This window comes from Streptomyces sp. NPDC111656, from assembly GCF_055656965.1.
Genome location: NZ_JBVKCA010000001.1, coordinates 361,236 through 814,336, shown reverse-complemented (window position 1 = coordinate 814,336; position 453,101 = coordinate 361,236). Strand labels below are relative to the sequence as shown.

404 protein-coding genes and 8 pseudogenes (1 of these 412 only partly in view) are annotated in these 453,101 nt (G+C 71.0%); 189 read left to right on the top strand and 223 right to left on the bottom strand.

From position 1 onward, the window contains the following. A protein-coding gene (sfnG, locus tag ACZ7M3_RS03780; RefSeq protein ID WP_472060434.1) for a dimethylsulfone monooxygenase SfnG crosses the window boundary here: on the bottom strand, positions 1–570 show its beginning. It extends 591 nt beyond the left edge of the window; the window shows 570 of its 1,161 coding nt (coding positions 1–570); the start codon lies at positions 568–570; its stop codon lies beyond the left edge, outside the window. Between the two features lie 155 nt (positions 571–725). Continuing rightward, positions 726–803, bottom strand: coding sequence for a putative leader peptide (locus tag ACZ7M3_RS03775; RefSeq protein WP_351520955.1), 78 nt, complete (start codon positions 801–803; stop codon positions 726–728). A 143-nt stretch (positions 804–946) separates the two neighbouring features. On the opposite strand from ACZ7M3_RS03775, the gene ACZ7M3_RS03770 reads away from it, so the two are divergent. After that, positions 947–1,873, top strand: a complete 927-nt coding sequence (locus ACZ7M3_RS03770) for a LysR family transcriptional regulator (protein WP_472060432.1) — start codon at positions 947–949, stop codon at positions 1,871–1,873. A 10-nt stretch (positions 1,874–1,883) separates the two neighbouring features. Here the strand turns inward: ACZ7M3_RS03770 and ACZ7M3_RS03765 are convergent, their stop codons facing one another. Further along, a complete protein-coding gene (locus tag ACZ7M3_RS03765; RefSeq protein WP_472060430.1) occupies positions 1,884–2,063 on the bottom strand; it encodes a hypothetical protein in 180 nt (59 codons plus the stop codon). Between the two features lie 174 nt (positions 2,064–2,237). Here ACZ7M3_RS03765 and ACZ7M3_RS03760 point away from each other — a divergent pair, with 174 nt between their 5' ends. The 3 genes from ACZ7M3_RS03760 (at position 2,238) to ACZ7M3_RS03750 (ending at position 6,215) form a co-directional block, all read left to right on the top strand. Next, positions 2,238–3,773, top strand: a complete 1,536-nt coding sequence (locus tag ACZ7M3_RS03760) for an SDR family oxidoreductase (protein WP_472060428.1) — start codon at positions 2,238–2,240, stop codon at positions 3,771–3,773. Positions 3,774–3,890: 117 nt separating this feature from the next. Next, entirely contained in the window at positions 3,891–5,264 is a 1,374-nt protein-coding gene (locus tag ACZ7M3_RS03755) for a cryptochrome/photolyase family protein (protein ID WP_472060426.1), read from the top strand. A gap of 228 nt (positions 5,265–5,492) precedes the next feature. Continuing rightward, the gene (locus ACZ7M3_RS03750; RefSeq protein ID WP_355309543.1) at positions 5,493–6,215 is read left to right on the top strand and encodes a DUF4142 domain-containing protein; all 723 of its coding nucleotides are present in this window, start codon (positions 5,493–5,495) and stop codon (positions 6,213–6,215) included. 30 nt (positions 6,216–6,245) lie between these two features. Here the strand turns inward: ACZ7M3_RS03750 and ACZ7M3_RS03745 are convergent, their stop codons facing one another. Next, a complete protein-coding gene (locus ACZ7M3_RS03745) occupies positions 6,246–7,277 on the bottom strand; it encodes a MerR family transcriptional regulator (protein WP_261688138.1) in 1,032 nt (343 codons plus the stop codon). A 132-nt stretch (positions 7,278–7,409) separates the two neighbouring features. Between ACZ7M3_RS03745 and ACZ7M3_RS03740 the strand changes: the two genes are divergently transcribed. Then, positions 7,410–8,012: a sigma-70 family RNA polymerase sigma factor gene (locus tag ACZ7M3_RS03740; protein WP_472060424.1), complete on the top strand. Its 603-nt coding sequence runs from the start codon at positions 7,410–7,412 to the stop codon at positions 8,010–8,012. Positions 8,013–8,071: 59 nt separating this feature from the next. Here the strand turns inward: ACZ7M3_RS03740 and ACZ7M3_RS03735 are convergent, their stop codons facing one another. Further along, a complete protein-coding gene (locus ACZ7M3_RS03735) occupies positions 8,072–8,914 on the bottom strand; it encodes an MBL fold metallo-hydrolase (protein ID WP_472060422.1) in 843 nt (280 codons plus the stop codon). 79 nt (positions 8,915–8,993) lie between these two features. Here ACZ7M3_RS03735 and ACZ7M3_RS03730 point away from each other — a divergent pair, with 79 nt between their 5' ends. Together ACZ7M3_RS03730 and ACZ7M3_RS03725 are read left to right on the top strand one after the other, a co-directional pair. Next, entirely contained in the window at positions 8,994–9,596 is a 603-nt protein-coding gene (locus ACZ7M3_RS03730; protein ID WP_472060420.1) for a TetR/AcrR family transcriptional regulator, read from the top strand. A gap of 137 nt (positions 9,597–9,733) precedes the next feature. Next, positions 9,734–10,174: an SPW repeat protein gene (locus ACZ7M3_RS03725; RefSeq protein WP_351305673.1), complete on the top strand. Its 441-nt coding sequence runs from the start codon at positions 9,734–9,736 to the stop codon at positions 10,172–10,174. Positions 10,175–10,446: 272 nt separating this feature from the next. Here the strand turns inward: ACZ7M3_RS03725 and ACZ7M3_RS03720 are convergent, their stop codons facing one another. Then, positions 10,447–11,028, bottom strand: coding sequence for a hypothetical protein (locus ACZ7M3_RS03720; protein WP_472060418.1), 582 nt, complete (start codon positions 11,026–11,028; stop codon positions 10,447–10,449). Then, positions 11,006–11,557 carry an ATP-binding protein gene (locus tag ACZ7M3_RS03715; protein WP_472060416.1) on the bottom strand — a complete coding sequence of 184 codons (552 nt, stop codon included), beginning with the start codon at positions 11,555–11,557 and terminating at the stop codon, positions 11,006–11,008. Before ACZ7M3_RS03715 ends, ACZ7M3_RS03720 begins: the two co-directional genes overlap by 23 nt. A 306-nt stretch (positions 11,558–11,863) precedes the next feature. Between ACZ7M3_RS03715 and ACZ7M3_RS03710 the strand changes: the two genes are divergently transcribed. From ACZ7M3_RS03710 to ACZ7M3_RS03700, 3 genes are all read left to right on the top strand, one after another. Then, the gene (locus ACZ7M3_RS03710; protein ID WP_472060415.1) at positions 11,864–12,739 is read left to right on the top strand and encodes a helix-turn-helix domain-containing protein; all 876 of its coding nucleotides are present in this window, start codon (positions 11,864–11,866) and stop codon (positions 12,737–12,739) included. Between the two features lie 24 nt (positions 12,740–12,763). Next, the gene (locus tag ACZ7M3_RS03705; protein WP_095858310.1) at positions 12,764–12,976 is read left to right on the top strand and encodes a DUF397 domain-containing protein; all 213 of its coding nucleotides are present in this window, start codon (positions 12,764–12,766) and stop codon (positions 12,974–12,976) included. Positions 12,977–13,094: 118 nt separating this feature from the next. Beyond that, entirely contained in the window at positions 13,095–13,907 is an 813-nt protein-coding gene (locus ACZ7M3_RS03700; RefSeq protein ID WP_472060413.1) for an SAM-dependent methyltransferase, read from the top strand. 186 nt (positions 13,908–14,093) lie between these two features. Here the strand turns inward: ACZ7M3_RS03700 and ACZ7M3_RS03695 are convergent, their stop codons facing one another. Continuing rightward, complete coding sequence (locus ACZ7M3_RS03695; RefSeq protein ID WP_472060411.1) at positions 14,094–15,878, bottom strand: helix-turn-helix domain-containing protein; 1,785 nt, start codon at positions 15,876–15,878, stop codon at positions 14,094–14,096. A 149-nt stretch (positions 15,879–16,027) separates the two neighbouring features. Between ACZ7M3_RS03695 and ACZ7M3_RS03690 the strand changes: the two genes are divergently transcribed. The 3 genes from ACZ7M3_RS03690 to ACZ7M3_RS03680 all read left to right on the top strand — a co-directional run bounded on the left by ACZ7M3_RS03690 (position 16,028) and on the right by ACZ7M3_RS03680 (position 20,178). Next, positions 16,028–17,821 (top strand): Hsp70 family protein, encoded by a 1,794-nt coding sequence (locus ACZ7M3_RS03690; RefSeq protein ID WP_472060409.1) that lies wholly within the window; start codon positions 16,028–16,030, stop codon positions 17,819–17,821. 29 nt (positions 17,822–17,850) lie between these two features. Next, entirely contained in the window at positions 17,851–18,657 is an 807-nt protein-coding gene (locus ACZ7M3_RS03685) for a hypothetical protein (protein WP_472060407.1), read from the top strand. A 306-nt stretch (positions 18,658–18,963) separates the two neighbouring features. Continuing rightward, a complete protein-coding gene (locus tag ACZ7M3_RS03680) occupies positions 18,964–20,178 on the top strand; it encodes an aminoglycoside phosphotransferase family protein (protein ID WP_472060405.1) in 1,215 nt (404 codons plus the stop codon). 176 nt (positions 20,179–20,354) lie between these two features. On the opposite strand, the gene ACZ7M3_RS03675 is transcribed toward ACZ7M3_RS03680, so the two are convergent. Continuing rightward, positions 20,355–21,809, bottom strand: coding sequence for an APC family permease (locus ACZ7M3_RS03675; RefSeq protein WP_472060403.1), 1,455 nt, complete (start codon positions 21,807–21,809; stop codon positions 20,355–20,357). Positions 21,810–21,925: 116 nt separating this feature from the next. Here ACZ7M3_RS03675 and ACZ7M3_RS03670 point away from each other — a divergent pair, with 116 nt between their 5' ends. The 3 genes from ACZ7M3_RS03670 to ACZ7M3_RS03660 all read left to right on the top strand — a co-directional run bounded on the left by ACZ7M3_RS03670 (position 21,926) and on the right by ACZ7M3_RS03660 (position 27,001). After that, positions 21,926–23,125 carry an ROK family transcriptional regulator gene (locus ACZ7M3_RS03670; protein WP_388399482.1) on the top strand — a complete coding sequence of 400 codons (1,200 nt, stop codon included), beginning with the start codon at positions 21,926–21,928 and terminating at the stop codon, positions 23,123–23,125. A gap of 178 nt (positions 23,126–23,303) precedes the next feature. Continuing rightward, positions 23,304–26,060 carry a glycoside hydrolase family 2 protein gene (locus tag ACZ7M3_RS03665; RefSeq protein ID WP_472060401.1) on the top strand — a complete coding sequence of 919 codons (2,757 nt, stop codon included), beginning with the start codon at positions 23,304–23,306 and terminating at the stop codon, positions 26,058–26,060. Positions 26,061–26,218: 158 nt separating this feature from the next. After that, complete coding sequence (locus tag ACZ7M3_RS03660) at positions 26,219–27,001, top strand: hypothetical protein (protein ID WP_472060399.1); 783 nt, start codon at positions 26,219–26,221, stop codon at positions 26,999–27,001. Positions 27,002–27,076: 75 nt separating this feature from the next. On the opposite strand, the gene ACZ7M3_RS03655 is transcribed toward ACZ7M3_RS03660, so the two are convergent. After that, the gene (locus ACZ7M3_RS03655) at positions 27,077–28,525 is read right to left on the bottom strand and encodes a hydrolase (protein WP_472060397.1); all 1,449 of its coding nucleotides are present in this window, start codon (positions 28,523–28,525) and stop codon (positions 27,077–27,079) included. Positions 28,526–28,758: 233 nt separating this feature from the next. Here ACZ7M3_RS03655 and ACZ7M3_RS03650 point away from each other — a divergent pair, with 233 nt between their 5' ends. Further along, positions 28,759–29,022 carry a GlsB/YeaQ/YmgE family stress response membrane protein gene (locus ACZ7M3_RS03650; protein ID WP_472060395.1) on the top strand — a complete coding sequence of 88 codons (264 nt, stop codon included), beginning with the start codon at positions 28,759–28,761 and terminating at the stop codon, positions 29,020–29,022. A gap of 51 nt (positions 29,023–29,073) precedes the next feature. Here ACZ7M3_RS03650 and ACZ7M3_RS03645 read toward each other — a convergent pair whose 3' ends face one another. Both ACZ7M3_RS03645 and ACZ7M3_RS03640 read right to left on the bottom strand, forming a co-directional pair. Beyond that, positions 29,074–29,847, bottom strand: coding sequence for a GNAT family N-acetyltransferase (locus tag ACZ7M3_RS03645; protein ID WP_472060393.1), 774 nt, complete (start codon positions 29,845–29,847; stop codon positions 29,074–29,076). Positions 29,848–29,951: 104 nt separating this feature from the next. Further along, on the bottom strand, positions 29,952–31,958 hold the full coding sequence (locus ACZ7M3_RS03640) for an RICIN domain-containing protein (RefSeq protein ID WP_472060391.1): 2,007 nt from the start codon (positions 31,956–31,958) through the stop codon (positions 29,952–29,954). 245 nt (positions 31,959–32,203) lie between these two features. On the opposite strand from ACZ7M3_RS03640, the gene ACZ7M3_RS03635 reads away from it, so the two are divergent. Beyond that, positions 32,204–32,953, top strand: coding sequence for an MBL fold metallo-hydrolase (locus tag ACZ7M3_RS03635; protein ID WP_472060389.1), 750 nt, complete (start codon positions 32,204–32,206; stop codon positions 32,951–32,953). Between the two features lie 22 nt (positions 32,954–32,975). Here the strand turns inward: ACZ7M3_RS03635 and ACZ7M3_RS03630 are convergent, their stop codons facing one another. After that, on the bottom strand, positions 32,976–33,353 hold the full coding sequence (locus ACZ7M3_RS03630; RefSeq protein ID WP_472060387.1) for a MerR family transcriptional regulator: 378 nt from the start codon (positions 33,351–33,353) through the stop codon (positions 32,976–32,978). Between the two features lie 64 nt (positions 33,354–33,417). On the opposite strand from ACZ7M3_RS03630, the gene ACZ7M3_RS03625 reads away from it, so the two are divergent. Continuing rightward, positions 33,418–34,614, top strand: coding sequence for an MFS transporter (locus ACZ7M3_RS03625; RefSeq protein WP_472060385.1), 1,197 nt, complete (start codon positions 33,418–33,420; stop codon positions 34,612–34,614). A gap of 44 nt (positions 34,615–34,658) precedes the next feature. Here the strand turns inward: ACZ7M3_RS03625 and ACZ7M3_RS03620 are convergent, their stop codons facing one another. Further along, positions 34,659–35,285: a TetR/AcrR family transcriptional regulator gene (locus ACZ7M3_RS03620; RefSeq protein ID WP_472060383.1), complete on the bottom strand. Its 627-nt coding sequence runs from the start codon at positions 35,283–35,285 to the stop codon at positions 34,659–34,661. Between the two features lie 113 nt (positions 35,286–35,398). Here ACZ7M3_RS03620 and ACZ7M3_RS03615 point away from each other — a divergent pair, with 113 nt between their 5' ends. After that, positions 35,399–36,427: an aldo/keto reductase gene (locus ACZ7M3_RS03615; RefSeq protein WP_472060381.1), complete on the top strand. Its 1,029-nt coding sequence runs from the start codon at positions 35,399–35,401 to the stop codon at positions 36,425–36,427. Positions 36,428–36,461: 34 nt separating this feature from the next. Here the strand turns inward: ACZ7M3_RS03615 and ACZ7M3_RS03610 are convergent, their stop codons facing one another. Next, on the bottom strand, positions 36,462–37,316 hold the full coding sequence (locus ACZ7M3_RS03610) for a GNAT family N-acetyltransferase (protein WP_472060379.1): 855 nt from the start codon (positions 37,314–37,316) through the stop codon (positions 36,462–36,464). Between the two features lie 111 nt (positions 37,317–37,427). Here ACZ7M3_RS03610 and ACZ7M3_RS03605 point away from each other — a divergent pair, with 111 nt between their 5' ends. Then, positions 37,428–37,955 carry a GNAT family N-acetyltransferase gene (locus ACZ7M3_RS03605; protein ID WP_472060377.1) on the top strand — a complete coding sequence of 176 codons (528 nt, stop codon included), beginning with the start codon at positions 37,428–37,430 and terminating at the stop codon, positions 37,953–37,955. Positions 37,956–38,030: 75 nt separating this feature from the next. Here ACZ7M3_RS03605 and ACZ7M3_RS03600 read toward each other — a convergent pair whose 3' ends face one another. Further along, positions 38,031–38,729 carry a chaplin gene (locus ACZ7M3_RS03600; protein ID WP_472060375.1) on the bottom strand — a complete coding sequence of 233 codons (699 nt, stop codon included), beginning with the start codon at positions 38,727–38,729 and terminating at the stop codon, positions 38,031–38,033. Between the two features lie 217 nt (positions 38,730–38,946). Here ACZ7M3_RS03600 and ACZ7M3_RS03595 point away from each other — a divergent pair, with 217 nt between their 5' ends. Beyond that, positions 38,947–40,509, top strand: a complete 1,563-nt coding sequence (locus ACZ7M3_RS03595) for an alpha/beta hydrolase (protein ID WP_472060373.1) — start codon at positions 38,947–38,949, stop codon at positions 40,507–40,509. 112 nt (positions 40,510–40,621) lie between these two features. After that, positions 40,622–41,122, top strand: a complete 501-nt coding sequence (locus ACZ7M3_RS03590; RefSeq protein WP_472060371.1) for a DUF4232 domain-containing protein — start codon at positions 40,622–40,624, stop codon at positions 41,120–41,122. Here the strand turns inward: ACZ7M3_RS03590 and asnB are convergent. Continuing rightward, a complete protein-coding gene (gene asnB, locus ACZ7M3_RS03585) occupies positions 41,115–42,956 on the bottom strand; it encodes an asparagine synthase (glutamine-hydrolyzing) (RefSeq protein WP_452973733.1) in 1,842 nt (613 codons plus the stop codon). The genes ACZ7M3_RS03590 and asnB overlap by 8 nt on opposite strands. Before the next feature lie 378 nt (positions 42,957–43,334). On the opposite strand from asnB, the gene ACZ7M3_RS03580 reads away from it, so the two are divergent. Beyond that, positions 43,335–44,849, top strand: a complete 1,515-nt coding sequence (locus ACZ7M3_RS03580; protein WP_472060369.1) for an FMN-binding glutamate synthase family protein — start codon at positions 43,335–43,337, stop codon at positions 44,847–44,849. Positions 44,850–44,853: 4 nt separating this feature from the next. Here ACZ7M3_RS03580 and ACZ7M3_RS03575 read toward each other — a convergent pair whose 3' ends face one another. After that, positions 44,854–46,116, bottom strand: coding sequence for an arginine deiminase (locus tag ACZ7M3_RS03575; protein ID WP_472060367.1), 1,263 nt, complete (start codon positions 46,114–46,116; stop codon positions 44,854–44,856). Positions 46,117–46,447: 331 nt separating this feature from the next. On the opposite strand from ACZ7M3_RS03575, the gene ACZ7M3_RS03570 reads away from it, so the two are divergent. Both ACZ7M3_RS03570 and ACZ7M3_RS03565 read left to right on the top strand, forming a co-directional pair. Continuing rightward, a complete protein-coding gene (locus tag ACZ7M3_RS03570) occupies positions 46,448–47,545 on the top strand; it encodes a baeRF3 domain-containing protein (RefSeq protein ID WP_472060365.1) in 1,098 nt (365 codons plus the stop codon). A gap of 51 nt (positions 47,546–47,596) precedes the next feature. Further along, complete coding sequence (locus ACZ7M3_RS03565; protein WP_472060363.1) at positions 47,597–48,610, top strand: Gfo/Idh/MocA family protein; 1,014 nt, start codon at positions 47,597–47,599, stop codon at positions 48,608–48,610. Here the strand turns inward: ACZ7M3_RS03565 and ACZ7M3_RS03560 are convergent, their stop codons facing one another. Then, entirely contained in the window at positions 48,611–50,632 is a 2,022-nt protein-coding gene (locus ACZ7M3_RS03560; RefSeq protein WP_472060361.1) for a phosphocholine-specific phospholipase C, read from the bottom strand. Between the two features lie 446 nt (positions 50,633–51,078). Here ACZ7M3_RS03560 and ACZ7M3_RS03555 point away from each other — a divergent pair, with 446 nt between their 5' ends. Continuing rightward, a complete protein-coding gene (locus ACZ7M3_RS03555; RefSeq protein ID WP_472060359.1) occupies positions 51,079–52,509 on the top strand; it encodes a PP2C family protein-serine/threonine phosphatase in 1,431 nt (476 codons plus the stop codon). Positions 52,510–52,587: 78 nt separating this feature from the next. Here ACZ7M3_RS03555 and ACZ7M3_RS03550 read toward each other — a convergent pair whose 3' ends face one another. Then, complete coding sequence (locus ACZ7M3_RS03550) at positions 52,588–54,090, bottom strand: DNA-binding protein NsdB (RefSeq protein ID WP_472060357.1); 1,503 nt, start codon at positions 54,088–54,090, stop codon at positions 52,588–52,590. Between the two features lie 232 nt (positions 54,091–54,322). Here ACZ7M3_RS03550 and ACZ7M3_RS03545 point away from each other — a divergent pair, with 232 nt between their 5' ends. Continuing rightward, a complete protein-coding gene (locus ACZ7M3_RS03545; RefSeq protein ID WP_060898028.1) occupies positions 54,323–55,468 on the top strand; it encodes an aminoglycoside phosphotransferase family protein in 1,146 nt (381 codons plus the stop codon). A 328-nt stretch (positions 55,469–55,796) separates the two neighbouring features. After that, positions 55,797–57,782 carry an N-acetylmuramoyl-L-alanine amidase gene (locus tag ACZ7M3_RS03540; protein ID WP_472060355.1) on the top strand — a complete coding sequence of 662 codons (1,986 nt, stop codon included), beginning with the start codon at positions 55,797–55,799 and terminating at the stop codon, positions 57,780–57,782. A gap of 61 nt (positions 57,783–57,843) precedes the next feature. Here ACZ7M3_RS03540 and ACZ7M3_RS03535 read toward each other — a convergent pair whose 3' ends face one another. The 3 genes from ACZ7M3_RS03535 to ACZ7M3_RS03525 form a co-directional block, all read right to left on the bottom strand. Continuing rightward, positions 57,844–58,209 (bottom strand): hypothetical protein, encoded by a 366-nt coding sequence (locus ACZ7M3_RS03535; RefSeq protein ID WP_067377714.1) that lies wholly within the window; start codon positions 58,207–58,209, stop codon positions 57,844–57,846. 58 nt (positions 58,210–58,267) lie between these two features. Next, positions 58,268–59,272 (bottom strand): helix-turn-helix domain-containing protein, encoded by a 1,005-nt coding sequence (locus ACZ7M3_RS03530; RefSeq protein WP_388248124.1) that lies wholly within the window; start codon positions 59,270–59,272, stop codon positions 58,268–58,270. A 126-nt stretch (positions 59,273–59,398) separates the two neighbouring features. Next, positions 59,399–63,229, bottom strand: a complete 3,831-nt coding sequence (locus ACZ7M3_RS03525) for a S8 family serine peptidase (protein WP_472060353.1) — start codon at positions 63,227–63,229, stop codon at positions 59,399–59,401. A gap of 275 nt (positions 63,230–63,504) precedes the next feature. Between ACZ7M3_RS03525 and ACZ7M3_RS03520 the strand changes: the two genes are divergently transcribed. Next, the gene (locus ACZ7M3_RS03520; protein ID WP_472060351.1) at positions 63,505–64,524 is read left to right on the top strand and encodes an LLM class flavin-dependent oxidoreductase; all 1,020 of its coding nucleotides are present in this window, start codon (positions 63,505–63,507) and stop codon (positions 64,522–64,524) included. A gap of 16 nt (positions 64,525–64,540) precedes the next feature. Here the strand turns inward: ACZ7M3_RS03520 and ACZ7M3_RS03515 are convergent, their stop codons facing one another. The 8 genes from ACZ7M3_RS03515 to ACZ7M3_RS03480 all read right to left on the bottom strand — a co-directional run bounded on the left by ACZ7M3_RS03515 (position 64,541) and on the right by ACZ7M3_RS03480 (position 73,625). Beyond that, positions 64,541–65,038: a hypothetical protein gene (locus ACZ7M3_RS03515; RefSeq protein ID WP_095856414.1), complete on the bottom strand. Its 498-nt coding sequence runs from the start codon at positions 65,036–65,038 to the stop codon at positions 64,541–64,543. A 173-nt stretch (positions 65,039–65,211) separates the two neighbouring features. Further along, entirely contained in the window at positions 65,212–68,103 is a 2,892-nt protein-coding gene (locus ACZ7M3_RS03510) for an ATP-binding protein (RefSeq protein WP_472061023.1), read from the bottom strand. A gap of 151 nt (positions 68,104–68,254) precedes the next feature. Further along, on the bottom strand, positions 68,255–68,869 hold the full coding sequence (locus ACZ7M3_RS03505; RefSeq protein ID WP_472060349.1) for a CGNR zinc finger domain-containing protein: 615 nt from the start codon (positions 68,867–68,869) through the stop codon (positions 68,255–68,257). A 256-nt stretch (positions 68,870–69,125) separates the two neighbouring features. Continuing rightward, positions 69,126–69,368, bottom strand: a complete 243-nt coding sequence (locus tag ACZ7M3_RS03500; protein WP_472060347.1) for a DUF397 domain-containing protein — start codon at positions 69,366–69,368, stop codon at positions 69,126–69,128. Between the two features lie 83 nt (positions 69,369–69,451). Beyond that, positions 69,452–70,618 (bottom strand): thiolase domain-containing protein, encoded by a 1,167-nt coding sequence (locus ACZ7M3_RS03495; RefSeq protein WP_121417265.1) that lies wholly within the window; start codon positions 70,616–70,618, stop codon positions 69,452–69,454. Then, positions 70,615–71,670 (bottom strand): thiolase domain-containing protein, encoded by a 1,056-nt coding sequence (locus ACZ7M3_RS03490; protein WP_472060345.1) that lies wholly within the window; start codon positions 71,668–71,670, stop codon positions 70,615–70,617. Before ACZ7M3_RS03490 ends, ACZ7M3_RS03495 begins: the two co-directional genes overlap by 4 nt. Next, entirely contained in the window at positions 71,671–72,612 is a 942-nt protein-coding gene (locus tag ACZ7M3_RS03485) for a Zn-ribbon domain-containing OB-fold protein (RefSeq protein WP_355309500.1), read from the bottom strand. It abuts the gene before it with no gap. Between the two features lie 212 nt (positions 72,613–72,824). Continuing rightward, a complete protein-coding gene (locus ACZ7M3_RS03480) occupies positions 72,825–73,625 on the bottom strand; it encodes a crotonase/enoyl-CoA hydratase family protein (RefSeq protein WP_472060343.1) in 801 nt (266 codons plus the stop codon). Positions 73,626–73,812: 187 nt separating this feature from the next. On the opposite strand from ACZ7M3_RS03480, the gene ACZ7M3_RS03475 reads away from it, so the two are divergent. Continuing rightward, a complete protein-coding gene (locus tag ACZ7M3_RS03475) occupies positions 73,813–75,432 on the top strand; it encodes an acyl-CoA synthetase (RefSeq protein WP_472060341.1) in 1,620 nt (539 codons plus the stop codon). A 148-nt stretch (positions 75,433–75,580) separates the two neighbouring features. Here ACZ7M3_RS03475 and ACZ7M3_RS03470 read toward each other — a convergent pair whose 3' ends face one another. Continuing rightward, positions 75,581–77,125 (bottom strand): acyl-CoA synthetase, encoded by a 1,545-nt coding sequence (locus ACZ7M3_RS03470; protein WP_472060339.1) that lies wholly within the window; start codon positions 77,123–77,125, stop codon positions 75,581–75,583. 122 nt (positions 77,126–77,247) lie between these two features. Here ACZ7M3_RS03470 and ACZ7M3_RS03465 point away from each other — a divergent pair. Then, positions 77,248–77,905: pseudogene (locus ACZ7M3_RS03465) on the top strand (penicillin acylase family protein); the annotation flags it as partial. Positions 77,906–77,969: 64 nt separating this feature from the next. On the opposite strand, the gene ACZ7M3_RS03460 reads toward ACZ7M3_RS03465, so the two are convergent. The 8 genes from ACZ7M3_RS03460 to ACZ7M3_RS03425 all read right to left on the bottom strand — a co-directional run bounded on the left by ACZ7M3_RS03460 (position 77,970) and on the right by ACZ7M3_RS03425 (position 88,011). After that, positions 77,970–79,520 carry an acyl-CoA synthetase gene (locus ACZ7M3_RS03460; RefSeq protein WP_472060337.1) on the bottom strand — a complete coding sequence of 517 codons (1,551 nt, stop codon included), beginning with the start codon at positions 79,518–79,520 and terminating at the stop codon, positions 77,970–77,972. After that, positions 79,517–80,629 carry an NAD(P)H-dependent flavin oxidoreductase gene (locus ACZ7M3_RS03455; RefSeq protein ID WP_121417224.1) on the bottom strand — a complete coding sequence of 371 codons (1,113 nt, stop codon included), beginning with the start codon at positions 80,627–80,629 and terminating at the stop codon, positions 79,517–79,519. The genes ACZ7M3_RS03460 and ACZ7M3_RS03455 overlap by 4 nt, the downstream gene beginning before the upstream one ends. 129 nt (positions 80,630–80,758) lie before the next feature. Further along, entirely contained in the window at positions 80,759–82,315 is a 1,557-nt protein-coding gene (locus ACZ7M3_RS03450) for a phytoene desaturase family protein (RefSeq protein ID WP_472060335.1), read from the bottom strand. A gap of 185 nt (positions 82,316–82,500) precedes the next feature. Further along, positions 82,501–84,777: a serine/threonine-protein kinase gene (locus tag ACZ7M3_RS03445; RefSeq protein WP_472060333.1), complete on the bottom strand. Its 2,277-nt coding sequence runs from the start codon at positions 84,775–84,777 to the stop codon at positions 82,501–82,503. A 62-nt stretch (positions 84,778–84,839) separates the two neighbouring features. Beyond that, positions 84,840–85,697, bottom strand: coding sequence for an oxygenase MpaB family protein (locus ACZ7M3_RS03440; protein WP_472060332.1), 858 nt, complete (start codon positions 85,695–85,697; stop codon positions 84,840–84,842). 9 nt (positions 85,698–85,706) lie between these two features. Then, a complete protein-coding gene (locus ACZ7M3_RS03435) occupies positions 85,707–86,885 on the bottom strand; it encodes an acyl-CoA dehydrogenase family protein (RefSeq protein ID WP_472060330.1) in 1,179 nt (392 codons plus the stop codon). Positions 86,886–87,071: 186 nt separating this feature from the next. Beyond that, entirely contained in the window at positions 87,072–87,452 is a 381-nt protein-coding gene (locus ACZ7M3_RS03430) for a four-helix bundle copper-binding protein (protein WP_472060328.1), read from the bottom strand. A gap of 157 nt (positions 87,453–87,609) precedes the next feature. Then, complete coding sequence (locus tag ACZ7M3_RS03425; RefSeq protein WP_352051263.1) at positions 87,610–88,011, bottom strand: nuclear transport factor 2 family protein; 402 nt, start codon at positions 88,009–88,011, stop codon at positions 87,610–87,612. Positions 88,012–88,249: 238 nt separating this feature from the next. Between ACZ7M3_RS03425 and ACZ7M3_RS03420 the strand changes: the two genes are divergently transcribed. Continuing rightward, positions 88,250–88,945, top strand: a complete 696-nt coding sequence (locus tag ACZ7M3_RS03420; protein ID WP_472061021.1) for a type 1 glutamine amidotransferase domain-containing protein — start codon at positions 88,250–88,252, stop codon at positions 88,943–88,945. Between the two features lie 30 nt (positions 88,946–88,975). On the opposite strand, the gene ACZ7M3_RS03415 is transcribed toward ACZ7M3_RS03420, so the two are convergent. Both ACZ7M3_RS03415 and ACZ7M3_RS03410 read right to left on the bottom strand, forming a co-directional pair. Beyond that, the gene (locus ACZ7M3_RS03415; protein ID WP_472060326.1) at positions 88,976–89,401 is read right to left on the bottom strand and encodes an ATP-binding cassette domain-containing protein; all 426 of its coding nucleotides are present in this window, start codon (positions 89,399–89,401) and stop codon (positions 88,976–88,978) included. Between the two features lie 323 nt (positions 89,402–89,724). Continuing rightward, positions 89,725–90,726 (bottom strand): LacI family DNA-binding transcriptional regulator, encoded by a 1,002-nt coding sequence (locus tag ACZ7M3_RS03410; RefSeq protein WP_472060324.1) that lies wholly within the window; start codon positions 90,724–90,726, stop codon positions 89,725–89,727. 127 nt (positions 90,727–90,853) lie between these two features. Between ACZ7M3_RS03410 and ACZ7M3_RS03405 the strand changes: the two genes are divergently transcribed. Continuing rightward, positions 90,854–92,008: a Gfo/Idh/MocA family protein gene (locus ACZ7M3_RS03405; RefSeq protein WP_472060322.1), complete on the top strand. Its 1,155-nt coding sequence runs from the start codon at positions 90,854–90,856 to the stop codon at positions 92,006–92,008. 165 nt (positions 92,009–92,173) lie between these two features. Continuing rightward, positions 92,174–93,643 (top strand): alginate lyase family protein, encoded by a 1,470-nt coding sequence (locus ACZ7M3_RS03400; protein WP_472061019.1) that lies wholly within the window; start codon positions 92,174–92,176, stop codon positions 93,641–93,643. A 33-nt stretch (positions 93,644–93,676) separates the two neighbouring features. Here ACZ7M3_RS03400 and ACZ7M3_RS03395 read toward each other — a convergent pair whose 3' ends face one another. The 6 genes from ACZ7M3_RS03395 to iolC all read right to left on the bottom strand — a co-directional run bounded on the left by ACZ7M3_RS03395 (position 93,677) and on the right by iolC (position 100,801). Continuing rightward, positions 93,677–94,420, bottom strand: coding sequence for a GntR family transcriptional regulator (locus ACZ7M3_RS03395; protein ID WP_472061017.1), 744 nt, complete (start codon positions 94,418–94,420; stop codon positions 93,677–93,679). A 136-nt stretch (positions 94,421–94,556) separates the two neighbouring features. After that, complete coding sequence (locus ACZ7M3_RS03390; RefSeq protein WP_472060320.1) at positions 94,557–96,050, bottom strand: CoA-acylating methylmalonate-semialdehyde dehydrogenase; 1,494 nt, start codon at positions 96,048–96,050, stop codon at positions 94,557–94,559. Positions 96,051–96,094: 44 nt separating this feature from the next. Next, on the bottom strand, positions 96,095–97,966 hold the full coding sequence (gene iolD, locus ACZ7M3_RS03385) for a 3D-(3,5/4)-trihydroxycyclohexane-1,2-dione acylhydrolase (decyclizing) (protein WP_472060318.1): 1,872 nt from the start codon (positions 97,964–97,966) through the stop codon (positions 96,095–96,097). After that, entirely contained in the window at positions 97,966–98,850 is an 885-nt protein-coding gene (iolB, locus tag ACZ7M3_RS03380; RefSeq protein ID WP_472060316.1) for a 5-deoxy-glucuronate isomerase, read from the bottom strand. Before iolB ends, iolD begins: the two co-directional genes overlap by 1 nt. A gap of 71 nt (positions 98,851–98,921) precedes the next feature. Next, entirely contained in the window at positions 98,922–99,800 is an 879-nt protein-coding gene (locus tag ACZ7M3_RS03375; RefSeq protein ID WP_472060314.1) for a Cgl0159 family (beta/alpha)8-fold protein, read from the bottom strand. Between the two features lie 29 nt (positions 99,801–99,829). Beyond that, the gene (iolC, locus tag ACZ7M3_RS03370) at positions 99,830–100,801 is read right to left on the bottom strand and encodes a 5-dehydro-2-deoxygluconokinase (protein WP_472060313.1); all 972 of its coding nucleotides are present in this window, start codon (positions 100,799–100,801) and stop codon (positions 99,830–99,832) included. Positions 100,802–101,093: 292 nt separating this feature from the next. Between iolC and ACZ7M3_RS03365 the strand changes: the two genes are divergently transcribed. From ACZ7M3_RS03365 to ACZ7M3_RS03350, 4 genes are read left to right on the top strand one after another with little or no spacing between them, the layout of a single operon-like run. Then, a complete protein-coding gene (locus ACZ7M3_RS03365; protein ID WP_472060311.1) occupies positions 101,094–102,113 on the top strand; it encodes a sugar ABC transporter substrate-binding protein in 1,020 nt (339 codons plus the stop codon). Next, positions 102,113–103,189, top strand: a complete 1,077-nt coding sequence (locus tag ACZ7M3_RS03360; protein WP_054232959.1) for an ABC transporter permease — start codon at positions 102,113–102,115, stop codon at positions 103,187–103,189. Before ACZ7M3_RS03365 ends, ACZ7M3_RS03360 begins: the two co-directional genes overlap by 1 nt. Positions 103,190–103,197: 8 nt before the next feature. Then, a complete protein-coding gene (locus ACZ7M3_RS03355) occupies positions 103,198–104,112 on the top strand; it encodes an ATP-binding cassette domain-containing protein (protein ID WP_095858301.1) in 915 nt (304 codons plus the stop codon). Between the two features lies 1 nt (position 104,113). Further along, positions 104,114–105,016: a sugar phosphate isomerase/epimerase family protein gene (locus tag ACZ7M3_RS03350; protein ID WP_472060309.1), complete on the top strand. Its 903-nt coding sequence runs from the start codon at positions 104,114–104,116 to the stop codon at positions 105,014–105,016. A 63-nt stretch (positions 105,017–105,079) separates the two neighbouring features. Here ACZ7M3_RS03350 and ACZ7M3_RS03345 read toward each other — a convergent pair whose 3' ends face one another. From ACZ7M3_RS03345 to ACZ7M3_RS03290, 12 genes are all read right to left on the bottom strand, one after another. Then, a complete protein-coding gene (locus tag ACZ7M3_RS03345; RefSeq protein WP_472060307.1) occupies positions 105,080–106,519 on the bottom strand; it encodes an aldehyde dehydrogenase family protein in 1,440 nt (479 codons plus the stop codon). A 2-nt stretch (positions 106,520–106,521) separates the two neighbouring features. Further along, positions 106,522–108,225: a thiamine pyrophosphate-binding protein gene (locus tag ACZ7M3_RS03340; RefSeq protein ID WP_472060305.1), complete on the bottom strand. Its 1,704-nt coding sequence runs from the start codon at positions 108,223–108,225 to the stop codon at positions 106,522–106,524. Then, on the bottom strand, positions 108,222–109,148 hold the full coding sequence (locus ACZ7M3_RS03335) for an SDR family NAD(P)-dependent oxidoreductase (protein ID WP_472060303.1): 927 nt from the start codon (positions 109,146–109,148) through the stop codon (positions 108,222–108,224). The genes ACZ7M3_RS03340 and ACZ7M3_RS03335 overlap by 4 nt, the downstream gene beginning before the upstream one ends. Positions 109,149–109,192: 44 nt before the next feature. Beyond that, positions 109,193–111,019: a flavin-containing monooxygenase gene (locus tag ACZ7M3_RS03330; RefSeq protein ID WP_472060301.1), complete on the bottom strand. Its 1,827-nt coding sequence runs from the start codon at positions 111,017–111,019 to the stop codon at positions 109,193–109,195. Between the two features lie 47 nt (positions 111,020–111,066). Next, positions 111,067–111,549, bottom strand: a complete 483-nt coding sequence (locus ACZ7M3_RS03325) for an SRPBCC family protein (RefSeq protein ID WP_472060299.1) — start codon at positions 111,547–111,549, stop codon at positions 111,067–111,069. Between the two features lie 94 nt (positions 111,550–111,643). Next, complete coding sequence (locus ACZ7M3_RS03320; protein ID WP_472060297.1) at positions 111,644–112,429, bottom strand: aromatic ring-hydroxylating oxygenase subunit alpha; 786 nt, start codon at positions 112,427–112,429, stop codon at positions 111,644–111,646. Between the two features lie 18 nt (positions 112,430–112,447). Next, positions 112,448–113,293, bottom strand: a complete 846-nt coding sequence (locus tag ACZ7M3_RS03315) for an SDR family NAD(P)-dependent oxidoreductase (RefSeq protein ID WP_472060295.1) — start codon at positions 113,291–113,293, stop codon at positions 112,448–112,450. Next, positions 113,290–114,900, bottom strand: a complete 1,611-nt coding sequence (locus tag ACZ7M3_RS03310) for an SMP-30/gluconolactonase/LRE family protein (RefSeq protein ID WP_472060293.1) — start codon at positions 114,898–114,900, stop codon at positions 113,290–113,292. Before ACZ7M3_RS03310 ends, ACZ7M3_RS03315 begins: the two co-directional genes overlap by 4 nt. A gap of 109 nt (positions 114,901–115,009) precedes the next feature. After that, positions 115,010–116,113: an acyl-CoA dehydrogenase family protein gene (locus ACZ7M3_RS03305; RefSeq protein ID WP_472060291.1), complete on the bottom strand. Its 1,104-nt coding sequence runs from the start codon at positions 116,111–116,113 to the stop codon at positions 115,010–115,012. After that, the gene (locus tag ACZ7M3_RS03300) at positions 116,113–117,324 is read right to left on the bottom strand and encodes an acyl-CoA dehydrogenase family protein (protein WP_472060289.1); all 1,212 of its coding nucleotides are present in this window, start codon (positions 117,322–117,324) and stop codon (positions 116,113–116,115) included. Before ACZ7M3_RS03300 ends, ACZ7M3_RS03305 begins: the two co-directional genes overlap by 1 nt. 46 nt (positions 117,325–117,370) lie before the next feature. Further along, positions 117,371–118,333 carry an acyl-CoA dehydrogenase family protein gene (locus ACZ7M3_RS03295; protein ID WP_472060288.1) on the bottom strand — a complete coding sequence of 321 codons (963 nt, stop codon included), beginning with the start codon at positions 118,331–118,333 and terminating at the stop codon, positions 117,371–117,373. Then, on the bottom strand, positions 118,330–119,478 hold the full coding sequence (locus ACZ7M3_RS03290; RefSeq protein ID WP_472060286.1) for an acyl-CoA dehydrogenase family protein: 1,149 nt from the start codon (positions 119,476–119,478) through the stop codon (positions 118,330–118,332). Before ACZ7M3_RS03290 ends, ACZ7M3_RS03295 begins: the two co-directional genes overlap by 4 nt. Positions 119,479–119,670: 192 nt before the next feature. Between ACZ7M3_RS03290 and acuI the strand changes: the two genes are divergently transcribed. The 3 genes from acuI (at position 119,671) to ACZ7M3_RS03275 (ending at position 123,689) form a co-directional block, all read left to right on the top strand. Further along, positions 119,671–120,654: an acrylyl-CoA reductase (NADPH) gene (gene acuI / locus ACZ7M3_RS03285; RefSeq protein ID WP_472060284.1), complete on the top strand. Its 984-nt coding sequence runs from the start codon at positions 119,671–119,673 to the stop codon at positions 120,652–120,654. 78 nt (positions 120,655–120,732) lie between these two features. Next, the gene (locus ACZ7M3_RS03280; protein WP_472060282.1) at positions 120,733–121,929 is read left to right on the top strand and encodes an FAS1-like dehydratase domain-containing protein; all 1,197 of its coding nucleotides are present in this window, start codon (positions 120,733–120,735) and stop codon (positions 121,927–121,929) included. Between the two features lie 89 nt (positions 121,930–122,018). Next, positions 122,019–123,689, top strand: a complete 1,671-nt coding sequence (locus ACZ7M3_RS03275) for a class I adenylate-forming enzyme family protein (RefSeq protein WP_472060280.1) — start codon at positions 122,019–122,021, stop codon at positions 123,687–123,689. 39 nt (positions 123,690–123,728) lie between these two features. Here the strand turns inward: ACZ7M3_RS03275 and ACZ7M3_RS03270 are convergent, their stop codons facing one another. From ACZ7M3_RS03270 to ACZ7M3_RS03260, 3 genes are read right to left on the bottom strand one after another with little or no spacing between them, the layout of a single operon-like run. After that, positions 123,729–125,000: an acetyl-CoA hydrolase/transferase family protein gene (locus tag ACZ7M3_RS03270; protein ID WP_472060278.1), complete on the bottom strand. Its 1,272-nt coding sequence runs from the start codon at positions 124,998–125,000 to the stop codon at positions 123,729–123,731. Then, entirely contained in the window at positions 124,997–125,890 is an 894-nt protein-coding gene (locus ACZ7M3_RS03265) for an HpcH/HpaI aldolase/citrate lyase family protein (protein ID WP_472060276.1), read from the bottom strand. Before ACZ7M3_RS03265 ends, ACZ7M3_RS03270 begins: the two co-directional genes overlap by 4 nt. Positions 125,891–125,910: 20 nt before the next feature. Further along, positions 125,911–127,032 carry a CaiB/BaiF CoA transferase family protein gene (locus tag ACZ7M3_RS03260; protein ID WP_472061015.1) on the bottom strand — a complete coding sequence of 374 codons (1,122 nt, stop codon included), beginning with the start codon at positions 127,030–127,032 and terminating at the stop codon, positions 125,911–125,913. Between the two features lie 149 nt (positions 127,033–127,181). Between ACZ7M3_RS03260 and ACZ7M3_RS03255 the strand changes: the two genes are divergently transcribed. The 4 genes from ACZ7M3_RS03255 to ACZ7M3_RS03240 all read left to right on the top strand — a co-directional run bounded on the left by ACZ7M3_RS03255 (position 127,182) and on the right by ACZ7M3_RS03240 (position 131,130). Beyond that, complete coding sequence (locus tag ACZ7M3_RS03255) at positions 127,182–128,756, top strand: class I adenylate-forming enzyme family protein (RefSeq protein ID WP_472060274.1); 1,575 nt, start codon at positions 127,182–127,184, stop codon at positions 128,754–128,756. Positions 128,757–128,790: 34 nt separating this feature from the next. After that, complete coding sequence (locus ACZ7M3_RS03250; protein WP_472060272.1) at positions 128,791–129,594, top strand: FadR/GntR family transcriptional regulator; 804 nt, start codon at positions 128,791–128,793, stop codon at positions 129,592–129,594. 143 nt (positions 129,595–129,737) lie between these two features. Continuing rightward, the gene (locus ACZ7M3_RS03245) at positions 129,738–130,514 is read left to right on the top strand and encodes an SDR family NAD(P)-dependent oxidoreductase (RefSeq protein ID WP_472060270.1); all 777 of its coding nucleotides are present in this window, start codon (positions 129,738–129,740) and stop codon (positions 130,512–130,514) included. A 43-nt stretch (positions 130,515–130,557) separates the two neighbouring features. Beyond that, the gene (locus ACZ7M3_RS03240; protein ID WP_054232974.1) at positions 130,558–131,130 is read left to right on the top strand and encodes a TetR/AcrR family transcriptional regulator; all 573 of its coding nucleotides are present in this window, start codon (positions 130,558–130,560) and stop codon (positions 131,128–131,130) included. On the opposite strand, the gene ACZ7M3_RS03235 is transcribed toward ACZ7M3_RS03240, so the two are convergent. Beyond that, positions 131,105–132,271 carry a CaiB/BaiF CoA transferase family protein gene (locus ACZ7M3_RS03235; RefSeq protein ID WP_472060268.1) on the bottom strand — a complete coding sequence of 389 codons (1,167 nt, stop codon included), beginning with the start codon at positions 132,269–132,271 and terminating at the stop codon, positions 131,105–131,107. The two genes, ACZ7M3_RS03240 and ACZ7M3_RS03235, sit on opposite strands and share 26 nt — an antisense overlap. Before the next feature lie 54 nt (positions 132,272–132,325). Between ACZ7M3_RS03235 and ACZ7M3_RS03230 the strand changes: the two genes are divergently transcribed. Continuing rightward, on the top strand, positions 132,326–133,519 hold the full coding sequence (locus ACZ7M3_RS03230) for an acyl-CoA dehydrogenase family protein (RefSeq protein WP_472061013.1): 1,194 nt from the start codon (positions 132,326–132,328) through the stop codon (positions 133,517–133,519). Between the two features lie 12 nt (positions 133,520–133,531). On the opposite strand, the gene ACZ7M3_RS03225 is transcribed toward ACZ7M3_RS03230, so the two are convergent. Continuing rightward, positions 133,532–133,996 (bottom strand): HIT family protein, encoded by a 465-nt coding sequence (locus ACZ7M3_RS03225; RefSeq protein WP_472060266.1) that lies wholly within the window; start codon positions 133,994–133,996, stop codon positions 133,532–133,534. A 158-nt stretch (positions 133,997–134,154) separates the two neighbouring features. On the opposite strand from ACZ7M3_RS03225, the gene ACZ7M3_RS03220 reads away from it, so the two are divergent. Both ACZ7M3_RS03220 and ACZ7M3_RS03215 read left to right on the top strand, forming a co-directional pair. Then, positions 134,155–136,371, top strand: a complete 2,217-nt coding sequence (locus ACZ7M3_RS03220; RefSeq protein WP_472060264.1) for an MMPL family transporter — start codon at positions 134,155–134,157, stop codon at positions 136,369–136,371. A 60-nt stretch (positions 136,372–136,431) separates the two neighbouring features. Next, positions 136,432–137,058 carry an NAD(P)-dependent oxidoreductase gene (locus ACZ7M3_RS03215; protein WP_472060262.1) on the top strand — a complete coding sequence of 209 codons (627 nt, stop codon included), beginning with the start codon at positions 136,432–136,434 and terminating at the stop codon, positions 137,056–137,058. A gap of 95 nt (positions 137,059–137,153) precedes the next feature. On the opposite strand, the gene ACZ7M3_RS03210 is transcribed toward ACZ7M3_RS03215, so the two are convergent. After that, positions 137,154–137,813, bottom strand: coding sequence for a TetR/AcrR family transcriptional regulator (locus tag ACZ7M3_RS03210; protein WP_472060260.1), 660 nt, complete (start codon positions 137,811–137,813; stop codon positions 137,154–137,156). A 193-nt stretch (positions 137,814–138,006) separates the two neighbouring features. On the opposite strand from ACZ7M3_RS03210, the gene ACZ7M3_RS03205 reads away from it, so the two are divergent. From ACZ7M3_RS03205 to ACZ7M3_RS03175, 7 genes are all read left to right on the top strand, one after another. Then, positions 138,007–138,993 (top strand): zinc-binding dehydrogenase, encoded by a 987-nt coding sequence (locus tag ACZ7M3_RS03205; RefSeq protein WP_472060258.1) that lies wholly within the window; start codon positions 138,007–138,009, stop codon positions 138,991–138,993. 46 nt (positions 138,994–139,039) lie between these two features. After that, complete coding sequence (locus ACZ7M3_RS03200) at positions 139,040–139,699, top strand: TetR/AcrR family transcriptional regulator (RefSeq protein WP_472060256.1); 660 nt, start codon at positions 139,040–139,042, stop codon at positions 139,697–139,699. Between the two features lie 18 nt (positions 139,700–139,717). Next, a complete protein-coding gene (locus ACZ7M3_RS03195; RefSeq protein WP_388222271.1) occupies positions 139,718–140,236 on the top strand; it encodes a VOC family protein in 519 nt (172 codons plus the stop codon). 146 nt (positions 140,237–140,382) lie between these two features. Further along, positions 140,383–141,486 (top strand): MBL fold metallo-hydrolase, encoded by a 1,104-nt coding sequence (locus ACZ7M3_RS03190; RefSeq protein ID WP_472060254.1) that lies wholly within the window; start codon positions 140,383–140,385, stop codon positions 141,484–141,486. A 23-nt stretch (positions 141,487–141,509) separates the two neighbouring features. Beyond that, positions 141,510–142,055: an ester cyclase gene (locus ACZ7M3_RS03185; RefSeq protein ID WP_472060252.1), complete on the top strand. Its 546-nt coding sequence runs from the start codon at positions 141,510–141,512 to the stop codon at positions 142,053–142,055. Between the two features lie 21 nt (positions 142,056–142,076). After that, entirely contained in the window at positions 142,077–142,862 is a 786-nt protein-coding gene (locus ACZ7M3_RS03180; protein ID WP_472060250.1) for an MBL fold metallo-hydrolase, read from the top strand. Positions 142,863–142,926: 64 nt separating this feature from the next. Next, a complete protein-coding gene (locus tag ACZ7M3_RS03175; protein WP_472060248.1) occupies positions 142,927–143,943 on the top strand; it encodes a zinc-binding dehydrogenase in 1,017 nt (338 codons plus the stop codon). A 51-nt stretch (positions 143,944–143,994) separates the two neighbouring features. Here the strand turns inward: ACZ7M3_RS03175 and ACZ7M3_RS03170 are convergent, their stop codons facing one another. The 4 genes from ACZ7M3_RS03170 to ACZ7M3_RS03155 all read right to left on the bottom strand — a co-directional run bounded on the left by ACZ7M3_RS03170 (position 143,995) and on the right by ACZ7M3_RS03155 (position 147,261). Then, positions 143,995–144,579 (bottom strand): TetR/AcrR family transcriptional regulator, encoded by a 585-nt coding sequence (locus ACZ7M3_RS03170; protein WP_472060246.1) that lies wholly within the window; start codon positions 144,577–144,579, stop codon positions 143,995–143,997. 55 nt (positions 144,580–144,634) lie between these two features. Continuing rightward, the gene (gene lpdA / locus ACZ7M3_RS03165) at positions 144,635–146,038 is read right to left on the bottom strand and encodes a dihydrolipoyl dehydrogenase (RefSeq protein WP_472060244.1); all 1,404 of its coding nucleotides are present in this window, start codon (positions 146,036–146,038) and stop codon (positions 144,635–144,637) included. 71 nt (positions 146,039–146,109) lie between these two features. Further along, positions 146,110–146,733: a cysteine hydrolase family protein gene (locus ACZ7M3_RS03160; protein ID WP_472060242.1), complete on the bottom strand. Its 624-nt coding sequence runs from the start codon at positions 146,731–146,733 to the stop codon at positions 146,110–146,112. Between the two features lie 42 nt (positions 146,734–146,775). Beyond that, a complete protein-coding gene (locus ACZ7M3_RS03155; RefSeq protein WP_067377836.1) occupies positions 146,776–147,261 on the bottom strand; it encodes a PaaI family thioesterase in 486 nt (161 codons plus the stop codon). A 90-nt stretch (positions 147,262–147,351) separates the two neighbouring features. Between ACZ7M3_RS03155 and ACZ7M3_RS03150 the strand changes: the two genes are divergently transcribed. Then, the gene (locus ACZ7M3_RS03150; RefSeq protein ID WP_472060240.1) at positions 147,352–147,831 is read left to right on the top strand and encodes a winged helix-turn-helix transcriptional regulator; all 480 of its coding nucleotides are present in this window, start codon (positions 147,352–147,354) and stop codon (positions 147,829–147,831) included. Between the two features lie 231 nt (positions 147,832–148,062). On the opposite strand, the gene ACZ7M3_RS03145 is transcribed toward ACZ7M3_RS03150, so the two are convergent. Continuing rightward, positions 148,063–149,556 (bottom strand): flavin-containing monooxygenase, encoded by a 1,494-nt coding sequence (locus ACZ7M3_RS03145; RefSeq protein WP_472060238.1) that lies wholly within the window; start codon positions 149,554–149,556, stop codon positions 148,063–148,065. Positions 149,557–149,697: 141 nt separating this feature from the next. Between ACZ7M3_RS03145 and ACZ7M3_RS03140 the strand changes: the two genes are divergently transcribed. Beyond that, entirely contained in the window at positions 149,698–150,921 is a 1,224-nt protein-coding gene (locus ACZ7M3_RS03140; protein WP_472060236.1) for a PucR family transcriptional regulator, read from the top strand. A 249-nt stretch (positions 150,922–151,170) separates the two neighbouring features. Beyond that, positions 151,171–152,112: an SGNH/GDSL hydrolase family protein gene (locus tag ACZ7M3_RS03135; protein WP_472060234.1), complete on the top strand. Its 942-nt coding sequence runs from the start codon at positions 151,171–151,173 to the stop codon at positions 152,110–152,112. A gap of 311 nt (positions 152,113–152,423) precedes the next feature. Here ACZ7M3_RS03135 and ACZ7M3_RS03130 read toward each other — a convergent pair whose 3' ends face one another. Together ACZ7M3_RS03130 and ACZ7M3_RS03125 are read right to left on the bottom strand one after the other, a co-directional pair. Further along, on the bottom strand, positions 152,424–153,161 hold the full coding sequence (locus ACZ7M3_RS03130; RefSeq protein WP_472060232.1) for a DUF4118 domain-containing protein: 738 nt from the start codon (positions 153,159–153,161) through the stop codon (positions 152,424–152,426). Positions 153,162–153,232: 71 nt separating this feature from the next. Continuing rightward, positions 153,233–153,361: pseudogene (locus ACZ7M3_RS03125) on the bottom strand (sensor histidine kinase KdpD); the annotation flags it as partial. Between the two features lie 406 nt (positions 153,362–153,767). Here ACZ7M3_RS03125 and ACZ7M3_RS03120 point away from each other — a divergent pair. Further along, complete coding sequence (locus ACZ7M3_RS03120; protein ID WP_472060230.1) at positions 153,768–154,220, top strand: DUF6153 family protein; 453 nt, start codon at positions 153,768–153,770, stop codon at positions 154,218–154,220. Positions 154,221–154,313: 93 nt separating this feature from the next. Next, positions 154,314–154,985 (top strand): DUF305 domain-containing protein, encoded by a 672-nt coding sequence (locus ACZ7M3_RS03115; protein ID WP_472060228.1) that lies wholly within the window; start codon positions 154,314–154,316, stop codon positions 154,983–154,985. A gap of 59 nt (positions 154,986–155,044) precedes the next feature. On the opposite strand, the gene ACZ7M3_RS03110 is transcribed toward ACZ7M3_RS03115, so the two are convergent. Then, positions 155,045–155,677: a hypothetical protein gene (locus ACZ7M3_RS03110; RefSeq protein ID WP_472060226.1), complete on the bottom strand. Its 633-nt coding sequence runs from the start codon at positions 155,675–155,677 to the stop codon at positions 155,045–155,047. 353 nt (positions 155,678–156,030) lie between these two features. Between ACZ7M3_RS03110 and ACZ7M3_RS03105 the strand changes: the two genes are divergently transcribed. Together ACZ7M3_RS03105 and ACZ7M3_RS03100 are read left to right on the top strand one after the other, a co-directional pair. Further along, positions 156,031–156,684, top strand: coding sequence for a TetR/AcrR family transcriptional regulator (locus tag ACZ7M3_RS03105; protein WP_472060224.1), 654 nt, complete (start codon positions 156,031–156,033; stop codon positions 156,682–156,684). Positions 156,685–156,706: 22 nt separating this feature from the next. Continuing rightward, the gene (locus ACZ7M3_RS03100) at positions 156,707–157,132 is read left to right on the top strand and encodes a GNAT family N-acetyltransferase (protein ID WP_452968656.1); all 426 of its coding nucleotides are present in this window, start codon (positions 156,707–156,709) and stop codon (positions 157,130–157,132) included. A 186-nt stretch (positions 157,133–157,318) separates the two neighbouring features. Here the strand turns inward: ACZ7M3_RS03100 and ACZ7M3_RS03095 are convergent, their stop codons facing one another. After that, positions 157,319–158,377 (bottom strand): ABC transporter permease, encoded by a 1,059-nt coding sequence (locus ACZ7M3_RS03095; RefSeq protein ID WP_472060222.1) that lies wholly within the window; start codon positions 158,375–158,377, stop codon positions 157,319–157,321. 94 nt (positions 158,378–158,471) lie between these two features. Here ACZ7M3_RS03095 and ACZ7M3_RS03090 point away from each other — a divergent pair, with 94 nt between their 5' ends. Beyond that, positions 158,472–158,924 carry a MarR family winged helix-turn-helix transcriptional regulator gene (locus ACZ7M3_RS03090; RefSeq protein WP_472060220.1) on the top strand — a complete coding sequence of 151 codons (453 nt, stop codon included), beginning with the start codon at positions 158,472–158,474 and terminating at the stop codon, positions 158,922–158,924. A gap of 438 nt (positions 158,925–159,362) precedes the next feature. Here the strand turns inward: ACZ7M3_RS03090 and ACZ7M3_RS03085 are convergent, their stop codons facing one another. After that, positions 159,363–159,848: a hypothetical protein gene (locus ACZ7M3_RS03085; RefSeq protein WP_472060218.1), complete on the bottom strand. Its 486-nt coding sequence runs from the start codon at positions 159,846–159,848 to the stop codon at positions 159,363–159,365. Between the two features lie 521 nt (positions 159,849–160,369). Between ACZ7M3_RS03085 and ACZ7M3_RS03080 the strand changes: the two genes are divergently transcribed. The 6 genes and pseudogenes from ACZ7M3_RS03080 to ACZ7M3_RS03055 all read left to right on the top strand — a co-directional run bounded on the left by ACZ7M3_RS03080 (position 160,370) and on the right by ACZ7M3_RS03055 (position 166,509). Further along, positions 160,370–161,203 (top strand): PIG-L family deacetylase, encoded by an 834-nt coding sequence (locus tag ACZ7M3_RS03080; RefSeq protein ID WP_472060216.1) that lies wholly within the window; start codon positions 160,370–160,372, stop codon positions 161,201–161,203. A 444-nt stretch (positions 161,204–161,647) separates the two neighbouring features. Next, complete coding sequence (locus tag ACZ7M3_RS03075) at positions 161,648–161,965, top strand: DUF4241 domain-containing protein (protein ID WP_472061011.1); 318 nt, start codon at positions 161,648–161,650, stop codon at positions 161,963–161,965. After that, complete coding sequence (locus ACZ7M3_RS03070) at positions 161,952–162,143, top strand: hypothetical protein (protein WP_472060214.1); 192 nt, start codon at positions 161,952–161,954, stop codon at positions 162,141–162,143. The genes ACZ7M3_RS03075 and ACZ7M3_RS03070 overlap by 14 nt, the downstream gene beginning before the upstream one ends. Before the next feature lie 801 nt (positions 162,144–162,944). Continuing rightward, a complete protein-coding gene (locus ACZ7M3_RS03065; RefSeq protein WP_472060212.1) occupies positions 162,945–163,616 on the top strand; it encodes an enoyl-CoA hydratase-related protein in 672 nt (223 codons plus the stop codon). 472 nt (positions 163,617–164,088) lie between these two features. After that, positions 164,089–164,312: pseudogene (locus ACZ7M3_RS03060) on the top strand (IS1380 family transposase); the annotation flags it as partial. Positions 164,313–164,550: 238 nt separating this feature from the next. Beyond that, complete coding sequence (locus tag ACZ7M3_RS03055) at positions 164,551–166,509, top strand: glycoside hydrolase family 15 protein (RefSeq protein ID WP_472060210.1); 1,959 nt, start codon at positions 164,551–164,553, stop codon at positions 166,507–166,509. 403 nt (positions 166,510–166,912) lie between these two features. Here ACZ7M3_RS03055 and ACZ7M3_RS03050 read toward each other — a convergent pair whose 3' ends face one another. From ACZ7M3_RS03050 to ACZ7M3_RS03035, 4 genes are all read right to left on the bottom strand, one after another. Beyond that, the gene (locus ACZ7M3_RS03050) at positions 166,913–169,030 is read right to left on the bottom strand and encodes an FUSC family protein (protein WP_472060208.1); all 2,118 of its coding nucleotides are present in this window, start codon (positions 169,028–169,030) and stop codon (positions 166,913–166,915) included. A gap of 269 nt (positions 169,031–169,299) precedes the next feature. Further along, positions 169,300–169,527, bottom strand: a complete 228-nt coding sequence (locus tag ACZ7M3_RS03045) for a hypothetical protein (RefSeq protein WP_472060206.1) — start codon at positions 169,525–169,527, stop codon at positions 169,300–169,302. 380 nt (positions 169,528–169,907) lie between these two features. Further along, positions 169,908–170,039: a hypothetical protein gene (locus ACZ7M3_RS03040; RefSeq protein ID WP_472060204.1), complete on the bottom strand. Its 132-nt coding sequence runs from the start codon at positions 170,037–170,039 to the stop codon at positions 169,908–169,910. 99 nt (positions 170,040–170,138) lie between these two features. After that, positions 170,139–170,462: a hypothetical protein gene (locus tag ACZ7M3_RS03035; protein ID WP_472060202.1), complete on the bottom strand. Its 324-nt coding sequence runs from the start codon at positions 170,460–170,462 to the stop codon at positions 170,139–170,141. A gap of 197 nt (positions 170,463–170,659) precedes the next feature. Between ACZ7M3_RS03035 and ACZ7M3_RS03030 the strand changes: the two genes are divergently transcribed. The 4 genes and pseudogenes from ACZ7M3_RS03030 to ACZ7M3_RS03015 form a co-directional block, all read left to right on the top strand. Further along, entirely contained in the window at positions 170,660–171,169 is a 510-nt protein-coding gene (locus tag ACZ7M3_RS03030) for a DinB family protein (protein ID WP_472060200.1), read from the top strand. After that, a pseudogene (locus tag ACZ7M3_RS03025) lies at positions 171,166–172,022 on the top strand (transposase). The gene ACZ7M3_RS03030 and the pseudogene ACZ7M3_RS03025 overlap by 4 nt, the downstream one beginning before the upstream one ends. A gap of 141 nt (positions 172,023–172,163) precedes the next feature. Beyond that, complete coding sequence (locus ACZ7M3_RS03020; protein ID WP_472060198.1) at positions 172,164–172,535, top strand: hypothetical protein; 372 nt, start codon at positions 172,164–172,166, stop codon at positions 172,533–172,535. Positions 172,536–172,904: 369 nt separating this feature from the next. Next, a pseudogene (locus ACZ7M3_RS03015) lies at positions 172,905–173,114 on the top strand (site-specific integrase); the annotation flags it as partial. A gap of 319 nt (positions 173,115–173,433) precedes the next feature. On the opposite strand, the gene ACZ7M3_RS03010 reads toward ACZ7M3_RS03015, so the two are convergent. The 13 genes from ACZ7M3_RS03010 to ACZ7M3_RS02950 all read right to left on the bottom strand — a co-directional run bounded on the left by ACZ7M3_RS03010 (position 173,434) and on the right by ACZ7M3_RS02950 (position 184,478). Further along, a complete protein-coding gene (locus tag ACZ7M3_RS03010) occupies positions 173,434–174,108 on the bottom strand; it encodes a response regulator (RefSeq protein ID WP_095851500.1) in 675 nt (224 codons plus the stop codon). An 89-nt stretch (positions 174,109–174,197) separates the two neighbouring features. After that, a complete protein-coding gene (gene mslH / locus ACZ7M3_RS03005) occupies positions 174,198–175,520 on the bottom strand; it encodes a lasso peptide C-terminal Trp epimerase (protein ID WP_472060196.1) in 1,323 nt (440 codons plus the stop codon). Next, entirely contained in the window at positions 175,517–176,248 is a 732-nt protein-coding gene (locus ACZ7M3_RS03000) for a DsbA family protein (protein WP_472060194.1), read from the bottom strand. Before ACZ7M3_RS03000 ends, mslH begins: the two co-directional genes overlap by 4 nt. A gap of 5 nt (positions 176,249–176,253) precedes the next feature. Beyond that, a complete protein-coding gene (locus tag ACZ7M3_RS02995; protein ID WP_355614680.1) occupies positions 176,254–176,775 on the bottom strand; it encodes a MauE/DoxX family redox-associated membrane protein in 522 nt (173 codons plus the stop codon). Between the two features lie 20 nt (positions 176,776–176,795). Beyond that, positions 176,796–177,665 (bottom strand): ABC transporter permease, encoded by an 870-nt coding sequence (locus tag ACZ7M3_RS02990; protein WP_351300324.1) that lies wholly within the window; start codon positions 177,663–177,665, stop codon positions 176,796–176,798. Continuing rightward, positions 177,662–178,627, bottom strand: a complete 966-nt coding sequence (locus ACZ7M3_RS02985) for an ATP-binding cassette domain-containing protein (protein WP_355311789.1) — start codon at positions 178,625–178,627, stop codon at positions 177,662–177,664. Before ACZ7M3_RS02985 ends, ACZ7M3_RS02990 begins: the two co-directional genes overlap by 4 nt. Beyond that, on the bottom strand, positions 178,624–179,115 hold the full coding sequence (locus ACZ7M3_RS02980) for a lasso peptide biosynthesis B2 protein (protein ID WP_355311788.1): 492 nt from the start codon (positions 179,113–179,115) through the stop codon (positions 178,624–178,626). Before ACZ7M3_RS02980 ends, ACZ7M3_RS02985 begins: the two co-directional genes overlap by 4 nt. Next, on the bottom strand, positions 179,112–179,375 hold the full coding sequence (locus ACZ7M3_RS02975) for a lasso peptide biosynthesis PqqD family chaperone (RefSeq protein WP_355311787.1): 264 nt from the start codon (positions 179,373–179,375) through the stop codon (positions 179,112–179,114). The genes ACZ7M3_RS02980 and ACZ7M3_RS02975 overlap by 4 nt, the downstream gene beginning before the upstream one ends. After that, the gene (locus ACZ7M3_RS02970; protein WP_472060191.1) at positions 179,372–181,213 is read right to left on the bottom strand and encodes a lasso peptide isopeptide bond-forming cyclase; all 1,842 of its coding nucleotides are present in this window, start codon (positions 181,211–181,213) and stop codon (positions 179,372–179,374) included. Before ACZ7M3_RS02970 ends, ACZ7M3_RS02975 begins: the two co-directional genes overlap by 4 nt. A 73-nt stretch (positions 181,214–181,286) precedes the next feature. After that, positions 181,287–181,415, bottom strand: a complete 129-nt coding sequence (locus ACZ7M3_RS02965; protein ID WP_103079660.1) for an aborycin family tricyclic lasso peptide — start codon at positions 181,413–181,415, stop codon at positions 181,287–181,289. Between the two features lie 114 nt (positions 181,416–181,529). After that, complete coding sequence (locus tag ACZ7M3_RS02960) at positions 181,530–182,282, bottom strand: ABC transporter permease (RefSeq protein WP_472060189.1); 753 nt, start codon at positions 182,280–182,282, stop codon at positions 181,530–181,532. After that, positions 182,275–183,198, bottom strand: coding sequence for an ABC transporter ATP-binding protein (locus ACZ7M3_RS02955; RefSeq protein ID WP_452968711.1), 924 nt, complete (start codon positions 183,196–183,198; stop codon positions 182,275–182,277). Before ACZ7M3_RS02955 ends, ACZ7M3_RS02960 begins: the two co-directional genes overlap by 8 nt. Before the next feature lie 146 nt (positions 183,199–183,344). Continuing rightward, entirely contained in the window at positions 183,345–184,478 is a 1,134-nt protein-coding gene (locus tag ACZ7M3_RS02950) for a sensor histidine kinase (RefSeq protein WP_351300303.1), read from the bottom strand. A 150-nt stretch (positions 184,479–184,628) separates the two neighbouring features. Between ACZ7M3_RS02950 and ACZ7M3_RS02945 the strand changes: the two genes are divergently transcribed. Continuing rightward, complete coding sequence (locus ACZ7M3_RS02945; protein ID WP_472060187.1) at positions 184,629–185,321, top strand: LuxR C-terminal-related transcriptional regulator; 693 nt, start codon at positions 184,629–184,631, stop codon at positions 185,319–185,321. A gap of 79 nt (positions 185,322–185,400) precedes the next feature. Then, positions 185,401–185,724, top strand: coding sequence for a hypothetical protein (locus ACZ7M3_RS02940; RefSeq protein WP_472060185.1), 324 nt, complete (start codon positions 185,401–185,403; stop codon positions 185,722–185,724). 181 nt (positions 185,725–185,905) lie between these two features. Here the strand turns inward: ACZ7M3_RS02940 and ACZ7M3_RS02935 are convergent, their stop codons facing one another. The 3 genes from ACZ7M3_RS02935 to ACZ7M3_RS02925 are packed head-to-tail and all read right to left on the bottom strand — an operon-like array spanning position 185,906 to position 187,250. Further along, the gene (locus ACZ7M3_RS02935; RefSeq protein ID WP_472060184.1) at positions 185,906–186,103 is read right to left on the bottom strand and encodes a hypothetical protein; all 198 of its coding nucleotides are present in this window, start codon (positions 186,101–186,103) and stop codon (positions 185,906–185,908) included. A gap of 22 nt (positions 186,104–186,125) precedes the next feature. After that, entirely contained in the window at positions 186,126–186,725 is a 600-nt protein-coding gene (locus ACZ7M3_RS02930) for an IS30 family transposase (RefSeq protein WP_472060182.1), read from the bottom strand. Positions 186,726–186,752: 27 nt separating this feature from the next. After that, the gene (locus tag ACZ7M3_RS02925; RefSeq protein WP_472060180.1) at positions 186,753–187,250 is read right to left on the bottom strand and encodes a transposase; all 498 of its coding nucleotides are present in this window, start codon (positions 187,248–187,250) and stop codon (positions 186,753–186,755) included. A gap of 98 nt (positions 187,251–187,348) precedes the next feature. Here ACZ7M3_RS02925 and ACZ7M3_RS02920 point away from each other — a divergent pair, with 98 nt between their 5' ends. From ACZ7M3_RS02920 to ACZ7M3_RS02910, 3 genes are all read left to right on the top strand, one after another. Then, positions 187,349–188,065, top strand: a complete 717-nt coding sequence (locus ACZ7M3_RS02920; protein ID WP_472060178.1) for an IS3 family transposase — start codon at positions 187,349–187,351, stop codon at positions 188,063–188,065. Then, positions 188,038–188,220, top strand: a complete 183-nt coding sequence (locus tag ACZ7M3_RS02915; RefSeq protein ID WP_472061009.1) for an integrase core domain-containing protein — start codon at positions 188,038–188,040, stop codon at positions 188,218–188,220. Before ACZ7M3_RS02920 ends, ACZ7M3_RS02915 begins: the two co-directional genes overlap by 28 nt. A gap of 428 nt (positions 188,221–188,648) precedes the next feature. After that, on the top strand, positions 188,649–189,623 hold the full coding sequence (locus ACZ7M3_RS02910) for an NAD(P)-dependent alcohol dehydrogenase (RefSeq protein ID WP_472060176.1): 975 nt from the start codon (positions 188,649–188,651) through the stop codon (positions 189,621–189,623). Positions 189,624–189,998: 375 nt separating this feature from the next. Here ACZ7M3_RS02910 and ACZ7M3_RS02905 read toward each other — a convergent pair whose 3' ends face one another. Both ACZ7M3_RS02905 and ACZ7M3_RS02900 read right to left on the bottom strand, forming a co-directional pair. Next, positions 189,999–190,217: a hypothetical protein gene (locus ACZ7M3_RS02905; protein WP_472060174.1), complete on the bottom strand. Its 219-nt coding sequence runs from the start codon at positions 190,215–190,217 to the stop codon at positions 189,999–190,001. Positions 190,218–190,710: 493 nt separating this feature from the next. Beyond that, positions 190,711–191,178, bottom strand: coding sequence for a GtrA domain-containing protein (locus tag ACZ7M3_RS02900; protein WP_472060172.1), 468 nt, complete (start codon positions 191,176–191,178; stop codon positions 190,711–190,713). A gap of 112 nt (positions 191,179–191,290) precedes the next feature. Between ACZ7M3_RS02900 and ACZ7M3_RS02895 the strand changes: the two genes are divergently transcribed. The 3 genes from ACZ7M3_RS02895 (at position 191,291) to ACZ7M3_RS02885 (ending at position 194,366) form a co-directional block, all read left to right on the top strand. Then, on the top strand, positions 191,291–191,812 hold the full coding sequence (locus ACZ7M3_RS02895) for a Rossmann-fold NAD(P)-binding domain-containing protein (RefSeq protein WP_472060170.1): 522 nt from the start codon (positions 191,291–191,293) through the stop codon (positions 191,810–191,812). A 107-nt stretch (positions 191,813–191,919) separates the two neighbouring features. Next, positions 191,920–192,798, top strand: a complete 879-nt coding sequence (locus ACZ7M3_RS02890; protein ID WP_472060168.1) for an SAM-dependent methyltransferase — start codon at positions 191,920–191,922, stop codon at positions 192,796–192,798. 665 nt (positions 192,799–193,463) lie between these two features. Continuing rightward, on the top strand, positions 193,464–194,366 hold the full coding sequence (locus tag ACZ7M3_RS02885; RefSeq protein ID WP_472060166.1) for an SAM-dependent methyltransferase: 903 nt from the start codon (positions 193,464–193,466) through the stop codon (positions 194,364–194,366). 33 nt (positions 194,367–194,399) lie between these two features. On the opposite strand, the gene ACZ7M3_RS02880 is transcribed toward ACZ7M3_RS02885, so the two are convergent. From ACZ7M3_RS02880 to ACZ7M3_RS02860, 5 genes are all read right to left on the bottom strand, one after another. After that, a complete protein-coding gene (locus ACZ7M3_RS02880; protein ID WP_472060164.1) occupies positions 194,400–194,561 on the bottom strand; it encodes a hypothetical protein in 162 nt (53 codons plus the stop codon). 76 nt (positions 194,562–194,637) lie between these two features. Continuing rightward, complete coding sequence (locus tag ACZ7M3_RS02875; RefSeq protein WP_393023081.1) at positions 194,638–195,003, bottom strand: hypothetical protein; 366 nt, start codon at positions 195,001–195,003, stop codon at positions 194,638–194,640. Positions 195,004–195,368: 365 nt separating this feature from the next. Further along, positions 195,369–195,770 (bottom strand): hypothetical protein, encoded by a 402-nt coding sequence (locus tag ACZ7M3_RS02870; protein WP_472060162.1) that lies wholly within the window; start codon positions 195,768–195,770, stop codon positions 195,369–195,371. Positions 195,771–195,811: 41 nt separating this feature from the next. Then, positions 195,812–196,861, bottom strand: coding sequence for a nuclear transport factor 2 family protein (locus ACZ7M3_RS02865; RefSeq protein WP_472060160.1), 1,050 nt, complete (start codon positions 196,859–196,861; stop codon positions 195,812–195,814). Between the two features lie 153 nt (positions 196,862–197,014). Then, the gene (locus tag ACZ7M3_RS02860) at positions 197,015–197,815 is read right to left on the bottom strand and encodes an alpha/beta fold hydrolase (protein WP_472060158.1); all 801 of its coding nucleotides are present in this window, start codon (positions 197,813–197,815) and stop codon (positions 197,015–197,017) included. Positions 197,816–198,102: 287 nt separating this feature from the next. On the opposite strand from ACZ7M3_RS02860, the gene ACZ7M3_RS02855 reads away from it, so the two are divergent. Further along, positions 198,103–199,050 carry a GlxA family transcriptional regulator gene (locus ACZ7M3_RS02855; RefSeq protein ID WP_472060156.1) on the top strand — a complete coding sequence of 316 codons (948 nt, stop codon included), beginning with the start codon at positions 198,103–198,105 and terminating at the stop codon, positions 199,048–199,050. A gap of 881 nt (positions 199,051–199,931) precedes the next feature. On the opposite strand, the gene zwf is transcribed toward ACZ7M3_RS02855, so the two are convergent. The 4 genes from zwf to ACZ7M3_RS02835 are packed head-to-tail and all read right to left on the bottom strand — an operon-like array spanning position 199,932 to position 203,240. Further along, positions 199,932–201,341, bottom strand: coding sequence for a glucose-6-phosphate dehydrogenase (gene zwf / locus ACZ7M3_RS02850; protein WP_472060154.1), 1,410 nt, complete (start codon positions 201,339–201,341; stop codon positions 199,932–199,934). A gap of 48 nt (positions 201,342–201,389) precedes the next feature. Then, positions 201,390–202,082, bottom strand: coding sequence for a 6-phosphogluconolactonase (pgl, locus tag ACZ7M3_RS02845; RefSeq protein ID WP_472060152.1), 693 nt, complete (start codon positions 202,080–202,082; stop codon positions 201,390–201,392). A 5-nt stretch (positions 202,083–202,087) separates the two neighbouring features. Further along, on the bottom strand, positions 202,088–203,119 hold the full coding sequence (gnd, locus tag ACZ7M3_RS02840) for a phosphogluconate dehydrogenase (NAD(+)-dependent, decarboxylating) (protein WP_472060150.1): 1,032 nt from the start codon (positions 203,117–203,119) through the stop codon (positions 202,088–202,090). 10 nt (positions 203,120–203,129) lie between these two features. Continuing rightward, the gene (locus ACZ7M3_RS02835; protein ID WP_351300172.1) at positions 203,130–203,240 is read right to left on the bottom strand and encodes a hypothetical protein; all 111 of its coding nucleotides are present in this window, start codon (positions 203,238–203,240) and stop codon (positions 203,130–203,132) included. Positions 203,241–203,497: 257 nt separating this feature from the next. On the opposite strand from ACZ7M3_RS02835, the gene ACZ7M3_RS02830 reads away from it, so the two are divergent. Further along, positions 203,498–203,830, top strand: a complete 333-nt coding sequence (locus ACZ7M3_RS02830; RefSeq protein ID WP_472060148.1) for a hypothetical protein — start codon at positions 203,498–203,500, stop codon at positions 203,828–203,830. Between the two features lie 36 nt (positions 203,831–203,866). On the opposite strand, the gene ppgK is transcribed toward ACZ7M3_RS02830, so the two are convergent. Continuing rightward, positions 203,867–204,640: a polyphosphate--glucose phosphotransferase gene (gene ppgK / locus ACZ7M3_RS02825; RefSeq protein ID WP_472060146.1), complete on the bottom strand. Its 774-nt coding sequence runs from the start codon at positions 204,638–204,640 to the stop codon at positions 203,867–203,869. A 361-nt stretch (positions 204,641–205,001) separates the two neighbouring features. On the opposite strand from ppgK, the gene ACZ7M3_RS02820 reads away from it, so the two are divergent. The 5 genes from ACZ7M3_RS02820 to ACZ7M3_RS02800 all read left to right on the top strand — a co-directional run bounded on the left by ACZ7M3_RS02820 (position 205,002) and on the right by ACZ7M3_RS02800 (position 209,537). After that, complete coding sequence (locus ACZ7M3_RS02820) at positions 205,002–205,805, top strand: Cof-type HAD-IIB family hydrolase (RefSeq protein ID WP_472060144.1); 804 nt, start codon at positions 205,002–205,004, stop codon at positions 205,803–205,805. A 66-nt stretch (positions 205,806–205,871) separates the two neighbouring features. Then, entirely contained in the window at positions 205,872–206,525 is a 654-nt protein-coding gene (gene rpiA, locus ACZ7M3_RS02815) for a ribose 5-phosphate isomerase A (RefSeq protein ID WP_472060142.1), read from the top strand. A gap of 933 nt (positions 206,526–207,458) precedes the next feature. Continuing rightward, a complete protein-coding gene (gene dhaK, locus ACZ7M3_RS02810; protein ID WP_351300033.1) occupies positions 207,459–208,451 on the top strand; it encodes a dihydroxyacetone kinase subunit DhaK in 993 nt (330 codons plus the stop codon). A gap of 68 nt (positions 208,452–208,519) precedes the next feature. Next, positions 208,520–209,119, top strand: a complete 600-nt coding sequence (gene dhaL, locus ACZ7M3_RS02805; protein ID WP_472060140.1) for a dihydroxyacetone kinase subunit DhaL — start codon at positions 208,520–208,522, stop codon at positions 209,117–209,119. Beyond that, positions 209,112–209,537, top strand: coding sequence for a PTS-dependent dihydroxyacetone kinase phosphotransferase subunit DhaM (locus ACZ7M3_RS02800; protein ID WP_472060138.1), 426 nt, complete (start codon positions 209,112–209,114; stop codon positions 209,535–209,537). Before dhaL ends, ACZ7M3_RS02800 begins: the two co-directional genes overlap by 8 nt. 196 nt (positions 209,538–209,733) lie before the next feature. On the opposite strand, the gene ACZ7M3_RS02795 is transcribed toward ACZ7M3_RS02800, so the two are convergent. Then, positions 209,734–210,405 carry a TetR/AcrR family transcriptional regulator gene (locus ACZ7M3_RS02795; RefSeq protein ID WP_472060136.1) on the bottom strand — a complete coding sequence of 224 codons (672 nt, stop codon included), beginning with the start codon at positions 210,403–210,405 and terminating at the stop codon, positions 209,734–209,736. 163 nt (positions 210,406–210,568) lie between these two features. On the opposite strand from ACZ7M3_RS02795, the gene ACZ7M3_RS02790 reads away from it, so the two are divergent. Next, complete coding sequence (locus tag ACZ7M3_RS02790) at positions 210,569–211,333, top strand: SDR family NAD(P)-dependent oxidoreductase (RefSeq protein WP_472060134.1); 765 nt, start codon at positions 210,569–210,571, stop codon at positions 211,331–211,333. A 57-nt stretch (positions 211,334–211,390) separates the two neighbouring features. On the opposite strand, the gene ACZ7M3_RS02785 is transcribed toward ACZ7M3_RS02790, so the two are convergent. After that, positions 211,391–212,077 carry a glycoside hydrolase family 75 protein gene (locus ACZ7M3_RS02785; protein ID WP_472060132.1) on the bottom strand — a complete coding sequence of 229 codons (687 nt, stop codon included), beginning with the start codon at positions 212,075–212,077 and terminating at the stop codon, positions 211,391–211,393. A gap of 405 nt (positions 212,078–212,482) precedes the next feature. Between ACZ7M3_RS02785 and ACZ7M3_RS02780 the strand changes: the two genes are divergently transcribed. From ACZ7M3_RS02780 to ACZ7M3_RS02770, 3 genes are all read left to right on the top strand, one after another. Then, positions 212,483–213,487 (top strand): fibronectin type III domain-containing protein, encoded by a 1,005-nt coding sequence (locus tag ACZ7M3_RS02780; protein ID WP_472060131.1) that lies wholly within the window; start codon positions 212,483–212,485, stop codon positions 213,485–213,487. A 21-nt stretch (positions 213,488–213,508) separates the two neighbouring features. After that, positions 213,509–214,441 (top strand): LysR family transcriptional regulator, encoded by a 933-nt coding sequence (locus tag ACZ7M3_RS02775; RefSeq protein WP_472060129.1) that lies wholly within the window; start codon positions 213,509–213,511, stop codon positions 214,439–214,441. A gap of 299 nt (positions 214,442–214,740) precedes the next feature. Next, positions 214,741–215,316 (top strand): hypothetical protein, encoded by a 576-nt coding sequence (locus ACZ7M3_RS02770; RefSeq protein WP_472060127.1) that lies wholly within the window; start codon positions 214,741–214,743, stop codon positions 215,314–215,316. 82 nt (positions 215,317–215,398) lie between these two features. Here ACZ7M3_RS02770 and ACZ7M3_RS02765 read toward each other — a convergent pair whose 3' ends face one another. From ACZ7M3_RS02765 to ACZ7M3_RS02755, 3 genes are all read right to left on the bottom strand, one after another. Then, complete coding sequence (locus tag ACZ7M3_RS02765) at positions 215,399–215,941, bottom strand: PadR family transcriptional regulator (RefSeq protein WP_452975704.1); 543 nt, start codon at positions 215,939–215,941, stop codon at positions 215,399–215,401. Between the two features lie 65 nt (positions 215,942–216,006). Beyond that, positions 216,007–218,022: an NADPH-dependent 2,4-dienoyl-CoA reductase gene (locus tag ACZ7M3_RS02760; protein ID WP_472060125.1), complete on the bottom strand. Its 2,016-nt coding sequence runs from the start codon at positions 218,020–218,022 to the stop codon at positions 216,007–216,009. A gap of 176 nt (positions 218,023–218,198) precedes the next feature. Next, positions 218,199–218,984: a putative protein N(5)-glutamine methyltransferase gene (locus tag ACZ7M3_RS02755; protein ID WP_472060123.1), complete on the bottom strand. Its 786-nt coding sequence runs from the start codon at positions 218,982–218,984 to the stop codon at positions 218,199–218,201. Positions 218,985–219,290: 306 nt separating this feature from the next. On the opposite strand from ACZ7M3_RS02755, the gene ACZ7M3_RS02750 reads away from it, so the two are divergent. Beyond that, a complete protein-coding gene (locus ACZ7M3_RS02750) occupies positions 219,291–219,707 on the top strand; it encodes a MarR family winged helix-turn-helix transcriptional regulator (protein WP_472061007.1) in 417 nt (138 codons plus the stop codon). A gap of 30 nt (positions 219,708–219,737) precedes the next feature. Here the strand turns inward: ACZ7M3_RS02750 and ACZ7M3_RS02745 are convergent, their stop codons facing one another. Together ACZ7M3_RS02745 and ACZ7M3_RS02740 are read right to left on the bottom strand one after the other, a co-directional pair. After that, positions 219,738–220,490, bottom strand: a complete 753-nt coding sequence (locus tag ACZ7M3_RS02745) for a GNAT family N-acetyltransferase (RefSeq protein ID WP_472060121.1) — start codon at positions 220,488–220,490, stop codon at positions 219,738–219,740. Beyond that, positions 220,487–221,407 (bottom strand): NADP-dependent oxidoreductase, encoded by a 921-nt coding sequence (locus tag ACZ7M3_RS02740; RefSeq protein WP_472061006.1) that lies wholly within the window; start codon positions 221,405–221,407, stop codon positions 220,487–220,489. The genes ACZ7M3_RS02745 and ACZ7M3_RS02740 overlap by 4 nt, the downstream gene beginning before the upstream one ends. Positions 221,408–221,651: 244 nt before the next feature. Here ACZ7M3_RS02740 and ACZ7M3_RS02735 point away from each other — a divergent pair, with 244 nt between their 5' ends. Both ACZ7M3_RS02735 and ACZ7M3_RS02730 read left to right on the top strand, forming a co-directional pair. Then, a complete protein-coding gene (locus tag ACZ7M3_RS02735; protein ID WP_472060119.1) occupies positions 221,652–222,257 on the top strand; it encodes a sulfite oxidase-like oxidoreductase in 606 nt (201 codons plus the stop codon). Positions 222,258–222,261: 4 nt separating this feature from the next. Next, positions 222,262–223,017 (top strand): ferredoxin reductase, encoded by a 756-nt coding sequence (locus ACZ7M3_RS02730; RefSeq protein WP_472060117.1) that lies wholly within the window; start codon positions 222,262–222,264, stop codon positions 223,015–223,017. A gap of 120 nt (positions 223,018–223,137) precedes the next feature. Here ACZ7M3_RS02730 and ACZ7M3_RS02725 read toward each other — a convergent pair whose 3' ends face one another. After that, on the bottom strand, positions 223,138–223,971 hold the full coding sequence (locus ACZ7M3_RS02725) for a universal stress protein (protein WP_472060115.1): 834 nt from the start codon (positions 223,969–223,971) through the stop codon (positions 223,138–223,140). A gap of 245 nt (positions 223,972–224,216) precedes the next feature. On the opposite strand from ACZ7M3_RS02725, the gene ACZ7M3_RS02720 reads away from it, so the two are divergent. The 3 genes from ACZ7M3_RS02720 (at position 224,217) to ACZ7M3_RS02710 (ending at position 228,210) form a co-directional block, all read left to right on the top strand. Next, entirely contained in the window at positions 224,217–224,801 is a 585-nt protein-coding gene (locus tag ACZ7M3_RS02720; RefSeq protein ID WP_472060113.1) for an Rv1733c family protein, read from the top strand. 166 nt (positions 224,802–224,967) lie between these two features. Beyond that, on the top strand, positions 224,968–226,863 hold the full coding sequence (locus ACZ7M3_RS02715; protein ID WP_472060111.1) for a helix-turn-helix domain-containing protein: 1,896 nt from the start codon (positions 224,968–224,970) through the stop codon (positions 226,861–226,863). A gap of 381 nt (positions 226,864–227,244) precedes the next feature. Then, on the top strand, positions 227,245–228,210 hold the full coding sequence (locus ACZ7M3_RS02710; protein ID WP_355303574.1) for an acetylxylan esterase: 966 nt from the start codon (positions 227,245–227,247) through the stop codon (positions 228,208–228,210). Positions 228,211–228,239: 29 nt separating this feature from the next. Here ACZ7M3_RS02710 and ACZ7M3_RS02705 read toward each other — a convergent pair whose 3' ends face one another. After that, a complete protein-coding gene (locus ACZ7M3_RS02705; RefSeq protein WP_067373350.1) occupies positions 228,240–229,289 on the bottom strand; it encodes a phosphatidylinositol-specific phospholipase C domain-containing protein in 1,050 nt (349 codons plus the stop codon). 196 nt (positions 229,290–229,485) lie between these two features. Here ACZ7M3_RS02705 and ACZ7M3_RS02700 point away from each other — a divergent pair, with 196 nt between their 5' ends. From ACZ7M3_RS02700 to ACZ7M3_RS02690, 3 genes are all read left to right on the top strand, one after another. Then, complete coding sequence (locus tag ACZ7M3_RS02700) at positions 229,486–230,652, top strand: serine hydrolase domain-containing protein (protein ID WP_472060109.1); 1,167 nt, start codon at positions 229,486–229,488, stop codon at positions 230,650–230,652. 171 nt (positions 230,653–230,823) lie between these two features. Continuing rightward, positions 230,824–231,564 carry a GntR family transcriptional regulator gene (locus ACZ7M3_RS02695; RefSeq protein ID WP_472060107.1) on the top strand — a complete coding sequence of 247 codons (741 nt, stop codon included), beginning with the start codon at positions 230,824–230,826 and terminating at the stop codon, positions 231,562–231,564. A 65-nt stretch (positions 231,565–231,629) separates the two neighbouring features. Then, the gene (locus tag ACZ7M3_RS02690; RefSeq protein WP_097226678.1) at positions 231,630–232,463 is read left to right on the top strand and encodes an alpha/beta hydrolase; all 834 of its coding nucleotides are present in this window, start codon (positions 231,630–231,632) and stop codon (positions 232,461–232,463) included. Between the two features lie 43 nt (positions 232,464–232,506). On the opposite strand, the gene ACZ7M3_RS02685 is transcribed toward ACZ7M3_RS02690, so the two are convergent. Next, positions 232,507–233,397 (bottom strand): class I SAM-dependent methyltransferase, encoded by an 891-nt coding sequence (locus ACZ7M3_RS02685; RefSeq protein ID WP_472060105.1) that lies wholly within the window; start codon positions 233,395–233,397, stop codon positions 232,507–232,509. A gap of 54 nt (positions 233,398–233,451) precedes the next feature. Here ACZ7M3_RS02685 and ACZ7M3_RS02680 point away from each other — a divergent pair, with 54 nt between their 5' ends. The 4 genes from ACZ7M3_RS02680 to ACZ7M3_RS02665 all read left to right on the top strand — a co-directional run bounded on the left by ACZ7M3_RS02680 (position 233,452) and on the right by ACZ7M3_RS02665 (position 240,551). Then, on the top strand, positions 233,452–235,047 hold the full coding sequence (locus tag ACZ7M3_RS02680) for an alpha-amylase family glycosyl hydrolase (RefSeq protein WP_472060103.1): 1,596 nt from the start codon (positions 233,452–233,454) through the stop codon (positions 235,045–235,047). 388 nt (positions 235,048–235,435) lie between these two features. Further along, on the top strand, positions 235,436–236,287 hold the full coding sequence (locus tag ACZ7M3_RS02675) for an alpha/beta hydrolase (protein ID WP_472060101.1): 852 nt from the start codon (positions 235,436–235,438) through the stop codon (positions 236,285–236,287). Between the two features lie 234 nt (positions 236,288–236,521). Beyond that, positions 236,522–239,263, top strand: a complete 2,742-nt coding sequence (locus ACZ7M3_RS02670; RefSeq protein ID WP_472060099.1) for a helix-turn-helix transcriptional regulator — start codon at positions 236,522–236,524, stop codon at positions 239,261–239,263. Positions 239,264–239,591: 328 nt separating this feature from the next. Next, positions 239,592–240,551 carry an SMP-30/gluconolactonase/LRE family protein gene (locus ACZ7M3_RS02665; protein ID WP_472060097.1) on the top strand — a complete coding sequence of 320 codons (960 nt, stop codon included), beginning with the start codon at positions 239,592–239,594 and terminating at the stop codon, positions 240,549–240,551. A gap of 595 nt (positions 240,552–241,146) precedes the next feature. Here ACZ7M3_RS02665 and ACZ7M3_RS02660 read toward each other — a convergent pair. Beyond that, positions 241,147–241,584, bottom strand: a complete 438-nt coding sequence (locus ACZ7M3_RS02660; protein ID WP_472060095.1) for an ester cyclase — start codon at positions 241,582–241,584, stop codon at positions 241,147–241,149. A 126-nt stretch (positions 241,585–241,710) separates the two neighbouring features. Between ACZ7M3_RS02660 and ACZ7M3_RS02655 the strand changes: the two are divergent. The 3 genes and pseudogenes from ACZ7M3_RS02655 to ACZ7M3_RS02645 form a co-directional block, all read left to right on the top strand. Further along, positions 241,711–242,214 (top strand): annotated as a pseudogene (locus ACZ7M3_RS02655) (alpha/beta fold hydrolase); the annotation flags it as partial. A 29-nt stretch (positions 242,215–242,243) separates the two neighbouring features. After that, positions 242,244–242,744 (top strand): alpha/beta fold hydrolase, encoded by a 501-nt coding sequence (locus ACZ7M3_RS02650; protein ID WP_472061053.1) that lies wholly within the window; start codon positions 242,244–242,246, stop codon positions 242,742–242,744. Between the two features lie 61 nt (positions 242,745–242,805). After that, positions 242,806–243,696, top strand: coding sequence for an MBL fold metallo-hydrolase (locus tag ACZ7M3_RS02645; RefSeq protein WP_472060093.1), 891 nt, complete (start codon positions 242,806–242,808; stop codon positions 243,694–243,696). A 25-nt stretch (positions 243,697–243,721) separates the two neighbouring features. Here ACZ7M3_RS02645 and ACZ7M3_RS02640 read toward each other — a convergent pair whose 3' ends face one another. The 7 genes from ACZ7M3_RS02640 to ACZ7M3_RS02610 form a co-directional block, all read right to left on the bottom strand. Next, the gene (locus tag ACZ7M3_RS02640) at positions 243,722–244,060 is read right to left on the bottom strand and encodes a hypothetical protein (RefSeq protein WP_472060091.1); all 339 of its coding nucleotides are present in this window, start codon (positions 244,058–244,060) and stop codon (positions 243,722–243,724) included. Between the two features lie 61 nt (positions 244,061–244,121). Then, positions 244,122–244,820 (bottom strand): alpha/beta fold hydrolase, encoded by a 699-nt coding sequence (locus tag ACZ7M3_RS02635; protein WP_472060089.1) that lies wholly within the window; start codon positions 244,818–244,820, stop codon positions 244,122–244,124. Positions 244,821–244,882: 62 nt separating this feature from the next. Next, positions 244,883–246,796, bottom strand: coding sequence for a hypothetical protein (locus ACZ7M3_RS02630; protein ID WP_472060087.1), 1,914 nt, complete (start codon positions 246,794–246,796; stop codon positions 244,883–244,885). 296 nt (positions 246,797–247,092) lie between these two features. Further along, positions 247,093–247,863 carry an SDR family NAD(P)-dependent oxidoreductase gene (locus ACZ7M3_RS02625; RefSeq protein ID WP_472060085.1) on the bottom strand — a complete coding sequence of 257 codons (771 nt, stop codon included), beginning with the start codon at positions 247,861–247,863 and terminating at the stop codon, positions 247,093–247,095. Then, positions 247,860–249,161: a histidinol dehydrogenase gene (gene hisD / locus ACZ7M3_RS02620; protein WP_472060083.1), complete on the bottom strand. Its 1,302-nt coding sequence runs from the start codon at positions 249,159–249,161 to the stop codon at positions 247,860–247,862. The genes ACZ7M3_RS02625 and hisD overlap by 4 nt, the downstream gene beginning before the upstream one ends. Before the next feature lie 40 nt (positions 249,162–249,201). Beyond that, positions 249,202–250,143, bottom strand: coding sequence for a VOC family protein (locus ACZ7M3_RS02615; protein WP_472060081.1), 942 nt, complete (start codon positions 250,141–250,143; stop codon positions 249,202–249,204). After that, the gene (locus ACZ7M3_RS02610; RefSeq protein ID WP_472060079.1) at positions 250,140–251,114 is read right to left on the bottom strand and encodes a fumarylacetoacetate hydrolase family protein; all 975 of its coding nucleotides are present in this window, start codon (positions 251,112–251,114) and stop codon (positions 250,140–250,142) included. The genes ACZ7M3_RS02615 and ACZ7M3_RS02610 overlap by 4 nt, the downstream gene beginning before the upstream one ends. Before the next feature lie 228 nt (positions 251,115–251,342). Here ACZ7M3_RS02610 and ACZ7M3_RS02605 point away from each other — a divergent pair, with 228 nt between their 5' ends. The 8 genes from ACZ7M3_RS02605 (at position 251,343) to ACZ7M3_RS02570 (ending at position 259,068) form a co-directional block, all read left to right on the top strand. After that, on the top strand, positions 251,343–251,648 hold the full coding sequence (locus tag ACZ7M3_RS02605; protein WP_472060077.1) for an antibiotic biosynthesis monooxygenase family protein: 306 nt from the start codon (positions 251,343–251,345) through the stop codon (positions 251,646–251,648). A 49-nt stretch (positions 251,649–251,697) separates the two neighbouring features. Continuing rightward, a complete protein-coding gene (locus ACZ7M3_RS02600; protein WP_472060075.1) occupies positions 251,698–252,822 on the top strand; it encodes an FAD-dependent monooxygenase in 1,125 nt (374 codons plus the stop codon). Continuing rightward, positions 252,819–253,823, top strand: coding sequence for an amidohydrolase family protein (locus ACZ7M3_RS02595; RefSeq protein WP_472060073.1), 1,005 nt, complete (start codon positions 252,819–252,821; stop codon positions 253,821–253,823). The genes ACZ7M3_RS02600 and ACZ7M3_RS02595 overlap by 4 nt, the downstream gene beginning before the upstream one ends. Continuing rightward, the gene (locus ACZ7M3_RS02590) at positions 253,820–254,788 is read left to right on the top strand and encodes a cyclase family protein (RefSeq protein WP_472060071.1); all 969 of its coding nucleotides are present in this window, start codon (positions 253,820–253,822) and stop codon (positions 254,786–254,788) included. The genes ACZ7M3_RS02595 and ACZ7M3_RS02590 overlap by 4 nt, the downstream gene beginning before the upstream one ends. After that, a complete protein-coding gene (locus ACZ7M3_RS02585; RefSeq protein WP_472060069.1) occupies positions 254,785–256,167 on the top strand; it encodes an FAD-binding oxidoreductase in 1,383 nt (460 codons plus the stop codon). The genes ACZ7M3_RS02590 and ACZ7M3_RS02585 overlap by 4 nt, the downstream gene beginning before the upstream one ends. Before the next feature lie 3 nt (positions 256,168–256,170). After that, a complete protein-coding gene (locus ACZ7M3_RS02580) occupies positions 256,171–257,127 on the top strand; it encodes a fumarylacetoacetate hydrolase family protein (protein ID WP_472060067.1) in 957 nt (318 codons plus the stop codon). A gap of 153 nt (positions 257,128–257,280) precedes the next feature. Next, positions 257,281–258,261, top strand: coding sequence for a LysR family transcriptional regulator (locus ACZ7M3_RS02575; RefSeq protein ID WP_472060066.1), 981 nt, complete (start codon positions 257,281–257,283; stop codon positions 258,259–258,261). A 36-nt stretch (positions 258,262–258,297) separates the two neighbouring features. After that, positions 258,298–259,068, top strand: a complete 771-nt coding sequence (locus tag ACZ7M3_RS02570; RefSeq protein ID WP_472060065.1) for an SDR family NAD(P)-dependent oxidoreductase — start codon at positions 258,298–258,300, stop codon at positions 259,066–259,068. Between the two features lie 36 nt (positions 259,069–259,104). Here the strand turns inward: ACZ7M3_RS02570 and ACZ7M3_RS02565 are convergent, their stop codons facing one another. The 7 genes from ACZ7M3_RS02565 to ACZ7M3_RS02535 all read right to left on the bottom strand — a co-directional run bounded on the left by ACZ7M3_RS02565 (position 259,105) and on the right by ACZ7M3_RS02535 (position 265,688). Continuing rightward, on the bottom strand, positions 259,105–260,355 hold the full coding sequence (locus ACZ7M3_RS02565) for an RNA polymerase sigma factor (protein ID WP_472061004.1): 1,251 nt from the start codon (positions 260,353–260,355) through the stop codon (positions 259,105–259,107). Positions 260,356–260,360: 5 nt separating this feature from the next. Beyond that, positions 260,361–260,702, bottom strand: a complete 342-nt coding sequence (locus tag ACZ7M3_RS02560) for a YciI family protein (RefSeq protein WP_097226666.1) — start codon at positions 260,700–260,702, stop codon at positions 260,361–260,363. Then, the gene (locus tag ACZ7M3_RS02555) at positions 260,699–261,436 is read right to left on the bottom strand and encodes a nuclear transport factor 2 family protein (protein ID WP_472060064.1); all 738 of its coding nucleotides are present in this window, start codon (positions 261,434–261,436) and stop codon (positions 260,699–260,701) included. Before ACZ7M3_RS02555 ends, ACZ7M3_RS02560 begins: the two co-directional genes overlap by 4 nt. Before the next feature lie 123 nt (positions 261,437–261,559). Continuing rightward, positions 261,560–263,104, bottom strand: a complete 1,545-nt coding sequence (locus tag ACZ7M3_RS02550) for an MFS transporter (RefSeq protein WP_472060063.1) — start codon at positions 263,102–263,104, stop codon at positions 261,560–261,562. Between the two features lie 11 nt (positions 263,105–263,115). After that, on the bottom strand, positions 263,116–263,529 hold the full coding sequence (locus ACZ7M3_RS02545) for a VOC family protein (protein WP_095856274.1): 414 nt from the start codon (positions 263,527–263,529) through the stop codon (positions 263,116–263,118). Between the two features lie 6 nt (positions 263,530–263,535). Then, entirely contained in the window at positions 263,536–264,315 is a 780-nt protein-coding gene (locus tag ACZ7M3_RS02540) for an SDR family NAD(P)-dependent oxidoreductase (protein WP_472060062.1), read from the bottom strand. A gap of 143 nt (positions 264,316–264,458) precedes the next feature. After that, positions 264,459–265,688 carry a cytochrome P450 family protein gene (locus ACZ7M3_RS02535; protein WP_472061002.1) on the bottom strand — a complete coding sequence of 410 codons (1,230 nt, stop codon included), beginning with the start codon at positions 265,686–265,688 and terminating at the stop codon, positions 264,459–264,461. Positions 265,689–265,877: 189 nt separating this feature from the next. Between ACZ7M3_RS02535 and ACZ7M3_RS02530 the strand changes: the two genes are divergently transcribed. From ACZ7M3_RS02530 to ACZ7M3_RS02520, 3 genes and pseudogenes are all read left to right on the top strand, one after another. Continuing rightward, the gene (locus ACZ7M3_RS02530) at positions 265,878–266,708 is read left to right on the top strand and encodes a class I SAM-dependent methyltransferase (RefSeq protein WP_472060061.1); all 831 of its coding nucleotides are present in this window, start codon (positions 265,878–265,880) and stop codon (positions 266,706–266,708) included. Positions 266,709–266,994: 286 nt separating this feature from the next. Beyond that, positions 266,995–268,137, top strand: coding sequence for a transcription termination factor Rho (gene rho, locus ACZ7M3_RS02525; RefSeq protein ID WP_472060060.1), 1,143 nt, complete (start codon positions 266,995–266,997; stop codon positions 268,135–268,137). 124 nt (positions 268,138–268,261) lie between these two features. Next, positions 268,262–269,143, top strand: a pseudogene (locus ACZ7M3_RS02520) (D-alanyl-D-alanine carboxypeptidase family protein); the annotation flags it as partial. Positions 269,144–269,154: 11 nt separating this feature from the next. Here the strand turns inward: ACZ7M3_RS02520 and ACZ7M3_RS02515 are convergent. From ACZ7M3_RS02515 to ACZ7M3_RS02450, 14 genes are all read right to left on the bottom strand, one after another. Then, positions 269,155–270,540, bottom strand: a complete 1,386-nt coding sequence (locus ACZ7M3_RS02515) for a glycosyltransferase 87 family protein (RefSeq protein WP_472060059.1) — start codon at positions 270,538–270,540, stop codon at positions 269,155–269,157. After that, positions 270,537–271,949: a polyprenol phosphomannose-dependent alpha 1,6 mannosyltransferase MptB gene (gene mptB, locus ACZ7M3_RS02510; RefSeq protein WP_472060058.1), complete on the bottom strand. Its 1,413-nt coding sequence runs from the start codon at positions 271,947–271,949 to the stop codon at positions 270,537–270,539. Before mptB ends, ACZ7M3_RS02515 begins: the two co-directional genes overlap by 4 nt. Positions 271,950–272,158: 209 nt before the next feature. Continuing rightward, positions 272,159–273,109 (bottom strand): glutaminase, encoded by a 951-nt coding sequence (locus tag ACZ7M3_RS02505; RefSeq protein WP_472060057.1) that lies wholly within the window; start codon positions 273,107–273,109, stop codon positions 272,159–272,161. A 33-nt stretch (positions 273,110–273,142) separates the two neighbouring features. Continuing rightward, entirely contained in the window at positions 273,143–274,561 is a 1,419-nt protein-coding gene (gene aspA / locus ACZ7M3_RS02500) for an aspartate ammonia-lyase (RefSeq protein WP_388518768.1), read from the bottom strand. A 181-nt stretch (positions 274,562–274,742) separates the two neighbouring features. Next, on the bottom strand, positions 274,743–275,750 hold the full coding sequence (locus ACZ7M3_RS02495) for an asparaginase (RefSeq protein WP_472061000.1): 1,008 nt from the start codon (positions 275,748–275,750) through the stop codon (positions 274,743–274,745). 8 nt (positions 275,751–275,758) lie between these two features. Continuing rightward, a complete protein-coding gene (locus ACZ7M3_RS02490) occupies positions 275,759–277,207 on the bottom strand; it encodes an amino acid permease (RefSeq protein WP_472060056.1) in 1,449 nt (482 codons plus the stop codon). Beyond that, positions 277,204–277,881, bottom strand: a complete 678-nt coding sequence (locus ACZ7M3_RS02485) for a FadR/GntR family transcriptional regulator (RefSeq protein ID WP_095856265.1) — start codon at positions 277,879–277,881, stop codon at positions 277,204–277,206. The genes ACZ7M3_RS02490 and ACZ7M3_RS02485 overlap by 4 nt, the downstream gene beginning before the upstream one ends. Before the next feature lie 170 nt (positions 277,882–278,051). Beyond that, positions 278,052–278,888, bottom strand: a complete 837-nt coding sequence (locus ACZ7M3_RS02480) for an undecaprenyl-diphosphate phosphatase (protein ID WP_067373235.1) — start codon at positions 278,886–278,888, stop codon at positions 278,052–278,054. A gap of 93 nt (positions 278,889–278,981) precedes the next feature. Beyond that, on the bottom strand, positions 278,982–279,356 hold the full coding sequence (gene crcB / locus ACZ7M3_RS02475; RefSeq protein WP_472060055.1) for a fluoride efflux transporter CrcB: 375 nt from the start codon (positions 279,354–279,356) through the stop codon (positions 278,982–278,984). A gap of 2 nt (positions 279,357–279,358) precedes the next feature. Further along, positions 279,359–279,733 (bottom strand): DUF190 domain-containing protein, encoded by a 375-nt coding sequence (locus ACZ7M3_RS02470; RefSeq protein ID WP_472060054.1) that lies wholly within the window; start codon positions 279,731–279,733, stop codon positions 279,359–279,361. Then, a complete protein-coding gene (gene crcB / locus ACZ7M3_RS02465; RefSeq protein ID WP_472060053.1) occupies positions 279,730–280,206 on the bottom strand; it encodes a fluoride efflux transporter CrcB in 477 nt (158 codons plus the stop codon). The genes ACZ7M3_RS02470 and crcB (ACZ7M3_RS02465) overlap by 4 nt, the downstream gene beginning before the upstream one ends. A 247-nt stretch (positions 280,207–280,453) precedes the next feature. Continuing rightward, positions 280,454–280,738: an ArsR family transcriptional regulator gene (locus ACZ7M3_RS02460; protein WP_472060052.1), complete on the bottom strand. Its 285-nt coding sequence runs from the start codon at positions 280,736–280,738 to the stop codon at positions 280,454–280,456. Between the two features lie 167 nt (positions 280,739–280,905). After that, a complete protein-coding gene (locus ACZ7M3_RS02455; RefSeq protein WP_472060051.1) occupies positions 280,906–282,468 on the bottom strand; it encodes a glycosyl hydrolase 53 family protein in 1,563 nt (520 codons plus the stop codon). Between the two features lie 224 nt (positions 282,469–282,692). Further along, complete coding sequence (locus tag ACZ7M3_RS02450) at positions 282,693–284,714, bottom strand: beta-galactosidase (protein WP_472060050.1); 2,022 nt, start codon at positions 284,712–284,714, stop codon at positions 282,693–282,695. Positions 284,715–284,900: 186 nt separating this feature from the next. Here ACZ7M3_RS02450 and ACZ7M3_RS02445 point away from each other — a divergent pair, with 186 nt between their 5' ends. The 6 genes from ACZ7M3_RS02445 to ACZ7M3_RS02420 all read left to right on the top strand — a co-directional run bounded on the left by ACZ7M3_RS02445 (position 284,901) and on the right by ACZ7M3_RS02420 (position 290,196). Beyond that, a complete protein-coding gene (locus ACZ7M3_RS02445) occupies positions 284,901–286,220 on the top strand; it encodes an ABC transporter substrate-binding protein (RefSeq protein ID WP_472060049.1) in 1,320 nt (439 codons plus the stop codon). Then, positions 286,217–287,140: a carbohydrate ABC transporter permease gene (locus ACZ7M3_RS02440; RefSeq protein WP_472060048.1), complete on the top strand. Its 924-nt coding sequence runs from the start codon at positions 286,217–286,219 to the stop codon at positions 287,138–287,140. The genes ACZ7M3_RS02445 and ACZ7M3_RS02440 overlap by 4 nt, the downstream gene beginning before the upstream one ends. Then, complete coding sequence (locus tag ACZ7M3_RS02435; protein WP_472060047.1) at positions 287,137–288,042, top strand: carbohydrate ABC transporter permease; 906 nt, start codon at positions 287,137–287,139, stop codon at positions 288,040–288,042. The genes ACZ7M3_RS02440 and ACZ7M3_RS02435 overlap by 4 nt, the downstream gene beginning before the upstream one ends. After that, a complete protein-coding gene (locus ACZ7M3_RS02430) occupies positions 288,039–289,070 on the top strand; it encodes a LacI family DNA-binding transcriptional regulator (protein ID WP_095856255.1) in 1,032 nt (343 codons plus the stop codon). The genes ACZ7M3_RS02435 and ACZ7M3_RS02430 overlap by 4 nt, the downstream gene beginning before the upstream one ends. Positions 289,071–289,320: 250 nt before the next feature. Then, positions 289,321–289,674: a VOC family protein gene (locus tag ACZ7M3_RS02425; RefSeq protein WP_067373204.1), complete on the top strand. Its 354-nt coding sequence runs from the start codon at positions 289,321–289,323 to the stop codon at positions 289,672–289,674. A gap of 84 nt (positions 289,675–289,758) precedes the next feature. Further along, a complete protein-coding gene (locus ACZ7M3_RS02420) occupies positions 289,759–290,196 on the top strand; it encodes a MarR family winged helix-turn-helix transcriptional regulator (protein ID WP_472060046.1) in 438 nt (145 codons plus the stop codon). A gap of 52 nt (positions 290,197–290,248) precedes the next feature. Here the strand turns inward: ACZ7M3_RS02420 and pqqB are convergent, their stop codons facing one another. The 4 genes from pqqB to ACZ7M3_RS02400 form a co-directional block, all read right to left on the bottom strand. Further along, positions 290,249–291,136 (bottom strand): pyrroloquinoline quinone biosynthesis protein PqqB, encoded by an 888-nt coding sequence (gene pqqB, locus ACZ7M3_RS02415; RefSeq protein WP_472060045.1) that lies wholly within the window; start codon positions 291,134–291,136, stop codon positions 290,249–290,251. A 64-nt stretch (positions 291,137–291,200) separates the two neighbouring features. Then, a complete protein-coding gene (locus ACZ7M3_RS02410) occupies positions 291,201–292,313 on the bottom strand; it encodes a hypothetical protein (protein WP_472060044.1) in 1,113 nt (370 codons plus the stop codon). 88 nt (positions 292,314–292,401) lie between these two features. Further along, positions 292,402–292,824 carry an SseB family protein gene (locus ACZ7M3_RS02405; protein WP_351299849.1) on the bottom strand — a complete coding sequence of 141 codons (423 nt, stop codon included), beginning with the start codon at positions 292,822–292,824 and terminating at the stop codon, positions 292,402–292,404. 149 nt (positions 292,825–292,973) lie between these two features. Then, positions 292,974–294,215 carry an acyl-CoA dehydrogenase family protein gene (locus tag ACZ7M3_RS02400; protein ID WP_472060043.1) on the bottom strand — a complete coding sequence of 414 codons (1,242 nt, stop codon included), beginning with the start codon at positions 294,213–294,215 and terminating at the stop codon, positions 292,974–292,976. A 266-nt stretch (positions 294,216–294,481) separates the two neighbouring features. Here ACZ7M3_RS02400 and ACZ7M3_RS02395 point away from each other — a divergent pair, with 266 nt between their 5' ends. Then, positions 294,482–295,744 (top strand): alpha-L-fucosidase, encoded by a 1,263-nt coding sequence (locus tag ACZ7M3_RS02395; protein ID WP_472060042.1) that lies wholly within the window; start codon positions 294,482–294,484, stop codon positions 295,742–295,744. A gap of 237 nt (positions 295,745–295,981) precedes the next feature. Here the strand turns inward: ACZ7M3_RS02395 and ACZ7M3_RS02390 are convergent, their stop codons facing one another. Then, the gene (locus ACZ7M3_RS02390) at positions 295,982–296,233 is read right to left on the bottom strand and encodes a DUF2180 family protein (protein WP_388518808.1); all 252 of its coding nucleotides are present in this window, start codon (positions 296,231–296,233) and stop codon (positions 295,982–295,984) included. 119 nt (positions 296,234–296,352) lie between these two features. On the opposite strand from ACZ7M3_RS02390, the gene ACZ7M3_RS02385 reads away from it, so the two are divergent. Continuing rightward, a complete protein-coding gene (locus ACZ7M3_RS02385; RefSeq protein ID WP_472060041.1) occupies positions 296,353–297,645 on the top strand; it encodes a PP2C family protein-serine/threonine phosphatase in 1,293 nt (430 codons plus the stop codon). A gap of 27 nt (positions 297,646–297,672) precedes the next feature. Here the strand turns inward: ACZ7M3_RS02385 and ACZ7M3_RS02380 are convergent, their stop codons facing one another. Both ACZ7M3_RS02380 and lnt read right to left on the bottom strand, forming a co-directional pair. Then, entirely contained in the window at positions 297,673–298,146 is a 474-nt protein-coding gene (locus ACZ7M3_RS02380) for an NUDIX hydrolase (RefSeq protein ID WP_121416994.1), read from the bottom strand. A gap of 41 nt (positions 298,147–298,187) precedes the next feature. Next, the gene (gene lnt / locus ACZ7M3_RS02375; protein WP_472060040.1) at positions 298,188–299,816 is read right to left on the bottom strand and encodes an apolipoprotein N-acyltransferase; all 1,629 of its coding nucleotides are present in this window, start codon (positions 299,814–299,816) and stop codon (positions 298,188–298,190) included. A gap of 310 nt (positions 299,817–300,126) precedes the next feature. On the opposite strand from lnt, the gene ACZ7M3_RS02370 reads away from it, so the two are divergent. Beyond that, complete coding sequence (locus tag ACZ7M3_RS02370; protein WP_472060039.1) at positions 300,127–301,143, top strand: O-antigen ligase family protein; 1,017 nt, start codon at positions 300,127–300,129, stop codon at positions 301,141–301,143. Between the two features lie 12 nt (positions 301,144–301,155). On the opposite strand, the gene ACZ7M3_RS02365 is transcribed toward ACZ7M3_RS02370, so the two are convergent. Further along, complete coding sequence (locus ACZ7M3_RS02365) at positions 301,156–301,701, bottom strand: hypothetical protein (protein WP_452963348.1); 546 nt, start codon at positions 301,699–301,701, stop codon at positions 301,156–301,158. Positions 301,702–301,871: 170 nt separating this feature from the next. Beyond that, positions 301,872–302,657 (bottom strand): glutamate racemase, encoded by a 786-nt coding sequence (locus ACZ7M3_RS02360; RefSeq protein ID WP_472060038.1) that lies wholly within the window; start codon positions 302,655–302,657, stop codon positions 301,872–301,874. A 58-nt stretch (positions 302,658–302,715) separates the two neighbouring features. Here ACZ7M3_RS02360 and ACZ7M3_RS02355 point away from each other — a divergent pair, with 58 nt between their 5' ends. Beyond that, positions 302,716–303,891, top strand: a complete 1,176-nt coding sequence (locus ACZ7M3_RS02355; RefSeq protein WP_393015008.1) for a glycosyltransferase — start codon at positions 302,716–302,718, stop codon at positions 303,889–303,891. 46 nt (positions 303,892–303,937) lie between these two features. On the opposite strand, the gene ACZ7M3_RS02350 is transcribed toward ACZ7M3_RS02355, so the two are convergent. After that, positions 303,938–305,371, bottom strand: coding sequence for a TerD family protein (locus tag ACZ7M3_RS02350; RefSeq protein ID WP_472060037.1), 1,434 nt, complete (start codon positions 305,369–305,371; stop codon positions 303,938–303,940). 302 nt (positions 305,372–305,673) lie between these two features. On the opposite strand from ACZ7M3_RS02350, the gene ACZ7M3_RS02345 reads away from it, so the two are divergent. The 4 genes from ACZ7M3_RS02345 to ACZ7M3_RS02330 all read left to right on the top strand — a co-directional run bounded on the left by ACZ7M3_RS02345 (position 305,674) and on the right by ACZ7M3_RS02330 (position 310,370). After that, the gene (locus ACZ7M3_RS02345; protein WP_075025618.1) at positions 305,674–306,117 is read left to right on the top strand and encodes a DUF6643 family protein; all 444 of its coding nucleotides are present in this window, start codon (positions 305,674–305,676) and stop codon (positions 306,115–306,117) included. 68 nt (positions 306,118–306,185) lie between these two features. Further along, entirely contained in the window at positions 306,186–307,010 is an 825-nt protein-coding gene (locus tag ACZ7M3_RS02340; RefSeq protein ID WP_472060036.1) for an MOSC domain-containing protein, read from the top strand. 160 nt (positions 307,011–307,170) lie between these two features. Next, positions 307,171–307,776 carry an Rv1733c family protein gene (locus tag ACZ7M3_RS02335; RefSeq protein WP_355303482.1) on the top strand — a complete coding sequence of 202 codons (606 nt, stop codon included), beginning with the start codon at positions 307,171–307,173 and terminating at the stop codon, positions 307,774–307,776. A 158-nt stretch (positions 307,777–307,934) separates the two neighbouring features. Beyond that, positions 307,935–310,370, top strand: a complete 2,436-nt coding sequence (locus ACZ7M3_RS02330; protein ID WP_472060035.1) for a right-handed parallel beta-helix repeat-containing protein — start codon at positions 307,935–307,937, stop codon at positions 310,368–310,370. A gap of 28 nt (positions 310,371–310,398) precedes the next feature. On the opposite strand, the gene ACZ7M3_RS02325 is transcribed toward ACZ7M3_RS02330, so the two are convergent. Beyond that, positions 310,399–312,741 carry a hypothetical protein gene (locus ACZ7M3_RS02325; RefSeq protein ID WP_472060034.1) on the bottom strand — a complete coding sequence of 781 codons (2,343 nt, stop codon included), beginning with the start codon at positions 312,739–312,741 and terminating at the stop codon, positions 310,399–310,401. Positions 312,742–313,021: 280 nt separating this feature from the next. On the opposite strand from ACZ7M3_RS02325, the gene ACZ7M3_RS02320 reads away from it, so the two are divergent. After that, positions 313,022–313,852 (top strand): DeoR/GlpR family DNA-binding transcription regulator, encoded by an 831-nt coding sequence (locus ACZ7M3_RS02320; RefSeq protein ID WP_054228731.1) that lies wholly within the window; start codon positions 313,022–313,024, stop codon positions 313,850–313,852. 80 nt (positions 313,853–313,932) lie between these two features. Beyond that, a complete protein-coding gene (locus ACZ7M3_RS02315) occupies positions 313,933–314,412 on the top strand; it encodes an SRPBCC family protein (RefSeq protein WP_355303476.1) in 480 nt (159 codons plus the stop codon). A 59-nt stretch (positions 314,413–314,471) separates the two neighbouring features. Here ACZ7M3_RS02315 and ACZ7M3_RS02310 read toward each other — a convergent pair whose 3' ends face one another. Further along, a complete protein-coding gene (locus ACZ7M3_RS02310; RefSeq protein ID WP_472060033.1) occupies positions 314,472–315,596 on the bottom strand; it encodes a PLP-dependent cysteine synthase family protein in 1,125 nt (374 codons plus the stop codon). Between the two features lie 392 nt (positions 315,597–315,988). Here ACZ7M3_RS02310 and ACZ7M3_RS02305 point away from each other — a divergent pair, with 392 nt between their 5' ends. Beyond that, complete coding sequence (locus ACZ7M3_RS02305; RefSeq protein ID WP_054228734.1) at positions 315,989–316,312, top strand: hypothetical protein; 324 nt, start codon at positions 315,989–315,991, stop codon at positions 316,310–316,312. 1,386 nt (positions 316,313–317,698) lie between these two features. Next, positions 317,699–318,232 carry an ATP-binding protein gene (locus ACZ7M3_RS02300; protein WP_351299800.1) on the top strand — a complete coding sequence of 178 codons (534 nt, stop codon included), beginning with the start codon at positions 317,699–317,701 and terminating at the stop codon, positions 318,230–318,232. A gap of 26 nt (positions 318,233–318,258) precedes the next feature. Here the strand turns inward: ACZ7M3_RS02300 and ACZ7M3_RS02295 are convergent, their stop codons facing one another. From ACZ7M3_RS02295 to ACZ7M3_RS02285, 3 genes are read right to left on the bottom strand one after another with little or no spacing between them, the layout of a single operon-like run. Further along, positions 318,259–320,820, bottom strand: a complete 2,562-nt coding sequence (locus tag ACZ7M3_RS02295) for an ABC transporter permease (RefSeq protein ID WP_472060032.1) — start codon at positions 320,818–320,820, stop codon at positions 318,259–318,261. After that, entirely contained in the window at positions 320,817–321,575 is a 759-nt protein-coding gene (locus ACZ7M3_RS02290; protein WP_075025608.1) for an ABC transporter ATP-binding protein, read from the bottom strand. The genes ACZ7M3_RS02295 and ACZ7M3_RS02290 overlap by 4 nt, the downstream gene beginning before the upstream one ends. Further along, positions 321,572–321,880 (bottom strand): SHOCT domain-containing protein, encoded by a 309-nt coding sequence (locus ACZ7M3_RS02285; RefSeq protein ID WP_472060031.1) that lies wholly within the window; start codon positions 321,878–321,880, stop codon positions 321,572–321,574. The genes ACZ7M3_RS02290 and ACZ7M3_RS02285 overlap by 4 nt, the downstream gene beginning before the upstream one ends. A gap of 201 nt (positions 321,881–322,081) precedes the next feature. Here ACZ7M3_RS02285 and ACZ7M3_RS02280 point away from each other — a divergent pair, with 201 nt between their 5' ends. Genes ACZ7M3_RS02280 through ACZ7M3_RS02270 form a run of 3 tightly spaced genes read left to right on the top strand, consistent with a single transcriptional unit; the run spans position 322,082 to position 324,257 of the window. After that, positions 322,082–322,654 (top strand): TetR/AcrR family transcriptional regulator, encoded by a 573-nt coding sequence (locus ACZ7M3_RS02280; RefSeq protein ID WP_472060030.1) that lies wholly within the window; start codon positions 322,082–322,084, stop codon positions 322,652–322,654. A gap of 38 nt (positions 322,655–322,692) precedes the next feature. Then, complete coding sequence (locus ACZ7M3_RS02275) at positions 322,693–323,277, top strand: DUF4865 family protein (protein WP_472060029.1); 585 nt, start codon at positions 322,693–322,695, stop codon at positions 323,275–323,277. Then, a complete protein-coding gene (locus ACZ7M3_RS02270) occupies positions 323,274–324,257 on the top strand; it encodes a phosphotriesterase family protein (RefSeq protein WP_472060028.1) in 984 nt (327 codons plus the stop codon). Before ACZ7M3_RS02275 ends, ACZ7M3_RS02270 begins: the two co-directional genes overlap by 4 nt. A 20-nt stretch (positions 324,258–324,277) precedes the next feature. Here the strand turns inward: ACZ7M3_RS02270 and ACZ7M3_RS02265 are convergent, their stop codons facing one another. Further along, positions 324,278–325,522 (bottom strand): ROK family protein, encoded by a 1,245-nt coding sequence (locus tag ACZ7M3_RS02265; RefSeq protein WP_452963335.1) that lies wholly within the window; start codon positions 325,520–325,522, stop codon positions 324,278–324,280. After that, entirely contained in the window at positions 325,519–326,220 is a 702-nt protein-coding gene (locus tag ACZ7M3_RS02260; protein WP_472060998.1) for an alpha-ketoglutarate-dependent dioxygenase AlkB family protein, read from the bottom strand. The genes ACZ7M3_RS02265 and ACZ7M3_RS02260 overlap by 4 nt, the downstream gene beginning before the upstream one ends. 104 nt (positions 326,221–326,324) lie before the next feature. On the opposite strand from ACZ7M3_RS02260, the gene ACZ7M3_RS02255 reads away from it, so the two are divergent. Next, positions 326,325–327,470, top strand: a complete 1,146-nt coding sequence (locus ACZ7M3_RS02255; protein WP_472060027.1) for a methyltransferase — start codon at positions 326,325–326,327, stop codon at positions 327,468–327,470. Here ACZ7M3_RS02255 and ACZ7M3_RS02250 read toward each other — a convergent pair. The 3 genes from ACZ7M3_RS02250 to ACZ7M3_RS02240 all read right to left on the bottom strand — a co-directional run bounded on the left by ACZ7M3_RS02250 (position 327,460) and on the right by ACZ7M3_RS02240 (position 330,097). Beyond that, entirely contained in the window at positions 327,460–328,233 is a 774-nt protein-coding gene (locus ACZ7M3_RS02250; protein WP_472060026.1) for a helix-turn-helix domain-containing protein, read from the bottom strand. The two genes, ACZ7M3_RS02255 and ACZ7M3_RS02250, sit on opposite strands and share 11 nt — an antisense overlap. 89 nt (positions 328,234–328,322) lie before the next feature. After that, positions 328,323–329,174: a class II fructose-bisphosphate aldolase gene (locus ACZ7M3_RS02245; protein ID WP_472060025.1), complete on the bottom strand. Its 852-nt coding sequence runs from the start codon at positions 329,172–329,174 to the stop codon at positions 328,323–328,325. Positions 329,175–329,206: 32 nt separating this feature from the next. Continuing rightward, on the bottom strand, positions 329,207–330,097 hold the full coding sequence (locus ACZ7M3_RS02240; protein ID WP_472060024.1) for an SIS domain-containing protein: 891 nt from the start codon (positions 330,095–330,097) through the stop codon (positions 329,207–329,209). A 155-nt stretch (positions 330,098–330,252) separates the two neighbouring features. On the opposite strand from ACZ7M3_RS02240, the gene ACZ7M3_RS02235 reads away from it, so the two are divergent. Then, positions 330,253–331,032 carry a DeoR/GlpR family DNA-binding transcription regulator gene (locus ACZ7M3_RS02235; protein ID WP_472060023.1) on the top strand — a complete coding sequence of 260 codons (780 nt, stop codon included), beginning with the start codon at positions 330,253–330,255 and terminating at the stop codon, positions 331,030–331,032. Positions 331,033–331,066: 34 nt separating this feature from the next. On the opposite strand, the gene ACZ7M3_RS02230 is transcribed toward ACZ7M3_RS02235, so the two are convergent. Continuing rightward, positions 331,067–333,157: a GH92 family glycosyl hydrolase gene (locus tag ACZ7M3_RS02230; RefSeq protein WP_472060022.1), complete on the bottom strand. Its 2,091-nt coding sequence runs from the start codon at positions 333,155–333,157 to the stop codon at positions 331,067–331,069. 285 nt (positions 333,158–333,442) lie between these two features. On the opposite strand from ACZ7M3_RS02230, the gene ACZ7M3_RS02225 reads away from it, so the two are divergent. The 3 genes from ACZ7M3_RS02225 to ACZ7M3_RS02215 are packed head-to-tail and all read left to right on the top strand — an operon-like array spanning position 333,443 to position 335,954. Beyond that, on the top strand, positions 333,443–334,579 hold the full coding sequence (locus tag ACZ7M3_RS02225; protein WP_472060021.1) for an ABC transporter ATP-binding protein: 1,137 nt from the start codon (positions 333,443–333,445) through the stop codon (positions 334,577–334,579). Then, positions 334,576–335,283, top strand: coding sequence for an ABC transporter permease (locus tag ACZ7M3_RS02220; protein WP_472060020.1), 708 nt, complete (start codon positions 334,576–334,578; stop codon positions 335,281–335,283). The genes ACZ7M3_RS02225 and ACZ7M3_RS02220 overlap by 4 nt, the downstream gene beginning before the upstream one ends. After that, positions 335,280–335,954, top strand: coding sequence for an ABC transporter permease (locus tag ACZ7M3_RS02215; RefSeq protein ID WP_075025595.1), 675 nt, complete (start codon positions 335,280–335,282; stop codon positions 335,952–335,954). Before ACZ7M3_RS02220 ends, ACZ7M3_RS02215 begins: the two co-directional genes overlap by 4 nt. 65 nt (positions 335,955–336,019) lie before the next feature. Here the strand turns inward: ACZ7M3_RS02215 and ACZ7M3_RS02210 are convergent, their stop codons facing one another. From ACZ7M3_RS02210 to ACZ7M3_RS02195, 4 genes are read right to left on the bottom strand one after another with little or no spacing between them, the layout of a single operon-like run. Beyond that, positions 336,020–336,631 (bottom strand): GTP-binding protein, encoded by a 612-nt coding sequence (locus ACZ7M3_RS02210; RefSeq protein ID WP_054228753.1) that lies wholly within the window; start codon positions 336,629–336,631, stop codon positions 336,020–336,022. After that, positions 336,582–337,010, bottom strand: a complete 429-nt coding sequence (locus ACZ7M3_RS02205) for a DUF742 domain-containing protein (protein ID WP_351300430.1) — start codon at positions 337,008–337,010, stop codon at positions 336,582–336,584. The genes ACZ7M3_RS02210 and ACZ7M3_RS02205 overlap by 50 nt, the downstream gene beginning before the upstream one ends. Positions 337,011–337,069: 59 nt before the next feature. Further along, entirely contained in the window at positions 337,070–337,543 is a 474-nt protein-coding gene (locus ACZ7M3_RS02200) for a roadblock/LC7 domain-containing protein (RefSeq protein WP_095856220.1), read from the bottom strand. Between the two features lie 2 nt (positions 337,544–337,545). Then, entirely contained in the window at positions 337,546–340,416 is a 2,871-nt protein-coding gene (locus ACZ7M3_RS02195) for a sensor histidine kinase (protein WP_472060019.1), read from the bottom strand. Between the two features lie 331 nt (positions 340,417–340,747). Between ACZ7M3_RS02195 and ACZ7M3_RS02190 the strand changes: the two genes are divergently transcribed. After that, positions 340,748–341,704 (top strand): ABC transporter substrate-binding protein, encoded by a 957-nt coding sequence (locus ACZ7M3_RS02190; RefSeq protein ID WP_472060018.1) that lies wholly within the window; start codon positions 340,748–340,750, stop codon positions 341,702–341,704. 156 nt (positions 341,705–341,860) lie between these two features. Beyond that, positions 341,861–342,529, top strand: coding sequence for a TetR/AcrR family transcriptional regulator (locus tag ACZ7M3_RS02185; RefSeq protein WP_472060017.1), 669 nt, complete (start codon positions 341,861–341,863; stop codon positions 342,527–342,529). Positions 342,530–342,541: 12 nt separating this feature from the next. On the opposite strand, the gene ACZ7M3_RS02180 is transcribed toward ACZ7M3_RS02185, so the two are convergent. From ACZ7M3_RS02180 to ACZ7M3_RS02145, 8 genes are all read right to left on the bottom strand, one after another. After that, positions 342,542–343,321: an alpha/beta fold hydrolase gene (locus ACZ7M3_RS02180; RefSeq protein ID WP_472060016.1), complete on the bottom strand. Its 780-nt coding sequence runs from the start codon at positions 343,319–343,321 to the stop codon at positions 342,542–342,544. 64 nt (positions 343,322–343,385) lie between these two features. Next, positions 343,386–344,522 (bottom strand): alpha/beta hydrolase, encoded by a 1,137-nt coding sequence (locus ACZ7M3_RS02175; RefSeq protein WP_472060015.1) that lies wholly within the window; start codon positions 344,520–344,522, stop codon positions 343,386–343,388. Continuing rightward, positions 344,519–347,002, bottom strand: coding sequence for a thioester reductase domain-containing protein (locus ACZ7M3_RS02170; RefSeq protein ID WP_472060014.1), 2,484 nt, complete (start codon positions 347,000–347,002; stop codon positions 344,519–344,521). Before ACZ7M3_RS02170 ends, ACZ7M3_RS02175 begins: the two co-directional genes overlap by 4 nt. A gap of 87 nt (positions 347,003–347,089) precedes the next feature. Next, positions 347,090–361,030 (bottom strand): SDR family NAD(P)-dependent oxidoreductase, encoded by a 13,941-nt coding sequence (locus tag ACZ7M3_RS02165; protein ID WP_472060013.1) that lies wholly within the window; start codon positions 361,028–361,030, stop codon positions 347,090–347,092. A 204-nt stretch (positions 361,031–361,234) separates the two neighbouring features. Further along, positions 361,235–362,950, bottom strand: coding sequence for a fatty acyl-AMP ligase (locus ACZ7M3_RS02160; RefSeq protein WP_472060012.1), 1,716 nt, complete (start codon positions 362,948–362,950; stop codon positions 361,235–361,237). A 286-nt stretch (positions 362,951–363,236) separates the two neighbouring features. Continuing rightward, complete coding sequence (locus tag ACZ7M3_RS02155; RefSeq protein ID WP_472060011.1) at positions 363,237–364,067, bottom strand: alpha/beta fold hydrolase; 831 nt, start codon at positions 364,065–364,067, stop codon at positions 363,237–363,239. A gap of 327 nt (positions 364,068–364,394) precedes the next feature. Next, complete coding sequence (locus tag ACZ7M3_RS02150; protein ID WP_472060010.1) at positions 364,395–365,186, bottom strand: DUF427 domain-containing protein; 792 nt, start codon at positions 365,184–365,186, stop codon at positions 364,395–364,397. 9 nt (positions 365,187–365,195) lie between these two features. Beyond that, on the bottom strand, positions 365,196–365,480 hold the full coding sequence (locus ACZ7M3_RS02145; protein ID WP_472060009.1) for an SHOCT domain-containing protein: 285 nt from the start codon (positions 365,478–365,480) through the stop codon (positions 365,196–365,198). Positions 365,481–365,741: 261 nt separating this feature from the next. Here ACZ7M3_RS02145 and ACZ7M3_RS02140 point away from each other — a divergent pair, with 261 nt between their 5' ends. From ACZ7M3_RS02140 to ACZ7M3_RS02120, 5 genes are all read left to right on the top strand, one after another. After that, complete coding sequence (locus ACZ7M3_RS02140; protein WP_355303424.1) at positions 365,742–366,188, top strand: DUF7144 family membrane protein; 447 nt, start codon at positions 365,742–365,744, stop codon at positions 366,186–366,188. A gap of 191 nt (positions 366,189–366,379) precedes the next feature. Beyond that, on the top strand, positions 366,380–367,219 hold the full coding sequence (locus ACZ7M3_RS02135) for an SDR family oxidoreductase (protein WP_452963311.1): 840 nt from the start codon (positions 366,380–366,382) through the stop codon (positions 367,217–367,219). Positions 367,220–367,329: 110 nt separating this feature from the next. Further along, on the top strand, positions 367,330–368,718 hold the full coding sequence (locus ACZ7M3_RS02130) for a cytochrome ubiquinol oxidase subunit I (RefSeq protein ID WP_472060996.1): 1,389 nt from the start codon (positions 367,330–367,332) through the stop codon (positions 368,716–368,718). Beyond that, a complete protein-coding gene (locus ACZ7M3_RS02125) occupies positions 368,715–369,764 on the top strand; it encodes a cytochrome d ubiquinol oxidase subunit II (RefSeq protein WP_472060008.1) in 1,050 nt (349 codons plus the stop codon). The genes ACZ7M3_RS02130 and ACZ7M3_RS02125 overlap by 4 nt, the downstream gene beginning before the upstream one ends. Next, positions 369,761–370,333, top strand: coding sequence for a gluconokinase (locus tag ACZ7M3_RS02120; protein ID WP_472060007.1), 573 nt, complete (start codon positions 369,761–369,763; stop codon positions 370,331–370,333). The genes ACZ7M3_RS02125 and ACZ7M3_RS02120 overlap by 4 nt, the downstream gene beginning before the upstream one ends. Before the next feature lie 62 nt (positions 370,334–370,395). Here ACZ7M3_RS02120 and ACZ7M3_RS02115 read toward each other — a convergent pair whose 3' ends face one another. Continuing rightward, positions 370,396–370,809 (bottom strand): DUF6325 family protein, encoded by a 414-nt coding sequence (locus ACZ7M3_RS02115; protein ID WP_067373001.1) that lies wholly within the window; start codon positions 370,807–370,809, stop codon positions 370,396–370,398. A 208-nt stretch (positions 370,810–371,017) separates the two neighbouring features. On the opposite strand from ACZ7M3_RS02115, the gene ACZ7M3_RS02110 reads away from it, so the two are divergent. Continuing rightward, entirely contained in the window at positions 371,018–372,421 is a 1,404-nt protein-coding gene (locus tag ACZ7M3_RS02110) for a hypothetical protein (protein ID WP_472060006.1), read from the top strand. Here ACZ7M3_RS02110 and ACZ7M3_RS02105 read toward each other — a convergent pair. Then, positions 372,405–373,367 (bottom strand): DUF389 domain-containing protein, encoded by a 963-nt coding sequence (locus ACZ7M3_RS02105; RefSeq protein ID WP_472060005.1) that lies wholly within the window; start codon positions 373,365–373,367, stop codon positions 372,405–372,407. The genes ACZ7M3_RS02110 and ACZ7M3_RS02105 overlap by 17 nt on opposite strands. A gap of 129 nt (positions 373,368–373,496) precedes the next feature. On the opposite strand from ACZ7M3_RS02105, the gene ACZ7M3_RS02100 reads away from it, so the two are divergent. Continuing rightward, entirely contained in the window at positions 373,497–374,429 is a 933-nt protein-coding gene (locus ACZ7M3_RS02100; RefSeq protein ID WP_472060004.1) for a cyclase family protein, read from the top strand. Between the two features lie 165 nt (positions 374,430–374,594). Here ACZ7M3_RS02100 and ACZ7M3_RS02095 read toward each other — a convergent pair whose 3' ends face one another. Further along, the gene (locus ACZ7M3_RS02095; RefSeq protein ID WP_472060003.1) at positions 374,595–375,239 is read right to left on the bottom strand and encodes a GAP family protein; all 645 of its coding nucleotides are present in this window, start codon (positions 375,237–375,239) and stop codon (positions 374,595–374,597) included. A gap of 239 nt (positions 375,240–375,478) precedes the next feature. Between ACZ7M3_RS02095 and ACZ7M3_RS02090 the strand changes: the two genes are divergently transcribed. The 4 genes from ACZ7M3_RS02090 to ACZ7M3_RS02075 all read left to right on the top strand — a co-directional run bounded on the left by ACZ7M3_RS02090 (position 375,479) and on the right by ACZ7M3_RS02075 (position 381,318). Next, positions 375,479–376,372, top strand: a complete 894-nt coding sequence (locus ACZ7M3_RS02090; RefSeq protein WP_472060002.1) for a YhjD/YihY/BrkB family envelope integrity protein — start codon at positions 375,479–375,481, stop codon at positions 376,370–376,372. Between the two features lie 83 nt (positions 376,373–376,455). Further along, complete coding sequence (locus ACZ7M3_RS02085) at positions 376,456–378,048, top strand: GMC oxidoreductase (RefSeq protein ID WP_472060001.1); 1,593 nt, start codon at positions 376,456–376,458, stop codon at positions 378,046–378,048. Then, positions 378,045–379,463, top strand: a complete 1,419-nt coding sequence (locus ACZ7M3_RS02080; protein WP_472060000.1) for a DUF2252 domain-containing protein — start codon at positions 378,045–378,047, stop codon at positions 379,461–379,463. Before ACZ7M3_RS02085 ends, ACZ7M3_RS02080 begins: the two co-directional genes overlap by 4 nt. Positions 379,464–379,485: 22 nt before the next feature. Next, positions 379,486–381,318, top strand: coding sequence for a glycoside hydrolase family 15 protein (locus ACZ7M3_RS02075; RefSeq protein ID WP_472059999.1), 1,833 nt, complete (start codon positions 379,486–379,488; stop codon positions 381,316–381,318). Here the strand turns inward: ACZ7M3_RS02075 and ACZ7M3_RS02070 are convergent. From ACZ7M3_RS02070 to ACZ7M3_RS02060, 3 genes are all read right to left on the bottom strand, one after another. Next, entirely contained in the window at positions 381,269–382,573 is a 1,305-nt protein-coding gene (locus ACZ7M3_RS02070; protein WP_472059998.1) for a chloride channel protein, read from the bottom strand. The genes ACZ7M3_RS02075 and ACZ7M3_RS02070 overlap by 50 nt on opposite strands. A gap of 250 nt (positions 382,574–382,823) precedes the next feature. After that, positions 382,824–383,939, bottom strand: a complete 1,116-nt coding sequence (locus tag ACZ7M3_RS02065) for a GNAT family N-acetyltransferase (RefSeq protein ID WP_472059997.1) — start codon at positions 383,937–383,939, stop codon at positions 382,824–382,826. Positions 383,940–384,199: 260 nt separating this feature from the next. After that, entirely contained in the window at positions 384,200–384,496 is a 297-nt protein-coding gene (locus tag ACZ7M3_RS02060; RefSeq protein WP_472059996.1) for an acyl-CoA reductase, read from the bottom strand. Positions 384,497–384,623: 127 nt separating this feature from the next. Between ACZ7M3_RS02060 and ACZ7M3_RS02055 the strand changes: the two genes are divergently transcribed. After that, positions 384,624–385,829, top strand: coding sequence for an MFS transporter (locus ACZ7M3_RS02055; RefSeq protein ID WP_472059995.1), 1,206 nt, complete (start codon positions 384,624–384,626; stop codon positions 385,827–385,829). Between the two features lie 403 nt (positions 385,830–386,232). Then, positions 386,233–386,976, top strand: a complete 744-nt coding sequence (locus ACZ7M3_RS02050) for a maleylpyruvate isomerase family mycothiol-dependent enzyme (protein WP_472059994.1) — start codon at positions 386,233–386,235, stop codon at positions 386,974–386,976. Positions 386,977–387,092: 116 nt separating this feature from the next. On the opposite strand, the gene ACZ7M3_RS02045 is transcribed toward ACZ7M3_RS02050, so the two are convergent. Beyond that, positions 387,093–387,503, bottom strand: coding sequence for a MarR family winged helix-turn-helix transcriptional regulator (locus tag ACZ7M3_RS02045; RefSeq protein ID WP_472059993.1), 411 nt, complete (start codon positions 387,501–387,503; stop codon positions 387,093–387,095). A gap of 85 nt (positions 387,504–387,588) precedes the next feature. On the opposite strand from ACZ7M3_RS02045, the gene ACZ7M3_RS02040 reads away from it, so the two are divergent. Next, positions 387,589–389,112, top strand: coding sequence for an MFS transporter (locus ACZ7M3_RS02040; RefSeq protein ID WP_472059992.1), 1,524 nt, complete (start codon positions 387,589–387,591; stop codon positions 389,110–389,112). A gap of 123 nt (positions 389,113–389,235) precedes the next feature. Next, the gene (locus ACZ7M3_RS02035; RefSeq protein ID WP_452963296.1) at positions 389,236–389,514 is read left to right on the top strand and encodes a DUF6332 family protein; all 279 of its coding nucleotides are present in this window, start codon (positions 389,236–389,238) and stop codon (positions 389,512–389,514) included. Here the strand turns inward: ACZ7M3_RS02035 and ACZ7M3_RS02030 are convergent. The 3 genes from ACZ7M3_RS02030 to ACZ7M3_RS02020 all read right to left on the bottom strand — a co-directional run bounded on the left by ACZ7M3_RS02030 (position 389,475) and on the right by ACZ7M3_RS02020 (position 392,379). Continuing rightward, a complete protein-coding gene (locus tag ACZ7M3_RS02030) occupies positions 389,475–390,140 on the bottom strand; it encodes a response regulator transcription factor (protein WP_472060994.1) in 666 nt (221 codons plus the stop codon). The two genes, ACZ7M3_RS02035 and ACZ7M3_RS02030, sit on opposite strands and share 40 nt — an antisense overlap. Before the next feature lie 122 nt (positions 390,141–390,262). Next, positions 390,263–391,528: a sensor histidine kinase gene (locus tag ACZ7M3_RS02025; RefSeq protein ID WP_472059991.1), complete on the bottom strand. Its 1,266-nt coding sequence runs from the start codon at positions 391,526–391,528 to the stop codon at positions 390,263–390,265. 113 nt (positions 391,529–391,641) lie between these two features. Then, the gene (locus ACZ7M3_RS02020; RefSeq protein ID WP_472059990.1) at positions 391,642–392,379 is read right to left on the bottom strand and encodes a TetR/AcrR family transcriptional regulator; all 738 of its coding nucleotides are present in this window, start codon (positions 392,377–392,379) and stop codon (positions 391,642–391,644) included. A gap of 205 nt (positions 392,380–392,584) precedes the next feature. On the opposite strand from ACZ7M3_RS02020, the gene ACZ7M3_RS02015 reads away from it, so the two are divergent. Next, positions 392,585–393,034, top strand: a complete 450-nt coding sequence (locus ACZ7M3_RS02015; RefSeq protein ID WP_472059989.1) for a nitroreductase family deazaflavin-dependent oxidoreductase — start codon at positions 392,585–392,587, stop codon at positions 393,032–393,034. A gap of 112 nt (positions 393,035–393,146) precedes the next feature. Here ACZ7M3_RS02015 and ACZ7M3_RS02010 read toward each other — a convergent pair whose 3' ends face one another. Continuing rightward, a complete protein-coding gene (locus ACZ7M3_RS02010; protein ID WP_472059988.1) occupies positions 393,147–394,403 on the bottom strand; it encodes a geranylgeranyl reductase family protein in 1,257 nt (418 codons plus the stop codon). A 185-nt stretch (positions 394,404–394,588) separates the two neighbouring features. On the opposite strand from ACZ7M3_RS02010, the gene ACZ7M3_RS02005 reads away from it, so the two are divergent. After that, positions 394,589–395,944, top strand: coding sequence for a M20/M25/M40 family metallo-hydrolase (locus ACZ7M3_RS02005; protein ID WP_472059987.1), 1,356 nt, complete (start codon positions 394,589–394,591; stop codon positions 395,942–395,944). A 154-nt stretch (positions 395,945–396,098) separates the two neighbouring features. Here ACZ7M3_RS02005 and ACZ7M3_RS02000 read toward each other — a convergent pair whose 3' ends face one another. Together ACZ7M3_RS02000 and ACZ7M3_RS01995 are read right to left on the bottom strand one after the other, a co-directional pair. Next, positions 396,099–397,139: an NUDIX hydrolase gene (locus ACZ7M3_RS02000; protein ID WP_472059986.1), complete on the bottom strand. Its 1,041-nt coding sequence runs from the start codon at positions 397,137–397,139 to the stop codon at positions 396,099–396,101. Positions 397,140–397,283: 144 nt separating this feature from the next. Further along, positions 397,284–397,478, bottom strand: coding sequence for a hypothetical protein (locus tag ACZ7M3_RS01995; protein WP_095856190.1), 195 nt, complete (start codon positions 397,476–397,478; stop codon positions 397,284–397,286). A 122-nt stretch (positions 397,479–397,600) separates the two neighbouring features. On the opposite strand from ACZ7M3_RS01995, the gene ACZ7M3_RS01990 reads away from it, so the two are divergent. Then, positions 397,601–398,062: an excalibur calcium-binding domain-containing protein gene (locus ACZ7M3_RS01990; RefSeq protein WP_472059985.1), complete on the top strand. Its 462-nt coding sequence runs from the start codon at positions 397,601–397,603 to the stop codon at positions 398,060–398,062. Between the two features lie 8 nt (positions 398,063–398,070). Here the strand turns inward: ACZ7M3_RS01990 and ACZ7M3_RS01985 are convergent. The 3 genes and pseudogenes from ACZ7M3_RS01985 to ACZ7M3_RS01975 form a co-directional block, all read right to left on the bottom strand. Then, positions 398,071–398,178: pseudogene (locus ACZ7M3_RS01985) on the bottom strand (carbohydrate ABC transporter permease); the annotation flags it as partial. 322 nt (positions 398,179–398,500) lie between these two features. Beyond that, on the bottom strand, positions 398,501–399,622 hold the full coding sequence (locus ACZ7M3_RS01980) for an FAD-dependent oxidoreductase (protein ID WP_472059984.1): 1,122 nt from the start codon (positions 399,620–399,622) through the stop codon (positions 398,501–398,503). A gap of 343 nt (positions 399,623–399,965) precedes the next feature. Beyond that, the gene (locus tag ACZ7M3_RS01975; RefSeq protein ID WP_472059983.1) at positions 399,966–400,940 is read right to left on the bottom strand and encodes a Clp protease N-terminal domain-containing protein; all 975 of its coding nucleotides are present in this window, start codon (positions 400,938–400,940) and stop codon (positions 399,966–399,968) included. Between the two features lie 68 nt (positions 400,941–401,008). Here ACZ7M3_RS01975 and ACZ7M3_RS01970 point away from each other — a divergent pair, with 68 nt between their 5' ends. After that, positions 401,009–401,368: an excisionase gene (locus tag ACZ7M3_RS01970; RefSeq protein ID WP_472059982.1), complete on the top strand. Its 360-nt coding sequence runs from the start codon at positions 401,009–401,011 to the stop codon at positions 401,366–401,368. Positions 401,369–401,578: 210 nt separating this feature from the next. Then, entirely contained in the window at positions 401,579–401,800 is a 222-nt protein-coding gene (locus tag ACZ7M3_RS01965; protein ID WP_054228798.1) for a hypothetical protein, read from the top strand. A gap of 67 nt (positions 401,801–401,867) precedes the next feature. Here ACZ7M3_RS01965 and ACZ7M3_RS01960 read toward each other — a convergent pair whose 3' ends face one another. From ACZ7M3_RS01960 to ACZ7M3_RS01945, 4 genes are all read right to left on the bottom strand, one after another. Continuing rightward, positions 401,868–402,410, bottom strand: a complete 543-nt coding sequence (locus ACZ7M3_RS01960) for a hypothetical protein (protein WP_472059981.1) — start codon at positions 402,408–402,410, stop codon at positions 401,868–401,870. A gap of 176 nt (positions 402,411–402,586) precedes the next feature. Beyond that, positions 402,587–403,516, bottom strand: coding sequence for a carbohydrate ABC transporter permease (locus ACZ7M3_RS01955; protein WP_095856183.1), 930 nt, complete (start codon positions 403,514–403,516; stop codon positions 402,587–402,589). Next, positions 403,513–404,427, bottom strand: a complete 915-nt coding sequence (locus ACZ7M3_RS01950) for a carbohydrate ABC transporter permease (protein WP_472059980.1) — start codon at positions 404,425–404,427, stop codon at positions 403,513–403,515. Before ACZ7M3_RS01950 ends, ACZ7M3_RS01955 begins: the two co-directional genes overlap by 4 nt. Positions 404,428–404,447: 20 nt before the next feature. Next, complete coding sequence (locus ACZ7M3_RS01945; protein ID WP_351299630.1) at positions 404,448–405,716, bottom strand: ABC transporter substrate-binding protein; 1,269 nt, start codon at positions 405,714–405,716, stop codon at positions 404,448–404,450. Positions 405,717–405,983: 267 nt separating this feature from the next. On the opposite strand from ACZ7M3_RS01945, the gene ACZ7M3_RS01940 reads away from it, so the two are divergent. Next, positions 405,984–408,014, top strand: a complete 2,031-nt coding sequence (locus tag ACZ7M3_RS01940; RefSeq protein ID WP_472059979.1) for an NPCBM/NEW2 domain-containing protein — start codon at positions 405,984–405,986, stop codon at positions 408,012–408,014. Positions 408,015–408,367: 353 nt separating this feature from the next. Here ACZ7M3_RS01940 and ACZ7M3_RS01935 read toward each other — a convergent pair whose 3' ends face one another. Next, the gene (locus ACZ7M3_RS01935) at positions 408,368–409,327 is read right to left on the bottom strand and encodes an ROK family protein (RefSeq protein ID WP_472059978.1); all 960 of its coding nucleotides are present in this window, start codon (positions 409,325–409,327) and stop codon (positions 408,368–408,370) included. A 220-nt stretch (positions 409,328–409,547) separates the two neighbouring features. On the opposite strand from ACZ7M3_RS01935, the gene ACZ7M3_RS01930 reads away from it, so the two are divergent. Both ACZ7M3_RS01930 and ACZ7M3_RS01925 read left to right on the top strand, forming a co-directional pair. Beyond that, on the top strand, positions 409,548–410,612 hold the full coding sequence (locus ACZ7M3_RS01930; RefSeq protein WP_388211085.1) for a LacI family DNA-binding transcriptional regulator: 1,065 nt from the start codon (positions 409,548–409,550) through the stop codon (positions 410,610–410,612). A 3-nt stretch (positions 410,613–410,615) separates the two neighbouring features. After that, complete coding sequence (locus ACZ7M3_RS01925) at positions 410,616–411,362, top strand: hypothetical protein (RefSeq protein ID WP_472059977.1); 747 nt, start codon at positions 410,616–410,618, stop codon at positions 411,360–411,362. Between the two features lie 98 nt (positions 411,363–411,460). Here the strand turns inward: ACZ7M3_RS01925 and ACZ7M3_RS01920 are convergent, their stop codons facing one another. After that, entirely contained in the window at positions 411,461–412,765 is a 1,305-nt protein-coding gene (locus ACZ7M3_RS01920; RefSeq protein ID WP_472059976.1) for a DUF6986 family protein, read from the bottom strand. A gap of 182 nt (positions 412,766–412,947) precedes the next feature. On the opposite strand from ACZ7M3_RS01920, the gene ACZ7M3_RS01915 reads away from it, so the two are divergent. Next, positions 412,948–413,838: an endonuclease/exonuclease/phosphatase family protein gene (locus ACZ7M3_RS01915; RefSeq protein WP_472059975.1), complete on the top strand. Its 891-nt coding sequence runs from the start codon at positions 412,948–412,950 to the stop codon at positions 413,836–413,838. A gap of 62 nt (positions 413,839–413,900) precedes the next feature. Here ACZ7M3_RS01915 and ACZ7M3_RS01910 read toward each other — a convergent pair whose 3' ends face one another. The 4 genes from ACZ7M3_RS01910 to ACZ7M3_RS01895 all read right to left on the bottom strand — a co-directional run bounded on the left by ACZ7M3_RS01910 (position 413,901) and on the right by ACZ7M3_RS01895 (position 417,131). Beyond that, positions 413,901–414,863: an electron transfer flavoprotein subunit alpha/FixB family protein gene (locus tag ACZ7M3_RS01910; protein ID WP_452963280.1), complete on the bottom strand. Its 963-nt coding sequence runs from the start codon at positions 414,861–414,863 to the stop codon at positions 413,901–413,903. Positions 414,864–414,939: 76 nt separating this feature from the next. Next, positions 414,940–415,725, bottom strand: coding sequence for an electron transfer flavoprotein subunit beta/FixA family protein (locus tag ACZ7M3_RS01905; RefSeq protein WP_054228809.1), 786 nt, complete (start codon positions 415,723–415,725; stop codon positions 414,940–414,942). A gap of 219 nt (positions 415,726–415,944) precedes the next feature. Continuing rightward, on the bottom strand, positions 415,945–416,475 hold the full coding sequence (locus ACZ7M3_RS01900) for a flavin reductase family protein (protein ID WP_351299606.1): 531 nt from the start codon (positions 416,473–416,475) through the stop codon (positions 415,945–415,947). Between the two features lie 242 nt (positions 416,476–416,717). Beyond that, on the bottom strand, positions 416,718–417,131 hold the full coding sequence (locus ACZ7M3_RS01895) for a TlpA family protein disulfide reductase (protein WP_472060992.1): 414 nt from the start codon (positions 417,129–417,131) through the stop codon (positions 416,718–416,720). Positions 417,132–417,206: 75 nt separating this feature from the next. On the opposite strand from ACZ7M3_RS01895, the gene ACZ7M3_RS01890 reads away from it, so the two are divergent. Next, complete coding sequence (locus ACZ7M3_RS01890) at positions 417,207–417,623, top strand: DUF4395 domain-containing protein (RefSeq protein ID WP_095856176.1); 417 nt, start codon at positions 417,207–417,209, stop codon at positions 417,621–417,623. A gap of 185 nt (positions 417,624–417,808) precedes the next feature. Next, positions 417,809–418,537, top strand: coding sequence for a lysophospholipid acyltransferase family protein (locus tag ACZ7M3_RS01885; RefSeq protein ID WP_472059974.1), 729 nt, complete (start codon positions 417,809–417,811; stop codon positions 418,535–418,537). 148 nt (positions 418,538–418,685) lie between these two features. Here ACZ7M3_RS01885 and ACZ7M3_RS01880 read toward each other — a convergent pair whose 3' ends face one another. The 4 genes from ACZ7M3_RS01880 to ACZ7M3_RS01865 form a co-directional block, all read right to left on the bottom strand. Then, positions 418,686–419,258, bottom strand: coding sequence for a transglutaminase domain-containing protein (locus ACZ7M3_RS01880; protein WP_472059973.1), 573 nt, complete (start codon positions 419,256–419,258; stop codon positions 418,686–418,688). Positions 419,259–419,342: 84 nt separating this feature from the next. Further along, positions 419,343–420,416 (bottom strand): threonine aldolase family protein, encoded by a 1,074-nt coding sequence (locus ACZ7M3_RS01875; RefSeq protein ID WP_388519020.1) that lies wholly within the window; start codon positions 420,414–420,416, stop codon positions 419,343–419,345. After that, positions 420,413–421,171 (bottom strand): SDR family oxidoreductase, encoded by a 759-nt coding sequence (locus ACZ7M3_RS01870; protein ID WP_095856173.1) that lies wholly within the window; start codon positions 421,169–421,171, stop codon positions 420,413–420,415. Before ACZ7M3_RS01870 ends, ACZ7M3_RS01875 begins: the two co-directional genes overlap by 4 nt. A gap of 35 nt (positions 421,172–421,206) precedes the next feature. After that, complete coding sequence (locus ACZ7M3_RS01865; protein ID WP_472059972.1) at positions 421,207–422,604, bottom strand: DUF6421 family protein; 1,398 nt, start codon at positions 422,602–422,604, stop codon at positions 421,207–421,209. Between the two features lie 425 nt (positions 422,605–423,029). Here ACZ7M3_RS01865 and ACZ7M3_RS01860 point away from each other — a divergent pair, with 425 nt between their 5' ends. Then, entirely contained in the window at positions 423,030–423,713 is a 684-nt protein-coding gene (locus ACZ7M3_RS01860) for a glycerophosphodiester phosphodiesterase (protein WP_472059971.1), read from the top strand. Between the two features lie 3 nt (positions 423,714–423,716). Here ACZ7M3_RS01860 and ACZ7M3_RS01855 read toward each other — a convergent pair whose 3' ends face one another. After that, entirely contained in the window at positions 423,717–424,271 is a 555-nt protein-coding gene (locus ACZ7M3_RS01855) for a GNAT family N-acetyltransferase (RefSeq protein WP_472059970.1), read from the bottom strand. A gap of 84 nt (positions 424,272–424,355) precedes the next feature. Between ACZ7M3_RS01855 and ACZ7M3_RS01850 the strand changes: the two genes are divergently transcribed. Together ACZ7M3_RS01850 and ACZ7M3_RS01845 are read left to right on the top strand one after the other, a co-directional pair. Continuing rightward, entirely contained in the window at positions 424,356–424,748 is a 393-nt protein-coding gene (locus tag ACZ7M3_RS01850) for a VOC family protein (protein ID WP_472059969.1), read from the top strand. A gap of 89 nt (positions 424,749–424,837) precedes the next feature. Continuing rightward, positions 424,838–425,602, top strand: coding sequence for a VOC family protein (locus ACZ7M3_RS01845; protein WP_067372884.1), 765 nt, complete (start codon positions 424,838–424,840; stop codon positions 425,600–425,602). A 19-nt stretch (positions 425,603–425,621) separates the two neighbouring features. On the opposite strand, the gene ACZ7M3_RS01840 is transcribed toward ACZ7M3_RS01845, so the two are convergent. The 3 genes from ACZ7M3_RS01840 to ACZ7M3_RS01830 all read right to left on the bottom strand — a co-directional run bounded on the left by ACZ7M3_RS01840 (position 425,622) and on the right by ACZ7M3_RS01830 (position 431,466). After that, a complete protein-coding gene (locus ACZ7M3_RS01840; protein ID WP_472059968.1) occupies positions 425,622–428,219 on the bottom strand; it encodes a cellulosome protein in 2,598 nt (865 codons plus the stop codon). 107 nt (positions 428,220–428,326) lie between these two features. Further along, on the bottom strand, positions 428,327–428,818 hold the full coding sequence (locus ACZ7M3_RS01835) for a MarR family winged helix-turn-helix transcriptional regulator (RefSeq protein WP_095856167.1): 492 nt from the start codon (positions 428,816–428,818) through the stop codon (positions 428,327–428,329). 959 nt (positions 428,819–429,777) lie between these two features. Next, positions 429,778–431,466 carry an FUSC family protein gene (locus tag ACZ7M3_RS01830; protein WP_472059967.1) on the bottom strand — a complete coding sequence of 563 codons (1,689 nt, stop codon included), beginning with the start codon at positions 431,464–431,466 and terminating at the stop codon, positions 429,778–429,780. A 181-nt stretch (positions 431,467–431,647) separates the two neighbouring features. On the opposite strand from ACZ7M3_RS01830, the gene ACZ7M3_RS01825 reads away from it, so the two are divergent. The 4 genes from ACZ7M3_RS01825 (at position 431,648) to ACZ7M3_RS01810 (ending at position 434,771) form a co-directional block, all read left to right on the top strand. Next, positions 431,648–432,217 (top strand): DUF5134 domain-containing protein, encoded by a 570-nt coding sequence (locus ACZ7M3_RS01825; RefSeq protein ID WP_472059966.1) that lies wholly within the window; start codon positions 431,648–431,650, stop codon positions 432,215–432,217. A 98-nt stretch (positions 432,218–432,315) separates the two neighbouring features. Next, positions 432,316–433,251 (top strand): M56 family metallopeptidase, encoded by a 936-nt coding sequence (locus tag ACZ7M3_RS01820; protein ID WP_472059965.1) that lies wholly within the window; start codon positions 432,316–432,318, stop codon positions 433,249–433,251. A gap of 67 nt (positions 433,252–433,318) precedes the next feature. Then, positions 433,319–434,002 (top strand): phosphatase PAP2 family protein, encoded by a 684-nt coding sequence (locus tag ACZ7M3_RS01815; protein ID WP_472059964.1) that lies wholly within the window; start codon positions 433,319–433,321, stop codon positions 434,000–434,002. Between the two features lie 73 nt (positions 434,003–434,075). Continuing rightward, entirely contained in the window at positions 434,076–434,771 is a 696-nt protein-coding gene (locus ACZ7M3_RS01810; protein ID WP_472059963.1) for an HAD family hydrolase, read from the top strand. 106 nt (positions 434,772–434,877) lie between these two features. Here the strand turns inward: ACZ7M3_RS01810 and ACZ7M3_RS01805 are convergent, their stop codons facing one another. Beyond that, positions 434,878–435,123: a DUF2630 family protein gene (locus tag ACZ7M3_RS01805; protein ID WP_450424293.1), complete on the bottom strand. Its 246-nt coding sequence runs from the start codon at positions 435,121–435,123 to the stop codon at positions 434,878–434,880. Positions 435,124–435,356: 233 nt separating this feature from the next. Here ACZ7M3_RS01805 and ACZ7M3_RS01800 point away from each other — a divergent pair, with 233 nt between their 5' ends. Further along, positions 435,357–436,061, top strand: a complete 705-nt coding sequence (locus tag ACZ7M3_RS01800) for a TetR/AcrR family transcriptional regulator (RefSeq protein ID WP_472059962.1) — start codon at positions 435,357–435,359, stop codon at positions 436,059–436,061. Here the strand turns inward: ACZ7M3_RS01800 and ACZ7M3_RS01795 are convergent. After that, a complete protein-coding gene (locus ACZ7M3_RS01795) occupies positions 436,049–437,551 on the bottom strand; it encodes an LVIVD repeat-containing protein (RefSeq protein ID WP_472059961.1) in 1,503 nt (500 codons plus the stop codon). The two genes, ACZ7M3_RS01800 and ACZ7M3_RS01795, sit on opposite strands and share 13 nt — an antisense overlap. A 194-nt stretch (positions 437,552–437,745) precedes the next feature. Between ACZ7M3_RS01795 and ACZ7M3_RS01790 the strand changes: the two genes are divergently transcribed. The 3 genes from ACZ7M3_RS01790 to ACZ7M3_RS01780 all read left to right on the top strand — a co-directional run bounded on the left by ACZ7M3_RS01790 (position 437,746) and on the right by ACZ7M3_RS01780 (position 441,763). Continuing rightward, on the top strand, positions 437,746–438,429 hold the full coding sequence (locus tag ACZ7M3_RS01790; RefSeq protein WP_472059960.1) for a DUF305 domain-containing protein: 684 nt from the start codon (positions 437,746–437,748) through the stop codon (positions 438,427–438,429). A 199-nt stretch (positions 438,430–438,628) separates the two neighbouring features. Beyond that, positions 438,629–439,987, top strand: coding sequence for an FAD-dependent oxidoreductase (locus tag ACZ7M3_RS01785; protein WP_472059959.1), 1,359 nt, complete (start codon positions 438,629–438,631; stop codon positions 439,985–439,987). Between the two features lie 417 nt (positions 439,988–440,404). Further along, positions 440,405–441,763, top strand: a complete 1,359-nt coding sequence (locus ACZ7M3_RS01780) for a nucleobase:cation symporter-2 family protein (protein ID WP_472059958.1) — start codon at positions 440,405–440,407, stop codon at positions 441,761–441,763. A gap of 22 nt (positions 441,764–441,785) precedes the next feature. Here the strand turns inward: ACZ7M3_RS01780 and ACZ7M3_RS01775 are convergent, their stop codons facing one another. Next, positions 441,786–442,160, bottom strand: coding sequence for an ArsR/SmtB family transcription factor (locus ACZ7M3_RS01775; RefSeq protein WP_472059957.1), 375 nt, complete (start codon positions 442,158–442,160; stop codon positions 441,786–441,788). 150 nt (positions 442,161–442,310) lie between these two features. On the opposite strand from ACZ7M3_RS01775, the gene ACZ7M3_RS01770 reads away from it, so the two are divergent. Then, entirely contained in the window at positions 442,311–443,390 is a 1,080-nt protein-coding gene (locus ACZ7M3_RS01770; protein ID WP_472059956.1) for an NADH:flavin oxidoreductase/NADH oxidase, read from the top strand. A 5-nt stretch (positions 443,391–443,395) separates the two neighbouring features. Here the strand turns inward: ACZ7M3_RS01770 and ACZ7M3_RS01765 are convergent, their stop codons facing one another. The 4 genes from ACZ7M3_RS01765 to ACZ7M3_RS01750 all read right to left on the bottom strand — a co-directional run bounded on the left by ACZ7M3_RS01765 (position 443,396) and on the right by ACZ7M3_RS01750 (position 447,654). After that, the gene (locus ACZ7M3_RS01765) at positions 443,396–444,415 is read right to left on the bottom strand and encodes a helix-turn-helix domain-containing protein (RefSeq protein WP_472059955.1); all 1,020 of its coding nucleotides are present in this window, start codon (positions 444,413–444,415) and stop codon (positions 443,396–443,398) included. Positions 444,416–444,523: 108 nt separating this feature from the next. Further along, positions 444,524–445,528: an alpha/beta hydrolase gene (locus ACZ7M3_RS01760; protein ID WP_472059954.1), complete on the bottom strand. Its 1,005-nt coding sequence runs from the start codon at positions 445,526–445,528 to the stop codon at positions 444,524–444,526. A gap of 159 nt (positions 445,529–445,687) precedes the next feature. Further along, positions 445,688–446,392, bottom strand: coding sequence for a response regulator (locus ACZ7M3_RS01755; protein ID WP_472059953.1), 705 nt, complete (start codon positions 446,390–446,392; stop codon positions 445,688–445,690). Next, positions 446,389–447,654, bottom strand: coding sequence for a sensor histidine kinase (locus ACZ7M3_RS01750; RefSeq protein ID WP_472059952.1), 1,266 nt, complete (start codon positions 447,652–447,654; stop codon positions 446,389–446,391). Before ACZ7M3_RS01750 ends, ACZ7M3_RS01755 begins: the two co-directional genes overlap by 4 nt. A gap of 132 nt (positions 447,655–447,786) precedes the next feature. On the opposite strand from ACZ7M3_RS01750, the gene ACZ7M3_RS01745 reads away from it, so the two are divergent. The 3 genes from ACZ7M3_RS01745 to ACZ7M3_RS01735 all read left to right on the top strand — a co-directional run bounded on the left by ACZ7M3_RS01745 (position 447,787) and on the right by ACZ7M3_RS01735 (position 449,215). After that, entirely contained in the window at positions 447,787–448,170 is a 384-nt protein-coding gene (locus ACZ7M3_RS01745; RefSeq protein WP_472059951.1) for a class I SAM-dependent methyltransferase, read from the top strand. Further along, a complete protein-coding gene (locus ACZ7M3_RS01740; RefSeq protein WP_472059950.1) occupies positions 448,167–448,352 on the top strand; it encodes a hypothetical protein in 186 nt (61 codons plus the stop codon). Before ACZ7M3_RS01745 ends, ACZ7M3_RS01740 begins: the two co-directional genes overlap by 4 nt. 155 nt (positions 448,353–448,507) lie before the next feature. After that, positions 448,508–449,215 carry a hypothetical protein gene (locus tag ACZ7M3_RS01735; RefSeq protein WP_472059949.1) on the top strand — a complete coding sequence of 236 codons (708 nt, stop codon included), beginning with the start codon at positions 448,508–448,510 and terminating at the stop codon, positions 449,213–449,215. Here the strand turns inward: ACZ7M3_RS01735 and efeB are convergent. Both efeB and efeU read right to left on the bottom strand, forming a co-directional pair. Beyond that, positions 449,146–450,429: an iron uptake transporter deferrochelatase/peroxidase subunit gene (gene efeB, locus ACZ7M3_RS01730; protein ID WP_472059948.1), complete on the bottom strand. Its 1,284-nt coding sequence runs from the start codon at positions 450,427–450,429 to the stop codon at positions 449,146–449,148. The two genes, ACZ7M3_RS01735 and efeB, sit on opposite strands and share 70 nt — an antisense overlap. A 161-nt stretch (positions 450,430–450,590) precedes the next feature. After that, positions 450,591–453,029, bottom strand: a complete 2,439-nt coding sequence (efeU, locus tag ACZ7M3_RS01725; RefSeq protein WP_472060990.1) for an iron uptake transporter permease EfeU — start codon at positions 453,027–453,029, stop codon at positions 450,591–450,593. Between the last annotated feature and the right edge of the window lie 72 nt (positions 453,030–453,101).

The window sequence follows — 453,101 nt, the reverse complement described above, 5'->3', positions numbered from 1 at the left end:
GGGGGTGTTGAGGGGCTTGGGTTTGAGCGAGAAGTCGCGCAACCGGTAGAAGTCCCCGGCGAGTTCGGTGTGGTCCTCGGTCCAGATCTGGCGCAGGGCGCGGATGAACTCCTCGGAGCGGCGGTACCGCTCGTCGTGCTCGAGCCAGGGTTCGCCCAGAGCGGTGAACTCGCCCTTGAACCAGCCGCTGACGACGTTCACCGCGAAGCGGCCGTTCGACAAGTGGTCGGCGGTGGCGCCGAGTTTGGCGAGGACGCCCGGGTGCCACAGGCCCGGGTGGACGGCGGCGATGACCTTCAGGCGCTGGGTGGCGAGCAGCAGCGCGAGGCTGAAGCTGGTCGACTCGTGCTGGAACTCGGCGCCGTAGCCGGCCATGTAGCGGACCTGGCTGAGCGCGTAGTCGAAGCCGTTGTTCTCGGCGAGGACGGCCAGTTCGCGGTTGTAGTCGTAACCCCAGTCGGTGCGCTGCTCGATCCTGCTGGTGACCAGGCCGCCGCTGACGTTGGGAACCCAGTACGCGAATTTCACGGGATTCACGGGGTTCAGGGGATTCACGGGCGCTGCGGACATGCGGAACTCCTGTTGCGGATTTCGGGTACGCCGAATTCCGGGGGCGCGTTCAGGACAGCGCGCGGGATCGCGGAATTCAGGCGGTGCTGTGAGAACGCCGCACACGGCTGTCCGACGACAGCGGTAGGCCGATGGGGTGCGGCGGATCCGGGGACTCAGGCCGCGGTGCAACAGGAGGCGCTGGAGACGCGCGCGAGGTCGACATGGCGTCGCCGCGTGAGGTCCAGTCGCATCATCATGCCGTCGATCGTGGCAGCCTGCCGCGAGGGCAGTCAAGGAAAACCCGACCGGTCTCGTATCGCGGACCACCGAATTTCACGAACGTGTGACAGGGAAACCCTTGAACGGGCCGTGAAATGGTCCGCATTCTGCTGGCGTGCGGACAGAGCAACTGGAATACATCGCGGCGGTCACCCGGCTCGGCTCACTGCGCCGGGCCGCCGAGGAACTCCACCTCTCCCAGCCGGCGTTGAGCGAGACCGTGCGGAACCTGGAGCGCGAACTCGGCGTCGATCTGCTGGAGCGCAAGCGGTCCGGCGCGCGGATGAGCGCCGAGGGGCGGGAGCTGCTGCCCCACATCATCAACGTGTTGGACGCGGTGGACCGGCTGCGCGGCGCGGCCGGCGAGCAGCACCGCATCAGCCGGATGGTCCGCGTCGGCACGGTGAACGCGGCGACGGTGCCCCTGCTCATCCCGACGGTCCGGGAATTCCGCGCGGCGCATCCGCTGACGCAGGTCGAGGTGGTCGGCGCCCAGCAGACGGAGATCCACCGGGCCCTGGCGGAGGGCGGTCTCGACCTGGGCCTGGTGAACCATCTCGAAGGCGACGACCTGCCCGCCGACTTCGAGACCGCCGAACTGCTGCGCGGCCGGCCGGTGGTGTGCCTGCGCCCGGACAGTCCGCTCGCCGCACTCGACGCGGTGTCGGCGGCGGACCTGCTGGACGGACGCGAGGCGCTGATCGCCATGCGCTCCGGGTACGTCATGCACCGCTATCTCCACCGGCTCCTGGAGGGCCGCGGCCCGGCCCTCTCGTACACGACCGACGGCGCGGAGATGGGCAAGCTCATGGTCGCCGAGGGGCTGGGCGCGACGGTCCTGCCCGATTTCAGTGTGATCGGGGATCCCCTCGAGCGGTGCGGCGCGATCACCCACCGGCCGCTCACGGACGACACGACACGCGTCCTGCTGATGCTGCGCCGCCGCCGGGCGGAGTCGGTGCCGCGTGCCGCCCACGACCTGCACGAGGCGTTCGTGCGCAGGGCGGCGGAGCTCGGCGGCCGGCTGTCGGATCGGCCCTGACCGGGGTCGTTCAGTCCTCGTCGCCGGCCGGCACCACCACGAGGAAGGCGTCCGACTTCAGGTCCATCACCACCGTCGCGGGCTGCCCCTCGGTGCGGCGCCGGGCCGCGTACTCCTCCGCCGTCCAGGATCCGCGCGGGCCTCCCGCGGGAAACCGCTCCAACACCTTCGTGCCCCTCACGGCAGACACCTCCAGCTGTGACCTCGGACGCTCGTGTTCTCCCGCTTGCCCGCGATTCCCCCGGACATGTCCGTAGGGACTCCGCCGGACAGGTCCGGGGCGCATCCGACCGCCGTGTTCGCGTGGAAGAGATGAGGGAGGGAACACGGGAAGCGGGTGGCCCGGTGAACGACGGAGGGACCCATGAGCGACGACGATCCCCGCCCCGGCCCGCGCTGTCTGGTGACCGGTGCCACCGGCTACATCGGCGGCCGGCTGGTCCCCGAGCTGCTGGCGGCGGGGCACCGCGTGCGGTGTCTCGCCCGCTCCCCCGCCAAGCTGCGCGACTACCCGTGGTCGGGCGACGCGGAGGTGGTGCGCGGCGACGTCACGGACGCCGGCTCGGTCGCCGAGGCGTTGCGCGGCATCGACGTCGCGTACTACCTGGTGCACGCCCTGGGCACGGGCCACGGCTTCGAGGAGACCGACCGGAAGGCCGCCCGGATCTTCGGCGAGCAGGCCCGCGCCGCCGGCGTGAGCCGGATCGTCTACCTGGGCGGGCTGACCCCGGAGGGTGTCCCCGAAGAACGCCTCTCGCCGCACCTCAGGTCGCGCGCCGAGGTCGGCCGCATCCTGCTGGAGTCGGGCGTGCCGACCACGGTCCTGCGCGCGGCCGTGATCATCGGTTCCGGCTCGGCCTCCTTCGAGATGCTCCGCTACCTCACCGAACGCCTCCCGGTCATGGTCACGCCCCGCTGGGTGCGCACCCGGATCCAGCCGATCGGCGTACGGGACGTGCTGCGCACCCTGGTCGGCAGCGCGCGGATGCCCGCCGGGGTCCACCGCGCCTTCGACATCGGCGGTCCCGAGGTCCTGACCTATCTGGAGATGATGCAGCGGTACGCCGCCGTCGCCGGGCTGCCGCGCAGGCTGATCCTGCCCGTGCCGGTGCTCACCCCGGGGCTCTCCAGCCACTGGGTCGGCCTGGTCACCCCGGTGCCCGCGTCCATCGCGCGCCCGCTCACGGAATCACTGCGCCACGAGGTCGTCTGTCGCGAACACGACATCACCCGGTACGTCCCCGATCCCCCGGGGCGCCCGTTCGGCTTCGACGAGGCGGTGTCGCTGGCCCTGCAACGGGTGCGGGACGCCCAGGTCACCACCCGGTGGTCGTCGGCCTCCGTGCCCGGCGCGCCCAGTGATCCCCTCCCCACCGACCCCGACTGGGCGGGCGGCAGTCTCTACACCGATCAACGCGAACGGTCCGTGGACGCGCCGCCCGGGGCGCTGTGGCGGGTGATCGAGGGCATCGGCGGTGAGAACGGCTGGTACTCCTTCCCGCCCGCCTGGGCGCTCCGCGGCCGGCTGGACCGGCTGGTGGGCGGTGTCGGACTGCGGCGCGGACGGCGCGACGCCGCCCGGCTGCGCGTGGGCGACTCGCTCGACTTCTGGCGCGTCGAGGAGATCGAGCCGGGCCGGCTGCTGCGGCTGCGCGCGGAAATGCGACTGCCGGGCCTCGCCTGGCTGGAGATGTACGCCGAGGCCGGCGCCGAGAGCGGGTCCCGCTACCGGCAACGCGCCCTGTTCCATCCGCACGGCCTGCTGGGACACGCCTACTGGTGGAGCATCTCGCCCTTCCACTCCGTCGTGTTCGGCGGCATGGCCCGCAACATCGCCAAGGCGGCGGCCGAGGCCGACGTACCGGCCGGGGCACCGCAGCCCGCCGTGCCGTCCCACTGATTCCGCATCCACTCGCCGATACCCGCATCCGCCGGGGACCGCGGGCCCGAAGCAATCATGACCGCACCCGTCGCCGCCCTGTCACAACACCGCGTTCCCCAGTCTCGGAGTCACCCCATGAACGTCTCGGTCGTCCTGTTCACCTCAGATCTGCGCCTGCACGACCATCCAGCGCTGCGCGCGGCGCAGGACGGCTCGGCCGCGCTCGTGCCCCTGTTCGTACGCGACGACGCCGTCGCCGAAGCGGGCTTCACGGCACCCAACCGGATGGCGTTCCTCGCGGACTGTCTGGCGGACCTGGACGGCGGGCTGCGGGCGCGCGGCGGCCGCCTCGTGGTGCGCTCCGGCGATGTCGTCTCACAGGTGTGCAAGGTGGTCGCCGAGGCGGACGCCGACGAGGTGCACATGGCGGCGGGGGTCAGTGGCTACGCCCGCCGCCGCGAGGAGCGGCTGCGCGCGGCCCTGGAGGGCGAGGGATGCCGGCTGCACGTTCACGAGACCGTGATCACCGCGCTCGCGCCCGGCGCCGTCACTCCGTCCACCTCGGACCACTTCGCCGTGTTCACACCGTACTTCCGACACTGGTCGCGGGAGCCTCTGCGGGACCCGGTCGCCGCGCCCCGGGCGATCCGGGTGCCGGACGGCGTCGGCTCGGAGGCGATCCCCTCCCGCACGGGCCTGTCCGGACTGTCGGAAGGGCTGGCGCGCGGCGGCGAGTCGGAAGGCAGGAAGCGGCTCATGGCCTGGCTGCGCGCGGACATCGCCTCGTACGAGGACGGCCACGACGACCTGTCGGGCGACGCCACCTCCCGGCTCTCCCCCCATCTGCACTTCGGCACCCTCTCCCCGGTCGAACTCGTCCACCGGGCGCGCGCGGCGGGCGGCCCGGGCGCCGAGGCGTTCGTACGGCAACTGGCCTGGCGTGACTTCCATCACCAGGTGCTCGCCGCGCGGCCGGACGCGGCCGTCGCCGACTACCGCACCAAACGCGACCGTTGGCGCTCGGAAAGAGCGGCGCACGACGACATCAAGGCGTGGAAGAAAGGACGCACCGGCTATCCGGTCGTCGACGCGGCGATGCGCCAACTGTGCCACGAGGGCTGGATGCACAACCGGGCACGGCTGCTGGCCGCCAGCTTCCTCACCAAGACGCTGTACGTGGACTGGCGGATCGGGGCCCGGCACTTCCTGGACCTGCTGGTGGACGGCGATGTCGCGAACAACCAGCTCAACTGGCAGTGGATGGCCGGAACGGGCACGGACTCGCGGCCGGGCCGCGTCCTCAATCCGGTGACGCAGGCCAAGCGGTACGACCCGGACGGGGAGTACGTCCGGCGCTGGGTGCCGGAGCTGGCGGGGCTCGCGGGCGGCGCGGTGCACGAACCCTGGAAACTCCAGGGCCTGGAGCGCGCCGCGTACGACTACCCGGACCCCGTCGTCGAACTCTCCGAGGGGCTGGCCCGGTTCAGGGCCGCTCGGGATCGTGGCTGAGCGGGATCGCGGATGAGCGGCAGAGCGGCATCGCGGCAGATGAGAGGGTGGCTCAGCGGTTCGCGACCGCGCGGGCGCCGGCACATTTTGCTTTCCCTAAAGATTTCTCCGGCCCGCGCAGCCGTACTGGTCAACGTCCGACACACCCGTACCGGATCCACGCACCGGATCCACCGAGCGGCCCACCGGAGCGTCACGCTCCGGGCCGCCGCCCCGCCAGGAGGCTCAATGCGCATTGCACGAACCGCAGGAACCGTCTTCGTGGCCGGTGCGTTGGTCATGACTCTCGCCGCGCTCGCGTACCCCAGCATGCTCGGACTGCAGACCACGGCCGCTGATCAGAGCCGCGTCATCGCCAATACCTCGACGGGCCCGGTGACCGAGGCCGACCGCGACTTCGTCGTCAAGGTGCGGGCGGCAGGGCTGTGGGAGTACCCCGTGGGGATGCTGGGTCTGCAGAAGGGCACCACCCCGGCGGTGAGGACCGCCGGTGACCACCTGGTCAAGGGCCATGCCGCGCTGGACGAGACCGACCGCAAGGTCGCCGCCGCACTCGGCATCACCATCCCCAACAAGCCGTCTCCTCAGCAGCAGGGCTTCGTGTCGACGCTGAGCGGAGAAACCGGCAAGCAGTTCGACACCGATTTCGCCAACATCCTGCGGATGACCCACGGTTCGATCTTCAACACCGTGGCCAAGATCCGGTCCACCACCAAGAACTCGCTGGTCCGCCAGCTGGCCGACCAGGCCAACGTCACGGTGCTTGACCACATCACGGTGATGGAGAAGACCGGGCTGGTCAACTTCGACCAGACGCTGTTCCAGCAGACCACCCCGCCGAAGCTGCCCGCCTCCGATCTCACGCCGCCCGCGCCCGCGCCGGGTGAGCCGACCGTCGTACTCACCCCGCCCGCCGACGCCTCCCCCTCGCCCACCGGGACGGTCGGCTGAGCCGTGCCCGGCCCGACGGCGCGCGGGCGATCAGCTCCGGGTGACCGGGACGGGCGGGTCGTACAGGGCCGAGAGGGTCCCGAGGGCGTCCCGAAGCCCGGGCGGGCGGAGCATCCCCCGCACCGGGCGGCCCGCCCAGCCCGGCCCGCCGAGCAGCACGGCCGGGTGACTGCGGGCCCCCGTGACTCCCCACCGGGTGTCCGCGACATGCCGGGCCAACGGCAGGTCGGCCGTCGAACGCGTCTGGGCCCAGAGCAGTACGGCCTTCGGGCCCAGCCGTCGTACGGCGGCGGTCAGCGCCTCCGTCGGAACCGCCGCGCCGAACATCCTGGTCGGCAGGCCGAGTTCGACGAGCCCCGCGTGCAGCGCCTCCAGCGCCAGGCTGTGCTGTTCGCCCGGGACGCACGCCAGCACCACCGGCCCCGCGGCGGCGGCCGGGGTTCCCACGGGCCCGACCGGCTCGGTGGCACGGTGCAGGGCACGTGAGATGTGCCAGGACAGCAGGTGTTCCACCTCCACGTAACGGTCGCCGGAGGACTCCCACTTGCGTCCGACGGCGTGCAGGGTCGGCACCATCACCTCGTCCCAGGCGGGGACCACGCCGTAGCGCGCCACGAGGGAGGCCAGCTGGTCGCCCACGGTCGGTGCGTCGAGGCGGACCGCGGCGCGCGCGAGACCCCTGCACTCCTGGCGGACGTCACCGAGCGGCAGTGCGCCGGCCGCCTGCGAACGGGGCCCACCGGGCCGGTCGCCTCCCCCGGGCAGCTCCGGTTCGGGCCGATTCCGTCCGACGCCCTCCTGGGCGGTCCTGGCCGCCTCGGCGGGCGGTACCCCGGCCGAGGTCAGCCGGCACATCTCCTCGAGCATGGCCACGTCCTGCGGCGTCCAGCGGCGGTGCCGCCCGTCGGAACGTACCGCGGGCCCCACTCCGTATCTCCGGTCCCAGGAACGCAGGGTCGTGGGCGACACCCCGAGGCGGCGGGCCAGGGACCCCGTCGTGACGCCCGCTTCGACGGGCCGCGCGGCCGCTTCCCGCCGCTGTGCCGGTCGGTTCTCGCCCATGCGGCGACTATACGACGCACAAACGATGCGAGTTGTCCGTCATGTGCCTCGGTTCACACGATGGGGATCACCGGGCGCGTCGCGGGAAGCGCACGGTGACCGGGAGCCCGCCCGAACCGAGGAGCCGTGGCCATGACCGTGGATTCCATCACCGAGCAGTGCGTCGACGGGCGGTGGGAGGCGCTCTCCGACACGGATCTGGCCCAGGGCCTCGTGGACGGCGACGAGGAGTGTCTGACCGCCGCCTACCACCGCTGGGGAACGCTGGTGCACACACTGGCGGGACGTTCGCTGGGCGACACCCGGGAGGCCGAGGACGTCACCCAGCAGGTGTTCCTGGCCGCCTGGCAGGGCCGGCGGGGTTACCGCCCCGAGCGGGGCGCGTTCGTGGGCTGGCTCGTCGGCATCACCCGCCGCAAGATCGCCGACGCTCTCTCCGCGCGGACCCGCCGTACCGATCTGGTCGCCGCCGCCGGAGCCCTCCTCGACCTGGTCGACGACAGCCAGACCCGCCCCGAGAGCGTCCTCGACCGCGTCCTCCTGCGGGGCGAGCTCGCCAGACTTCCCGCACCCCAGCGCCGGGTGCTGCACCTCGCGTTCTACGAGGACCTGACCCAGCCCCAGATCTCCCAGCGCACGGGCTGGCCACTGGGCACCGTCAAGAGCCACTCCCGGCGCGGACTGCACCAACTGCGCCGCTGTCTGCGCGCGCAGGCCGTCGACTTGAACGCCTGAATTCGCCACCGGGAGCCGATCCACCGACAGCCGCAGGGCCTGGTCGGGGTGGACCACGATCACGACGGAGTCGTTCCCGGACCTTCGGCCCCGCCCGCGTAGCGCGCCAGTTCCCACGGGTCGTGCGCGCTGAAGATCTCCACCTCGTCGCCGTGCAGCCGCACCAGTTCCCGCAGACGGGCGTGGTTGCCGAGGCGCAGCGGCCGGTCCACCTCGGTGATCTGCTGGAGGACGTCCAAGCCGGGGTGTCCCCGGGGGTGGTCGGGGTCGATCTCGTGGTGGAAGTAGTACGCGTCCCCGCAGTGCAGCAGCCGGCGACCGCCGTCGGCGACGGCGATCGCACTGTGGCCGCGGGTGTGGCCGCCCAGCGGGACCAGCAGGATCTCGGCGTCCACGCCCTCCAGCGGGCGCACGGCGTCGAATCCGAACCACGCCTCGCCGTGCGGCTGCGCGTACGTCACCCAGTGCGGCCGATGCGCCCACTGGGCGGGGCGGTAGCGGACGCGGTCCTCCGGGTGAGCCCCGGGGGCCGCCATCGCCGCACGGTGTTCGGCCTCGCTCAGATGGACCTTGGCCCAGGGGAAGTCGGGCAGTCCCCCGGCATGATCGAGGTCGAGGTGGCTGAGGACGACGTGCCGGACGTCCTCCGGGCGGAAGCCGAGCGCGGTGACCTGGTGCAGCGCGGTCTCCGCGAGGTCGAGGACGGGCTGGGCCCGGCCGAGGAAGTCCGTGCCGAGGCTCTCCTCGGGCCGCGCCACGTCCTGCGTACCGATGCCGCTCTCGACGAGGACGAGCCCGTCCCGGTCGGTCTCCACGAGAAGACAGTGGCAGACCGCGGGAAGGCTCCCCTCCTCGGTGTCGATGGTCCGCATGGAGCCGCAGTTCAGGTGATGGATCTTCACCGTGAGTCCCTTCGACGGGTTCATAGCTACCGAACGATCGTGAGCTAATCGCGAACGGTCGTTAGGTTAAAGTGACCGCATGAGCCCCCGCAAGTCCGTTGCCGAAACCGCCGCCACACGGAGCCGGATCATCGACAGCGCCCTGACGCTGGCCTCCACGGAGGGCCTCGAAGGCCTCACCATCGGCCGCCTGGCGACCGACCTGGAGATGAGCAAGGCCGGAGTGATCGGCCACTTCGGCAGCAAGGAAGCGCTCCAACTCGCCGTTCTGGCCGCGGCCGTCGAGAGGTTCCGGCTCCGCGTGCCGGCCCGCGCCGTCGGCGCCAGGCCCGGCACCGAGCGGCTGACGCGCGCCTTCGACGAGTGGATCGACTACATGACGGAGGGCGAGGGGCACGGCGGCTGCTTCCTCACCTCGGTGGCGAGCGAGTTCGACGGCCGCCCCGGTCCGGTCCGCGACGCGGTGCTCGACGCGCTCGCCTCCTGGTCGGCGTATGTCGCCGCGGAGTTGGACACGGCGGTCGAGACCCGCGAACTGCCCCCGCGCACCGATGTGGAACAGCTCGCCTTCGAACTCAACGGCGTCGCCCTGGCGGCCAATCAGTCCATCCAGCTCCACGGCGACCCACAGGCACCCACACGGGCCCGCCGCGCCGTCACCCGCCTCCTCGGCGCCCCCTGAGGAGGGACCCCGCCCCGGCGGAGCCAAAAGCCACCTCTACACATAAAGAAGAAATAAGAGCACAATGAAAACAAGCGGCGCCAACCGCATACCGCGCCAGAAGCGGTCAGGCCTGCACAGAACGAAGGAGACGACTCATGGCCAACGTCTCGCACCCCAGAAGTGACATCACGACCCACCCCGATGCATCCGAAATGCGGGAGCGGTATGACCGCGTGCTCGGTGGCCGCGATGTGGCGCTCGTCGACGGACCGGTGTTCCTGCTCGGTCTGTACTGCGCGGTGTCCCCGTGGATACTCCACTACACGACGAGCCAGCCCGCCCTGGCGACGCACAACCTCATCATGGGCATCGCCATAGGCCTGCTGGCCCTCGGATTCACCAGGGCCCCCGAAAGGATGTACGGCCTGAGCTGGGCCATCTGCGCGATGGGCGCGTGGTTGATCATCTCACCGTGGGTGGTCGGAACCAGCCCGGACACCGGCGTCGTCATCAACAGCATCATCATGGGCGCGTTGGCCGTGGTGCTCGGGGCGCTGTGCGCGGTCACGACGACGAGGAGCACTCCTCGGGCGTAGGCCCGACGGACACCCTCCGGAGCGGTCCCGACGGACACGCCCGGGAACAGCGCCGGAGGCCCATACCCGGGCTCAGCCCAGCGAGTCGATGCCCGAGCTGAGCCCAGGCACCACGAAAGGAAACGAACAACCCCACAGGCCGGCCCGCCCACGCGGACCGGCCTCCTTCACGCCCACCCCGCATGCCTCCCGATCGAGGCGGTCACCCAGCCACGGACAGTCACGCAGGCGATTGTTTGCATGGTGGCGGGCCGAAGAGCCGCCGCAGGTCTCTAGACACCCGCGCCCAGCGACCAGCTCGGTGTGCTGCCCGCGAGGCGGCAGGTGAGGAAGTACAGCGGAATCGGCGGCGTGTACGGCGAGTCACCCGCGGGCCGGTGGATCAGACGGGGGCGCGCGGACCGTGAGCGCAGCAGAGCCCGTGTCCAGGACGGGTCGGCCAGCCGGGCGCCCACCGCGTAACTGGTGGAAGGCGGCCAGGTGACGCCTATGTGGGAGCCGGAGGGGACGATCCACCACCACCGCTCGTCGTCGGCGAAGACACAACCGACACGGGGCAGACAGTCCATGATCCGCTCCCCGTGCTCCGGGGAGGTGCCCACGGCGTCGTACCCCAGACCGGCGGACAACTCGGCGGGTATCACCAGTCGTGCCGGGGACTCGTGGGGCGGCGCGGTGGGGAGGTACATGCGCAGGCCAAGGACGGCGGGATAAGGGCGCGGTTCGACGACGGCGGTGTGATCACGTCCGTCGGGGGCCTGGAGACGGTCTCGGCCGTCGAGGGCGGAAGGGTGGTCGCCCGGGTGTCCGGCGGGCTGGTGATCGCGCAGGTCAGGAATGTGCTGTCGTTCCATCAGATAAGGATCCTTCGGCCGAGTGGGGGATGGGCCGGGCCATGGTCACGGTCGCCGGCGAGCCGGTCGACACGGTGTCTCCTCCCTTCGACGGCAGTACGGCCCAGACGATGCGTCCGGAGCCGTCGGCGGTGTCTGTGACGCCCCAGTCGCTGCTCAGGGCGCCGACCAGCAGGAGCCCACGTCCACCCTGGTCGTCGTGCCCCGGCCGGCGCTGGGCCGGAAGGCTCCAGCCGCGGTGCTGGTCCTCGACCTCGATGTGGAGCCGCTCCTCGGCGATGTGGACTCTGCACACGATCCACTCGCTCGCCGTGTGCGTCAGCGCGTTGGTGACGAGCTCGGAGGTCACCAGGACAGCGTTGTCACGGGTCTCGGAGTCGATGCCCCACTCGGTGAGCCACTCACGGACGTCTCTTCGGGCGATACCCACCGAGGCGGGGGCCGCGGGCAGGGCGAACACACCTGCCCGACGGGGATATTCGTCCCCTGGCGAGAGGCCCAGAGGCTGGGGGAGGGAGGGCGGGGTCATCGCCGTTCGCCTTTCGTCTGCCTTCGCACCACAAGCGGTGCCAATGCCGTCCCCCGTGACCTCGCACTGCCGCGAGATGCACACAACTCGCCGCGCAAGACGTCACGTTGCAGCCCCGTCTCCCCCAACTGGGCCGCACAACCACTCCCTTCACCGGGCCAGGGACGATAGGACCACTGTGGCAGCTGCCAACAACACCTCGCAACCGACAAGTTGAAAATTGCAATGTGCCAGGTGCATGCTTCCCCCGTTGACGGATGATCGTGACAGACTGCGACCTCGAAGCCCGCTGTGAGGGGGTAAGGCGTGTCCACGGAGACCGACTGGGGCGGCGCCCCCTCCGTCCTGCGGATGATTCTCGGCAAGCAGCTCGAGGAGCTGCGCACCCAGGCCGGGCTGACATTCGAGCAGGCGGGCGAGGCGATCGGCGTCAGCCACTCCACCATCCGCCGGATGGAAGCCGCCAAGGTGGCCCGGCTCCGGATCACCGACGCCGAGAAGCTCCTCCAGACGTACGGCGTGACGGACCAGCAGGAGATCGACACCTTCCTGAAGTCGGTCCGCGAAGCCAACAAGCGCGGCTGGTGGCACACGTACCGCGATGTCCTGCCCGACTGGTTCGCGGCGTATCTGAGCCTGGAGCAGGCGGCCCTCCAGATCCGCGCGTACGAGGCGGAGTTCGTGCACGGGCTGCTGCAGACGGAGGCGTACGCCCGCGCCCTGCTCGGCGCGGGCAATCCGCACGCCTCGGCCGAGGCGACCGAGCGCCGGGTCGCGCTGCGCATGCGTCGTCAGGAGCTGCTGTCCCGGCCCGCCCCGCCGCGCGTCTGGGTGGTGATGGACGAGACCGTGCTGCGGTGGCCGGTCGGCGGGCCCGAGGTGATGCGCGCGCAGATCGACCATTTGATCGCGGTCAACGCACTCCCCCATGTGACCCTGCAGATCATGCCGTTCAGAAACGGCCCGCATCCGGCCATGCGGGCCGGCGCGTTCCATCTCTTCCGGTTCAGGGCACCCGAGCTGCCGGACATCGTCTATCTGAGCGGTCTGGTGGGCGCCGTCTACCTCGACAAGGACGACGACGTCGTGGTGTACCGCGAGGCCCTGGACCGGCTGGGCGCACAGTCGGCGCCCGCCAGGAAGACCGAGGAACTTCTCGGTGCGATTCGCAAGGAGCTATGAGTGCACCACCACATACGCAACGGTATGCCGTCCCGGGACCTGGGCACGCAGGGCTGGTCCAAGCCGTGGAGCGACGACGCGGGTGGCGCCTGCGTCGAGGCGAAGAAGCTGGGCGACGGACGGATCGCGCTGCGTCAGTCCACCGATCCCGAAGGGCCCGCCCTGGTTTTCACGCCCCGTGAAATGACGAGCTTTCTTGCGGGCGTCAAGGCGGGGGAGGCCGACTTCCTCCTCTGACAACCTTGTCTGATTCCTATGCCCTGTTCTTTCCCCCACGATGTTCTCGTTCCCCACGAAGTTCTCATTCCCCCACGAACACCAGCTGCGTACCGACGACTTGATGGGAGGGGCGGCGTTGCCCGACAACGGATGGCCTGCCGACCGTATCGACACCGAGAGCGCACACTCCGCGCGCATCTACGACTACATCCTGGGCGGTAAGGACTACTACCCCGCCGACAAGGAGGCGGGCGACGCGATGGCGCGGGAGTGGCCCGCCCTGCCGATCCACATGAAGGCCAACCGCGACTGGATGAACCGCGCGGTGGCCTATCTGGCCAAGGATGCGGGGATACGCCAGTTCCTCGACATCGGCACCGGCATCCCCACCTCCCCCAACCTCCATGAGATCGCCCAGACGGTGGCCCCCGACTCCCGGGTCGTCTACGTGGACAACGACCCCATCGTCCTCACCCTGTCGCAGGGTTTACTGTCGAGCACCCCCGAGGGCAAGACCGCTTACGTCGAGGCGGACATGCTCGACCCGGCGACGATCCTGGGCGCGGCGGAACTGCGCGACACCCTCGACCTCACCCAGCCGGTCGCCCTCACGGTGATCGCGATCGTCCACTTCGTTCTGGACGAGGACGACGCGGTCGGCATCGTCCGGCGCCTCCTGGAGCCCCTTCCCTCGGGCAGCTACCTGGCGATGTCCATCGGCACCGCCGAGTTCGCTCCCGACGAGGTGGCCCGCGTCGCCCGTGAGTACGCGGCCCGCAACATGCCCATGCGGCTGCGCACCCACGCGGAGGCCGAGGAGTTCTTCGAGGGCCTCGAACTCGTCGAGCCCGGCGTCGTCCAGGTCCACAAGTGGCACCCGGACGGCACGGAGACGGGCATCCGCGACGAGGACATCGCGATGTACGGGGTGGTGGCCCGCAAGCCGTAGCCCGTCCGCTCCACACCACCCGTGCCGCCGGCCCCAAGCGAAAGGGGCCCGGCGGCACGGGCGTTCTTGTCGGCCGAGCGCCTGGCCCTGTCCGGCGGATCACGCCGCAGACGCGGGGCTTGGCACGGCCTCCTGTGCCGATGAGACACCGTGACTTCCCTCCGGCCTGATCCCACCGGACAGGCTCTAGGCGTCCGCCGTGGAGTCGAGCAGGGCCGCGCACTCGGCCGCGAGGGCCGCCATGCCGTACGTCCGGGCCACGCGCAGCGCCTCCCGCAGCAGTCCGGAGGCGTGGGCGGCGGCGCCGGGGCGGTCGGACCTGCGCAGCGCGCGGGCCTGAGCCAGCCGGAGGCGGGCCAGCTGGGGTTGGGAGGAGCGGACCGGTTCGGTCGCGGTGCGGAAGTGGGCGAGGGCCGTGTCCGGCTCTCCGGCGGCCAGGGCCAGCAGGCCGCGGGCCCGGGCGGTCGGTCCGATCAGCACGGTGGGCCAGCCCGCGAGGGCGATCTGCTCGCCGTCGTGGTCGGCGAGCCGCTCCCGCAGTACCGGCAGGACCTGGCGCAGTTCGGCCTCGAATCCGCCCCGGGCGTCGAGCGCGGCGCTCACCTCGGCGAGCAGCACCAGCGTGGGCACCGCCCATCCGGAGGGCGGGAACCGGCTGAAGTCGGCGGTGTCGTGGGCGAATCCGACGAGCCGGTCCGCCCCTTCGGCGTACTGACCCGTCTCGCACAGCGCGAGCGCGAGCCCGGCCCGCCAGACGGGGAAGTAGCCGTGCCGTTCGACGGTGTCGGCCAGACCGGAGGCGAACAGGTCCGCCATCCGGCCCTGTTCGCGCAGCAGCCAGTAGGCCTGGCCGAGGCGGGTCTGGTGCAGGTTGTCGGCGGGGACGGCCAGATCGGCGGGTAATCGCTCGACGAACGTCAGCGCGTCGCCGAATATCCAGCCCGCGGCCTTGTCGAACCGGCCGTGCCACAGGTCGAGCAGCGCGTCCAGGGTGTGCTGCTGCCAGGTCGTCAGCACGCCGCGCGTGTCCGCGGCGTGCTTGCGGTACTGGTTCGCCGTGGCCAGCGCGCTGTACACCTTGCCGGCCCGCAGCTGGTCGAGGGCGACGGCCATGAGCGCCTCGCCGCGGAAGTAGGCCGAGCCGTGCCGGGCCGCGGCGTCCCGCAGGCGTTCGGAGAGCGTCAGGGACTCGGCGGTGGACATGAAGTCGTACAGTCCCCACCGGCATTCGGTGAGCACCTCGCAGGCCACCTCGTCGTCCTTGCCGTCCACGGACAGCCTGCGCAGCGTGCTGCGCGCCAGCCGTGCGCCTTGCTCCGGGCCCGCCTGGCCAGCGGCGGTGTCCTGGCTGACCGCCATGGACAGCTTCTTCGCCAGGTGCGCGTTGAGTCTGAGGCGCAGTCCGGCGGCCTCGACGCTCCCGTCGTCGCCCAGCGCGGCGAGACTCTCCCTGATCAGCTGGAGCAGTTCGTGGTCGACCTGCCCGGGGTCCGACCAGCGGCGGGCCATCCTGATGACGGCCTCCGCCCGGGCCGTGGGATCCCCCTCTGCGCTCGCGTACGCCGCACGGTAGAGCCGGTCCGCCTCGCGCATGTCCCCGGCGGTGTGGCTGAGGTCACCGCGCCGCAGCAGCCGGTCGAACTCGTCCCGTTGCCGGGCGGCGGACGAACCTCCCGTTCCCGCCCCGGACTTGACCAGTTTGGCCGCCCGCTCCCCCGGGCCCGGGCCGATCGTCTTCGAGATCCGCTCGGTGGACGGATCGGGAACGAGGGCGAGCAGCGCGCCCTTCGCCTCCAGCCGTTCGTCGCACAGCTGCGCGAGCTCGTGCGTGACACGTCGCTGGCCCGTCTCGATCCTGCTCAGAAAGCTGCGGCTGCAGTGCACCTCTTCGGCCAGCTCGCCCAGTGACTTGCCGGCCTCCGTCCGACGTCGGCGCAACTCTGCGCCGAACGCGTTCTCTTCGATCGCCATCCTCCCAACGGCCCGCTCCCCGACCTGTGTTGCCAGAAAGCGTTGGCAACAACCGACCGCTCCACGTTGCCGCGGAAACCCACCACTCTGTCTGTGAGCGAGCTTACAGCGAGCAAGGGTGCGAGTACCGGCGGACAGGAGCACTGGTCATGGGATCGGACGAAGCCAAGGTGGTGGCGGCCGTCGACTTCGGCACGCACGGCACCGGCTTCGCCTGGACGGTGCGAACGCCGCTCAACGACGATCCGCTGACCAGGCGGGTCCAGTTCTTCACCCGGTTCCCCGGCCGGCAGCTGGACAGTCCGAAGAACCTGACCGCGATCCTGGTGACGGACGACGGGGACACGGTCGCCTGGGGCCACGAGGCGCGCGCTCGGTGGGTCGAGGCCCTGGCGAAGGGCGAGACCGAAGGGCTCGGTTACGCCTACGCCTTCAAGACGGCGCTGAAGAGCGGCGGTTCGATGGCGGACCTGCCGATCACGGGCGGCTTCGTCGACCGCTCCGACCGCGGTCTGATACGGGAACTGGTCACCGCCTACCTCAAGGAGATCCGCGAACTGGCGACCGCGGAGATCAAGAGGATGACGTACACGGAACGAGAGGTCCGCTGGTGCATCACCGTCCCCGCCATCTGGGACGACGAGGACAAGGCGGTGCTGCGGCGGCTGGCCGTGGACGCGGGGTTCCCCGGTGATCCGGAGCGGCTGCTGCTGGCCATCGAGCCGGAGGCGGCGGCCCTGTACTGCCATCTGCGGATGCCCGACGCCGCCTCGGGTCCGCACCGGCGGGCCCCGCTGCCCCTGCACCTCGACGGCTTCCGGTCCGTGGTGGTCGACTGCGGCGGCGGCACGGTCGACATCACGGCGTACGAGTCGCACGGCGACGCCGGTCCGTCCATCGCGCTGCGCGAGATCGGCCTCGCCACCGGTGGGTGGCTGGGTTCGGAATACGTCAACCAGGCCTTCCTCGACAAGACGCTCGGCGACCGCTTCGGTCCGGCGGTCTTGAAGCGGATCGAACGGGACCACCCCGGCGAGCTGCTCAAGCTGTCCGGGCAGTGGGAGCGGGCCAAGGCGACGGTGGAACTGGACCAGGAGGCGGATGCGGTCGCCCCTGTGCTGGACCCGGTGCGGATCGAGGTTCCGGTCACCGTCTGGGACCTCCTGGACGAGCAGGTGCGGGCGCGGCTGACACACGACGCCGCCGGCCTGCCACGGCAGATCGTCCTGCCTCCCGAGGAAGTGGAGGCGCTGCTCGACGAGAGGGTGGACGGCATCCTGGACAAGGTCGCGGAGCAGCTCGCGACCATCGGCCGGACCAGCGGCGCGAGCGCGGAGCCGGAGACCCTGGTCCTGGTCGGCGGATTCGCCCACTCCCCGTGGCTGCGCGAGCGGATGGGGGCCCGCTTCGGCGAGCGGCACCGCATCCTCGTCCCGCCGGACCCGGCCCTCGCGGTGCTGGAGGGCGCCGTCCACTTCGCCTACCGGCCGGACGTGTTCGTCTCCCGGCAGGCCAAGTACACCTACGGCTTCGAGACGGCCAAGCCGTTCGAGGAGGGGGTCGACTCCGCGATGCGCATGTACCGCGACGACGAGGGCGACCTCCTGTGTGTCGGCCGCTTCGGTGTCGCGGTCCGGCGCATGGACAGCGTGCGGGTGAACGACGCCCACCCCTTCCGGATCGTGCCGGTCCGCGAGGACCAGGACGAGCTCGACGTACGCCTGTACCGCTCCGTGAAGGCCGATCCCCGGTACGTCGACGAGGACGGGTCCGAGGAGATCGGCCGGCTGACCGTCGACCTGTCCGGCACCGTCGGCAGACCGCTGCGGGAGCGTCCGATCATGCTGCTGTTCTACTTCGGCGCCGCCGAGCTTCGGGTCGAGGTGTTCGACCCCGCCGCGGGAGAGACCAGCCGGGTCTCCGTCGACTTCGACCGCGTATAGCCATGGCCTACCGCCCCGAAGGAGGAGACGTGTTGTTCAACCGCGACAAGGGCAAGCGGCCGCAGGAAGTGAGCATCAGGCTGGACGGCTTGGACACCCTGGAGTCGCGGATCCGGAAGCTGGAGGCCGCCGCGGACGACCAGCGGGCCGCGCTCGCCGCGCTCGACCCGCTGGGAGACCGGCTGATCGAGTTGAGGATGCGTCAGGAACGAGCGGAGGAACGGGCCCGGACGCTGGAGACGGCCGTCGCGGACACCCGCCGCGTGCTCGACGAGCAGAGCGAGGTACTGGACCTGGTGCGGGTCACCCAGGTGGCGGAACGGGACGATCTCACCCGTGAGGACTTTCTCGTCCACTACGAACTCGCCCAACGGTTGCGGGCGTTGTACACCCAGCGGATGCCCGACCTGATCCAGCCGCGGCTGACGGCGGAGCGGCCCCGTGATGTCGTACGGCGCCAGGCGCAGTTGATCAGCCGGCTGTGTGTGGTGCTGTTCGGCCCCGACGAGCACGGTGGACTCGGCGAGCCCGACCTCGCCGAACTGGCCCGCATCGCCACCGACTCCGGGGTGGTGGGGCTCGACGCACGCCACCAGCGGCTGTTGGAGCGGGTCGGCACGGAGGCAGCCCATCTGTTCCGGGCCATGACCGGCAGTGGCCATGCCGGCCACTTCGACTTCGCGGTGGAGCCCGGCGCCCCGGCGGATCCGGAGGAACACGCTCTCTGGCCCTCGTGCGAGGCCGGGCGACCCGTCGCCTTCGTGGTGTGTCCGGGATACCGGGCGGCGGACCGCCGGCTGCTGGAGACCTTCGTCTACACCGAGGCCGAGGGCTGACGCCGGGGGTTTCGTTCGATGTGCTGTCCGGCCCTCGGGCCCGGGTCGGACAGAAGGATTTCGGTCCGGGGCGCGCGGGGGGCGCTCCGGCCCGGAAGGCCACAGGGCCCGCGGGGGGACCGGGTTGGGGGACCCGGGGGAAGGGGAGCGGAGTCGCCGCATCGGCTCCGCTCCCCTTCCGATGCGTGCGTCGTCCGGTACCCGTGTCTTCCGATGCGTCATCCGATGCCCGTGCCTTCCGATGCGCGCGTCCAGTCCGCCGATAATCGCTGGCCGGGAGCGCGTGCGTTCGTTCACACTCGCGCGGTGACAAGAACTGTGAGTGCGTGGGTGACTTCGGCGGACGAGTTCCTCGGGAGCGCGGGGCCGTTCGCCGTGGACGTTCCCTGGTGGTCCGAAGTGGGGCCGGTCGTCGGGTGGTTGGAGGAACTGCTCGGGGTGCCCGTGCTGGTACTGCGTCTGCTGGACGTGGAGGGGGGTGCGCGCGGGCGGGACGGCCATGTGACGTACCACGTCGAGGCGTTGGAGCGTCCGGCGAGCGGTCTGCTGGATCAACGACTTGTCGAACCAGGGGTGTTGGACGGTGCCGAGGCGCTCAGGTCGCCGTGGGCCCGGGCGGAGGGGCTGCGCGAGCTGCTCGACTGGGCGGCCGGGGAGCTGGCTTCGGCGGGGCGGCCGGTGAGCGGTCCGGTCGTGCAGCGGCGTACCTGGAATCTGGCCGGGCTCTTTCGTCTGCCCACCGCGCGCGGTCCGGTGTGGCTCAAGGCGACACCGCACTTCGCGGCGGACGAGGCCGCCGTCATCGCCGCGTTCGCGGGGGTCGACCCGGGGCTCGTTCCCCCGGTCCTCGGCGTGGGTGAGCGGCGCGTCCTGATGGAGCACATTCCCGGTGAGGACTGCTGGGGGGCCGCGCCGGAGACGGTCGGTGCGGCGGTGGAGCGGTTCGTCGGCGCGCAGGCCGCGGTCGCCTCCGGGGGTTCGGGTGGGTGCGGCGGCTTCGTGGCGGGGGTGCGGGACTGGCGTGCGCCGGTTCTCGAGGTGGCGGTTCGTGATCTGCTCGACGGGCCCCTCGCCGAGGAGTTGACCGAGCCGGAGGTGCGGGGAGCGCGGGAGTTGGCCGGGCGGTGGGAGCTTCTGTCGGAGTGCGGGCTGCCCGACACGCTGGTGCACGGCGACTTCCACCCCGGGAACTGGCGCAGCGACGGCGGGGCGCCTGTCGTGATGGACTTCGCCGATGCCCATTGGGGCAATCCCGTGCTCGACGGTCTGCGCGTCCAGGGCTTCCTTCCCGAGTCGGGTCGTGCGGCGGCCGCCCGGGACTGGGTGGCGGCCTGGAAATCGCGGGTGCCCGGCAGTGACCCGGCTCGGGCGCTCGATCTCGCCGAGCCGCTGGCCCATCTCACGTACGCCGTCCGGTATCAGGAGTTCCTGGACGGCATCGAGCCTTCGGAGCGGCCCTACCACCGGGGGGATCCGGCGGACGAGGTCCGGGCGGCGTTGCGTTGTGCGGGGCTCGGCTGATCCCTTCGCCGGTCGCGGGTGCGTGGGTCGGGGCCGTGGCGGTACGTCGAGCCCGTCGCCGCCGGATCAGGCGTTGCCCTGTGGGGAGCCGTTTCCAGATCCGAGCGTGAGCGACGGGCTTGCGACGTACCGTCACAGCCCCTTCCGTGCGTCGTCGGGTGCGGGTCGTCGGTCGCCTACGTACCGGCGGGCTCCGGGTCCGGGGTCGAGGTGGTCAGGTACTCCTCCTTGATCTCCTTCGGGCCGAAGGGCCACACCTTTTCCAGGTTCGCCCAGACGACGAAGGCGACGCAGCCCAGGGCCACCCAGGCCAGGGACCATTCGATGGGGTGGCGGCCCGGGGAGTTCTTGTCGGCGTAGCCGTAGATCGTGAGCCAGCCGACGAGGGCGAGGAGGCTGGGGATCGGGTAGAGCCACATCTTGTAGGGGCGCTGGAGCGTGGGCTGGCGCTTGCGCAGGACCGAGAGGGCGACGATCTGGGCCAGGGCCTGGACGATCACCATGACGGTGGTGAGGAGTTGGATCAGGGTGGCCAGGTCGGTGTGGCGGCCGATGAGGAAGCCGATCGCCGTGATGACGCCCATGGTCGCCAGGCCCAGCATCGGGAAGCGGTGCTTGGGGTGCAGCTTGGCGTACGGGCGGAAGAAGACGCGGTCGCGGGCGGCGTCGTAGGGGACGCGCGAGCCGCCGAGGAGTCCGGTGAAGACCGAGGCGAACGCGGTGATGAGGATGAGGACCGTGACCGTGTCGGCGGCTCCCTTGCCCCAGGTCTCTTCGAGGACGGCCGAGGCGACGGAGGTGGAGGCGATGTCCGTCGGATCGGTCATGCGGTGCCAGTCGATGACACCGAGGGTGCCGATCTGGAGGAGGAGGTAGATCACCATGATGCCGAGGATGGAGAAGACGATGGAGCGGGGCAGGATGCGGCCCGGATCCTTGATCTCGGCGCCCATGTACGCGGTGGTGTTGTAGCCCAGATAGTCGTAGATGCCGATGGTCAGGCCCGCGGCGAAGCCGATCCAGAAGTGACTGCTGGTCAGTTCGAAGGCGTGCGCCGGGTAGGTGAAGGCCAGATGGGCGCTGAAGTCCGTGGCCGCGGCGGTGATCACCAGGAGTACCGAGGTGATCATGACCGCCCACATGACCGCCGTGATGCGGGCGATGTGTTCGATTCCGCGCCACAGGAGCAGCACCACGAGGGCGACGACGGCCAGGCCGATGAGGTCGCCCGTCGTCTTGCCCATGTCGGGGGCCAGGTAGCCGAGGTACTGGACGAAGCCGACCACGCCGGTGGACATGATCAGGGGGATGAAGAGCATGGCCGTCCAGACGAACAGGAACGGCATGAGGCGTCCGGTGCGGTACTGGAAGGCCTGGCGGAGATACACGTAACTGCCGCCGGAGCCGGGCATGGAGGCGCCCAGTTCGGCCCAGATCAGGCCGTCCGCGAGGGCCAGCAGCGCACCCGCGACGAAGCCGATGATCGCCTGCGGGCCGCCGAACGCGGCGACCATCAGCGGGATCGTCACGAACGGGCCGATGCCGCACATCTGGCTCATGTTGATGGCGGTGGCCTGGAACAGGCCGACGCGGCGGACGAAACCGCCGGTGGGTGGCGGGCTACCGGACATAGGGGTCTCCTGATATCGGGACGCGGGGAGGCGGGCTCCCTTTCGGCCGGCCCGGGGAGGCTGACTGGGCGATAAAGTTAAGGAGACTTACTAGATGCGTCAAGAGGGTGTCAGGCATGCGTGAGAATGGTGCGATGCCCGCCAGCGACGCCATAGCGCAGCCCGAACAGCCCTGGAACCGGCAGCGACTGCGCAGTACCAACGAGCGGCTGCTGCTCGACCGGCTGCGTACGGGCGGTGCCGCCTCGCGGGCTCAGCTCGCACGGGAGACGGGGCTGTCCAAGCCGACGGTCTCCAGCGCGCTCGCGGCACTCGAGGAGGCGGGACTGGTGCGTGAGGCGGGCACGCACGCACCCGAACGCGGCCGGGTGGCGGTGCTCTACGCCCCTGATCCCGCGGCCGGGTACGCCCTCGGCATCGACATCGGGCGCAGTTGGCTGCGGGTGGCGGTCGCCGATCTGGACGGCGGCGTGGTCGCGCGCGCCGATGTGCGCAATCGGGCGCGCAGTTCGGGCGCCATGGCCGACCTCGTCGTCTCCACCGCCCGTCAGGTCGTCGCCAACTCCGGCGCGGGAGCACACGAGGTGGCGCACGCGGTGGTGGGCACGCCGGGCGTGTACGACGAGGAACGGCGCCGGGTGCGGTACGCGATGCATCTGCCCGGGTGGGGCCGCGCGGGCCTGTTCGACCGGATGCGCGAGGAGCTGGGCATCCCGCTGGAGGTGCACAACGACGCGAACCTCGCGGCGCTCGGCGAGTACACGTACGGCGTCGGCGCGGGCAGCCGGCTGTTCACGTACATCCTGATCGGCACCGGTCTCGGCATGGGCGTGGTGAGCGAGGGGCGGCTGTTCACGGGGGCGCGCGGGGGGGCCGGGGAGATCGGGTTCCTGCCGTGGCCGGGGCTGCAGAAGCCGGAGAGGCTGGAGGACGCGGTGTCGGGGGAGGCCGTCGTCGAGGCCGCGCGGCAGTTCGGCATGACCGGCCAGCTCACGGCCAAGGCCGTGTTCGACGCGGCGCGCGAAGGAGACCCCGCCGCGGTGCGGGCGGTACGGCTGGAGGGTGAGCGGATCGCCTACACGGTGGCCGCGGCCGCCGCGGTGCTCGATCCCGATCTGGTGGTGCTCGGCGGCGGCGTGGGCCACAGCATCGACCTGCTGCTGCGGCCCGTGCGCGAGACCCTGCGTACGCTCACGCCCCTGCGTCCGAAGATCGTGCCGAGTCGACTGGGCGAGGACGCGGTTCTGCTGGGCGCGGTGGCGACGGCTCTGGGGACCGCGCGGGACGTGGTGTTCGAGCGACGCTCGGCGTCCTGAGCGGGGCACTCGCCTTCGGTGATTGACACGGATTGCTCGGCCGCCTAGCTTGTGGGCCAGTTAGTAAAGTTTCCTAACTTGTAGGCCCGGCTCGCGCCTCCTCCTGCCTTGCTCCTGCCTCTCAGTGCCGACATGCAGTCTCGTAGCGCGGATGCTCCCCACCCCCAAGGAGACCACCGTGTTCCATCATCCTGCCCCAAGACGGCGTTCCGCCACGGCCGCCGTCGCCCTGGGCCTCCTGTGCACCCTCCCGACCAGCGCGTGGGCCGGGTCCCGGAGCGCCGGACCCGACGCGGCCGCACGCGTGCCGGTCACCCCGGTGCCCGCCACCGCGGGAAGCACCACCGCGCTGTCCGGGTACGCGATCCAGTCGACGGCCAAGGTCACGGACGCGGGGGCCGACGTCTCGAGCCCGGGCTATCCGGCGAGCGGCTGGTACTCGGCGGGCTCCCGCTCCACCGTCCTCGCGGCGCTGCTCGCGGACGGCAAGTACGCCGACCCGTTCTACTCGACCAACCAGCAGAAGATCCCGAAGGCCGACTTCCAGGTCCCCTGGTGGTACCGCTCGGACTTCACGGTCGCCGACACCACCGAGCGCAGCTACCTGGACTTCAGCGGGGTGATCTCGGCGGCCGACGTCTACGTCAACGGCAAGCGGGTCGCCACCGCCGCGGAAGTTGCGGGCGCCTACACACGGCACGAACTCGACATCACCTCGCTGGTGCGGTCGGGCACCAACACGGTGGCCTTCCGCATCCGGCCCAACGTGCCCACCAAGAACCTGACCATGGGCTGGTTGGACTGGCTCCAGCCTCCGCCCGACCAGAACATGGGCATCGTGCGTGATGTTCTCGTCCGCCGGGGCGGTCCGGTCGCACTGCGCGACGCGCACGTCGTCACCGAGCTCGCCGTTCCCTCGCTCGCCTCCGCGGACCTGACGGTCAAGGCACAGGCCCGCAACGAGACGAGCGCTCCCGTCACGGCGACGGTGTCGGGCAGCATCGGCCCGGTCGCCTCCTTCAGCAAGACCGTTTCCCTCGCCGCGCACGAGACGAAGACCGTCACCTTCTCCCCCACCGACACCCCCGGCCTGCATCTGAGCGCGCCGAAGGTGTGGTGGCCCGCGGGCATGGGCGGACAGCCGCTCTACGGCCTCGACCTGACGGCCTCCGTCAGCGGCACCGCCTCGGACACCGCGCACGAGAACTTCGGCATCCGCGAGGTGAAGGCGCCCCTCAACTCCGACGGCGCCCGGCAGTACAGCGTCAACGGCCGCAGGCTGCTCATCAAGGGGGGCGGCTGGTCCCCGGACGAGTTCCTGCGCTGGGACCGGGCGTATGTCGAGGACCGGCTGAAGTACGCGCTCGACCTCGGCCTCAACACCATCCGCCTCGAAGGCCACATCGAGCCGGACGAGTTCTTCGACCTCGCCGACCGGTACGGCATCCTCACGCTGCCCGGCTGGGAATGCTGCGACAAGTGGGAGGGGAACGTCAACGGCAGCGAGGCCGGGGAGAAGTGGACCGCGGCCGACTACCCCGTCGCCAAGGCGTCGATGGCCGCCGAGGCCGCCCGACTGCGCGACCACCCGAGCGTCATCTCCTTCCTCATCGGCAGCGACTTCGCGCCGGACGCGACGATCGAGAAGAACTACCTCGACGCGTTGGCCGACGCCGACTGGCCGAACCCCGTGGTCGCCGCCGCGTCCGACAAGTCCTCGCCGATCAGCGGCAGTTCGGGCATGAAGATGACCGGCCCCTACGACTGGATCCCGCCGAACTACTGGTATGCCAAGCGCGAGGGCGGCGCCACCGGCTTCAACTCCGAGACCAGCGCGGGCCCCGACATCCCCACTCTCGACACCCTGCGCCGCATGATGTCCCCCGCCGAGCTGGACACCCTGTGGAAGAGCCCGACCGCCAAGCAGTACCACCGCTCACCGTCGTCGACCTTCGGCACGCTCAAGCTGTACGACGCCGCGCTCGCCGGACGGTACGGAGCGCCGAGCGGCCTGACCGACTACGTACGCAAGGCACAGCTCGCCCAGTACGAGAACGTACGCGCGCAGTACGAGGCGTACGGGCGCAACGCCACCGACTCCGCCAAGCCCGCGACCGGGGTCGTCTACTGGATGTTCAACAGCGGATGGACGTCACTGCACTGGCAGTTGATGGACCGTTACCTCGACCAGGGCGGTGCCTACTTCGGGGCCAAGAAGGCGAACGAGCCGCTGCACATCCAGTACTCCTACGACACCCGCTCGGTCGTCGTCGTGAACAACCGGCACGCCTCCACGTCCGGACTCACGGCCCGGGTCACGCTCTTCAACACCGACGGCACCCAGAAGTACGACAGGACGGCGACCGGGGTGGACGTGGACGGGGACGGCGCCCACAGTACCCCCCTCACCATGCCGTCCTCCGTGACCGGCCTGTCGACGACCTACCTGGCGCGCCTCGTCCTCACCGACGCCGAGGGCAAGGAGGTCAGCCGCAACGTCTACTGGCTGTCCACCAAGTCCGACACCCTCGACTGGGCCAAGACCGACTGGTACTACACGCCGACGACGAGCTACGCGGACCTCAAGGGGCTCAACTCCATGGCACGGGTGCCGGTCTCGGCGACGGCCTCGACCTCGGTCGGCGTGGACGGCGCGTCCAGGACGACCGTCACGGTACGGAACACCGGGACCGGGAAGACTCCGTCTCTGCTGACCGACGTGCACCTCGTGGACGCCGTCGGCAAGCCCGTCCTGCCCGTTCGGTGGTCCGACAACCAGGTCACCCTGTGGCCCGGCGAGTCCACGACGCTCACCGCCACCTACCGGACGGCCGACCTGCACGGTTCGGCCCCCCGGGTTCGGGTCTCGGGATGGAACACACCGGAGGCGACCGTCCCGGCGGCCGGCACCCGATCCACCCGACACGGAGAGTGACAGCGACTCGCATGTTTCATGCCTTATGACCCGAATAGTCATATGCCTGAGGTATGTCGCTGCGGTTTCCATCACGGAGAGTCGAATAGCGTGACGGGCGTCGCGCCGACCGAACACCGGCGCACGTCGGACCCTTCGACTACCTGCAAGGAGTGAGCGTGAAAGCTCGTTTTGGCGTGAGCCGGGGAAAGGCGCTTGCGGTCACCGCACTGACCGCGATCCTCACCTCGACCGTCCCGGGATCGGTGCCCGCTCTCGCTGATGGCAACCGCGTGCACTCGGAGCACTGGGGCGTGATCACCCGCACCACGATCGGCTCCCCCGTCGCCGCTCTCAGGAACGGCCCGTACGGCTCCGCCGGCGTGCTGGACTCCTCCGGCAGGCCGCCCTACGGAAAGGGCAGCCTCGGGATCGAGGTCGCGGACAGGTCCACCTCACTGACCAATCCCAGCGAGAGGGTGGACTTCGGCAACGAGGTCGACTTCCTCGGCGATCCGGTGCTGAGCCTGAACAAGGTCGGGTTCCACGTCTTCCAGACCGGCGGGAACATCAACTACGGCGGCACGAAGAACATGCCGAACATCAGGTTCGAGATCAATCCGAACGTGAGCGCGCACCCCGGCGACAACTACTCCGCGCTGGTGTGGGTACCGGACGCGGCACCGGTGACGAACCGCTGGAGCGGCTACATCGATGCCACCACGACCGGCTACTGGTACCTCACGGGCGGCGAGACCGCCTGCAACGGCCCTGTCGCCCACTGCTCCCTCGCGCAGCTGAAGACCTCGCTCAACGACGGCGGCCCGGTGCCGACCATCTACTCCGCCGCCGTGGGCAAGGGCCGCGACCACATGTGGGTCGGCGCGGTGGACGGTCTGCGGATCAATCAGTACATCTACGACTTCGAGGCCGGCGGCGTCAAGACGCATCACGTCGCCTGACACGGCGGGCGCCCCGAACTCCGGTGCGCGAGAGGGCGGGCCCGCTCCTGGGCCCGCCCTCTCACTTGTTCGCGCTCAGCTCACGTTGAGCGCCGTGTCGTCGAGGACGAACGACGTCTGCAGGGTGGAGCCCTCGGTGCCGGTGAACTTGACGGTGACCGTCTGCCCGGCGTAGCTGGACAGGTCGAAACTGCGCAGCGTGTAGCCCGACGCGGCGTTCAGGTTCGAGTACGTGGCGAGCGTCGACAGGACCGTGCCGCTGCTGTTGAGCACCTGGGCCTTGAGGGTGTCGTAGGCCGTGCTGGTGGTCGTCTCGGCCGTGTCCACGTGGAGATAGAAGTTCAGGGTGGCCGCGCAGCCGGACGGGATGGTGACCGACTGGGAGAGCGTGTCCGTGTTGGCCGAGCCGTAGCCGTTCAGCCAGGCCTTGTAGGAGCCCGTACGGGCGGCCTCGCTGGAGCTGTTGGTGATGACACCGCTGGTCGCGGTCCAGGACGTGTTGCCCGACTCGAAGCCGGGGTTGGCGAGCAGTTGGGCGGCCGTGCAGGTACCGCCGCCCCCTCCACCGCCACCGCCGCTGCTGCTGCCGCCCGCGAGCCACTCGGTGGCGTTCAGGGCGAGGGCGGCGTTGGTGGCGCCGGTGTCGTTCCAGCCGTCGTACAGGGTGTTGCCGGACTGGCCGGTGCCGTCGTCGATCGGTGAGCTGTCGCCCCAGAACGCCACTCGGCCACTGCCGAAGGTGCTGGTGGCGAAGAACGCTCCCGTGTTGCCGGAGTATCCGGTGCGGTAGAGCAGGCCCTTGACGGCCGAGTTGTCGGCGGGCTTGAGCGTGGCCGTCGTGCCACTGGCGATCAGGCTCTTGGTGACCGTACCGAACGAGCCGTGCAGGACCGCGTTGCTGCTGTCGCTGATGGCGCTCGGGTAGTCGGAGCTGATGCTCAGCGTGTCGATGGAGAAACCGAACGGGTCGGTGGAGTCGACGCTGTTGTTGGTCATCAGGTCGTTGAGGATCTCGACCGCGTCCTCACCGTCGCTGTTGCGGTCGGCACCGGTGTGGTCGGAGACCATGAACAGACCGCCGCCGTTCTTCACGAACGTCATGATCGCGGTCTTCTCCGCGGTCGTGAAGAGCGTGTTGGGCTCAGGCAGCACCAGCGTGTCGAAGTTCGACAGATCGGTGGCCGTCGAACCGCCGTAGGCCAGGCTGGAACCCGAAGGCAGCGTCTTCAGGCTGAAGTCGCCGGTCTTCTGCAGGGCCACACCCCAGGAGGAGAGGGCGCCGGTCCAGTCGGTCTCCGCCGACGGCGAGGAGTCCTGGCCCAGCGGGTCGGGCTGACTGGTGGAGATGATCCAGTCGGCGTTGCCGGCCGTCTCCGCGTGGGCATTGTCGAACAGGATGCGGTGCGGGGTCGCGGCGGCGGCCGGAGCGGCCGCGGACGCCTGGACGGCCGCACCCGCGACGAGCAGTCCGAACACGGCCGCGGCCGTGGTGAGTCTGTGGCGGGATCTTCTGAATCCGAGCATCCTGCAAACCTCCATGAGGGGTGGGGAGAGGCGGTGCGGGCGCCAAGTCTGCGCGCGTAGAACGGTGGTTGGCCGTCTGCCGCGCGACAGATTCTTGAACGGTACATGGCAGGAACGCGAAGGAACAGGAGCCCGTCGGAGCGGACGCGGGACGGCCGGAAAGCGGAACGGACTGTCTTCGCCCGCAGGGGGAACACACCTAACTGCGGGGGTCCAGGCAAAAAGGGGCGGACATGGAGATCTCAGGCATCATCAGTGCCATTCTCATCGGCATCATCATCGGCGTACTGGGCCGGCTCGTGGTCCCGGGACGCCAGCGCATCGGCATCCTGTGGACGATCCTCGTCGGCATCGTGGCCGCGTTCATCGGCTCGGGGATCGCCGCCGCGTTCGGCGTGGCGAACACGAAGGGCGTCGACTGGATCGAGTGGGTCATTCAGATCGGACTCGCGGCGGTGGGCGTCGCGGCGCTCGACCGGGTGAAGGCGCGCCGCTGACGGGGCCGACCGGCGGTCGTGACGCCGTCCCTGCCCGGACGGCGTCCGGTGTCACCCGTACACGTACGGCGTTGTCGTGGTCAGGGGTTCGAAGCCCAGGCGGGCGAGGACCGGGCGGCTCTGGCTGGTGGCGTCGACCTGGACATAGCGGTAGCCGCGCTCGGCGGCGACGCGGGCGCGGTGGGCGACCAGCGCACGGTAGATGCCGCGGCGACGCCAGGAGTCGATGGTGCCGCCGCCCCAGAGGCCGGCGAAGCGGGTGCCGGGGACCATCTCCATGCGGGCGGCGCTGACCGGGACGTCACCGGCGAGGGCCACCACCGCGACGACGTTGTCCTCGTCGCCGGTGAGCTGGGCGAGGAGTTGGTGGCGCATCCGGGTGCTGTCCGTACCGAAGGCCTGTTCGTGGACGTCCGCGACGAGGTCGACGCCCGCGCGGTCGGTGACGGGCAGCAGCCGTACGCCCTCGGGCGGCTGGGCGTCGAGCGCGAGGTCGCCCAACTCGGCGATCATCAGGGTCTCCTCGGGCTGGGCGACGAACCCGGCGGCGCGCAGCCGCTTCCCCAGGCCCTCGGGCTTGTCGTGCCCGTACAGCTTCCACTCGAACTCGCGGCCCAGTTCGCCGAAGTAGCGCATCTGCTCGGCGATCGCGACATCGGCGATCGATTCGTCCAGGTCCGACCAGATCACCCCGTTCCAGCCGTGCTCGGTGCCGACCTGGCGCACCACCTTGTCGACGCGCTCGACCCGGGCTCCCGGGCTGTCGGGCCGCGCGCCCTCCCGCATGTCCCGGTCGAACAGGGCCAGTACCGCAACGTGATCCATGGGGTCACTCCAGCACCCCGGAGCGCATAGGGCAACGGCTCCGCACCGGGGCGGAGTCGATCAGGCCACCCCGCCCCGGTGTTTCGTCCCTGGTCAGGCGCGGTTCAGTTGCGGGTCCACTGCTGGTTGGATCCGCCGTTGCACGACCAGAGGTCGATCAGGGTTCCGTTGGCCGTCGCGGCGCCCAGCGCGTCCAGGCACAGGCCCGAGACGTTGTTGGTGACGGTTCCGTTGGAGTTGAAGGTCCACTTCTGATTGGTGCCGCCGTTGCAGTCCCACAGGACGACCTTGGTGCCGTTGGCGGTACCGCTGTTGTAGGCGTCGAGGCACTTGTTGCCGTAGACCACCAGTTCACCGCGCGAGGTAGAGGTGAACGTCTGGTTCTGGCCACCGCCGCAGTCCCACAGTTCGGCCTGGCTGTTGTTGGTGATCGTGCTCTTGAAGAAGTCCAGGCACCGTCCGGATCCGGTGCCGACCACCGCGGTCCCGTTGGTGCCCGGGACGGCGCGCACGGCCACGGCGTCGATGTCGGGCGCGGTGCCCAAGGCCCCGAAGGTCAGCGTGTTGGAGCCCTTCGCCAGGGACGCGAGGACGGAGACGGTCCGATAGGTGGTGGCCGAGCCGGTGGGCGGGAAGGCCAGCGTCTGCGCGTACTGGCCGCCCACCTGAAGCGTCGCCTTGCGGTCCGCGGTACCGCCGTTGGCGTAGGTGATGTCGATCAGCTCGGTGCCCGCGGCGGACGCCGTGACTCCGGTGAAGGCCGGGGTCGTCGCGGACGTGGTGTCCTCGTACGTCGTCCCGGACGCCTCGGTGCCGGAGACGGTGAGCAGCACACCCTCGCCCGCGGGGACGCTGGTGGTGTAACTCGTTGCGAACGAACCGGCGTTGGACGCCGACCAGACGTTGCGTACGGCGGCGGAGGCGGTGGTCAGACCCATGTCCTGCCAGCGGGCGGTGATGTTCGCCGCGGCGGACGTACGGTTCAGCAGCAGGACCGCGCGCTTCCCGGTGCCGGAGAGGATCTTGCTGTAGACCTGCAGGCCGGTGCTGTCCTCGGCGACCTTGACGCCCTGGAGGCCGCGCGGGTCCTGGTCGATCGCGACGACCTCGGAGTTGGTGAGGATCGAGGCGGTCGTCGCACTCATGGTGGCCAGGTTGTTGCCCGCGAGCAGGGGGGCGCCGGAGATCGCCCACAGGCCCATGTGGGTGCGGTTCTGGGCGGCGCTCAGGCCGTTCATGCCGACCGTCATCATGTCCGGGTCGTTGTAGTAGCCGGTGTGCTGGGCGGCGGGGTGCAGCGACTTGTCGAAGTTGGCCAGGATGCTGGTCATCGTCGGGTTGTCGGGGTAGTAGACGATGTCGGTGCTGGTGCGCCACATCGCGCCCGTGCCGGCGGCCCAGTTCCAGGGGTTGCCCGTGCCCCACTCGCACAGTGACAGCACCAGTGAGCGGCCCGTGACCGCGGTCGCGGCGGTGTTGGCGTCGCGGATCGCCTTGTACGTCGTCTCCTGGTCGAGGCCCTCGGCGTCACCGCCGCACCAGTCGATCTTCAGGAAGTCGAAGCCCCAGTTCTGGAAGGTCTCCAGGTCCTGCTGGTTGTGGCCCTCCATACCGGTGTTGGGTGCGGCGGGCGTTCCCGAGGGGGTCGGGTAGTAGTAGCCGCAGCCGTTCTTGCCCGCGTCGGTGTAGATCCCGGCCTTGAGGCCCTTGCTGTGGATGTAGTCGACGACGGCCTTCATCCCGCCCGGCCACTTGGCGGTGTCGACGGTGATGTTGCCGTTGCTGTCGCGGGTGCCCAGCCACCAGCCCTCGTCGATGTTGACGTACTTGTAGCCCGCGGCGGCCATGCCCGACGACACGAGGGCGTCGGCCTGGGCCTTGATGGTGTCGTAGTCGATGACGCTGGCGAAGGTGTTCCAGGACGCCCAGCCCATCGGGGCCGGGGCGACCCCGATCTGGTTGGTGCTGACGGCGGTCGGCTCGGCGGTGAGCGGAGTGGCGGAGCGTCCGACTCCGGCCAGTCCGGCGACGGCCAGGCCCAGGACGGCGCCATGGACGGCTGCGCGCTTCAGGAGGCCTCTGAGGCGCGCGGTGTGCGAATGGGGGGACATGCGGCTCTCCCTTGAGCGGTTTGTTCGCAGACTCGAACAAAAGTCAACGAGACTCGCCATATGGGAGCCGCCATTCCGCGGGCGCGTCAAGTCCCTTGCCGACAGAGCCCGTTCACGTTCGGCCACGCCGTCGGTGAACGCGTCCGCGCCCCGGAGGCCGCCCGTCGCGTCGCCACCCGCACGCGGTACCTTCGCTTCGATCCGGCCCGACCCGGCCGGCAAAGATCTCAAGCATCGGGATGGTCATGCGCGAGGACGCAATCGTCGAGGTGGCGGCCGGAATCCATCTGGTTCACGGCAGCAACACCAACTGGGTGATCCTCACCGAGGGGGACGCCGTCACCCTGATCGACACCGGATATCCGGGTGACCGCCCGGACGTCCTCGCCTCCCTCGACGCGCTCGGCCACTCCCCCGAGGCCATCAGCGCCGTACTCATCACCCACGCGCACAACGACCATCTCGGGTCGGCCGAGTACCTGAGCAGCACCTACGGCGTCCCGGTCCATCTGCACGAGGAGGAGGTGCCGCACGCGCGCCGCGAGTTCCTCCAGCAGGTGAGCGTGGGCGAGGTGATGCGCCAGGCCTGGCGTCCCGGCGTGCTGCCCTGGGCGGTGCACGCGATCCGGTCCGGCGGCAAGGCGGACGTCCGGATGACCCGGCCCGAGCCGTTCCCCGGCCAGGGGGCGCTCGACCTCCCCGGCGGTCCGGTGCCGGTGCACACACCCGGGCACACCGCCGGACACTGCGTCTACCACCTGCCGGACGCCGGCATCGTGATCTCCGGCGACGCCCTGGTCAGCGGCCACCCCACCTCGCGGATACAGGGACCGCAGCTGCTGCCCGCCATGTTCCACGCCGAGCGCGCGAACGCCCTCGCGTCACTGAAGCTCATCGAGGCACTCTCGGCGGACGTCCTGCTGCCCGGTCACGGCCCGGTGCACCACGGATCCGTGAGCGAGGCGGCCCAGCGCGCCCGGGCGCTCGCCAACTGACGGCCGCCGCGAGCCGGCCGACTCAAGGCCGCGGGGTTCCCGGCCGGACGGTGTCGAGGTAGGCCCGCAGCGCGTCCCGGTTGCGGGCCAGACAGTCGATGCGGCTCTGGATGCGGTCGATCTCGCCCCGCAGGAGCGCTGCGGTCTCCTGGGTCAGGCACTCGGGGTGGAGATGGATCTCGCCGGGGTCGGACAGGAACGGCAGGATGCCACGGATGATCTCGGTGGTGAGCCCGGAGTCGAGCAGTCCGCGGATCTGCCGTACGCACGGGACGGCCCCGTCGCCGTACGAGCGATAGCCGTTGGCGGCCCGCTCGGGGCGCAGCAGGCCCTGCTCCTCGTAGTAGCGCAGCATCCGGGTGGGGACGCCGGTGCGGCGCGACAGCTCACCGATCCTCATGACTCCGCTCTCCGGGGCAGACGTGCTTGCCTTCACACTGATGTGAAGGTTTCAGCATGGTCGCATGTCGCTCGCACCGCCCTCCAAGGGCACCGCTCCGTCCGCCTCCGGGCTGCCGCTCTCGGGGCTGCTCGCTCTGTCCACGGCCGCCTTCACCGCCGTACAGACCGAACTGCTGCCCGCCGGACTGCTGCCGCGGATGGCTCCGGCCCTGGGGGTGTCCGAGGGGCGTGTCGGCTTCCTCGTGACCGGTTACGCGCTCGCCTCCTTCCTAGCCGCGGTGCCCCTCACGGCCGCGCTGCGCGGGCTGCCGCGCCGCCGGGTACTGACCGGCACCCTCCTGGGTTTCGCCTTCTGCAACGCGGTCACCGCGCTGTCGTCCTGGTACGCGCTCACGTTCGCGGCCCGGCTCGGGGCCGGGGTCATGGGCGGCACGCTGTGGGCGATGCTCGTCGGCTACGCGGCCCGGATGGTGCCTGCCGAGCGGCGCGGCAGTGCCATCGCGATCGTCCTCGGGGGCATCACCCTCTCCCTGTCGCTGGGTGTGCCCGCGGGCACCGCGCTGGCGGACGCCGTCGGCTGGCGCGCGGCCTTCGGCGTGCTGTCCGTACTCGCCGCGCTGCTCGTGCTCTGGGTGCGGTGGCGGGTCCCGGGCCTGCCCGGCGAACCGGCGGGCGGGCGGGTACCCCTGCGCCGGGTGGCCTCGCTGCCCGGCATCGTGACCGTCCTTTCCGTGACCCTGCTCCTGCTTCTGGGGCACCAGGTCATGTACACGTACGTCGCCCCCTTCACCGAGCACACCGGGTTCGGGCATACCGGTCTCGTCCTGCTGGTGTTCGGGGTGGCCACGGTCGCGGGGATCTGGATCGTCGGAGCCCTCGTGGACGCGCACCTGCGCCGTACGCTGCTGACGGCCCTCGCCCTGATCGCCTGCGCGATGGCGGCGCTGGCCGTGTCCGCGCGCGACCCCCTCGTGCTCCTCGTCTCGGTCGCCCTGTGGGGCGCCGCGTTCGGCGGGGCGCCGACGCTGATCCAGACCGCGCTGGTCGACGCCTCCGGCCCCGCCCACGCCGACGTGGCCACCTCCCTGCAGACCACCGTCTACAACGCCGGTATCGCGGCCGGTTCCCTCACCGGAGGACTTGTCCTGGAGAGCGCGGGAGCCACGGCGCTTCCCTGGACCTCACTCCCGCTGATCGCCGCCGCGGTCGGTGTGGTGGCGGTGGGGCGGCGGCCGTTTCCCGCGCGGCGCCCCGCCTGACACCCCGCCCGCGGGGCACCAGGATCTGTCCGGACGCCTGCCTTTCAGCGGGATTCCCGGGCGGGGGCGCCGTAGCGGAGTCCGTCGACGAGCAGGGCGATCATGCGGGGGGTGTGGCCGTTGTCGTCCTCCTGGGCGGGCAGGGTCAGATTGCGCGTGGCGACCAGGAGGTCTTCCGGATCGACGTCGGAGCGGATCTCGCCGGCCTTCGCCGCGGAGTCGAGGAGCGCGCCGAGGACGGGCATGAAGCGCTGCTGGAAGTAGGAGGGCAGGGTGTCGTAGGCCGGGTCCCCCGAGTGCAGGGCCGCACTGAGTCCGCGTTTCGTGGCGATGAAGCCCGCGAAGCGCTGGAGCCACTTGGCGAGCGCTTCGGCCGGTTCGTACCGCGCCGCCAGGGAGGGTGCGGAGTCGGCGCAGGCGTCGACTTCGTGGCGGAAGACCGCGGCGATGAGGTCCGAGCGTTGCGGGAAGTGGCGGTAGAGGGTGCCGGCCCCCACGCCCGCCTTGGCGGTGATCTCCCGCACGGGTGCGTCCACTCCCGAAGTGGCGAAGACTTCCGCGGCCGCCGTGAGCAGGGCGTCGGTGCTGCGTTGCGCGTCGGCGCGCAGCCGCTTATGGGGCTGCCCTTCCGCCGCGGCGGCATCGGCTTCCCGAGTCGTTTCCTCGGTCACGATGCTCCCCCTTGCTAACCGGAACATGGTTCCGTATCGTCATGCTGAACGCTGTTCCGTTTCTGTCAGCCTAACGCGCCGCGGCGGGCCATGGCCGACGCGCAAGGAGACCCATGAAGTACCGCACACTGGGCCGAACCGGCATCAAGGTCAGCCCGTACTGTCTGGGCGCGATGATGTTCGGCGCCATCGGCAACCCCGACCACGACGACTCCGTCCGGATCATCCACAAGGCGCTGGACGCGGGCATCAACTTCGTCGACACCGCCGACGCCTACTCACGCGGCGAGTCCGAGGAAATCGTCGGCAAGGCCCTCAAGGGCCGCCGTGACGACGTCGTACTCGCCACCAAGGCCCACCTCCCCATGGGGGACGACCCCAACCAGCGGGGCAACTCGCGGCGCTGGCTGGTCCGCGCGCTGGAGGACTCGCTGCGCCGACTCGGAACCGACCACGTCGACCTGTTCCAGATCCACCGGCCCGCCCCGGACACCGACGTGGAGGAGACCCTCTCGGCTCTCACCGACCTGGTGCGCGCGGGCAAGGTCCGGGCCATCGGCACCTCCTCCTTCCCCGCCTCGGACCTCGTCGAGGCGCAGTGGGTCGCCGAGCGACGGGGTCTGACGCGGTTCCGCAGCGAGCAGCCGCCGTACTCGATCCTCAACCGCGGAATCGAGCGCGAGGTGCTGCCCGTCTGCGAGCGCTACGGCATGGGCGCCCTGGTCTACAGCCCGCTCGCGGGCGGCCTGCTGACCGGCCGCTACCGCAAGGACCGCCAGGCCGACAGTCACCGTGCCGCCTTCGGCTTCAAGCACCTCAGCGACGAGCGCCGGCTCGACATCGTCGAACAGCTCATCCCCCTGGCCGAGAAGGCGAGGATGCCGCTGACGCACCTGGCCATGGCGTTCGCGATCGCCCACCCGGGCGTCACCTCCGCGATCATCGGACCGCGCACGATGGCCCACTTGGACGACCTCCTCGCGGGCGCGGAGACCACTCTGACCGACGAGCTCCTCGACCGGATCGACGCGATCGTGCCGCCCGGCACCGACATCGGGACGCTCGACATGGCCTACGACCCGCCCGCCATCCAGCAGCCCGCCCTGCGCCGCCGCCTGCCCGACGAACGCTCCGCCGCCTGAACCGGGGCCCGGCGCCTGATCCGCCGGACAGGGCCTAGCCGAGTTCGAGCGTGGTGACCCCGTAGACGCGCTCGCCGCTGAACGGCCTGACCGGGCCGGTGTACATCCGGGCGGTCTCGAAGGAGGGGGTGAGGCCGAACTCCTCGGCGAGGGCGACGCCCGGCGCGTTCGACTCGGGGATGTCGATGGCGACCTCACCCCCGGGAGCGTCGGCGGCCAGCGCCAGCAGGAGGGCGCGGGCATCCTCGGCGGTGTCGGCGAACAGCGGGCCCACGCGCGGGCGGTCGAGGGCGGGCCGGATCACCGCGTAGCCGGTGAGGTGGCCGTCGGCGACGCGAACGAAGGTGCGGTGGCCGGGACCGGTGAGCCACCGTTCGAGGAAGCGGGGGCGATCGGCCGGGCAGCAGGCACTGTCGTACGCCGCGATCGACGCGAAGTCGGCCGCTGCGGCGGACCGCACCCCCGGTGGCGTCTGTTCCGCCGGCACGGCTCCGATGAACCGGACGGTGCGGTGGGCGAGTTCGAAGCCGGACTTGCGGTAGTTGTCCTGCTGCGCCACCACACCGTCCAGACCGACGGTCCGGCCGCCGGCGTGGGCGAGGGCCGTCTTCCAGGTGGCGAGGCCGTGGCCGCGGCCGCGCAGATCCGGTCGTACGAGATAGAAGCCCAGGAAGGCGTAGTCGGCATCGTACGTCACGACCGAGACCGCCGAGACCGGCTGCCCGTCGATCCTGCCCATGAAGAAACCCTCGGGATCCTGGGCGAAGAAGCTCGGAGCGTCGGACAGCCCCGGATTCCATCCCTCGTCCCCCGCCCACCCGCTGATCACCGACCAGTCGTCGAGCGAGGCCCGGGCGACGACGAGATCCGCGAAACCCGGAGAAGTCATGTGTGCGCTCCATTCGCTTGCGGCGGGGTGCGCGGCGGTCGCCCGCGCCCGCAGCATCCTTCCCGATCTCCACGGGGATTTCAGCCTCCGTCACTCATAGGCTTGCCGTCCATGAGTGTCGATGACGTGACCCTGCGCCCGGTGGCCGAGGACGACCTGCCCGTCATGGAGCGGTTCCTGACGGAACCCGAGACCGCCACGCCCTTCCAGTGGTTCGGCTGGCGGGACCCGGACCGCTGGCGGCGCAAGTGGGCGGAGGACCGCATGCTCGGCGACGACGCGGGCCATCTGATGGTCGTGCGCGGCGAGGAGCGGCTGGGCTTCGTCGGGTGGCGGAAGATCCGGCCCACCCCGAGCACGTACTACTGGAACATCGGCATCGGCCTGCTGCCGGAGGCGCGCGGCAAGGGCTGGGGCACGGAAGCCCAGCGGCAGCTGGTCCGCTACCTGTTCGCGCACACGACCGCGGTGCGGATCGAGGCGGACACCGAGGCGGAGAACATCGCCGAGCAACGCGCCCTGGAGAAGACCGGGTTCACCCGCGAGGGCGTGCTGCGCAGTGTGGGCTTCCGGGACGGCCGGTGGCGTGACGGCGTGCGCTACAGCATCCTGCGCGACGACCTTCCCGAGATGCGCTGACCCCGCCCGGGGACCGCTCGCGCATGCCACCCGAACGGGGCCCCACCGGCCGTGTGCCCGGTGGGGCCTTGCGCGTCAGCGGACCCCCGTGGGCCGGAACCGGCGGTACAGCACGGCCCCGCCCAGCAGCAGGGCGGCGCTCGCGGCGACCGCCGGCATCGTCTGGTCGGCGCCCGTGTGGGCGAGGGAGGCCGTGGGCGGCGGAGCCTGGTACTGCGGCACCTGCGCCCTGGGCGTCGTGTGCGGCCTCGGGGTGGTCCTCACCGGCCGGGGGTGGTCGCCGGAGGTGTTCGTGGACGTGTTCCCCACGGACGCGTTGCCGAGGCCGACCACAGTCACGGAGTTGCCGCTGACGTTCACCGGGAGGTGCAACGGGAGCTGCAGGACGTTGCCCGAGAGCACGCCCGGAGAATCCTTTCCGCTCCCGACCGCGACAGCACCGCCGTGTGTGACGGCCCCGCCGCGGGCCGCGCCACCAGCGCCTTCGCCGCTCCTGCCGTGGCTCCTCCCGCCGACGCCGGGGCCCCCGCCCTCGCTCACGTTCGCGCAACCGTTGCCCGCGGCGGGGTTCAGGAGCCCGACCACGTTCACGGTGTTCCCGCACACGTTCGCGGGGACGTGCACCGGGAGCTGGAGGGTGTTGCCGGAGATCAGCCCGGGCGAAGCCGCCGTGCCGCCGTCCGCCGAGGCGTCGGCGTGCGCCGGCATCGTCACGGCCAGCGCGCTCGAGGCGGCGGCCGCGGCGATCAAACTATTTCGGGTAACCCGTTTCATAGGTTCCCTGCCTTCCAGACATGGACGCGGGCACTCGCCCGCACCGCGTAAAACGCGGGAGGACCATCCGACGTTATGGCTGATCGCGCTTTCACCCCATCGAGGGTCACGTTTATCGAACGCCCGCCCAGAGGCGCGCTCCCGGACACCCGCTTATCGTGAGCGAGGAGCTATCCCCTGGCGCCCGGTACGACGCCGGGCGTCCCTGGAGGCATCCATGCTGTCCGCGCATCAACGCTGGGCGTACGCCGGAGCCCGCGTCGTGACACTGGCCCTGCTGGCGGCGGGTCTGCCCTCGGGGCTGGCGACGGCCGCCGAGGGCCCCGACCTGTCCCGCTTCTACCACCAGCAGATCAAGTGGGGCACCTGCAAGGGCGACGAGATGCCCGCGGATCTGCAGTGCGGGCAGGTGACCGTTCCGCTGGACTACGCGCGCCCGGGGGCCGGGACGCTCGACCTCGCGCTGGCCCGCTATCGCGCCACCGGCGCGTCGAGGGGATCCGTACTGCTGAACTTCGGCGGCCCCGGCGTCCCGGGAGTCCCGCAGCTCGCCGTCGGCGGCAAGGACTTCATGCCCCTCACCAACGGCTACGACGTGGTGACCTTCGACCCGCGCGGTGTCGGCCGGTCCTCCCCCGTCAGCTGCGGCGGCCGCATGGGCCAGTCCTCAGGCGCGACGGGCCCCACCACCCACGACAGCAGCCCCGAGGCACTCCTCAGGCAGGTGCGGAAGGACGCCGACGAGTGCGCCAAGCACTCCAGCCCGGTACTGGCCCACATAGGCACGGTCAACGCCTCCCGGGACCTGGACGTGATGCGCCAGGCCCTCGGCGACAAGAAGCTCAACTACCTGGGATTCTCGTACGGAACACGCCTGGGCGCGGTGTACGCGAGCCAGTTCCCCGACAAGACGGGCCGCATGGTGCTCGACGGCGTGGACACGCTCACCGAGCCGCTGTCCGAGTCGGGCCTGGTGAGCGCCGAGGGGCAGCAGACCGCCCTGGAGGACTTCCTCACCTGGTGCACCCAGGACACGTCGTGCCCGTTCGGGCAGGATCCGCGCGATGCCCGGCAGAGGGTCGCCCGGCTCGTCGACTCGCTGGACAAGGACCCGGTGCCGACGAGCTTCGGGCAGCAGTTCTCCGGCCAGGACCTGGTGGCGACCATGGGTCTTGAACTCTTCGACCGCAAGGGGTGGCCGCAGCTCGAGCGGTCCCTCGCCTCACTCGTCCAGGACGGCGACCCGAGCCCACTGATGCAGGCGGCCGGGGGCGTCGCCCTGCCCCACGCCACGTACAGCGGGCTGGTCGACCCCGCGAACGTGCCCACGGACAACCTCGAGTCCGCACTCCTGGCGATCAACTGCGCGGACGACCCCGATCGGCCCAGCGCCGCGCAGCTCACCAAGGAGATCGACGAGCTGAGGGCCGCCTACCAGGAGGCGTCGCCGATCTTCGGCCCCCTCCGCCTCAACCAGCTGCTGATGTGCTACGGCCGCCCCAAGGGCAGCGACTACATCCGCGAGAAGGTACGCGATGTCCACACGCCGAAGATGCTCCTCGTCGGCACCCGCGGGGACCCGGCGACTCCGTACCGCTGGACCGAGGAGACCGCCGAGCGGCTCGGCTCCTCGGCCGTCGTGCTCGACAACAAGGGCGAGGGCCACACCGGGTACGCGTCCTCCAAGTGCGTGCGCCAGAAGGTCAACGACTTCCTGCTGTACGGCTCGCTGCCGGACAACGGCAGCTCCTGCGGCCCGGAGGACGCGACGGCCCCCTGAGGGGTCGGACACCACCCGAAGGACACCTCGGCCGTCACACTGAGCAGGCGTCCCTCACCGTTCGTGACACCCTCATGACACCGCTCGTGACCGAAACAGGGGGAACCCACCGATGCGCATCCGACCCGTTCTCGCCCTCCCGGCCGCCGCCGTGACACTGCTCCTCGCCGCGCCGCAGAGCGGCTCCGCCGCCACGCGGCCCGCCCAGTGCGCCGAGAAGGCCGTCGCCGTCCACGCCCACCGCTCCGCCGACCCCACCCTGTTGCACCTGGACGTCACCAACCGCTCCACCCGGGCGTGCACCATCGAGCGCATCCCGGCCGTCGTCTTCGGGGACCTCGACGGCGCCGCCCTGCCGGTTCCCGCGGGGCGGAGCGGGCCGTACCTGCTCGAGGCGGGCCGGACGGCGTACGCGGCCCTGCGGACCATCGCCGACCCGGCGGACCCGGAGGCCCGCCGGGTGGAGGCGATCAGCGTCTCGGCAGACCCCATGCGCTTCGGCCGTACGTTCACCGCGCGTGAGCTGGGCGTCGGTCGCGTCGTCCTGGTGTGGGAGCCGGTGACCTCGTGGTGGAAGCCCTCGCGGGCGGCCGCCGACCGGGCCCTCAGGTAAGGAGCACGTCCGGGGCGTACATGTCCAGCCACAGCGCCAGGTCCAGGGTGCGCTCCAGGCCCCGCCGCGAGGCCTGCGTGATCTGCGGGCTGTCGCGGTGGGCGGCCCGGTGGACCCGCTCCCGGTCGACGAGGTCGAAGACCGGGTGCGCGGGCCGGGCCAGGAGGTCCTTGGCATGTTCCTGGAGGGCGATCGCGTACTTGGGATCCTGCGTCGACGGATAGGGGCTCTTGACCCTGTCGTACACGGACTTGGGGATCAGGTCGGCGGTCGCCTCCCGCAGCAGACTCTTCTCGCGTCCGTCGAAGGACTTCAGGGACCAGGGCGTGTTGTAGACGTACTCGACGAGCCGGTGGTCGCAGAACGGCACCCGCACCTCCAGGCCGACGGCCATGCTCGCGCGGTCCTTGCGGTCGAGGAGGACGCGGACGAAGCGAGTCAGGTGGAGGTGGCAGATCCGCCGCATCCGGTACTCGAAGTCGCTCTCGCCGTCGAGCCGCCGGATGCCCGCGACGGCCGTGCGGTAGCCGTCGGCGACGTACGACTCCAGGTCCAGCGCCTTGGTGAGGTCCGGGCGCAGTACGTCGGCGTCGTCGCCGAAGTCCCGGCCGAACCGGACGAGCCAGGGGAAGGTCTCGGCGCTGCGGGCCTCCTCGTCGAAGAACTGCAGGTAGCCGCCGAAGACCTCGTCCGCCGACTCCCCGGAGAGCGCGACCGTGGAGTGCTCGCGGATGGCCTGGAAGAGCAGGTACAGGGAGGCGTCCATGTCACCGAAGCCCATGGGGAGGTCGCGGGCCCTGATCACCTTCGCGCGGACGTCGAGGTCGGCCAGGGCGTCCGCGTCGAGGACGATGTCCTGGTGGTCGGTGGCCGAGGCGCGGGCCACGTCGTGCACGAAGGGGGTGTCGGGGGTGCCCCGCAGCTCGTCGGCGACGAAGTGGTCGGTCTGGCCGACGAAGTCGACGGCGAAGCTGCGGACCTTCTCGCCGTGCTCGCCGAGCTGCCGGGCGGCCAGCGCGGTCATGGCGGAGGAGTCGAGGCCGCCGGAGAGCAGGGTGCAGCGCGGCACGTCGGCGACGAGCTGGCGGCGCACGATGTCCTCGAGGAGCGAGCGAACGGTGGCGATGGAGGTGTCGCGGTCGTCGGTGTGCGGCCGGGTCTCCAGCTGCCAGTAGACGCGGCGGCGCAGACCGGAGCGTTCGACGGTGACGACGGTGCCGGGCTCCACCTCGCGCATGCCGTCCCAGATCGCGTGTCCGGGCGTCTTGACGAAGGTGAACAGCTCGCGCAGTCCGTCGAGGCGGACCCGGGCCGGGGCCAGCGGGTTGGCGAGGATCGCCTTGGGTTCGGAGCCGAAGAGGACGCCGTCGGGGGTCGGGTAGTAGTAGAAGGGCTTGATGCCCATGCGGTCGCGGATCATCACGAGCTTGTCGTGCCGGCCGTCCCAGACCGCGAAGGCGTACATCCCGTTGAGCCGCTCGGGGAGCGCCTCGCCCCATTCGAGGTAGCCGCGCAGGACCACCTCGGTGTCGGAGTCGGTGGAGAATCGGTGCCCGCGGTCGGTCAGCTCGCGGCGCAGCTCGGTGAAGTTGTAGGCCTCCCCCGAATAGACGAGCGCGACCGTGCCGTCCGGGGTCTCGGCGGTCATGGGCTGGCGTCCGCCGGGCAGGTCGATGATCGCGAGCCGGCGGTGCCCGAGGGCCGCGGGCCCCTCGGTCCAGGTGCCGCGGTCGTCGGGACCCCGGCAGGACATCGTCTCCGTCATTGCATCCAATGTCGCCGCCTCGGCGCGCAGGTCGCGGTCGAAGGCGACCCAGCCGGTGATGCCGCACATGTGTTACCTCCCGCGTCCGGTTCTCCCGGGAACATCGCGCCTGTCTGCGGTTTCATGGACGGGCCGGCGCTTCCGCAAAACCAGTTGTATCGAGCAGCTATATGACGAGGTTGTGTCATGTGCGCAAGTGACGTCAACACGTACGTAACCTGACCGGAGCAGTCACCCCGACGGTTTCGGCCGCGCTTTGCATTCCACGGACGGGCGGATCGGCCCGCTGCCGGGCGTCTGCGAACGGGAATCGGCCACGGGCAAAGTCTTCCTCAACATCCGCCGGAGCGCCCGGGGAGACGTCCTCGAGGCACCCTCGGGATCCCGAGCGGAATGCCCGCTTTCGCCACTTTCCGTCCCATGGGTTTGACTCATGGTGTGCGCCGGATGCTTTTGCCGCTGTTCGTCGCCCTGGGCGCGGCCGGGGCGCTGGTCCTGGCCTGGGCCGCCTCGCCCTGGTGGTGGTGGGCGGCCGCCGTACTGCTCGCCCTGACCGCGGTCGCCGTCCGGGACCTGACCCAGCGCCGCCGGGCGATCCTGCGGAACCGTCCCCTGCTCGGCCACCTCCGCTTCCTCCTGCGGCCCGACGACCGCGATGTGCGCGGCATCGTGTACGCGCGCGCCGGGGGCGTCGAGGCCGAGGAGCCCTTCGGCACCGGGCTGGACCTGTACGGGGACGGGTACGAGTACCTGGAACCGTCGATGCGCCCGGTCGAGATGCCCGACGAGCCGCCCGTGGTGCGCGTCGGCGGCCCGGACTGCACCCAGCCGTACGACATGGCCCTGCTGAACGTCTCCGCGATGAGCTTCGGGGCGCTGTCCTCGCACGCGATCCTGGCGCTCAGCAGGGGCGCGGCGCTCGGCGGTTTCGCGCACGACACCGGCGAGGGCGGTCTTTCGGACCACCACCTGCGGGGCGGCGGCGACCTGATCTGGGAGATCGGCAGCGGGTACTTCGGCTGCCGCACACCTGAAGGGGGCTTCGAGGCAAGGGAGTTCGCGGACAAGGCCGCGCTGCCGGAGGTCAAGTGCGTGTCGCTGAAGCTCTCCCAGGGGGCGCAGCCGGGCATCGGCGGGGTGCTGCCCGGCGCCAAGGTGAGCGCCGAGATCGCCCGGGCCCGCGACGTCCGGGAGGGCGAGGCGGTGGTGTCCCCGCCGTACCACCGCGTCTTCTCGACCCCGCGCGAGCTGGTGTGCTTCCTCGCCCGGATGCGGGAGCTGGCGGGCGGCAAGCCGACCGGTTTCAAGCTCTGCGTCGGCTCGCGCCGTCAGTTCCTCGCCGTCTGCAAGGCGATGCTCGCCGAGGGGGTCTCGCCCGACTTCATCGTGGTCGACGGCGCCGAGGGCGGTACGGGGGCCGGGCCGCCGGAGTTCGCCGCCTCCCTCGGTACGCCCCTGACCGAAGGGCTGATCACGGTGCACAACGCGCTGGTCGGCACCGGGCTGCGCGACCGTGTGCGGATCGGCGCGAGCGGCAGGGTCGCCACCGGCTCGGACATCGTCAAACGGCTGGCGCAGGGCGCCGACTACACGAACGCGGCCCGCGCGATGATGTTCGCGCTCGGCTGCCTCCAGGCCCGGCGCTGCCACACCAACACCTGCCCGGTCGGGGTCGCGACCCAGGACCCGCGCCGGGTGCGCGCCCTGGACGTGGCCGACAAGTCGGCGCGCGTGCACCGCTACCAGCGGGCCACGGTCCGCAGCGCGAGCCGGATCATGGCCGCCATGGGGGTACGCGATCCGGCCGAGCTCGGACCGCATCAGTTGCTGCGGCGTACGGACCCGGCGACCGTACGGTCGTACGCGCAGCTCTACGAGTGGCTGGAGCCCGGGGTGCTGCTCGCGGAGCCGCCCGCGTCCTGGGAGGCGGACTGGGAGGCGGCGGATCCGGACGCGTTCTGAGCGTTCAGGACTCCACCGGGTCCCTGATGATGGGGCAGGTCATGCAGTGGCCGCCGCCCCGGCCACGCCCCAGCTCGGCACCGACGATGGTGATGACCTCGATCCCGGCCTTGCGCAGCAGGGTGTTGGTCTGGGTGTTGCGGTCGTAGGTGACCACCACGCCCGGTTCCAGCGCGACCGCGTTGTTGCCGCTGTCCCACTGCTGCCGCTCGGAGGCGTACACGTCCCCGCCCGTTTCGACGATCCGCAGTTCGGACAGTCCGAGGGCCTTGGCGACGACCTCGGTGAAGGGGTGTGCGCCCTCGTCGGTGAGTTCGATGCCGGGGGCCTTGTCGCTCGGGCGCAGGGAGAAGGTGCGGACGGCGTCCATGACGGTCGGATAGAGAGTCACCAGGTCGCGGTCGGCGAAGGTGAACACCGTGTCGAGGTGCATCGCGGAGCGCAGCTTCGGCAGGCCTGCGACGATCACGTGCTCGGCGGCGCCGTTCTCGAACAGCGCCGCCGCGACCTGGGTGATGGCCTGGCGCGAGGTGCGCTCGCTCATGCCCATGAGCACGACGCCGTTGCCGACCGGCATGATGTCTCCGCCCTCGAACGTGGCCTCCCGCCAGTCCCGTTCGGGATCGCCCCACCACACGGTCGAGCCCGCGAAGTCGGGGTGGAAGGTGTAGATCGCCTTCATCAGGAGCGTCTCGTCGTGCCGAGCCGGCCAGTACAGCGGGTTGAGCGTGAGGCCCTCGTACAGCCAGCAGGTCGTGTCGCGGGTGTAGAGGGTGTTGGGCAGCGGTGGCATCAGGTACTCGGGTACGCCCGTGGACTCGCGGGCCAGCGCCAGGTAGACGGAGCGGTGGTCCTCGGGCAGGTCGGCGGTGGCGAGGCCGCCGATCAGGAACGTGGCGAGCCGGGCCGGTTCCAGTGTCTCCAGGAAGGCGCGGGTGTCGTCGACGAGCCCGATACCGACCTCGTTCGGGGTGATCTTCCGGTCCAGGAGCCAGTCCCTGGCGACCGGGAGTGCCATGGTCCGGGCGAGCAGATCGTGCAGTTCGACGACCTCGACGCCCCGTTCGCGCATCTTGTTGACGAAGTCGGCGTGGTCGCGCTGGGCGTTCTCGACCCACATGACGTCGTCGAAGAGCAGGTCGTCGGAGTTGGTGGGGGTGAGCCTGCGGTGCGCGAGACCGGGCGCACAGACGAGTACCTTGCGCAGTCTGCCGACCTCGGAGTGGACGCCGTACGCCGGGCGGCCGGTGGTTTCCTGACTGGTCACGGTGTGCCTCTCTCCGGGGCGGGGACGGGCGGGCCGTCTGCCCTGCTCGCGCCGGGCCATCACGAACAGCACCGTGGCGAGCGCGGCGACGGCCAGGTCACCGCCGGGACTCCCCCGTGCGGTCTTCGGGGCGAAGGCCGCCGCCGGCAGGATCGGGATCAGGGTCGGCGCGCTGGTCAGGTCGAGCGCGAAGCTGAACGCGTGGGCGTCCTGCGGAGGCGGGCGTCGTCGTGCGACGACGACGCGGGGGAACGTCGTCCGGCGACCCGAGCGACACTAACAATCAACTGCCCCAAATGCCCGATACCTGAATCGGCTCTATCGTGCTGTTATGGAGCACGCACTCAGCCCAGCGACCCTCACCATGCTGCGCAGGCCGCGGCCCTATCCCGCGGTGTCGGTGCTGACGCCCACGCACCGCCGCGAACCCGACAACGCCCAGGATCCGGTCCGGCTGCGCAATGTCGTGGCCGAGGCCAAGAAACAGATCGAGTCCGATCCGGCGGTCACCCGCGAACGGCGCACCGACCTCGTCCAGCAGCTCGACCAGGCCCTCGCGGAGGTCGATCTGGCGCACGCGGAGGAGGGCCTCGCGATCTTCGCGGCGCCGGGCGAGCACCAGGTGTGGTCGCTGGCCCGCACGGTGCCCGAACGCGTGGTGCTCTCGGACACCTTCCTGACCCGCAACCTCGTCGCCGCGCAGGTCTCGGAGCGGCCGTTCTGGGTGCTCGCGGTGTCGGCGGACCGGGTGACGCTGTGGAACGGCGGCGCCGACCGGGTCACCGAGCAGCGCATCGGCGGTTTCCCGCGGACCCGCAGCCTCGAGGACCCGAACGCCGAGCGCAAGGAGCGCATCGGAGACCTGCCGAGCACCTTCCGCGACGAGCGCACCAAGCACTTCGTGCGGGACGCCGACACCGCGATGAGCGCCGTCCTGCGCGAGGATCCGCGTCCGCTGTACGTCACCGGCGAGACCGCCGCGCTCTCCCTCCTCGACGAGGTCGGCACGGTCACCAAGGACGCCACGCACATCCCGCACGGCGGACTCGCGCACGGCACCCCCGACGCCGTGTGGCAGGCGGTCCGCCCGCTGATCAGCGCCGAGGAGCGCAGGGACACCGACGCCGTGGCCCGCGAACTCGAGTCGGCGCGTGGCCGCAAGGAGTTCGCGGCCGGGGTCGACGAGGTGTGGCAGAACGCCTCCCAGGGCCGGGTCCGGCTGCTGGCCGTCGAGGAGAACTACCGCGTGACGGTACGGGACGACGGCGGTGACCATCTGATCCCGGCCGAGAGCGATGATCTGGACGCCCGCGAGGACATCGTCGACGAGATCGTCGAACAGTGCCTGGAGACCGGAGCGGACGTCCGTTTCGTCCCCGACGGCAGTCTCGGTGACGCGAAAGGCATCGCCGGGGTGCTGCGCTACTGATCATTCCGGCAGACAATCGCCTCCAGAGCTGTCTGCCGGAGAGGTGAGCGCGTGAGTGAGCTGTTGGGTGTCGCGGTCCTGGGTGCGGGCCACATGGGAGCCGACCATGTACGGCGGATCGATCGTGTGGTGAACGGCGCCCGCGTCGCGGCGGTGGCCGATCCCGACACCGTGCGCGCCAAGGACGCCGTCGCCGGCATCGACGGTGTCTCGGTGCACACCGAGGTGGCGGCGGCCCTCGACGCGCCCGGCGTACAGGCGGTGTTGATCGCCTCCCCCGGGCCCGCGCACGAGGAGGCGCTGCTCGCGGCCTTCGACCGCGGTCTTCCGGTGCTGTGCGAGAAGCCGATGGTGCCGGAGTCCGCCGGGGCACTGCGGGTGGTGGAGGCGGAGGCGCGGCTCGGCCGGAGGCTGGTGCAGGTCGGGTTCATGCGCCGGTACGACGCCGAGTACCAGCGCCTGAAGTCCCTGCTGGACAGTCGGCGGCTGGGCCGTCCGCTGATGCTGCACTGCACGCACCGCAATGTGTCCTCCCCGCCCGGCTTCACCTCGGCGATGCTGGTCAACAGCTCCGTCTCGCACGAGATCGACGTGGCGCGCTGGCTGCTCGACCAGGAACTCACCGCCGTGACCGTGCTGCGCCCACGGCCGTCCGCGGATGCCCCCGAGGGGCTTCTCGACCCCCAGTTCGTGGTGTTCGAGACGGCCGAAGGCGCTCTCGTCGACGTCGAGGTCTTCGTCAACTCCGGCTTCGGCTACCAGGTGCGCTGCGAGGCGGTCTGCGAGTCCGGGAGCGCGCGGATCGGGGACGAGCACACCATGGTGGTGACGACGGCGGGCGGCGCCCGCGAGGAGGTGGCACAGGACTACCTCGTACGGTTCGCCGACGCCTACGACCGCGAGGTGCAGGCCTGGGTGGACGCCACCCGGCAGGGGAAGGTGACCGGGCCGAGCGCGTGGGACGGGTACGCGGCTTCGGCCGTCGCCGAGGCCGGGGTCCGGGCGCTGGAGGGCGGCGGCCGGGTGACCGTCGAACTCGCCCAGCGCCCGGACCTCTACGCGTGATCAGCCGCTGACGCTCGCCACGCCCGTCTCGATGTGCCCGGTGAACCGGCGCGACCAGCTCGCGTCGGAGTCGACGGTGATCGTGAAGTCGTACCAGCCGTTCTGGTACGCGACGGCGTTGAAGAAGTCCTCGGCCGAACCGCCCGCGGCGACGGTGTACGTCCACGGCCCGTCGCCGCGGTAGTGGTTCGAGGTGATCGTGAACTTCACCGGGGCGGCCGAGGAGTTGGTCATCTTGAAGTAGAGGGCAGTTTTGCCGGTGCCGGGTTCGGTGGCGTAACGGGTGCTCACCTCGGCCGACTTGCCCACCGAGGTCGCGTCGCCCTTGAAGCGGCGCAGGAAGCGATTGGGGCCGGCCATGGTGAAGTCGTACTTGCCGTTGCCGTACCCCGAGCCGATGTTGAAGGAGTCGGAGGCGGTGGCGCCGGCGTCGACGGTGTACTGCCAGGGCGTGGTGTCGCGGTAGGCGTTCGGGTGGATCGACAGGTGCGCGGCCCTGCCGGCCGGGGTGCCCTGGTTGGCCATCGTGAACCAGGCGACGATCTTGCCGCTCGCCCCGAACTCCAGGTGGTCCAGGTAGCCGTTCGGCTGGTAGGGCAGGGCGCGGGCGGGCCGGGTGCCGGGCTCCTGGGCGGGCAGGGCGTTGGTGGTCGGCACCGGGTTGGGCAGGGGGCCGCAGGTGGCGATCCCGAGCACGCTCATGGCCGGCAGCGGGACGGTCCCGTAGGCCGGGTTGGAGAAGTCGAAGACCCCGGTGAGGTCGCCGGTGACCTTGCGGCGCCAGGCGCTGATGTTGGGGCAGGCAGCGGGCTTGCCGAGCGCCGTCGTCCACGTCTCCATAAAGCGCAGGACCGAGGTGTGGTCGAAGATCTCCGAGGAGACCCAGCCGCCACGCGTCCAGGGCGAGATGACGAGCATCGGGACACGGAAGCCGAGACCGTACGGGACGCCGTTGAGGAACTCCCCCGCCGTGTCCGCGGGCGGGGCCGGGGGCGGCACGTGGTCGAAGAAGCCGTCGTTCTCGTCGTAGTTGAGGAACAGGACGGTGGAGTCGAAGACGTCCGGGTCGGCCGCGAGGGCTTTGTACACCAGGTCGACGAAGTGGGCGCCGTCGCCGGGCGGGGCGTAGGGGTGCTCGGAGAAGGCCTGGTTGGCGACCACCCAGGAGACCTGGGGCAGGGTGCCGGCGAGGACGTCGGCCCTGATGGCGGCGGCTATGTCGTCGGGGGTGGAGCCGGTGGCCTTCGGCACGGAGGCCATGCCGCGGTCGTACAGCGGGTCGCCCGCCTTCGCGGAGGCGAACTTCTTGAAGTAGGCGCAGCCGTTGTCGCCGTAGTTGTCCTGCGCGTTCTGGTAGACCTTCCAGGTCACTCCGGCCGTCTGGAGCGCCTCGGCGTAGTTCTGCCAGGTCAGTCCGGACTCGTCGCCGCCGTCGTAGCTGGAGCCGTCGACCTTGCCGCTCCACAGGTAGGTGCGGTTGGGGCCGGTCGCACTGAGCGCGGAGCAGAAGTAGGCGTCGCAGATCGTGTAGTTGTCGGCGAGCGCGTAGTGGAAGGGGATGTCGGAGCGGTCGAGATAGCCGAGCGAGCGGACGTTGCCGACACCGGAGACCCAGTTGTCGAGGCGTCCCTTGTTCCAGGCGGAGTGCTGCGAGGACCAGGAGTGCGGGAGGTCGCCGTTGCACTGTGCGAGGGTCTCGCCGTCCTTGCCGCCCGCGGCGGGCGTGGAGCTGAGCTTCCACGGGTACTGCCGTCCGCCGCCGTTGGGCTGGTTGAAGACGGAGTACCCGCCGGACAGGGTGATGCCGCTGCGGTCGTCGAAGCCGCGGACGCCCTTGAGGCGGCCGAAGTAGTGGTCGAAGCTGCGGTTCTCCTGCATGAGGACGACGACGTGCCGTACGTCCGAGATGGTGCCGGTCGTCGCGCCGGCGGCCGCCGCCGGGCGCGAGCCGGCGCCCAGCGCGGCGCCCGCCGCCACGGATGCGCCGAGTCCCACGAAGCCTCTTCGGCTGATCGGTGTCATTCGCCCGCCCCCTCCTCACCGGAGTGCCCCTGCGGCACACCGCGCGACAGCGTGCACGCGGCAATCGCCAAGGGTCATACCGATGCGGTGAGGGACGAATGAACAGCGGCCGAACGCCGCCGCCTTTCGTCCGTTCACTGTGAACGTGGGCCCCTCGTTCCCCGGCATGGACACGCCGCGTACATATGACCGTCGAACAAAGAAATGAAGGAGGGTCCCGGCCACCTGTGGACCCCCTCAAGTCACGTACGCTTTCTACGACTTGGGTGCGCGACCCGCGTACCGAATCGATGCCGGTCGACCCGTCCGTCTGGACTGAGGCATATGCCAGAAGCACCACCGGATCGTGTGTTGCCAAATCCCTTACAGGGCGTCGCGGGCTGTGCAACAGTCGTAACGGTCCTTCCCCCCAGCCTTGGTCGTACCGTCCCCCATCGGAGTGCGTCATGCCGTCCCATCTCTCTGCGGACCGCCCAGCCGCCGAGCCGCCCCCACGCGGCTCGGTCGACGCGCTCATTTCGCAGACGCGACGGTTGCGCGGCGAGATGGACGCCGTACGGCGGGACGCCCCCTTCGACGGCACGGACCCCCAAGGACGCTGGCAGCGCGCGCTGTGCGATCTGGCGATGCACCAACTCAACGACCTCGACGAGCACTTGGCACAGTTGCGGGACGGACCCCCGCCGGTGCCGGCGGAGCCGGCCGGCGCGCCCGCCGCAGCGGCCGTGTCGGCCGCGCCCCGGCGCGGCTCGCTGCTCAGCCGGGTGGGCAGCGCCGAGTGGAACCTGCTCACGGACGAGGCCAGTTGGTCCGGAGAGCTCTACGACATCCTGGGCCGCGACCCCGCCGCTCCCCCGCTCACCCTCGACGAACTGCCGTCGCTGATGCTCGACGAGGACCGGCCGATGCTGACGGCGATGGTCACCGACTGCCTCATCGACGCGAAGCCCATCGACGGCGAGTTCCGCATCGTGCGCCCCGACGGCGGGGTACGGACCGTGCACATGATGGGCGAGCCCGTACTCGACACCGACGGCAGCACCGCCGCGATGTGGGCCGTGCTGCGCGACGTCAGCGAACTGCGCCGCAACCAGCGGACGGTGAGCGAGAGCCGTGAGTCGCTTCAGCTGCACCGGCACCACGCGCAGAGCGAGCGCCGGCTCGCGGTCCAGCTGCAGGAGGCCGTGCTGCCACCCTGGCGCGGCTCCCTGCGGTTCCCGCAGCGGGGCCCCGAGGCCCTGGACCTCGCCGCCCGTCATCTGCCCTCCTCGAACAGCGCGCTGATCGGCGGCGACTGGTACGACGCGATGGAACTGCCCGACGGAGCGACGCTGTTGAGCGTCGGTGACCTCACCGGGCAGGGCGTCACCGTCGCCTCGGGCATGGCGATGCTGCTCGGCGCCCTGCGCGGCATGGCCGTCGCGGGCACCCGGCCCGGGCAACTCATGTCCTGGCTCAACCAGTTGCTCGACGCCTCGGTGCAGCCGTCCCTCGGCAGCGCCGTCTGCTGCCGCTACCGGCCCGAGACCCGTACCCTCACCTGGGCGCAGGCAGGACACCCCGCCCCGCTGCTGTTCCGCAACGGGACGGGGCGCATGCTGGCAGCGCCGGACGGCGTGCTGCTCGGGGCGACCTCGGGGGCCGTCTACGGGCAGGCCGAAGAGACCCTCGAAGACGGCGACCTGCTGCTTCTGCACACCGACGGACTGGTCCCCGGGCACTATGGAGCGGGGGCCGTCGAGAGGCTGCTCGACCTGGCCCCGCGCTTCCGCGGAGCCCGCACGGCCCAGGACTGCGTACGGACGGTAGTCGAGGAGTTCGGCGAGAGTGAGCGCGAGGACGACGCCTGCGTGCTCATCGCCAGGATCGGCTCATAGACCTCGCCGAGATCGACTCACAGACCCGATCTGGCACGACCCGACCCGGAACCCTTGCTGCGCACAGGCAGGGAGTGCTCATGCCTGTGTGGTGGTGCCCCCGCGCTTCGGCCTGAGCGAGCTCTTGGGGAGGGCGAGTTGGATCTCCTCACGCAGTTCGTGGATCTTCGGATAGCCGGAGTACTCGGCGGTGAGCCGGTACATCTCGCGCAGTCGGTCCCAGGTGCGGTGGGAGGAGTTCGCCCCCATCGACACCAGGGCCAGCCGGGCATAGCGGTCCGCCTGCTCGGGGTCGTCCGCGATGAAGCACGCCGAGGCCAGCGACAGCCAGTCGAAGATCTGTGACCGCTGCCGCCCGTTCTCCCGCAGATGCAACGCTTCCTTCGCGTGGCGCTGCGCCGTGGTCGCCGCGGCCGGATCGTGCTCCGCGAGCGTCCGGTAGGCCAGGGCCTGCATGCCGTGCATGTCCGCCTCGTCGAACATCTGCATCCAGCTCGGCGGTGGCACATCACCCTTGTCGGAGACGAAGAGGTTCTCCGCCTCTCCCAGGGTGCGCCGCATGGCCTGGCCCTTGCCCATCGACGCCTGAGCCCAGGCCTCGATCGTGCAGAGCATGGCGCGGGTGCGCGGCAACATCTCGGAACCCGAGCCCGACTTGGCGAGCTTCATCAGGTCCAGGGCGTCGTCGGGCCGGCCCAGGTGCACCATCTGACGGGCGGCGCGGGAGAGCGCCTCCCCGGCGCGCGGCCGGTCGCCGCCTTCTCTGGCCGCGTGCGCGGCGATGACGAAGTACTTCTGGGCCGTGGGCTCCAGGCCGACGTCGTGCGACATCCAGCCCGCGAGGACGGCGAGATTGGCGGCGACGCCCCACAGGCGGCGCTGCAGATGGTCAGGGTGTCGGTAGGAGAGCATGCCTCCCACTTCGTTGAGCTGGCCCACCACGGCCTTGCGTTGCAACCCGCCGCCGCGGGCCGCGTCCCAGGCCCGGAACACCTCGACCGAGCGCTCCAGTTCCTCGATCTCCTGCGACCCGATGGGGGCGGCCTCGTAACGGTCGAACCCAGCGGGGTCGGCGTGCAGGGGATTGTCGACTACAGGGGCGTCGGCCACGAGGGCCGGATCGGTGTGGAGCCAGTCGTGCATGGCACTGCTGAGTGCGGATCCCGCGGCGAGCGCGGCACCCGCGCCCACCAAGCCGCGTCGGTTGAGCATGAGGTCCATTCCCGTGAATTCGGTGAGGACCGCAGCGGTTCGCTCGGGCGCCCACGGCACACCGTCGGGATGTTCCACATTCCCGCCGCCCGGCCGTTTCCCCACACGCCCGTGCCGCACCAGACCGAGGTCCTCAATGGTCACGACACGGCCGAGACGCTCGGTGAAAAGAGCCGCCAGCACTCGCGGAACCGGATCGCGCGGGATCTCTCCCATGTCGATCCAACGCCGCACCCGTGAGGTGTCGGTCGCCAGCTGAGGGTGACCCATGGCCGCCGCCTGCTTGTTGACCAGCCTCGCGAGTTCGCCCTTGGACCAGCCGGCCAGGCCGAACAGATCCGACAGACGAGTGTTGGGTTGTCCGTTCACGTCAAGCCCCCAGGTTCTCGGCTGAGTTGACAGTAACCCTCTGTCAGTTGCTGAGCGACTATTCGCCAGGGTTCGCCAGGGTGCGCCAGATGGTCTGCCACTGGGCATCCGGTGTCAGGTAGGAAAGCGCCACCCCGACCCGGTTGCCGAGGACATTCCCCCAGGGTGCACCAGGGCGGCCGGGGCGGGTAGCGCGGCAACTTGCAGGCACACGAAGGGATCTGTTTCGCCCATGTACACAGCATCGTCCTCCGTGTCCGCTCCGCCCCGGTCGCTTCACCCCCGCCCGGCGGCGGCGGGCAGCGGCCCCTACCTCGACCCCGCTCGACCGGCGGCCCCCGTGCTCGGCGCCGGCAGGACGCGGCGCGTTCCGGGGCTCGGCACCCAACCGCTCAGCGGGAGAATCGACTTGTCCGGCCCTCAGGGCGCGCAGCTGCGCACGGCGATCGCGTCGGTGCACCGGATCTGTCCGGAGTTCGCTCCGGTCCAGGTACTGCGCCGCAGCGGACGCTCCGTGCTCCTCGTCGGCACGACGGGGCGCAGCACGGCGGTCGCCAAGTGTTTACTGGACCACTCCTCGATCTGGGCGGAGCGGATCAGGCACGAAATAGCGGCATACCGATCGTTCGTGCGGCATCGGCCGCCGGTCCGGGTGCCCCGGCTGATCGCGGCGGACCCGGACAACTGCACCCTCGTGATCGAGCGGATGCCGGGGCGGGTGGCCGCGCTGCAGCGCCACCCCGCGGAGGCGCCGCCCCGCGCGGACATCCGGGCGGCACTGGGTGCGATCTGCCGGCTGAACGCGTGGCGGCCGCCGGCGGGGACGTTCGACGCCCCGCTGGACTACGCGGAGCGGATCTCCCGTTTCCATGAGCTGGGTCTGCTCACGGACCGGGACATGGGCGACCTGCAGAAGCTGGTGCACGGCATCGCGCACTCGGCGGGCCGTCAGGGCATGGGCCAGTTCTGTCACGGGGACGCGCTGCTGTCGAACATCCTGCTCTCACCGGCCGGTCCAGTGCTGGTGGACTGGGAGCACGCGGGCTGGTACCTGCCGGGCTACGACCTGGCGACGCTGTGGGCGGTCCTCGGTGACGCTCCCGTGGCGCGCCGCCAGATCAGTCAGCTCGCGCAGTCCGCCGGTCCCGCGGCGCGTGACGCCTTCCTGGTGAATCTGATGCTCGTACTGACCCGGGAGATCCGTACGTACGAGACGGCCGTGCAGCGTTCGATGCACGACGCGACCCCGGCGGCACCGGGACCGGCCCATCCGGGTGCTGCGCCGTCCGGCGAGGAACAGCGGCTGCTGCTGCGGCGGCTGCACGACGACTGCCAGATGGCCCGTCGGGCCGTTCGAGCGGCGGTCGGCACTCGTTGACGGGGACGAAGGCCCGCGGTGCGCCTGAACGGCGGCACACCGCGGGCCTTCGTCATGCGGGGGCACTGCCGTGCGGTGCCGACGTACGGTAGGCGGCGCTTCCCTGCCGGAATCCCCTCCGGGGCATCTTCACCCGTTCGCGCCACCGGTCCACTCCACTGACGCCTTGCAGGCTGTCCCGCTGCCGCCACGAAATCCTCTTCGTCCCTCGCTGACATGGGAAATCGCCTGCTCTTGGGCATGATTGACGGATCGTCGGAGAGCCGATACCACTGACCCACGTTCGGCCCGCACGCTCCACCGCGCTCGATCGTCCCAGGAGGCTGCATTGCGAGGATCCTTCACCGACCCCGAGGCCACGGCCGGGCACAGACGCGCGCGCCGTACCGCGGGCGCCGTCGCCTCGGCGGCGCTGTTGCTGCCGTTGCTCGGCGCGGCACCGTCGACCAGCACCGCGCAGGCGTCCTCCGCTGATCTCCAGCGGGCCTTCGCCGACGCGGCCGCCGACTACCACGTGCCGCTGAGCGTCCTGCTCGGCGTCTCCTACCTCCAGTCCCGCTGGGACGCGCACGCCGGCGCGCCGAGCGTCAGCGGCGGCTACGGCCCCATGCACCTCACCGACGCGCGGACGGCGATCGCGAAGGCCCCGCACCACAGCGAGGGCACGGAGGACGCCCGCGGCGACAGCTCGCGCGCGCCCCTGCTGCCCACGACCCAGGTGCCGCAGAACTCCCAACTCCCGGACCGGCTGAAGACGTTGCCGAAGGCGGCCCGGCTCACCGGCCTGCCCGAGGAGCGGCTGCGCACCGACGCCGCCGCGAACGTGGCGGGCGGGGCCGCGCTCCTCGTGGCCGCGCAGCAGGACCTCGGCGAGCCGCTGAGCGACGACGCGGCCGACTGGTACGGCGCGGTGGCGCGCTTCTCCGGCGCGGACGACACGGCGACCGCGGCGACGTACGCCAATGACGTCTACGGCGTGATCCGCGACGGCGAGGAGCGCACCACGGACGCCGGTCAGGAGGTCGCGCTCGCCGCCCGGCCCGGTCTGCGCCCCGACACCGCGCAGCTACGGCGGGCCGGGCTGCGTACCGTCTCCGCCGCGAACACCGAGTGCCCCACGTCCGTGTCCTGCGAGTGGATCCCAGCTCCGTACACCGAGTTCGGCGGCAGTGACTACGGGAACCACGACCTCGGTGACCGGCCCGCGTCGCAGAGCATCAAGTACATCGTCATCCATGACACGGAGGGCACCTGGGACGGCTCTCTGAAGCTGGTCCAGGACCCGGCCTACGTGTCGTGGAACTACACCCTGCGCTCGACCGACGGTCACATCGCCCAGCATGTGAAGGCGAAGGACGTGGCCTGGCACGCGGGCAACTGGTACATCAACGCCAAGTCGATCGGCCTGGAGCACGAGGGATTCCTCGCCTCGCCGGACGCCTGGTACACGGAGGCGATGTACCGCGCCTCGGCGCGGCTGGTGAACTACCTCGCCGACAAGTACCGCGTTCCGCTGGACCGCCAGCACATCCTGGGCCACGAGAACGTGCCCGGTCCGACCACGTCGACCATCCCCGGCATGCACACGGACCCGGGTCCGTACTGGGACTGGCAGCACTACTTCACCCTGCTCGGCCACCCCTTGCCACGCGCGACGACGACCAGGACGAGTGGCGGTCTGGTCACCGTGCTGCCGGACTTCGCGCAGAACCAACCCCGGTACACGGGCTGTGTCACCAGCGGCGAGCCCTGCGCCGCGCACGGTTCCAGCGAGGTGCGGCTCTACTCCCGGCCGGACGAGACCTCGCCCCTGATCAAGGACATCGGACTGCGTCCCAAGGGCGACGACTCGACGATCGACGTGAACGACGTGGGTTCACGGGTCTCCACCGGACAGCGGTACGCGGTCGCGGACCGTGACGGCGACTGGACGGCGATCTGGTACCTGGGCCAGAAGGCCTGGTTCAAGAACCCGCAGAGCCGGCCGACGGCGGTGAACGCCTCGGGTCAGGTCGTGACCCCCAAGGCCGGCGTCACGGGGATCCCCGTGTACGGGCGTGCCTACCCGGAGGCGGCGGCGTACCCCGCGGGCGTGCCCGTCCAGGCCGTCTCGCCGCTGCCGTACAAGATCCCGGCAGGCCAGAAGTACGCGGTCGGCGACAAGGTGCCGGGCGAGTACTTCTACGCGCCGACGTTCGACACGGCCCCGCACAAGGTCGTGATCGGCAAGGACATGTACTACGAGATCCAGTTCGGCCACCGGGTGGCGTTCGTGCGGGCTGCGGACGTGAACCTGACGCGCTCGCACGCATAGGAGCCGGGGAGCGGGGGCCGGGGCCGCGGACAGCGTCCGGGCCCCCGCTCCCGTACCGTCGTCACTCCGACCAGTCGAGCTGGTGTTCCGGCACCCCGAAGGTCCAGCCCACCGCCCGGGCCTCGGCCCGGGCCGCGCGGTCGCCGCGCGCATATCGCAGAACGCGCCCCGGGAACACCACGAACGTCTCGTCGGCGGACCGCAGATCCGCGTACCAGCCGGGCTGGTCCAAGGCCCCCGAAATCGCCTCCGCGACCTCCGCCGCGCGTGCCGCCGCCACGCTGAACTCGATGACCGTCCAGACGTCCGGCTGCCCGGCCCCGACGTTCTGCGGACGGAACCGGTAGATCTCCCGGGCTTCTATCCGCAGGTCCTTCAGGTGGGTACCGACCTTCAGGCTTTCCACGATGAGTGAACCGTCGGTCATGGGGACTCCTATCGGTGGCGGGCGTACTGCCCAAAGACGGGCGCCGGGCCCATCTCCGTTACACCCAGTCCCGGCGAGCGGCCTGCCAGGCCAGTTGCATACGGGTGGCCGCCCCGGCGAACGTCATGAGTTGCTGGATATGACGTTGGACCGTACGCCTGCTCAGGCCCAGTTGCGAAGCGATCGCCTTGTCCGTGACGCCTGCGACGAGCAGGGAGAGGAGCCGTCGGTCCGTGGTGGAGAGGGAGTCGGCGCCGGATGTCCCGTCAGTGCCGCTGACCGTTCCGGTGTCGTCGACGTGCAGGGGGACGGCGTCGTCCCAGTAGCGTTCGAAGAGTGCGATGAGCGCGGCGAGGAGGCTGCTGTCGCGCACCAGGGCCGCGGTGGGTTCCTCGGGGCTGCCGTGCGGACCACCGGGTACGAGGGGGCAGATGGCGATGGCACGGTCGGACACGGCGAGCCGCAGGGGCAGATGGGGTACCGCGCGGGCGACTTCACCCGCCCGTACGCCCTCGATAACGTTGTCCACGGCTCCCTCGTCGTCGAAGAACGCCTTCTCGTAGAGGACCCGATAGCGCACCCCGCGGGCCAGGGCGTCGAACTCCGCCTCGTTGCTGCCCGACGGCATGGCGACGTACTGGGCCTTGCAGAACCACAGCATCTCGTCCTGGGTGTCGGCCTGGATGCGGCGGAGGTGCTGACGCAGCGCGTCCGCCCCGGTGATCACCTCGATGAGTTCGCCGGCGTCGCGCCGGCGCATGGTGTCCCGGTAGGTCGCCAGCAGGGCGGTGGCCGTGGCGCGGGCCTGGTCGAGGGCGTCGGCGTTGCGTTTGAGCCGGGGCATGAGGGCCACATCGGGTGGCGTGGCCCGGTAGAGCCGTGGTGATCCGTCGGTGTGACTGGCCAGCCCCCTGGCCGTGAGCGCCTCGAGGGTCCCTGCGGCGTCCGCGGTGGTGGCACCCGAGCGGATCGCGAATTCGCGCGCCGAGGCGTTGCTCATCGTCACCAGGATCCGGTAGGCGGACTCCTCGGCATCGGTGACCCCGGCGGCTTCCAGTGTCACGGCGCTCTCCTTGGTCCCACCCCGTCCAACGGTTGCACACCGTACTGCATCCGTGTGGACGGGCGGCGGGTGCACGGCCGGGTCGCTCCGCCGTGCACCCGCCTTGCGCGCTGTGCGCAGCGGTGTCTATCCCCGTTGCAGGTAGGCGCGTTGCACCGTCTGTCGGACGCTGTTGCCGAGCCGGTCCCGCGCCGTGACCCGCAGGGTCACATACGCGTCGCCGTGGCCGGAGGGCCTGGTGACGGTGGCCCGGAAGGCGTTGTGCCCGCGGCCGCGGACCGCCGCACCGCCCCAGTGCCTGCCGTCGTCGTAGGACACCTCCACGCGCAGGGACACTCCGCGCGGGGCGGGCTGCCCGTCCTGGGCGCGGACGGCCAGGCCGATGGTGTGCGTCCGCCCGGCTCCCACCGCGTTGTGCGCGTCGACCGGTACGTCGTAGTCGAGTTGCAGCAGGGACAGCGGTGTCGCGATGGCCGTGGTCGCGGAGCGGAAGGACCAGGAGGTGTCCGTACGGGCGGCGAACGCCCACTCGTCGTCCACGCGCGAGGTCGTCAGGTCCAGCCGGTAGTCGGCTGCGCCCGGGGAGACCTCGAAATCGGTCCAGGCGCTGTCGGCGTCGGCGACCTTCACCCCGTCGCGGTAGAGCGCCGCGGCTGCCGTGTCACCGCCCGGCGCGTCGGCCCCGGTGGCGAGTCCGCCCACCCCGCCGCCGTCACCGGCGAGCAGCCGTGACCAGTGACCCGCCGTGGAGTCGGTGAACTCCGGGATGCGCAGGGCCAGTACGTCTCCGGTCCGTACCGAGGGCGTCGTGGTGCCCCGGGGGATCGAGGGGCGCACCACTGCCCCCTGCCAGCGCTCGTCGAGGTGCTCGCCGGGCCGGTAGGTGCGGGGTGCGTCGTTCATGCCCACGGCCAGCGGCATGTCGACGTCGAACGTGGTCGTGTGATGCACACGGTGGAGCCAGGTCGTGCCGTTCGCGCTGACGTACTCGGTGCGTACGAAGCCCGTCGGCACATAGCGGGTGTACTGCAGCCAGGCGGTGTCCTGGTAAGGGCGCCGGGCGAACCGCTGTTCACTGGCCCAGGGCGCTCCTCCGTTGTCGGCGTAGGTGGTCCGCAGCACCGCGCTGTTGCGCTCGGACACCGTGTACACGACCTGCCGGGGTATCTGTTGGGACGACGTCTGCATGACGTCGTAGAGGTACGGGCTCTGCGCCGTTCCGGTGAACCTGACGGTGGTGGTCGGGTGCTTCTTCAGCCGGTCGAGCAGGGCGGCGCCCACCGCCTTGCCGATGCGGACGGTCGGCACGGCGGTGCGTTCGCCGTCGGGGCTCCAGCGCGTCCAGGCGATGTCGGCGAAGTGGGTCATCAGCAGTCCGCGTACGCCCGCCGCGGCCGCCTGCCGGGTCAACTCCCGCTCGTCCGTGCCCTCTTCGTTGCGGACGATCGCGAGTTTGCCGCGGGCCCGGCTGAAGTCGGGCTTGGCGAAGGTGCCCGCGTCCACGGCGGTCAAGGTGGTGCCGCCGGCGTCGAACAGCGGCGAACTCGGCATGTAGTACGGATTGAGGGCGAGGTCGCTGCCCGACACCTTCGCCTCGAGCAGCGGGGCGACCAGTTGCCAGCGCGAGGCGAACTCGAAGGTGCCGTCGGTGACGGCCGCGGTGGGGCTGACGTAGAGCCGCTTGGCCACGTCGAAGTACATCGTGCCCTGGAGCAGGCTGTGTCCGTCGATCTGCCGGTAGGTCTGGTAGTCGAGGATGCCGCGCTGTTCGGCGGGCCGCGGCGTGCGGATGTCGACCTTGGTGGTCTTGCGCGCGTCCAGGGTGACGGCCGTGTCCTTCGTGACCTTCACCTCCGGTATGACGACGTGGCGCAGTTCCTGTCCGTCGTCGGCCGTGTCCAGGCTGGAGTAGTCGAGTTGATAGGTGCCTTCCTCGACTTCGGCGACGGCGGGCTCGGTGCTGACGTAGTCGACGAATCCGTCCGGGCCCCAGATGGTGGGCAGTGCCTGGACGCGGTTGCCGTCGTGGTCGTAGGTGGTGACGGTGAGCTTGTGGGTGGGGCCGTGCACCACGACGCTCACCGTGGTGTGGACCTTGACCGCGCCGTCGGTCGTGGTGGCGGTGACATAGCCGTAGTAGTCGCCCCGGCCGGCCCGGGAGGGGTCCACCGTCAGCGGCACGTCCTCGGTGGCACCGGCGGCGATCCGCACCGTGTCGGAGCCGAGTCGCAGCGCACCGGTCGTGAGTTCCCGGCCACCGGTGGTGGCGAGGCGGGCGGCGAGCGCGAGGGTGACGTCCTTGTCCGAGGTGTTGGTGTAGCGGACGGTGGCCGTGCGCGGGGTGCCGTTGTCGCCGCCGGTCCCGTAGGGTCCCAGGGCCACACTCCCGGTGGCGGTGACCGGTCCGAGCGCCGCCGCGGCCACGTCGACGCGGCCGCCGCCCTCCTCGGTCGCCTGCTGTCCCCCGACGGTGTGCGCCGTGCTGATGAGCGCGTCCTTCAGCCGCTGTCCGCTCCAGGTCGGATGCGCCTGGGCGAGCAGGGCGGCGGCGCCCGCCACATGTGGGGTGGCCATCGACGTGCCGGAAGCGGCCACGTAGTACTGGTCCACCGGTTCGCCCATGGTGGTGCCCGCCGCGCGGGCCGCGACGATGCCGACGCCCGGCGCGGTGACATCGGGCTTGACCGCGCGGTCGCCGTGGCGTGGACCGCGGCTGGAGAACGGGGCGAGTGAGTCGTCGCGGTCCACCGCGCCCACGGTCAGTGCGGCGTCCGCGGCGCCGGGCGAGCCGATGGTTCCCGCGCCCTGCTCTCCGCTGTTGCCGGCCGCCACCACGAACAGGGCGCCACTGGTGCTGCTGAGTTCGTCGACGGCGAGGCTCATCGGGTCCGTGCCGTCGCTCACTTCGTCCGAGCCCAGGCTCATGTTGACGACCTTGGCGCCCTCGGCGGCGGCCCACTCCATGCCGTCGATGACCTGCGACTCGGTTCCGTAGCCGTCGTCCCCGAGAACCTTGCCGATCAGCAGGTCGGCGCCCGGTGCCACCCCCTTGCGGGTGCCGCCGGACGCGGCGCCGGTCCCGCCGACCGTGGAGGCGACGTGGGTGCCGTGGCCGAAGACGTCACCGGTCCCGGAGCTGCCCGAGAAGTCCTTCGCCTGGCTGATGCGTCCGGCCAGGTCCGGGTGGGTCCGGTCGACACCCGTGTCGAGTACCGCGACCTTGACGGACGTGCCGTCGTACCCGGCCTTCCAGACCGCCGGAGCGTTGATCTGTCCGGTGCTGCGGTCGAGGGCGGCGTCCACCCGGCCGTCCAGCCAGATCCTGGGCGTGGCGGCCACGCCCGCGCCGCTCACCCTGTTCGGGGCGGGGGCGAGTTGTTCCCAGAACCGGTCCAGGTCGTCGTCGGAGATCCGGACCGCCTGCGCGTCGATGCTGTCCAGCGTGCGGGCGGGCGCGTCGTCCTCGGTCAGCGTGGTGAGTCTGCGCACCGCGGAGGCCGGGACACCGTCCGGCCGGCCGATGATCAGGGGGAGCGTGTCGGTGTGCGCCGCGTCGTACTTCTGTTTGATGAGTGCGCTGACGTTGAAGAGCTGCCGGTCCAGGCGCCCGGCGGAGACCAGGTCCTGGGCGTCGGAGGGCAGAACCGTCAGGTCACCGTCCTGTTCCACGGTCCGGAACAGGATGCCGCGCCTGCCGCTGCCGGGCTCGACGGCGGCGATCCGCTTGCCGTCGCCGTCCGTCGTGACGGTCACACGGTCGCCGGTGATCAGCCGCACGGTGGCGGTGCCGCCGGCCGAGCCGCCCACCGAGACAGCCGTGGCTGCCGTTGCCGTCGTGGCTGCCGTTGCCGTCCCGGCCGTACTGGACACCCCAGCCGCGCCGGCCGCCGATGGCACGCCGCCGGCGGTCAGCGCCAGGCCGGCCGATATCACCGCCGCGAGGCGGATGCGTCTCATCAGATCAGCACCTTTCCGTGCAGGGTTGTGCGCGTGAGGAGATCTTCATGCGGGTGCTGCACAGAATCCGCTGCCGCCGGACGCGATGTCACCGTTTCCCGGTGGCGCGGATGGGACATGTCGCAACCGCGCCACCCCGCGGACTGCGCGGAGGTCGGGGCGGGAACACGGGAAACGCCTGCCTCCCCGGGCATAGCCGCCGTGGCGCCGACGTTCGACTGTTCAACAGAGATCATCTGTTCAACAGAGATCGTCGCGAACGTTGGAGGAGCCTCGTGCCACTGCCCTCACACCCCTTGCGGAAGCTGGGCTTCTTGACCATCGGGCTGTTCGACGAGGCCGACCCGCGGCGTGGTCACGAGTCGACGCTGGAGATCATCGAGCTCGGTGAGCGGCTGGGATTCGACAGCGCGTGGGTGCGCCACCGTCATCTCCAGTACGGGATCTCCTCCCCCGTGGCCGTGCTGGCGGCGGCCTCGCAGCGCACCAGCCGGATCGAGCTGGGGACGGCGGTCATCCCGGTGGGGTGGGAGAACCCGCTGCGGCTGGCCGAGGACCTTGCCACGGTCGACATCCTGTCCGGGGGGCGCCTCAACCCGGGCGTCAGCGTCGGCCCGCCGATGCACTACGACCATGTCAAGCAGGCCCTCTACCCCGACACCGGCGACGTCGAGGACTTCAGCTACGCCCGCGTGGAACGGCTGCTGGACTTCGTGCGCGGCAAGTCGGCGACCGACTTCAGTGGCGTCGAGGGCTTCGAGGTGTTCTCCGACCGCGTCCAGCCGCACGCCGCGGGGCTGGGCCGGCGCATGTGGTACGGGGGCGGCAGCCTGCGCTCCGCGCAGTGGGCGGGCGAGCACGGGATGAACCTGCTGACCAGCAGTGTCGTCAAGGCGGAGGAGTCCGAGGACTTCGCCGAGATCCAGCGGTCGCACATCCGGACGTTCCGCGCCCACCACCCCGACGGCGAGCGTGCCCGGGTCTCCCAGGGCCTCGTCGTCATCCCCACCGACAGCGCCTCACCCGAGCAGCGCGAGAAGTACGAGGAGTACGCCCTGAAGCGCACTCCTCGCACCGCGACCCCGCAGGGCCCGGCCCGGATGATGTTCGCGCCCGATCTCGTCGGCACCTCCGAGGAGATCGCCGAACGGCTGTATTCCCACGCCGCGTTCCGGGAGGTCGACGAGGTCGCGTTCGCGCTGCCGTTCACCTTCGGGCACGAGGACTACGTGCAGATCCTCACCGACATCGCCACCCGGCTCGGTCCGGCACTCGGGTGGCAGCCGGCCGCCTGAACGCGGCGCCGGGGCCTCAGCCCTGCTGGAAAAGCTCCGGGGGCAGCGGCTTCAGCAGGGCGTACAGGTCGTCGGTGATGGGACGGTCCCAGGCGGCGATGGTCACCAGGACATTGTCGCTGCGGTCGAACTGCACGCAGGAGATGCGGGTCTCGGAGAGCTTGAGACGGCGCACGATGAGGAGACCGTCACCCTGCATCACCGGCATGTCCTCGGTCCCAGTGACGGTGACCTCCTCGTCGTTCTCCAGCGCCAGCAGCAGCTGGGCCACCTCGAAGGGGATCTCGTCCTCGGCGACCTCGCGGGCCGGGGAGCCCTCGGGCAGATTGCCGATGATCATCGCGGGGCCACGGCCGCCGAACAGGTCGTAGCGCAGGAAGACACCCTGGCAGCTGCCGTCGGGGGCGGGCAGCAGACCCGCACCGAGATTGCCCGGCCAGTCACCCGGATCCATGGCCAGAACGTCGAAGTCGGGCCCGGCGGGCGTGGCGCTGCGGCGGCGGAGGAAGGACATGCCGCAATGGTACGTGCCCGGGCGCGAACCGGGCCTCGGGGGCGTCCCCCGTGCGTGGCCCCCAGACCCCGCTGTCCATGGCCGCCTGACCCGGCTGTGCGCGGTTGCCGGACCGGGTTGTGGCTGGTCGCCGGCCCCGGTTCGTGGACGACTGGCGGACCGGTCGCACGTGGCTACCGGACCGTTTGCCGGCCCAGCGCCGCCGCCAGTCCCGTACGGTCCGTGCCCAGCTTCCGGTAGACCGCCGAGAGCAGGCGGACGACGGCCGGCTCCTCGGTCCCCAGCTCCTCGGCGACCTCGGTCGTGGTGCGGCCCCGGGCGGTGAGCGCGGCGGCCGCGCGTTCAGGGGCGGTGAGGGTGTCCGTCTCGGTGCTGTGCAGGCGGCGCGGGCGCAGTCCGGCGGCGGCCAGCTCGGCGCGGGCCTCGTCGCCGAGGCCGTCGGCGCCGCACTGCATGGCCGCGTCCAGTCCCCGGTAGAGGTGTTCGGCGGCTTCCTTGGGAGAGCCCGAGCGGCGCAGTTCGGTGCCCAGGGCGACCAGCGCGCAGGCCAGTTCGTAGGCGGCCGGGGAACGCTCCAGATGGCTGACGGACTCTTCGAGGAACTTGACGCGGGTCGAGCCGGAGGACACGTCCGCGGCGGCCCGCAGCGCCTGTCCGACGGCCGAGGGGGCGCCGAACTGGCGGGCGCGGTGCACCGCTTCGAGTGCCGTGGCGACGGCGCGTTCCGGCGCGTCGTGCCGCTCGGCGCGGGCGAGGTGGAGCTGCCAGGGACACCAGGAGGGGTTGCGCATGCCGCGCGGGTCCAGGCGGCGTCCGGCCGCCTCGAGCTCGGCGGCGGCCTCCTTGGTGAGACCTCGGGCGAGCAGCAGTTCGCCGTGCACGGTCTGGACGTCGGGGAAGGTGACGGCCGCCGGGAAGGGCGCGCCGAACGCGTGGTCCTCGCCGATCTGGGCGGCCTCGGTGACACGGCCGCGGGCGAGCAGGATCTCGATGATGACACCGACGGCGTACCAGTGGACGGGGGTTTTGGCGCCGACGCGTTCGGCGAGCCGGAGGCCCGCGCGGGCGAAGTCCTCGGCCTCGGCGAGTCGGCCGCGGCGGTAGCGGACGTACCCGAGGAGGGTGTAGCCGAAGGAGAGGTGCGCGCCGTGCCAGCCCTGGGACTCGAAGTCGGCGATCCCCGCGGCGAACAGTTCCTCGGTACGGCCCGGGCGGTCGGCGTACATGAAGGTGAGGGCGACCAGGACGGGCACCTCGAAGCCACGGTCGGCCTCGGCCCAGCGGATCCCTCCGGCGAGGGCGCGTTCGGCGTGGTGGAGCGCGACGTGGGCGGGCTCGCCGCGCAGGGTGGCGTCCCAGGCGCGCAGGCCGATGACATAGCGCTCGGTGAGGTCGCGGCCGGTGAGCCGGTCGGCGAGGCGGGCCAGGCGGCGGGAGCGAGCCGGGGAGTCGGGTTCGTCGGCGCGGAAGGCGTCCCACATGAACTGTTCGGACTGCATGCGCAGCCGCACCCGGGCGTCACCGGTCACGCGGATCTCACGGGCCAGCGTCTCGGAGGCCTCGGCGAGCCGGTCGCTGTGGGCGAGGACCTGGGACAGCCGGTAGACGATGTTGTGGCGCAGCTCCGGGTCGGTGATGGGCTCTTCGAGGGCGGCCCGGAGGTGGTTGACGGTGGTGGCCGGTTCGGTGAGCAGGGAGGCGCAGCCCAGTTCGTGGAGGACCGCGGCCCGCTCCTTGAGGGGCGGCGGTTCGCGCAGGGCGCGGGCGAGGTAGCGGCGGGCGGCGTCGGGGGCTCCGGCGCGCTGGGTCTCGCGGGCGGCGGCGCGCAGCTGCTGGACGACCCAGTTGTCGCCCTCGGGGTGGGTCTCCATCAGGTGACGGGCGGCGGCCGAGGGGCCGAGCCCTTCGTTGATGACGCACCAGGCGGCCTGGCCGTGCAGGGCCACACGGACGGCGCCGGGGATGGCGCGGTAGACGGCGGTGGCGATGAGGGGGTGGACGAACTCCAGGGTGTCGGCGCCGGCGAGGATACGGGCGCCGCGCAGGGCGTCCGCGGCGTCGGCGGCCTCCTCGGAGCCGAGGCCGGCCACGGCGGCGGCCAGGGTCGGCGGGATCTCGGTGCCGAGGACGGCGCAGGCCCAGGCGAAGCGCACGGTGGAGGCGCCGAGGCGTTCGAGGCGGGCGATCAGGCCGCTGCCCTTGACGGCGGCGGCGAGGTCGCGCAGCAGGTGCGCCCCCTCCTCGGTCGGGACCAGCCCGCGGTCGCGGACCTTCGCGGTCAGCTCCACCGCCTCGAAGGGGTTGCCCGCGGTGACCGCCCAGCACTCGCGGCAGAACACGTCGTCGGCCTGGGTGCCGAGGTCCTCGCGGACGAGTCCGGCCACGGCGGCGGCGCTGAGTGGTTCGAGATCGAGGGGGCGCTGGCCCGCGCGTCCGGGAAGGCTCCTGAACGCCTCGGCGTGGTCGGGGAGTTCGTCGGGCCGGTAGGCGACGGCGAGCAGCAGCGGAAGTTCCTCGACGCGTGGCGCGAAGGCGGCGAGCCAGCTCAGTGACTCGGGGTCGGCCCAGTGCGCGTCGTCGAGGACGAGCAGCATCGGGGCGCGCTGCACCGCGAGGTGGGTGAGCACCCAGTCGAGGCCGTCGCGCAGGCCCTGCTGGTCGGGCGGGGCGCCCTCGGACGGGGCGCACAGGCCGAGCGCGGGGCCGACGATCGCGTACCAACTCCCCAGTTGGGCGCGGAGTTCCGCCTCCGCGATCCCGGCGAGCTGGGGTTGCAGGAGCTGGCGGGCGACGTGGAAGGCGACGCCCTGCTCCTGGTCGCCGCCGCGCGCGGACAGGACGGTGCAGCCCTGGGCCGCGGCGCGCCGCCGTACCTCGGCGAGGAGCGTGGTCTTGCCGATTCCGGCGCGTCCGGCGAAGGCGAGGAGCGCGCCTCGGGGCTGCTCGGATGGTTCGGTTCCGTCCTCGCGCAGACCGGTGAGCTCGTTCAACGCCTCGTCGGCGGCGGCGAGTTCACCCTCCCGTTCGAAGAGTGTCCTTCTGCTGCGTACAGCGCGCTGTCCCATGATCCACCCCCTGGCCACGGTGGTGCGGTCCACGCGGGGAGCGGATGCGTACCGTGACCTCCAGGGACCTCAGCGTACGCTCGTAGCGCCTCGTGGGGAGCCCTTCCGCCGCTACCGGCGCGGGCTTCGGCGCACCGACCGGATTCTTCGGTCAATCCCCCACGGCCTGCGCGGATTTCCTGTGCCGTTCGTGATGGCGGGCGACACGTGCACGGTTCCCGCACGAGGGTTTGCACCACTCCTGTCGCGGGTGTTCCTTGATGAAGTAGCGCACGCAGCGCGGCGCGTGGCAGGCGTGCAGCCGCGACCGGTCCGGGCTCGCGAGGAAGGCGAGGGCGGCGCGGGCGAGCAGTGCCGGGAGGGGAGCGGCGGCGCCCACGGCTTGCCGGCGTACGACGGGTTCGGCGTCGTCGTCCCAGGTGAGGACGGGGACGGTCGGAGCGAGGGCGGCGGCGGTGTTCAGCCGCAGCACGGCCTGCGGTACGGGAAGCAGCCGGGCCGCGTCGGCCGGGCTGGGGTCGCCGGGGCGCACGGCGCGGGCGAACAGGGCGCGGACCGCGGCACGCAGGTCGCGTACGGCGGCGAGCGTGGCGGCGTCGGCGATGAAGGCGTCGGCTCCGGGCAGCAACTCGGCGTGCCCGCGCACCCAGGTGGTGAGTCCGCCGGGTTCCGCGAGGTCGTCGGCCACTCCGCCCTGTCCGTCGTGCCGGATGGTGAGGGCGAGGTCCAGGGCGATCCGGGTGTCCGCGTCGATCGAGTCCGCCATGACGGTAATGATAGGTACACGTGCACCCATTAGCCGCTCGGGGCCGCCGTGCCGTTCGGTCGCTCCGGGCCGCCACGCCGTTCGGTCGCTCGGGGCCGCCGTGCCGTGCACGGATCGCCCGCCCCGAAGAGGAAGCCTCGTCCTGGGACCGGACCCCGGCTCGGGCACCGGCCCCGGGACGGGACCCACGTCGCGTATCGCCTCCTCGTACGGGGCGTCGGCTCATGGTCTCGACGTCAGGTCGGGTCAGGTCGGCTCAGGTCAGGTCGAACTCTCCCTCGCGGGCGCCCGACACGAACGCGCCCCACTCGGCCGGTGTGAAGATCAAGGAAGGGCTCGCGGGGCTGCCACTGTTGCGCATCGCGATGAAGCCCTCGACAAAAGCGATCTGGACGTCTCCCCGCCCTCGGCTGCTGGACTGCCATTCGGCGTTGCTGAGGTCCAGCTCAGGCTTGTCCCATCCCGCCAGCGGGTGCTGCTCGATGGTGCTCTCGGCCACGTCCGTGCTCCTCCCGGTTCGTCGTCCGCCGCCAGCCTAGCGATCGGTTCCGGCGGCGGACAGGCCACGTGAGGGGGACGCTTTCAGGAGGAGGGCGGCTCGGCCCCGACCAGCCACATCGAGAAGAACTGAGATCCCCCTCCATAGGCGTGTCCCAGAACCCTGCGAGCCCCTTCCACCTGGTGTTCTCCCGCCTGACCGCGCACCTGAAGTGCCGCTTCGGCGAAGCGGATCATGCCGGAGGCGCCGATCGGATTGGTGGAGAGGACACCGCCCGACATGTTGACGGGCAGGTCCCCGTCAAGCTCGGTCACACCGGATTCGGTGAGCTTCCAGCCCTCGCCCTCCTCGGCGAAACCGAGGTTCTCCAGCCACATGGGCTCGTACCAGGAGAAGGGCACGTACATCTCCACGGCGTCGATGTCACGGCGCGGGTCCGCGATGCCCGCCTGCCGGTACACGTCGGCCGCGCAGTCCTTGCCCGCCTGCGGCGACACACAGTCCTTGCCCGCGAACAGGGTCGGCTCGCTGCGCATCGCGCCGCCGTGCAGCCACGCGGGCGGCCTCGGCGAGCGGGCCGCCCCCGCCCGGTCGGTGAGGATCATCGCGCAGGCGCCGTCCGAGGACGGGCAGGTCTCCGAGTAGCGGATCGGGTCCCACAGCATGGGTGAGGCCTGCACCTTCTCCAGCGTGATGTCGTGCTCGTGGAGATGGGCGTACGGGTTCTTCAGCGCGTTGCGCCGGTCCTTGTACGCGACCAGCGAGCCGACGGTGTCGGGCGCGCCGGTGCGCCGCATGTACGCCCGTACGTGCGGTGCGAAGAAGCCGCCCGCCCCGGCCAGCAGCGGCTGCTGGAAGGGGATCGGCAGCGAGAGGCCCCACATGGCGTTCGACTCGGACTGCTTCTCGTAGGCCAGGGTCAGGACGGTGCCGTGGACGCGGCCCGCGATCAGGTTCGTGGCGACCAGGGCCGTGGATCCGCCGACGGAACCCGCCGTGTGCACCCGCAGCATGGGCTTGCCGACCGCGCCGAGCGCGTCGGCGAGGTACAGCTCCGGCATCATGACGCCCTCGAAGAAGTCGGGCGCCTTGCCGATGACCACGGCATCGATGTCGGCCCACGTCAACTCGGCGTCGGCGAGCGCCCGCCCGGCGGCCTCACGGACGAGTCCCGCGAGGGACACGTCCCGTCGGGCCGCGACGTGCTTGGTCTGGCCGATGCCTACGACGGCCACGGGCTCCTTGCTCATCGCGGATCCCCTTCGAGTACGGCGACCAGGTTCTGTTGGAGGCAGGGCCCGGAGGTGGCGTGCGCGAGCGCCCGGTCGGACTCGCCCCGGTGGACGCGGGCGGCGGCCTCACCGATGCGGACGAGCCCGGCGGCCATGATCGGGTTGGCGGCCAGAGCGCCGCCCGACGGGTTGACGCGCACCTCCTCGCCGAGCCGCAGCGCCTTGCGCAGGACCACCTCCTGGGAGGTGAACGGCGCGTGCAACTCGGCGGTGTCGACGGGCCGTTCGAAGGCTCCGGCCCGCTCGGCGGCGAGGCGGGTCGACGGTGAGTCCGTCAGGTCGCGCACGCCGAGGCCGTGCGCCTCGATGCGGTGGTCGATGCCCCGGATCCAGGCGGGCCGCTCGCACAGCTCGCGGGCCCGCTCCCCCGCCGCGAGGATCACGGCGGCGGCACCGTCGCCGACGGGCGGACAGTCGCCGACGCGCAGGGGCCGTACGAGGTACTCACCCTGGGGCACCGTACCCCTCACCTGTGCATGGGAGTTGGTGGCGGCCGAAGCGCGGCTGCGGGACGCCACCCCCGCCAGCGCGGCCTCGTCGGTCTCGCCGGCGTCGATCAGCGCCTGCGCCTGGAGGGCCGCGAGGGCGACGGAGTCGGGCCACAGGGGCGCGACGTAGTACGGGTCGAGCTGCCGGGTCAGGACGTCCCGTACGGATCCGGGTGACGACTTCCCGTACCCGTACACCAGCGCGGTGTCGGCGTCCCCGGTGAGCAGTTTCGTCCACGCCTCGTACAGCGCCCAGGCCCCGTCCATCTCCACGTGCGACTCGGAGATCGGCGGCCAGGCGCCCACCCCGTCGAGGGCCATGGTGAAGGAGAAGGCGCGGCCCGCGAGGTAGTCGCTCGAACCGGAGCAGGTGAAACCGATGTCGCTGGTCTTCAGCCCCGTCTGGTCGAGGACGGCGTGCAGGACCGGGATGAGCATCTCCACCTCGGAGAGCTCGTCGGTGGTGCGCAGATGGTCGCTCTGCGCGAAGGCGACGACGGCGATGTCCCTGATGGGCCGCATCTACAACAGCTCCTTGTACGTGTCGTACTCGGCGTCCGGTTCGCCGGTGGGCCGGTAGTGGTCGGGATGGCGGCCGCCCTCCGTCCACACCGGCTCCACCCGCAGCCCCATGCGCACCTGGTCGTAGGGGATGCCGCCGATCCGGCCGTGCAGCGCGAGGTCGGCGCCGTCGAGCGCGATGTGCGCGTAGACGTACGGCACTTCGATGTCGAGATTCCTGGCCTTGATGTTGACGATGCAGTACGTGGTCACGGTGCCGCGCGGGCCCACCTCCACCTGCTCCGACGTGACGACACCGCAGGTGGGGCACGCGCCCCTCGGCGGGACGTACACCTTGCGACAGGACGGGCAGCGCTCGCCCACGGTGCGCCGCGAGGAGAGGCTGTTGATGTAGGCGGACTGGGCGCGGCCGGGCGAGTAGACGTAGTCGAGGCGTGCGGGAGCGACGATGCCGGTGACCATGTCCTCGAACCGCCCGTCGTGGCCGGCGATCCGCGGGCGGTCTCCGTCGTACGGCTCGAAGCAGGCGATGTCGGTGATGGCGCCGGTGCGCTGCGCCGCCCAGCGGACACGCACGCGCATACCGGTGCGTACGGCCTCGGGGCCCGGCGCGTCCAGGGCGTGCAGGAGGGCGGTGTCCGCGCCGTCGAGCCGGACCAGGACCCAGGCGAAGGGGGTGTCGAGGGGTTGGCCCCGACGGGGTTCGTGGTTCCAGGCCCAGGTGGTGACGGTGCCGGTGGGGGCGACCTCGACGAGCTCGCCCAGGTCCTCCGCGGTGACGGGGTCGTACTCGACGGGCGGGACGAGCGTCCGGCCGTCGGCGGTCTTCACACCCAGGACGACACGCTCACGCAGCCCGGTGAGAAACGCGCTCTGGACGGGGCCGAGCGATCGGGTGAAGGGGAACTCGACGACGAGGGGGGCTTTGAGGACTTCGGGCATCCCGGTTGTCTCCTTAGGGGAGGGGGATCGTGCGCGTCACGACTCCGTCGGGGGGAGGGGGAGGATCGAGCACGCGGTGGCTCCGTCGGGGGAAGGAGAGGATCGAGCACGCCCCCGAGGGCAGAACCCAGGCCCTCGGGTCTCTCCCTTCCGGCCGCAGAAGACCTCTGTCATGCCCGCCCCGGCCCCGCGCACCGTCACGACCCCGGACGTCACGCGCGCCGATAGACGGGTGGGCGTTTCTCGGTGAAGGCTCGGGAGCCTTCCTTCGCGTCGGCGGTGTCGAAGATCGGCCAGCCGCGGGTCAGCTCGGCCGCGAGGCCCTCCGTCTCCGTCATCTCGGCGGTCTCGTACACGGACGCCTTCACCGCCTCGACGGCCAGCGGACCGCAGCCGTTGATCAGTTCGGCGATCTCGAGGGCCTTGTGCCGCGCCGTCCCGTCGGGCACGACGTGTCCGACCAGGCCGATCCCGGCGGCCTCGCGGGCCGAGTACGGACGCCCCGTGAGGAGCATCTCCAGGGCGTGCGTGCGGGGGATCTGGCGTTGCAGGCGGACCGTGGAGCCGCCGATCGGGAACAGCCCGCGCTTGACCTCGAAGAGCCCGAAGGTCGCCGACTCTCCCGCGACCCGGATGTCGGTGCCCTGGAGGATCTCGGTACCGCCCGCGACGCAGTGCCCCTCGACGGCGGCGATCACCGGCTTGCGGGGGCGGTGATGGCGCAGCATCGCCTTCCAGTGCAGATCGGGGTCGGCCTTCAGCCGGTCCCGGTACTGCTGGCCCTCCATGCCCCGCCCCGCCAGCGCCTTGAGGTCCATGCCGGCGCAGAAGGCGTCCCCCGCGCCGGTGAGCACGATCGAGCGGATCGCGTCGTCCTCGTCGGCCTCGATCCAGCCGTCGTACAGACCGACGAGCATCGGCAGCGAGAGCGCGTTCTTCGCCTCGGGCCTGTTGAGCGTGAGCACCAGTGTGGCGCCTTCGCGCTGCACGGTGAGGTGTTCCGTACCACCCATTGCCGTCCTCCCGTCAGACAGGCTCTCTGGAACGAGAACAGGTTGCAGTAGGCGCGGGACCAGTACAAGAGTTTTCTGACAGACAGTCAGATTTCTTCTGCGCGGGCCCTTCCCAGTTGTGGCGGCCTTTGCTCTGATGGCCGTCGAGCCGAGGGACGGGACCGGACGCGCGACGTCAGGAGGAGCGGTGGAGTACAACCTTGCCGACCTGTTCGAGTCGGTCGTCGACGTGGTTCCGGGCCGCGAGGCGCTCGTGTACATCGACCATCCGGGCACGGGCGCGGAACGCCGTCTGACGTACGCGCAACTCGACGCGGCGGCGAATCGCGTCGCCCATCACCTGATCGACAGCGGCATCCGCCCCGGCGAGCACCTCGGACTCCACCTCTACAACGGCGTCGAGTACCTGCAGACCGTGCTGGGCTGCCTGAAGGCACGGATCGTGCCGGTCAACGTCAACTACCGCTACGTGGAAGAGGAGTTGGTCTACCTCTACCGGGACGCGGATCTGGTGGCGCTGGTCTTCGACACGGAGTTCACCGACCGGGTGGCGGCGGCACTGCCGCGGGCCACGGCGCTGCGGCATCTCCTGCGGGTGGGGAGCGCGGCGACCGACGGAGCCTCCTTGCCCGCCCTGGACTTCGCCGAGGCCGAGGCCGCCGGATCCCCCGAACGGGGTTTCCCGCCGCGCTCGGCGGACGACCAGTTCATCATCTACACCGGCGGCACCACCGGCATGCCCAAGGGGGTGATGTGGCGCCAGGAGGACCTGTTCTTCTCCGGGCTGGGCGGCGGGGCCCCGACGGGCGAGCCGGTCAGGAAACCGGAGGAGCTCGCCGAGCGGGTGGCGGCCGGCGGCGAGGGCATCACCTTCTTCCCCACTCCCCCGCTGATGCACGGCACCTCGACACTGACGGCGTTCATCGGGTTCAACTTCGGCCAACGGGTCGTGATCCACCGCAAGTTCGTGCCCGAAGAGGTCCTGCGGACGGTGGCGAAGGAGAAGGTCACCAGCATGTCGCTGGTCGGGGACGCGATGCTGCGTCCGCTGATCGACGCGCTGCGGGGGCCGATGAAGGGCACGGACTGCTCCTCGATGTTCAGCGTGTCCTCGTCCGGCGCGATCATGTCGGAGACGGTGCGTGAGCAGTTCCAGTCACTGGTCCCGAACGTGATGCTGCTCAACAACTACGGCTCCTCGGAGTCCGGCTTCAACGGCACCGCGACCGCGGACTCGGGGGCCGGACAGGGTTTCCGGCTACGGGTCAACTCCCGTACGCAGGTGGTGGATCCGGCCACGTACAAGCCGGTCGCCGTCGGTGAGCCCGGCCGGGTCGCACAGCGCGGCCATGTGCCCCTCGGCTACTACAACGACCCGAAGAAGACCGCCGAGACCTTCTTCCAGAAGGACGGCGAGCGGTGGGTGCTGCTCGGCGACATGGCGACGGTCGACGAGGAGGGCATCGTCACCGTCCTCGGCCGCGGCTCCCAGTGCATCAACACCGGTGGCGAGAAGGTCTATCCGGAGGAGGTCGAGCAGGCCCTGAAGTCCCATCCGGACGTGTACGACGCGCTGGTGGCCGGGGTGCCGGACGAGAAGTGGGGCAACCACGTGGCGGCGGTCGTCCAGCTCCGCGAGGGCGCGGGCAGGCCCTCGCTGGAGGACATCCAGACCCACTGCCGAAGCCACCTGGCCGGCTACAAGATTCCCCGCCAGCTCGTCATCACCGACACCATCCAGCGCTCGCCCAGCGGCAAGGCGGACTACCGGTGGGCGCGCTCGGTGGCGACGGAGGCGACCCGCTGACGCATACGGCGCAACCGCGGCCCCGGCACCAGGTGGCCCGGGATCGACGTGCGCCCAGATTGAGGAGAGCGACCGCGCCGAGCCCGTCCCGGGCGACCGGTGGCGGCCGAACCCGACGGTCGTCGGCCGTCTCCGTCAGGGCGGCGCCCTAGCCCTGGGCGGTTTCGGACCGTGCGTCCGCGAAGCGGTCCCTCAGCTCGCGTTTGAGGATCTTTCCGCTGGCGTTGCGTGGCAGTTCACCCACGAAGATGACCTGCTTGGGCGCCTTGAAGGCGGCCAGCTTCTCGCGTGCGTGGGCTAGGAGTTCGGCCTCGGTGACCTCGGTACGGGCGACGACGACCGCCGTGACCGCCTCGATCCACCGCTCGTCGGGGAGCCCGATCACGGCCACCTCGGCGACGGCGTCGTGGGTGTAGAGCGCGTCCTCGACCTGGCGCGAGGCGACCAGCACGCCACCGGAGTTGATGACGTCCTTCACCCGGTCGACGACGGTGAAGTAGCCCTCCTCGTCGCGCACGGCGAGGTCCCCCGAGTGGAACCAGCCGTCGCGGAAGGCCTCCGCGCTCTCCTCCGGCTTGTCCCAGTAGCCCTCGCACAACTGCGGTGAGCGGTAGACGATTTCGCCCCGCTGCCCGTCGGGCACGTCGTTGCCGGACTCGTCGACGACCCGCGCCTCGACGAACAGCACCGGCCGGCCGCACGAGTCCATCCGCCCCTTGTGCTCGTGGGGTGCCAGGACCATGGCCAGCGGTCCGATCTCGCTCTGGCCGAAGCAGTTGTAGAACGCCAGCTTCGGCAGCCGCTCCCGCAGCCGTTCCAGAACCGGCACCGGCATGATCGACGCCCCGTAGTACGCCTTGCGCAGTCCGCTCAGGTCACGGGTGGCGAAGTCGGGGCGGTTGGACAGTCCGATCCAGACGGTGGGCGGCGCGAACAGGCTGTCCGCGTGGCCGGCCTCGACCAGGTCGAGGATCTGCCCGGCGTCGGGCGCGTCGAGGATGACGTTCACGGCGCCGACCGCGAGATAGGGCAGCAGGAACACATGCATCTGCGCCGAGTGGTAGAGCGGCAGCGAGTGCACGGGCAGATCGCCGGCCTGCAGATCGAGGGCGGTGATCGCGCTGAGGTACTCGTGCACCAGCGCACGGTGGGTCAGCATGGCGCCCTTGGGCAGCGCGGTGGTGCCCGAGGTGTAGAGGAGTTGCGTCAGGTCCTCGCCGCGGGGCTCCGGTCCGTCGTACGGCGCGGTCGTGTCGAGTCGCGCGAGCAGCGAATCGTCACTGTCGCGCAGAGCGAGAGAGCGGGTTCCCTCGGGGAGGTTCCCGGCCAGGTCCGGGTCGGCCATGACCAGTCCGCAGCCGGCCTGTCCGACGATGTACGCGAGGTCATCACCGGTCAGGTTCTGGTTGACCGGCACGTGCACAAGGCCGCCGCGCGCACACGCGAGGAAGCCGATCAGGTACGCGTCCGAGTTGTGGCCGTAGGCACCGACACGGTCGCCCGGCGCCAGTCCCGAGGAGCGCAGCACCTGGGCCGCGCGGGAGACGGCCTCGTCGAGTTCGCCGTAGGTCCAGGACCGGTCGCGGTAGTGGATCGCGACGCGTTCGGGGGTCCGCCGGGCGCTGCGCCGCAGCACCCCGTCGACCGTGGCGCTCCGGCCCGCCGCCACCGTGGGGTTCTGACCCGCCGTCATGACCTGCTCCTTCGTCCGGTTGCTGTGCCGTGATCCTCGTTCCGGCCCGCGAGCGGGGTCAAGCGTCCCGCGCCCTTGGCGCGAAGAGGATCAACCCCGCTGCGGAACGTACGGGTACCGGTTCGCTGCCTGGCAGGACGGCAACAGGCGGCGCCGAAAAGGCCGTTGCCGTGAGGAGGCGTGCCGGTGTGCTAGGCGTGGGACCACTCCTTGGAAACCGGCAGCCGGGGCGCACTGCTCTTCGACCGGTTCTGGCGGCGACTGATGGTCGCGGTCGCGCCCGCGCAGCTCTGGAAGGTCCCGTTCTCGGCGGCGGACCCCGTGCACAGCCCGAACACGCTCAACACCGAAGCGCCCGGCGTGGCCACGGCCCTCGCCGACGCGGTGAGCGAGCTGCGGGCGGCGGGCATCGCGCTGGACGCGACGCTCGGCGCGCACCAGGTCGTCGTCCGGGGCGATCGGCGCATCCCCGTGCCGGGCGGCACGGAGTCGCTCGGCGTGTGGAACAAGGTCGAGCCGGTGTGGGACGCGGCGGCCGGCGGCTACACCGAGGTCACCACGGGGTCCTCGTACATCCAGGCCGTCGGGTGGGACGGCGGCCGTTGCCCGGTCGCCCGTACGCTGCTGGCCTACTCCCAGTCGTCGAACCCGAACTCGCCGCACTTCAGCGACCAGACGCGGCTGTTCTCCGAGGGGAAGTGGGTGACCTCCCGGTTCTGTGAGAAGGACATCCTGTCCTCGCCCGGGCTGCGGGTGATCCGCGTGGGCGAGCACCGCTGACGGCAGCGGGGTGGTCCCTGCCCGCGAACGGCGGGGACCACCCCGGTCACAGCCCGCTCCGCTGTCACACCGCTCGCGTACGGCCCTCCCAGTAGGGATCCCGCAGGCGCCGCTTGTACAGCTTCCCGTTCGGGTCGCGCGGCATCGACTCGATGAAGTCGACACTCTTGGGACGCTTGTACCCGGCGAGCAGGCGCTCGCAGTGGGCGAGGATGTCGGCGGCGAGGGCCGGGCCGGGCTCGTGGCCCGGGGCGGGCTCGACGACGACCTTGACCTCCTCGCCCCAGTCGTCGTGCGGGATGCCGAAGGCGGCCGCGTCGGCGACGGCGGGATGGGAGAGCAGCGCGGCCTCGATCTCGGCCGGGTAGATGTTGACCCCACCCGAGATGATCATGTCGATCTTGCGGTCACGGAGGAAGAGATAGCCGTCCTCGTCGAGACAGCCCAGGTCACCGACGGTGAAGAAGTCGCCGATGCGGTTCTTCTTCGTCTTGCTCTCGTCCTTGTGGTACGAGAATCCGCCGGTGCTCATCTTCATGTAGACGGTGCCGAGTTCACCGGGCGGCAGCCGGTTGCCGTCGTCGTCGAAGACCGCGAGTTCGCTGATGGGCCAGGCCTTGCCGACCGTGCCGGGCTTCTTCAGCCAGTCCTCGGTGGTCGCGAAGGCGCCGCCGCCCTCACTGGCCGCGTAGTACTCCTCGACGCTGTGGCCCCACCACTCGATCATGGCCCGTTTCACATGGTCCGGGCACGGGGCTGCGCCGTGGATGGCGTGTCGCATCGAGGAGACGTCGTAGCGCGCCTTCACCTCGTCGGGGAGTGCCAGCAGCCGGTGGAACTGGGTCGGGACCATGTGGGTGTGGGTGCAGGCGTGGGCGTCGATGGCGCGGAGCATCTCCTCGGGCGTCCACTTGTCCATCAGCACCAGGCGGTGCCCGATGTGCAGCGAGGCGCCCGCGAACTGGAGTACGGCGGTGTGGTAGAGCGGTGAGCAGACCAGGTGCACGTTGTCGTCGTACGGCTTGATGCCGAAGATGCCGAGGAAGCCGCCGAGGTACGACTCCTCGGGGAGCTTGCCGGGCAGCGGACGCCTGATGCCGCGGGGGCGGCCCGTGGTGCCCGAGGTGTAGTTCATGACCCAGCCGAGGGTGCGGTCGGCGGGTGCCGAGTCGGGCTGCGCGTCGAGGAGTTCGGCGTACGGCCTAAAGCCCGCCACCGTGCCCACCGCGTACCGCTGCGCGGTGGGAAGCTTCGCCTCGTCGGCGGCGTGACGGGCGGCGTCGGCGAACCGTTCGTGGGCGATCAGCACCTTGGCGCCCGAGTCGGAGACGATCCAGGCGATCTCGGGGCCGACGAGGTGGTGGTTGACCGGCACCAGGTAGAGGCCGGCCTGGGAGGCGGCGAGGTAGGCGACGAAGAACTCGACGCCGTTGGGCAGGACGACCGCGAAGGCGTCGCCGCGTTCGAGTCCCGCGGCGCGCAGCCCGTGGACGAGTCGATTGGCCGCGGCGTGCAGTCGGCCCGCGGTCCACTCGTCCCCGTCCGGGGTGATGAGGACCGTCCGTCCGGGGTCGGCGGTGGCCTGGGCCCAGAAGCCGTTGGGTGAGGTGCTCATGACTGTTCGCCCCTTCCCGCGATCCGGTTGACGCGCTCGACGGCTCGCTCGAAGCCGCTCGTCAGGTCGTCGAAGACGGCCTGGACACTGCGCTCGCTGTTCATCCGGCCGACGATCTGCCCGACCGGTGTCCCGAGCAGCGGTTCCACCTCGTACTTCTGGATCCGGGAGACCGCCTCGGCCACCAGCAGCCCCTGGAGCGGCATGGGAAGCGTGCCGGGGCCGTTCGGGTCGTCCCAGGCGTCGGTCCACTCGGTGCGCAGTTGGCGCGCGGGCTTGCCGGTCAGCGCGCGCGAGCGGACGGTGTCGCCGGACCCGGCGGCGAGCAGCTTGCGGGTCACGGCGGGCGCGTGCATGTCCGCTTCCGTGACGGTCAGCCACAGGGAGCCGAGCCACACCCCCTGGGCGCCGAGGCTGAGGGCGGCGGCCACCTGCTGTCCGCTGCCGATGCCGCCCGCCGCCAGTACGGGCAGCGGGTCGACGGCGTCGACGACTTCGGGGGTGAGCACCATCGAGGCGATCTCGCCGGTGTGGCCGCCCGCCTCGTAGCCCTGTGCGACGACGACGTCGATGCCCGCCTCGGCGTGTTTGCGCGCGTGCCGGGCGCTGCCCGCGAGGGCCGCGACGAGCACTCCGCGCTCGTGGGCGCGTTCGACGACGTCGGCGGGTGGTGAGCCCAGCGCGTTGGCGAGCAGTTTGATCGGGTAGTCGAAGGCGACGTCGAGCTGGGTGCGGGCGACCTGTTCCATCCAGCCGGTGATGCGCCAGCCGGACGCCTCGCCCTCGGCGAGTTCGGGCACGCCGTACTTGGCGAGGGTGTCCTTGACGTACTGCCGGTGTCCCTCCGGGATCATCGCCTCGACGTCGGCCTCCGTCACCCCCTCGACCTTCTTCGCGGGCATGACGACGTCCAGGCCGTACGGTTTGCCGTCGACGTTCGCCTCGATCCAGTCGAGGTCGCGTTTGAGGTCGTCGGGTGCGGTGTAGCGGACCGCGCCGAGCACACCGAATCCGCCCGCGCGACTGATGGCCGCGGCGACGGCGGGAAACGGCGTGAAGCCGAAAATGGCGTGCTCGACTCCCAGTTTCTTGCTCAGCTCCGTCTGCATGGCCGCAGAATGCCGCAGTCCTCCGGACGAGGGAAGGCCTTTTCTGATGCTCCGTCAGATTTCTGGCCAGTCCCTCGGCGGAGTTCCGGGCCTCGCGCCGCGCCGACGGCACACGACCGACCGACGGAGCTAGGACCTGTCCTCCAGTACGGCCATGGCCGCGTTGTGCCCGGGCACCCCGCTCACGCCGCCGCCGCGCACCGCGCCCGCCCCGCACAGCAGGACGTTCGCGTGCCGGGTCTCGACGCCCCAGCGGCCCGTGCCCTCCTGGGCGTACGGGAAGGCGAGGTCGCGGTGGAAGATGTTGCCGCCTGGCAGCCGCAGGTCGCGCTCCAGGTCGAGCGGGGTCTTCGCCTCGATGCAGGGGCGGCCGTCCGCGTCGGTGGCCAGGCAGTCCGCGAGCGGTTCGGCGAGGTGCGCCTCCAGCTGCGCCAGCGTCGACTTCAGCAGCTCCGTCCGTACGGCGTCGTTGTCCCGCTCGAACAGCCGGGCGGGTGTGTGGAGGCCGAAGAGGGTGAGGGTCTGATAGCCCTGCTCGACCAGATCCTGGCCGAGGATGCTCGGGTCGGTGAGGGAGTGGCAGTAGATCTCGGAGGGCGGCGCGGTGGGCAGCTCTCCGGACGCGGCCTGCGCGTGGGCGGTCGCCAACTGCTCGTAGCCCTCGGCGATGTGGAAGGTGCCGGAGAACGCCTCGCGCGGGTCGACCGAGGTGTCGCGCAGCCTCGGCAGTCGCTTGAGCAGCATGTTGACCTTCAGCTGGGCGCCTTCGGCGGGGGTGGGCGGTTCGTCGCCGGTGAGGTGCGCGAGTTCCTGAGGCGCGGCGTTCACGAGGACGTGCCGGGCCGCGGCGACGCCCTCGCCGTCCGCGGTGCGGTAGGTGACCTCGGCGGCCCGCCCGTCGGTCTCGATGCGCATCGCCTCGTGGCCGGTGGCGATCACGGCGCCCGCGGCGCGCGCCGCCGCGGCGATCGCGTCGGTGAGGGCGCCCATGCCGCCGACCGGCACGTCCCAGGCGCCGGTGCCGCCGCCGATCACGTGGTACAGGAAGCAGCGGTTCTGGCGCAGGGACGGGTCGTGGGCGTCCGCGAAGGTCCCGATGAGCGCGTCGGTGAGGACGACACCGCGTACGAGGTCGTCGGCGAAGTTCTCCTCCACGGCGACACCGACCGGCTCCTCGAAGAGGACCCGCCAGGCCTCCTCGTCGCCGATGCGGGCGCGGAGTTCCTCGCGGGTGGGGAGCGGTTCGGTGAGCGTCGGGAAGACCTGCTGGGCGACCTGGCCGGTCATGCCGTAGAAGCGCTGCCAGGCCTCGTACTCACGGTCCGAGCCGGTCAGACGCGCGAAGGCCTCGCGGGTGCGGCGCTCGCCACCGCCGACGAGCAGGCCGGTGGGCCGTCCGTCGCGTTCGACGGGCGTGTACGAGGACACGGTGCGGCCACGCACGCGGAAGTCGAGGCTCAGATCCCGCACGATCTTCCGGGGCAGCAGGCTGACCAGGTAGGAGTAACGCGACAGCCGGGCGTCGACCCCGGCGAACGGCCGGGTGGACACGGCGGCGCCGCCGGTGCTCCCCAGGCGCTCGAGCACCAGCACGGACCGGCCGGCCCGGGCCAGGTAGGCGGCGGCGACGAGTCCGTTGTGGCCCCCGCCGACGATCACGACGTCGTATCCCTCGTGTGCAGGCATGGTTCTTCGTAGCACGCGATGATCTAGAACGGCCAGAGGTACGCGGCACCCGGCGGGCATCCGGACGGGGCACGAGCGCGGGCACCCGCCCCCGCGTGGCCTTCGCCACCGCCGACCACGACACCGCCGTATGGCCGCTGCCGTCCCTCGAACAGGGCGAGCACAACCCCCCGCACGAGAGCCCCTCAGCCTCCCCGTGCCGCCCGCTGCTGGCGCAACGCTGCCACTCTGCGGTACAGCTCCACCGCCTCCTGGCCCCGGCCCAGTTGCTCCAGGCAGTGTGCCTCGTCGTTGCGGCTGGCCAGGGCGTCGGGGTGGTCGGCGCCGAGGACGCGTTCGCGGGCGGTGGCGACGCCCCGGTACTCGGTGAGGGCGTCGGACCAGCGGCCCAGCCAGCCGAGGCCGACCGCGACCTCGCGGCGGCTGACGAGGGTGTCCGGGTGGTCGGGGCCGAGCACGCGCTCGCGGATGGCCCACACGTCACGGGACTCGGCGAGCGCCTCCTCCCAGCGCCCCATCCGGCCCAGGTTGACGCCGAGGCCGTGCCGGGCGCGGAGGGTCTCGGGGTGGGCGGGGCCGTGCACCCGGGTGCGGTCGTCGATCAGGTCCCGGTACAGCTCCAGGGCCTGCGCGCTGCGGCCGAGCCGGCCGAGGCTGATGCCGACCTCGTAGCGGGCGGAGAGGGTGTCCGGGTGGTCGGGGCCGAGGGCCTCGGCCCGTGCCTCGGCCACTTCCCGGTAGGTCCCCAACGCCTCGGGCCAGTGGCCCAACTGGCCCAGTGTGTAGGCGACTTCATACCGTGACACGAGCGTGTCGGGGTGGTTCGCGCCGAGCACCCGGCTCCGCGCGGCGGCGACCTCGCTCGCCATCCGGTACGAGTCCTCCAGGCGGCCCAGCCTGCTCAGGTTGAAGGCCAGGTTGTGGCGGCAGCGCAGGGTGTCGGGATGGTCGGGGCCCATGGCACGCTCCCGGGCGGCGAGCACCTCGATGTACGCCTGGTGCGCCTCGAAGTGACGGCCCAACCGGCCCAGCACGTACGCCATTTCCTGGCGTGCTGCCAGGGTGTCGGGATGGTCGGGGCCGAGCGTCCGCTCCCTGCCCCGGGCGACCCGCGCGTACTCGTGCAGCGCCTCGGCGGCGCGTCCGGTGCGGCTGAGGGTGAAGCCGACCTCGTAGCGGCTGGCGAGGGTGTCGGGGTGGTCGGGGCCGAGGACGTGCTCGCGTTCGGCGGCGACCGCGCGGTGCACCTCGCCGGCCTCGGTCCACCGGCCGAGCCGCCCGAGGCTCAGTCCGGCGTTGTGCCGGCCCGTGAGGGTGGTGAGCAACTCCGGTGCGGGAGTGGGGCGTTCGACGCGCTCCGGCACCTCCGGTGCGGGCGTGGCCGGGCGCGCCGTCCATGCGCCGGTCAGGCCCGCCGCCGCGTCCGGCGGGGCGTCGCCCAGTCCGGCACCGGTCGCCTTGTGGCCGGTGGTCATGCCCCGGGTCCACGAGGGCAGCCGGGGTTCACGCGAGGAAGAGGGCGCGGGAGCCCTCGTCGACGGCTCCAACATGCGCCGCTCGTCGACGGGACGGCCGATGGCGGGGGACACGACCGTCGGCACGTACACCGGAGTCGTACGCCCCGCGCCGATCCGCCGGCCGAGCTCGCGCGCGTCCTGCGGGCGCCGCTCCGGCTCCTTGGCCAGCAGATCCAGGATGATCCGCTCGAAGTACTCGGGGAGCTCAGCGCGGTGGTGGCGCGGCGGCTCGGGAGGCGTGTCACGGTGGCCGACGAGGATCGCCCACGCGTCGTCCAGGTCGAACGGCGGTGCCCCGGTGGCGATTTCGTAGAGCACGCATCCGAAGGAGTAGAGATCACTGCGCTGGTCGACCTGGGCGCCGCTGATCTGCTCCGGCGACATGTAGTGCGGGGTGCCCATCGCGATGCCGGTGCCGGTCAGCCGGGCCGTGAAGCCGATGTCGTGGCCGAGGCGCGCGATGCCGAAGTCGCAGATCTTCACCGTGCCGTCGGCCAGCCGCATGATGTTGGCGGGCTTCAGGTCGCGGTGCACGATGCCCTGTTGGTGGGTGTAGGCGAGGGCCCCGGACACCTGGTCGGCGATGTCGACGACATCGGCGACGGGGAGCGGATGCTGCTTGTTGTCCTCCAGGAGCTGGCTGAGGTTGCGGCCCTCCAGCAGCTCCATGACCAGGTACAGCACGCCCTCCGACTCTCCGAAGTCGTGCACCACGGTCACCCCGCGGTGTTGCAGCGCGGCGGCCACCCGGGCCTCGCGCCGGAATCTCTCCCGCAGCACACGGGTGAACGACTGATCGTGGTGCGGGCCGAGCGGTTTGAGGCACTTCACGGCCACCTGCCGCCCCAGCGACTCGTCGCGGGCGCGCCACACCTCACCCATGCCTCCCCGCCCGATCAGATCGAGCAGTCGGTACCGGCTCTGGATCAGCCTGGTCTCCGCCATCTCGTGCGATCGCCCCCGTCGCTGCTCGCCGCGCCCTCCCCTGGCCCGTCCAGTATGGCGAGTTATCTGCCGACTTTGTACGGCGCCGGTCGGGAGCCGGGGCCCAGTCGCGCCATGGCCCGCAGAATGTGTTTGGGCGGGAGTTGCCAGCGAAGACGTGCGGGAACGCAGCGCAGCACGGTGCCCGTGACACGCAGGCGCCGGGTCACCGTCGAGGGGGCCGGTGCGGGTCGGCCGTACAGCTCGTGGGCGTACGGCGGCAGGGCGGCGTACGCCAGCCGCGCCACGCGCCGCCACAGCAGGGCGCGCGCCGGGACGAGCAGCGGGTGGGTCGGGGGGCGCGACAGGAAGTCGTCCACGTCCCGTGCCTCGGGCCCGGCGGCGAGCTCCGGCAGCACCTTCTCGAAGTAGGCGGCCAGCTCCACCCGATTCGCCGGTACGTCGGTGGGGTCGAGGCCGACCAGGCGTGCGCTGACCCGGTGTTCGTCGATGTACCGGTCGGCGTGCGCGTCCGTCATCGGGAACCCCGAGCGGCGCAGGACGTGCAGATAGGAGTCGATCTCGGCGCAGTGCACCCACAGCAGCAGCTCCGGCTCGTCGATCCGGTACCGCTCCCCCGTGTCCGGGTCGGTGGCCTTGAGCAGGGTGTGGATCTTCCGGACCCGGGAGCCGGCCCGCTCGGCGGCCTCGGTGGTGCCGTACGTCGCCGTGCCGACGAAGTTCGCGGTGCGCATCAGCCGGCCCCAGGCGTCGCGCCGGAAGTCGGAATTCTGCAGGACGCCCCGGACGGCGCGGGGGTGCAGGGCCTGGAGGTAGAGCGCGCGGATCCCGGCGACCCACATCATGGGATCACCGTGCATCTGCCAGGTCACCGAGGAGGGACCGAACAACCCCTGGTCACCCGTGCGAAGCGCGTCCACTCCGTCAGGCTAGCGCCGGACCCGCGGCATCCCCAGTCCGATCCACGAGATGATTTCGCGCTGGATCTCGTTGTTCCCGCCGCCGAAGGTGAAGATCACCGCCGAGCGGTAGCCGCGTTCCAGCTCGCCGTGCAGGACGGCGCCCGTCGAGCCCTCCTTGAGGACTCCAGGTGCCGCGACGACTTCCATGAGCCAGGCGTACGCGTCCCGGCGGGCCTCGGAGCCGTACACCTTGACCGCGGAGGCGTCCTGCGGGGTGAGGGTGCCCTCCTGGACGGCGTTCACCATCTGCCAGTTGAGGAGTTTCATCGCGTCAAGCCTGGTGTGGGTCTGGGCGAGGCGGCGGCGCACCCAGGGGAGGTCGGCGACGCGGCGGCCGTCGGCGAGCTTGGTGTCCATGGCCCAGCGCTGGACATCGTGCAGGGCGCGGATCGCCATGGTGCCGTGTGCGGCGAGGGTGACACGTTCGTGGTTGAGCTGATTGGTGATCAGCCGCCAGCCCTTGTTCTCCTCGCCGACCCGGCGCGAGACGGGGACGCGGATGTTCTCGTAGTAGCTGGCGGTGGTGTCGTGGGAGGCGAGGGTGTTGATGAGGGTGCAGGAGTAGCCGGGGTCGGAGGTCGGCACGAGGAGCATGGTGATGCCTTTGTGGGGTGGGGCGTCCGGGTCGGTGCGGACGGCGAGCCAGACCCAGTCGGCGGTGTCGCCGTTCGTGGTCCAGATCTTCTGCCCGTTGACGACGTAGGTGTCGCCGTCCCGCACGGCCTTGGTCCTGAGCGCGGCCAGGTCCGTGCCCGCGTCGGGCTCGCTGTAGCCGATCGCGAAGTCGATCTCGCCGGAGAGGATCCTTGGAAGGAAGTACTCCTTCTGCTCCGCGGTGCCGAACCGCATGATCGTCGGGCCGACGGTGTTCAGCGCCATCAGGGGCAGCGGTACGCCTGCCTGGGCGGCCTCGTCGAAGAAGATGAACTGCTCCATCGGGGTCAGCCCGCGCCCGCCGTACTCCTCGGGCCAGCCCACCCCGAGCCAGCCGTCCCTGCCGAGCCGCCGGATCGTCTCGCGGTAGAACCGTTTCTGGGCGGCCGGGTCGTCGTATCGGGCGTAGGCGTGGTCGGGCACCAACTCGGCGAAGTAGCCGCGCAGTTCGGTCCGCAGCCGCTGCTGTTCTGGCGTGTATTCGAGATGCACGGCGCCTCCTGGCTCCCCAAGGCCGGACCTGACGGCGCACACCGTAGAACGTGTTTCAGAAATTGTGAATGCCGACGACACCGACGCCCCGACCGAGACCCTCCCGGCGGCCCGCAGAGGGTGCGGGCGAGGGGCACTCCGACGATGCCGAATGCCTCCTCCAGCGAGAACCTGGAAGTCCACTATTCAGGCGCGGCTCAGTGTGGCGAGGAAGTCCGTGCAGGCCTGGGCGCACTCCCGGCAGGACTTGGCGCTGTCCTGCCCACCCGGGTGCTCGTCGAAGACGTCCGCGCACTCGCGGCAGACGGTACGGCACCACTCGACCTGGACGCGGACGCCGGCCGTGTCCCGGCGGGCCTCCTCCGCCAGCACACGGCAGGTCGCGTCGCACACCTCCACACAGAGAAGGCCTTTGCGCCGTACGAGTTCCTGCTCCCTCGGCCCGTCCGGATCCACCACGCTCGCCCGCAGCGCACAGGCACGGGCGGCCTCGGCGCAGGCCTGCGCACACTCGAAGCGGTCCTCAAGGAATCGAATGCGTTCTTGCTGGGATGTCATTGTCGTCACCGTGGGCGGGTAGCCACGGGAAGACCCGTCAAACCCCGCACCTCAGGGCCTCGGCGCCGCCCTCCGGGCCTGGTGGGGCCACCACAAGCGGCACCAGCAACCACCCCCGCCCCGCCCGAGGAACAACCTCGCCTGCCCGACGGCGAACGAACGGTTCCTAGCCGTCCATCGCCTCCGCCGCCTCGCGTGAGATCCGCTCGAACTGGGCGCCCATCGCCTCGGAGAGCGCATGGGCCGCCGAGAGCGGGCGGACCATCACCATCAGGTCGTCGATCCTGCCGTCCTCGTCGAAGTGCAGGAAGTCGCAGCCGTTGAGCTCCTTGTCGCCCACCTTCGCGGTGAAGACGAGCGCGTGGTCACGACCGTCGGCACCGGCGATCTCGCGTACGTAGCGGAAGTCGGTGAAGACACGGGAGACGCCGCGCAGGATGGCCGCGGTGATGGCCTTCCCCGGGTACGGCTTGAAGGCGACGGGGCTGGTGAACACCACGTCGTCGGCCAGCATCTCCTCGATCGCGGTGAGGTCGCCCGCCTCTACGGCCTTCCGGAAGGGGTGCATCCGAGCCCCGCCTCTCTCACTCAACTAATTGATTAGGTTACGAACAGACTAGTTGGGGTGGTGCTCGACGTCCAGACATTGGAATTCCTATGGCCCGGGCCACCGTTCCTATTGGTCACCTATGCCAGAGCCGCATACGGTCGAGGACATCACCGCCCTGACGCTCTGGGTCCAGAGCGTCAGGGCGTACGACAGGAACAACCGGCAACAACCCCCCGCACCCTCGGAGAAACGCACCATGTCGAAGATTCTCTTCGTGATCACCGGCGTCGACCACTGGACGCTCGCCGACGGCACCCGCCACCCGAGCGGGTTCTGGGCCGAGGAGGCCGTCGCCCCGTACGAGGCGTTCGAGGCCGCGGGCCACGAGGTCGTCGTCGCCACGCCGGACGGCGTCGTGCCGACCGTGGACAAGGGGAGCCTGGCTCCCGAGGTCAACGGTGGCCAGGAGGCCGCCGACCGCGTCGCGGGCGCCCTCGCGTCGATGACCGCGCTCCAGCGGCCGATCAAGCTGACGGAGGTCGACCTCGCCGACTACGCGGCCGTCTTCTACCCCGGCGGCCACGGACCGATGGAGGACCTGGCGGTCGACGCGGACTCCGGCCGGCTGCTCACCCTCGCGCTGGAGTCGGGCAAGCCGCTCGGTGTGGTGTGCCACGGCCCGGCCGCGCTGCTCGCCGCGACGAAGGAGGACGGCACCAACGTCTTCGCGGGCTACCGGGTCTCCGGGTTCACCAACGCCGAGGAGACGCAGGCCGGTCTCGCCGACAAGGCGAAGTGGCTGCTCCAGGACCGGCTCGTCGAGGTGGGCGTCGACTTCCAGGAGGGCGAGCCGTGGGCCCCGAAGGTCGTCGTCGACCGCAACCTGGTCACCGGCCAGAACCCGGCGTCCTCCGCCCCTCTGGCCGTCGAGCTCCTGAAGAAGCTGGCCTGACCCTCACGGGGCCAGGACCTGTCCGGCGGATCATGCGGCAGACACGGGGCTTGGCACGCACAAGGCGCGGACCGGGCGACCCGACTCCAGCAGGTGCGTGGTGTCCGTGCAGGCGGCCACCAGGTGCAGTTCGTGGCTGATCACCGCGACCGCCAGGTCCCTTTCGGTGCGCGGACGTCGCGGAAGTTCCATGACGGCGGCGGCCGTGTTCGGGTCGAGGGCCGAGGGTCGAGCGCCGAGGGCCGAGGTGATCTCGTCGCAGAGCGGGAAGTCGGGCTCGGCGGCCGACGTGCGGGCGATGGAGACGCGTTGCCGCCGGCCTCCCGACAGCTCCGCGGGATGCCGGCGGGCGAAGTCGGCGGGCACCTCGACCTGTTCGAGGAGTTTCGCCACCCGGTCGGACACCTGGCTCTTGGCGAGGGCGGTGCAGTCGCAGCGGGCGGGCCCGCGCGGCACCGACGTTGTGGGAGGGGTGGAGCGTACCCAGCGTGTCCTGCGGGACGGGCTGGATGCGTCGATGGCGCCGATGGTGCGTACGGCTGCGACGGCGTGCCGTGGCCCCGACCGGCTGCCCGTCCAGGGTGCCCTTGCCTGCGTCGGGCCGGTGGAGGCCGGTCGGCACGCGCCGAAGCGTGGATGTGCGGCGTTGTCGTCGGTCGACGACGCTTCGCCTCGCTTCCCTCCTCCGCCATGAGGCGGAACGCGCCCCACCCCACCCCGCTCACCCGAACCGACGCGGGCGGCGCTGCTTTCCTCCACCGTGATCGGCCGGACGGGTCCTATCCCCGCACGGGCGCCGTCGTGCCGCGGACCTCGAGGGTCGGGGCGGTGAGGACGACCTCGCCCGGGCGGGCGGGGTCGGCGATCCGGTCGAGCAGACACTGCGCGGCGCGGCGGCCGACGTCATGACCGGCGCTGTCCACGGTGGTGAGCCACAGGTGCCGCAGCCGCGAGAGGTAGGTGTTGTCGTACCCGACGAGGGAGAGGTCGCGCGGCACCTGGAGGCCCAGTTCCTCGGCGGCCGAGAGGGCGCCGACGCAGGCGATGTCGTTGAACGCGAAGACGGCGGTGGGCCGTTCGCGGGCGCTGAGCAGCCGGACCGTGGCACGGTAGCCGCCCTCCTCGGTCAGGTCGCCCTGCTCCACGACCGCCTCCGCGGCCAGTCCGTGCTCGTGCATGACCGCCTCGAAGCTGCGGCGGCGCAGCTCACCGACCACCCCCCGCCCCGCGATGTGCGCGATCCGGCGGTGGCCGAGGCCGATGAGATGCTCGGTGGCCAGGCGGGCGCCGCGCTCGTCGTCGTTGGCGACGACGTCGACACCGGGCAGCTCGGGCTCCCGGGCGCCCGCGACCACGGTGGGAATCTTCCCGGCCGCCGTCCGCAGCGCCTCGGCGGCCGGCAGGGTGCCGACGGCGATCAGACCGTCGACACGCAGGTCCACGAAGGTGCGGGTGAGGTCCTCGCCCAGACGCCGGTTGAGATGGCCGTCGGCGAGCAGCATGTGCAGGCCCGAGTCGTGCAGCCGGGAGTTCAGACCGTCCAGCAGCTCCACGAACCAGGGGTTGCGCATGTCGTTGAGGAGCACCCCGACCGTACGGGTGCGCCGCTCGCTGAGGCTGCGCGCCGCGGCGTTGGGCCGGTAGCCGAGCTCCTCGACGGCGGCCAGCACGGCCTGCCGCTTCTCGTCGCGGACCTGGTCGGAGCCGCGCAGCACGAGGGAGACCAGCGACTTCGACACTCCGGCCCGCTCGGCGACGTCGCGAATCGTCGGTGCTCTCATGGTCTGCGTGACTCCATTCCTGGACCGTTCCATATGGCGGGCGAGCTTGTCAAAGGGCTTGACACGCACTGCATCGGCCTTCAGTGTGAGCCGGGAAATCATTGGACCGGTCCAAAGAGGGGCAGTCATGGTGCGTACGCTCGGCGTTGCCGTCGTGGGGTTCGGCTGGATGGGACGGGTACACACCCAGGCGTACGCCCGCGTGCCCCACCACTTCCCCGGGCTGTCCCTGCGGCCCGAACTGGTCGCCGTCGCCGACGAGGTGCCGGGCCGGGCGGAGGAGGCCGCGGCCCAGTACGGCTTCGCCGTCGCCCACCGCGACTGGCGCGAGGTGGCCGCCGATCCCCGGGTCCAGGCGGTGAGCATCGCCGCGCCGAACTTCCTGCACCGCGAGATCGGCCTCGCCATGGCCGAGGCGGGCAAGCACATCTGGATCGAGAAGCCGGTGGGACTGACCGCCGAGGACGCCAGGGCCGTGTCGGACGCGGTCACCAAGGCGGGGGTCCAGGGCACGGTCGGGTTCAACTACCGGGGCGCGCCCGCCGTCGCCGCCGCCCGCGAACTGATCGCCTCCGGCGAGATCGGCACCGTCACCCATGTCCGCATCCGGCTGTTCAGCGACTACGCGGCCCATCCCGAGGGCGCTCTGACCTGGCGCTACGAGCGGGAGCACGGCGGCAGCGGCGTCCTCGGCGACCTGGCCTCGCACGGCGTCGACCTGGCGCGCTTCCTGCTCGGCGAGATCGAGGCACTGACCGCCGACACCGCGATCTTCCTGCCTCGCCGGGCCCGCCCGACCCGCGCCACCGCCGGTCACACCCGCGCGACGGGCGGCGAACTGGGCCCGGTGGAGAACGAGGACTACGTCAACTGTCTGCTGCGCTTCGCCTCCGGTGCGCGGGGCGTCCTGGAGGCCTGCCGGGTCTCGGTCGGCGAGCAGAACAACTACGGCTTCGAGGTGCACGGCACGAAGGGCGCGGTCTTCTGGGACTTCCGGCGCATGGGCGAACTGGGCGTCAGCAGGGGTACGTCGTACCAGGACCAGCCCGTCAGCACGGTGTACGTCGGTCCCGGCGACGGCGAGTACGCGGCCTTCCAGCCGGGTTCCGCGAACAGCATGGGCTACGACGATCTCAAGGTCATCGAGGCCCACCACTTCCTGCGGTCGATCGCCGAGAACACCCCGTACGGCGCGACGCTGGCCGACGCGGTGCACAGCGCGGCCGCGCTGGACGCGATGTCCCGCTCCGCCGAGCAGGGAGCATGGGTGCCTCTGGCATGACGGGGCGGGCGCGATGGCCGGATCTGTCATCGCGGCCATGGAGAAGGGCCTCTGGGCGACTTTCTGTTATCGGCCGCGTTCCACGGCGTCTCCTGTGCGTAGGCATCCCCGGGCACCGAGCGCTAAGGAACCACGTCAGTGACAGCACAGATCAGTCGCCGGAACATGCTGAAGATCGCCGGGGCCGCCGCGTCCGCCGCCGCGGCCGGCACCGCCCTCGCGGCGGCCCCGGCAACGGCGGCGGACGGCGCCTTCGCGCATCCCGGGATGCTGCACACCCGGGCCGATCTGCACCGCATGGCGACCCAGGTGAAGGCCGGCGCGGAGCCCTACACGGCCGGCTTCGCCAGGCTGACGGCCAACCGGCACGCCCAGAGCACCTGGACGGCCAACCCCCAGACGACCGTCTACCGCGGCTCGGGCACGCCCGAGAACTACGCCACGCTCTACAACGACATCCACGCCGCCTACCAGAACGCCCTGCGCTGGCACATCACGGGCGACTCCGCGTACGCCGACACCGCCCGCGACATCCTCAACGCCTGGTCGGCCAGGCTGACGAGGCTCGACGGCAGCGCCGACCGGTTCCTCGCCTCGGGTCTCTACGGCTACCAGTTCGCCAACGCCGCCGAGCTCGTCCGGGCCCACGACGGCTTCGAACTGGCCCGGTTCCAGAAGATGATGCTCGACGTCTTCCACCCGTTGAGCGAGGACTTCCTCGCGCACCACAACGGCTCCTACATCACCAACTACTGGGCCAACTGGGACCTGACGAACATCGCCTCCGTCCTGGCCATCGGCATCCTGTGCGACGACCGGGCGAAGGTCGACCGCGCCGTCGAGTACTTCAAGCACGGCGCGGGGATGGGCTCCGTCAAGAACGCCATCCCGGTCGTGTACGCCGACGGCCTCGCCGAATGGGTCGAGGCCGGCCGCGACCAGGGTCATGCCCTGCTGGGCGTCGGTCTGATGGGCACCATCTGCGAGATGGCCTGGAACCAGGGCATCGACCTGTACGGCTACGACGACAGCCGCTTCCTCAAGGGCGCCCAGTACGTCGCCAAGTGGAGCCTGGGCGGAGACGTGCCCTACACCTCGTACACCCGGAAGAAGGGCGCACCCGGCATCTGGTCGGGCTCGGAGACCGCGTCCGCGGCGGCGGCCGTCGACCCGGCCATGGCCCGGCCGATCTGGGCCGTGATCGCCAACCACTACACCAGGCGCCGGGGGCTGGACGCGCCGCATCTCACGAAGATCGCGGCCCGGTTCGCGCCCGAGGGCGGCGGTGGGGACTACGGCCCCAACAGCGGCGGCTACGACCAACTCGGCTTCGGCACGCTGGCGTTCACCCGGCCCCGGGCCACCGCCGCCGAGGCGACGGCGTCGCCGACGCCCACCGCCGGTGGGTCCGGTACGTCGCCTTCCGGCCGCGCGTCCGGTGCGTCACCCTCCGGTGGCGCGTCCGCCACGCCCTCCTCCTCCGCGAGCCCCCTCGGCGGGAGGGGCGGCGACCTGGCCGCCACCGGTTCCTCCGACCTGCCGGCCTGGACCGCGGCCACCGGCGTCGCCGCCCTCGCGGGCGGCTTCCTCCTGCTGCGCCGCCGCGACCGGGCCCGCCGCGACACCGGGGAGTGACGAGCGGGCGCCCGCCCGTCGGTCGCGGCGCGCTCAGGTACGGAGCAGCAACTGGAACTCGAAGGCGTACCGCGAGGAGCGGTAGATGTGGGTGCCGTACTCGACCGCGCGGCCGGTGTCGTCGTAGGCCGTGCGCTGCATGGTGAGCAGGGCGGCGCCCGCCGGTTCGTCCAGCCGCTCGGCCTCCTCCGCCGTGGCGGAGCGGGCGCCCACGGACTGGCGGGCGCTGTGCAGGGTGATGCCGGCGGCACGCATCATGCGGTAGAGGCCGGTCGACTCCAGCCGGGCGGTGTCGACGTCCAGCAGCCCTTCCGGGATGTAGTTGCACAGGGCCGCCACGGGCCGGTCGTGGGTGAGGCGCAGCCGCTCCACACGGTGCACCGCGCCGCCCTCCGCGATGCCCAGGGCCGCCGCGACCTCGGCGGACGCAGGCTCGACCGCGTTGTGCAGCACCCGCGTCGTGGGGCGCTGCCCGGCGTTCTCCAGGTCGTCGTACAGGCTGCTGAGCTCCAGCGGGCGTTTGACCTGGCTGTGCACCACCTGGGTGCCCACGCCCCGGCGGCGGACCAGGAACCCCTTGTCGACCAGGGTCTGGATGCCCTGCCGGACGGTGGGGCGGGACAGGCCGAGGCGGCTCGCGAGCTCGACCTCGTTGCCCAGCAGGCTGCCCGGGCTCAGCACACCCCGCTCGATCGCGGCCTCCAGCTGTCGCGCGAGCTGGTAGTAGAGCGGTACGGGGCTGTTGCGGTCCAGCGCGAAGTCCAGGCCCACGGGCATCGCGGCCGCTGCTCGTGGGGTCCGGGCGGTCCGGCGGACGGGAACCCTTGCCATCGCATCGTCCTGACGGTCGGTCCTGAGGACGGCCGGTGCGGGAACCGAGGAGATCTGTCCCCGCACCGGCCGCCACTGCGAGTCAGGAGTGGCTGGGGAAGCCGAGGTTGATGCCCGCGTCGGCCGGGTCGGGCCAGCGCGTGGTGATCACCTTGCCCTGGGTGTAGAAGGCGATGCCGTCGTTGCCGTAGATGTGCAGGTCGCCGAAGAGGGAGTCCTTCCAGCCGCCGAAGGAGTGGTAGCCGACGGGCACCGGGATCGGCACGTTGATGCCGACCATGCCCGCCTGGACCTCCAGCTGGAAGCGGCGGGCGGCGCCACCGTCCCGGGTGAAGATCGCGGTGCCGTTGCCCCAGCGGGAGGCGTTGATGAGCTTGATGGCGTCGTCGTAGGTGTCGGCGCGCACCACGCACAGCACCGGGCCGAAGATCTCGTCCTTGTACGCGTCCGCCGTCACCGGGACCTTGTCGAGCAGCGAGACACCGAGGAAGAAGCCGTCCTCGTGGCCGTCGACGGAGTAGCCGGTGCCGTCGACGACGACCTCGGCGCCCTGGGCCGCCGCGCCGGCTACGTACGAGGCCACCTTGTCGCGGTGCTCGCGCGTGATCAGCGGGCCCATCTCGGAGGCGGGGTCGTCGCCGGGGCCGATGCGCAGGTTCTTGGCCCGCTCGGCGATCTTGCCGACCAGCTCGTCGCCGGTGTCGCCGACCGCGACCACGACCGAGACCGCCATGCAGCGCTCGCCAGCCGAGCCGTAGGCGGCGTTGATCGCCTGGTCGGCGGCGAAGTCCAGGTCGGCGTCGGGCAGGACGAGCATGTGGTTCTTGGCACCGCCCAGCGCCTGTACGCGCTTGTCGTGCTCGACGCCCTTGAGCTGGATGTACTTGGCGATGGGCGTGGAGCCGACGAAGGAGACCGCGACGACGTCCGGGTGCTCCAGGAGACGGTCCACCGCGACCTTGTCGCCCTGCACGATGTTCAGCACACCGTCCGGCAGCCCGGCCTCGGAGGCCAGCTCGGCGAGCCGGAAGGAGGCCGACGGGTCCTTCTCGCTCGGCTTGAGCACGAAGGCGTTGCCGCAGGCGATGGCGAGCGGGAACATCCACATCGGCACCATGGCGGGGAAGTTGAACGGCGTGATGCCGGCGACGACACCGAGCGGCTGGCGGATCGAGGCGACGTCGACCCGGGTCGAGACCTGTGTGGACAGCTCGCCCTTGAGCTTCTCGGCGATGCCGCAGGCCAGTTCGACGATCTCCATGCCGCGGGCGACTTCGCCGAGCGCGTCCGAGTGCACCTTGCCGTGCTCGGCGGTGATCAGCTCGGCGATCTCGTCGCGGTGCGCGTCGAGCAGTTCGCGGTACTTGAAGAGGATCGCCGTGCGCTTGGCGAGCGAGGCGCTGCCCCAGCTCTCGTACGCCGACTTGGAGTTGGCGACGGCGGCGTCCACCTCGTCGACCGAGGCGAGGCCGACCTGCTTCTCCTGGGCGCCGGTGGCCGGGTTGTAGACGGGGCCGAAGCGTCCGGAGGCGGACTCGACGGGCTTGCCGCCGATCCAGTGGGTGATGGTCTTCATGGTGCGGGGGCCTTTCGGTGGCGGGGCAGGCGAAGAGGTCGGGATCAGAGGTGGCGACGGCGATCGGCGACGTGGCCGTCGTACCGTGCACGGGCGCTCGACGCGGCGTCGCGGGAGGAGACTTCGGCGACGGGTACGTCCCACCAGGCCTCGGCGGGCGGTGCGGTGGGCGTCGGGTCGGTCTCGACGTAGACGCAGGTCGGCCGGTCCGAGGCGCGTGCCGCGGTCAGGGCGTCCCGCAGTTCCCGTACGGTCTTGGCGCGGATGACGTCCATGCCGAGGCTCGCGGCGTTGGCGGCGAGGTCCACCGGGAGCGGGGCTCCGGAGAACGTGCCGTCGGCGGCGCGGTAGCGGTAGGCGGTGCCGAAGCGCTCGCCTCCGACCTCCTCGGAGAGGCCGCCGATGGAGGCGTAGCCGTGGTTCTGGATCAGGACCAGGTTGACGGGCAGGCCCTCTTGGACGGCGGTGACGATCTCGGTGGGCATCATCAGATAGGTGCCGTCGCCGACCAGCGACCAGACGGGGGTGCCGGGGGCGGCCTGCTGGACGCCGATGCCGGCCGGGATCTCGTAGCCCATGCAGGAGTAGCCGTACTCCAGGTGGTACTGGCGCGGGCCGCGGGCCCGCCACAGCTTGTGCAGGTCACCGGGGAGCGAGCCGGCCGCGTTGATGACCACGTCGTCGTCGCCGACCACGGCGTCCAGGGCGCCGAGGAGCTGCGTCTGGGTGGGCACGGCGGAGTCCTCCGCCCGGTAGGCGGCCTCGACGACCTCCTCCCAACGCGCCTTGCCCGCGCGGTACTCGGCCTCGTACGCCGCGTCGACCCGGTGGCCGGACAGTCCTTCCGCCAGCGCCTCGAGCCCCGTCCGCGCGTCCGCGACCAGCGGCCGGGCGGCGAGCTTGTGGGCGTCGAAGGCGGTGATGTTGAGGTTGACGAACCGCACGCCCGGCTGCTGGAACAGCGTGTTCGAGGCCGTGGTGAAGTCGGTGTAGCGGGTGCCGACCCCGACGATCAGGTCGGCGGTGCGGGCGATGTCGTCGCTGACCGCGGTGCCGGTGTGGCCGATGCCGCCGAGGTCGGCGGGGTGGTCGTGACGCAGGGAGCCCTTGCCCGCCTGGGTGGAGGCGACCGGGATGCCGGTGGCGTCGACCAGGGTCTTGAGCGCTGCCTCGGCCTCGCTGTGGTGCACTCCCCCGCCGGCGACGATCAGGGGGCGCTCGGCGGCGCGGATCGCCCGTACGGCCTCGGCGAGTTCCAACGGATCGGGGGCGGGCCTGCGTACGCGCCAGACGCGCTCGGCGAAGAACTCCTCCGGCCAGTCGTACGCCTCCGCCTGCACGTCCTGCGGCAGGGCGAGGGTGACGGCACCGGTGTCGGCCGGGTCGGCCAGCACCCGCATCGCGTTCAGCGCGGCCGGGATCAGCATCTCCGGGCGGGTGATCCGGTCGAAGTAGCGGGAGACCGGGCGCAGTGTGTCGTTGACGGAGACATCCGCCTCGACGGGGTGTTCCAGCTGCTGGAGCAGCGGGTCGGCGGAGCGTGTCGCGAAGTAGTCGCCGGGCAGCAGCAGTACGGGCAGGCGGTTGATCGTCGCGAGGGCGGCGCCGGTGACGAGGTTGGTGGCGCCGGGACCGATGGACGTGGTCACGGCCTGCGCGGAAAGGCGGCTCCGCTGGCGGGCGTAGCCGACCGCCGCGTGCACCATGGACTGCTCGTTGCGGCCCTGGTGGAAGGGCATGGTGTCCTCGCCGGCCTCCAGGAGGGCCTGGCCGATGCCCGCCACGTTGCCGTGGCCGAAGATGCCCCAGGTGCCGGCGATCAGCCGGTGGCGTACGCCGTCGCGCTCGCTGTACTGCGCGGACAGGAAGCGCACCAGCGCCTGGGCCGTCGTCAGGCGACGGGTGGTGGTGCTCATCAGGACCTCTCGGGGGCGGTGTAGAGGGGCAGGCGGGGGTCGACCGGCCGCTCCGGCCAGGTGTCGCGGATCCAGGCGTGGTCGGGGTGGTCGCAGATCAGCCAGGCGCGGTCGGTGCCGGGGCCCGCCATGACGTTGAGGTAGTACATGTCGTGGCCGGGCGCGGCCATGGACGGCCCGTGCCAGCCGTCGGGGATGAGGACGACGTCGCCGTCGCGCACCTCGGCCAGCACATCGGTGTGGGCGCCGTGGCCCGAGGGCGAGACGCGCTGGTAGCCGAGGCCGGGGGTGCCCTCGTGGGGGGCGAACTCGAAGTAGTAGATCTCCTCGAGTTCGGACTCCTCGCCGGGCCGGTGCTCGTCGTGCTTGTGCGGCGGGAAGGAGGACCAGTTGCCACCGGGGGTGATCACCTCGACGGCGATCAGCTTGTCGCACTCGAAGACCCCTGCGGCGCCGAAGTTGTTGACCTGGCGGGAACAGGAGCCGGTGCCGCGCAGTTCGACGGGGACGGCGGAGGCGGGCCCGTAGCGGGCGGGCAGCCGGCGGGAGCAGCGGGCACCCGTGAGCGCGAACCGGCCGCCCTCGCGCGAGGCGATCGACACTTGGGAGTCACGGGGCACGTACGCGAAGTCGCTCACCCCGCTGAAGACGCTCTCGCGCCCGGCGAGCCGGAACGTGTCGCCGCCGACCGCGACGGTGCAGCCGCCCGAGAGCGGGAGCACGATCCACTCGCTGTCGCCGGTGTCGAAGGCGTGCCAGCCGCCGGCGGGCAGTTCGAGCACCCGCAGGCTGGAGTGGCCCCAGCCGGCCGACTCGGGAGTGACGTCCACGGCGTAGACGTCGGCGGCGGCCTTGCCCGCGGGCAGATGGTGCGTGGTGGTCATCGGGAGGGGCTCCTCTACGGGAATCAGAGCGGGCCTTCGGGAGGCGGCGAGTCGGCGCGGTCGGGTGGGCGTCAGAGCAGGCCGACCGCGGTGTCCACCGCGGTCTCCACGCTGCCCTCGGCGGGGTACAGCAGTGAGCGGCCCACGACCATGCCCTGGACGGTGGGCAGCCGCAGGGCCTTGCGCCATCTCTCGTACGCGCCCTCCTGGTCGCCGCCGACCTCACCGCCGAGCAGGACGGCCGGCAGGGTGGAGGCCTCCAGCACCCCGGCCATGTCGTCGGGGTCGTCGGTGACCGGGAGCTTGAGCCAGGTGTAGGCCGAGGTGCCACCGAGGCCGGAGGCGATGGCGATGGACCGGGTGACGGCCTCGGCGCTCAGGTCGTTGCGGACCTTGCCGTCCACCCGGCGGGATATGAACGGCTCGACGAACAGCGGCAGTCGGCGGGCGGCCATGTCGTCGATGGCGCGCGCGGTGGTCTGCAGGGTCTCCAGGGAGCCCGGGTCGTCGTAGTCGATGCGCACCAGCAGCTTTCCGGCGTCCAAGCGCAGCCGCTCGATGTCCTCGGCGCGGTGGCCGGTGAAGCGGTCGTCCATCTCGAAGGACGCGCCGGACAGGCCGCCGCGGTTCATGGAGCCCATCACGACCTTGTTCTCCAGAACGCCCAGGAGCAGCAGGTCCTCCAGGACGTCGGCGGTGGCGAGCACCCCGTCCACCCCGGGCCGGGCCAGCGCGACGCAGAGTCGTTCGAGGAGGTCGGCGCGGTTGGCCATGGCCAGGCGGTGCCCGCCGACGCCGAGCGCGCCGCGCGCGGGGTGGTCCGCGGCCACGATCATCAGGCGGCCGCTGTCGCCGATCAGCGGGCGGCGGACCCGGCGGGCGGCCGCTTCGGCGATGGCCTCCGGATGCCGGGCGCGCACCGTGGCGAGGTCGGGGATGCTGATGCTCAAGACAGGCTCCGTTCAGGGGGTGGCGGCGGTCAGCCGCGCGCGAGGAGGCCCTCGACCTCGGACTCGGTGGGCATCGCGGAGGAGCAGGCGAGACGGGAGGCGACGAGCGCGCCGGCCGCGTTGGCGTACCGGATGGTCTTCTCCAGCTCCCAGCCGGACAGCAGCCCGTGGCAGAGCGAGCCGCCGAACGCGTCTCCGGCGCCGAGGCCGTTGACGACCTCCACCGGGACCGGCGGGACCTCGGCGACGGTGCCGTCGCGGTGGACGGCCAGGACTCCCTTGGGGCCCTGTTTGACGACGGCGAGTTCCACACCGGCCGCCAGCAGGGCCTCGGCGCAGGCGCGAGGTTCGCGTACGCCGGTGGCGATCTCGCACTCGTCGAGGTTGCCGACGGCGACGGTGGAGTGCCGCAGCGCCTCGGCGTAGTACGGGCGCGCCTCGTCCGGGTCGGACCAGAACATGGGCCGCCAGTCGAGGTCGAAGACGGTGGTGCCGGACTTGGCGCGCGTCTTCAGCGCGGCGAGCGTGGCGGAGCGGCTGGGCTCCTCGCTCAGGCCGGTGCCGGTGATCCAGAAGATGTGGGCCGCGCGGATCGCGAAGAAGTCCAGCTCGTCGGTCCGGATCTCCAGGTCGGGTGCCTTGGGCCGCCGGTAGAAGTAGAGCGGGAAGTCGTCCGGCGGGAAGATCTCGCAGAACGTGATCGGCGTGGGGTAGGCGTCGACGGGTGTGACCCAGCGGTCGTCGACGCCGAACTCCCCCAGCGCCTGGTGGAGATAGGCGCCGAACGGGTCCTGTCCGGTGCGGGTGATCACCGCGGTGGACCGGCCCAGGCGTGCGGCGGCCACCGCGACGTTGGCCGCCGAGCCGCCGAGGAACTTCCCGAAGGACTCGACCTGCGCGAGCGGCACACCCGTCTGCAGGGGATACAGATCGACGCCGATGCGTCCCATGGTGATGACGTCGAGGGATCCGGCGTCGAAGGATTCAGCGGACTCAGGCATGCGTGACGCTCCTGATGCGTGGGATGCGGGCAACGGGGCGCCCGGTGCCTCTTAGGTGTAGGACCCACGGCCCTCCCCTGTCAAGACTTTGTACTGACATTCGGACCTGCTCAGGAAATGATGTCTTAACAAAGTATTGACAGGGGGGTGCGTCAGGGACTTGTATCCCGTCCCAACGAAGCAGCCGCGTCACCCGCATCGCCCCGGACATCCTGTCCGGGCCCCGCACGGGCCCAGCGCCCCGGCGCCGTCCCGTTCCCTTTCCCCTGTCGCACAGTGAGGTGCTGGAAAGATGGACCGCACGTTTCACCCCCGTACCCGCAGAATCGCCCCCCTCGTCGCGACCGCGGCAGCATCCGTGCTGCTGATAGCCGGCTGTTCCAGCAGCTCCGGCGGAAAGAAGGCGGAGGAGAGCGGGGCGGCGGTGTCGGCCGGCAAGGCGAGCACGCCCCGCATGACAGTCGCGCTGGTCACCCACCAGGCACCCGGCGACACGTTCTGGGACATCGTCCGCAAGGGCGCCGAGGCTGCGGCTGCCAAGGACAATGTGAAGCTGGTCTACTCCGCCGACCCGAACGCGGGCAGCCAGGCCAACCTGGTCCAGAACGCCATCGACCAGAAGGTCGACGGCATCGCGATCACCCTGGCCAAGCCGGACGCCATGAAGGACGTCGTGAGCAAGGCGACGTCGGCCAAGATCCCCGTGGTCGGCCTCAACTCGGGCGTCAGCGACTGGCAGAAGCTGGGTCTGATGGAGTTCTTCGGCCAGGACGAGACGGTGGCGGGTGAGGCGCTGGGCAAGAGGCTGAACTCGGAAGGCGCGAAGAAGGCCGTCTGTGTGATCCAGGAGCAGGGCAACATCGGACTCACCCAGCGCTGCGACGGAGTGAAGAAGACCTTCAGCGGCAAGACGGAGACCCTGTACGTCAACGGCACCGACATGCCGTCCGTGAAGTCGACGATCACCGCCAAGCTCAAGCAGGACAGCGCCATCGACTACGTCGTCACCCTCGGCGCCCCGTACGCCCTCACCGCGGTGCAGTCGGTGGGCGACGCCGGCAGCAAGGCGAAGATCGCCACGTTCGACCTCAACAAGGACCTGACCGGCGCCATCAGCAAGGGCACGATCCAGTTCGCGGTCGACCAGCAGCCCTACCTCCAGGGCTACCTGGCCGTCGACTCGCTGTGGCTCTACAAGACGAACGGCAACTACAGCGGCGGCGGTGAGCAGCCGATCCTGACGGGCCCGGCCTTCGTCGACAAGTCCAACGTCGACACCGTCGCCCAGTTCGCCGCGAAGGGCACCCGGTGATGAGCATGGCCCAGCAGGCTGAGCCGGCGGTGACCACACCGCCGGCCCCCGGCCCCAAGGAGACCGACGGGCGGACCGCGCAGCGCTCCCTGACACTGCGGCTGCTCGCCCGGCCCGAGGTCGGCGTCTTCCTCGGCGCCGTGGCGGTGTTCGTCTTCTTCCTGATCGCGGCGCCGTCGGTGCGCTCCGGCAGTTCGATGGCGACCGTCCTCTACCAGTCGTCGACGATCGGGATCATGGCACTGCCCGTGGCCCTGCTGATGATCGGCGGCGAGTTCGACCTGTCGGCCGGTGTCGCCGTGATCACCTCGGCTCTCACCGCGAGCATGATCAGCTACCAACTGACCATGAACGTCTGGGTGGGCGTGATCGTCGCGCTCATCGTCTCGCTGGCGGTCGGCGCGTTCAACGGCTGGATGATGGTCCGCACCGGGCTACCGAGCTTCCTGGTCACTCTCGGTACGTTCCTGATCCTGCAAGGCGTCAACCTCGCGGTGACCAAGCTGATCACCGGGAACGTGGCGACCGACGACATCAGCACCATGGACGGCTTCGACCAGGCGAAGAAGGTCTTCGCCTCCTCCTTCGACGTCGGCGGCGTCCAGGTGAAGATCACCGTCGTGTGGTGGCTGGTCTTCGCGGCCATCGCCACCTGGGTCCTGCTCCGCACCAAGTACGGCAACTGGATCTTCGCCGTCGGCGGCAACCAGGACAGCGCCCGCGCGGTCGGCGTACCGGTCACCTTCACCAAGATCACGCTCTTCATGATGGTCGGCTTCGGCGCCTGGTTCATCGGCATGCACCAACTGTTCTCGTTCAACACCGTGCAGTCCGGCGAGGGCGTCGGCCAGGAACTCATCTACATCGCCGCGGCGGTGATCGGCGGCTGTCTGCTGACCGGCGGCTACGGCTCCGCGATCGGACCGGTCTTCGGCGCCTTCATGTTCGGCATGGTCAACCAGGGCATCGTGTACGCGGGCTGGAACCCCGACTGGTTCAAGGCCTTCCTCGGCGTGATGCTGCTCGGCGCCACGCTCATCAATCTGTGGGTCCGCCGCGCGGCGACCCGGAGGTGAACCGACCCATGACAACCAACGGATCCGGACCCGCCGGCGCCATCCTCCCGGACGCTCCGCCCGAGGACGGCACCGCCCCGATCGTCGAACTGCGCAGCGCCGGGAAGGCCTACGGCAACATCCGTGCCCTGCACGGAGTCTCCCTCGCCGTCCACCCCGGCCAGGTGACCTGCGTCCTCGGCGACAACGGCGCCGGCAAGTCCACCCTCATCAAAATCATCTCCGGCCTGCACCAGCACACCGAGGGCGAATTCCTCGTCGACGGCGCCCCGGTGCGCTTCTCCACCCCGCGCGAGGCCCTCGACAAGGGCATCGCCACCGTCTACCAGGACCTCGCCACCGTCCCCCTCATGCCGGTCTGGCGCAACTTCTTCCTCGGCTCCGAGATGACCAAGGGCCCCTGGCCCGTCCAGCGTCTCGACATCGACCGCATGAAGAAGACCGCGGACGAGGAACTGCGCAACATGGGCATCGTCCTGGACGATCTCGACCAGCCCATCGGCACCCTCTCCGGCGGCCAGCGCCAGTCGGTGGCCATCGCCCGCGCCGTCTACTTCGGCGCCCGCGTGCTGATCCTCGACGAGCCGACCGCCGCCCTCGGCGTCAAGCAGTCCGGCGTGGTGCTCAAATACATCGCCGCCGCCCGCGACCGCGGCCTCGGCGTCATCTTCATCACCCACAACCCGCACCACGCGTACATGGTCGGCGACCACTTCAGCGTGCTGCGCCTGGGCACCATGGAACTCAGCGCCGCCCGCAGCGAGGTCAGCCTGGAAGAGCTGACCAACCACATGGCCGGCGGAGCCGAACTCGCCGCGCTCAAGCACGAACTGGCCCAGGTCCGCGGCGTCGACGTCGACGAACTCCCCGAAGCGGAGGACCTCAAAGCACCCGTGACGGCCTCCCCCGAAGGGACCTCCTGACATGACCGCTCCCCTGGACCGCATCCGGGTCGGCTCCGCGCCGGACTCCTGGGGCGTCTGGTTCCCCGACGATCCCCAGCAGGTGCCCTGGGAACGCTTCCTGGACGAGGTGTCCGAGGCGGGCTACTCCTGGATCGAACTCGGCCCCTACGGCTATCTGCCGAGCGACCCGGCCCGGCTGACCGCCGAGATCGACAAGCGCGACCTGAAGGTGTCGGCCGGTACGGTCTTCACCGGGCTGCACCGCGGACCGTCCGTCTGGGACGCCACCTGGAAGCACGTCAGCGAGGTCGCCGCGCTCACCCAGGCCATGGGCGCGAAGCACCTGGTGGTCATCCCCTCCTTCTGGCGCGACGACAAGACCGCCGAGATCATCGAGCCGCCGGAGCTGACCGCCGAGCAGTGGGCCCATCTGACCAAGGGCATGGAACGGCTGGGTCACGAGGTCAAGGAGACGTACGGCCTCGACATCGTCGTCCATCCGCACGCGGACACGCACATCGACACCGAGGACCACGTCGAGCGCTTCCTCGACTCCACCGACTCCGACCTGGTCAACCTGTGTCTGGACACCGGACACTACGCCTACTGCGGCGGCGACAGCGTCAAGCTCATCGAGACCTACGGCGAGCGCATCGGTTATCTGCACCTCAAGCAGGTCGACCCGGCGATCCTCGCCGACGTCGTCAAGAACGAGGTGCCGTTCGGTCCCGCCGTGCAGCGCGGCGTGATGTGCGAACCCCCGTCCGGCGTACCGGAGTTGGAACCGGTGCTGGTGGCCGCCCAGCGTCTGGGCGTGGACCTGTTCGCCATCGTCGAGCAGGACATGTACCCCTGCGAGCCGGACAAGCCGCTCCCGATCGCCGTACGCACCCGCACGTTCCTGCGCTCCTGCGGCGCCTGACCCGTCCGACACTCCCTCCCGCATCCGCCGGCACCCGGATGTCCGCCTCGTGAGGCGGCCTCGTCAGCCCGACGAGGCCGCCTCGGGCATGTAGCCGAGAATGCCCTTGGTCTCCAGGTACTCGTGGAAGCCGAACGCGCCCCACTCCCGCCCGTTGCCACTCTTCTTGTACCCGCCGAACGGGCAGCCGAAGTCGAACGCGTCGTTGATCGCGACCCATCCCGCCCGGATGCGACGCGCCACGGCACGCGCCTTCTCCAGGTCCGCGCCCGCCACATGGCCGGCGAGGCCGTACTCCGTGTCGTTCGCGATCTCGACGGCGTGGTCGACGCTGTCGTAGCCGAGGATCGTCACCACCGGCCCGAAGATCTCCTCGCGGGCGACGGTCATGTCGTTGGTGACCCGCGCGAAGACGGTGGGCTTCACGTAGTAGCCCTTCTCCAGGCCGTCCGGACGTCCCGTGCCGCCGGTCACCAGGGTGGCGCCCTCGTCGATGCCCTTCTGGATCAGCGCCTGGATCTTCTCGAACTGGGCCCCCGAGACCACCGGCCCCATCACGAAGTCGCCCTGGGGGTCGCCCACGGTGATCCCGGATGCCGTCTGCCGGGCGACGGCGATGGCTTCGTCCATCCGGGCGGCGGGCACGAGCATCCGTGACGGCGCGCTGCACGTCTGCCCCGAGTTGCCCATCATGGTGGTCACGCCCTTGGCGACGTTCTCGGCGAAGGCCTCGTCGTCGAGCACGATGTTCGGGCTCTTGCCGCCCAGTTCCTGGGTCACCCTCTTCACCGTGGGCGCGGCGTTCCTCGCGATGTCGATGCCCGCGCGTGTCGAACCGGTGAAGGAGATCATGTCGACGTCCGCGTGGCCGGCGAGCGGCACCCCCACGCCGGGGCCGTCGCCCTGCACGAGGTTGAACACACCGGCGGGAACACCCGCGGCATCCAGGATCTCGGCGAAGACCTGGCCGGTGAAGGGTGACTTCTCCGACGGCTTGAGCACCGTGGTGCAGCCGGTCGCCAGCGCCGGGAACACCTTCACCGCTATCTGGTTCATGGGCCAGTTCCACGGGGTGATCAGACCGCAGACGCCGATCGGCTCCTTGACGACCAGCGTGGCGCCGCGTCGCTCCTCGAACACGAAGTCCTTCAGTACCGCGATCGCGGTGCTCAAGTGTCCCGCTCCGAGGCCCACTTGGAAGCCGCCCGCGAGTGTGGCCGGGGCGCCCATCTCCTCGGTCAGCGCCGCGGCGAGGTCACCGGCCCGCTTCTGGTACACGTCGAGGATGTTCTGGAGTACCTCGACCCGTTCCTCGCCCGTGGTCGTCGACCAGTCGGGGAAGGCCCGCCGGGCCGCCGCGACCGCCCGGTCGACGTCGGCCGCCGAACCGAGGGCCACCTTGCCGCAGACCTCCTCGGTCGCGGGATTCACGACCTCGAAGGTCCCTGCCCCGGCCGGATCGGTCCACTGGCCGCCGATGTAGAACTTCACGTACTCCCGCATGGTCACTGCGTCCCTTCCGCGTACCAGGTCCGGAACTCGTCGTAGCTCGGCATCTCTTCCGAATTCGCCTTGGGATCGACCGCTACGTGCACGACTCCCGGCTTGCCACTGGCGTAGGCGCGCTTGATGGCGGGGGCGATGTCCTCGTCGCGTTCGACGTACTCGCCGTGGCAGCCGAAGCCTTCGGCGACCTTGTCCAGGCGCGTGTCCTTGCTCCAGTGCACGCCCGTCTCCAGCGACCCCTGGCCGAAGGTGCGTTTGTAGACGCCCACTTCGAGGCCCCAGGCGTAGTCGACGCCGACGACGCACACGAGCGGCAGGTTCAGACGTGCGGCCGTTTCCAGCTCGGCGATGTGGAACTGGAACGACGAGTCCCCGGTGATCAGCATCAGGGGCCGCCTGCCGCCCTCCGCCACCGAGGCGCCGATCGCGTAGGGAAGTCCCGTGCCCAGGTGGCCGAAGTTCTGGTTCCACATCACGTCATGGGGCTTGGCCTGCGCATACGTCCAGCCGAAGATGGTCGTGGCGCCGCCGTCGCGGACCATGATGCCGTCCTTCGGGAAGACCTTGGTCGCCTCGACGATCAGCCGTGCCGGATGCACGGGTGACATGCCGGACGGGGCCGTCTCCGCGAGCTCCGCCAACTGGGCCGCGTCCTGTTTGATCCAGCCCGCGAGCTCCGGGGACGCGGTGCGCGGTGTGGCCTCGAGCGCGTCGACGAGTTGCGGGACGACCGCCCGCAGGTCGCCCACCAGCGGGACGTCGACCGAGCGGTTCACGCCGATGGCCTGAGGATCCTGCTCGACGAGGATCCACTTGCGGTGGGCCTCGCCCGCGACCCAGTGGCGCCCGCGTCCGTAGTGGACCGGCTCGCCGAGTTCGGTGCCGATGGCCAGACACAGGTCGGACTTCACCACCGCGTCGATCGCCGCCGCCGAGAAGCCGTAGGGGAACGTACGGTCCTCGAGTCCCGCGATGTACGAGGTGCCGCCCGACGTCTGGACGACGGGGCAGGCCATCGCCTCGGCGAGCGCCCTGACCGATTCCCCCGCGCGGGAGGTGTGAACTCCGTGCCCCACGAGGAGTATCGGCTGCTTGGCCGCGCGGATGAACGCGACGGCCTCGGCGACCTTGTCAGGGCCTGCCGTCTGGCCCACCAGGCGATAGGCCTCGGGCGGCAACGCCGGGGGTACGTCGAGGTCCTCCTGAATCACATGGGAGGGGTACTCGATGTAGACCGGGCCCGGCGTCCCCGACAGTGCCTTGCGCAGGCCCTCGCGGATCACCTCGTCGGTCTGGTCGGCGTACTCGATGCTGGCGGAGTACTTGACCGACGGCTCGAACAGGGCGGCCTGCTTGACGAACTGGATGCGACCGCGGCGCACCCGTTGTTCCGTGATCCGGGCGCGCTGGCCGCCCAGGAAGACGACCGGTGAGTTCTCGACCTTGGCGCACATCATGGCGCCGGCCAGGTTGGCGACCCCAGGGCCCAGCGTGCCGATGCACACCGCGGCCTTTCCGGTCATGCGCGAGACCGCCTCCGCCATGAAGCCGGCGGACTCCTCGTGGTGGGGGGCGACCACGGTCCAGCCGCGCTCCTCGGCCAGGTGGAACATGTGGACGAAGTTCGGGTCGGGTATGCCGAAGAGGGTGTTGATGCCCTCGGCCTCGAAGAGCTCGAGAATGCGTGCGAAGACTTTCGTCAACGTATTGTCCCTTCACTGTGCCTGGCCATCGCGAAGCTGTTGCGGATGTGGTCGACATGGGCCGAGGGGACGACCGGCAGGATCCAGGGCTCCTTCGTGTCGCGGATGGCGGCGAGTTCCTCGCCGACCTGCTCGATCGACCAGGAGGGCCGGTACACGCCCGGGGTCTCGGCGACGAAGGCCCGCGCCACCCGGCCGGCGATCGACACCAGCATCTCCCCGGTGATCGAGCAGGACTCGTGGGCCAGCCAGCCCACGACCGGGGCCGTCAACTCCGGTCCCATCGGCGGATAGGCCGAGGTGTCGATGCCCTCGGCCATCCTCGTCACGGCGCCGGGGACGATGACGTTGCATGTCACGCCCGAGGCGGCGCCCTCCAGGGCGACCACGTTGGACAGCCCGATCATCCCGGCCTTGGCCATGCCGTAGCCCGCGACGCGGTGGTTGCCGTACAGGCCGCCGATCGACGAGGTCAGCACGACGCGGCCGTAACCCGCCTCGCGCATCAGCGGGAACGCGGGCCGTACGACATGGAAGGCGCCCCGCAGATGGACGTCGAGGACGGCGTCGAAGTCCTCGTACGTCATCTCGGTCAGCGGCGCCGAACGGACGATGCCGGCGTTGTGGACGAGGACGTCGATCCGGCCGTAGTGGTCGAGCGCCGACTCGACGATCGCCCGGCCGCCCTCGGCCGTCGCCACCGACTCGGTGCACGCGACGGCCTCACCACCGGCCGCCGTGATCTCCCGGACCACCTCGTCCGCGGGACCGGTGTCGCCGCCGTCCCCGGTCAGGCTCCCGCCGGGGTCGTTGACGACGACCTTCGCTCCCCTCGCGCCGAGCAGCAGGGCGTAGGCGCGCCCCAGCCCCCGGCCTGCGCCGGTGATCACGGCTACGCGATCGTCGAATCCGAGTTCGGGCATGAGGTGTTCCTCTCGCGGGGCGCGCGGTGCGGGACGGGGGCTCGTCAGTCGTTCAGGACGAGGCCCCGCATCTCGCCCGTGTCGCGCCATGCCCGGAGCAGGTCCTCCAGGGCGTAGAAGCCGGGCCAGTAGGGCTCGCCCAGGTGCGAGCGGATCTGCAGCTCGCCCTCGTTGTTGTAGTAGCCGGGCGTGCACTCCCGTTGGAAGTTGGTGTTGTCGACCGCCGTCTCCCGGACCGTCGTGCACCACTGGTCCTGCGCTTCCTCGGTGGGCTCCACGGTCGAGGCGCCGCGCGCCAGGGTCTCCTTGATGATGTAGGCGATGTGCTGGGCCTGCTGTTCGAACATCGCCGTCGTGCTGGCGGTCACGCCGCCCTGGAGGAAGCCGGTGAAGAACTGGTTGGGGAAGCCGTGGCTCATGACGCCGTGCAGGGTGCGACAGCCCTTGGCCCAGTGGTCGTAGAGCGACAGCCCGTCCCGCCCGGCGAACGGCCGGATGCCGAGACGGCGGTCGAGGTCGGTGGTGATCTCGAAGCCGCTCGCGAAGATGATGCAGTCCACCTCGTGCTCGACCCCGTGGGCGATGATGCCCTTCTGGGTGATGCGTTCGACACCCTTGGTGTCCGACACGTCGACGAGGGTGACGTTCGAGCGGTTGAAGGTGGGCAGGTACTCGTCATTGAAGCAGGGCCGCTTGCACAGGAAGCGGTAATAGGGCTTCAGCGCCTGGGCCGTCTCCTCGTCCTCGACGACGGTGTCGACGCGGTCGCGCAGGCGCTGCATCGCCCGGTAGTCCTGGATCTCCCTGAGCTCCATGAACTTCTCCGGATCCGCCAGCGCGGTCCAGCCGTCGGTGGCGTCCAACTGCGCGGCCAGGTTGCGGCTGACCTCGGTCCAGCCGTCGCAGACCAGGTCCGGCTGGCCCGGCGCGAAGGCCTCGAACGCCGCGGTGTGGAAGTTGCGTTGCCGTTCCTTCTGCCAGCCCGGCTCCAGCGTCTTCACCCATTCCGGGTCGGTCGGTACGTTGCCGCGCTCGTCGATGTACGAGGGCGTGCGCTGGAACACGTAGAGGTGCCGGGCGGAGCGGGCGAGGTGCGGGACCACCTGGATGCCGCTGGCTCCCGTACCGATGACGGCGACCCGCTTGTCGGCGAGCTTGTCGAGCCCACCGCTCATGTCGCCGCCGGTGTACGCGTAGTCCCAGCGCGCCGTGTGGAAGGTGTGCCCCCGGAAGTCCGTGATGCCGGGGATTCCGGGGAGCTTCGGCCGGTTGAACGGGCCTTGGCACATGACGACGAAACGGGCGCGGATGTCGTCGCCCCGGTTGGTGCCGATCCGCCAGCGTCCGATCGACTCGTCCCACTCCATCGAGCGGATCAGGGTGCTGAAGATCGCGTGGTCGTAGAGCCCGAAGTGCTTCCCGATGCGCTGACAGTGCTCGAAGACCTCGTCGCCGAAGGAGTACTTCTGCTTCGGGATGTAGCCGACCTCTTCGAGCATCGGCAGATAGCAGTAGCAGTCCGTGTCGCACTGGATGCCCGGGTAGCGGTTCCAGTACCAGGCGCCGCCGAAGTCACCGCCGAGTTCGATGACCCGGAAGCCGGCGACGCCGGCCTGCTTGAGCCGCGCCGCGGTGATCAGGCCCGAGAGGCCGCCGCCGAGGACCGCCACGTCGATGTCCTGGGAGATCGGGGGCCGGGGCTCGACGGGCGTGTACGGATCGGCCTCGTAGTACTCCTCGAACTCGCCCTCGGCCTCCAGGTACTGCTTCTGCCCCTCGCCGCGCAGGCGCTTGTCGCGCTCCAGCAGGTACTTCGCCCTGAGGGCCGCGTGGTCTGTCTGAGGCGTCTGTGTCGGTGCGCATTTCGGCATGCGGAGTCCTCGGGTCGTTCGTCCTCAGGGCATACGGGGGGCGGGATTCAGGCGAGGTCGCGGGGCTCGCCGGTACCCATGTAGGTCGCCAGGTTGTGGTGCAGGTTCACGATGCTGCGCTCGCGGTACGGGTTGGGCTTCGGGCCCGAGAAGCCGCGGGCCTTCATGCCCTTCTGGACGGCGGCCATGTTGGTGAAGTCCTGCGGCAGGACCGTGCGCCAGTCCGGGTCGGCCTCCGGCGTGTACACCCACTCGGTCTCCGGCTCCTCGCCGGGCGGGTACAGCTCGTACACGGCGACCTCGAAGACGCACTTGTCGGGGTCGTAGCCATGGGGCCGGGCGCCGTAGCAGAGCATGTTGTTCAGCGCGTGGCCGATCTGGAAGTTCGGGAAGATCTGCCAGGCGGTGCCGCTCTTCGCGACGTGCGCGGGTTCCACGGTCGGCCAGCTCACACCGCGCTCGGCGTCGGTGCGCCGGGCCGTGTCCAGCCAGTGCCTGAGCACGTCGGCGGCCGTGGCGTCCTTGGGCACTTCCTCGACCAGCCGGTTCGCCGCGTCGACCAGGGTCTGGGTGGTGTTGGTGTTCGCGTTCGCCCAGGTGAAGTTCTGCAGCTCGGCCGTGGACTCACGGGGGTCGGTGCCGCCGCCGATCCGCAGCTTCGCCTGGTTCTCGTCCAGGCCCTTGGGCGCGTCGTAGCCGATGTTGCTGTGCTTGCCCTGGGCCCTGGGCCCTGGACCAGCCGAGGAAACTGCCGAACCTCATGAACTCCGGGTGGGTGTACGGCACATGGTAGGTCTCCATGAACGCCTCGAGGGCCGTCTTCCAGTTGCAGTCGAAGACGAGCCAGCGACGCCACCGGTAGCGCATGTTCTCCAGCTGGAAGGGGTCGAGCAGGGTGGCCGCGGGCTCCAGGTAGTCGCGCAGGGGTTCGCACTCCGGGTCCATGTTGATCCAGATCCAGCCGCCCCAGGTGTCGACCTCGACCCCGGTCAGGCCGGTGTTCCCGGCGGACAGCCCGCACGGCCAGTCCTCCCGTTCGGGCACATGGGTGCACCGGCCGTCCAGGTTGTACCGCCACCCGTGGAACCCGCAGACGAACTGCCTGCCCCGGCCGCGGGCGTCCCGCTTGCTCGGCGGGGTGTCGAGGAGCCGGCGCCCCCGGTGCGAGCAGACGTTGTGGTAGGCGCGGAGCGTGTCCGGCGCCGTGCGTACGACGATGATCGAGTCGTCGAGGATCTCGTAGGTGAGGTAGTCACCGACGTCGGGGAGTTCCTCGACCCGCCCGACCTGTTGCCACACCTTGGTCCACAGCCTGTCCCGCTCGGCCCGGGCGTATTCCTGCGAGATGTACGCCTCCACACCGATCGTCAGCGGCTGCGACAGGGCTTCGTTCTCGGCGGTTTCGCTCATGACATTCTCCAGCCCGTGTCAGCGCGTGATGGCGGCTCGGAACGACTCGTCCTTGAGGAAGAGCGAGGTGTTGTCGGCGGCCAGGTGGGTCCATTTGAGGTTGAGGCCGCCGTCGACCAGCAGGGTCTGACCGGTGATGTACGTCGACAGGTCGGACAGCAGGAAGAGAATGACCCCCGCTTGTTCCTCGGGTCGGCCGCGCCGCCCCATCGCGATGGCGCGGCGGTCCCGCTCGGCGTCCTCGTCGACGTACGTCCCCGAGGCGGGGGTCTCGGTCACACCGGGCGCGATGGCGTTCACCCGGATGCCGTCCCCGGCCAGTTCGACGGCCATCGTGCGGGTCGCCGCCACCAGCGCCGCCTTGGCCGTGCCGTAACCGATGTGCAGGGGCGCCGAGTTCATGCCGCTGATGGAGGAGATCGAGACGATCGACCCCGGTCGGCCCTGCGACGTGAGCTCGGCGGCGACCGCCTGGCTCATGAAGAACATCGTCTCGAGATTCTGGGTGAACAGCGCGCGCCAGTCCGCCCGGGTCACCCGGGTCGAGGGCATCCAGGTCGAGGGTGCGGCGCCGCCGGCGACGTTCACGAGGCCGTGCAGGTCGCCGGCGGTCCGGCCGACCTCCTTCATCACGAGCGCGATGCCGTCGTCGGTGGCGGCGTCGGCCGCGACCGGCACGACCGCGAGGCCCTCCGCCGTCAGCGGCGCGACATGCTTCTCGAGGTTCTCCGGAGACCGGCTCACCGCGATGACGGTCGCCCCGGCGCGGGCGACCATGCGCGTCACCGAGGTGCCGATACCCCCGCCCGCCGCGCCGCTGACGACGACGACGCGTCCGTCGAGGCCCAGGAAGTCCTGTGTCATCGTGCGGTTCCTCCCGTCTCGCGCAGGGCGAGCACGCTGCCGTCGGCGTCGGCGGAGACATAGAGCGTGCCGTCCGGTCCGGCGGCGATGCCGGCGAAGGGGCCCTGGGGCCCGGAGAACGCCGGCAGTCCCCGCAGCGGCTTGGGGGTCACGCCGGGCGGGGCGCCCACCGGCAGGTCACGGGCGAGGGTGTGCCGGGCCTTGCTCTCGAGATCGACGCCGATCACCGCCTTGGCACCGGTGTCGACGATGTAGAGCCGTCCGCCGCGCACCAGGATCCCCTGGGGTTGCTCCAGGCCGTCCACCACCGTGTCCACGCCGACACCGGTGACCGCGACGATCCGTCCGGCGCCCGATTCGGAGACGAGGCAGCTGCCGTCGGGCCCGAACGCCACACCGAGCGGCTGGTTCAGACCGGAGGCGAGTTCCTCGACCTGGCCTGACCGGATGGACAGCACACGGCCGGTGCCGAACTCGGCGGTCACCACGGCCCCGTTCGGAGCGACCACCACGCCGTAGAGCTGGTCGAGGTCCTGGGCCAGGATCTCACTCTCCCTGTTCCCGGGCGAATAGCGCGCGACCTGGCCGCCCGAGGTGGTGACGATGAACTCGCCCCCACCGACGGCGGTCACCCCGCGGACGAAGCCCGGATAGCCGGGAGTGAAGAGCATCCCGAGCGTCTGCGGGTCACCGCCCGGGCGCAGGGCGTAGAAGAAGGTCCCGTCGGCCACGTAGAGGATGCCGTCGTCGCCCACGGTCAGGTCCAGCGGCCAGTTGAGCCCGCCGGGCAGCGTGGTGCGGGTCTCGCCGCCGCCCAGGATCTCCGTGATCTCGCCGGTGAAGTTCGAGACGAACAGCCGGTCGCCCACGAAGGTGCAGTTGTCGAGGCCGGGGTTCAGGGCGGCCAGTACCGTGCGCGCGCCGCTGCGCGGATCTATGCGCAGCACCTCGCCGGTCGCCACCTGGGTGGAGACGATGTAGCCCTCGGAGTCGAACTTCACGGAGTCGGGGACGCCGAGGTCCCCCACGACCCGTTCGGGCTCGCCGCCGTCCGGATGGATCCGCCAGATGTCGTTGGTGCCCATCACCGGGTAGTAGAGGAGGCCGTCGGGGCCGACTTCCATGGCGTTGGGCATCGCCACGTTCTCGAGCATCACGCGGGGTGCGCCGCCGTTCGGATCGAGCTCCAACAGGCGCCCGCCGATGCGGCATTCGCCGATGAACAGGCGGCCCTGGTGCACGGTGATGCCGTTCGCGCTGGGGAGGTCGTCGCGCAGGACGCGGGTACGGCCGTCGGCGCCGCGCACGCTGACCCGGCCGTCCATGACCTCGGTGGCGTAGAGGTCGCCCTGCGGGCCGAAGGCCACGTCGTCCGGTGCGATGATGTCGCCGCCCTTGGCGCTGATGGTCTCCAGGCGGCCCGTGCCGACGTCGATCGCGCTGATCTGACTGCCGGTCACCTGCGCCACGTAGACGCGACCGTCCGGACCGGTGCGCAGGCCATTGGCGCCGAACAGGCGGCTGGGTGGGGTGAGTCGTTCCAGACTCCAGCCCTCGGCGAGGCTTGGCGATGTGGCGCTGGTGTAGCGCGCTCCTGGCAGCAACATGGTGACGGACTCCCGGAGACCTCGTCGTTGAGGCGAATGAGCTTCTCCATAAGGAGAATCTCGCTCTCATTTCAATCTAGCGTTTGTTAGGGGCGCAGGCAATGCAAAGTCATCGGTACCGCCGGGCCAGCCGTCGGCGGTGGGCGGCCGGTGAGCCGAACAGCGACCGGTTGAGGGTGGCGCGCTTGAGGTGGACGTGGATTCCGCTCTCCCACGTGTAGCCCATGCCGCCGTGCAGTTGCATCGCCTTGCCGACGACGTCGACCGCGGCGGCGCAGACGTACGACTTCGCCGTCGAGGCCGCGACTCCCGCCTCGACGTGGTCCTCGGCGATCAGGCGCACGGCCTCGGACACCAGGTGCCGGGAGACCGAGAGCCGTACCAGCATGTCCGCGCAGGCGTGCTTCACGGCCTGGAAGGATCCGACCGGCCGCCCGAACTGCTCCCGGCCGCGGGTGTGTGCGACCGTCGCCTGCAGCATGGCCTCGGCGAGACCGAGGCTGTCGCAGGCCGTCGCGACGGCGGCCCGGTCGAGCAACCGGCCCACGGCGCGCCACGGTTCGCCGTCGAAGCGCAGTACGCATCCCGCGTCCGGGGCCACCGCCTCGGCACGCACCCGAGCGAACCGGCGGGTGGCGTCGAGGACCGGCTGCCCGGTCACCGTCAACCCCTCCGCCCCCGGGGCGAGGAGGACGACGACCGGTGTGCCGGCCGGGTCGAGCGCCAGGATCAGCGGCCGGTCGGCCTCGGCGGCGTCGGGCACGAAGCCCGCGTGACCGCTCAGCCGTGGTCCCGCCCGGGAGTCCTCGATCCGGAAGGGCACATCCCTGTCGTCGAAGGTGCCGGCGACCAGGCTGTCGTCGGTGGCGTCCACCAGGGCGGCGGTCAGGGCCTGCGTCCCGTTCGCCGTCCGGCGCAGCAACGCGTCCCGTTCGGCGGTGGGTTGGAGAGCGGTCAATGTCCCGGCGGCCAGCACGGTCGCTCCGAAGTACCCGGTACGGGCGGCCGCCCGGCCGAGCTCCTCCAGCACCACCGCCGTCTCCGCGAAGGTCACCCCCGCGCCGTCCAGCTCCTCGGGGACCTCCAGGCCGAGCCACCCGGCCTCGGCCAGCCGCCGCCGGGGCACCTCTTCCGACGCCTGCCTCTTCGCGAGCAACTCGCGTGCCACCGCGCGCAGTTCGTCGCGCACCTCGGTCTTCGGCGCGGCGGCCATCAGTTGCCCACCGGCTCTCGGGGCAGTCCGAGACCGCGCTCGCCGATGATGGTGCGCTGGATCTCGCTCGTCCCGCCCGGGATGGTCCACTCCCACGAGCCGATGAAGTCGAGCAGCCAGGCGCCGGACTCCCAGCCTCCGGAGGCCGGCTTCGCCAGCACCGTGTGCCCGGCCGGACCCGCGATCTCGACGCCGAAGTCCATGGTGCGCTGCAGCAGTTCGCTGTAGTAGAGCTTGACGATCGAGGCGTCGGCCGGGCCCACGGCGCCGACGGCGTGCCGCTCCACCAGGTCACGGCACAGCGCCCGCAGGCCGGTGATCTCGGTCTCCAGAGCCGCCAACCGGTCGGCCACCAGCGGGTCGTCGAGCGGCCGCCGTCCGTGCGGACCGGTCCTTGCGCATGCTTCCACCAGCCACCGGAACCCGGCGTTGCCCAGGCGCTCGGCCAGTTCCAGCATCGTCGTGCCGCGCTCGGCGCCCAGCGTCCGCTGCGCGACGCGCCACCCTTCGTTCACGCGCCCGACCAGGTTGGCCGCGGGTACGACGACGTCGTCGAGGAAGATCTCGCAGAAGTGGGCGCCACCGGTGGCCTGGCGGATCGGCCGTACGTCGATGCCCGGGCTGCGCATGTCCAGCAGGAAGTAGGAGATGCCGTGCCGTTTCGGCGCGTGCGGGTCGGTCCGCGCGAGCAGCAGGCACCAGTCGGCGTGCAGCGCACCGCTCGCCCACAGCTTCTGGCCGTTGACGAGGTAGCCCTCGCCCCGCTTGCGGGCCGTGGTGCGCAGGGCGGCGAGATCGGAACCGGCCTCGGGCTCGGAGAAGCCCTGGACCCAGATCTCACCGTCCAGGATCGCCGGCAGGTGGCGTCGGCGTTGCGCGTCGGTGCCCGCGACGAACAGCGTGGCGGCGGCGTGGTGGACAGCGACGAAGGCCAGGACCAGTCTGGGTGCGTCCCGCGCGGCCAACTCCTGGTAGAGCACGATCTGGTGGCTGACCGGCAGCCCGCCGCCCCACTCCCGCGGCCAGTGCGGGACGGCCAGACCGGCCACCCGGAGCCGCTGGAACCACTCCTTCTGGAACGCGACGAACTCCGTCTCCGGCACGCCGGTCTGGTTCCGCCGCCACTGGGCGGGCACATGTTCCCGGCACCACTCCCGCACGGCGATGCGAAACTCATCGAGGTCGTCGGGCCAGGTCAAGCGGTGTGCCATGGTCACCGCCCCGTCCGGAGCGCCGCGAGCAGCCGCCGGCCGTACGTCACCATGTCGGCCGTCCGTGTGGGTCGTCGGCGTCGTTGAACAGCCCGGTCAGGCCCCGCCGGTCCACCAGCCTGGCCAGCCGGTCGCGGGTGGCGGACAGGCCGAGCGGCAGTCGGCGTACCGGCTGGCTGTAGCGCGACAGCCAGGACAGGAACGCCTCGTCGCAGAACCCGGTGGCGCCCTGCAACTGGTGCGCGACGCGAAACACGGTCTGAGCCGCCTCCAGCGCCGCCAGTCGCAGTGCGAGCGCGTCCGCGAGCGCGTCCGCGGGACTGTCCCGCACGCTCCACAGCGCGTACTTGGCCAGCAACTCGACGCCGCCGCGCTCGACTTCGGCGTCGGTGAGCTGGAACTGGACCGCCTGGAAGGCCGACAGCGGCCGGCCGAACTGGGTGCGGACTACCACGTGTGCGCGGGTGAGGTCGACCGCCCGGTCGAGCATCCCGAGCAGCGTCCAGCACGGCAGGACCAGTCCGAGCACGGCGTCCGCCGCCCCGCCGCCGTCGATCCGTGTCAGGTCGAGGTCGGCGACGAAGGCCGAGTGGCGGGGCGGCGAGCTCTGCGGCAGGGTGCGGGCGTGGCTGCGCTCGCCCTCCAGAGTCACGGCCACCCAGCGCAGGTCGAGGTCGGCCACCGCACCGGCGGGAGCGTTGTCGCCGACGACGAGCAGCCCGTCGGCGTCGAGGTCGGCGGGCCGGGCGAGACGCTCGGCCACCGGGTAGGCCAGGGCCAGGTAGCCGGCGGCCCGGCAGACCGCGGCCGCCGCCTCCAACTCGTCGGCGCTGCCCCGTACGTCCAGCTCCCACGCACCGAGCTCGGCCAGGACGGGCGCCACGAGTTTCTCGCGACGGTCCGGTTCCTCCTCGGCCTGCTGTACGAGCCGGTCGCCACCGGCCGCCTCCAGGGCCCGCAGCACCTGGCGGCCGTACTCCGTCGCCTCCCTGCTCAGGTCGATGTTCACGCGCCCGCCAGCAGGGCCCGGGCCAGCAGGATGCGCTGCATCTCGATGCTTCCCGACGCGACGGTGGACGCCTGCGCGTACCGCCAGTGGTCCTGGACCGCGCGCCGGAAGCGGCGCCCGTCCGCATCGGTGAGCCGACCGTGCCCGACGATCTCCATGAGCACCTCGGCGCTGTCCTGGTCGAGTGTGGTCACCGCGATCCGATAGGCGGCGGTGTCGGCCGGAGCGACCCTTCCTTCGAGTGGGAGCGACAGCACGCGGTAGGCCAGCAGCCGGGCCCGCCGGCAGTGCACCAGCATCCCCGCCCATCGGCCCCGCAACTCCCCCGGCAGGGTGTCCCATTGGTCCCCGAGGGCGGACGGTGCGCACTGCAGGAGACGCTCGCAGCGCGCGTACCGGGCGATGCCCACCCGCTCGAACGCGAGTACCTCCCGTACGACCTTCCAGCCGTCGTCCACGGTCCCCAGGACGTCGGCCGGGCCGACCCGGACCTCGTCGAGGAACACCTCGTTGAGGTGGTGCGGTCCGATCATGGAGCGGATGGGCCGGACCTCGATGCCCGCCCGTTCCATCGGCACGAGGAAGATGGTCAGTCCATGCTGCTTCTTGGCCCCTCGCGAGGTGCGGGCGAGCAGGAAGCACCACTGGGCCATGGTGGCGTAGGAGGTCCAGATCTTCTGGCCGGAGACCTGCCAGCCGTCCCCGTCCGGGCGAGCCGCCGTACGCAGGGACGCCAGGTCGGATCCGGCGTCCGGCTCGCTGAAGCCCTGGCACCAGATCACCTCACCGCGTGCGATCGGAGGCAGGTGCCGGCGCCGCTGTTCGGGGGTGCCGTGCCGCATGATCGCGGGCCCCACCCAGTTGACGCCCATGTACTGCGCTCCCCGCGGCTCGTGGTGTGCCCACATCTCCTCGCGGACGACCGTCTGCTCCCAGACCGAGGCGCCCCGTCCGCCGAACTCCTCGGGCCAGGCCAGGCACAGCAGTCCCCGGTCGGCCAGCAGCCGGCAGAAGCGCTGGGCGACCTCCAGATCGGCCGGGTCCTCGGTGAACGCGCCCAAGAAGTCGGCCGGGACGTGCTCGCGCACCATGCCGCGCAGCTCTGCCCGCAGCGTGGTGGCGCCCTCCCCCATCCTGAAGTCCATGACGCCAACGTATTTCAATCCTTGCAATGATTGCTAGCCTTGCGAACGAACCAACCGTGGGCCTTCCGGCCGGTTGACGCCGACACATCACCGTGCAAGCATCATTCGCACCTATGGAGAATGTGATTCTCAATCACGAGATTGCGATATGCGTCAGTGTCTGAGGCGGCCGAGGTAAGGACGAGTTCTGCGATGTTTTCGGCACTCCTGATCGAGAAGGGCGAGACGGGTGAGACGGTCTCGCTCACGCGGCTGGACGAGGCGGATCTGCCCGACGGCGATGTCGGCATCGAGGTGGAGTATTCGACGCTGAACTACAAGGACGGCCTCGCCATCACGGGCGCCTCACCCGTGGTCCGCAGCTTCCCGATGGTGCCCGGCATCGATCTGGCGGGCGTCGTCACCGACAGCGCGCACAGGGACTGGCACAAGGGCGACCGCGTCGTACTCAACGGCTGGGGCGTCGGCGAGAACCACTGGGGCGGCCTCGCTCAGCGCGCCCGCCTCGACGGCGACTGGCTCGTGCCCCTGCCCCCCGCCTTCACCGCCCGGCAGGCGATGGCCATCGGCACGGCGGGCTACACGGCGAGCCTGTGCGTGGGCGCCCTGCTGGAGCACGGGGTGCGCCCGGAGCAGGGCGAGATCCTGGTGACGGGGGCGACGGGCGGCGTCGGCGGCGTCGCGATCGCGCTCCTGACCAAGGCCGGCTTCACGGTGGCCGCCGCGACCGGCAGGGCGTCGGAGGCCGAGTACCTCCAACAGCTCGGCGCCGTGACCGTGTTGGACCGCGCCGAATTCTCGGAGCCCGGCCGGCCGCTGCAGAAGGAGCGCTGGGCGGGTGTCGTCGACTCCGTCGGCAGCCACACCCTGGCCAACGCCTGTGCCCGGACGCGTTACGGCGGCACGGTCGCCGCCTGCGGCCTGGCCCAGGGCATGGACTTCCCCGCGTCGGTCGCCCCGTTCATTCTGCGCGGGGTGTCCCTGCTCGGGATCGACAGCGTGCGGGCACCGCGCACGGCACGGACGGCCGCCTGGGACCGGCTCGCGCGCGACCTGGACGTGGACGCGTTGGAGGCGATCGCCCAGGAGGTCGGTCTGAGCGACGCGATCGCCGCGGCGGGCCGGCTCATGGAGGGCGAGGTGCGCGGCCGCGTCGTCGTCGACGTCAATCGATAAGCCGAACAGTCATTGAGCCCTTCAGCCCTTCAGCCCTTCAGCCCTTCAGCCCTTCAGCCGGGAGCATCGGGAGCAGACGTGAGCAAGAAGTCCACGGAAGCAGAGATCACCGAACTCGACCTCTCCGACGTCGACCACCGCGTGGGCGAACCGGTCGGCGGCGGGCAGTTGTGGGACCCGTGCAGCACCTCGGACATCCGCCGCTGGGTGATGGCGATGGACTATCCCAATCCGCTGCACTGGGACGAGGAGTTCGCCCGCGACTCCAGGTTCGGCGGTCTCGTCGCACCGCAGTCCATCGCGGTCGGCCTGGACTACGGGCACGGCGCACAGCCCGCCTGCGTGGGATACATCCCCGGGAGCCACCTGATCTTCGGAGGCGAGGAATGGTGGTTCTACGGCTGCCCCGTACGGGCCGGGGACAAGCTCTTCCAGGAGCGCCGCTTCCACGACTACAAGGTGGTCGAGACGAAGTTCGCCGGACCCACGATGTTCTCGCGCGGCGACACCACCCACACCAACCAGCACGGCACGCTCGTGGCGCGCGAGCGCTCCACCGCGATCCGCTATCTCGCCCTCGAAGCGGAGAAGCGCGGCATGTACCAGGACCGGAGTCTGGTGGTGAAGCGCTGGAGCGACACCGAGCTGAACGAGATCGAGAAGCTGCGCCACGAGTGGCTCCTGTCGAACCGGCTGGGCGTGTCACCGCACTTCGAGGAGGTGCGCGTCGGCGACAAGCTGCCCCGGCGTGTGATCGGTCCGCACAGCATCGCCAGCTTCACCACCGAGTACCGCGCCTTCCTCTTCAACATCTGGGGCACGTTCCACTGGGTGGCGCCGCCCGGTGTCAAGGACCCCTGGATCAACCAGGATCCCGGCTGGGTGGACGGCTTCGGCTTCGACGAGGAAGGCGCCAGGATCGACCCGCGCAAGCGCGACGGGCTCTACGTCGGACCCTCGCGCGGGCACATCGACAGCGACAAGGCGAGCGAGATCGGCATGGGGCGCGCCTACGGCTACGGCGCCACGCTGGGCGCCTGGTGCACCGACTACCTCTCCTACTGGGCCGGCCACGACGGCATGGTGCGCCATTCCAAGGCGAACTTCCGCGGCCCCGCCTTCGAGGGTGACGTGACCTATTTCGACGCCGAGGTCGTCGGCAAGGAGACGGAGTCGACGTGGGGCGTGCCGCTCGTACAGGTGAGGCTGCGGCTCAGCGACCAGAACGGCGGCCTGCTGGTGGACTGCACGGCCGAGGTCGAGCTGCCGTACTAGCGCGACGAGAAGCCAGGGGGCGGTGAGCGATGGGCACGGAGACGAACACCGAATCCGTAACGACCCCTTCGATCGTGTCGGGGCCGCCGTTGAGCGCCGAACCGGGGCTCGGGCAGCTCACGTTGCCCGGTTTCCTGCGCGAGGTGACCGCGCTGTACGGCGCGCGCGAGGCGCTGGTGATGCGTACGGCGGAGGGCACCACCCGCTGGACCTACGGCGAGCTCTGGGAGCGCGCCATCGAGGTCGCGCGCGCCCTGCGGGCCTGCGGCGTGGGCAAGGACAGCCGTGTGGGCGTCCTGATGACAAACCGCGCCGAATGGATCGCGGCGGTGTTCGGCACCTCGCTGGCGGGCGGGGTGGCCGTCACGCTCAGCACGTTCTCGACACCGCCGGAGCTCGAGCACCTGCTCCAAGTGTCCAGCATTTCTGTGTTGTTGTTCGAGCGACGGGTGTTGAAGAAGGATCTCGCCGCCGTTCTCACCGAGTTGGAGCCGGAGATCGGCAAGGCGTCGCCCGGCACCCTGCGGTCGGTGAAGTTCCCGTTCCTGCGGCGGCTCGCCATGGTCGGGGACGCCCTGCCGAACGAGACGATAGACACCTGGGAAGCCTTCCTGGCGCGCGGACACGAGGAGTCACGTGAGCTGGTCGAGGCGACGGCCGCGGCGACGCGGCCGAGCGACGCGGCCGTGCTCTTCTTCTCCTCGGGCTCGACGAGCAGGCCGAAGGGGATCCTGAGCGCACACCGCGGTGTCGCCATCCAGCTGTGGCGTTTCCGGCGCATGTACGGATTCGCCCCGCAGGACGACATCCGCTGCTGGACGGCCAACGGCTTCTTCTGGTCGGGGAACTTCGCCATGGGCCTCGGTACGACCTTCGCCAGCGGCGGGTCCCTGGTGCTGCAGTCGACCTTCGCCGCCGCCGAGGCGCTCGAGCTGATGCAGGCGGAGCGGGTGAACTTCCCCCTCGCCTGGCCGCACCAGTGGGCCCAGCTCGAAAGCGCGCCCAACTGGAGCCGGGTGGACCTGAGCAGCGTACGGTTCGCGGATTTCAGGACCCCGATCGCCCAGCACCCCACGGTGTCGGGCCAGTGGCACGAACCGGGCAGCGCCTACGGCAACACGGAGACCTTCACGATCACGACGTGCTTCCCGGCCGACACCCCGCCGGAAGTGACCGCGGGCAGCAGTGGCGAACCGCTGCCGGGCGTGGCGGTCAAGATCATCGATCCCCTCACGGGCGCCGTCGTCGCACGCGGCGCGCGAGGCGAGATATGCGTCAAGAGCCCCACCCTGATGCTGAGTTACCTCGGCACACCGCTCGACGAGACGCTCGACGCCGAAGGCTTCTTCCCCACCGGCGACGGCGGACACCTCGACGAGAGCGGCCGGCTCTTCTGGGAGGGCAGGCTCACCGACATCATCAAGACGGGCGGCGCGAACGTCTCACCGCTGGAGGTGGACGAGGCACTCTCCGCCTGTCCCGGCGTCAAGGTGGCCCGCACCGTGGGCGTCGCGCACGAGACACTCGGCGAGGTCGTCACGGCCTGCGTCGTCCCCCGCGAGGGCGCGGGCCTCGAACCCGGGGAGATCCTCGCGTTCCTGCGGGAACGTCTGGCGAGCTACAAAGTGCCGCGCCATGTGCTCTTCTTCCGCGACGAGGAGATCACCCTCACGGGCAGCGCGAAGATCAAGTCGAGCGATCTCCGTGAACTGGCCGCCGGTCGGCTGCGCGGACAGCCGCCCACGCGACGGCCCGAGTAGCCGTACGCCACGGCCCTCTCCACGGCACCGCTCTCGTGCTCAGAAGCCGCGCCGCTGGATGGTGTGGGCAGCCCGCGCCAGCTCCTCCTGGAAATCGGGGTGCGCTACGGCGATCAGACGCCGGGTGCGCTCGGCCAGGGTCTGTCCCCTGAGCTCGGCCGCGCCGAACTCGGTGACGATCACATCCACGTCGCTACGGGCGGTGGTGACCGGTCCCGACAGGTCGGCGGTGATCCTGCTGACGGTGCCGCCCTTGGCGGTGGCGGGCAGCGCGATGATGGCGTGCCCTCCGGGCGAGCGGGCGCCGGCTCGGACGAAGTCCACCTGCCCGCCGGTGCCGCCGAGGTAGGCCGGGCCGCTCTGTTCGGCGTTCACCTGACCGGTCAGATCGACCTCCATCGCCGAGTTGATGGTGACCAGTCGGTCCAACCGGGCGAGCACGGCGGCATCGTGGGTGTACGAGGTGGCGCACATACGGATCCGCGGATTGCGGTGGGCGAACTCGTAGAGGCGCTTCGTGCCGATCAGGGCGCCGTTGACCGAGACCCCGCGGTCGATGCGTTTGCGCGCGTTGGTGACGACGCCCGCCTCCACCAGCTCGACCAGGCCGTCGCCCAGCATGCCGGAGTGCACTCCGAGGTCCTTGCGGTCGTGCAGCAGTCGAAGGAGGGCGTCCGGGACGGCGCCGACCCCGGTCTGGATGACCGAGCCGTCCTCGACGTAGGCGGCGGCGTGTCGCGCCATGGCCTCCTCCGTCGCGCCGATTCTCCCCGGTGGCACCTCCACCGGCAGCCGGGAGACATGTACGGCGACATCGATCTCCGTCGCGGGCAGCAGTTCCCCGTGGGTGAAGGGCACCTGCTCGTTCACTTCCGCCACGACGACGCGCGCCTTCGTGACCGCGGCCCGCACATGGTCGCTGATGAGGCCGAAGCTGTGGTCTCCGTTCGCGTCGGCGGGACTGACCTGCACGAAAGCGACGTCGCAGCCGATGGTTCCGGCCTCGATCATCGGGGCGACCTGGCTGACATGACAGGGGATCACGCTGAGCCTGTGTTCCTTGGTCAGGGAACGCAACGCGCCGATCGCCCCCATGCTGGCCAGGGAGAACCCGTTCACCGCCGCCGGGGTGAACCGTCCGGAGAAGCTGGTCGCTATGAAGGCCGAGAGACCTGCGATGCCGGGGCTCTGTTCGATCAACGCCTCGACCAGCGTGGTCGGTTCACCGCAGGCCTGGCCCATGACGATGCGGTCTCCGGGGCGCAGGAACTGACTCAGGTCCAGGTCACCGACGTCGGAAAGGACCTTCACGCCCGTCCCCCTGAAGCCAGCAGCGCCTGTGCGCGGGCGAGGTGGGGCCGGTCGAGCATGGCGCCCCGGTGGCCGATGGCGCCGACACCGGGACGGGCGGCGAAGAGATCGACGATCTCCTGGGCCGCGGCCAGTTCCTGTTCCGTGGGGGTGAAGGCCGCGTTGATCACATCGACCTGGGCGGGGTGAATCGCCAGCATGCCTCGGTAGCCGTCACGGCGCACCTTCTCGGCCCGCTTGCGCAGTCCCTCCACGTCACGGAGGTCGCCCTGGATGGTCTCGACGGGGGCCACACCGGCGGCGGCCGCTCCCAGGAGACACAGGCTCCTGGCCAACTCGTAGGTGAATCCGTAGCTTCCGTCGGGGTTGCGGTTCTCACTGGCGCCCACGGAATCGGCGAGGTCCTCCGCCCCCCAGGTCATGGCGACCATCCTCGGCGCGCCCTGGTAGGTGCCCGTGGTGAACATGCCCTCGGCCGTCTCGGTCACCAGGACGATCACCTTCGTCGAGCCCTGTGCCCTCCCGGCGGAGACCTCCAACGCGGAGAGATAGTGGTCCAGAAGCTCCACATCCGCACGGCCGCGCGCCTTGGGAAGCATGATGCCGCCGGGTCCCGCGGGGATCACCGCCGCCAGGTCCGCCAACGCGTGGGCGCCGTCCAGGGGATTGATCCGCACCCACAGCCGGCCCCTCTCCTCGGGCGACCGGTCCGCCAGGAAGGCGGAGATCATCGCTCGGGACTTGGGCTTTCCCTCCTCGGCCACCGCGTCCTCCAGATCGAGGAGCACGACGTCCGCCGGACCGGCGGCCGCCTTTTCCATCTTCCGTTCGCTGTCGCCGGGGGCGAACAGCCAGGAGCGTGCGCTGAAGGGTGGTGCGGTACCGGTCACTGCTTCTGCAACTCCCTCACTCAGGTGTCTGCCCGGCCGAGGTCGGCCATGATCTCCTCGGTGTGGGCGCCGAGCCTGGGGGCAGGACCGGCGACACGACCGGGAGTGCGTGAGAACCAGGCCGGCATGCCGGGAAAACGGACGGGGCCGTTCGGACTGTCCACCGTCTCGAAGAACCCCACTTCGTTCAGATGGGGATGGTCGAAGAGTTCGTCGAGGGTGCGGACCGGCGCGGCGGGAATGTCGAGGGACTTGAGCAGGTCCAGCCAGTCCTGCGTCGTACGCTCCAGGAAGGTCTCCCCCAGCAGGGCGTAGACGGTGTCGATCTGGCGCGCGCGTTGCTCAAGGGTGGCGAAGTGCTCCCCCGCCCACGTCGGCCGCACGGCATTCACGAAGGCCGACCACTGCTTGTCGTTGTAGACCAGCGCGGAGATGTGGCCGTCCTTGGTCCGGTAGGGCTTCCGGTTGGGCGCCACCGCGCGGGGGTAGGCCGCGGAGCCCAAAGCAGGGCTGAACATCGCGCCGTTGGCGTGCTCGACCAGCATGAACGCGGCCATGGTTTCGAACATGCCGACTTCCACCTCCTGGCCCTCACCGGTCCGCTCGCGATGGAACAGCGCCATCATGGTGGCGTACAGGGCGGTCATTCCGGCCACCTTGTCCGCCATGATGGTGCCGACATAGCCGACCTGACCGGTCAACTGCTGCTGTGCGAACGGCAGACCGCACTCCGCCTGAATCGTGTCGTCATAGGCGGTGAGATCCGCGTCGGGGCCGCGGCGGCCGTAGCCGTAACAGTTGGTGTAGATCACCGACGGATTGACGGCGGCCACTTCTGCGTAGCCGAATCCGAGTCCGGCGACCGCCTTCGCGCGCATCGAATGGATGAACACATCGGCATTCCCTATGAGTTCGCGCAACGCGTCCTTGCCGTCGCCGGAGCGCAGATCCAGCACCACGCTGCGCTTCCCGCGGTTCACATTGACGAAGACGCCCGCCATACCCGGTTCCGGCCCGACCGATATATAGCGGGTGTTGTCGCCGTCGGGGGGCTCGACCTTGATCACGTCCGCCCCCATGTCGGCCATGATCTGGGTGCAGTAGGGGCCCATGACCATCGCCGTCAGATCGATCACACGCACTCCCGACAGCGGGCCGGAGTGTGTCGTCGGACCGGGCCGCGGCGCGCCTGCCTTCACGTGTCGACCACTCCTCCGTCAGCGGGTGCGGACCCGGCCTCCGGTTCGAGCCTATAGGATGAATCCTTACAAGGATAGTGATAATAAGAGGCATGAGTCGTACCGATGCCGGTGGCACACCGCAGTACGCGCATGAGGGCTCCAGGGGCCCGACGTCCGGTCAGGGAAGGGCCGTCCCGGGGAGCATCGCCGAGGTACTGGACGCCTCGCTCTCAGCCCGCCCGCACGCGACGGCGATCGAGGCGGTCTCCGGCGCCTGGTCGTACGCCGAACTCGACGAGCGGGCCGGACGGGCGGCCGGCGCGCTGTGGTCGCTCGGCGTACGCCCCGGCGACCGCGTCGCCGCCTGTCTCCCCAACGACCTCGACATCGTCGCGGCCTTCCACGGCGCGCAGCGGATCGGAGCCGTCTGGGCGGGCATCGGCGAAGCGCTCGCGGCAGGCGAGCAGCGGGAGTTGTACGAGCTCTGCGAGCCGACGGTCGTCCTGGCCGGACCGCGCTGCCGACTGCACTCGCCCGCCCGTGTCGACCCCGATCGATGGTCCGGGCTCATGGCGAGCACCGAACCGGCTCCCCGGGTCGAGCCGGCTCTCGACGCCCCGGCCGGGATCGCGTTCACCAGCGGTACGTCGGGACACCCCAAGGCGGTCGTGCACAGCCAGCGCAACCTGCTCCTGCCCGGCGCGGCCCTGGTCGCCACCCGCGGCTGGGGCCCCGAGCTGCACAAGGGCGACAGCTTCCCGCTGACGAACCTCAACCTCATGGTGCTCTCGACCCTGCTCACCGCGCAGGCCGGGGGATGCTCCGTGGTCATGGACCGGCGGGACGTCGACGGGGTCGCCGACTGGATCTCCGCGCGGCGCGTCACGGTGTGGAACGGCGCCCCCGCCCAGCTCTACGACCTCGCCGCGCGCCCGCACCTCGATCTCGGCCCGCTCCAGGAGGTGTGGAGCGGGGGCGGCGACACACCGGACGCGTTGCGCCGCGCGTTCGCCGAGGCGCACGGGCTGGTCCCCCGGGTCACCTACGGCCTGACCGAGGCACCGACCGTCGTGTCCATCGACCCACCGGGCGACGAGTGGCGCCCCGGCACGAGCGGGCGGGTACTGCCGCACTACGACGTCGCGGCGTACGACGACGAAGGGCGGCGCCTGCCGGCCGGGGAGCTCGGCGAGTTGCGGCTGAGCGGGGCCACCGTGGGGCCGTGGGCCGACACATGGCGGCCGATGCTCGGGTTCCTGGAGCGCGGCGGCGTGAGGCCGCCGGAGTCCGGCCCGGTCCCCACCGGTGATGTCGGCACCGTCGACGGCGAGGGGTGGCTGACGGTGCTGGACCGCAAGAAGCTCGTCATCATCCGGGGCGGCGCGAACGTCTACCCGTTGGAGGTGGAACGGGTCATCGCGACGCACCCGGACGTCGCCGCGGTCGCCGTGTGCGCGGTGCCGGACGACCGACTCGGACAGCGGGTGGCCGCGGTGGTCCGCAGCGCCGGTCCCCCGCTCGACGTCGAGGCGCTCACCGCGCACTGCCGGCGCGAGCTCTCCCCGTACAAGGTTCCGGAGATCTGGTCCCAGGTCGACGCCCTGCCGCTGAACGCCATGGGCAAGGTGCAACGCACCCGGCTGGCCGAGCACGTGGACCCGCGACGGCGCCCCGGAACAGCCTGAAGTCCCCCCGCGTATCACTGCTAGCCTTGCAATCATGGAACGTACAGGGTCCGAGCACACCAAGATCGGGCAGATGCGCATGGCGGAGCTGGTGGCCGCCGCGCTGCGCGACCGGATCCTCGCGGGCGGCATCGGTGACGGCTCCACGCTCCCCAAACAGGACGAACTGGTCGCGGAGTTCGGCGTCAGCTACCCCTCGGTGCGCGAGGCGCTGCGGATCCTGGAGACCGAGGGCTTCATCACCGTGCGCCGCGGCAACCGCGGCGGCGCCACGGTGCACGCTCCGGACATCGGGACCGCCGGCTATGCCCTCGGTCTGACGCTCCAGGCGATGCAGGTCGGGGTTCCCGACCTCGGCGCCGCCCTCGCCACCCTGGAACCGCTGTGCGCGACCCACTGCGCGCAGCGGGCGGACCGCGAGCGCGTGGTGGTGCCGCGGCTGCGGGAGTTGCTCGCCGTGAGCGAGAACTGCATCGACGACGGCGCGGCGTTCACCCGGGCCTCGCGCGAGTTCCACGACGTCGTCGTCGGGTTCGACCCCAACGCGACGCTGCGCGTCGTCGTGAAGAGCCTCACGTCGCTCTGGTCGGTCCAGGAGGAGGCGTGGGCGGACCTCCAGGTCTCGCGGGGCGACTACCCCTCGCGCGCCGACCGCGCCCTCGCGCAGCGGGCGCACGAACGTCTCGTGACGAGCATCGAGCAGGGCGACGCCGACGAGGCCGCGCGGATCGCGGAGGAGCACCTCACGGCGACCCAGCGCTGGGTGTGCCGCACACTCAAGAACCGGGTCATCGACGCCGCGTCCGCCCGCAGCCGTATGCGGTTCCGCCGCGGCTGATGCCGGGGGCCGTGGAGCCAGGGACCCAGTAAAGTCATCATCCTTGTAAGGATGGAGCGCCCAGCTTAGGATGCCTGCCGGGCCGGTCCGCGATCAGCGCCGCAGCCGCCCTCGACACGCCCTGCCGTCGAAGGGGGACCCGCGTGGCGCCCGACCCCGATGTCGCCGCACGGATGTTCGGCCTCGATGGCCGGGTGGCGGTCGTGACCGGTGCCTCGTCGGGGCTGGGAGCGGCGGTGGCGCACGCACTCGCCTCGCTCGGTGCCCGGGTCGCCGTGGTGGCCCGCCGTCACGACCGGCTGGCCGCGCTCGCCCAGGGGATCGACGGCCTCGCGGTCCCCTGCGACCTGTCCGACCTCGACCGGATCGGCTCCGTGGTGCCCACGGTCGTCGAGCGGCTGGGACCACCGGAGATCCTGGTCAACGCCGCCGGGAACATGTTCACGACCGAGCGCGCCGAGTCCGAACCGCTCGACGCCGTCCGCCGGACGATGGACCTCAACCTGCTGGCCCCGTTGCTGCTCGCGCAGGCCGTCTTCCCCCACATGCGCGCGCTCGGCCGCGGCGCGATCGTCAACGTCTCGTCCATCAGCGGCCGCGTCGGCATTCCCGGCATCCCGCAGGCCTCGTACGCGGCGAGCAAGGCCGGCCTGTCCGGCCTGAGCGCCGAACTCGCGGTGCAGTGGGCGCGGCATTCGATCCGGGTGAACACGGTCGCCCCCGGCTTCTTCCGCAGCGAGATCACCGGCCCGCTCTACGAGAGTGAGCGCGCCGCCGCGTACCTGCGCCGCAACACCCCGCTGCCCAAGGAGGGGACCGCCGACGACATCGTCGGCGCGGTCCTGTGGCTCGTCGGCGACGCCGGAAGCTACGTCACCGGACAGACGGTCGTCGTCGACGGCGGCTGGACCGCCCGCTGACAGCACCTCCTGCCGCGTAAAGGGAAACGGCTACGCTGAGGTCATGCCGTCCACACGTCGCACAGCGCGCCAGACCGACCTGCTCGAACGGCTGGTCGCCCTGCTGGCGGCGGAAGGTTTCGCCTCGTTCACGCTCGACGAGCTGACCGAACGGCTGCGCTGCTCGAAGACGACGTTGTACCAACTGGCGGGAAGCAAGCAGGAGTTGGTCCGCGAGGCCGTGAAGCACTACTTCCGGAGCGCGGCCGAGGCCATCGAGAAGCAGGTGGCGGACACCTCCGCGCCCGCGGAGCGCGTGGTGGTCTACCTGAACGCGGTCGCCCAGCAGTTGAGGCCGCTGTCCCGGCGCTTCCTCGACGACATGGCCGGATTCGAACCGGCCCGCGAGGTGTACGAGGCCAACACCCGCCTGGCCGCGGGCCGGATCAGACAGCTGATCGCGGACGGGGTCGCCGCCGGCGCGTTCCGTGACGTCCACGCGGCCTTCGTGGGCGAGGTCGTCGCCGCCACCATGCAGGAGATCCAGCGCGGCGAGGTGTCCGCGCGCACGGGGCTGACCGACGCGGAGGCGTACGCCGAGTTGGCGTCGCTCATCGTGCACGCGGTCTCGCCCTGACCGCGGGGGTGGCGGCCGGTGAGCCGACACCCCAGTCCCGCAGCACCGACTCGGTGTCCGCGCCCGGCGCACCCGGGGCCGAGGGCCGCCGGTTGGGCGTGCGCGAGAAGCGCGGGGCGGGGGCGGCCTGGAGGATGCCGTCGACCTCGATCAGCGTGCTTCGGGCCACCACGTGCGGATGCGATCCCGCCTCCGCGAACGTCAGCACGGGGGTGACGCACGCGTCCGTGCCCGCGAAGTGCGCGGCCCATTCGTCGCGCGTACGGGAGGCGAACCGCTGCGCGAACCGGGCGCGCAGCGCGGGCCAGCCGCCGCGGTCGCCCTGGGCGGACAGGTGGGCCCCGGCGATGCCCAGTCCCTCCAGCAGCGCCGCGAAGAACTGCGGTTCGAGTGCGGCGACGGCCACGTACTTGCCGTCGCCGCACTCGTAGGTGTCGTAGAAGGGGGCGGCCCCGTCGAGGAGGTTGGCGCTCCGTTCGTCCGACCACTCGCCCATGCCGCGCAGCGCGTACGTCATCTGACCCAGCAGGGCGGTCCCGTCGACCATGGCGGAGTCCACGACCTGCCCGGCCCCGGAGCGTGAGCGCTCCCAGAGCGCGGCCAGGACGCCGATGACCAGGAGCATGGACCCACCCCCGAAATCGCCTACCAGATTGAGCGGCGGGGGCGGCGGATCACCGGCACGGCCCATCGCGTGGAGCAGCCCGGTGAGACCGATGTAGTTCAGGTCGTGCCCGGGATCCTGGGCGAGCGGGCCGTCCTGACCCCAGCCGGTGACGCGTGCGTAGACGAGCCCCGGATTGTCCTTGCCGCAGTCCTCGGGACCGACGCCGAGGCGCTCGGCGACGCCCGGCCGGAGGCCCTCGATCAGCACATCGGCCCGGGCGGCCAGCGCCCGTACCAGCGCACGTCCCTCGGACTCCTTGAGATCGGCGAAGACCGACCGGCGGCCGCGCCGCACGATGTCGGTCGCGTCCTCCGGGCCGAGCCGCAGCGCCCGGCCGGAGGGCCGCTCGACGCGCACCACGTCGGCGCCGAGATCGGCCAGCACCATGGCCGCGTGCGGGGCCGGCCCGAGTCCCGCGAGTTCGAGGACGCGTAGGCCGACGAGGGGACCGGCGGATCCATCGCTGGACTGCATGGCATCACGGTACCAAAAACGATACTGTTGTATCGCTCGCCGTATCATTAATTCCTGAGCGACCGAGGACATCCCATGCCTGCTACCCGCACGCTTCCCGCCCCGGAAGCAGTCGACCTGATCGGCCTGACCCGTGAGCTCGCCGAGAAGGAGCTCGCGCCCCGCGTCGCCGAGGCGGAGGCCGAGGAGAAGTTCCCCCGCGAGGTCTTCCGCACGCTCGGCCGGGCGGGCCTGCTGAGCCTGCCCTACGCCGAGGAGTACGGCGGTGGGGACCAGCCCTACGAGGTCTACCTCCAGGTCCTCGAGGAGATCGCCGCCGTGTGGGCCAGCGTCGGGGTCGGCGTCTCGGTGCACGCGCTGTCCTGCTTCGCCCTCGCCTCCTTCGGCACCGAGAAGCAGCGCAAGGAGTGGCTGCCCGACATGCTCAGCGGCGAGCTGCTCGGCGCCTACTGCCTGTCCGAGGCCCACGCCGGTTCCGACCCCGCCGCGATGCGCACCCGGGCCGTCAGGGACGGCGACGACTACGTCCTGAACGGCGCCAAGGCGTGGACCACGCACGGTGGGCACGCGGACTTCTACACGATCATGGCGCGTACGTCCGACGCGGGCTCGGGCGCGATCTCCTGCTTCCTCGTCCCGGCCGACACCCCCGGCCTGATAGCCGATCCGCCCGAGCACAAGATGGGTCTGACCGGGTCGGCCACCGCGACCATCCGCCTGGAGGACGTGCGCGTCCCGGCGGATCGCCGGATCGGCGAGGAGGGCCAGGGACTCAAGATCGCCTTCGCCGGACTCGACTGCGGACGACTGGGCATCGCGGCCGTGGCCACGGGCCTGGCCCAGGGAGCGTTGGACCACGCGCTGCGCTACTCGCGCGAACGGGAGACCTTCGGCCGCCCGATCATCGAACACCAGGGGCTGGCGTTCGTCCTCGCGGACATGGCCGCGGCGGTCCAGGCCTCCCGGGCCACGACGCTCGCCGCCGCCCGGCTCAAGGACCAGGGGCTTCCGTTCGCCTGCGAGGCGTCGATCGCCAAGCTGATCGCCACGGACAACGCCATGAAGGTCACCACGGACGCCGTCCAGGTCCTCGGAGGCGCCGGCTACACCCGCGACTTCCCGGTCGAGCGCTATATGCGGGAGGCCAAGGTCATGCAGATCTTCGAGGGCACCAACCAGATCCAGCGCCTGATCATCGGTCGCGCGCTGCGGGAGAGCGACCGGGGCACCCTCCGGGTCCAGAACTAGGGCCTGCGGACCCTAGGAGTGCGGGAGCCCGTGAAGACGGGCTCGTAGGGCGCGGGCCATACGGTCCGCGCCCTCCGCTGTCACCCCCTCCGCCTCCGGGCGGTCCAGGAGCCCGAAGATGCCCGGCCCACGGTGCGCGGCGGGCAGATCCGCCATGCGCGGCACGATGTGGAAGTGCACGTGCGCGAAGCCCTCGGACTCGGCGAACTGGACGACGTAGGTCTTGAGGCAACCCGTCACCCCGCGCAGCGCCCTGGAGAGCCCGACCTGCCACACCCCCAGGGCCCCGGCCTCGGCGTCGGTGAGGTCGTGGACGGCCGTGACGTGCCGCCGCGGCAGTAGCACCAGCCAGCCGGGCACCACGGTGTTGAAGCTGTGAGCCACCCGCCAGTACTGGTCGAACGCGATGCGTTCGCGCGCCGGAAGTTCATCGAACCGCGCTTCCTTGCCGCATGCGTAGCAGGGGGGAGTCGTCATGCCCCGGGATCGTAGAACGTCCACCCCGCACCCTCCCTCGTCCAGCACGTTACCACCCATGGTTATTTTACATTCGATGGTAACTATGCCTTAGGATGCAGAACGTTGCGGCCCGGAGGAGCACCCGCGGGCATTCGCAGGACGGAAGGAAGACGGACATGGCGTCACGCCTGTACGCGTTGGGGCGCTGGGCGGTCCGCCGCCGGGGCCGGTTCACGGCGGTCTGGTTGCTGCTGCTCGCCGTGGTCGGCGGCCTCGGGATCACCGTCCACGGCAAGGTGGCCTCGGACTTCACCGTGCCGGGGATCGAGTCCCAGCAGGCCCAGGACCTCCTCGAAGCCAAGTTTCCGGCCGCGGCCGGCGGTGTGATCCGGGTGGTGTACGCCGCCCCGGCGGGCAGCACGCTCACCGCGCCCCAGGCCGAGGCCGCCGTCGAGGCAGGCCTGGCGAAGGCCGCCGGGATATCGGGCGTCGTGCAGGTCACCGATCCGTTCAGGGCGAAGGCCCTCTCGGCGGACCGGCGGACCGGCTACGCCGACGTCCGCTTCCGCCAGGCCGCCGCCGATGTGACGCAGGAGTCGAAGGACGCCCTGTCCCGTGCGATGGCCCGGGCCCGGGACGCCGGCCTGCGGGTGGAGTACGGCGGGTCGGCCATGAAGGCGGCGACCAAGGTCGGCGGACCGGCGGAACTCGCCGGTGTCGTGATCGCCTTCGCCGTCCTGGCCCTCACCCTCGGCTCGCTGCTCGCGGCGGGGCTGCCGCTGGTCACCGCGCTCGTGGGGGTGGCGATCGGCGTGCTGGGCATCAAGTACGCGTCCCGCTTCGTGGAGATGACCGGGACCTCCACCGTGCTCGCCGTCATGATCGGCCTCGCGGTGGGCATCGACTACGCGCTGTTCATCATCGCGCGCCACCGCGAGCAACCCGGCGACCCCGACACGGACGTCGAGGACTCGATCGCGCGCGCCGTCGCCACGGCCGGCAGCGCCGTCGTCTTCGCCGGAGCCACCGTGATCATCGCGCTGGCCGCGCTGTCCGCCACCGGCATCCCGTTCCTGGCCGTCATGGGCCTGTCCGCCGCCGCCACCGTGCTGGTCGCCGTCCTCATCGCCGTCACCCTCGTACCCGCCGTGCTCGCCCTGGCCGGCGAGCGGCTGCGGCCCCGCGACGCAAGGTCCCGGACCAGGCGCCCACGCCCCGGCCGACGCGAGCGCACCCCCGGCGCCTGGGGCCTGGCCTGGGCCCGCGCGGTCACCCGCAGGCCGCTGATCGTCCTGCTGACGGGCGTCGTCGCACTGCTCGCCCTCGCGCTGCCCGCCCGCAATCTGCGCCTGGGGCTGCCCAGTTACGCCTCGGAGCCGACCGCCAGCACCCAGCACAAGAGCTACGACCTGCTGACCGAAGGCTTCGGGCCCGGATTCAACGCCACTCTCACCGCGGTCGCCGACACCAGCCGCGTCCCCGCGGCCGAGCGCGTCGCCACCGTGACCGACCTGCGCACCGCCCTGGCCAAGGACACCGGCGTGGCAGCCGTCTCCCCGCCGGTTCCGAACGCCGATCGCACGGTGTTCGTGATGGCCGTCGTCCCGAAGACCGGGCCCGACGCCCGGGCCACCACCGACCTCGTACACCGGCTGCGGGACAACGCGCCCTCCGTCGCCGAGGCGGGCGGCACCCTCTACATCGCCGGTGTGACGGCCGCCGCCATCGACGTAGCCGGAAAACTGTCCGGTGCCCTGCCGGGGTTCATCGGGATCATCGTGGTCCTCGCCCTGATCCTGCTGACCCTCGCCTTCCGCTCCCTGCTGGTCCCCCTCAAGGCCGCCCTCGGGTTCCTGCTCTCGATCGCCGCGTCCCTGGGAGCGACCGTCTGGGTCTTCCAGTACGGCCATCTCGACGGACCCCTGTCGATCCCGTCGGCCGGACCGGTCACCAGTTTCCTGCCCGTCCTGCTGATCGGCGTCCTGTTCGGACTCGCCATGGACTACGAGGTCTTCCTCGTCAGCCGTATGCGCGAGCACCACGAGAACACCCGGAACCCGGCCGAGGCCATCGTCCATGGCGTGGCCCGCAGCGGACGGGTCGTGAGCGCCGCCGCGCTCATCATGGCCGCGGTCTTCGGCGGCTTCGTCTTCAACGAGGACCCGGTGATCAAGTCCATCGGTTTCGCGCTCGCCTTCGGCGTCCTGATCGACGCCTTCGTGGTCCGCATGACCCTCGTACCCGCCGCCATGGCCCTGCTCGGCCGCCGCGCCTGGAGCCTGCCCCACTGGCTCGACCGCGCTCTGCCCGACGTCGACATCGAGGGCGCCGGCCTGCCCGACCCGCGCACGACCGAGCGCGACGAAAGGCGCCACGAGGTCGCAGCGCACTGACCCCCTGCCCCACAGCCACCACGCGCGGTGGCATCAGCCACACACAAGAAGGAAATCCCCATGCACCTCACTCTTCTGGGGGCCACCGGTCCCACCGGCCGACTCGTGCTCCAGCAGGCCCTGAAGGCCGGTCATCGGGTCACCGCCCTGGTCCGTGACCCCGCCCGGCTCCCCCAACGTGACGACCCCGACGTCACCGTGGTCACCGGCGACGCCACCCGCACCGAGGACCTCGCCCGGGCCATGAGCGGCACTCAGGCGGTGGTGTCCGCGCTGGGCGCGGGCAGCGCCCGCACGTCCGATCTCGCCAGCCGCGCCGCCCAGGCCCTCGTCCCCGCCGCCCGGACCACCGGCGTCCAGCGGATCGTCGTCCTGTCCGCCTTCGGTGTGGGCGACACCCTCCAGCACTACACCGCCGTCCCGAGAACCTTCGTCAAGCTGTTGCTGCAGGGCGTCTTCGGCGACAAGGCCGTCGCCGACGAACTCCTGCGCGGCAGCGGCCTCGACGTGACCCTCGTCTACCCCACCATCCTCACCAAGGGCCTCTACACCGGCACCTACACGGTGATCGAGACCCCTGGGAAGAAGATCGGCGGCCGCATCAGCCGCGCCGATGTCGCCGACTTCATGCTCCGCCAGGTCGACAGCGAGGAGTGGTCACACCGCACCGCCATCCTCACCCACTGAGCCCGCTGAGGCCGCCGAGTCCGCTGAGGCCGCCGAGATCACTGAAGCCACTGAAGCCACCGACTCGACGAACACAGCGGCCCGCAGTCGGTCCGTCAGCCGCCCGCCTCGACCCGGCGGCGCACCGCACCCAGAAGCATCTCCAGGCCGAACTCCATCTCCGCCTCGTGGTCGCACACGGCCAACTCGGCCGCCACGGCGGCGACGGCGGGGAAGCCGCTGTCGACCAGGTCCTGCTCCCTGGAGGCGATGATGCCGGGGATCGCTCCGGCGTACGTGGGGGCCGAGCCCACCTCACGTGCGAGGGTCCCGATCAGGAACGCGATGAAGGCCCGCAGGACACGGACGGCGGCGGGGCCCTCGACGCCGGCGCGGCCCAGCACGCGGAGCGCCGCCTCCACGACCGGCAGGGCGGCGGGCGCGTTCATGCGCCGGGTCAGCACCAGCGGGGCTGATCGCGGATACCGCAGCGCGGCGGCCCGGAACGCCCTTGCCAGCGCGCGCAGTTCGTCCGCCCAGTCCATGGTGCCGGGCTCCGGGATCTCGATCCCCCTCAGGATCACGTCGGCCATGGCGTCCAGGACGTCGGTCTTGTCGTCGACGTGGTTGTAGAGCGACATCGTCCGCACTCCGACGGCCGCCGCGACCTTGTGCAGCGAGAGCTTCTCGATGCCTTCGGCCTCGGCCAGCTCCAGGGCGCGCTGAACGATCTCGTCCCTGGTCAGGGGCCCCCGCCGGGTCATCCTCTGCGCCATCACCCATCCCTTCGCCACACGGTGACACCCTGCGACTTACGCTATCAGTTTTCACGCCGGAGTCCTTGACAGTACTTATGCCGTAAGCCTACGTTTCGAAGGGGCTGGACTTACACCGCAAGTTTTCTCCGCATAACTTGTTGGCCAACAAGCAAGTGCGAGGAATCACCTACATCAAGACGGAGAACCACTGATGACCGACACCATGCGCGCACTGCTCGGCGGCGCCGGACCCGACTGGGAGGTCCGCGAGGTCGACGTCCCGACGCCGGGACCGGGCATGCTCCTCGTCCGAGTTCGCGCCGCCGCCCTCAACCGCGCGGATCTGCACATGCTGAAGGGCGTGTACAGCCCCCGGGCGAAGACGAGCGACCTGTTCACCGCCGGCCTCGAGCTCGCCGGCGAGGTCGCGGCCTTCGGCGACGGCGTGAGGGACTTCGCCGTCGGGGACCGGGTCATGGGCGTGACCCTCGGCGCGTTCGCCCCGTACGCACTCGTCGACCACCGTCATGTGATCCCGGCGCCCGCGTCCCTGTCGTGGACGGACGCGGCAGCCCTGCCGGTCGGGCTCGCGACCGAGCACGACGCCCTGACGCAGGGCGGTTTCACCGCGGGGCAGCGTGTGCTCGTCACCGGAGCCACCTCCTCGGTCGGCCTGCTCGCCGTGCAGCTGGCCAAGGCGCTCGGCGCGTCCCTCGTCGTCGCCACGACCACCTCGGCGAACAAGGCGGCCACCCTCAGGACCGTCGGCGCGGACGTGGTCGTCGACACCAGCGCCGAGAACCTCGCCGACGCCGTCGCCGGTGCGACCGAAGGCGCCGGGGTCGACCTCGTCCTCGACCAGGTCGGCGGCCAGGTCTTCGCCGACACGTTCCTGGCCACGCGCGTCGGCGGCACCATCGTCAACGTGGGCCGGCTGGCGGGGGCCGAGTCCGCCGTCGACCTCGACCAGCTGTCGTTCCGACGGCTCAGGGTGCAGGGGACGACCTTCAGCGTGCGCACCCCCGACGAACTCGCGGACGTCTGCGCCGCCGTCACGTCCGCCGTCCTGCCCGCCGTCGAGGACGGCCGTGTCCGCGCCGTCGTCGACCGGGTCTTCGGCTTCGACGACGCGAGGGCCGCGGCCGACCACATGCGTTCCGACCAGGCAGTCGGCAAGATCGTCCTCGAACTGCCGTAGCCGCCCCGGGTCCCGGCAAGGCCCGGCCATCACCGTAGGAGTTCCCATGAGTCGTCACGCAGTCGCCTCCCGCAGGTCCCAGGAGGATCGACGGGCAGAGGCGGAACTGCGGTTGCTGGAGGCGGCGGCGGAGCTGATCGGCGAGATCGGAACCTCGCGGGTGACGCTGGCCGCCATCGGGGAGCGCGCCGGTTACAGCCGGGGCCTGGTCACCCATCACTTCGGCTCCAAGGGCGCCCTGATTCAGCGGCTCGTGGACATCGTGACCGCGGAGTTCCGCGCGGCGCTCACCGAAGCCGCCCCCTCCACCTCGCCAAGTGACGAACTCCGCGGCCTGATCGGCACGTTCATGGGCCTGGTGGCCGAACGTCCACCGCTGCACCGCGCGTTCCTCGTGCTGTGGTCCGACGCGATGGTCACCTCGCCGGACGCGCGCCCCGCCATGGCCGCCTCCGACCGCATGTTCCGCGGGGAGATCGAGGACCGCCTCCTGCGCGGAGTGGCCGCCGGGGACTTCCCCCGCGACGTGGATCCCAGGGGCCTGGCGACCGTGCTCCTCGGCCTGTTGCGCGGTGTCGCGCTCCAGTACGTGCTCGACGGCGACGCCGTGGACCTCGACGCGAGCCGCCGCGAGATCGAACAACTGCTCAACAACCGCCTCGGCCTCTCCGCAGCAGCCGAGACCGAGGCCGACCCGCCCGTCTAGACAGAAAGAAGCTGTCCCATGAGCCGGATCTTCGGGCAGATCGCCCAGATCGGATACGTCGTCCGTGACCTGCGTGCCTCGATGGAGCACTGGGTCGCTCAAGGGGTCGGCCCCTGGTTCTACATGGACCCGGTACAGCTGGACCACTTCCGCTACCGGGGCGTCGACTCGGACATGAAGATGGCCGCCGCGGTCGCCAACTCGGGCGACCTACAGATCGAACTGATCCAGCCCCTCGACGACGCGCCCTCCCTCTACAAGGACTTCCTGGACTCGGGACGGGAGGGGGCGCAGCACGTCGCCTACTGGAGCAGGGACTACCAGGACTTGTACGACCGCGCCCTGTCCCTCGGCTACACGGTCGCCCAGGAGGGCTCGATCAGCGGCGGGCGCTTCGCCTACCTCGACACCGAGAAGGACTCGGGCACGGTCATCGAGATCTCCGACATCGGCGGAGCCAAGGGCGAGATCTTCACCGCCCTCCGCGACCTCTCGGCCCACTGGGACGGCAGCGACCCGATCCGCCGCTTCGGCTGATCCCGCCCGCGTGGACGCGGCATGGGCTCGCCGGCGACAGAACGGAGGCGTCAGCTCACGATGCCGACGCGCTGCTCCGGGCCGAGTCGCCGCCGCCGTACCGAACCGACCGCTGTCTCGTACACAGTGCTCCCCGAGGAGGAGAGTTGAAGCTCGCCTGGAAAGACTCCGACGTCGTCGAGATGCCGTCCGTCGGCACCCCCATCACCGCCTTCGACGGCCTGGCGGAGGTCCCCGGCGGATACGGCGCCAAACTGGCGTGGGCCCGCACCCGCGCCCAGGCGTTCCGCGCCGAGTTCGCCTCGACCGGCACCTCCGACACCGTCACCACCTGCGATCTGGTCACCCTTCCCTACCCGACGAGGTTCGGACTGTTCCGGGCGAGCAGGGCCATCGCTCCCTTCCTCTCCATCACCAATCGGATGCTCGTCGTCCGGTGGCGGGAGGAGGACGGGCGCCGGCGCGTGCTGCTGTTCGAGCCGAGCGATGTCGAACTCGGCCAGAACACCCCGTACTTCGCCGCGCTGATCCGCCGCACCCCCGCCCCGCTCCGGTCGCTGCTGACCACCGAGCACGGCACGGTGCTCGAACATCTGGCCAGGCTGGGCATCGCACCCGCCGACGTCGACTACCTGATGTTCGACCATCTGCACACCCAGGACCTGCGCCGCTGGATCGGCACCACCGGCCCGCAGGCCGACCTCGGCGGCGCCGTCGAGCCGGTCTTCCCCCACGCCAAGGTCATCGTGCAGCGCCACGAACTGCTCGCCATGACCCAGCTGCACCCGCTGCAGCAACCCTGGTACCAGCCCGAGACCTATCGAGACGTGCGGCCCGACGCCTTCCTCGCCGTGGACGGCTCTCTGGTCCTCGGACCGGGTGTCGCCGTGGTCGAGACGCCGGGGCACGTCTTCGGCAACCAGACCCTGGTGCTCAACACCTCCACGGGCATCTGGGCCAGCAGCGAGAACGCGATCGCCACCGAGTGCCTGACACCGGAGCACTCGCGGATGCCGGGTGTCGCGCGCTGGGCGCGCACCTGGCAGCAGGAGGTGGTCCTCAACGCCAACACCATCGAGACCACCGCCGACCAGTACAACTCACTGATCATCGAGAAGACCCTGGTCGACCGCGCCCAGTCCGACCCCCGATTCCTTCAGTTCTTCCCCTCCAGCGAGCTGACCGCCTCCTGGGCCAACCCCGGCACCACGCCGACCTTCACCCACAAGGCCATCCGCCACACGGCGTGACCGACCCGCAGACCGGAGCATCCATGATCACCGAAGACGTCCGCAAGGCCCGGCAGAAGCTGGTCCTGGACCACTTCCGCGACGAGGTCCGCCAGGACTGGGACGACGTCCTGTCGACGTTCCCGCATCCGCACTACGAGCTGATCCCGACCATGACCGTCCACGACGGCCAGGGCGAGGTGCGCGGCTACTACCACGACAGCCGGGTCGCCTTCCCCGACCAGGACCACGAGATCATCGCCCTCCGGCACAGCGACGACGCCGTGATCGCCGAGTTCTGGCTGCTGGGCACCCATCTCGGCCCGCTCGGCGCCATCCCGCCCACCGGCAACCGCTTCCGGGTACGGATGACGGCGTACTTCATCTTCGACGCCGAGGAGAACCTGGTCTGCGAGCGCATCTACTTCGACACCCTGACACTCCTCAAGCAGCTGATCGGCGGCCTCGACCTGAGGAATCCGAGGGACTGGGTACTGGCCGCCCGTTGTGTCAGGGGACTTCTCAAGACGTCCGGCGACAAGCCCCACCCCGCACTCACCCGCACCGCTCCCCCCGCCTTCGCCGGCTGAGTCACCGAGGACACGTCCGCCATGAAAGTTCACCACCTCAACTGCGGCACCATGCTCATGCCCACGGCGCCCATGGTGTGCCATGTCCTGCTCGTCGAGACGGCGGGCGGCCTGGTTCTGGTCGACTCCGGCTACGGCCTGGCGGACATCGCCGATCCCGGGCGACGGGTGGGCCCGGCCCGCCACTTCGTCAGGCCGGTCCTCCGCGCGGACGAGACCGCCGTCCGCCAGGTCGAGAAGCTCGGCTTCGACCGCACGGACGTCCGCCACATCGTCCTCACCCACTTCGACGCCGACCACATCGGCGGTCTCTCCGACTTCCCGCACGCCCAGGTCCACGTCACGGCCGCCGAGGCGCTCGGGGCGGTCCACGCCCCGTCCCGGCGGGAGAGGATCCGCTACCAGGCGGCCCAGTGGGCGCACGGACCGAAGCTCGTCGAACACAGCCCGGACGGGGAGAAGTGGCGCGGTTTCGCCGCGGCGCGGGAACTCGACGCCATCGCGCCCGGAATCGTCCTGGTCTCGCTGCCGGGTCACACCCGGGGACACGCCTGTGTCGCCGTCGACACCGGCACCCGCTGGCTGCTGCACAGCGGTGACGCCTTCTACCACCACGGAACGCTGGACGGGCGCACCCGGGTGCCCGCCGCCCTGCGCGCCATGGAGAGCATCATCGGGTTCGACCTGAAGAAGGTGCGCGACAACCACGCCCGGCTCGCCGAGCTGCACCGGCGCGCGGAGCCCGATCTGGCGATCGTCAACGCCCACGACCCGACCCTGTTCGAGAGGATGCGCGTCGGCTCGTAGCGGCTGCCGGGCAGACTTCACGGTACAGATCACGGCACAGGTCACGTCCAGAGAGGAAGCCGTCATGGCTGTCATGCGCGCAGTGCGTCTGCACTTCCCGACCCACGAGCTGCGGGTCGAGGAGGTCGACCGGCCCACCCCCGGTGCGGGAGAGGTCCTCGTCAAGGTGGAAGCGGCCGGGGTATGTCTGTCCGACGTCCACCTGATCTCCGGGGAACTCGGCGGCACACCCGCGCAGTTACGGGGCGACACGGTGACCCTGGGCCACGAGGTGGCCGGCACCGTCGCCGAGCCGGGTCCGGACGCGGACGGCTGGGCGGTCGGCGACCGGGTCGTCCTCCAGGCCGGCGAGTACCGCGACGGGCGGGGCTGGACCCGCGGCGTCGACTACGACGGAGGCTGGGCCGAGTTCGCGCTCGCCCGGATCGACACCCTGGTCCCGCTGCCGGAGTCGATCCCCTTCGAGCAGGGAGCGGTCATCCCCGACGCGGTCTCCACCCCGTGGGGCGCCATCACCGACACCGCCGGTGTCCGCCCCGGTCAGGCGGTCGGGGTGTGGGGCATCGGAGGTCTGGGCGCACACGGGGTACAACTGCTGCGCATGGTGGGCGCCTGCCCCGTCATCGCCGTCGACCCCTCCCCCGCCGCCCGCGACCGCGCCCTGGCCTTCGGCGCGGACCTCGCCCTCGATCCGGCCGACCCCGCTCTGGCGGACAAGGTCGCCGCCGCCACCCGCGGGGCCGGCATCGAGACCGCCTTCGACTTCGCCGGCGTCACCCCGGTGCGCGAGCAGGCCCTGTCCGTGCTGGCCGACGGCGGCAAGCTGGTCCTCGTCGGGCTGAGCGGAAAGCCGGTCACCATCGCGGACAGCACCACCTTCAGTACCCGCGAGCTACGGCTCCTGGGCCACTACGGCTCCGGCGCGAACGCGGTGGCGCAGCTCATCCACCTCACCGAGAACGGGCGGCTGGACTTCTCCCGCTCCATCTCGGACGTCCTGCCCCTGGAGCAGGCGGCCGAAGCCGTCGAACGGCTGGAGCACAAGAAGGGCGATCCGATCCGCCTGGTGCTGCGCCCCTGAGCGGTACCGCGTCACCGTCCGCCGGCCCCCGCGTTCGCCCGCGCAAAAAAATCACCGCGGGGGCTGCGCGGCGGGCGTGAGGGTGTCGAGCCCGGCGCGCAGGAAGGTCATCGCCGCCTCGATGTCGGCTGCCTCACGACGGTGGACCACTTCCCCGACGACCGCTGCCGCGGCGGCGGCCGCGATGCGCGGGCCGAAGTCGCCCGGGGCGCTGCCCTGCTCCTCGGCGAGGATGCGCGTGGCATCCTGGACGACCTCGGCAAGACGGGCGCCCGCCACCGCCCTGAGCTGCGGATTGAGCTCGAGCATGCGGTGAGTGAGGTCGTCCAGGTCGCCTCGGTGGGCGACCTCCTCGCGCAGCCAGTGTTCCAGCGCGTCGAGGGCCCCCCATCCCTGCTGTCGCTCGCGCATCGCGGTGGCGAGCCGGTCCGCGAAGGCCTCGGGGCGCGACAGCGCGAGCTCCAGCTTGGAGGGGAAGTAGAGCGTGACGGTCCGCGGCGAGACCTCGGCGGCCGCGGCGATGTCGGCGATCGTCGTCGCGTCGAAGCCTCGCTCGGCGAAGAGTTCGTACGCCGCCCGGACGATCGCTTCCCTGCGCCGGGCCTTGCTCCGCTCCCGCAGACCATCGCTCATCATGCCCGCACTTTACCATCCTCGGCTAATTTACACTGGACTGCAAAAATTCCACTTCTCAGAAGTTGATCATGTGTCCGGCCAGGCCGTGCACGGCTTCCTTCACCGCTTCACCCAGGGTCGGGTGGGCGTGGACATTGCGGGCGACCTCGTGCACGGTCAGGTCCCACTGCTGCGCCAGCGTCAGCTCCGGCAGCAGCTCCGTCACGTCCGGACCGATCAGATGGCCACCGAGGAGCTCGCCGTACCTGGCGTCGCTGATCAGCTTCACGAAGCCGACCGTGTCACCCAGGCCGTGCGACTTGCCGTTGGCCGTGAAGGGGAACTTGGCGACCTTGACGTCGTAGCCCCGCTCCTTCGCCTGTTCCTCGGTGTAGCCGAAACTGGCGATCTGCGGCTGGCAGTACGTGGCACGCGGGATCATCACATAGTCCAGCTCCATGGTCTCCGCGTCCGCGATCGTCTCGGCCGCGATGATCCCCATGGACTCGGCGTTGTGCGCGAGCATCAGCTTCGCGGTCACATCCCCGATGGCGTAGATGTGCGGTACGGACGTACGGCAGCGGCCGTCGACGTCGATCGCACCGCGCTCGGTGACCCGTACGCCCGTGGCCTCCAGGCCGTACCCGGTGACGTTCGGCGCGAAGCCGATCGCCTGGAGGACCTTGTCGGCCTCCAGCACCTTCTGCGCACCGTCCTTGCCGGTGACCGTCACCCGCACCTGCGGGCCCGACTCGTCGATCGACTCGACACGCGTCGAGGTGAGTACGTCGATGCCCAGCTTCCGGTACTGCCTGGCGAGTTCGGCGGAGACGTCCGCGTCCTCCAGCGGCGCGACCCGGTCCAGGAACTCCACGACCGTGACCTTCACACCGTAGTTGTGCAGGACGTACGCGAACTCGATGCCGATGGCCCCGGCGCCCGCGATCACGATGGAGCGCGGCAGCTCCTCCGCGAGGATCTGCTCCTCGAAGGTGACGACACGGTCGCTGCGCCGGGTGCCCGGCAGCAACTTGGGGGTGGCACCGGTCGCGATGATGCAGTCGTCGAAACCGACCGTCTTCGTGGTGCCGTCGGCGAGGGCGACCCGGAGCGTGTGGGCGTCGAGGAAGGTGCCACGGCCGTCGATCTCGGTGATCGCGTTCTTCTTCATCAGGAAGTGGACACCCTTGACCCGGCCCTCCGCGACCCGGCGGCTGCGCCGGAACGCCTCGCCGTAGTCGAAGGAGACCTCACCCTCGACCTTGATGCCGAAGGTCTTCGCCTCCCGCGTGAAGATGTGCGCCAGCTCGGCATTCCGCAGCAGCGCCTTCGTGGGGATGCAGCCCACGTTCAGACAGACACCACCCCAGTACCGCTCCTCGACGACCGCGACCCGCTTGCCCAGTTGCGCGGCACGGATGGCGGCCACATAGCCGCCAGGTCCCGCGCCGAGTACGACCACGTCGAAGCGCTCGTCCATGAGTGGATCCTTCCGGTGAAGCCCGGCTCAGCGCCGGTCCAACATCCTCTGCACCATCTGACCCTGTGACCTTATGTCGTCAGTGCCGCTACGACACTTTTCGTGTCTGTGATCACATGCGCGTAGGTCGGACCGTTCAATTCGTGGGCGACCCTCATGAGTTCGCGCGAGTACGCCGCGGTGGCGTCCGTCACCAGCGACACATGGAATCCGAGTTCCATCGCGTACTTGGCCGTGGTCTCGATGCAGGTGTTCGCGAGCAGTCCGATGACGATCACGTGATCCACGCCACGCTGACGCAGGCGCATCTCCAGGTCGGTGTTGGCGAATCCGCTCTGGGCCCAGTGCTGTACGACCACCGTGTCCGAGGGCTCGGGCCGCAGGGGCGGGTACCAGTCCCCGCCGAACGCGTCCTGGGCGAAGAGCTGATGCTTGTCCACGGAGCGTTGTGACGGGTTCGGGTGGGAAAAGGATTCGTACAGCCCCGGTGTCCAGCGGTGATGCGGAACATAGAACACCGGCACGCCGACCTCACGAGCGGTGGACACCAGTTCGGACAGATGGGCCCGCAGGTCGACTTCCCGCGCGACCTCCGCGATGCGCGGCCAGAGCTTGCCCTCGTCGGCGAGGAAGTCGTTCAGCGGATCGACCAGCAGAACCCCCGTCCGGCGCCGGTCGTAGTCGTACACCGCCATAGCTGCCTGCTTTCCGTACGTCGCGCTCCTGTGCGGGGCCGCTCAGACGGGGAACAACAGACAGCTGCTGGTGGTGTGCGCCAGCAGCCGGTTCCCGGAATCGAAGAGCTCGGCCTGCGCGAGGGCGGTACGACGTCCGCTGTTGAGGACGGTGCCCACGGCACGGACCTTGCCGGTGTCCACGGTGACCGGGCGCAGGAACTTCACATTCAGGTCGAGTGAGGTATACCCCATCCCCTGCGGCAGGACCGACTGCACCGCGCAGCCCGCCGCCGAATCGAGCAGGGTGGCGTACACACCGCCGTGGACGCTTCCGATCGGGTTGTAGTGCTCCTCGCCCGGGACGAGGGCGAAGACGACCCGGCCGTGCTCGACCTCTTCGAACGTCATCCCGAGGGTCGCCGCGATCGGCGCGGCGGGGAGCCGTCCGGCCTGCACCTCGCGGAGGAAGTCGAGACCGCTGTACTGCCCGACGGCGGCGGCGGAGACGGCGGGGTCCTCCCAGTCGTACGTGCGTGACCTGCCCATGTCGCTCCCTCGATGATCTGAATGTGGAATTCGAAGCTAGCCAGGACGAGGTCTGGATGTCAACGTCGAAGCCAGCCTACGATGGGGTGCATGACGTGGCTGGAGACAAGCACCGAGAACTGCACGGTCCAGCGGACTCTCGACCTGGTGGGCGAGAAGTGGTCGCTGCTGGTCGTGCGGGACGCCATGAACGGCGTACGGCGCTTCGACGACTTCCGCCGGCACGTGGGGTTGTCCGAGAGCGTGCTCGCGGACCGGCTGCGCAAGCTCGTCGCTGCCGGAATCCTGGACACCGTCCCCTACAACGAGCCCGGCAGCCGCACCCGCCACGAGTACCGGCTCACCCGCAAGGGCTGGGAGCTGTGGCCGGCGATAATGGCCCTCAAGCAGTGGGGAGACCGCCATGCGGCGGATCCGGAGGGCCCGCCCCTGGAGGTCACGCACGCCGACTGCGGCGCGCCGGTCGAGACCGTGGTCGTCTGCTCCGCGGGACACGGCGCCCTCGTCCCCCCGGAGGCACGCACCCGCCCCGGCCCGTCGGCGAAGCCGTTGGACCTCAGCGCTCGTTAGACCGGGGGGCAGCACGCGCGTGCGGGATCGACCCCGGCGCCCGAGTCCGTACCGGTCCCGACGGCGACCGCCACACCGAGACGGTCGAGCGGGCCGGTGGTGTCCTGGGCCGGGTGGCCGAGGCCGTACGGGGGTGACGAAGGAGTACTGGCCGACGCAGCCGTCGGCCGCCGCCGTGTGTCCGGTGGCACGGGGCGGTGTCGTGTCCAACGGGAGCGAGGCGGTCGTCGCTCAGGCCGACGTCTGGGCTTTCGCGTGGCGTGCGACGGAGGTGAAGCGCAGGTTGTCGTCCTCGACGGGGCCGCCGCGCAGCAGTTTGACGTCGGAGTGGTAGTTCATCGACATGAGCCAGGGATAGGCGAGTCCTTGACGCGGCATCACGTGGAGGGACCGCTTGACGTATCCGGCGCCGAAGTCGAGCAGCGGGCGGGTCGGCATGGCCGGGTCGGGAAGCTCGGGGCAACAGATGTCCGTGCCGGCGGCGTCCATGTGTCCGAGCAGCCGGGTGAAGTGCTCGCACAGCAGACCCACCTTGAGCGTCCACGAGGAGTTCGTGTAGCCGATCGCGAAGGCGAAGTTCGGTACGCCGCTCAGCATCATGCCCTTGAAGGCCACCTTGTCGGCGAAGTCGACGGGTTCGCCGTCCACCGAGAGTGCCATCCCGCCGAACAGCTGCACGTTCAACCCGGTGGCGGTGACGATGATGTCGGCGTCGAGCTCACGACCGGACTCGAGCCGGATGCCGGTCTCGGTGAACATCGCGATCCGGTCGGTGACGACCGAGGCCGTTCCCTTCTTGAGCGCCTTGAACAGGTCCGCGTCGGGGACCGTGCACAGCCGCTGGTCCCAGGGGTCGTAGGACGGGTTGAAGTGCTCGTCCACGGGATATCCGTCCGGCAGCTGCCTGATGTTCACGGCGCGGATGAGACGTCGCACGGCCCGTGGATGGCGTTGCGAGGTCCGCCAGACGAAGCGCTGCATGGCGATGTTCTTGCGCCGGGTGATCCGGTAGGCGAGGCCCGCGGGCAACACCTTGCGCAGCGTGTTCGCGATCACGTCCTCCGAGGCGACCGGAAGGATGTAGGTGGGCGAACGCTGGAGCATGGTGACATGACCGGCCGTGTCCGCCAGCGCCGGGATCAGCGTGACGGCCGTCGCACCGCTGCCGATCACCACGACCTTCTTGCCCGCGCAGTCCAGGTCCTCCGGCCAGTGCTGCGGGTGCACGATCTGTCCGGCGAACCGCTCCCGGCCCTCGAACCGGGGGGTGAAACCTTCGTCGTAGCGGTAGTAACCACCGGCGCAGAACAGCCAGTTCGCGGTCATGGACACCGTCTCACCGGTGTCGGCGCGCTCGATCTCCACCGTCCAGCGGGCCTCGGCGGTGGACCAGGCCGCGCCGCGCACCCTCTGGTGGTAACGGATGTGCTGTTCGATGCCGCTCTCCCCCGCGGTCTCCCGCAGGTAGTCGAGGATCAGATCGGCGGTGGCGATCGACTTGTCGTTGCGCCACGGTTTGAAGGCGTAGCCGAAAGTGTGCAGGTCGGAGTCCGACCGGATGCCCGGATAGCGGAACAGCGCCCACGTGCCGCCGGAGACACCACGGGCCTCCAGGATCGCGTAACTGCTGCCCGGCCGCTCGGTCTGCAGGTAGTGGGCAGCGCCGATGCCGGAAATGCCGGCGCCGATGATCAGCACGTCGATGTGCTCGCTCTGACGGGTCATGTGCGGGGACTCCGTTGATGAGGCGTTCGCTGGGTGGTGCCTTGATGATGACCTCACATACCAGCCAGTACGGTGTGGCAGTTCGCACCTTCATCGGAAATGACCAGTGCATTTTGCACCACCGCGGGCTAACGTGCGGACATGACCTGGCAGCACCCTTCCGAACGTACATGCGATTTGCTTCGGCAGGGTGCGGAGATCGCACTCAGCAGTCTGCAGGAGTGGCTCGACGAGATCGACGAGGCGACCTTGGCGGCGGTGACCATGCGAGCCATCGCGCAGGACCCCGCCCTGCGCGCCGCCACACGGCGGATCAACCGCGCCCACCTGACGTTCTGGGCGTCGGAGACCGTGCGCGACCCCGGCGCGCCGGTACCCGCGTACACCGGCCCGGACAGTCTCAGCCACGCCCGCGACCTGGTACGCCGGGGGCTCGACGAATCGGCCCTCGACTCCTACCGCGTCGGACAGAACGCGGCCTGGCGACGCTGGATGCAGACCGCCTTCACCCTGACCTCCGACCCCGACGAACTGCGCGATCTGCTCGATGCCTCGGCGCGCTCCGTCTCGGGCTTCCTCGACGCCACGATCGTCGACATCGCCGCACGTATGGCCGCCGAGCGCGAAGAGCTGACCCACGGCACCCACGCCGAACGTCGCGAGATCGTCACCCTGCTCGTCGAGGGCGCGCCCATCAGCCGGCAACGGGCGGAAGCACGCCTGGGCTACGCCCTCGACCGGACACACACCGCCGCCGTCGTATGGAGCGAGGAACCGAGCCCCGAACCGGGCCATCTCGAGCGGGCGACCGAGGCTCTGGCACAGACGGCCGGAGTGCAGCAACCGCTCACCGTGATCGTCGGCGCGGCCACTCTGTGGGTGTGGCTGCCCGGACCCGCCGCACCGGACACCGACCTGCTGAGCCGGCTCCTCGACCCGTTGCCGGGCATCCGGATCGCCGTGGGCCCGCCCGCCGGGGGCAGGGAGGGCTTCCGGCGCAGCCACCTCGCCGCGCTGACCACCCAGCGCATGCTCGCCAGGCTCCGTTCGCCGCGTCGTGTCGCCGGTTTCGACGACGTCCAGCTCAGCAGCCTGATCAGCCAGGACGTCGAACAGGCCGACGACTTCGTCAAGACCACCCTCGGCGACCTCGCCACGGCGAGCCCGGAACTGAGGCACGCCGTCCTCACGTACATCCAGGCCCAGTGCAACACGACCCGCGCCGCGGGCCGGCTCTACACCCACCGCAACACCCTGCTCCGGCAGCTCGACCGAGCCGACCAACTGCTCCCGAAGCCACTCGAGGACAACACCGTCAAGGTCGCCGTCGCCCTCGATCTGCTCCAGTGGCGTGGCAGCGACTGAGGAATCACGGTGGGCGCCGGCGTGCGTCTGCATCGTCACTACGCGCACTGCACGGCGTACTGCGTTCTCAGTAGCCGGGATTGTCGGCAGCCGCAGGACGACGCGACAGGGCCCTGTCCGAGAGCCTGAAGACGTCCCCGAGAGCGGGACGACAAGACCTCTCCCATGGCTGTCTCCCTTTGGCCACCGGGCTGTTGGGCCTTCCGGCGTGCGCGCCCTCATCCGTCACCGAGGCAGCAGGACATGTTGATGACGAATCACCTACGGACCGTGCTGATCGGCGTCTTCCTCGCCTGCGCCACCCTGGTCGCCGCGGTCGGCATCAGCCGTCACACCTCGGGCACCGACCCGGCCGGCGTCGCGACGCCACGGGGACCGTACGTGGCGCTCGGCGACTCCTACACCGCCGGGCCACGGATCCCCGACCGGACCGGAGCCCCCGCCGGGTGTGATCGCTCCGACCACGACTACCCGGCGCTGGTCGCCGAGCGGCTGGGGCTGCGGGCGGCCGACTTCCGCGACGTGAGCTGCAGCGGAGCCGCCGTCGCCGACCTGACGACGCCACAGTCCACCGACGACGGCACCAACCCGGCCCAGCTGTCGGCGCTGTCCGCCGGGACGCGGCTGGTCACCCTCGGCATCGGCGGCAACGACATCGGCTTCGCCTCGCTGGTCACCACGTGCGTCAAGGCGGGCGTGTTCTACGACATGACCGGCCGCGGCAAGTACACCGGGGACGACGCGCCGTGCCGGGGGAAGTACGTCTCCGGCGACACCGACGACGTACAGCGGAAGATCGACACGGCGGGTGAGCGGCTGTCCGAAGCACTGGCCGAGGTGAAGCGCCGTGCCCCGAAGGCCCGTGTGTACGTCGTGGGATACCCGGCGATCCTGCCGGCCCATGGCTCCGGATGCGCCGACGACCTGACCCTCGCACCCGGTGACGCGACCTACCTCCACGACAAGGAACAGCAGCTCAACGCCGTGCTGCGTCAGCGGGCGCAGGACGCCGGGGCCAAATACGTCGACACGTACAAGCCCTCCGTCGGCCGTGACGCCTGCTCGGGCAGGGACACCCGCTGGATCGAGCCGCCGCTGCCCAGCCTTCCCGCCGCCCCGATGCATCCCAACGAGCGTGGCGCGCGCGGCATGGCCGACGCGGTGCTGCGCGCGGTCGGCGCCCCACGGTGAGCGGGCCGCGGAACAGGGCGTCGGAACAGGGCCGTCAAGCGATGACGCTCACCGGTATCCGGCAGCTCCTCGTCGGCGGGGCTCGCCCCGGCTCGACGGTCAGGACAGACATGGGGCATGGGCGCCTTACGCGGTGGCCCGCGCACGCGGGGAGGCGGTGCGCGGGTGCGCCCAGGTTCTGTCCGTCCCCGATTGCTTTCGACCCTTCCTTGCGCCTTCTTCGCGCCGAAACCCCCGACCTTCACGCGACCTTGAAGGCTGTGCGCACCGCGCGGCTCCCGCACGGCTGCGCTCAGTGACCCTGCGAGTACCTACCGCCCGGCCGTGTCGAGGGCGGCGCCCGTCTGGTCGGCGAGGGTGACCGCCACCAGGCGGGCCTGGGGCGGCGGTACGGGGCCCGGGCCGGGGGTGAGCATGAAGCGGCCCAGGTAGTGGCCGTTGCCGTAGGTGCGCAGTTCGATCTCGCCGTCCGGCCATCCGCAGGCGTCGACGTCCCGGCGCCGGTGGCCGACCGAGACGTTTCCGTCCTGCTCGAGCCGGGGCGGCTGCCCCAGCAGGGTGCCGTACTCGTAGCGGCAGCCGCGCAGGCCGAGCAGCTCGGTGAGCTGGCCGCGGACGTGGTCGACCACGGTGTCGGAGGACTTGGCGGACTGGGCGAGCTCGGCGGTCTCGTGGACGCGGGCGAGATAGTCCGCGTCCGTCACCGTGATGACCTCCAGGCGGCGGGCCCGGGCCGCGAGCTGGGACACGATCACGCCGACGACGAGCAGCAGCACCGCCGTCTCGATGTCGGCGGAGGTATTGATGTCGAACGTCTCGTACGGGCGGGTGAGGAAGAAGTCGAACCAGGCCGCCGAGAACAGCGCCGCGAGCGCCCCCGCCGTACGGCTGCCGAGGGCGGCGACCGCGACCACCACCACGACCAGGATCAGCGCCGCGTTCGTACGCGACAGATCCGTGCGGAAGGGCACCAGGACGAGCGCCACCAGGAAGGGGCCCACCAGGCCCGCCACCAGGGCGAGCCGGTCCCGGAGCGAATAGCCGGTCATCACACCGTCACCTCCTGCGGTTGCCACGGCGACCTCGGGCCCGAGCCCTCGTACGCCGCTTCCACGACTCGAAACCCCACCACCACGTCCGCGCCGCGTGCCGCCCGGCGGCGCGCCTCGTCGAGCATGTGGTAGGTCTTGCCCACCCCCGGGGCCGCTCCCAGACAGACCTTCAACCGCCCGGGCCGTACGTCACCCACGGCGGTCCGCACATCACGCATCTCGGTCGGTCCGTCGTTCATCGCAGCCGACGCACTCCGCTCACTGAAGATCAACTCTCCGACGGGAAGGGGTACTTCCCCCCTTCCCCCCTCCACGGAAGCCCTTCCGCGAGTCGTCCGGCACAGCCCTTGACGCATCCTTGGCGCCGGCCATGTGGACGTTGACACCGCCTTGACGTGCCCTGGTCCGACCGGGTGAAGGGCGCCCCGCCGGGGGTGCGGTTCCGGGTCGACCATGTCTGTGCGGGGTTCCGGTACCGCACCGCGCGTTCAATGAGCCGTTCAGGAAGTGGGCCGCGACCCGGGCCCCACGACGGCACGCTCCCCTCCCCTTCGATACTGTCGGATAGCCAGTCCGGAGCGATCACAGACGGAGACTGCCGACGTGCACGTGAACCGATACGTACGGGTGGGAGGGGCCTACGGGCACCTGCTGCTCGTCGTCGTTCTCGCGCTGGGCGTGTTCGTCATGCACACAGTGGGACACCCCGACCAGCCGTCCGGCGACAGTATGCGGCCCGCGTCCCAGGTCTCGATGATGGCCACGGTGGTGGCCGCCCACGACCCCATGGGGGCTCCGGCAGCACCGGAGCGGGGCAGCGCCGCGCACTCCACACACACGTCCTCCAAGGACAGGCCGGCCATGGCGATGGACATGGTCTCGCTGTGCGTGGCGGTGATGTTCGGTGCGTGGGTACTCACCGCACTGCTGAGGAGGGCCCTCGCCCGCCGCCCGGACTGGCTGGCGAAGCTCCTCGCCGAGGCGCCCGTCATGCTGCGGCCCAATCCCCCACCCCGAGGCCCTGATCTCACCGAGTTGTCGGTCCTGCGGCTGTAGGCCGAACCGCCCTCGCGGACGCGCACCACGCGCGCTCCCGCGACGACGCGTACGCCCACACAGCCAGAAACCAACACACGAGGTGAGTTCACGATGACTGCCTTCACGCGCGCCTTCCACGGCAAGCGCCTCCACCGCAAGCCCGTCCGCCGTGTCGCGGCCGTCGGCGTCGTAGCCGCCGGGGCCCTGATGCTCTCCGCCTGCGGCGGCGACGGCGACGGCGCGAGCGGCATGAGCGGCATGGACCACGGCGGCAGCAAGAGCTCGGACACAGCGACCGCGACGGCGGCCGCCAAGGCGGGTGACGTCGACGAGGCGGACGTCACGTTCGCGCAGATGATGATCCCCCACCACGAGCAGGCCGTGGCGATGGCCGAACTGGCCGACGGCCGCGCTTCCAACGCGGAGATCAAGGACCTGGCCGCGAAGATCGAGAAGGCTCAGGACCCCGAGATCAAGACCATGACGGGTTGGCTCAAGTCCTGGGGCAAGCCCACCGCGACGGGGGACACGCCCGGAATGGACATGGGCGACGACGGCATGATGTCCGACAAGGACATGAAGGAACTCAAGGCCATGCAGGGCAAGGAGTTCGACAAAATGTTCGCCCAGATGATGATCGACCACCACAACGGCGCGATCGCCATGGCGAAGACCGAGCAGAAGAGCGGCCAGAACGCCGACGCCAAGAAGATGGCCGACGCCATCGTCACGGGCCAGTCCGCCGAGGTCAAGCAACTCCAGAGCATCCTCGACCGGCTCTGATCCGCGCTACCCGTTGACCGTTCCGGGCTCCCTGGGCCGCCGTGGGGCGCCCGGAGCGGTCACGCCCGGCCTTGGCGCTCACCGCCGTCGAGGCCGGGCACGTCCTGTTCCGCCACACCCTCACCAGCAACCCCCTTGGATGCTCTGCCGAGGCGGACGGCGAAGCGGGCCAGGCCGGTGAGGGTGGTGAGAGCGGTGATCTCCACCAGGACACCGCCAGGACCAGGCCCGCCACCCAGCCGGTCCACCGCCGGTGGGCGAACAGGACCGCACCCAGCCCGAGGCGCGCGGCAACGGCCAGTACGCCGACCGCCGCGACAGCCGTCGTCCTGGCGTCCCGTCGACGCCTTGTGACTCCCCCGCCGGTGCGGAGCCCGCCCCCGCGGTCGTGGAAGCCGCACCACCGGCCGGGCTGCCGGGAACACCCGCCTAGGCCTGACCACCTCACCACTCCAACTCAACTGCTCGCGTTGCGCGGAGAGCCGTCGGCCGGCTCGCTGCATGGCGGCGACGGTGGACAGGACGGCCACGCCGATCGAACCCCACACCTCGTGGAAGGTGCTGACGACGCCCAAGACGAGCCCCGCCTCCTCGTGGGCGACCATGGCCAGCGCCGTGGTGGTGGCGGTGACGAAGACCGCCCCGAGGCCGAGCGAGGCGACGGCGAGGCCCGGCAGCAGGCCGGCGTACACGCCGCCGCCGTCGTGCTGCCGTAGACCGAGCCCAGGAAGAAGAACGCGATCAGCAGCACGGCGGCGATCAGCAACAGGAACGCGCCCGCAACCACGGGACGGCGGGTGAGCATGCGGAGGTCCATCAGGGCGAGGACACCGACGGGCACGTTGATGTAGAAGACCCACTGCCAGCCGGGCCCGTCGGTCAGCGCCCCGCCCAGCAGCACGCCGACGGCCGATCCGGCGCCGCCGACGGCGGCCCAGACACCGAGCGCCTTGTTGCGTTCCGCATACGAGCCCAGTCGAGTGAACCGTACGACTCAGTACATATGAACTCAACCGTTCAGTTCACATATCCGTAGACTCGCCGCATGAGCACGAAGGACGTCAAGCGGCCCCCCGCCGGACCGCGCGCCGAGGCAAAGCGGCTGGCCATCCTCAAAGCGGCCCGCGGGCTCTTTCTGCGTGAGGGCTTCGACGTGAGTGTCGATCTCATCGCCGCCGAGGCGGGCGTGTCCAAGGTGACGGTCTACAACCACTTCGGCAGCAAGGAAGCCTTGTTCGTCGGGGTCGTCAAGGACTCGCTCGACGCCCCGCTCGGCGGCACCCTCGCCGACGCCATCGCCCGCCTCGCCGACTCGGACGACCTGCGTGAGTCGCTCATCGCCGCCACCCGCGCCTGGGTGGCCGGAATCCGCACCAACCCGGAGATCCTCGCGTTCCGGAACGTCGTCGCCCGCGAACTGCACCGCTTCCCCGAACTCGACGAGGGCTGGCACGACGCCGGCCCCGAGCGCCATCACCCCGCCGTCGCGGGAGCACTACGGCAACTGGTCGCGCAGGGCCGGCTCGACGTCCCCGACATCGAGGTGGCCGTGCTCCAGCTCTCCTCCCTGCTGGTCTTCCCGCACCTGGTCTTCAGTGCCTACGGCACCGACATCGACGACGGTCTCGCCGACCGCCTGATCACGGGTGGGGTCGACATGTTCCTGGGCCACTACGCCCCGCGTCACACCGAGCCGTAACCGAGCCGTAAGGGGAACCGCCTTGCCCGATCCCAGCGCGTACGACATCCAGCCCGGCGTCCCGTCGGTGGCGGACTACCGCCGACTCCGCACCCGCGCCGGCCTGAGCGACAAGTCCGCCGAGGGCGCGGCGGTGGGGCTGGCCCACACCTGGTACGGGGTGATGGCCGTCCACAATGGCGATCCGATCGGCATGGGCCGGATCATCGGCGACGGAGGTTGCTTCTTCCAGATCGTCGACATCTGCGTCCTGCCCGAGCACCAGGGCCGTGGACTCGGCCGCCGCATCATGCAGGCCCTGAACGACGAGTTGGAACGCCGCGCACCGGCACTCTCGTACGTCTCCCTCATGGCCGACGGCGACGCCCACCATCTCTACCGGAAGTTCGGGTTCACCGACCGGGCGCCCAAGTCCATCGGGATGGCCCGCTTCATCCGGGCCGACTGACTTCATCCGGGCCGACCGAAGAACGGCCCCGCCGTCCGGTGTCGTCCCTGAACCCTCAGCCGGCGGCCCCGCTCTTCATACGGCAAGGCTCATCGATCATGACGTGCCTCGCCCCGATTCCCTGCTGCGCGCCCACACTCGTTCCGTCACCGTCACCGTCCCGGCCGGGTGCGGAAACGTCCGCTGTCAGGCCGCTACTGGCTGGGGCTCGGCCGTGTCCGGCACGCGACTCGGGGTCTCGCGTCGGAAGACGTCCTTGAGGTACAGCACGGCGGCAGCGCCCAGCACCCACAGCGGGAGGATCACCAGGGCGCGGGTCAGGCCGTCGTCCTGGAATCGGTCGAGCCCCTGCATGGCGCGGACGCCGACCCCGACGGGCAGGATCTCGGACAGCGGGCGCAGCCAGGCGGGGAGGTAGGCGGCGGGCATGATGCCGCCACTGCTGCTGTTGCCGAGGATCAGCAGCAGGATCGAGGCGAGACTGACGCCGGCCGAGCCGAACAGGCGCAGCAGCACCATGGTCGTGGCGCCGACCGCGGCGCCCATCAGCGCGATGACGAGGGCGAGGGGCAGGAAGGGGCCGGGCAGGGCGCCGAAGCCGGTGCTGCCGGCGATGACGGCGACCAGGACGCCGCCGGCCACGCCGAACAGGGCCAGGCTGGCCATCCGCCAGCGGTACTGGAGGCGGGGGGCGAGCTGGTAGGTGGTCATGCCGAAGAGGTATCCGGCCAGTACCAGGCCGAAGGCCGCGTAGAAGACGGACAGTCCCCGGGTGTCTCCCGCTGACGCCGGGGCGACGTCCTCGACGGAGAGGCGGTGGTGTTCCGCGCGGGCCACGGAGCCGAACGCGGTGGTCACGGTGGCGGTGACGGCGGCTCCGTTGGCACTGCCGTAGAGCAGATCCCCGTTGCCGAGGTAGGCCGCGTAGACGGACCGGTCCTGGACCGCGCGCCGGGCGGCGGATTCGTCGGGGTAGGTCTCCAGGGTGAAGCCGTCCGGGACGGCGCGTGCGAGGTCCTGGCGCAGCTGGGCCTGATGGGTGCCGATCTCGGTGGTGCCCACCCGCAGCTCGTGGGGGCGCGGTGCGTGGAAGGCGGCGAGGTAGACGCTGACGAACACGGTGCCGATCAGCAGGACGACCGCCACGGGCACCAGGACGGCGCGCGGCGTCCCGGGGCGCGGCGGCGGATGGGCCACGTCCAGGGCGTGCTTGTGATGCTGTCGGGCGGAGGCGTGCTGGGACATCGGAGGCAGGATCCTCGAAGAATAGGAAGAATGGAAGTCAACTGATAATCTGTTGTACACCACAATCAGCTGCCTTACAAAAGAGGTCCGCCACGTGAAACATCCCGACCGGCGTACGGGCTATGTGGCCTGGCAGATCGGCCAGATCATGGCGTCCCGGATCGAGCGCACCCTGCGTCCCTTCCAGCTGACCCTCGCCCAGAACAGTGCCCTGATCCAGGCCGCCTTCGACCCGGGCGTCTCCAGTGCGACCGCCGCACGCCGGGCGGCGGTCACCCCCCAGTCCATGGGAACCGCCGTCAACGGGCTGGTCGAGCGGGGGCTCCTGGAACGACGGACCGCCCCCGGCGACAGACGCACTCACCGCTTGCACGCCACCGAGGCCGGCCTGCGGCTCGCGGCCGAGGCCGGCGCCGCCGTGGACGCCACCCACGCCGAAGCCCTGGAAGTACTCACACCGACGGAGCAGGAACAGGCCCACTCACTGCTCCTGAAACTCCTGGCGTCACTGAACCCGGCGGCCATGGACGTCGACAGCACACCCTGAGGAGCCACCGGGTGCCCTCCTCGGGCGCAAATCGTCGTCCCACCAGCGGAAGTCGGTTGACGACAGTGGCGCCTGACGTGGGATCAAGAGAAGCCGCCGTCGTCATCTCGGCGTCAGTCCTGTACACGCGCGCCGGACTGGATGCAGCATCGCCCGGTGATCGGCGTCGGCTGCGTCGGTGACGCCCAGGATGTGTGGCGGCAGGCACAGTTGGTCACAGACGTGGCATCGGGATCCGAGGTCAGTGAGGCTGCGCTCTCCGAGTTCGAGGGCGGATGCCTACGTCTTGTCGTAACCGAATAGGCGCTGAGCCCTCCTCGGGACCACGGGCCTGTCCGGCATGATCCGCCGGGCAGGCCCTAAACGACCAACCATGCCCAGCCCGGCAGCTCAGGCATACGGGCCAAGGGCTGCCAGCCATCGCCCCCCGCTGGCAGCTCAGAGTGCGATCGGCCGGTATCTCAGGGCTTCGTCGACGATGTCCTCAGCAGAGGCATCTTGGAGGCCTTCTGGGGGATAAAAGATGACGCCACTGATCCCAGGATGTAGCACATTCGCTTCGAGGAGCAGCAGGTAGTAGTCGCTCTCCGGGGAGGCGGTGAGGACTCTGCGGACGATCTCGACGAGCTCGTCCCGCGTGATGTCCACAACCCGGGGGCGAGCCGGCCGGGCCACCTCCCTGACAAAGTCCTCCACACTTCTACTTCCGCCGTAATGGGCGAAATCGTGGGCTACGTAATCATGGCCGGTCATGTCATTGAAGGCCCGGATCGCTTCGCCTGCCTCCTCGGAACTACTGGTCACCAGGTCGGCAATCCGATCGATCTCGCAGCTCAACTCATCCAGCCGTTGCCGGCTGACGTGCGGGGGCAGCAACTCAGGCCTCAGGTCCACAGACCGAATTATGTCCACCAGCGCCGACACGCCGGAGCAAAGCCACCTGTGTGCTGCCAGTTCTCATCAGAGCGAACCTCATGCGGTTGACCCGCTGCATTGACGTCCCGACCTCACGCCCCTCAAGAGGCAACAGTCGCCTGACCTGTACAGATGGGTACGAGATCTAGATATGGATGGTCACCGGGCCAAAAGACATGGCGCCGCTCCACAGCCGTCGGGGCATCACAGACCTCCACGACAACACCGAGCCCCACCAGTGTAAGGTCTCGAATTTCGTGTCGGAATCACACGGTTGGTGTCAGATGGAAGTCGGATCCGACGTGGCGCACCTCGTTCGCGTGGAAACGCCGACGCTTGGAAGGCCAAGCGGCCGCGCCGGGAACAGCCGGTCCGTCCGGCGCGGTTGCATCGACCGAGGGACCGGCGCCGCACGGGCGGGGAACACGGAGACCACAAGGTCGTCCGCCCCACCAGGATCCGGGCCCCAGGGTCGCGGTACGCCCGCCGCGCACTCGGACCAAGACGTATTTCTGCAGGAGGACTGTTTCATGACTGACCGGCCCTTGACGCTCATGGCAGTACACGCCCACCCCGACGACGAGGCCACCGGAACCGGAGGGGTCCTCGCGCGATACGCGGCGGAAGGCATCCGCACGGTTCTCGTGACCTGTACCGACGGTGGTTGCGGTGACGGACCGGGGGGTGTCAAGCCGGGCGATCCCGGGCACGATCCGGCGGCCGTCGCCCTGATGCGCCGTCAAGAACTTGAGGCGAGCTGTGACGTCCTGAAGGTCAGCGATCTGGAGATGCTGGACTATGCCGACTCCGGGATGACGGGCTGGCCGAGCAACAACGCCCCCGGATCCTTCTGGCAGACCCCCGTGCAGGAAGGCGCGGCCCGACTCGCGGAACTCATGCGGCACTACCGACCCGATGTGGTCGTCACCTACGACGAGAACGGCTTCTACGGCCACCCCGACCACATCCAGGCCCACCGCATCACGATGGCGGCGCTGGAGATGACCACGCTGACACCGAAGGTGTACTGGACCACGATGCCCCGCTCGATGATGCAGCGGTTCGGCGAGATCATGCGCGAGTTTCATGAGGACATGCCGGAGCCGGATCCTGCCGAGGCCGCCGCGATGGCCGAGATCGGCCTCCCCGACGATGAGATCACCACGTGGGTGGACGCCACCGCGTTCAGCGGTCAGAAGTTCGACGCGTTGGCCGCGCACGCCAGTCAGGGCGAGAACATCTTCTTCCTCAAGATGGGCAAGGAGAGGTTCGGCGAGTTGATGGGCATGGAGACCTTCGTACGTGTCCAGGACGCCACCGGCGCGGCCATACCCGAGAAGGATCTCTTCGCCGGACTGCGCTGATCCGCCCGTCCGACCGGCCGGGAACGCGCATCGACCGCACGGCGCGATCGAGCGGGTCACACACCCGGAGGCTTGTCCACGCGAGTTCCGCTCCGGCAGCCCGCGTCCAGGCCCTCGCCGACGGCGTCGACGCGTGCCCGCACTTGAGACCCGACACTGCGCTCGTCCCCGAACCACCTGGCAACCGCACAGGTGGGAGACCTGCGGGCTGCTGACTCGGAAGGTGCGCGGCAGTCCAGGTCGCAACCCCGGCGGTCTGCTCCGATCAAGGCAGACCGCCGAGGCAGCGACACGAAGCTGAGGCTCCGATGTCCGACACGCCGTGAGGCAACGGAAGAAGCAGCAGGTCACGAGGGCGGTCTCCGACACCACTGAAGGATTGTTGTATGTGGGTTCAGCGAGTGATCGAACTGACCGGGTGAGAGCTGCTCGGGATCTCCGCGGATCCCTCCTGGTGTCTTCCGGGTGGAGGCCGCCTGGACGCAGCCGCCCTACGAGTTCATGGGCGAGCATTTCGACGGACGGGAGGTCGCCGCGATCCGTCTCCGCGTCACGGACGCTCCTGTGGTCCGCTGGGAGATGGCCCTCGGCGTCGAGGACGGCATCGAACGGATTCGACCTGGGGACAGGGTCGGGTTCAATTCCGAGACCAACATGGGGAGTTTCGCCGATGCCGCCGCGTGGCCGTCGCTGACTGACCCCTTCCGCAGGTTCTGGCAGGAATCCCCCGGTGCCCCGAGGAAGGGCCGTGACGCTGTTTGATGGCTGGTTCGAGCGGGCGAGCGACGATACTCACGAAGCGGATCTCGTGACGTTCCCCGCCGAGGGGACGTCGATGGTCTGGCTGGGGCGAACAGCGACCGGGAGCATCGCCTCCGTCGTGGTGGTCGACGGCTATCACTCCTGCATGGTCACGCTGTCCGCAGATTCTTCCGTCTGAAGGCGCCGATGGCCGACGGCAGGCAGAGAGTCCGCGAAGCCGACGCAAACGAGAAGCACGGCAGGGCCAACGAGAAGCACGGCAGGGCCAATGAGGCTCCTTCCTCGCCCACAAGCCCAAGGCACCGTGTCGAGTCTTCCTCAGGTTGAGCGAGGCAGACGAACACTCGGCGTCCCCCTCAACCTGAGGCACCCGAGGTCAGAGCACTGCCATGCCTCATCTTCAGGGAGGCTGGTCAACCACGATCCTCGTCCTGCGGAGCAACCTCACCGGCGTCGCCCGTGCCGTGCTGCCGACCGGAACCAAGGTCTGACCGGGGGCGACGCCGCCATGACCGAGTAGCGCGGCCGATCACTTCCAGCGCGCCCTATGGCCTAAAGCTAAGCTACCGCTTAGTATCCGTGAGGGCGTATCGCCAAGTCCGTCAGAAGGCACCTGAGATGGCGAGCGTTCGATTACTGCTGTACCCGGTCACCGCCGGTCGGCTGTCGACGAGGAGGACGGCGTGCGAGGCTGCGAAGGAGCGAAAGTCGCGAGCGGATGTCGTCAGTGCGGGCGCGGATGCGGCGCCGGGCTACCCGATGGCTGCCTTCGTCATCGCCGCGGTCCACGGTGCGGTGATCATGCGCCGGGCTGAGCAGAGCACCGTCCCGATCGAGGCGACCTGCTGCTCCCTGACCTGCTGCTCCACGCCCTGCGCGGTCAGCCCTACCCGGGACAGGTGCCTCGGCAGTGACCCCCGCGACAGCCCGCTTCCCGATCTCCCCCTTTCCCAGCCCTCAACCCTTCCAGGAGCGGCACATGCCTACCTTCGACCGTCAGGACAACGTCTTCGTGCTCGATCTCGGAGACGGTGAGAACCGCTTCCACCCCGACTGGATCGCGTCCGTCAACGCCGCCCTGGACGAGGTGGAGAAGACAGACGGACCGCGGGCTCTGGTGACCGCCGCGACGGGCAAGTTCTACTCCAACGGCTTGGACCTGGAGTGGCTGTCCGCCCACGCCGACCAGCACCAGGACTACGTCATCTCCGTTCATGAACTCTTCGCCCGTATGCTGTCGCTGCCCGTGATCACCGTGGCCGCCCTACAGGGGCACACTTTCGCCGCCGGCGCGATGTTCTCCCTCGCGCACGACTTCCGTGTCATGCGCGCCGACCGCGGCTACTGGTGTCTGCCCGAGGTCGACATCAACATCCCCTTCACACCCGGCATGTCCGCCCTCATCCAGTCCCGGCTGGCGCCGCAGACCGCGCACGAGGCCATGCTCACCGCCCGCCGCTACGGCGGCTCGGATGCTGCGACGGTCGGCATCGTCGACCGGGCGGTCGCCGAGGACGCCGTGCGTGCCGAGGCCGTGGAGATGGCCCAGGCACAGCTCAGCAAGGCCGGCGACACCCTCGGCACCATCAAGGCGCGCATGTACGGCTCGGCTCTGGCGACCCTGCGCGACACGGCCAACCCGCTCGGCTGACGTGGCCGACAACCGACGGAGCAGGCGCAGCGTGACCGTCCCAGCGGCCGGGGGGCGGGTGGCCGGACCCCGGCCGGGTGGAGGACAAAGTCCCCGATGCCTTCGCGGAACCGCCGGAGGTGTTCGAGCCCATTGCCGTCAAGTGCCGCTCGGGGTGTGGGCGACGGTGCACGGTTCCGGCTCGGCGATCCGGTCGAGGGCGCGCAGCCGGGCTGCCGGACCGCCTCCAGCTTCCTCAAGGACGTAGGGCGGTTCACGGTCCGCTGTGGCCTGCTGGTCGCCCTATGCCAGCGTGAACGTGAGCGGCGACGGCACGATGGGGTTGCCGTTCGGCATGCGGTGGCCGCCTGCACGAGGGGCACCCGGTGAGACGAACGCTTCGTAAGTCGAAGGGGGTGGGCGTGGCCACGGTGGCTACCTCCCCTCGAGCAGGACCCTGTCGTTCCGGGAGGAAGGCACTTTCCGTGTGCAGATGACTGGATCGCGCCCAAGCTCGTCGCCTCGGCCGATGGGGAAGGAGTGGTCGGCCACGCCGGATCTCGTCGTTGACGGATCTGGCCGATGCCACCGGGCTGACCACGGCGTTCAGCGACGCGCTGCGCCGGCTGCGGCCGCAGCCGTACGGGACACGCTCCAGGGCGAAGCGCTGTGGCCGTGGCAAAGATGCTCGCCGACGGCGGCGAAGCCATCGCCGACTTCCTGAAAAGACTGCTCTGCGACAGGGCGCACCTCGCGCGCCGATGACAGCATCCGCCGGCTGACCGGGTAGGTCCACTTACGTCACGGACAGTAGCGCGCAGTCCGCCTCCGGGAGTAATGCGAACCCTGGGCATGCCGGGCAGTCTGGAGGTGGGAGCGCATCGTGTGTCCGCAAGCGGCATGGCCTACGGCAGCGACGTCACCGCTGACGCCAGGCGAAATGGGAAGAGGCCCCATGAACGAACACCCGCTGATCGAAGACCACGGACTCATCGGTGACCTGCAGACGGCCGCTCTGGTCTCCACCGAGGGAACCATCGACTGGTTCTGCAGCCCTCGATTCGACTCGCCAAGTATCTTCGGAGCGCTGCTCGACGTTGAGAACGGTGGTCACTGGACGATCACTCCCCAGGCGCCGACGTATGCGACAAAGCAGCTGTACTACCCGGACACCTGTGTGCTGCTGACCAGATTCATGACCGAGCAAGGCGTCGGATCGGTCGTGGATTTCATGCCGCCTGCCTCGCCACGCAATCCGACAAGCCACCACCGGTTGGTCCGCATGCTGCGGTGCACACGCGGTGAGGTGTCGTTCGACATCGAGATCGCCCCTCGGTTCGACTACGCGCGACAACCGCATGAGGTCACCTCGCGCAAGGGCGGCTGGCATCTCGGCAGCCGAGATACGGACTTGACCATCCACGTGGTGGACACACTCGACGGCGAACGCCTGGACGACCGGAGGATCCGCGCCGGCGACGTGCACATGACCGTAGGGCTGCGAGCCGGTATGACCCGCGGCCTCGTGCTGGAGACGTTCGCTGACGGCCCGCCACGCATCATTCCGCCGGAGGAATGCGAGCGTCTTCTGGAGGACACCATCGCCTTCTGGCACAACTGGCTGGCGCGTTCGCGCTACACAGGACGGTGGCGGGAGATGGTCAACCGCTCCGCCATGACGCTCAAACTCATGACGTACGCCCCGTCCGGGGCCATGATTGCGGCTCCGACCACCAGCCTGCCGGAACAGGTCGGAGGCGAGCGCAACTGGGACTACCGCTACGCGTGGGTGCGCGATGCCTCATTGTCCCTTCATGCCCTGCTCGGCCTGGGGTTCGCCGAGGAAGCCGTGGCATTCACCGAGTGGCTCGGTGACCGCGTTCAGGAACACGCCGGTTCGGGCGAACACCCTCTGAGGGTCATGTACCGCGTCGACGGCTCCCCCGACCTGGCGGAACAGACCCTGGGGCACTGGGAAGGCTACCGTTCCTCTGCACCGGTGCGGATCGGCAACGGCGCCGCTGACCAGTTGCAGCTCGACATCTACGGATCGGCACTGGAGTGCCTCCATTTCGCCGAGCAACGCGGTCTGCCGACAACCTGCCGCATCTGGCAGGCGCTGATCGACACGGTGGACTGGGTGTGCGAGCACTGGGACCGTCCCGAAGCCGGCATTTGGGAAACGCGCGGCGGCGACAAGGACTTCACCTACGGGCGGCTCATGAGCTGGATCGCGTTGGACCGGGCCATCCGCATGGCCGCCCAGAACGGCCGCCCCGCCGAGCTGGAGCGCTGGACCAACCAGCGCAACGCCATCTACTGGCAGATCATGCAGCGAGGTTGGAGTCCGGAGCGTGCCGCGTTCACGCAGTACCTGGGCAGCGACGTGCTGGACTCCGCGCTACTACGGATGCCCTCCGTCGGGTTCATACCCCCGCAGGATCCGCGGTGGCTCTCGACCTTGGACGCGATCAAGAAAGATCTCGTGTCCGACGGCCTCGTATACCGCTACGACCCCTCTTCGTCTCCGGACGGACTACTCGGTTCTGAAGGCACCTTCTCGGCGTGTACCTTCTGGTACGTCGAAGCCCTCGCCCGCGCCGGCCATCTGCGTGAAGGGCGACTCGTCTTCGAGAAAATGCTCACCTACGCCAATCATCTCGGTCTGTACTCCGAGGAAATCGGGCTGACCGGCGAGCAACTCGGCAACTTCCCCCAAGCATTGACCCATCTCGCCCTCGTCACCGCCGCGCTGAGCCTGGATGCCCATCTCGACGCCGCCACGCCAGGCTTCCCTCCTACCTCACCGCTTCCGGTTCCCTATCGCTACCCGCAACCGACGGCAGCAGGGACCGGAGGTCCACCAGTCACGCTGTCCACCCCATATCCGTCGGACGACATCATCCGCAGGTGAGCGCACCACCCTTTCCACAACAGTCGCTACCTGCGGTAGAAGGCCGTGCCCACCGGTGATGGCCAGCCGATCATGGTGCCGGCACGGCGACAGGGTGCGCCATGATTGATCTTGGTGGGCTCGCCCACCCCGTCGCGCAGTGGACGCCGTTTCGCCCTGGCGGCGAAGCGACTGCCCCTGCCCTGCACCGCAGGAGTCGGACTGACCCGGTGACCAGGCCGCGGCGGGGATCCAGGCGCCGCGTCGCCGCGCCTCGCGGTGACGCGGCGCCATGAGGATCTGCGTATCCGGACCGCGTCGCACCGCCCGTGCACTGGCGTCAATCACCAGGGCCTGCCCGGCTTCGCCCCTCACCCCCGGCAGGGAGACCCCACGGTCGGGCGGACGGCGCCCCTGCGGAATTTCAGGCTGCCGCGTGGCGACGGGGGCGGTGGCGGGAGGCAATGGTGGCGGTGAGAGCCTCGACGGCGTCGATGCTTGCGGTGCTCAGGGCGACGGCGCGGCTGGTCGCGGCGCTGCCGGAGCCGTCGGATGCCGCAGCCAGCAGGCCGGAACGGGCGATGAAGGAGTCGAACACCGACCGCAGTGCCCCCGGGGCCACCGTCTCGGCTCCGGCGGCGGCACGGGCCAGGGCGGCGAGATGTTCGTGCAGCGGATCGGCCAGTTCGGTCAGCTCCGGCACGATGTCCTGCGCAGTACGCGGCAGGTGTTCGCCCAGCAGCGTGGCACATCCGGCGACCGCGGACACCTGGGTCCTGATCTGCTCCAGCTGCGCACTCGACCAGGGGCCGCGGTGCTCGGCCGGCTCGGCGTGCGACTGCTCCACCGAGATCTCGAGGTGCTCCCTGACCTGCCGTGACCGCGCCCGCAGTTCGTCGATGGCTGCCACGTCGGTCGTCCCGACGTCGGCGTAGCCGGTCAGCAGCTCGGGGAGCAGCCGGGCCTGCACCCGCAGCCATTCCGCGAGCAGGCCCGGCAGCCGCCGGCTGGACCAGGTCGGCCACACCAGGAAGATGAGTACGGCGAGCGCGGCGCCGACCACCGTATCGGCGGCGCGCGCCCACGCAGTGGGCCCGGGCAGCCCGCCGACGTGGTGGACCAGGAAGACGATCCAGGTCGTCAGCCACAGGTTGAGCATCAGCTGCCCGGTCCGCAGGGTCACGAACGACGCCGCGGCCAGCACCACCGACGCGACCGCGAGGCCGGTGGGCGACCAGTGTGGCAGGGACAACACCCAGGCGAAGAAGCCGCCCAGCACGGCGCCGGCCGCCCGTCCCCAGCCGCGGGCGACAGTGTGCCCGTACCCGGGGAAGAGCACCAGCATGGTGGTCAGGGCCACCCAGAAGCCGTGCGCGGAGATGCCCAGCCCGCCCCACCCGCCGATCGACCGGCCGATGACCTCGGCGAGCACCACGCCCACCGCGAGCCGCACCGCATGGCGGAAGATCGGCGACTGGGGACGCAGCTGCGCCCGGATCCGCCGGGCGGTGCGTGCCACGGAGGGGGTGCCCGCGTACAGGCCCGGCACCTCGGTGTGGGGTTCCAGTACATCGCCGAGGCGGTCCTCGGTCGAGCGCTGGGCCAGTTGTTCGGCCAGCCGCAGCCGCGCGGCCAGGTCGCACGGGCCGTGCACGGGCGAGGCGGCCGCCCACGCCTCCAAGAGGGTCCAGACCTCCTCGGGGGTGCGGTGCTCGCGGCCGGAGGCCACCGTTCGGGAGATGTTGCCCAGCACGTGCGCGGCGCCGTCCCGTGCCTCCTGGTTCCCTGCCGCTGCCGCCACGGATACCGTCACTCGTACGGTCTGCAGTGCTCTGCCGATGCGCTCGGCCTCTCCCAGCAGACCGAACATGGCAGCCGCCGCCGGTCGGCTGAACTGCGGCAGCAGGTCCAGGGCCTGCCGGGCCGCCGTGAACGGAGCGGACCGGTCCAAGGCGGCGGAGTCGGCCGCGACCGAGGCCTCGGCGAGCGCCTGGTACAGGGCCGCGAGGGCACGGCGCTGCGCGGCGAACCGCGGACCGTACGGCGGGAGAAGCTGCGCCACAACGGTGAGTCCGGTCCCGACCGCGATCCATCCGGCCATCACCAGTCCGCCGTGTACGTCGGGAGCGAGATCAGCCGTGATCATCAGCCCGATGACCGCGAGGCAACCCCGGATGCCGGGCGCGACGCCCAAGGTCCACCACAGCCCGGCGGCGAACGCCGCGACCGCGAGCAACAGCAGGAACAGCCAGGTGGTGCCGTGCACCGCGGCCCCCAGCACCGCCATTCCGCTGAAGGCCGCGGACATCCCGAGCGCGTTCACCGCAGGGTGGCGCAGCGGGCTCAGCAACGTACCGATGCCGCAGATGAACGCGCCGACGCTGGTCATGGCCCCGGCGACCGGGTCGTCCAGCAGCCGGCCGAGGACCGTGGCGAGCAGCACGGCCAGTACGGCCCGTGCGATCGCCGAGGGAGCGGCGAATGCCCTCTGGATGAGTAGCCCGTCCCGGCCTGTCGTGATCAGCGACGACCACCAGCGCATGTCCGGGCCTCCTTAGCGGCACGGCGCGGGAGCAGCGCTTTCATCCTCTGCCAGTCCCGGCGTGGCTGCCACTCGCTGCGCTGGGACGGCGCCGCCTCCCGGGGGAGGTCGCCGCCGTCCTGGGACTCTGTGGTGCCTGCCGGTCAGGGCGGGCGGGCATCTCCGGCGTCGGCCTGGGCGAGCAGGGTGGTGAACACCCGCTCCCAAGTGCCGTTGATCGCCCAGTTTCGCAGCCGGGTCCCCTCGTCGCGCACATCGCGGTTGGGCGTTCATGCACCAGCCGATCGTTCGCTCCTCCAGCGGCGGGCAGGACGACGAAGCCCTTCGAGGCGGCCGCGTGGTGTCCGGGGCGGGGTAGTGAGCGAAATGACACACTCGGTGTACAGCTTGGTGGTCAGCTGAAGGCCGCAGCCGCCGAGCAACAACCCGCAGCAGAACGTGTCGTGCTCGTGACGGCGGCGGAAGGCGTCCAGCTCGATAGCCTCCAGCGGCAGCATCAACGGCTCCTCCGATTCCGCTCCGCCCAGGCCCGCCGCAATGCAAGAGCCCGGGTGGCCTCCGATGCGCGGCGACGCTGGACACGGGCCGCCTCGACCGGGGTCGGCGCATCGTCCGGCGCGGGCTCGGGGTGTGACCGAGATACGCGCCAAGGGGGCGCCGAGATGATCTGGAAGCCCTGATGCGCTCGGATTCACCTGCGACGGCGGGTGGCAGGGCCGCGTTCGGCAACGTGCCGGGCGACAGCGTCGACGCCGGGGCGGGCGTACCGCTCCAGAGAGCGGACGGAAGCATGGCGGGAGCGGGCCAGAAGCATCGGAGTGGATGTGCCGCCCTCGGCATCGTGTGTCAGGGCACCGCGGCGTAGCCGGTGGAGCGTTCACCAGCCCAGGTCCTCGATGTCCTCAGGTGAGGCGAGGCGGTCGGCCGGCAGTCGGGTGTTCTCCTCGAAGGTCTCTTCGGTCCGGCGGTAGGAGAGCCGGGCCCGGCCGGTCTCCGGGCACACGTCCAACGTCGGCGTCCCGGCGGGGGCCTTGCGATCGGTGAGGAACAGCGGGCCGCGGGTGCGGCGGCCGATGAACCGGGGCAGGAGCTGGGTGGTGCCGGACTGTCAGTCAATCCACTCGGTCGCCCCGCCCTTGGCGGTGATCTTCTCGCGCTTGTCCTGCGGGTACAGGTCTTCCACGTTCAGGCACAGCGCCTCATCAGCCGCGGACTCGTAGAGCATCTTCCAGAACGTCTTCTCCCGCAGGCCGACGGCCACACGCCACAGGGCGGTGTTCTGGTTATCGGCCAGGGCCTTGGTGCGATCCGGCGGTGCCGGCCTCCGCTCGATGCCGATGGCCGGATCGCCTTCGATCCAGCCCTGGCGCGGCCACCAGCCGATTGCCTTGCGCGCGATGGACAGCTCCCGGTTGACGGCGTCGGCGTCCATCTCGTCCGCCCGCGCCGCCGCCACATGATGGATTCCAAGGGGGAGTTGTGGCTGCGGGTGACCGATGAGCCTTGCTGATTCCTGTGACCGGCGCCCTTCGTGGTGACAGTCGGGTCCGGTTGACGGGCCTCGTACGGGGACAGCCGACGGGAGTAGATTCTGGCCCTGAGTGCAGGCGCGGATGAGGAGCACAGCCAGTGACCAGCGACAGTCGCATAGGACCGCCCAGTTTTGGAAGCGAACGCGACATGCTGCGGGCTTTTCTCGACTACCACCGTGCGACTCTCGCCATGAAGTGCGAAGGGCTTACCGACGAGGAGCTGCGGCAGCAGTCGATGCCGCCGTCCACGCTCTCGCTGCTCGGTCTGGTGCGGCACATGGCGGAGGTGGAGCGTGCTTGGTTCCGTCGAGTGTTCGAGGACAACGACGCTCCCATGGTCTGGTCCGACAAGATCGACTTCCAGGCGGCCTACGACGCGAGCGCGTCGACCAGGGATGAGGCGTTCGTGGCCTGGGAGGCCGAGGTGGAGAACTCGCGCCGTATCGAGCGGGAGGCCGAGTCCCTGGACCAGGCCGGGTGGCAGCCGAGATGGGGCGAGGAGGTATCGCTGCGGATGGTGATGGTGCACGTGCTCCTGGAGTACGGCCGCCACAACGGGCACGCGGACTTTCTGCGTGAGGGTGTCGACGGGACAGTGGGCGCCTGAGTCCGCAGGAGCCACCGGTCTGTGTGAAGACCGGCGATCTGCTGCAGGATTCGCCGCAATGGGCCCCGTGGCGGCCGGCCGTGGGCAACGCGCCGCGGCTCAGCGACGCGGAGCTGGTGACGCCGGCGATGATGCAGGTCATGTCGGGCTTCACCTCCGAGGCCCGGTGATTGCGGCACGCCCGCGCTCACCTGCGGCATCTTTTTCCCTACCCCGCCCCAGCAGCCCGGCTGCAACAAGCGGTTGCGCAAGGCGGCTGATCTGATCCGGCACCTCACCCGCACGCTGGCCCGCAACAACATGCTGTGGACCGACGATGTATGGGTGGTGGACTCCACGCCGGTCGAGTGCGGCCGCTCCCGCGAGACCGTCAAACGCTCCGACCTGGCCGGATGGGCCCAGTACGGGTACTGCGCGAGCCACTCACGCTACTTCTGGGGTCTACGGCTGCACCTGGTGTGCACCCTGCACGGTCTTTCGATCGCCTTCGCCGCTGACTGGAGCCAAGGCCGCCGAGCGCGAGACGCTGCTCGACCTGCTCGACCTGCTCGCCGTCGAACCACAGCTCACCGACGGACGGCCAGGACAGACCGTGATCGGCGACAAGAACTACTTCGGCCGCGACTTCGCGCAGCAGCTGGCCAAGCTGGGCATCAGGCCGCTGCGGCAGGTCATCGAGTCCGTCAAGGAGACTTTCAAGGGCCGGCTCGACCTCGAACGACATCGCGGCCGCACCCCCGGCGGCACGGCCGTCCGCGTCCTGCAGCGCACCCTCGCTCTCACCGCGGCCATCTGGCACAACGACCACACCAGCCAGACAACCGGACGCGCGCTCACCGCCTACGACCACTGAACCCCTTGGAATCGATCATCTGGAACAGCCCCGAGACCAATCAAGAGTCAGCGAGCCGGATGCCGGAAGGTTCTCACCCGAGACCCGAGTCATCCGTCCACGACCTCCCGAGACAGAGCGACCAGCGGGCAGGATGGCCTCATGACAAAACTGTCCGTACGGTCGGTCCGTCGTGCCACCTCTGGTTCGGTGCTGTCGTTGTGGTCACAGGACTCTGTGCTGTCGATCGGCTCAGTGGGATCGGTGCTGTCCGTGGGGTCCGTCGGTTCGGCCTTGTCAGTGGGCTCGATCGGAAGCGCCCTGTCGGTCGGCTCGGTCGGCTCCTCCCTGTCGCTGATCTCAACCGGGTCGTGGCTGAGTACAGGATCGTTGTTTTCCGCGCAGTCGCGGTGGTCGGTGCTGTCCTGGCGTTCCTCTCGCGGTTTCCTGGCCGCGGGAGCGGTAGGGGCAGCGACCGGAGGCGCCCTGCTGTTGGCCCAGATGCTGCACAAGGCGGATACCGGCACCGGATGACCCTGATCAGGTTGAGAGGCTATTTCGCTCGGGGTTTCCATCGACGGTGATCGGGGTGACTCGTCCCGTGGACGGGACCAGCTCGCTCCAAGTGGGAGAAGTCGAGGTAATCCGTTAGGCCATCGGCTACGACGCCCGCCGGCGTCACTGTGGGAGCGGCCGACTTCGGTCCTCTGGCGGAACATCAGCTTGGGAAGCTGCGACCATTTAGGACCGTTTCGGCTGTTGTCCTGGGCGAACAGCCTGGGCGTGATCGCGTACGCGGATTGGAGCTGACCTGGCGAGATCCCTGTCTGCGATCGCATTTGATGCGGTCCGGGCCAGGTCAAGAAATTCCTCCCTCGGCGCCCTCCGCACCGCCCGCGCCGAATGGCGCCGCGTCCAAGCCACAACAGCCACCGAATCCTGGCTCGGCTCAAGCTCGGCCGGTTTCAGTGCGCGGTCTACATGCTCCAGCCGGACGGCACCCGGGCCCGCAAGTTCGCCTACGGCAAGACCTGGGCCGAGTGCGACACCGAGCGACGGGAGCTCCTCGCCAAGGTCCACCAGGGCGTGCCCGTTCCCACACGGTCGGCCAAGCCTCTCCGAGCACGGAGCCGCCGCTCGCATCGCTCCTGTACGTGACACGCTGAGCGTGATGCCCAAGGGCGGAGGCGGGGCGCCATGATGTTGAAGCCTTCAGCTCGGAGACGTCGCTTTCATCCTGGTCAGCAGGTCGCGTGCGCTTGTCGCGTGTGCTTGTTGCCCGTGCCCCAGTTACTCGGTCCCGTACGAGCTCGTCGACACCCGGGGCCGGGCCTGCTTGCACGGCGACGAACTGATCGTCACCGCCGTCGGCGACGGCCACTCCTGCGCAGCCGCCCAGCGGGCGACGCGCCGTGAGTCCTGGTCGCCGCGGTCACGTCGGCATTCCCCGCTCGGCCAGGCCGCTCTCGTACGCGATGATGACCAGTTGTGCGCGGTCCCGGGCGTGCAGCTTGGCCAGGAGGCTGCCGACGTGGGTCTTCACGGTCGGCATGCTGATGACCAGACGTTCGGAGATCTCCGCGTTGGACAGGCCGTTGGCGATCTGGACGAGGACTTCGTGTTCCCGCTTGGTGAGACCGACGAGTCGTGGAGCGGGGCGGGGCGTCTCGCCGCGCCGGGAGAAGTTGGCGATGACGCGCCGGGTGACCGTCGGGGCCAGTACGCCCTCGCCCGTGGCGATGACCCGGATGCCGTCGACCAGGTCGGACGGCGAGGCGTCCTTCAGCATGAAGCCGCTGGCGCCCGCCTGGAGGGCCGGGTAGACGTACTCGTCCATGTCGAACATGGTCAGGGCCAGCACCCGGACACCGGTCAGCGTCTCGTCGGAGCAGATCTCCCGGGTGGCCGCGATGCCGTCGAGAACCGGCATCCGGAGGTCCATCAGGACGACGTCCGGGGCGAGTTCCCGGGCGAGCCGGACCGCCGTGGCGCCGTCGCCCGCCTCGCCGACGACCTCCATGCCGGGTGTGGAGTCGACGAGGACCCGGAAGCTCCCACGCAGCAGTGCCTGGTCGTCCGCGATCAGTACCCGGACCGACTCGGCCATGCGTGTTCCCCGGTTCCTCGTCCGCTCGTAGGTGACATTTGACATTTTACCAAGGCCCTATCGTCAACTCGCCCGCCACGTAGGGCCCTTCACGCCACGTCCAGAATCAGCTCCGCTGTGCCGTCGGCCCTCGCCCCGACCGTCGTACCGTACGACTCCGACAGCCGGGTGACATCAGTGAGGATCTCTTGGGCCTCGGCCTGGTCCGCCAGGCGGGGGCGGCCCCTGCGGTGCACCGGCAGGCCGAAGCCGAGGTCGACCGGGTGGAGGCGGGCCGCCACGAGGGTGCCGTCGTCGAAGGTGAGGACCGGCAGGAGCGACTGCCAGTAGCGGCGGTGCGGGGCGAACAACCGGGTGCCGTGGCCGCCAAGTCGGTCGTAGTAGCGGCCCGGGGTGGGCGGCCGGTCGGTGGTGACCTTGGCGTAGTCCTCGGCGGAGACGCGGTCGGTGAGTTCGATTTGGCTGACGATGTTGCCGAGGCTGTAGAAGATCGGCCTGTTCCGGTACAGCTCGACACCGCGAAGGAAATGCGGGCCGTGCCCGACCACGACGTCCGCGCCCTCGTCGATCACCCGGTGGGCGAAGGCACGCAGGAACTCGCCCGGTGTCTCGGGCTTCGGGCCGGGCTCGTGGGAGTGCACGCTCACCACGACGAGGTCCGCGCGCAGGCGGGCCTCACCGACCCAGCGGGAGATCTCGTCGAGGTCGCGCGGATCGCACTCGGTCGTGAAGCCCGGTTCGTCCGCCGTCAGGAAGCGGGTGCCGAAGAGACTGAGCCGGTCGGGGGCGAGGATGGCGGGGTCGACCCCGAGGAGGGTGCGGGCCTCGGCCCGGCGGGCGCGCAGACCCGTCTCGGCGTCGATCGTCCGCAGCACGTCCATCTGAGGGGCCGTCACCCGCAGGGTCGCGGAGTGGCGCAGCGGGTTGAGGCCCGGTCGGCCGGGCAGTTCCGGCGACGGATCGGCCGCCTCCTGGCCGGGCAGGAACGTCGTGGTGCAGGCGAGCAGCGCCAGGCTGCCGCCCGGCCGGTCGACGTGGACGGGTCGGCGCGCCGTGGTGAGGTCGGCGCCGATCCCGGCGAACGGGATCCGCCTCGACCGCAGCAGGTCCACGGTGCCGAGCACACCCTCCGTGCCCAGGTCCATGGCGTGGTTGTTGGCGCAGCCCAGCACGGTGAACCCGGCCGTCGTGATCTCGTCCAGTACACCGGAGTCCGCGATCAGGCAGCCGCCGCCGGCCGCGTTGTGCACCGGGTGTCCGCGACCGTCGTAGGGGACCACCTCCAGGTTGGTGACGGCGAAGTCGGCGCCGTGGAGGAGTTCCTGGAGCCGTCCGGCGGCCGGGTCGGAGGTGATCACCGCTCCCCGGGTCGCCATGCAGTCGCCGGAGAGGGCCAGGGTCAGCCGGGTCACCGCCGGGCCTCCGTGACCGCGCGGGTCAGCGCGCCGCCCGGATCGGAGCCGGTGACGTCGACGCGGCGGCCCTCCACCGTGACGGTCGGTGTCAGCGCCACCTTGCGGGAGGCGGCGATGTCGGAGACGTACCGCACCCAGGGCAGGTACGGGGCGTCCTCGACGCAGCGCGCGAAGGACGCCCCGGTGATGCCGGCGTCCCGGCCCGCCGCGATCAGCTGGGCCTCGCTGAGCCCGGGGCCCTGTTCGGCGGGCTGCTTCGCGAAGAGGACCGTGGAGTACTGCTCGAACCTCCCCGCGTCCGCCGCGCAGGCCGCCGCGGAGGCCGCCTGTGTCGAGTAGCCCGCGGGTTCGCTGCGGTCGTCGAGGAAGGCCACCGGGTGGTAGACGACGCTCACCCCGCCGTGCGACTTCAGACCGTTCAGGGCCGCGGTCAGGGCCCGTTCGGTACGACGGCATTCGGGGCAGAGGTAGTCGAGGTACACGTCGATACGTACGGCGCCGGTGGAGGCGGCCACGCCCGACTTGTCGGCGGCGATCCCGGCCGGTACGCGGCTCGGTGCCTCGCCGGGGGCCGTGTTGTTCGCCCGGACGAGGCCCGCGCCGACCAGCGCGGCGGCGACCACCACCAGGACGGCCACCAGCGACACCACGAGCGTGCGCCGTCGCCGGTGCCGTTGGTGGACCATCTGACGCACCATGGCGTCCGTTGTTTGTGTGCCCGTCATGCCCCTCACTCCTTCGGGTCCAGGACCCAGCTGTCCAGCGCGTATCGGGTGCGCGGATTCCGGATCAGGAGGGCGGCCGCGCCGAGCAGCACCAGGTCGCGCGCGATGTCGAGCGCGTAGCCGCGTGCGGCGCCACCGCTGAGCGTGCCTCCGCCGCCGAAACAACCGCAGTCGATGGACATGCCCCGTGCCCACACCGAGGCGATGGCCGCCGCATACGCGACCAGCAGTACGGCCGCGCCCGCCGCTGCCGCCCTGGTGGCCAGCCCGGCCACGAGCAGCAACGCGAGCGCCACTTCGACGAACGGCAGGACGCCACCGACGAGTTGGGCCGAGTCGTCGGGCACGATGCGATAGAGCGCGACCGTCCGTCCGGCTTCCGTGAGGTCTCCGATCTTCACCAGACCGGCGTAGGCCAGGACCGCCGCCAGGAGCAGCCGTGCCGCGAGCCGTGCCGCGTCCGCCCAGTGCCCGGTCGTGGCCCGGATGCCGGCCGTTGTGGTGACATCTGTCGTGCTCGCGTCCACCGTGCTCTGTCCTCCCCGGTTCATGAGGTGCGGGAGAACCGGTAGCCGGCGAGGCCCAGTGCGACCGCGGTGAGGGCGGCCAGGAAACCGAGTTCGGCGACCACGGGTGGGTGCCAGTCGCCGAGCATCAGCCGGGTCTGCTCCGAGGTGAGCACGCTCGGTCCTGGCAGGGTTCGGCGGACCGCGTCGACGCCGTACGTCAGCGGGTTGAGCTTGACGACGGTGTCGAGCCAGCCAGGCAGACCGTTGGGCGGGAACATCGCCCCGGAGAAGAACATCAGTGGCATCAGGCTCAGGTTCACCACGACCTGGAAGGTGTCGACCTGCCGGATGGTGACGGCGGCGAGCAGCCCGAGCGAGGTGAACATGAGGGAGACCAGCAGGAGTTCGAGCAGGACGACCAGCAGCATCGGCGTGTAGCGGATGCTCGCGATCCCACCGACGGACAGCACCATGAGGCCGTAGACCGCGCCTGTGGTCGCGCCGCCGAGGGCCAGTCCGAACACGATGGACGCGCGCGGGAACGGCGCCACGAGCATCTGGCGCAGCACCCCCAGCCTGCGGTCCCACACCAGCGAGATGCCCACCGCGATCGCCGGGGCCTGTACCGACATGACGAGCGCTCCGGGGAACAAGTAGGCCCGGTAGTCGTTCAGTTGGGCCTTGCCGAGGCTGGACGACGCCGCGTCGAGGCCCGTGCCGAGGACGACGAGGAACAGCAGGGGCGTCACCAGCCCCATGGCCAGGCGCACGGGGTTGTGCCGCAGCCGGGTCATCTCCCGCCGCCAGAGCAGCAGGACGGGGCGTGCGGGGTTGCGGGACCGGTCGGGCGGTGATGGTGCGGCGGTGATGTCGCCGAGTGCGGCGGGTGCGGTGTCGGTCCGGCTCATCGCAGTCCTTCCCCGAGATTGCCGAGCGTGCGCGGGCCTGTCGTGCTCTCCCGGATGGCGAGACCGGTGTGGTGCAGGAAGACGTCGTCGAGGGTGGGCGGGGCGATGGCGACCTCGCGTACGGTCACGCCGAGTTCGGTGCACAGGCGGGGCACCAGGGCCGCCGCGCGCTCGACGCGGAGCAGCAGGCCGTCCGGAGTGGGCTCCGCCGGGAGGCCGAACCGGTCGCCGAGGGCGGCGGCGGCGCGCTGGTCGTCCTCGGTGCGCAGGACGACGAGGTCGGCCCCGATGACGGACTTGAGGTCCGCGGGTGTGCCCTCGGTGACGACCTTGCCCCGGTCGATGATCGCGATCCGGTCGCAGTGCTCGGCCTCGTCCAGTTGGTGGGTGGTGACGAAGACCGTGATGCCCCTCTCCCGTCGCAGCCGTTCCAGGTGGTCCCAGACGGCGGCGCGGGTCTGGGCGTCCAGTCCGGTCGTCGGCTCGTCGAGGAACAGCACGCTGGGCTCGGCGAGCAGGCCGCGGGCGATCTCCAGGCGGCGGCGCAGTCCGGTGGAGAACTGCCGTACGGGCACCCTGCGGCGCTCGGAGAGGTCCATCAGGTCGAGCATCGAGGCGATCGCCTCGCGGGACGCGCGGCGGGACAGACCGCACAGGTCGGCCTGGAAGCGGAGGTTCTCGGCGGCGGTGAGGTCCAGGTCGAGGGTCGACTCCTGGAACACGATGCCGATACGGCGGCGGACCTCGGCGGGCCGGGCGGCGACGTCGAAGCCGGCCACCTCCGCGCGGCCCGCGGTGGGCCGCAGCAGGGTGGTCAGCATGTTGATGGTGGTGGTCTTGCCCGCGCCGTTCGGTCCGAGAAAGCCGTACACGCTGCCCGTGGGCACGGTCAGGTCGAGCCCGTTCACGGCCGGTGCGGTGCCGTAGTACGCGTAGAGGCCCTCGGCCCGGATCGCTGTCATGAGCGACTCCCTTCGGAGGAGCGGGTGTCGCCGTGGGTGGGGTGCGGGTCCTTGTCGCCCGGGCGCGCGTGCTCGCCCGGGCGACGGACCGCCAGGACCGTGCGGAACACGCTGAGTTCGCCGGGCTCGTCCACCGGCCGCCCGTCGGCCTCCACCCAGGCGTGCGCGCCGAACGGTTCGGTTCTGAATCCCGTGCACCAGTCGGCCCACCTGCCGTGTGCCCGGCACAGCAGGACGGTGGCCACGGAACGCTGGAGGCAGCCGAGGCCCGCGCAGCGGGTGCTGACCGAGACGACGGACCGGCGGGCCCGCGCCACCTCGGCGTATCCGGCGGGGCGGGACCCCTTGCTGACCACGCCCAGCACGCGGTGCAGCCGGGCCGGGGGCAACCGGACCAGCAGTCGTGCCGCCCCGGCGGCACACCGGGGGCCGAACTGCCGGTACCAGGGCAGCCGCGGGGCCTGTTCGGCCACGGCGGGGGTGGTCACGAGGCCACCTCCACCAGTTTGGCCGCGCTGAGCGCGTCGATGAGGGCCTGGACGTCCTGCCGCGCCTGGTCGTCGCTGACGGGGGCCGCGGCGCACAGGCCGGCGGCGGCCGCGTCGGGCGCCGTTCCGTCGAGCAGTTGGCGCAGGACGCCCGCGCCGGAGTGGTTCAGCTGCCAGTAGCGGCCGCGGCGCCCGTCGAGCAGGACGGCCCCGGAGTCGATGTCGGTGAGAGTGACGTCGCGGGCGAGGGTCAGCTTCATCGGAGTTCTCCCGTGTGCGTGTTCCGGGCGGAGGGCGGGGGGTACGTCTCCGGGTGTGTCCGCAGCCAGCTCTCGCAGGCCACGGTGGTGTCGATCGGCTGGAGATGGTGGGACATCGGCCCCGGGTTCAGCACCGCGGACCGGAAGGCCGCCGGGTCGATGAGGCCGAGCCGGGCGAGGTGGGAGTCCTCGCACAGCTCCAGGATCCGGGCCCGGTTGCGGGCCAGGCCGCGGAACGCCTCCGCGCTGAACTCGCCCTTGTCGCGGCGGCCCAGGATGTCCGCGGGGACGAGACCCTGCCCGGCCGAGGTGAGCAGCGGCTTGAACCGTCCGCCGAGCAGGCGCTGGTCGATCCGGGTGGCCAGGGCCGCCTCCACCACCCGGTCGTCGAGGAAGGGCGCGTCCCAGGTGATGCCGGTGTCCCCGAGGGCGGTGTTGACCTGGCGGACGGTGGTCCCCTCGAAGACGAGTGAGGCGAGTGCCTGGTGCCGGGCCCGGTCGGCGTCCAGGGGCCCGGGTCCCTCGGTGGCGGCGTCGGTGAGCAGGGCGCGGACCGCGGCCACGGCGTCGGGGGTGGCCCAGGCCGGCATGCGGGGCGCGAACACCCAGCCGAAGTCCGGCTCGTCGGCGGGCGGCGACGGGGCGTCGATGCGGGCGGCGACCCGACCGAGGTTCTGCCCGAACGTCGACCGGTCGAGCAGCGAGCGTACGGTCGCCCGCCACGGCCAGCGATTGGCCAGCCGGTAGCGGTTGACCAGCCGCAGCCCGCCGACCGGTGTGGCCCGGGCCAGGGACCAGGCGCAGGCGGGCATCCGGCCGAACAGCTCGTCACCGCCGAAGCCGGTCAAGTGCAGTGTGGCGCCCTCCGCCGTGGCCCGCTTGGCCAGGTCCTGGATGTGGGCGAGTCCGGAAGCCCAGGTCGAAGGGCCTTCCGGGGCCGCGCCCACGAGGTCGGCGGTGTAGCCGACGTCGAACAGGTTCTCGGCGCGGTCGGCGGACAGTGTGTGGTGCCGGGCAGCCGGCAGGCACTCCGCGGCCCGGCGGGCCCACATCGTGTCCGCGTTGGCGCTGTCGATCGGCATCACGTGGTAGGTGACCAGGTCGGCGCCGGACGCGTGGGCGAGGAAGCAGAGCGAGGTGGAGTCCAGGCCGCCGGACAGGTCGGCGCTGAGGGTGCCGCCCGCGGCGACCCGGGTGGTGATGGCGTCGTCCAGCGCGGAGCGGACGGCGGCCGCGCCCTCCGCGAGCGTGAGGGACGGCTCCGGGAGTTCCCACCAGCGGGTCTGCCGGGCCCGGCCGTCCGCGTCCAGTTCCAGCCAGTGGCCGGTGGTGAGCGCCTCGACGCCCCGGCGGACGGGGCGCTGGGCGAGCGGCCAGGGTGGTCCGCCCGGCGCCAGCAGACGGGCGGCGAGCACGGTCTCGTCGAGGTCGGCGCCGGTCAGCCGGAGCAGGGGGTCCACCCCGCTCGCGGCGACGGTCACCCCGCCGACGACGGCCATGAAGATCTGTCGTACGCCGACGGCCGAACCCTGCACCCTGGTCCTGCCGTCCAGTGACACCGCCAGGTGGACGGCGCCCGGCAGCCGGGACGCGATCGCGTCCACGTCGTGCAGCGAACGCAGTCGGCCGAGCGCGGCCACCGCGGCGGTCTCGTCGAGCCGGGTGTGTCCCAGCACGACCATCCGCCGTGGGCCCGCCTCGACGACGACGGCTTCTGCCTCGGGCCAGTCGCCGACGATCCAGGGCCGGCCCGACGCGTGGTCGATACGCCGTGCCGCCCGCAGCCGGCCGGCCGACGCGGCACCGGCCGGGCAGTCCGGAAGAACCACGAATTCCATGTCGCCTTGTTCCCCGTCTCCTAGGTCCCCCGGATGGTGCCGGTGCGCGTGAACGCACCGGCACCGGACGTGATCACCAGAAGCAGACGATCGCGTAGCCGCAGCCGGCGAAGTCGTTGCAGCTTCCGACACCGAGGCACTTCGTGAGCTCCTCGAAGTCGCCGACTTCCTGGAGCATGGGGGGTTCGTAGATCGCGGACATGGTGCCTCCCGTTTCGGATCGGTCAGACCGACCTTGTTCGGCCTGTGATCTGTCACGGAAGCTACGTGGCGGAATGTCCCACGGGCATGGGGCAGTTGTCCCACGCCGGTCCTGTCAGCTGTCCCAACGACGCTGGCGCACCCAGCCCCAGCCGAGGGCGGCGACGGTCCAGGCCAGCAGCACCGTGAAGCCGAAGACCGTGTGCGGGGAGCGGACGGTGAGCAGTTCGTTTCCCGCCTGGTCGGGGAAGTACCGGGCCATCTCCTTGGTCGCCCCGATGAGGGACAGGATGTGCGTCCCGGCGAGCACCATCGGCAGCAGAACGGCCAGCGGTACGACGGCGTTGCGGGCGATCGCCGCGATACCGGCGGCGAAGAGGCACATCAGGGTCAGATAGACGACCGCCCCGGCCAGGGCGCGCGGGACACCGTTCGCGCCGAGCGAGGAACCGTGGGACCCGAGAGCCGCCTGCGTGACCAGGTAACCGAGGACTGTGACGGGGACGGAGACGGCCACCGCCGCCAGGGCGGTGACGACCGTCTTCGCCGCGTAGAGGCGCCCGCGCCGGGGTACGGCGAGCAGCGAGACACGGATCATGCCGGAGGTGTACTCGCTGGTGACGACGAGCACGCCGAACACGATCAGCGCCAACTGGCCGTAGAGGATGCCGTCGAGACCGGCCTGCTCCGGGGTGAAGTCGGAACGCAGGCTCGGGTTGTCGGACTCCAGCGCGTTCTTCGCGGACCAGCCGTCGAGGGCGGCGATGAGCACGCTGACCGCGGCGAACAGGAGCAGCGAGATCTGGGTGCCGCGGATGCCGCGCAGCTTGGTGGTCTCGGCGCGGACGGCCGCGAGGGTCTCAGACATGCGTGTTCCTGCCTTCCTGGCCGAGGGCCCGTCGGCCTTCTCCGATGACGTCGAGGAAGGTCTCCTCCAACGACCCGGTGTGGGTGCCGAGTTCGTCGAGCGGGAAGCCGCCCGCCGCGGCGATCCGGCTGACGTCCGCGGCCGCCATGCCCACGACGTCCAGGCCGCCGCCGGGGACACGGGTCACGGTGGCGCCGCCGCCTTCCAACTCCCTGCCGAGCCGGTCGGGTTCGGGGGTGCGGACGCGGACGTAGGACCGTCCGTGGCGCTCGATGAAGTCCGACATCCCGGTGTCCGCGAGGAGTCGGCCCCGGCTGATGACGACCAGGTGATCGGCGACCAGGGCCATCTCGGTCATCAGATGGCTGGAGATGAGGACGGTACGGCCCTCGGCTGCCATCGAGCGCAGCAGGCCGCGCAGCCAGCGGATGCCCTCGGTGTCCAGGCCGTTGACCGGTTCGTCGAGCACCAGCACGGGTGGGTCGCCGAGGAGCGCGGCGGCCAGGCCCAGTCGCTGGCCCATGCCGAGGGAGAAGGTGCCGGTGCGGCGCCGGGCCGCGTCCGCGAGCCCGACCGCCTCCAGGACCTCGGCGACCCGGCCGCGAGCGATCCGGTTGCTCTGCGCGAGCCAGCGCAGATGGTCGCGCGCGGTCAGGCCGCGGTGCGGGGCCGAGGTCTCCAGCAGGGCGCCGATGTGGCGCAGGGGGTAGGCCAGGTCGCCGTAGGCGTGCCCGTCGATCCGCGCGGTTCCGGTGTCGGGGCGGGTGAGGCCCAGCATCATCCGCAGGGTGGTCGACTTCCCGGCGCCGTTGGGGCCGAGGAAGCCGGTGACGGCTCCGGGCCGCACCGTGAAGGTCAGGCCGTCCACGACGGTGGTCGGCCCGTACCGCTTGGTCAGGTTCTGGACGTCAATCACGCCACGAGTCTGGCCGCGGCGGCCGCACCGCACATCGGACCGGGGTCGGGACGGTGCGGGCCGGCTCCGCGGACCGGACCCATACCGGGGTATGAGACCGTTTCAGCCATATGCGGTGGGCGGGACGTATGGCGGTTGTCGTGGCACTAGTACGGCAGTGTCGCGAGGATCCCGAAGCCCGCGCCGGGGCGAGGGCCCGCCGTGAGGGTCCCACCGTGCGCGACGGCCCGTTCCCTCATTCCGACGAGCCCCATCTCGCCGCCGGGCACGGTCGGCCGGTGCCCGGCTCCGGGGCCGTCGTCGGTGACGCCGATCGTCAGCACCCCGTCCTGCGCGGTGACGTTGACCAGGCAGCGGGTCGGGGCAGCGTGTTTGACGACGTTGGTCAGCGCCTCCTGGACGATCCGGAACGCGGTCAGCGCGACTCCGTCGGGTGGTTCCTCCGCGCAGTCGGAGCGCAGGTCGACGCTGACGCCCGCCGCCTCAGCCGTACGGACCAGGGAGGGCAGGTCCGACAGTCCGGGGACCGGCTGGAGGTCCTGCTGCTGGTCGACGTGTTCTCGGCGCAGCACCTTGAGGGTGGCCCGCATGTCGCGCAGCGCCCTGCGGCTGATGTCCTCGATGACGGTGAGGGCTTCTCTGGCCTCCTCTGGGTGGGTGGCGATGACGTGGTTGGCGACCCCGGCCTTGATCGCGATCAGGCCCACGCTGTGGGTGACGACGTCGTGGATGTCCCGGGCGATCCTCATTCGTTCTTCGACCTTGGCCTGCTCGGCCGCCTGCACGATGGTCCGCCGCAGGCTCTCGCGTCGCTCCCGTACGGCCGTCCCCGCGGCCCACGTCGCCCCCAGCACCAATAGCCCGAACAGCAGTTGCACCGCCAGGGTGCCGCCTGTGTAGTGCTGCCCGCCCGTCACCGTCAGCAGGGCCGCGCCTGCCGTGCTCGCCCCGCCGACGATCACGGCCGAGCGCCCCAGCTGCCGTCGCCGTGTCGTCGCGACCAGGTACAGGGCGTAGGCCGCGGAGAGGAAGACGGCAGGGCCGAGACCGGCGGCCAGCGCCACGCAGGACGCGGTGAGGACGATCGCGAACACCGGGACGGGCCATAGTCGCCGTACAGCGAGCGGCAGCGCGGTGGCGAGCGAGAGCAGCGATATGGCGAGCCCACCGGGCGCGCCGCCGCTGTCGGGCCGTACCAGCGTCAGTTGCGGAAGCAGGGCGAACCCGAGGGCCGCCGCCCCGTCGAGGAGGACCAGGCGTCGGCGCGAGACATCTCCCATGTCCCAAACCTAGGTGTCTGATCAGCCGGGCGTCCAACGCGGCCGGAACAGGACCATGACCGCTCAAGTCGGTGTAGTCCGTCCGTTTCGTCTGCTTAGGCTGTCACCGTCTGTGCAGGCGTTCAACGCTTACCACGGGGGTGCAAAGCTATGCGGATCAACCTGTTCATCCTCAGTGAGGACCCGGTGTCCCTGGCCGGACTCGAGGCGATCGTCGAACAGGACGACAGCGTCAACCTCATCGGCACAGCGGTCGACGAGTCCCACGGCCTTCGATGTCTGGAGAACAACCCGCTCCGCCCGGACGTCGTGCTCATCGGTGAACCACCGTCAAAACGCGCCATCTGCAGGAATGTTGAGTGGATCGTCTCCCTTTACCGCCGGGAGAAGTCACGGCCACAGATCGTCGTGGTGTCGCAGAACGACTACGACGACGTGATCGTCTCCGCCCTCCGCCTCGGCGTGAACGGGTATCTCGCGCGGATCGCGTCCCCGGAGGAACTGTTTCAGTCCCTGCACATCGTGGCGCGCGGGGGCGCCGCGTTCAGCCCGACGATCGCGGCTCGCTTCAGCAGGTTCTTCGCCACCATGCAAAGGCTTCCCGAGCCGCCCGAGTTCTCGCAACTGACCGGCAGGGAGGCAGAGATACTGGAACTGCTCGCGGACGGCATGAACAACCGTCAGATCGCCCGGCGCCTCTTTCTCGCAGAGAAGACCGTACGCAACTACGTCTCCCGCATCTTCACCAAACTGGAGGTGCACGACCGGGCCGCCGCCGTACTGCGCGCACGCGACGCCGGTTTCGGCGACCAGCCCGACACCGTACTGCCCCAACACGCCTGACAGCGCCAGGAGATCGAGCGCGCGGCCCTCTGGTCGGCGTGCTCGCGGCGCCGGCGACTTCGTTGGCGGCCGGATCGCCGTGGAACCGGCAGCACTGGGCAGCGACCGGATCAGCAGCGTGACCCGGGTCAAGGCGGTCGGCATCGACGTCCCCAGCCATCCGGTTGCCGACACCTTCGGGCCGACGCCGGTCGAACTGTCCCGCCTCTCCTTCCACGATTCCTCGAAGTTCGGTCCCGCCAAGCTCACCCAGGCCATGGACGCCGAGGAGCATGCGGGAAGCCAGCAGGACGGCCTCCGTCAACAGGTCCTTCCACCACTCGACGCAAGGCTGACCGCCGACACCTACACCTCGGTGTTGCCTCAGTTCGAGAAGGCCGAGGCCGACGCTCATGTGTGCTGAATCCGTTCTTGCGGCGAGCGCCCACGAGCCAGCCACCCGCCTGCCCTGTGCCGCAGCTGCTAGAAGCCCTACCACTCGTGTCGCGGTCTGGCTCGCGCCGATGCGGTACGCGGTTGTCGGCGGTTCGTGCGACCGGGTAGGGCGAGAACTGGGCTTGATCCGCTTCGACGGACATCCGAGATCACGGGTTCAGCCCCGGGAGGATGTCCATCATGGAGAGCATGGGGAAGAAGAAGCCTCGCCGCCCTCGTCGCTCGTTCACGTCGGAGTTCAAGGCCGAGGTCGACGCGGGCGAGCGCGACGGGCTGACCAGCAGCGAACGGGAGGAACTGGCCGCGCTGCGGCGGGAGAACCGCCGACTGCGCGAGGACGTCGACATCCTCAAGCGGGCCACCTTAGATTCAACCGGTCAAGGCAACACTCTCGGCTGGTGTTCGGAATCCCAGACACTTGCGCGGACGGTTGTTGAGCTTCGTCGCGATGGCGTCAAGGTCGTCCTGGCTGAAGGCCGAAAGGTTCGTTCCTTTGGGCAGGTACTGCCGGAGCAACTTGTCGGTGTTCTCGTTGGTGCCACGTTGCCAGGGGCTACGCGGTGCTGCGAAGAACACGTCGACACCGGTGTCAGCGCTGAGACGCTTGTGGGCCGCCAGTTCCATGCCTCGGTCCCAGGTCAGCGTGCCGCGTAGGCGGGGATCCATGCGTGCGTAGGTCTCGGCCAGAGCGGGAACGACCACAGTGGTGTGGCGGCCGGCGAGCTTCACGACCTGGAGAAACCGCGTCTTCCGGTCGACCAGTGTGGCGACCTGGCTGTTGTTCGAGCCGATCACCAGATCGCCTTCCAGGTGTCCGGACCCGCTGCGGTCGTTCGCCGCCTGGAGCCGCTCTTCGATCGGTCGGGCATCGCTGATCTGTGAACGCCACTGTCCCTTCACCGTGTGACGCTTGTTCTTCCGGATCGGGCGTCCAGTTCGCAGGCACTTGCACAACTCGCGGGATACCACTTTCCATCGGGTGGTGTAGACCGACCGCTAGATCGTCTCGTGGCTGATCCGCATCCCCGGGTCGGCACCGTGACGTAGACGCAGATGCCCGACGATCTGCTTCGGCGACCACTCCTCCCTCAACAGCGTCAGCACCGTCTGCCTCACCGCGGGCCCGCGGGCGAGCAGGCACTGTTTCGGACGCCGGGCGCGGTCAAGTGCGCGTTCTTGCGCCGCGATCGCCCGGTAGACGTCGCGGCCGCCGTCGTTGTTGACTTCACGGCTGATCGTCGACACCGCACGGCCCAGCAGGCCGGCAATCGCCCGGTAGGAATCGCCTGCACAAAGCCCGCGTGAGATCTCCTCCCGCTCGCCCATGGTCAAGGCGCCGGCGCGCGCCTTATGGGGTACGGGAGCGATTCCTCCGTGGTGTTTGAGGACGGTGAACACCGAGCCGGGCGGCTTGCCGATCTGTCTCGAGATGACGCTGATCGACTCCCCGGACCTCCACCACCGCCACAGGTCGGCCTTCATCTCGTCCGACATCCCCGGCCGACCCAGTCTCGCCACGTATGCCGTCCTCAACCAGACCTGTTGCTCTGACCGGTTGAATCAAAGACGGCTTTCTTCGCGAAGGAGATCCGGTGACGGTGTACCCGTTCATCGAGGCGGAGAAGCAGAGCGGCCACAACGTCAGACGGGCGTGTGAGCTGCTGAAGGTCTCCCGAACCGCCTTCTACGCTCGCCGCACCGACAGCCCCGGTCCGCGGGCGGTCCGCGATGCCGAGCTGACGGAGCAGATCACGGCCGTCCACACACGTTCCCGCGGCACCTACGGGGCTCCGCGCATCCACGCTGTCCTGAAGAACGAGGGCGCCAGATGCGGTCGTCGCCGTGTCGCCCGGCTGATGCGGCAGGCCGGACTCGCCGGCCTGCACCGCAGACGAGGCCACCGCACCACGATCCCCGATCCACAGGCAGCCGCCCGTCCCGACCTGGTACTTCGCGACTTCCAACCCGATGCCGGAGCCCTTGATACCCGTTGGTGCGGCGACATCACCTACATCCCGACCCAGGAAGGCTGGCTCTACCTGGCCACCGTCATCGACATCGCCTCCCGCAGGGTCGTCGGCTGGGCAACGGCCGACCACCTGCGCACCGAACTTGTCGCCCATGCTCTGCAGACCGCTTGTCACCGGCGTCGGCCACCCGGACCGGTGATCTTCCATTCCGATCGCGGCTGCCAATACACGAGCCATGAACTCGCCGCGCTGGCAGCCGAGTTGACGTCCGGCTCTCCGTCGGACGCACCGGACAGTGCTGGGACAACGCGCTGGCCGAGTCCTTCTTCGCCACCATGAAGAACGAGCTGACCGGCAACCGGCCCTGGCCCAGCCGGGCCGCCGCCCGCACCGCGATCTTCGAATGGATCGAGAGCGGGTACAACTTGCACCGGCTCCACAGCAGCCTCGGCTACCGCAGTCCCGCCGATTACGAGACCGCACTCGCAGCCTGACCACCACACCAATGGTGTCCGTCAAAGCGGACCAAGCACAGTCTCGCCGCGGTACTCGTCTGAGGACGAGCGGTGCTTTCCAGGCACACGGCTCGGGCAAGTCCCGCGGGCTCGCGGGCAGGCAGGCCGACGGGTCCCTGGCCAGCGATGCTTCGCAGCTCTCGATCAGCAGTCGGAGCGTCCCGGAGGATCGGAGGCCCCTCTGCCAGAACCATCAACGTTCCTCCACGAGGCGGAGAGCTCCTCACCGTTGCCCACGAGTTCGACGAGAGACATGGACCAGCCCCCCGTCGCCGCCTGGTTCTGTGCGTCACCTAGGGATTTGCCCCGATGCCCGCACCGAGGTCGCTCGCCTACCGTCATGAGTAGTGCTGAACTTCCGGTCAGCCGATCCCATCCGCATCGAACTCGTATGCACTGGAGGCCCGATGAAGGCGATCGCCCAGGACCGGTACGGCTCACCTGACGTCTTGGAACTCAGGGAGGTCGACAAGCCGGTCGTCGCCGACGATACGGTACTGGTTCGAGTCCACGCGGCCGCGGTCAACGCCCGCGACTGGCACCTCATGCGGGGCGACCCGTACCTGGCGCGCCTGGTGCTCGGGTTGAGCGGCCCAAGGACGAAGATCCGGGGCACGGACTTCGCGGGTCGGGTGGAAGCGGTGGGCAGGAACGTGAAGCGGTTCCGTCCCGGTGACGAGGTATTCGGCGAGGTCGACGGAGCATTTGCCGAGTACGTGTGTGTCCAGGACAACGTGGTGGAGCCGAAACCAGCCGGCCTGTCGTTCCAGCAGGCGGCCGCGGTGCCGCTGGCGGGGAACACCGCGCTGATGGGCTTGCGCGACCTGGGACGGGTACAGCCGGGACAGCAGGTACTGGTTAATGGTGCGTCAGGCGGTGTAGGCACCTTCGCCGTACAGATCGCCAAGGCGTTCGGCGCGGAAGTGACCGGCGTGTGCAGTACGAGAAACATGGAACTGATCCGGTCGCTGGGCGCGGATCATCTCATCGACTACACCCGGGAAGACTTCACCCGGAACGGACGGCGGTACGACGTCGTGTTCGACCTGGTGGGAAACCATTCGTTGACCGAATGCCGACGCGCGCTGACACCCACGGGGAGGCTCGTTCTCTCGGGTGGGGGCGTATCCGAAGGCGGGAGTGTTGTCGGGCCGATGGGTCTTATCCTCAAGGGGCAAGTGATGTCACACTTTGTCCGCCATCGGCTGCTCATCCTCACGGCGACGCCGAGCAAGGAGAACTTGGCAGCGCTGAGAGAACTCGCCGAGTCTGGGAAACTCACCCCGGTCATCGACCGGACCTACCCGTTGAGTGAAGTGCCCGAGGCCATTCGGTACCTCGAAGTGGAGCACGCGCGCTCGAAGGTCGTCATCACCGTGTGACGGACCGCTGAGGCCCAGCATGCACCTGCGGCCGCCCCCTCTTTCTCACTCCTCCCGACACGTGGACCAGTCAGCAGACAGCCATGCCGGCCAGGGGCAGCTCTGACGGCCTTTACCGACTGTGACGCACCACAGCACCCAAGTCTCCCGATTGCTGACGCTGAGACGGCGCGACAGGTACGCATCGAGCGCGCATTTCTGCATCTCCGCAGCGTGGATGGGTTACCGGTTGAGGGTGACCGAGTTGTAGGGCGTCAGGTTGAAGCTCCCGATTTCCTGCATCCCGAGCGCCACATGGCAGCCAACGCCGTTGTAGCCCGGGCACAGGCTCACGCTGGCGCCGCCGTACTGGTTGTTGAAGACGTAGTGGTCGCCCTACTGGTTGCTCAGGTTGTGGGCGCCGTAGCTCCGGTACACGTTGGTCGGGTGGGGGTCGAGGTACGGGTTGCGGTCCTGGCCCCAGATGCAGACGGCCCCGTACGGGCAACCATTCCAGTCGCCTTCAGCGGGCTTCGCCTGCGCCGCGCCGCACATCGCCACGACGGCGGTCGCCGCGGTCGCCAACGCGGTGATGCCGCGCAAGATTTTGCGCATGTCATTCCCCCTATGCCTGAACCGGTCGATGGAAAGGACATGGCTATCGGCTGCGCGCCATCGCTCCGACCATCGTTTCGACGGTGCCCGAGAGGAGTTTGGGCCGGCACTACCGCAGGAGGAAGGACGCGAAGTCGCAGGCCCTGCAACGCGGCGACCAGTTCAGTTGAGACGCTGGGTCACTGAAAGTCTCAGCGGATCCGGCCCAGGAAGTCTGGATGTCCGGTGTCGTGTCAGTTGATCTGGTCCAGTCAACCCGATCGACGCGGGCCAGCGGGGCTCGTAGCCCCTCCCCCGCTCACGGCCTTCGCCGACACCCGCGACCTGATCCCCCCCTGACAGCCGCCGCCTTGCGGAACGGGCCGACGTGTCCCGCCTCGCCGTCGACCCACGAGGCCGACGGCCGGCCCGCACGTCCATCCGCTACTGCCGACCCCCGAGGGACGCGCCGCCCGCCCCGACCCCGGGCCGCCCGTACTTTCCCTGCCGGCCCTCACGCCGCCGCGTCGTACGCGGCCCGCAACCGGACGCCGCCGCCGGTCCGGGGCCTTGGGGCGCGCTCCGCGAACACGGCCAGACGCAACACGAGATAGCGACCGATCCCGACGAGCGCGGTGGCCGACAGGTACACCGTCTGCTGCAGGACGAGTCCGGCACCGGGACGGAGCACGGCCAGCGAGCCGACCGCCGCGGACGTGACCAGCCAGCCGAGGGCCATCGTGGCCGCGCTCTTCAGGTGGCCGACCAGACCGGGCCGTCCGTGGCCGAACGAGACGCGGGCGTGCAACTCGGTGGCGACCACGGTGGAGGCCACGGTGGTCAGCGCGTTCGCCGCCATCCACGGGATCCACTGCGACAGCAGGACCAGGGCCGCCGAGGCAGCCAGGGTGACCCCGCTGCCCAGCCCGGCGAAGCGCCCGAAGGCCGCCGCGTGCCGACGGATCAGTCGCAGGCCGTTCATGGTGATCCCCTCCCGGTCTGCTGCCCCTGGGCGGGGTCGTCGTCGTCATGGCGCAGAGCGTGGCCGACCCCTCATTCAGCGCGGTTTCAGAGCGATCTCAGGGGTGTCGGCGGTGCTGAAACCGGTGCGGCGACACGCCGTCGCCCGCCTCGACCGTGATCAGCTGCCCAACGGGCTGGAGTTGGGGAGCGCCCCGAGCCGACCGTGCCGGCCGGCTGGACCACCGTCACCGTCGAGGCCACCGCCCCGCTCTGCCCGCCGGGAGGGCCGCAGAGCCGAGACCCTCCACACCGAACTGGCCCCCCTCGGCATCCACGTGACGCTCGTGGAACCGGGCTTCTTCCGCACCGACTTCCTCGACCCCGCCAGCCTGCACACCGGCCCCGCCACGATCGACGACTACGCACCCACCGCCGGCGCGATGCGTGCAGCCGCCGCGAGCCTGAACCACGCCCAGCCCGGCGACCCGGTCAAGGCCGCGGACGCCATAGTCGAGATGGCCGCCGCTCCTGAGCCGCCCCTACGCCTCCCCCTCGGAGCCGACACCCTGCAAGCCTTCGACGCCAAACTGGACACCTTCCGCAAGGAGATGGACGCCTGGCGGCACGTCGCCCTCGCCACCGATCACGACTAGGACAACACCCCGGAATCCGCCGTCTTCGCCACCACGGTCCAAAGCCACTCAGGCCACTCAGAACCCTCAGCCGCGCTTCGATCACCCATGACCGGAAGGACGTTCCCGTGACCGCACAGCAGCCGTCCCCACAGCAGCCGTCCGCCGCAACACGCCATGACCGGCAAGGCGACCTGCACCGGAAGATCGACGAAGCGCTCGACCGCCTCCACCCGGGGCATACGACGCTCGCCACCGACGACCTTCATGGCGTGGACGAGTTCCACATCGGCGGCCATGCGGCGACGCGAGAACTGGCCGAACACCTGGAACTGAGGGCGGGCCTGCGTGTCCTTGACGTGGGAAGCGGCCTGGGCGGCCCGGCCCGCCATCTGGCCCAGCACGCAGGCGCCGATGTCACCGGCGTGGACCTGACCGAGGAGTACGTCGACGTCGCGCGCCGGCTCACCGACCGCGTGGGCCTCGCCGACCGGGTCCGCTTCCAGCAGGGGGACGTGACCGCACTGCCCTTTCCCCAGGCGAGCTTCGACCGGGCCTGGATGCTGCACGTGGGCATGAACGTCGAGGACAAGGCCCGCCTGTTCAACGAGATCAGCCGCGTCCTGACCGACAACGGCCTCTTCATCGTGTGCGACGTCATGCTCCTCGGCGATCCCACCCTCGTCAGCTACCCACTGCCGTGGGCCTCGGAGCCCGAACACAGCTTCCTGGCCCGCCCCCAGGAATACCGCTCGCTGCTGCGCAAGGCCGGGTTCGACATCGTCGCCGAGCACGATCACCGCTCGCAAGCCGTCCAGTCGCTTCGTGACGCGGGCGACGCGCACCACCGGAACAGCACGCCGCACAACCCCGCGGGCGGGGACACGCCTCCTGCCCCGAACAGCGTGGCGATGGGCACCGACGCATCGACCAAGGTCGCCAAGGTGCTCCAGAACATCGAGGAAGGTCTCCTTGCTCCGACGGAGATGATCTGCCGTCTCCGCTGATCTCACGAAGCCCGCACCTGGATCGGTGCTACTGCACCATCTTCCGTTCGCCGTTGAGCCGTCTCCGGCCCAAGGGCGAACGGATCCGCTCAGTGCGCGGGACGGTCCTGGGTCGGCTGCCCCACCAATGAATGCCCACGCCGCAGGTAGCGACAGGGCGCCGTGCGATACCTGGACTGGCAGCTCGATGACCCGGCCGGCCTGGTCGTCGAGGCCGCCCGGCCGATGCGCGACGCAGTCGAGGCGCATCCATCGCTGGTCCAGTCGTACAGGGCGCGGAGCGCCGGTTTGCGGACGCCGGGGAACGCGGCGGGGGCCCGCTCGGTGCCTTCCGAGAGTTTCCCGCCCGGCCGCCCGGCGGGGACGGATGCCAGGCGCAGCCGGCACGTGCCATGCACGGGGTGCGCGGCGCGATCGCCGAGGGTACGGCCGTGCCGGCGGCGTGCGTGTGCGCGGCGGTCATGCGCCGGGAGTCGGCGTCGTCAGGGGGCGAGTACCTCAGGAGCCGTCCGGAGGAGTCTCCGGGGAGACATCCCGGAAAGGTCGTGTGGTGCGAGTGGCGTGGCCTCCGTACGTGAAGGTCTTGTCGACCCGTCCCCGATCAACTCCCCCTGGGGGCTAGGTTGTTTGCTCTTGAATAGCGCGGCTTTCCGGGGAGAAGCTTTATGTTCGGTGATGCTTTGGGCCAGGACGCCGCCGTGCTGAGATGGCGGGTCAACATCGCCAAGGCGCACCCGGCGCGCGTCTACGACCTGTTTCTCGGGGGCACGGACAACTACCCGGTCGACCGGGCCGCGGCCGCAGCGGCACTCGCCGCCAACCCGCGGGGTTACCTCGACATCCGGCACAACCGGGACTTCTTGCGCCGGGCGGTGACCACGCTGACGGCGCAGGACGGCGTCCGGCAGTTCCTGGACATCGGCACGGGGCTGCCGACGCAGGAGAACGTCCATCAGATCGCCCAGCGGATCAGCCCGGACTCGCGGGTCGTGTACGTCGACAACGACCCGGTGATCCTGGCCCAGGTGTACGCCCTGCTCACCAACGGCTCCGAGGGCCGTACGGACTACATCGACGCGGACCTCAAGCAGCCTGCTCGGATCCTCGAACAGGCTGCCAAGACCCTGGACTTCGACCAGCCGGTCGCGCTCGTGCTCGCGGCCGTCCTGCACTTCGTCGAGGACGAGGAGGCCTACCGGGCCGTGCGTGAGCTGGTGGACGCGTTGCCGTCGGGCAGCCGGCTCGTCCTCAGCCATCTCACCGAGGACGTCAACCCCGAGGCCATCGGCGCGGTGCGACGGACGTACACCGAGCGTGGTTTCACCTTCGTGCTGCGCTCGAAGCGGGACGTCGAGCGGTTCTTCACGGAGGCCGGGCTCGTACTGGAGGAGCCTGGTGTCGTCCCGGTCCACCGCTGGCGCCCCGACGGCGCGGCCCCTTCCCCCGAACAGGCCGACCCCGCCCACCTCGCGACCCTCGACGCCATCGAGATGATCCGCTTCCACGACATCAACGACGCCACGGAAGCGGACATCAACATCTACGCGGCGATGGGTCGCAAGGCCTGATCAAGGTTGGGTCAGGCCTCGACCAGGGATCGGTCAGAGGCGCTCGGGCGTCCCGATGCCCAGCAGGGCCGCGCCCTGGTGCAAGGTGCCGGCCAACTCGCGCTCGGCCGAGGCCAGTTCCAGCTCCGGGTGGGCGGGGAAAAGGGAAACGCGAAATTCGGCGTGGGCCTGGACGGGTGACGGTGTACCGGGCAATGAATCAGATTCCGGTACCCCACCATTGCCGTCTATTCGGTGCAGTCAGTATTCCGCTGCGCCTCCGGAAGAATCATCAGCCGTCATACCAGCCGTACTGAGTGATGGTGCCGTGACCGCTGCAGCTGCCCCCGAAGTCCCAGAAACCGGGCCCCTGCAGCGGGCCGTGGATGTCCGTGCCATCACTGCAGTGCGTCCATGCCCCGCTGCGGCCGTAATCGACGGTGACCGTTGCACGCCAGGAAACCCCGTTGAAGGAGTACGTGTTGAAGCCGTGGTTCGGGACATGCCTCGGACTTACTTTGCCCGACTGCCAGACGACGTGGTGCGTCACGTCCGCTGTTGTCGAGTGGGGCGTCGCCGCCTCGGCCGCACCACCCATGGCGACGGTGCCGGCGATGGTCGCGGCTCCAAAGAACAGGCTGATCGCTTTTCTGTGCACGGGTCAGTTCCCCCTATCGCAAGTTTGGTCATGTGCACGCTATTGAGATTTCCTGAGGCAAGTCAACTGCACCAACGAGTTGAAATAAGCCAAAGGAGGCGAAGAGAAATGGAACTTGTTTCCTCATTTCGTCCAGACTTCATTTACGCTGGTGGGCAAGGTGTTCCCATGGACAAGGTTCGTGAGAACAGAACCTGGTGGCTTCGTCAGCGGTTCGTAACGACGTGAGTTCCCGCCGAGACCGCCCTGCACTCGGGTGCGGCGGTCATGGTCACAGCCAGCCGCGGCAAGCCGCGAGGAGGCCGGCCCGGACGCTGGGCAGGATGTCGTCGCTCGGGTGGCCCGGCCGGGCCACCGCCGTACGGTCATAGACCACCCGGTGCGCCACGCCCGCGCCCTGCCGCTGGATCCGTCCCTACTTCGCGGCGCGCCTCGGCGGTCGGCCGCGGTAGCGCAGCGATGACGTCGGTGCGGTCGCTGAGCAGTTCGACCAGCATGTCGGGGTGGCTGATCCGGGATGCCTCGCGGTAAGCGTCCATCAACTGGTGCACCAGCAACCGGGCCTCGCCCCGTTGCTCTTCCCGTCGGCGGATGAGGGCGGTGGCCGCGACACCGGGTGCCACCGCGGTGAACCGGGGCGGCCGCCCGGTCGCTCGCGTCGCCAGGCCGTTGTTGACCAGCCGGTCGCTGCCGGGTGTTCCGGCGTCGACGATGATCGGCTTCCTGCCCAGCAGCAGATGGGCATTGACGGCGTGCCGACCGGACACGGGAACGGCAACGCCCTCCGTGCCCAGGCCGCCCGACGCGGTCAGTTGAAGAACGGGTCGTCCACGACGTGGACCCAGCCGCCGCCCGGCTGGCGTCGGAGGATCTCGGTGGTGGTGGTGACCACCGGCTCCGGTCCGGCCCCGGTGAGGGTGGCGGTGTTCGACACCAGGGCGACGTCGTCGACCTGTCGGATGTCGCGCATTTCGAGCTTGAGGCGGGCGCCGCTGTCGACCATCTGCTGCATGGCCTGGCGGATGGCGTCCGTGCCCACCAGGTGGGTTCCGGGGGTGGGGACGAAGTGGGCGTTCGGCTCGTAGAGCGACACCAGTCCCTCGACGTCACCGGCCTCCAGGTACTCCATGTACAAGCTCCCCAACTGCTGGGGTGTCTCGGCGCGGCGCCGGGCGGTGACGCCGACCGGCTTGTCGCCCCAGCCGGCCGCGTCGATCAGGTCGTACCAGGTGGGATAGGCGCCGTAGGGCAGGTGGCGACGCAGCAGGTCGCCGATGAAGGTCGTCGGGGACGCCTTGTGGGGCTTGGCCACGGCCTGGGTGATGATGAGGTCGCTGAACCCGTGGGCCAGGTCCTGACGCGGCAGCAGGGCGTGCACTTCGTCGGCGAGGCCGGCCGGAAGGCTCTCACGCTGGATTCCGAGGATGTCGGTGGCGATACCCAAGTGGGCCAACGCCACCTCCGTGCCCTTCCGCGAGGCGATGCCTTCCGTGGTGTGCAGAGCGATGGCGTCCCAGGCGACGGCGATACGCTCTTCCTCGACACCGCGCTCGCGGAGGAACGCCGCGGCGAGGTCGGCGCCGTCGACCTCGAAACGCTGGTCGCCGTTGCTGCCCTCCTCGCTCAGTCCCAGGTCGTGCAGGACACAGCTGACGAACAGCAGTTCGTCGTCGTAGTCGGTACCGGCGCGCAGGCCCTGGTTCTGGGCATGGGCGCGGGCGAACACGTAGCTGCGGACGCAGTGATCGTGGATGAAGGCAGGCGTGGCCTGTGCCGCAAAGGCGAATGTGTCCCGGGTGAGGCTCGTGTCGGGGAGGTCGAGCTGCTCGAAGACGGACAGCTGTGCGTCGGTGGTCATGATGTGTCTCCTTCTTTTGGGCCCCGGTCCGGGGCAGATCGGCACGGTGGCCGGGCGGCACGCTCACGCGTGCCGGGTATGGGGTGCGGCTGCACGGCACGTGGCGTGACAGCCGGTCGCCGCACGGGGGGATGTGCGGCTGGAGTGCTGTGCTTACAGCTGGGCGACGAACGCGGCGATGTGCGCGGCCACTTGGTCGGGCACTTCAAGGGGCGAGAGGTGGCCGGTGTCCTTCAGGACGGTCAGCGTGGCGGTCGGGATCAGCGGCAGCAGGTGGTCGGCGAGCACGGTCGGCGGGTCGACCTTGTCGTGGCTGCCGGCGAGAACCAGCACCGGTACCTCGATGGCCGAGACGCCGGCCGACACGTCCTGGACCAGGCCCTGGCGCGGCCACTCGAGACGGGCCTTGTCGCCGCCGCGCAGACTGTCCTCGACCACCTGTCGGCGCAGCTCGGGAGTCAGCCCGCCGCGGGTCAGCATCAGGTCGATGCTCTGTAGAACGGCCTCCTCGTTGTCGTAGGCGTGGGAAACCGTCTCCTGCACCTGCTCGCTCACCCCGATCGGCGCGGGTGGCGCGGGCGCCACGAGGACGACTCCCCTCAGACCGGCGGGCTTGCGTGCGGCCAGCAGCTGAGCCACCTTGCCGCCCATGGAATGCCCGACCAGCACGTAGCCGGAGTGCCCGAGGGCGTCGACGACGCGCTGCGCGTCGTCCGCGAGCTGCTCCAGGTCATAGGGTCCCGGCACGCTCGTGGAGTCGCCCCATCCACGCTGGTCGTAGGCCACGAAGCCCTGCCCGGGATCCAGACGCTGCAGCACCGGGATCCAGGTGCGCCGTGAGCCTCCCCAGTAGTGCAGGAAGACAAGCGCCGGGCCGTCACCCTCGCGGACGTGGGCGTACACCTGACCGCCCCGCACGTCGAAGAAGCGGCCCACCACATTCTGCGCGGTCATGATCAGTTCTCCTCGTCCACGACCGGGGCTCTGGGACCGCTCCACCGATGTGTGGAGTCGGCTGCCCCGCGCTCGCTCTTAGATCCTGCTCCGGAACCTCCCTTCCAGGCCACGGCTCATCTGCCACCATCCGCATCTTTTGGGACAGGACTGCGGGTGGGCCCTTACTTTCCGGTCGCACGATCAGCGGCTTGATCAGGGGATTTTCCCGGGGAACATCCCTGAGTCAGGGCATGGCGGCTCCCTGGCCTCCCTGCGGCATGGGTATCAGACGTAATATTGCGGCCATGAACAAGCATCGGGTCATGGTCCTGGCGGTGGACGGCGTGCTGCCCATGGATCTGGGGATCCCCACGCAGATCTTCAACGCCCGTTCGAACACCCCCTACGAGCTCACCGTGTGCGGCGACACCGAGGAGGCCGTGACCACGAGTTCCGGATTCACCCTCGGGCTGACCGCGGGTCTGGAGGCGCTCGCCGAAGCGGACACGATCATCGTCCCGGGCTTCGAGGACTTCCGGCGCCCTCCGCTCCCACGGGTGAGGGCCGCGCTCAAGCTCGCCGGCCGCGCCGGAATCCGCATCGCCTCCATCTGCACCGGCGCCTTCGCCGTCGCCTCGGCCGGGCTGCTCGACGGCCGCACCGTCACCACCCACTGGGCCAAGGCGGACGACCTCGAAGAGCTCTACCCCCGGCTGCGCGTCGACCGCAACGTCCTCTACATCGACAACGACACCATCCTGACCTCCGCGGGGTTCACGGCCGGCATCGACCTGTGTCTGCACATGGTCCGCAAAGACCTCGGCGCGGCCGTCGCGAACGACATCGCCAGGGACATCGTCGCCGCCCCACACCGCGACGGCGGACAGGCCCAATACATCAACAGGACCCTCCCCACCCCCCAGGCCACCACGCTCGCCGACACCCGCGAACGGGCCCTGCTCCACCTCGAAGACGACCTCACCATCCCCCATCTCGCCGACCATGCCGGCGTCTCCCCACGCACCCTGACCCGCCTATGGCGCCAGGAAACCGGCGTCAGCCCCCACCAATGGCTCCTGACCGCCCGCATCAACCGCGCGCGAGAACTCCTGGAGACCACCGACCTCCAGGTGGAACAGATCGCCACCCGGTGCGGCCTCGGCAGCGGCGCCAACATGCGCGCCCGATTCCGTGACGCCCTCGGTGTCACGCCCACGGCCTATCGCCGCACCTTCCAGCACCAGGCCGCCTGACAGCGAAGGCCAGACAGCGCGATCACACAGTCCGTCGACCCAGGCGCGCGGCCTGCTCGCCAGGCGTGCTGTTGCGCCGTCACGCCTCGGATTGCTGTGCCGTGGGGCGGATGATGGCGACGTCGCTGTGGGCTTCCAGGGCTGCACGCAGGAATGCGTTCTCCGTGGTGAGGCGACGGATGTGGTCTTCGTGGATGTGCAGGTGGCGGGTGAGGGCGGAGACGGTGGCCTGCGGTCCGTCCTCGGCTTCGCGCAGCAGGGTGTCGGCCTTGGCTTCGACGGCTTGCGCGGTCAGGCTGTGCCGTCTGATGTGGAGCCCTCGGAGGCATTCGCCGGAAGAGTCTTGCTGAGGAAGGTGCCGATCTCCTCGCGGCGGTCGGCCAGGCGGTTCACGTACGAGTGGCGGGAGGATGTCGGCGCGTGTCGACCCCGAGGGTGTGTCAGACGAGCGGCGTTCCGTCCTCGGACAGGCTGGGAGCAGGTCGTGGTCGTGGGGCAGGACGACGGCCACCGACACCGGGTCGAACGCCGCGTCGGCTTCGGGCCGCCCCCGGGGTACCCGACCCGTCCGCCCAGCCTCAGCTCGATGTCGGGCGGTCCACCGGGCTCCACCGTGAACTCCGCTCACTGCAGCACCACTTGGCCGCGGTATTCGGCGTCCCCGACGGGAGACTGGTACAGGGGATCGTCCTGATCGCCTGGTCGGGTGCCATGGCCGGGCAGGGTGCGTCCCCCGGTGACGCCGGGACCGTTCACACAGCTGCTGCCACCAGCCCCGTCACTGTAAAAGGCGCCGGTCGAGTTGCCGACACCGAGATGTTGCCGACACCGAGATGAGGGGGCGCGACCGGCGGTTCACCGGGGCCGGGGCCGCGGCTGTGTCAGTCGGGAGACCTCGCCGGCAGCCATGGTTCGTGCCATCGCGGATATCCGGCGACGAGCTTGCTCGCGCCCGCCGGTCCCCAGGTCCCCTGCCGGTAGCGCTCGGGGTCGCCGGGCGCCTCCAGCAGTGGCTGGACGATTCGCCACGTCTCCTCCACCGAGTCCTCCCGGGTGAACAGGCTCGCGTTGCCTTGCATCGCGTCACTGAGCAGGCGCTCGTACGGTTCGGGTGCCTCACCCAGCGCGGCCGCGAAGAGGAGGTCAAGGTCCACCAGTTGCGTGTCCTGCTTGCCCGGCTGCTTGGCCTGGATGCGGAAGTCCATGCCAGGGTTCGGATCGATCCGCAGGATCCACTGGTCGGGCTCGGGCGCGAACCGCGCCGCGAACGCAAGCCGCGGCGGGCGCTTGAACACGATCCGGATCTCGGTCACTCGCTCGGGAAGCGACTTGCCGGCGCGGATGAAGAACGGCACCCCGGACCAGCGCCAGTTCTCGACCTCCAGCCGCAACCCGACGAAGGTCTCGGTGCGCGAGCGCGGCCGCACGCCGGGGACCTGCAGGTACCCCTCGTACTGCCCGCGGACGTAGTGGGCCGGGTCGGCGTCGGGGATCGCCCGGAACACATCGACCCGGCGGTCTCGCAGCGCGTCCGCATCGGCGGCTGATGGCGGCTCGGACGCCACCAGGGCGAGCAACTGCAGCAGATGGTTCTGCACGACGTCGCGCAGGGCGCCGACCGGGTCGTAGAAGTGGCCGCGGTCCTCGACCCCGAAGTCCTCGGCCATGGTGATCTGCACGCAGGAAACGTGGTCGCGGTTCCACACCGGCTCGAACACGGAGTTGGCGAACCGAAGGAACAGGATGTCCATCGCCGGCTCTTTGCCGAGGAAGTGGTCGATCCTCAGCAGCTGATCCTCGTCGAGGAGCTGACGCAACTCGGCGTTGAGGGCGCGCGCCGACGCGAGGTCATGCCCGAATGGTTTCTCCACGACCACCCGGGCGCCCTTGGTCAGCCCAGCGCCTGCCAGGCCCCCGACCACCCGGGCAAACAGCGACGGCGGGATCTCCAGGTAGAAGACGGGGCGCCGACTGCCGTTGATCGCCCGGGCGAGGCGATGGAACGTCTCCTCGTCGGTGTAATCGCCCTGCACATAGCTGAGTCGGGCGGCGAACCGGGCAAAGACGGTGTCGTCGAGCGGCTCGCCCGTTGCCTTGATCGCCGCGCGGGCGTGGTCACGCAGCGCGTCGTCGGACCAGCCGTCGCGTGCCACTCCGACGATCGGGCAGGTCAGCAGCTTGCGTCGCTCAAGCCGATAGAGCGAGCGAAACGTCATCTTTCGCGCCAGGTCGCCAGTGATCCCGAAAATGACCAGCACGTCTGCGGGAACGTTCGACGAGTTCAAAGCCATCTGATCCCCCTCACGGGGCCGGTACGGCAACAGGGTCGGGCGTCATGGTCATGCTGGCGACTGGGGGCCTGCGCGATCCGGGCCCTGGCCGGCCGCCGCGTCCGCGAGGACGAGCGACGCCGCCGCCTCGACCCGGCCGGCGGGAATCGACCGGTCTCCCGCGACGAGCCTGGAGAGCGGTTCGCGCTTGTCCGCTCCGGTGATGAGCCAGAGCACTTGCTGGGCGCGGGCGAGCGCAGGATAGGTGAGTGTCATGCGCTGGTGGCCCATGTAGGGCGCCGTCAGGGCCACCAGCCGGTCCGAGACTTCGAGCACCGGGTCCCGTGGCACCAGCGAGGCGGTGTGCCCGTCCGGGCCGAGACCCAGGTGAACGAGGTCGAAACGCTCGGGCAGCGACCGCCCGTAGGCGGCGGCCGCCGCGTCGAGGTCGGCGTCGTTCACGGGCATCGCGATGACCTCGGCCGGGGCCGCACCGAGGCTCTCCCGCAGATGGGTGAGGTTGCGGTCCGGGTCGCCGTCGGGCGCGACCCGCTCGTCGACCTGGAACAGCGCCACGTGCTCCCAGGGGACGTGCTCATGTGCGAGCCGCGCGAACATCGCCCATGGCGTGTGCCCCCCGCTGACGGCGAACGTGAATCGGCCGTGGGCTTGCACGCAGGCCCGGGCCAGCCGCGCCACGAACGCCGCCGCGGTGTCGGCGACCGCGTCGGGGTCGGCGACGACTTGGAGCTCGTGATGCACAGCCCTCAGCCCTTCTTTTCGGCGTGCCCGCCGAACTCCGAGCGCATCGCCGAGAGGATCTTGTCGGTGAACTCCCCGGCCTGCCTGGACTCGAAGCGTTCGTAGAGCGAGGTGGTGATGACCGGTGCCGGGACGCCTTCGTCCACCGCGGCGAGGACGGTCCAGCGGCCTTCCCCGGAGTCGGAGACCCGCCCGGCGAAGCCGTCGAGGGAGGGCGAGCCGGCGAAGGCGTCGGCGATCAGGTCGACCAGCCACGAGCCGACGACCGAGCCGCGCCGCCAGACCTCGGCCACCTCGCCGACGTCGATGTCGTACTGGTAGGCCCACGCATCGCGCAGGGGCGTCGTCTCCGCGTCGACCTCTTGCCGGCCTTTGCCGGCGTCCGCGCTCTTGATGATGCTGAGGCCCTCGGCGATCGCGGCCATCATCCCGTACTCGACCCCGTTGTGGACCATCTTCACGAAGTGCCCGGCGCCGTTCGGCCCGCAGTGCAGGTACCCGAGCGGGGCGGTGCCGTCGGTCCGGGTCCGGCTCGGCGTCGGCTCGGCACAGCCCTCACCGGGAGCGATCGTCTTGAAGATCGGGTCCAGATGGGCCACGACCTCGTCCTCGCCGCCGATCATCAGGCAGTAGCCGCGCTCCAGGCCCCAGACCCCACCGCTGGTCCCGCAGTCGACGTAGTGCAGCGACTTGTCGGCAAGACGCTTGGCGCGTGTGATGTCGTCGCGGTAGTAGGAGTTGCCGCCGTCGATCAGGATGTCGCCGGGCTCCAGCAACGGCTCGAGCTGGTCGAGGATGGAGTCGACGATCGCGGCCGGAAGCATGAGCCATACGACCCGTGGCTTGTCCAGTTTCGCGACGAAGTCCCGGGGTGAGTCCGCGCCCGTCGCGCCCTCGCCGGCCAGTTCGGCGACGGCGGCCGCGTTGACGTCGGACACGACGCAACGGTGGCCGTCTCGCATCAGCCGACGCACCAGGTTCGCCCCCATCCGGCCGAGACCGATCATCCCGACCTGCATGGGCTTGTCTGTCGCCATGTGGCGCCTCCTAGTCCTTGAGCGTGCGGTAGTGCCGGATCAGCGCGTTCGTGGACGAGCCGTGGACGAGTTCAGGGTCGATCGCGCTCTCGAGCTCCGGGCTGATCGCGACAGCAAGCACCTTGCCGAGCTCGACGCCCCACTGGTCGAAAGAGTCGATCCCTCAGATCGTCCCCCGGGTGAACACGCTGTGCTCGTCGAGCGCGACCAGCGTGCCGAGCCGGTACGGGGTGAGCAGGCCGAGTCCTTCGTCCTCGTGCCGGCCCGGAGCAGCCGCCGCATGCGCGCGCCGGCATTCTCCAGCCGCTGGAAGCGCCGCGAGCCCATCACTTCGCGGTACGCCCGGTACACGTCGAGGCCGACGGCGACAGCGGCGTCGTGGCCGGCCTGCACCTGGCGCTCGACGCCACGCAGGCGGGCGTCGGCCGCGACCCGGTAGCGGTCTGCCGAGAACAGCAGCATCACCTTGATGAAGAGGAACAGCAGCGTCACCTTGATGAAGAGGTTGCGCCGTTCGGCGATGTAGAGGTTGCGCCGGTCGGCCCTGGCGTGCAGCGCCTTGGCGGCCGCCACCGTTCGCTGCGTGTCGTGGGCGTGCAGCGTCCCCGGATGGCCGGAGTCGGCTGCCTGGAGGGCGTCCATCCACAGAGTGCGGATCGTGTCGACGGAAAGTGTTTCCAGGTCTTTTTCGCTCAACGCGAGCCTCCCTGAAGGTGCTGCCCCTGCGCTCATATCGAGGGCGGCAGACTAGGGTTGAGCTTTCCCGGCCGGGGCGAAGAGCGCCGCGCCGACAATTCCCGCATCGTTCAACAGCTGCGCCGGTACGATCTCGGTCCTGAGCTCGATGTGCGGCAGGAACTTGTCGGCCTTTTTGCTGACGCCGCCGCCGATGACAATCAGGTCGGGCCACAGCAGCCGCTGGACGAGCTCGAGATATGTCTCCAGACGGTGCGCCCATTTCTTCCAGGACAGGTCGTCGTGCTCGCGCACCGACTCCGCGGCCCAGTCCTCGGCATCCTCGTGGTGCAGCGGCAGGTGCCCCAGCTCGCTGTTGGGCACCAGGTATCCGTCGGAGAAGACGGCGCTGCCGATACCGGTGCCGAGCGTCACCATCACGACGACGCCCTTGCGTCCCTTGCCGGCGCCGAAGCGCATCTCGGCGATCCCGGCCGCGTCGGCGTCGTTCACTACCGTCACGTCGCGGCCGGTCGCTCGCGCGAAGAGCTGGGCCGCGTCCGTCTCCATCCAGGCCGGGTCGATATTGGCCGTCGTCTGGACCTTGCCGCCCCGGATGACTGCCGGGAGCGTCAGCCCGACCGGTCCTGGGACGCCGATCTGGGAGAGCACCTGCACGACCACGTCCGCGACTGCCCCCGGGGTCGCCGGATGCGGGGTCGGGATCCGGACCCGCTCACCGATGAGGCTGCCGAGCTCGAGGTCGACCGGCGCTCCCTTGATTCCGGTTCCGCCGATGTCGATCCCCAGCACGTGGGCCGTCTGGTCCAGACTTGCCTGCGCCACTGCCCGCTCCCCTCAGGGGTCGGCCCAAAATGTGTTGTGTGAATTTTGGACGTCAGGCCCCGTAAGAGCTTTGCCATGTAATCCCTAACGCTCGCACATGTCCCTTATATTCGCCACATCACTCTTACAGGGTTACATCGAAGCCCAAGGGGTAAATCCAAGCATTGCGCGCCCTCAAGGGCATTGGCCTTCCCCTCTGTTCGAGAGGAACGCGACTGCGAATCATGCCGGCCGCGACGGTATCCTCCGGCAACTTTCGGAAATCAAGCCGACTGGGAACCCGTCCCACAGGTCCCCCGCATCCATGAGCCGCTGCCTCTTCCCACCCGGACCGGCCGCGACCAGAGCTTACGGAGGCGTGATGCCAACCCGCCCGATCCGACTGCTTCTTGCCGATGTCGACGGCACTTTGGTCACGAGCGACAAGGTCCTCACCGACCGCGCCGTCCGTGCGGTCCACAAGCTCTACGACGCCGGCGTCCTCTTCGCGGTGACCAGCGGGAGACCACCCCGCGGCATGTCCATGATCATCGAGCCCTTGGCGCTGACCACTGAACTCGCCGCCTTCAACGGTGGCCTCATCGTCAACCCGGATATGACCGTTGTCGAACAGCAGGTCATTCCCGCGGACGTGGTGGCCCCGGTCGTCGCACTGATGGAGTCGTTCGGCCTCAGCGTCTGGATCTACCGGGGTGCCGACTGGTACGTCCGCGACTTGAAGGGGCCGCACGTGGATCGCGAGAGCTGGACGGTGCAGTTCGCGCCCACGCTCGTTCCCGGCTTCGACGGGCTCGAGGAGGGCACCGCCAAGGTCGTCGGGGTCAGCGATGACCACCAGGTCGTCGAGGCGGCCGCGGTCGCAGCTCGCGCGCAGTTCGGCGAGCATGTCTCGGCCGCCCGCTCGCAGCCCTACTACCTCGATGTGACCCAGCCGCAGGCCAACAAGGGCGGTGTCGTCAAGTACTGGTCCGCCAAGCTCCAGATTTCCCCCGAACAGATCGCCACGATCGGCGACATGCCCAACGACGTACTGATGTTCGCCCACTCGGGACTGTCCATCGCGATGGGCAACGCCAGCCACGAGGTCCAGCGCGCGGCGAGGCAGGTGACAACGAGCAACGAGGAGGAGGGCTTCGCGAACGCGGTCGAGCAGTTCATCCTATGACCCGCGTCACCGCACTGCCCGGACCTGGCCGCCCTCAGCCTGAGACCTGGCCCAAGGAGGAGGACCGTGAGCGTCGACCATGAGAAGCAACGTGCCGCCGAGGCCGCCGCCGAGCTGGTAGAGGACGGCATGACCGTCGGCCTCGGCACCGGCTCGACCGTCGCCTACCTCCTGCCTGCGCTGGCCCGCCGCGGTTTGTCACTGCGGTGTGTCGCGACATCGCCGCAGACCGAGGAGGCGGCCCTGATGCTCGATCTGCGGGTGGAACCGTTCGGCAGCATCGACCGCTTCGACATCGCGATCGACGGTGCGGACCAGATCGCGCCGGACGGCTGGCTCGTCAAGGGCGGCGGCGCCGCGCACACCAGGGAGAAGATTGTCGCGGCGGCCGCCGACCGCTTCGTCGTGATCGCCGACTCGAGCAAACGAGTGACCGCGCTGCGCCCGCCGGTCCCGCTCGAGCTGCTCGAGTTCGGGCTGGCCGCGACCATGCGCCTGCTCCACCCGGTCTCCCTGCGCGACGCGCCACGCAGCCCCGACGGCGGCGTCATCGCGGACTACCTCGGTGCCGTCGACGACCTCGCGGGCCTGGCGGCGCTGCTCGGCGCCACCCCCGGCGTCGTCGAGCACGGCCTGTTCCCTCCGACGCTGGTCGCCGACGTATTCGTCGCCCGCGGCAACTCGGTCGAGCACCACAATCATGCCAAGTCCCGTGCCTGAGAGGATATTTGGTGTGGGGGTGGGCGTGCGCTGTGCCGGATGAACGAGGAGGCCACGGGTGCCCTTCGGCGGTGGGCTGCAGTGGCTGAGGGCCCGTGATCCGGGCCTGCGGGCGGTGCGTCGTTCGGCGCGGGTGGCGCCGGTGGCGCCGGTGGCCTGCACGGGGTTCCACGCGGCGCGCTACGGCCTGGGAAGCCATGTCGCGGCGGTCTACGCGCTGTTCGGCGATCGTCGTCTTACCCGAGTCGCCCACCACGAGACGCGCTCCTCCCTCTGGGGCCCTCCTACCCAGGGGGCACCCACCACGTCTCACGGATGCCCGCTCCACAAGCATGACCGCAGGACAACCAACGCCCGATGAAGTTCCACCACGCGACGATCCCTCCATCGAATACGACCCCGCCAGGGCTGCAGCCACCGCCCCCTCCGACCCCCTCACGACATCTGGCAGCCAGCCAGAATTTCGGGGATGCTCGGTTCAGCGGGCCGCAGCAGACTTCTCCACCACCGGGCCTGCATGGAATGGGGAACACGCCCGAGCCTGGGATCGAGACACGAAGTGCTTACTACACTCGCGCCGGAGCCCTCCGCGCCTCCGATGAACACTCCGTCGGACAGTGTCTCCACAGTCCACCCCGAGGGCGGGCTTCGCACGCCAGCCGGCCGGCCGCAGACGTTTCCGTTCGCATCCGCACAGATGATCACCGCATCCCCAGCGCCGACCCTTCCCGGAGCAGGCTTCTCGGGTCGATCCGTACGCATGCCAGCCATGTCTGACACCTGTCACCAAAGTCAGCAACAGGTCAGCATCAGCACCGCCGGAACCCGATTCCGACCAGCACGAACCGCCAAGATCATTTACTGGCCCAATGTGGTCTGACCTGCAGAAATAGAGGTCAGGGGCTCACCTGTCAGTCTCACCAGGAGGTACCCATGAAGATGCTCATCAACGTGGCGGAGACGGTGGTCGCGGACGCGCTGCGGGGTATGGCGGCCGCGCATCCCGAGCTGACGGTGGATGTGGACAACCGGGTGATCGTACGGCGGGACGTCCCGGTGCCCGGCAGGGTGGGACTCGTCTCCGGCGGCGGGTCGGGGCACGAACCGTTGCACGGTGGTTTCGTGGGCCCCGGGATGCTGTCGGCGGCCTGTCCGGGCGAGGTCTTCACGTCACCGGTGCCGGACCAGATGCTGCGCGCGGCGGCGGCCGTGAACAGCGGCGCGGGCGTGCTGTTCATCGTGAAGAACTACACGGGGGACGTGCTCAACTTCGACATGGCGGCCGAGCTCGCCGAGGACGAGGGAATCCGAGTGGCGAAGGTCCTCGTCAACGACGACGTCGCCGTCACCGACAGTCTGTACACCGCCGGACGGCGCGGCACCGGCGCGACCCTGTTTGTGGAGAAGATCGCGGGCGCCGCGGCCGAGGAGGCCGCACCGCTGGATCGGGTGCAGGCGCTGGCCCGGCAGGTCAACGAGAACTCCCGCAGCTTCGGTGTCGCACTGAGCGCCTGCACCACGCCGGCCAAGGGAAGCCCCACCTTCGACCTCCCGCCGGGGGAGCTGGAGCTCGGCGTCGGCATCCACGGCGAGCCGGGCCGGGAGCGGCGCGCGATGATGACCTCGCACGAGATCGCCGACTTCTCGGTCAACGCGATCCTGGAGGACCTGAACCCGCGCAATCCCGTCCTGCTGCTGGTCAACGGCATGGGCGCGACGCCGCTCCTGGAGCTGTACGGGTTCCACGCGGAGGTGAACCGGGTGCTCACCGAGCGCGGGGTGCCCGTGGCCCGCACGCTGGTCGGGAACTACGTCACCTCGCTGGACATGGCGGGCGCCTCGGTGACGCTGTGCCAGGTGGACGAGGAACTGCTGCGGCTGTGGGACGCGCCGGTGAAGACGCCCGCGTTGCGCTGGGGCGTGTGAAACCCGGCGGCATCGGCATGATGTCGCCCTCCCGCCCGGTCAACGTACGTACCACGCAAGGAGATTCTGTGCTCGACGCCGAGTTCTTCCGCCGTTGGATGACGGCGACCGCCGCGTCCGTGGACCGCGAGGCGGAGCGGCTCACCGCTCTGGACTCGCCGATCGGCGACGCCGACCACGGCAGTAATCTGCAGCGCGGCTTCACCGCCGTGGTGACCTCGCTGGAGAAGGAGGCGCCGGACACCCCCGGCGCCGTTCTCACCCTCGCCGGACGCCGGCTGATCTCCACGGTCGGCGGCGCGTCGGGGCCCTTGTACGGCACCCTGCTCCGCAGTACGGGCAAGGCCCTCGGGGACGCCGCGGAGGTCACCGAGGAACAGTTCACGGACGCGTTGCGCGCGGGCGTGGACGCGGTGATGGCGCTGGGCGGAGCCGCGCCCGGCGACAAGACCATGATCGACGCGCTGGTGCCCGCGGTGGACGCGCTCGCCGAGTCCTTCGCCGCGGCGAAGACGGCCGCCGAGGAGGGCGCCGTCGCGACGACACCGCTCCAGGCCCGCAAGGGCCGGGCCAGCTATCTGGGCGAGCGCAGCATCGGGCACCAGGATCCGGGTGCCACGTCCTCGTCCCTGCTGATCGCCGCGCTCGTGGAGGCCCGCGATGAGTGAATCCCCGGGCAGCACGCACCAGTTCGTCGGCATCGTGCTGGTCTCCCACAGCGCCGCCGTCGCCGCCTCGGTCGCCGAGCTGGCGACGGGACTCGCGGGCGGCGACACGACCGCTCCCGTCGCCGCGGCCGGCGGCACGGTGGACGGCGGTCTCGGCACCAGCGCCGAGCTGATCTCCGCGGCGGCCGCCGCGGTGGACCGCGGCGCGGGGGTCGCCTTGCTCACCGACCTGGGCAGCGCGGTCCTCACCGTGAAGGCCCTGCTGGCGGAGGGGGACGAGCTCCCCGACAACAGCCGCCTGGTGGACGCGCCCTTCGTCGAGGGCGCGGTGGCCGCGGTCGTCACGGCCTCGACGGGAGCCGACCTCGCGGCGGTCGAGGCGGCGGCCGCGGAGGCGTACACCTACCGGAAGGCGTGAGGGCAGGGGCTGGAGCGTGAGAGTGCGCGGGGCCGGAAGGTGTGATCGCCCGGGCCGGGAGGCCTGAGCTCGAGGCCGGACAGTGTGATCGCCCGGGCCGGGAGGCCTGAGCGCGGGGTCGGAAGGTCTGAGCGCTGGGGCACGAGGCCTCGGGGGCCGGGCGTCGACCGCGGTCGGCCGGCGTCCGGCCCGGCCCTCAGGCGAGCCCTTCCGCGACGATGGCGAGGGCCGAGCGTACGGTCGACACCAGTTCGGCCTCCGCCACCACGGGGTCGGGCTGCTCCTCGTCCGTGCGCCACGCGTAGTGCTCGACCGCCGTGCGCAGGGCGCTGTTGAGCATGGCGGCCTGGATCTCCGAGCGCAGGTCGACGGCGGGCAGGCCGGCCCGGTCGGCGAGGGCGCGGGCGAAGGCCGGCTCGGCCTCGTCGTGCGCCTGGAGCCAGACGGCGCGCAGGCCCGGCTCGGTCCGGGTCAGTCTCATCAGCGCACGGATCTTGGGGAGGTGCGGTCGGGGCATCGAGGGGTCACCGGTCGTGGCCGCCCGTTCCAGGGCGTCCTCGAGCGGCCGGCCGGGGCGCCATTCCCGCAGCGAGGCGGCTATCGCGTCGATCCCGGCCGCGAACAGCGGGCTCACGCAGCTTTCCTTGCTCGGAAAGTAACGCCACACGGTCCGCGCGGAGACCCCGACGGCCTGCCCGATCTGCTCCCCGGTGGTCGCGGCCACCCCTTGGGTGACGAACAGTTCCACCGCGGCGCGGGCGATCTCCAGCCGGATCTCGGCCTTGCGCCGCTCGGTCAGCGGCGGCCGACCCGTACGGCCATGTCCCCGGCCCCGGCCGGGGGGTTCGGTGATCGCGCCGTCCGGCACTGGCGACTCCCTCGACTCGACGACGGGCGACTACCGCCCTGGGCTGCCGCGATTCTAACGATCTCGAAAACAGCCCCGGACTTTATGTCATTGAGAGACATTAAGTCGTACTGTGTGGCGCGACGACCTCGTCGCACCACGCACGCACTTCTGGGAGCACGTCATGAGCACCACTGGACTGGCCGGCCGCAGCGTCATCGTCACCGGAGCGGGCTCCGGAATCGGGCGGGCCACCGCCCTGGCCTTCGCCGCGGAGGGCGCCCGGGTCCTGGTGGCCGACCTCAACGTCGAGGGCGCCGAGAAGGTCGTCGAGGAGATAGCGGCGGCCGGTGGCACCGCCGTGGCCGTGACGGGCGACCTGAGCGAGCAGGCCGTGGTCGACCGGGTGACCGCGACCGCCGTGGAGCAGTTCGGCGGGGTGGACGTACTCGTCAACAACGCCGGGATCATGGACCGCATGTCGGCAGCCGGTGAGGTCGGCGACGCGGAGTGGGAGCGGGTCATCCGGGTCAACCTCACCGCTCCCTTCCTGCTCACCCGGGCGGTGCTCCCGCACATGCTGGAGGCGGGCAAGGGCGCCATCGTGAACACCGCCTCCGAGGCGAGCCTGCGCGGCAGCGCCGCGGGCGCCGCGTACACCGCCTCGAAGCACGGCATCGCGGGCCTCACCAAGTCCCTCGCCGTGACGTACCGCGACAAGGGCATCCGGGCCAACGCCATCGCCCCCGGCGGCACGAAGACCGCCATCACCGTGGACGCCGACCGCGACGCCCTCGGCCCGCAGATCCTCGCCTCGTACATGGGCAATGTGGGCACCGCGGCCGAGGCCGAGGAGCAGGCCGCCGCCATCCTGTTCCTCGCCTCCGACGCGGCGAGCAACATCAACGGCGCGATCCTGCCCGTCGACAACGGCTGGTCGGCGGTCTGACGTCCTCGAGCGCCGCTGACGCCCTCGAGCGCCTGAAGGAACCGACACCGCGGCCGCTCAGCCGCCGCGCACGAACTCCCGGGCCAGTCGCTCACCCGCCGTCACGGCTGCCGCGTGATCCTCGATGGGCGACACCCGAGAGTTCTTGAAAGCGATGTAGGTGACCCCCGAACTCGTCCCGCCGCGGTGCGGGTCGGGGCGGATGCCGAGCGCCTTGGCGGTGGCGTACGAGGCCTCGCCGATGATTTCGTGCGGTCCGGTGTCGCCGACCACCGCGTACTGGACCCGGTCCTGGTAGATCACCGCGACCACCGAGCCCCCTCGGATGCCGTGGACGCGGTGGTCCCAGATGCCACTGGGCGTGGGCACCACGACGTACGGGAGGGTCTCGGCGCTCAGGTACCGCCCGTCGGACTGCTGATACGAGGTGGCCCCGGAGAAGAGCGGGTCGGTCCGCCCGTTGCACAGGAGACCGGGGCGGCCGTCGCAGTCGATGTCCATGTCCGCCTTCCAGAACACCGCGCCCCGCGTGCCGCAGACGCGAATCTCGGCGCGGCTGCCCGCGTCGGAGCGATAGCGCCCCTTCGACACGGGCACGCAGTCACGGACCTTGGCGAGCAGATCGGCGGCGCGCACATTCCCCTCCCGCGCCGCCACGGGCGCACTCGGACGGGCGGCCGGAAACGGGGCGGGAGCGAGCAGGGCCACGCCGGCCGCGGCCAGGGTCAGCGACTGAACACGCACGATAAAAGACCCTCTCCTGGGGGACATTGACGGTCATTTAGCAAAACTTGGCGCGTTTCTGACGATGCGTCCACTGGGAAGGGGCCGGACGGTGCACGGCGGGCCCGACGGCGGCACGGCGGATTCCGCGGGCACACGGCGGATTCGGCGGGTGCATTGCGGCCGAGAGCCCGAGCCGTGGTGGACCCGGGCTTCTCGACCGCCCTCGCCGGCGCGGCATCAGCGACGACAGCGGTCCGCACCGTGGGCGCGAACTCCCCTGTCGAGAGGGTGAGTTCACACCGCGTCAGGCATCAGCATACGTAGCCCGAGGACGGCCCGACGAACGGCCACCGCCCCCTTGATGTGGCCGCGTCAGCCGTGTCTTATAGGTACAGACCAATCCCGTCGAGGGAAGGCAGGCCGGTGCGACGCGTTTCCCTAGGATTGATCTGCGGCTCGCTGCTCGTCCTCACCGCGTGCGGAGGAGGTGCGGGCGCCGACGCCGGGGGCGAGCGGCTGCCCCCGGCCCCGATGGGGGTCACCGCGACGGCGGGCAGCGCGACCAGCGTGCACGTCATGTGGAACCGCGTCTCCGGGGACGTGAAGGTCACCGGCTACGAGGTGTACCGCGGCACCACACGGGTCGAGCGGGTCCCCGGCGAGGAACACATGGTGGACGTCACCCGACTGGCCCCGTCCACGAAGTACGTCTTCACGGTCCGCGCCGTGAACGCCGACGGGAACCCCGGACCCCCCAGCGAGCCGGTGCGCGCCACCACACCGGTCGCGGCCGCCGCCGACCGCACGCCCCCGACCCGCCCCGGGCTCCCGCGCGGCAGGGCCGTCGGGAGCCGGGCGGCCCAACTGGAGTGGTCGGCGTCGACGGACGCCCGGGGCGTGGTCTCGTACGACGTCTACCAGGGCGGCTCGAAGATCCACAGCGTGGGCGGTGGACAGACGGCGACCGTCGTCACCGGGCTGAGACCCGGCACCGCGTACGCCTTCACCGTGCGAGCCCGCGACGCGGCGGACAACCTCTCCCCCGCGAGCGCCGCCGTCCGGCTCACCACCGCGCCGGGCGCGGACGACGGCCGCGGCACCGCGCCGACCGGGTTCCGCGCGACTTCCCACCGCACGGACGGGGCGTACTACCTCGACCTGTCCTGGCTGCCGCCGCGGACGGACGGGGTGATCACGGAGTATCGGATCGACCTGGACGGCCGACAGGCGACCTCCCTCGTCTGGGGCGGCACACCGCCCAGCGGCAGGGCCACCTACAGCTTCTACGTGGGACGGGACGCCGGGGTCGCGTACCGGGTGCGGATCAGGGCGAAGCTGCCGGACGGCACCTGGGGCGGGTTCTCGGCGGAGCGGACGGTGACGACGGGCGCCGCCACGGGTGGGAACGCCGGCACCACCCCGAGATAGGCGAACCGTAGGCTCACCCCCGTGCCCCATAGCGAACCCGATGCCTCGACGGCTCCCCTGGACATCTCCCTGCTGCGCACCTTCCTCGCCGTGCACCGCGCGGGATCGTTCACGGCGGCCGCGCGGCTGCTCGGTCTGTCCCAGCCGACGGTGACGACGCAGATGCGGTCACTGGAGGAGCAACTGGGACGGGAGCTGTTCGAACGGCAGCCACGGGGCGTGGTGCCCACGTCGATGGCGGACGAACTCGCCGCGGAGGTCGCCGCGCCCCTGGACGCGCTCGCGGCGGTCGCGGACCGCCGCGGCGCCGGCGCCGACCAGCCGCCGGACCCGGTGCACCTGGCGGGCCCGGCAGAGCTGCTGTGCACACGCGTCCTGCCCGCGCTGGCGCCGCTGACCGCACAGGACGTACGTCTGCGCGTCACTCCCGGCCTCACCGACGAGCTGCTGGACGGGCTGCGCGGCGGCCGCTTCGACCTGGTCATCGCCACGACCAGGCCGCGCGGTCGCACTCTGACCGCCGTGCCGCTGATGGACGAGGAGTTCGTGCTCGTCGCCGCCCCGTCGTGGGCCGAGCGCATCGACCCGGCCCGAGTGGCGGCCGAGGGACCCGCCGCGCTGCACGGGGCACCCCTGGTGACGTACGCCGAGGATCTGCCCATCGCCCGGCGCTACTGGCGGCACGTGTTCGGCGTACGGCTGACCGGCCAGGCGTCCATCACGGTGCCCGACCTGCGGGGCGTACTGGCCGCGGTGGTCGCGGGCGCCGGGATCACCGTGCTCCCCCGGTATCTGTGCCTCGACGCGCTGGCCTCCGGTGCCCTGGTGCCCCTGCTGTCCCCCGAGGAGCCGCCCATCAACACCGGGTACCTCACCCAGCGGCCGGGCGCGTCGGACAACCCGCATGTGGCGGTTGTGCGAGAGCGGCTGCTTCAGGCGGGCCGCACGTGGTGATGACGGACAGCAGATAGCGGCTGACGGATGACAGGTGCCAGATGACAGACGACAGATATCGTCATCCGCCATCCCCCATCCGCCATCCGCCATCCGCCATCCGCCATCCGCCCAGACAGAATCACCAGCGAACCGCGGGGATTCATCCGCCGGACGAACGAATTCGTCACCTGCCCGGTCCCCGTCCACGTGCGCCCCGAGCCGGAGGCGCATTGGCTCTCCCTGAGGCAGCACGGGCCTTTCCAATCCTCGGCGGCGCATGGGATGTACCGCCAACCGTGCCGCTGGAGGGCAGTCCTATGCGTACTTCTCAGATATCTCTCCGCTCCGGCCTGACCGTGGCCGCCGTCGCTGCGCTTCCGCTCACCCTGACCGCTCCGTCGGCCGCCGCCTTCGGTTCGGGGATCTCGGTGAGCACCAGCGGGTCCAGCGTCTCGGTCACCACCAATTCCTGCCCGAGCAACGGCAGCAGTTTCGGCGGCGCCTCGCTGCTCGCCAATGGGCAGGTGAACTTCTCCCAAGGCCGCCAGATGCCGTTGTCCGGAACGAGCGCCACTCAGTCGGCGGTCTGGTCCAACGTCAGCGCCGGCACCTATACCGTCGTCGTGGTCTGCCAGGACGGGACGACGGCCGGTACACAGTCCGTCATCGTCTCGACCAGCGCGGTCCCCAAGGTCACCAAGACCCCCAAGATCTCCTCGACCACCTTGCCCTCCTCGCCCTCCTCGCCGCCGCTCGGCGTGTTGGGCGGTCTCGGCGGGTCCACCAAGGACTACAGGACCGCCACGCTGGTGGGCGGCGGCGCGCTGGTGGGGTCGGGCGTCGTGGCAACCGCCTGGTACCTGCGCCGCCGGGCCAAGCCCCACCGGCTCTGATCCCGGCGCCCGTAGCACCGGCGGCCGTCCGTCCGACTCCGGTCCGTTGGACGGCCGACTCCGGTCGAGGGGGCGGCGGCCCCTACTGCTCGTCGAGGTGCTCGAACTCGTCCAGCGCATGCGTCAGCCACTGGGTCCAGAAGGTCTCCAGGTCGATCCCGGCCCGCAGCACCAGGTGCCGCAGCCGGTCCTGGGGAGCGTCCTTGCCGGGCGGGAAGTCGCGCTCCTGAATCTCCTCGTACTCGGCCAACTGCCTTTGGTGCAGGTCGAGATGGCGACGCAGGTCCATCGCGATGCCCGCGGTGCCGACGACGGCCGAGGCGCGCAACCGCAACAGCATCGTGTCCCGCATGGGCTTCGGGTCCTGGGACGAGGAGGTCCAGCGGGCCAGTTCGTCGCGGCCCGCCGGCAGCACCTCGTAGCTCTTCTTCTGTCCCCGGGCCGGCTGTTCGGACGGCAGGGCGCGGATATAGCCCTCGGACTCCAGTCTTCCCAGCTCGCGATAGATCTGCTGATGCGTCGCCGACCAGAAGTAGCCGATCGACTTGTCGAACCTCCGGGTCAGTTCGAGGCCCGACGACGGCTTCTCGAGCAGGGCGGTGAGGATCGCGTGCGGGAGTGACATGGGGTCATCCTAGGGACGCCGGACCGAGGCCCCGGGCGCGACCGCTCCGGCCGCGGCTCGGCCGGTCACAGCGCCGCCGCCAGCTCCGTGCCCTGCTTGATGGCGCGCTTGGCGTCCAGTTCGGCGGCCACGTCGGCACCGCCGATGAGGTGCACGCTGCGTCCCGCCGCGGACAGTGCCTCGTACAGATCGCGCCGCGGCTCCTGGCCGGTGCACAGCACGACGGTGTCGACCTCCAGGACCTGGCTGTGGCCCTCGACGGTGACGTGCAGTCCGGCGTCGTCGATCCGGTCGTACTGGACGCCCGGGACCATGGTGACCCCTCGGTGCTTGAGTTCCGTGCGGTGGATCCAGCCGGTGGTCTTGCCGAGTCCGGCGCCGACCTTGGAGGCCTTGCGCTGGAGGAGGTGGACCGTGCGGGGCGGGGTGGGACGCTCGGGTGCGGCGAGGCCGCCGGGTGCCTGGTAGTCCATGTCGACGCCCCAGTGGCGGAAGTACGTCGCCGGGTCCTCGCTCGCCTTGTCGCCACCGTCGGTCAGGTACTCGGCGACGTCGAAGCCGATGCCGCCGGCGCCGAGGATCGCGACCCGGTCGCCGACGGGGGCGCCGTCGCGCAGGACGTCGAGGTAGCCGAGGACGCTGGGGTGGTCGACGCCGGGGATCTCGGGGGTGCGCGGGGCGACGCCGGTGGCGACCACGACCTCGTCGTAGGCGGAGACGTCCTCGGCGGAGACGCGGGTGTTCAACCGGACGTCCACGCCGTGCAGTTCGAGCTGGGTGCGGAAGTAGCGGATCGTCTCGTCGAACTCCTGCTTGCCGGGGACCTTGCGGGCCACGTTGAGCTGGCCGCCGATCTCGCTCGCGGCGTCGTACAGGGTGACGTCGTGGCCGCGTTCGGCCGCGGAGACCGCGCACGCCAGGCCGGCGGGCCCGGCGCCGACCACGGCGACGCGCTTGCGCAGCCGGGTCGGAGCGAGGACGAGCTCCGTCTCGTGGCAGGCGCGCGGGTTGACCAGGCAGGAGGTGATCTTCCCGCTGAAGGTGTGGTCGAGGCAGGCCTGGTTGCAGCCGATGCAGGTGTTGATGGCCTCCGGCCGCCCGGCCGCCGCCTTGGCCACGAAGTCAGGGTCGGCAAGCATCGGTCGGGCCAGCGACACCATGTCGGCGTGGCCGTCGGCGAGCAACTGCTCGGCGAGTTCGGGGGTGTTGATGCGGTTGGTGGTCACCAGGGGGAGGGAGACCGCGCCCATGACCTTCTTGGTCACCCAGGTGTAGGCACCGCGCGGCACGGAGGTCGCGATGGTGGGGATACGGGCCTCGTGCCAGCCGATGCCGGTGTTGATGATCGTCGCTCCGGCCGCCTCGACGGCCCGGGCGAGCGTGATCACCTCGTCCAGGGTGGAGCCGCCCGGCACCAGGTCCAGCATGGAGAGCCGGTAGATGATGATGAAGTTCTCGCCGACGGCCTCGCGCACGCGCCGCACGATCTCGACGGGGAAGCGCATGCGGTTCTCGTACGAGCCGCCCCAGCGGTCCTCGCGCCGGTTGGTCTGAGCGGCGATGAACTCGTTGATCAGATAGCCCTCGGAGCCCATGATCTCGACGCCGTCGTACCCGGCCCGCTGTGCGAGCTCGGCGGCGCGGGCGTAGTCGTCGATGGTCCGCTCGACCTCGGCGTCGGTGAGCGCGTGCGGCGGGAAGGGGCTGATCGGGGCCTGCAGGGCGCTCGGGGCGACCAGGTCCTGGTGGTAGGCGTAGCGCCCGAAGTGCAGGATCTGCATCGCGATCTTCCCGCCCTCGCGGTGCACCGCGGCGGTGATCTCCGTGTGCTGCTCGGCCTCCGCCTCGGTGGTCAGCTTCGCGCCGCCTTCGTACGGCCGTCCGGCGTCGTTGGGAGCGATGCCGCCGGTGACGATGAGACCGACGCCGCCGCGGGCCCGGGTCGCGTAGAACTCCGCCATGCGCTCGAAGCCGCGCTCGGCCTCCTCCAGGCCCACGTGCATGGAGCCCATGAGCACGCGGTTGGGCAGCGTGGTGAAGCCCAGGTCGAGCGGGTTCATCAGGTGCGGGTAACGGCTCATCGGGACCTCCGTGCGGGGTGTCGTGTGTCTGTTGTAGACGACGGACAACGCCTTATGCAACTAGTTGCACAATGACGGAGGTCACTCGCCGAGGGCCGGCCCCGCTCCGTGACGACGGCCGACCCCTCTCCGTGGCGACGGGCGAGCCCGGGTGCTCGCCGAGCCCGCCTCGCAGGTCAGACCGCCCGCGGCGGCCTGGTGCCGATCACGACGTTCGCGTACAGCTCGTCGGAGACGGCCAGCGTGGCGGTCAGACCGCCGCGGGCGAAGGCCTCGACGGCCGCGGGGGCCTGGCGCTCGCTGGTCTCGACCAGGAGGCAGCCGCCCGGGGCCAGCCAGCGGGGCGCCTCGGCGGTGACGCGGCGCAGGACGTCGAGGCCGTCCGCGCCGCCGTCGAGGGCGACGAGCGGTTCGTGGTCGCGGGCTTCCGGCGGCAGCAGGCCGACCTCGTGCGTGGGAACGTACGGCACGTTGGCGGTGAGGACGTCGACGCGGCCGCGCAGGGCGTCGGGCAGGGCCTCGAACAGGTCGCCCTGGTGGACGCGCCCGCCGAAGGGTGCGACGTTGCGGCGCGCGCAGCGCACGGCGGCCGGATCGATGTCCGCGGCGTGCAGTTCGGGCCCGTCGAGGGCGGCGGCCAGCGCGGCACCCACCGCGCCGGAGCCGCAGCACAGATCCACCACGAGGGCGGCGCCGCGCGCGCGGGCCGCGGCCTGGTCGACGAGGAACTCCGTACGGCGGCGGGGTACGAAGACGCCCGGCTCGACGACGATGCGCAGGCCGTGGAACCGGGCCCAGCCGAGGACGTGTTCGAGGGGAAGTCCCGAGACGCGCCGGTCCACCATGGCGGTGACCTCGTCCGGGGTGCGGGCGGTGGAGAGGATCAACTCCGCCTCGTCCTCGGCGAAGACACAGCCCGCGGAGCGGAGCGCGGCGACAACGGAATCGGAAAGAAGGGGCATGAGAGCCGAGAAGCCTTTCGGTGAGCCGAAGGGCGCTCTCGCGGTCACCTAGAGGCGGCGATCCGCAGGGTCCTGAGGTGAGAGCACCCGACCTGACACAGCGGTAATGGGTCTCACCTCCTCGGCAACTCCCGGGCTGGGGTGGTCCGCAGCCAGGACGGTCACCTTACAGGAAGGGCCGGACGGCGATGGAGGCGCTCCCTCGCCTCGCGCCGGTCGCGGACCACCAAGTTGTACTATGCAACCAGAGAGGAAGGAGCTCCCGTGAATGCAGCCGACGCGTCCGTCGAGACCATCCAGCGCGAGATGACGGCCTTCGCCCGCCGCGCCCGGGCCTCGGCGGGACGGATGCATCCGGAGCTGTCGCTGGTCTCGTACACCCTGCTGGGTCATCTGGAGGAGAGCGGCGGCTGTCGTGCCACCGACCTCGCGGCGCACTACGCCTTGGACAAGTCCACGGTGAGCCGGCAAGTGTCGGCGTTGGAGCGGGCCGGGCTCATCGAACGCCGAGTCGACCCCGAGGACCACCGGGTGCAGGTGCTCCAGCTGACGGAGGCGGGCACCCACATCCTCGCCCAGGTCACCGAGAGCCGCCGGATCGCGTTCCGTGACCGGCTCGCGGACTGGCCCGCGGCGGACCTGGAGCGGTTCGCCACCTATCTGGTGCGGTACAACACGGCGGCGGCCGGGGCGCCGCCCGCCGCGCAGGCCTCCGGGAGCTGAGGTTTCACCACCGGAGGCCTTCGGAAGCCGTCAACGGACCCCCACGGCCCGGCCGTCCGTCAGGTGCTCCGGAACCCGTGCCGCCATGAACCGCGTGCTGCGGCGCAGCTTGAAGCCCAGGGACTCGTAGAGCCGGATGGCGTTGGTATTGCTCGCGGCGGTGTGCAGGAAGGGAGTCTCGCCGCGTTCGCGGATGCCGTGCGCCACAGCGAGGATCAGGCGGGTGGCGAGCCCCTCGCCACGGAAGTCCGGGTCGGTGCAGACCGCGCTGATCTCGGTCCAGCCCGGCGGGTGCAGCCGCTCCCCCGTCATGGCGATCAGCGCGCCGCCGCGCCGGATGCCGAGATAGGTGCCGAGCTCGACGGTGCGTGGCAGGAAGGGGCCGGGCCTGGTGCGCTCCACCAGGTCCAGCATCTCGGGTACGTCGGCGGGGCCGAGCCGCACCGCCTCGGCGTCCGGCGCCGCGGCGAGTCCGTCGTCGACGAGCTGGACGCCGTCCAGGCTGAAGGTCACCTCCCAGCCTTCCGGGGTAGGCCCGTTGAAGCCGGCCAGCGGGGCCTCGCCGCCGGGGCCGACGAGGGCGGCGAGGTCCGCCCAGTCGTCGTCGGTCGGGTCGTCGGGCAGGGCCAGCCACGGCGACACGTCGACGGGATAGCGCAGGACGTGTCCCCGGCGTTCGGCGAAGTGCGCGTGCGGGCCGGTCAGCGAAGCGAGGGCCGGGTTGTCCAGCGGGTGCGTGACGTCGGCCGACGGACGGGGGCTCGTGATACGACGGTCACTCATCGGGCGACCTCGATCACGATCTTGCCGCGGGCGTGACCGTCCTCGACCGTGCGCAGCGCCTCGGCGGCCCGGTCGAGGGGGAAGGTCCCCGTCACGAAGGGCCTCAGCCGGCCGTCGACCACCAGGCGCGCCACCTCTTCGAGGACGGCGGCGGTGCGGGCGCGCTCGACGGGTCCTCCCCCGAGCCGGGCGACCGTCTCCCGGTCGGCGCCGGTGATCAGCTTCGTACGGTCGTCCAGCAAGGTCGCCGCGGCTTCCAGCACCGCGCCCCCGACCAGGTCGAAGACGGCGTCCACCCCGTCCGGCGCGGCGGCCCGCACCCGCTCGGCCAGATCCGGCCCCGACGGGACGTGCACGGCCCCGAGCTCCTCGACGAAGTCCTTCTTGCCCTCGCTCGCGACACCGAGCACGGTGAGTCCGAGGGCGCGCGCGATCTGCGTGGCCGCGACGCCGACGCCACCGCCCGCACCGGTGATCAGCACGGTAGCGCCGGAGGGCAGGCCGAGCTGGTGGATCCCGTCGTACGCGGTCGCCGCGGCGACGGGCAGGGCCGCCGCGTCCGTGAAGGAGAGCGCGGCGGGCTTCTGGGCGGTGACTGCGGTCGGCAGCAGGGCGTACTCGGCGTATCCGCCGGCCATCGGGCTGCCGAAGACCTCGTCCCCCACGGTGAACCCGGTCACGTCGGGACCGAGCTCCTCGACGACGCCCGCGACCTCGTTGCCGAGGACGGCGGGGAGCTCGCGTGCCCCGGCACCGGGGCGGGCGTATCCCGTCCGCTGCTTCCAGTCGACGGGGTTCACGCCCGCCGCGCGGACCGCGACGAGTACCTGGCCGGGGCCCGGGCTCGGCCGGTCCTGCTCCACCAGGGCCTCGGTCTCCGGTCCGCCGTACCGGGTGAAGACGTACGCCTTGGGCATCTGCTTCCTCACTCTCCTCCGCCGTCACCACCACGGGCGGCACTATCGGCAAGGGAGATCACGGCGCGGCTATTCCCGGGCCCCGGGAGAGTTCATACGGTCGCAATGATCGGGGTCCCGCCCGGGCGTGGAGCACGGCCCGCGACCACGTACGGTTGAACCGACACGTACGGTTGAATACGTAAGCACCGATCACGCTCGATCCGCGGGCCGCCGCACCCGACGGCCTGGAGGCACCACCGCCATGAACGTCACCCGAGCCTTCACCGGGCGCCCCCGCGTCGACAACGCCGGACTGCCGCCCGGCCAGTACGACGCGGGCGACGACTGGCCCGTCCTGTCCGCCGAGGTCACCCCCGACCTCGCGCCCGCCGACTGGGCCTTCCGGGTCGACGGGCTGGTGGCCGAGCCGCGTACCTGGACCTGGGAGCAGGCGCACGCGCTGCCCGCGTCGGCGTACGAGGGCGACATCCACTGTGTGACGAGCTGGTCGAAGTTCGGGGTGCGCTTCGGGGGTGTCTCCCTGGACGCGTTCCTGGACACGGTGCGCCCGGACGCGTCCGCCACCCACGTGGTGGCCTACTCGCACACCGGGTACACCACGAACCTCCCGCTCGCCGACGTCACCGGCGGTCGTGCCTGGATCGTCTGGGAGTACGAGGGGAAGCCGCTGCCCGCCGAACACGGCGGCCCGGCGCGGCTGATCGTGCCGCACCTGTACTTCTGGAAGAGCGCCAAGTGGATCGCGGGCCTCAGGCTCCTCGACCACGACGAGCCGGGCTTCTGGGAGCAGAACGGCTACCACGCACGCGGCAACCCCTGGGAAGAACAGCGCTACTCCGGTGACTGAGACGATGACCGACACGTTCGTACCGCCCACCCGGTTCGCCGTGCCCGGGCGGATCGCGGTGAGCAACCGGGCCGCCGCCACCTGGCAGACCGCCACGCTCACCGAGATCCGCCGGGAGACGCCGGGCACCGCCACCTTCCGGTTCGCGGTGCCGGAGTGGACGGGGCATCTGCCCGGACAGCACCTGATGCTGCGGCTGACCGCCGAGGACGGGTACGTGGCGCAGCGTCACTACTCCCTCGCGTCACCGCCCGACGACGCCGGGCACATCGAACTCACCCTCGACCACGTCGAGGGCGGCGAGGTCTCCGGCTGGTTCCACACGGTGGCGAAGCCCGGTGACTCGGTCGAGGTGCGCGGCCCGCTCAGCGGGTTCTTCGCCTGGCCCGGCGACCGGCCCGCGCTGCTCGTCGGCGCCGGCTCCGGTGTCGTACCGCTGATGTCGATGCTGCGCCACCACCGGGCCCGCGCGCTGGACGTGCCGCTGCGGCTGCTCGTCTCCGCGCGCGGCCCCGAAGAGCTCATCTACGCACGGGAGTACGGCGCCGAGACCACGCCCGTCTTCACGCGCACCGCCCCCGAGGGGATGGCCGTGGGACGGCTCGCGGCGGCGCATCTGGCGCCGCTGCTGGCCGAGCGGCCGCCCGGTGGGTGGGAGGCCTATGTGTGCGGCTCCAACGGGTTCGCGGAGCACGCCTCGCGGCTGCTGGTGGAGGCCGGGCAGCCGGTGGACCGCATTCGTATCGAACGCTTCGGCTGAGACGCCCCCATCCCTCGGACCCGGTCGGCTGAGACAACCTCACCCGTCGAGCCCGGTCGGCTGAGACGCCCTCACCCGTCGGACCCGGTCGGCTGAGACATCCTCACCCGTCGAGCCCGGTCAGTCGTGCGGAACGACCGCCACCGGGCAGCCGGCATGCCGGATCAGCGACCGCGCGGCGCGACCCGGGCCCCGGCCCGTGCGGCGCCCGACGACCAGCAGACCGGCTCGCGCGGACGCCTCCAGCAGACGGGGACCGGGATCGCCGTCGACACGGTGCTCGCGGACCGTGGTCCCGGGGAACCTGTGGCGCCACGGCCACAGTGTGCTGGTGGGCAGGGTCCACGGGTGCACCACGTGCAGCGGCGCCGAGCGTACGGCGGCCGTGTCGAAGGCGTAGCCGATCAGATCGTCGGCCGAGGCGTCCGGATCGAGTCCGAGGACGACCGGCAGGTAGGGCGCCGTACTCGGCGGTGAGCCGTCGAGCACGGGCACCCGTTCGTCCTCGGGGAGTTCACCCGCGCGCACCAGGACGACCGGGCGGTCGGCGCGGGCCGCGACACCGAGGGCGACCGAGCCGACCGGGAACCCCGCGCTCCCCGTACGGCCGCGCGAGCCGAGGACCAGCGACTCCGCCTCGACGGCAGCGGCGAGCAGCGCCGGGACCGCCGGTGTCGCGGTGCGGCGGGCGATGATGTCCAAGGCCGGGTGGGCGTAGGAGAGTTCGATGGCGGCCCGGTCGAGTGCGGCGCGGGTGCGCCCGGCGGGAACGTCGATGTCGTCGATCTCGTCGATGTCGAAGACGCCGCCGGAAGCGGCCGGTTCGGTCCCCGCGTGCAGCAGCCGCAGGGGGAGCCGGCGGCGCTGCGCCTCGCGGGCGGCCCAGTCGGCCGCGTCCAGGCTGGGTCGCGAGCCGTCGATGCCCACGGTGATCGTCCGCGTGTCGGTGCTCATGGCTTCCGCCTTCCCAAGGGGTGCGACCGCGGACAACTGTCGTTCGTGCGGGGGGGCGGTTACGCGCCAGTGCGCGTCGAGTGCTGCTGGATGGGCACAGGTCATGGTGGCTCCTGTTCGCTGCGCGGAGTGGTTCGCGGGTTCCACAGGAGGCGCGGATCAGTCACGCCGGGTGAGCCGAATCGTTCCGGTACGGGGTCCGTTCGGCCCTCCGCGGGCAAGACCGTGGAGGCGAGGAGGTGAAGATGCGTACCCGGGTACGCGGTTGGCGCTGGCGCCGCAATCCGCTGCGCCGCCGCTCGGACGTCGTCGAGGCGTGGACGGTACTGGCCGTCGCCGTGCTGTTGTTCGTCGGTGCGCCGCTGACCGGAGCCGCTGTGGGGTGGTGGCGGTACGACAGCGCACAGGCACGGGCGGCGGCTCAGCGGGCCGAGCGGCAGCGGGTGAGCGCCGTACTCGTCGAGACCGCGCCCGCGGCGGTGCCCTCGCCTCAAGGTGCCAGGCTGCCCACGTTCCGGGTGAAGGTGCGCTGGACCGAGCCGGGCAAGGGGCCCCGGACCGGTGAGGCCCTGGTCCGCGCGGGCGGACAGCGCGGCGACCGCGTCGCCGTCTGGCTCGATGCGCGCGGCCGGAACGTCGGTCCGCCGGTGAGCACCGGCGCGGTCTGGCAACACGCGCTGACAACGGGCGTGTCGACCGCCGCGGGGGTCGTGGCCGTCGTACTCGCCTGGCACTTCGCCGTACGGCGGACCGCCGCGCGTCGCCGCCTGGCCGAGTGGGAGCGGGAGTGGGCGCGCACGGGGCCCAAGTGGCGGCGGCACACGGCTTGATGGCGGGGGTACCACTCGGTCTTGCCGGCGGGGGTACCACCCGTCTCGACGGCGCGGGGTGCCACCCGTCCCGCGTCTTTTTCGCGCACCCCGTACTGCGGTCCGGCGGCGGACGCGCCTACGGTGTCGGCAGCGGCCGGTGCGCCATCGACACGGGAAGGACGCCATGCCCACGCTGATCAACCTGTGCGAGGAGCCCGATTTCTGTCTTCGGTTCGTCAACGGGGGTCCGATGGCCGACCGCGCGGTCGATTCCGTACGCGCCCTGTCCCTGGCCGCGACCGCGGGCGGCTCGCTGGGTGATGTGAGGGACGCGCTGGTGGTGATCGGTGACTTCTGGACTTCCGGGCGGACGTCGGTGCACGAGGGGGTCGAGCCGTTGTTGCGTGAGTTGTCGCGGCAGCGGGCTGCCGGACTCGCCGTGGTGGTCGGGCAGCACGGCGCGCAGTCCGTTCCGGTGGTGATCCGCAGCTCGGCCGTCCGCCTCGGCGTACCGCTGCTGACCACGACGAAGGAGTTGCACGACTGGCACGAACTGATCCCGCGGCTGCGCGAGTACCGCTACCGGCAGGCCGAATGGCACGCCGATCAGCTCACCGCGCTGCTGAACCGGCTTCCGGACCGGCTCGCCGACGCGCACACGGCCACGGATGCGGACACGGACGCGATGCAGCGGATCGCGGACTGGCTGGCGGCCGCGGTGGACGCCGAAGTGGTGGTCAGTGATCCCCTGCGCGGTGTACTGGCCGCGGCGCCCGACGTCCCCACCCGGCAGCCCCCTCGCACCGCCTTCCCCCGGACGCGGACGGAGTCGCTCCCGCTGAGCGCCACCGGTTCCGGCGCGGTGCTGGCGGTGACCCCCCGCCGTCCGCTCGACGACGTGCGCACCGAGTTGCTGGGGCACGCGGCGAAGACGCTGGGTCTCATCGACCGGACTCGGTTGCGGGACCAACTGGCGGAGACCCGGCGCGAGGTGCAGCTGAGCGTCCTGCAACTGCTCATGGTGGGTGAGGAGGTGGCGGCCCAGCGCGTGCTGGCCGGCCTCGCGCCGGGGCTGTTGGCGACCGAGTCGGTGCGTGTCCATGTGATCGACTGCGCACGGGAGGACCGTGAGGTGACGCTCCGGCAGGCGGAGGACGCGCTCGCCGGACGCGCGCTGCTGGCGCGGTGCCCGGTGTTCAATCACCTGATCGTGGTCGATCCGCTCCAGACGGACGAGGACGCTCCGGGCGGTGTGTGGCACACGCTGGAGGCCGTCGTCGCCGCACTGCCCGAGCACTCCATGGGCGGCAGCCGGGTGTACGCGCTGAGCAGTGTGGCGGACGCCTACACACAGGCGGCCGGCACCCTCGTGACGGCGCGCCGGACGGCCGGGCGGGTCGCGCTCGCCGAACAGCGTGCCGATCTGATGGACGTCCTGCCGCCGGCCACGGCCCGACGGTGGGCGGGCACACTGCTGCGCCCGGTGCTCACCCTGCCGGCCGGGCAGCGCGAACAGCTCGTACGGACACTGGAGTTGGGGCTCGAGTTCCCGCACACGGCCGTCGGCCGGTTGCTCGGCATCCACCGCAACACGGTGACGCACCGCATCAGCAAGGGCTTCGGTCTGCTCGGTCTCGACCGCGGCCAGATCCTGAACCGGGTGGTGGTCTCGACGGCGCTCCAGGTCGTCGTGAAGTACGGTCATGACGCGCACTCGGCCGACCCTGCGGCGGACTTCACCGCGATGGTGTCCGCTCCGGAGGTCCGCGCCTGGGCCGACTCGTTCCTCGAGCCGCTGCGGGCCGACCGCCGCGATCTGCTGCGCACGCTCCGGGTCTGGCTGGAGAACGACACCCACACCGGGCGGACGGCCGCCGCGCTGGACCTGGCGCCGGTGACGGTCCGCAGTCACCTGCGGGCCGCCGCGCCGCTGATCCAGCGTGACCTGCCGGTGGGCCCGGACGAAACGGAGGCGCTCGACGGCAACGGGAACGAGCACGAGCAGGCGCTCAGCGGCGTACGCCCACTGGCGTTCGCCCTGCACGCCGACACCGGCCGCCCCTCCCTGCCGGCCGCCTGAGCCCGCCCCTCACCGGCGGCGGACTGTGCACCGGTGACGGGGTGCGCCCGCCCTCTTGTGCACCGGAACGGCTCCCGTCCGCCCCGGTGGCGCGTCCGGCGGCCCGACTGTGCACGCGTGACGTGGCACGGCGGGACGTCGCTTCCTAGCGTGACGCTCGCCCGCCCGACGCCGCGTCGGGGCCGGCGCGAAGGAGGTCGCCGTGAACGCCAACCGCTGGTCGCGCAAGAGTGAGGACGACCGGGCCGGGCGACGTGACTGCGGTTGGTCCGTGGCCCTGGCCCTCGGCCCCGGTGACTGACCGAAGGGAGGTCTGGCGGCCCTCCGGCCTCACACGTACGGTGTGATCATCCGCACCCGTGACGTCAAAGGTGGTCCTTCATGGCACAGTTCGACCTCCCCCTCGACGAACTTCGCGAATACCGCAGCGCGTCCGCCGAGCCCGAGGACTTCGACACCTTCTGGGCCAAGACCCTCCAAGAGACGCGGGAGCACGACCTCGACGCCCGCTTCGAACCCGTCGAGACGGTGCTCAAGACCGTCAAGGTGTACGACGTGACGTTCGCCGGGTTCGGCGGGCACCCGGTCAAGGGCTGGCTCACGCTGCCCGCCTGGGCGAACTCCGCCCTGCCCACGGTCGTCGAGTTCGTCGGATACGGCGGCGGTCGCGGCCTCTCCCACACGCATCTGCTGTGGGCCTCGGCGGGCTTCGCGCACTTCGTGATGGACACCCGTGGTCAGGGCAGCGCCTGGGGCGGCGGCGAGACCCCGGACCCGGTGGGCAGCGCGCCCGCCTACCCCGGTTACATGACCCGTGGCATCGACGCTCCCGAGAACTACTACTACCGCCGGGTGTTCACCGACGGTGTGCGCGCGGTGGAGGCGGCCCGCTCGCATCCGCTGGTCGACGCGGAGCGCGTGGCGGCCGTCGGCGGGAGTCAGGGCGGCGGGATCACGATCGCGGTGGGCGGTCTGGTCCCCGACCTGGCCGCGATCGCGCCCGACGTGCCGTTCCTGTGCGACTTCCCGCGTGCGACGACGCTGACGGACCGGCACCCGTACCGGGAGATCGGCAACTACCTCAAGACCCACCGCGGCCGCACCGAGGACGTCCTGCGCACGCTGTCCTACTTCGACGGGGTGCACTTCGCGGCGCGCGGGCGGGCGCCGGCCCTCTTCTCGGTCGCGCTGGAGGACCAGACCTGCCCGCCCTCCACGATCTTCGCGGCCTTCAACGCCTGGGACCACGAGGACAAGAAGATCGAGGTCTACGACTTCAACGACCACGAGGGCGGCGGCCCTTACCAGGAAGCGGCCAAGCTTGCCTGGCTGCCCGCGCACCTCTGACGCGGCCGTGGAGAGGTGACGGCCGGTGCTCAGCCCGCCGTTCCGCGCGGTACGACCGTCGCCAGGACCGCGGGCAGGGGGTACCAGTCCGCCGAGACCACGCTGGCGTGCTGCCGGGCGAGGAGGGCGACGCGGTCCAGGGCCTGGGCCTGGGTGGGGTTGGTGGCGTCGATGGCCGGGGGCACGTTCTGGCCGTCGGTCATGACGACGAGGTAGTGGCGGTCGTCGTACCAGGCGGTGTCGATGGTGCCGTTCGCGTAGGTGGCCGCGTCGCCGTCGAAGATCACGAACCACGGGCGGATGGTCGGGTCCGTGTAGCGGGTGCGCGGGTCGCCCGTGGCCGCGTTGTGCACGGCGGGGAAGGCGGCCGCCTCGCGCAGGCGCCCGGCCGCGGCGAGGTCGCGGAGGTAGGTGGCGTACTCGCGGTCGGTCCAGAGCGAGTCGAAGGGGTTGCCTTCCTCGACGGTGCCGGGGATCAGCTCGACCATGAACTTGCCCGCGAGGGCCGAGCGGGCGGGCCAGCCGTCGGCGCGTACCGCCGAGTCGAGGTCGCCGTGGGAGCCGACGACGTCGGCGGGGCGCAGCAGGGCGTCGCCGAGCTTCGCGGTGAGCAGGGCGTCCAGCTGGGCGGGGCCACGGCTGGCGTTGGCCGCGAAGCCGTCCTTCATCTCGATCTTCAGCTGGATCGGCCGGTGGCCCGGGTGCGCGTCGTGCCAGGCCTTGATGTCGGAGAGGCAGCCGGCGAGGTCGCGGTTGCGGGACTTGGTGCGCAGTTCGGAGGCGTTCGCCGCGTTCTCGCAGTTGTTGTCGTTGCCGATCGGGTTGCTGTGCGAGACGCGCCAGGAGGCGCCGAACACATTGGTCCACACGTCGAGTTCGAGCATTCCGGCGCCGGAGTCCAGCGCGTCGGCGAAGTACGTGTACTTGGCCTTGTCGTAGGAGTTGTGGACCCCGACCGAGGTGCTGGCGGAGTACGAGAGGTCCGCGGCGGTGGCGCCGGGGGCCGTGGTCAGGGCGAGGGCTCCCGCCGTCGCCACCGCGATCCCGGTACGCGCCAACACCCTCACATGTCTGTACATGCTCCCCTGCCTCCTGCGTCTCGGTGGTCAACCGACGTGCAGCGTAGGGGTGTTGGGTGACATCCGGAAGATCCCGCGGTGAAGGACGACGGGCGACGACGACACGTACGGAAGACGGATGCCGTCACACCACTTCCCTCCAGTCCGACCAGTCGGTACGTTCGGGGCCGGAGTCCCGATGGATGACGGAGGTCCCATGACCCAGCCCGCGCCGCGTGTTCACGGCCACTGCGACGCCCGCTTCGCGGCGGTGCGCACCGCGTTCGAGGAGAACTTCCGGGATCGCGACGAGCTCGGCGCGGCCGTGACCGTCACGCTCGACGGCGAGACGGTGGTCGACCTGTGGGGCGGCTGGGCCGACGCGGCGCGCACCCGGCCCTGGGAGCGCGAGACGCTGGTCAACGTCTGGTCCACGTCCAAGGGCCCGACCTCGCTGTGCGCGCACATCCTGGCCGATCGCGGGCTGCTCGACTTCGACGCCCCGGTGGCCGCGTACTGGCCGGAGTTCGCGGCGGCGGGCAAGGAGTCCGTGCTCGTACGGCATCTGCTGTCGCACCGCGCGGGGCTGGCCGGGCTGCGCGAGCCGCACGATCTGGCCCAGCTGTGCGACTGGGAGCTGACCGTGGAGCGGCTGGCGGCGCAGGAGCCGTGGTGGGAGCCGGGGACCCGGTCCGGGTACCACGCGCTCACCTTCGGCCATCTGGTGGGAGAGGTGGTGCGGCGGGTCTCCGGACTGCGGCCGGGCGCGTTCTTGGAGCGGGAGGTGACCGGGCCGCTCGGGATCGACTTCACCATCGGACTGCCGGAGAAGGAGACCGAGCGGGCGGCCGAGCTGGTGCATCCGCCGGTCGCGTCGAGCAGTGAACAGGCGGCGATCTTCGCCCAGTTGGCGCCCGCTGCGGTGGCCGCCCTCGCCAATCCGCTGGTCGGCGCCACCGAGGCCAACACGGCCCAGTGGCGGGCGGCCGAGATACCCGCGGCCAACGGCCACGGCACGGCCCGCGCGATCGCCGCGCTGTACGGGATCTTCGCCGGACGCGGGGCGTACGGCTCCCGGCAGGTGCTCTCCCCGGAGGCCGCGGAGCGGGTGCGCGAGGGGCAGGGCAGTTGCCGGGACCTGGTGCTCGGCGCCGGGTTCGAGCACGAGACGGAAACCGGCCTCGGGCTGTGGCTGAGCGGACCCAATGGCTCCTACGGTCCCAACCCGAGGGCTTTCGGACACGACGGCTTCGGCGGCTCCTGCGGTCTCGCCGACCCGGAGTCGGGCCTCTCCCTGGGGTACGTCATGAACCGGATGGGCCCGCACATCGCCGACGACCCAAGGAAGATGGCACTCGTGGACGCCCTGTACAGCTCGCTCTGAGCGCGCCCGCGACGCCCGGCGGGTGCGGGCTGAAACCGGCCGAACCGTCCGACCGCTCTTCCCTCGTGGTTTAGACCAATGCTAGATCTGGTGGCGCACAGAGCCCGCACGGCTACGTCTTGTCACCACGATCAGCACGCTCACCACGGTCACCTCTCAGGAGGCGCGGACATGGCCCGCACCACCAGTCCCACCAGCACCCACCCGTCCGACCAGGAGCCCCGCTACGCGCGGATCGCCGCACAGCTGCTCGGCGAACTGCGCGACGGGACGGTTCCGCCCGGTGAACGACTGCCGGGAGAAAGGGAGTTGGCCTCGCGCTTCGGCGTCAGCCGCGAGACGGTGCGGCAGGCGCTGCAGCGGCTGCGGCACGACGGTCTCGTCTCCACCGACCGGCGCGGCAGCCACGCCACCCTGCCCGGCACCACCGCCGAACACATCCCCTCGCTCGACTTCCCCGTCGGCGCGCACACCGCCGAGCCGTGTGCCGTCCACCGCGCCAGCGTCACCTGGGAGGCTCCCCCGCCCGAGCACGCCGAGGCACTGGGGCTCGCGCCGGCCCGGCCGACCCTCGTCCACCGCTACGAGTCGGCCGCGGCGGACGGCAGCGGACTGCGTACGGCCTTCACCTCGTTCTCCGCCGTCGCCGTGGCCGAGGTCGAGGAACTCGCCCGCTACCGCGACCGCGCGGACGGCTCCGCCTCGGCGCAGCTGCGGCGGGCGTACGACTGGATGCGCAAGGCCGGGCTGACCCTGCACCACCGGGACGCGATCACACGGCTCCCGCAGTCCGTGCGGGTCACCCGGCGCGTGCACGACCAGTACGACCGGCCCCTGGAGATCACCGAACTGGTGGTAGAGGCACAACAGGACGCCCTGGTCTACGAGTTCACACTGCCGGCGGCGGGGTGAAACCGGTCCGAGGACGCAGTCACGTGACAGATCCCAGGAGCGCCGTACGCGACTAGGTTCGAGACATGACCACCAACGACGCACAGCAGATCGAGCGGGCCAACGCCACGGGCCGCGTCCCGGTCGTCTTCGTCCACGGCCTGTGGCTGCTGCCGAGCAGCTGGGACCGGTGGACCGCGCACTTCGAGCAGGCGGGCTACGCGCCGGTCTCCCTGTCCTGGCCCGACGACCCCGACACGGTCGAGGAGGCCAACGCCCACCCGGAGGTCCTCGCAGGCAAGACGGTCGGGCAGGTCGCCGACCATCTGGAGACACTGATCGGCGGCCTGGAGAAGAAGCCTGCGGTCATCGGCCACTCCTTCGGTGGACTGCTCACCCAGATCCTCGCCGGCCGGGGCCGGTCCGCCGTCTCGGTGGCGATCGACCCGGCACCGTTCCGGGGTGTGCTGCCGCTGCCGATCTCCTCGCTGCGCTCCGCCGCGCCGGTCCTGGGCAACCCGGCCAACCGGCACCGGGCCGTCCCGCTCACCTTCGACCAGTTCCGCTACGGCTTCGCCAACGCGGTGAGCGAGGAGGAGGCCAAGGAGCTGTACGACACGTTCGCCGTACCCGCGCCGGGCGCCCCGCTCTTCCAGGCCGCCACGGCGAACTTCAACCCGTGGACCGAGGTCAAGGTCGACACCGAGAACCCCGACCGCGGCCCGCTGCTGATCATCTCGGGCGAGAAGGACCACACCGTGCCGTGGGCGATCACGAACGCCTCGTACAAGAAGCAGCAGCACAATCCGGGCGTCACCGAGATCACCGAGATCCCGGGCCGTGGACACGCGCTGACCATCGACCACGGCTGGCAGGAGGTCGCCGACACCGCGCTGGAGTTCGTCCGCCGCTTCGCCTGACCTCCCGGGACATCTCCCAGGACGTCTCCCGGGACAGCGCGGGTCAGCCGGATCCGGCAGCGGCATCCGAAGCGGCGGCGGAGGCGCCGCCGCTTCGGGTGGCCACGACCATCCGGCATCGCGGGCTGCCGTCACGCCGCCAGCCGAACTCGGGCAGCGCCAGAAGCTCCACCTCGAACCCCGCCCGCCTCAGCTCCCGCTGTACGTCGCCGAGCCGGAACGCCCGGTAGTACATGACGAACGGTGGCCGCCAGACGGCGTTGCGCACCCGCATCGCCGTGTCGAAGCCCAACAGGGCCCAGTACCAGGGTGAACTCGGGCGCGGCGGGGCCGTGACGGGGAACGCGAAGCGCCCGCCCGGTCGCAGTACGGAGTGGACCTGGGCGAACAGACCCGGCAGCTCGCGCGGCAGGAAGTGCCCGAACGCGCCGAAGCTGACGACGAGGTCGAAGACGGGGCCGAAGGGCAGGGCACGCGCGTCACCCCGTACCCACGCGAGGCGCGGCGACCTCCCCCGGTCCGCGCCCTCGTACGATCCGGGGCTCGCCCCCGCTCGCGCGCCGGGTCGCGGGCGCGTTCGGCCGCCGGGGAGCGCGACCCCCGGCGCGTCCGCTTCCGTACCCTTCAGTCCCCCCGTACCCGTCCGCTCCCGCCCCACGGCCAGCATCCCCGCGCTGATGTCGACCCCGGTGACCGAACCCCGGCACAGTCCGCTCAGCACCTCCATGCCCGCGCCCGTGCCGCAGCACAGGTCGAGACCGTGGTCGAACGGGCCGATGGGACGCAGTGCACGGGCCACTGCGTCGAGGATCGCGTCCGGAGTCCGGAACGGCGTGTGGTCGAACTTGGGTGCGAGCAGGTCATAACCGTGCTCGACGGAGGACAGGGCCTGCGCGGCCAGTTCGCGGAGGGTGGGACCTTGCGGGGTGAACATCGCCCTCAGCTTAGGGGCAGCGCGCGCCCCGGGCGCCGGTCTAGGGTCCCGTTCATGACTTCGTTCCGTCCCGCCCCCGCCTGGCTGGCCGACGCCGTCTTCTACCAGATCTATCCGCAGTCCTTCGCCGACTCGAACGGCGACGGCATCGGCGACTTCAACGGGATCGCCGAGCGCCTCGACCACCTCGCGTGGCTGGGCGTGAACACCGTGTGGCTGAACCCGTGCTTCGTCTCACCGTTCCGCGACGCCGGGTACGACGTCAGCGACTACCTGGCCGTCGCGCCGCGTTACGGCTCCCTCGACGACCTGGCCAAGCTGGTCGACGAGGCCGGCCGACGCGGCATCCGGGTCCTGCTGGATCTCGTGGCAGGGCACACCTCCGACGAGCACCCGTGGTTCAAGGCCGCCGCGCACGATCCGACCGACGACCGGTACATCTGGGCGGCCGAGGGCCGTCCCGACGGCTTCGTCCCCTCCCCCGGCAGCCGCCCGGGCGCGTACCTGCCGAACTTCTTCGCCTTCCAGCCCGCCCTCAACTTCGGCTACGCACGGGCGCATCCGGCCGAGCCCTGGCGCCTCCCGGTCGACGCCGAGGGGCCGCGCGCCAACCGGGCGGCGCTGCGCACGATCATGGACCACTGGCTGGGGCTCGGCCTGTCCGGCTTCCGTGTCGACATGGCCGCCTCGCTCGTCAAGGACGATCCGGACAAGACGGAAACCACCAAGGTCTGGGCCGAGTTGCGCCACTGGCTGGACGGCGCGCATCCGGACGCGGTGCTGCTCTCGGAGTGGGGCGAGCCGGAGGTGTCCGTCCCCGCGGGCTTCCACGCGGACTTCTTCCTCCAGTTCGGCGGCCCCACCGACGGCCTCGCGCTGCGCTCGCTGTGGAGCAACGGCGAGGGGACGGTCAACGAGAGCTGGGACCCGCTCGACTGCTTCTTCGACCGGAGCGGCCGAGGTTCGCCGCGCCCCTTCCTCGAAGCCTGGGAGAAGGCGTCCACCGCGCTCGGCGCGAGCGGTTTCATCTCCCTGCCCACCGCCAACCACGACTTCTCCCGCCTCAACTGCGGCCCGCGCACACCCGAGCAACTGCCCGCCGCCTTCGCGTTCCAGCTCACCTGGCCTACGCTCCCGGCGATCTACTACGGCGACGAGATCGGCATGCGCTTCCTTCCCGGCCTGCCCGGCCAGGAGGGCAGCGTCCTCGGCCCCCGCTACAACCGCGCGGGCTCCCGCACACCGATGCAATGGGACGAGGGCCCGAACGCCGGTTTCTCCACCGCCGCGCCGGACCGCCTCTACCTCCCCGTCGACCCGTCGCCCACCCGCCCGACCGTCGCCGCCCAGCGCGCCGACGAGACCTCGCTCCTCCACCTCGTACGCCGCCTCGTCACCCTGCGCACCCACACCCCGCAGCTCGGCTCCCGGGGCTCGGTGGAGGTGCTGCACGCCGGCCATCCGCTCGCGTACCTGCGCGGCGGACGGTACCTCGTGGTCATCAACCCACGGGAACAGGAGGCGAGTTGTGCCTACGACGGTGCCCGCACCGGGGTGCCCCTGGAGGCCGACGGGGTCACGGTGAACGGCTCCACGATCACCGCCGAGGGTTTCGCGTACGGGGTCTTCGACCTGGGCCCCGACCGCTAGTCACGTACTTCGCGGGTGACTGGATCGGTTGGTTCGGCGCCCGCTCACCTGAGAGCGTTTTGCCGAGTCGGCCTTATGGACGTTCCTGCGGGGTCAGCGAGAGGGACGCACCCGCACCGGGGACGACGGTCGTCAAGAGCTGAAGGCGACTGCCGGGCCGCCGGCCCCGGAATCTAGGTCATATGACGGATGCCGCCGCAAAAGCGCTCTTCATAGGGTCCATGGCATGCCACACCGATCAAAGTCGGCCGTGCGCGGCTGAGCCCGCCGACCGGACCGAACTCCTGACGGCCACCCGTTCAGGTCGCGCCCGCCGCCCTCGCGTAGCAGCTCAGCGGTGAGCTCTCTGTCAGACCCATTCCCCCAACCCCAATGCGTGAGGAGTCCCATGAGTACCGAGGTTTCCCGCCGTCAGGTACTGGCCGCCGGAGCGGCGCTGGCCGGATCGGCGGCGCTGATAGCCGGCTCAGAAGGAACGGCCGGCGCGGCGACGGCCCCGACCGGTACCGGTGAGGAGAAGTCGAAGGTGAAGCCCACGATCGTGTTGGTACATGGCGGCTACGCCGATTCGTCCTGCTGGAACGCCACCATCCAGGAGTTGCAGGACAAGGGCTACACCACGGTCTGCGGGTCGAATCCGCTGCGGGGTATTCCGACCGACGCCCCGTACATCGCGAGTCTGCTGGACTCCATCAGCGGACCGGTCGTGCTGGTCGCGCACTCCATGGGTGGAACGGTCATCACGAACGCCGCTGCCGGAAAGACCAACGTCAAGGCGTTGGTCTACATCGCGGCGTTCGTGCCCGACGTGGGCGAGACGCAGGGGGAACTCATCACCAAGTTCCCCGGCAGCGAGGTCGAGCCGGTGAGCGTGCCGGTCCCGTACACGAAGGCCGACGGCACGACCGGAATCGATCTGTACCTGAGCAAGGACGGCCAGGCGGCGTTCGCCGCCGACATCTCCACCGCTGACTTCCAGGTCCTGCAGGCCACGCAGCGGCCGTTCGACGCCGATTCCTTCACCTTCCCGACCACGGCCGCGGCCTGGAAGACGATCCCGTCGTGGGGTCTGGTCGCCGGCCGGGACAAGGCGATCCCGCCGGCGTGCGAGCGCTGGATGTACAGCCGTGCGAACGCGCGCAAGGTCGTCGAAGTGCCGCGCTCGTCCCACGTCGTGATGCTCAGTCACCCCAGGATCGTCGCCGATCTCATCGTGGACGCCGCCAAGGCGACCAGCTGACGCTCGCGACGAGTGCCCCGGTCCGACATCACGGACCGGGGCACTCTCCCCACCGAGCCGAACTGCATCGAGGACGCCCGCGCAACGACCTACCTGCCTTGATCACGTCGACAGGCTCCGCCCAGCCTCTCAGCGTCCGGCGAACGACGAACCCCACCAAAAGATGATCTCGGTGGGGTTAGATTCCAAGCCTGGTCGAAGGACCGGCCGTCGTGGGAGCGAGGAGTGATGGGGATGCAACCCCAACCGTTGCGAGGCCGTAGCGAGCCGATGGAGCGGGCCCTTTCCGTGGTCCGCGCCGCAAGGCGTCACGGCTCCGGGGGCGTGGTGCTGGTCAGCGGACCAGCGGGCATCGGCAAGAGCGCCCTGCTCGCGGAGGTGTGCAGTCAGGCCGGACGGATACAGGTCCGGCCCGCTCTGGGCACCTGCGACCCCATCGAGCAGATCAGTCCCGGCGCACCAGTGATCACCGCGCTGCGGGCCGGCCGCGAACCGCTGGTCACCGAGGAGCAGTACGCCGGGATCGTCGAAGCCCTCCACGAGCCACTGTTACTGGTCGAACGCATCGCCGCCGCCCTCGAGCACGCCTCGGGCCAGGGCCCCGTCCTGATCGCCATAGACGACATGCAGTGGGCCGACCGGGTCAGCACGTTCGTCATCCGCACCTTGCTCACCCGTCTGCTCGGGCTGCCCCTGGTGTGGCTGCTGGCCACGCGCGACGACGACGCCGCTGTCCTCGGGTCGGTTCACACGTGCCTCGAACACATCCGGCTCGCTCCGTTACCGGCCTCCGAGTTGGCGGCCATCGCGCAGGACCGCCTCGGGCACCCGCCGGACGAGCGCACGCGCGGGTTCCTCGACGCCTCGGCGGGCAATCCACTGCTGGCCATCGACGTGCTGGACAACCTCGCACGGGCGGCCGCGCGAGGCGAACCCGACACCGTGCCGGAGGAGTTCGGCGCGGCCATCGCCCGCAGACTCTCCGAACTGCCCGATACGGCGCGCGCCCTCGTCGAGGTGGTGGCGGTCTGCGGACGCGCCGTGACCGTCCGGGAGGCCCTGCGCATGGTGCCGGAACTTGTCGGCGCAGGACGCGACGGCGCGCTCGCGGTCGCGCTCGAATCCGGGTTGATCACCATCCACGACCAGCGCGTGACGACACGCCACGATCTGGTGCGGGAGGCCGTCAGCGGGACCCTGCCCGACCAGACGGTCCGTACCCTGCACGGACGGTTCGCGCGACATCACCTGGATGCCGGGCAAGCCCTGCTGGCAGCGCCTCACGCCCGCGCCGCGGCGACCCGCGGCGACGTGGCCAGTGCACTGATCCTGATCGCGGCCGCCGAGCAGCTGACCGCGGCCAGTCCGCACGACGCAGGCGACCTGGCCGCGCTCGCCTTCCGCACCATGCGTCCGGAACAGACCGAATGGTTCGATGTGGGCCGACGCAGCCTGTCCGTGCTCTGCCGAACCCAACGCGCCGCCGAGGCGATGACTGTCGCGAATGCGATTCTCGCGCACGTGGATGACGCCAACCTGGTCGGCGTCATCGAGACCGAGGCCGCACGCGCGCTCTGGCTCGGCGGCAAGCCGGGAGAGCTTCTGGCGCGCATCACACCGATGCTGGCAGTGGACGCCCTCACCCCCGCAGTGGGCGCCCGCCTCACGGCCGCACGTGCCTTGGCCAACACCAGGTTGACAGCCGGCGACAGCGGTGCGCGCGAGGCCGCAGGCGCCCTTGACTTCGCAAGAGTCAGCGGAGACAAGGATGCGCAGGCGCTGGCCCTGCAGGCCGTCGGGGAAGCCGCCCGCAACGAAGGCCGCCACCAGGACGCCCTGCGGAGCTTCCGGGAGCTGCGGGCCCTCGCCGGCCCGTACCAGCTCGCCGAGGAGATCACCTCGCTCCAGTTCCTCGACCGCTACGATCACGCGCAACTACTGCTGGACGAGGTGAGATCGGACTGCAGCGACATCTCCCGGTCGATCCCTCCGGCGCTTCACCGCGCCCAGATGTGGCAGGACTTCAACCTCGGACACAGTGACGACGCTGAGGCCGCGGCGCGGACCCTGCTGGAGCTCGGCCAGCAATTGGGGAACGGCGTCTACGCGCTCGACGCATTGATCGTCCTCATCGCCGTGGCGCTGCTGCGCGGCGAGACGCGGACCGCCGCGGCGCATCTGGCGCAGGCCGACCGGCTCGTCGACGCCGACGACGGTGTCCGTCTCCCCGGCCTGACCGTCATGCGCGGCTGGCTCGCAGCCGACCAGGGCGACATCGCCACGGCGCTCCAGGTACTCGGGCCGGTGGCCTCAGAAGCCGCCACCTCGTGCAACTACTGGCCGCTGTGGCCATGCTGGATGGGCATCTTCTTCGAGATCGGCACCGCGGGGGCGGACGAAGGCTTCACCAGGACCGTCGTCGACATCGCCGAGCTCGCCGCGTCACGCAACCCAGGAGTGGCGAGCTTCGAGGGAGTGGCGCTGAACCTGCGCGGGCGGGAGAAAGCCGACCTGGCGATGCTCTCCGAAAGCGTGCGGATCCTTGCGCGCAGCCCCCGCCCCGTCCTGCGCGCTTCCGGCGCGCACTGCTACGGACGCGCGCTGATGGCCGAAGGCCGCCGCGACGAGGCGCTCGAACTGCTCGACCGGGCCTGGGACGACTACCACCGGATGGACGCGCAGGTCTACCGCGACGACGTGCAGCACGCGATGCGCCAGGCAGGTGCCCGACGTACCAAGTGGGCGCGTACGAGTACCCGACCCGAGATCGGCTGGGTCGCGTTGACCGGTGCGGAACGGCGGGTCGCGCTGCTGATCGCGGCGGGGCACTCCAACCGGTCTGCGGCCCTCGAACTCGGGGTGTCGATCAACACGGTGGGTACGCACCTGCGGATGGTCTTCAGCAAGCTCGGCATCCAGTCGCGTGTCCAACTCGCCAACGCCCTGAACCGTGAGCAAGTGAGCCAGACGACCTAGTTTCAGCTCGCGCGCACCCCTCACCCATTCAAGTGATGCCGGTGCAGTATCGCGCCACGGTCTAATCGGAGAGCAACAGCCGTCTCGCCGTCACGAAGTTCGGGGGCGAGGGTCGTTCGTCCGACGCGAGACGACTCCATGACGGGTACGGCGCCGGCCGGTCCGGCGCTGCGGGCACGGCCCGTCCGTAGGTGCGACCAGACGGTCGAGGCCCGCGCACCTTCAGCGGACCTGCGGCGCGCACCGGCCGCTCGCCGACAGCTCCGACAAGGGCGCCCACACCGCGATCCGCACCACTCGGAATCCGACAGAGCAACGAAGGATCACCATGCGTTCCACACACGCTCTCACGTTCGCGGGTCTGGCTCTGAGTGCCACCGTCCTGGCACAGACCATACCGGCGTTGGCCGCCACACCGACGAGCGGCTTCACCAAGGTCCGCATCGCAAGCCACTTCGACCTCGCCACCGGCCAACAGCCGGAGAACATCGCCCTCGAGCCCCGGGGCGCCGTCGACCTCAACATGTCCGTCGCCCGCCAGGTGGTGCGGCTCTACCCGGGCGGCCGGCAGCAGGTGCTGGCGCAGTTGCCGCTCCCCGCCGACGGCGGCGTCCACACACCGCTGCTCGGCTTCCCGCTGATCACCGGCCTCGTCCGGGACGACGACGGCACTCTCTACTTCCTCTACGCGACAGGGACGAGTGACCAGACCGGGCTGTGGAGGCTGCGGCCGGGCGGCACACCCGAGCGGATCACTGCGCTGCCGGCAAACAGCCTGCCCAACGGCCTCGGTCTCGATCCCGTCCGTGGTGAGCTCTACAGCGCCGACTCCGCCCTGAGCACGGTCTGGCGGATGCCGCTCAGCGGAGGTGTGGCGACCGCCTGGGCCAGCGGGCCGGAACTGGCGCCGCAGGGCTCCCTCGGCGCAAACGGACTCAAGGTTCACAAGGACGCGGTGTGGGTCACCAACACGTCGCTTGGAACGATCACCCGGATCCCGATCCGTCGTCATGGGGCCGCCGGCACGTTCGAGACCAAGGCGACCGGGCTCCCCGGGATCGACGACTTCGCTTTCATCCCCGGCAGCGACCGGATCATCGCCACCCTCGACAGCCAGAACAAGGTCGCGTTCGTCGAGCCGAACGGTCGCAACACCATCGCGCTCACCGGCAGGGGCGGGCTCGAAAACCCGACGTCGATCGCCGTACGCGGTAACACCGTCTACATCTCGTCCGCCGCCTGGTCCCTGCGCAAGGACCCGAACCTCATCATCGCCCGGCTGCCGTAAGGCTGTGACGGTGACCTGCTGAACTCGGCCACCCGGCCCTGGAGCTTCCGAATCCCGTGGCAAAGGCGCCCGTTGAATCAGGCATTCATGTGGCCCTGGTCCCTCGTGCGCCGCAAAGGAACGCGCCGCATCGGCACGGCCACCGCGCGGAAGCCGGCCGCCGGGGGGCGCCGCCGAGATGCTTGTTGCCGGCTCCGTTCGGGCTGGTCGTCCAGAACGAAATGGATACCCCGAAACTCTCAACGCTGGAGTGGAAACGTCGCGTATGAGACCAGGCCGTGCCCGATCTGGTCGTGAACGACCGCCGAGAACCACGCCCTTCGCTCATATCAGGCCGTCGGTCATGGCGACGTAGTGTCTCAGGCCGGTCCCGGGAGCGGGCAACGCGTCCGCCGAGCGGCGATTCCGCGGTCGTGCGAGGGGCGTCCGGTGGGGGCCGCGCGACGCCCGGCGGGCACGATGCACTCTTCAATGGCCGGCCGCCCCACCATGGCCTGACCCAGGACTCGAAGCCCGAACCCACCACACCCCGACACACCGTCAGTCGACCACCGGGCCATGTGACAGCACCCCCTGCGGTGATCACAGCCTCGTATCAGGACTTGAGTTGTTGGATCGCCGTCGCCCAATTCTCGACGTGGTAGCCCTTCGCCAACCTTCCATCACGAACGGTGAACACATCGATCGCCATCGTCCTGAAGGACTTGCCGGTCGGAGCAGCACCCCAAAATTCTTTGATCGGCGTCCCTGTCGCTTCTCCACGCACGATCATCATGTCGCCGACCACATGAATGTCGACCACCTCCCACGCAAGGTCGGGCACGCTCTCTCCCATGTCCTTGAACACGGCGGCCAACTGGTCGCGCGTCAGGAAGTCCTGATTCGTGTGGTACGAGTGATAGTCGTCGTTGCATGCCTGGGCCAGAAGTTCGGCAACATCCTTCTCACGCGGTATATTCAGCGCCTCGTAAAGCGGGGCAGAGATCCTGCGCGCCTCTTCGATGGTCATGAACGATTCGTCACTCTTGGTCATCTGACCTTGTCCCTTGTCGCAGAAGGTGTCGTACCGAGCCAATCGGCCCTGGGCAAACCGAAGTTATCTCGGGCGTCGATTCCGGTCTCTCACCTGAATACGTGAGGGGTATACCGGGCGAGGGCAGTGAACAGCGCACTCTCGGATCCGTCCGCCAGACCTGGCTCCTCACCTGTACGGGTGAGGGACGCGCACCCCGCCGCTGATCCATCCTTGCGGCGCACGCGGACCGGACCGACAACGGAGGACAGCGTGAAGTACCTGGAGGCCCAAACCTCGACGGTCGAAGGAACGAACGGAGTCAGCTACGCATACCGGCGTCTGGGACCGAGGGGCCGACGCCCGCTGGTGCTGCTGCAGCACTTCCGGGGAAACCTGGAGAACTGGGATCCCGAGCTGATCGACGCGCTGGCCGCTTCACGCGACGTCATGGCTTTCGACAACGTGGGCGTGGGCGCAACCGCCGGGACCACTCCCCACACCTTCGCACAGATGGCCGACGACGCGATCGTCTTCGTCGAGGCACTCGGGCTCGACAGCATCGATGTGCTCGGTTTCTCCATCGGCAGTTTCATCGCGCAGGAGATCGCACTCACGAGGCCGTCACTGGTGACCAAGTTGATCCTGGCTTCGACCGCCCCCCCCAGGGCGCACCAGGCATGCACGGCTGGGCGCCGGACATCATCGGCGCGATCGGCGAACCGACGACCGACGCCACAGGCATGCTCCACGCCTTCTTCACCAACTCGCCCGCAGGCAGGGCCGCCGGCGAGCAGTTCCTGGGAAGGATCTTCACCCGGACCGCGGGCCGCAACGAGGAAACCACCTGGCAGACCCGCAACGCCCAGTACGACGCTGTCGTGAAGTGGGGGACACCGAACTTCGGGATGCTCCAGCGGCTCGCCGCGATCCAACAGCCCGTCTTCATCGCAAACGGTGACGACGACCGGATGATCCTGCCCTGGTACTCGCATCTTACGGCCAGCCTGATCCCCGACGCGTTCGTGAAGCTGTACCCGGACTCCGCTCATGGCTTCCTCTATCAGCACGCACAAGAATTCGGAGCAGAAGTCCACAAGTACAACGATCGCTTTTACGTCCATCGTGAAGCGGTGCAGCTTCAGCTCCCGGTAAGGCGATCGCTTTTCCGGGATGCCTGAGGAGCAGTGAACACAGCGCGTTCCGAACGCAGGAACGTCAAGAACCGAGAGGCCCACGATCATGAGCTCGACCGAACTCGCCTACGACGTGTTCATCAACGACCCGCCGCAGCAGGACAACGGCACGCTTCCGAACGGAGAGGCGAAGCAGTTCTCACCGCTGGCCAGCACCCTGATCTACGGCGCCGAGGACGCCGTGCTCGTCGACCCCGGGTTCACGACCGACCAGGCACGCGCGCTGGGCGACTGGGTCGCCGGCAAGAACCGGAACCTGACGGACATCTTCATCACCCACGGCCACGGCGACCACTGGTTCAACACCAACGTGCTGGCGGAGCGGTTCGGCGCACGTGTCGTGGCGACCGAGGGAACGATCGGCCAGATGCACGCCAACGTCGCCGCGCGGCCGTTCGTCTGGGACAAGGTCTACCCCGGCATTCCGGCCTCCCCGGTGACCGCGGTGGCGGTGCCGGACAACCGGTTCGCCCTCGAAGGCAAGGACCTCGTCATCGTCGAGGCCGGGTACACCGACACCGATGCCTCCAGCGTCCTGCACGTCCCCGACCTCGCACTGGTCGTCGCCGGCGACGTCATCTACAACGGCGCCCACCTCTACCTCAGCGAGACCTCGCTCGCGGGCCTCGACGCCTGGCGACAAGCAATCGACCGGGTCGCGTCACTGGACGCCCGCTCCATCGTGGCCGGCCACCAGAACTCCGACCTCGACGACGCAGCCGCACGCACCATCGCCGAGACACGCGAATACCTCGACGTCGCCGAAGAGCTGTTCGGCACCCAGAAGACCGCCGTCGACTATTTCAACGCGATGGTCGACCGGTACCCCGACCGACTGGGACGCACGGTCCTGTGGGCGACAGCCCAGGCCGTGTACGGCATCCGCGAGAACCCCGAGGAAGACCCGGTCCAGTTCATCGCCGGCGGATGGCTCTAGTTCCTCACTTCGAGGGCAGCTCGTTTCAGGGATCTGGCCGGCGGGATTGTGTCGTCCAGGGTGCCCTTGAAGTCGAATTCGTCCTGGGCCTTGGCCAGGCGTCTGTCCCGTGCCCGCTGATCAGGGCGGTGACGTTGCGGTACGAAACCAGCTTGGAGTCCGCGACCAGCAGGAACGCCTTCGGCCCGGCTGTCGCGCGCAGGGCGTTCATCGTGTCGGAGATCTGGGAGACCTCCGCGGCTCCGCCGTCGATGACGCGGGACAGCAGCGGGATGCCGCCGTCGCCGGTCACCGCCAGGCCGGTCTGCATCTGCTTGAGGTCGTAGCGGCGGTCCTTGAGATGGCCGTGTTCGATGCGGAGCACGGCCCGGCCGGTCGTCGTCGAGCAGCTCCGGCTCGATACCGAACACCCGCGAAGTACGGAGCTAGTTGCCGTCCCTGCCCTCGTCCAGGAACGCGCACACCGCCTCCGTGAACGTCTGAGGTGCCGCGCTGTGGATGAGGTGTCCGACGGGGATCGTGACGACTCGCCCGCCGGGGACGCGGCGGGCGAGTTCGGCGATGCCGTCCTGGGGCACATGGCTGGCGGGTCCGCCGGCCAGCACCAGTGTGTCGGCGGTGATCCTGCTCAGTCCCTCGAGCCAGGCCGGGTCGGGCGTGTCGATCTGCCGTCTGACGGCCACCACCATGTCCCAGTCGAAGGTGAGCTCGCCGTCCGGCCTGGTCGGGGTGGTCTTCTCGCGGGGCCGCGGAACCGGCACGTCCTCCAGGACGAGCCGGCTCACCCGCTCCGGTCGCTCCTGCGCGAGCAGGTAGGCCACGACCCCGCCCATCGAGTGTCCGATCAGGTCCACCGTGCCGAGTCCCAGGACGTCGAGGAACCGGAGCACGTCGGCACGCATGAGTTCGAGCGAGTACTCCCCCGGCCAGTCGCTCCGCCCGTGGCCGCGCAGATCGAGGGCGTACACCCGTCGTCCGCGGGCGAGAGCGGGCATGACCTCGGCCCAGTCGGCGCTGTTCTCGCCGAGCGCGTGCAACAGGACGAGCGGCGGAGCGGACTCCTGCCCCCACACCCGGCAGACGAGCCGGACCCCTCCCACATCGACCGTACGGTGATCAACCATGCGGGAGAGGATATGCGTCGGTCGTCGCCCGCGGGGCCCCGGCGTCGGACACCCCCGGCGGCTCAGCCGACCGTGAGGACGATCGCGCCGGAGTAGGCGCCTCCTGCCTCGATGGCCGTCTGCGTGCCGTCGACCGTCATGGTCACGGACTTGCCGCCGGCCGCCCGCACCACCGCGTCGGCGGCGAGCGTCAGCCGGGTCAGGTACGAGGTGCCGGTCACGGTCCAGGTCGAACCGCTGTTCAGCTGGACGATCACGCCGTTGTTGACGGCGGGCTTGACGGTGTTGGTGACCTGGCCCAGCTCGTAGAAGTTCGAGGAGTCGATCGTGTCGACGCGGTGCTTGGCCTCCGTGGCCGAGATGACGCCCTGCACGGTCGAGTCCTCGAAGGTGAGGACCATGTTCTTGCCCGCGCGCATGCCGTTGTAGAAGTCGCCCGCCAGCGCGATGGAGGTGAAGGTGGCAGCCCCGTCGGCCGTGTGGACCGAGGTCGGGTCGAAGGAGACGTCCTTGGCGGGGTCGCCCGTGGGTTCGGTGTAGACGCCGACGTTCATCATCTTGCCGTCGACGTTCACCGGGCCCGGGTCGTCGCTCTCGATCATCTGCAGGATGATCCCGTTGCCGGGGTTGAGCTGCGCACCGTCCGAACCGTCCACCGTGATCGTGGTCTGCTGACCCTTGTTGAGGAAGGTGGTCTGCGCGGAGGTGATGACCGTGCCGCCGTCCAGCCTCAGGGTGCCGGTGCCGAAGAACATGAAGCCGAAATGGCCCGAGTTGACCACCGTGATCCGGGCCGGGACGGCCGCCAGTTCGGCCTTGGTCAGGCCGAGGCCGAGCGAGGAGTTGAGCTCCGCGACGGCTTCGCGGGTGCTGTCGCCGTAGTGGATCGAGGCGGCAGGGCCCGCGCAGATGGTGGCGTAGCTGCCGACGTCGAACTGCGAGCCGAGCACGCGGACGGTGGCGTCCCCGATGGCGTAGGTGCCGTAGCCGTACGTTCCCGTGTTGCCGACGCTGCTGTTGATCGCCGTCAGCTGGAGCCCGCTGCCGCCCTCCACCGACAGGGCTCCCCAGGTCTCCGACTGCACGGTCGAGTTGATGTACGTCGCCTTTGTGCCGGCGCCGATGAGGTTGGTGGCGCGGACATTGCCGTCGAGGCCCAGCATCCACGGCACGGACTCCATGTACGGGGTCTCCACGGTCGCCCGGTAGTCGGCGGGGAGCGTGCCGTTGCGGGCCCGCAGGCGGGAGTTCTTCACGATGACGTTGGCACCGTCGTCCGCGACGACCGTCGTGCGCACCACGCCCTGGTTGGTGATCCTGGCGCCGTCCACGACGAGTGTCGTGGCCGAACCGGTGCCGACGACCGCGGCGCCGTATCCCGCGAAGTCGCAACGCCCGTTGCCCGTCAGGGAGATGGAGGGGCTCTTGAGCGTGTAGGTGCCGTTCTTCACGAAGACACCGTCGAAGCACTCGCCGGTGGAGGTGATGGCGACGTTGCGGGCGAGGGTGTCGGTGAGCGCGCCGCCGACGATGCCGGACAGGACGGACTTGGCGCGGTCCACGCCGTCGGCTCCCACATAAAGGGCCTGTCGGAAGGGGAAGGTGACGGTCTGATAGGTGACCGCGTTGGCCTCCGCCACGGTGAGCACGATGTCACCCTGGTAGGTGCCGGCGGAGATCAGCGTCTCGGTTCCGCCCGTCTCGGTGAGGAGCTGCCCGGTCTCGACCCCGTCGACGGTGAGGGTGACGCTGTACCCGTCGGGCGCGGTGACCTTTCCGCCCTCGGCTATGGACAGCTCGCTCACGGCCGTGGTCGCGGAGAGCTGGTACGTCTCGCCGGCTCCCACGGAGATCTTGCCCGCCCTCGTCGCCTTCGGCGCGGGCCCCGCGGCCAGGGCGGGCGCCGCCGGAACGAGCAGGGCCCCGGCCGTGGCCGTACCGGCGATCAGGAACGAACGTCGGGTGATCAGCGTCATTGCATGCCTTCCCAGAGATCGAGTGCGCCGTCGCGCAGCGTGACCGGCCGGCCGTCGGATTCATGGGGGCGACGGCTCGGGCGGAGGCACCAAAGGTGCGCGTGGGAAAGTCAATCAGCCCTGTGCACAAGGGAGTAGCCACCTTGTGGACACATACCGGAGGGCGATGTCTCGGATCATTCGGCCCGCTTCATGGCCGTCACACAGCGTGTTCACAGACGGGTCGGCGGGGAACGCACGCCGGTGCGGCGGACGACCTGGAGCCGTCCGCCGCACCGTGCTCACCCGCGCCCGGACTACGCCGGTGCGACCATCCCCGCCGACAGGTCGATGTCCGCCCCGCACAGCCCCGGCATCGCCAGCATCGCCACCAGCGCCCGGGCGACCTCGTCCTCCTCCACGAGCCGGCCCAGCGCGGCGCGCGAGGCGAAGTCCCGCTCGGCGGCCTGGACGCTCGTCCCGGTCAGCTCGGCCGTCAGCCGGAAGTTGCGGTCCATGCGCGGCCCCCGAACCGGCCCGGGGGAAAGGGAGTTGACCGCGACGCCGTGCGGCCCGACCTCGCCCGCCAGCGTCCGGGTCAGACCGAGGAGCGCCATCTTGGAGGCGGTGTACGGGGTGCGGTTCAGCAGCGGCCGCTTCCCGCTCACGGAGGCGATGTTGACGATGTCACCGCCTCCGGCCGCGATCATGGGCGGCAGGAAGGCCCGGCACATCAGGTACACCCCGCGGACGTTGGCGGCGAACACCTCGTCCCACTCCTCGGGCTCGATGTCGGTGAGCGGGCGTACCGGTCCCGCGACTCCGGCGTTGTTGACGAGCAACGACACCTCCTCGTCGGCGAGTTCGAGGGCCAGGGCGCGCACCGACTCCGAATCGGAGACGTCACACACCGCCGTACGGGCCCCTCCGTCCTCCTCGGCCACCCGCGCCGCGGCGTCGGCGAGAGCGCGCTCGCCGCGGCCGACGAGGATCACCCGGGCTCCGGCTCCCGCCAGGGCGAGCGCGAAGGCCCGCCCCAGTGGTCCGCCGCCGCCCGTGATCAGCGCCGTACGCCCATGGAGGGTCATGCCTTGTTCCACGGCAGTTCGTCGCCCGCGGCCTTCGCCGCCCGTACGTCACCGGAGCGGGCATGCCCCTCGAACAGTTCGACGCGGGAGGCGCGCCCGCACAGCCTGCCGAGCAGCGCCCCCGAGCCGGAGTCCGTGACCTCCTGGTAGGTGACCGTCTTGAGGTACTTCCCCACCCACAGGCCGCCGGTGTAGCGGGCGGCGCCCCGGGTCGGCAGCACATGGTTCGTGCCGATGACCTTGTCGCCGAACGACACACAGGTGCCCTCGCCCAGGAAGAGCGCGCCGTACTGCGTCATCCTGCGCAGGGCCTCGCGCGGCTCGGCGGTCAGGACCTCGACGTGCTCGAAGGCGAACGCGTCGGCGAGCGCGTACAGCTCGTCGAGGGAGTCCACGACGTGCACCTGCCCGTGGTCGCGCCGGGCGGGCCCGGCGAAGTCGCGCGTGGGCATGCCGGGCAGGAGCCGCTCGACCTCGGCGAGGGTCTTCTCGGCGATCTCGCGGGAGGTGGTGATCAGGACGGCCGGGGAGTCGGGGCCGTGCTCGGCCTGGGAGAGCAGGTCGACGGCGCACACGAAGGGGTCGGCTGCGCTGTCGGCGAGGACCAGGATCTCCGTCGGGCCCGCGAAGAGGTCGATGCCTATCTCGCCGAACAGCTGCCGCTTGGCCTCGGCGACATAGGCGTTGCCCGGCCCGGCGATCAGGTTCACCGGCTCCATCGTGTCCGTGCCGACCGCCATCGCGGCGACGGCCTGCACCCCGCCCAGCAGCCAGATCTCGTCCGCGCCCGCGAGATGCGCGGCGGCGACGGTGGCCGCGGGGATCTCGCCGTGGATCGGGGGCGTACAGGCGACGACCCGCGGCACGCCCGCGACCTTCGCCGTGACGATGGTCATGTGCGCGGACGCGGTGAGCGGGTAGCGGCCACCGGGGATGTACGCGCCTGCCGCCCGCACCGGGATGTGCTTCTGCCCGAGCCTGACGCCCGGCAGGGTCTCCACCTCGAACTCGCCCATCGAGTCGAGCTGGTGGCGGGCGAAGGAGCGCACCTGGTCCTGGACGAAGCGGATGTCGTCGATGACCTGCCGCGGGACCGAGGCGACGATCTTCTCGATCTCCTCGGCGGAGAGCCGGAATGCCTCGGGGCTCCACCGGTCGAACTTCTCGGAGTACGCGTGCACGGCCGCGTCGCCGCGCTCGCGAATGTCCGCGATGACGCCCGCCACGGTTTCGCGCACCTGGTCGAGCGAGGCGGTGACCTCCGCCCCGGGTACGGCGTGCTTCAGGATCGTTGCCACAACTGCGGCCTTTCTGCGGGTGGTTGACGGCTGTCGACGGCTACACGGGGGGTGCGACGAACAGCACGTCAGGATCGTTGAACTGCTCCTTGGCGACCGACTCGCTCATCGGGTCGGCCGTGCCCCACTGGTCCTGGGTGATCGGGTCGTCCACGTCGTGGCGGCCCGGGTGCCACAGGTCCTCCTCCAGGACCGCGAGTTCGGTCGTGTACTCGACCGTGTTGCCGTGCGGGTCGTGGAAGTAGGAGAAGGTGTTGTCGCCCGCGAGATGGCGGCCCGGACCCCAGGTGAGCCGCGTCCCGGCGCGCAGCGCCCGCCCCGTACCGCGCATGTACTCCTCCACTCCGCGCATCTCGAACGAGGCGTGGTGCAGGGAGACATGAGGTCCGCGCGCGATGGCGAAGGAGTGGTGGAGCGGGCTGCACCGCAGGAAGTACATGAGGTCGCCCATGTGCGCCGAGTACAGGGTGTCGGTGAGCCGGAAGCCGAGGTGCCGGACGTAGAAGTCCCGCAGCCCCTCCGGGTCCTGCGAGTTGACCACGCAGTGCGAGAGGCGCACCGGGATCGCCTCGCGCTCCTCGATCCTGCGGTGCGCGCGCGTCTCGACACCGGCCGACACCTCCACGACCCGGCCGTCCGGGTCGAAGAAGCGGAAACCGTAGCCGCCGCCCGGAGTGTCCAGAGCCCCTGGTTCGCCGATGAGTCGGACCCCGGACCGCCCGAGTCGCAGATGCAGTTCGTCCACGGCGGCCGGCGAGACGGCGCCGAAGGCGACCAGGTCCATCCGCTTCCGCTCGTCCTCGCGGATGCGGACGACGTACTGCTCGGGGCTGCCCTCGGCGGCGAAGAAGGCGATCCCGCTGTCGCCGGCGACCTCGGTCAGGCCCCAGGTGGTGCCGTAGAAGGCGCGCTGCCTGGCGAAGTCCGGTACGGCCAGGTCGACATGGCGGAGATGGGTGATGGGCTGGAAGGTGCTGGTCACTGTCCGCTCCTGACGGTGTTGCGCTGGTGGCCGAGGCCCGTGATCTCCGCCTCCATGACGTCTCCGGGCTTGAGGAAGACACCCCAGTGCGCGCCGTTGCCCGCCGGGGAACCGGTGAGCAGCAGGTCGCCGGGGCGCAGGGTGGTGGTCGTGGAGACGTAGGCGATGAGCCGGGGAATGTCGAAGATCATGTCCTTGGTGGACTCGTCCTGGCGCACGACTCCGTTGTGGCGCAGGGTGATCCGGACGTCCGCGTCCTCGGTGGGGTTGCCGACGAAGGCGGCCGGTACGAGGAAGGGTCCTGTCGGCAGGAAGGTGTCGCAGTTCTTGGCGGTGAACCAGTCGGTGCCGATCGCCTTGAGGTCGGGCCGGTAGAGCCGGTCGCGGGTGGTGAGGTCGTTGCAGATGGTGTAGGCGGCGACGTACGACATCGCGTCCCCGACGGGGATGTGCTTGCCCGTCCTGCCGATGACGAGCGCGAGTTCGAGTTCCCAGTCGTGCTGCTCACCGAGCGCGGGCAGCACGATGTCGTCGTACGGGCCGCAGATCGCGCGGGGCGAGCCGAGGAAGACGTACGGGACGCCGCCGCGGATCCGCTCGTCCATCATCCGCTCGGCGTCCGCGCGGGCCTCCTCGGGCGTCGCGCCGTGCACGCTCTCCTTCTCGGCGGCGACCAGATCCACCACGTGCTTGCGGTAGTTGGCGCCGCTCTGCAGGACCTGGCAGGGCTCGATGGGGGCGAGGACGCGCAGGTCGGCGAGGGCGTGCCAGGCGTCGGCGGTCTCCTGGGCAAGGTCGACCAGGCGCGGGAAGAGGGCCTCCCAGTCCTCGACGACCGCGCGCACGGACGGGGCCAGGTCGGACAGGTCACGTACCCGGGGCCCGACGACCAGGCCCGGGAAGACCCGGGAACCGTCCCCGAAGGTGCCGAGGGCGAAGGGTCCGGTGTGGGAGGGGAGTCGGTCGGGCACGGGCGGTCTCCTCGTACGGCGGGTGGCTTGCCGTCGACGCTAGGCAGCGCGGGGGCAGGGCGGAAATGGCGATCCGCGATGCCTGCCATCAGGGGGCCGGAGGCCGTGTGATCAGCAGCCCATCGTCGTACGGGATGGATGACGTCCCCCATGCCGATGCCTCGATCCGTTGACCCTGCAACGACCCTCCGCGCAGGCTCGGAGCACCATCGGACCTGAGGAGCGAGTGTGATCGTCGAGCATGCCGAACTGACCGTGGAAGCCGGTCGTGAGCGGGTTTTCGAGGCCGTCTTCGACAAGGCCCGCGAGGTGCTCGCCGAGGCGGACGGGTTCCGCTGGACCGAGCTGCTGCGCTGCGAGGAGCGCCCGGACCGCTATCTGCTGCTGGTCAGCTGGACGTCCGTGGAGGCGCACACGGTCGGCTTCCGCAGCTCCGAGCGCTTCGAGCGGTGGCGCGCCCTGGTCGGGCCGTTCTTCGCCGCGCCGCCCGTCGTCGAGCACTACCGCACGCTCGGCGACCGCTTCACCGCCTGACCGACCCCACCGCACCCCTGTTCTTCTTCTACGTTCGCAAGGATCGCCCATGCCCGTACACAAGGTGCTCGTCGTCGGCGGCGGCATCACCGGTAGCGTGCTGTCGCTCGCGCTCGCCCAGCGGGGCGCCGAGGTCGAGCTCGCCGAGATCTCGCCCCAGTGGTTCGGTGTGGGCCACGGCATCACCGTCCAGGGCAACGCGCTCAAGGCGCTGCGCTCGGTGGGCGTGCTCGACCGGGTGCTCGCCCGGGCCGTCCCCTTCGACGTGATGCGGCTGCGCCGGGCCGACGGCGGACTGCTCGCCGAGCTGCGCACCCCGCACACCGGCGGTGCCGAGCTGCCGTCGACGGCGGGCGCGCTGCGCTCGGACCTTCAGGACGCGCTGTGCGACGCGGTCCACGCGCAGGGCGTGCGCGTCCGGCTCGCGCTGAGCGTGGCGAAGCTCGACCAGTCCCCGGACCATGTGGACGTCACGTTCACCGACGGCAGCAGCGGCCGCTACGACCTCGTGGTCGGCGCCGACGGCATCAACTCGCGGATGCGGCGGCTGATCGGCATCACCACCAGGCCCCGCCCGGTGGGTATGTCGATCTTCCGGGTGGTCGCGCGGCGGCCGCCCGAGATGGACTGCGCGGAGGTGTACTACGGCGGCCCGCGCTACAAGGCCGGCTACAGCCCGATCTCGCCCGACCAGTGCTACGCCTACCTGCTCGACGAGAACCTCGACGCCTCGCTGATCGGCCCGCGCGCCCCGCTGTCGCTGCTGCGCGAACGCGGCGCCGGGTACGGCGGCACCTGGGGCAGGATCCTCGCCTCGCTGCCGCGGGACACCCCGGTCGACTACCGGTGGATCGAGGCGATCCTCGTCGACGAGCCCTGGTACCGGGGCCGTACGGTGATCATCGGGGACGCCGCGCACGCCTGCCCGCCGCTGATCGCGCAGGGCGCCGCGATGTGCGCCGAGGACGCGGTCGTGCTCGCGGAACTCGTCACCGGCGGGGCGCCGCTGGAGAAGGCGCTCGACACGTTCATGGCGCGCCGGCTGCCCCGGGTGCGGGTGGTGCTGGAGAACTCGCTGCGGCTCGCCGACTGGGAGATCCACCCGGAGACGCCCGGCGCGGACCCCGGCCGGATCATGTCGGAGACCCTGGACTATCTGACGGCCGCCGCATGAACGTTCCCGTCGTGGACTTCCACGGTCACCTCGCCGTCCCCGCCGCCGACGCGCTGTGCGCGGGCACGCCCGGCCTGGCCGCCGAGCTGGCCGCCGAAGCGCGGGCGCACTCCCCCACGTCACGGGCGGTCAACCGCGCCCAACTTCAGCGCCTCGCACCGAAGTTGACGGACGTCACGACCAGACTCGCCGACCTGGACACGATGGGGGTCGACCTCCAGGTGGTCGGCCCGATGCCGATGCACCACTACTGGGCCGACGCGGATCTCGCCGTACGCCTGGCGCGCACGGTCAACGAGGCCGTGGCCGCGCACTGCGCGGTGGCGCCGGAGCGGCTGTACGGCCTCGGCACGGTCCCGCTCCAGCATCCCGACCTCGCGGTCGCGCTCCTCGACAAGGCGGTCACGGAGTACGGCCTGTACGGGATCAGCGTGTCCACGACCGTGGACGGACGGGAACTCGCGGACCCCGCGCACGACCCGGTGTGGCAGCGGGCCGAGGAGCTCGGCGCGGTCGTCTTCGTGCACCCCTGGGGCTGCTCGCTAGGGGAACGGCTGGCCACGCACTACCTCGGCAACACGGTCGGGCAGCCCGTCGAGACGACGGTCGCGCTCTCGCACCTCATCTTCACCGGTGTCCTGGACCGCTTCCCGCGCCTCAAGCTCGTCGCCGCGCACGGCGGGGGCTATCTGCCGACGTACATCGGCCGTTCCGACCACGCCTGGCACCTGCGCGAGGACGCGCGTGGCTGCGCGCGGCCGCCGAGCGCGTATCTGCGGCGCATGTGGTTCGACGCGCTCGTCTACACCCCGGGCGGACTGCGCCATCTGGTCGAGGAGGTCGGCGCGGACCGGGTCGTCCTCGGCACCGATCACCCCTTCGACATGGGCGTCGAGGACCCGGTGGCCCGGCTGGACGCCGCGGGGCTGTCCCCGGCCGACCGTGCCGCCGTCGCCGGGGGCAACGCTCTCGACCTGCTGCAGAAAGGACGTACGCGATGAGTCTGGGTCCGATCGAGGAAGAGCTGGCCAAGGCCCGCTCCGCCTACCGGAACTGGGGCCGTTGGGGTGAGGACGACGTGCTGGGCACGCTCAATTTCATCGACGACGCGATACGGGCGCACGCGGCCGGCCTGGTCCGCCGGGGCCGGTCGTTCTCGCTCTCCCAGGAGTTCAACGAGAACGGTCCGCAGCGCGGTTTCCGCGGCCGGATCAACCCCGTCCACTACATGAAGGACACCGGTTCGGACGCGGCCGCCGGGACGCAGGGCTTCCCGCACGGATTCGGGGGCGCCGACGACCATGTCGTGATGCCGCTCCAGGCCTCCACCCAGTGGGACGGCCTCGGGCACATCTACGACAACAAGCAGGCCTGGAACGGACGTCCGTGCACCATCGTCAACGGCGACGGGGACTCGGTCACCGGCATCGAGCACATGAAGGACGCCTTCACCGGGCGCGGGGTCCTGCTCGACGTGGGCCGCGCGGTCGGCGACGAACACGGCGAACTCCCGGACGGTTTCGCGATCCTGGAGGAGCATCTGCGCGCCACGATCGAGGCGCAGGGCGCCACCTCGTCCGTACGGCGCGGCGATCTGGTCCTCGTCAGGACCGGGCAGTTGGGGCGGGTACGGCGACTCGGCGCGTGGGGCGGGTACGCCGCCGGGGACGCCCCGGGCCTCTCCTTCACCACGCTCGGCTGGCTGCACCGTACGGAGATCGCCGCGATCGCCTCCGACACCTGGGGACTCGAAGTACGCCCCTACGAGTTCGCCCAGCCGGCGATGTCCCCGCTGCACCAGATCGCGATCCCCAACATGGGCCTCCCGCTGGGGGAGATGTGGGACCTGGAGGAGCTGGCCGAGGACTGCGCTGCCGACGGTGTCCACGAGTTCCTGCTGATCGCGGCGCCGCTGCCGGTCACCGGCGCGGTGGGCGCCCCTGTCAATCCGATCGCGATCAAGTGAGTACGAGCGTGCACAACGACCGTTTCCCAGACACCCTCCACCTCCCCGGCGACGAGGACTTCGAGGAGGCGTGTCTCGGCCGGGTCTTCAACGCCCGCCGCCCGTCGGACCGCACCCCCGCCGCCGTGCTGATGGCCGAGTCCGAGCAGGATGTCGTCGACGGCGTACGACTCGCCCTGGAGCGGGGCTGGCAGGTCGCCGTCCGCTCCGGCGGGCACAGCTGGGCCGCCTGGTCGGTGCGCGAGGACGCGCTGCTGATCGACCTCGGGGGTCTGCGCGAGATGGCGTACGACCCGCGGACCGGGATCGTGACGGCGACCCCCGGCATCAAGGGAGGCGACGAACTCAACCCGTATCTGGGAGAGTTCGGGCGCTTCTTCAACGGCGGGCACTGTCCCTCCGTCGGCATCGGCGGCTTTCTGCTCCAGGGCGGGCAGGGCTGGAACGCGCGCGGCTGGGGCTGGGCCGCCGAGAACATCGTCGCGATCGACGTCGTCACCGCCGAGGGCGAGCTGGTGCGTGCGGACGAGACGCACCACGGCGACCTGTTCTGGGCGGCGCGCGGCGCGGGCCCGGGCTTCTTCGGGGTCGTCACCCGCTTCCATCTGCGCACCCGCCCGCTGCCGAAGCATCTGGCGCACACCGTCCACGCATACCCACTGGCCCTGTTCGACGAGGTCATGACCTGGCTGCACGGCATGCACCACACCGTCTCCGACCTGGTCGAGATCGTCGCCCTGACTCAGACCCCGCCCGCCGGGGACGGGCCGGTGCTGCTGGTCACGGGCGTGTCGATGACCGACACCGCCGAGCAGGCCGCCGAGGCGCTGGCCCCGTTGCACGCCAACCCGTACGCGGACCGGGCGCTGCTGCGGATCGAGGCGCGGCCGACCACCCTCGCCGAGCAGCTTCAGGGCCAGCGCCTCGCCAACCCCGAGGGCCACCGCTATCTCGTCGACAACGCCTGGCTGACCGGGTCAGCCGCCGAGGTCGTGCCGGCGATCCGGAAGGCGTTCACGGAGCAGCCGACCCGGCAGACCTTCACCATCTGGTTCTCGATGGCCCCGCTGCGTGAACTCCCGGACATGGCCTTCTCGTTGCAGTCCGAGATCTACTGCGCCACCTACGTCGTCCACGACGATCCCGGGCGCGACGCCGAGCTGCGCGGCTGGCTCGGCGAGGCGATGGCGGCGATGCGGCCGGTGACCGCGGGCCAGTACCTCGGGGACTGCGACTTCACCGTGCGGCAGCTGAGGTTCATGGGTGACGCGCAGTGGGAGCGGCTTCAGGAGATCCGGGCGACTCGCGACCCGAAGGGCCTCTTCGTGGGCCATCTGAGCGCCGGGACCGTCACCAACACCAACGACTGGGAGCGATAGGGCATGCGGTTCACGACATACGCGTACGAGGGCGTGGAGCGCGCCGGGGTCGTCCGTGCCGGGGTCATCCATCCGCTGCCGCCCGGCACGACCGTCCTGTCGCTCGTCGAGCAGGAGGACCTGCATGCCGCGGGCAGCGAAGCGCTGTCCGTCGAGAGCGACTTGACGGTGGATCAGGTACGCCTGCTGACCCCGCTGAAGCCGCCGTCCATCCGGGACTTCGTCGGTTTCGAGGCGCACATCGAGGGGGTCGCCAAGTCGCTGGACGGTCTGGATCAGGTGCCCGAGGAGTGGTACCGGGCGCCGAACTTCTACTTCACCAACCCGCACGCGGCCTACGGCGCGCACGACGACGTTCCCGTCCCGGCGGGCTGCTCGGTGCTCGACTTCGAGCTGGAGGTGGGCGCGGTCGTCGGCCGCGCGGGCCGAGACCTCACGCCCGAGCGGGCCCGCGAGCACATCGTCGGCTATCTCGTCTTCAACGACTGGTCGGCGCGCGATCTGCAGAAACCGGAGAAGAACCTCGGTCTCGGCTTCTCCAAGGGCAAGGACTTCGCGAACACCCTCGGCCCGTACCTGGTCACGGCCGACGAGGTGGCGGACCGGCGCGACCCGGACGGCTTCCTCGACCTGGAGATGACGGTCACCCTGAACGGCGAGCTGATCGGCCGCGACACCCTCGCCAACGTCTCCTGGACCTTCGAGGAGATGGTCGCCTACGCCGCCCGTGACGCCTGGGTGCGCCCCGGCGACATCCTCGGCTCGGGCACCTGCGGCTGGGGGGCGCTCGCGGAGTTCTGGGGACGCGTCGGGGAACGTACGCCGCCGCCCCTGAAGCCCGGCGACGAGGTGACGCTCACCGTGGAGCGCCTCGGCACCGTCTCCAACCGGATCGTCCCCGGGCGCACGGAGGTGTATCTGCCGCGGGCCCGCAAGCGCGGCCGGACGCCCCGGCCGTAGCCCTCCGTACCCCTTTCGACCTGCACACATCCAGGGATCCGATGGTTGCCATCGGATCCCTGTGAGTTGCCTCCCGGCCCTTCCTCGGCGGGAACCCGGTCGTTACGCTCCCGTTTCACCGAGCTTCAACGACGCGGCCGGAAGGAGACACACATGGGTCTCGGAGCGATCGACCTGAATCTCCTGGTGGCGCTGGAAGCCCTCCTGGAGGAGAAGAACGTCACCCACGCGGGGGTGCGGCTGTCGACCAGCCAGTCCGCGATGAGCGGCTCGCTGGCCCGGTTGCGGCGGCACTTCAACGACGAGCTGCTGGTGCGGGTGGGGCGCGAGTACGAGCTGACGCCGCTCGCGGAGCGCCTGCTGCCCGTCGTCCAGGCTTCCCTGCACAAGGCCGAGGAGGCGCTCTCGCTGACCCGGCACTTCGAGCCCGCACGCAGCCGGCAGCGCTTCTCGGTGGTGATGTCGGACTATGTGATGACGGTGTTCGTGGAGCCGCTGCTGCGGGCCATCGCGCAGGAGGCGCCGGGCGTCCGCATCGACTTCCACCCCATCGTGGACGGGCAGTTGGAGACGGAGACCCATCTGCGCTGTCACGACCTGATGATCGTGCCGCTCGGGTACCAGCTGCCGGGCGTCAGCGAGGCCGTGATGCACGACCGGTTCGTGTGTCTCGTCGACCCGGACAACCCGCGACTGGTGGACGGGCGGCTCGCCCTGCGCGACCTGGCGGAGATGCCGCACGCCGCGTGCGGCATCGGCAAGCTCACACCGGCCGACCGCCAGCTGGAGACCCTCGGCATCACGCCGAGGGTGCAGGTCAGCACGCCCGGCTTCAACGTGCTGCCGTTCCTGGTGAGCGGCACCGACCTGGTCGCCCTGGTGCCCGAGCGGCTCGCCCGGCGCTACGAGGGCTTCGCCCGCTGCGCCGTCGTACCGACGCCGTTCCCGGACGTGCCGCTCGTGGAGGCCATGTACTGGCACCACAACCGGCACGCGGATCCCGCGCACCGGTGGTTGCGGGAGACGGTCCGCAAGGTGGGCGCGTCGCTGGACGATCCCGTGACCGCGGAGATCGTCGACGTGGATGCCAGCCATGGCGAACGCGCGTTTCCGGAGCTGGCCCCCGCTTCCTAGCGTGGGGAGCGAACCCCCGCCCCCTTGGAGGAAGCCGTGAGCCGCACGCGCCTGGCCGGTCGTACCGTCGTCGTCACCGGAGCCGCACAGGGCCAGGGAGCCGTGGAGGTGGCGGCGGCGGCCCACGAGGGGGCCTCGGTGGTCGCCACGGACGTCCTCGACGAGCCCGGCGAGAAGCTCGCCGCCGCCCTGCGCGCCGACGGCCTCGACGTGCGCTACCACCACCTGGACGTGTCGTCCCCGGACGACTGGGCGGCCCTGGCGACCTCCCTGGAGGTCGTGCACGGGCTCGTCAACAACGCCGGGATCCCCCTGCGGGCTCGCCTCGGCGCAGTCGAACTCGCCGACTGGAACCGGGCGTTCGCGGTGAACACCACCGGCCCGATGCTCGGCATCCAGGCCCTCACCCCGCTGATGCCCCCCGGGTCCTCGATCGTGAACGTCGGCTCGGTGGCCGGTCTCACCGCCCATCACGCGGTCGCGTACACGGCGAGCAAGTGGGCGCTGCGGGGCTTGTCGAAGGTGGCCGCGCTGGAACTGGCGCCGCGCGGTATCCGTACGAACGTGATCCACCCCGGTTACATCGAGACGCCCCTGATGGCGACGGCCAACCCGGTCTTCACGCGGGCGCACCTCTCGATGACTCCGCAGGGCCGCCCGGGCAGCTGCGAGGAGGTCGCTCCGCTGGTCATGTATCTGCTCTCCGACGAGTCGTCCTACGTGAACGGCGCCGAGATCACCGTGGACGGCGGCTACTCCGCGCACGGCGGCGTGAAGGCGATCACGAACGCGCTCGACGCGGTGTGACCCCCGGGCCCCGGGGACGGTCGCCGCGGACGGGTCCTACGCCGATCGGCACTGCGCGAGCCGCTTCTCCAGAAAGCGCCGCTCGGCGGCGTTCTCCACGAGCTCCAGCGCCCGGTCGTACGCCTCGGCCGCCTCCGCCGGGCGTCCCATGCGGCGCAGCAGATCCGCGCGGGTGGCGGGCAGCAGGTGGTAGCCGTCCAGCTCGCCCTCCCGCTCCAGCTCCGCGACGAGCGCCAGCCCCGCTTCCGGGCTCTCGGACATGCCCACCGCTACCGCACGGTTGAGCCGCACCACGGCGGAGGGCACGAAGCGCGCCAGTTCCCCGTACAGCGCGGCGACGTCGGCCCAGTCCGTGTCCTCGGCCGTCGCGGCGGTGGTGTGGCAGGCGGCGATGGCGGCCTGGATCTGGTAGGGCCCCGGGCGGCCACGGCGCAGGGCGGTCTCCAGGAGGGCGGCGCCCTCGTCGACGGCGGTCTTGTCCCAGGCCGTACGGTCCTGGTCCTCCAGCGTCACCAGTTCGCCGGCCGCGTCCACCCGGGTCGCGCGCCGGGCGTCGTGCAGCAGCAGGAGGGCGAGCAGACCGAGGACCTCGGGTTCGTCGGGCATCAGACGGGCCAGGACCCGGGCGAGCCGGATGGCCTCCGCGCAGAGGTTCGTACGCACCAGGTCGGCGCCGGACGTGGCGGCGTACCCCTCGTTGAAGAGCAGGTAGACCACGCCGAGGACGCCGGTGGTGCGTTCGGGCAGCAGATGGGCGGGCGGTACGCGGTAGGGGATGCCGGCGTTGCGGATCTTCCGTTTGGCGCGCACCAGGCGCTGCGCCATGGTCGCCTCGGGCACGAGGAAGGCGCGGGCGATCTCGGGCGTGGTGAGCCCGGCGAGGGTGCGCAGGGTCAGTGCCACCCGGGCCTCGATGGGGAGCGCCGGGTGGCAGCAGGTGAAGATGAGGCGCAGGCGGTCGTCCCGGACGCCGCTGTCGTCGCCGTCGTACTCCGGGTCGCTGGGCCCGTCGTCCCGTGCCAGCACCGCCGCCTCCCGCAGTTTCTGAGCGCCCACCGCCTCGCGACGCAATACGTCCAGGGCCCGGTGGCGTGCGGTCGTGGTCAGCCAGGCGCCGGGGCGGCGCGGCACTCCGTCGCGCCGCCACCGGTCCAGGGCCTGGGCGAAGGCGTCCTGCGCGCACTCCTCGGCGAGGTCCCAGTCGCCGGTCACCCGGATCAGGGTGGCGACGACCTGGCCCCATTCCTCGCGGAAGGCGGCGGCGACCGCCGCCTTCACGTCGCCGATGTCGTTCACTCCCAGACCGGCCGCACCTCGACCGAGCCGCCGCCCAGCGCCGCCGGATGCCGGGACGCGAGCGCGATGGCCTCGTCGAGGTCGGCGACCTCGACGATGTCGATGCCGGCCACGTACTCCTTGGACTCCACGAACGGCCCGTCGCTGAGCAGGACTTCGTCGCCCTGGACACGCACGGTGGTGGCGTCGGTGGACGGCCGCAGCCGTGCGCCGCCCTTGACGATGTCGCGGCTGCGGACCTCGTCGATGTACGAGGTGAAGCGGGGGTCGTCGGCGATCTGCGCGGGGCTCAGCTCCTCGCCGCCGACGGGGGTGCAGATGAACAGGACATACTTCATGACAAGCCCTCCGTGACGCCGGTGTCGAACGGGATCGAGGTGTGCTGGTGGACGATCTGCCAGCGGTCGCCCGCGGCGCGGTAGCCGGTGGTCACCCGGGCGGTGGTGTCGAGCGGTTCACCGGTGGCGAGCGTGGCGCGGATCCGTACGAGCGCGTGGCTGAAGGCGACACTCTCGTCGACCCGTACGCGAAAGTCTGACACCTCGCGGTGCACGGGCCCGCTCAGGGTGGAGAACCACAGCTCCTCCGCCTTGCGCAGGGCCTCGACGCCACCCTGTTCCAGACCGCTCACGGGATGGAACACCTCGACGTCGGGGGCGTAGCAGGCCATCGCCCGGTCGAAGTCCCGATCCCGGCCGGCGGCGGTGAGTTCCGCGTCGAGCCGGCGGATCTCGGTCTCGGCGTCCTCGTCGTCCCAGAAGGCGCGCACCTCCATGGCGCCGACGGCCGCCACGGGGTGCTGCGCGGCCACCTCGACGGCCTCCTCCAGGCTGTCGCAGTCGAGGATGTCGTACCCGGCGACGTACTCCTTCGTCTCGGCGAACGGCCCGTCGGTGCGCAGCACCTCGCCGCCGCGCACCCGCACGGTGACCGCATCGGCGGGGAGCCGGAGCCGGTGGCCGTGCAGCCGGACGCCGCTGCGGGCGCCGTGCTCCTCGACCCAGGGCTCGACGGGGGCCATGCCCGAGGCGTCGGCGGTGTCGTCGCCGCAGACCAGCAGCATGTATTTCATGGTTCCTCCCGGTGCTCATGAACTTCCTACACCCCACCGACGAACAGGACCGCACCGAATCGACACCCTGGGCGCACGAAGAGGCCGGGGCCCCTGGCCCCGGCCTCTTCGCGACGACCCGCGTTACGCGGTGGCCGTCCGCACCGACGGCTCACCGCCGGCGCCGACCGCCGCTCGGGCGGTGTTCTTGCGCACCAGCAGCAGGGTGACCAGCGCGCCGAGCAGGGAGGCACAGCCGCAGATCACCACGCCGATGGCCATGCCGTGGCCGAGCGCGGTCTGCGCGGCGGCCCTGGCGCTGTCGCTGCCCGCGTTGACGACGGCGAGCGGGCCCGCGGCGGCCTCCATGCCGGCGTCCGCGCCGCCCAGCTTGCCCACCAGGGCGGAGGACGCGGCGCTCATCGCGATGGTGCTGATGACGGCAGGTCCCAGGCCCTGGCCGAACTCGCGGACCAGGCTGGTGGCGCCGCTGGCCATGCCGGTCATGTGGATCGGTACGGCGTTCACGGCGGCCGAGGTCAGCGAGGAGACGACGCAGATGAAGCCGATGCCGAGCAGCAGCACCGGGCCGATGAAGGCGGCGAGGGAGGTCGTGGTGATGGGCAGCGCGGCGATCCAGAACTGTCCCGCGGCCATCGGCAGCAGTCCGCCCATCAGAAGCCAGCGGGCGTCGACGCGGGTGAGCATCCTGCTGAGCACCGGCGCCAGGAGCAGCGGGATCAGCTGGAGGATCACGAACGGCATGCCGGCGTGCAGTGCGCTCAGGTGCATCACGGCGCCGAGGCGGATGGAGACGCAGTACGCGGTGCCGATGAAGCCGAACATGCCGGCCAGGGCGACGACGGCCGCGGCGGCGAAGGACGGGATCCTCAGCAGGTCCAGGTTGAACATGGGCGAGGCGGCGCGGGTCTCGGCGACGACGAAGCCGACGAGGGCCACCGCCGCGAGGGCCAGCGAGCCGACGATGGCCGCGCTGCCCCAGCCGCGGTCGCCGCCCTCGATGATGCCCCAGAGCAGGGCGGTGAGGCCGACGGCGATGGTGATCTGGCCCGGCCAGTCCAGGGCGCGGCCCTCGGGGGCCTTGGAGTCGGTGACCAGTTTCCAGCAGGTGACCGCGACCGCCAGACCGAGGACGACGGGCGGCACGAACGCCCAGCGGAAGTCGGCGACCGTGGCGAGCACCCCGGAGGACAGCGGTCCCACCGCGGAGGCGAGGGAGATGCTGAGCGCCCAGGTGGAGACCGCCTTGGCACGGTCCTTCCCGTCGGGGGTGGCGGCCGCGATGACCGCGAGGGAACTGGGGAAGAGCGCCGCGGCTCCGATACCGGCCAATGCCTGTCCGGTCCACATCATGGTGATGTTCTGGGAGGTGGCGTTGAGGAGTTCACCGAGCGCCAGGACGAGGCCGCCGAGCACCAGCAGTCGCTTGCGGCCGAAGAGGTCTCCGACCACACCGAAATTCAGTTCAAGAATGGCGGTGGGGAGAATGAAGGCGGACGTGACCCAGGCGACCTGGGAACCGGACGCCCCGAAGGCGGCCTGGATTTCACCATTGATGGGGGACGGAACGGTAATGCACAGTTGCGCGGCGGCGACTGCGAGACAGCAGGCTATGAGTGTTCCGAGGTCCAGTTTCTTCAAAGAGGTCGTGGAGATCGAATCCGTCATCGTGCGTGCCCTCACTCTGCGTTTTTCTCTATGAGTTCGATGAGATTTCCCTCGGGGTCGGTGACCCAGGCCATGCGAATACCGGGTTCGGGGGAAGGACCCGGTTTCATGGCCTCGCCCGCTCCGTGCGCCACCAAGGCCGCGTAGACGGGGTCGAGTTCCGCGGTGGTGACCGCGAAGTGCCCGTATCCCTCGGTGAGGGCGGCGGTCAGCGGGTCCGGGGCCCGCAGCCCCGGCGCGGATCCGGGCCTGGCGAGGAGCTCGATCCGCCAGCCGTGCGGATGTTCGAGGACGACGGCGCTCAGACCGGGTCCTTCGAGGGTGAACTCGAAGACGGCCCTGAGCCCGAATGCCCCCTGGTACCAGCTGGTCTGGGCGGGCAGATCGCGTACGTTGACGCCCACGTGGTCGAGTCGGACGGTCACCGGTGCTCAGCCGGCCATCGCGCTGTCGCCACCGTCGACCATCAGGTTGGCGCCGTTGACGAACGCCGCCTCGTCGGAGCAGAGGAAGGCGGCGGCGCGCGCGATGTCCTCGGGCTCCCCCACCCGGCCCACCGGGATCCGCGCCTCCAGCTGCGCCTTCGGTCCGTCGGGGTCGTCGAGGAAGGGCGCGGTCGCGGACGTGCGGGTCATACCGGGGGCGATGGTGTTGACCCGGATGTGGTGCGGGGCGCCGGCCGCGCACAGGTGCTTGCTCATCGCCAGCACCCCGCCCTTTGCGGCGCCGTGCGGGACCATCGGCATGAAGGGGGCGCCCCGGACGGCGGCCACCGAGGCGACGTTGAGGACGGCTCCGCCGCCGCGGGCGATCAGGTGCGGCCAGGCCGCCTGCGTACAGAAGTAGGGGATGTCGAGCTCGTTCTTGATGGTGAAGTACCAGTCCTCGGCCGGCATGGTCGCGAACGGCCCGTTCCGCAGTGCGGAGGCGTTGTTGTAGAGGATGTCGATCCCGCCGAGGGCGTCGATCCCCGCGTCGATCCACTCGCGGGCGCCCGCCTCGGTGGAGAGGTCCACCGGGGCGCGGGACCGCATGACACCGCCGGCCTTCTCGACGAGTTCCACCGTTTCCGCGGCGGCGTCGGCATCGAGGTCGCAGCCGAATACGGTGGCGCCTTCCGCGGCGAATACCTGGGCCGCGGCCCGCCCTATTCCGGCCCCCGTTCCGCTGATGAAAGCGATTTTTCCGGCCAGTCGACCCATGATTGCCATGTCCCTTGTCCAGTACCGCCGGTGTGCGGTGCTGGCAGCGTAGGGACGGCCATTGCCCAGAACAAGAAAAGGGTCGGCGCGGGGGCATCGCGGTGTCGTATGGCTGGTATGCGGCGCGGTGTCGTACGGCGGTATGCATACGGTCAGCCGCGGGAGGTGCCGAGCCGTACGGGAAGTGCCCGCACGCTGTTGCCGACGAAACTGGAGTGCCGGGAGAGTTCCGCCTCCGTCACGGCGAGGTCGAGGTCGGGGAAGCGGGTGAACAGCCGCTCCAGGGCGATGGTCGCCTCCATGCGCGCCAGCGGGGCACCGAGGCAGTAGTGGGCGCCGTGCCCGAGGGAGAGGTGCCGGGCCGCGCCGGACCTGCCGGGCCGGGTGACGTCGAAGCGGTCGGCGTCCTGGCCGTGCACGGACGGGTCGCGCCCCGCCGCCGAGTAACCGGCCAGCACGGGCGTCCCCTTGGGAATCACCGTGCCGTCGACGGTCAGGTCCCGCACCGGATAGCGGAAGGGGAAATAGCTGACGGGCGCGTCCCAGCGCAGGGTCTCCTCGACCACGTCCGCCCAGCCCACCCCGCCCTCGCCCTTCATGACCAGCTCCAGCTGGTCCCGGTGGCCGCAGAGCGCCCGTACGGCGTTGGTGAGGAGATTGAGTGTGGTCTCGTGCCCCGCGATGATCATCAGTACCAGGGTGCCGATCAGCTCCTCCTGGCTGAGCCGGTCGCCCTCCTCGTCCCGGGCGGCGATCAGCGCGCTGGTGAGGTCGTCGCCCGGCCGCTCGCCCCGCGCGACGGCCACGGCGGCGAGCACGGCGACGAGTTCACGGTTGGCCGCCAGGGCCTTCTCGGGGCCGATGTCGGTGGCGACCACCTGGTTCGACAGGTGGTGCAGCCGGTCGCGGTGCTCCGCGTCCACCCCGAGCAGTTCCCCGATGACCCCCATGGGCAGCGGCATCGCGAAATGCCGCCGCAGATCGGCGACTCCGCCGTCCCGCTCGGCCGCGGCCCGGAGGTCGTCGAGCAGCCTCGCCGTCAACTCCTCGATCCGGGGCCGGAGTTCCTCGACCCGGCGCGCGGTGAACGCCTTGCTCACGAGCGACCGCAGCCGCCGGTGGTCCTCGCCGTCCGCGGTCGTCATCCCGCGGACGGTCGCGAAGGTCGCGAGCGGCCACCCCGGCGCTATCCGCCCCTCCCGCAGTTCGGTGAAGTGCTCGGCGCCCTTGGCGACTTCGGGATGCGCGAGGAACTCCTTCAACGCCTCGTGCCCGAGCACCGCCATGCCCTCCACCTCGCCGGGCAGCACCACCGCCGCGACGGCGCTCCGCTCGAGCAGCCGCGCGTTGTCGGCGTGCGGGCAGCCACCGGCCGGGTCCATGCGGTGCGGCGTGACGGGAGAGGTGTCCACCGGAGATCTCCTTATGGGCGCGGGGAGTCGGGCGCAAGCGCTGCGAGCCGTTACGACGAAGGATTCTGCCCGCTCGCCCCCGTGACCGACAGCGATGGCGTACGCGCCGATCCGCGGTTCTTCCCCCGGATCCGCCGCCGTCCACGGTTGGATGGTTCCATGACCGACGAGCACGAGCGGATGATGCGGGCCAACCAGGCCAACTGGGACGCGCGGACCCCCGTCCATCTCGCCAGTCGGTTCTACAGGCTGAGCGAGAAGCCCGACCCGGCGCGCTGGTTCGCCGCCTTCGAATGGGAGGACCTCGGGGACCTGGCCGGCCTCGACGTGTTGCATCTCCAGTGCCACCTCGGCACGGAGACCATCGCCTTCGCCGAGCGCGGCGCGCGGACCGTCGGCCTGGACATCTCCGAGGCGTCCGTGGCGGCCGCGGCCGACATCGCGGCACGGGCGGGCGCCGACGTGACGTACGTACGGGCCAATGTGTACGACGCCGTCGAGGCCCTGGACGGGCGGCGGTTCGACGTGATCTACACCGGCAAGGGCGCCCTGTGCTATCTGCCCGACCTGGACCGCTGGGCCGCCGTCGTCGCTCGACTGCTGCGCCCGGGAGGGAGATTGTACATCGCCGAGTTCCATCCGCTGCTCAACGCGCTGGGCCCCAAGCCCGCCGAGGGCGAGGGCACCGAACTGCTGCTGCGCCACGACTACCTGGGCGGCCGGGACGCCGTGCACCGGAACGCGACCTACACGTACACCGACGGACCGGCCGTCGAGGGCGCGACCGACAGTTACGAGTGGATGCACGGAATGGACGAGGTCATCAACGCGTTGACCACAGCGGGACTCGGCATCCGCCGGCTCCGGGAAAGCGACGAGCTTCCCTGGCCGCGCTGGCCGCAGATGGTCCGTACGCCGTCCGGCTGGTGGCGCCTGCCGGAGGGCGAGCCGCGCATTCCGCTGCTGTACGGCCTCCTGGCGAGCCGTTGAGAGACAGATCACAGCCGCTCCGCCGCAAGCCGTGGTAGTGTGCGGTCAGCACTTGTGTACGCCCCGTCTCGGGCGCCGGTGCTGGGTCTCCCTCTTTCGCTGACACGCCCGTCGCTTTTCCGATCGGGCGACCAGCTTCTTCACATCACCTTCCGAGCACGGTCAGCCGTAGCTCCTTCAGGTGATCTTCCCCGCCGCACCGAGGCGTGAGCACGCCGCCTCCCCCCGGCACACCCCCTCCCTTCTTCATGACCTCATGGATCCGTCCTCGAAAGGACCACCTCTCATGACCACCACACTCGAACACCCTCCCGTACAGAAGCAGCTCCCGGCCCACGCCACCGGTGTCCTCGACATCGCGCACAACGGGCAGGGGTACCTGCGCGCCGCCGAGAGCTGCCTGCCCACGCCGACCGACATCCAGGTCTCCGCCGCGCTGATCCGCCGTCACGGCCTGCGCAAGGGCGACACCGTCGAAGGCGTACGCGGCGGACCCCGCGCCCTCGCCGAGGTCGAGCGGATCAACGGCCGCACCCCCGAAGAGCTGCGCCGCCGCCCGCACTTCCGCGACCTCACCCCGCTGCACCCGCGCGACCGGCTCCGCCTGGAGCACCCGGCGAGCGGCATGGCCGGACGCGTCGTCGACCTGGTCTCCCCCGTCGGCAAGGGCCAGCGCGGTCTGATCGTCGCCCCGCCCAAGACCGGCAAGACGGTACTGCTCCAGCAGCTCGCCGCCGCCGTCGCCGGCAACCACCCCGAATGCCATCTGATCGTGCTGCTCCTCGACGAGCGGCCCGAAGAGGTCACCGACATGCGGCGCTCCGTCCGCGGCGAGGTCTACGCCTCGACCTTCGACAAGACACCGAAGCAGCACATCGCCCTGGCCGAGCTCGTCGTCGAGCGCGCCAAGCGGCTCGTCGAACAGGGCGAGGACGTCATCATCCTGATGGACTCGCTCACCCGGCTGTGCCGCGCGCACAACAACGCGGCCGCCTCCGGTGGCCGCACCCTCAGCGGCGGTGTCGACGCCGCCGCGGTGCACGGCCCCAAGCGGTTCTTCGGCGCCGCGCGCCTCGCCGAGGAGGGCGGCTCGCTCACCATCCTCGCCACCGCCCTGGTGGAGACCGGCTCCCGCGCCGACGACTACTTCTTCGAGGAGCTCAAGAGCACCGGCAACATGGAGCTCCGCCTCGACCGGACCCTCGCGTCACGGCGTGTGTTCCCGGCCGTGGACATCACCCCTTCCGGCACCCGTCGCGAGGAACTGCTCCTGCCCGGGGCCGAGTTGACAGCCGTACGCGGCCTGCGACGCGCCCTGCAGACTCGGGACGCCCAGGCCGCCCTGGAAACCCTCCTGGAGCGGCTGCGCGCCACGCCGGACAACGCGACCTTCCTGCGTCAGGTCCAGCCGACCCTGCCCACCGCCTGATCCCACCCCGAACCCACCGCGCCTGACCTCCCGGACCTCTTCCGCATGTGGCATCCGGGTACTGCATCCCCTCCCTCAGGCCTGGCACCCCGGCGCACGGCGACTCCGTTCCTACGTTGACGGTATGACAATCGGATTCCCATCCCGGATGGTCGTCTCGTTGACCGCCTTCTCCTGCTCCGCCCTCTGTGTGGCCGGAGCACTGGCCCTCGCGCCGAGTCAGGCCTTCGCCCGCCCCGGTACGGACCTGCCGAGACCCATGGCCTCCCAGACGCCCTACCTCCAGCGGGCCGGGACGCAGGTACGCACACGGTCCGACGCCCCGGCACTGCCGGACATCTCGGCGCTGTCGTGGGTGGTGGCCGACTCAGGCACCGGCGAGGTGCTCGCCGCGCACGACGCGCACCTCAAGCTGCCGCCCGCCAGCACCCTCAAGACCCTCTTCGCGCTCACCGTGCTCCCGGCGCTGCCCGGCGGCATCCAGCACACCGTCAAGGAGGAGGAACTGGAGGGCATCGGCGACGGCAGCAGCCTGGTGGGCGTGGCCGCGGGGCACACCTACCGCGTGTCCGACCTGTGGCGCGGCGTCTTCCTCAACTCCGGCAACGACGCCGTGCACGTACTGGCCGCGATGAACGGCGGCTGGCACCGGACGACGGTCCGGATGCAGGCCAAGGCCCGCTCGTTGGGCGCCCTCGACACCCATGTCGAGTCGCCCGACGGCTACGACACCCCGGGCCAGGTCTCGTCGGCGTACGACCTCGCGGTCTTCGGACGGGCCGGCCTGCGCAACCCGGAGTTCGCGCGCTACTGCTCCACCGCCGAGGCCACCTTCCCCGGCGACGGCTACCCGTACGAGATCCAGAACACCAACCGGCTGCTGACCGGCGCCGACGGGGTGGCGCCCTACCCGGGCCTGATCGGCGTCAAGAACGGCTACACCACCAACGCGGGCAACACGCTCGTCGCCGCCGCGCACCGGGGCAAACGCACCCTCGTCGTCTCGGTGATGAACCCTCAGGCGGGCGGCGGCACCACGGTGTACGAGGAGGCCCGCTCGCTGCTCGACTGGGGCTTCGCGGCCGCCGGGCACGTCGAACCCGTCGGATCGCTCCCCGACAGCCGGTCCGTCCCGGCGGCGGGCGCCTCGCCCGTACAGGCGAGGACCGGGTCCGCGGACGGCCTCGACGGCGGCTGGCCGGAGGCGGCCGGGATCCTGGGCGCCGCGGGTCTGGGCGCGGGCGGAGTGGCCCTCGCTCTGCGTCTCAAGGGCGTGCGGGCCACCCGCGACTGACCCACCGGCAACCACAGCAGCAGCCCGAGCGTGATCCACGTGTACGTGTTGCTGCCGAGGAATCCGTCGAGGCCGGAGGAGTCGTCGAACCAGAGCCACACCACGCTGCTGCACAGCACCGCGTACAGGGCCGCCGCGACCCGCGCACGGTGCCGGTGCAGCAGTACGGCGAAGGACGGCAGCAGCCAGACGAGGTGGTGCACCCAGGTGATCGGGCTGAGGAGGCAGGCGGCGAGCCCGGTGAGGGCGAACGCGGCCGTCCAGTCCTCGTCGGCCAGCGCCCGCGAGGTCCGCCACGCCCACACGCACAGGAACAGCAGGGCGGTCGCCGCCCACACGGCCCGACTCGGTTCGCCCGGTGCGGCGAGCCGGGCCAGGACGCCCTGCAGCGACTGGTTGGAGACATAGGCGAGACGTCCGATGCGATTGGTGTCCCACAGTGCCTCGGACCAATAGAAACGCGAGGCGTCCGGCGCCACCCAGCCCGCGAGACCGGTGGCCGCCGCGGCGACGGCCGTCGCGACGCCGGCGGCGCGCCAACGGCGGCCGAGCAGCAGCAGGCCGATGAAGAGCGCGGGGGTGAGCTTGATCGCTGCGGCCAGCCCGATGCCGACGCCCGCCCGGCGTCCCCGGCCGGTGGACAGCAGCCAGGCGTCGCTCAGGACGAGGGCCAGCAGCAGGAGGTTGACCTGCCCGAAGCTGAAGGTGTCGCGGACCGGTTCGAGCAGGGGTAGCAGACAGGCCGTGAGGGCGTAGCCGTACCAGCCGTAGCGGCGCAGCGCGGGCCCGACCAGGATCCACACCACGACCGCCAGCGCCGCGAGATTGAGCACCACGGAGACGGCGATCGCCGTGCGCAGCCCGATCAGCGCCATCGGCAGCATGGTCACGGCCGCGAACGGTGGATAAGTGAATCCGTACGTGGTTCCCGGCACCCAGTAGTCGTAGATGCGGCCGCCGTGATGGACCCAGGCGTCGACGGTGCCGTAGTAGACGCGCAGATCGAACCAGTCGCGCAGCAGCGGCACGGTCGCGGTGAACACGCCGACCGCGACGGCGAGAGAGAGCAGGCCGAGCAGCCGTCGGCCGTCGGTGTCCAGTTGTCTCATACCGTCCGCCCCAGCACCGGCGGCTGCGCCGGCTCTTCGGCCCGGGCGGCCTGACGGGCCTGCCAGAGCACGACGAGGGCGAGCGCGCCGCCGGAGACGGCCAGCACCACCTGATCCATGTCCGGCGGTCCGCCGCTCGGCAGTACGGCGAGCGCGAGTACCGCACTGGCCGCCGCGACCCGGTGACGCACCGAGCCGTTGGGCGCCGCGGCGGCGATGAGGAACAGGCCCCACAGGGCGTACCAGGGCCGGATCGCGGGACCGAACACGGCGACCGCGCCCAGGCTCAGGCCCAGCGCGTAGATGGGGCCCGGCCGCAGGCGCAGCCATATGAACAGGACGACCAGGACGGTCACCACCAGCCCGGTCGCGTGCCAGACGGGCATCGCCAGCGGGGCGAGGCCGCTGCCGAGATCCTTCAGCAGGGCGCCGGTGGCGCGGCCGAGGACGCTGGTGGGCGACCAGTTGTGTGGGGAGACGGGGGTCTTCAGGGCCGCGATCCAGCCGTACCCCGTGCCCGTCACGGCGGTCACCGCGGCCGTGGTGGCGAGCGCGACCCCGGTCGTGGTCAGGACCGTGCGCAGTGCTCCGCGACGCCCGCGCAGCGCCACCACCGCCAGCAGGCCGAGCACGGCCGGCGCCTTGACCAGGGCGGCGAGGGTGATGAGGACGACGCCCAGCAGGTGCCATCGGCCGCGCGCGGCGACCAGGCCGACGCCGAGCAGTCCCAGCATGATGGCGTCGTTGTGCGCACCGGCCACCAGGTGCAGCAGCACGAGCGGGTTGAGCGCGCCGAGCCACAGCGCGGCGGCCGGATCGGCACCGCTGTGCCGGGCGAGGCGGGGCAGCGCCGCCGCCATCAGGCCGACGCCGAGCAGCGCGACCAGGCGCATGCCGAGCAGCCCGGCCGGTATCTCCCCGCGGGTGAGGCCGGACAGCGCGGAGGCGACGGCGAGGAAGACCGGGCCGTACGGCGTCGCGGTCTGCTGCCACACCGGTGCCACCTCGTCGGCGAGCGGCCCGCCGAGCTGCGCGGGCCCGTTGGCGTACACGTCGATGTGCGCGTCGACCATGGCGCCCTGCGCGAGATAGCTGTACACGTCCCTGCTGAACAGCGGCGGCGCGAGAAGCAGCGGCGCCGCCCAGGCAGCGAGCACCAGGAGCAGTGCGCGCGGCGTCGGCGGCTCGGGACCGCGTACGACCTTGCCGAGCAGCACCCACGCGGCGATCAGCAGGACGACACCGAAGTAGACCCCGACCACGCCCAGTACGGCACGCGCGGAGCCGGGGTCCAGGAAGTCCCGCGTGGGCAGGGCGCCGGCCGTCTCACCGCCGAGCGCGAGGAAGGCGGTGCCGATCAGGCCCAGGGCCTGACAGCGGCGGAGATCGAGGGGAGCCTTGGCCAACACTTGGCAAGCGTGTCAAGGGCGGGTGGCCGGAAAGCGACGTCATGCCTTCCCGGCGGGGTCCGTAGAGTTACCTCCGCGTGGTGCTTCGTCGGGTGCGGGTGCATTGTGGCTTGTCGCGCCCACGCGGCGGAGCCGCATATTGTCAGGGCCCCGCGCCCCTGACGGGGCGCTCTACCGAGCCGGGATGGGGTGAACCCCCCCGTACTGACTCAGAACACCGACACTCCCGTCAGTGTCGTGAAGCGGTCCAGGGCCGCCACGCCTGCCACCGAGTTGCCCCGCTCGTCCAGACCGGGACTCCAGACGCACAGGGTGCAGCGGCCGGGGACCACCGCGATGATGCCGCCGCCGACGCCGCTCTTGCCGGGGAGGCCGACGCGGTAGGCGAAGTCGCCCGCCGCGTCGTACGTGCCGCAGGTCAGCATGACCGCGTTGACCTGCTTGGCCTGGCTCTGGGTGAGCAGTCGGGAGCCGTCGGCGCGCAGACCGTGCCGGGCCAGGAAGCCCGTGGCGAGGGCGAGGTCGGCGCAGGACGCCTCGATCGAGCACTGGCGGAAGTACTGCTCGAGGAGCACCGGTACCGGGTTGTCGATGTTGCCGTACGAGGCCATGAAGTGGGCGAGGGCCGCGTTGCGGTCGCCGTGGGTGGCCTCGGAGGCGGCCACCTCCTTGTCGAAGGTGAGCTCGGCGTTGCCGCTCTCCGCACGGAGGAAGGCCAGCAGGGTGCCGGCCGCGTCGCCGGTACGGGTCTGGAGCCGGTCGGTGACGACCAGGGCGCCCGCGTTGATGAACGGATTGCGCGGGATACCGTTCTCGTACTCCAACTGCACCAGCGAGTTGAAGGGGTTGCCGGAGGGCTCGCGGCCGACGTGTTCCCACAGTTCGTCGCCCTCACGGGCCAGGTCGAGGGCGAGGGTGAAGACCTTGGTGATGGACTGCGCGGAGAACGGCTGCCGCCAGTCCCCCACGCCGTACACCGTGCCGTCGAGCTCGGCCACGGCCATGCCGAAGCGCCGGGGGTCGCAGGCGGCCAGCGCCGGGATGTAGTCGGCGGGCCGGCCGCGGCCGGGTGTCTGCCCGATCTCGGTGGCGATGCGCTCCAGGACCGGCTGGAAGGTCGGGGACGACGGATACGAGGAAGACACAGCCATGATCACCATTGTGCCGCCGGACCGGTCCTGGTGCGCATCGGGTCACACCGCCTGTGGGGTTCCGCTGCCCGCGATGACCTCGGGCCGCAGCAGCGCCGCCAGCCGCTCGGCGGGCAACAGGCCCTTCTCCAGGACGAGTTCGGCGACGCCGCGCCCGGTGGCGAGGGCCTCCTTGGCGATGTCGGTGGCGGCCGTGTACCCGATGTGCGGGTTCAGGGCGGTCACCAGGCCGATGGAGTTCTCGACCGCGGCGCGCAGGACCTCCGTGTTGGCGGTGATCCCGGTGACGCAACGCTCGGCGAGGGTCAGGCAGGCGGTGCGCAGGTGGGTGATGCTCTCGGACAGGGAGTGCAGGATGATCGGCTCGAAGGCGTTGAGCTGGAGTTGCCCCGCTTCCGCGGCCATGGTGATGGTGACGTCGTTGCCGATGACCTCGAAGGCGACCTGGTTGACGACCTCGGGGATCACCGGGTTGACCTTGCCGGGCATGATGCTCGAACCGGCCTGCACCGGCGGCAGGTTGATCTCGTTGAGGCCCGCGCGCGGCCCGGAGGACAGCAGCCGCAGGTCGTTGCAGCTCTTCGACAGCTTCACGGCGATCCGCTTGAGCACGCCGGACATCTGGACGAAGGCACCGCAGTCCTGTGTGGCCTCGACCAGGTTGGCGGCGGTGACCAGGGGCAGCCCCGTGATCGCGGCGAGGTGGCGGCGGGCGGATTCCGCGTATCCGGCGGGGGCGTTGAGGCCGGTGCCGATGGCCGTGGCGCCGAGGTTGATCTCGTGGATCAGCTCGACGGCCTCGGCGAGCCTGCTGCGGTCCTCGTCGAGCATCACCGCGTACGCCGAGAACTCCTGGCCGAGGGTCATCGGCACCGCGTCCTGGAGCTGGGTACGCCCCATCTTCAGCACGTCACGGAACTCGAAGGCCTTGGCGGCGAAGGCGTCCTGGAGCACGGCCATCGCCTTGAGCAGCTCGCGCACCGCGAAGACGGTGGCGACCTTGACGGCGGTGGGGTAGACGTCGTTGGTCGACTGGCCGAGGTTGACGTCCTCGTTGGGGTGCAGGTACTGGTATGCGCCCTTGGCGCGGCCGAGGAGCTCCAACGCCCGGTTGGCGACGACCTCGTTGGCGTTCATGTTCGTCGAGGTGCCGGCGCCGCCCTGGATGACGTCGACGACGAACTGGTCGTGCAGCTTGCCTGCGCGGATCTCCCGGCAGGCGGCGACGATGGCCATGGCCTTCTCCGGTTCGAGCAGGCCGAGTTCCTCGTTGGCACGGGCGGCGGCCTCCTTGACGGCGGCCAGGGCCTCGATCAGATGCGGGTAGGCGGAGATCGACGTTCCCGTGATGGGGAAGTTCTCGGTGGCGCGCAGGGAGTGGATGCCCCAGTACGCCTCGGCCGGGACGTCACGGTCCCCGAGCAGATCGTGTTCACTGCGGTGCGCTACGGCGACGGTCATGACTGAGCGGTCCTCTTTCGGAGGGGTGAGGGTGGATTGGGTGAGGGGTACGGGCGGGCCGGTCAGGGGCGAGTCGCTGATCCAGCCCTGAGGCGCACGAACCTAAGGGGCGCGAGGAACCGCGCGACCAGCCACAACGGACCCGCACCGGCCACCGCACCCCACGACCGTGGTCGCGCGCTCAGCCCGAGAGCGGATCAAGCACCCGGGCCGGGCGCAGCCCGCCCACAACGGCACCACCCCCGAGCAGCGGCACGGAGCCGAACTCCGCAAGCAACGCCGGGGCGACCCCCGCGCGCGCGAGCGCCGCCGCGGCCACCGGCCCACGCGCCCGGTCGGCCCCGTCGGCGATCTTCACGGCGACGGCCCGGCCGTCCGGCAGCGCGGCCATCTGGACGCCCTCGAAGCCGTCCTTCGTGAGCAGCCCCGGCACGGCCCGCATCAGTGCCGCGACATCGCGGCCGGAGCCGGACGCCATCTCGGCGTGCTCGCGCATCGCGTCGGCGACCCGCGCCTCGGGGGTGCCGGCCTGTGCGGTGGTGATCCGGGCGGCGGCGCGGGCGAGCCCGTGCAGCGAGACGGAGAAGAGGGGCGCGCCGCAACCGTCGACGGTGACCTGGGCGATCGCCTGCCCGGTGAGATCCTCGACGATCTCCGCGATGGCCTGCTGGAGGGGGTGGCCCGGGTCGAGGTAGTCGTCGAGGGACCAGCCGTTGAGCCGGGCGGTCATCAGCATGGCGGCGTGTTTGCCGGAGCAGTTCTGCGCGAGCCGGGACGGCAGCCGCCCCTCGCGGATCCAGGCGTCCCGCACGACCGGGTCGTACGGCAGGTCGGGCACGTTGCGCAGGTCGTCCTCGGTGACTGCGGCCAGTTCCAGGATCCGCCGGGTCCCGGCCAGGTGCCGTTCCTCGCCGGAGTGACTGGCCGCGGCCAGCGAGAGCAGCTCGCCGTCCAGCGGCAGTCCCGCCCTCAGCATCGCCACCGCCTGGACGGGCTTGAGCGCCGAGCGCGGATAGAACGCGGCCTCGATGTCCCCGATCTGGAGGTCGACGCCGCCGTCGGCGGCCAGTACGACCACCGAGCCGTAGTGGATGCCTTCGACGACTCCGCCGCGGACGAGGTGGGCGACGGGGGCGTGCAGGGGTTCGCGGATCACCGGGGCGGCGGCGATCGAGGCGGCGTACGTCATGCTCGTGCTCACGCGTCCGCTCCGTCACGGATGCCGGAGACCCGGCGGCGCACCCCGTACCACCCGGCGACGAGCGCCACGGCGATCAGCGGCAGACACAGCACGGTGGTGCGCCCCGCGCCCCCGTCGGCGTACATCAGGACGAGGACGGAGACGAGGAAGCCGATCGTCACGATCTCGGTCCACGGCGAGCCGGGCAGGCGGTAGCTCGGCCTGGTCAGCTCACCGCGCTGGGTCTTCCGCCAGAACAGCACATGGCAGAGCATGATCATGCCCCAGGTGGCGAGGATGCCGATGGCGGCGAAGTTCAGGACGATCTCGAAGGCGTCGGCGGGGACCACGAAGTTGAGGCCGACGCCGAGGACGCAGATCCCGCTGGTGAGCAGGATGCCTCCGTACGGGACCTGGCTGCGGCTCATCACGCCGGTGAACCGGGGAGCGGAGCCCGACATCGCCATGGAGCGCAGGATGCGGCCGGTGGAGTAGAGGCCGGAGTTGAGGGACGACATGGCCGCGGTGAGCACGACCAGGTTCATCACGCCGCCCGCCGCCGGGATGCCGATGTTCGACAGGACGGTCACGAAGGGGCTCTGGCCCGCGCTGTACTTGTTCCAGGGCAGCAGCATCGAGAGCAGGACGACCGAGCCGACGTAGAACAGGCCGACACGCCACATGATCGAGTTGATCGCCTTCGGCATGATCTTCTCGGGGTTCTGCGTCTCGCCCGCCGCGACACCGACCAGCTCGACGGAGGCGTAGGCGAAGACGACGCCCTGGATGATCAGCAGCATCGGCAGCAGGCCGTTGGGGAAGATTCCGCCGTTGTCGGTGATCAGGGACGGGCCGGGGGTGGTGCCGTCGACGGGGTGCTGGGTGACCAGCAGGAAGATGCCGATGAGCATGAAGACGACGAGCGCGCTCACCTTGATGATCGCGAACCAGAACTCCAGTTCGCCGAACATGCGTACGGATATCAGGTTCACCGTGAGGACGACGGCGAGCGCGACGAGCGCGATCACCCACTGCGGGATGTCGGAGAACATGCCCCAGTAGTGGGTGTAGACGGCCACGGCGGTGATGTCGGCGATACCGGTGGTGGCCCAGTTCAGGAAGTACATCCAGCCGGCGACGTACGCGCCCTTCTCCCCCAGGAACTCCCGGGCGTACGACACGAAGGCGCCGGAGGACGGCCGGTACAGGACGAGTTCGCCGAGCGCGCGCACGACGAGGAAGGCGAAGACGCCGCACACCGCGTACGCGACGAAGAGGGAGGGGCCGGCGTCGGCGAGCCGGCCGCCCGCACCGAGGAAGAGGCCGGTGCCGATGGCGCCGCCGATCGCGATCATGTTGACGTGCCGGGACTTCAGCGACTTGCTGTAACCCGCGTCTCCGGCGTCGACGTGCACGGCCGGTGCGCCGGCCGATGTGGCCTCGTCTTTGAGGGACTGCTCGCTCACGCCTCGGGTCCGCCTTCCGTGGGGGTGTCCGTACGCGCGGGGCGCACGATGTCGGTGAGGGTGGTCTCCACGCGGTCGAGGTGATGGGACATCGCCTCGACCGCGTCGTGTTCACTGCCGTCGATCAGCGCCTCGACGATCGCCCGGTGCTCACGGTTGGACTGTTCGCGCCGCCCGCCGAGCTCGTTGAGGAAGGCGGACTGGCGGGCCAGCGCGTCCCGGATCTCTTCGATCACCCTGCGGAAGACCGGGTTCTGCGAGGCCTCGGCGACCGCGATGTGGAAGATCGTGTCCATCGCGACCCACGCCGTGGTGTCGGTCTCCCGCTCCATCCGGTCCAGCAGATGGGCCAGGTGGTCGAGGTTCTCCGGGGTCCGGCGCACCGCCGCGTAACCGGCGACCGGGATCTCGACGTGGCGGCGCACCTCGAGCAGGTCGCTCGCCGCGTAGTCGCCGAAGGTGGGGTCCTCGACCGCGTTGGCGACCACGAAGGTGCCCTTGCCCGTACGGGACACGGTCAGGCCCATCACCTGCAGGGCCCGCAGCGCCTCGCGGAGCACCGGCCGGCTGACCTCCAGGCGGCGGCACAGCTCGGCCTCGGAGGGGAGTTTGTCACCGATGGCGTATTCGCCGCGCTCGATGGCGCTGCGAAGGTGGGTGAGCACCGCTTCCATGGCGCTGACGCGCCGCGGTACCGATCCACCTGTCTGGCTGTCTGACAGGTTCACGGGGGTGATCCTGCGGGTGACAAGAGGGGGCTGTCAAGGGGAGTGAAAAGAAACATTCAGGGGGTGCGAAGCCTGTAAACCGGCTTCGCACCCCCTGTGAGCTGCTGTTTCCGCGATCAGCCGGCGAGGGTCCCGCTCGCCAGCAGCCCGAACAGTGCCAGACCGATCACGATCCGGTAGATCACGAAGGCGTTGAAGGAGTGCTTGGCGACGAACTTCAGCAGCCAGGCGATCGACCCGTAGGCGACGACGAAGGAGACGATCGTGCCGACCGCGAGCGGCGCGGCACCCACCCCCGTACCCAGCGCGTCCTTCAGCTCGTACAGACCGGCGCCGGTGAGGGCGGGAATGCCGAGGAAGAAGGAGAGCCGGGTGGCGGCGACCCGGTCCAGGTCCAGGATCAGCGCGGTCGACATCGTGGCGCCGGAGCGCGAGAAGCCCGGGAAGAGCAGCGCGAGGATCTGCGAGCAACCGACCAGCATCGCGTCCTTGAAGGACGTGTCGTCCTCACCGCGCTTGTGGCGTCCCATCTGGTCCGCCGCCCACATCACACCACTGCCGACGATCAGCGAGCCCGCGACCACCCACAGGGAGGCGAGCGGTCCGTCGATGAGCGGCTTGGCGGCAAGGCCCACGATCACGATCGGGATGGTGGCGTAGATGACCCACCACGCGAACTTGTAGTCGTGGTGCTGCCGCTCCTCGGGATTGCGCAGCCCCCGGCCCCACGCGGAGACGATCCGCACGATGTCCTTGAAGAAGTACACCAGTACGGCAGCGATCGCGCCGACCTGGATGACCGCCGAGAACCCGACGACGGCCTTGTCGTCGACCGGGATGTTCATCAGCCCCTCGGTGATCTTGAGGTGGCCGGTGGAGGAGACGGGGAGGAACTCGGTCACTCCCTCGACGACTCCGAGGACGACGGCCTGACCGACGTTGATGACGCTCATAGGATCCAGTTCTAGGTCTGAGGGGTTGGTGGTGAGGAGGGTTGGTCGACAGTGCTGTAGACAGTCTTACTACGCGCGGGTGGCGTCCGGCACCTAGGCCCACAACGCCTGGGCGAAGAAGACACCCGCGAACGCCGCACCGAGCCCGGCCGTCACGCTCACGAGCACGTTGGCCGCAGCGTAGAACCCCGCGCCGGTCTCGGTCAGCCGTAGTGTCTCGTACGAGAACGTCGAGTACGTGGTCAGCGCCCCGCACAGGCCGGTCCCGAGGAACAGCTGAAGGTGGGAACCCGCGGCCCCCGCGGCGACCGCGCCGGTCAGCAGGCCGAGAATCAGACAGCCGACGACGTTGACCGCGAAGGTGCCCCAGGGGAAGACGGTGTCATGCCTGGTCTGCACCGCACGGTCGGTCAGATAGCGCAGGGGCGCGCCGACCATTCCGCCGACGATCACCAGCAGCCAGTTCACAACTACCTCTTACCTTTCTTGCCCGTTTTGCCGGATTCGGCGTCGCGTCCCGCATACCGGATGACTTCGCAGTCGTCGAGGACCACCAACCCCTCGCCGACGAGTTCGTCGAGCTGGGGCAGGAAGGCACGGACGCGGTCCTCGGTGTCCACGATGACGATCGCCACCGGCAGGTCCTCGCTCAGGGACAGCAGCCGTGAGGTGTGGATCAGCGAGGAGGCGCCGAAGCCCTCGATACCGCGGAAGACGCTCGCCCCGGCCAGTCCCGCCGCGTGGGCGCGGTGCACGATCTCCGTGTACAGCGGCTTGTGGTGCCAGACGTCGTTCTCGCCGATGAAGATCGTCACCCGTCGGGCGCTGCCCGTCAGTCGTGTCATCGCTGCCTCCGTACCAGGGCGCGGCGGGTCGCGGTCACCGCGAGCCACACCACCGTGAGCGCCGCGCACAGGGTCGCGGCGAGATAGGCGAGGCCGGTTCCGGGGTGGCCCGAGTCGACCAGTTTCTGGATGTCCACGGCGTACGTCGAGAAGGTGGTGAACCCTCCCAGCACACCGGTGCCGAAGAAGGGCCGCACGAGTCGGTGGGCCGCCCATACGTCCGTGATGACGACCATGAAGACGCCGATCACCGCACAGCCGATGACGTTGACCCAGAACGTGGTCCAGGGGAAACCGCCCGTCTCCACGGGCCACAGCCGCGCGGCCCCGTACCGGGCGGTGGCGCCGATGGCTCCGCCGAGCGAGACCATCGCCACGACCGGGGCCTGGCCGCGCCAGGGGGACGCGGGGTGCGGGGTCGGCCGTGCGGGGGCACCCGGTTCGTCGACGCGCTCGGGATGCGGGACGGTCATGACGTACTTCTCCTACTCGCCGGGCCCGGGCCCCCGGGCACACCTCATCGCAAGTAGGGACCGTTGGCGGCATCAGCGCCGCGGTTCGGGTACGGCGGGCCCCACCGCCGCGCCGTGACACATGATCGCGGCCGCTGAACAGGGTAACGCCGACGCCGCCGCCCTCGCACACTCGACCGAGGCACGCAGTGCCCCCGCCGCCCCTCCCCCTCTTCCCTTCTTGTCGTCCCCCGCTTCCCTCCCCGCCCTACCAGCCCTTCTCGAACAGGGAGCGGACCTCGGCGATGCGGTACTCGTCGCGGTGGTAGAGCGTGCGCCGCCCGATCCTTCTCGCGCGCAGCAGCCCGACCCCGACGAGGAGGTCGAGGTGGGTGCGGGCGACGGCGTGACTCACGCCGAGCTTGGCGGCGAGGGCGGCCGCGTCGACGCCGTCGGCGAGAGAGCCGTGGCGCTCGGGCGGAAAGTGCGCGGCGGGGTCCCGCAGCCACTCCAGGATGTCCAGGCGTCGCCCCCCGACGGGAACCCTCAGCATCTCGTCCCCCTGCCCTTCGTGATGGTGGCGCTGTGTGACCACTGTCCCGCAGCCCGGGGCGGCCCGCACGGGACTTCCACGCCTTCGCGCGGCCCGGAAGTCCCCGGGACGCCACAAGGGCCCGGCCGCCTCGGCAGCCGGGCCCTCATGTCATCGACGGTGACTGATCAGCGGTGGCCGAACTGCGAGATGGCGGGCAGCGCCTTGTCGTCGAAGCCGAACAGCGCCTGGTTCTCCCAGCCGTTGCCGGACGTGGCGTCGGCCGGGTCCCAGCCGTTGCCCGTGACGGCGGTCCAGGTGGCCTCCCAGTAGAAGACACCGAGGCCGCGGCCGTTCGGGACGGCCTCCACGACGTTCATCACGTCCCGCAGCCACGCGGACTGCCCGGCGGTGGTGGCCGGGTAGCCGGAGACCAGCTCACCGGTCGTGTCGATCTGGTTGACGAGCGAGTCGTCGCTGTCGAGACGGAAGGGGTAGGCCGTCTCGGCCAGGAACACCGGCTTGCCGTAGCGCGCGGCCGCGTCGTCCAGGGTCGTCTGGAAGTCGGAGAGCGGGCCATGCCAGTAGCCGTAGTAGGACAGGCCGATGGCGTCGAACTTCACGCCGTTGGAGACCGCGTTGTCGAACCACCAGCGGGTGCCGGACAGGTCGCCGCCCTTGGCGAGGTGCAGCGCGACGGTCGTCGACGAGTTGACGGCCTTCACGGCGTCGTAGCCGGAGTTGAGGAGCCCGGCGAGCTGCGACCAGTTGTCGGTGGAGCCCTCGGACCACAGCATGCCGCCGTTGATCTCGTTGCCGACCTGGACCATGTCGGCGGTGGTGCCCTGCGCCTTCAGCGCGTTGAGGACGTCGTACGTGTGGTTGTAGACGTCCGTCTTCAGCTGGCTGTAGGAGTGGCCCGCCCAGGCGGCCGGCTTGGTCTGGGCGCCGGGGTCGGCCCAGGTGTCCGAGTAGTGGAAGTCGACCAGGAGCTTCATGCCCTGCGCCTTGATGCGCTTGGCCATCGCCAGGACGCGCGTCTTGTTGTTGTAGCCGTCGGCGGGGTTCACCCAGACCTTCAGGCGCGCGTAGTTCATACCGGCGGACTTGAGGATGGCGAGCGCGTCACCGGTGGTGCCGGAGCTGGTCTTGTACACGCCGCCGAAGGCCTCGCTCTTGGCGAGGGAGGAGATGTCGGAGCCCTTGACGGACAGCCCGGTGGCGCTGCCGGAGGTGAACGTCAGGTCGTCGACGTTGATCCAGTTGCCCGCGTTGGCATCGGAGTTGATGCTGATCGTGCACTGGTTGCCGGTCACCGCGACGGGGACGACGAGGTGTATCCATCCGCTGCTGGAGACCGGCAGGTCGGTGCGCTGCTCGGTGCCGCCGCAGTTCTTCAGCGCGAGGTAGGCGGAGTTCTGGCCGCCGCCCGAACGCACCCAGGCGGTGAGACGGTAGTTGCCGTTGGTCAGTCCGGAGAGGTACTGGTACGTCTCCACCTTGTAGGCGGCGGAGGAGTACTGCGTGAGGCGGTAGCTTCCGCTGTGGCCCCCGGCCTCCACGTAGGAGGCGCCGGTGTCGCCGTACTCCGACCAGCCGCTGGGCGTGGCCGTTCCGGCGCCGTCGGCCTCGAATCCGGCGTTGGTGAGGGTGCTCGCCGCCTGTGCCGTCTGCGCGGGCAGGGCGGTGAGGGCCAGCCCGGCCGCGAGCGGCAGCAGCAGGGTCCTGAGTGTGCGTCTGGGATGGAACATCTTCGTCCGTCGTCCCTTCGACGTGATGGGAAAGGGGGTGCCCCCGGAGTGGCTCTGGGAGGCGACCCCTCCGCCCGCGGCTCTCGTGGCACTCACGGGCGGAGGGGAGTTCGGCTCGGCCGCAGGGTCCTGAGCCCGGCGGCGGTCGGGTGAGGCGTGGAGTCGTACGACGAGGACGGCGGTCGGCTCAGCCGTCAAGCCGTAAGACCCCGAAAGCGGTCGGCTCAGCCGTCGAGCCGTACGACCCGGACGGCCCCCGCGGGCAGCACGAGGCGGCCCGCGGCGCGTTCGCCCGTCAGCAGCTCGGTGCCGGCCGCGTCCAGCGGCACCTTGGCGTCCGACGAGGTGTGGTTGATCGCGAACAGGAAGGTGCCCGACTCACCGCTGCGGCGCACCACTTCGACATCGCGGGGCAGGTCGGCGCGCGGCGCGATCCGCGCGTCGTCGGACGCCCAGCCGATCAGGGCGTCCAGGCCCTGCGCGCCGAGGCGGGTGGAGACGTACCAGGCGGAGCCCTCGCCGAGGCGGTGGCGGGTGACGGCCGGCCGGCCCGCGGTGAGTCCGTCGGCGTACGTCCACACGGTCTCGGCGCCGCGCGGCACCACGAACTCGGTCCAGACGTCCCCGGTGAGCTCGGAGCCGTCGGGGCCGGTGATCCGGACCCGGTCGTCCTTCAGGAGCGGTGAGAACTCCTCGACGGTCAGGCCGAGCACGTCCCGCAGCGCGCCGGGGTAGGCGCCCTCGTGCACGGCGTCGTGCTCGTCGACGATGCCGGAGAAGTACGAGACGACGAGGGTGCCGCCGTGTCCGACGTACTCCCTGAGGTTGTTCCCGGCGGCCTCGGTCATCAGGTAGAGGGCGGGGACGACGACAAGGGGATAGGCCGACAAGTCGGCTTCCGGGTGGGCGAAGTCGACCGTGAGGTGGCGGTCGTAGAGCGCCTCGTAGAACGCGTCGGCGCGCTCGCGCGGGTCGTGGTCCGCGCTGGGGCGCCAGTCGAGGGTCTGCGCCCACCAGGAGTGCCAGTCCCACAGCACGGCGGCGTCGGCGACGGTGCGGCTGCCCTTGACCGAGGTCAGCGACTCGATGGACGCGCCGAGTTCGACGACCTCGCGCCAGACCCGGGAGTCGGTGCCGGCGTGCGGCAGCATCGCCGAGTGGAACTTCTCGGCGCCGCGCCGGGACTGCCGCCACTGGAAGAACATGGCGCCCTCGGAGCCGCGTGCCACGTGCGCCAGGGAGTTGCGGGCCATCTGCCCCGGGGACTTCGCCGGGTTGCGGGGCTGCCAGTTGACGCCGGACGTGGAGTGTTCGAGCAGCAGCCAGGGGGCGCCGCCCGCGACGGAGCGGGTGAGGTCGGCGGCCATCGCGAGGTTGACGTGGGTGCGGCGGCCGTCGGTGATCAGGTAGTGGTCGTTGGTGACGAGGTCGACCTCGCGGCCCCAGGCCCAGTAGTCGACGGAGTCGCACTGGCTGAGGGCGGTCATGAAGTTCGTGGTGACCGGGATGCCGGGGGCGAGGCGGTGCAGGATGTCCCGCTCGGCGACGAAGTTCTCGCGCATGGTCTCGTCGGCGAAGCGCTTGTAGTCCAGGGCCTGGGCCGGGTTGCCGACGGTGGGGGTCACGCGCGGCGGGTTGATCTGGTCGAAGTCCGCGTAGCGCTGACCCCAGAAGGCGGTGCCCCAGGCCTCGTTGACCGCGTCCACGGTCCCGTACGTGCGGGCCAGCCAGCGGCGGAAGTGGGCGGCGCAGGACGCGCAGTAGCAGGCCGAGACGGGGACGCCGTACTCGTTGTGGACGTGCCACAGGGCGAGCGCGGGGTGGTCGGCGTACCGGGTGGCGAGGGCGGTGGTGATGCTCGCCGCGGCGGCACGGTAGTCGCTGTTGCTGTGGCAGATGGCGCCGCGCGAGCCGAACTCGTAGCGGGTGCCGTCGGCGGCCACCGGCAGCGCCTCGGGGTGCTCGCGGTAGAACCAGGCGGGCGGCGCGACGGTCGGGGTGCCGAGGTCGGCGCGGATGCCGTTCTCGTGCAGCAGGTCGAGCAGTCGGTCCAGCCAGCCGAAGTCGTGAGTCCCCCGAGCGGGTTCGAGCAGCGCCCAGGAGAAGATCCCGACGCTCACCGTCGTGACCCCCGCCTCGCGCATCAGCCGGACGTCCTCGTGCCAGACGCTTTCCGGCCACTGCTCGGGGTTGTAGTCCCCACCGAAGGCGAGCCCGGTGAGGCCCTTGGGTGTGGTCTCCGGCATGGATCTTCTCCCGTTTAATCGATCATTTGGGAACGTGCACACACTCGATCAGCGGCGCGAGCCCAACATAACCGCACAGCAACAACCATTGACAAGTGTCCGGGATGTTTCTCTACTGTGAACGCTCACAGAAGCATGGCACGGTCGCCGCAGCAGGCGGGGACCCAGGTCAGGGGAGAAAGATCCATGCCAAACACGAAGCTGCGTCGCCTCGTGGCCACCTCCATCGCCGTCACGCTCGGCGGCACCGCACTCGCCGCCTGCGGCTCGTCGGACGACAAGAGCTCGTCCGAATCGGGCCCGGTGTCCCTGACGTACTGGTCCTGGGCTCCGGGCATGGACAAGGTGGCCGACCTCTGGAACAAGGGGCCGGGCAAGCAGCAGAAGATCACGGTCACGGTGAAGAAGCAGGCGTCGGGCGACACGCTGGTCACCAAGATCCTCACCGCGCACAAGGCGAAGAAGGCCCCGGACCTGGTCCAGGCCGAGTACCAGGCGCTGCCGACCCTGGTCAGCAATGACGCGCTCGCCGACATAGCGGGCGAGTCGAAGGACGCGAAGAGCAAGTTCGCCGACGGTGTCTGGCAGCAGACGACTCTGGGCTCGGACGCCGTGTACGCGATCCCGCAGGACATCGGCCCGATGATGTTCTACTACCGCCAGGACCTCTTCAAGAAGTACGGCCTGACGGTTCCCACGACCTGGGAGCAGTTCGCCGAGACCGCCCGCGCGCTGAAGAAGAAGGCCCCGGACAAGGACCTGACCACCTTCTCCGCCAACGACTCCGGCCTCTTCGCGGGTCTCGCCCAGCAGGCGGGCGCCACGTGGTGGACCTCCTCGGGCGACAAGTGGAAGGTCGGCATCGACGACGCGGCGACGCGGAAGGTCGCCGACTTCTGGGGCGGCCTCGTCAAGGAGGGTGCGATCGACAACCAGCCGATGTACACGCCCTCCTGGAACAAGGCGCTGAACACCGGCAAGCAGATCGCCTGGGTCAGCGCGGTCTGGGCGCCGGGCACCCTCACCACCGCGGCCCCCGACACCAAGGGCAAGTGGGCGATGGCCCCGCTGCCGCAGTGGGACGGCAGCACGGACGTCACCGGCAGCTGGGGCGGCTCCTCGACGGCCGTCACCACGGACTCGCAGCACAAGGCGGCCGCCGCGAAGTTCGCCACCTGGCTGAACACGGACCCGCAGGCGGTGGCCGCGCTGGCGAAGGAGGGTGGCATCTACCCGGCCGCCACCACCGCGCAGACCAGTGACGCCTTCTCCCAGCCGCCGGCGTTCTTCTCCAACCAGGCGGACTTCTACCCGAAGGCCGCGGAGATCGCCAAGACCACCGCGCCCTCCGCCTGGGGCCCGAACGTGAACGTCGCCTACACGACCTTCAACGACGCCTTCGGCGCCGCCGCCAAGGACAAGTCGGACTTCGGTGCCGCCCTGAAGAAGATGCAGGACGCCACGGTGGCCGACCTCAAGAAGCAGGGCTTCGGGGTCGCTCAGTGACGACGGCACGTCGGAAGTCGTACGGGGTCAAGGGGGCCCCGTACGCTTTCCTCCTCCCCGCGACGATCCTCTTCGCCCTCTTCTTCGCGCTGCCCATCGGCTACGCGCTCTGGCTGAGCCTGCACAAGGTGCAGGTCAAGGGCCTGGGCCTGGGCTCGGGCGCCCGCAAGGAAGTCTGGGCGGGGCTGGAGAACTACAAGGACGCCCTCTCCGACTCCGAGCTGCTGAGCGGCGCGGTGCGCGTGGTGGGCTACGGGGCCATCGTGATCCCGGTGATGCTGGGCCTCGCGCTGCTGTTCGCGCTGATGCTCGACGCGGACAAGGTGCGTCTGGCCCCCTTCACTCGGCTCGCGATCTTCCTGCCGTACGCCATTCCCGGCGTCGTCGCCGCGCTGCTGTGGGGCTTCCTGTACCTCCCCGACGTCAGCCCCTTCTACTTCGTGCTCGACAAGTTGGGCATGCCGCAGCCGAACCTGCTGGACGGCGGACCGCTGTATCTCGCCCTGTCCAACATCGCGGTCTGGGGCGGCACCGGCTTCAACATGATCGTCATCTACACCTCGCTGCAGGCCATCCCGGCCGAGGTGTACGAGGCGGCGAAGTTGGACGGCGCCACGCCCCTGCAGATCGCGCTGAGGATCAAGATCCCGATGGTGGCGCCCTCGCTGGTGCTCACCTTCTTCTTCTCGATCATCGCGACGCTCCAGGTGTTCAGCGAGCCGACCACCCTCAAACCTCTCACCAACTCCGTCTCCACGACCTGGAGTCCGCTGATGAAGGTGTACCAGGACGCCTTCGGCAAGGGCGACATCTACTCGGCCGCGGCGGAGGCGGCGATCATCGCCGTCGTCACCCTGCTCCTGTCCTTCGGCTTCCTGCGGGCCGCGAACTCCCGTAACAAGCAGGAGGAAGCACGATGAGTTCTCTTGCCGTACGCAAGGCCGCACCGGCCGCGGGTACCACCCCCGGCACCGCCCAGGGCCCGCCCCTGCGCCGCCGTGTCGACTTCGTGCCCACCCTGACGCTGCTGCTCGGCGCGCTCTACTGCCTGCTGCCCGTCGCGTGGGTGCTGATCGCCGCCACCAAATCGGGCCGTGAGCTGTTCTCGACCTTCACGTTCCTGCCGGGCTCCGGCTTCACGCAGAACGTCAAGGACCTCAACGCCTACCGCGACGGGATCTACTGGAAGTGGATGGGCAACTCCGCCCTCTACGCGGGCCTCGGCGCCCTCCTGTCGACGGCCGTCTCGGCGCTCAGCGGCTACGCCCTCGCGATCTACCGCTTCCGGGGCCGCGAAACCGTCTTCGGCGTCCTGATGGCGGGCGTGCTCATGCCGCCGGTGATCCTGGCGATCCCGCAGTACCTGCTGCTGGCCAAGGCGGACCTCACGGACTCGTACGCGTCCGTGCTGCTCCCCCTCATACTCTCCCCGTACGGCGTCTACCTCGCCCGGATCTACTCCTCCGCGGCCGTGCCCGGTGACGTGGTCGAGGCCGGACGGATGGACGGGGCGAGCGAGTGGCGGATCTTCACCCGGATCGCGCTGCCGATGATGGTGCCCGGACTGGTGACGGTGTTCCTCTTCCAGTTCGTCGCCGTGTGGAACAACTTCCTGCTGCCGTACATCATGCTCAGCGACGACGAGAAGTTCCCGATCACGTTGGGTCTGTTCACACTCCTCGAACAGGGCTCCAACACCCCGGCGCTGTACACGCTGGTGATCACCGGCGCGCTGCTCGCGATCGTTCCGCTCATCGCCCTCTTCCTGGTCATCCAGCGGTTCTGGAGCCTCGATCTGCTCTCGGGAGCCGTAAAGTCGTGACCATGACCAACGCGGGGGGCCGGCGCAGACCGCCGACGATCCATGACGTCGCGCGGGAGGCGGGCGTGTCCCGGGGCACGGTGTCCCGGGTGCTCAATGGCGGGCACTACGTGAGCCCCGCGGCGCAGGAGGCGGTCAACGCCGCCATCCGCAGAACGGGCTACGTCGTGAACCGGCACGCCCGGTCACTGATCACCGGCCGCTCCGACTCCATCGGCTTCCTGCTCACCGAACCGCAGGAGAGGTTCTTCGAGGACCCGAACTTCAACGTCCTGCTGCGCGGCTGCACACAAGCACTCGCCGCGCACGACATTCCCCTCCTGCTCATGCTCGCCGGCACCGAGGACGAGCGGCGGCGCATCACGCGGTACATCACCGCGGGCCACGTCGACGGAGTGCTGCTGGTCTCCAGCCACTCGGGCGATCCGGTCGCCGAGCAGCTGCGCGAGGCGGGCGTGCCGCTGGTCGCCTGCGGCAAGCCCATAGGGCTCGGCTCCAAGGTGAGTTACGTCGCCGCCGACGACCGCGACGGCGCCCGGGACATGGTCAAGCACCTGGTCTCCCTGGGCCGTCGCCGCATCGGGATGGTCACGGGTCCGCTCGACACCCCGGGCGGTGTCGAGCGGCTCGCGGGCTACCGGGAGGTGCTCGCCGAGGCGGGCATCGAGGCCGACGACCGGCTGATCACCTCCGGCGACTACAGCCGGGCCAGTGGTGAGGCGGGCGCCGAGCAGCTCCTCGAGCGTGCCCCGGACATGGACGCCGTCTTCGTTGCCTCCGACCTGATGGCACAAGGCGCGCTGACCGCTCTGCACAAGGCGGGCCGCCGGGTCCCGGAGGACGTCTCGGTCGGCGGCTTCGACGACTCCACCGCCGCGATCTCGGCGACACCCGCCCTCACCACCATCCGGCAGCCGTACGACCGCATCAGCACCGAGATGGTCCGCGTCCTGCTCGCGCAGATAGGGGGCGAGGAGCCGGCGGCGGTGATCCTGCCGACGGAACTGGTACGACGCGACTCGACCTGAGCCGCACCCTCGACGCCTGGGGCCTGTCCGGCGGATCAGGTCGGAGGAAAGCAACGGCGCCTCATCAGCGCAGGTGAGCGGGGTCTGGTGCGTCCAGCTGCAAGGCGGAGGAGGGCGTGCCGGACCCCGCGTCTGCGGCATGATCCGCCGGACAGGCCCCAGGAGCCGGGACCGGTCAGGATTCGAGAAGCCTCCCGGCCCTCCCCCGCCCTACCGTGAAAGCACCGGAACACACCACGGAGGAGTCACCATGACCGCAGGGCTGAAGACCATCATCTACCCCGTCAAGGACCTCGCACGGGCGAAGGCCCTGTTCGGCGCGTTGCTCGGTACGGAGCCCTACGCGGACACCGCGTACTACGTCGGATTCAAGGACTCCGGGCAGGACGTCGGCCTCGACCCCAACGGTCACGCCAAGGGGATGACCGGACCGGTCCCGTACTGGCACGTCGACGACATCCGGGCGACGCTGGCGGCCCTGCTGGAAGCCGGGGCCGAGACGCTCCAGGACGTCCAGGACGTGGGCGGCGGCAGGCTGATCGCCTCGGTCAAGGACACGGACGGGAACCTCGTCGGGCTCCTCCAGGACGTCTCGGCCGACTAGGGCCCGTCGGGTGGCCCGCCTGGTCGATGCAACCGCACTAGTTGCACACTCAATAAAACCCTGGACCTCTGTTACCGTGCACATATGGCAGTGAACACGGCGAGCGAGGCCCGGCTCGAGGACCGGTGGCGGGACATCCTGGCGGTGCACGCGCGCACGATGTGCGAGATCGACCGCGCGCTGCACCCGCACGGTCTGGGCGCGAGCGACTTCGAGGTGCTGGACATCCTCGTCTCGAGCGAGCTCGCGCACGAGGGCGAGCACTGCCGGGTGCAGAACATCGCCGACCGTGTCCATCTGAGCCAGAGCGCCCTGTCCCGCCTGATCGGGCGGCTGGAGAAGGACGGCCTGGTGGAACGCACCGTCTGTCTCGAGGACCGGCGCGGTGTGTGGGTCGCGCTCACCCGCAAGGGACGCGACCTGCACACCGAGGTACTCCCCCTGCAACGCGCCGTGCTGGCCCGCATGCTGAACGCCACCGACGACAACACCGCGGATGGGCGCCCGCCGCGGACCGGCTGATGTCACCGCCACCCCGCGTCTCCGCCGTGATCGGCCGGACAGGTCCTAGCCTCTACACCACGAACTCCGTCCCGTCCGGCAGCACTTCGACCCCCGCTGCGCTCACCCGCGCACGGGCGTCCGAGTCCGGGTCGAGCAGCGGGTTCGTGTTGTTGAGGTGCGTGTAGATCCGTCGGGGGCCGCGATGGCGGGCGAGGGCCGCGAGGCTGCCGCGCGCGCCCGCCACCGGAAGGTGCCCCATCGCGGCCTGCCGCCCGCCCCGCGAGCGCACGGCCGTGCCCATCTCGTCGCGCGCGTAGAACGTGCCGTCGAGCAGTGCGCAGTCCGCCGAGGCGAGCAGGTCGTCCAGCTCCGGGGTCCAGGCGCCCAGACAGGGCGCGTACAGGAGCACTCCGCCGCCTGCCAGGTCCTCGATCCGGTACGCGGTCACCCAGCGGTCGTCCGGGGCGGGGCCGGCGACGTACTTCGGGGCTTTGGGACCGACAGGGTGCGCGGTGACGACCAGACCGCCGGACAGCACGAACCCGCCCTCGGTCAGGCTGTCCGCCCACTGCCAGGGGGCGTAGCGGTCGAGCAGGTCACGCAGGGGGGCCAGGGTGGCGAGGACGGGCGGTGCGGCGTAGACCTTGAGCCCGGCGCCGCCGCGCAGCACGGTCAGCCCGGCGACATGGTCGGCCTCCGCGTCGGTCAGGAGCACACCCCGTACGGGTGTGTCCCGTGGCCCCGGTCCGGGTGCGAGCGCGGGGGTGGTGGTCAGTTGCGTACGGATGTCGGGCGAGGCGTTGAGCAGCCACCAGTCACGGGAGTTGCCGCTCAGGGCGACGGACTCCTGGGTCCGCGCGGGCAGTTTTCCGTCGCGGGCGGCCGCGCAGAGCGCGCACGCGCAGTTCCACTGTGGGAAGCCGCCACCGGCGGCCGTACCCAGCAGGACGACTTTCAAGGGGACTCCCATCCCTGCGCATCGAAACCGTACCCGGGGGATCTTCCCCACTCGGCGGCCAGAACTACGCGGCGGCCGGGGGCAGTTCGGGACGATCTTCGCCGGGGCGCCGGTCCGCGGGGCGTGCGGGCGGGATCGGTGTCCAGGGGAAGTCCCGCGGCCCGGTCCACAGCGCCGGGACCGCGTCGCCGCGGCGGCACAACTCGAAGGCGATCGCCTCGTAGTTGACCCGCCAGCCCTGGAAGTGCGGCCACGCCTGTTCGGCCGTCCGCTCGGCGGGGAAGCCGGCCGCCTCCAGCATCGCGACGGCCGCGTCGAACTCCAGGTAGGTGAGCTGGATCGGGGTCTCGGGCGCGGGGTCGGTGTCGTACGGGAAACGCAGGGAGCGGGCGATGTCGCGCAGTGCGGTGAATCCGGCGCGCAGCATCAGGCGGGCCTCGGGCGGGGCGCTGCTCGGGGTGAGGGCGAGTTGCATGGCGGCCGCGTCCATGACGGCGACGAGGGCGACGATCCAGCTGCGGTAGGGCCGCGGTGAGCGGAACGCGAGCAGGACGGGGTACGTGGAGTGGCTCTCGCCGATGTCGGAGGCGAGCCGTTCCCAGGAGCGGTACAGCTCGGGCAGCGCGGTCTCGGTGTCGACCAGCCACTGCCGGGCGAGGATCTCCGGTCCCCAGGCGGGTTCGCCCGCGCGCGACTGGAGCAGGGTCACCTCCAGCTCCCGGCGGTTGTAGGCGGCGTACAGGGTGGGCAGGTAGGCGATCTGGAGGGCGATCACGACCGGTCCGGTGACGGCGGCGATGAAGTCCACCACGGACAGGTGCAGTCGGTCGCCGCTGGCGAAGCCGAGCGTGAACAGGCTGGAGCCCGCCTCCCGGACCGATTGGGTCCAGGTCAGCGAGGAGATGGCGTGCAGCAGCAGCCCGAAGCCGATCAGGGCGCCGCCGAGCCAGCTCACGAGCGTGCCCATCAGCATGAGCGGGGCGAGCCAGGTCTGTGCGCGGTCGATGGCGCGGTAGCTGCCGCCGGGGGCGGCGAGGCGCAGCAGGAAGCGCAGGGAGCGCCACCAGCGGTTCACCATCGAGGAGTACAGCCCGCGGGGCACGACGAGGGTGCGCAGGATGCTGGCGAACACCAGCAGCAGGAGCAGGCCGCCGGCCACGCCCGAGATCCATTTCATGCGGTCATTCTCACGTCCGGCGCGGACGTCTTCAGCGCAACGGATCTCGTACGGCGCGAACGCGGCCCGCGGCCCGCACGTCGAACGGTCAGGCCCGCGGCCGGACCAACAGGTTGCGAACGCCCTCGGAGGTGAGGGTCAGGCCGTTCGGCGAACTCGGGTCGATGGTGAGCGACAGATCACCGGTCGGCCATTGGGAGGCGAGCGCGCCCAGCGGAACCAGACGGTAGCGGGAGACGAACGGCAGCAGTTCGGCCATCGCCGGCTCCGAGGTGAACACCGGCACCACCTGCTCCCCGCCCGGCTGCTCCAGCACGGGCAGCGCCACGGCGGCGGGGTCGCGCACGTCCTCCTCGCTCGCGTCGTCCGGCACGGGGACCAGCACCTCGCTGTCGGCCAGGGTGTCCAGCGCCAGCGGGTTCTCGGTGTTCTGCGCGAGTGCCTTCAGTGCCTCCTGGGCCGGTGTCGTGGCCGTCGGCAGGTAGTGATGGTTGTTCGAGGGTGTGTCCATTGGCAGATCCCAGGTAGTGACGGACAGGCCGCCCGGGGCGGGACTCGCCCCGGGCGCGGCTCCTGTCGCGCGTACCCACTCGCGGCCGGGGCAATCCCCGCCCCTGCCCGCCGGCGCTCACGAGATCGAGAGACCGGGAGATCAGGGCATCAGGAGATCAGCGGGATGTCGTCCGACGGCAGGCCGAGGCGGTCGCGGCCGACACGGCGGGCCAGCGGTTCGGCCATCGTGGGGCCGAGGTGCGACCAGATCGTGGCGGCGTCCCGGAAGTAGCGCTGCATCCGCGCGCCGTCGCGGGCGTGCCGGGAGCCCGCCGTGCGGAAGAGGATGCCCTGGAGCGCGTCCCAGGCCAGGCGCCCGGCGGTGACGAAGACGAGCGCGAGCCGGTTGTCGACGGCGGTCGTGAAGGGAGCCCGGCCCGACACGTTGTCGCAGCAGGCCTCCATCCAGTCGTCGGCGGTGGCCCGCAGCGCCGCGTCCGCCGTACGGATCGCGGCCAGCGCCTCCCCCAGGTGGCGCTGGTAGTCGTGGAGGTCGGCGCGGGTGCGGCCGGGGTCCAGGACGAGCGGGCGTTCGGCGATGATCCGGGCGTACTCGTCGGCGGCCGCGTACGCGGTGCCGATCATGAGGGCGGCCAGCTCGCCGTGGAAGAAGCTCGCCGCGCGCCCCGCGTACATGGGATGGCCGTGCAGCTTCGAGCCGAGGGAGCCGCCCTCGACGGGCAGGTCGAGCAGGCTCGCCTCCCGGGTGAAGTGCGTGGGGATGCGGGCCTCGTCGAAGCGGATGCTGTGGGAACCGCTGCCGCGCAGGCCGAGGACGTCCTGCCAGTCGTCGAGCAGGGTCCAGGCGGAGCGCGGCGCCACGAAGAGCACGAGCGGCCCCGGTGGGTCCTCCGGCTTCTCGGGGGCGCGCAGGGTCTGACCGACGTAGTGGGTGGAGTACGGGGAGCCGGAGGAGTAGGACCAGGTGCCGTCGAGGATCACATGGCCGTCGCCGTCGGGCCGCGCCACCCCGATAGGGGTCGCGGTGGAGGCGGCCCTGAAGTCGCCCTCGTCGCCGAAGAGTTCGTCCTGTGTCTTCTCCTCGAAGACCGAGGCGACCTGGAGGACATGGGCGGCGGTGAGAGACAGGGCCCAGCCGGTGGAGGGGCAACCGCGCGCGACCTCGGTCACGACGCGGTAGAAGGTCGGCAGGCCGAAGGCGTACCCGCCGTACCTGCGCGGCTGCAGCATCCGGTAGAAACCGGCGCGCAGGAACTCCTCGTGGGTGTCCTTGGGGTAGATCGTCAGCCGCTCGGTCTCCGGCTGCCGTTCGAGCAGCGCGGGCCGCATCGCCACGGCCCGCTCGATCACTTCGCGTTCGGTGAGTTCCGGTTCGGGAACGGTGATCACGGGGCCTCCTGACAGGCGGGACTGTCCGTACGTGCGGCTATACCAGTGATTGAACACGCAGATCCGTCACGGTGTACCACCGGATAACGCCAAGTACGAGGATCCGTACGCCGGTTGAAGCGTCGACCTGCCCGCCCGGAGGCGCGAAGGGAGCGCCTTTCCCGCCCGTCCGCCAGGGCTTCGAGGTGATGGCCATGGTGAAAACGAACCAGTATTGGTGACCGGGACCCACGCGCCCGGCGGACCCCGCCGCCTACCGTGGGCACATGCCGATGCAACCCTGGTTTCCGGACGCCAAGCTGGGCGTCTTCATCCACTACGGTGTCTACGCCGTGGGCGGAGCGGCCGAGTCCTGGTCGTTCTACACGGGTGAGGTGACCCACGAGCAGTACATGAAACAGCTCGAAGGCTTCACCGCGTCGAAGTACGATCCGGACGCCTGGGCCGAGCTGTTCGCCCGCATCGGCGCCCGGTACGCGGTCCTCACCACCAAGCACCACGACGGCGTCGCCCTCTGGGACACCGGCCACCGCAGTCTCGACGTCGTCCGGGACACCCCGGCCGGCCGGGACCTGGTCACGGGTTTCGTCGACGCGCTGCGCGAGCGGGGGCTGAAGGTCGGGCTCTACTACTCGCACTCCGACTGGAACCACCCCGACTACCCCAGCATCCGGCACGTGAGGCCGGGTGAATCGCCGAGTCCCTACTCGCACGCCGAGCCCGGCAAGGAGGACCCGGCCGCCTGGGAGCGCTACCTCGCCTATCGCGACGGCCAGGTCGGCGAGTTGATGGACCGCTTCCGCCCCGACCTGCTCTGGTTCGACGGCGAGTGGGAGCGCACCGAGGAGCAGTGGCGGATGGACGAGCTCGCCGAGCTGATCCTCGCGGGCAATCCCGACGCCGTCCTCAACGCGCGGATGCTCAGCCACGGCGACTACGCCACCCCTGAGCAGGGCACCCCGCTGCAGGCTCCGGAGGGCCCGTGGGAGCTGTGTCTGACGATCAATGACTCGTGGAGCCACCGGCCGCAGGACTGCGACTTCAAGTCGGTGCGCCAGCTGGTGCGCTACTTCACCGAGACGATCGGCATGGGCGGCAATCTGCTGCTCGGCGCCGGGCCCCGCGAGGACGGGACCATCCCCGAGGAGCAGATCGAGCGCCTGGAGGGGCTCGGCGCCTGGATCGGACGGCACACGGACGCGGTGTACGGGACGGTCGCCGGGCTGCCCGCCGGGCACCACTACGGTCCCAGCACGCTCTCCGCCGACCGGCGCACGCTGTACCTGATCTGCTTCGACGCACCCCGTGACAACGTCTCGCTGCGCGGCCTGCGCAACGAGGTCAAGCGCGTCACGGTCCTGGGCACCGGCACGGAACTGGGCCACCACGTCACCGGCGGCCTCGACGCCGTCCCGGGCGTGACCTGGATCGACGCGCCCGCCGCGGCCGACCTCGACGAGTACGCCACGGTCCTCGCCGTCGAGCTGGAGGGCGAGCTGGACCTCTACCGGGGCACCGGCCGCGACTGACGGAGGCACCCCGTCAAGGGAGTGCGGCGGCAGAACGGGGTCCGCCGGGCCGACGCGATGATCGCTGCGGTGGTGCTGACCATGGGCGTACCTTCCCGGTGTGCTCGCCGTTCGCTCGGAGAGAGGGCGGAACGGCCCACCGGGATGCCTGGGGGCGGTGGCTGTTCAGGTGACGTTCAGGTCGGGGGACGGACGCCGCGGCTCACACCGTGGGTCGCGGCCGGTGCGCTGCCGGAGTCAGCTCGTCTCCGCCGCGCGGCAGGCTCCGCAGGTGATGTGGCGGGCCGGCTTCTCGTGGGTGGCCCGGCCGGTTCCGGTGATGTCCTGGGTCGGCGGGTGGCTTTCGTGCACATGTGTGCGGCAGAGCGCTGCGCCGCAGCGGACGCATACGGCGACCGCGGGACCGGGCGTGCCGGGGCAGTCGTAACAGTTCATGTCCTCACCTCGTTCTTTGGTGAGCACGGCCCTGTCGGGGGCGCTGTGATCCATCCTCCATCATCCCTGCGAACTTTGCCCGGCAAGAGAACCCGGCCACGAGCCGTGCGCTCGGGCGGGCCGGAAACGGTCACCGTGTCGCATCGGACGAGGGGGCGGAGTAGACATGGGACATGAGTGACAGTGATGCGCCCGCCGAAAGACGCGGCCGGGGCATCGACATCGACTACGCGGAGGTCTACCAGGCCCTGCCCAGTCCCGTGCTGCTGCTCACGCCCGACATGGTGGTGGCCGACGCCAATCGGACCTTCGCGAGGGTCTCCGGACGGAGCCGCGCGGAGATGCTCGGTCGGTGCGTCTTCGACGTGTTTCCCGACAACCCCTCCGACCCTTGGGCCAGTGGCCCCCGGGTGCTGCGCGCCTCGCTGGAGCGGGTGCTGGCCACCGGCGGGCCGGACACCATGGCCCTGCAGAAGTACTCCGTGGAGGTGCCCGACCGGCCCGGCGTGTTCGAGGAGCGTTACTGGAGCCCCGTCAACGTCCCTCTCCTCGACGCCGACGGCCGGGTGTCACTCATCGTCCACCGCGTCGAGGAGGTCACCGCGCTGATACGCGCACGGCGGGCGCTCGGCGCCGCACCGGAACTGCCCGAACTGCCCCTCACCGCCGAGGACGCGATGACCGCCGATCTGCTGAACCGCTCCCTGGAACTGGAGGAACTCAACGAGGAGTTGCGCAAGGCCCACGCCCGCGCGCACGAGGTCGCCGTCACCCTGCAGCGCGCCATGCTGCCGAGTACGACGCTGCCGGACCGACCCGGGGTGGCGGTTCGCTACCGGCCCGCGACCAGCTTCCTCAACGTGTGCGGCGACTGGTACGACCTGATCGACCTCGACGCGCGACGGCTGGCCGTGGCGGTCGGTGACGTGGTGGGGCACGGTCTGGAGGCGGCCGGGACCATGGGCCAGCTGCGCAGCGCCCTGAGCGCGGCGATCCGCGCCACCGGGCGGCCCGCCACCGCCCTCACCACCCTCGCGGCGCACGCCCACACCGTCGACGGCGCGCTCGCGACGACCGCCGTCCAGGTCGTCATCGACCGCACCGCCCTCACCGTCACCTACAGTCGCGCCGGCCATCCGCCGCCTCTGCTGGCTCACCGCGACGGCTCCGTCGAGGTGCTGGACTCGGCCACCGACCCGCCCCTGGGAGCGGGCGACGACTCCCTTCCGCGCTGCGAGTCGACGGTGGGCTACGGTCCCGGCAGCACCCTCGTCCTCTACACCGACGGTCTGATCGAGCGGCGGGGCGAGGACATCTACGCCGGCCTGGACCGCCTCGCCCACAGCGTCGAACGCCATCACCGGCTCGGCCCCGAACTCCTCGCCGACGCCGTGCTGGCCGATGTCGTCGCCGCACCTCGGCGCGGCCCCGACGACGACACCGCGCTCGTCGTCATCCGGCTGTGAGCCGTCCGGCCCCCGGTGCGCCCGCGCTCAGGTCGCGGGGTCGAACCACGTGGGCGCGTCCGACAGGGCCTGCTTGATCCGGAACATCGCGAACTCGTTCAGCTCGGGCAACGCGTCCACCGCGAACCAGCCGACGTCCAGCGACTCGTCGTCGTTGACCCTCGCCTCACCGCCGACGGCCCGGCACCGGAACGTGGTGTCCATGTACTGGCAGGTGTCGCCGTTCTCGTAGGTGACCCGCTCCAGGGCCTGGACCAGCACCACGCGCTCGACGACGCAGCGCACGTTGGTCTCCTCGAACACCTCCCGCACGGCGCAGGCCGCGGGCTGCTCGCCCGGGTCCGGAATGCCGCCGATGATCGACCACTTCCGGGTGTCGGTGCGCCGGCCCAGCAGCACTCTGCCCTCGTCGTCGAAGACGATGGCGGTGACTCCGGGGAGCCAGAGCAGCTGGTGGCCGGCCGAGGCCCGAATGGTGCGGATGAAGTCAGGAGTAGCCATGGACCGACCCTAACGGCCGGATTCCGTCATCCGGCCGGGGGTCAGGCGAGATCGCCCTGAACGGCGCCGTCGCGGCGCCCGCGGACCACCGTCGTACCCGCCCAGCCGAGACCGCCCACCGCGACCGCCACCAGCAGCATCTCCGGCAGGATGCCGAGCCGCGTGGCGGGGGTCTCGGAGGAGCGCAGCGGCACCTTCTGGACCAGCGAGTCCGCCACGAACATCCCGGTCCGCTGGGTGATCCTCCCGTCCGGCATGATCACGGCGCTGACGCCGCTGGTCACCGGCACCGTGACGGTACGGCTGTGCTCGACGGCGCGGACACGGGACATGGCGAGCTGCTGATAGGTCATCTCGCTGCGGTCGAAGGTCGCGTTGTTGCTCGGCACCGAGATCAGCTGCGCGCCGTCGGTCACGGTGCTGCGCACGGCCCAGTCGAAGGCGGCCTCGTAGCAGGTGACCAGTCCGACCCTGGAGCCGTCCATGGTGAACACGCCCGGCTTGTGGCCCCGGCTGAAGTCCTGGCGGACCATCGAGGTCCAGTTCTTGTTGATCGCGCCGAGCAGTGAACGCAGCGGAAGGTACTCGCCGAAGGGCTGGACCTGTCGCTTGTCGTACGTGTCGAGGGGACCCTTGACCGGGTCCCACAGGATCTGCTCGTTGTAGAGCTTGCCGTCGCGCTCGACGACGCCACCGACCGAGATGGGCGCGCCGATGGCCTTGGCGGCGTTGTCGATCACGAGGCGGGCGTCGGCGTTGGTGAAGGGGTCGACGTCGGAGGAGTTCTCCGGCCACAGCACGAAGTCGGGCCGGGCGACCTTGCCCGCCTTCACCTCGGCGGCCAGCCGCTCGGTCTCCCGCGCGTGGTAGTCGAGCACGGCGCGCCGCTGGGCGTTGAAGTCGAGCCCCGCGCGCGGCACATTGCCCTGGATGACGGCGACGGTCGCCGTGCCGTTCTCGGCCTTGTCGCTCACCAGCGACCGCGCCGCGAGCGCCCCGACCACGGGGACGGCCACGCTCAGCAGCGCCGCCGCGGCGGCCCCTCGGCGTACGGCACCGGTGCGCCGACCCTCGACGACCTGGCCTACGACCTCGTACAGCCCGAAACCGCAGAGCACGACCGCGAAGCCGAGCACGGGGGTGCCGCCCACCGCGGCCAGCGGAAGGAAGATGCCGTCCGCCTGGCCGAAGGCGATCTTGCCCCAGGGGAAGCCGCCGAACGGCGCACGCGCGCGTGCCGCCTCGCCCGCGATCCAGAGCGCCGCCGCCCACAGCGGCCAGCCGGGCAGCCGGGAGACAAGGGTGATGCCCGCGCCGACGAGCGCCACGTACACCGCTTCCACGGCGACGAGTGCCACCCACGGGCCGGGGCCGACCTCGACACCGGTCCACACGAGCAGCGGCAGCAGGAAGCCGAGGCCGAACAGATAGCCGAGCCCGAGGCCCGCCTTCCAGGAGCGACCGCGCAGCAGCCAACCGAAGACCGCGAAGGCCGGCAGGGCCAGCCACGAGACGGTGCGCGGCGGGAAACTGACGTAGAGCAGTACTCCGGAGAGCGCCGCGGCGGCGGCCGGAGCGTATCGCCGAGCCAGTCTGGCCCCGCGCGATGCGGGCGCGGCCTGGGGTTCGAGCTGATCCGGCTCGTCTACGGAAGTTGCGGTGGCGGTCACCCGGGGAGTGTACGGCGCGTGACCTGGGCGCCGACAGCACGGTCCGCACCCTGAACCTCCCGGCGCCCAGGGGGCGTCCGTCCGCTCCGCAGACCGTCGCGTGCCCGCCTGATGCACCGTTCCTGCGCAACTCATCCACAAACCGGCGCATCAGCCGTTACGGTGTGCCCGAGCCTCTGACGTGCGGCCGGATGCGGCCGTGGCGGTCGGGGCCCGGCACAGGTCGGGGGGCGACGGGGTGGGGTCCACAGGGATGAGGTCTGCGGCCGGTTCGGCGGCCGAAGGCGAGAGACGAAACGTTTCGGACGCCATGGGTGTGATCGCGCTCGGGGCCTGCGCGGCGTGGGCCCTGATCACGGCGACCGCGCACAACGGGCGGCCCGAGGGCGTGCTCCTGGCCGTGCTCGCCGTGGCAGCCGGGTACGCCTCGGGCCGGATCCTCGGCGCTCTCCTGCCGGTCGCGGCGCCGTGCGCCGGGGCCCTCGCCGGACTGGGCCTCGCGCTCACCGCCGCGCACACCACCCCGGGCCCGCAGCTCACGACGCCACTCGGGCACGGCGGCGCCACGTCCGCGCTGCTCGCCCTGTCCACGGGTGCGGCGTGCTGCGCGGCCTGGGCGGCACGCAGGCCGGCGCAGCGGCTCGCGCTGCGGCTGCTCGCCGTCGGGATCGTGGTGAGCGCGGCGGTGCTCGGCTCGACCACGGGATGCGTCGTCGGCGCCGGAGTGCTGCTGTGCTCGCTCGCCGCCGACCGCATGCGCCGCCGCGCCCTCGGACTCGGGGCTCTCGCGCTCGCCGCGGCGCTGGTGACGGGCGCGACCTGGGCGGTCGCGGAGAACGTGCTTCCGGACGGTCTGACCGCTTCCCTGGAGGGGCAGCTCACCGAGCACCGGGTCCTGCTCTGGCGCGACGCGCTCCACCTGGCCGGACACCATCCCGCCCTCGGCGTGGGGCCCGGGCGGTACGGGGAACTCAGTCCGACGGTCGCGCAGTCGCTGCCGCCCGACGGCAAGCCCCACTCGGCACCCTGGCAGCAGGCGGCCGAACAGGGTCTGGTCGGCGTCGCGCTGCTCGCCGCGGTCTTCTGCTGGGTTCTCTATTCATTGTGGCGTTCGCCGCGGTCCACGACGATCGCGCTGACGGCGGGAGCGGCCCTCACGGCGCTGGCCGTGATCGCCTCGCTGGGCAACGCGCTGAGCTTCACCACGGTGACGGCGGGTGCGGGGCTGCTCGCGGGGCTCGCGACGGCACGACCCCTGGCCGACGAGGACCTGGAGAGCGTCCTGGACACGGGAGACCAAACCTCGAGGAACCGGCTGGAGCCGTGAACTCCGCGACGCTCAGATGACCGCGCCGGGCGTGGCCGGCCGCAGCCGGTCCCGGATGATCCGGACCATCGCCTCCGCGTTGTCCACCGTGATGGTGAACGTGTGTCCGTCGCCGAGTTGCAGCACCACGCCCTCGCCGCGCCGGACGATGACCGCGGTGCCCTTGTCGGGACGCCAGCGGTAGCCCCAGCCGCCCCATTGCCGCGGGGTGACCCGGGGAGCGAAGTCGGCGCCGACGACACTCGAGAGCGGAATACGTCGGCGGGGCAGACCGATGTGGCCGCACCGCACTTCGAGGCAGTCCTTGTCGACCTTCACGGCGACATGCACGAAGGCGAGCGTGCCGAACATGATGAGCAGTCCCGCCGCGATGCACCCGACGACGGACATGGCCAGTGCCGCGACACCCGACGTCCACGTCGAGTCGACGGCCAGTTCGACACCCAGCGCGATGCAGGCGGCCCCGCCTATGGCGGGCAGCCACTGGACGCGATTGGTCGCACTCCCGGTCCAGACATCGGGGTGCGAGAACTTTCCGCGGTGGAGGTGGTCCCTCATGTTTAAGAGACTACTCAGGTTCCGCACCGCGGGCACCGGGTCGCGAAGGGTCACTGCTCCGGCTGGGCGCGCGGCGCACGCGGGGCGTTCGGACGGTGACGGACGGTCGCCGCTCGCAGGTCTCCGCCCGGCGGCCGTGGTGACGGACGGTCGCCGCTGGGCGGCGCCAGTCAGCGGGCGGGGCTGACCGCCTGAAGAAGGCGGCCTTCCTCGTACGCCAGCGCGGTCGCCGACAGGCCGCCCTCGCTGCCGCTGAGGAGCACCGTGAGGGAGCCCTCGGCGGGGGCCGCCGGGTCCGGGAGCTCGCCGATCCTGCGCAGTGCCTGCGCGGCGACCGCCCCTGCGGAGCCATGCAGCGCGAGCGGTGGGAGGCCGGGCTGCTGCACGGCCGTACGGATGCGTTCGGCGACCAGCTCGTAATGGGTGCAGCCCAGGACGACGGCCCTTACATCGCGGGGGGTGCGCTCGGCCGCCGCCGCGATCGCGGCGTCGATGCCCTCCTGGTCACCGTGCTCCACGGCGTCGGCGAGCCCGGGGCAGGCCACCTCGGTCACGGACACCCCGTCGGCGAACTCACCGATGAGCCCACGCTGATAGGGGCTGCCGGTGGTGGAGGGCGTGGCCCAGATCGCGACGGGTCCCCCACCGGCCGCGGCCGGCTTGATCGCCGGGACCGTGCCGATGACGGGCACTTCCGGCTCCAGACGGGCACGCAGCGCCGACAGGGCTCGTACGGAGGCGGTGTTGCAGGCGACGATCAGGGCGTCGGGACGGTACTGCGCGGCGGCCTCGGCGACGGCGAGGGCGCGGGCGGTCACGTCCTCGGGCGTACGCGGTCCCCAGGGCATGCTGCCGGGGTCCGAGGAGAGCACGAGATCGGCGTCCGGCCGCAGTCGACGTACCACGGCGGCAGCAGCGAGCAGTCCGATTCCGGAGTCCATGAGCGCGATCTTCACCCGGTCACCATAGACGATCCGCCCCGACGGACCCCCGGGGTGGGGCAGACTGCGACGGGTGAGTGCCGTCGCGTGGACCGCCGTGGGATCACTGGCCGCCTGGCTGTGGCTGCTGCTCGGCCAGGGCTTCTTCTGGCGTACGGATCTGCGGCTGCCGCCGCGTCGGGAACCGGACGACTGGCCGTCCGTCTGCGTCGTCGTACCGGCGCGCGACGAGGCCGCCGTGCTGCCCGAGAGCCTGCCCTCGCTGCTCGCCCAGGACTATCCGGGTCGCGCCGAGATCTTCCTCGTCGACGACGGCAGCTCGGACGGCACCGGGGAGCTGGCCCGTGAGCTCGCCCGCACGCACGGCGGGCTGCCGCTCACCGTCGACTCGCCCGGGGAGCCGCCCGCGGGCTGGACCGGCAAGCTCTGGGCCGTGCGTCACGGCATCGGCCTGGCACGCGCGCGTGGCCCCGAATACCTGCTGCTGACGGACGCGGACATCGCGCACGCGCCGGACAGCCTGCGGACGCTGGTCGCCGCGGCGCGCACCGGCGGCTTCGACCTGGTCTCGCAGATGGCCCGGCTACGGGTGGAGAGCGTGTGGGAGCGGCTCGTCGTCCCCGCCTTCGTCTACTTCTTCGCACAGCTCTATCCCTTCCGGTGGATCGCGGTGAAGGGCTCACGGACGGCGGCCGCGGCGGGCGGCTGCGTACTGCTGCGCGCGGACGCCGCCGAGCGGGCGCGGATTCCGGACGCCATCCGGCACGCCGTCATCGACGACGTGGCGCTCGCGAGGGCGGTCAAGGGGAGCGGGGGCCACATCTGGCTGGGGCTGGCCGAGCGGGTCGACAGCGTGCGTCCCTATCCCCGGCTGCACGACCTGTGGCGCATGGTCTCGCGCAGCGCGTACGCGCAGCTGCGGCACAACCCGCTGCTGCTTCTCGGTACGGTCCTCGGCCTCGCCGTGGTGTACCTGGTGCCGCCGGTCGCCCTCTTCACGGGTCTCTTCTCCGGGCACACGGGGATCGCGGCGGCCGGCGGGCTCGCGTGGCTGCTGATGACGGCGACGTATCTGCCGATGCTGCGCTACTACCGGCAGCCCGTGTGGCTCGCCGCGTCACTGCCGGTGACCGCGTTCCTGTACCTCCTCATGACGGTCGATTCCGCGGTGCAGCACTACAGGGGGCGCGGCGCGGCCTGGAAGGGCCGCACCTACGCACGCCCGGACACCGCGCTCGACGAGCGCTGACCGGGCACTTCCTGCCGGTCATTTCCTCTGGGTCGCTTCCTGTGGGTCACTTCCTGCCGGGGGTCCAGTTCATGCCCCACCCGTAGATGCGGTCCACCGTGCGCTGCGGGCTCACGCCGCGCTCGGGGACGAGGTAGCGGGCTTCACGCTGGACGATCAGGTCGCCGCCGTTGTTGGTGATGAGGGCGAGGGCGCAGACCGTCGAGGGCACCGTGCACTCGTCGAGCGAGAAGTCGACGGGGGCGCCGTTCAGCGGTTGCAGGGTGACCGTGGCATGCAGGTCGGCGAACGAACGCGCCCCTTCGTAAATGGTGACGAAGATGAGGATGCGCCGGAAACTCTGCTTGTGGTCGAGGTTGACGGTGAGGTTCTCGCCGCTCGCCACGGCACCGGTGCGGTCGTCGCCGTCGAGGTGGATGTACGGCGGCTGGTGCAGCGCCCCGAAGGCGTTGCCGAGCGCCTGGACGACTCCCTTGCGGCCGTCGGACAGCTCGTACAGGGCGCAGAGGTCGAGGTCGAGGTCCCTGTGCGCCGCGACGGCCCGGCCCCGCTTGCTGCCCCACCCCGAGAACTGCTTGCGCACCTGCCAGTTGAGGTTGACACGCATGGCGCCGGACGTGCCGCCCTGCTTGGTCAGCGAGACCGAGGGCGCCTCCTTGGTGAGCGTGACCTTGGAGAGGCGGACCGGGGCCGCGGGCCGGGCGGGCGGCGGAGCCATGGCAGGGGGCGAGACGGTGACCGGCGGTGCGGTGACGGGCGGCGCGACGGGCGGGGGCATGTTCACCGGCGGCCCGACCGGCGGTGGACCGGCCACACGTGTACCGGGCGCGGGCGGCATGGCGGCGGGCGGTGTGGGGCCAGGCGGTGCGGGCGCAGGCGGTGCGGGGGCGACCGGCGCGGCCACGGTCGGCGCGGGCGGAGACGGGGGCGATGCCGCGTGCTGCGGCTCGTCCACCGTGATTCCGTAGTCCTTCGCCAGCCCTTCCAGTCCGCTGCCGTACCCCTGTCCGACCGCGCGGAACTTCCAGGCACCCTGGCGCCGATAGAACTCGCCGAGCACGAAGGCGGTCTCGACGGTCGCGTCCTTGCTGTCGAAGCGCGCGATCTCCGTGCCCTGTCCCGCGTCGAGCACGCGGATGTACAGACCGGGCACCTGTCCGAAGGTGCCGCCGTCCGCGGAGGCGGCCAGCACCACGGTCTCGATGGCGCCCTCCACGCGCGCGAGGTCGACGAGCAGGGTGTCGGTCACCTGACCGCCGTCGCCCCGCTTGCCCTCGTGCCGCACGGCGCCGGAGGGGTGTGCCGGCTGGTTGTAGAACACGAAGTCGCCGTCGGAGCGGACCTTTCCGGAGACCAGCAACAGCGCGGAAGCATCCGCGTCGGGAACCCCGGGCCCCGAACGCCACCCCATTTCGACGCGCAACCCACGCGTCGGCACAGGAACATTCGAACCTTTAGGCATTGTCATGTCCGCCCCCATCACGTGTCACCGCGCCAGGCCGCGCCTCGGACCGTCCCTCGGACCCTTTCCCGACCAACCTATTCCCCCAAGGCGGAGAACTCCTGTGCGGTGCCCCGGAAGATCGCACGAGGGGCCTCGAACACTGCTGGCCAACCACCGGTAACCCCCTCGGAACTCGGCCTTTACACGATCTGAACGCGATTTGGCGCCCTTTTTTGCCGAGTTCGCTCGCATTGGGGATCCCGCGTCACTGCCGACACGGAAATCAACCCTCTTATCGGTCTCCCCAACCAGCACATCGTGGGCTTAACTTATGTGCCATGACCTCCCCCCGCTCCACCTATGGCGGCGGTTACTACTCCGCGCCGTCCTTCCCGGACACCCCGATCTACGACTCCCTGGTCGCCGAGCGGGGCACTCCCCAGATCGCCCCGATCCGGGTTCCCGCCGCCTACGACACGGGCAGCAGCTACCTTCCCGCGCTCCCCTCGGCACTTCCGGCCCTGCCCGCCGGACCCTCGCAGCAGGCCCCCATGTACGGCGGCTACCCGCAGGCCCAACAGCCCGCACCGCTGCAGCAGGCCCCGGCGCCGTACATCCCGCAGCAGGCCGGCGCCCCGCGCGGCTACCCGGGACCCCAGCAGCAGCCGCAGCGCCCGATGGCGGCCGGCACCGGCTACGAGGCCATGCGCCCCGCGGCTCCCCGCCCCGCCCCGGCTCCGTACCAGGACCCGTACAACAACCAGCAGTACCGCGGGTACTGAGGGGCTGAGGTAGGCGGGCACCGCGGCATTCGGACCGGAATGTCGGTGCCCGCTGGCACGATGGAGTCATGGGGAATGCGGAGCTGCACTCGATCCATGTCCATCCGGTCAAGGCCTTCCGGGCTCTCTCGCCCAGGGAGGCCGTCGTGGAGCCCTGGGGGCTGGCTGGAGACCGACGCTGGGTACTGATCGACGACGGGGGAAAGGTCGTCACCCAGCGTCAGCAACCACGGCTGGCACTGGCCGCCGCCGAGCTGCTGCCCGGCGGCGGCATTCGGCTGTCCGCTCCTGGCCAAGAGCCGCTGGCCGTCCGCGTGCCCCAGCCGGTCGGCACGACGCCGCTGGATCTCTTCGGCAACAAGGTGGAGGCGGTCCTCGCCGACGCGGACGCGCACGCCTGGTGCAGTGACTATCTGGGGACCGAGGTCCGTCTCCTTCACATGGACGACCCCGCCACGCGCAGGCCGGTCGACCCGGACTATGCGCGTCCGGGCGAGACCGTCAGCTTCGCCGACGGCTATCCCCTGCTCGTCACCACGCTCGCCTCGCTGGACGCGCTCAACTCCTTGATCGCGCAGGGCGACCGCGCCGACGAGGGCCCCCTCCCGATGAACCGGTTCCGGCCGAACGTGGTGGTGGCGGGCACGACGGCATGGGCTGAGGACGGCTGGCGGCGGATCGCCATCGGCGAGGTCGGCTTCCGGGTGCCCAAGATGTGCGGCCGCTGCGTCGTGACCACCACCGACCAGGACACCGCCCAGCGCGGCAAGGAGCCGCTGCGCACACTCGGACGCCACCGCCGCTTCGGCTCCCAGCTCGTCTTCGGACAGAACCTGGTGCCTGAGTCCCGCGGCACGGTGCGGATCGGCGATCCGGTCACGGTCCTCGAATGACCCGCCCGCGGGAACCCGGGCCCCGGGCACGGTCGTTGAGACTGCGTGAGAAGTTCATGAAAGACCCGTGGGTAGGGTGATTTCGCTCTCTCTTTCCCAGGGCTCGCCCATGAACGGCTCCGCCGGGGGTTATCACGGAGGCGAAAGGGGGTGCGGGACGGTGCGAGCTATCGGCGGACTCTGGCGTTGGCGGCACAATCCGCTGCGCCGCACGACCGATCTGGTCGAGGCGTGGCTGGCCCTGCTGGCCGTCCTGCTGATCCTCACCCTCGCGCCCCTGCTCGGCGCCCTCACCGGAGCGACGGCCGAGGACGCCCTCCAGCAGGCCGTTCGGGACCAGCACCTGGCCCGCCACGAAGTGACGGCGACCGTGGTGGGCAAGGCGGCCCGGGCCCCGCTGGACCCCGATCCCGAGGCCTCGTCGGCGCAGGATCCGCACAGCCGTGTGCTCGCCGACTGGACCGCTCCGGACGGCACGGCGCATCACGGCAAGGTGATAGCCGCCCTCAAGTCACCGCACAAGGGCGACCACTTCACGCTCTGGACCGACGAGCACGGTGACATGGTCGCCCGCCCGCTGGATCCGGCCACCGCGACGACGCACGCCGTACTGGCGGGCATCGGCGCGGCCCTGCTCACCGCGGGGCTCCTCGACAGCGGCAGACGTCTGATCGTGTGGCGCATGGTCCTTCGCCGGTACGCCCGTTGGGATCAGGCATGGGACAGGGCGGGCCCGGACTGGGGCAGGACGGGCACCGGCAGCTGACCGCCTTCCGGCTCCGGTCAACCCACCGTGCCCGCGCACGCTACGGTGGACCGACCGAATCGTTCGGCACCGTCGTGAGAAGCTGTTCTTGATCGCGACGGGGTTTCAGCACGGCCTCGCAGGACCCGCGTACGACGAGGTGGGGGCACTACAGCGCCATGGCACAGGGCACGGTCCAGGTGACGCACACCGGCACCTCGCGGTGGCGGCGCCGCACAGGAGAGTACGCATCGCTGGCCGCCGCCCTGGAGGCCGCGGCCGACGGGGACGTGCTCACCGTCGCACCCGGCACCTACCGGGAGAATCTCGTGGTCCAGCGCGCGGTGACGCTGCGCGGCCCGGAGGGCTCCCCCGGCTCCGTGCGCATCGCGCCGGTGGACGGAGTGCCGCTGACCGTGCGCGCCTCGGCCGTGGTCCAGGACCTGCACGTGGAGGGCCAGGACTCGGCGGCGCCCGCGCTGCTCGTCGAGGAGGGCACCCCGGAGCTCCTCGACATGCGGATCGTCACGCGCTCCGCGGTCGGCATCGAGGTGCGCGGCGGCGCCCGTCCGACCGTGCGGCGCTGCACGGTCGACAATCCGGCGGGCGTCGGCATCGCCGTACTCGACGGCGGCGGTGGCGTGTTCGAGGAGTGCGAGGTCGTCGCGGCCGGACAGTCCGGCATCGCGGTCCGCGGCGGCGCGCATCCCCGTCTGGAGCGCTGCCGGGTGCACCACGCCTCCGGCGCGGGCTTGTCGGTGACCGGCGAGAACTCCTCGCTCGAGGCGGTCGGCTGCGAGGTGTACGAGGTCAAGGGCTCCGGTGTGCAGATCACCGCGCGCGCCGCGGCCCATCTCACCGACTGCGATGTGCACCGCACGACGTCGGACGGCGTCACCCTGGACACGGACGCCGTGCTCACGCTCGCCGACTGCCGCATCCACGACATCCCGGAGAACGCGGTGGACCTGCGTTCCCGCTCGGTCCTCACCCTGACCCGCACCACCGTCCGGCAGTTCGGGCGCAACGGCCTGTCGGTCTGGGACCCGGGCACGCGCGTGGACGCCAACCAGTGCGAGATCTTCGACAGCACGGGCGACTACCCCGCGGTGTGGGTCAGCGACGGCGCGACCGCGGTCCTCGAGTCCTGCCGGGTGCACGACGTGCCCGACGCCCTGTTCGTCCTCGACCGCGGTTCACGCGTGGACGTCGTCGACAGCGACCTCTCCCAAGTGCGCAACACCGCCGTCTCGGTGAGCGACGGCGCGACGGCGCAGCTCGACGACTGCCGTATCCGCGACGCCGCGACGGGCGCCTGGTTCCGTGACCACGGAAGCGGCGGCACCCTGTCCGGCTGCACCGTGGACGGCACCCAGACCGGCGTGATCGTCACCAAGGGCGCCGACCCCACCCTCGAGCGCTGCACGGTCGACTCCCCCGCGGAGGCCGGTTTCTACGTGTCGGCGGGTGGCCGCGGCAGCTTCCACAACTGCCGGGTGACAGGCAGCGGGGGCTACGGCTTCCATGTCATCGACGGCTGCCGGGCGACGCTGAAGAAGTGCCGTACGGAGCGCTGCGCACGCGGGGGTTACGAGTTCGCCGACGGCGGCAACACACCGGGCGGCGGCCCGATCGTCGAGGACTGCACGAGCGACGAGAGCGCCGGGGTGCGCCCCCCGGCGCACGAGACGGCCGTACAGACGTCCAACCCGTCCACGAGCCTGCTCGGCGCGATCCCGGGCCAGCGCACCACCGAGCAGGAACCGCTCGTCACCGCCTCGGAGTCCGAGCCCGCGCAGCCGACCCGTGCCTCGAAGGTCGTCCTCGGCGAACTCGACGGGCTGGTGGGCCTGGACAGCGTCAAGCGCGAGGTGCGTGCCCTCACCGACATGATCGAGGTGGGCCGCCGCAGACAGCAGGCGGGCCTCAAGGCGGCCTCCGCCCGCCGCCACCTGGTCTTCACCGGCTCCCCCGGCACCGGCAAGACGACGGTCGCCCGGCTGTACGGCGAGATCCTGGCCTCGCTCGGTGTCCTGGAGAAGGGTCACCTGGTCGAGGTGTCCCGCGTCGATCTGGTGGGCGAGCACATCGGCTCCACGGCGATCCGCACCCAGGAGGCGTTCGACCGGGCGCGCGGCGGTGTCCTGTTCATCGACGAGGCGTACGCGTTGTCGCCGGAGGACTCGGGCCGCGACTTCGGCCGCGAGGCCATCGACACGCTCGTGAAGCTGATGGAGGACCACCGGGACGCGGTCGTCGTGATCGTCGCGGGCTACACGGCCGAGATGGAGCGCTTCCTCACCGTCAACCCTGGTGTGGCGTCCCGCTTCTCACGGACCATCACCTTCAGCGACTACGTCCCCGAGGAGCTGCTGCGGATCGTGGAGCAGCAGGCCGAGGAGCACGAGTACAGCCTGGCGCCCGGCGCGCCCGAGGCGCTGCTGAAGTACTTCACGGCCATCCCCAAGGGCCCGGCGTTCGGCAACGGCCGTACCGCGCGGCAGACCTTCGAGGCGATGGTCGAGCGGCACGCGGGGCGGGTCGCCCAGCTCGACGAGCCGAGCACGGACGACCTCACGCTGCTCTACCCCGAGGACCTGCCGGAGCTGCCCTGAGCCTCGCCCCGTGGACGTGCGGTCGCCCTCAGGTCGTGGCGTCGCCGTCGGGACGGGGGCCCGGTACCGCCTCCGGCCGCAGCCGCGCCAGCAACCGTTCGCGTTCCTCGGCGAAGGCCGGGTCCGCCTGGTAGTCCCCGTGTCCCAGGATCGGCGCGGGCAGCGGATGCTCCTGGGTGCGTCCGTAGGCGAGCGGGTCCTTCAGGGGCGCGCGGTCGACCTGGGGGCCGCAGTCGCCGGGCAGCCGGACGGGGCCGCCGATGGGGTCGGTGAGGCGGTACAGGTTGCGCCAGCAGTCGACCTCCCGGTGCAGCGAGGTGAGGGCGGCCGGGCCGAAGTGGGCCGGGAACCAGCGCCCGTAGAGCCGTTCCAGGGGCGAGCCGTAGGTGAGCAGCGCGACCCGCCTGCGTACGGAGGGCTTCAGCTGCCAGGCCGCGGCGGCGGCCAGCACACTGCCCTGGGAGTGCCCGGAGAGCACCAGGCGCCCGCCGGTGGCCCGGGTCCAGGTGACCATGCGCCACGTCAGGTCGGGCACGGCACGCTCGGCGTAGCAGGGCGGCGCGAAGGGGTGGGCCGCGCGCGGCCAGAAGGTGCCGACGTCCCAGAGGATGCCGATGGTGCGGCGGGCCGCCGGGTCCTTGTAGGCGCGCCGCCCCGAGGTGACGAGAAGTATGAAGCCGAGGCCGATCAGCCAGGACCCGAGCGCCTGTGCGGTTTCGGCGGCGCCTCGGACGAAGGCGTACGAGCCTCGCGCGGCCTGTGCCGGGGCGTCACCGGTGGTCAGGACGCCCACCAGGGCTCCGGCGCCGAGGAGCAGGGTCACGAACGAGATCACGCCGACCATGAGGGGCGCCCGGTCGGTGAGGGCGGCCATCGCGCGTGTGCTCGCGATACGGCCGGTACGGGTGGTGTCCTTGGCCTCGCCCAGGTAGTCGACTTCCACGGCGCGCATCTCGAGGACGCGCAGCCGCCAGGTGCGCAGGGCCAGCCTGCCGCACAGGCCGAGGAGCACGAGGAGCGTCGGCGGGATCACGGACGCCTGCCAGGTCAGCAGGACGGGCGGGCCGGGCAGCGAGCCGCGCGTGCCGTCCAGCCAGTCGGCGACACGCTGCGCGACTCCGCCGGACATCACGCCACCCAGGGCGCAGGCCAGCATCGCGACGGCGGGTCCGGCCAGACCTCGCAGGGCGGTGCGCGGATCGGGCCTGGTGCGGTAGAGAACCCGGGCCACCACGCCGAGCACGATGACGAGCAGCCCCTGGGCGAGGGCGAGGCCTCCGAAGGTCGCGTCGCCCGGCAGCCGCCCCGTCGAGTGCCAGCCGGGCCGTGACCATCCGGCGTACAGCAGGGTCAGGGCGAACAGGACGATCGAGCCCAGGGGCAGCCCGCGCACGAGCGTGGCGTCCAGTTCCTGGTCCAGCCGGTGTTCGCTGCGCCCGCGCCGGCAGACCACCCACAGCACCACGACCGCGCCCACGACGAGCGATGCGTACAGCAGCTGGCCGAGGATCCCGAGCACGGCGGGTCCCCCGGTCTCCCGGTCGAAGCGGGCCGCGGGGCCGCCGACGGCGGCGGTGACGGTGAGGAGTCCCGCCGCGGTGTGCGCGGCGCGCAGCCGCGCCACCAGACGGCGCCCGTACCAGAAGCCGGGCCTGCCGAGCCCGGTCCGGCCGGTCTCCTCGGCGGGCTCGGGCCTGCGGGACACGGGCTGCTGGGACTCGTACGCGCTCCAGGTGCGGTGCGAGAGGTACCAGAGCAGGCAGGTGAGACCCGCGGGCACCAGGGCGGCCAGGGCGAGGCGGCGGCCGGGTCGGCTCCACCAGCCGTTGTCGGACAGGTCCGGGGAGAGGAAGCCCAGCCACGAGTGCGCCTCGGCGCACGCGCGGGTGCCCGCGCACTGCCAGGCGGTCAGATCGAGGGCGACCTCGCAGGCCGCGGCGACCAGCAGCACGGTGAGGGTGAGCCCGGCCAGCCGGACGAGCAGGCCGTACAGGCGGACCGTCCGGGTGCGGCCCCGGGTGGCGGGACGCATCCAGTGCGCGAGGTTGACGACCATGAAGGGCAGCAGCAACAGCCACAGGGCCCGGGTGCCGTTGCCGGAGGTGAGGTTGCACCACACATAGGCCTCGGGGACCGGTTTGCCCCGGTAGTCGTCGGGGCGCCGCTCCGCGTCGGCGTCGTCGACGCGCCGGTAGACGGCCGCGGTGTCGTCGCCGCTGATCCGGACCGTCCGCGGATCATCCAGCATCTCCTCGGGTGTGGTGCCGCCGACTCCGTGGACCAGGAGTTCGAGGGCGGTATCGGCCGCTTCGAGCCGTTGTGCGGGGCCGCTGAGCTCTCCCGCCGAGGCGTGTTCCCGTGCACGTTCCACTTTTCTGCACTTCCCCCGTGCGCGCGTCTGGCATGTGTCATGTGCAGGCACAAGGATCTCCGTTCAGGGGTGCGCGCGCACCTGTGGTCACGGAATCTCCCCGATACGTGTGACAGTGACGCGACGGGCGGGACGCGGTGTCCTTGCGGGGAGTGGCGCACGTGTCGGTGGCCCGTGCGAGGATGGGTCGTCCTCCAGGCCTAGGACAAGGAGAATGTCCACGTGGGAGTGGGTTCGGACGGAGTGTCGGGCAGCTTGTGGCGCAAGGATCGGAGCGGACGTGAGTGAGAATCAGAACCTTCTCGCGGAGCAGCGTCGGGCCCTGATTCTCGACGAGGTACGGCGCCGGGGCGGCGTCCGCGTGAACGAGCTGACCCGCAAGCTGGGCGTCTCCGACATGACGGTCCGTCGTGACCTCGACGCGCTCGCCCGCCAGGGCGTGGTGGAGAAGGTGCACGGCGGCGCGGTGCCGCTGGTCGAGGCGAGTACGCACGAGCCGGGTTTCGAGGCCAAGTCGGGTCTGGAGCTGACCGCCAAGGAGGACATCGCGCGGGTCGCCGCCGAGCTGGTCGCGCCGGGCACGGCGATCGCGCTCTCGGGCGGTACGACGACGTACGCGCTGGCGCATCAGCTCCTTGACGTGCCGGACCTGACCGTGGTCACCAACTCGGTGCGGGTCGCCGATGTCTTCCACTCGGCGCAGCGCCTCTCCGGCCAGCGGCAGGGCGCGGCCACGGTCGTGCTGACGGGCGGGGTGCGCACCCCGTCCGACTCGCTGGTCGGTCCCGTGGCCGACCAGGCCATCGCGGCGCTCCACTTCGACGTGCTGTTCCTCGGGGTGCACGGGATATCGGTCGAGGCGGGTCTGTCGACGCCGAACCTGGCGGAGGCCGAGACCAACCGGCGGCTGGTGCAGTCCGCGCGGCGGGTCGTCGTGGTCGCCGACCACACCAAGTGGGGCACGGTGGGTCTGAGTTCGTTCGCCGCGCTGGACCAGGTCGACACACTGGTCACCGACGCCGGGCTGCCGGCCGAGGCGCGGGCCGAGGTCTCCGAACACCTGCGGCGCCTGGTGGTGGCCGGAGAGCCCGAGGACGGTACAGACATCTGACGGTCCGCCAGCTAAGGTGACGCTGGCCGCGGCTCCGCACGCGGGTCCGGAGGCTCCGTTCCCAGGTGGGGGTTTCGTCCATGGCACGCCGTCTTCGCCCGGTGGGGCTCGACTTCGCCGAGACCGCTCCCCTGCGTCTGGTGTTCGCCCGCGAGGTGGCGGCCCCTCCCGAGGTGGTCTTCCGCGCGCTGGCCGAGGACGTGCCCGGCTGGAGCGAGTGGTTCTCGGCGGTGACACTCGCCCGGCCGACCGCGGACGGCGCCGGGCGGGAGATCCGGCTCCGGGGCGGTACGCGCTTCCAGGAAACGGTCCTCGTGGCCGAGGCCCCCGAGGTGTACGCGTACCGGGTGGACGTCTCGAACGCGCCCGGCCCCCGGGCCTTGGTCGAGGAGTGGCGGCTGACTCCGGCCGGGAAGGGCACCCGGGTCCAGTGGACCTTCGCCGTCGACGGCGCGGCCCCGTTCCGGCTGGCCCTGAAGCTGGGCCGGGCGGGTCTCGGCCGCGCGTTCCGCCAGGCGGTGACGGCGCTGGACCGACGGCTGGCGTCGACACGCGCGTGACGACAGGCCCGGGTCCCAGGCCCGCCCGTGGACGCGCCGTGTGAGCCGCGTCCCGGCGGTCAGTCCGGCCAGACGCCCGTCTGGAGCAGGGCCGCGATCGCCGCGGTGTAGGGCGCGATGTCCAGCCCCTGTTCGGCCAGCCACGCGTCCGAGTAGTACTTGTCGAGATAGCGGTCCCCGGGGTCGCAGAGCAGCGTCACCACGCTCCCCTTTCGCCCCTCGGTCACCATCTCGGCGACGATCTTCAGCGCGCTCCACAGCCCGGTACCGGTCGAGCCGCCCGCCTTGCGGCCGATGGCATGTTCCAGTGCCCGTACGGCCGCCACGCTCGCGGCGTCCGGCACCTTCATCATCCGGTCGATCGCACCCGGCACGAAGCTCGGCTCCATACGGGGCCTGCCGATGCCCTCGATACGCGAGCCGCAGTCGCAGGTGACCTCCGGATCGCCGGTGGTCCAGCCCTCGAAGAAACACGAGTTCTCCGGGTCGGCGACGCAGATGCGGGTGTCGGCCTGCATGTAGTGGACGTAGCGCGCGAGGGTCGCCGAGGTGCCGCCGGTGCCGGCCGTGGCGACGATCCACGCGGGTTCCGGAAAACGCTCCAACTCCAGCTGGCGGAAGATGGATTCGGCGATGTTGTTGTTGCCACGCCAGTCCGTGGCCCGTTCCGCGTAGGTGAACTGGTCCATGTAGTGGCCGCCGGTCTCGACCGCGAGGGCGGCGGACTCCTCGTACATCCTGCGGGAGTCGTCCACGAAGTGGCACTGCCCGCCGTGGAACTCGATCAGACGGCATTTCTCGGCGCTCGTGGTGCGCGGCATGACGGCGATGAACGGCACGCCGATCAGCTTCGCGAAGTACGCCTCGGAGACGGCGGTCGAGCCGCTGGACGCCTCGATCACCGGGCGGCCCGGCCGGATCCAGCCATTGCAGAGCCCGTACAGGAAGAGTGAGCGGGCGAGGCGGTGTTTGAGGCTGCCGGTGGGGTGGGTCGACTCGTCCTTCAGGTAGAGGTCGATACCCCATGCCTCGGGCAGCGGGAAGCGCAGCAAGTGGGTGTCCGCCGAGCGGTTCGCGTCGGCCTGGACTTTGCGGACGGCTTCTTTGAGCCAGGTCCGGTACCGCGCGTCGCTGTGGTCGACGTCGAGGGTTTCGCCGGTCCGGATCTGCTGAGGGGTGCTCACGGCGGGGCTCCTTACGCATCGCGCCGACGCCGGTTCAGATGGTCGGACGCCTCGATCATAAACGCCTTGCGCACGCTTCTCACCTGCATAAACACTCCTTTGAGCACCTCAAAGGCACCCCTGGAGCAGGGGTGTCCGAAGCGATGGGGGCGCACCCGGGCGAGTGCTCCCGTCCCCGCCGTCACCTCGTCATGCGCACTGGTGCTCGCCGCTGCCTGCGGGCAGACTGCACCGCAGGGCACGCGGCCCGCGTCCGACCGCGCCGCGCGGGATGACACTCCCGCAGCGGTCGCGCACTCCGGAGCACGACCCGCGCGAAGTCCGGGGCCGGGACGCGGGACAGAGCGACCCGGGACAGAGCACAGCCGACGCGCACAAGGGGGCGGAGCATCATGGCAGAGCCGGAGTTCACGGCCACGGGCGTGCGGATCGGGAAGAGGCTGCGGTCGCTCACCCGGGCCGGACAGGTCCGGATCAGCGACGGCAGGCTGGAGTTGCTGACGAGTTACGGCAGTGAGATCGACAGTGCGCCGGTGCAGGCGGTGCGGGCGTCGAAGCCGTGGTTCGCGCCCGAGGACCGGGCGTTGGCCGACGTCAACGGCACCCGCTATTCACTCACGCTCGGCGAGCACGACCCCGCGCCGGGCAAGCCGGGGCCGCCCTCGGCACGCCGGTTCATAGAGGCGGTTCGCAGGGCGGCGGGGCGCAACGGCTGAGTCGGCCGCGCGGCAACCGACACGGGAGCCTTCGGTTCGCCACCGGCAAGGGCCGACACAGGCACCCACGACTCGCGACCGGCTACGCCCTGCGCGCAGGCCTTCGACCTCCGGCCTACGGCCGCCCACCGGGCACCTCCGAGCGCACTACCAGCGACGCTCGCGATCCGCGGCGGTCGGCACGCGGGCCTCGGGCCCGCACCCCCCGGTCGCCGACGCCAATTCCTGTCGTCACAGTCCCGTCGTCCGCCCGGGGGGCGGGCCCTGCGGCGTCAGGCGCGTGCCGCCCGGTGCGGCGAAGGGGGTCCCTCGCTGTTCGAGCGAAGCCGAAAGCTTGGGGGCGCGTGCATGGCGTCGCGGGGCAGACGGGAATGTGACGACAGGGCCCAGCAGCCCCGGCCTGCAACCGGCGACGGCGACCGGGCGAGCCTCGGACGTCGTCCCCCCATCGACGTCCTGCACGAACGCCCTCACCGCAGCCGCCCACAGCCGACCCGCAAGGCCCGGCCCCGCAGCCGACCATCCCCGGAACGGGAGCCCCGCGACCGCCGAGTCCCGGTGCCGGACCCGTCGCCCGACGAGCGCCGAAGGCACACCCCGAACACACGCCCGGCGAAGCCCGGCGCGGGACCCGGCACGACAGCCGCCCACGTACAACAACCAACGGCCCGTAGCCAGGCAGTTGGCCCACAACCGCCGACGGCCCACGACAAAGCCCTGGGCCCACAGCCGACGCTTCCCGGCGCGCAAGCCCTGGACCGACAACCGCCCCGGCCCGATCCAGAGCCCTCCAGCCCACGCCCGGCGAAACCCGATGCGAGAACCACCCGCGCTCAGCCCGCGACCGCCGACGGGGCAGCCCTGGACCGACGGTCGGCGACGGCCCGCGACGAACCCCCGGACTCACCGCCGGCGAAGCCCGGCTACGGATCCTCCGGCCCCCGCACGACAAATCCCGGGGCGGAAGGCTTCGGGGCGCGTACGGCGAGGGGTGGTGCCCGGGGCCTCGGTCGACCCTGGCCGAGGGGAACGCGGTCCGGGATCGGTGCCGTCGCCGCGGCAGCCCCGGTTCGGGGTGGGTGGTGGTCGCTGCCTGAGCGATCCGCCCCCGGCCCGTGGCGGTGAACGATGAACCCCGGCCCGCCGGACGCCGCCGCTCAGGCGAGACCCCCGCCCCGCGACGGCTCGGGCCGGAGCGGACCGCACCGCGAGTTGCAGGACCGCACCCCCTGAGTCACGCTGTTCTCACATCATCACTCTGGGTTCACCGGCGATAACGCTACGAATCAGTCCGCCGGTCACCACAGCAGGCGGCCGTTCCACTCAGCCACTCTGCTGGATCCGATCTCCGTCTTCTTCCGGACCTCAATTCGGGGAGTCGCAGCCGTGATCAGCCAGCCAAGCAGGCATTGCACGGTGGAGCTCCAAGCCCTGCCGTCGCGGATCGGCCAGGTCCGCAGAATCCTTTCTGCGCAGTTGCGCTACTGGCATCAGGACCCCTTGATAGACCGGGCCGCGCTCGGAGTGACCGAGCTGCTGACCAACGTTCACCGGCACGCCCAGCCGGACAAGGTGTGCACCGTGGAGATCGAGCTGCTGCTCGACCGGCTCACGGTCTCGGTGCACGACCACGACCCCCGCCTGCCCGAGGTACAGGACGTGGACCCCACGGCCACCTGCGGACGCGGTCTCGCGATGATCGCCGCGGTGAGCGAGAGCTGGGGCGTGCGTCCGGACGGCGAGTCGGGCAAGGTCGTGTGGTTCACCCTGCCGGCGACCTCGCCCGCGGTGGCGGAGCCCGTGCTTCCGCCGTACGAACAGACTCGCGAGACCGCGCGCCGACACGCCGTCGCCCCGCTCGACCCCCTCGACGAACGTCGGCCAGAACACGCTCCCGCCCGGTCAGCCGTTGCCGGCTGACCGGGCGGTGACCCCCGTCTTGTACGTCACTCGGTGGCGATGGCGCGCAGCACGTCCAGGCGTGCTGCGCGCCGGGCCGGGCGCAGCCCCGCGAGGGCTCCCGCCGCGAGGCCCACGAGCGCCACCACGACGAGCCGCACGGGCGGGATCGCGAAGGCGAAGGTGCTGTCCGACGCGCCGTCGGAGGCCTCGACGAGCACCCAGCCCAGGAAGGCACCGAGGGCGAGTCCGCCCGCCGTTCCGAAGGCGGCGACGAGGACCGACTCCCAGCGGACCATGGCGCGCAGCTGCGCCCGGGTCTGCCCGACCGCCCGCAGCAGACCGAGTTCACGGGTGCGCTCGTGGATCGCGAGGGTGAGCGTGTTGGCGATGCCGAGCAGGGCGATGAGCACCGCGAGTGCGAGCAGCGCGTAGACCAGGGTCAACATCATGTCGATGCCGCCGGCCGAGGACCGCGCGTACGCGTCGCGGGTCTGCACCTCGGGGTTGCCGTACCGCGCGGCCACCTTCTCGACCGCCGCCTTGCCGTCGGCCGTACCGACACCGTTCTTGAAGGTGACCGCGACGAGCGAGTCGGAGTCCTGGGTGCGGTGCGGGGCCCAGGCGGCGCGGGTGATGACGTAGTCGCCGGCCAGTTCGGAGCGGCCGTAGACCGCGCGGACCGTGAAGTTCTCGCGCCTGCCGTCGGTGAAGGTGAGCCGGGCCGTGTCGCCGGTCGTGAGGTGCTGCTCGGCGGCCTCCTTCCGGGTGAGCGCGATGCCGTCGGTGCCCAGGTCGTCGAGCGAGCCACGCACCTCACCGAGGTCGAACACCTTGCCGAGTGTGACGGGGTCGGTGACGGTCAGCGCCCGTCCCCTGCCGTCGACTTGGGCGACCCCGCGGCCGAGGCCGACCGCGTACCGGACGGCCGGCTGCCGCGCGATCGCGGGAGCCAGTTCGGGGCTCAGCCCGCTGCCGCCCGCGCCGAAGGACGGGGTGCTGACGGCGACGTCACCCGCGAAGGACCGGGAGACCGTCTGGTCCATGGTGGCCTTCAGTGAGGCGCCGAAGACCGTGAACAGCGAGACGACGGCGACGCCGATCATCAGGGCGCTCGCGGTGGCGGCGGTCCGCCTGGGGCTGCGCAGCGCGTTGCGCCGGGCCAGGCCGCCGGTGACACCACGCAGCGTGTCGAGGGGGGCGCCGAGGGCTCGTACGGCGGCCGACGACGCCACGGGTCCGAGGACCACGAAGGCGGCGAGGGCGAGAACGGCGCCGAGGCCCGCGAGCCACAGCGACGGGCTCACCAGTACGCCGGTCAGGGTGGCGCCCACCGCGAGTACGGCCAGCGCCGCGCCCACGAGCGCCCGCCCCCGTGAGGCCCCGGACCCGTCGACGGCCGTCTCGCGCAGCGCTGCGAGCGGCGCGGTGCGGCCGGCGCGTCCGGCGGGCAGCAGCGCGGAGCCCAGGCAGACCACGATGCCGACCGCGAGCGGCAGCAGCATGGACAGGCCGCTGATCACCAAGTCGCCCTGGGGGAACGGGAACCCGATGGCGGGGAACAGCGCCTGCAGCCCGGCCGCGATCCCGATGCCGCCCGCGAGGCCGACGGCCGACGCGGTCACCGCGACCACGCTCGCCTCGACCAGGGACGAGGCGGTGACCTGGCGGCGGGAGGCGCCCAGGGCGCGCAACAGGGCGTTCTCGCGGGTGCGTTGGGCGACGACGATCGCGAAGGTGTTGTGGATGGAGAAGGTCGCGACAAGGAGCGCGATGCCAGAGAACACCAGCAGGAAGGTGGTGAAGATGTTCAGGAACTGGCTGGAGATCATGTCGGTGTTCTCCCGTGCCGACTCCTGGCCGGTGATCGCCTCGACTCCCTTGGGCAGGACGGGAGTCAGGTCCGCGACGAGCTCGGCCTGACCGACCCCGGGACCGGCCCGCACCCGGATGCTCGCCGCCTCGCCGGGCTTCGCGGTGAGGTACTTCTCGGCGTCGGCCTGCGTCATCCCGGTGAACGTCACCTGCGCCATGCCGTCCTCGCCGCCGAAGGTCGCGAGGCCCACGATCGTCACCTTGACGGGACCTGGGGTGCGCAGGGTGGTCGTGTCGCCGATCTTCAGGCCGCCCTTCTTCGCGGCGCCCCGGTTGACGACGACCTCGCCGGACTTCGACGGGGCGTGGCCCACGGCGAGTTGGTACGGGTTGAGCTTCGGGTCGGTGATCCAGTTACCGGCGAGGGTGGGCGGGCCCTGGCCGCCGACGGGCTTGCCGTCGCTGCCGACGAGCTGGCCCGCGCCCTGGATGTCGGGGGCGGCGGCCGCGACGCCGGGAACCCCCTCGACGGTCTTCACCAGGGCGGTGTCGACCGGTTGGCGCACACCCTGGCTCTCACCGGGCGTCGTGATGGCGTCGGCGCTGCGGACGACCGCGTCGGTGCCCTTCGTGGCGTCGCCGAACAGCGTGCTGAAACTCGCGCGCAGCGTGTCGCCCATGACCAGCGTTCCGGCCAGGAAGGCGACACCGAGGAGCACCGCCAGGAACGTACCGGCGAAGCGCCGTTTGTGGGCGCGCAGGGAGGACACGCTCAGGCGCACGGAGGCGTTCACGACCGCCCGCCCTTGGCGTCGAACGCCTTCATCCGGTCGAGGACCTTGTCGGCCGTCGGGGACTCCATCCGGTCCACGAGGCGTCCGTCGGCGAGGAAGACGACCTCGTCGGCGTGTGCGGCCGCCACCGGGTCGTGCGTGACCATGACGACCGTACGGTCCATCCGGCGCACCGCGCGGCCGAGGAGGTTCAGGACCTCCTCGCCGGAGCGGGAGTCGAGGTTGCCGGTGGGTTCGTCGGCGAAGACGACGTCGGGACGGCCGGCGAACGCCCGGGCCACGGCGACGCGTTGCTGCTGTCCGCCGGAGAGTTCGGCGGGGCGGTGGTGGAGTCGGTCGCGCAGGCCGACGACGTCGACGAGCGCGTCGATCCACTCGCGGGAGCCCTTCGTCCCGGCGAGGTCCAGGGGCAGCGTGATGTTCTCGGCGACGGTCAGCGTCGGGATCAGGTTGAACGCCTGGAAGACGAAGCCGACACGGTCGCGGCGCAGCAGGGTGAGTCGGCGGTCGTCCAGCGTGCTCAATGGCGTGTCGCCGATGAACGCAGCGCCCGAGGTGAGCGTGTCCAGGCCTGCCGCGCAGTGCATCAGGGTGGACTTGCCGGAGCCCGAGGGGCCCATGATCGCGGTGAAGCGTCCGGCCGGGAAGCCGACGCTCACCCCGTCCAGGGCCCTGACGGCGGTGTCGCCGCTGCCGTACACCTTGACGGCGTCGGCGACGCCCGCGGCATGACGCGTCGTGGTGGCGGTCGTCATGCCGATCCTCCCTTGCCCGGGCGGCCGAACTGCTCGTCCAGGACGGAGAGTCGGCGCCAGTACTCGTCCTCGTCGATCTCGCCGGTGGCGAAGCGGCGGCCGAGCAGCGCGATCGGCTCGTCGCCCGTGGGGCGGGAGTCGCGGGGCGGGCCGAAGTCGCCCATGGCGCGCCACGGTCCGCGGCGCCCGCGCCCCACGGTGCGACGCAGGACCGTCACGACGCCGATCACGACGGCCGCCCAGATCAGCGGGAAGAACAGGATCCACGGGCCGGGGCCGCCGTCCCAGTTCGCCAGGGTCTGCATCTCGGGTCATCTCCTAGAGGAGCAGTGTGGGTGGGAGCTGTTGCGATGCATCGAGACTGGCTCCGGGAGGGGGCCCGAGTCGTCGTACGGCCAGCGGCCGTTCCCGTACCTCCGCGGGAGTACGCGGGGCGTCACCGCCTGCTTCCTCAGTCCGCTCTGACTGACCTCGACTCTATACCTACTAGTATGTACAGTGAGCTCATGAGCACTCCGGAGCGGCTGATCGAGTCCACGCGTGAGCTGTTGTGGGAGCGCGGCTACGTGGGCACCAGCCCCAAGGCGATCCAGGAGCACGCGGGCGCCGGGCAGGGCAGCATGTACCACCACTTCAAGGGCAAGCCCGATCTCGCCCTGGCCGCGATCCGACGCTCCGCCGAGGAACTGCGGGCTACCGCCGAGGGCGTACTGGGCGCGCCCGGTTCGCCGTACGAGCGCGTCGAGGCGTATCTGCGCCGGGAGCGAGACGTCCTGCGCGGCTGTCCGGTCGGTCGGCTGACGATGGATCCGGACGTGATCGCCAGCGCGGAGCTGCGTGCCCCCGTCGACGAGACGATCGACTGGCTGCGCGAGCGACTGGCCGGGATCGTCGAAGAGGGCAAGGAACAGGGGCAGTTCGCGCCGTCGCTGGACGCCGAGGAGATCGCCGCGACGATCCTCGCGACCGTCCAGGGAGGCTATGTGCTCGCGCGCGCCTCCGGCTCCCCGGCCGCCTTCGACACGGCCGTCCGCGGACTGCTCGCCCTGCTCTCCCCCGCCCGTCGGGGCCTCGGCTGAAGACGTGAAGGCCTGAAGGCCCCTCAAGGAGGCATGCGATGCACGCGATGCAGTACGAACTGACGTTCCCCGCCGACTACGACATGGGGATCATCCGCGCCCGGGTCTCCCGCATCGGGCACCTCCTCGACGACTGGGAGGGGCTCGGTTTCAAGACGTATCTGATGCGTGAGCGCGGGGTGCACGGCTCGCCGGTCGACCAGTACGCGCCCTTCTACCTCTGGAACACCGTCGAGGGCATGAACTCCTTCCTCTGGGGCGGCGCCTTCCAGGGGCTCGTCGATGACTTCGGGCGGCCGGCGGTGCAGAACTGGACGGGCCTCGCGTACGAGGAGGGCGGCGCCGCCGGTGCGCCGCCCCAGGTCGCGGTGCGGCGACGGCAGCCCGTACCGGAGGGCGTCGACCTGGCCGAGGTGATGGCGGACGCCGCGGCGGAGACGGAGCGGCTGGCCTCGCTCGACGGCGCGGTGTGCGCTGCCGCCGCCGTCGACCCGCGGAACTGGGAGCTGGTCCACTTCTCCCTCTGGGACCACGACGCGCCCAAGGCCCCCGGCGAGGTCTTCCAGGTGCTGCACCTGTCGGCGCCCGGCCGCGACCGGCTGCCCCGGGGCCGGCAGTGGTGAGCCCTGACCTCACGAGCCCCGGTGGCGTCGGCTCCGCACGGGTCCGTACGGTCCTCGGAGACGTGCCGCCCGAGCACCTCGGGGTGTGCGACGCCCATGACCACCTCTTCTTCGGCAGTCCCGCGCTGCCCGGCCAGGAACTGCGCGACGCGACCGCCGCGCGGGCCGAACTGGCCGCGTTCCGCGAGCAGGGCGGCGGAAGCGTGGTGCAGTGGACGCCGTACGGACTGGGCCGGCGCGCCGCGGACCTGCCGCTGCTCTCCCGTGACACCGGGGTCCATGTGGTCGCCGCGACGGGCCTGCACCAAGCGGTCCACTACACACCGGAGTCGCTCTCCGAACTGCGCGGCAGGCTGGCCGACGTCTTCGTGTCCGAACTCACCTCCGGCATCGGCACGTCCGGGGTCCGGGCCGGACTCGTCAAGGTCGCGGGCGGCTTCCACGCGCTCGACGCACATGCCCGCTGGACGATGGCCGCGGCGGCCGAGGCACACCATGCCACGGGCGCGCCGATCGCCGTGCACCTGGAGCTGGGCACGGCCGCGCTCGACGTACTCGACCTGCTGTGCGGCGCGTTGGAGGTGCCGCCGCACCGGGTGATCCTGGGTCACCTCAACCGCTCCCCGGACCTCGCGGTGCAGCGCCAGGCCGCCGAGGCGGGCGCCTACCTCGCCTTCGACGGGCCCTCCCGTGCGCACCACGCCACCGACTGGCGCATGCCCGACGCCGTACGCGCCCTGGCCGACGCCGGTTTCGGCCATCGCCTGCTCCTCGGCGCCGACACGACGACCGCGGCGGCGCGCTCGGTCAACGGCGGTCCCGGGATGCCGTATCTGCTGCGCCGGGTGCGCCCACGGCTCGCACTGGCCCTGGGTGCGGAACTCGTGGAGCGCGTCTTCACGCAGAACCCCGGCCGGGCGCTCGCCGTGGAGTGGCCCGGTGCACCGCCCCGTCCGCCCCGACTGCCGGACGCCGCCTAGGCCCCGTATCAGGTCCGCCCTCAGCTCCGAGCCAGTGCCGCCGGTGGGTCGTCGAGGACCGGCTGCCAGGCCAACTCCGCGGCACCCACCAGGGTGTTGTGGTCCAGGGTGCAGGCGAGGATCGGTACGCCGCCGCTCTGGCCCCACAGGCTGCGGTCGGCGACGACGGCGCGCAGCCGGTCGGGGTCGGCGTCGAGGAGGGTGCGGTGCAGGCCGCCGAGGATGATCCGGTCGGGGTTGAGGATGTTGACCAGTCCGGCGAGGCCGAGGCCGAGGCGGTCGATCAGCGCCTCGGTGGCCGTGCGGACGGAGGGGTCCTGGTCGTACCGGGTGCGGATCAGGTCGTTGGCCTGCTGGAGGAGGGACACCTCGGGACCGGGGTCGCGGCCCGCCGCCGTGAGGAACGCCAGGGGGTCCGCCTCGACGTCGAGGCAGCCGCGGCTGCCGCAGTAGCAGGGGCGGCCCTCGGGGTTGACGGTGAGGTGGCCGACTTCGAGGGCGAGGCCCGAGCTGCCTGTGTGCAACCGCCCGTCGAGCACGAGCGCGCCGCCGACGCCCCGGTGCCCGGTGGCCACGCACAGCAGGTCGCGGGCGCCGCGCCCGGCGCCGTGGCGGTGCTCGGCGAGGGCGGCGAGGTTGATGTCGTTCGCGGCGAACGCCGGGCCCTCTATGCCCGCCGCGCGCACCCGCTCGGCGAAGATCCGGCGGACGGGGGCGCCCGCGGGCCAGGCGAGATGGAGGGGGTTGAGGGCGAGCCCGTCCGGCTCGGCGACGGCGGACGGTACGGCGAGCCCGGCGCCCACGCAGCGCCGCCCGGTCTCGCGCAGCAGCTCCGCGCCGGTCTCGACGACGGCGCCCAGCACCTTCGCCGGGTCGGCGTCGACGGTCTCGCAGCTGGGTGCGGTGGCGACGATCCGGCCACCGAGCCCGACCAGCGCGGCGCGGAACCCGTCGGCGTGCACCTGTGCGGCCAGCGCCACGGGACCGTCCTCGGCGACCTCCAGGCGGTGCGAGGGCCGTCCCTGCGAACCGGCCGCCGCGCCGGGCCGCGCGTCGACCCGGATCAGCCCCAGCGCCTCCAGCTCCGCGGCCACCGCGCCCGCGGTCGCCCGGGTGACGCCCAGCTCGGCGGTGAGTACGGCACGCGTCGGCGCACGTCCGGTGTGCACGAGTTCCAGCGCGGGTCCGAGCGCCCCGCGCCCCCGGTCCAGCCGTGTCCGCGTGTTCCCTTCCCCCGCCGTCCGGGGGCCCGCCTTGCCGTTCATGAGGGCGAGTCTCCCATGATCCGCTCGTGCGGTGTCCCGTCCGAAGGCACCTGGAAGCCACTCACCCGTAGCGTCACGTTCAGACGGCCGGTCAGGCCCAGTTCGGGCGGCGCCGTATCGGCGTGCACCCGGGGAACTCCGTGGTGGGCGAGCCGGGAGGCCCCGCCGAACACGAACAGGTCCCCGCTGCGCAGCTCGACATCCGTGTACGGGCGCGAGCGCGACTCGGTGTTCCCGAAGCGGAAGACACAGGTGTCGCCGAGACTCAACGACACCACGGGCGCGTCGGACTTCTCGTCGCTGTCGCGGTGCATGCCCATCCGGGCGTCGGCGTCGTAGAAGTTGATCAGTGCGATGTCGTACGGGGCGACGGCGGCCTCGGGACCCAGGGTGTCCGTGACGGCGCGGCGGCCGAGCTCGTCCAGCCAGGCGGGGAAGGGCTTCACCGGGGCGCCGTCACCGTCGGCGACCGTGCGCGCGTACCGGTACGGGTACCAGTGCCAGCCCAGGCACACCTGCCGGGAGGTCATCGTGCCGCCCCCGGGCGTGCGCACCGTACGCAGTCCGGCCGGCGGGCGGGCCCACGCACGGCAGGCATCGAGAAGCTCCCGCTGGGCAACCGGGCCCAGCCAGTCCGGCAGATGCACCGCGCCCGGCGCGATCTCCGCCCGGCTCCGGGGGAACAGCTCAGCATCCATGGACATGCCACCATCCTCGCGCACCCCGCCCGTCCCGTGCGCGCACCTGATCAAGATCCGGCCCGGACCCGGCTGAGCTGCGGCTCGGCTAGCCTTGACCCACGATGAACGACCGGATGACCGCGCCCTGGGCCGAGTACGCGCTGGCCCGCTTCCCCGAGGACCCCCGCGACCAGCTCCGTGCCTGGGACGCAGCCGACACCTATCTGCTGCGGCACCTCGCGGAGAGCGGAACGCCGCTGTCCGGGTCGGTCGTGGTGGTCGGCGACCGCTGGGGAGCGCTCGCCACGGCGCTGTCGGCGCACCGGCCGACGCAGATCACCGACTCCTTCCTCGCGCAGGAGGCGACCCGCGCGAACCTGGCCCGCAACGGGGTCGAGGCGTCCGCGGTACGGCTGCTGACCACGCAGGACACGCCCCCCGACCGCATCGACGTCCTGCTCGTCCGGGTGCCGAAGAGCCTCGCCCTGCTGGAGGACCAGCTGCACCGGCTGGCGCCCGGTGTGCACGAGGGGACCGTGGTCGTGGGCACGGGCATGGTCAAGGAGATCCACACCTCGACGCTGCACCTCTTCGAGCGGATCCTCGGCCCGACCCGGACCTCGCTGGCCGAGAAGAAGGCCCGGCTGATCTTCTGCACCCCGTACCCCGGGATCGCCCGGGCCGCCAACCCCTGGCCGTACAGCTACCGGCTCCCCGACGACATCGGACCGGTTTCCGGCCGTACCGTCGTCAACCACGCCGGTGTGTTCTGCGCCGACCGTCTCGACATCGGCACCCGCTTCCTCCTCCAGCACCTGCCGCGCAGCCGGGGCCCCGAGCGGATCGTCGACCTGGGCTGCGGCAACGGAGTCGTCGGTACGGCGATGGCGCTGGCCAACCCGGAGGCGGAGGTGCTGTTCGTGGACGAGTCGTACCAGGCGGTCGCCTCGGCCGAGGAGACGTACCGGGAGAACACCGACGGCGTGGGCGCGGAGTTCCGCGTGGGCGACGGACTCGCGGAGGTCCCCGCCGGGAGTGTGGACCTCGTCCTGAACAATCCGCCCTTCCACTCGCACCAGGCGACGACGGACACCACGGCCTGGCGGATGTTCTCGGGAGCGCGGCGCGCGCTGCGGCCGGGCGGCGAGCTGTGGGTCATCGGGAACCGCCATCTCGGCTACCACCTGAAGCTGCGCCGTCTCTTCGGCAACAGCGAACTCGTGGCGAGCGACGCGAAGTTCGTCGTCCTGAGGGCCGTCAAGAAGTAGTTCCGCGCAGCGCGCGGGGCGAGGCGCCGAGTTCGCGGCGGCACGCCTTGTTGAAGGCCTGCAGGTCGGGGATGCCCACGGAGGCGGCGACCGCCGGGATGGAGAGCGTCGAGGCGCGCAGCAGATGGTGGGCGCGCTGGAGTCTGCGGCGGCGGATGTAGGCCACGACCGTGGTGCCGGTCTCGGCGCGGAAGAGCCGGGTGAGGTGGTTGTGGGAGATCCCGGCGGCGCGAGCGATCTCCGGGATGCTGAGCGGCGCCGCCAGCCGGGCCTCGATGTGCGCGATGGCCGCGCCGACCGCCGGGTGCGGGCCGCGGCTCGTGGCGGTGGGCGGGGTGAGCCGGGCGACGCGCCACAGCGCGGTCCAGATCTCGGCCCGGGTGTGCTCGGGCGCCCCGGGGGCCGCCGCGATCGCGTTCAGCAACAGGCTGGAGAGCATGGGGAATTCGGGCCCCGCGTCCTGCATCACGGGGACGGTGCGGGACGGCCCGGCGGGGGCGATGCGCAGATGGGCGTAGAGGTGTTCGGAGCGGCCCTGGTAGCGGTAGCGGACCGTGGTGCCGGGCGGTACGAGGCTGACGCGGCCGGGGCGGATGGCGTGCGCGGTGCCGTCGACGGTCAGCTCGGCGTCGTACTGGTAGAGGTGCAGCTGCCACAGCTCCGGCAGCCGGAAGACGTCCGTGCGGCTCGCCACGCCGTGCACGCCGACGCCGATGTTGACGACGGCGGGCGGCTCGCCCAGGTGGACTTCCGTCTCCCGCATGGTGAAAAGCTACCAGCGGCGGTGAGCCGCGCCCACGCGCCGTCGGCGGCCCCGACCGAGAAGCCCGTCGACGTCGGGGCCCCTTGAGGTCAGGCGTTCAGTACGCGGATCAGGCGCGCCACCGTCCCCGCCATCGCCTCCCGCCCCACGCTGAGGTACGTGCGGGAGTCGACGGCTTCGGGGTGGGCGGCGAGGAACTCCCGGATGGCGCCGGTCATCGCGATGTTCAGGGCGGTCCCCACGTTGACCTTGGCGATGCCGCCCGCGACGGCCGCGGCCAGTTCGTCGTCCGGCACTCCGGAGGAGCCGTGCAGGACGAGCGGCACGCCGAGTGCCGCGGCCAGCCGCTTGAGGCGGTCGTGGTCGAGGGCGGCGGTGCGGGTGGTCATCGCGTGCGAGCTGCCGATCGCGACGGCCAGGGCGTCCACGCCGGAGTCGGCCACGAAGGCACGGGCCTCGGCGGGGTCGGTACGGGCGCCGGGCGCGTGCGCGTCGAGCGGCGGCTCACCGTTCTTGCCTCCCACCGCCCCCAACTCGGCCTCGATCCACAGGCCTTGTGCGTGGGCCCAGTCGGCGGCGGCCCGGGTGGCGGCGAGGTTCTCCTCGTAGGGCAGCCGGGCCGCGTCGTACATCACCGAGCTGAATCCGGCGGCGGACGCCTGGCGGAGCAGGTCGTCGCTCTGAACGTGGTCGAGATGCAGCGCGACGGGCACCGCGGCGCGTTCGGCGGCCTCGGCGGCGGCGCGGGCCAGCGGCAGCAGCCGCCCGTAGCGGAACTTCACGGCGTTCTCGCTGACCTGGAGGACGACGGGGGCGGCCACGGACTCGGCGCCCGCGATGACGGCCTCGACATGCTCCAGGGTGATGATGTTGAACGCGGCGACGGCGGTCCGCGCCCCGGCCGCGGCGGTGACGAGGTCACCGGTGGCTGCGAGTGGCACAACTCCTCCTTCTGGGTGCGCGGGCCGACGACTCAGCGGGCCGACGGGGCGAGGACGACCGAGCGGGTGAGGTGGCGCGGCCGGTCGGGGTCGAGTCCGCGGGCCGCGGCGACGGCGACCGCGAGCCGCTGGGCTCGGACGAGTTCGGCGAGCGGGTCGAGGCCACCCGCCACCCACCGTCCCCCCGTGGCCCGTACCTGCTCCGCCAGCCCTTCGGGGGCCTCGCCGAGCATCCAGGTGGCCGTGCCGGAGGTGGTGACGCTGATGGGCCCGTGCCGGTACTCCATCGCCGGGTACGCCTCGGTCCAGGCCAGGGAGGCTTCACGCATCTTCAGTCCGGCCTCGTTGGCGAGCCCGACGGTCCAGCCGCGGCCGAGGAAGGTGAACTGCGCGCAGTCGACGAGCCCTTCGGGCAGCGGGGTCGCGAGCGCGGTGCGCGCGTCGGCGACGACGTCGTCGGTGTGCAGTCCGAGGTGGGCGCGGAACAGGGTGAGCGCGGTGGTCGCGAACCGGGTCTGCACCACGGAGCGTTCGTCCGCGAAGTCGAGTACGACGAGGTCGTCCGCGCGCTCCGTCACGGGGGTCGCGGGGTCGGCGGTGATCGCGGTCGTCCGGGTACGGCCGCGCAGCCGCCCGAGGAGTTCGAGCACCTCGGTGGTGGTGCCGGAGCGGGTGAGGGCGACCACGCGGTCGTAGGAGCGGCTCTCCGGGAACTCCGAGGCGGCGAAGGCGTCCGTCTCGCCCTGCCCGGACCCCTCACGCAGCGCGGCGGCGGCCTGCGCCATGAAGAAGGAGGTCCCGCAGCCCACGATCGCGACCCGCTCCCCCACTTCCGGCAGTGCGCCGTCGTGTGCCTTGGCCTGCTCGGCGGCGCGGATCCAGCACTCGGGCTGGCTGCTCAGCTCGTGCTCGACATGGGTCATGCCGTACCCCTCCCACTGACGCTGTCCATGCAAGATAGTGCAAGTTAAGGCTGACTTTCGAGCACAATCAAGCATGTCGACTGCCGAAATGCCGGGGAATGTGGTGCGCCGGGGGTGCGCTAGGGTCGCGAAGGATCGAGGAACGGAGAGTGCGGATGTCGCGCGACGCCCGCTGGAAGGCCCTGTTGGAACTGCTCGTGGAGCGGGGCCGGCTGGAGGTCGAGCAGGCCGCGGCCGAGTTGGAGGTGTCATCCGCCACGATCCGGCGCGACTTCGACCAGCTCGCCGAGCAGCAGATGCTCGTGCGCACCCGGGGCGGCGCGGTCGTCCACGGCGTGTCGTACGAACTGCCGCTGCGCTACAAGACCGCCCGGCACGCCTCGGAGAAACAGCGCATCGCGAAGGCGGTGGCCGATCTCGTCGCGCCCGGCGAGGCAGTGGGCCTGACCGGCGGCACGACCACCACGGAGGTGGCCCGCGCACTGGCCCTGCGCCCCGATCTCGCCTCGGGGTCACCCGCGCTGACCGTGGTGACGAACGCGCTCAACATCGCGGGCGAACTGGCCGTACGGCCCCAGTTCAAGATCGTGCTGACCGGCGGGGTGGCCCGCCCGCAGTCGTACGAGCTGGTCGGGCCGCTCGCGGACGGTGTGCTCAGCCAGATCACCATGGACGTCGCCGTGCTGGGCGTGGTCGCCTTCGACGTGACGCACGGGGCCGCCGCCCACGACGAGGCCGAGGCGGCGATCAATCGGCTGATGTGCGAGCGCGCCGAGCGTGTGATCGTCGCCGCCGACTCCAGCAAGCTGGGCCGACGCGCCTTCGCCCGGATCTGCGCGGCCGAGTCGGTGGACACACTGGTCACCGACGCGGCGGTGGACGAGGAGACCGTGCGGCGGTTCACGGAGGCGGGGGTCGGGGTCGTCGCTGTCTGACGAACCCGACCGGCCCGCTACCTCGACGCCGGGCTCATGAGCCCTTCCGCTGCGGCGCGGTGACCGTGAGCGTGCGGATGTCGCGGCTGGTGGCGGAGGCGTCGGGCGCGACGAGCACCGTCCTCGGTCCGCCCGGGCGGTGTACGACGACGCTGGGGAAGGCCGGTTCGGCCAGGGCGAGTTGCCCGGTGCCGGCGGCTTGCGGGTACATGCCGAGGCTCGCCCACACGGCCCAGGAGGACATGGCGCCGAGGTCGTCGTTGCCGACGAGACCGTCGGGGCGGTCGCTGAACAGGGTGGCCAGGGCGCGGCGGACGGTGTCGCGGGCGCGGTCGGGGCGGCCGGCGAAGTCGTACGCCCAGGGGGTGTCGAACGACGGCTCGTTGCCGAGGTAGGCGTAGGGCTGGGTGCCGCCCGCGTTGAGCTGGGTGAAGAAGGTGTCGAGGCGGGCGGTGACGGCGGCGTTCCCGCCCATCAGGGTGAAGAGGCCGGGCAGGTCGTGCGGGACCATCCAGGTGTACTGGGCGGCGTTGCCCTCGACGTACTCGTTCCTCTGCGCGGGGGTGAAGGCCGGCCAGGTGCCGTCGGCCGCGCGCGGCTGGAGGTAGCCGGTGGCGGGGTTGAAGAGGTTGCGCCAGCTCCTGGAGGCCTTCAGCAGGGTGTCGTGGGCGGCGGTGTCGCCCAGACGGTGGGCGAGCTGCGCCAACGCATAGTCGGAAACGGCGTATTCGAGAGTGGTGGCCGCCGAGCCCCACACTCCCTTGGTGCCGGCGGGGATGTAGCCGAGGGCGTCGTACTGCGCGTGTCCGGGCCGCTGGCGCTCGTCGTCGCGGCCCGCCATGGCGGCACGCAGCAGGCCGCGGGCGTCGAAGTCGGTGGCGCCGAAGGCGTACACGGCGGAGGCGATGACGGGCAGCGGGTCGCCGACCATGACGCCGGTGCCGCCGTTGGCGAGGGTCCAGCGGTCGAAGTAGCCCGCCTGGAGGCCCTGGTTGAGGACGGACTGCGCGATGTCGGAGGCTTCGTGCGGGGCCAGCAGGGCGAGCAGCTGGACCTGGGAGCGGTAGACGTCCCAGCCGGAGAAGTTCGCGTACTGGACGTGTCCGGCGGGGGTGGTGCGGATGCGGCCGTCCATACCGGGATAGCGGCCGTCGGCGTCGCTGAAGGCACTGGGGTGCAGGAGCGAGTGGTACAGGGCGGTGTAGAAGACCCGGCGCTGGGTGTCGGTGCCACCGCCGACACGGATGCGGCCGAGCCAGTCGTTCCACTGGGCACGGGCGGCCCGCCGGATCTGGTCGTACGGGTTCGTGTGCTGCTCGGCGGCGATGTTGCCGCGGGCGCCGTCGACGCTGACGAAGGAGACACCGACGCGGACGGTCACCGTGCGTACGTCGGGGCCGAAGGAGACCTGCGCGGCGCCCGGTTTGCCGTCGGGGTGGACGACATGGGCGAAGGGGTGGTCGAACACGGCGTGGAAGTAGAGCCGGTAGCGGTTGCCGGACTTGCAGAAGCCGCCGCTGTCGGTGAACCCGGACAGGGTGTCGGTGCCGATGTCGACCGTTCCGGTCGCCGCGTTGAACGCCTTGCCCGCGTCGACACTCAGCGCGGCGGGGCGGTCGTCGGTGGCCGGGTAGGTGAAACGGGCGATGCCGGAGCGCCGGGTGGCGGTGAGTTCGCTGCGGATGCCGTTGTCGAAGGTGACCCCGTAGTTTCCGGGTGTCGCCTGCTCGTTGGCGTGCGAGAAGGTCGCCTGCCCGCTGGTGTCGCCGGCGAGCATCGGCATGAAGGGCACGTTGCCGTAGTCCCTGCAGCCGGCCCCGGAGAGGTGGGTGAGGCTGAACCCTCTGATCCGGTTGTCCCCGTACGCGTACCCGCCGTGCTGGTAGGTCACCGTGTCCGGGCTCCACTGCACCCCGCCGAGGGGTGCGGTCGCGCCGGGGAAGGTGTTTCCGGCACCGCCGCCATGGCCGAAATCGGCCCCTCCGGGCGCGGTACCGACGAAGGGGTTCACGTACTGGGCCGGGTCGGCCACCGAGTCGTCCGTGGCGGCGGGTGCGGCCTGGGCGGACGACACGACGAGCGCGGCGGCGCCGGCCAGCGCGGCCCGGCGGAAGGGGAATCGCAAGTGGGTCTCTCCGGGCTGTGGCGGCAGGGGCGACAGAGTGTGAGGGCGACAGTCTCCCGGGGCATGTCGTCGCCTCCGCGCCGCCATGCCCGGAGATCACCCGCACGGCGGAGCGCCCGCTCTCACCCGATCGGCTCGTGCGACGCGGCGGGCTCCACCTGCGCACCCTCCCCAACCGGCCACCCTGCGGTGCCCGAACTCACACGCCAACTGGCTAGACTACGCACCCTCGTGCATGTGATCCGGTCACGTCCGATCACAGCCGTTCCCGAAGGGTTTCGACGCTTGATAGCCATCGAAGATGTCAGCAAGCGATATGCCGACGGCACGGTGGCCGTCGATCGCCTGTCCCTCCAGATACCGAACCACTCGATCACCGTGCTCGTCGGGCCTTCGGGGTGCGGCAAGACCACCACACTGCGGATGATCAACCGCATGATCGAGCCCAGCAGCGGCACGATCCGCGTCAACGGCGAGGACATCCTCCGCAAGCCGGTCAACGCCCTGCGCCAGTCCATGGGTTACGTCATCCAGAACGCGGGGCTCTTCCAGCACCGCACGATCCTCGACAACATCGCCACGGTGCCGCGGCTCCTCGGCTGGTCCAAGCAGCGCGCCCGCGCCCGCGCGGCGGAACTGATGGAACGGGTGGGCCTGGACCCGGCCATGGCCCGCCGCTACCCCTACCAGCTCTCCGGCGGCCAGCAGCAGCGCGTCGGTGTCGCCCGCGCGCTCGCCGCCGACCCGCCGATCCTGCTGATGGACGAGCCGTTCTCCGCCGTCGACCCGGTCGTCCGCCGTGGTCTGCAGGAGGAGTTGCTGCGCATCCAGGGCGAGCTGGGCAAGGCCATCGTGTTCGTCACCCACGACATGGACGAGGCCATCACGATCGGTGATCGCGTCGCCGTACTGCGCACCGGTGGCAAGCTCGCCCAGTTCGCCGCCCCCGACGAGCTGCTGTCGGCGCCCGCCGACGCGTTCGTGGAGGAGTTCCTCGGCGGCGACCGGGGCATCCGCGGACTGTCGTTCCTGTCCACCCGCGACCTCGCACTCGACCGTTCCCGGGTCTTCCCGGTCGGCAGCGACTGGCAGCAGCTCGCCGGGGAGTCGGCGGGCGCGGGGCCGGTCCTGGTCACCGACGCGGACGGAAAGCCGCTGGGCTGGGCCGACCTGACGGTGTGGGCCGGTGACGTCCAGGCACTGGAGCCGCACGGGCAGGCCTTCGAGGTCGGCAAGGACTCGCTGCGCGTCGCGCTGGACCGGGCGGTGCTCTCGCCCACCGGTCAGGCGGTCGCCGTGGACGCGGCGGGCCGCGTGCTGGGGCTCGCCGGGCAGGAGACGGTCGCCGCGGCGATCCGCGCGGCCAGGCAGCGCCGCGCCGCGGACTCCGAGGGCCTCTCCACGGTGAAGGCCGCGCGATGAACGGCTTCTTCGACATCCCGAGCGACCTCCAGAGCACCTATCTCGGCCTGATCTCCACCCACATGCAGGAGGCGCTGGTCCCGGTTCTCGTCGGCCTCCTGCTGGCGCTGCCCATCGGCCTGTTGTGCGTCCGCGTCAACTGGATCTATCCGCCGGTCCTCTGGATCACCACGGTGCTGTACGCGATCCCTTCGATCGCCTTCTTCGTGGTGCTCATCGACTACACCGGCCTGAGCAAGACCACCGTGATGATCCCGCTGACCCTCTACAGTCTCGTGGTTCTCGTCCCGGCGGTCGTCGACGGCGTCCGCTCGGTCCCCGAGGAGACGAACGCCGCCGCCGCGGCGATGGGCATCGGTTCGCTGCGACGCTACCTCCAGGTCCAACTGCCCATCGCCGTACCCGCGATCATGGCCGGACTGCGTGTGGCGACCGCCTCCAGCATCAGTCTGGTCAGCGTCGGCTCGCTGATCGGCAACCAGGGGGCGCTCGGCAACCTGCTCACCACCGCGATGCTCTACCACCGCCCTCTCCTCGCCGTGAACTCGGTGGTCACCACCGCCGTTCTCGCGGTGCTGGTCGACGCCGTGCTCGTCCTGCTGCGCCGCGTGCTCACCCCCTGGCAGCCGGCCTCCGGCCGCAAGGCCGCACGCCGTACGTCCACGATCGCGGGCGCCGCCCGCACTCCGGAGAGCGTCTCGTGAACGTACTCAACTTCATTCAGTCCTTCTTCTCCGACGGCTCCCACTGGCACGGGTACGACGGGATCCCGCAGCGCGTGTGGGAACACCTCCAGTACACCGCCGGGGCGCTCGCGATCGCCGCGGCCGTCGGCCTGCCCATCGGCCTGGTCACCGGACACACCGGGCGTGGCGGCAACGCGCTGGCCTTCGTGTCGGCGGGTGCCCGGGCGCTGCCCACCTTCGGGCTGCTGGTGCTGATGTTCGTCTGGCTGGGCCTCGGCATCGTGCCCGTGATGATCCCGCTCGTGGTGCTGGCGGTCCCGCCGATCCTCATCACCACCTACGAGGCGATCCGCACCCTGGATCCCTCCCCCGTCGACGCCGCCCGCGGAATGGGCATGCCGGAGGGGAAGGTGCTGTTCCAGGTCGAGGTGCCGGCGGCGCTGCCGCTGATCCTCAGCGGTCTGCGTTCGGCGGCGATCCAGATCGTGTCCACGGCGACCATCGCGGCCTATGTGAGCCTCGGCGGGGTCGGCCGTTACATCCTGGACGGCCTCTACCAGCGCAATTACGAGAAGGTGGTGGGCGGCGCGGCCCTCACCGCGATCCTGGCGCTGCTCGTGCTGGTGCTGTTCTGGGCCATTGCCCGGGTGGCGGTGTCCCCGGGGGTGCGCAGGCGCCGTACGGCCTGAGGAAAAGAGAAAGAGGAGAGGAAGAGGGGGACGAGCCACAAGGCCCGTCCCCCCTCTTCCTTCGTTCACTGCTGCGCGGTCGCCAGGGCGTGTTCGAGGACGACGAGGAGCGCGTCCCGTACGGACCCGCGCTCGCGGGCGTCGAACACGGTGAGCGGCACGTGGTCGCCGACGTCGAGGGCCCACCGTACGTCGTTCAGATCGTGTTCGACCTTGCCGTCGAAGGCGTTGACGGCCACCGCGAAGGGGATCTCGCGGTGCTCGAAGTAGTCGACGGCCGCGTAGCAGTCGTCGAGCCGGCGGGTGTCGACGATGACGAGCCCGCCGAGGGCGCCCTCGACCAGGTCGTCCCACATGAACCCGAAGCGCTCCTGGCCGGGGGTGCCGAACAGATAGAGCTTCAGGGTCGGGTCGAGCGTGACGCAGCCGAAGTCCATGGCGACGGTGGTCGTCATCTTCTCCGGGGTGTGGGAGAGGTCGTCGATGCCCGCGGCGACCGAGGTGATGGACGCCTCGGTGGTGAGCGGCTCGATTTCGGAGATGGCACCCACGGTCGTGGTCTTGCCCACGCCGAAGCCACCCGCGATCACCATCTTCACCGGCATCGGCGGCCGGGGACCCTCGGTGTCAGCGCTCACGGATCGCGCCCCGGGAGTCGGGGATAGCTCGGAGACCATCGATAACCCTTCGCAATACGGTGGCGTCGCGGGCGGATTCGGCCTGCGGTGCGTACAAGGCCAGTTGACCGTCGGCGCGCAGATCGTCGGCGAGCACCCTGATCACATTCAAATGCATCCGCAGTTTCGCCGCGATCTCCGCCAGCGACTGCGGCTGGCGGCAGACCGTGATGATGTCGCGGTGCTGGTCGAAGACGAACGCGTCCAGCGTGGCCAGACCGAGATCCGTCGCGACGACCTGCGTCTCGATCGGAATCGTCGGCACCAGACTGTCACCGCCGGCGATCCGCCCCGCGGTCAGCAGGAATGGCCTGACGATCGACGGGGGGTGCTCCACTCCCCATGCGTCGTCGGCGGCTGATGGCTCGCCGGCCGTCATCTCGTCCTCACCCTTCACCTCGCGGGTCGTCCCGGCCTTCGTGACGCCCCCGCCGACCGTCAACCGGTCGGCGCGATCCCCACGGTGTTCTTGAGCTCCATGACCAGTTGGGGGCTCAGAGCGGCACCGGCGCGGTTGGCGAAGAGGGTCATCTCGTACGCGATGTTCCCGAGCTTCGCCTCCTTGGAGGCGACCACGCCGAGCACCGCGCCCGCGCCGAGCGCGGACACCAGGACGTGCCCTTCCTCCAGGTCGATGATGACCTTGTTGAGCCCGCCGAGGCCGTAGTTGCCGGACGCACCCATGGCGAGGCTGGTGATCCCGGAGACGATGGCCGCGAGCCGCTCCGAGTCCGCCTTGCCGCGCAGTTGGGACACCGCGATCAACAGACCGTCGGAGGACACCCCGATCACGTCGACGACGCCGGCGGTCTCCGTGGCGAAACGATTGAGCAGCCAATTGAAGTCGGCAGCGGCGGCCTTCACGTCCGTCGCCTGTTCCACGGCCGCGGACTCCGGTTCACCTGTCCACATGGTCACTTGCTCATGCCTTCCGGGAATGAGGGTCTGTTGTTCTCTGTGCTGGAATCGCCAGAGGTGTCGGGACGGCCCCCTGAATGGGCCGACCCGAATCCGGTACCGCGGGCCTCCGTCGCACTCTCGCGCTCGGCTCGCAGCACGGCTTCCTCGAACTCGTCGATCTCGGATCGTGCCGCTTCCGCGTCGGCGGTCTGCCAGGCGGGCGGCCGTGGGTTGGTGATGGCCTGTTTGGGCAGCCGGGTCGAGGCGGTGGTGGCCTGCAGGGTCGCGCCGCGCACGCGCCGCCTGAGCGGGCTGGGGCCGCCCTCGCCCGGTCGCGCCGGGGCGCTGCCGGGTGCCGACGGGGCCGTACCGGAACCACGCGCGGTGCTCGCGCCGCGGGGCGGCAGACCGAGCCCGCCGCTCGTACCGGTGTTCGGGCCGCGCGGCGGCTGCCCCGCCGCACTCCCCGGGCCGGTGCTCGCGCCACGTGACCTCTGCACGAGACCGCTGTCCATGCCGCTGCCCGCGGCGCGTGACGGCCGACCCTGTCCGCTCTCCATGCCGGCGCCGGTGCCCCACTGGTGGCCCGGGCCACCGACCGCACCCTGAGGCGTGCCGCGTCCCGCCGGCTCGCGCTCCGCGGGCTGCGCCGCCCCCGGAGTCGTGGTGCCCGGTGTACCGCCCGGCCGGGGCCGGGATGCGCCGGGGCCGCCGTAGCCGCCGTCGCCCGTCGGTTCCTGACGGCCCGTGTGGCCGTCCGCTCCCCGGCCGCGCGCGGGGATCCTGCGCGGCAGGGACGACGGGCCGGGTTCCGGGTCGACCGCCGCGGGGCGCGGTTCGGTCCCGCCGGGGCGGCGTGGCGGCGGCAGGATGTGCGGGGCCCTGGTCGCGGCCCCCGTGGGGTCGGCGAGCAGCAGATGGGAGCCGGGCACCGCGACGGTGACGGTGACGCCGCCGCCCGGGGTGCGGGTCAGGACGACCTCGATGCCCCAGCGCCGGGACAGACCGCCGACCACGAAGAGGCCCAGGACCTCGGTCGGGGCCAGGTCGAGGCGTTCGCGGCGGATCAGGCGGGCGTTCTCCTCCTCCAGCCGCTCGGCGCTCATCCCGAGTCCGTGGTCGATGATCTCGATCAGGGCGCCACCGCCTGCGCCGTGCCGGGGCCGCAGGACGACCTCGACGCTGCTGGACGCCGGGGAGAACGTCACCGCGTTCTCCAGCAGTTCGGCGAGCATCAGCGTGAGGTCGCCGACGATGTCGGGGGCGACGGTGACATCGCCCTCGGCGTGCGGGGTGACCCGCTGGTAGCCCTCGATCTGGCCGAGCGCGGCGCGGACGATGTTGCTCAGTCGCATGGGCCCGGTGTTCAGGCCCGTCTCGCGGATGCCGGCGAGCAGCATCAGGCTGTCGGCGTTGCGCTGGAGACGTACCGCGATGTGGTCGATGCGGTAGAGCCGGTCCAGTACCTCCGGGTCGGTCTCGCCGCGCTCCACCGAGTCGATCAGAGCGAGCTGACGAGCGGTCAGGTTGCTGACGCGGTGGCCGACGTTGCCGAACATCTCGGCGATGTTGCGGCGGCTGATGACCTGGCGCTCCAGCAGGGCGGTCGCGGTGACCTGCACCTGGTTGAAGGCTTCGGCGAGTTCGCCGAGTTCGTCGCGGACCGGCACGGGCACGGCCTCGAGGCGTGGCGGGCTCGCGTCGTCGGCGTCGTCGTCGGCGACCCGGGCGAGCTCGGTCTCGGCCGCGTCGGCCACGTGCTGGGCCGCCTCGGTGAGGCTCCGCACGGTCCGCACCACGGAGCGGCGGACCAGTACGGAGAACAGGATCCAGGCCGCGAAGGCGGCGAGGTTGGCGGACACCAGCCACAGCACCTGCCACCAGGCGTCGCTGGACGCCTTCTGGGTGTCGGCGGCGATCTGGTGGATGAGCGAATCGGTGATCTTCAGCCGGTTCTCCGCCTGACGCTGGTACGTCGGGTCGGCGGCCAGGGCGTCGTCGAGCGCGGCGCGCAGCTGCGAGGGGTTCTCCGCGACCAGACCGCTGGGGTCGACCTGCAGCGCGGCATAGTGCTGGGCGACGACGCTCTGGTACGGGCTGTGCTCGATCGCGGCGAGTTCGGCGCCCTGTTCCTGGCTGGCGAACCGGGTGAACCGCTCGGCCTGGTAGGTGTACTGCTCGTAGTCGCCGACGGCTCCGGTGTACTCGATGAGCGCGTTGGGGTCACGGGTCCGGGCCGCGAACACACTGGTCTCGAAGGAGGCGTGGGCGGTGTCGGCGCGCAGCAGCGCGTCCAGCAGATTGCCCGCGGACTCCGAGGACTCGCCGCCCGACTGACCGAGCCCGAGGCCGTTGATGAGGCCCTCGATGACCGATCCGTACGCCGGGTCGATGTTGTCGGCGGGGATCGGACCCTCTTCGATGGTCTTGCGGAGGCTGTCGAGGCCCTCCAGCTCCTTGAGCGCCTGGGCCTCGGCGTCGGGCAGCCGGTCCCCGTAGGTGGACCGCACGGCCTCCGCCTGGGCGGTGACCTTCTGCTGCGCCTGGAGGAAGGCGGAGGTGCCCGGCTCCTTGTCGCCGGAGCGGGCCGCCTCGTAGCGCAGGGAGACGAGGAGCGCCTGGCGGTGCTCGGTCTGCACGCCGTCGATGAGCTTGGTGACCTGCGCGCTGTCCCGCACGAGCTGGGCGGTGGAGGCGGCGGAACGGGCCGAGTCGATCTCGGCGTAGGTGATGTAGGCCATCATCGCCGAAACGACGGCGAGCGGGACAATCACCAGGACGTTGAGTTTCCTGCGGAAAGGCCAACGGTCGAGGAGGGAAGGCGTCCGGCCTATTCGGGGAGCCGTGGTCTGCGGCCCCCGGGCGGCTTTCCTGTGCGCGGGCACCAAACCTCCTTGACTTCATTCCCAATTGGAAGCCCGCAGCCCGGGCTGCGTGGACTGGGTCATGCCAGCAGGCTCGGGCCGAGCAAGTGGAACCAGGTCCCCCGACTCGGCCAACATTAGCGGCTGCCGCAAGAGTACGGCCATGATCAACCAAAATCTGACACGGCGATACGCCGGATTCACGCCCGTTTCGGTCAGGTTGCGCCCACGCGGCGAAGCCGTGTGGTCTCCATCGGTGATCTATTCGTGTCTTGACGGTGCGTTACTGGGCTCGATTGGATCGTCATCACGCCATGCCTTCCGGCCACCGACCGCTCATGCACAAGTCTGGATGACCAACGTGACCCACGCCAGAAGCACCACAACGACCGCAACGTACGCTGTATCCCTGCTGGTTGTGGCTGCGGCCGCCCTCACGGGCTGCGGTTCCTCCGACAACTCCGACAGCAAGGACCCGCTGCAGGGCGACACCGCCAAGGGCGGCACGGTCGTGGTCGGCTCCAACAACTTCCCCGAGAGCATCCTGCTCGCCGACATCTACGGCGAGGCCCTGAAGGCCAAGGGCATCAAGGTCAGTTACAAGTTGAACATCGGCAGCCGCGAGACCACCTACGGTCTGATCAAGAACGGCACGATCACCGTCCTGCCCGAGTACAACGGCGCGCTGCTGGCCTATCTGAACGCCAAGGCGGCCCCGACCACGGTCGAGGACACCAGCAAGGCCATCACGGCCGCGCTCGATTCCAAGCTGACCCTGCTCGAGCCCTCCAAGGCGGAGGACAAGGACGCGATCGCGGTCAACGAGGCGACCGCCAAGAAGTACAAGCTCACGACCTCGTCGACGATCGCCGACCTCTCCGCCTCGGCCAAGGACCTGGTCATCGGGGGATCGCCGGAGTTCCAGACGCGCAAGCAGGGATTGAAGGGCCTCAAGTCCGAATACAGCCTTGAATTCAAGTCGTTCAAGGCGCTGGACGCGGGTGGGCCGTTGACCGTGGCCGCCCTCAAGGGCAACAACATTCAGGCCGCAGACATTTTCACGACCGACCCCGGAATCACCAAGAACAAGTTCGTGGTCCTTCAAGACCCGAAGAATCTCTTCGGTTTTGAGAACGTGACGCCGCTGGCCTACAAGAGCGGTCTCTCCGCCGCCGGGGTTTCCGCGCTCAACGCCGTATCGGCGAAGCTCGACACGGACACCCTGGTCAAGCTCAACGCCCAGGTGCAGAACGACAGCAAGGACCCGCTGGACGTGGCCAAGAGCTGGCTGTCGACCGCCGGGCTGTAGTTCCGACGGAGGTGCGCAGGCCGGAGCGGGGGTCCGCCGCTCCGGCCTTTGCCGTGCCGCGGAATCACCGAGGCACGACGGTTCGTCCGTCCGTCGCGAGATCACCGACGCCCGCCGACTGATCTCCTCATCAGTTCTGAAGATGCCGCGGCCAGGATGAGCGCATGCCCGATCGAGCCGCCGCCCAGCCCGCCAACCGCTTCGAACGCAGGCGCGCCCGGACCCCGCCATGCCCTGATCGCCGCCGCCCAGCGGATCCTGGCCGAACAGGGCACGAGCGAGGTCAGCATCCAGCAGATCGCCGAGCGTGCCGACGTCGGGTTCGGCTCCTTCTCCAACCACTTCCAGACGAAGGCGGAGCTCTTCGAGGCGGCGGTCGTCGACGCGCTGGAGGAGTACGGCAAGCTGATCGACTCGATCACGGGCGACCTCGACGACCCCGCCGAGGTGTTCGCGGTGAGCGTCCGGCTGGCCTTCCGGCTCGCCGACACCCACCCGGAACTCACCCGCGTCCTGCGCTACGGCGGCCTCCCCTACATCCACGCCGACTTCGGCCTGGGCCCCCGCGCCCTGCGGGACATCGAGAGGGGCAACGCCTCCGGCCGCTTCCAGGTGGACAGTCCCCTCGTCGCCCTCAGCGCCGTCGGCGGCTCCCTCCTCGGGCTGCTCCAGCTGAAGTCGTCCGCCAAGTCCGAGCGGTCGGGCCCCGGCGCCGACGAGGAGATGGCCGAACTCGTCCTGCGCATGCTGGGCCTGCCCCCGAGGAGGCCCACGAGGTCGCCCGGCGCCCACTGCCGCTCGCGACGCCGTAGGGCAACCTCGTAGGCGGTGTTCGCCTCAGGGGCGCTCGGTCAGGAACCGGTCGATGGTCGAGGTGAGTTCCTCGGGCTTCTCCACCGGGAGTTCGTGGCCGGCGTCCAGGATGCGCACCTCCGCGTCCGGGTACGCCTTCGCCATCCGCAGCATCTGGGAGACGGGCAGCTGGATGTCGTAGTAGCCGTGGATCATGAGGGTGGGGACACGGATCTCCCCGACCCGGTCGAGGACGTCGAAGGACCGCATCGCGCCGTAGCAGGTCATGACCACCTCACGCGGTGTGGCCGCGGAGGTCCGGATGTACTCCTTGATCTCCTCGCGCGGGTACCCGGGGGCGAAGGCCCGCTGGATGTTGGCGGCGACGAACAGCTTGAACGGCACCTGTGTGGACACCGCCATCAGCAGGCCCCTCCCCCGGCTGTACGTCATCCGGCTGATCGAGTTCACCAGGACCATGCGCTCGATCCGGTCCGGGTGGCCCAGCGCCAGGGTCTGCGCGATCATCCCGCCCATCGAGTGACCGACGGGGACGAACCGCTCGACCTTCAGGTGATCGAGGACGGCGAGGACGTCCCCGGCCAGCTCCGCGATGCTCCGCCGTCCCGACCCGTCGCTCTCGCCGTGGCCGCGCAGATCGACACGTATGACCCGCCGCGTGGCCGAGAAGTGCGCCAGCTGGTGGTCCCAGCGGTGCCGGTTGGCGGTCCAGCCGTGGATGAACACCGGCGGCGCGCCCGCACCGTCGCGGGGGCCCTCGTCGTCGTACGTCAGTCTGGCGCCGTCGACTTCGAGCTGCGGCATGGCTGGCCTCCTGCGATGCGGTCCGGTTACTGATGGGTACGTTAACCGGCCGCCCGGGCCGCCGTCACCGTCGTTCGCCGAGGAATTCGAGGATGTGCCCGAACACGTCGAGGGCGGCGCCCCGGCCGAGGAACGTGTCCAGGTGGCCGTAGCCGGGAATCTCGGTGTACGCGACGTCCAACTGCGGCTGTCTGCGGGCCAGTACGTCGTGACAGAGCCTCTGGGAGTCGAGCCACAGGCCGTTCTCGCTGCCGGCGAGCAGCAGGACGGGGGTGTCGATACGGGCCGCCGCGTCCAGCGCGTTCTGCGGCAGCGCCCGGTAGCGGTGGTCGCCGTCGTGCCAGCGCACCACGGTGCGGGCCAGCTCGATGCGGCGCAGATGCGGCAGGATCCACAGCGGGGCGGGGCCCAGCAGCTCGGCGAGCCGATGGTGGGTGGCCTCGGACAGGTGCTCGTGCACGAACAGCGAGGCGCCCGTCCCCCACGCCGAGTTGTGCAGGATCTGGCAGGTCGGATCCGGGCAGCTCGCCCCGCGCGAGGCGAGCGCGAACAGGGGGGTGTACTTCGACCACAGGCCGGCCTTGCGGATGTCGACCGGTATGTGATCGATGCGGGACCTGAGCAGCTCCCCCGCCAGCGACATCCGCAGCGAGGTGCGGCCCGCGAGCTTCGGCGTCAGGAACACGCCCTGGGACACCACGCCCGCGAGGCCCGGGACCAGCCCGGCCGTCATGCTGAGCGACAGCGTGAGGGAGCCGACGCAGTGGGCGACCACGAACAGCGGCCGGTCGCCGATGCGGCGGCGGATGTGGGTGACGGCGGCGGGGATGTCGTACAGGGCGACGTCGTCGTACGTGTACTTCTGGCCGGTCTCGTTGTACGGCAGCCGGCAGCTGCCCCGCCAGTCGAGCAGCCAGGGCTCGTAGCCGTCGTCGAGCAGGACGTCGACCAGGTTGCGGGTCTCGGGCAGCAGGAACATGTCGGCGGACGCGGTGTGCCCGTGCAGGAGCAGCACGGCGGGGCGGTCCGTGTCGCCACCGTCCACGCGGGTCAGGCCTAGGCGTACGCCGTCGTCGGCCCGGAAGGGGATCTCCTCGACCCGCGCCGGATCGAGGCGGTGGTGGAGAGGGCGCAGGGTCGTGGTGCTCCTGACCTTGCGGAGCGTCGGCCTGGTGCGGGAGTCGGTACTCCGGAGGATCATCGGTGGCGCTCCGAGGGGGTCGTGGTACGGCGCAGGTCGAGGAGGTCGGCGGCGGCGCGGGCGAAGGGGCCGAGCAGACCGCGGCCCATCTCCAGGCCGAACCAGGCGAGCCAGGTCAGCTTGGCGGCCCGCTTCTCCTGGCTGGTCAGGCGCGGGTCGACCTTGATGCCGTCGACCTGGTCGCGCAGATAGGTGTCGGCGGGCACGACGAGCTCGCCCGCCAGGGTCGCCGGTGCGCCCTCGCGGCCGATCTCGACGGTGAGCGCCCGGGTCTGGCGCCACACGTCACGACGGGCCCGGGCGTACTTGTGGCCCTCCAGCCACCAGCGGCCGCCTTCCGCGTCACGCAACGCCAGCCGGTAGCTGAGGAGTCGGTGGCGCATGCCGTGCCGCTGCGGGATGCCCTCCTCAGGGCGGATCCAGACGTCGCCGTGCTCGACGACCAGCGGTTCGGGATGCACCGCCGCGCATGTCAACTCGCCGGTGACATCGACCCGGCGCTCCTTCACCAGCTGGTACATGCTCGCGAGGGAGAGGGTGAGCGCCATCGAGCAGGGAGTGTCGGCGGGGGCTCCGACCGGGCCGACACCGCCCTCGGTCGTCTCGGAGAACCACAGGTAGGGCTGGTCGTCCTTGTGCGGCAGCCGGGCCAACCCGTCCTGGGCGAGTCGCTCGAACGTCCTCAGCTGGGCCTGGGCGTCGTAGCGGGCGGCGGGCCGCAACCCGAGCGCCTCGACGAGCGCGGCGGTGCGCTCGGCGGTGGCCGCCGGGCCCTTCAGAGTCGCCTCGCACAGTTTGATGGCGGTGGGACTCCGCAACACCCGGGTGAGGAAGGCCAGTTCTTGCACCGGCTCGGCCTCCAGCCGGGCCAGGGCATGGGTCCGCCACTCGTCCCAGTCCTGCACGCGTACGTGCATCCCGCCGAGCGCCATGTCCCGTACGACGTCGTCGAGGGTGTTGGGTACGCCGGTCAGGTTGTAGTCGTAGCCCCACGCGTCGGGTTCGCAGACGACGCCGACCGCGACCCGGCTCACCCAGTCCACCGGGGCTGCGTTCAGGTGGTTGAAGGCGGGGACCGTGCGGAAGCGGCCGAAGGCCGAGAGGAGACCGCTGCTGAGGTCCTGCGGGTTGTAGGCGCCGGTCCTGGTGTGGCCGCCGATGCCGCCGGGGCGCAGGGCCGTGACGATCAGGCCGTGGTCGCGGGCCCGTCGCAGGGCGACCTCCGCCGCCCACTTCGTCTGGTCGTAGCCCGCGACGAGGCGGTCGACGTGGGCGAGCGGGTCGTCCTCGCCCATCGCGGTGATGCCGACCTCGTTGAAGACCGCGATGGAGGAGATGTGGTGCAGCGGCTTCGGCCGGCCGGTCGCCGCGAGCTCGGCGAGGGTCAGCGAGCCGATGACGTTGCTCTGCCGCAGCGACTGGTAGCCGCGCAGGAAGTCCACGGCCGCCGCCACGCCGACGACGCTGTCCAGCTCGTGGGTGAGCGTGGTCCACAGTTCGTCGGACAGGCCCAGGTGCGGGCGCCGGATGTCGCCGGGGAGCACGGTCACCCGGCGGCGGACCTCCGACGACCAGGGCAGCTCGTACCTCTTGAGCGCCTCACCGAGCCGCCCGAGGGCCGCCTCCTCGTCGGCGGCGCGGACCAGGCAGTAGACGTGGGCGTCGCTGTGCCGCAGCAGGTCGAGGAGCATATGGCTGCCGAGGAAGCCGGTGGCGCCGGTCAGCAGGATCCGACGGGGCGGCAGCGGCTCGGGGTCGCCGGTCCAGGGCAGCCGGTCGGCGAGCGCCAGGTCGGCCAGGATCTGGTCGAGGTCCTCGGGACGGGCCGCGGAGTACGGGGCGGGGGTGACGGCCACCGCGGGGGCGGTGCGGGGGGCCGGGACGGGGAGGATGCCGGGTGCGGGCACGGTCCCCTCGGACGTGGCTGTACCTGCCGTGTCCGGGGCCCGAGTCGTCCCGGGCGTCGGCGTTTCCGATACGGCCGGGGCCGAGAGGGCGACCGTGGGGTGTGCGGTGGACAGCCCGCGGCGGGCCAGGCTGGTCGGACGGGCGTCGGCGAAGACGTCGTCGAGGTCGATCTCCATGCCCAGCTCGTCCTCCAGCGCCGCGACGAGTTCCACGGCGCCCACCGAAGTGCCCCCGGCGTCGAAGAAGTCGGCGTCGGGCGACAGGTGCCCCTCGGGCAGATGGCGGCCCGCCACGGCGGCGATGGCTGCCGCCAGAGCCTCCACGTCCGGGACCGCTACCGCCGGACGCTTCACGTCCGGGACCGCTGCCGCCGGACCCTCCACGTCCGGCACCACGTCATGAACCGCTGCCGCCGCGGCGCCCGCGTCGGAACCGGTCGGCGTGGGCGCCGCGGCCGTCCTCACCTTCGCCAGCAGGCCGTCGACGCTCAGCCCGCCGCCACCCCGCTCGATCGCCTCGGCCGTCGCCCGCTGTCCGGCGTACGCCGACGCGTCCTCGTTCACCTCACGCATGAGAGCCCTTCACCCCGTGACTTGTCCTTTCGCGCACTGCCACCGCTGCCACCACTGCCACCGCTTTCACCCGTCGGCGCCGCCGGTTCACCCCCGCCGCCAGGACCGGAAGGCCCGCAGGTGTTCCGGCGTGACCACGGTCTCCAGGCGTTCGTCGTCCTGGTCCCCGCCACCCAGCGCGGCCAGCAGCCGCCGCGCCGGTACGTTGCGCTGGGTGCGCTCCGCCGTCAGTCGGACCTTGACGCAGCCCAGCTCGTCGGCACGGTCGGCCAGCCACCGCAGCAGCCGTTCCTCGACTCCCCGGCCGAGCGCCCGGCAGCTCATCAGCCAGGCCAGTACGTCGAGTTGGTCGCCGTCCGCGCGGAGGGCGAGCAGCCCGATCTGGCCGTAGTCGCCGAACCGGTCGCGGGCCGCGGCCGTCCACACCTCACCGCGCTCCCGCCACCGCCCGAGATCTCCCCCGTCGGCGGACCGGGCCCGCAGGGTGAACTGGTTGGTACGGCGGACGAGTTGCTCGGCCCGCTCGACATCGGCCCCGGACAGGGCCCGGATGTCGACGTCGAGTTCCAACTGGGCAAGGAACTCCTCGAATCCGGCCTGCGCGCGCACCGCGTCCCGGTCCCGCTCCTGTTCGTAGAACCGCGCCCGCAGCGCGTCCTCGGCCGTCGCCGCGGCCGGGACGAGCGGCCACAGCCTGCCCAGGAACGCTCCCAGTTCGGCCGACGGCGGGCACGTCACCGACAACACCTCCGGCAGCGCGGACCGCACTCCCGCGATCTCGACCGGGTTGTCGTCGAGGAACAGGAAGCTGTCCGGGCCGAGGCCGAGCGTCCGGGCCGCCTCGGCGAGCCGGCCGGACTTCGGGCCCCAGGTCGCGGAGAGCACGCTGAAGTGTTCGGCCTTGAGCAGGCTGTCCGGGCGGTCCAGGACGGCCCGCACCGTGGCCTCGTCGTTGTTGCTGACCAGTGCCAACAACGCACCCGCCGCACGCCACTGAAGGAGCCGGCGCGCGAGCCGGGCACGCGGTCCGGTCAGGTCCACCGCCTCCGGGCCGATCTCCCCGGCCACCCCACCCCACAGCGTCTCGTCACCGTCCACCGCGATCACCTTGGGCGCGGGGCGCCGTACCGCACGTACGACGTCGGCGAGGCACAGCGCCACCGCCGCCTGGAACGGCGGGGTGAAGGGGAGGTGGGCGATGCGCTCGGTCCGCTCGTCGAAGGGTTCCTCGACGGCGTGGCGCCGGGTCCAGTCGTCGGGGCGGAGCACCGCGATGCCGGGCACCTCGGCCAGTTCCTCGGCGATCTCGCGCTCCCACCGTGCGAAGCGGTCCTGCGCCTGCGCGGACGGCAGGAAGCCGACGATCAGCGGCTTTCGCGTCCGTTCGGACAGGGCACGCAGCGCGGCCGGGAACGCGGTCCGCAACTCGGCGAGCAGCGCGTCGTCCACCGGGCCGAACCGTTCCAGGTCCGCCGCCCGCAGCAGCGCCACGCCCACCGCCGCGGTGGGGTCGGCGAAGACGCCGGAGGGGTCGCGCAGGGCGGCGAGCACCTGGTGGTACGGGGCTTCCGCGACGGTCAGACCGCCGTCCCGCGCGCCCTCCTCGACCGCGGCCTCGCACAGCAGGGGCAGATTCCCGAGGGCGAAGGTGGCGGCGAGGGCGAGCGACCTGCGCGGGGAACGGCGAGTGTCCTCGGGCAGCTCCACCGCCGTACCCGGCGTCGAACGGACCGCCGCCGTCGGATCGTCCGCCGCCTCCGCGAGCAGCCGCAGGAACTCCTCCCCCAGTTCGGCAGAGGTCGCCGCGTCCAGGATGTCGAGGTTGTGGTCGAGCCGGATCCGGCCCGCGTCGGGGGTCATGGTGATCATCAGGTCGAGGTCGGAGTACCCGGTCCCGGCGGGCAGGACCTCCAGGTGGGCGAGGTGGCCCGCCGAAGAGCGCACGTAGTTGAAGTACACCTCCACCAACGGCGCGTTCGCCCGGTGCAGCCCCTGCCGGGCGAGGGTCGACAGCACGTCCGAGAACATGGCGCCCTTCGCGAGGACCCGGTCGAGGCGGCCGTCGGTGCGGCGCAGCACCTGCTCGATCCGCTCGCCCGCCCCGGCCTCGGCCGGGAACGGCACCGGCACTCCGAAGAAGCCCACCGCGTCATACGCGTCGGCGTGGATGCGGGTGTCGACGGGCACGGCGAGAACGAAACGTTCCTTCTGCCGCATCCTGGCCAGCAGCACGGTCAGGGTGCCGAGGCAGAAGGCGGCGGGCGTGATCGCGAGCCCGCTCGCGGCGGCCGACACCCGTTCCATGAGCCCGTCGGGGATCGTCACGCTCACGCTGCCGGCCCGGTACGAGCGGGTCGCCGGGCGGGGCCGGGCGAGCGTCAGGTCGAGTCGGTCACTGCCCTGGAAGGCCTCACGCCACGCGGTCACGCCCTCGCCGGGGGTGTCGTCCGTCTGCTGCGCCTCGATCAGGAGATCGATGTCCCGGTTGGTGACGGCGTCGCCGAGCGAGGTGCCGGCCAGTTCGGCGTCGAGTTCCCCCGCCACGAGCAGCAGCGACTGCAGATCGCTCACCGCGTGGTGCGCGCCGAACGTCAGGACCTGGCCCCGGGCACCGGCGTCGAGCAGCTCGAAGCGCCACAACGGAGGGTTCGCCAGGTCGAAGGGCGGTTCCAGCAGCCGCCGCAGCCGGTCGGCCGCGTCGAGTTCGTCGTCGCCGGGCACGTCCGTCCAGCGCAGTACCGGCCGTGCGAGCGCCCGGTCCACGCGCAGCAGCCGCGCGTGTTCGCCGGCGGCACCGGTCACGATCGCGGTGCGCAGCGCGGCGTGCCGTCCGGCGAGACGGGTGAGGATGTCGGTGAGCGCCTCGCGGGTGGTGGGCGTGGTGAGCCGGAGGGCCAGGCCGACGGCGTGGGCCGCGTCCGGCATGCCGGGCCGGGCGCTGCGCAGCAGTCGTACGACATCGCGGGTCGCGGGCCGCAGTTCGCTCTCGGGCACCTCGACGGCGACCTCGGGCCGCCGTGCCTCGGGCCGCCGTTCCCCGGCCTGCGCGACCGTGTCCCGTTCGGGCAGCACCTCACCGAGCGCCCGGGCCAGGCCGCGGATGTCGGAGGCGGAGAACACCGTGGCGGTCGGGAGTTCGGCGCCCAGCTCGCGGGCGAAGGCGTTGCGCAGCCGGACGAGCATGAGGGAGTCCAGGCCGAGTTCCTTCAGGGCCGTGGTCGCGGAGACGTCCACCGTGCCTTCGGAGACCTGGCCGACCCGGGCCCGTACATACGCTTCGAGGCGGTCCGCGCGGTCCCGTTCCGTCGTCGCCGCGAACACGCTCGCGACGAGGTCGTCCGCGCCGTCACCGCCGGTCGGTACGGTGATCAGGTCGCCGAGGATCGGTCGGGTGCGGGCCGCGTCCGGGTCGTGCGCGAGGGTCTCCCAGTCCAGGGCGAGGGGGGCGAGTTGACGACGCGAGGTGGCCAGCACCCGTTCGAAGAGTTCGCCCCCGTCCTGCGGGGAGAACGCGAGCAGCCCCGACCGGCCGGTCTCGGCGGCCCGGGTGCCGGACTCGGCGACCATGCCCACGCCCGCCCAGGCGCCCCAGTCCAGGCTCAGCGCCCGGCGGTCGGCGCGGGAGAGGTGGTGCGCCCAGGCGTCGAGGAAGGCGTTCGCCGCCGCGTACGGGCTCTGTCCCGCGGAGCCGAGGAGACCGGCCGCCGAGGCGAACAGGACGAGGCTCTCGGCCTCCGGGATCAGTTCGGTGAGCAGTGTGGTGCCGAGGACCTTGGGGGCGAGCACGCGCAGGACGCGCTCGTCGGTCAGGTTCGCCACCGTCGCGTCGTCGAGGACACCGGCCGCGTGGACGACTCCGGCGATCGGCCCCGCTTCCCGTCGTACGGCGTCCAGGGCTGCCGTCAGTTCCTCGCGGTCGGCCACGTCGGCGCGGGCGAGGTGCACGGTGGTCCCGTGTTCTTCGAGACCCCTGATCCAGCTCGCGGTGGGCGCGTCGGGCTCGCCGCGGCTCATCAGGGCCAGTCGGCGGGCCCCGCGGCGGACCAGTCGTTCGGCGACGACCCGGCCGAGGCCGCCCAGACCGCCGGTGATCAGGTAGACGCCGTCGGGGGTGACCTCGCCGTTGCCCCCGTCGTCGGGGCGGGTGCGGGCCAGACGTGGGACCAGTCGGCCCGACTCCCGCAGCGCGACCAGCCGTTCGTCGTCCGCGTGCCGCAGTTGTGTCCACAGGGCGTCGACACCGTCGGTGGGCGGCAGGTCGATCAGGGTGGCCGACAGCTCCGGGTACTCCTGCGCCACCGCGAGGCCGAAGCCCCAGGCGAGGGCCTGCTGAGGGTGCGTCACCCGGGTGCTGTCACCGGCGGCCTGGCTGCCCCGTGCGACGACGAAGAGACGGGGGGCCCGGCCCCGCGGCCGGTCCGCCAGCGCCCGCACCAGGTGCAGCGTGCTCAGGCAGCACAGCCGCGCCGCCTCCTCGGCCGTACCGGCATCCGTGATCGCCGGGGCGTCGAGCGCGGACAGCTGGACCACCCGCTCGGGCGGCCCGTCGGGGAAGGCCTCGTCCAGGAGGCGGGCCAGGTGCCGCGGATCGGCGGGGTCGAGCACGTAACGACCGGGTCCCTCGACGCCGAACGACTCGCCCCTGCGGGCGATCACCCGCGGCACGGTCGAGCCGAGCCGCTCCTCCAGTTCGGCCGCGACGCCCGTGTCGTCGGCCAGGATCAGCCAACCGCCCTCGGCGGGCGGCCGCTGCGCGGCCGGGCGCGGCTGCCAGTGGGTCTCGAAGAGCGCGCCGTCCAGCGGAGACAGTGCGGCCAGTGCGAACTCCGTCGCCTCCAAAACCAGTTGCTCGTCCTCGTCCCACAGCCGCAGGTCCACGGTCGCGGTGTCGCCGTCCACGGAACGCAGTCGGCAGGTCGCCCACACGGGCGCCGTGCGCAGTCCGGTGAACCTCAGCTGTCCGACGGCCGCGGGCACGAACGCCCGGCCCTCGGGCGCGCCACCCGGCAGGGCGGCCGTGTGGAAGGCCGCGTCGAGGACGGCGGGATGCAGCAGATGACCGGCGGCGGGCGTGCGGGCCAGGCGACCGAGGGCGGCCGCGTCCGTACGGCGGCCCTCCTCCAGCCCCCGGAAGGCGGGGCCGTAGTCGATGCCCAGGGCCGCGAGCCCGGCGTACACCGCCGCCAGATCGACCTGCTCGTCGCACCGTTCGCGCACGGCGTCGACCCGCTCTTCGTCGTCGGCGGCGGCGGTTTCCTCGGTGACCGCGAGACGTCCGCTGACGTGCCGCTGCCACGGCGCGCCACGCCCTGCGGCGGGCGTCGAGGCGATGCTGAAGTCCCGGAAACCGTCCTCGGCCGGGCTCAGGACCAGTTGCAGCCGTACGGGCCGGTCCACGTCCAGCGGCAGCGGCTGTACGAACCTGATGTCGGCCAGCCGTACTTCGCCGCCGCCCCGCAGCACGGACGCGGCCTCCAGGACCATGTCGAGGAAGGCGGCGCCGGGCAGCCAGACCTCACCGGTGACCCGATGGTCGGTGAGATAGGCGAAGCGGCTGTCGTCGAGGTCGATGTCGGCCTGGAAGAGGTGCCGGTCGGGTTCGTCGCTGGCCTCCAGGTGCGTGCCGAGCAGCGGTGATCCACCGACCGCGGCGGTGGCCGGGGCGGGCGCGAGCCAGTGGCGTTCGCGGGCGAAGGCGTAGGTCGGCAGGCCGACCCGGCGGCCCTGCGGGAACAGCCGCGACCAGTCGGGCGTGTGCCCGGCCGTGTACAACTCCCCCAGCCCGCGCAGCAGTACGTCGGGTCCGTCGCTCTGGCGACGCAGCGAGCCGATGCCGACCGCGTCGATCCCGGCCTCCGCCGCCACCGCCTCGATCGACGAGATGAGCGAGGGGTGCGGGCTCAGCTCGACGAAGTAGCGGTAGCCGTCGTCCAGCATCCGTCGGATCGTGTCCGCGAACCGGACCGGCTCCCTGAGGTTGGCGTACCAGTGGTCGGCGTCCAGCAGGTCGCCGGGGACGGGTTCGGCCAGCACCGCCGAGTACAGCGGGGTCGGTGTCCGGGCGCCCCTGACGCCGGAGAAACGCTCGAGCAGCTCCGCACGGAGCGGGTCCATCAAGGGGGTGTGCGAGGCGAACGGTGTCGTCAGCGGGCGTGCGGCGATGCCCCGCTCGTCGAGGCGGTCGCGCAGTTCGGCCAGCGCGTCGGCCTCGCCGGAGACGGCCGTGGACCGGGCGCTGTTGACCGCCGCGACGAACAGGCGGCCCGCGAACGGCGCGAGCAGCTCCTCGACCCGCGCGGGCGGCAGTTCCAGGGACAGCATGCCGCCCTTGCCCACCAGCGGTACGACCGCCTGCCCGCGTCCGGTCACCACGGTCACGGCCTCGTCCAGGGTGAGGGCGTCCACGCTGTACGCGGCGGCGATCTCGCCCAGGCTGTGCCCGACGACGGCGTCCGGACGGACGCCGAGCGCGCGCCAGGCCGCGGCCAGTGAGGCGTTGACCGCGAACAGCACCGGTTGCAGGAACTCGGTGCGGCCGAGCGGCGCGAACTCCTCCGGCGCCCGCAGCGCGTTGAGCACCGACCAGCCGACCCGTCGGCGAACGGCATCGTCGATGCGGACCAGCTCCTCGCGGAACGCATCCGATCCGGCCATCAACTCGACGCCCATTCCGGGCCATTGACCGCCGTGTCCGGCGAAGACGAAGGCCACCTTGCCCGTCCCGCCGTCGCGTGGCGCGGCAAGGGGCGCCCGCCCGCTCGCCAACGCGTCGAGCCGTAGCAGCAGTTCGTCCCGGTCAGCCGCGACGAGGGCCGCGCGCCGTTCGAAGTGGCTGCGGTGCCGGGCCAGGGTGTGGGCCACGTCGAGGAGGGCGAGGTCCTCGCCGGCCTCCTCGGTCAGGTGGTCGGCCAGTCGCGCGGCCTGCCCCCGCAGGGCGGCCTCGCTGCGCCCCGACAGCACGAACAGTCGCTTACCCGGCGGGACTTCACCCTTCCCGCCCGCCTTCTCGACCGGCGGGGCCTCCTCCACGATCACATGCGCGTTGGTCCCGCTGATCCCGAAGGCGCTCACTCCGGCCCGCCGTGTCCGTCCGGGCGACGACGGCCAGGCCGCCGTGTCCCGCACCAGCCGCAGCCCGCTGTTCTCCCAGTCGACGTGCCTGCTGGGCGTGTCGGCGTGCAGGGTGCGCGGCAGGGTCCGGTGGCGCAGCGACTGCACCACCTTGACGAGCCCGATCACACCCGAGGCAGCCTGTGCGTGTCCGATGTTGGACTTGAGCGAGCCCAGGTACAGGGGGCGGTCCTGCGGGCGTGAGTCGCCGAAGACCTCCGCCAGGGCGTTCGCCTCGATCGGGTCGCCCAGCGTGGTGCCCGTGCCGTGCGCCTCCACGTAGTCGATGTCGGCGGGCTCCAGCCCGGACAGCTCCAGTGCCCGCCGGATCACCTGTTCCTGCGCCGGACCGTTCGGCGCGGACAGCCCCTGGCTGCGGCCGTCCTGGTTGACGGCCGTGCCGCGCAGCACGGCGAGCACCTCGTCACCGTCGCGCCGGGCGTCGCTCAGTCGCTTCAGTACGACCATGCCGGCGCCCTCGGCCCAGATGGCGCCGTCGGCGTCGTCGGAGAAGGAGCGGCAGCGGCCGGTCGGGGACAGGCCCCGCAGTCGGCTGAACTCCACGAAGGTTCCCGGGGTCACCATCACCGTCACACCACCGGCGAGCGCGAGGTCGCACTCTCCGGACCGCAGCGCCTGCGCCGCCAGGTGCAGTGCCACCAGCGACGAGGAGCACGCCGTGTCCACCGTCAGCGCGGGGCCGCCCAGCCCCAGCGCGTAGGCGAGCCGCCCCGAGGCCACGCTCAGCGCCGAGCCCGTGCCGACGTACCCGTCCAGCTGGTCGAGGCGGGACCCCGCGAGATAGTCGCTGCCGAACATGCCGACGTACACACCGGTGGTGCTGCCGGCGAGTTCGGCGGGCACGATCCCGGCGCGCTCCAGCGCCTCCCACGCCGTCTCCATGAGCAGCCGTTGCTGGGGGTCCATCGCGGCCGCTTCCTTCGGGGTGATTCCGAAGAAGCCCGCGTCGAAGGACGCCAGGTCGTCGTCGTTCAGGAAGCCGCCCTCTCGGGCGTAGGACTTGCCGACGGCGTCCGGGTCGGGGTCGTACAGCGCTGCCACGTCCCAGCGTTCGGCCGGGAAGGGGCCCACCGCGTCGCGCCCCTCTGCGACCAGGTTCCACAGGCCTTCCGGATCGCTCACACCGCCCGGCAGGCGGCAGGCCATGGCGACCAGGGCCACCGGTTCGTCGGAGGCCGGCGTCGTGGCGCGTGTGGGTCGTGTGGGTCGTGTGGTGGGAGTGGTGCGGTCGCCCGCCGCGAGGGCGGTGGACAGCAGGTGCGCGGCGAGCCGGGCCGCGGTGGGGTGGTCGAAGAGCAGGGTGGCCGGGAGCTTCGCGCCGATCCGGGCGCCGATGCGGTTGCGGAGTTCGACCGCCGTCACCGAGTCCATGCCGAGTTCGCGCAGCGGCTGGTCGGGGCGGACGGACTCCGTCGAGCGCAGTCCGAGGGCGCGGGAGATCTCCTCGCGGACCAGGGCCAGGACGCGTTCGGCGCGTTCGGCCTCGGGCAGCCGGGCCAGGCGGTCGGCCAAACCGTCGGCCAGACCGTCGCCGCCGCTGCGACCGGTGCGGGGCGCGGGCAGCAGCGAGCGCCACAGCGCCGACGTACCGCCGCCCGTGGTGGTCACGGTCTCGCGCAGGCGGGGCAGGTCCAGGGCCCAGGCGACGAGGTGCGGGGCGCCGTGCCGCAGGGCGAGTTCGACGAGTTCACGGCCCTGGTCGGGGGTGAGGGCGCGGTGGCCGAGACGGGCCAGCCGGTCCAGGTCGGCGTGTGCGGCGGCGAGGCCCTCGCCCGCCCAGGCGCCGAAGGAGAGGGAGACGCCGGGCAGGCCCAGGGCCCGCCGGTGGTGGGCGAGTTGGTCGAGGTAGACGTTGGCCGCGGCGTAGTTGCCCTGGCCCGCGTTGCCGACGACTCCGGCGGCCGAGGAGACCAGCAGGAACAGGTCGAGTCGCGCGTCGGCGGTGAGCCGGTGCAGGTGGGCGGCGCCGTCGACCTTGGGGCGCAGTACCTGTGCGAGGCGTTCGGGCGTCAGCTCGGCGACCACCCCGTCGGCCAGGACTCCGGCGCAGTGCACGACACCGCGCAGCGGCGACTCCTCCCCGATACGGCCGAGCAGATCGGCCACGTCCGCCGCGTCCCCGATGTCGCAGGCCGCGACCTCGACCTCGACGCCGAGCGCGGTCAGTTCGGCGGCGACCTCGGGGGCTCGCGGATCGTCCGGTCCTCGACGAGACGTCAGAAGCAGGCGCGGAACGCCGTGTTCGGCGAGCAGCCGGGCGAGGTGCCGCCCGACGGCACCGAGGCCTCCGGTGATCAGCACCGTGCCGTCGGTGGGTACGAGGGTGGGGCGGCCGACCAGGTCGAGGACGACCGGGGTGCCGGTCGCGTCCCGGTTACGGGCGCGGACGAGCCGCGGCGCGAGCAGAGTGCCCGCGCGGAAGGCGAGTTCGGGCTCCTCGGTGTGGGTGGCGACGGTCGGGAGCATGTCCGCCGGGTCAAAGTCGTCGAGGTCGAGCAGGGTCAGGCCGAGTTCCGGGTGTTCGGCGCGGGCGCTGCGGGCGAGCCCCCACAGTACGGACTGGGCGAGGCCGGGCACGGTGTCCTCGTCGACGGCCCCGACCGCACCGCGCGTCACCCACACGGTCCGGGCAGGTGCCTCGTCCTGCGGGAGGGCGATCAGGGCACGCAGTTCGGCCAGGGCCGCGGCGGCCAACTCCTGTGCCGTGGCGGCCGGTTCGGCGTCCGTCGCCGGGCGCGGCCAGAACCGTACGAGCACGTCGACGCCGCCGGTCCCGCTCACGTCGACGCCGCCGGTCCCGCTCACGTCCGCGCCACCCGTCCCGCTCCGCACGTGGGTCCCCGCCGCCGCGAGACCACGCAGGGCCCCGGCGACCTCCGGCTCCGAGGGGTCGCCGAGGACGGCCCACTCGGTGCCCGGCGCCTCGGCGGGCTGTTCGGGTACGGCCGTCCAGACCACCTCGTACAGGTGCCGCGCGTTCTCCGAGGCGCCCTTCAGGTCCGCCGGGTCCGCGGCCCGCAGTCGTACGCCCTCCAGGCGACCGGCCGGGAGGCCGTCGGTGTCCCACAGCGTGACATCCAGGGTGAGGTCCGTGCCGGAGCCGCCCGTGCGTCGTACGGCCGCGGTGAGGTCCCTCGCGCCACCGGGCGGCAGGACGCACCGGCCCACCGCGACCGGGAGCAGCACCCGGCCGTCGGACGCGTCGAGCCCGGCGGCCACGTGCAGCGCGGCGTCCAGCAGGGCGGGGTGGAGGGGGTACGGGTCGGCCGTGTCGCGGGCCGTGGGCGGCAGCGAGAGCCGGGCCAGCAGTTCACCGTCGCCGGTCGTGACCGCCGACCGTACGCCCTGGAAGGCCGGGCCGTAGCCGAGGCCGAGTTCGCTGAGCCGCTCGTACGTCCCCGGGGTCCAGGCCGATTCGGCGGCCTCCGGCCACACCGGGGGCCGTTCCTCCGTCGGCGCGGCAGGTGCGGAGGTGGACGCGGTGGCGTGCAGGGTCCAGCCCGTGGCCTCTTGGGCGCGGGGGCGGCTGTGCACGGTGATCTCCGGTACGGGACCGGCGGTGACCACCTCGACGGACACCTCGACCGTGCCGGAGTCGGGGAGGGTGAGAGGGCTGAGGAGGAGCAGGTCGGTGAGGTCGGCCGGGTCGTCCGGGTGGGCCACGGCGAGCGCGGCGCGGCAGAGTTCCATCAGGGTGGTGCCGGAGACGACGGTCCGGCCGAACACGGTGTGCTCGGGCAGCCAGTCGGCGGTGTCCTGGGACCACTCGCCCCGGAAGGTCCAGCGGGTCTCGTCCGGCGACTGGAGCTGGATACCGAGCAGGGGGTGCGCGGCGCGGTCGAAGAGGCCTGGGGCACCGGTGGTGGACTCGGGCTCGATCCAGTGGCGCCGCGGATCCCAGGCGTACGTCGGCAGGTCGACGGGGACGGTGTCGGGGACCAGCCGGCGCCAGTCGATCCGCCGTCCGTGGACGTGGAGTTCGGCGGCGGCCCGGTCCAGGCAGGCGGGCCCGTCCTCGTCGCGGCGCAGCGAGCCGACGGCGACCAGGTTCTCGTGGCCGGAGTCCTCGGCGACGGTGTGCAGGGCGGTGACGAGAGAGGGGTGGGGGCCGAGTTCGACGAAGCAGCGGTAGCCGTCCGCGGCCATGCGCTCCACGGTGGGTGCGAAGCGGACGGGCTCGCGCAGACTGGTGTACCAGTAGTCGGCCTCCAACTCCTCGGTGACCGGTTCGCCGGTGACGGTGGAGTACCAAGTGACGGAGGTCGGGCAGGTGGTGACGCCGTCGAGTTCGTCGAGCACCGTCGCGCGGACCGGCTCGACCCGGGGGCTGTGGGAGGCGTAGTCGACATCGAGGCGGCGGGCGAAGACCTGCTCGCGGTCGAGGTCGGCGAGCAGGGTTTCCAGGGGCTCGACGTCACCGGCGATCACCGTCGAGCGGCCGCTGTTCACGGCGGCGACGCAGACCCGTCCGTCGAGGTCGGCGAGGCGGTCCTCGACCTCGGTGTGCGGGAGGGCGACGACGGCCATGGTGCCGGTGCCCGACAGCCCGGTCAGGGCCTGGCTGCGCAGGGCGACCACCGCGGCGGCGTCGCTCAGGCTGAGCGCGCCCGCGACGCAGGCCGCGGCGACCTCGCCCTGGCTGTGTCCGACCACGGCGTCCGGCCGTACGCCACGGGCCCGCCACACCGCGGCCAGGGACACCATCACGGCGAACAGGACCGGCTGCACGACGTCCACGCGGTCCAGGGGCGGGGCGCCCTCGGCACCACGCAGGACGGCCGCCACCGACCAGGAGGTGAAAGGGCGCAGGGCGGCGTCGCAGCGGTCGAGTTCGTCCGCGAACACCGGGTCGCGGTCGAGCAGATCGCGGGCCATACCGGCCCACTGGGAGCCCTGCCCGGGGAAGACGAAGGCCAACTTGCCGGTGGGCACGGCCTGCTGGGGCCCGACGGCCACATCGGCACCGGTGCCGTTGCCGGTGTCACTGTCGGTTCGGCCCTCGGCGAGTGCGCGCAGGGCGGTCAGCAGGTCGTCGCGGTCGGCCGCCCGGACGACGGCCCGGTGCTCGAAGTGCGTGCGGTGGTGGGCCAGCGTCGCGGCCACCTGGGACAGCGCCGGCCGCGGCTGATCGTCGAGCGCTTCGAGGAGACGGGCGGCCTGGCCCCGGAGGGCGGGGAGGGTACGGGCGGAGAGCGGGAAGAGGGTCGCGCCGGGGAGCTGCGTCGGGGGTGTCCCGGTGGCCGCCCGTACGAGGTCCCGCGGCGCCTCCTCCAGCACCACGTGCGCGTTCGTACCGCTGATCCCGAACGCGCTCACCCCGGCCCGCCGCACCCGGTCGCCGCCCCGTGGCCATGCCCGGGCTGCGCTGTGCACCCGCAGCCCGCCGCCCGCCCAGTCCACGTGCTCGGTCGGCGTGTCGGCGTGCAGGGAGGCAGGGAGCAGTTCGTGGCCGAGGGCCAGGACCGTCTTGATGACACCGCCGATGCCCGCCGCGGCCTGGGTGTGACCGATCTGGGACTTGAGGGAGCCGACGCCGAGCGGCCGGTCGGCCGGGCGCCCCGGCCCGAAGACGGCGGCGAGCGCCCGGCCCTCGATGGGGTCGCCGAGCCGGGTGCCCGTGCCGTGCGCCTCGACGTGGTCCAGGTCGTCCGGGCGCAGTCCGGCCGCATCGAGGGCGGCGCGCACCACCCGTTCCTGCGCCGGGCCGCTCGGAGCGCTCAGGCCCTGGCTGCGGCCGTCCTGGTTGATGGCCGACCCCTTGACGACGGCGAGGACCCGGTCGCCGTCGCGGCGCGCGTCCGCGAGCCGCTTGAGCAGCACCAGACCGCAGCCCTCGGCCCACACCACGCCGTCCGCGTCGGTCGAGAACGGGCTGCACCGCCCGGACGGCGACAGCCCGCGCAGCCGGCTGAACTCGACGTGTCCGCGCGGGGTGACAAGGAGCGTCGCGCCGCCCGCCAGCGCGAGGTCGCACTCGCCGCTGGCCAGCCCCCGCGCGGCCAGGTGCAGGGCGACGAGGGAGGAGGAGCAGGCGGTGTCGACGGTGACCGCCGGGCCCTGGAGGCCGAGGGTGTAGGCGATGCGTCCGGAGGCCACGCTGGACGCCGAACCGGTGCCCACGTGCCCGTCGAGCCGGCCGAGCGGGGCCGAGGCCTGGTAGCCGCTGTCGTACAGCCCGATGTAGACGCCCGTGGAGCTGCCGTTCAGCGTGTCCGGGACGATCCCGGCGCGCTCGATCGTCTCCCAGGCGGTTCCGAGCAGCAGCCGCTGCTGGGGGTCCATGACCGCGGCCTCGCGCGGTGAGATCCCGAAGAAGTGCGCGTCGAAACGGTCGATGTCGGAGAGGAAGCCGCCGCGCAGGGTGTACGTCTTGCCGGGGGCCTCCGGGTCGGGGTCGTAGAGCCCCCGGGTGTCCCAACGGCCCGCGGGCACCTCGGTGATGGCGTCCTCGCCGGAGGCGAGCAGCCGCCACAGCGCCTCGGGGTCGTCGGCGCCGCCGGGGTAGCGGCAGCCCATGGAGATGACGGCGATGTCCTCGTCGCCGCGTACCGGCGCGTCCGCCGGCACCGGCGCCGCCGCGCCGACAGGCCTTTCGCCGACGGGCCCTTCGTCGAGGACCGCCGCGGCGAGCGCCGCGACGGTGGGGTGGTCGAAGACGAGGGACGGCTCCACGGCGCGGCCGATCCGCCCGGAGAGTTCCGCGGCCAGGGTTACCAACTGGCGTGATCCCAGGCCGAATTCGGCGATCGGCCGCTCGGGGTCGACGGCCAGTGGGTCGAGCCCGGCCGCCTCGGCGACGGCCGACGTCAGCCAGGCCCGCACGCCCTCGGAGGTCACGTCCTCGGAGGTCGTGAGGGAGATCTCGGGGAACTGCTTCGGGGACTCGCTCGCAGGCATCGGGAAAGGTGTCCTCGTGAACTCGGGTTCAGGCGGATTCCGTACGACGGGTACGGCGACCGGGGGATGGCGATCGGTGGACGGCGATCGGTGAGCTGGGGAGGCACCGGCGCGCGACTGAGGAGCCCCTGGTGTACGGCGGGTACGACCGGGGTGTCCCGTCGGCGCGGGTGTCCGCGCCGACGGGGGGTGACCTCGTCTACCTCATCGCGCGGCGGGCGCGCCGACGACCGCGAGGGCGTCGGCGAGGTAGGCCGCCCGGGAGGCGTGGCGCTGGATCTTCCCGCTGGACGTCTTGGGGATGGTGCCGGGGTGGACCAGCACGACGTCACGCACCGCGAGACCGTGGGCCTCGCCGATCGCGCTGCGGATCACCTCGGTGATCCGCTCGGAGTCGGCCGCCGCGTCCGGAGCCGTCTCGGCGACGATGACGGGCTGCTCGCCCTCGACACCACCGTCCACGGAGAACGCGGCGGTGCAGCCCGGCCGGAGCGCCCCGTGGGACATCTCGGCGGACAGCTCCAGATCCTGCGGGTAGTGGTTGCGTCCGTCGATGACCATCAGGTCCTTGAGGCGGCCGGTGACGAACAGCTCGCCCTCGCGCAGGAATCCGAGGTCGCCGGTCCGCAGGAAGCGGTCCGGACGGTCCTTCAGCGTGGCCCGGAAGGTCTCGCGGGTGGCGAGGGCGTTGCGCCAGTAGCCCTTGGCGACGCCCGCGCCGCTCGCCCAGATCTCGCCGACCTCCCCCTCGGGCAACTCCTCCCGCCGCTCTGGGTCTGCGATCACCACGGTCGTACCGGGGATCGGCCGCCCGGAGCCGACGGCGGCCGCGTCCACGTGCGCCCCTGGCCCGGGGGCCGCGGCGAGGGTGGGCGGGGTGTCGACCGAGCCACCGGTGACGATGAGCGTGGCTTCGGCGAGGCCGTAGCACGGATAGAGGGCCTCGCGTCGGAAGCCGGCCGGGGCGAAGGTCTCGGTGAAGCGCCGCAGGGTGGCGGCCCGTACCGGTTCGGCGCCGTTGAAGGCGACCTTCCACCGGCCGAGGTCGAGTCCGTCGAGGAGTTCGGGGGTGGCGTGCTTGAGGCACAGCTCGTAGGCGAAGTTGGGGCCGCCGCTGGTGTGCGGGCGGTACCGGCTGAGGGCGGTCAGCCAGCGCGCGGGCCGCTGGAGGAAGTGCAGGGGCGAGAAGAGCGTGGCGGTGGCGCCGAGGTGGACGGTGTTCAGGACCGGGCCGATGAGGCCCATGTCGTGGTACACCGGCAGCCAGCTGACGAACAGTTCGTGCTCGTACTCCGCGAGCGTGTCCGGGCTGTGGCCCATCCGCTCGGTGATGGCCCGCTGGTTGTCCAGCAGGTTCCCGTGCGTCACCATCACGCCGCGCGGGGCGGAGGTGGAGCCGGAGGTGTACTGGAGGAAGGCGACCGAGTCGGCGGTGAGGTCGGGTTCGCGCCAGGAGTCGGCCGCCTCGTCGGGTATGTCCTCGGTGGCGACGCAGGTGATCCCGTCCAGTTCGGGCAGGTGTTCCGCCTGGGCGGCCAGAGCGGCGAGCACCTCACGGCCGCCCAGGATCACCTTGGCGTCCGCGTCGGCGATGAGGCGCTTCATGCGGGTCAGGGCACGGTGGTTCTGCGACCGCCCCTGCGGGGGAAGACCCGGTACGGCGACGACCCCGGCCGAAAGACAGCCCAGGTAGCCGGAGATGAACTCCAGGCCGGGCGGGTACAGCAGCAGGCCGCGGGATCCGGCCAGTCCGCGTTCCTGCAGCCAGGCGGCGACGGCTCGGGACCGACGGGCCAGACGTCCGTACGAGATGTCCTGGATCTCTCCGTCGCAGTCGCCCGTGACGAGGTAGCGGTATGCCGTCCGCTCCGGCTGTTGCGAGGCATGCGTGGTCAGTAAGTCGACCAGGGAACGAGCCATATGAGGAGTCTCACCTGTTCGAATGAGTGAGCGAGAGAAGTGGAGTTCGAAGGCCGCGGGGTGCGTACGCGCAGGCGCCGTGGCCGCCCGGCCCCCTTGCCGGACAGTCCGTCTCGACCAACCTGCCCGAGGAGCGGCGGCGATGCATACGCCGGCCCCTCGTGGCCCCCGTTCGACTTGCTACCAACGAGTAACACCCTAGCAAGTCTTGTCGGCCGGATGGATGTAACCCCGGGTATTCAATAGGTAACTGGCCGATCTGGCCAATTTGCCGTCCTGCACGCCTTCATGACGTGCCGGGAGCCGCGGGGTGTTCGAGATGCGCGACGAAGGCGGCGAGGTCGGCGACCACGCGGTCGGGCTGCTCCCAGTGGACGTCGTGCCCGACGCCCTCGTAGGCGATCAGACGTGAACCGTGGATGGCGTCCAGGATGGTCTGTTGGTCGCCGCGGGGCAGCAGGTCGTCCTGGTCACCCCAGATGACGAGGGTGGGCACCAGGATGCCCGCGAGGGTCGCGCGCAGATCGGTGTCGAGCAGTCCGCGCAGGGTCTCCTGCCAGACGTACGCGGGGACCTTGAGGTTTTCCTCGATCATCGTCTCGACGAGGCCCCTGGCGACGGGCCGGTCCACCGCGCCGGAGACGAACTCCTCGACGAACTCCCGGGGTACGGGGTCCGAGAGTCCCTGGACGGCCTCCCGCATCCCGGTCACCGCCGGCTTGTCCTCGAGCGTGCCGGGTACGCCGATCAGCACCAGCCCCGAGATCCGGTCGGGATGGCTGCCCGCGACCATCCGGGCGGGCACGCCGCCGCTCGAGGACGCGACGAGCACGGCGCGGTCGATGTCGACGGCGTCCAGGAAGGCGACGAGGTCTGCGGCGTAGTCCTCGGGCGTGTAGCCCTCGGACGGGCGGTCGGCGTCGCCATGGCCGCGCTGGGTGGGCGCGTAACCGCGCAGGGCGGCCGGAAGGCGCCTGAGGAGGGGCTCGAAGGCCCACCAGGAGTCACCGAGTCCGTGTACGAAGACGACGGGTGTGCCACCGGGGTAGCCGGCCTCGGCGTAGGGCAGCGTGAGTCCTTCCCGCACCTGGGCGGACTTCAGGGAGATCACGGTCACGACACCCTGCCTCCTTCGCTCCGCCGCCCGGTCGGGGAACCAGGAGCGGAGAGCGAGCGGCGATCACTTCCGACAGTACCGACGAGTGACGGGGCCCGCGTCTCAGGACGCCCGGACGAAGCGCGTGAGGGCGGCGACGTACCGCCGGGGATGGGTGACGTGGGGATCCTCGGCCACGATCGCGACAAGCGGAGGCTCGTGGATCGTGATGCTGCGGAACAACGCCCGAAGATCGGCCTCGATCGGCGGGCTGCCGGGAGCACCGGTCGCGACGTCAGGACACGGTGCGGTGGCCCTCCCCGTCGCACCCGGGGGGGCGCGCCGCCGTCACGTCGCCGGTCGCGTCGGGAGGGCCGAGGTGAAGGGCGTGACGGGGCGCTCCAGGCGTTCCCCGTCCACGGTGATGTCGACCGCTTCGTTGTAGAAGGCGAGGAGGTCTTTGACGGCGCCCACCGCGGGCAGTGGCTCCGGGTAGCTCCAGACGAGGTTCGCCGGCTCGTCGCCGCCACCCCGCCACGACCAGTACGCGGCGGTGCCCTTGTAGGGGCACCCCGTGCTGAGGTCGCTGGGCATGAAAAGGTCGAGGCGGACGTCCTCACGCGGGATGTAGTACCGCGTCGGCAGGCCGGTCTCGAAGAGCAGCACCGGACGGCGGGTGTCCGCGACGACCGTGCCGTCGATCTCGACGCGCACGTGACGGCTGCTCGGGAGGGCGTCCACCCGCTTGTGCGGATCGCGGGGGTGGATGAAGATCTCCTCGTCCTCCTCGTACCAGTGGTCGAGTCCCCGGCCGCTGCGGCTGAACCACTCGAAGGCGATGTGGCCGGCGAGGTCGTCGGCGGGGAACGTCCAGGCCGCGTTCTCCAGCAGTTCGCCGTCGACTTCGAGGTCGTAGAAGACCCGCGATCCGCTGTGGGTGCCGGTCGGCGGGTTCTTCGCGGGGCGGAGCAGGTCCTCGCGGACCTCCTCGCGCGGGAACGCGTACAGCGGAACGGGCACTTCGGGCTCCCAGACGAGGACGGGGTGCCGGCTGTCGACGACCGTGGCCTCGCCCTTGCACCCGCGCACCCAGCGCCCGCTGGGCTCCCACCGCAGGCCTTCCGGAGTTGTGAGGTTCATGGACCCTCACTACCCAAGGATCCGGCGCTTCTGCTCATCGAACTCCGCCTCGGTCAGGACCCCCTGGGCCTTGAGCTCCCCGAGTTGCTTCAGCTGATCGATCCTGCCGCTCATGTCGTCGGCCGACGGGGCGGGCGGCGGGGGCGGCGCGGCGGGCGCGTACTGCGGCGGGGCCTCCTGGTACTCCTGCTGAGCCCATCGCCCCTGCTGACGGCGTGACACACGGTTCGACACGGCGGTCGCGGTACCGGCCACCGCGGCTGTGCGGGCGACCCCGCGAAGGAGACCTGGCACGGCGGATTCCTTTCTGGAAAAGCGGCCCGCGCGTCCGGAAGGCGGCCCGCGAAATATCCACACTCCCCCGACCGACGGGCAATTCTCGGCGCATAGGACACCTCCATTGGAGCACCGCACGTATTCCCCCGCACATCGGCATAGGCGCCATCCTGCGGGAATTCCGCCGTTCTGCCGGTCGGTGACTCTCATGGCAAGCTGAAATGTGGACCACCGACCGGTCACAGGTCGGTGGTGAGGTCTACGTGGGAGGAGCTCGATATGACCACGACCGGAATGCACCAGCGACGCGAGACCGGGAGCGGCGGAGCGTGGGCGTCCAGCTGGACCGCCTTCGCCGCAGTCATGATGATCTTCGGCGGAGTGATGGCGATATTCGAGGGAATCTCCGCCATCGCCGAGGACGACGTCTTCGTCCTCACCCGCAACTACGCCTACAACTTCAATCTGACGAGTTGGGGCTGGATCCACCTCTCCCTCGGCGTCCTGGTCGTTCTCGCGGGTGCCGCCCTGTTCACCGGAGCGATGTGGGCACGCGTGGTCGGAGTCGTCCTGGCAGGCCTGTCGATGATCGCCAACTTCATGTGGCTGCCGTACTACCCCGTCTGGGCCATCGTGCTGATCGCCGTCGACGCCTTCGTCATCTGGGCGCTGTGCGTCGGAATCAGTCGCGAGTCCAGTCGCGAGCCCCAGCCCCGCACCCCGTAGCCGAGCGCGCCGTCCCGGGTGGACCTCGCGGGTGGGCATTCGGCCGTTCAGCCCGGGTCGGCCCCCCGACCGGCTGACAGCGGACGTGCCGACGAGCCGTCCCGACTCACCAGTGTTTTCGTTGTGGGGCGGATTCCTCCGAAAAGCGGATTCCTCCGATGGTCCGCGTCGCCACCCACAGGGAGACATGAGTGGAAACCAGCGGCAGCAATGGTCGCCGACCCCTTGCCTTCCCGCTCCTCAAGGGGCAGAAGGCGCTGGTGACGGGCGCGAATTCCGGCATCGGCAAGGCCACGGCCATCGGTCTCGGCCGGGTGGGCGCCGACGTGGTGGTGAACTACGTGTCCGGGCGGGACGCCGCGGAAGAGGTCGTACGCGAGATCGAGGGCTTCGGGGTGCGCGCCTACGCGCACGAGGCGGACGTGTCCCAGGAGGACCAGGTCGTCGACATGGTGTCCCGCATGGTCGAGGAGTTCGGCACCATCGACATCATGGTGGCGAACGCCGGGCTCCAGCGCGACGCCCCCGCCACCGAGATGACCATGGCCCAGTGGCAGAAGGTGCTGGACGTCAATCTGACCGGACAGTTCCTGTGCGCCCGCGAAGCGACCAAGGAGTTCCTGCGGCGGGGCGTCGTCCCCGAGGTCTCCCGTTCGGCCGGGAAGATCATCTGCATGAGTTCGGTCCACCAGATCATCCCGTGGGCGGGCCATGTGAACTACGCGTCGTCCAAGGGCGGGGTGCAGATGCTCATGGCGACCCTCGCGCAGGAGCTCGCGCCGCAGGGAATCCGGGTGAACGCCGTCGCCCCGGGCGCGATCCGCACGCCCATCAACCGCGACGCCTGGGACACCCCCGAGGCCGAGGCCGACCTCCTCCGGCTCATCCCCTACCGCCGCGTGGGCGACCCGGAAGACATCGCCAACGCGGTGGCGGCGCTCGCGTCCGACCTCTTCGACTACGTCGTGGGCACCACCATCTACGTGGACGGCGGCATGACGCTGTTCCCCGGTTTCGCCACCGGCGGCTGAAGCGCGGGGCCCCTCAGCCATCCCGTACGAACCACCGAGGTCATGTGAACAGCGCAATCGGCCACCTTCTCGCGGACGGCCCACCACAACTCCTCCCGGCCCGGGAGCTGATGGCCTTCACTCTGGCGTCCCACATCCTGCTCGTACCGTTCGGTGTGGCCCTGCCCGCCATCACACTCCTGATGCACTACCGCGGGCTGCGCAAGGGCGACGCCGTCGCCCTGCTGCTCGCACGGCGCTGGTCGGCGGTCATGGCCGTCCAGTTCGCGATCGGCATCGTGACGGGCACCGTGCTCTCCTTCGAGTTCGGTCTGCTGTGGCCGGGGATGATGGGCCGGTGGGGCGATGTCTTCGGCCTCGGCTTCGGGATCGAGGCCTGGGCGTTCTTCCTCGAGGCGATCCTCATCGCCATCTACCTGTACGGCTGGCGCAGGCTCAAACCGTGGACGCACTTCTGGCTCGGCCTGCCCCTGCCGCTGGCCGCCCTGATGGGGGCGTTCGGCATCGTGGCCGCGAACGCCTGGATGAACACCCCGCGCGGCTTCACCCTCGACGCGTCCGGCAGGCCGCGGAACGTCGATGTCCGGCAGGCGGTCTTCACACCGATGCTCGGCCCCGAGTACTGGCACTTCGTCGTCGGCGTGGTCCTGACCGCCGGATACGTCGTCGCCGGGGTGTACGCGGTCGGCCTGCTGCGCGGCCGCCGGGACCGCTACCACCGGCTCGGCTTCACCTTGCCGTTCACCGTCGCCGCGATCCTCACCCCCGTGCAGTTCGTGCTCGGGGACTCCATCGCCCGCTCCGTCTTCCATAAACAGCCCGTGAAGTTCGCGGCCACCGAGCTGGTGTGGAAGACCGACACCCACGTACCGGAGTACCTCTTCGGGCGTCTGCATGCCGACGGGTCGGTCTCCGGCGGGATCAAGATCCCCCAACTGGACTCGATCCTCGCCGGATTCAGACCGTCCACCGAGGTGACCGGACTGACGTCGGTCCCGGCGAGCGACCGCCCGACGGTGATCCAGGCCACCATCGCCCACTGGGCGTTCGACATCATGGTGACCGTCGGAAGCCTGCTCGTGCTGCTCGCGCTCTGGTACGGCTGGTGCCGGCTGCGGCGTCGTGAACTGCCCCGGTCGCCCTGGTTCCTCCGGTGTGCCGCCCTCGCCGGCGCCGCCTGTCTGCTGACCGTGGAGTGCGGCTGGATCACGACCGAGGTGGGCCGGCAGCCCTGGATCGTCTACGAGAACATGCGGGTCTCGGAGGCGGTCACGGGCACCCGCGCCACGTCCCTGTGGACGATGTTCGGCATCGTCGTGGTGGTCTACGTCCTCGCCTTCGGTTCCTTCCTGACCGTCCTCGCGAAGATGAGCCACCGCTGGCGGCTGGCCGACGAGGGCGCGCCCGCGGGTGCCGGCGTCGAGGGCATGGAGGGCGGCATTCCCTACGGGCCCCGCCCGTTGTCGACCACCGCGAGCGGGGACGGGGGAGACGAATGATCGAGGACGTCGTCGCCTGGGTGCTGCTGGTGGCGGTGGCCGCCTACGCGTGTGCGGGTGGCACGGACTACGGTGCCGGATTCTGGGACCTCGTCGCGGGCGGCACCGAACGCGGCAAGCGTCCGAGGTGGCTCATCGACCACGCCATGGAACCCGTCTGGGAGACCAACAACGTCTGGCTCATCTTCGTCCTGGTCATCATGTGGACCGGATTCCCGGTCCTGTTCCAGACGGTCTTCTCCGCCATGTGGCTCCCGCTGGCACTCGCGGCCGTGGGACTCGTCCTGCGCGGTGCAGGCTTCGCCCTGCGCAAGCCCGCGCGGCGCCTCGCCCGGCGCAGGGTCTACGGCGCCGTCTTCGCCGTCTCCTCGCTGCTGACCCCCTTCTTCCTCGGCGCGGCGGTCGGGGGGATCGCCACGGGCCGGGTGGCTCCCGGCACACAGGCGTCCGCCGACGCCTGGTCCAACGGGACCTCCGTGATCGCCGGGCTGCTCACCGTCGCCGCGACCGCCTTCCTCGGGGCGGTGTTCCTGACCGCCGACGCCCGCCGTTTCGACGCCCCCGACCTCGTCGGTTACTTCCGGTTGCGGGCCTGGTGCGCTCTCGTCGTCCTCGCCGTGCTGGCGATCGTCGGCCTCGCCGTGACCCACGACGACGCGCCCTACGTCCACGACGGGCTGACCGGCGGAATCGGTCTCGTCCTCGTGCTCATCGCCGTCGTCTGCGCGTTGACGACCGCCTGGCTGCTGTACCGCGTCGCGACGGGATGGGCGAGGGTCACCGCGATCGGCAGCGTGGCCCTCGTCGTCGTGGCCTGGGGACTGGCCCAGCGGCCCTATCTCATCCCCACCTCACTGACCGTGTCCCAGGCGGCCGGCGCGTCGACGACGCTGCGCTGGCTGATGCTGGTCACGGTCATCGCGGTGGTGCTCGTGGGGCCGCCGCTCGTCCTGCTCTACCGACTGGACACCCGCGGGGCCCTCCAGCCCCTCACCGAGGCGGACCTGCGGCAGACGGCACCAGGCCGGGAGCCCGAGAACCCGTGACCGGGGCCGGGGGCAGCGCCGTAGGCGGCGAAGGGGACGGGAAAGGGCCCCCGATCATAGTGGTCCTCGGCGTGTCGGGATCCGGGAAGACCACCTTCGGCCAAGCGGTCGCCGTGGAGCTCGGCCTGGCGTTCGTCGAGGGCGACGACTTCCATCCCGCGGCGAACATCGCGAAGATGACCGCGGGCCACGCCCTGAGCGACGCCGACCGTGCGCCCTGGCTGCGTGCCCTCTCCGACCGCATCCGTCGCTCCGCCGAGGCCCGCGAGGGACTGGTCGTCGCCTGTTCGGCCCTCAAGCGCGCCTATCGCGAGGAGTTGCGGGAGGCCGGAGGGCCGGCGTTGCGGTACCTGTACCTCGCCCTGGACCGGGCGACGGCCCGGGACCGTGTGTCCCGGCGCACCGGCCACTTCATGCCCGCCCGGCTGGTCGACTCGCAGTTCGAGACGCTGGAGCCGCTGGAGCGGGACGAGCCGGGCATGACCCTGGATGCCACGGCCGACCTGCCGGTGAACCTCGCCCGGGTACGGGCCGCCGTCGAGCGCTGCGTCGGGCGCCCGGGCCCCTGACGGATCAGGCGCTCACGAGTACTGCGGCGATGCCTCCCGAACGCGCGGGCGGCGGGCGTGTACTACTCCGTCGCGTCCAGCGCGGCCAGCACGGCCGGCACCGGGATGCGCCCGGAGGCGACCAGTTGCGCACCGCCGCGGCGCAGGGCGGTGGCGAAGGGAGCGGCCCACAGGTTCTCGTAGACCAGGATTCCTGCCGAGTTGCCGGGCTCCAGGGCGCTGCCCGCCTCCTCGATGTCGTCCTCGCCCAGCAGGCCGGAGGAGGCGCCCTCGAAGACGGCGAGGTCGAGGGCTCCGTCGCCGGTGAGGTCGGCGATCTCCATGCCGACCACGGATCCGTCCTCCTCCTTCCTGACGAACATCAGATCGAGGATCCGGATGACGCCGCGGTCCACGAGGTCGACCAGCAGGGGAAAGCCTTCGCCGGTCATACGGTTGCCGGGAAACTCGACGACTATGTAGTCGATAGGGCCCATTTCGGCGAATTCATCGCTCACGGCGGAATCGCTCACGGCTTCACCCCTGGGTGGTCATGGAATTCCCCCTGTCCCCGAATGCCAGCGCGGCCACGGGCCCCGAATTCCATTGCAGCATCGGACGGAAGGCGCCGCACCTCGGTGCGGTGTTCACCCGCCGGGCCGGTTCCGGGTCGCGGGATCGGATCCGTACGCCTCTGCTGTAACCATGACGAGCAGCCCGCCTCCACCGGACCCGGACCACAAGCCCCCCGAACCGTCCGGCGAGCAGCGGCTCTCGGCACGGGAGCGCAACGAGTTGGACGAGCTGCGGCACCGGGTGAGCGCTCTGGAGACCGGAGGGCCGGCGGGGGCGGCGCGACACCACTGGCTCCGCTCGACGGGTTCGGTCCTGCTGATCCTCCTCGCCTCGCTGCTGTCGCTGCTGGCCGTCGTCGCGGTCTGGGCGAACAGCATCGTCCGGGACACGGACCGCTATGTCGCCACCGTGGGGCCGCTGGCGAGGGATCCGGATGTGCAGAAGGCGGTCACCAACCGGGTCACCACCGCGGTCCTGGCGCAGATCGACGTGGACGCGCTGGTCAAGGATCTGGAGCGGGCGGCGTCGGAGAAGGGTGCGCCGCCGAGGGTCGCCACGCTGCTCGGTGACCTGGGCGGCCCGATCACCAGCGGTCTGAAGAGTCTGGTCGGCGACACCGTGCAGCGGGTGGTCTCCAGCAAGGCCTTCGACACCGTCTGGGTGGACGCGAACCGCCGGGCCCACAGCGCGCTGGACAAGGCCCTCACGGGCAACGCCACCGGTGCGGTGTCCGCCAAGAACGGTCAGGTCACCATCGACGTGGCGCCGATCGTGGCCCAGGTCAAGGACCGGCTGGTCAGCGCCGGCTTCAAGCCGGCCGCTCGGATCCCGGCCATCCACACGGACTTCGTGGTGTTCGCGTCGAAGGACGTCGGCAAGATCAAGACGTATCTGCGGGTGCTGGACATCATCGGCGGCTGGCTCCCCCTCGTCGCCGTGCTGATCGCCGCCGCGGGCGTGTATCTGGCCACCAACCGTCGCCGGGCCCTGATCGGGGCCGCGCTCGGGGTGTTCGCCGCCATGGTCGTGCTCGGCATCGTCCTGGCCGTCGCGCGGGCGGTCTATCTCGACCATCTGCCCGTCGGGACGTCCGAGGACGCCGCCATCACGGTGTTCGACTCCCTGGTCCGGTTCCTGCGCGCCGGTGTTCGCGCGGTCGGCGCACTCGCGCTCGTGACGGCTGTCGGTGCCTTCCTCGTCGGGCCGTCCAGGATCGCCGTCCTCATCCGTACGGGCTGTCGCAGGGGCATCGGCGCCCTGCGCGACGTCGCCGTGTCGGCGGGGCTCCCGCTGGGTCCGGTCGGCCGGTTCGTGCACCGCTTCAAGCGGTGGATCGGCGCCGCGATCCTGCTGGTCGCCGCGATCGTGCTGTTCACCTGGAACTACCCGACCACGTGGGTCGTGGTGTGGACCGTGGTGATCGTGCTGGTCGCCTTCGCGATCCGCGAGTTCCTGGACACCGGCGCCCCCTCGGCCGCGGCCGCTTCGACGCCGTCTCCTCCGGCGCCGTCCGCCCCTACGTCGCCCGCCTGACCTCGCGCCGCTGCCGGCGCTCGCCCACCCGCCGCCAGATCGCCCGCTGGCACTTGAGCGTGCCGGTCCCGACCGCGATCAGTACGACGATGTTGAGCAGGAGTTGGAGCAGCGACCCCCAGGCCTCGTCCCAGCTGGCGAACGCGCACGAGACCCCGATGTCGGCCCCGGCCGGAATGGTGGTCACCGAGATGAAGACGCCGAGGAGTGCGCTGGTCCGGGCCTCGGCCAGCGAGACGATGCCGACGACGCCGGCCAGCACCGCCACCACGGCCGAGAAGAAGTTGGGGGTGTTGATCAGATTCGAGACGGGCCTGACACCCAGTTCGAAGGCGCTCGGCTGGAGCCCGAAGCCCCGGACGAGCAGCGAGAAGAGGAAGGTCGCGGCGAGGGCCAGCACGAAGCCCACGAGCAGAGCCGTCAGTCCCTGCCGGATTCTCGGCCGGGAGCCGTGGTCGATCGCGAGGGCGACGCTGGTGATGGCCCCGTACTCGGGTCCGACCACCATGGCCGCGACGATGAGGATCTGGGAGTTGGTGAGGATGCCGACCGCGCCGATGAGCCCGGCGACGACCAGGAAGAGGTAGAAGCTCGGGGGGTATCTGCCCTCGGCCCGGATCCGCGCCTCCACCTGTGCCCACACCGGTGCGCGCGGCGTGGCCCCGAGCCGCTGGGCCCCGGTCCTCGCGGCGTGTTCCGAGAACACCGTGTCCACCGGATCGAGGACTATGGAGCCGTGGCGCTCAAGGCCCAGGTCCCGCAAGCCGCGCAGTACGTCGTTCGCGGCTCCGGTCAGGACGTCGCACTCGATGGCGTCACCGTCGGGGTTGCGTACGCTGCCCGTCTGGAGGACCACGTTCAAGGCGCACGGCTCGTCGCCCAGCAGGGCCATGGTGCGTCGCGTGAGATCCGGCGGGCACACCGCGCGGACATGAATCATGTCCATCCGGACCTCCGCGTTTCGGTGCGGTGCGCCGGCTCGTGACGTGGACAGGTCGCTCCTTCATTAACGCGGTGGCGCCTGCCCCCGGCAACTCGGCGTGCCGGAATCCTGCTTCTGTCGGAGGCTGGTGACATGCCGATGCCCGACGAGCTGAGCGAGGCCGAGTTCCGGTCGCTCTACCGCCGACTGCGCGGCACGGCCTCCGGTGGTGGCAGGCGCCGGGGCGCCCTGGACACGATCACCGCGGAACAGGTGCTGGCGGCCGTCCGCGAGGTGCGGTCGGGGCGTACGGTGTCGCTCGCCGCCCCCGTGGAGACCCGTACCGGACCCGACGACGCCGATCCGGCCGAGCACCGGCTCACCGCTCCGGCCGACGGCGAACCGGTCGCGAAGGGCCTGGACTTCGCGCGGGACCGCTTCGCCATGAACGTGCACGGCGATGTGGACAGTCACCTCGACGCGCTGTGCCATGTCATCTACGACGGCACGCTGTACGGCGGCATACCGGCGGCGGACGCGCTGTCGCCGGAGGGCGCGAGCGTCCTGTCCGTCGAGCTGGCCCGCGACGGCATCGTCGGACGTGGGGTCCTCCTCGACATACCCCGGGTGCACGGCCTCTCCTGGCTCGAACCCGGATCGAACGTGACCGCTGAGGACCTGAGCGCCGCCGAGACCCGGCAGGGGCTACGGGTCGGCCGCGGCGACATCCTGCTCGTTCGGGTCGGACACCGCAGGCGCCGCGAGGAGCTGGGCCCCTGGGACGTGGCCGCCGCCCGTGCCGGACTCCATCCGACCGCGATGGAGTTCGTGGCCGACCGGGAGGTGGCGGTGCTCGGCAGCGACGGCAACAACGACACGGCCCCGAGCGCGGTGCGAGGGGTCGCGTTCCCGGTGCATGTGCTCGCCGTCCACGCCTTGGGACTGCATCTGCTCGACTATCTGCGGTTCGAGGACCTCGCGCCGATCTGCGCGCGGGAAGGCCGCTGGTCGTTCCTGTGCGTGATCGCTCCGCTGCGGCTGCCCGCGGCGACCGGCTCGCCCGTCAATCCCCTGGCGATCCTGTGACGACGCCGACGGTCGTCGCCCGGCGGTCCCGTGCGGGCGGTCGTCACCCGGCGCTCCCTTGACAGTCGGCGCTCGCCCCGGCGGTCCGGTGATGACCGGCGCTGGCCCTTGCGGTCCCGTGCCGGCCGGGGCTCGCCCCGCCGGTCCGGTGAGTGCCGGTCAGGGTCAGGCGGTCAGCTGGTAGATGCTCTTGCCCACCAGCCACAGCCCCAGCAGCAGGCACACCGCCACGATCGCCTCGTCCTGATGGTTGTCCAGCCACGTCCGCAGCCGCCCGAGCCGTACGCGGGAGGAGTCGGGGGCGAAGGTCGCGTAGATCTCCATGGCCAGCAGGCTGGAGCTGGCCAGCAGGCAGTAGCCCATCAGCGCCGCGTACGAGGCGGCGTGGGAGAGGTCCGCCTCCACCACGGTGGCGGCACCGGCGGCCACCAGCCCCCAGGGCTGGAGGAACAGCGCCAGCCCGACCGACGTCCACGGGGAGATCCGGTCGAGCCGGGACATCATCCCGGATGGCTTGCGCCGCCTGCCCCTCCTGCGGCGGGTGCGCTCTCCGTACCAGACGAGGCCGACGCCGATGGCGAGTTTGGCGGCCAGGGCGGCCGTGGAGGGTGCCGACTTGGGCGCCGGCGGTTTCCCGCCGGTCATCAGCAGCACCACGGCGATGATCGCGACGAAACTGGCCAGCCAGGTGAGGACGAAGGCCAGCCCGTTCCAGATCCCGCCCCGCGCGGACAGCACCAGCACGAACGCGGTGACCGAGAAGGGGTTCACGGCGATCGCCAGACCGATGAGGACCAGGTCAAGGACCATCGCTGCCCCCGTACGGCCGCGCGAGGTTCGGGGCGGCGCCGGATGCGCGCATGGCCCCATCGTCACCGCTCCCGCCCGCACCCACAATTCAGCGGTGCCGTCCGCAACTCCTCGGGCGACTTCTCCCCCGTACGGCGCAACGGCGCTCGCGCCGCAGGCGGGCGGCCGCCCGGGACGGCACCCTGGTGGCGTGGTCACGCCTCGGGGCGTGGAGCCCAGTTTGGACCCGGGGAGCGGAATTGCGCGCAGGCAGAGGATCCGGCCCGTCCACCGACGGCGGGGCGGGCCGCCTGCGCGGTCGGGCCGCGGAGTTGGGGGCGCGGCTGCGGCGGCTGCGCGCCACCGTCGAGGAGCGCTTCCCGGTGATCACCCGTCTCACCTCGCACCTGATCGCGGTGAACCTGCTCGATTCCGCGACCCGGCTCGCGGCCCAGGTCTTCCTGACCGCGGTTCCACTGATCTTCGTGGTCGCCTCCTTCGCCCCGCGGGCGGTGCGCGAGGAGTTCCTCTCCTCCCTGCACGACGTCTTCGGTATCAACGGCTCCTCCGAACAGGAGCTGAAGAAGGTCTTCGCCGCCGATCCCGAGGAACTGCAGCAGAGCGCCGGAGTGGTCAGTTCGCTGATGGTGCTGCTCTCCGCCACGGCGTGCAGCCGGGCGATGCAGCGCCTGTGCCAACGCGCCTGGCGACTGCCGAGTGCGAGCGCACGGATCGCCGCCTGGAGATGGCTCGTGTGGATCGCGGCCTGGCTGGTCATCCTCGCCCTGCAGGGACCGCTGCGCACCGGGTTCGGCGTGGGGGCGTGGCTGGGCGTGCCGCTCCTGCTGGTCGCCCAGGTGAGCGTCTGGTGGTGGACCCAGCACCTGCTGCTGGCCGCGCGCGTCCCCTGGCCGCCCCTGCTGCCCGGTGCGCTCCTGACCGGGGTGGCCATGACCACTCTGTCGGTGGTCGCCAAGCTGTACGTGCCCAGCGCGCTCAACCGCAGCCTGGACCGCTACGGGTCGCTGGGTGCGGTCTTCACGGTGTTGTCATGGCTGATCGGGCTCTGTGTCGTCATCGCCGCCGGGATCACCGCCGGGGCGGTGATCGCGCGGGAACCCGCCGTGTCCCGACGCCTCGGTTCACCTGAATAGTCCAACTCGCCGGAAATATCCCCCAGGGATACCTTGGGTCTCGGGACAGATGCCCACGGTGGGCAGTGGGGACGGTGGCCTGCATGACCGACGCACAGCACTACGACGTCATCGTGGTCGGCACCGGTGCGGGCGGTGGCACCATTGCCCACCGGCTGGCGCCCACGGGAAAGCGGATCCTCCTTCTCGAACGCGGGGACTATCTTCCTCGCGAACGCGACAACTGGGATTCCACCGCCGTCTTCGTCAAAGGGAAATACCGTGCGCCGGAATTCTGGTTCGACAAACACGGAAACCAGTTCCCGCCCGAGGTCAATTACTACGTGGGCGGCAACACCAAGTTCTACGGCGCCGCGCTCTTTCGTATGCGCCCCGAGGACTTCGGCGAGCTCCGCCACCACGACGGCATCTCCCCCGCCTGGCCACTGAACTACGAGGAACTCGAGCCCTACTACACCCAGGCCGAGCATCTCTACCTCGTCCACGGCCGGCACGGCGAGGACCCGACCGAGGGTCCCACCAGCGCCCAGTACACGTATCCGCCGGTCCAGCACGAGCCGCGCATCCAGCAGCTCAGCCATGATCTGGAGAAGCAGGGGCTGCACCCCTTCCACCTCCCGATCGGGGTGAACCTCACCCAGGACGACCGGGGCCGGGCCACCCACACCAGCGCCTGCATCCGCTGCGACCGTGTCGACGGCTTCCCCTGCCTGGTCGGTGCGAAGTCCGACGCACAGGTCATCTGTGTCGACCCCGCCCTGGAACACGACAACGTCGAGATGGTCACCCACGCGGACGTGCGGCGCCTGGACACGGACGCGACCGGCCGCAGCGTCACCTCGGTCGTCGCGACGGTCGAGGACGCGGGCGGCGAAGGCTCGACCGTGGAGTTCAGCGCGGACATCGTGGTCGTCGCCTGCGGCGCCGTCAACTCCGCCGTCCTGCTGCTGCGTTCGGCGAACGACCGGCATCCACGCGGGCTGGCCAACAGCTCGGACGTCGTGGGCCGGCACTACATGCGGCACAACAACCTCGCCCTGATGGCCGTGTCCAAGGAACCGAACGACACCAGGTTCCAGAAGACCCTGGCCCTGCACGACTGGTACCTGGGATCCGACGACTGGGAGTATCCCCTCGGCGGCATCCAGATGCTCGGCAAGTCCGACTCCGAACAGATCCACGGCGAGGCGCCCCGCTGGGCCGGGGCCGTCTGTCCCGACATGCCCTTCGAGGTACTGGCCCACCACGCGGTCGACTTCTGGCTGTGCGGAGAGGACCTGCCCACCCCCGACAACCGCGTCACGCTGGACCGGGACGGCGGCATCCACCTGGCCCTCGACGAGAAGAACAACATCGCCGGACTGAACCACCTGCGGCACAAACTGCAGGGCATGCTCGGCCACTTGGGCATGCACGAACACCAGCTCCTGTCCCGGAGCATCTACCTGCACAAGGGCATGCCCATCGGCGCCACGGCGCATCAGGCGGGCACCGTCCGCTTCGGCCGCGACCCCGCAGCCTCCGCCCTCGACGTGGACTGCAAGGCCCACGACCTCGACAACCTGTACGTCGTCGACACGAGCTTCTTCCCGAGCATCGGAGCGGTCAATCCGTCGCTGACGGCCATCGCCAACGCCCTGCGTGTCGGTGATCGCATCGCGGACCGACTGCGATGACCTCGCACCACCCGGCCGACGGCGTCGTCCCGCACCGCACGCCCCGCGAGCGTGCCGAGACCGGCAAGGCCGCCCGGGCCGCCGTACCACGCTCCAGTCACGCGGAGTTCACTCCCGCTCAGAAGCGGCCCGACCCCGTGGACGTCATCGAGGCGCAGTGCGCGACCCGGGTGCCCGAGCTCGTACCGATCCGCTACGGGAGGATGATCGAGTCACCGTTCCGCTTCTATCGGGGGGCTGCCGCCGTCATGGCCGGGGACCTCGCCGACACTCCCCGCAGCGGGATCACGACGCAGGTGTGCGGCGACGCGCACCTGCTGAACTTCCGGCTGCTGGCCTCGCCCGAGCGCCGCATGATGTTCGACATCAACGACTTCGACGAGACGCTGCCCGGCCCGTGGGAGTGGGACATCAAGCGGCTGTCCACGAGTTTCGTCATCGCCGGCCGGGCGAACGGCTTCAGCGCCAAGGAGCGGGCCTGCGTCGTGCGGTCGACGGTGCGGGCGTACCGCGAGTGGCAGCGGCGCTTCGCCGCGCTGGGCAATCTCCGCGTGTGGTGTGCCCGGTTCGACGAGGACTGGGTGCGGACCCACGTCTTCCAGGAGGTGAGCGCGCGGGCCCGCGAGCGCTGGTCGCGGACGGTGGCGAAGGCACGCACCCGCGACAGCCTCCAGGCCTTCGACAAACTCACCCGTGTCGCCGACGGCAGGGTCCGTATCGCTCCGGATCCCCCGCTGGTCACACCGCTCCAGGACCTGCTTCCGGACGTCGAACGCGAGGCGATGGAGGAGCTGATCCGCCGGATGATCGAACGGTACGGTCAGAGCCTCCCGTCGGACCGGCGGTTGCTGCTGGAGCAGTACCGGCTGGTCGACGTGGCCCGCAAGGTGGTCGGGGTCGGCAGCGTGGGCACCCGCTGCTGGATCATTCTGCTGCTCGGCCGCGACGACCAGGATCCGCTGCTCCTGCAGGCCAAGGAGGCCGACGAGTCGGTACTCGCGCCGTTCACCGGGGCGAGCGACTGCCGGACGCAGGGCGAGCGTGTGGTCTGCGGTCAGCGGCTCATGCAGGCCACCAGCGACATCTTCCTCGGCTGGGCTCGGGCCGACGGCATCGACGGCGGCCGACGGGACTTCTACGTAAGGCAGTTGCGGGACTGGAAGGGCATCGCGGAGCCCGAGTCGATGGTGCCGGACGGGATGCGGGCCTTCGGTGAGCTGTGCGGTGCCACGCTGGCCCGCGCGCACGCGAGATCGGGGGACCGGATCGCCATCGCCGCCTACCTGGGTGGGGGTGAGGTCTTCGACCGGGCGCTGGTGACGTTCGCCGAGCGCTATGCCGACCAGAACGAGCAGGACCACCGGGCACTCGTCGACGCCGTCCGTTCCGGGCGGGTCAAGGCTGAAACCGCCTGACACGCCTGACAAGGAGAGCAGCATGGATCGCTATCCGCCCATCGCCGACCACGGTCTCGTCGGGGACCTTCAGACCACGGCTCTGGTCTCGTCCCAGGGAGTGATCGACTGGTTCGCGGCACCGCGCTTCGACTCACCGAGCATCTTCGCCGCGCTGCTCGACCACGACGGCGGCGGCTACTTCCTCCTCGCGCCCGAACACCCCGAAGGCACCTGGAGACAGCTCTACTACCCGGACACCGCCATCGTGGTGACCCGCTTCATGTCGCCCGACGGAGTCGGCGAGATCGTCGACCACATGCCGGTCCTGCCGGGCCCGACGGCGACCGACCGGCACAGCCTGGTGCGGGTCATCCGCTCGGTGCGCGGCACCGTACGCTTCACCCTCGAATGCCGACCTCGATTCGACTACGCCCGATCCGCCCACGAACTCGACCTGACGCACGACAGGCCGATGCAGGAGACGGCGACGTTCCGGGCCCCCGGGACGACCGCCTACCTCCAGGCCACCATCCCGCTCGAACGGGACGGTCAGGACGTCCGGGGCGCCATCACCCTCAACGCCGGGGAGACGGCGGCCGTGGTGTTCACCGTCTGCGCGCCGGACGGGGAGGCACCACCGCCCCCCACCACCGAGGGGATCACCGAAGATCTCTGGGAGAACGTCGACTTCTGGCAGAAGTGGGTGCGCACCTCGCGCTACCACGGCCGCTGGACGGACATGGTGCACCGCTCCGCGATCACCCTCAAGCTCCTCACGTACGCCCCCACGGGCGCCCCGGTCGCCGCCGCCACCATGGGACTGCCCGAGCAGGTCGGCGGCGAGCGCAACTGGGACTACCGCTACACCTGGGTGCGGGACGGCTCCCTCTCGGTGCGGGCCCTGCTCGACCTCGGCTTCGTGGAGGAGGCCACCCGCTTCACCCGCTGGCTGGGCGACCGTCTCGGCGCCCGCGAGGGCCCCGACGACGAACCCCTCCAGATCATGTACCGGGTCGACGGCGACCCCCATCTGACGGAGGAGATCCTGGAGCACTTCGAGGGCTACCGCGGCTCCTACCCGGTCCGGGCCGGCAACGCGGCCAGTGACCAACTGCAGCTCGACATCTACGGCGAGGCCCTCTACGCCCTGGCCGAGGGCCGCGAGGTCGGCGAACAGACGGGCTACCACGGCTGGAAGGGGCTCGCCGCCACCCTCGACTGGCTCGCCGACTCCTGGGACCGGCCCGACGAGGGCATCTGGGAGACCCGGGGCGGACGCAAGAACTTCACCTACAGCCGGGTGATGTGCTGGGCCGCGTTCGACCGCGGCCTGAAGCTGGCGCACGAGTTCAGCAGACCGGCGGACACCGTGCGCTGGACCCGGGCCCGGGACGCGATCCTCGAACAGGTCATGGAGCGCGGCTGGAACGACAAGGAGCAGGCCCTCGTCCAGTACTACGGCGGCGACGTCCTGGACGCCTCCCTGCTGCTCGTCCCCCGGGTCGGATTCCTGGCCCCCCGCAGCCCCGGCTGGCTCAACACCCTCGACGCCATGGACCGCGTCCTCGTCTCCGACAGCCTGGTCTACCGCTACGACCCCGGGGCCTCGCCCGACGGACTGCGCGGCTCCGAAGGCACCTTCAGTCTGTGCACCTTCCTCTACGTCGACGCCCTCGCCCGCGCGGGGCGCCTCCCCCAGGCCCGCTATACCTTCGAGAAGATGCAGACGTACGCGAACCACGTCGGCCTGTTCGCCGAGGAGATCGGTCCCAGCGGGGAGCAACTCGGCAACTTCCCGCAGGCCTTCACCCATCTCTCGCTGATCATGGCCGCGACGACGCTGGACGAGGCGCTCGACGCGCTCCATCCCTGAACACCGGGATTCCCGGCCCCTGCGACAGCAGTTCGGTGGTCACGAAGGACACCACGGCGGCGAGCAGGATCACCGGCACCGTGCCCGAGTTGCCCACCATCAGCACGACCAGCACCACACAGCTGACCGGCAGCCGGAGCGCGGCGGCGGACGAGGCCGCCATGCCCGCGGCCACGCCGGGCACGACGCCGAGCCCCGGCAGCGGCGCGAGCAGGGCGCCCATCGCGCCGCCCAGGAACAGCGCGGGGAACACCGGACCGCCGCGCAGGCTGCCCAGGCAGAGCGCGTACGCGACGCCCTTGAACACCAGGACCGCCACCAGGCTGCCGACCGACCAGGCGTGCGGGTCGGTGGCGAGCTGCCCCAGGATGGACTGTCCCGACAGGGCGACGTCGGACGGCGGACGGCCGGTGAGGACCGCGTAGAGCGCCGCGCAGACGGCCGCGCCGAGTGCGCAGAGCACCGTGTTGCGCAACGGATGCGCGATCACGAGGCGCGCCGCGATCCGTCCGCCCGCGATGATCCAGTGGATGGCCGCCCCGATGACGACCGCCATGAGCACCGACCACACCACGTCCCCGGCGTCGAGGACGGAGGGCGCGGGCAGTCCGATCTCCAGGCTCCCGGTCTTCAGTCCGGTCCAGTCTCCGAAGCCGGTGAACACGATGGCGCCGATTCCGCCGGCCAGCAGGACGGGGAGCATCACCGCGAACAGCTGCGGCCCGCCCACTCCGGACACCTCCATGAGCAGCACGGCCGCCACCACCGGGCTTCCGAAGATCACCGAGATGGCCGACGCGGCGCCCGCGGCACCGAGCAACGCCGTGTTCGCCTCGGTCGCGGGAACGCGTACGAGATCCCGGAACAACAGCGCCAGACCGCCGCCCAGAGCGATCAGGGGCGCCTCGGGCCCGAGCACGGCTCCCAGCGGCAGACTCGCCAGCGCGGCGAGGACCACGCCGGGAACGGTGGCCTTCGACGCACCTCCGGGCTGCAGGCCCCCCGCCGGGATGTGTCCGCCCCGGCCGGGAAACCGCAGGACGACCAGGGCGACGACCGCACCCGACACCACGGCCGGCGGCAACGGCCACCACCACGGCGGATTCGACCACCCGAGATGGTGCGGCCAGTCCACCCAGATCAGGCGTTCCAGCTCGTGCAGCAGGACGAGGAACCAGAACGCGGCCAACGACACCGGGATCCCGATCAGGCCGCAGAACAGCAACGTCCGCCGGTACGCGGGCTGCCGCAGCATGTCCCTCAGCTGCTCGGCCTCGCGGGGCTGATCTCCCGGGGCGGGCTCCGCCTGTACGGGCTTCGGTTCGGTGATGGGTCGTCTCCTGGGTCCGCTCGCAGCGATGCCGCCGGTCGGAGCGCGAGATTACCCACCACGTCGCCCATGCCCCTCCAAGCCACGCGACACCACCCGGAAACCCTCCGGGTGGACGCGCCCACCGATGCCACGATGCCGCACGGCCACCCGGACCCTGGGGGGCTAAGCCCGCTCAGCGGGCGCGGGGGCCCGCCGCGCCGGAGTCCGGCCGGCCCGAAGTACGCAGCGTGCCGACCGTCTTCAGCAGCCGGTCGGCCGGATCCCGCAGCCTGGGATGGGCCAGGACCGTGTTGCGCAGGCCCCGCACCGGCCTGCGCCAGAGCCGGTGCGCCGTGGCCATCGGGTGGGGGCGGGTCGCGAACCCTTCGCCCACGCGCAGCTCGCGGGTCTTGAGCCAGTCCTTCCACTCCTTGTCGCCACGGCCCAGGTCCATGAGCCGCACGCCCTCCCGCCCGGCGGCCTCGGCCATCCGGAGGTGCATGATCAACCCGGGTGAGTAGTAGCGGAGTTCGGGGTCGTACGCGGTGAACCAGGCGGCGAACAGCGTGCGCGAGGTCGGTCCGAAGTGCGCGGCCACCGGCCGGTCACCGGCGTACAGCACGGACAGCACGCCGTTGAAGTGCTCCTCACGGACCCGGAAGAGATGGTCCACCAGGTCCACGATCCAGGGCCGCGCGAACCGGTCCATCCGTCCCGTCCTGCGGTACTGGGCGGACTTCCAGCGCATGAGGGTGCGCAGCACCCGCGGATCGCGCTCGTCGTAGACGAACCGCATCTCGCCCAGGTCGCGTCCCAGGCGGCGTTCCTTCTTCAGCGTCGTCTTGGCCAGTCCCGGGTAGGCGCCGCGCAGCCACTCGGCGTAGGTGCCCTCGCCGACCTTCAGGTCTATCGCCGGTGAGGCGAACGTCCCGGTGACATGTCTGCCGAAGGGTCTCTGCTCCTCGACGAGGTGGTCGAACTCGAAGACGGACAGCCCGCAGGCCCGCAGCAGTTCCTGCGTGTCCCAGGTGACCCCGGGGCGGTGCACCAGGGCCTGACAGTCGGAGAGGCCGAGACCGATGGCCCGGCCGACGCCCAGGGAGTTGCGCTCGTACGGGAAGAAGCCGACGGGCTCCCCTCTCTCGTGGAGGACCGCCACGTGCGCCCCGCCTCGGTACCTGTCGATCCCCGCCGCGAACTCCGGGGCCAGGAACGGGTTGGCGTAGTCGGGCGACTCGTCCATCACCCGATGCCAGGCCAGGAGGAGCGAACTGCCCAGCTCCTCCGGTCTGTGGATCGTGATCTCCACCTCAGATCAACCGCCCTTCCGCGGGCTCCGCGAGGGACGTTCCGTTCGCGGCGCGGCCGCCTAAGGCGTGAGGATCGTTGTTCATCGATCGCACGGCCGACCGCCCCCCATTCCCCCATGACGCGTCTCGAACTGTTCCGCGAGGCTCAAACGTCGCGAATCAGTACGCAAGCTGTCAAGGGTGTCTGTCGTAACGGAAGAGTGGGAATTGGCCTGCCCGGACCCGACCAGGCCGTCCGGCCTCGGGTCCGGGCAGCGGATCAAGGGCCGATCCACTCGTCGTTCACCCGGCGCATGAGGCGCCGCAGGGGGTGGAAGCCGTCGCGGGAGAGGCCCGGTGGCATACCGCCCGCCCGGCCGAGCGACACCACGCGCTGCACCCCGGCGCAGGCGAGGGCGTCGCGCGGTGCCGCCTTGCGCGTGTCCGGGTGGACGCCGACGGCCTGCGGTAGGAGGAAGTGGTGGCCGTGATCCCTGGCGGCGGTGCGCGGCGCCGCGGCGTCGGAGCCTCTGTTCGGCTCGCCGAGCCCGACGGCGAGGCGGTGGCGCCCGGTCATGACGTGCTCGCGGATGAAGTCGCGCCGGGCCGCATCGCCTCAGCGGAACACCGTGATCAGGCCGCGGTCACCGGCTCGGCGCGACAGGCTCCTTGCCCCACCCCCGCCCGCCACCTACGCTGAGTTTGTGCCGCTAATAAACAAAGCCCGTTCGCACAGTGTCGTGCGGGGCCCCGACGACCTCCCCCGCCTGCGTGGCGCCATCACCGCCTTCTTCGCCCTCGACGGCTTCGTCTTCGCGGGCTGGGTCGTGCGCATCCCGGCCATCAAGGAGCAGACCGGCGCCTCGGTGAGCGACCTGGGGCTCGCGCTGCTCGGCGTCTCCGCCGGAGCGGTGATCACCATGACGCTCACCGGCCGGCTGTGCCGCCGCTTCGGCAGCCATCCGGTGACCGTCGTCTGCGGCATCCTGCTGGCGCTGAGCGTGGCCCTGCCCCCGCTGACGCACTCGGCGGTCGCGCTGGGGCTGGTCCTGCTCGTGTTCGGAGCGGCGTACGGCGGTATCAACGTCGCCATGAACAGCGCCGCCGTCGACCTGGTGGCCGCGCTGCGGCGGCCTGTCATGCCGAGCTTCCACGCGGCGTTCAGCCTGGGCGGCATGATCGGCGCGGGGCTCGGCGCACTGGTGGCGGGTTCCTTGTCCCCCACCCGGCACCTGCTCGCGCTCACCGTGATCGGCCTGCTGGTGACCGCCCTCGCCGGACGCACCCTGCTGAGCCACGAGCCTCCGGCGCCCCCGGAGCGCGGACAGTCGCACACGAAGCACACCCCGCGTCGCCTCGACGCACGCACCCGGGGGCTGGTGTTCGTCTTCGGCCTGATCGCCCTGTGCACCGCGTACGGCGAGGGTGCCCTGGCCGACTGGGGAGCCCTCCACCTGGAACAGGACCTGCGGGTCCACCCGGGCGTCGCGGCCGCCGGCTACTCCTGCTTCGCGCTCGCCATGACCATCGGCCGGGCCGGCGGTACGACGCTGCTGGAACGGCTGGGCCGCACACGGACACTGGTGGGGGGTGGCGCCACGGCCGCCACCGGCATGCTGCTCGGCGCGCTCGTTCCCTCCGTGTGGGCGGCCCTGCTCGGCTTCGCGATCACCGGGCTCGGACTCGCCAACATCTTCCCCGTCGCCGTCGAACGCGCGGGCGCCCTCGCCGGCCCCGGCGGTGTCGCCATCGCCTCGACACTCGGCTACGGCGGCATGCTCCTGGGCCCGCCCGCGATCGGGTTCATGGCCGACTGGTTCTCGCTGCCCATCGCCCTCACCAGCGTGACGGCGCTGGCGGCGCTGGCCGCGCTCATCGGGTTCGGGACGCGCCGGGCGGCCGTGGGCTGACGGCACGTCGCCCCTGGTCCCCGCCGGGCACCCCTGCGGACCGGGCGGGCGTGCTCCACCTCACAGCGGGCGAGGGAGCCGGGCGGGAACAACCCAGGGGCATCGGCCGTTGATCCGTACGTGGCTGCGGAGGGGACAGTGTCCCCGGGTCTCACCTACAGCCCATGGGGACGATCGTCCGGCTGAAGCCCCATGGAGCGTTCCGCCGCGAGGCGACCGCCCTCCGTCGGCCACGACATACGGCCCCGGCTGGTCTCCCCCGTCCAGCCGGGGCTTCTCCTTGCCCGCCGCCGGCGCCGACAGCCGCCGGGTCGGCCCACCGTGCGTCGGCAGTGACCCCCGTCGTGTGACGCGATGGGCGTCCGCGGCCCCCGGAGCCCACGACGTCCGGCACACTCGCCGCATGGAGATTCCGGAGTTCGTGGAGAGCCTGGACCAGGAGGGCCGGTCGCTCGCCGCGGCGGCCGAGCGGGCGGGGCCCGACGCCAAGGTGGCGACCTGCCCGGGGTGGCAGGTGCGGGATCTGGTGCGGCACACGGGCATGGTGCACCGGTGGGCGGCGGCGTTCGTCGCCGAGGGGTACGCCGCGTACCACCCGGACGGCGGCCTGCCCGAGCTGGACGGCGCCGAACTGCTGGCCTGGTTCAGGGACGGCCACCGCCGCCTGGTCGACACGCTCGCGGCCGCTCCGCCCGACCTGTCCTGCTGGAGCTTTCTGCCCGCGCCCTCGCCGCTCGCCTTCTGGGCACGGCGGCAGGCGCACGAGACGACCATGCACCGGGTCGACGCGCAGTCGGCGCTCGGCGAGACGCCGGACACGGTGACGCGGGGCTTCGCGGTGGACGGGATCGACGAGTTGCTGCGCGGCTTCCACGGACGTCCGAGGAGCCAGGTGCGTTCCCGCACGCCCCGGGTGCTGCGGGTGCGCGCCACCGACGTGGACGCGGTGTGGACCGTACGGCTGTCGCCCGAGCCGCCGGTGAGCGAGTGGGGCGTGGCGGCGGGCGGGGACGTCGACTGCGAGTTGGCGGGGCCCGCGGCACGGCTCTATCTGGCGCTGTGGAACCGGCTGCCGTTCCCGGACTTGACCGGTGACGCCTCGCTCGCCGCGCTGTGGCGGGAGAAGTCCGGCATCACCTGGGGCTGAGACACCGGAGCCCGACCGGGTCGGTCCGGGTCGGTCCGCGTGCGAGGGCGGCCCGCGCGTGGTCGTCTCCGACCTGCGTTTCGCGTGTGGTGGCCTCCGCCCTGCGGTCCGCGGTGTCAGTCGCCGGTGGCCGTCCCGCCCGCCAGCATCCGCGTCAGCACCGCCCGCTGCACGGGGAGCACCTCGGCATGGAGCGTTCGTCCCTTCGGAGTGAGGCAGACGCGCACCCCCCGCCGGTCCTCCGGACACATGCCGCGCGTCACGAGACCGTCCTTCTCCAGGCGGGCGATCAGCCGGGACAGGGCGCTCTGGCTCAGATGGACGCGGTCGGAGATCTCCTGGACGCGGTAGGAGCAGTCACCGTCGGACGCGGTGCCCCCGGCCAGCACGTCCAGCACCTCGAAGTCGCTTGCGCCCAGGCCGTGTCGGTGCAACTCGCGGTCGAGCTCGCACAGGGTGCGCGCATGCACCGCGAGGAGGTCACGCCACTGGTCCACGAGCACCTGCTCGGCCTTCTTCGCCGCCATGGGCGCACCGTAGCAAAGAATCGAGTTTGTTGCATCGGAATTAAATGCACTTGCATCCCATGCATGTGCATGTACTGTCTCCCGCATGACCTCTCCGCTCACCACCCCCACCACCGAGGGACGCTGGACCCCACGGCTGTGGGGCACCCTGCTGGTGCTCTGCGCCGCGATGTTCCTGGACGCGCTGGACGTGTCGATGGTCGGCGTCGCCCTGCCGTCCATCGGCTCCGAACTGGACCTCTCCACCTCGACGCTGCAATGGATCGTCAGCGGCTACATCCTGGGATACGGCGGACTGCTCCTCCTCGGCGGCCGCACCGCCGACCTGCTGGGCCGCCGCCAGGTCTTCCTGGTGGCCCTGGGCGTCTTCGCGCTCGCCTCGCTGCTCGGCGGACTCGTCGACTCGGGCCCGCTGCTGATCGCCAGCCGCTTCATCAAGGGCCTCAGCGCGGCGTTCACCGCCCCGGCGGGCCTGTCGATCATCACCACGACCTTCGCCGAGGGCCCCCTGCGCAATCGCGCCCTGTCGATCTACACGACCTGCGCGGCCACCGGCTTCTCCATGGGCCTCGTACTGTCCGGCCTGCTCACCGAGGCCAGTTGGCGCCTCACCATGCTGCTGCCCGCGCCCATCGCGCTGCTCGCCCTGCTCGTCGGCCTGAAGCTGCTGCCGCGCAGCGAACGCGAGAAGGACCACAACGGCTACGACATCCCCGGCGCCGTCCTCGGCACGGCCTCGATGCTGCTGCTGGTGTTCACCGTCGTCCAAGCCCCCGAGGTCGGCTGGGCCTCGACCCGTACCCTCCTGTCCTTCCTCGCCGTGGCCGTCCTGCTCACCGTCTTCGTCCGTGTCGAGCGGCGCTCGCCGGGGCCGCTGATCCGGCTCGGCGTACTCCGCTCCGGCAGTCAGATCCGCGCCCAGCTCGGCGCGATGGCGTTCTTCGGCTCGTACGTCGGATTCCAGTTCCTGGTGACGCTGTACATGCAGTCGCTGCTCGGCTGGTCGGCCCTGCACACCGCGCTCGCCTTCCTGCCCGCCGGCGCGCTGGTCGCGCTCTCCTCCACGAAGGTCGGCGCCGTCGTCGACCGCTTCGGGACCCCGCGGCTCATCGCGGTGGGCTTCGTGCTCATGGTCGTCGGCTACGCGCTGTTCCTGCGCATCAGCCTCGACCCGGTGTACGCGGCCGTGATCCTGCCGACCATGCTGCTGATCGGCGCGGCCTGCGCGCTGATCTTCCCCTCGCTCAACATCCAGGCCACCAACGGTGTCGACGACCACGAGCAGGGCATGGTCTCGGGTCTGCTCAACACCTCCGTCCAGGTGGGCGGCGCCCTCTTCCTGGCCGTGGTGACGGCCGTCGTGACCGCGAACTCCTCGGCGGGTTCCTCGCCGCAGGCCGTCCTCGACAGCTACCGGCCCGGTCTGATCGTGGTGACGGGGATCGCCGTGGCGGGGCTGCTGATCACGCTGCCGGGGCTGCGGACCCGGCGCCCGCGGCAGACCGTCGTGGTCGCACGGTCCATGGGGAACGACTCCACGGGGAACGACTCCGGACGGGAGGACTCCGTACGGGAGGATTCGGAGGGGCGGGTGGCGATCGGCGACTGATCCGGTTCGCCGGCGACCTCAACTCACCTCGTCGACGCGGCACTTCGGCCCGGCGCTTCGACCCGACGCGCCCGGCGGGCAACCCCTTGCCCGCCGGGCGCACCGCCGTGACAGACTCGGACCATGGGGAGACGCGCGCAGGAGCAGCGGGACGCGATGACGGTCGAGATCGGGTACGCGCTCCTCAGCGCGACCTTCGCTGCGGGCCTGGCGCTGGGCGCCGTATCCGGCCCCGCGCTGCTCTTCGATCTCCCGCTCACCATCGAGAAGGGCCTGATCACCTCAGGGGTACTGCTGGCGACCGCGCTCTTCGCGGTACGCGTGGTCACGGTGCTCGTCCGCTTCGGCCGCGCGGCCGGCACTCACCCGAGCCACCCCGGCCGCACCAACCCCGACTCATAGGCCAGCACGACCAGTTGGGCCCGGTCACGGGCGCCGAGCTTCACCATCGTGCGGCTCACATGGGTCTTGGCCGTGAGCGGGCTGACGACCAGACGCCGCGCGATCTCGTCGTTGGACATTCCGATACCGACCAGGGCCATCACCTCCCGCTCCCGCTCGGTGAGCCGGACGAGCGACTCCGCGGCCGCGGGCTCCTTGGAGCGGGCCGCGAACTCCGCGATCAGGCGGCGCGTCACTCCCGGTGACAGCAGCGCGTCGCCGCCGACCACCGCCCGCACCGCGCGCAGGAGTTCGTCCGGCTCGGTGTCCTTGACGAGGAAGCCGGACGCCCCGGAGCGGATCGCCTCGAAGACGTACTCGTCGAGCTCGAAGGTGGTGAGCATGACCACCTTCACGTCCTTCAGGTCCGGGTCGTCGGTGAGACGGCGGGTCGCGGCGAGGCCGTCGAGCAGCGGCATGCGGATGTCCATCAGGACGACGTCGGGGCGCAGTTCGCGCACCTTGCGCACCGCCTCCTCGCCGTCGGCCGCCTCACCGGCCACCTCCAGATCCGCCTGTGCGTCGAGCAGCGCCTTGAAGCCCGCCCTGACCAGTGACTGGTCGTCGGCGAGCAGGACGCGAATCACCGGTCCCGCCGCGCCGTCCATCGGTCCTCCCGCGCCGTCCACCGGTCCTCCCGCGCCGTCCACCGGACCTCCCCCGCCACCCACCGGCTCTCCTGCGTCATCTGCCGGCTCTCCTTCACCGTTCACCGGTCCTCCTTGACCTTCAGCGGGAGCACGGCCAGCACCCGGAAGCCTCCGTCGTCGCGCGGGCCCGCCTCGATCGTGCCACCGAGGGCGGCGGCCCGCTCCCGCATACCGGCCAGCCCGTTGCCGCTGCCGCCCACGTCGGTGCCGGTCGCGGGCCCGTCGTCGTCGATCCGCAACCGCAGCGTGCCCTCAGCGGATTCGAGCCGCACGCGCGCGTGCCGCGACCCCGAGTGACGTACGACATTGGTGAGGGCCTCCTGGACGATACGGAACGCGGCGAGGTCGGTACCCGGCGGAAGCTTCGGAACGCCGCCGGGTTTCTCGATCCCGACCGTCAGACCCGCGCTCGCCGCCTGTTCGACGAGGTCGGGGAGCCGGTCGAGCCCGGGCGCCGGCGCGCGCGGCGCCTCCCCCGGCGTACGGAGTGTGTCGAGCACCTGGCGGACCTCGCCGAGCGCCTCCTTGCTGGCCTCCTTGATGGTGGTGAGCGCCGTGCGCGCCTGTTCCGGGTCGGAGTCGAGAAGCGCGAGGCCGACGCCCGCCTGGACGTTGATCACGGAGATGCTGTGGGCGAGGACGTCGTGCAGTTCACGGGCGATCCGCAGCCGCTCCTCGTCGGCGCGCCGGGCGGCGGCCCGCGCGCGTTCGGCACGGTCGCGGGCCCACTGCTCACGGCGTATCCGGGCCAGCTCCGACGCCACCAGGATCACCACGCCCCAGGTGATGAAGCCGAGTTCCTGGCTCCAGGAGCCGGCCCGGTCCCCCGCGGGCGGCAGCCATCGGTAGAGCCAGTGCCCCACCAGCAGATGGCCGACCCACAGCATGCCGACGGCCGTCCAGGCGGCCCAGCGGCGCCCCGCGACAACCGCGGCGAAGCAGCCGACGGCCACGGTGACGAAGACGGGCCCGTACGGATATCCGGCGGCCAGATAGACCAGCGTCGCCGCGGCCGTGCCGAAGGCGACGAACACCGGGTACCGCTGCCGCCACAGCAGCAGGCCGGTGCCGAGGATCAGCAGCACCCTCGCGAAGAGGTCCAGGGGGGTGCGTTCGCCGTCCTGGGCGTGCGCCGCGAACTGGGAACCGCCCAGCACGAAGACGGTGAGCAGCAGGGTCGAACGCCACGGCCACCGGTCACCGTGCCCACCGCGCCGACCGCCATGGTCCTCGGCGCTCCATCGGTGCCACCCCGGTGGCCCGTGCCGCCACCACGGCGGTACCCCGCCCCACACCGGGGACCTGGGGGTTCGCTGCTCTTCCATGACGGTCACGCTAGACGGCACGGGCCGCCGGGGGCGTCAGCCGGACGAGGTGATCACGCGTACTCCCCACGGAGTACCACCCGATCTCTCCACGGAATACCACCCGGTCGTCGTCAGGGACCGGCCGTGCCGTTCCCCTTGCCCGGGGTCCCGGTCGGCTCGGGATACACCAGGCCGACGCCGTGGGCGAGTTGGTCCACCGCGTGCCGGAAGAACGGCTCGCGATCCTCCACGAGCCGGTTGAACTGGCCGAAGAGCTCGAACCCGATCAGCCCGTAGAGCTGGGCCCAGGCGGCGACGAGCGCCGCGACCGCCTCGGGCGGCAGGTCGGGCGCGAGGTCGGCGGCCATCCGCTGCGCCTCGGCCTTCAGCTCGGGCGGCAGCGGGGTGCGGGCCACCCCCTTGCCCCGATACGCGTCCCGCACGATGCCGACCAGCAGCAGCCCGACGCGGGAGGCGGCCGGGATGGTCGTGTCCGGCGCGGTGTAGCCGGGCACGGGCGAACCGTAGATGAGCGCGTACTCGTGCGGCTGCGCCAAGGCCCAGCGGCGCGCCGCCACGCACACCGCGATCCAGCGCTCGCGCGGCCCGGCGCCCGCGACCTGCGCGTGCGCCGCCTCCGCGCTCTCGCCGAGGGAGTCGTAGGCGTCGATGATGAGCGCGGTCAGCAGGTCGTCACGGCTGGGGAAGTAGCGGTAGAGCGCGGAGGAGACCATGCCGAGCTCCCGGGCGACGGCTCTGAGCGAGAGCTTGGCGGCGCCCTCCGCGGCGAGCTGTCTGCGCGCCTCTTCCTTGATGGCCGCGGTGACCTCGATCCTGGCTCGGGCGCGTGCTCCGCGTGCGGTACTCATGCGGGAAAGTGTGCCACGTTTTCAGAGCAGTGCACACAAACGAGAGCGGCGCACACATTCAAGAGCGGCGCACACTTACGAGAGCACTGCTCTTGATTTGGATCACCGATCTCATGCAGACTGCTCTCAAGCGAGAGCAGTGCTCACAAAAGCGAGCAGCGCTCCCACTCAGAGAGCGGCGCTCTCGCAACCGATGGGGGTCATCATGTCCACGCACGTCCAGAAGCCCGGCTGGTTCACCGTCAACGTCTTCAACCGCTGCGTGGCGTTCATGACCCGCCGCGGTCTCAGCGTCTGGGGCTCCCGCGTCCTGGCCGTCCGTGGCCGCAAGAGCGGCGCGTGGCGCACCACCCCGGTCAATCTGCTCACCGTGGACGGACAGCAGTACCTGGTCGCCCCCCGCGGCCACGTCCAGTGGACGCACAACATGCGGGCCGCGGGCGGCGGCGAACTGCGCCTCGGCAAGAGGGTGGACACGTTCACCGCGACCGAGGTCGGCGACGACGACAAGGTTCCGCTGCTGCGTGCCTACCTCAAGCGCTGGAAGGCGGAGGTCGGTGTCTTCTTCGGTGGCGTCGGCCCCGACTCGTCCCCCGAGGAGCTGCGGCGCATCGCCCCCGACCACCCGGTCTTCCGTATCACGGTCACGAGCTGACCGACCGAGAGCCGACGGACACTCCCGTCAGCCACCGGCCACTCCACAGCCACGGACGCGGTCACGGACGCGGTCACGGAGACGGACGCAGACACGGCTCCGCGACCAACGGTCACTCCGTGGTCGCAGTGCTCTCGGCAACCGTCGGCGCGGCGACGGCCGAGCGCCGGTCGAACGCGGACAGGGCGCGCCCTGCCATCGGGTGGGAGCGCACCATCTCGCCCAGCGTGGTCGATCCACGGGTGATCCCGGCGAACGCCCTCCAGGCGGGCCGGAAACTGGTGATCGCCGCGTGGAGCATGCCCGGCCGACGCTCGAAGGCCGCGAGCATGCTCTTGCCGACGGCCATCTCGACGCCGAGCCCCGCCTTGATGGCGAAGGCGTAGTTGAGCGCCTGACGGCGGGTGTCCACCGCGTCGTGCGCCTCGGCGATCCGTACCGCCCACTCGCCCGCGAGCCGCCCGGAGCGCAGCGCGAAGGAGATGCCCTCGCGGGTCCAGGGTTCGAGCAGCCCCGCCGCGTCGCCGCAGACCAGTACGCGCCCGCGCGACAGCGGGGAGTCCTCGGCGCGGCAACGCGTCAGGTGCCCGGAGGAGATGCTCGGCTCGAACCCGGCGAGCCCGAGCCGGGCGATGAAGTCCTCCAAGTACCGCTTGGTGGCGGCGCCTTCGCCGCGCGCGGAGATCACGCCGACGGTGAGCGTGTCCCCCTTGGGGAACACCCAGCCGTAACTGCCCGGCATGGGACCCCAGTCGATCAGGACCCGTCCCTGCCAGTCCTCGGCGACGGTCTCCGGCACCGGGATCTCCACCTCCAGGCCGAGGTCGACCTGGTCGAGCTTCACCCCGACGTGCGCCCCTATGCGGCTGGCGCTGCCGTCCGCGCCGACGACCGCCCGCGCCAGCACGGCCTCGCCGCCCTGGAGGACGACGGCGACGGTGCGCCGGTCGGGCACGGCGGACCCGTGCTGCTCGACCCGCGAGACCGTCACTCCCGTGCGCAGCTCGGCGCCCGCCTTCTGGGCGTGCTCGACGAGCTGCTGGTCGAACTCGGGCCGGTTGATGAGCCCGAACAGCATCTGCTTGGAGCGCCGGGTGCGGGTGAACTTGCCGTCGAGCGAGAACGTCACCGCGTGCACCCGGTCCTGGAGCGGTAGCTCGAAGCCGGGCGGCAGGGCGTCGCGCGAGGGGCCGATGATGCCGCCGCCACACGTCTTGTAGCGGGGCAGTTCCGCCTTCTCCAGCAGCAGGACGCTGCGTCCCGCGACCGCTGCCGCATAGGCGGCCGAGGCGCCCGCCGGCCCCGCGCCGACCACGACGACGTCCCACACCCGCTGTTCGTCGTCCGCCGAAGAGTTCTCGCTGCTCACGATGGTCTACTGCTCCCAGTCCAGCCGTCTGCCGCCACGGTCCCGAGCATCCTACGGCGGGCATCGCCGCAGGCCACTGTGGGAGGATCGGGGGCGTATGCGCCCTGCACACCAGGGACCCGCGTACGCACCACCCGATCACTTGTACACAGAAGTACAACGTCGCACCTACAAGGAGCGTGCCCATGTCGTCGAATCCGGTCGCCGAGACCGTCGCCTCGCTCATGCCCGGGGCGCAGGCGGAGCTCACCGAACTGGTGGCCTTCAGGTCGGTGGCGGACTTCGACCAGTACCCCAGGAGTGAGAGCGAGGGCGCCGCGAACTGGGTCGCCGACGCGCTGCGCGCCGAGGGTTTTCAGGACGTGGCGCTGCTCGACACCCCGGACGGCACGCAGTCGGTGTACGGCTTCCTGCCCGGGCCCGAGGGCGCCAAGACCGTGCTGCTGTACGCGCACTACGACGTGCAGCCGCCGCTGGACGAGGCTGCCTGGACGACCCCGCCGTTCGAGCTGACGGAGCGCGACGGCCGCTGGTACGGGCGCGGCGCCGCCGACTGCAAGGGCGGGTTCATCATGCACCTGCTCGCGCTGCGCGCACTGAAGGCGAACGGTGGCGTTCCGGTGGGCGTCAAGGTGATCGTCGAGGGTTCGGAGGAGCAGGGCACGGGCGGTCTTGAGCGGTACGCCGAACAGCACCCGGAGTTGCTGACCGCCGACACCATCGTCATCGGCGACGTCGGCAACTTCCGGCTGGGTCTGCCGACGGTCACCTCGACCCTGCGCGGGATGACGCTCGTTCGCGTCCAGATCGACACGCTGGAAGGCAATCTGCACTCGGGCCAGTTCGGCGGGGCGGCGCCCGACGCGCTGGGCGCGCTGATCCGCGTACTGGACTCGCTGCGCGCCGAGGACGGTTCGACGACGATCGACGGGCTGACCGGGGACGCGCGCTGGGAAGGCTTGCAGTACGAGGAGGAGGCGTTCCGCAAGGACGCCAAGGTGCTGGACGGGGTCGAGTTGATCGGCTCGGGTACGGTCGCCGACCGCATCTGGGCGCGTCCGGCCGTCACCGTGCTCGGCATCGACTGCCCGCCGGTCGTCGGCGCCACCCCGTCCGTGCAGGCGGGCGCGCGTGCGCTGGTGAGCCTGCGGGTGCCGCCGGGCGTGGACGCGGTCGAGGCGTCCAAGCTCCTGCAGGCCCATCTGGAGGCGCGCACGCCGTGGGGCGCGCGGGTGAGCACCGAGCAGATCGGCCAGGGCCAGCCGTTCCGCGCCGACACCTCCAGCCCGGCGTACACGGCGATGGCCGAGGCGATGGCGGTCGCCTACCCGGGCGAGGAGATGCAGTCCGCGGGCCAGGGCGGTTCCATCCCGCTGTGCAACACCCTCGCCTCGCTCTACCCGCACGCGGAGATCCTCCTCATCGGCCTGAGCGAGCCGCAGGCGCAGATCCACGCCGCGAACGAGAGCGTCTCCCCCGACGAGTTGGAGCGTCTGTCGGTCACGGAGGCGCTGTTCCTCCAGAAGTACGCGGCGAGCTGACCACCCGGCCGAGAGGGGCCCTCGCCACCCGGCGAGGCCTCTCTGGCTTGGCCTGGTGAACAGCCTCCGCTCCGTGCGCCGTTGACCGTCGGCGCCGGACCACCCCGTGTCTGTACGCCGTCGACGTCGGCCGAGGGGTGGCCCGGCATCGACGTCAGCCGAGCGGTATACCGGCCTCCAGGTAGAGCGCGGCGCCGCGCTCCCGCGCCCGCAGGGCCCAGCGCAGCCGCTCGTAGCGCACCGGTGGCAGCAGGTCCGCGGCCTCCCGCTCGGTCACGAAGCGCCAGGCGCGCAGTTCGGGGCCGGGGAGCAGCAGCCGGCGGGCCTCGTCGGAGTCGAGGCGGCCGCCGTCGAAGAGAAAGCGCAGACCGCCGTAGCCCGGGGGTGCGGGCGGCTCCCAGTCCACCACCAGCAGACCGGGTACGTCCTCGAGCCGTATGCCGGTCTCCTCGGCGACCTCGCGCATGCCGGCACGCGCGGGAGCCTCTCCCGGTTCGACGACGCCGCCGGGAAACTCCCAGCCCGCCTTGTAGGTGGGGTCGACGAGCAGCACCCGGTCCTCCTCGTCGAAGAGAAGAACTCCGGCGGCGACGGTCTCGGAGGTCGGTTCGGGGGTCTGCACGATGTCGCACGCCGACGCGTCACCGGTGCGTACGGCTTCGGCGACGCGCACCGCGGTGTCGTACGGGGTGAGGGCGCTGGTGTCGACGGGGTGGGCGTCGGCGGTGAGCCAGGAGGCGAGCGCCGCGCGGTAGGGCTCGATGTGGTCGTAGGACCACTGACGCACCCGTATCTCGCCGTCGGGGAGGTCCTCGGGTATCTCCCGGCCGGCTATGCGCGCCCGCAGGATCGTTTCCGCCGGGGCGAGGAGCACATGGCGTACTTCGATCCGGCGCGAGGCGAGGCCGCCGAAGATCTCGTCACGGTACTCCTGGCGCAGCAGGGTCATGGGAACCACGAGCACGCCGCCGAGCTCGGCGAGCAGGGCGGCAGCGGTGTCGACCACCAGGCGCCGCCAGATCGGCAGGTCCTGGAAGTCGCCGACTTCGGCGAGGCGTTTGGCGGGCAGCAGGTGCGCGAGCTCGCCGCCGATCACCTCGGGGTCGAAGAGCGTGCTGTTCGGGATCAGGTCGATCAGTTCCCGTGCGGTGGTGGTCTTCCCCGCACCGAACGCTCCGTTGATCCAGACGATCACGGACAGTTCCCCCTCTTCTATTGGCCCCCTGAGGCTTGCCCGCTTCACCCTGCCACGGAAACCAGCCGCAGATGAGGGAGCCGACGGCGCGGCGCCGGTGCTCCGTCCCGGGGAGCACCGGCGCCGCGTGTCCGTCCCGGCGCCTCAGCCGTCCTGGCCGAGCGCGGTGTCGTCCACGGCCAGGCTGTCGCTGCTGAGCGTGTGGTCGAGGCTGCTGAGCGTGTCCTTGACGGGCAGGTCGCCCAGGGAGTCGCCATCGACGGCGTGGGACGGGGTGATCGCCGCGACGACGAACCCGGTGGCGAGGGAGGCGATGGCGAGCATGCTGCGCTTCTTCATGCCCGGTTCAACTCCGAACGCGACAAGGAGTCACGGGTGGGTCACGCAACTCCCGCTCCTCCCCTTCGGACACATCAGCGGCACTACCGTCATCCCACTCGAATCACCTCAGGGGGGACGACATGACCAACCCGTACACGACACCACCCGCCGCATCGGCCCGCACCGGTCCGGGCTGGGCCCGCAAGCGCTACGTACTGCCCGCGCTGGCCGTGGCCCTCTTCATCGGCGTCGGCATCGGCCACAGCGGCGGGGACACCACCGAGTCCGCCGCGGCGAAGCCCGGTCCGACCACCACCGTCACCGCCACGACGACCGCGACCGCGACGCGGACGGCCACGGAAACGGTCACGGCGACGCCCGCCGCGACCGTGACCGTGCGGAGCACGAGGACCGTACGCGCGACGGTCACCGCGGGGCCCGCCGCCGCGGGCGGTGGCGGCAGCGACGACAGCGGCGGGGGCTCCGTGTACTACGAGAACTGCGCCGCGGCCCGGGCGGCGGGTGCCGCGCCCGTCCACGTGGGAGACCCCGGCTACGGCCGCCACCTCGACCGCGACGGGGACGGCGTCGGCTGCGAGTGACGCGCGGCTCAGCCCTTGGTGGACCCCCGTGCCAGGCCCGCGACGAAATGCCGTTGCAGGAGCAGGAAGACCAGGATCGTGGGGAGGGCGACGAGGACGGAGCCCGCGGCCACGACCTCGCCCGCCCGTCCCGGCTCGTACCCGCTCCCCGATCGGGCCGCTTCCTCGCGTCTTTGGTCGGGAAGGCTTCTGACAGCAGCGAGCCCCGCACCGGGCGCTGTTCCGGGCGGGGCATCAGCAACAACCCGACTGGATCGTTGGGATGTTGACGACCATGCTACGGACGGCCACTGACAACGCGGGCCGGCTGCGCCGCCGAGCCGCCGAGCCGCCGACACACAGATGATCCGCTCGGCCCGGCTCCTACGTCGCTCGTCCCTCGATGCCACGGCAACGACAGAGACGAAAGCATCAGGACGGGCCTAACGGACACCACGCCTAACGGACACCGCGTTGGAAGAACGCGAGCATTTTCCGGCCGGCGTCCGGCGACGTCAGGATTTCCTGGACGTCCGCGGACTGCCGGCCTGCAGCGCTGGTGCGTTCGAACATCTCGCGTTCGTACTCTTTGACGGCGGCGGGAAAGTCGTCCGGGTGCGCGGCCAGCGCGAGGCCGAGCAGGGCGCCGTCGAGCAGCGCCATGTTGGCGCCCTGCCCCACCGGCGGCATCAGGTGCGCGGCATCACCGAGCAGGGTGACGTCCGGCGCCGACGGCCAGGTCAGGCCGACCGGGAGAGTGGTGAGGGACCGCGGCAGGACCGTGTCGTCGCAGGCTGCGATCAGTGCGGTGAACCGTGAGTCCCAGCCGGTGAAGAGGTCGATCAGCCGCATCCGGGCGGCGGCCGGATCGCCGAACGGGACCCCACTGGTCGCGAACCAGTCCTCGGTGGTGTTGTAGAAGCCGAGGTAGACGCGTACGCGGCCGTCGCCGTTCCGCTGCGCCGACAGGGACTGTCCGTCGCCGAGCACCCAGTAGTTGCCGCGCCCCACCATCGCGGCGAGGTCGGGGTGAGTGCGGTCGATGTCGGGAATACCGAGCTCGACGACGCTTTGGCCCGTGTGCGCCGGGCGGGCGTCGGTGAGCAGCGCGCGGACCCGGGAGTCCGCGCCATCGGCGCCGACCAGCAGATCATACGTCGCACTGCTGCCGTCGGCGAAGTGCAGCAGGCCATGGTCGGCGGCTTCGAACGCGTGGCCCCAGCGCACCGCGTGTTCGGGGAGAGAGTCCAGCAGCAGGCTGCGCAGATCGGCACGGTCGACCTCAGGTCGCTCGAGCGGGGCGTCGTCGGGCGTATCCTCCTGCAGCAGCAGAGTGCCGTCCGGCTCGAGAAGCCGCAGGTCCTGGCCTTCACGACGGGCAATCGCGTGGAACTGGTCGATCAGGCCGGCCTCACGCATCGCCCGCTGCCCGGTCCCGGAGTGCAGATCAAGCATGCCGCCCTGACCGCGCGCGCCTCGCGACGATTCCCGTTCGTACACGACGGCGTCGATGCCGTTCACGTGCAGCACACGGGCCAGGGCCAGGCCGCCCAGTCCGGCTCCGACGACGGTGATGGTCATGGTTGCCTCCGATGCGCCGTATTGCCTGCTCGCGGGAGATCGACCCGTGGTGCGCGCGGGCCACCACCGGCGGGGCGCCGAACGCGACCCCGGACTCGCCGATCGCCTCGGCCGGGAACCAGGTCAGCCGGTCGGCGTCGGCCGGCTCGGCGAGGCGCGACCACCGGCGCGTACCGGCCGGCGGCGACGGCCTGCCAGGCGCCCCGCTGTGCCTCGGCGGGCGCGGCGAACGTGCCGGTGAACGACGCCACGGTCGTCGGCGAGAACGGCGTCGGCGCATCGTCGCTCACGCCCCGGTCCTCGTCTGTCCCACCGACGGGTTCCGGCCCGCTGATCAGCCGGTTCACCGGCGGAGCCGGGACGCGAGGACCGTGCGCACGACCTCGGCCACATTGCCCGCGGCGGATCCGTCCTCTCCTCCGGGTTCCGGTTCCAGCACACGCTGGATCCGCTGCAGCAGCTGGTTGGTCGACCGCCAGAGCGGGACGAACATGCCGGCCGCCGGCCCGACGCCCTGGATCGGGCCGTTGGACAGCTCGGTGACCTTCTTGGCGATCGTGACCGTTGCCGGGTCCCGCAGGATGAGGTGCACCTCGTCGTCGACCAGCCGGATTTCCATCCTGCGCGCGGCGGCCTCCTCCGGGTTCGCGTCCGTGGTCGTCTCCGGATCCAGTTCGTCGATCTTGGCGGCGACCGCGTCCGGGTCGACCCCGAGTTCGCGCAGCACCCTGGCCGCCATGCTGTTCTCCGCCCGCAGCATCGCCTCGAGCAGGTGATGGCTGCCGACCGGTGCGCCACCGGCCAGCGCGCTGGCCGCGGACACGGTGTCCTCGGTGGCAGGTGTGCCGGCCGGCCATGGGCCGGTCTCGACGTCCTGCGATCCCTCCAGTGACGCCAGCACCACGGCACGGATCTTGCTGACCGGGTTGATCCGCTCGGCGAGCACCTTCGCGCCGACGCCCTCGCCTTCCCCGGTGACCAGGGCAAGCAGGATGTGTTCCGTACCGATGTAGGTGTGGTGCAGCTGCTGCGCCTCTCGCAGGGCGAGGTCCAGCGTCTTCTTCGCGCTCGGCGCGAACGGGATGTGGCCGCTCAGCTGCTCCGTGCCGGGCTTGGCCACCGCGGCGATATCGGACTGCGCCGTCTCCTTGTCGTACCCGAGCTGGTGCAGGACTTTCGCCGCCGTGCTGTCCGGCGCGTCGAGCAACCCCAACAGGATGTGCTCCGTGCCGATGTGGTTGTGCTTGAGCAGCCTCGCCTCCTCCTGAGCCGTGACGACCACCTTGCGGGCTTCCACCGAGAACCGTTCAAATGTCATGCCTCCATGGTCGCAACCCTGTCAATACACTGTTATTGATAAGGTCACCGTGCTGAAGGGAGGGTGCGATGGAGACGCCGTCGGACTGGGAGGACCGGCTCGCGCGCTGGCAGAGCGAGCTGGAGCTGTTCGAGCAGCTGGACGAGACACCCTGGGTCACGTTGGCCAAGGCGGAAGCCGAGACCGGCGTTTCCCGCTCGGCCCTGCGGTCCTGGTACCGCAATGGCGAGATCCGGTCCCGGCTGGTGGACGGCCCGAACGGGCCGCAGCGTCTGGTCCAGCTGGACGCGGTGATCGAGCGCGCCGCCGCGTCACCGCGCATTCAGCGCAGGGCGGAACGGGAAGTCAGTCTGGAAGCCCAGGTCACCCTGCTACGGCACCGGGTCGACCAGCTTGAGCTGCGGCTGGCCGCGCTGGAGCGGAAGTGACCGACGCGAGCAGCGCGGGCGCGGAACGGTGCCTCGCCACTCGTCGCCGCTGCCGCACACTTTCCGATGGTCACTGAAGATCAACATGTCGTGTGTGCCGAGGACCTGCATCAGCCTATGAGCACCCGCGCCGTCCGGTACGCGCTGCGCGGGGCGCTCTGAGCCCGCGCTCCGGATGCGCATCCGGGCGAGCCGGGCGAGCCTGAAACCATGCCCGGAGAGCTGCACGTGATCGTGTACCCACCATCCCCGACCGACGGCAGCCGACAGGTGCGCGTCAACGGAGAACTGCTCACCGCACACTCACTGCGCGACCTGGCCGCCTTCCTCCGCTACGCCGGGCTGGAAGGGATCGACGAAGTCGATGTAGCCAACTCAAGGGTGATCGAGTGGCACGGCGGCGGGCCTGAAGCGTGGTCTCCACCGACGTGACGAGCAGCGGCGGCCCACTCCGTCCCTCGGGGCGGGCCTTGCGCATGCCGTCACGGCGTCCCGCGCCTCAACCGAGGTCGGCCGCTGCCGCCTTGTACTCGCCCGCCTGCTTCGGCGTCAGGTAGTGCGACACCCGCACCAGCGTCGTGCCCTGTACGTAGTCGTACTCCGACAGGGCCGGCATCGACTTGGTGACCGCCTGGATGTACTCGGCGCGGGCTTTGGCGTCCGAGGGGCTGGAGAAGGACTCGATGGCACCGCCGCGGTCGACGTCTCCCTTGTCGGTGCCGCTGACGTCGTCGGCGGAGATCCGGCTGTCGGAGAAGGTGACCTTCGACGTGTACTGGCTGGGGCGGCCGAGGAGGTGGTTGGGGTCGTTCTCGGCGGTGACGGTACCGCTGAGTTTCGCCGCGGTGACGGTTGCGGAGATCTTGTCGAACGCGGCGCCGGCGGTCAGCGGCTTGCTCGCGGTGTCCTGCTTCGTGGTGGAGCTGTGCTTCGCGGCGGCCGGGCTCGCAGGCGTTCCGCTGCTGTCCGCCTCGGTGTTGCTGCAGGCCGCGAGGGTGGCGACGAGGAGGGCGGCGGCCGTGATGGTGAGGTTTTTCTTCATTGCGTGATCATGGCGCCTGTGTGTGCGACATGGAACTTCTGTGTCCGAGTTGTGATGGGGCATTCGGGCGCTGACCTGGTGTTTAGCGCCCCGCTTCCCGGCGCGAACCGGACCGCATCTGCCGACTGCGGGGCGCCAGTGACTACCTGACGCCCCGTAAATCCGCGGGTCAGGACCTACCCCTTGGTGGACCCCAGTGTCAGGCCCGCGACGAAGTGTCGTTGCAGGAGCAGGAAGACCAGGATCGTGGGGAGGGCGACGAGGACGGAGCCCGCGGCCAGCAGGTTGTAGTCCGTGAAGAACTGGCCGCGGAGGTTGTTGAGGGACGACGTGATCGGGAGCTTGTCGGGGTTGGAGATGAAGATCAGGGCCCAGAGGAAGTCGTTGTAGATCCAGGTGAACTCGAGGGTCCCGAGGGCCGCGAGGGCCGGGCGGCACAGCGGGAGGGTGATGCGCCAGAACTGGGTCCACACGCCCGCGCCGTCGACGATGGCGGCCTCGAGGATCTCCTGCGGCAGCGTCCGCATGAAATTGGCCAGCACGAAGACGCAGAAGCCCATCTGGAAGCCGATGTTGACGATGATGACGGCCCAGTAGGAGTCGTACATCGTCAGCGAGTCGGACATCCACCACGGCAGCGGGATCCTGTTGAACAGGACGTACAGCGGGGTGACGATGACCTGCTGGGGCAGCAGGTTGCCCGCGGTGAAGAACATCAGCAGGACGAGGCCCCCGCGCAGCTTCAGCCGGGACACGGCGAAGGCGACGAACGAGGCGAGGAAGAGGGTCACGAGGACGGCGGGCACGGCGATGAGCAGGGTGTTGGTGAAGTACTTGCCCATGCCGGATTCGCTGTAGGCGCGGCGGTAGTACTCGAAGGACAGGTGCTTCGGGAAGGAGAAGTAGCCGTTCTGCGCCGTCTCCTCGTACGGGCGCAGCGAGGCGTAGACGGCGAGCAGGAGCGGCGCGAGGAAGGCGAGCGAGACACCCATCAGGAAGATGTGGACGCCGAAGCGGCCGGGGCGCGGCCGGCGGCGGGGAGCGGGCGTCGGCTCCGGAGCGGGCGCCGGGCGCACAGGAGCGCCGGTGCGGATGTCGGCGGTCATCGTTCGCGCGCACCTCGCAGCTCTTGGACCAGGAACGTCACGATGAACCCCAGGGAGACGGTGAGCAGGACGACCGCGATGGCGGAGCCGAATCCGATGCGGCTGGCTTCCCCGATGATGTTGTCGGTGATCAGGACGGAGAGCAGTTCCAGGCCGTTGCGGCCCTTGTTGACCGCGTAGACGATGTCGAACGCGCGCAGCGCCTCGATGACGGTGATGACGCCGACGATCACGTTGACCGGGCGCAGGGTCGGGAAGACGACGCGGAAGAAGGTCTGGCGGGCGTTGGCCCCGTCGATCGCGGCGGCTTCCTTCAGCTGCGGGTCGACGGACTTGAGTCCGGCGAGGTAGAGGATCATGACGTAACCCGTGTGCCGCCAGCTCGCCGCGATCATCATCATCCAGATGTTGAGGTGCGCGTCGCCTAGCCAGTCGATCGGGTTCTCGTGGTTGTTGAGGATCGTGTTGACCACGCCCTGGTCGGTACCGAGGATCAGTTGGGCGATGAAGCCGACGATGGCGAGCGAGAGCACGACCGGCAGGTAGATCACGGACTGGTAGAAGCGGCTGAAGCGTACTCCGCGGTCGATGAGCACCGCGAGGAACAGTCCGAACGGCGTGGCGATCAGGCCGAGGAAGAGCAGCCACAGGACGTTGTGGCGGACGGCGGGCCAGAACGCCGGGTAGTTCTCGAACACGTTCTTGTAGTTGTCGCCGCCCACCCAGTGGATGTCGCCGACGCCGTCCCAGGAGGTGAAGGAGAGCCCGATGGAGGCGAGGGTCGGGCCCCAGATGATGACGATGTCGAGCAGGACGGGTATGCCGAGGAGCACGCCGAGGACGACGGTGTCGCGGCGGGTGAACCGCCGCAGCCGCCGTCGTCCGGCGCGCCGTGGGATGTTGAGCGCCACGGAACGTCTTCCCCCAGTGATCAGCCGACGGGCGACGAGAAGATGGTCTTCTTCTGTCGTTCGATGCTGTTGCAGAGACCGTCGACGTCCTTCGGGTTGCCGATGAAGTCCTGGATCGCCTTGATCATCACGGTCGAGGCGAAGTCCGGACGGGTGTCGCGGTCCATGAACTGCGAGATCTGCTTGGCGCCCGAGACGAGCTGGGCCGACTTCTTCTGCAGGGCGCTGTACTTGGTGGTGTCGGCGCCGTCGTTGACGGCCACGTTGTTGGGGTCGAGGGCGAGGTAGGTGTTCTCGGCGGTGGGGGTGCCCAGCCAGGTCAGGAGAGCCTTGGCACCGTCGAGGTTCTTCGACTTCTTGGCGACCAGGAAGCCGTCGATGGGTGCTTCCACGGCGTCCTGCGCGTACTGCGGGTCGATCTCGGGGAAGGCGAAGAAGTCGATGTCGTCGCGTTCGTTCTCGGGGAACTGGGTGCCGGGGTGCGGCATTCCGAAGACCGCCATGCCCGTCTTGCGCTGCTGCAGGCTCTGCCCGGCCTCCTCCCAGGTCCGGCCGAGGGCGCCCTTCTGGTAGTAGGGCATGACCTCGCGCCAGGTGTCGAAGACGTTCTTCACCTTGGTGTCGGTCCATGCCTCCGTGCCGGCCATCAGGGACTTGTGGAAGTCGTACCCGTTCAGGCGCATGTTGATGTAGTCGAAGGTGCCCATCGCGGGCCAGCCGTCCTTGTCACAGAAGGCGACGGGCGTCCCGTCCTTCGACATCCGCTTGGCCAGCGCGATGAAGTCGTCCCAGGTCTTGGGCTGTTGGTAGCCCTTGGCCTGGAAGAGGCTCTTGCGGTGGAAAACGGCCCACGGATAGTAGTAGTACGGCACGAAGTACTGCTTGCCGGAGTGGGTGGACTGTTCCTTCAGGGCGTCGGAGAAGCCGGTGAAGCCGCTCCACACGTCGCTGATCTCGTGCAGGAGCCCCTTCTCCGCGAAGTACTGCATGCGATACCCCGCGAACCACATGAAGACGTCGTCGGGCGTGCCCTGGAGATAGCGGTTGATGTTCTCCTGGAAGTCGTTGTGGTCCTTGGTGTTGACCTTGACCTTCTTGCCGGACTTCTTCTCGTACGCCGAGAAGGCCGCCGCGTACGCCTTCTTGGGGACCGGGTCCGAGGCGTTGGACCCCACGGTGACTTCGTTCTTGTTTCCGCCGGGTCCGTCGCCACAGGCGGACAGCAGGGCGGGGAGCGTGAGCGCGCCGGCGCCGAGGGCCGCACCACGCAAGAGATTTCGCCGGGACATCCGATGACCTGAGGTGCCTTCGGGCACGACAATCCCCTTCAACGATGACTGTGCCATGTCCCCCTCCTCGGGGTGCCACCCAACACAACCGAACGCGAGGCTTGGATCTCACTCCCATGTCGGAGTGTCGTCAAGGGTTCGGACGAGATATCGAACAACCGTTACCACTTCTCTTCCAACAGAGTTGGACAGGTCCTACCGTAAGCGCGCACCCTTGTCGCGGACATGCAGTCATCCTATCTTTCGCGAGTTCGGAGGAACGTAACGATGCGTCACCTTCCCACCCGCACAACCCGCCGAAGAGTGGTCGGAGCACTCGCGACGGCCCTGTTGTGTACGACCGGCCTGACCGCCCCGGAGGCCCTGGCCGCCCCCGGCCCCACCGAAACCCCCGCGGCCCCCGCCCTGGCCGACGGCCTCGCGCTCACCCCTCCGATGGGTTTCAACAACTGGAACTCCACTCACTGCCGGGCCGAGTTCAACGAGACCATGGTCAAGGGGATCGCGGATCTCTTCGTGGAGAAGGGGCTCAAAGACGCCGGGTACCAGTACGTCAATCTGGACGACTGCTGGGCCCTGCCGTCCCGGAACGCCGACGGCAAGCTGGTACCCGACCCGGCGCGCTTCCCGAACGGGATCAAGGCGGTCGCCGACTACGTGCACGCCAAGGGGCTCAAGCTCGGCATCTACACCAGCGCGGGCACGAAGACGTGCGACAGCGTCGGGTTCCCGGGCGCTCTCGGCCACGAGTACAGCGACGCCCGGCAGTTCGCGGACTGGGGCGTCGACTACCTCAAGTACGACAACTGCAACAACCAGGGCGTGGACGCCAAGCAGCGCTACACGACCATGCGGGACGCGCTGAAGGCGACCGGGCGGCCCATCGTCTACAGCCTCTGCGAATGGGGCGAGAACAAGCCCTGGGAGTGGGCCTCGGACGTCGGACATCTGTGGCGCACGACCGGTGACATCAGCGACAACTGGGGCTCGATGTTGTCGATCCTCAAGCAGAACCTGCCCCTAGCCCCGCACGCGGGTCCCGGTCACTGGAACGACCCGGACATGCTGGAGGTCGGCAACGGCGGCATGACCGACACCGAGTACCGCTCGCACTTCTCGATGTGGTCGGTCATGGCGGCTCCGCTGCTCATCGGTTCGGACCTGCGCAAGGCGTCGGCCGCCACCTTCGACATCCTCGACAACAAGGAAGTCATCGCGGTCGACCAGGACCCCCTGGGCAAGCAGGGCACCGTGCTCTCCTCCGAGGGCGGACGCTGGGTCGTCGCCAAGGAGATGAAGGACGGCAGCCGGACGGTGGCGCTGTTCAACGAGACCGGCAGCGCCCAGCACATCGCCACGACCACGGCGTCCGTGGGGCTGCCGGCCGCCCACGGCTACACCCTGCGCGACCTGTGGCAGCACCGGAGCTACAACACCGCGGGCGCCATCTCCGCGACCGTCCCCGCGCACGGCACGGTCCTCTTCCGCGTCTCGGCCGACCGCCACTGGGCCAAGAACCCGCCCGCCGTCGAACTCGGCCTGGACGGAAGCCCGTTGGCGGAGGCGGGCAAGCCGGTCTCCCTGACGTCGGCGGTGACCGACCTCGGCCGTACGCCCGCGCGGCGCGTCTCGGTGGCGCTGAGCGGCCCGACGGGCTGGAAGGTCGCGTCCGCCTCACCGACCACCGCGGGCACGGTACGCACGGGACACTCCCTGCGTACGAAGTGGCGGGTCACCGCGCCCGAGGGCACGGCCGCGGGATCGTACGACCTGACGCTCAGGGCCACGTACCGCTCGCCGACCGGCATACGCACCGAGAGCGTGCTCCCGCTCACGGTGTCGGTCGTCGTGGCTCCCCCTTCGGGCGTCTCCTACCTCGGCGACCTGCCATGGCTGTCGACGACCAATGGCTTCGGCCCGGTTGAGCGCAACACCAGCAACGGGGAGAGCGCCGCGGGCGACGGTCATCCGATCACTCTCGGCGGAGTCGTCTACGCCAAGGGACTCGGCGCGCACGCCCCGAGCGCCATCGAGTACTACACCGGCAAGCGGTGCCGGACCGTCACCGCGGATGTCGGCGTCGACGACGAGAAGGGCGCCAAGGGCACCGTCGCGTTCGAGATCTGGGCGGACGGCGCGTTGGTCGCCTCGACCGGAGTCCTCACCAACGCCATGCCGGCCCAGCCGGTCTCGGCCGACGTGACCGGCGCCCAGGTCGTCCGCCTCGTCGTCACCGACGGCGGCGACGGCGTCGACTCGGACCACGCGGACTGGGCGGACGCCCGCCTGACCTGCTGATCGGTGCGCCGAGCCGGGGGGAGGCCTCCGGCTCGGCAGCGGGCGGAAACCCGGCCGATCGGCCCCTTGTCGGTCGTCGGCACGACCGGGGCCGGGCCGACCGCGCCGGAGGACTTGGCCCAAGCAGGCTCCCCACAAGGGGCATCGGCCCTGGACCGCAGCCCGGTCGCGGCTCGAGCCACGACCGGGCTGCACTCACTCCCGGCGGATCACCCGCACCTCCGGTCGGCACCCCGGCCCGGACGCGCGAACCGCGGCGCGCGCCCGCTCAGGCGACCCGGGTCGGGCCATCGGCCCCCGACCCGGTGGGCCAACCCAGTCACCGGCCGATCAGCCACGGCTCGGGGCGGCGCTCAGCCCGCGACCCGCTCCGCGGTCGCGCTCGGCTGCCTGCTGAGCGCGGCCGCCGCCGCGCCGACAAGACCGGCGTCCGTGCCCATCAGTGCGGGTGCCACGGTCAGCCGCTGCACGAAGGACAGGGTGGCGTAGTCGGCCAGCGCCTTGCGGAGCGGCTCGAAGAGCACGTCCCCGGCCTTGCCCACTCCCCCGCCGATGACGGCGATGTCGATCTCGACGAGGGTCGCGGTCGCCGCGATGCCCGCCGCCAGCGCCTTCGCCGCGCGTTCGAACGAGGCCACCGCCACCGGGTCGCCCTCGCGCGCGGCGGCGGCCACCGCGGCGGCCGAGGTGTCACCGTCGGGCCCCGGCCGCCAGCCGCCCTCCAGCGCCCGCCGCGCGATGTTCGGACCGCTCGCGATGCGCTCCACGCAGCCGCGCGAACCGCACGGGCAGCGGTCACCGTCGAGGTCCACGCTGATGTGCCCGATGTGGCCCGCGTTGCCCGTGGGACCGGGGTGGAGCTGACCGTTCAGGACCAGCCCGCCCCCGACACCCGTCGAGACCACCATGCACAGGGCGTTGTCATGGCCGCGCGCCGCACCCTGCCAGTGCTCGGCGGCCGTGATGGCCACCCCGTCGCCGATCAGCTCGACCGGCAGGTCCCCGGTCGCCGCGCGGACCCGCTCGACGAGCGGGTAGTCGCGCCAGCCCGCCACGTTCACCGGACTCACCGTGCCCGCGGAGGCGTCCACCGGCCCCGCACTGCCGATGCCGACGGCCCCCGCCCGGCTCCACAGCGGTGACCCGGTCAGCTCGCCGAGCACCTCCTCGACGGCCCCCATCACGGTGTCGCCGTCCTCCTGCGCGGGCGTCGCGCGCTGCGCGCGCAGAAGAATGCGGCCGCGGCCGTCCACCAGCGCTCCGGCGATCTTGGTGCCGCCGATGTCGAGCGCGGCCACGAGGTCGGTGTGCATCAGTGTCAGTTCTCCCGGTGAACCTGGTGAAAGGGGCAGACCGGTCGCGATGGGGGGCGCGGGCCGGAGAATGCGGTGGACAGTGTCTCCCGCATCTGACAACGTTGTCCAGGCTCTATGCTCGACGCCACATCCTCATACAACCCCATGGACCGACGCACCCCCGTGGACAACAAGGACCCGTGGCCCGACAGGGACCGCCGCGTGGACGACGGGAACCGTGGACGACAGGACAGGACAGCGCATCGTGGCAGAGACCGCCCGCCGATCCGAGAACCGCTACGGCAACCGTCCGACCATGAAGGACGTGGCGGCACGAGCCGGGGTGGGCCTCAAGACGGTCTCGCGGGTCGTCAACGGTGAGCCCGGAGTCACTCCGGACACCGAGCGCCGCGTCCAGGAGGCCATCGACGCGCTGGGCTTCCGCCGCAACGACAGCGCCCGGGTGCTGCGCAAGGGCCGGACCGCAAGCATCGGCCTCGTCCTGGAGGACCTCGCCGACCCCTTCTACGGCCCCCTCAGCCGCGCGGTCGAGGAGGTGGCCCGCGCCCACGGCGCGCTGCTCATCAACGGCTCCAGCGCCGAGGACCCCGACCGCGAACAGGAACTGGTTCTCGCCCTGTGCGCACGCCGCGTGGACGGGCTCGTGATCATCCCGGCCGGTGACGACCACCGCTATCTGGAGCCCGAGATCAAGGCGGGCGTCGCCACGGTGTTCGTGGACCGCCCGGCGGGACAGATCGACGCCGACGTGGTGCTGTCCGACAGCTTCGGCGGGGCCCGCGACGGCGTCGCCCACCTGATCGCCCACGGCCACCGCCGGATCGGCTTCATCGGCGACATGCCGCGTATCCACACCGCCGCCGAGCGGCTGCGCGGCTATCGGGCGGCCATGGAGGAGGCGGGCATACCTGTCGAGGACGACTGGATGTCCCTGGGCGTCACCGACCCGCAGCGGGTGCGGAAGGCGGCCGAGGACATGCTGTCCGGCCCCTCCCCCGTGACCGCGGTCTTCGCCGGCAACAACCGCGTCACCGTCACGGTCGTCCGTGTCATCGCCGAGCGCGGCCGGCCCGTCGCCCTCGTCGGCTTCGACGACATCGAGCTCGCCGACCTCCTCGAGCCCGGCGTCACCGTCGTCGCCCAGGACGCCGCCACTCTCGGCCGTACCGCCGCCGAACGCCTCTTCCGCCAGTTGGAGGGCACCCTCATCACCCCGGAGCGCATCGAACTCCCGACCCGTCTGATCACCCGCGGCTCAGGCGAACTGCCGCCCGCGGACTGAGCCGTGGCCGAGCCGGACCCGCGCACTCTCGAAGCGCTAGGCCTCGCCGAGGCGCCCCTCGAGCACCCGCTGAGCTACCCGGGCGCCCGGCCCGAGGAGTCCGTACTCCTCGACGGGGACCGGCTGTTGCCGCTCACGCGCAGGGTGTACGAGGACCGCGTCCCGGTCCTCGCGGTCGGCTCCAACGCCTGCCCGGCCCAACTCCGGCACAAGATGGCGCAGTCCGGGGTGTCGGGCACGATCCCTATGGTGAAGACGCGGGTCTTCGGCCTCGGGGTCGGCGTCTCGGCCCATGTGAGTCCGATGGGGTACGTGTCCGCGTCGCCGTTCCACGCGCCGCGCGCCGTCGACGAGTTGTTCCTCACGTGGCTGGACGCGGCGCAACTCGCGGTGGTGGACGCGAGTGAGGGCGTCACGGTGGCCGAGGGGGCGTACGGCCGGGCGTGGCTGTCCGCCTCCGACGTGCGGGTCGAGCTGGACTCGGGTGAGCTCCTGCCGGGTGCCCATGTGTATGTCAACCGCCGCGGAGTGCTCCACAACGGCTCCGGATCACCTCGCCCGCATCCCGGCGAGCGCCCGCTGCTCGCCTCGCTGCTCGCCGGGTCGGCGCGGCTGCGGGAGTTGTTCGGGGAGACGCCGGAGGAGTTCTGCGCGCGGGCGCGTGGCGACGGCGCGCTCTGCGCTCGGGGGACCCGGCTGTTCGCCTCCGAGGGCCTCGCCATGGCTTCGGGGCTCGAGAGATACGCGTAGAGGGTCCGTCGTCACAGTGCGGGCCGTGTGTGGCTGGTCGCGCCCACGCGGCTGAGCCGCACAGTGTCACAGCCTCGCGCCCCTGAAAGCAGGGAGCTTCACTTCCCCGAGATGGTCAGATCGCCGCGCCTCGGCACCGCGAAACCCTCCAGGTCGGCCCTCGTCAGGCCCGTCACCCTCGCCACCTCCGCGATGTCGAGGGCACCGCAGTCCAGGCCGCGCAGGAGGTAGCCGCTGAGGGCCTTGGCGGTGGCGGGTTCGTCCATGACGTCGCCGTCGGTGTGGTTGGCGTAGCGGGAGAGGCGGGCGGCCGCCTGTTCGAAGCCCTCGCGGTAGAAGGCGAAGACCGCGGCGTAGCGGGTCGGGATGTGGCCGGGGTGCATGTCCCAGCCCTGGTAGTAGGCGCGGGCCAGGGCGCGGCGGGTGAGGCCGTAGTGGAGGCGCCAGGCGTCGTGGACCTTCTCGGTGGGGCCGATCGGCAGCACGTTGGTGGAGCCGTCCGAGACGCGTACTCCGGTGCCGGCGGCCGCGACCTGCATGATCGCCTTGGCGTGGTCGGCGGCCGGATGGTCGCTGGCCTGGTAGGCGGCGCTGACGCCGAGGCAGGCGCTGTAGTCGAAGGTGCCGTAGTGCAGACCGGTGGCGCGGCCCTCGGCGGCCTGGATCATCCGGGCGACGGTCGCGGTGCCGTCGGTCGCGAGGATGGACTGGCTGGTCTCGATCTGGATCTCGAAGCCGATACGGCCGGGCTCCAGGCCGCGCGCCTTCTCGAACTCCTCCAGGAGCCGGACCATCGCCGTGACCTGCTCGGCGTACGTCACCTTGGGCAGCGTCAGCACGAGCCCCGCGGGCAGGCCTCCCGACTCCATCAGGCCCGTCAGGAAGACGTCGAGCGTGCGGATGCCCCGGTCTCGTACCGGCGCCTCCATGCACTTCATGCGGATGCCCATGTACGGGGCCGCCGTGCCGTTCTCGTGCGCCTCGGCGATCAGGCGGGCCGCGCGGGCCGCCGCCTCGTCCTCCTCGGCGTCCGGGCGCGGGCCGTAGCCGTCCTCGAAGTCGACCCGCAGGTCCTCGATGGGCTCGCGCTCCAGCTTGGCGCGTACGCGGTCGTAGACGGGTTCGGCGAGGTCGTCGGTGAGGCCGAGGACGGCGGCGAAGGACGCCGCGTCGGGGGCGTGCTCGTCGAGGGCGGCGAGGGCCCGGTCGCCCCAGGAGCGGATGGTGTCGGCGGCGAACACGTCGCCGGGGACGTACACCGTGTGGACGGGCTGCCGGGTGCCGGGGTCTCCGGGGTAACGCCGCGCCAGTTCGGTGTCGACCGGGGCGAGGGAGGCGCTGATCTCCTCGCTGACGGCGCCCGCGAGGCTCGTCGCCACGTTCTCCTGCTGGCCCTGACCCATCCCACACCCTCCAGTTTTCCGCTCCACGGAATCAACAATCCGTTGAACGAAGTTATCCATGGCTCTTCCCGATGGTCAACACCTGTCCACGGCATGGTCCGTCATGTGCTCTCCTGCCCCACGCCTTCTTTCGCGTCGCGGGGCACACCCCTCATGCTGGCCCCGAGGGGAGGGGATCACCTATGTCGAACACCCTCAGAGTGACGCGACGCATGGGTCTGCGGACGGTGGTGGCCGCCGCGGTCGCCATACCCCTGCTCACCACGGTGTCCGCCTCCGCCAGCCGGCGCGGCGGCCACCGCCTGGAGGTCATGACGTTCAACCTGCGCTTCGCGAGCACCGCCGAGCCCAACAGCTGGGCCGTGCGCCGCCCGGTGATGCGCGAGCTGTTGCGCCGGGAGGCGCCCCACGTCATCGGCACCCAGGAGGGCATCTACCAGCAACTGCGAGACATCGATTCCGACCTCGGACCGCACTACGACTGGATCGGCACGGGCCGCGTGGGCGGCAGCCACGACGAGGCGGTGGCGATCTTCTTCGACACCCGTCGGCTGGCACCGGTCGAGCACGACAGCTTCTGGCTCTCCGACACCCCCGAGCTGATCGGCTCGAACACCTGGGGCGCCGCCTTCCCGCGCATCGTCACCTGGGTCCGCTTCCGCGACCTGCGGGACGCACGGGAGTTCTATGTGCTCAACACCCATCTGGACCACGCGAGTCAGTACGCACGCATGCGTGCCGCGCGTCTGATCTCCGAACGCATCGCGCGCTTCGACCGGGCTCTGCCGCTCGTCGTGACCGGCGACTTCAATGCCGTCGCCCACCAGAACCCGGTGTACGAAGCGATGCTGGGCGCCGGGCTCGTCGACACCTGGGACACGGCGGCCGAGCGCGGCACGCTCTACGGGACCTTCCACGGCTACCAGCCGCTGACGCCGGACGGCGACCGTATCGACTGGATCCTGGTGGGACCCGAGGTGACCGTGCACCGAGCGGCCGTCAACACCTTCTCGGTGGACGGGCAGTTCCCGAGCGACCATCTGCCCGTGCAGACCTGGCTGAGCCTGGCATGAGCGAGGCCCCCGTGACCGCGCGGGCGGTCACGGGGGCCTCGTACGGCCGGAGCCGGACTCGATCAGCCCTTGCGGGTCTTGATCTCCTCGGTGAGCTGCGGGACGACCTCGAAGAGGTCGCCGACCACGCCGTAGTCGACCAGGTCGAAGATGGGCGCCTCGGCGTCCTTGTTGATCGCCACGATCGTCTTCGACGTCTGCATACCGGCACGGTGCTGGATCGCGCCGGAGATGCCGGAGGCGATGTACAGCTGCGGCGAGACGGACTTGCCGGTCTGGCCGACCTGGTTGGTGTGCGGGTACCAGCCGGCGTCCACCGCGGCACGCGAGGCACCCACGGCCGCGCCGAGCGAGTCGGCGAGGTTCTCGATGATCGAGAAGTTCTCGGCGCCGTTGACACCACGGCCGCCGGAGACCACGATCGCGGCTTCGGTCAGCTCGGGGCGGCCCGTCGACTCGCGCGGGGTACGCGCGGTGACCTTGGTGCCGGTGGCCTTCTCGGAGAAGGAGACCGCGAGGGCCTCGACGGCGCCCGCGGCCGGGGCGGCCTCCACGGCGGCCGAGTTCGGCTTGACCGTGATGACCGGGGTGCCCTTGGCGACACGGGACTTGGTGGTGAAGGAGGCGGCGAACGCGGACTGCGTGGCCACCGGGCCCTCGTCGCCGGCCTCCAGGTCGGTCGCGTCCGTGATGATGCCGGAGCCGATGCGGACCGCGAGGCGCGCCGCGATCTCCTTGCCCTCGGCGGAGGACGGGACGAGCACGGCGGCCGGGGACACAGCCTCGTACGCGGCCTGGAGCGCGTCCACCTTCGGGACGACCAGGTAGTCGGCGTACTCGGCGGCGTCGTGCGTGAGGACCTTGACCGCGCCGTGCTCGGCGAGCGCGGCGGCGGTGGCCTCGGCGCCGGAGCCGAGGGCGACGGCGACGGGCTCACCGATGCGGCGGGCCAGCGTCAGCAGCTCCAGGGTGGGCTTGCGGACGGCGCCGTCCACGTGGTCGACGTAGACGAGAACTTCAGCCATGGGACTTCTTCTCTCCTGCTTACGAAAGATGAGGGGCGGTCAGCGAGTGGAGGTTCAGCGAGCCTCGAACGGGCCTTTAGATGAACTTCTGGCCCGCGAGGAACTCGGCGAGCTGCTTGCCGCCCTCGCCCTCGTCCTTGACGATCGTGCCGGCCGTGCGCGCCGGGCGCTCGGTCGCGGAGTCGACCTTGGTCCAGGCGCCCTCGAGACCGACCTCGTCCGCCTCGATCTCCAGATCCTCCAGGTCCCAGGACTCCACCGGCTTCTTCTTGGCGGCCATGATGCCCTTGAAGGAGGGGTAACGCGCCTCACCCGACTGGTCGGTCACCGACACGACGGCCGGGAGGGAGGCCTCCAGCTGCTCGGACGCGCTGTCACCGTCACGGCGGCCCTTGACGACGCCGTCCTCGACGGAGACCTCGGAGAGCAGCGTGACCTGCGGTACGCCCAGACGCTCGGCCAGCAGGGCGGGGACGATACCGGCGGTGCCGTCGGTCGAGGCCATGCCGGAGATGACCAGGTCGTAGCCGGCCTTCTCGATCGCCTTGGCGAGCACCAGCGACGTACCGATCGCGTCGGTGCCGTGCAGGTCGTCGTCCTCGACGTGGATGGCCTTGTCCGCGCCCATGGAAAGCGCCTTGCGCAGCGCGTCCTTGGCGTCCTCGGGGCCGACGGTCAGCACGGTGATCTCGGCGTCGTCCGCTTCGTCGGCGATCTGCAGCGCCTGCTCCACAGCGTATTCGTCGAGCTCCGAAAGCAGACCGTCCACGTCGTCACGGTCCACGGTCAGGTCATCGGCGAAGTGCCGGTCGCCAGTGGCGTCGGGCACGTACTTCACAGTGACAACGATCCTCAAGCTCACGCCGGCTCTCCTACTGCATCGTCATTTCTGGGCTGCCTTCTTTCAGGCAGCATAGGCGCCTGAAGCGGCCGATCCCGGTCGGGGCGGCCCGCGCTCCGAACGAAATATTACTCGCCAGTACACCCAGTTCCTGCCCACTAAGCAAGCGCTTTGAACTGTGACCTTGGCAACGCTGCGTAACCGACGAGTAGGACTCACCAGTAGGACCGGCGAGTAGCTTCAGTCGCGCAGGCCGTTGAAACGCCCCTGGTGATACAGCAACGGGCGGCCCGCGCCCGACGGATCACCGAGGACGACCTCGGCCAGCACGATGCGATGATCCCCGGCCGGCACCCGCGCCGCGACCCGGCAGACGAGCCAGGCCAGTACTCCGTCGAGGACGGGAACACCTTCCGGGCCCTTGCGCCAACGGGTGGGCGCGCCGAAGCGGTCGGCGCCGCTGCGGGCGAAGGTGGCGGCGAGTTCCTGCTGGTGCTCGCCGAGTATGTGGATGCCGACGTGGTCGGACTCGGAGATCGCGGGCCAACTGGAGGCGCCGACACCGATGCCGAAGGAGACGATCGGGGGCTCGGCGGAGACCGAGCTGAGCGAGGTGGCGGTGAAGCCCACGGGACCCGAGCCGCCCTGCGCCGTGATCACGGCGACACCGGCCGCGTGCTGCCGGAAGACGGAGCGCAGGAGGTCGGGTGAGGCGAGTTGCGCATCGGGAGAGGCGAGCCGAAAACTGTCCAGGTCGGGCGTGGCCGTCATGGAGTCGTCCTTCTGCGAGGGGTGACGTGGGGGTCCCCCCGCTCGAGCGAAGCCGAGAGTGGGGGAGGGTCCGTAGGTGCTCAACAGACCGGACAGCGCGCACTCGCGGTGCGGGCCAGGTCCACGTGGACGCGCTCGAAGAGAAGGAGTTCCGGGGGCATACGGTCAGGTTGACGATAGGTGGTGCGTGCAGTCAAGTACGTCCCGTCATCTGCGAGATGCCTCACCATGATCGCCACGAGTCAGACGGCCTCTCCCAGCGCCGCGATCACATCCGCCCTGCGCGGCTGTCCGGTCGCGCGCCGCACGATCCGTCCGTCGGCGTCGAGGACGAGCACGGTCGGGGTCTTGAGGATCTCGAGTTCGCGGACGAGTTCGAGGCGGTCCTCGGCGTCGATCTCCACGTGGCGCACGCCCGGGACCATTCCGGCCACCTCGGTGAGCACCCGCCGGGTGGCCCGGCACGGAGCGCAGAAAGCGCTGGAGAACTGGACGAGCGTGGCCCGTTCGCCGAGCCCCTCCCCCAACTCCGCCGCGCCGAGCCGCTTTCCACCGTCACGCCCGCGCACTCTCACGCTCCCGCTCCGCCGCCGTTGCAGCACTCCGAACGCGCTCGCCGCCGCGAGCACCACCGCACACACCACAAGTCCGGTCATCTCCAGCACAAGCATTCACGAGACCGCAAAGATTCCCGGGTCCACGGACCGCCCTTCATGCGGAATGCTTGATTCATGGACATTGACGCAAGAGGGCCGCGGTTCGGTGCGGCCGTGACGACCGTCGTACTGGCGGCCGTTCTCATCACCGGCAGCACCTGGCTGTTGGCCTGGCAGGTACTGGCGTTCGCGCTGGGCGCCTCGGGCGGCGTGGCGCGCTCCCCTTACGGCTGGCTGTTCCGCACGGTCGTACGCCCCCGACTCGGGCCGCCCGCACAGTTCGAGTCGCCGCAGCCGCCGCAGTTCGCGCAGGCCGTCGGGCTCGTGTTCGCCGTGGTGGGTCTGATCGGTTTCACGGCGGGACCCGACTGGCTGGGGTTCGCCGCGACCGGCTGCGCGTTGGCGGCCGCGTTCCTCAACGCGGCGTTCGGATACTGCCTGGGCTGCGAGATGTACCTGCTCGTACGTCGGGTGACGGTACGCGCCCAGTGACGGTGAGTTAGAAGTCCGAGGTCGATCAGGGGACACGTGACGAGGATCTCGCCGCATCGCGGCACTGGGACTGGCCACTCGTCCGTTCTTGGGGCACGATCTGCGCAATGCCGTAAACCTACGGCTGCGTAACTTTCCCGCCGGGAGACCCCTTCCCGAGCAGAGAGAAAGGGTCCACCCCGTCCATGGCAGAGCTTGTCTACCGTCCCGTCGTCGGTCTCGCCCAAGTGTTGTTCAAGGCCTGGGACCTCAAGATCGACTGCAAGGGATCGGAGAACATTCCGCGCTCGGGCGGCGCCGTGCTGGTCAGCAACCACATCAGTTATCTGGACTTCATCTTCGATGGTCTGGCCACCCTGCCACAGAAGCGCCTGGTGCGTTTCATGGCGAAGGAGTCGGTCTTCCGGCACAAGATCTCCGGTCCACTGATGCGGGGCATGAAGCACATCCCGGTGGACCGCAAGCAGGGCGAGACGGCGTATCAGCACGCGCTGGATTCACTGCGGTCCGGCGAGATCGTCGGCGTCTTTCCCGAAGCGACCATCTCTCAGTCCTTCACCCTGAAGAGCTTCAAGTCGGGTGCCGCGCGCATGGCCCAGGAGGCCGGCGTGCCGCTGATCCCGATGGCCCTGTGGGGCACCCAGCGGCTGTGGACCAAGGGCCACCCGCGCAACTTCAAGCGCAGCCACACCCCGATCACCATCCGGGTCGGCGAACCGGTGGAGGCGCCGCAGGACCAGTACGCGGGCGCCATCACCCGGCGGTTGCGCGAGCGGGTCCAGGAGCTCCTGGAGGCCGCGCAGCGCTCCTATCCGGTCCGCCCCAAGGACCCGGACGACACCTGGTGGATGCCCGCGCACCTCGGCGGCACGGCGCCGACCGCCGAAGAGGTGAAGGCGGCCGAGGCCCGCTGAATCGTCACGCCGGGGTGTGGCCGGTGACCCACGCCGCGCCCCGGGGCTGAACTTCTCCAGGAGTGCGGCGAGTTCGGCCCCGTCGCACCCCACCGCGCCCCGTCGCACCGCACCACCTCGCCCGCGTCCGGGCGATGGGCGGCCGGTCTCAGAGTGCGCCGGGAAGCGTCTTCCAGAGGTACGGCCGGTCGGGGGCGGCCTTGAGGACGCTCAGCACGACCGGGTGAGGTTCGGCGTACAGGACCGGATAGTCGAGCTCGTCGAACTCGGGGTCGGGCGTGAAGGCCAGCCGCTCGCCGTCCAGGGAGAACTGGGCGTCCACGCCCGGCTTGTTGCCTCGGGGGTCCTGACGATGCCAGGCGCCATTGAACCGCACGGCGACGAGCCCGTGCACCTCGTCGAACTTCTGGTAGCAGAACGCCGTCGGGATGTCCTCGGCCCGCAGCAACGCGGCCAGGGCGTGGGCCTTCGCGTAGCAGATGCCGGTGCGCCGCTCCAGCACGTCGGAGGCACGCCAGGTGACCCGAAGATCGCCGGAGTCCTGCGAGTGCGGGATGGTGTCGCGCACGAATTCGAAGGCCGCCCATGCATAGGCATACGAGTCGACGGCCCCCTTGGCCAGCCGCGCGGCCGTCTCCCGTACGAGCGGATGGTGATGGTCGATGACCTCGTCCGCGGCCAAGTAGGCGGACAGGTCGGCGGTGTTCTGGATCAGCTCCATACCCGGAGAGCATAGGAATGCGATCACCCGAGAGTCAATGACTTTTCGGGTGACCGCATACCTATGCAGACACTCGTGTCCGGGCTACGCCTGAGCCATCTCCTCCTTGAGCGCCGCCACGAACCCGTCGACGTCGTCCTCGGTCGTGTCGAAGGAGCACATCCAGCGGACGTCGCCCGCCGCCTCGTCCCAGAAGTAGAAGCGGTAGCGCTTCTGGAGCCGCTCGCTCACGTCGTGCGGGAGACGCGCGAAGACGGCGTTGGCCTGGACCGGGTGGAGGATCTCCACGCCGTGCACCGCGCGTACGCCCTCGGCCAGCCGCTGGGCCATCTGGTTGGAGTGGCGGGCGTTGCGCAGCCACAGGTCCTTGGCGAGCAGCGCCTCCAACTGCACGGAGACGAAGCGCATCTTGGAGGCGAGCTGCATGGACAGCTTGCGCAGGTGCTTCATGTGACTGACCGCGTCCTGGTTGAGGACGACGACGGCCTCGCCGTACAGCGCGCCGTTCTTCGTCCCGCCGAGGCTCAGGAGGTCGACGCCGACCGCGTTGGTGAACGTCCGCATGGGGACGTCCAGGGAGGCGGCCGCGTTGGCTATCCGGGACCCGTCCAGGTGCACCTTCATGCCGTGCGCGTGGGCGTGGTCGCAGATCGCGCGGATCTCGTCGGGCGTGTAGAGGGTGCCCAGTTCGGTGCTCTGGGTGATCGAGACGACCTGCGGCATCGCACGGTGCTCGTCGTCCCAGCCGTAGGCCTGACGGTCGATCAGCTCGGGGGTGAGCTTGCCGTCGGGCGTGGGCACGGTGAGCAGCTTGAGGCCGCCCATGCGCTCGGGGGCGCCGCCCTCGTCGACGTTGATGTGCGCGCTCTCCGCGCAGATCACCGCGCCCCAGCGGTCGGTGACCGCCTGGAGCGCGACCACGTTAGCGCCGGTCCCGTTGAAGACCGGGAAGGCCTCGGCGGTGGCGCCGAAGTGGCTGCGGATGATCTGCTGGAGGTTCGCCGTGTAGTCGTCCTCGCCGTACGCGACCTGGTGCCCGCCGTTGGCCAGGGCCACGGCGGCGAGCACCTCGGGGTGGGCCCCCGCGTAGTTGTCGCTGGCGAAACCGCGGACGGCCGGGTCGTGGTGACGCCGGGCGTCGGTCTTCGGAGGGTTCACGGCTTCTCGGTCAGCCACAGACGGTTTCCGTTCACTTCACCGGCGGGCCGCGACCAGACGTCGGCGATGGCCTCGGCCAGATCCTCGACGTCCGTGAAGCCCGCGAACTTCGCGTTCGGGCGCTCGGCGCGCATCGCGTCGTGCACCAGTGCCTTGACCACCAGGATGGCAGCCGCCGAAGTCGGGCCCTGCTCGCCCCCGGCCTTGCGGAAGTAGTCGGCCATGGCCAGCGTCCACGCCTCGGCGGCGGCCTTGGCGGCGGAGTAGGCGGCGTTGCCCGCGGTGGGCTTGCTCGCGCCGGCGGCGCTGATCAGGAGGTAGCGGCCACGGTCGCTGCGCTGCAACGCCTCGTGGAACGCGAGAGACGTGTTCTGCACCGTGCGGATGAGCAGCAGCTCCAGGAAGTCCCAGTCGTCGAGGCTCGTCCTGGTGAAGGTCTCGCTGCCCCGCCAGCCGCCGACCAGGTGGACCAGGCCGTCGACGTGGCCGAAGTCCTTCTCGACGCGGACGGCCCACTCGCGGGTCGATTCGAGATCGAGCAGGTCGACCGTGTCGCCCACGACGGTGGCGCCGCCGTGCCCGTAGCGGGCCGCGTCCACGGCCTCCGCGAGCCGCTCGGGATCGTTGTCCGATCCGATGACGGTCGCGCCCGCGTCGGCGAGCCTGGCCAGCGTCGCGCGCCCGGCGGGTCCACCCGCTCCGGCGACCGCGATCACCGCGCCGCTGAGAGGTCCGTTGCCGTTTCCGTGTGCCATCGCCTTCGCCTCCTGAACATCCCCGGTACGAGCGCTCACGCGGCGGCCCGCTCGGCGCTCGTCGCGGTGATGCCCTTGGTGGAGGCGATCACGTTCTTCAGTTTCTTGGAGAGCGCCTCATAGAACATGCTCAGCGGAAACTCGTCCGGAAGCACGTCGTCGACGAGCTTACGGGGCGGCTGGGTCAGATCGAGGGCGTCCGGGCCCTTGGCCCAGCGGGAGCCGGGGTGCGGGGCGAGGTAGGTGGAGACGAGCTCGTACGCCTTGAACCAGTGGACGAGCTTGGGACGGTCGATGCCGGCCCGGTAGAGGTCCTCGATCTCGGCGCACAGCTGGTTGGTGATCTGCGGGGCACGCTGCCAGTCGATGTGCAGCTTGTTGTCGGTCCAGCGGACGACGTCGTGCTGGTGCAGGTAGGCGAAGAGGAGCTGGCCGCCGAGACCGTCGTAGTTGCGGACGCGGTCGCCGGTGACGGGGAAACGGAACATCCGGTCGAAGAGCACCGCGTACTGCACGTCACGGCCGTGCTGGTGGCCCTCGGCCTCCAGCTTCACGGCCTCCTTGAAGGCGGTGAGGTCGCAGCGCAGCTCCTCGAGGCCGTACATCCAGAACGGCTGGCGCTGCTTGATCATGAACGGGTCGAACGGCAGGTCGCCGTGGCTGTGGGTGCGGTCGTGGACCATGTCCCACAGCACGAAGGCCTGCTCGCAGCGGTCCTGGTCGTGGACCATCGCGGCGATGTCCTCGGGCAGCTGAAGGCCCAGGACGTCCACGGCGGCGTCGGTGACGGCGCGGAAGCGGGCGGCCTCGCGGTCACAGAAGATGCCACCCCAGGAGAAACGTTCCGGCGCCTCGCGCACGGCGATCGTCTCCGGGAAGAGGACGGCCGAGTTGGTGTCGTAGCCCGCCGTGAAGTCCTCGAAGGTGATGCCGCAGAACAGCGGGTTGTCGTAGCGGGTGCGCTCCAGCTCCGCCAGCCAGTCCGGCCAGACCATGCGCAGCACGACCGCCTCGAAGTTGCGGTCCGGGTTACCGTTCTGCGTGTACATCGGGAAGACGACCAGGTGCTGGAGGCCGTCCTCGCGGTGCGCGGCGGGCTGGAAGGCCAGCAGGGAGTCCAGGAAGTCGGGCACCTGGAAGCCACCGTCGGCCCAGCGGCGCAGATCCTTCACGAGCGCCTCGTGGTACTCGGCGTCGTGCGGCAGCAGCGGGGCGAGCTGCTCGATGGCGTCTATCGCACGGCGTACGGCCTGATCGGCATCGGCCGTGTCCGGGGCGCCCTCGGCCTCGAAGTCGATCGACCCGTCCTTGGACTGCCAGGGCCGGATCTCCTCCACGGCATCCTTGAGCACGGGCCAAGCCGGGTGCTCCACCACCCTGCCCACGGGAGGAACCTGCTCCTCCACACCCACTGACACAAGAATTTCCGTCATCTCACACCCTCCACGGGAGAACCTCGCGTATGCACACCGTATGTAAACGAGGTTCCTTCCCGCAAGGGGAGACTCGATAGATTATCCTGCACCACCCCTCCTTCACCGCTCTTTTTCCTGCCGGATACCTTGGAGGCGATTACTTCCCCTATAGGGCGCCGGGCCCACGGACATCCGCGGGAAGGGCCGGGAAGTGGCAGGAGCAACGGCTCCGGGCGCTCGCGGTCAACCGCCACGAGACTCGCCCACGCCCGGGTGACGCGCCCCGGCGGCAACGGCCCGCTCTCCCCTTGCGGCAGACACGCCCTGCCTGGCGTACGAGCGGGTACATCGCGCCGCGGGACGATTAGGCTGCGGCCTTGCCGCGTGGGTGCCGCCGAGACCACGCGCGAGCCGAGCCGCCGTCGACGGAAGCGAGTCGAATCTTGAACTTCCTCACCATCGGTCATCGCGGAGTGATGGGTGTCGAACCCGAGAACACCCTCCGTTCCTTCATCGCCGCCCAGCACGCGGGCCTCGACCTGATCGAACTCGATCTGCATCTGAGCAAGGACGGCGCGCTGGTCGTCATGCACGACGCGGACGTGGACCGTACGACCGACGGCTCGGGGCCGATCGCCGAGATGACCCTCGCCGAGCTGCGCGCCCTGGACGCCGGGCACGGTGAGCGCGTGCCCGTCTTCGAAGAGGTCCTGGACACCGTCAGGGCGCCGCTGCAGGCCGAGATCAAGGACACGGCGGCGGCTCGGGCGCTCGCCGAGGTCATGCACCGGCGCGATCTGGTGGGGCGGGTGGAGGTGTCGTCGTTCCACGACGAGGCGATCGCCGAGATCACTCGGCTCGTGCCGGGCGTCCGCACGGCGCTCATCGCGAGCCGCTACGGCGTCGATGTCGTGGACCGCGCCGTGGAGGTCGGCGCCGCCACCGTCTGCCTCAACGTCCGCCGGCTGACCCTGGAGGTCGTCGAGCACGCCCGCAAGGCGGATCTGCGGATCATCGGCTGGGTGGTGAACACCCAGGACCACCTGCGGCTGGTGCGGGCCCTGGAGCTGGACGGCGCGACCACCGACTATCCCCAGATCAAACGCACCGGCCGCTTCACGGCCTGAGGATCACTGAGCCGGCTGCGCCAGGGGCTTGACCAGCAGCTCGAACTGCAGGTCGGCGCGCTGCGGAATGCCGAAGCGCTCGTCGCCGTACGGGAAGGGAGTCATCTTTCCCGTACGGCGGTAGCCGCGCCGCTCGTACCAGGCGATGAGGTCCTCGCGTGCGGAGATCACGGTCATGTGCATCTCCGCGACACCCCAGGTCTCGTGGGCGTGCCGCTCCGCCTCGGCGATGATCACCTTGCCGAGTCCGCCGCCCTGGAGTGCGGGGCTGACCGCGAACATGCCGAAGTAGGCGTGGTCGCCGCGGTGTTCGAGCTGGCAGCAGGCGACGACGGCGCCGTCCCGCTCCACGGTCAGGAGGCGGCTGCCCGGCGACTTGATGACGGCGAGCACGCCCTCCGGGTCGGTCCGCTGACCTTCGAGGATGTCCGCCTCCGTGGTCCAGCCGGTCCGGCTGGAGTCCCCGCGGTAGGCCGACTCGATCAGCGCGACGAGGGCGTCCACATCGGCGTCGATGGCATCGCGGAAGGTCAGTCCGGTGGCGGCTGCGGTATCCATGGAACGGTTCTCCGAAATCTCTGGCGCGGCACGGGCACCGCTGAGCGTAACGCCCCCGCCCTTGAGGCCCTAGGCTCCGGGTGCATGGTGCATGTACTGAGCAGTCGGATCCTTCTGCGGCCCACCGACCCGGAGCGCTCCCGCTCCTTCTACGGCGAGCGGCTGGGGCTCGCCGTCCACCGGGAGTTCGGGACGGGTCCCGAGCGCGGGACGGTCTATTTCCTCGGCGGCGGCTTCCTGGAGGTCTCGGGCCGCTCCGAGACCCCGCCCTCGCCCGCGCTCAGGCTGTGGCTCCAGGTGGCCGACGCCGACGCGGCGTACGAGGAGCTTTCGGCGGCCGGGGTCGACATCATGCGCCCGCCGGTGAAGGAGCCGTGGGGGCTGATCGAGATGTGGATCGCGGACCCGGACGGTGTCGAGATCGTGCTCGTGGAGATCCCGGCGGATCATCCGCTGCGCTACCGCCCCGGAATCTGAGCGCACGACGCCCTGCGCCGGATGGCCACGGCCAGGGCACGGGCATAGCGTGCTGCAGGGGCCTTCTGGCGCAAGGGCGGAGGAACGTCATGAAGCTCGACAAGCCGGTGACCGGCGGTCCGTGCTGGACCGAGCTCGGGACCAGTGATCTGGAGGCGGCCAAGCGCTTCTACGCCGATCTGTTCGGCTGGCGCCCGGAGACCGACCCACGCCAGGAGGCGGGCGGCTACACGGTCGCGCACCTCGGCGACGCGCCGGTCGCGGCGATCTCCCCGCTGTACCAGGAGTCGCAGCCCGTCGCCTGGAACGTGTCCTTCGCGGTGGCCGACGCCGACACCGCCGTGGACGCGGTGCAGGCCGCGGGCGGCACGGTCGTCCTCGGCCCCATGGACGTGTTCGACGTCGGGCGTTTCGCGGTGGTGTTCGACCCGACCGGCGCGGCCTTCCAGCTGTGGCAGGCGCGGGCCTTCCCGGGCGCGGGGCTGTTCAACGCGCCGGGCGCGCTCGGCTGGGTGGAGCTGCTGACGCGCGCCCCGGACCGGGCCGTCGAGTTCTACACCACGGTCTTCGGCTGGACCGTGAACGCCTCCGAGCACTACACGCAGTGGGGCATCGAGGGAGCCGACTTCGGCGGCATGGTGGCGATGGACGACAACTTCCCGCACGCGGTGCCGCCGCACTGGCTGCCGTACTTCGCCGTCGAGGACGTGGACGCCACCGCGAACGCCACCGTCGGGGCGGGCGGCAGCATTCTCATGGAGCCCACGTCCGTGCCGGACGGCCCCCGGATCGCCGTCCTGCGGGACCCCCAGGGGGCGTTCTTCGGGGTTCATGTGGCGGGCGAGGAGGGCTAACCGGACGCTCGACCGGACCTCATGCCAGGGGTGTCACCGCCACCTGGTCGATGACCGGCGCGTACGCGGAGCGCTGATGGTGGGCGTTGGTGGTGTCGCCGTCGAAGTCGGGCCGTTCGTCGGCGGTGAAGGTGAGGGTGTTGGTGCCCTTGTTCAGGGTGACGGGGACGGCGAGGTCCCAGAAGTTGTTGAAGTGGAAGGTCGTGGGGAAGAGGATCCGGTGCGCCGGCGCCCCGTTCACGGACAGGTCCGCGTGGCGGCAGACCGGATCGGGGTTGTAGTGGGTGGCCGGGGGCTGCTCGCCGTTGGAGTAGCGGACGGTCAGGGCATGACGTCCGGTGCGTGTCGCCGTGACGGTCAGGGTAAGGGCGCTGTCCGGCCCCCGGCCGATTCCCTCGACCGCCTTCCCGCCGGTGGCGAAGGTGTGGGCGCCCGTCACCTTGGCCTCGCCCGTCACCGTGCCCTCCTCGGCGGGGTACACGGTGGTCTCGAGGCGTCCGGTTCCCGGTCCGACGCACAGCCGGTCGAGGACGAGGTGCTCCGAAGTGCCGGTCACCGTCACCTTGTTGATGCCGCCGGCCAGGAACAGCGGGATCCCGTCCCGGTCGAGACCTCCGACCTCCACCCCGTTGACCGTCAACAACCCTTCTCCCGAGCCGAGTTGATCTACCGTCACGAGCGCCTCGCCGTCGGCGGCCGCATGCACCCAGAACGTGGCGGTCCCCCCTGGCGGCAGCAGTACGGCACCCGGCCCGCAGGCGCCGCGGTGCTCGTACGTCACGCGGGCGCCGGCGCCGAGGTCCGCGTACGGGGCCTCGTACAGCGCGGGCGCGGTCACGTGCGCGTCCCGCAGGACGAGGTCGATCCGGTCGATGATCGCGTCGCCCTTGGTGGCGCCGAGGTCGGGGTCCCGCGCGGACAGGGTGAGCGTGTGCGCGCCCGCCGTCAGCTCCACCCGGGTGTCGGTGTGCCCCCAGACGACCGGCTTGTAGCCGAGGGGGAGGCGCAGCTCCTGGGGGTCCGCTCCGTCGACGCGCAGGAAGACATTGGTGGGGCCCTGCTCCCGCACGAGTTCGTGGAGGTTGTGGGAGCCCGCGAGGACACTCAGGTCGTACGTCCCGTCCTGCGGGACCTCGACGCGGAAGGCGACGGCGAGGTCGGAGCCGGTGCGCAGTCCGCCGACGTGGTAGGTGCCCGAGGTGGCGAACCTGTCGACGTCGGAGGGGGATCCCTCGGGCCCGTTCCTCGAGTGACCCTCGCCCGTGCAGGTCGCGTTTTCCGCGCGGTACGACCGGCGCCAGCCGATCGAGGGCGGCGCGAGGACCCCGTCGCCGCCGGGCGAGAGGATCACCTCGTAGGCGGACATCGCGTCGAGGTCGGCGAGGGGAAGGAGCACCCTGCCTTCGTCGACCGGCAGTTCGAGGTCCTCGATGCGCAACGGCTGTGCCGAGGCGCCGACTTGGCCGCTCCACGGGATCTCGTGGAGCCTCGCATGGACCGTGCCGCCGAAGATCTCGGCGGGGACGTTCTCGAAGACGAGATCCGCGGCGCCGCCGCTGCCGCCGAACAGGGCGCGGGCCTGGCGCTTGTCCCGGTCGAGCGTGGCGACGCCCTGGAGGGTGTACTGGGCATTGGGGTGCGGCGCCCGCACGTGGACCGTGCGGCCGGTCATCCGGCCGTAGGTGTGGAACAGCCACCACTGGCCGTTGCCCTTGTTCGCCTCGACCGCCGAGTCGTTGAGGTTGCCGTCGATGTTCCAGTACGCCATGTCGGCGTCGATCTTCGACTCCTCGATGGCGGAGATCCACTGGATCATCTGCCCGGGCACGGACAGGTGGTAGTTGTGCGCGTACTCGTTGATGTTGACGGGGAGGGGGCCGATACCCACCTCCCGTTCCATGTCGCGGTACTTGGCGACGTTCGTACGGATCGCGGCGGGCGTCGACAGCTCGTGCCAGGTCACCACGTCCGGGAGGACGTCATGGGCCTTGGCGAACTCCAGGAAGCCCCGCACCTCCTCGTACAGGACGCAGGTGTTGGGGCCCGCGATGCGCGCGTGCGGGTCGAGGCCCTTGATGAGGTGGTGGAGGTCCTTCCAGGCGGCGAAGTAGTTTCGCGGGTCGGTGTGCCAGGAGGTCTTGTCGTAGCTCCACTCCCCCGTGCCGAACATGTTGCCTTCGGGTTCGTTGAACGGCACGTAGACGATGTGGGACTTGAGGGCACCCGTCGTCAGGACCTGCCTGACCTGCTTCTCCACCCTGGCCCGGTAGTCAGCGAGGCGTTCCTCGCCGGTGGCGCCGGGCCACTGGTAGGGGAAGCCGCGGTAGATGTCGGTCATGTAGAGGTAGACGTCCCTGCCTCCGCAGTCCACGAAGGAGGGCAGGATGTCGAGGGCGTCGGCGCCGGGGTGCTGGGTGCCGTCCTGGGCCTTGGTCGACACCGTGCGCACGTACATGCCCTCGACCACGTTGCGGCTGGGCACTCCGTCGCCGTACAGGCCGTAGAGCGTGCCGCTCGCCCCGCCGTGGAAAGCGCCGCTGTCGGTGCCCAGGTCGACGGTGAGCGTCTCGGTGTCTGCTGCCACTTCGCCTCCGCGGTCACTCTGCTTGTTCGACATCCCGTACGTCAGCCGGAACCCCGAACCGGGCGAGCCTGAACGTAGGAGCGTCGCGCGGCTCGTGTCAACGGCGAGTGCCCTCGAAGCAAGTGGGCTCCCGGGACGCCTCAGACGCGGGGCACCCCGAGACGGCCTTCGAGCTGACCGAGCAACTCACCGAGCAGGTCGGCGAGTTCGCGCTGGCGGGCGAGGTCGATCCCGGACAGGGCCGTCGTCTCGTAGGCGAGCTGCTGGGGCAGGATGCCGTCGACGAGGTCGCGTCCCGCGTCGGTGAGCCGGACGTGCGCGACCCGGCGGTCACGGGTGTCACCGCGGCGCTCGACCAGGCCGCGCTCGGTCAGTTGCTTCAGGCGCTTGGTGACGGCGGCACCGGAGGAGAACGTCTCGCGGGCGATCTCACTGGGGGTCAGCTCGTGACCGGTCCGGCGCAGGGTCCCGAGGACGTCGAACTCCGGACGGGTGAGCCCGGCCCGACGCAACGGGGCGTCCTCGGCCTGCTGAAGCAGCGCGGCCGAGCGGTTGATCCGGCCGATGATCTCCATCGGCCCGGTGTCGATCCCGGGATGAACGGCCTGCCACTGCCGCACCACGGCAGCCATGGTGTCGACCGGGGGCGGGGTGCCGGGGGGTGCGGTGGTGGGGGTACCTGAGGGGGCCTGGGGGCCTGAAGGGGTCTCGGCACCTGAGGCCACTGGGCCGCCTGAGGGGGCCGGGGCGCCCGAGGCGGCCGGAACGCCCGAGGCACCCGAGGCACCCGAGGGAGCCTGGGTACCCGAAGCAGCCGGAGCGCCTGAGGTACCCGGAGTGCCTGGGGCAGCTGGGCTGGCCGAGGCAACCGGGGCACCCGCGGCAACCGGGCTGTCCGAGGGAGTCGAAGTGCCCGGGGCGGCCGGAGCGCCCGAGGGAGCCTGGGTACCCGAAGCAGCCGGGCTACCCGCCGGAGCCGGAGTACCCAAGGGAGCCGGAGTACCCGAGGCGGCCGGGCCACCCGAGGCGACCCGCACACCCGAAGCACCCGGAGCGCCTGAGGCAGCTGGGCTGCCCGGGGCAACCGGGCTGCTCGAGGGAGTCTCGGGAGCGGTCTCGGTGTCCGTTGCGGTGCTGGGGCGGACTGCAGGCGTGTCCGCCCCGGCCGACCCAGCCGACCCGACCGCCCGCGCGGGGCCGGAGCCCCGCTCCGCCGACGCCGACCGGCCGGCCTGCGGATGCGCCGGCGTGGACCCCTCGGCCGGGGTACCCGCGTCGGCCGCTTCTTCGGTCCCGTTGCCGGTCGCCGCCATTTCTCCGCGCGGAGCACTCGCCGAGAGCCCGCGTCCGGCCGAGTCGCCGGACGGGCCGCTCCCACCGGCGCGCGCCTCCGCCGACGCCGACCGCCGGGCCGCCGGACTGTCCGCGCCGGCAGCACCACCGACCACGGCGCCCGCCGAACCCGACCGCCCAGCCGGCGGCTCGCTCATCCGACTCGGCTGCCCGTGCGGCGCCGCGTGCCGAGGTGTCGCCGGGGTCGCAGTGCCGCTCTGGCCGAGTGCCGCGTCCGTCGCGCGCCCATCCGCTGCCGTCATGCCTGTGCGCCCTCCAAGGAGTGCAGTCCCTGCCGCCGTACCGTCGCCGCGAGCGTACGGTGTCCGGACTGCTCGGCCCGCATCACCCGCTCCTCCGGCAGGGCGCGTTGCCACCATTCGCCGGCGGCGGCGTCGGCGGTGGCGCGCAGTTCGACGACGGCGCCGGACAGCGCGCGGCGGGCGGACTCCAGGGCGCCGGGTTCGGGACGCTCGGAGTCGAGCAGGCCCACGGCACGTTCACGGGCCCGCTCGACGGCGTCGAGAGCGTCCTCGATACGGGCGCCGGCGCGCCGGTTGGTGACCGCGACCGCCGCGGCGAAGCCGACCAGCGCACCCACCAGGGTGTCCGCGACCCGGTCGGTCATCAGCTCACCGGGCTGCTGGACGCGGGCGAACTCGGTGATGAGCAGCGCCATGGGGGTCACGCAGATGCTGCCGAGCCAGTAGTTGCGGCCGATCAGGGCCTCGGCGCCGAAGTTGAGGGTGAGGCACAGCAGGACGAGGACCGCCTGGCTGAGATGGGCCAGTGGGGCGAGCACGGCGAAGAAGAGGACGCCGATCAGGTTGCCGACGACGCGCTGCACTCCCCGGCTCCAGGTCAGGGTGACGTTGGCCTGGTAGAGCGAGGCGGCGGTGACCAGCGCCCAGTAGGGGCGCCCGACGCCGAGCGCGAGCGACGCGTATCCGGCGAGGGCACAGCCGAGCGCGGTGCGCAGGGCGATCGGGGCGAGTGGGCCCAGGCGACGGAACAAGGGGTTCGAGGGGACGGCGAGTTCGACTTCCACGCCCAGGAGTTCGTCGGCGGCTTCCCCGAGGTCGTCCGGACGAGGTACGGGCCCGGCGCCGCGTACCTCGCGCGCCCACGCCCGCAGCCGCTCGGGCTCCGTGTCGGCGGGCGCGGCGATCGCCACCTCGGCGCGCACGACGAGCCGTTCCAGGGCGCGCCGGGGCGCACTGCGGGCGCCGGTGGAGAGCAGCGACTGCCAGGCCCCGTGCACGGCGGCGGCCGCGGCGGCACGGGCCCGGGCGGCCCCGTCACCGCTGCCCGCTGTCTCGGCGTAGGTGGCCGCGGCGTGCAGCGCGTGCGCCGTCGCACGGCGCTCGGGCCCGTGCGGGCGCACGAGTCCGGGTGCCATGCCGACGATCCACGCCCAGGCGCCCGCCGCGGCGCCCAGCGCGAGATGGCCGGGCACCTGGCCGAGCGCCTGTGGCACGAACAGGGACGCGGAGCTGATGAAGGCGAGGACCACGTGACCGGGCGGCCCGATGCGCGTGGCGTCGCACAGCGCCTTCTGCGCGGCGGCCAGCAGCGCGCCGACGGTGACCAGCACCACGGCGTTCGTCGTGAGCGAGGCCGCGGTCAGCGCGACGGCGAGGCCGCCGAGCATGCCGAGGACGACCCAGGCGAGCGCGCGGGCGCGGGCGGCGTACGGACGGTTGTGGGCGTAGAGCGCGCAGAGCGATCCGGCCATGGTGTACATCGCCAGGTCCAGCCGGCCGAGCGCGAGAAGCGTCAGATTCGGCGGGGCGACCGAGGCGACCACGCTCAGTGCGGGCTTGAACCAGATGTCGGCGGGGCGGCCGAGCCGCAGCACACCGGCCAGCGGGAGACGACGTCCATGAGAGCGGTGGCGTCCTTGGGGACGGCGGCGTACTCGGGGGGTCTGGGGGGTCGCACTGCTCATACCTTCAAGCTTAGCAGGTGTTTTACTCATGAAATATATTCTCCCGTCACCGCCCACCCACGCCCACCTGCGACGCACTCCCGCACGCTCCCCCGCGTACACCTGTGCGCTCGCTTGCGCACCGCCCTGCCCGGGCATGACCTGACCGACTGTCCGACTCCGTCGAGCGGGGAGGTACGCGGTGCACGGACCGGCGTCACCCGGCTGGCTGCTCGTAGCACTGTGCGCGGCGAGCGGGGCCTACTGCCTGTTGCGGATGCGCAGCCCCGTCGAGGAGCAGCGCCGCACCGCGGGCGCCGAGGCGCTCATGGGATTCGGCATGGCCGCGATGGCCGTGCCCGCGGCGGCAGCCACTCCGCCGCGCTGGGCCTGGTTCGCGTACGCCGCGGTGTTCGCTGCCGCCGCGCTGCGTACCCTCTGGTCGGTCCGCAGCAGCCCGCACCATCTGCACCACCTGGTCGGGGCCTGCGCCATGGTCTACATGGCCGCCGCGATGGCCGCCTCCCCCGGGCACCACGAGCACGGCGGCGGCTCCGGGACTCCACTGGTCACGGGGGCGCTCCTGGTCTACTTCGTCGGGTACGTGCTGCGCTCCGGGGCCCGGCTGTTGCCGGTCGCGGCGGTGGCCGGCGACTCGGGGACGCTCGGCGGCACCCCCCGGACCCTCGGCTGGGGCGACCGCCCCGAGCTGTCACAGGCATGCCGTCTGTCCATGGGGATCGCGATGCTGGCCATGCTGGTCACGCTCTGAGCGCCGCTCCGGCCCCGGCCATGTGAAACCGTGGCGTACGTCACTTTGTCGTCGCGGGCCGTATCCCCCGGCGACGCTCCGCTCATAGGCTTCACCTCATGATGGTCCCCGCGGCACTGTTGCTGCTCGGCGCCCTGGCCGCCGTGGTCGCTCCACGACTGCTCGCCCGGGCGGACTGGCCGGACCATGAACCCGTGGTCGCCCTGTGGGCGTGGCAGTGCGTGGTGGCGGCCGTTCTGCTGTGCTGCGTCCTGTCGATGACGCTCAGCGCGGCCGCCGCGTGGGTGGCGGTGCGCGGCCATGTCTTCGCCCCCGCTCCGCACTCCGTCGTGGAGGCCTACGCGTTGAGCAAGGGGAGCCCGTGGGCCGCGACGACCGCCGTGGCGCTCGCCTGCGGCGGTGCCTGGACCGCGGCGATGCTGGTCCGCGAGGTGCTGCGGGCCCGGGCCCACCGTCGGCAGAGCCGTGACGAACTCCTCGTACGCGCACCGCTGTTGCCCGGTGAGGAGCCGAGCAGTGAACGGCTGGTGGTGCTGGAGGGCGAGCGTCCTGACGCCTGGTGGCTGCCCGGCACCGCTCCCCAACTGGTCGTCACCACAGCCGCGTTGCGCCGTCTCAAAGGACGTCAGCTGGACGCCGTGCTCGCCCATGAACAGGGTCACGCGCGGGCCCGGCACGACTGGCTGCTGCACTGCTCGGCCGCCCTCGCCGTCGGTTTTCCGCAGGTGCCCGTGTTCGCCGCGTTCCGCGACGAGATGCACCGCCTGGTCGAACTCGCCGCCGACGACATGGCCTCCCGCCGCTTCGGCCGCCTCACGACCGCCCTCGCGCTGGTGGAACTGAACGAGGACCGGGGCGTGTTCGGCCCCTGCCCGACTCCACAGGCCCACGTCCCGCAGCGGGTGCACCGCCTGCTCGCTCCCCCGGACCGGCTGACGCCGTCGCGGCGGCTGCGGCTGACGGCGGCGGCCACGCTGGTGCCGGTGATCCCCCTGCTGGTGGCGTTCGTACCGGGCCTGCGGGCGCTCGGCTAGCCCCAACAGCGGCGGTTCGGCGCCACGGGGTTGGCCTTCGGCCCCGTACGTCGGTGAGGATCACCGTATGCGCTCCCCGCCCCTCGCCCCACCGCTTCGCACCCCGGCCCCACGGACCGCGGCAGTCACCGCGGCGGTGCTCGCCGTTCCGTCCGTGCTGCTTCTCCTGCTGGTCGCGTTCTCCTGGCGACCGCTGTCGGCCCTCGACGGCGACATCGCGCGCACCGCGCACCGCTGGGCGGTCGACGAACCCGCTGTCACCCAGGTGTTCCGCGTTCTGACGGACTGGGTGTGGGACCCGTGGACGATGCGCGCGCTGGGTGCGCTGGTCGTGCTCGGGCTGGTGTGGCGGCGTTCGGTGTGGTGGCCGGCGCTGTGGGTGACGGCCGCCGGTGTGCTGGGCACGGTGGCGCAGCAGTCGCTGAAGGCGGCGGTCGGCCGGGCACGCCCCGTCTGGCCCGACCCCGTGGACTCCGCGCACTACGCGGCCTTCCCCTCGGGCCACGCCATGACCGCGACGGTGGTGTGCGGGCTGCTGCTGTGGCTGCTCCAGCTGTACGGCGCCGGGCGCGCGCTGCGGCGTACGGCACTGGCGCTCGCCGTGGTCTCCGTCGTGGGTGTCGGCCTGACCCGTGTCTGGCTGGGAGTCCACTGGCCCTCGGACGTCCTGGGCGGCTGGCTGCTCGGCGCGCTGGTGGTCGCGCTGGCGGTGATGACCCATGAGCGCCTCTTCGGCTCGGAACGTACTTGACCGGCACGGAGTGTGCTCGACCCGCCCGGGGCGTGCTTGACCGGCGCGGACCGCGCCCCGAAGGATCTCCCTCATGACGATCAAAGGCGTGCTCTTCGACTTCTCCGGAACCCTGTTCCGTGCCGAACCGACCGAGTCCTGGCTGCGCGCGGTGCTCAGGGACGCCGATCTCACTCTGCCGGAGCGGGAGTTGACCGAGGCGGCGGACGCCCTGGAGGCGGTGGGCGCGCTGCCCGGCGGTGGCGTCGCGCCCCGGCTGCCGGTGGGCTCGGAGGACTTGTGGCGCAGACGGGACGCGAGCGCCGAGGAGCACCGGGCCATGTACACGGCGATCTCCCGCCAGGTGCGGTTGCCCGATGCCCGGTTGCACGACGCGCTGTACGACCGTCACATGCTCCCGGCGGCGTGGGGCCCCTACCCCGACACGGCCGAGGTGCTCGACGCGCTGTGCGAGCGCGGGGTCGCGGTCGGCGTGGTCAGCAACATCGGCTGGGATCTGCGGCCCGTCTTCCGTGAGCACGGACTCGACCGGTACGTGGGCGCGTACGTGATGTCGTACGAGCACGGCATCCAGAAGCCGGACCCCCGACTGTTCGCGACCGCCTGCGAGGCGCTGGGCATCGCCCCCGAGGACACGCTGATGGTCGGGGACGACCGCCGCGCGGACGGGGGTGCGGCGGCACTGGGCTGCGCGGTGCACTTCGTGGACCACCTGCCCGCGGCGCGGCGCCCGGAGGGACTGCGGCCGGTGCTGGACCTGGTCGGCTGACCCGTGCACCTTCCCGGGAGCGCCCGCGGGCCCGAGGGCCGTCGATGTCGGCCCGGAGGCCCGGGAGGCCCCGGGAGGCCCCGGGAGGCCCCGGGAGGCCTCACGATCAGCTTTGATAGTCCTCGACCTGCGAGGACGGTCGTACGCGCGCCTCGTCCGGGTTCTCCCCGAACTCGGACTTCGCGCGCCGCTGGCGCAGCAGGTCCCAGCACTGGTCCAGCTCGCGCTCCAGTTGTCCGAGCCGTTCGTGTTCCGTGGCGCTGTCGATCTGCCCTGATGCGGCGGCGTCGCGCAGCCGCCGCTCGTCGTCCACCATCGCCGTGATCTTGGCCAGGATCTGCTCTTGATCCATCTCCACCCGCCTCCTCGGCACTTTCGCCCACTCTAAGGAGGCCAGGGCGGCTGTGCGACTCGCTCGGGAATCCTGCCCGGCCGGGAATTCCGCTCGCCCTGTGCCCGTCCGCCTGAGACGATCCCCCGCGTCGCCCCAGGCGGACGGCAGCCCGAAGCCTCCCCCGCGGTGGGTCATGGCCCGGACGCTCCGAGTATAGTTGGCTGGCAGCCAGTCAACACAGGAGTTCCAGCATGTCCCCGCGCAGCCCGTCGGTCAATGAAGAGTTGCGCCGGCGTTCCCGGGAGCGGCTGTTGCAGGCCGCGGTGGAGCTGGTGAACGAGCGTGGCTACGAGGCGACGACGCTCGGGGACATCGCGGATCGCGCGGGATCGGCGCGCGGACTGGTGTCGTACTACTTCCCCGGCAAACGCCAGCTCCTGCAGTCCGCCGTGCACCGGATGATGCACCGCACGCTGGAGGAGGGGCTGGAGCGCGAGCCGCGTACCGAGGACGGCCGCGAGCGGCTGGCGCGGGCCATCGACGCGATCCTGGGCCTGGCGCGGGACCGGCCCGTGCTGATGCGTCAGCACATGGCGGGGATATTGCAGGGCGAGGGGTTCGTGCAGTGTCCGGAGCAGCAGCGCCTCGCGCAGCTGCTGCGGGAGACCGTCGCCGAGTACGGCTCCCAGGATGCCGACACCGACTACCCGATGCTGCGGGCGGTGCTCATGGGCGCGGTGTACGCGGCCCTGGTGCCGGGTGTGCCGATGCCGGTCCCGAGGCTGCGGGCCGAGCTGTTCGAGCGCTACCACCTCGACTGGGAGATGGGTGTCCCGCCGGGCACCGAGGTGCCCGGCGGGACGTGCGAGAGCGATCTGTCACGGTTCTTCACGACCGGCCGACGCCCGGACGAGCAGCCGCCTGACGATCAGTCGTCCGATGATCAGTCGAAGTAGTCCGGCTGTGTCTGGACGTTGAGCTCGCGCAGGTGGACCCGCTTCGCCGGATCGGTGCGCCGGTCGCTGAGCTTGAGGACGTCGAAGCCCTTGGCGATGTCGTTCGAGTAGATGTAGCCGTTGTAGTAGTACGCCGACCAGGCGCCGCCGACCGTGAGCTTGTCGGTGGTCAGCGGTCCGCGCTCGAAGTAGGCGATCTCCTTCGGGTTCGAGGAGTCGGTGAAGTCCCAGACGGAGACGCCGCCCTGATACCAGGCCTGGACCATGAGGTCCTTGCCCTTGACGGGGATCAGCGAGCCGTTGTGGGCCACGCAGTTCTCGGTGTCGGCCTGGTGGCGGGGGATCTTGAAGTAGTTCTTGAAGACGAGCTTGCGCTTGTCGCCCTTGCCGACGATGTCGTAGATGCCGTCGGCGCCGCGGTTCGGACCGATGGCCGCGTTGCAGGTGGCCGCCCCACCGCCGCCCAACTCGTCGGTGAACACGACCTTGTTCGCCTTCTGGTTGAAGGTCGCCGAGTGCCAGAACGCGAAGTTGACGTTGTCCTCGACCTGGTCGATGACCTTCGGGTGCTCCGGGTCCTTGATGGAGAACAGGATGCCGTCGCCCATGCAGGCACCGGCGGCCAGGTCCTTGGAGGGCAGGACCGTGATGTCGTGGCAGCCGGTGGTCTTGGAGACGCCCGGGTTGGTGGGCGCGCCCGGGTTGCCGCCGCCGTCCGGTCCCTCGCCCGGGAACAGCACCGGGAAGTTCACCACGGCGGCCTTCTCAGGGGCCTTGCGCGGCACCTTGATGACCGAGATGCCGTCGTGCGGGGGCTGGCAGTCGGGGAAGGTGGCGCTCGGCGAGTACGAGGCGACGTAGATGTAGACGTTCTTGCGCTCGGGCACCAGCGTGTGGGTGTGCGAGCCGCAGGCGGTCTCGACGGCGGCGACGTACTTCGGGTTCGCCTTGTCGGTGATGTCGAAGACCTTCATGCCCTCCCACGAGGACTTCTCGGTCGCGGGCTGCGTGGTGCTGTTGCAGGAGTTGTCGCTGCGCGAGGAGTCGGTGGACAGGAAGAGCAGGTTGCCGGAGACGGACACATCGTTCTGCGAGCCCGGGCAGAGCACCTGCGCCACCGTCCTGGGCACCTTCGGGTTGCTGATGTCGAAGATGCGGAAGCCGTCGTAGTTGCCGGCGAAGGCGTACTTGCCCTGGAACGCGAGGTCGGAATTGGTGCCGGGCAGCGCGTCCTTGGGGATGTTGGTGAGGTGTTCGATGTTGTCGGAGTGGACGATCTCGTCCTGCCCCGGTATCTCGCCGTTCGCGATCGCCGTCCTGGTCTCGGCGGCATCACTGCGGGACACCTTCTCCGGAACGGCGGGGCCGTCCCCGGGATCGGGGGTCGCGGCCGCCGGGCCGGCCGTGAGCAGCGCGGCCAGGAGTCCGGCCGCGGCCGCGGCAACTCCCAGGCGTCTGCGCCGCGTTCGGGGATCGATCAACAGGGTCACTGCGTCCTCCCTTGTAGCCGTTCGCAGTCGAACGGTTCACGGACCCCAGAAGTATCGTCCGGCTCATGCGCTGATCAACAGATGGCAACGTACTCGTAATGAAGGTTTTTGATCAGCAACGTTCACCGGCGTGCTAGGACGGTCATGAAACACCCGTGAGATGTCCGGCGATTCATGTGCCCCTGGAGGTCGATGTGTTGCTCCGTCGTACGTCCCGCGCGTCCCGTACACCCCGCACACGCCGTGCGCTCCTGGGCGCGGCCTCGCTGACGGTCGCCGTGCTCGCGCTCGGGGGCTGCGACTCCGGCTCGGCTTCTACGCCCAAGTCCGCCGGGACGAGCGGGCCTTCGGTGATCGCCCCCGGCAAGCCGGGCGAGGCGGCCGAGACGCTCTCCGCCGCGGACGCCGCGAAGCAGCGCAACGAGGACGACTCCCCCAACACGGCGGACTTCGCCTACGCGCGGATGATGATCGAACATCACACCCAGGCCCTGGAGATGACCGCACTCGCCCCGAAGCAGGCGGCGTCGGGCCAGGTGAAGCGGCTCGCCGCGCGGATCGCGGCCGCGCAGGGGCCGGAGATCGCCACGATGAAGGGCTGGCTCACGGCCCACGACGGCGACAAGCGGGCCACGGAGCACCGGCACGAGGCGATGCCCGGCATGGCGACCGAGGCACAGCTGAAGGAGTTGCGCGCGACGCGGGGCAAGGCCTTCGACACGCTCTTCCTGAAGCTGATGATCACACATCACGACGGGGCGATCTCCATGGCCACGGAAGTGAAGGCCCAAGGCAACAACATCCAGGTCGAGGAGATGGCCGACGACGTGATCGCCCAGCAGACGAGCGAGATCAGCAGGATGCGCGAGTTGCGGTGACGCTCGGCGACACCTCTGACGACACCTCTGGCGACCGCCGGAACGATCACAACATGTATTCATGTCATGACTTTCCGTGCGACTGAACCCGTACGCGTGTGCCGCGCGCCGCACCCTGTCAGCGGAGCGTCGGTGGTGCGATGCTGGAGCCATCAGCGATCTCCTCGAGCTGTTCGGGTTTCGGATTGGGAGTTCCGCCGTGCTGTATGTCGCCGTCGTCGGCTCGGGGCCCAGCGGGGTCTACACCGCCCAGAGCCTCGTCCAGAGCGGGCTGTCCGAGGTCCGGGTGGACGTCCTGGATCGACTGCCCTGCCCGTACGGCCTGGTGCGCTACGGCGTGGCGCCGGACCACGAGAAGATCAAGTCGCTGCAGAACAATCTGCGGGCGGTCCTGGAGGACGAGCGGGTGCGGTTCCTGGGCGGTGTCCAGGTCGGCCCGGGCGGGGTGCCCGTGACCCGGCTGCGGGAGCTGTACCACGCGGTGGTCTACTGCGTGGGCGCCGCCACCGACCGCCATCTCGGAGTGCCGGGCGAGGAGCTGTCGGGCAGCTGGTCGGCGACCGAGTTCGTGTCCTGGTACAGCGCGCACCCCGACTCCGCCACCGACGGCTTCGTGCTCGGCGCACGCTCGGCGGTGGTCGTCGGCGTCGGGAACGTCGCCGTGGACGTGACCCGGATGCTGGCCCGCGGCGCGTCCGAGCTGAGCCCCACGGACGTGCCGCAGGCGGCGCTGAGGGCGCTGGCCGCGAGCAAGGTGACCGAGATCAGCATGATCGGGCGGCGCGGTCCCTCGCAGGCCCGGTTCACCACCAAGGAGCTGCGCGAGCTCGGCTCGCTGCCGGACACCGAAGTCGTGGTGGATCCCGAGGAGTTGGCGCTCGATCCGCAGTACGCCGACCCGTCGGACCTGCCCGCCGCGCAGCGCCGCAACGTGGAGGTGCTGCGGGGGTGGGCCGCCACGCCGGCGCAGGACCGGGCCCGCCGGATCCGGCTGCGCTTCTTCCTGCGCCCGGTCGAGCTGCTTCCCGACGAGGGCGACGGCACCCGGGTGGGCGCGGTGCGCTTCGAGCGTACGGCGCCCGACGGGCACGGCGGGGTGACGGGCACGGGACGGTACGAGGACATCGAGGCGCAGTTGGTGCTCCGCTCGGTCGGCTATCGGGGCGTCCCCCTCGAAGGACTGCCCTTCGACACGGACCACGGCACGGTGCCGCACAGCGCGGGCCGGGTGCTGCGGGACGGCGTGGTCGCGCCGGGCGAGTATGTGGCGGGCTGGATCAAGCGGGGCCCGACCGGTGTCATCGGCACCAACCGGCCGTGCGCCAAGGAGACGGTGACCTCGCTCGTCGAGGACGCCCCCGAACTCATGCGACGGGAGCTGGCCGAGGATCCCCTCGCGGCGCTGCGGGCGGCCGGGGCGACACCGGTTCCGTGGGCCGGATGGGAGGCGATCGAGCGGGCGGAGGCGGAGCTCGGGGCCTCGCTCGGACGGGGTGTGGTCAAGCTGCCCGACTGGACGTCGCTGCTGGCGGCGGCGCGGACGGCGACTTCGTCCTAGGTCCTGTCGTCACATTCCCGTCGTCCGCCCGGAGGGCGGGCCCGGCGGCGTCATGGGGGTCCCCCCTGCTCGAGCGGAGTCGAGAGCTTGGGGGAGCGTGCTCTCGGCGTGCCGGGCACAGGCCCTCGTACTGGATGTACTTGGGTCTGTGCCCGGTGCGGCGAAGGGGGTCCCTCCCTGTTCGAGCGAAGCCGAGAACTTGGGGGCGCGTGCATGGCGTCGCGGGGCAGACGGGAATGTGACGACGGGGCATAGGGCCTTTCCGGTGGGGTCGGGCGCGACTCGGTGGGCATGACACATAGCGGCAACGGGCCGGAAATCAACAAACTGTTCAAGCCCCTTACGGTCTCGTGCTGTTCGGACGTTCCTCGCGCCGTCCGGCTGCCCCCGTCCCCACCCGCCGCTCCTGGAGTACCCATGGCGACCACCGCACCCGCACATCCCGTGCATCCCGTCGACGAGGTCCCACCCGTACGCCACCTGGCCGCCTTCGGGCTGCAGCACGTGCTCGCGATGTACGCGGGCGCGGTGGCCGTACCACTGATCGTGGGCGGGGCGATGAAGCTCTCGCCCGCCGACCTCGCGTATCTGATCACCGCGGACCTGCTGGTGTGCGGTATCGCGACCCTCATCCAGTGCGTGGGTTTCTGGCGGTTCGGCGTACGACTGCCGATCATGCAGGGCTGCACCTTCGCGGCGGTCACGCCGATGGTCCTGATCGGGACGACGGGCGGCGGACTGCCCGCGATCTACGGATCGGTGATCGTCGCGGGACTCGCGATCGTGTTGCTGGCGCCGGTCTTCGGCAGGCTGCTGCGCTTCTTCCCGCCACTGGTCACGGGCACCGTCATCCTGATCATCGGGGTCTCGCTGCTGCCGGTGGCGGGCAGCTGGGCGGCCGGCGGCGTGGGCGCGAAGGACTTCGGGGAGCCGAAGAACCTGGCGCTCGCGGGCTTCGTCCTGGCCGTGGTGCTGGGTGTGCAGCGGTTCGCGCCGCCCTTCCTGGGCCGGATCGCGGTGCTGGCCGGCATCGCGGTGGGCCTCGCCGTGGCGGTGCCGTTCGGCTTCACGGACTTCGGCGGGGTCGGGGACGCCCACTGGGTAGGGATCAGCACGCCGTTCCACTTCGGCACGCCGACGTTCCACGCCTCCGCGATCGTGTCGATGCTGGTCGTGGCGCTGGTGACGATGACGGAGACGACCGGTGACCTCATCGCGGTCGGCGAGATGACCGACCGGAAGGTCGAGCCGCGCACGCTGGCCGACGGTCTGCGCGCCGACGGTCTCTCCACGGTGCTCGGCGGTGTGTTCAACACCTTCCCCTACACGGCGTTCGCGCAGAACGTGGGGCTGGTCGGCATGACCCGGGTGCGCAGCCGCTGGGTGGTGGCGACCGCGGGCGGCATCCTCGTCCTGCTCGGTCTGCTGCCCAAGCTGGGCGCGGTGGTCGCGGCGGTGCCGGCGCCGGTCCTTGGCGGCGCGGGTCTGGTGATGTTCGGGACGGTCGCCGCGAGCGGGCTGCGGACGCTGGCCGAGGTGGACTTCGAGGGCAACAACAACCTGACGGTGGTGGCCGTCTCGGTCGCCGTGGGCATGCTCCCCGTCGGCGTGCCGACGATCTACGCGAAGTTCCCCGACTGGTTCCAGACGGTGATGAACAGCGGGATCAGCGCCGGGTGCCTGACGGCGATCGTCCTGAACCTGCTCTTCAACCACCTGCCGGGGAAGGCGGGTTCGGCCGGGGCCGCCGCCGAACCGAAGGCCGCCTCGGTCTGAGCCCGGCTGGGTGACCGGCCGGTCACCGAGCCGTTCGCCGAGGTTCGCCGAGCCGCTCGCCCTGCCGCTCGATCGCGCCGAGGACGCTGTCGAGGAACCCGGGGAACAGCGCGTCCAGGTCGGCTCCCCGCAGAGCGTTCATCTTGGCCGTTCCCCGGTAGACCTGCCGGATCACCCCGCTCTCACGGAGCACCCGGAAATGATGCGTGGTGGTGGACTTGGTGACCGGCAGGTCGAAGTGCGAACAGGAGAGCTCGTCGCCGACGGCGGCGAGCTCGCGCACGATCCGCAGCCGCATGGGGTCGGAGAGCGCGTGCAGCACCGACTCCAGACGGATCTCCTCACGCGCCGGGTGCGGCAGGTCTCGGCTGCTGCCGGCGGGGTCTGCGGTCGTCACGGTGGCTCCACTTCGTCCAGGAACCTCATCTTCGTCCAGGAACCCCAGTCTACGGGAATTGTTCGACATCTCTCGTAGTTTGACACACTCCGTACTACGACGCCTATCGTACGAGGTGCAGCTCGGCACCCTCGACGAACGGAGTCCGCCGTGAGCACGCTCTTCGAGCCCTTCACCCTGCGCGAGGTGACCATCCCGAACCGGGTGTGGATGCCCCCGATGTGCCAGTACTCGGCCGCGCCGGAGGGACCCTCGACGGGCGCGCCGAACGACTGGCACTTCACGCACTACGCCGCCCGCGCCACCGGCGGCACGGGGCTGATCGTCGTCGAGGCCACCGCCGTCTCCCCCGAGGGCCGGATCAGCCCCTACGACCTGGGCATCTGGAACGACACCCAGGTCGAGGCCTTCCGCCGGATCACCCGCTTCCTGCGGAGCCAGGGCACCGTACCCGCGATCCAGCTCGTGCACAGCGGCCGCAAGGCCTCCACCGACCGCCCCTGGAAGGGCGGCGCGCCGGTCCGCGAGGACGCGTACGGCTGGCAGCCGCTCGCTCCGAGCGCGCTGGCCTTCGACGAGCGGCACCCGGTGCCGACCGAGCTGGCCGTGGCCGGGATCCGGGAGATCGTGGGCCAGTTCGCGGACGCGGCGCGGCGCGCCCTGGACGCCGGTTTCGAGATCGCCGAGATCCACGGCGCCCACGGATACCTCGTCCACGAGTTCCTCTCCCCGCACTCCAACCGCCGCACCGACGCGTACGGCGGCTCGTACGAGAACCGTGTCCGCTTCGCCCTCGAGGTCGTGGACGCCGTGCGGGAGGTCTGGCCCGACGACAAGCCGTTGTTCTTCCGGATCTCCGCCACCGACTGGCTGGAGGAGGGCGGCTGGAGCGCCGACGACACCGTCCGCTTCGCGGGCGAGCTGCGCGCGCACGGCGTCGACCTGCTCGACGTCTCCACCGGCGGCAACGTCTCGGGCGTACGCATTCCGGTCGGGCCGGGTTACCAAGTCCCCTTCGCCGCCCGGGTCAAGGCGGAGACGACGCTGCCGGTCGCCGCCGTCGGTCTCATCACCGACGCCGAGCAGGCCGCGAAGATCCTCGCCAACGACGAGGCCGACGCCGTGCTGCTGGGGCGCGAGCTGCTGCGCAACCCCTCGTTCGCACGCCTGGCGGCCCGTGAACTCGGCGCGGAGGTCCACGTCCCCGACCAGTACCACCGCTCCGTGTAGCAGTACTAGCGTGCCGCGTTCCGGTGCAACCGTCGTAGGACCAGTGCCAGTTGGAGGCGGAGTCGGCCGTGCGGGTCGTGGACCGGCCAGTCGAGCCAGTGCTCGGCCTGGACGAGGCGGTCCTGGAGCGTGGAGTGGTGCACGTTCAGCTCCGCCGCGGCGGCGCGCAGGCTCGTGCTGAAGGCGACCGCGTTCAGCGTGCTCGCCGCCCAGGGGGCCGTCGCGACGGCGTGTTCGAGGGCGCGGACGTCGGGGACGGGTTCCGTGGTCGGGCCGACCGTGTCCGCGAGCAGCGCGAGGCCGCCCAGCTCGTCCGCGTACACCGTGCGGGGGCCGGGGTCCTGGTCGGTGCCCTCCGCGGTGAACCGCAGGGCAGTACGGGCGGCGGCCCACGACGCCGGAAGGTCCCGTACGGGCACCACGGGGCCGATGCCCGCGCGACGGCCACCGGTGGTGGGCGTGCTGTCGCCGGTGGCGGGCACCGCTTCGACGAGCGGGCCGCCCTCGGCGGTCGCCACCACACGGGCGGCGGCCACGTCCCGCAGGCCGAGCCGGACGGCCGCCTGACGCCGGGCGTGCTCGGAGGCGGCGGCGTCCAGGAGCACCTCGACCGAGGCGGGGTCGGCCTGGCGAGCCTCCGCCGGAGCCCGCCCGCGCGTCCGGTCGAGCACCACCCGGGCGGCGGCCGCGGCACGCTCGAGGACCATCGCGTGGACCCCGTCGAAGACTCCCGTGCGCTCCAGCCAGACGGCAGGCGGTCCGTCCGGCGTCAAGGGGACCGAGGGCCAGGCCGGGTCGAGGGGGCCGCCGTCGTCCCGGCGCGTCCCGTCGGCCTCGACCCGGACGCGCACCCCGCGCTCCTCGTCGACGAGCCGGGCCGGGCTGCCGGACAGCACGGCCGCGCCCCGCACCAGGGACTCCAGACCCGCCCGGCCCTCGATCAGCCGGTCGAAGTAGGAGATCACCTGGAGTGCGGCACCCGCGTCGGGGTCGAGCGCCGCGAGCCTGCCCGCCAGCTCCTTCACCGAACTCACTCACCTCGCACGGGCCGCCGGAAAGCGTCGCCCCCTCATGCTCCGTCTTCCGGCGCCCGGTGCCAAGCCGTCACCGGCAGGAACACCCGGTGGACGGGGTCAGTTCTCCAGGAGCCGGCGCAGCCAGCGCAGACGTGCGGCCTTGGTGTCCTGGGACAGGGCGGCCTGCGGCGCCATCAGGTCGTATCCGTGGAAACCACCGGGCCACACGTGGAGTTCGGCCCGGCCGCCCGCCTGCCACAGGCCGCTCGCGTAGGCGACGGCCTCGTCCCGGAAGGTCTCGGCCGAACCGACGTCGATGAAGGCCGGGGGCAGCCCGGAGAGGTCCTCGGCGCGGGCCGGGGCGGCGTAGGGAGAGACGTCCGGGCCGCCGCGGGCGTCACCGAGCAGGGCCGTCCACCCCATGTGGTTCGCCGCGCGGTCCCACACGCCGAGACCGGCCATCTGATGGCTGGAGGGGGTGTCGTTGCGGTCGTCGAGCATCGGGCACAGCAGCACCTGCCCCAGGAGCGCCGGTGTGCCGCGGTCCCGGGCGAGCAGGGCGACCGCGGCGGTCAGACCGCCCCCGGCGCTCGCGCCCGCGACGATGATCCGCCCGGGGTCGAACCCCAGTTCCCCGGCATGCTCGGCCGTCCACTTCAGTCCGGCGTAGCAGTCCTCGACGAGGGCCGGATGCGGGTGTTCGGGCGCGAGGCGGTACTCCACCGACACCACGGCCGTGCCCAGCTCCTCGGCCCAGTCGAGCATTTCCCCCACGCCGGTGCGGTTGTCGCCGATCACCATGCCGCCGCCGTGCACGTTGTAGACGACGGGCACGGCCGCGGCGGCCCGGGTCGGCCGGCAGATGAGCAGGGAGATGTCCGGTGCGCCCTGCGGCCCGGGGACCGTGCGCTCCTCCACCGCGAAGGCGCCGTCCCGGGTCAGGTCCAGGTCCGCGCCTTCCGACAGTGCCATGCCCTCGCGCAGCGCCGGGATCATCTCGACGCTGAACGAGGACGGCAGCTGTTCGCGGATGATCTCGAGGGCGGCGGCGAGCTCCGGGTCGAACGGCGGGGGCGGCCCGACCCGGGAGCCCTGCGCCTCGGCGGACGGATTGGTGGTCATCGGCTCTCCCTGCGTCCGGGCCACGTCCCTGTGACCACTGGCTGTCATCGTGCCGCGCGCCCGCGGTCCCGCGGCAGCGCCAGACGGCGGAGAAGTCCCGCCGGACGGCGGGATGCCCGTCGCCGCTCGATCCCCGCCATCGCTCACCCCCGCCACCGCTCAGTCCCCGACCCGTACCAGCCCGCTCTCGTAGGCGAAGATCACCGCGTGGATACGGTCCCGGAGGCCGAGCTTCGTCAGGATGCGGCCGAGGTGGGTCTTGACGGTCGTCTCGCCGACGAAGAGGCGGGCCGCGATCTCACCGTTGGCCAGTCCCCGGGCGACCAGGGCGAGGACTTCCCGTTCCCGCTCGGTGAGGGCGGCGAGGCGGCGGCGCTGGGCGGGCGTGGACGCGGGCCCGTGCAGGACGAAGCGTTCGACCAGGCGCCGGGTGAGCGAGGGCGCCACCATGACCTCGCCCCGCAGCACCGCCCGGACGGTCACCAGGATCTCCTCGGCCGGGGCGTCCTTGACGAGGAAGCCGTTCGCGCCGGCACGCAGGGCCGCGTAGGCGTACTCGTCGAGGTCGAAGGTGGTGACGACGAGGATCCGGGGCCCGTGGGGCTGCGCGCAGAGGTGCTCGGTGGCGGCGAGTCCGTCCAGACCGGGCATGCGTACGTCCATCAGGACGAGGTCCGGCTCCAGGGCGGCGGCGCCCGCGATCGCCGCGTCGCCGTCGGCGGCCTCGCCCACCACGGTGAGGTCGGACTGGCTGTCGACGACCATGCGCAGCCCCATCCGGATCAGCTCCTGGTCGTCACAGATCAGTACGCGGGACGGGGACGACGTCGGGGACGGGGTCGAGGTCGGGGTCGGCCCGGTCATGGGGCCGACCCGGTGGGCTCGGGCCCGGCGACGCGCAGGGTGGCGGCGACCTGGTAGCCGCCGTCGGGTGTGGGCCCCGCGTCGATACTCCCGCCGTACAGGGCGGTGCGTTCACGCATGCCGGTGAGGCCACGACCGGACGAGGGCAGCGGGGCGGGGCGCTCGGTGACGGCGCCTCCTGTGGCTCCGGCCGAGTTCTCCACCCGGACGCGGACCAGCCGCCCGGGTCCCTGAGCACCCGTGTCGACCCGTACGTGGATCGTGGCGTCCGCCGACGCGTGCTTGACGATGTTGGTCAGTGCCTCCTGCACGATGCGGTACGTCTGCACGGTGAGGTCCGCCGGCAGGCCGCCCTGCTCGCCGCGCAGGTCCAGCCGGGCGCGCGTGCCGCTCGTGTCGAGGCGTCCGATCAGCCGACGCAGATCGGCCGAGAGGTGCTCGGGGTCGGAGTCGGGGTCGGGGTCGGGATCGGCTGAGGCGTCCGCGTCGGGCGTACGCAGCACCTCCAGCAACCGGCGCAGTTCACCGAGCGCCTCGCGGCCGGTCGCGCTGATGACGCCGAGGGTGCGGTCGACGACGGCGGGGTCGACATGCCGCATCAGCCTGCCGCCCTCGGCGTTGACCACCATCACGCTCACGCTGTGCGCGAGGACGTCGTGGATCTCGCGGGCGATGCGCGCCCGTTCCTCGGCGACGGCGACCCGGGCCAGGGCGAGGCGCTCCGACTCGACGAGTACGGCCCGCCGCTCGAACTCGGCGAGGTAGGCGCGCCGGGCACGGACGTACTCGCCGAACACCCAGGCCCCGGCCAGCAGCAGCCCCACCGCGAGCGGGGTGAGCCAGGCACCGCGGGCGCCCGGACCCACGTACTCCCGCTGCCACGCGGGAATCCACAGCAGTACGCAGGCGGCGGCACACACCACCGTCAGCGCGGCGGCGCGGCGCAGACCGCGCACGGTGAGGGTGGCCAGGACCGCGGCCAGGGCGACGGCGCCGCGCCCCGGTTCCTGTCCCCACACGTGTCCGAGGTACTGCGCCCAGAAGGCCGCCGTCACCAGGGCCGCGACGAGCACCGGCCGACGGCGGCGCCACAGCAGCGGCAGCACCAGGGCGACGTACACGCCCACCTGTATCCAGACCGGCCGCCAGCCCGGCTCCGGGCGGATGACCGGGGGCACGGCCACCAGCACGACCAACAGGACGTCCGTCAGCCACGGGTGGCCGCGCCGCCGGCGGAGCAGGGTCTCGATCAGCCGTTGCACCGCCTCACGCTATGACCGGGGCCCGCTCCGCCGCATCGTCCTGCGGGGCGTCACGGGGTCCTCCCGCGGTCGTACGCGCACCGGCCGCGGATACGACGTGCGGCCACCCGGCGCGCTTCCAGCATGGCCGCCATGTCGATCACCACCGAGTTCCTCAGACGGCCCCTCATGACCGGTGCCGTGGCTGCCAGTTCACGTCGGCTGGCCCACGCGATGACCGAGGGCATCGGTCTGGAGCGAACTCGGCTCGTCGTTGAACTGGGCCCGGGAACCGGGGTGTTCACCGACGCGATCCTCGCCCGGCTCGCGCCCGACGCGCGTCTCGTCGCGGTCGAGCTCAATCCGGTGCTCGCGGCACGGCTGTCGGCCGCACGGCGCGACGAACGGCTGACCGTGGTGCGGGGTTCGGCATCCGAGCTGGCCGCCGCGGTGCGCGGACCGGTCGACGCGGTGGTCTCCGGGCTGCCGTGGACGGTCATGTCGCGGGAGCGGCGCGGGCGCACCCTGACGCCGTGAACGAAGTCCTCGCGCCCGGCGGCCGGTTCACCACCTTCGCGTATCTGCACGCGGCCTGGACTCCGCCCGCCCGTGACTTCACCGCCGAACTGGCCGGCCGCTTCGACCGGTTGGAACGCTCGCCCGTGGTGTGGCCGAACCTCCCGCCCGCCTTCGTGCACCGGGCCACCGGGAGGCCGTGACGACTCGGCGCAGGGCGCCGTATCCCGTACCGATGATCCCACGAAGGTCCCGCGACCCGATGGAGACCCGACACCGAAGCGGTTGACGAGCGCAAACCCTACATACTGTAGGGTTTGCCTCATCGTGAGCCTCTTACGTCTCGGGGGACCCCCAAATGAAGGAACGTGACGACGGTCCGGCGGCGCCGAGCGACGGCACCTTCGAGCGGATCCTGGACCGGGCCCTCCACTCCCCCGAGATCATGACAGCCGTGGAACGCGACGGCGCGGCGGACACGCGCGAGCGCCTGCGCGCCGAAGCCCTTCAGGCGCGCCCCTCGCTCTCCCGGACCGCCGCGGTCGAGTACGACCGGTACCTCCGGGTGCGGGACTCGCAACGACATGGCGGACCCGCAAAGGCCGCCGTACGTGTGGGAGATGGCTCCGTGTCCGTCTCGGCGTTGCTCGTGCCGAGCCTCGGTGTCGTCGCCGCGGGCGTGTACGTCCTGAGCGGGTTCGACCTGCACGCCCTCGACGTACGCCCGCATCTGAACGACGGGCTGATCATGGTGGTGGTGATCCTGGCCGCGGTGACTGCGGGCGCGGCCCTGGGCGACCTTCTCTGGTCACTGGCGACGCGCGACCGCCCCACCTCGGAGGACCGCGATCCCGAGGTGAGACGTGCCCATGAGGAGTGGCAACTGGCCCTGCTGGAGCGGGGGGTGATGCCGTTTCTGCTCGGCACGCTGGACGGGACGGCCTCGTGCCTGCCCCCGCTGCCGGCCCCGGCCCACCCCCCTCTTCACCCTTCGCTTCAGCCCTCGACGAGTGAGCGGCCCAGCCAGTCGGACTTGTCCTTCACCCCGGGCAGCGCGAAGAAGTAGCCGCCCCCGGTGGGGCTGATGTAGTCGACGAGCGGTTCGTCGATCAGACGCGTCTGAGTCGCCTCGAACTGGCGGACGACGTCCTGCTGGTAGGAGCAGAAGGCCAGGCCCATGTCGAGGTTGCCCGCCTTGTCGACGCCCCGGTCGTAGTTGTAGCCGCGGCGCAGGATCCGAGTGGTGTCGGTCTTCGCCGTACGGGGGTTGGCGAGCCGGATGTGGGCGTCCAGCGGGATCGCCTCGCCCTTGGGGTCCTTGGTGTAGCGCGGGAGGTCGGTCTCCTGGGCGCCGTCCAGCGGTGCGCCGGTGTCACGGCGGCGGCCGATCATCTTCTCCTGCTCGGTGAGCGAGACCCGGTCCCAGAACTCGACCAGCATGCGGATGATCCGGATGACCTGGTAGCTGCCGCCGACCGCCCAGGTCGGTTCCCCGTCGGCCGCGGTGACCCAGACCAGCTTGTCCATCTCGCGGGACGAGGTCGTGTCGGGGTTGGCGATGCCGTCCTTGAACCCGAGGAAGTTGCGCTGCGCGCCGGTCGGACGGGACGGGTTCTGGAAGCCGTCGATGCGCCACTTGATCTGCATCGCGCCGCGGGTGTGCCGGGTGATGTCGCGCAGGGCGTGCAGCACCGTGTCGGAGCTGGCGGCGCACAGCTGCAACGACAGGTCGCCGTGGCACTCGGCGGCGTCGAGGTTGTCGTTGGGGAAGGTGCGCATCGGCTTGAGGTGGCGCGGTATGCGGTCGGTGAGGCCGTAGCGGTCGTCGAAGAGCGAGGCGCCGACGCCCACGGTGACGGTGAGGTCGTCCGCGGGCAGATCCGGCCCCAGCAGACCGCTGTCGGAGGGCGGTGCCCCCACGCCGAGGTCGACCGGCGTGCCACCGGTGGTCAGGAAGCGGGCCCGTTCGGTGATCGTGCGCAGCAGGGCGACCAGTTGGGTGCGGTCCTCGGCGATGACGTCGAAGGAGACGAAGACGGCGGCCGTGGGCGCGGGGGTGGTGATGCCGGCCTGGTGGGCGCCGTAGAAGGACACCTTGCCGCTGCCCGAGTCGGCCGCCGCGGCGGGCGTGCTACCCGCGGCCACCTGGGCCCCGACGAGCCCGGCGCCCGCCAGGGCGGCTCCGGCCGCGCCGACGCCGAGGGCGGTCCTGGTGAACGTACGGCGGCCGAAGGGGCAGCCGCCCGGCGCGGCCTGGTCGTCCTGGCTCGGGGTCGTCATCGGGGGAGGTCCTCTCCTGTGGGCACATGGTCCCGGTACTGCGGGGGCGGTGGTTCGGTGCGGGTGGGCCGACGGTCTCGGGGTCGGCGCCACTGGGCTACTGAGGCGACCTCGGGGCTGCTCACGCGGCCTTGGGGTTGCTCACGCAGGCGTTGGGCTGCTCACGCGGCCTTGCGGATCTCCAGGAGGTCCGGGATCGGGGCGAGCTCTTCCAGCAACTGGCCGACCGAGCCGTCGAGGCGCTGTCGGTCGGTGTCGGACAGCTTGTCCAGCGGCGTCCAGGTGCCGTCCTCGGCCCGCTGGGCGAGCACCAGTTGCTCGGTGCGCCGCATCCACGTGTCGACGGCCGGGATCACCTTGGCGTTGCGCTTGTCGATCAACGGGCGGAGCAGGGTGAGCAGTTCACGGGTACCGTCGAGGTTGGCCCCGGTGGTGGCCAGCTCGGTGCCGCTGCCGTAGTCGGCGTTGCCGCTCAGTTCGCGGTGCAGGGTGTTCTCGAGGATCTCGTGGGTGCGCAGCGGGAGGTCGGCCGGGTCGAAGTCCTGCTTCGGGAAGTCCTTGCGCAAGGCGTCGACATCGGCGGCGAGTTGCTTGGCGTACGGCGCGAGGGTGGCGGCGGACCGGCCGTGCCACAGGCCGTACTCGATGCGATGGAAGCCGGTGAAGGCAGGGTCGTCGACCCCGCCCGCGAGTCCGGCCGTACGGCCGTTGATCTTCGCGTCGAAGTCGGCGAACGTCCCGTAGGCGGCGCCGAGCGAGGCGTACTGCGTGTGCGCGGGCAGCCAGTCCTTGCGGGCCTGGTCGAGCTTGTCGGCGTCGAGGTCGCTCTGGAGGGTGCGCGTCTTCGTCTGCAGGTCGGCCAGACCCTGGTCGACGTACGTCCGGTAGGCGGCCAGCGGTGCGGCGAGGTCCTTCTCGGAGACCGGCAGCACGGCCTGGACGGAGCCGCCGCCCGCGCCGACGCGTACGGCTGCCGAGGTGACGGCCTTCCCGCCGTTGGGCACACAGCGCCAGGCGTAGGAGCCCGTCCCGACGGTGGCGATCAGGGCCCGGGTGGTGCCGGGGGCGATGCCCTCGACCTCGCCGTAGACGGCGTTGCTGACCGGGTCGATCAGATAGATCTCGGAGGTACGGGAACCGGTGTTGCGCACCTGGAAGGTCTGCCGGCCCGGCTTGGGCGCGGTGAAGCCCTTGCCGCAGTCGGCCGCGGACACCTCGACGACGGGCGTCCCGGACGCGGGCTTCCCGCCGCCGGCGGCGATGGTGATCCCCGCGATGAGCGCGGGCACGGCGACGAGAGCGGCGGGGACCGTCCAGCGGGGGAAGCGACGGGGGGTGGACGGCGTGGCCACCGGGGGCTCGGCGCCGCCGGCGGGAGCGGACGGCTTCTCGGGGCCGGACGAAGCACGCTCGGCGGACTTCTCTCCTTCGGCGGCGGGCTCTCCATCGGAGGCGCGCTCGCCTTCGGCTGCGGACGTGGCGGACGGGCCGGCCTCGGCCTCGATCGCGGCCGACGTGGCGGCCCTGTCGGCGTCGGCGGAAACAGACCCGGACTCGCCGCCGGCCGGCGCGGGCGCGGCGGGCCGCCCGGCCTCGACGGCGGTCGGCGCGACGGCGCTCCCGGCGCCGGGGTCGCGGTCGGGGTCGGCGGCACTCCCGGCCCGCGTCGCGGCGGGCGTCGCGGCGAGCACTACGGGCTTCGTGCCCTCGGCGGGTGCGGACGCCCCTGCCGTCGGCTCGGCGGCCACCGCGGCGGCGGACACCACAGGCACCGGCTTCGCCGGGGCTGCCCCGCGGACGCCGCGCACGAACAGCGTCATCACGATCGCCAGGTACGCGCCGTGGACACCGACCTGAAGCCAGGTCATCTGCGGGGTGAGGTTGAGCGTGCCCTGGACGACGGTGACGTACCAGGAGGCCGGGTCGAGATGCGCCGACAGATCGAAGGCGTACGACGTGCCGCCCGGGATCACCGTGGCTTCCTGGAGGTCGCGCATGCCGTAGCCGAGGACGCCCGCGGCGATGACTATGAGCACGGCGCCGGTGATGCTGAAGAACCGCGTGAGGTTGATGTGCAGGACGCGCCGGTACAGGCCCCAGCACAGCGCCGCGGCGATCAGCAGCCCGACCGCCGCTCCGGCCAGTGGACCCGACGAACTCCCCGCGGCCTGCGCGGTGGTCCACAGGAACAGCGCGGTCTCCAGGCCCTCGCGGCCGACGGCGAGGAACGACGTGGCGATCAGTACGCCCGCGCCCATGCCCAGCGCGGCGGTGACCTTCTGCTTGATCTCGCCGGAGAACGTACGGGCCGAGCGCCGCATCCAGAACACCATGGCGGTGACGAACACGACCGCGACCAGACTGAGCGTGCCCCCGAACGCCTCCTGCGACTTCCCGGGCAGGTTCGCCGCCGTGAAGGTGAGGACCGCACCGAAGCTCATCGACAAGCCGATGGCGGCGGCAACTCCCGTCCATACATGCGGAAGTCGGGCGCGCTGGTCGGACCGTACGAGCGTGGCCACCAGAACCGAGACAATCAGTCCCGCTTCCAGCCCCTCACGCAGACCGATCAGAAAGCTGGGAAACGCGTCGTCCCACACCTCGGGCCTCTCTCCGATGCAGCAGATACCAGGCCGGACGGCCAAGAGCGGGGCTTAGTGTAGGCATGCCTA

What these genes read in the sequence shown, in the direction of transcription:
- ACZ7M3_RS02485 (WP_095856265.1), bottom strand. Translation starts at nt 277,881, where the DNA reads ATGGAAGCGGTGCTCACCCACCTTCGCAGCGCCATCGAGCGCGGCGAA.
- ACZ7M3_RS02985 (WP_355311789.1), bottom strand. Translation starts at nt 178,627, where the DNA reads ATGACAGCGATCCGGGCCGAGGGCCTCTACGCGTACTACGGCACCGCA.
- ACZ7M3_RS03305 (WP_472060291.1), bottom strand. Translation starts at nt 116,113, where the DNA reads ATGGCCGCCGCGCCGAAGACCGAGGTGCGCGACGAACTGCGCGCGGTG.
- ACZ7M3_RS03525 (WP_472060353.1), bottom strand. Translation starts at nt 63,229, where the DNA reads ATGAGACGCATCCGCCTCGCGGCGGTGATATCGGCCGGCCTGGCGCTG.
- ACZ7M3_RS03515 (WP_095856414.1), bottom strand. Translation starts at nt 65,038, where the DNA reads ATGTCCTTCCTCCGCCGCCGCAGCGCCACGCCCGCCGGGCCCGACTTC.
- ACZ7M3_RS01965 (WP_054228798.1), top strand. Translation starts at nt 401,579, where the DNA reads ATGCCCGGAGAGCTGCACGTGATCGTGTACCCACCATCCCCGACCGAC.
- asnB (WP_452973733.1), bottom strand. Translation starts at nt 42,956, where the DNA reads ATGTGCGGCATCACCGGCTGGGTCGCCTTCGACCGCGACCTGCGCGCC.
- ACZ7M3_RS03395 (WP_472061017.1), bottom strand. Translation starts at nt 94,420, where the DNA reads ATGCCCGTGGGCCTGGACTTCGCGCTGGACCGCAACAGCCCCGTACCG.
- ACZ7M3_RS02515 (WP_472060059.1), bottom strand. Translation starts at nt 270,540, where the DNA reads ATGAGACAACTGGACACCGACGGCCGACGGCTGCTCGGCCTGCTCTCT.
- ACZ7M3_RS03020 (WP_472060198.1), top strand. Translation starts at nt 172,164, where the DNA reads ATGACAAAACTGTCCGTACGGTCGGTCCGTCGTGCCACCTCTGGTTCG.
- ACZ7M3_RS03470 (WP_472060339.1), bottom strand. Translation starts at nt 77,125, where the DNA reads ATGACGGCGGGTCAGAACCCCACGGTGGCGGCGGGCCGGAGCGCCACG.
- ACZ7M3_RS03640 (WP_472060391.1), bottom strand. Translation starts at nt 31,958, where the DNA reads ATGTCCCCCCATTCGCACACCGCGCGCCTCAGAGGCCTCCTGAAGCGC.
- ACZ7M3_RS02740 (WP_472061006.1), bottom strand. Translation starts at nt 221,407, where the DNA reads ATGCCCAAGGCGTACGTCTTCACCCGGTACGGCGGACCGGAGACCGAG.
- ACZ7M3_RS02770 (WP_472060127.1), top strand. Translation starts at nt 214,741, where the DNA reads ATGCGTACTTCTCAGATATCTCTCCGCTCCGGCCTGACCGTGGCCGCC.
- ACZ7M3_RS02060 (WP_472059996.1), bottom strand. Translation starts at nt 384,496, where the DNA reads ATGACCGGGCGCCACCGCCTCGCCGTCGGGCTCGGCGAGCCGAACAGA.
- ACZ7M3_RS02470 (WP_472060054.1), bottom strand. Translation starts at nt 279,733, where the DNA reads ATGACACGACTGACGGGCAGCGCCCGACGGGTGACGATCTTCATCGGC.
- ACZ7M3_RS02715 (WP_472060111.1), top strand. Translation starts at nt 224,968, where the DNA reads ATGCCCACGCTGATCAACCTGTGCGAGGAGCCCGATTTCTGTCTTCGG.
- ACZ7M3_RS03240 (WP_054232974.1), top strand. Translation starts at nt 130,558, where the DNA reads ATGCCGTCCACACGTCGCACAGCGCGCCAGACCGACCTGCTCGAACGG.
- ACZ7M3_RS03045 (WP_472060206.1), bottom strand. Translation starts at nt 169,527, where the DNA reads ATGCTGCCGCTGGAGGCTATCGAGCTGGACGCCTTCCGCCGCCGTCAC.
- ACZ7M3_RS02455 (WP_472060051.1), bottom strand. Translation starts at nt 282,468, where the DNA reads ATGTTCCATCCCAGACGCACACTCAGGACCCTGCTGCTGCCGCTCGCG.
- ACZ7M3_RS02505 (WP_472060057.1), bottom strand. Translation starts at nt 273,109, where the DNA reads ATGGTGATCATGGCTGTGTCTTCCTCGTATCCGTCGTCCCCGACCTTC.
- ACZ7M3_RS03105 (WP_472060224.1), top strand. Translation starts at nt 156,031, where the DNA reads ATGAGCACGAAGGACGTCAAGCGGCCCCCCGCCGGACCGCGCGCCGAG.
- ACZ7M3_RS03580 (WP_472060369.1), top strand. Translation starts at nt 43,335, where the DNA reads ATGCTTTTGCCGCTGTTCGTCGCCCTGGGCGCGGCCGGGGCGCTGGTC.
- ACZ7M3_RS01800 (WP_472059962.1), top strand. Translation starts at nt 435,357, where the DNA reads ATGTCCCCGCGCAGCCCGTCGGTCAATGAAGAGTTGCGCCGGCGTTCC.
- ACZ7M3_RS02220 (WP_472060020.1), top strand. Translation starts at nt 334,576, where the DNA reads ATGAACGGCTTCTTCGACATCCCGAGCGACCTCCAGAGCACCTATCTC.
- ACZ7M3_RS03775 (WP_351520955.1), bottom strand. Translation starts at nt 803, where the DNA reads ATGCGACTGGACCTCACGCGGCGACGCCATGTCGACCTCGCGCGCGTC.
- ACZ7M3_RS03365 (WP_472060311.1), top strand. Translation starts at nt 101,094, where the DNA reads ATGGACCGCACGTTTCACCCCCGTACCCGCAGAATCGCCCCCCTCGTC.
- ACZ7M3_RS02965 (WP_103079660.1), bottom strand. Translation starts at nt 181,415, where the DNA reads ATGTCCGCGATCTACGAACCCCCCATGCTCCAGGAAGTCGGCGACTTC.
- ACZ7M3_RS02025 (WP_472059991.1), bottom strand. Translation starts at nt 391,528, where the DNA reads ATGGAAGAGCAGCGAACCCCCAGGTCCCCGGTGTGGGGCGGGGTACCG.
- ACZ7M3_RS03130 (WP_472060232.1), bottom strand. Translation starts at nt 153,161, where the DNA reads ATGACCGGCTATTCGCTCCGGGACCGGCTCGCCCTGGTGGCGGGCCTG.
- ACZ7M3_RS03750 (WP_355309543.1), top strand. Translation starts at nt 5,493, where the DNA reads ATGCGCATTGCACGAACCGCAGGAACCGTCTTCGTGGCCGGTGCGTTG.
- ACZ7M3_RS01940 (WP_472059979.1), top strand. Translation starts at nt 405,984, where the DNA reads ATGCGTCACCTTCCCACCCGCACAACCCGCCGAAGAGTGGTCGGAGCA.
- aspA (WP_388518768.1), bottom strand. Translation starts at nt 274,561, where the DNA reads ATGACCGTCGCCGTAGCGCACCGCAGTGAACACGATCTGCTCGGGGAC.
- ACZ7M3_RS02200 (WP_095856220.1), bottom strand. Translation starts at nt 337,543, where the DNA reads ATGTGGACAGGTGAACCGGAGTCCGCGGCCGTGGAACAGGCGACGGAC.
- ACZ7M3_RS02635 (WP_472060089.1), bottom strand. Translation starts at nt 244,820, where the DNA reads ATGGTTGATCACCGTACGGTCGATGTGGGAGGGGTCCGGCTCGTCTGC.
- ACZ7M3_RS02395 (WP_472060042.1), top strand. Translation starts at nt 294,482, where the DNA reads ATGCCGATGCAACCCTGGTTTCCGGACGCCAAGCTGGGCGTCTTCATC.
- ACZ7M3_RS03725 (WP_351305673.1), top strand. Translation starts at nt 9,734, where the DNA reads ATGGCCAACGTCTCGCACCCCAGAAGTGACATCACGACCCACCCCGAT.
- ACZ7M3_RS03250 (WP_472060272.1), top strand. Translation starts at nt 128,791, where the DNA reads ATGGAACGTACAGGGTCCGAGCACACCAAGATCGGGCAGATGCGCATG.
- ACZ7M3_RS03670 (WP_388399482.1), top strand. Translation starts at nt 21,926, where the DNA reads ATGCGTGAGAATGGTGCGATGCCCGCCAGCGACGCCATAGCGCAGCCC.
- ACZ7M3_RS02280 (WP_472060030.1), top strand. Translation starts at nt 322,082, where the DNA reads ATGAGCACTCCGGAGCGGCTGATCGAGTCCACGCGTGAGCTGTTGTGG.
- ACZ7M3_RS02695 (WP_472060107.1), top strand. Translation starts at nt 230,824, where the DNA reads ATGGCCCGCACCACCAGTCCCACCAGCACCCACCCGTCCGACCAGGAG.
- ACZ7M3_RS02665 (WP_472060097.1), top strand. Translation starts at nt 239,592, where the DNA reads ATGCGTTCCACACACGCTCTCACGTTCGCGGGTCTGGCTCTGAGTGCC.
- ACZ7M3_RS01815 (WP_472059964.1), top strand. Translation starts at nt 433,319, where the DNA reads ATGCGCTCCCCGCCCCTCGCCCCACCGCTTCGCACCCCGGCCCCACGG.
- ACZ7M3_RS02150 (WP_472060010.1), bottom strand. Translation starts at nt 365,186, where the DNA reads ATGAACCTCACAACTCCGGAAGGCCTGCGGTGGGAGCCCAGCGGGCGC.
- ACZ7M3_RS01780 (WP_472059958.1), top strand. Translation starts at nt 440,405, where the DNA reads ATGGCGACCACCGCACCCGCACATCCCGTGCATCCCGTCGACGAGGTC.
- ACZ7M3_RS02625 (WP_472060085.1), bottom strand. Translation starts at nt 247,863, where the DNA reads ATGACCCTCCATGGGCGTACGGCGCTGATCACGGGCGGCGGCGGACCA.
- ACZ7M3_RS02365 (WP_452963348.1), bottom strand. Translation starts at nt 301,701, where the DNA reads ATGAGGGACCACCTCCACCGCGGAAAGTTCTCGCACCCCGATGTCTGG.
- ACZ7M3_RS03600 (WP_472060375.1), bottom strand. Translation starts at nt 38,729, where the DNA reads ATGAAACGGGTTACCCGAAATAGTTTGATCGCCGCGGCCGCCGCCTCG.
- ACZ7M3_RS02905 (WP_472060174.1), bottom strand. Translation starts at nt 190,217, where the DNA reads ATGCGCAAAATCTTGCGCGGCATCACCGCGTTGGCGACCGCGGCGACC.
- ACZ7M3_RS02730 (WP_472060117.1), top strand. Translation starts at nt 222,262, where the DNA reads ATGACCGACACGTTCGTACCGCCCACCCGGTTCGCCGTGCCCGGGCGG.
- ACZ7M3_RS01960 (WP_472059981.1), bottom strand. Translation starts at nt 402,410, where the DNA reads ATGAAGAAAAACCTCACCATCACGGCCGCCGCCCTCCTCGTCGCCACC.
- ACZ7M3_RS03195 (WP_388222271.1), top strand. Translation starts at nt 139,718, where the DNA reads ATGAGCCGGATCTTCGGGCAGATCGCCCAGATCGGATACGTCGTCCGT.
- ACZ7M3_RS02660 (WP_472060095.1), bottom strand. Translation starts at nt 241,584, where the DNA reads ATGACCAAGAGTGACGAATCGTTCATGACCATCGAAGAGGCGCGCAGG.
- ACZ7M3_RS02540 (WP_472060062.1), bottom strand. Translation starts at nt 264,315, where the DNA reads ATGGCAATCATGGGTCGACTGGCCGGAAAAATCGCTTTCATCAGCGGA.
- ACZ7M3_RS03350 (WP_472060309.1), top strand. Translation starts at nt 104,114, where the DNA reads ATGACCGCTCCCCTGGACCGCATCCGGGTCGGCTCCGCGCCGGACTCC.
- ACZ7M3_RS03185 (WP_472060252.1), top strand. Translation starts at nt 141,510, where the DNA reads ATGATCACCGAAGACGTCCGCAAGGCCCGGCAGAAGCTGGTCCTGGAC.
- ACZ7M3_RS03455 (WP_121417224.1), bottom strand. Translation starts at nt 80,629, where the DNA reads ATGCAGACGGAGCTGAGCAAGAAACTGGGAGTCGAGCACGCCATTTTC.
- ACZ7M3_RS03610 (WP_472060379.1), bottom strand. Translation starts at nt 37,316, where the DNA reads ATGACTTCTCCGGGTTTCGCGGATCTCGTCGTCGCCCGGGCCTCGCTC.
- ACZ7M3_RS01840 (WP_472059968.1), bottom strand. Translation starts at nt 428,219, where the DNA reads ATGTCGAACAAGCAGAGTGACCGCGGAGGCGAAGTGGCAGCAGACACC.
- ACZ7M3_RS02095 (WP_472060003.1), bottom strand. Translation starts at nt 375,239, where the DNA reads ATGGTCCTTGACCTGGTCCTCATCGGTCTGGCGATCGCCGTGAACCCC.
- ACZ7M3_RS01880 (WP_472059973.1), bottom strand. Translation starts at nt 419,258, where the DNA reads ATGGAGCTGATCCAGAACACCGCCGACCTGTCCGCCTACTTGGCCGCG.
- ACZ7M3_RS02240 (WP_472060024.1), bottom strand. Translation starts at nt 330,097, where the DNA reads ATGACCCATGTCGAGCACGAGCTGAGCAGCCAGCCCGAGTGCTGGATC.
- ACZ7M3_RS02305 (WP_054228734.1), top strand. Translation starts at nt 315,989, where the DNA reads ATGGCAGAGCCGGAGTTCACGGCCACGGGCGTGCGGATCGGGAAGAGG.
- ACZ7M3_RS03205 (WP_472060258.1), top strand. Translation starts at nt 138,007, where the DNA reads ATGACCGACACCATGCGCGCACTGCTCGGCGGCGCCGGACCCGACTGG.
- ACZ7M3_RS02435 (WP_472060047.1), top strand. Translation starts at nt 287,137, where the DNA reads ATGAGTTCTCTTGCCGTACGCAAGGCCGCACCGGCCGCGGGTACCACC.
- ACZ7M3_RS01995 (WP_095856190.1), bottom strand. Translation starts at nt 397,478, where the DNA reads ATGAAGAAGCGCAGCATGCTCGCCATCGCCTCCCTCGCCACCGGGTTC.
- ACZ7M3_RS03495 (WP_121417265.1), bottom strand. Translation starts at nt 70,618, where the DNA reads ATGAGCAAGGAGCCCGTGGCCGTCGTAGGCATCGGCCAGACCAAGCAC.
- ACZ7M3_RS02705 (WP_067373350.1), bottom strand. Translation starts at nt 229,289, where the DNA reads ATGTACAGACATGTGAGGGTGTTGGCGCGTACCGGGATCGCGGTGGCG.
- ACZ7M3_RS01855 (WP_472059970.1), bottom strand. Translation starts at nt 424,271, where the DNA reads ATGGATACCGCAGCCGCCACCGGACTGACCTTCCGCGATGCCATCGAC.
- ACZ7M3_RS03115 (WP_472060228.1), top strand. Translation starts at nt 154,314, where the DNA reads ATGACTGCCTTCACGCGCGCCTTCCACGGCAAGCGCCTCCACCGCAAG.
- ACZ7M3_RS02070 (WP_472059998.1), bottom strand. Translation starts at nt 382,573, where the DNA reads ATGCTGCGGCAGCCCGCGTACCGGCGGACGTTGCTGTTCTGCGGCCTG.
- ACZ7M3_RS02675 (WP_472060101.1), top strand. Translation starts at nt 235,436, where the DNA reads ATGAGTACCGAGGTTTCCCGCCGTCAGGTACTGGCCGCCGGAGCGGCG.
- ACZ7M3_RS03545 (WP_060898028.1), top strand. Translation starts at nt 54,323, where the DNA reads ATGTACACAGCATCGTCCTCCGTGTCCGCTCCGCCCCGGTCGCTTCAC.
- dhaK (WP_351300033.1), top strand. Translation starts at nt 207,459, where the DNA reads ATGAAGATGCTCATCAACGTGGCGGAGACGGTGGTCGCGGACGCGCTG.
- ACZ7M3_RS02205 (WP_351300430.1), bottom strand. Translation starts at nt 337,010, where the DNA reads ATGACGGCCGGCGAGCCATCAGCCGCCGACGACGCATGGGGAGTGGAG.
- ACZ7M3_RS02170 (WP_472060014.1), bottom strand. Translation starts at nt 347,002, where the DNA reads ATGCGTGAGGTGAACGAGGACGCGTCGGCGTACGCCGGACAGCGGGCG.
- zwf (WP_472060154.1), bottom strand. Translation starts at nt 201,341, where the DNA reads ATGGCTTTGAACTCGTCGAACGTTCCCGCAGACGTGCTGGTCATTTTC.
- ACZ7M3_RS03695 (WP_472060411.1), bottom strand. Translation starts at nt 15,878, where the DNA reads ATGGCGATCGAAGAGAACGCGTTCGGCGCAGAGTTGCGCCGACGTCGG.
- ACZ7M3_RS02290 (WP_075025608.1), bottom strand. Translation starts at nt 321,575, where the DNA reads ATGACGACCGCCACCACGACGCGTCATGCCGCGGGCGTCGCCGACGCC.
- ACZ7M3_RS03000 (WP_472060194.1), bottom strand. Translation starts at nt 176,248, where the DNA reads ATGACGGGCACACAAACAACGGACGCCATGGTGCGTCAGATGGTCCAC.
- ACZ7M3_RS03445 (WP_472060333.1), bottom strand. Translation starts at nt 84,777, where the DNA reads ATGGCGGAGACCAGGCTGATCCAGAGCCGGTACCGACTGCTCGATCTG.
- ACZ7M3_RS02125 (WP_472060008.1), top strand. Translation starts at nt 368,715, where the DNA reads ATGATCGAGGACGTCGTCGCCTGGGTGCTGCTGGTGGCGGTGGCCGCC.
- iolD (WP_472060318.1), bottom strand. Translation starts at nt 97,966, where the DNA reads ATGAGCACCACCACCCGTCGCCTGACGACGGCCCAGGCGCTGGTGCGC.
- ACZ7M3_RS02555 (WP_472060064.1), bottom strand. Translation starts at nt 261,436, where the DNA reads ATGAAATACATGCTGCTGGTCTGCGGCGACGACACCGCCGACGCCTCG.
- ACZ7M3_RS03055 (WP_472060210.1), top strand. Translation starts at nt 164,551, where the DNA reads ATGAACGAACACCCGCTGATCGAAGACCACGGACTCATCGGTGACCTG.
- ACZ7M3_RS03095 (WP_472060222.1), bottom strand. Translation starts at nt 158,377, where the DNA reads ATGTCCCAGCACGCCTCCGCCCGACAGCATCACAAGCACGCCCTGGAC.
- ACZ7M3_RS03135 (WP_472060234.1), top strand. Translation starts at nt 151,171, where the DNA reads ATGACGAATCACCTACGGACCGTGCTGATCGGCGTCTTCCTCGCCTGC.
- ACZ7M3_RS03480 (WP_472060343.1), bottom strand. Translation starts at nt 73,625, where the DNA reads ATGGGTGGTACGGAACACCTCACCGTGCAGCGCGAAGGCGCCACACTG.
- ACZ7M3_RS01755 (WP_472059953.1), bottom strand. Translation starts at nt 446,392, where the DNA reads ATGACCGGGCCGACCCCGACCTCGACCCCGTCCCCGACGTCGTCCCCG.
- ACZ7M3_RS02575 (WP_472060066.1), top strand. Translation starts at nt 257,281, where the DNA reads ATGGGTCTCGGAGCGATCGACCTGAATCTCCTGGTGGCGCTGGAAGCC.
- ACZ7M3_RS02015 (WP_472059989.1), top strand. Translation starts at nt 392,585, where the DNA reads ATGTCCACGCACGTCCAGAAGCCCGGCTGGTTCACCGTCAACGTCTTC.
- ACZ7M3_RS03745 (WP_261688138.1), bottom strand. Translation starts at nt 7,277, where the DNA reads ATGGGCGAGAACCGACCGGCACAGCGGCGGGAAGCGGCCGCGCGGCCC.
- ACZ7M3_RS01980 (WP_472059984.1), bottom strand. Translation starts at nt 399,622, where the DNA reads ATGACCATCACCGTCGTCGGAGCCGGACTGGGCGGCCTGGCCCTGGCC.
- ACZ7M3_RS02530 (WP_472060061.1), top strand. Translation starts at nt 265,878, where the DNA reads ATGACCGACGAGCACGAGCGGATGATGCGGGCCAACCAGGCCAACTGG.
- ACZ7M3_RS02250 (WP_472060026.1), bottom strand. Translation starts at nt 328,233, where the DNA reads ATGCGGGAGACGGAAGTCCACCTGGGCGAGCCGCCCGCCGTCGTCAAC.
- ACZ7M3_RS02425 (WP_067373204.1), top strand. Translation starts at nt 289,321, where the DNA reads ATGACCGCAGGGCTGAAGACCATCATCTACCCCGTCAAGGACCTCGCA.
- ACZ7M3_RS03220 (WP_472060264.1), top strand. Translation starts at nt 134,155, where the DNA reads ATGGCGTCACGCCTGTACGCGTTGGGGCGCTGGGCGGTCCGCCGCCGG.
- ACZ7M3_RS02410 (WP_472060044.1), bottom strand. Translation starts at nt 292,313, where the DNA reads ATGAAATGGATCTCGGGCGTGGCCGGCGGCCTGCTCCTGCTGCTGGTG.
- ACZ7M3_RS03485 (WP_355309500.1), bottom strand. Translation starts at nt 72,612, where the DNA reads ATGCCCGAAGTCCTCAAAGCCCCCCTCGTCGTCGAGTTCCCCTTCACC.
- ACZ7M3_RS02650 (WP_472061053.1), top strand. Translation starts at nt 242,244, where the DNA reads ATGCACGGCTGGGCGCCGGACATCATCGGCGCGATCGGCGAACCGACG.
- ACZ7M3_RS02005 (WP_472059987.1), top strand. Translation starts at nt 394,589, where the DNA reads ATGTCGTCGAATCCGGTCGCCGAGACCGTCGCCTCGCTCATGCCCGGG.
- acuI (WP_472060284.1), top strand. Translation starts at nt 119,671, where the DNA reads ATGTTTTCGGCACTCCTGATCGAGAAGGGCGAGACGGGTGAGACGGTC.
- ACZ7M3_RS02390 (WP_388518808.1), bottom strand. Translation starts at nt 296,233, where the DNA reads ATGGATCACAGCGCCCCCGACAGGGCCGTGCTCACCAAAGAACGAGGT.
- ACZ7M3_RS02045 (WP_472059993.1), bottom strand. Translation starts at nt 387,503, where the DNA reads ATGGCGGCGAAGAAGGCCGAGCAGGTGCTCGTGGACCAGTGGCGTGAC.
- ACZ7M3_RS02495 (WP_472061000.1), bottom strand. Translation starts at nt 275,750, where the DNA reads ATGACGTACGCCGCCTCGATCGCCGCCGCCCCGGTGATCCGCGAACCC.
- ACZ7M3_RS03310 (WP_472060293.1), bottom strand. Translation starts at nt 114,900, where the DNA reads ATGTTGCTGCCAGGAGCGCGCTACACCAGCGCCACATCGCCAAGCCTC.
- ACZ7M3_RS03720 (WP_472060418.1), bottom strand. Translation starts at nt 11,028, where the DNA reads ATGGAACGACAGCACATTCCTGACCTGCGCGATCACCAGCCCGCCGGA.
- ACZ7M3_RS02140 (WP_355303424.1), top strand. Translation starts at nt 365,742, where the DNA reads ATGACCACGACCGGAATGCACCAGCGACGCGAGACCGGGAGCGGCGGA.
- ACZ7M3_RS02900 (WP_472060172.1), bottom strand. Translation starts at nt 191,178, where the DNA reads ATGAACGGCCTGCGACTGATCCGTCGGCACGCGGCGGCCTTCGGGCGC.
- ACZ7M3_RS02990 (WP_351300324.1), bottom strand. Translation starts at nt 177,665, where the DNA reads ATGAGCCGGACCGACACCGCACCCGCCGCACTCGGCGACATCACCGCC.
- ACZ7M3_RS01885 (WP_472059974.1), top strand. Translation starts at nt 417,809, where the DNA reads ATGGCAGAGCTTGTCTACCGTCCCGTCGTCGGTCTCGCCCAAGTGTTG.
- ACZ7M3_RS02420 (WP_472060046.1), top strand. Translation starts at nt 289,759, where the DNA reads ATGGCAGTGAACACGGCGAGCGAGGCCCGGCTCGAGGACCGGTGGCGG.
- ACZ7M3_RS02725 (WP_472060115.1), bottom strand. Translation starts at nt 223,971, where the DNA reads ATGAGCACCGACACGCGGACGATCACCGTGGGCATCGACGGCTCGCGA.
- ACZ7M3_RS02595 (WP_472060073.1), top strand. Translation starts at nt 252,819, where the DNA reads ATGAACGTTCCCGTCGTGGACTTCCACGGTCACCTCGCCGTCCCCGCC.
- ACZ7M3_RS03335 (WP_472060303.1), bottom strand. Translation starts at nt 109,148, where the DNA reads ATGCCCGAACTCGGATTCGACGATCGCGTAGCCGTGATCACCGGCGCA.
- ACZ7M3_RS01895 (WP_472060992.1), bottom strand. Translation starts at nt 417,131, where the DNA reads ATGACCGGACTTGTGGTGTGTGCGGTGGTGCTCGCGGCGGCGAGCGCG.
- ACZ7M3_RS03290 (WP_472060286.1), bottom strand. Translation starts at nt 119,478, where the DNA reads ATGGACTTCAGGATGGGGGAGGGCGCCACCACGCTGCGGGCAGAGCTG.
- ACZ7M3_RS03300 (WP_472060289.1), bottom strand. Translation starts at nt 117,324, where the DNA reads ATGGCACACCGCTTGACCTGGCCCGACGACCTCGATGAGTTTCGCATC.
- ACZ7M3_RS02255 (WP_472060027.1), top strand. Translation starts at nt 326,325, where the DNA reads ATGAACGACCGGATGACCGCGCCCTGGGCCGAGTACGCGCTGGCCCGC.
- ACZ7M3_RS02925 (WP_472060180.1), bottom strand. Translation starts at nt 187,250, where the DNA reads ATGTCGGACGAGATGAAGGCCGACCTGTGGCGGTGGTGGAGGTCCGGG.
- ACZ7M3_RS02800 (WP_472060138.1), top strand. Translation starts at nt 209,112, where the DNA reads ATGAGTGAATCCCCGGGCAGCACGCACCAGTTCGTCGGCATCGTGCTG.
- ACZ7M3_RS02100 (WP_472060004.1), top strand. Translation starts at nt 373,497, where the DNA reads ATGCCGATGCCCGACGAGCTGAGCGAGGCCGAGTTCCGGTCGCTCTAC.
- ACZ7M3_RS02970 (WP_472060191.1), bottom strand. Translation starts at nt 181,213, where the DNA reads ATGGAATTCGTGGTTCTTCCGGACTGCCCGGCCGGTGCCGCGTCGGCC.
- ACZ7M3_RS02040 (WP_472059992.1), top strand. Translation starts at nt 387,589, where the DNA reads ATGACCTCTCCGCTCACCACCCCCACCACCGAGGGACGCTGGACCCCA.
- ACZ7M3_RS01805 (WP_450424293.1), bottom strand. Translation starts at nt 435,123, where the DNA reads ATGGATCAAGAGCAGATCCTGGCCAAGATCACGGCGATGGTGGACGAC.
- ACZ7M3_RS02275 (WP_472060029.1), top strand. Translation starts at nt 322,693, where the DNA reads ATGCACGCGATGCAGTACGAACTGACGTTCCCCGCCGACTACGACATG.
- ACZ7M3_RS02080 (WP_472060000.1), top strand. Translation starts at nt 378,045, where the DNA reads ATGACCTCGCACCACCCGGCCGACGGCGTCGTCCCGCACCGCACGCCC.
- ACZ7M3_RS02385 (WP_472060041.1), top strand. Translation starts at nt 296,353, where the DNA reads ATGAGTGACAGTGATGCGCCCGCCGAAAGACGCGGCCGGGGCATCGAC.
- ACZ7M3_RS02720 (WP_472060113.1), top strand. Translation starts at nt 224,217, where the DNA reads ATGCGTACCCGGGTACGCGGTTGGCGCTGGCGCCGCAATCCGCTGCGC.
- ACZ7M3_RS02330 (WP_472060035.1), top strand. Translation starts at nt 307,935, where the DNA reads ATGGCACAGGGCACGGTCCAGGTGACGCACACCGGCACCTCGCGGTGG.
- ACZ7M3_RS02110 (WP_472060006.1), top strand. Translation starts at nt 371,018, where the DNA reads ATGACGAGCAGCCCGCCTCCACCGGACCCGGACCACAAGCCCCCCGAA.
- ACZ7M3_RS03225 (WP_472060266.1), bottom strand. Translation starts at nt 133,996, where the DNA reads ATGACGACTCCCCCCTGCTACGCATGCGGCAAGGAAGCGCGGTTCGAT.
- ACZ7M3_RS02260 (WP_472060998.1), bottom strand. Translation starts at nt 326,220, where the DNA reads ATGGATGCTGAGCTGTTCCCCCGGAGCCGGGCGGAGATCGCGCCGGGC.
- ACZ7M3_RS03315 (WP_472060295.1), bottom strand. Translation starts at nt 113,293, where the DNA reads ATGACACAGGACTTCCTGGGCCTCGACGGACGCGTCGTCGTCGTCAGC.
- ACZ7M3_RS02670 (WP_472060099.1), top strand. Translation starts at nt 236,522, where the DNA reads ATGCAACCCCAACCGTTGCGAGGCCGTAGCGAGCCGATGGAGCGGGCC.
- ACZ7M3_RS03705 (WP_095858310.1), top strand. Translation starts at nt 12,764, where the DNA reads ATGCCGTCCCGGGACCTGGGCACGCAGGGCTGGTCCAAGCCGTGGAGC.
- ACZ7M3_RS03080 (WP_472060216.1), top strand. Translation starts at nt 160,370, where the DNA reads ATGACTGACCGGCCCTTGACGCTCATGGCAGTACACGCCCACCCCGAC.
- ACZ7M3_RS03450 (WP_472060335.1), bottom strand. Translation starts at nt 82,315, where the DNA reads ATGCCTGCACACGAGGGATACGACGTCGTGATCGTCGGCGGGGGCCAC.
- ACZ7M3_RS02165 (WP_472060013.1), bottom strand. Translation starts at nt 361,030, where the DNA reads ATGCCTGCGAGCGAGTCCCCGAAGCAGTTCCCCGAGATCTCCCTCACG.
- ACZ7M3_RS01870 (WP_095856173.1), bottom strand. Translation starts at nt 421,171, where the DNA reads ATGGCACACGGAAACGGCAACGGACCTCTCAGCGGCGCGGTGATCGCG.
- ACZ7M3_RS01920 (WP_472059976.1), bottom strand. Translation starts at nt 412,765, where the DNA reads ATGGGTCAGGGCCAGCAGGAGAACGTGGCGACGAGCCTCGCGGGCGCC.
- ACZ7M3_RS03650 (WP_472060395.1), top strand. Translation starts at nt 28,759, where the DNA reads ATGGAGATCTCAGGCATCATCAGTGCCATTCTCATCGGCATCATCATC.
- ACZ7M3_RS03010 (WP_095851500.1), bottom strand. Translation starts at nt 174,108, where the DNA reads ATGGCCGAGTCGGTCCGGGTACTGATCGCGGACGACCAGGCACTGCTG.
- ACZ7M3_RS03180 (WP_472060250.1), top strand. Translation starts at nt 142,077, where the DNA reads ATGAAAGTTCACCACCTCAACTGCGGCACCATGCTCATGCCCACGGCG.
- ACZ7M3_RS02590 (WP_472060071.1), top strand. Translation starts at nt 253,820, where the DNA reads ATGAGTCTGGGTCCGATCGAGGAAGAGCTGGCCAAGGCCCGCTCCGCC.
- ACZ7M3_RS01990 (WP_472059985.1), top strand. Translation starts at nt 397,601, where the DNA reads ATGACCAACCCGTACACGACACCACCCGCCGCATCGGCCCGCACCGGT.
- ACZ7M3_RS02405 (WP_351299849.1), bottom strand. Translation starts at nt 292,824, where the DNA reads ATGGACACACCCTCGAACAACCATCACTACCTGCCGACGGCCACGACA.
- ACZ7M3_RS03690 (WP_472060409.1), top strand. Translation starts at nt 16,028, where the DNA reads ATGGGATCGGACGAAGCCAAGGTGGTGGCGGCCGTCGACTTCGGCACG.
- ACZ7M3_RS02910 (WP_472060176.1), top strand. Translation starts at nt 188,649, where the DNA reads ATGAAGGCGATCGCCCAGGACCGGTACGGCTCACCTGACGTCTTGGAA.
- ACZ7M3_RS01970 (WP_472059982.1), top strand. Translation starts at nt 401,009, where the DNA reads ATGGAGACGCCGTCGGACTGGGAGGACCGGCTCGCGCGCTGGCAGAGC.
- ACZ7M3_RS01910 (WP_452963280.1), bottom strand. Translation starts at nt 414,863, where the DNA reads ATGGCTGAAGTTCTCGTCTACGTCGACCACGTGGACGGCGCCGTCCGC.
- iolC (WP_472060313.1), bottom strand. Translation starts at nt 100,801, where the DNA reads ATGCCTGAGTCCGCTGAATCCTTCGACGCCGGATCCCTCGACGTCATC.
- ACZ7M3_RS01900 (WP_351299606.1), bottom strand. Translation starts at nt 416,475, where the DNA reads ATGACGGCCACGCCCGACCTGGACAGTTTTCGGCTCGCCTCTCCCGAT.
- ACZ7M3_RS03050 (WP_472060208.1), bottom strand. Translation starts at nt 169,030, where the DNA reads ATGCGCTGGTGGTCGTCGCTGATCACGACAGGCCGGGACGGGCTACTC.
- ACZ7M3_RS02760 (WP_472060125.1), bottom strand. Translation starts at nt 218,022, where the DNA reads ATGAGCCGTTACCCGCACCTGATGAACCCGCTCGACCTGGGCTTCACC.
- ACZ7M3_RS02235 (WP_472060023.1), top strand. Translation starts at nt 330,253, where the DNA reads ATGTCGCGCGACGCCCGCTGGAAGGCCCTGTTGGAACTGCTCGTGGAG.
- ACZ7M3_RS02685 (WP_472060105.1), bottom strand. Translation starts at nt 233,397, where the DNA reads ATGTTCACCCCGCAAGGTCCCACCCTCCGCGAACTGGCCGCGCAGGCC.
- ACZ7M3_RS01935 (WP_472059978.1), bottom strand. Translation starts at nt 409,327, where the DNA reads ATGCACACCGACCTCGTGGCCGCGCTCGACATCGGCGGCACCAAGATC.
- ACZ7M3_RS03420 (WP_472061021.1), top strand. Translation starts at nt 88,250, where the DNA reads ATGTCGAAGATTCTCTTCGTGATCACCGGCGTCGACCACTGGACGCTC.
- ACZ7M3_RS03615 (WP_472060381.1), top strand. Translation starts at nt 35,399, where the DNA reads ATGAAGTACCGCACACTGGGCCGAACCGGCATCAAGGTCAGCCCGTAC.
- ACZ7M3_RS03460 (WP_472060337.1), bottom strand. Translation starts at nt 79,520, where the DNA reads ATGAGCACCTCACCCAACGGCTTCTGGGCCCAGGCCACCGCCGACCCC.
- ACZ7M3_RS02945 (WP_472060187.1), top strand. Translation starts at nt 184,629, where the DNA reads ATGCGGATCAACCTGTTCATCCTCAGTGAGGACCCGGTGTCCCTGGCC.
- ACZ7M3_RS03355 (WP_095858301.1), top strand. Translation starts at nt 103,198, where the DNA reads ATGACAACCAACGGATCCGGACCCGCCGGCGCCATCCTCCCGGACGCT.
- ACZ7M3_RS03210 (WP_472060260.1), bottom strand. Translation starts at nt 137,813, where the DNA reads ATGGCGCAGAGGATGACCCGGCGGGGGCCCCTGACCAGGGACGAGATC.
- ACZ7M3_RS03320 (WP_472060297.1), bottom strand. Translation starts at nt 112,429, where the DNA reads ATGAGCGAAACCGCCGAGAACGAAGCCCTGTCGCAGCCGCTGACGATC.
- ACZ7M3_RS03175 (WP_472060248.1), top strand. Translation starts at nt 142,927, where the DNA reads ATGGCTGTCATGCGCGCAGTGCGTCTGCACTTCCCGACCCACGAGCTG.
- ACZ7M3_RS03760 (WP_472060428.1), top strand. Translation starts at nt 2,238, where the DNA reads ATGAGCGACGACGATCCCCGCCCCGGCCCGCGCTGTCTGGTGACCGGT.
- ACZ7M3_RS03715 (WP_472060416.1), bottom strand. Translation starts at nt 11,557, where the DNA reads ATGACCCCGCCCTCCCTCCCCCAGCCTCTGGGCCTCTCGCCAGGGGAC.
- ACZ7M3_RS02700 (WP_472060109.1), top strand. Translation starts at nt 229,486, where the DNA reads ATGACCCAGCCCGCGCCGCGTGTTCACGGCCACTGCGACGCCCGCTTC.
- ACZ7M3_RS03570 (WP_472060365.1), top strand. Translation starts at nt 46,448, where the DNA reads ATGGAGCACGCACTCAGCCCAGCGACCCTCACCATGCTGCGCAGGCCG.
- ACZ7M3_RS01945 (WP_351299630.1), bottom strand. Translation starts at nt 405,716, where the DNA reads ATGTCCCGGCGAAATCTCTTGCGTGGTGCGGCCCTCGGCGCCGGCGCG.
- ACZ7M3_RS02960 (WP_472060189.1), bottom strand. Translation starts at nt 182,282, where the DNA reads ATGTCTGAGACCCTCGCGGCCGTCCGCGCCGAGACCACCAAGCTGCGC.
- ACZ7M3_RS03170 (WP_472060246.1), bottom strand. Translation starts at nt 144,579, where the DNA reads ATGATGAGCGATGGTCTGCGGGAGCGGAGCAAGGCCCGGCGCAGGGAA.
- ACZ7M3_RS03405 (WP_472060322.1), top strand. Translation starts at nt 90,854, where the DNA reads ATGGTGCGTACGCTCGGCGTTGCCGTCGTGGGGTTCGGCTGGATGGGA.
- ACZ7M3_RS01735 (WP_472059949.1), top strand. Translation starts at nt 448,508, where the DNA reads ATGAAGGAACGTGACGACGGTCCGGCGGCGCCGAGCGACGGCACCTTC.
- ACZ7M3_RS03155 (WP_067377836.1), bottom strand. Translation starts at nt 147,261, where the DNA reads ATGGGCAGGTCACGCACGTACGACTGGGAGGACCCCGCCGTCTCCGCC.
- ACZ7M3_RS03410 (WP_472060324.1), bottom strand. Translation starts at nt 90,726, where the DNA reads ATGAGAGCACCGACGATTCGCGACGTCGCCGAGCGGGCCGGAGTGTCG.
- ACZ7M3_RS01865 (WP_472059972.1), bottom strand. Translation starts at nt 422,604, where the DNA reads ATGACGGAAATTCTTGTGTCAGTGGGTGTGGAGGAGCAGGTTCCTCCC.
- ACZ7M3_RS03345 (WP_472060307.1), bottom strand. Translation starts at nt 106,519, where the DNA reads ATGCGGGAGTACGTGAAGTTCTACATCGGCGGCCAGTGGACCGATCCG.
- ACZ7M3_RS03035 (WP_472060202.1), bottom strand. Translation starts at nt 170,462, where the DNA reads ATGGACGCCGACGCCGTCAACCGGGAGCTGTCCATCGCGCGCAAGGCA.
- ACZ7M3_RS02075 (WP_472059999.1), top strand. Translation starts at nt 379,486, where the DNA reads ATGGATCGCTATCCGCCCATCGCCGACCACGGTCTCGTCGGGGACCTT.
- ACZ7M3_RS03755 (WP_472060426.1), top strand. Translation starts at nt 3,891, where the DNA reads ATGAACGTCTCGGTCGTCCTGTTCACCTCAGATCTGCGCCTGCACGAC.
- ACZ7M3_RS02345 (WP_075025618.1), top strand. Translation starts at nt 305,674, where the DNA reads ATGACCTCCCCCCGCTCCACCTATGGCGGCGGTTACTACTCCGCGCCG.
- ACZ7M3_RS01975 (WP_472059983.1), bottom strand. Translation starts at nt 400,940, where the DNA reads ATGACATTTGAACGGTTCTCGGTGGAAGCCCGCAAGGTGGTCGTCACG.
- ACZ7M3_RS02160 (WP_472060012.1), bottom strand. Translation starts at nt 362,950, where the DNA reads ATGGCTCGTTCCCTGGTCGACTTACTGACCACGCATGCCTCGCAACAG.
- ACZ7M3_RS02105 (WP_472060005.1), bottom strand. Translation starts at nt 373,367, where the DNA reads ATGGACATGATTCATGTCCGCGCGGTGTGCCCGCCGGATCTCACGCGA.
- ACZ7M3_RS02535 (WP_472061002.1), bottom strand. Translation starts at nt 265,688, where the DNA reads ATGGACCCGGCCGGTGGCTGCCCGCACGCCGACAACGCGCGGCTGCTC.
- ACZ7M3_RS02480 (WP_067373235.1), bottom strand. Translation starts at nt 278,888, where the DNA reads ATGAGCGTCATCAACGTCGGTCAGGCCGTCGTCCTCGGAGTCGTCGAG.
- ACZ7M3_RS02975 (WP_355311787.1), bottom strand. Translation starts at nt 179,375, where the DNA reads ATGAAGCTGACCCTCGCCCGCGACGTCACTCTCACCGACATCGACTCC.
- ACZ7M3_RS02580 (WP_472060067.1), top strand. Translation starts at nt 256,171, where the DNA reads ATGCGGTTCACGACATACGCGTACGAGGGCGTGGAGCGCGCCGGGGTC.
- ACZ7M3_RS02560 (WP_097226666.1), bottom strand. Translation starts at nt 260,702, where the DNA reads ATGAAGTATGTCCTGTTCATCTGCACCCCCGTCGGCGGCGAGGAGCTG.
- ACZ7M3_RS03065 (WP_472060212.1), top strand. Translation starts at nt 162,945, where the DNA reads ATGCCTACCTTCGACCGTCAGGACAACGTCTTCGTGCTCGATCTCGGA.
- ACZ7M3_RS03675 (WP_472060403.1), bottom strand. Translation starts at nt 21,809, where the DNA reads ATGTCCGGTAGCCCGCCACCCACCGGCGGTTTCGTCCGCCGCGTCGGC.
- ACZ7M3_RS03535 (WP_067377714.1), bottom strand. Translation starts at nt 58,209, where the DNA reads ATGACCGACGGTTCACTCATCGTGGAAAGCCTGAAGGTCGGTACCCAC.
- ACZ7M3_RS03140 (WP_472060236.1), top strand. Translation starts at nt 149,698, where the DNA reads ATGACCTGGCAGCACCCTTCCGAACGTACATGCGATTTGCTTCGGCAG.
- ACZ7M3_RS02820 (WP_472060144.1), top strand. Translation starts at nt 205,002, where the DNA reads ATGCCAACCCGCCCGATCCGACTGCTTCTTGCCGATGTCGACGGCACT.
- gnd (WP_472060150.1), bottom strand. Translation starts at nt 203,119, where the DNA reads ATGGCGACAGACAAGCCCATGCAGGTCGGGATGATCGGTCTCGGCCGG.
- ACZ7M3_RS03505 (WP_472060349.1), bottom strand. Translation starts at nt 68,869, where the DNA reads ATGGCGGACTCGATCGACGCGGACACCCGGATCGCCCTGGACCTCGCC.
- ACZ7M3_RS02645 (WP_472060093.1), top strand. Translation starts at nt 242,806, where the DNA reads ATGAGCTCGACCGAACTCGCCTACGACGTGTTCATCAACGACCCGCCG.
- ACZ7M3_RS03160 (WP_472060242.1), bottom strand. Translation starts at nt 146,733, where the DNA reads ATGGCGGTGTACGACTACGACCGGCGCCGGACGGGGGTTCTGCTGGTC.
- ACZ7M3_RS03425 (WP_352051263.1), bottom strand. Translation starts at nt 88,011, where the DNA reads ATGCACCCCTTCCGGAAGGCCGTAGAGGCGGGCGACCTCACCGCGATC.
- ACZ7M3_RS02855 (WP_472060156.1), top strand. Translation starts at nt 198,103, where the DNA reads ATGAACAAGCATCGGGTCATGGTCCTGGCGGTGGACGGCGTGCTGCCC.
- ACZ7M3_RS03645 (WP_472060393.1), bottom strand. Translation starts at nt 29,847, where the DNA reads ATGGATCACGTTGCGGTACTGGCCCTGTTCGACCGGGACATGCGGGAG.
- ACZ7M3_RS03510 (WP_472061023.1), bottom strand. Translation starts at nt 68,103, where the DNA reads ATGGGACAGCGCGCTGTACGCAGCAGAAGGACACTCTTCGAACGGGAG.
- ACZ7M3_RS01745 (WP_472059951.1), top strand. Translation starts at nt 447,787, where the DNA reads ATGTCGATCACCACCGAGTTCCTCAGACGGCCCCTCATGACCGGTGCC.
- ACZ7M3_RS03255 (WP_472060274.1), top strand. Translation starts at nt 127,182, where the DNA reads ATGAGTCGTACCGATGCCGGTGGCACACCGCAGTACGCGCATGAGGGC.
- ACZ7M3_RS03390 (WP_472060320.1), bottom strand. Translation starts at nt 96,050, where the DNA reads ATGAAGACCATCACCCACTGGATCGGCGGCAAGCCCGTCGAGTCCGCC.
- ACZ7M3_RS03730 (WP_472060420.1), top strand. Translation starts at nt 8,994, where the DNA reads ATGAGCCCCCGCAAGTCCGTTGCCGAAACCGCCGCCACACGGAGCCGG.
- ACZ7M3_RS02285 (WP_472060031.1), bottom strand. Translation starts at nt 321,880, where the DNA reads ATGCAGACCCTGGCGAACTGGGACGGCGGCCCCGGCCCGTGGATCCTG.
- ACZ7M3_RS01915 (WP_472059975.1), top strand. Translation starts at nt 412,948, where the DNA reads ATGTCGAACACCCTCAGAGTGACGCGACGCATGGGTCTGCGGACGGTG.
- ACZ7M3_RS03595 (WP_472060373.1), top strand. Translation starts at nt 38,947, where the DNA reads ATGCTGTCCGCGCATCAACGCTGGGCGTACGCCGGAGCCCGCGTCGTG.
- ACZ7M3_RS02340 (WP_472060036.1), top strand. Translation starts at nt 306,186, where the DNA reads ATGGGGAATGCGGAGCTGCACTCGATCCATGTCCATCCGGTCAAGGCC.
- lpdA (WP_472060244.1), bottom strand. Translation starts at nt 146,038, where the DNA reads ATGGACGAGCGCTTCGACGTGGTCGTACTCGGCGCGGGACCTGGCGGC.
- ACZ7M3_RS02190 (WP_472060018.1), top strand. Translation starts at nt 340,748, where the DNA reads ATGACCAACGTGACCCACGCCAGAAGCACCACAACGACCGCAACGTAC.
- ACZ7M3_RS03145 (WP_472060238.1), bottom strand. Translation starts at nt 149,556, where the DNA reads ATGACCCGTCAGAGCGAGCACATCGACGTGCTGATCATCGGCGCCGGC.
- ACZ7M3_RS03555 (WP_472060359.1), top strand. Translation starts at nt 51,079, where the DNA reads ATGCCGTCCCATCTCTCTGCGGACCGCCCAGCCGCCGAGCCGCCCCCA.
- ACZ7M3_RS03635 (WP_472060389.1), top strand. Translation starts at nt 32,204, where the DNA reads ATGCGCGAGGACGCAATCGTCGAGGTGGCGGCCGGAATCCATCTGGTT.
- ACZ7M3_RS02755 (WP_472060123.1), bottom strand. Translation starts at nt 218,984, where the DNA reads ATGCCCCTTCTTTCCGATTCCGTTGTCGCCGCGCTCCGCTCCGCGGGC.
- ACZ7M3_RS03200 (WP_472060256.1), top strand. Translation starts at nt 139,040, where the DNA reads ATGAGTCGTCACGCAGTCGCCTCCCGCAGGTCCCAGGAGGATCGACGG.
- ACZ7M3_RS02550 (WP_472060063.1), bottom strand. Translation starts at nt 263,104, where the DNA reads ATGACGGATTCGATCTCCACGACCTCTTTGAAGAAACTGGACCTCGGA.
- ACZ7M3_RS02450 (WP_472060050.1), bottom strand. Translation starts at nt 284,714, where the DNA reads ATGCCGGAGACCACACCCAAGGGCCTCACCGGGCTCGCCTTCGGTGGG.
- ACZ7M3_RS02865 (WP_472060160.1), bottom strand. Translation starts at nt 196,861, where the DNA reads ATGACCACCGACGCACAGCTGTCCGTCTTCGAGCAGCTCGACCTCCCC.
- ACZ7M3_RS02460 (WP_472060052.1), bottom strand. Translation starts at nt 280,738, where the DNA reads ATGCTGAGGGTTCCCGTCGGGGGGCGACGCCTGGACATCCTGGAGTGG.
- ACZ7M3_RS03605 (WP_472060377.1), top strand. Translation starts at nt 37,428, where the DNA reads ATGAGTGTCGATGACGTGACCCTGCGCCCGGTGGCCGAGGACGACCTG.
- crcB (WP_472060053.1), bottom strand. Translation starts at nt 280,206, where the DNA reads ATGACCGTCCCGCATCCCGAGCGCGTCGACGAACCGGGTGCCCCCGCA.
- ACZ7M3_RS02710 (WP_355303574.1), top strand. Translation starts at nt 227,245, where the DNA reads ATGGCACAGTTCGACCTCCCCCTCGACGAACTTCGCGAATACCGCAGC.
- ACZ7M3_RS01890 (WP_095856176.1), top strand. Translation starts at nt 417,207, where the DNA reads ATGGACATTGACGCAAGAGGGCCGCGGTTCGGTGCGGCCGTGACGACC.
- ACZ7M3_RS02370 (WP_472060039.1), top strand. Translation starts at nt 300,127, where the DNA reads ATGGGTGTGATCGCGCTCGGGGCCTGCGCGGCGTGGGCCCTGATCACG.
- ACZ7M3_RS03655 (WP_472060397.1), bottom strand. Translation starts at nt 28,525, where the DNA reads ATGCTCGGATTCAGAAGATCCCGCCACAGACTCACCACGGCCGCGGCC.
- ACZ7M3_RS02935 (WP_472060184.1), bottom strand. Translation starts at nt 186,103, where the DNA reads ATGTCGACGTCCTCGCGCAGTCGGCGGTTCTCCCGCCGCAGCGCGGCC.
- ACZ7M3_RS03360 (WP_054232959.1), top strand. Translation starts at nt 102,113, where the DNA reads ATGAGCATGGCCCAGCAGGCTGAGCCGGCGGTGACCACACCGCCGGCC.
- ACZ7M3_RS03490 (WP_472060345.1), bottom strand. Translation starts at nt 71,670, where the DNA reads ATGCGGCCCATCAGGGACATCGCCGTCGTCGCCTTCGCGCAGAGCGAC.
- ACZ7M3_RS03740 (WP_472060424.1), top strand. Translation starts at nt 7,410, where the DNA reads ATGACCGTGGATTCCATCACCGAGCAGTGCGTCGACGGGCGGTGGGAG.
- ACZ7M3_RS03235 (WP_472060268.1), bottom strand. Translation starts at nt 132,271, where the DNA reads ATGCAGTCCAGCGATGGATCCGCCGGTCCCCTCGTCGGCCTACGCGTC.
- ACZ7M3_RS02020 (WP_472059990.1), bottom strand. Translation starts at nt 392,379, where the DNA reads ATGAGTACCGCACGCGGAGCACGCGCCCGAGCCAGGATCGAGGTCACC.
- ACZ7M3_RS03590 (WP_472060371.1), top strand. Translation starts at nt 40,622, where the DNA reads ATGCGCATCCGACCCGTTCTCGCCCTCCCGGCCGCCGCCGTGACACTG.
- ACZ7M3_RS02630 (WP_472060087.1), bottom strand. Translation starts at nt 246,796, where the DNA reads ATGACGCTGATCACCCGACGTTCGTTCCTGATCGCCGGTACGGCCACG.
- ACZ7M3_RS02265 (WP_452963335.1), bottom strand. Translation starts at nt 325,522, where the DNA reads ATGAACGGCAAGGCGGGCCCCCGGACGGCGGGGGAAGGGAACACGCGG.
- ACZ7M3_RS02445 (WP_472060049.1), top strand. Translation starts at nt 284,901, where the DNA reads ATGCCAAACACGAAGCTGCGTCGCCTCGTGGCCACCTCCATCGCCGTC.
- ACZ7M3_RS02600 (WP_472060075.1), top strand. Translation starts at nt 251,698, where the DNA reads ATGCCCGTACACAAGGTGCTCGTCGTCGGCGGCGGCATCACCGGTAGC.
- ACZ7M3_RS01760 (WP_472059954.1), bottom strand. Translation starts at nt 445,528, where the DNA reads ATGACCACCAATCCGTCCGCCGAGGCGCAGGGCTCCCGGGTCGGGCCG.
- ACZ7M3_RS02765 (WP_452975704.1), bottom strand. Translation starts at nt 215,941, where the DNA reads ATGTCACTCCCGCACGCGATCCTCACCGCCCTGCTCGAGAAGCCGTCG.
- ACZ7M3_RS02860 (WP_472060158.1), bottom strand. Translation starts at nt 197,815, where the DNA reads ATGACCGCGCAGAATGTGGTGGGCCGCTTCTTCGACGTGCGGGGCGGT.
- ACZ7M3_RS03625 (WP_472060385.1), top strand. Translation starts at nt 33,418, where the DNA reads ATGTCGCTCGCACCGCCCTCCAAGGGCACCGCTCCGTCCGCCTCCGGG.
- ACZ7M3_RS02745 (WP_472060121.1), bottom strand. Translation starts at nt 220,490, where the DNA reads ATGAGTGACCGTCGTATCACGAGCCCCCGTCCGTCGGCCGACGTCACG.
- ACZ7M3_RS02885 (WP_472060166.1), top strand. Translation starts at nt 193,464, where the DNA reads ATGTTCGGTGATGCTTTGGGCCAGGACGCCGCCGTGCTGAGATGGCGG.
- ACZ7M3_RS02210 (WP_054228753.1), bottom strand. Translation starts at nt 336,631, where the DNA reads ATGGTCTCCGAGCTATCCCCGACTCCCGGGGCGCGATCCGTGAGCGCT.
- ACZ7M3_RS02130 (WP_472060996.1), top strand. Translation starts at nt 367,330, where the DNA reads ATGGCCTTCACTCTGGCGTCCCACATCCTGCTCGTACCGTTCGGTGTG.
- ACZ7M3_RS03215 (WP_472060262.1), top strand. Translation starts at nt 136,432, where the DNA reads ATGCACCTCACTCTTCTGGGGGCCACCGGTCCCACCGGCCGACTCGTG.
- ACZ7M3_RS02050 (WP_472059994.1), top strand. Translation starts at nt 386,233, where the DNA reads ATGGAGATTCCGGAGTTCGTGGAGAGCCTGGACCAGGAGGGCCGGTCG.
- ACZ7M3_RS01845 (WP_067372884.1), top strand. Translation starts at nt 424,838, where the DNA reads ATGAAGCTCGACAAGCCGGTGACCGGCGGTCCGTGCTGGACCGAGCTC.
- rho (WP_472060060.1), top strand. Translation starts at nt 266,995, where the DNA reads ATGACCACCACACTCGAACACCCTCCCGTACAGAAGCAGCTCCCGGCC.
- ACZ7M3_RS02035 (WP_452963296.1), top strand. Translation starts at nt 389,236, where the DNA reads ATGGGGAGACGCGCGCAGGAGCAGCGGGACGCGATGACGGTCGAGATC.
- ACZ7M3_RS02180 (WP_472060016.1), bottom strand. Translation starts at nt 343,321, where the DNA reads ATGCCGCAGCTCGAAGTCGACGGCGCCAGACTGACGTACGACGACGAG.
- ACZ7M3_RS02185 (WP_472060017.1), top strand. Translation starts at nt 341,861, where the DNA reads ATGAGCGCATGCCCGATCGAGCCGCCGCCCAGCCCGCCAACCGCTTCG.
- ACZ7M3_RS02790 (WP_472060134.1), top strand. Translation starts at nt 210,569, where the DNA reads ATGAGCACCACTGGACTGGCCGGCCGCAGCGTCATCGTCACCGGAGCG.
- ACZ7M3_RS02680 (WP_472060103.1), top strand. Translation starts at nt 233,452, where the DNA reads ATGACTTCGTTCCGTCCCGCCCCCGCCTGGCTGGCCGACGCCGTCTTC.
- ACZ7M3_RS01850 (WP_472059969.1), top strand. Translation starts at nt 424,356, where the DNA reads ATGGTGCATGTACTGAGCAGTCGGATCCTTCTGCGGCCCACCGACCCG.
- ACZ7M3_RS02350 (WP_472060037.1), bottom strand. Translation starts at nt 305,371, where the DNA reads ATGGGGGCGGACATGACAATGCCTAAAGGTTCGAATGTTCCTGTGCCG.
- ACZ7M3_RS02950 (WP_351300303.1), bottom strand. Translation starts at nt 184,478, where the DNA reads ATGGGAGATGTCTCGCGCCGACGCCTGGTCCTCCTCGACGGGGCGGCG.
- ACZ7M3_RS01820 (WP_472059965.1), top strand. Translation starts at nt 432,316, where the DNA reads ATGATGGTCCCCGCGGCACTGTTGCTGCTCGGCGCCCTGGCCGCCGTG.
- ACZ7M3_RS01830 (WP_472059967.1), bottom strand. Translation starts at nt 431,466, where the DNA reads ATGAGCAGTGCGACCCCCCAGACCCCCCGAGTACGCCGCCGTCCCCAA.
- ACZ7M3_RS02750 (WP_472061007.1), top strand. Translation starts at nt 219,291, where the DNA reads ATGACGGCCTTCGCCCGCCGCGCCCGGGCCTCGGCGGGACGGATGCAT.
- ACZ7M3_RS02315 (WP_355303476.1), top strand. Translation starts at nt 313,933, where the DNA reads ATGGCACGCCGTCTTCGCCCGGTGGGGCTCGACTTCGCCGAGACCGCT.
- ACZ7M3_RS03400 (WP_472061019.1), top strand. Translation starts at nt 92,174, where the DNA reads ATGCTGAAGATCGCCGGGGCCGCCGCGTCCGCCGCCGCGGCCGGCACC.
- ACZ7M3_RS02735 (WP_472060119.1), top strand. Translation starts at nt 221,652, where the DNA reads ATGAACGTCACCCGAGCCTTCACCGGGCGCCCCCGCGTCGACAACGCC.
- ACZ7M3_RS01810 (WP_472059963.1), top strand. Translation starts at nt 434,076, where the DNA reads ATGACGATCAAAGGCGTGCTCTTCGACTTCTCCGGAACCCTGTTCCGT.
- ACZ7M3_RS02175 (WP_472060015.1), bottom strand. Translation starts at nt 344,522, where the DNA reads ATGATCCTCCGGAGTACCGACTCCCGCACCAGGCCGACGCTCCGCAAG.
- iolB (WP_472060316.1), bottom strand. Translation starts at nt 98,850, where the DNA reads ATGACCACCACGCACCATCTGCCCGCGGGCAAGGCCGCCGCCGACGTC.
- ACZ7M3_RS02690 (WP_097226678.1), top strand. Translation starts at nt 231,630, where the DNA reads ATGACCACCAACGACGCACAGCAGATCGAGCGGGCCAACGCCACGGGC.
- ACZ7M3_RS01955 (WP_095856183.1), bottom strand. Translation starts at nt 403,516, where the DNA reads ATGACCGCCGACATCCGCACCGGCGCTCCTGTGCGCCCGGCGCCCGCT.
- ACZ7M3_RS03630 (WP_472060387.1), bottom strand. Translation starts at nt 33,353, where the DNA reads ATGAGGATCGGTGAGCTGTCGCGCCGCACCGGCGTCCCCACCCGGATG.
- efeB (WP_472059948.1), bottom strand. Translation starts at nt 450,429, where the DNA reads ATGACGACCCCGAGCCAGGACGACCAGGCCGCGCCGGGCGGCTGCCCC.
- ACZ7M3_RS01835 (WP_095856167.1), bottom strand. Translation starts at nt 428,818, where the DNA reads ATGGCTGCCGTGGTGCGGCAGTGGCAGGCCGTTCATCCCGGGATCGAC.
- ACZ7M3_RS02115 (WP_067373001.1), bottom strand. Translation starts at nt 370,809, where the DNA reads ATGGGCCCTATCGACTACATAGTCGTCGAGTTTCCCGGCAACCGTATG.
- ACZ7M3_RS03330 (WP_472060301.1), bottom strand. Translation starts at nt 111,019, where the DNA reads ATGCCGAAATGCGCACCGACACAGACGCCTCAGACAGACCACGCGGCC.
- ACZ7M3_RS03150 (WP_472060240.1), top strand. Translation starts at nt 147,352, where the DNA reads ATGACGTGGCTGGAGACAAGCACCGAGAACTGCACGGTCCAGCGGACT.
- ACZ7M3_RS02085 (WP_472060001.1), top strand. Translation starts at nt 376,456, where the DNA reads ATGACCGACGCACAGCACTACGACGTCATCGTGGTCGGCACCGGTGCG.
- ACZ7M3_RS03560 (WP_472060361.1), bottom strand. Translation starts at nt 50,632, where the DNA reads ATGACACCGATCAGCCGAAGAGGCTTCGTGGGACTCGGCGCATCCGTG.
- ACZ7M3_RS02380 (WP_121416994.1), bottom strand. Translation starts at nt 298,146, where the DNA reads ATGGCTACTCCTGACTTCATCCGCACCATTCGGGCCTCGGCCGGCCAC.